Below are 461,373 nucleotides of genomic sequence, written 5' to 3' on the forward strand. Positions count from 1 at the left end.
GCAATGGCCGCGCCTTCGTGTTCGCCGAACGCGGCCACCATCGCGCGCTGCAGATCGGCGTCTACCGACAGGCGCAGGTCCGCACCCGATTGCGGCGCGACCCGGCCAACGGTGCGGATGGCCCGCCCCTGCACATTGGTTTCGACCTGCTCGTAACCGACCTGCCCGCGCAGATCCTGCTCGTAATAGCGCTCCAGCCCGGATTTGCCCATATGGGTGAGCGCGGCATTGCCCTCGCCCAGCACTGCCAGGTCTTTTTCGTCGATACGCCCCACGTAGCCGATGATGTGCGCGAACAACGGGCCGTAGGGATAACGCCGGGTCAGATACGGCTCCAGCTCCACGCCCGGAAAGCGCCAGCGCTCCACCGCAAACCGCGCCATCTCTTCATCGCTCATGCGCAGCTTGAGCGTCACCGGCAGGAAGCTGCGCCGTGCGTGCCGCTCGCGATTGAAGCGCTCCAGATCCTCCGGCGAGATCGGGATCACCTTGCCCAGCGCGTCCAGCATGGCATTCATGTCGGTGACCTTGTCGGGGGTCACGTCCAGGCGGAAGGCCGGCACGTTTTCGGCCAGCAGCCGGCCGGTGCGGTCGTAGATCATGCCGCGCCCGGGCACGACCGGCCTGGGCTTGATGCGGTTGGCCTCCGAGCGCGTGGCGTAAACCTCGTGGTCGAGCACCTGCAGCTTGAAATACCAGCCGCCCAGGCCGACCAGACAGATCACCACCATCACAAAGCCCAGCACCGCGCGGCGGCGGAACTGTTCGGCCTCCGCATGCGGATTCTTCGGATGACGGCGCCCGTGCATGGCTTACTTCTTGCTCCGCTTGCCCAGCCGCACCGCATCCAGCACCACGAACAGCGGCGGCCACAGCGCCATGCCCAGCAGTGGCGCCCACCAGTAACTCCACGGCAGGGTCGGCTCGCCGATCGCCAGATGCACCGCCGAGGACACGATGCGGTCGTTGAGCAGCAGTCCGCCAATGGCCAGCGCCTGCTGCGACATCGGGAAGAAACGCATCCGCGCGCGGAAGCGCTGCAGGATGAAGGTCATGATCACCAGCCGCAGCGCCTGCTCGCCGAGCAGCCCGCCATACAGCAGGTCGGCCAGCACGCCAGCCACGAAGGCCAGGCCCAGTCCGACCCGATCCGGCTCCTCGATCACCCAATACGCCAGCACCAGCGCCAGCCAGTAGGGCCGCAGCGGCTGCACCACCATCGGCAACGGCAGCAGACCCAGTACCAGCGCACTGAAGATGCTCGCCGGCAGAATCCAGGTGTTGCGCATGCGGGTCATTGGTCCGTCTCCGTTGGAGCCGGACGGGAATTGGGAATCGGGATTTGGGAATCGGTAGGAGCGGTGTTCTGCGGCGGTGAGGCGCTGCGGTTACCTGTTCCCGATGCGGCATTCCCTGACGCCCGTGAGCTCTGCGGTGACGCCGGGCGGGCATCGGGATTCTGGATGCTGGATTCGTTCGATGCAGGAGGACGGGTGGGCATGCTGGCCGGGCGGCTGGATGCTGGCGCGCTGGCCGGCTGTATGCCAGTCGTTGCCTGTGTCGGCGCGGACTGGCTACGCGGCGTGGCGCCCGATGCCGCACCTGTCGTCGGGCGTGCCGGATCGGTTGCCGCACTGGAAACGCCACCCACCGGTGTGCGCGGCGTTGCGGTCACCGGCACGTTCGCTGGCGCGGTGCTGGCGGCAGGCGCGGCATTGCCGTTGCTGCTGCTGTTCCCGATTCCCGATTCCCCATTCCCCATTCCCGGCACAATGCGCAACGGCTTGCCCGCGCGCAGCAACAACACATCGCGGCCGCGGTCGAGCTTGGCGGCGGGGGTCAGTTCACCAACCAGGAAGGCGTGGGTGTCGTCCGGGTGCAATTCGGAGACCTTGCCGACCGGAAAGCCGGCCGGGAAGCGGCCGCCCAGGCCCGAGGTGACGATTTCGTCGCCCACCTGCACGCCGGCACTGAGTGGAATGTCGCGCAATTCCAGGCGGTCGCCGCGGCCGTAGACAATCAGCCGCACGCCGTTGCGCGCGACGCTGACCGGCACGGCGTGGTCGGGGTCGGTAAGCAACAGCACGGTGGAATGCAGCGGGGTGACTTCGATCACCTGCCCCATCAGCCCGCCGGCATCGATCACCGCCTGGCCCAGCAGCACGCCGTCGCGGCTGCCGGCGTCGAGCAGCAGGCGTTGCCGGGTGGGGTCCAGATCGATGTTCAGGATCGGCGCCAGCTGCACATCCAGGCCGCGGCGCTCGGCCACGTTGAGCAATTCGCGCAGCTGCGCATTATCCAGCGCAGCAGTCTGCAACCGGGTCAGGCGCGCGTTGGCGACCAGCAGTTGATTGCGCAAATCCCGGGTTTCTTCCACTAACTGCGCATGCGTTGCAGCGTTGTCGCGCACCTGCGAGCCGATGCGCCCCGGCAGCCCGGCCACGGCCCAGATCGGCTGGATCAGCAGATTGGCCTGCATGCGTACCTGGCTCAGCCAACTGCCGCGGCTATCGAGCGCGATCAAGACGATCGCCAGCACCAGATAGACCAGCAAGCGCAGCGTGGAGGTGACTTCGCCCGGACGGGAGGCGACGGGAGGACCGGCGTAGGAGGGCACTGTCAGGGCCGGGATTGGGGAATCGGGAATGGGGAATCGGAGAGCGCTGTGCTGCCCTTGGTGCGGCTGAGGCTAGGAGCGGCTAACAAAACGTAGCGAGCAATCGTCAGGTGGGTGCGGGCGGCGCTCAGGAACCGTAGTGTACGGGGGTGCATAAGGAGTCCGAGCACCGGCCACGCCCGCCTGGCGGCTGCGCAGTAGTTTTGATGGCTGCTCTGAAACCCAAATCGGCGGGACCGCGTGGTAACCGCACAGGGCCGCAGGCAGGGAATGTTTTTACGATTCCCCAATCCCGATGCCCGATTCCCGTCCCCATCACTCCGGCGCGAAGAACTCATTGCCGTGCATGTCCACCAGCTCCAGTGCACGGCCGCCGCCGCGGGCCACGCAGGTGAGCGGGTCGTCGGCCACCTGCACGTGCAGGCCGGTTTCTTCGGAGATCAGGCGATCCAGGTCGCGCAGCAGCGCGCCGCCGCCGGTGAGCACGATGCCGCGCTCGGCGACGTCGGCGCACAGTTCCGGCGGGGTCTGCTCCAGCGCCAGCTTCACTGCCGAGACAATGCCCGACAACGGCTCGTGCAGCGCTTCCAGCACTTCGTTGGAGTTGATCTTGATCATCTTCGGCACGCCCTCGGCGAGGTTACGGCCGGAGATTTCCATCTCCTGCACCTCGTCCTGCGGATAGGCGCACCCGATCTGCAGCTTGATGCGCTCGGCGGTGGCTTCGCCGATCAGCATGCCGTGGTTACGGCGCACGTAATTGGTGATCGACTCGTCGAAACGGTCGCCGCCCACGCGCACCGACTGCGAGTAGACGATGCCGTTGAGCGAGATGACCGCCACTTCGGTGGTGCCGCCGCCGATGTCGATGACCATCGAACCGCGCGCCTCGGTCACCGGCATGCCGGCACCGATCGCCGCGGCCATGGGTTCTTCGATCAGATAGACATCGCGCGCACCGGCCTCTTCCGCCGATTCCTTGATGGCGCGGCGCTCGACCTGCGTGGAGCCTGCCGGCACGCACACCAGCACGCGCGGGCTCGGGCGCAGGAAGCGCGACTTGTGCACCTTCTTGATGAAGTGCTTCAGCATCGCCTCGGTGTAGGTGAAGTCGGCGATGACGCCGTCCTTCATCGGGCGGATCGTGGTGATGTGGCCGGGGGTACGGCCGAGCATCTGCTTGGCCTCGGCGCCGACCGCGGCCACCGAGCGCGTGCCGCCGATTGCGCGGTCCTGACGCACCGCAACCACCGACGGCTCGTTCAGCACGATGCCCTGTCCGCGCACGTAGATCAGCGTATTGGCCGTGCCCAGATCGATGGACAGGTCGTTGGAGAACATGCCGCGCAGTTTCTTGAACATCGAGGGAATTGTTCCTGGGTAAGTCGCGTGCCCGCCGCCAGACTGGCGAAATTTTGGGCAGAAAACGAAGTCCGCTAGCCTAGCAATCCACCCCGGTGCGGGCAAGGAAAAATCGGAGAATGCGCATCTGTTTTCATGTGCCGGTCACGCCGGACATGGCATGCGGTTCTGGCCCTGATCGGTCGCAGCCGTTACCCTTTGCGCCGCGGCGCTCGCGTCGTCCCGCTGCCATGCCCGGCAATTGGCGGGTTTTCCTAACGCAAAGGCCTGACTCGATGTCCGCACTGATCTGTGGTTCCCTCGCCTACGACACCATCATGGTGTTTCCGGACCAGTTCAAGAACCACATCCTGCCGGACAAGGTGCACATCCTGAATGTGTCGTTCCTGGTGCCGCGCATGCGCCGCGAGTTCGGCGGCTGCGCCGGCAACATCGCCTACAACCTGCACCTGCTCGGTGGCGCGCCGATTCCGATGGGCACCGTGGGCCAGGACTTCGGCCCCTACCGCGAACACTTCGAAACGCTGGGCATCGATCTGTCGCGGGTGAAGATCATCGAGGACCTGTTCACCCCGCAGGCCTTCATCACCACCGACCACGACAACAACCAGATCACCGCGTTCCACCCGGGCGCGATGATGCGCAGCTACGAGAATCACGTGAAGGACGTGCCGGGCGTGACCCTGGGCCTGGTGGGCCCCGACGGGCGCGAAGGCATGATCCAGAACGCGGAAGAGTTCGCTGCTGCCGGCATCCCCTTTATCTTCGATCCCGGCCAGGCGATGCCGCTATTCAACGGCCCGGAACTGCGCCAGTTCATCGAGCAGGCCCAGTACGTGGTGGTCAACGACTACGAGTCCAACCTGTTGCAGGAACGTACCGGCTGGGACGAGAAGGACATCGTCTCGCGCGTGCAGGCCTACATCACCACCCAGGGCCCGAAGGGCGCGCTGGTGCATACCCCGGAAAAGACCTACGACATTCCGCCGGCGCACGAGCGCCGCGTGGTCGACCCGACCGGTTGCGGCGACGCCTTCCGCGCCGGCCTGATCTACGGCATCCAGAGCGGCTACGACTGGCTGACCATCGGCCGCATGGGCAACCTGATGGGCGCGCTGAAGGTGGAGCACCCCGGCACCCAGAACCAGCGCTTCGACTTCGCCGAGTTCAACGACCAGTTCAAGCAGCAGTTCGGCTACGCGCTGTAACGGCGGCCGGATGATGCCCGCCGCGCCGAGCGGGCACCCTGCCTTCGCTTGCGGAGGCGCTGGCGCGGGAATAGGCTCGTCGTGTTCGCGTCAATGGAGGATGCCATGGGACATGTGCGTGTTCCGTCCGGCGGAAGCCTGACCTCGGCGAACAACGCCGTCCGCCTTTGCCTGGCGCTATGCACCGCCGCCTTGTGCGGATGCGGCAACGCCGGGCAGCCGTCCTCCCCCCTGCTTCAATCCCCACCGAGACCGAGCACGCTCGCGCCATCACGTCGCCCGCTGCGCCCGCGAACACCACGGCAGCGCCACAGCGACCTTCGCCAGGCCACTACGCCACAGAGCGCGGCTGGGGGCAGCTCACGATAGAGCCCGAGACGCAAGATGCCTCCAGCTTCTCGCTGGAAACGCTCAACGCCGATGCCAGTTGCAGCTTCAATGGCAAGTTGCGCGGCACCCAGGCGGCGGTAGACGACGGCGATCATCCGGGCACCTGCACCCTGGAAATCGCCAAGGCTGGGGCAGGCGCCGCGATCCGCGCCGCGAGCGGCAGCGAAAACGCGTGTCGGGAGTATTGCGGCGACAAGGCAGCTTCGAAGGCAATTACCTGCCGCTGGCGGCGACTTGCGAACCGGCAGCCGTGCAGCGCACGCGCAAAGCGTTCCAGTCGCTCTACAATCAAAAGGACTATGTGAAAGCCGAGGCGACGCTGGCGCCGCTTTATCGCAGTTGCCTGGCGACTTCCAGCTTCAGCGATGAAGGGGCCATTCGCAACGATTACGCCATCACCCAGCACAGGCTAGGCGACGATGCCGGGTGCCTGGAGACACTGGCGCCCTATCGCGACGACGCCAGCCGCAGCGATGAGGCCATCACCGACGGCATGAGCCCGGCGATCGTCGACGATTACCTTGGGGCGATCCACGCTGCGCGCACCAACCTCAAACTCTGCGGCGGCGGCGCGGCGGGCTAGCGCGGATCGCCATCCAAGGGTGCACAACGTTAAGGAGAACGGACATGGCAGACCCGAGTAACGGCACGACCACGACCAAGCCGCAATTACGCGATACCGAACTGAAGACGCTGGCATATTTCGCCATCGGCGTGTCGTCCGAGGGCAGCATCGGCCCCAAGAACGTGGCCTACCTCCTGTCCTTCGCCGGCACCGCCGCCAACGGCAAGATGACCCCGGTAGGGAACAGCGGATTCACCATCGGCACGCTGCAGACCGACTTCGGCGCACACCCGGAGGTGGCCACCGACTTGGTGTCCGCCTATCAGATCTGGGCTGCAAAGCAGACGCCGAGCCTGACGCTGTCGGAAAGCGAAAAGGCCCAAACGACCACCGACCTGCAGCGCGACGGCAAGGCCATCAAGGCGGACAACAATCGCGCGCTGGACGAAACGGTGCGCGGCAAACTCAACAAGTTCCTGACTTCCGATGACGGCGTGAGCTTCGTGCACGCTCACGACCGAACGCAGGTCGAGCGCCTGCTGCGTCCAGGCGACGGCAACAAGGACCTGGGCGGCGCGCACAAGCGCGCCGCGGTGAACGTTGAGCGCTCACCACTCCGGTGGAGCTATCGGACCAGAAGCTGCAGGCGGCAAACCTGGCGATCGGCAAGGAGCTGCAACAAGCCAGGCAAGCCGAGCTGGAACGCGGCATGGACGCACCCACCCGCGGTAGACCAGCGATGGCCTAGGGACGGCAGGCACCCGATCGACAGCCGCGCGGGTGCGCTCTGCGGCCATGCTGCGCGACGGCCATTCCCGCGGCTGGGCTGCTGATCCGGCTCCCCACATCTCCAATCCTGCTTTTGCTGCACCGCGGTTTGAGCCTCGCCCCGGTTTGTGCGTCACTGCCGCTCTAGTCCCGGGTAGGGACCGAGGATGCGCCACGTGTCGGAAGTGACTGTCGCCAACCTCCTGCAGGCCACGGCTGGGCCCTCGTCCGCTACCGAGGCGGAATCGGCGCTGCTGACGCGGATGCGCCGCTTCCGCCAGATCGAACCGTTGCCGCCGGCGCTGGCGCGCTCGTGGCAGCGCTGCCTGGACGAATATGGGCTCAGTCCGGACGCCTCCCCTTCGCCGATGGTCCACGATGGCAGCGGGCTGCGCGAGCGCCAGCAGCGGCTCGACGAAGTGCTGCGCATCGCCAAGGTGGAGATGGAGAACCTCTACGAGCAGATCGCCGGCGGCGGCTACGCGGTGGTCTTTGCCGACGCCGAGGCGACCCTATTGCACAGCGTGCAGGACCCGGCACTGCTGCGCGAATTCCGCGAGACCGGATTGTTCTGCGGCGCCAGCTGGGCCGAGCGCTACCAGGGCACCAACGGCATCGGCACCTGCGCCGTGGAGCGCAGCGCGCTCGGCGTTCACCGCGGCGAGCATTACCTGGCCCGGCATCTGCCGCTATCGTGCAGCGGTGCGCCGATCCTCGACCCACACGGGCAATTGCTGGCGGTGCTGGATGCGTCCACGCCGGACGCGCGCGACACCAAACTGGTGCAGCGCCACACCAGCGCGCTGGTGCGCATGTCGGCGGCGCAGATCGCGCGTTCGTATTTTCTGGAGCAGTATCGGCATGCGTGGATCCTGCGCTTCCATAGCCGCCCGGAGTTCGCCGGCCTGTTGCACGAAGCGCTGATGGCGATCGGCGCCGACGGCTGCGTGCTGGCCGTCAACGAAGCGGCGCTGGAACAGCTCGGCAAGGGCGAGCGCAGCCTGTTGGTCGGGCGCGACATCTCGCAGGTGATGCAGCTGGACTTCGACACCGTGGAGCAGCGTGCGCGCAACGATGCCAGCACGCTGTGGTCGATCCGCTGCGCCTGCCACGGACGCCGCTTCTTCGCCTTGGCGCAGCCGCCGCGCCGCAACACTGTTGCTAGCGGCGCGCACGTCACCAACGCCGACAATGGCGAGGCGGCCTACTCGCCCGAACACATCGGCTCCGATCCGCGCATGCGCCACAACCTGGACAACGCGCTGAAGCTGGCCGCGCATCGTGTGTCGATCCTGCTGTGTGGCGCCACCGGCACCGGCAAGGAGGAGTTCGCCAAGGCGGTGCACCGCGGCTCGCTATGGGCGGCACGGCCGTTCGTGGCGGTGAATTGCGCGGCGATCCCTGAGGCGCTGATCGAGAGCGAACTGTTCGGCTACGCGCGCGGCGCGTTCACCGATGCCGCACGCGAAGGCCGCCACGGCAAGCTGCTGCAAGCCAGCGGCGGCACCTTGTTCCTGGACGAGATCGGCGACATGCCACTGCCGCTGCAGACGCGGCTGCTGCGCGTGCTGGAAGAACAGAGCGTGACCCCGCTGGGCAGCGACCGGGCGATGCCGCTGGAACTGCACGTGATCAGCGCCAGCCATCGCGACCTGATGCAAATGGTGGCCGCCGGCGAGTTCCGCGAAGATCTGTACTACCGCCTCAACGGCGTGGTGCTGCACCTGCCGCCGCTACGCGAGCGCAGCGACAAGGCCGAACTGATTCGTACCCTGCTGCGCGAGGAAAACAGCGAGCACAGCGTGCGCATCAGCGAAGACGCGCTGCACAAGCTGCTCAGCTACGCCTGGCCGGGCAACCTGCGCCAACTGCGCAACGTGCTGCGCACGGCCGCGGTGCTGTGCAGTGACGGAGTGATTCGCATATCGAATCTGCCGCAGGAAATCGTCGACGCCGGCAGCGCGCCCTGCCTGGTCGATGGGCGTGCGGTCGCGGCCGACGATATGCCTGGCCGCGTCGCATTGGATCAGGCCGAGCGGCTGGTGCTGCAGCAACAACTCGAACGCCACCGCTGGAATGTCAGCCGCACCGCCGACGCCCTGGGCATCAGCCGTAACACCCTGTACCGCAAGCTGCGCAAGCACAGCTTGGAGACTGGGTGATTTAAGGGCAGTGATGCGGGACTGGGCAATGGGAATTCCTTCCAGCCAATGCAGTTCTTGGCAGGTGTACTTGCAGCAATAACACAGCGACTTTCTGTCTTCAGGGGGTCGCCGCTTGTGCTCGGTGCACATGTGCCACTCGTACGTGCAGCGATCGCGAGCGGGCAAGCACAAGTCGCGATGGTCGACGTGTCAACGCGAGCAACAGATGACATGCGCCGGCTACTTTGCCGCCTGCACATCACGAGCCGCTTCCATAAGACACCGACCAAGGTTCTGGTGCGGTGCCCTCCCCGCTTGTGGGACCGATGGCGGCATGGATGCCGCCATCGAGCCACAGGGGCGGGTGTACGGCGTGTCCCGCGAGCGGTGAGCACACCGCACACGCGACCAGCGCGGCTTACCAGCGTCCCGACAACGCCACGGGCGACAACGTCCTGGGGCTAGGGTTCGCTGATACCCAAATCCCGAATCCCTGATCCCGGTCTCAAAGCGCCCAACGTAGCCCGATCAGATACTGCCGTGGTGCGCCCGGTGCGAGAAACCGCGCGGGGCCGGTCTCCACTGGCTCGTCCTGCGGGCGTGCGAGTTCACCATCGGGAAACACGTCTTCGGCCACAGCCGCGTAAGTTGCATAGCGGCGGTTGAAGACGTTGTCGACGCGCGCGAACAACGACAACCGCTCGCTGAGCGTCCAACGCCCATGCAAATCGACGAGGGCATAACCAGCGGTTCCGATGTTGATCCGCTCAGGTGCCGGCTCGCCGGCTTCGGCATTGTCGACCTGGCCGTCTTCGTTGCCGCTGGCGATGCGCCCAGATACTGCGCGCACGCCAGCGCCCAAGGTCAGCGCATCGCGCTGCCATTGCGCACCGAGTTTGAGGTTGTGACGCGGCAACGCCGCAATACGCAACCCGGGCCGTAGTGCGATCACCCGCTCGCCGGAGAGCAGTTCGCCATTGCTGCGGTACGTCGCATCCAGGTAGCTATATCCGGCCGACCATTGCCAGTCGCCGCTGCGCAGATGCAGTGCCGCATCCATCCCCTGATAGCGCGTGCGGCCGACATTGTCGAAGTAGCCCAGCTGCGTGTCCGGTGCCCGTAAGAACAGAATGTCGTCGCGATTGTCGGCGCGGTACACCGACAATGTGGCATTGCTGTCGGCAGACGGTGTCCAGCGCGCGCCCAGTTCGTAGGTGCGCGAGATGATCTGCTCCAGGCGCGGATCGGCCTGCAAGCCGGTCGGCAACCGGCACGGCTGGGTGGGGTCGGCGCAGCCCAGTTCGATGGCGGTCGGTGCACGGCTGTTCTGCGCGACCGAGCCGTACAGCGTCGCACCAGACGCGAGCCGATGGGTCAAACCCAACGATGGGTTGGCCTTGGCATAAACAAAGCGCTCGCGCGGGCGATCGCCGTCGTCGGCCGTGGAAAGAACGTTGTCCACCACCACGTGATTCCAGCGCACTGCCGCGGTGAGATGGGTGACATCGTCCAGCGCCCAGGTATCGGCAAGGAACACGCCCAGCGTCTCGGTGCTCCCGCGCACGCCGGAAAAGAATGCGCGTTCGACAGCGGGATCGGCAACGACCGAGCGGTCGGGCTGCACCCACCCGTCGCCGGTGAATTGCTGATAGCGCACATGACCGCGATCAAAGGTGACGCCGGTCGTGAGCGCATGCGCGCCCCACTGCGTGCTCAGGTTGAGTGCAACGCCTTGTGCTTGCTGACGCATCTGGGTGGTGTTGAGCACACCGGTGTGCAGCGCATCGGCATCGGTGCGGGCGACATCGCAAGCGGCATCCAGCGCGCTGCCATCGGCGGCATATCCGGACGCGCATTCTTCGACGAACGCTTCGTATTCTTCGCCGATATCGCCATTGACGGTGTCGCGGCGCCCTGCGCGCGAGTAAGCGAGGGCGTGCAACGCGGTGTCTTCATCGAAACGATGATCCAACTGGGCGGTCAACAACGTGTTGCGATTGCGGGTGAGATCGGGCGAGGTGTACACCGAACGCCGATCGGCGCGATACAGGCCTGGCTCCGGACCTTCGTCGGTGTAGCGTGTATCCGGCAGCAGACCATTGCCGATCAGACGGCTGCGCCCATGCAGCAACGACAGGCTCCAGTCGGTCTGCTCGCCTTGCTTACCGACTTTGCCAAACACGGTGCCAAGCCGACCTTCGGAGGCATCCCGCCAGCCGTTTTCATCGAAACCGGTCACCGCAACAAAGCCATGCCAGCCGTCCGCGCCAGCGATGCCGTAACTGGCATCCAGCCGCCTGCGCGCGCCGCTGCCGATGCTCACTTCGCCGTGCACTCCGGGTGCGGTCAGTCCGGATGCGGTGGACAGCACTACTGCCCCACCCAACGTGTTGGGCCCGAACAACGGGTTGGAACCAGGCATCAGCGTCACGGCGGTGATTGCCGATTCGGGCAGCATGTCCCAACTGACGATATCGGCGAACGGTTCGTTGAGCCGCACGCCATCCAGATAGACCGACACGCCTTGCGACGCGCCCGGCAGCGCAGAGGCGCGAAAGCCATGGAAGGTGAGATCGTTCTGGAAGGCGCTGCCTTGCACATCATTGCCGTCCACGCCGACGAAACGCCGCTGCAGTAGATCGCTCAGGTTGTTGCTGCGGCCGCGTGATAGCTCGGCGTTGCTCGCCGATTGCACCATGTACGGCAATTGCGCCGCATCGATGGTGGTGCCGGGGATCGGCGTGGCGGTCACCTCGACACGGTCCAGCCAGGTGATTTGCGGTGCATCGGCTGCAGCAACCAATGCACTGTGTGCGAGCAAGGCGATGATGCATGCGCCTGCCAGTGCATGACGGTGCAGCCTTGCTGTCCTGCCTCTTTCTGCTGCCATCTGCGCCTCCGTCAATACACCACGATTGATTTGATACCACGCGCCGCACGCAGGTCCGCCAACGCCTGGTTGATGTCGTCCAGGGCCAGGGTGCGCGTGATCAACGGCGCCAGTTGGATGTCGCCCTGCAGATAACGCTCGACGTAGCCGGGCAACTCGCTGCGCCCTTTGACGCCGCCGAAGGCGCTGCCGCGCCACACCCGCCCGGTCACCAGTTGAAACGGGCGCGTGCTGATTTCTTGCGTGTCATCGGCCACGCCCAGAATGACGCTTTCGCCCCAGCCCTTGTGGCAACACTCCAGCGCCGCCCGCATCGCGCCGACATCGCCGACGCATTCAAAACTGTGGTCGGCGCCACCGTCGGTCAGGTCCACGATCACCTGCTGGATCGGCGCACCATAGTCGCGCGGATCCAGACAATCGGTGGCGCCCAGCGTGCGTGCCAGTGCGAACTTGGCGGGGTCGATATCCACCGCGATGATACGGCCGGCCCGCGCCAAGACCGCGCCCTGCACCACCGACAAACCGATGCCGCCCAGCCCGAACACCGCCACGCAATCGCCTGGCCGCACATGTGTGCTGTTGAGCACCGCACCGACGCCGGTAGTGACCGTGCAGCCGAGCAGGCAGACCTGCTCCAACGGCGCATCCGGGTGGATACGTGCGACCGCGATCTCCGGAAGCACGGTGTATTCGGAAAATGTGCTGATGCCCATGTGATGCAGGATCGGCTGCCCGCGCAACGAAAACCGGCTGCTGCCATCGGGCATCAGGCCACGCTCCTGACTGCTGCGAATGGCTTGGCACAAATTCGTGCGACCGGAACGGCAGAACTTGCACACGCCGCATTCGGGCATGTACAGCGGAATCACATGATCGCCGGGCCGCACGCTGGTGACGCCGATGCCGACGTCTTCGACCACACCGGCGCCCTCCTGCCCCAGGATTGCCGGAAAGCTGCCAGCATGGCCATGCACCAGCACATGCGCATCGCCGTGACAGATGCCGGTGGCAACCAGGCGCACCAGCACCTCGCCGGGACGCGGCGGCTGCAGGTCCACTTCTTCGATGGTCAACGGCTGGTGCGGACCCCAGGCCACCGCAGCGCGTGTCTTCATCCGGCCTCCCTGACGCGCGTCGGCATGCCGGCTGCCTAGCGCGCGATGATCACGCCCCACGGCAGTTCGCCGACGGGGATCTGTTTGAGTTCGCGCAAACTGGCTGTATCGATCACGCTCACGGTGTTGGAGCGCCCGTTGGCGACATAGAGCTTGTCGCCGGCCGGCGTCAGTGCCGGATTCCACGGGCGCTGCCCGACCGGAATGTCCGCCAGGCTGCGCGCGGTGTTGAGGTCGATCACGCTGACCGTGCCGGCGCCGCCATTGGAGGCATATAGCCGCGTGCCATCGGCCGACACGGCCACACCGGCAGTACGCACGCCGGCCGGCAGACTGACGCGACGCCGACGCGTTTGCAGGTCGATCACGTCCACCACGTTGGCGGTTTCCTGTGCGATGTACACGCTGTGCCCATCAGGTGCGAATGCCATGCCGCGCGGATGCCCGCTGGTGGCCACCACGCCGCGCGATCGACGGGTCGCCAAATCAATCATGTCCATGTCGTTGGAGCCCTCGTTGCTGGTGAGCAACCACTTGCCATCCGGGGTGTAGGCGCAATGCTCCGGCGCCTGCCCGCGCGTGGCGATCACCTGCTGCACGGTGAATTGCGCCGCATCGATCAGGGTCACCTGATTCTGGCCTTCCACGCACACCGCGAACTGCTTGCCGTCCGGCGACAACGCGATGCCTTCGGCGTTCTCGCCGATGTCGACGCTGCGCAACACCGCATCTTTTTCGGTATCGAGTTCGATCAGCCGGTGATGCTCCGCGTCGATCAGGTACAGATGCCCCTGCGGGCCGGGCAATAGCTGCTGCAGGCGTTTGCCAAGCTGGCCCTGCGCGCTGAGCGTGCGCACCACGGTATCGGTGTGCGTATCGATCACCGACACCGTGCCGCTGCGCTGATTGGGCACATACGCAAACACCGGCGGCGTTGCCGGCGCCGGTGTTGCACTGCCTGTCGCTGCGGGTGCGGTAGGTGTGGCGGTGTCGCGCTGGCAGCCAGACAGCAGCAGTGTGCCCAGCATCGCTGCTGCAAGCACGCACGGCCAGCGAGCAGGCGCTGGCCTCATTGCGCCTTGCCTGCGGTCTTGTTGATCGAGTGAATGAAGGCGAGCAACTTTTCGGTATCGCCGGGCTTGAGCACCGGTCCAAACGGCGGCATCTGCCCGACCACCTTTTCATGCCCGATGCGGGTCTTGCCGTGGGTAATCATGGCGGCGGTGCCTTCGCTGATCAGCGTGCGCAAGGTGTCGTCGTCGCTGCCATACACCCAGATGTCGTTGGTCAGCGGCGGGCACATGCCACCGCCGCCAGTACCGCCGTGGCAGGCATTGCAGCCGGCCGAAAAATAGATCTTCTTGCCTTCGGCCACTAACTCCGGCGTGACCTTGACCTCGGGGCCTTTCGGAATCGGCACGATCGTGGCCGGTGGTGCGACTGGAGTCGCTGGATCCGGGGCAGGCCCGGCCGCCACATTGGGCATCGCTGCGGCTGCAGGTGCGGGTGTTGGTGCAGGCGCTGTGTTGTCGGCGGCTGGCGCAGACGCAGGCGCGCTGGCGGCCGATGGAGGCGATGCATCGGCGGCCGGAGCCGGCGGCGCGTCCTTGCCGCATGCGGCCAGTACGACGCTGAACATCAAAGCGCACAGCGGTGCGCGGACAGAATGATCGAGATAACGTTTGGTGGACGTGCGCATGAACGAACCTTTTTGATCGGAGGGAACGCCGCGCACCCCTGTGCACGCGACGGGTGACGCAATCATTTGCGGGCTGGGCGCCTGGCCTCGGTGAGCAGCGTCATCATTGCGGCGTCGCCCCGTGCCTGCGCCAGCTCTGCGGCGGTCTTGCCGTCGCGGTTGCGCGCAGACGGATCGGCACCTGCAGCCAGCAGGCGTTTGGCGACCGCTTCGCGCCCGGCCGCTGCAGCCAGCATCAACGCCGTGACGCCCGCCTGATTGGCGTGGTTGACCTCGGCGCCGCGGGCCAGCACGGCATCCAGAATCGCCGGGTCGTCGCGTGCGACGGCAAACATCACCGGCGTAAATCCGGTGGGATTGGCACGCCTCACATTCGCGCCCTTCTCCAACAGCGCCTGCACCACGTCCACGTCGGCAGACGACACCGCAAGATCCAGTGCGCTCCAGCCATCGCGGGCGACGGTGTCTACCGGCGCGCGCTTTGCAAGTAGCCTGCTGACACTGTCGGCGTCATTAGCCCAGGCGGCTTTCATCAGCGCGGTCCAGCCGCTGGCGTCGCGCGCCTCCAGGCGTGCGCCGGCATCCAACAATAGGCCGACCAGATCCGGCTCCTGATTGCGGATAGCCTGATGCAACGGCGGCTCGCCGAGCAGGTTGGCGTGATTGGCATCGGCGCCATGGCGCAGCAGCCATGCAACACGCACGCCGTCGCCGGCATCCAGCGCATGCGCCAGTTCCTGGTTCGGGGCGGCACCGTCGGCGATGCGCAGTTGCAGCTGCGCCAATTCTTGCGACAAGGCCGCCGGGCTGGGCGCAGCGGAGGTAGGCGTCGGCGTGACATACGGCCCGTGCGATGCCAGATCGCCAGCCACGATGCAGTCGCTGCAGCGCACCAGCGGCACGTGATAGCTGCGCAGGATCTCGGCGATCTTGGCGGCGTTGTCCTGCAGCGCGCTGTTCAATGCATCGCGCAGTGCGGCGTTCTTGCGCGATACCGCCCACGCCATCGAATATTCCAGCACCGCATCGTCGATGGTGTTCAACGGCACCACGCCCAGGCTGCTGCGCGCGGCGTAGTAACCGGCCACCGGGCCCCAGGATTCGGCTGCATCCAGTTCGTTGGCGGCCACACGCTCCACCAGCTTGCCTGGATGTTCTTCCGGCGCGGTGGCCGAGTCGTAGAACAGGTACTGCACCTGGCCACTGATGCCGTGTTCGTAGAGCGCCTGGCGGGCGGGTGAGCTCTGAAACACGCCCAGGCGCAGTTTTTTCAGCGCCGGATCGTCCAGCGATGTGGGCACCAGATTCAGACCCTTGCGCGTGACCAGCACGTAGGTCGAGCGGTACACCGGGCGCGTGGTCAGGCCCTGCTCGAAATCGCTGTTGAGATCCATCAGCAGATCGCAGCGGCCGGCATTGATGGTGCTGCGCGCCAGCCCGCGCTGGTAGTAGGTGCGCCATTCGTATGCCAGGCGACGGCCCATGGCATCGGCCACCACCTGCGCAATCTTGTTCTGAAAGCCTTCACCTGCCTTGTTGGACAACGGCATGTTGCCCGGGTCTGCGCACACACGCAGCACGCCCGGGTCGGGCGCGGGCGGCGGTGCGGATGCCGCTGCCGGCGCGGTTGTCGGCGAAGCGGTGGATGCCGGCGCCGCAGTGGACGCCGCATCCGAATGAGAAGCGCGAGCCGTCGGTGAAGACGGCTCGCGTGTGCAGCCTGCGGCGACGAGTCCGAGGCTACACAGCACCAGCACCTGATGCAGATGCCGGGTGATGCCGCGCACCTCGGCAGCAAGCTGCCGAGGTGCGCATCCAACGCCTTGCGTGGATGTCATCGTGCCGTCTTCGCTACTGCGTTGGCGGTGCCGCCGCCTGCGGCCGCAGTCGCAGGGGTGGCACTGGCGGTCACGGTCTTGCCGGCGCCATCGATACGGAAGGTGTGGACCATACCGCCGAGCGGGATTTTGTCGAAGCCCGCACCGAAGGCCAGCCCGGCCGCACCCAGCGCGCCATACGGATCGGACGGATCCAGACCTGCGGCCACCGGCAAGCCGATCCAACCGCCGATACCGGAGAACACCGCCACGTACTGGTGGCCGTTGGCCTTATAAGCGATCGGGTTGCCGATGATGCCGGACGGCAACTTGGTCTCCCACAGCTTCTTGCCGGTGTCCTTGTCCACCGCACGGAACCAACCATCGAGCGTGCCGTAGAACACCAGCCCGCCATCGGTGACCAGGGTGCCGCTCCACACCGGGAACTTCTCCTTGATCTCCCACTTGGACTTGCCTTCCACCACATCGAATGCCTTGACGATGCCCAATGCGCCAGGCTCGTTCGGCTTCATCATCACATTGGCGAAGACGTACGGCAGACCCATCATGGTGTTGCCGCGTTCCTGCGGTTCCAGCTCCATGTGCCAGTTGTTGGTACCGCAGAAGAACACTGCCGAATTGGCCGGATCCACCGAACACGGCTGCTGGTCCTTGCCACCCATTGCCGACGGGAACGCCTGCACTTTCTTGCCACGTTCCAGCGGCGAATGCGCAGCCACCTTCACCGGGCGACCGGTCTTCATGTCGATGCGTTCGGCCCAGTTGGCCGGCACGAATTTGTGCGCGCGCAACAGCGTGCCATCGCGACGATCGAGCACGTAGGCAAACCCGTTACGATCGAACTGCACCACCGAGGGAACTTGCTTGCCGTCGATGGTCAGATCGACCAGGATCGGCTCGTTGATACCGTCGTAATCCCATTGGTCGAACGGGGTCTTTTGGTAACCCCACACCGCCTCGCCGGTATCGATCTTGCGGGCGAACAAGGTCATCGACCACTTGTTGTCATGCTCGCCGTTGTTGCATTCCTCCTGCGAGGTCTTGCCGCAACGATACGACGGACTCCACAGGCCGGGATTGCCGGTGCCGTAATAGACCAGCTTCAACTTCGGGTCGTAGCTGTACCAGCCCCAGGCCGCGCCGCCGCCGCGCTTCCATTCTTCGTTGGGAAAGGTTTTGACGCCCAGATCGCCCAGCTGACCATGCTGTGGATTGGCCTTGTTGAAGTCCGGGCCCAGGCAGATCGCCTTGTCGGTACCGGCCGCATCGCAGGACCATGCCTGCCTGCCATCGGACAGGTTGTAGGCGGCCACGCGACCGAGCACACCGAACTCGTTGCCGCTGATGCCGGCGACCACTTTGCCATCGGCGATGATCGGCGCCATGGTGATGGTTTCACCCTTGTCCGGGTGCGCGAGTTTTTGCTTCCACACTTCCTTGCCGGTCTTGGCATCCAGCGCGATCACATCGCCGCTGAGGCTACCGAACACCAGCTTGCCGTCGGCATACGAGGCGCCGCGGTTGACCGTGTCGCAGCACGCCACCGCCACCGCCCGTTCGTCCTGTTGCGGGGTGTATTTCCACAGCACCTTACCGCCGTCGTCCTGCGCCGCCAGGTCGATGGCGAACACGTTGTTCGGATACGCGCTGACCATGTACATGATGCTGCCGATCACCAGCGGCTGGCCTTCGTGGCCGCGCGTGGCGTCGGTTTTCATCTCCCACGACATCTTTAGATTCTTGACGTTGTCGCGATTGATTTCGGCCAGCGGGCTATGCCGGGTGAGCGCGAAGTCGCGCCCAATGCCACCCCAGTTATCCGCGTTGCCTGCGTTGGCGGTGAACTCGCTGTCGGTGTCGACCACGGCCGTGGCTGCGGGTGCAGGCGTCGCGGCAGGTGCTGCAGCGGGTGCGGGCGTTGCAGTTTCGGCCGGTGTGTCTTTCTTGCAGCCAGACAGCACTGCGCTCAGCGCGAGCATGAGCAGCGCCGTGCTGCGTACGCCGCGACAGGAAGATTGGTGCATATGCGTCTACCCCTCTCGTTTGAACAACCAGTCGGTTGAAACATCCCGCGGCGCAGGCCCTGTAACTGCCAATGGCGACGCACACGTAGGAAACGTCGGGAGAAACTGAGCAAACGGCATGCCAGCGGACTGGTGCATTGCACCACGTCGAGTTAACAAGGGTTCGGAGTGATGACGGCGAGCTGAGCACTTGGCACTGTCACGGTTTTGGCACAGTTTGCGCCGGGCGTGCTGTGACACATGTGGTGCAGCCTAAGACCCGCCGGTCAGTCGGATGGGTGTGCAAGAGCGTTTTCTTGCTGCTGTTACGGAGCAAACGCAGCGCCGTATGACGAATCCAAGCGCTCAAGCTGGCTACGCAGGCTGCTTGTCTTCGCCGGAGACATGCGCGAATGGCGAGTAAGACTGCGGTGGCTGGCGATGCCGGGAGTTATTGATCGCTGGCGCTGTGCGAACAGCAAAAAGCCTGGCCAAGAACGAGAAGACGTGCGCCTAGCGTTCGCCCTGCCACTGCGCGAGCAACTGTGTGCAATCGTGTAGGCGCCAGTCGGCAAAGCCAGGCCAGGGGTCGCCAGGCGTGTTGACCAGGACGGTACAGGCACCGACGGCACGGCCGCAGGCGAGGTCATTGTGGTGGTCGCCGACCATCACCAGCGCGCTGCCCTGCACCGACCAGCGCTGTACGAAATAGTGCAGCCCATCGGGCGCGGGTTTGGGAGCAGCTTCGTCGCGGCCGACGATGTCGTCCCACGCAAACGCATCGTCTAGGCCGATCGCCTGCAAGGTGATGGTTGCCAGTTCGCGCGCATTGCGGGTGAGCATGCCAAGCCGGCACCCGGCGGCACGCAACGCACGCACCAGCGCCACTGCGCCCGGCGCGGCGCGCGCGGCCTGCGCAAGCGCGCGCTCGTGTTCGAGCAACCAGGCATGTTTGGTCGCTGCTTCGTCGGCCGGCAACGCCGCCAGGTGATGCAGGATGTCGGCCTCTGGCGGGATCTCCAGCACGCGGCGGATCAAGGCGAAGTCGTGCGCAGCCTCGGTCAGCGTGCCGTCCATGTCGAAGACCCAATGGCCGTAGTCGGATAACGAGGGAGAGAGCGCTGTGGTTGTCATGCTGTCCATTCGTGCGAAACCATGAAAGTGATCGATTCACTGCTGCAGGCGGCAGTGCGGTACAGACACAGTGCACAATCCGCAAAATCCTGAAGAGCGATTAAAGCAATTACTGCGCACACCGCCAGACGGGCGCGGCGGGTGCTCGGTTGGCATGTCCTGTGCGGACACTCCCACTCTGCCCGCGGCCCCACACACCTGACGACTGCTTGCTACGTGTGCTGACCGCCCCAAGTGCTAAGTGCCGATGCATGGCTGCGCCACCACACCGATGTCCTGCACAATCGATCAAGCGCGCCAACGCTGCGCCAGCCTGCGCGCATTGGGCCTGAGCAAACGTTTCATCCCTGCCATGCCTACTTCCATCCAGGCATCTGCGTGGTGTCCAGACCGCCGACTTCGAACTCTGCAGTGCGCGTTCCACCAGCCTTGACCGGGAAGGTAATGCTGATGCGCGTTGCGTTGCGCACCACCTTCCACAACGCTTTATCGTCATCGATGAACATGGCGATGGCTTCGTCGGTATCCGGACGGTGCGCCGCCATCGCGCGCGGTACGCCGCCATCGGCCGCAACCTGCACCTTGCAACCGCTGTAGCAATTGAAATCGCCGGCCTTGAGCACCAGGTAGCTATGGCGCTTCCACTGCGGGTGATCGCGGAACACCAGGCTGACCGGCTTGGGCCCGCTGCCGTCCACGTCCACACGTTGTTTGGCATCGATCATCGCCGAGCGCTGCGTGCCGCCCTTGGCCGGCACTTGCGAGTATTGCCACAACGCCTGCATGCGGCGCAGCTCGCGCGCCTGCTCGCCCTTGGCCTTGATATCGGCATAGCCGGGTTCGATACGCGTGGCAGCCGCAGTGCCCGCATAACCTTCGATCAAGGCCGCACCGTGCGCACGTGCCATGTCCCAGTTCTGCGCCTTGACGGCTTCGTCGTATTGCTTGGCGAGCGCATCGGCCTGGGTTTCCTTGGCCTGCGCCTGCGCGGTTGCTTGCGCCTGACGTTGCGCCTCGCGGTCGGTGCAGGCACTCAAGGCAGCGACGCACAAGGCCGCGCTCAGCAGATACTTCATCGTCGACTCCGAAAGGCGTGGGAAACAGCAGCAACGATAGCAGTGTCGCGTTGCAGGCTGCATGCACGTCGGCCGGCATTCGCGCCAGATACTCAGACACCAAACGGGGAGCACAAGGCCCCCCGTTTGTTGCACTTGCCGCCGGACTGACGGCTCTGCGTTGCGCGACGAACTACTGCTGCGTCGGCGTCGGTTTCTCTGCGGGTGCGGGTGCAGGAGCCGCAGCAGGCGTTGCCGCCTTGGCCTTGGCCAACATCTCGGCCACCGAGGCGGTGGTGATGGGGTGATAGCTGGGCTTGGCGTTTTCGAAGGCCCGTTCGGCGAACGCGATGCCGTCCGGGGTCTTCAACAATTCGGCGTAGATCGGCAGCACCAGCTTGCGACGGCCGACGCGTTCGATGAACTCGCCTGCGGCTGCACGCGCGTCGGTGTAACCGCTGCGGATCGCCAGCGGATACCAGCGCATCGCGATCTCGCCATTGGGCGTGCCGGTGAAGTGGTACGCATCATCCAGCTGCTTGAGTTGCTCGGGCTTGAGCGTGGCGCCCATGCCGCTGAGGAAGTGTACCCATTCCTGCGTGCCCCACTCGCTGGTGACCTGCTTGTTCGGCAAGGTGCCGCTGCCGCTCCAGGCAATGCGTGCGGTGTCCACGATCGAGAAGTTGCGCGAGCGGGCCTTGGCCGCAAACGCCGGAATGCCCGGCTGCTTCAGCCATGCATCCACTTCGGCTGCGCTCACCGTGTTGGGATGCTTGTCCAGCAGGTTCTTCTTGAGGTAATCGACGAACTGGTCGGTGGTCGCACTCTGGAACGCGTGATCGTCGAACCAGCCGCGCAGGAACGGGTCGAAGACCTCACGACCGAAGCGCTGCTCCAGGAACTGCAGGAACCACGCACCCTTGACGTAGGCGACCTGGCTCAAGGCCTCATCCGGGTCGCGCTGGGCCAGCGGCGGCAACTCCAGCACCTGGTCGGCCGGCGGCATGTCCTTCACTTCGGCCAGCAGATCGCCCTGGTCGATCTCGCGTTCCATCTCGGCCATCTCCGCGCCATACAGCGCCTCGGTGATGCGAGCCTGTACGTAGGTGGTGAAGCCTTCGTTGAGCCAGATGTCCTTCCAGCTGGCATTGGTCACCAGGTTGCCGGACCAGCTATGCGCCAGTTCGTGCGCGACCAGCGAGACCAGCGACTTGTCGCCGACGATCACGGTGGGCGTGGCGAAGGTCAGCCGCGGATTCTCCATGCCGCCGAACGGGAACGACGGCGGCAGCACCAGCATGTCGTAACGGCCCCAGCGATACGGGCCATACAGTTTTTCGGCGGCACCGATCATCTTTTCGGTGTCTTCGAATTCCTTGGCGGCCTTGTCGGCCATCGCCGGCTCGGCCCACACGCCCGAGCGCGCGGAAATCGGCTTGAACACCACGTCGCCGGCCGCAATGGCCAGCAAATAGGAGGGAATCGGCTCCGGCATCTTGAAGCTGTAATCGCCGTCGCGCACGGCCTTGGGGTCGTTGTCGGCGCTCATCAGCACCATCACGTCCGGGCGCGAGGTGACATGCGCGCTATAGGTGAAGCGCACGCTCGGGGTGTCCTGCAGCGGCACCCAGCTACGCGCGTGGATCGCCTGCGATTGGCTGAACATGAAAGGCAGTTGCTTGCCTTCGGTCATCGACGGTTCCAACCACTGCAGGCCCGAGGCAGTAGCTGCGGTGTGATAGGTGATGACCACCTTGCGCGGCTGATTCGGCGCTTCGATGGTGAGCTTGCTGCCGAAGGTCTTGTCGGCCGGCGCCAAGGCAAATTGCAGCGGCGACAAGCCGCCCTTGCCATCGTCGGCCTGGACCTGCGCAATGCTGAGCTCGCGCGTATCCAGCACCAATTGTTTGGCGGCCTTGTCCTTCCACTCCAGCGTGTAGGTGGCGGTGCCACCGATCTGCTTGGCATCGAAATCCAGCTTCAGGTCCAATGCCAGGTCCTTGATGACCACCAGCTGCGGCTGGGCGTAGGAACTTTCATCGTGGTTGCGGGCGTCTGCTTTCACGGGGGCCTTGGCAGTGGCGGCCGGCGCGGTGGTGGATGCCGACGGCGTGGAGTCATTGGAACAGCCGGCCAGCGCGATGGACACGGCCAGGGACAGCGACAGGAACGGGAAGCGCATCGACGGCACCGCAGCAAGGGGAATTGGGCATTTTAGCGCTCTGCGCCGCAGCCTGCCCGTGCCATCGGCGGCCGATACGCGGGATTGCCCGCCGCGTGTTGCCGCAACCGGGTTGCGGTGGTCAGGTCACAGGATGACCGCGCGGGGTGTCGTGCCCGTCGCGTACCAGACGCCGGCCGCCGGAGAACTTGGCGCGGTACATCGCCGCATCGGCGCGGCGATACAGTTCGGTGGCATCCAGCCCTTGTTCGCATACTGCACTGCCGGCACTCACATGCAGCGGCGCGTCGTCGGCATCTTCGCGCTCAAGCATCGACAGCCATTGATTGAGCTTGAGCGTGGCGTCGTCTTCGCTGGCATGGATGCCGATCAGGAATTCGTCGCCGCCCCAGCGCCCGACCCAATCCTGCGCGCCCAGCCAGCCGTAGGCCGATTCCACCAGGCGCACCAGCACGCGGTCGCCGGCCAGATGGCCGAAGCGGTCGTTGATCTGCTTGAGGTTGTCCATGTCCAGCACGAACAGCACGAACGGCCAGCCTTCGCGCTGCGAAGCAATGACCGAATCGCGCATCGCCTGTTCGCAGCCACGGCGGTTCAGCGCTTCGGTCAGCGGGTCGAACAAGGCATGTTTCTTGAGGTCGCGCATGCCGGCATCGATGCCGCGCAGGCTGCGGTTGATGCCGCGCAACAGCCGGCCCAATTCATCATCACCATGTTCCGGAAGCGTGGGCAGGCGCTGATCGGCGTAATACGCATCCAGGGCATCGGCGGCGATACGCAGCGGCGCCAGCAGGCGATACAACGCCGATAGTGTCAGCGCAGTGCCGGCCAGCGTGGCCAGCAGTGCCACGATCACCACCGACCACAGCGGGCGCCCGCCCAGTTCGCTCTGCGATGCCAGCCATGCGATCAACAGCAGCAACGGCAGATGGATGCCCACAAAGGTCACCGCCAGCAGCTTGGCGCTGAAGGAGCGGGGAAACACGCGCGAGAGTCCAGCGTACAAGCGCATCCAACTCTCCGGCAAAAGAGCACCTAGTGTCGCCGACCAATGGTGGTGCCAACGCGACGAACGTCTCATAAATTCGTTGGTGCGTCCGCCCATGCCCAGAACAGGGACGTGTCAAGCCAGCACAAGCGGGAACCCCGATATGACACACGGCGCGTGATGCACGCGCCGCGTCGGCAATCAACCCTGGATCGGATTCAGATCTTGTAGCCGGAGTGGATCGCCACGATGCCGCCGGTCAGATTCTTGTAGTGGCAGCGCGCAAATCCGGCCTCGCCCATCATGCCCTTGAGCGAATCCTGCGGCGGATGCTTGCGGATGCTTTCGGCCAGATACTGGTAGCTGTCGGCATCGCGCGCGAACAGCTGACCCAGCTTGGGCAGGATCTTGAACGAATGGAAGTCGTAGATCGGCTTGAACCACTCGGCGGTGACTTCGGAAAATTCCAGCACACGCGCCTGGCCGCCCACCTTCAGCACGCGGTACATCTCGCGCAGTGCGGCATCCTTGTCGGTGACATTGCGCAGGCCAAAGGAAATGGTCACCAGATCGAAGCTCTGGTCCGGGAACGGCAGCGCCTCGGCATTGCATTGCACGTAATCGAAGCCCGCCACCAGGCCGCGGTTGGTGAGCCGGTCGCGGCCCACCGAGAGCATGCCGGCGTTGATGTCGCCCAGCACCACGGCGCCTTCGTTGCCCACGCGCTCCTTGAGCAGCACGGCGATGTCGCCGGTGCCGCCGGCCAGATCCAGCACGCGGTCGCCCGGCTTCACCTGCGCGGTCGCCACGAAGTAGCGTTTCCATGCGCGGTGGACGCCCAGGCTCATCAGATCGTTCATCAGGTCGTAGTTGCGCGCGACCGAAGTGAACACTTCGCCGACCAGCTTCTGCTTGTCCTTGGCAGCGACATCGCGAAAGCCGAAATGGGTGGTACCGGAGGTATAGGGGGATTCGCTCATGGGCGGATTATCGCACTGCTGACGCCACCATGACCGCAACGGGACCACAATCGCGAACGCTTCCGCAACCGGCCCTGCGAGTACTGCGTGCCCGACAAGTACGCCCCACGCGACTGGCAGCCCCACGAAAAGCCGACCCTGCCGGGGTCGGCATCCACGCCGCTGCACCCGACCCGGCGCCGCATTCAGTATGGCCTGGTCGGCCTGATGGTGGCGCTGACCGGCGGGCTGAGCAACGCGTTGGTCACCGCCAACCTGCCGTATCTGCAGGGCAGCCTGGGCGCCTACGCCACCGAAATGGCCTGGCTGCCGGCGGCCTACGTGATGACCAATATGTCGGCCAACCTGTTGCTGGTGAAGTTTCGCCAGCAATTCGGGCTGCGCCGCTTCACCGAGATCTTTCTGGCCTTGTATGCGGCCATCGCGCTGGCGCACCTGTTCGTGCACAGCCTGAGTTCGGCGATCACCGTGCGTGCGGCGCATGGGTTGGTCGGCGCGGCGCTCAGCTCGCTGGGGCTGTATTACGTGATCCAGGCATTTCCAACGAAATACCGGCTCAAGGCAGTGGTGCTGGGCCTGGGCGTGACCCAGCTGGCGTTGCCGCTGGCGCGGGTGTTCTCCACCGACCTGCTGGAATTCGGGCAGTGGCAAGGCCTGTACCTGTTCGAATTCGGGCTGGCGATCTTCGCCCTGGCCTGCGTGCTGGCGCTCAAGCTGCCACCAAGCGACCGCTACCGGGTGTTCGAGCCGCTGGATTTCGTCACATTCCCCTTGTTTGCAGTAGGTGCGGCAGGTCTTGCCGCAGTGCTTTCGCTCGGCCGCTTGCTGTGGTGGACCAGCACGCCGTGGCTGGGCGTGGTGCTGGCCGCGTCCATCGTGCTGCTGTGCACGGCAGCCTGGATCGAGCACAACCGTCGCCACCCGATGATCAACACACGCTGGCTGGCCAGCGTAGACATGCTGCGGCTGGGCCTGGCGATCCTGTTGATCCGGCTGGTGCTGTCCGAACAGAGCACCGGCGCAATCGGCTTCTTCCAGACCCTGGGCCTGGCCAACACGCAGCTGGAGACCCTGTTCACGCTGATGCTGCTGGGAGCGGCAGCGGGCGTGGCCGCCAGCGCATGGCTGATCAATCCGGCGCGGGTGGCCGAGCATCTGATCATTGCGGTGGCGGCGATCTGCATCGGCAGCTTCATGGATGCCGATGCCACCAGCCTCACCCGCCCCGAGCAGATGTACGTCAGCCAGTTCCTGCTGGCCTTCGGCAGCACTTTCTTCATCGGCCCGGCGATGGTGGCCGGGCTCGGCCGGGTGATCGCCCAGCCGAGCAATCTGATCAGTTTCATCGTGCTGTTTGGCATGGCGCAGAACATGGGCGGCTTGCTCGGCAGTGCATTACTGGGCACCGTGCAGGTGGTGCGCGAGAAATACCACTCCAGCCAGTTGGTAGAACACCTTGTGCTCACCGACCCGCAGGTGGCCGCGCGCGTGCAGGCCTATGCAAGCCTGTATGGCCGCAGCATCGGCGACCCGGTGCTGCGTCAGGCCCAGGGCGTACGCACGCTGGGCACGGTGGCCACGCGCGAAGCCAACGTGCTGGCCTATAACGACGTGTTCCTGCTGATCGGCTGTATCGCCATCGCCACAGGGGTGTGGATCCTGTCCGTGCTGGTGTGGCGACGCTATCTGCGGCCTCCCGTGTCACCTTCCCCTTCCGCTTCCACTGCGCGCCCATGAATACAACTGCCGATCCCACTGCCAATTCCGATCGCGCCCACCGTCGTCGCCGTCGTCGCATCGCCGGCGCGATCGGGTTTGGCGGGCTGGCGCTGATCGGCGTGGCGCTGGTCCTGTACGCATGGCGGCTGCCACCGTTCGTCAGCGCAATCGAGCGCACCGAAAATGCCATGGTGCACGGCCAGATCACCGTCATTGCGCCGCAGGTCAGCGGCTATGTCACGCAGGTCACGGTGCAGGATTTTGCGCATGTCAGACGTGGCCAACTGCTGGCCACCATCGACAACCGCATTTACGCCCAGCAGCTCGAACAGGCCAAGGCGCAGGTGCAGACCGCGCAAGCCAATCTCGCCAACTGGGAGCAGCAACGCCACAGCGCGCAGGCGTCCATCGCCGAACAGCGTGCCGCGCTGAGCAGCAATCAGGCCCTGAGCGATCGCACCCGCTCGGCCTATGCGCGTGCGCAACAACTGGCCAACCAGAAACTGGTGTCCGAACAGGACCGCGACACCGCTTATGCCGCGCGCGCCCAGGCCGCTGCGGGCGTCGCCCAGGCGCGTGCGGCGGTTCAGGCCGCCGAAGAGAATGCACGTAGCGTCACCGTCAATCGCGCAGCGCTCGAAGCGGCAGTGGCCAATGCGCAAGCGGCCGTACAACTGGCGCAGATCAACCTGGACAACACGCACATCCTGGCCCCGCGCGATGGCCAGCTTGGTCAGCTTGGCGTGCGCCAAGGCGCCTATGTCACCAACGGCACGCAGTTGATGTCGCTGGTGCCGGACACGCTGTGGGTCGTGGCCAATTTCAAGGAAACCCAGATGGCGAAGATCCGCATCGGTCAGCGCGCCAGCTTTACCGTAGACGCGCTGGACAACGCACGCCTGCATGGCCGCGTGCAGGAAATCTCGCCGGCTGCAGGCTCGGAGTTCAGCGTGCTACCGGCCGATAACGCTACCGGCAACTTCGTCAAGATCGCCCAGCGCATTCCGCTGCGCATCAGCGTCAACCCCAGCCAGCCGCTGGCGCCGCGGCTGCGGCCGGGCATGTCGGTGGTAGTGGCCGTCGATACCGACAGCGCAGTCGACTGAGTACAACCGACACCTGACGCAGGTCACCAGCGCCTGCGCGACTACTGCGGCCGGCGTTGTATGGCGCACACTCGCCTTGGCGGGGTAGGTTGTTTGGGCCAGCACTGCCCACAGGCGTGCACTTCCCGCTCAGTGACGGCGCAGCCGCTATCATGCGGTGATGCCCACCACACCCCTCCCTTCCCTGCACTGGCAGCACCTGCGGTTTGCGCAGCTGAGCACCGCGCAGTTGTATGCACTGCTGCAGCTACGCACGGATGTGTTTGTGGTGGAGCAGCAATGCGCCTATCCGGAACTGGATGGCAAAGACACCGATCCCGCTGTGCTGCATGTGCTGGGCATGACCACTAACGCAGAGCTTGCGGCTTACCTGCGCGTGCTACCGCCCGGCTTGAGTTATCCCGAGCCGAGCCTCGGCCGCGTGGTCATCGCTGCTGCACATCGCGGCGCCGGACTGGCACACGCACTGCTGCACGAAGGCATCCGGTTGGTGCACACGCAATGGCCCGGTAGCGCAATCCAGCTTGGCGCGCAGGCACATCTGCATTCGTTCTACGCTGCGCATGGATTTGTGCCCGCCTCCGCACAGTATCTGGAAGACGGCATTCCACATCTCGACATGCTGCGCCCTGCCGGCGCGTCCCCTTTGGAGTTCGTATGATCACTACCCCCGACTACCGCGCACTGCTCGACACCGCCATTACCGAGGCACGCCAGGGCCTGACCGAAGGCGGCATCCCGATCGGCGCGGCGCTGTATCACAACGACGGGCGCCTGCTCGGTTGCGGCCATAACCGCCGCGTGCAAGAAAACGACCCGTCGGTGCATGGCGAGACCGACGCGTTCCGCAAGGCGGGCCGCCAGCGCCGCTACAAGGACACCATCATGGTCACCACGCTGGCCCCGTGCTGGTACTGCAGCGGGCTGGTGCGCCAGTTCAATATCGGTACGGTGGTGGTCGGCGAATCGGTCACCTTCCAGGGCGGTATTGCGTGGCTGCGCGAGCATGGCGTCAACGTGATCGATCTGCAGAGCCAGGAATGCATCGATCTGCTCGGTGGCTATATTTCTGCCAACCCGGATGTGTGGAACGAGGATATTGGCGAGGATTGAGATCAGCACGAATGCAGGTGCGCAGCCGTACGCGGTGACAGGCATCGGGCAATATCACGTCGCAGTAGGCGCTGCTGTTTAGCCCGCGTCGCAGTGCCGATCTGCACCAAACCCCGCCGTGTCCGCCGTGCCCCTGCAAACAAAAAGACCCGCCAATGGCGGGTCTTTTTAATCCGTGCGCACGTTGCCGTGCAACGCGATCAAAGGATGTAGCGGCTCAGGTCCGGATCCTGCACCAGCTCACCCAGCTGCGCGTCCACATACGCAGCATCGACGGTAACGCTCTGCCCATCGCGGTCCGGCGCTTCGTAGCTCAGCACATCGAGCAAACGTTCCAGCACCGTGTGCAGACGACGCGCACCGATATTTTCCTGGCGCTCGTTGACCTGCGCGGCGATCTCGGCCAGGCGCTCCACCGCATCGGCGCCGAAGGTCAGCGTGACGCCCTCGGTCTGCAACAAGGCTTCGTACTGCTTGATCAACGCCGCCTTGGGCTCGGTGAGGATGCGCACGAAATCGGCCTTGGTCAGCGCGGTCAATTCGACACGGATCGGGAAACGGCCCTGCAATTCGGGAATCAGATCGCTGGGCTTGGCCAGGTGAAACGCGCCCGAGGCAATGAACAGGATGTGGTCGGTCTTGACCGTGCCGTACTTGGTCGACACGTTGGAGCCTTCCACCAGCGGCAGCAGATCGCGCTGCACGCCTTCGCGACTGACATCGCCGCCATTGGAGCCGGCTTCGCCGCGTTTGGCCACCTTGTCGATCTCATCGATGAAGACGATGCCGTGCTGCTCGCACGCTTCGATCGCCGCGGTACGCACGTCGTCTTCGTTGACCAGCTTAGCGGCCTCTTCTTCGATCAACAGTGGGCGCGCTGCCTTGATGGTGAGCTTGCGCTTCTGCGACTTGCCGCTGCCCAGATTGGAAAACATCTGCCGCAATTGCTGGCCCATTTCTTCCATGCCAGGCGGGGTCATGATGTCCATGCTGGCGTTGACCGCCACTTCCAGTTCGATCTCGCGCTCGTCCAGTTCGCCGTTGCGCAGCATGCGGCGGAACTTGATGCGGGTATCGTTGTCCTGGGACGACGGCTCGCTACGCGCCGCTTCCGGGTCAAACCCAATACCGGCCGCGCGACGCGGCAACAGCGCATCCAGGATGCGATCTTCGGCACGCTCTTCGGCTTGATTGCGCACGCGCACCTTGGCCTGCTCGCGATACAGCTTGACGGAGGTGTCAGCCAGATCGCGAATGATCTGCTCGACGTCCTTGCCGACATACCCCACTTCGGTAAAGCGCGTGGCTTCCACCTTGACGAACGGCGCATTGGCCAACGTAGCCAAGCGTCGCGCGATCTCGGTCTTGCCCACACCCGTGGGGCCGATCATCAGGATGTTCTTGGGCATCACCTCGTTGCGCAGTTCTTCCGGCAACTGCATCCGACGCCAGCGATTACGCAGCGCGATGGCAACCGCGCGCTTGGCGTCGTGCTGGCCAACGATATGACGGTCGAGCTCCTGCACGATTTCGCGCGGAGTCATGGTTGAGGTATCGGGATTTGGCATTGGGGAATCGAAAATTGGGAAAGGGGAATTGCAGGAGCAAAAATCACGAGCCTATGTCGTCGAAGTGGGGACGAAACCGCTGTTGCGATTCCCGATTCCCCACTCCCGGTTCACAGCACCTCAACCACCACGTTGCGATTGGTATAGATGCAGATGTCGCCGGCGATATTGATCGCTTCGGTGGCAATGGTCTTGGCATCCAGCTCGGTATGCGCCAGCAGTGCGCGTGCGGCCGACAAGGCGTACGAGCCGCCAGAACCAATGGCGATGATGCCGTCTTCCGGTTCGATCACATCGCCGGTACCGCTGATGATCAGCGAGGTCTCTTTATCGGCCACGGCCAGCAGCGCTTCGAGCTTGCCCAGGCGGCGCTCGGTGCGCCAATCCTTGGCCAGCTCCACAGCGGCGCGAGTCAACTGCCCGTGTTTGTCGAGCTTGGCTTCGAACAACTCGAACAGGGTAAACGCATCGGCGGCGGCGCCGGCGAAACCGGCCAGCACCTGGCCATCGCGCCCGAGCCGGCGCACCTTGCGCGCATTGCCCTTCATGACCGTATGGCCAAGGGTAACCTGGCCATCGCCAGCGACGGCGACATGCCCACCACGTCGAACCGAAATGATGGTGGTGGCGTGAACGATGTTGGGGTTCTGGCTAGGGTCCATGGATCCTCCGGGGGTTTCCAAGGAGGTGGGGACGCACGTGCCGGGTTCAAGCGCGCTGCGGCCAAGCGCCGCAGGCCGGTACTGCCGCGCTCACGTGCGAGACCGCAATCGCTGTGGCACACGGCCACTCAGCTCGACTGGCCGCAGCAAACCGCGGGCTTGGCTTCGATACAGCGCCATCGCCAGCAAAAATTTCTGCGACGCGTGCGCTGCTCCTGCACACCCACCCTACCCGTCTTCCGGCGGGAGAGGGGCTGTCAGCGTTTGCAAACATCGATTCTTGCGCTGGATGCGCGCATCACCTGCTGCGTCCGTGCCGTTCGGTCATGCATGGCACGAGGACGCTTTACTGCTTACCCATTGCGTTTTACTGCTTGGCGCTTATTCGGTAGCTTTCTTGCGCTTCGCACGCGGATGCGCGGCGTCGTAGACCTTCGCCAAATGCTGGAAATCCAGATGTGTGTAGATCTGGGTCGTTGCGATGTCCGAGTGGCCCAGCAGCTCCTGCACGCCACGCAGATCGCCTGACGATTCCAGGATATGACTGGCGAAACTGTGCCGCAGCATATGCGGATGCACGTCCTTGAACATGCCCTGGCGCACAGCCAGTTGCTTGATGCGGATCTGCACCGCGCGTTGCGAAATCGCACCGCCCGCGCGCCCCGGAAATACGTGCGTATCGGCACTTGCACCACTATCGCGGCGCCACTCGCGCAAGGCGGCGATGGCGTGCGAGCCCACCGGTACCAGGCGCTGCTTGCTGCCTTTACCAAGCACCATCACCAGGCCGCTATCCAGATCCAGATCGCGCCAGCGCAACGCGCATAACTCGCTCAGGCGCAGCCCGGAGGAATAGAACAATTCCAGCAGCGCGCGATCGCGCAGACCCAGTGGCGCATCGGTCGGGACTTCCACCAGACGCACGGCTTCGTCGGCATCCAGCACTTGCGGCAACTTGCGCGGCGCCTTGGGTGCGCGCAATGCCGCCGCTGGACTGGCTGCGATACGGCCATGCTTGAGCAACCAGGCGTAATAGCTGCGGCAAGCCGACAAGCGACGCTGCAGGCTTTTAGGCGAGAGACCCCGTCGGTGCTCTGCCGCGACGAACTGCCGCAAATGGGCGCTATCGAGCTGCGCACTGTCGAGAGGCATGACAGTGTGCTGTGCGCCGTCTTCGGTGGTGTGTTCGGCCGTCCAGGCCACCAACGCGGCAAGATCGCGTCGATACGCGTCCAGCGTGTGCGCCGACACCTGCCGCTCGACCTGCAGGTACGTCAGGAACTCGTCGACCGATGACACCTCAGCGCTCTCGATACCGTGGCATGGATGCGGTCATCCGCTTGCACAGATAGCCCTGCAACATCCACGCAGACGTTGCGCCTTGCAGTTGCAGTTGCAGTTGCAGAAATTCTTCGACAGCTGGCAACACCTCACACTCCTCGCCGCCGAAGCAGCGACGCCATCGGCGGGGTATTGCCGACCCGGAGGCGTGCAATAGCCAGCCTCACACGTCGAAGCGTTGCAATGCCACGCTCAGCGATTCGCCCATCATGCGCAGGAACAACGTGCCCATTCCCGGATAGAACCGGTTGGCGTCGCTGCTCCCCACCGCGATCAGGCCGATGCCCGGCAGCGGCAATAGCGCGGTGGATTGCACGTCGCTGGCCTGGGCACCGTAAAGCAGCGCATGTTTGTCAGCGTGCAGGCGGCCGCAAATGGGCTCGCCATCGCTCAGGCAATCGCGAAACGGGGCCAGCCGCGCATCGTCGGTTGCGATGATCTGCAGCCAGTCCGCATCCAGCGCATCAACCCGTTTGAGCACTACCAAGCGCACCAGTTCGCCATTGAAATCTTCCGCCAACGAAGCCGCCATGGCCTTGAGCGTGTCAGCCGCGCTGGTCTGGCGCATCAACGCCAGCGTGAGCTGATGCGTACGCACCGCCAGCCGCTCGTTCTCCTGCGCATTGCTGCCCAGCTCGTGCAGGCGACGCGACAGTTCGCGATTCTTATCGCGCAGCACTTCGAGTTGGTAGGTCGCCAGCGAGGCGGCGGGGCCGTCGTCGCGCGGGACCAGCAAGCTCGCCGCCAGATCCGGGAACTGTTTGAGGAAGGTCGGGTGACGTCGCAGCCAGGTGGCCACTTCGTGTGCGCCGAATTTGTCCGCGTTCTCGCTCATCGGTTCCACTCTCCATCGAAGACGAACACAGCCGGGCCGGACATGACCACTTGCGCGTGGTCACCGGGCCAACGAATGCGCAGCTCGCCACCTGGCAAGGACACCTGCACGTCACGCTCGACGCGGCCGCGCTGCATCAGCACCACCGCAGCCGCACAGGCGCCACTGCCGCAGGCCAGCGTTTCTCCCACACCGCGCTCGAACACGCGCAGGCGCACATGCGTAGGGTCGACCACCTGCACGAAACCCACATTGACCGAATCGGGAAACGCGGCGTTCTGCTGCAGCAGCGCGCCGACGCGTTCGACCGGCGCCGCATCCACGCGACCGACTTCGACCACCGCATGCGGGTTGCCCATCGACACCGCGCCAAAGCGCACGGTCTCGCCGTGCACCGGCAGCGCATACTCGTCGCGCGCATGCGCGAACCCGGCCAGCGGAATCTGGGCGGGCTCGAACTGCGGCATGCCCATCGCCACCGCGTAGCGATCGCCGTCAAGGCGTTCGACTGCATGCGCGGTGACGGGGCTATCGATCATGAAACGCTCGCCCCGGGCGGTGCCATCGCGCACCAGCCACGCGGCGACACAGCGCGCGCCGTTGCCGCATTGGCGCGCGGCCGAGCCGTCGGAATTCCAGATGCCATAGGCCGCCACGGCACCTTCGCTGCGCGGCGCTTCGATGGTCAGGATTTGATCGCAGCCAACCCCGACGTGGCGGTCGGCTAATTGCGCTGCCAGCGCGGCATCTGGCGGCGGCGTGCCGTCGCGCAGGTCCAGCACCACGAAATCGTTGCCGGCGCCGTGCATTTTGGTGAAACGCTGACGCTCGCTGCGACCGTCAGCGCTCATTGCCGCTGCTAGCGGGCTGGTCTTTGGTGGGTGCGGGCTTGGCGCTGCTGTCCACCGGTTCGGGCGCAGGCGTGGGCTCTTCCGCCGGCTGCGGCTGTGGCACGGGCTGGGCTTCCACCGGCACCGGCTTCTGCGGCATTACCAGCGGGCCCTTGTTACCGCAGGCGGCAAGCAGGACAAGGCTCGCACTAACCAGTGCGAGACGAACAGACGGTCGGGACATGATGCTCATGGCCCGAAGTATAGCCAGAACACCGTTACGGCCGTGCGCTCGGCGCATGTGCTGTGTTCAGTGCGCGGCTGGCAGCGGGCGCGGCGGAGGTTCGGGGCGCAGCCACAGCCAGATCGCCACGACGGCCATGCTGCCGATCGACAGGCACTTGACCCAGACCACCGGCACGCACCAAAGCATGATCGCGGCGCAAAGCGCCATGGTCAGCGTCGCCATCCACTTGGCCTTGCGGCTGACCGCACGGTAGGTCTGCCATTCCACGATCGCCGGGCCGAAGCGCGGATGCGACAGCAACCAGTGATGCAAGCGCTCCGAACCGTGTGAGGCGGCCCAGGCCGAGATCAGGATGAAGACCGTAGTCGGCAGACCCGGCACGAAAACTCCGACGATGCCGGTCGCCAGGCTGGCGTAGGCCAGCAACCACCAGGCCCAGCGGAATCGAGTCGGTCGCGTCATGCGCAAATGATACGGCCAACAATAAGGTTTGGTGAGTCTGCCCTGCGGTGGTGATTGTGTTCGCTGCAGAAGGGCGCGCGGGGCGCGGCGGGCGGCGATGCAGCGCGCTGGAGGCCATACATTGCATGGTGCCCAGCCTCGCTGCGGACAGGAATATCCCCCATTTGCAGGGACGCCTGCCTGCGGTGCTCCGCGCGATCTAGGACGACGCAGCGAACGCAATCAGCAGATTCAGGAAAAGCCAGACTACGGAGCGGAAGATGGAAGAGATGCGAGTCGCTCGCGTCCGAACGAGCAGCGAGCTCCCAAGACCACGCCATCCGCTCTCACGAATCCCAAATCCCGCCCCCACTCCCAGCCTTCGAGCTACTTCACGCCCAACTGGTCCAGCACGAACGCATACGACTCGGCAAGTTCGCGATAGCGGCGGAAACGGCCGGATTTGCCGCCATGCCCGGCTTCCATGTTGGTGCGGAACACGATCGGCTGCGTGCCGGTATTGTCGTCGCGCAGCTTGGCCACCCACTTGGCCGGCTCCCAATACTGCACCTGCGAATCCCACAATCCAGTGCCGACGAACAGTGCCGGGTACGCCTGCTTGCGCACGTTGTCGTACGGCGAGTACGACAGCATGTAGTCGTAATAGTCCTTGGTTTCCGGGTTACCCCACTCGTCGTATTCGTTGGTGGTGAGCGGGATACTGGCGTCCAGCATCGTGGTGACCACATCGACAAATGGCACCTGCGCGACCATCACGCGGTAGTCCTGCGGGGCCATGTTGGCCACTGCGCCCATCAACAGGCCGCCCGCGCTGCCACCGGACGCAGCCACGCGGTCCTTGGCGGCGTAGCCCTGTGCGACCAGGCCGCGGGTGACATCGATGAAGTCGTTGAAGGTGTTTTTCTTGTGCAGCAACTTGCCATCGTCGTACCACTGCCGGCCCATCTCCTGGCCGCCACGGATATGTGCGATGGCATACACCACACCGCGGTCCAGCAGACTGATCGCCGGCAGATTGAAGGACGGGTCCATCGACATGCCGTAGCTGCCATAGGCGTACTGGAACAACGCTGCGCTGCCGTCCTTCTTGAAACCCTTTTTGTAGACCAGCGACACCGGCACCTTGACGCCGTCGCGCGCGGTCACCCACACGCGTTCGGTCACGTACTTGCTGGCGTCGTAGCCGATCACCGGTTGCTGCTTGAGCAGTTTGCGCTCGCCGGTGGCGGTGTTGAGCTCGTAGGTGGTGGCCGGAGTCGTCAGCGAGGTGTAGCTATAGCGCAACCAAGCGGTGTCCGGCTCGGAATTAACCGAAAGTCCCATCGAATACGCCGGCTCATCCGCCTTGACATATTGCGGTTCCCCCGCAGGAGCCCGCACATTCATGTGCGGACTGTTGAATTGAAGGCGCACGCGCTCCAACCCGCCGGAGCGTTCTTCGATGGCGGTGAACCCATCGAACAACTCGAATTTTTCGATGTAGACGCTGTCGTCGTGCGCCACCCAATCGGTCCACTGCTTGCGCGTGGTCGCATCGGTGGGCGCGGTGACCAGTTTGAAGTTCCTGGCGTCATCGGCATTGGTGCGGATCACCCAACGGCCATCGAAATGCTCGGCGTGGTATTCCACATCGCGCTCGCGCTTGGCCAGCACCTTGAAGGTATCCGGCTTGGCAGCCAGCGCATAGCGGGTTTCCGAAGAAACCGTGCTTTCAACAGCAATCGTGATGTACTTGTCGTCGCGGGTGCGGCCGATGCCCATGTAGAAGCTGTCGTCCTTCTCTTCGTACACCAGCACGTCGTCCTTGGACGGCGTGCCCAGCACGTGCTTTTTCACGCGCACGGTGAGCAGCGTTTCCGGGTCGTTTTCGACGTAGAACAGCGTCTTGTTGTCGTCGGCCCAGACCACGTTGGGCGAGACGCCTTCCACGGTGTCCGGATAGAGTTCGCCGGTGTCCAGATTCTTGAAGCGGATGGTGTATTGGCGGCGGCCGACGGCATCGTCGGCCCAGGCCAGGATGCGGTTGTCGTGGCTCACTTCGGCATCGCCGACGCTGAAATAGCCCTTGCCTTCCGCCATCTTGTTCACATCGAGCAGGATCTCTTCCGGCGCGTCCATGCTGCCCTTGCGGCGCGCCTGGATCGGATAATCCTTGCCGGCTTCGAAGCGGGTGTAATACCAGTAACCGCGCTGGCGATACGGCACGCTGGCATCGTCCTGTTTGATGCGTCCGACGATCTCGGTATACAGCGCTTCTTCCAACGGCTTCAGCGGCGCCATCAGCTTGTCGGTGTAGGCATTCTCGGCGTTGAGATAGGCCAGCATCGCCTTGTCTTCGCGCTTGTCGTCTCGCAACCAGTAATAGTCGTCGTTGCGGGTCGCGCCGAACGGCGCCTTGACCATATGCGGGTGTCTGGCGACATCTGGTGGCGAAGGAAGGGCGGCGAAGGCGGGGGATGTGGTCATCAGGCTGGCGATCAGAAGAGTGAGGGCTTGCTTCATCAGATTGGGGTCCGTCGGATGAACGCAATGCCATCCCAGCACTCGAGTGTGGAAGAGCTCTTTGGCTGGCGTCATGTGTCCTAGGTCATGCTGGTCTATCATCGAAACGATGGATTCCAGACTTCCGTACGCAGGCGGCTACAGCCGCCGCAGCCAGGACATCGCCCCGTTCCACGTCATGTCGCTGCTTGCTCGCGCCAATGCGCTTGAGCAGGCCGGCCATGATGTGATCCATCTGGAAATCGGCGAGCCCGATTTCACTACCGCAGCGCCGATTGTCGCTGCCGGCCAGGCGGCACTGGCGGCCGGCCACACCCGCTACACCGCCGCACGCGGGCTGCCGGCACTGCGCGAGGCGATTGCGGGGTTCTATGCGCAGCGCTACGCATGCAACGTCGATCCGGAGCGGATTCTGGTCACACCGGGCGGTTCTGGAGCATTGCTGCTGGCCAGCAGCCTGCTGGTAGATCCGGGCAAGCATTGGCTGCTCGCCGACCCTGGCTACCCTTGCAACCGGCACTTTCTGCGCCTGGTCGAAGGCGCCGCGCAACTGGTGCCGGTCGGCCCGGACACCGACTATCAGTTGACCCCTGCGCTGGTGGAGACCTGCTGGAACAACGACAGCGTGGGCGCTTTGGTGGCCTCGCCAGCAAACCCAACCGGCAGTGTGCTCTCTCGCTCGCAACTGGCTGGGCTCTCGCAGACGCTACATGCGCGCGGCGGCCATTTGGTGGTGGACGAGATCTACCACGGCCTGACCTACGGCCTGGACGCGCACAGCGTGCTGGAAGTGGACGACAGCGCGTTCGTGTTAAACAGTTTTTCCAAGTACTTCGGCATGACCGGCTGGCGCCTGGGCTGGCTGATCGCACCGCCCGACGCGGTGCCGGAACTGGAAAAGCTGGCGCAGAATCTGTACATCAGCGCCTCGACGATTGCCCAGCACGCCGCGCTGGCCTGCTTTACGCCTGAGAGCATCGCCATTTTCGAAGCGCGCCGCGCCGAGTTCCAGCAACGTCGCGATTATCTGCTGCCGGCCTTGCGTGCGTTGGGTTTCGCTATCGCGCTCGAACCGCAAGGCGCGTTTTACTTGTATGCGGACATCAGCGGATTTTCAGATGACGCGCAGGCGTTTTGCGCGCACTTCCTGGAGACCGAACATGTTGCGTTTACGCCCGGCATCGACTTCGGCCACTACCGCGCCAATCAGCACGTACGCATCGCCTACACCCAGAGCCTGCCGCGCCTGGAACAGGCAGTGGAACGCATTGCACGTGGCATACGCAGTCTGTAGACGTGCCTTGCTGACGCCACATCGCCTGCCATCCATGAGAAGTGCTGAGCGCGGCTTCGCGATCAATCGCCTTCTGCCGTGACACCACGCTGCGAGCCGCTGTCACTGTCGCAGACCTGGCGATTTCAAATTTTCAAGGCGATAAAATTGATTGATCGCCGGCAACGTCAGCAACGCGCTCTTCGGCAAGCTGCTGCGCTCGAATATCCTCGCAAGGTCTTTGCGTTTCCTGCGTTCGACGACCGCGATGTGGCGCAGCATCTCCCACCTCACGTGCTCCCTGGCGCCATCGAGGCCGCCGCAACGGCGCTGCTCGACGCAGGTTCGGCGCAGATAGCGCATCAGGCTGGTCGTCACCGGAATGTCCAATAGAACAACGCCCGTTGCACGCGCCAGACGCTGCGGCAGGCACCCCAGGTAATTGCCATCCATCACCCACTGCTCTGCGCCAATGGCCACATCGTGAAGCGCGAAAAAGTCCTGCCTGGGGCGAGGTAACCAGGCAGTGTTTGGAAAATGATGCAGTTGATCCAGATGCACGCATGCGCATCCGCGCTTGCGCGCGATCGCCTGGGCCAAGGTCGATTTACCGCTGTTGGACGGCCCGAGAATGCATATCCGCGGCCTCAGATCCTCGAGTTTCATTGCGCCCCGCCAGGGATATCGCTCGTGGGCATCGCGGCGGCAACAACCAGGCCGAGCGCGCCACACAGTGTTACCTCGGTGCACAGCTGTCCAGATCGAAGAACTGCCGTGCAATCGCTTGCCGCTGGCCTGGCGCCGCTCGGTACCACAGCGCTTCACGCAAGTCGGGCAACAAGAAATGCGCAGGCGCCGGCATGCCGGCGCGTGGAAGCTCGCTTAGGACACGATAAGTGGCATCGGTGCCGATGTAGCCCACATCGCCCAGAGGGCGCGGCCCACCATCGGGATCCGGGGCCTGCCAACCCGGCGCGGTCACATCGGCGGTGGACGCCATGTGCTGGCTGTCGTCGCTGCCGCCGCTCCAGGGCAAAAACCATGCATCCCCTCCGGTACGGGAAGAATGCACCCGCAAGGCCACCTGCGCCGGCCAGTGCGGACCGCTGGCAACGGCCAGAAAGCGGGCTTGCGTATCGGCATCGTCGCGCAGCACGTAGCGTGCATTCTCGACCGCGCACGCGCCGACCGCCAAGGTCAGCATCAAGCCGAACATCGATCACACCCCGCGTCGTCTATGTTTGTTTTGGTTTGAGCGAAAACGCCACGAGGCCGCTGCATCGTGCCGGCGGCTCCGTGTTGCGCTGCTCGTCGTGTAGGGCCTGTGCCAACCAATCAGTCAGTCAGCCAGGCGCTCCCACAGGAAGCTATACGCCAGTGCCGACATGTGCGCTGCCTGCGCGTTATTGGCTGCACCGCCGTGGCCGCCTTCGATATTCTCGTAGTAGGTCACGTCCTTGCCGGCCTCGATCATCTTGGCCGCCATCTTGCGGGCGTGGCCGGGATGCACGCGATCGTCGCGTGTGGAGGTCAGGAAGATCACCGGCGGGTAGGTCCTCTTCGGGTCGAACAGGTGGTACGGCGAGAAGGTCTGGATGAATTTCCAGTCGTCGGTATCGGGGTCGCCGTATTCGGCCATCCACGAGGCGCCGGCCAGCAGGTGGCTATAGCGCTTCATGTCCAGCAGCGGGACTTGCACCAGCACCGCGCCGAACAGCTCCGGATACCGGGTCAGCATGTTGCCGGTCATCAGGCCGCCATTGCTGCCGCCCTGCACGCCCAGATGCTTGGTCGAGGTGATCTTGCGCGCAACCAGATCCTTGGCCACCGCAGCCATGTCTTCATACGCCTTGTGGCGGTTCTGCTTGAGTGCGGCCTGGTGCCAGCGCGGGCCGTATTCGCCACCGCCGCGGATATTGGCCACCACGTAGACGCCGCCCTTTTCCAGCCAGGCGCGCCCCAGGCCACCGGAGTAATTGGGCGTCATCGAAATTTCGAAACCGCCGTAGCCGTACAGCAACGTCGGCGCACTGCCGTCGAGCTTCAAGGACTTCGGGCGCACCAGGAAATACGGCACCCGGGTGCCGTCCTTGCTGGTGGCGAAGTGCTGCTCGATGGTGTCCTTGCCGGCATCGAAGAACGCCGGCATGGTCTTGAGCGGCTGCGGTGCAGAGCCCACGTCCACCCACGACAACGTTGTGGGGGTCAGATAATCGGTGACGGTGAGCCACAGCGCATCGCTGTCGTCGCTGTCCACCGCGCTGACATCGACGGTGCCGAAGCTAGGCGCACCGACAAAGGCGCTCTTTTTCCAACCATCGCGCGATGGCGTGATCACGCTCAGACGGTTCTTGACGTCTTCCAGCACGTTCAACACCAGATGCGACTTGGTCCACGCCACGCCGGCCAACGAGGTCGTGTCAGTGGGCTCGAACAGCACATCGAAGTTGCGCTTGCCGGCCATGAAATCGTCGAAACGCGTGACCAGCAATGTGCCGGGCTTGTAGGTCTTACCGCCCACGGTCCAGGGTTCGCGCAGTTCCAGCGTCAGCCACTGGCGCTTGACCGACTTGCTGGCCGAATTGGGCACGTCCACCTTGACCAGCTTGCCGTCTGCGCCCTTGAGATACAGCTCGTCGTTGTAGAAGGCCAGCGTGCGGCTGACGAAATCGCGCTCGAATCCCGGGGTGTCTTCATGCATCGCCGCGATATACATATCGGTCGGCTTGCCTTCGTACACCATGGTCGCGGCAGTCAGCGGCGTGCCGCGCTTCCATTGCTTGGCGATGCGCGGGTAGCCGGAGCTGGTCATGCTGCCAGCGCCGAAATCGGTGAACACGTAGACGGTATCCTGGTCGATCCAGCCCAGGCCCCCCTTGGACTCGGGGCGGAAAAAGCCATCCTTGACCCACTGCTTGCTACCCAGATCGAACTCACGGGTGACATCGGCATCGGCACCGCCGCGCGAGAGCGCAATCAGGCAGCGCCGGTAGTCCGGACGCAGGCAGTCGGCGCCATGCCACACCCAGTTTTCGCCTTCGGCCTTGTTGAGCGCATCCAGGTCCAGCACCGTTTCCCACTTGGGCGATGCCTTGCGGTATTCGTCCAGCGTGGTGCGCCGCCACAGGCCGCGCTCGTGCTGCTTGTCCTTCCAGAAGTTGTAGTAAAACGCGCCGATCTTCTGCACGCCGGGAATCTTGGCGTCCGAATCCAGTACCTCGCGGATGCTGGTTTCCATCTGTTTGAACGCCGGCGTGCTGGCCAGCCGCGCTTCGGTCTTGGCGTTCTGGGTCTTGACCCAGTCCAGCGGCTTGGCGCCGGTGACATCTTCCAGCCAGGCGTAGGGATCGTTGGACACGGCGGTTTCCTCTGCAGAGACGGTGCCAGCGGCGATCAGACCGGCAACCAGGCAGATCGAGGCGAACTTGGGCATGCATGTTTCCGAAAAAACGAATGCCGGGACCGTAGCACAGCGCTCTGCGGGCCAACCCTGCCGAAGGTCAGGCTGCGCGCGCCTGTGTCGCCGTACGCGAAGGACTGCGGCGGCGCTGTGCTTGCGGCCCACGCCGGCGGGGCGCAACACGGCGCCCACCACGTCCTGCCAGGGTGGGCAAGGTAAATCGGTACAGGCTCCACCACGCCAGCATCGGCATGCCGACCAGCCATAGCGGCAACCAGCCGATCCACTCGCTGGTGCCACGCGCGGCCGGCCACACCAGGACCAGGGCCAGCCCGGCCAGGGCGATCTGCCGCACCGGGCGCAGCACACGCGGGTCAGGACGTTCGGAACGGGAAGAAGGACGATGCGACATGGCGGCACTCCGTGCAGGAAGGATCACAACAGGTCCGCAGGATTGCCGCAGTCCATCTCACCGGCTGCGACCTTGACGCGGGCCTGTGCGGCGCGTGGTTCGGGCGCCGTCTCAGGGGCACACAGGCTCGGCGCGATCGCAGCTGCTGACAGCTGCGATGTCGGCGTCCCGTCGCCCCATACGCCAGCGGCGACGGGCCTGCTGCCGCGCGCCACACCTCTGTGGTTGCAACGCCAACGCCTGATCGGTGCCCGTCAGCCGGTCCCGACCGCCCACAATCCGCTGAAGACACGCCGGCACCGATGCCAGGCACGACCGTTGACGCGAACTTGCCCCCTGCATGCGGTAGTGTGCTGCTCCAACTGCCTCCTTGTGATGTTGCGATGCGCCTGACCGTTACGATCGCCCTCGCTTTTCTGCTCGTCCTCGGCCTGCCCGTGGCACACGCCAAGGACACGTCCGCCACCGAGCCGGCAGTCGATCTGTCCAAGATCATGGGCACCTGGTACGTGATTGCGCGCATGCCCAACGCGGTCGAGCGTGGTCACGTCACCAGTCGCGATGAATACACCCTGGTCGAAGACGGCAAGGTGGCGGTGCGCTATCTGTATCGCGACGGGTTCGGCGAACCGGAAAAGGAAGTCAATGCGCGCGCCTCGGTGGATGCCGACAGCGGCAACCGCGATTGGCGGGTGTGGTTCTACAAGGTGATCCCGGCCAAGCAACGCATCCTGGAAATCGCCCCGGACGGCTCCTGGATGCTGATCTCCTACCCGGGCCGCGACCTGGCCTGGATCTTCTCGCGCAAGCCGGACATGAGCCGCGACCAGTACCGTACGCTGGTCAACAAGATGCGCGACGACTATTCGATCTACACCGACAAACTCAAGCGCGTACCGCAGCTGCGCGAACAGGTGGATCGCCTGGGCTTTGAAGTTCCGAACAAGCGCTGAGCACTCTTGGTCGTATTGCCCAGGCGCCGGGTCAGTGGCGCATTGTCGATCCTCATGCATGCACGCGCCGCAATCGCCACGCGGCGCAGGGATTACTGCCGGCCAGGCTCAGTCGTAATTGCTCAATGCCAGCGACAACAACGCCTTGGCCTGCTCGCGCAACGACATGGGCTCGACGATTTCCGCATCCGAGCCGTAGTGCAGCACGTCCATCAGCAGTTCGCGCGAATTGCTGTACGGCACCTTGAGCTCGTAACGGCCATCGGGCAGAAAGCGGCCCTGCTGCTTGGAATGCCAATGTTCGTCGGCGACCCAGCGCGCGGCCTTGGCACTGAACACGATGGTCGCCCAGCCCTTGGGCGCCCCGGAGAAAATCCCGTAGCTGGCGGCCAGCTGCTCGTCCAATTCGCTGTCGGGCACATCGCGCGGGGCGGCCTCGAGCAGGCGCGCATGGTTGATGCGGTCCACCGCAAAGCTACGCACACCATCGCGGCCGTGGTCCCACGCGTCCAGATACCAGTTGTCGCGGTAATGGGTGATGCGCTGCGGCGACACCGTGCGCTTGGTCGATTCATCGGTAGAACGCGCGCGGTAATCGAAGCTCAGCTGCTTGCGCTCCAGCACGCCGGACGCCACGGTGCGGAAGCTGGCTTCGTCCAACTTGCGGCCGCGGTGCGGAATGACGCGCACCCGATCCACCGGCCACTGCGAGACGCCGGCCTGGGCAGCGAGCAAGCCTTCGATACGTTGCTGCAGCGGTGCCAGCATCGAAGACAACACGCCGCCGCCGGTCCGCGCGAGCAATTGTTGCGACGCCAGTAGCGCGTGCAGCTCTTCCGAGCTCAACCACAGCCCCGGCAATTCAAAGCGGTCGCTCTCGCCGGAGAGATAGCGGAAGCCGGATTCACCGTCGCCTTCTACCGGCGCCATCAGCGCATCGCGCAGAAACGCCAGATCGCGGTAGACGGTTGCGCGGGAACAGCTCAGCTCATCCTGCAGCCGCGCCACCGTGACCGGATAGCGTGCCGATTTGAGCAAGCGATGCAGGGAGTTGATGCGTTCATAGCGGTCCATGCGTCGATTATGTCCGAAGTCTTTGCGCGGCGTGGTGAGCATCGCCGTCTGGCGATGGGCCGCTGGCGATAGGCAGAGAGCGGCGAGTGCCCAGAGTACGTCCGACCCAGGTGCATGGTCTGTTGGGTCGGTCGCAACATCCACAGCGTGCCGGGGGTCGAGCCAGCGTTTGCCCAGACCGGTGGGCGGCAGGTGTTGCCAGTGTCGCTTGCCTGCTGACGCAGGGGTCACTCGGAGCCGTGCCATGTACCGGGCTCGGGTTACCTCTGACGCCGCCAGGTGCCGATTGCCATCGCAAGCGCCGATACGCAGGTCGCTCCGGCCCACGCCTAGAGCCTAGCGCCTCGCCCGAACCATACTTGGTCATATCAGCTACGAGCGACCGCCCCCGGCCATGCCGCCAGCCACAGTTCCCCTTGCTGTCGCCATTTGCACACGACCTGGCAGATCGGCCCGGCAGCGCGGTGTCCTGCGCCCGAACCCTCAATGAAGCGGCACGTTCACTTGGCAATAACGGCACCGCACAGTCCGTTATCATGAAATCGCTTTCACCCATCCCCTGCCCTCCAAAGCGAGCTGCCAATGTCCCGCCGTGCCCCGTTGCCTGCCCTGTTGCCACTGTTGTTGATCACGCCCGCTGTGTGGGCCCAGTCGATCGCGGTCGCGCCGACGCCGGTCGACCCTGCCGCTGCGCTGGTGCCCTCGCCCTGGAGCGGCAGCAGCGGCGAGCTGGGCTATGCCGCTGCCCACGGCAACAGCACCACCGACAGCCTCAACGGCCGTGTGCGCCTGCGCTACACCGACGGCGATTGGATCCACAGCCTGGATGCCACCGCGCTGCGTTCGAGCTCGGAATACACCAACACCAACGAGGACGGCAGCACCACGCGCGAACGCCAGACCACTGCCGAGCGTTACACCGGCAGCGTCGGCAGCGCACTGCAGCTGGGCGAACACCGCCAGCTGACTGCCACCGGCCGCTACGAGCATGACGACTTCGCCACCTACGACCGCCTGGCCACCTTCGGTATCGGCTACGGCACGCGCCTGATCGACGCCGACCGGTTCTATCTGGACGCGCAGGTGGGCCCGGGTGTGCGCCGCGCGCACAACAGCAACGAAGACCGCAACGAAACCGGCCTGATCGGCCGCGGCCTGTTCGACCTGAAGTACACCGTCACCGACAACACCGATGTGATCAACACGCTGCTGGTGGAATCGGGCGAATACAACACCTACGCGCAGAACGATTTCGGCGTGCAGGTCAGCATGAACTCGCATTTTGCGCTCAAGGCTGCGTGGCAGATGCGCCACAACAGCGAGGTCAGCGACGGCGACAAGAAGACCGATACGCTGACGACGGTCAATCTGGTTTACACGTTCAAGTAAGCGATTGGCGCTCTGTAGGAGCGGCTTGGGCCGCGCGGGCTTTCCCCGTGAAGCCCGCGGTGGTTGTGCTGGCGATGGCCTCCCGGTAACGCTTCTCGCGGCCAAGGCCGCTCCTACCAGGAGTGCGTGCTGCGGGTAGGCCGCATCGCCGCGATGCGGCGTTGGGTTTGCTCAGTGGCGACCGCGTCGGTGCAGTGACGTCAGATGCCGCTGGCGGTATGGATCAAGTCGCGACGCGTGAGCGCCGCAGTCGCGTCACAGCTCGGCCAGCAGCTGCGCGGCGCCCTTGTCGAACAGGCCTTGCGCAACGCGGCGGCCCAGGTCTTCGGTAGCTTCGGCGCTGCCGTGCGCGCCGGCATGGATCAAGCGGCCGTCGCTGGCGCTGCCGACCATGCCCTGCAGGAACAAACCCCCGCCTTCCCAGCGCGCGAAAGCGGCCACCGGCACATGACAGCTGCCGTGCAGCGCGCGATTCATGGCCCGCTCGGCTTCCACGCAGGCGCGCGTGCGGCGAGCATCCAGCACCGCCAGCCATCTGTGGATGCGCGCATCGTCGCCACGGCATTCCACCGCTACCGCGCCTTGCGCAGGCGCCGGCAACCATTCCGGCGCATCCAGCCGCGCGCTGATGCGTGCGTCCAACCCGAGCCGCTGCAGGCCAGCACAGGCCAGCACGATGGCGTCGTAGCCACCGTTGTCGAGCTTCGCCAGCCGCGTGTTGACGTTGCCGCGCAGGTCGATCAACTCCAGGTCCGGGCGCGCAGCGCGCAACTGCGCCTGGCGACGCAACGAAGACGTGCCCACGCGTGCGCCCAGCGGCAGCGCCTGCAGGCTGGCGTAGAGATTGGACACCAGCGCATCGGCCGGGTCGCCACGCTCCAGGATCGCCGGCAGCACGAACGGGGCGTCCAGTTCCATCGGTACATCCTTGAGCGAATGCACGGCGCAATCGGCTTCGCCGCGCAACATCGCCAGCTCCAGCTCCTTCAGGAACAGACCCTTGCCACCGATCGCGGCGAGCGAGCGGTCCAGCACTTCGTCGCCACGGGTGCTCATCGGCACCAGCACGACCTCCAATCCGGGGTGGTGCTGACGCAACGCGGCGGCGACGTGTTCGCTCTGCCAAAGGGCGAGCGGGCTTTTGCGGGTGGCGATACGGAGCGTGGTCATGCCGGCATTATCGCGGAGCCGGCGCAGAACTCACAGTTGACGCAATTGATCGCGCAGGCTGGCCACGCAACGACGGCTCACTTCCAGGGTTTGCGGCACGTTGCGCAGTACCGCGTGCACCTGACCATCGCCGCTACGACGCAATTCCACCAGTTCGTCGCGCGCTACCAGGCAATTGCGATGGATACGCACCAGGCGGTCGGCGAATTCGTCTTCCAACGATTTCAGCGACTCTTCGATCAGGTCTTCGCCACGGGCGTGGTGGACGATGACGTACTTCTCTTCGGCCTGCAGGTAGCGGATGTCGCCGATGGCGATCAGCCGCAGGCTGCCACGTAGACGCGCGCACAGGTGGGTGCGCAACGGACGCGGCGCGACGCCGGGCACGCGCCCGGCCAAAAACGTGGCGACCTTTTCCAGGGCCGCGGCCAAACGTTCCGGGCGTACCGGTTTCATCAGGTAATCCAGCGCAGCGGCGTCGAACGCCGACAGGGCATGCTGGTCGTAGGCGGTGCAGAACACCACCGCCGGCGGCGGCTGGCTCTGGCGCAGCAGCCGCGCGGTTTCCAGGCCGTCGACGCCGGGCATGGCGATGTCCAGCAACACCAGGTCCGGATGCAGCTGCTCGCACTGCTGCAGGACCTGCTGGCCGTTTTCGGCCTCGCCGATCACCTCGACCTGCGGATGCTCGCCCAGCAGCATGCGCAGGCGCTCGCGCGCCAGTGGCTCGTCATCGGCGATCAGCACCCGCACTTGCGTGGCCGTCATGGACATCCCCCTCGCTGCAGTGACTTTCCCCTCACGGCAGCGGCAATGTGATCTCGCAGGCATAGTAGCCTTCAGCCCAGCTGGCCGCCATCCGTGCCCCGGCACCGAACTGAAACGCCAGCCGGTGCGAGATGCTGGCCTGCGCATGCCCGGCGCCGGCGAGCAGCGGCAACTGGGTTCCCGGTTGCGGAGCGGGGTTGACGATGCGGATCTGCAACTGGCTGCCGCGCTGGCGCAGCGACAGGTACAGCGTGCCGCCCTCGGGCATGCGCGAGACCCCGTGCAACACCGCGTTTTCGACCAGTGGCTGCAGCACCAGGCGCGGCATCGGCAGCTCCCATGGCAGCGGTTCCTGGCGGTGCCAGCGCACCTGCAGGCGCTCACCCAGGCGCAGGGACTCGATGGCCAGATAGCGCTCGGCCAGCTCGCACTCGGCACGCAGGGTGGACACGCCTTCGCCGGCGCCGAGCGCGGCGCGAAACAGATCCGACAGATCCAGCACCGCCTGCTCGGCCACCACCGGGTCGCGCCGCAGCAGGCTGGCGATCAGGTTCATGCTGTTGAACAGGAAGTGCGGGCGGATGCGTGCCTGCAAGGCGTCGGCTTCGGCACGCGCGTTGGCCTGCACTTGCGCTTCCCAGCGGTCGCTGACGTAGAAATAGCGCAGCGCCAGCGCGGTGATCAGCACCACCGTGGCGGCGCTGCCCAGGGTGAAGCGCCAGAAACCGACCAACGGACCAAGCGGGGCCTGGCCCAGGACGGCGTACAGCCCGTACACGATGCCGGCGCCCAGCATCGCCACCAGCGCGGCGATCAGCAGCGCGGCCAGCCCACCCAGCCTGGCCGGCAGTCGCGACAGCGAAGGCCGCAGTGCACACAACAACACGGTGACTGCCAGCGCCAGCCAGAGCGCCAGGCCGCTGGCCGAGACGAAGCGCGACAGGGTGATGCTGCGGGCGGCACCGGCATCGGGCACCAGGGTTACCACCAGCACCACCAGTTCGGCCAGCCCCAGCATCGCGCCCAACCGTGGCAGCCGGCACAGGTCCGGCATCCAGGCGATCTGCGGCGCGGGCTGGGCCATGGGATCAGGCGGCGGTGAAGCGCGCCTGCATCCAGTCGCGCAAGGCCTCGATCTCTTCCAGGCAGACCTGGTGGCCCATCGGATAGGTGTGCCAGTCCAGGGCGAAGCCGAGCGTGCGCAAGGTCTGCATGCTGGCCTGGCCGGCCGCGAACGGCACCACCGGATCGGCCGTGCCATGCGCCATAAACAGTGGCTGGCGGGTTGCGGCCGACTGCAGCTGGGTGGCGGCCGCGGTGGGATCCGGCAGATAGGTCGACAGCGCGATCAACCCGGCCAGCGGCACGCTGCGCTGCAGGCCCACCGCCAACGTCACGGCGCCGCCTTGCGAGAAGCCGGCCAGCAGCATGCGTTCGGGCGCGATGCCGCGCGACTGCTCATGGGCGATCAAGGCCTCGACCTGGGCCACCGATTCGGCAATGCCGGCCTTGTCGGCACGGCTGGCGAAGTCCATGCCGACGATGTCGTACCAGCCGCGCATGCGCACGCCGTTATTGATGGTAATCGGGCGGATCGGCGCATGCGGGAAGACAAAGCGCAGCGCCGGCCAGTCCGGGCGCACCAGCTCGGGCACCATCGGAGCGAAGTCGCTGCCATCGGCGCCCAGGCCGTGCAGCCACAGCACGCTCCATTGCGGGTTCGGTCCGGTCTCGCGTTCGATCACTTCCAGCATCATCCAGCTCCGCTTGCGGGCTGGGCATTATGCCTTGTGCGACGGGCGGGCCAGATCACCCGCACGCAGACGGCGATGCGCGCATGTAGCCGCAACGGGCAGCCACTCCACAACGTCCCACCGGCGCTGGATCAGCATGACCAGCACCGGTGCGGACTCAGATCAGCGACGGTTCCAGCGCGGCGGCGCGGCGCAGCTCGGATGCGCGCACCAGCACCTTGGGCGGATCGAGCTCTTCGGGGATGCAGAAGATGCCCGCACGGCGCAGGGCCAGACCGCTGCGACGCAGCGAGGTCAGCGCCACCACCGGAATCGACAGCGCCATGCCCACGATCACCGGCGCCATCCAGGCCGCCAGCGACGGCGAGACGGTGTAGGCCACCGCGCCCATGAACAGGCCGAACACGGTCAGCCCGCCGTAGCTGCGCAACAGCGCCGGCCACGACAGCTTGCCGTCGTCGCGCACCTGCGCGTCCCAGCCCGAATCCTTGCCGGCCAGCACTTCGAACACGCCACGCGACTGCAGGTACATCACCACCGGCGCCATCAACGCGGCCAGCACGGTTTCCAGCAGGATGCTCAGCAGCGCGCGAATGGCGCCGCCGCAGGCACGCAGTTCGCGCGGGTTGAGCAGCAGCGCGATGTAGCCCAGCAGCTTGGGCGCCAGCAGCACGAACATGGTGCAGACGAAGATCCAGATCGCATTGCCCTGGCTGCTGCCATGCCAGTAACGGGCGGGCGAGAACGGCAGGTCGCCGGCCAGATCGATGCCGCCGCCGGCCAGCGGAATGCCGATGCCGATCAGCATCAGCAGGCCCCACATCGGCGCGGTGAAGTAATGGCCGATGCCGATCAGCATGTGCATGCGGCTGATCCAGTGCAGGCCCTTGGCGCTGACCACCTTGGCGTGCTGCAGGTTGCCCTGGCACCAGCGGCGGTCGCGGATCAGCAGGTCGGTCAGTGTGGGCGGGCCCTCTTCGTAGCTGCCCTGCAGGTACGGCACCATGTGCATGGCCCAGCCGCCCCGCCGCATCAGTGCCGCTTCGACAAAGTCGTGGCTGAGCACGTGGCCGCCGAACGGCTTGCGCCCGCGCAGCGACGGCAAGCCGGCATGATCGGCGAAAGCCTGGGTGCGGATGATCGCGTTATGGCCCCAGTAATTGCTCTCGGCGCCATGCCACCAGGCCACGCCGAAGGCGATGATCGGGCCATACACGCGGCCGCCGAACTGCTGCATGCGGGCGAACAGCGTCTGCCCGTTGACCACCGCCGGCAGGGTCTGGATCAGACCCACGTCCGGGTTGTTTTCCATGCCCGCGACCAGCCGCACGATGGTGTCGCCGGTCATCACGCTGTCGGCGTCCAGGATCAGCATCTGCGGATAGCTGCCGCCGAAGCGGCGCACCCAGTCGGCCACGTTGCCGGCCTTGCGTGCGGCGTTGTCGGCGCGACGGCGGTAGAAGATGCGGCCATGCCCGCCAACGCGGTCGCAAAGTTCGCTGTACACCAGTTCCTCGGCGCGGCCGATGTGCTCGCGGGTGGTGTCGCTGAGGACGAAGAAGTCGAAGTGCTCCAGCTGCCCGGTTTCGGCCACCGATTCGTAGATCGCCTGCAGGCCGGCCAGCAACCGGCGCGGATCTTCGTTATACGTTGGCATCAACAGCGCGGTGCGTGAGCGCAGCGCGGGCAGCGATTCGTCCGGGTCGATGCCGAGCTTGCGCCCGGCTCGGGCCACGACGGTGACGAAGCCGGCCACGGCGCTGGCGAAGGACATGGCGATCCAGGCGAACAGCAGGATGAACAGTCCAAGCAGGCAGCCTTCCAGCACACTGATGCCGTCAGGCCACAGCACGCTGAGCATCACCCACACCGCAACGGCAGTGGTGGCGAAGGTGCCGCCGATCAGATAGAAGCGCCGCACGCCGATGCCGGCTGGCGAGGTGCGCTGGTGACGCACTTGCAGGCTACCTTCGCGCAAGTTCTGCTCGGGCATTGCCAACGGCGCTTCCGGCGGCAGCGTGGGCTGACCGGCATCAAGCGCAGAAACGGGGGGCATTGCAGTGGGTGTCGGGGAACGAGTCACGGTGCCATCCATCAGGGCTGCCCGTCGCGCGAGGGCGACAGTGCGGGCTGAAACGGGAGGTCCATCCCCGCCATGCAGTGCAATGTTGCCTGGCACGCGGTGACGCGGGCGAGCCCGACGGTGTGCGACCAAGATGCTCTGAAACCACTCCGATGCACAAGTTCTCCTGGCTGCGACCTCACGCCGCGGCTCATCTTAAAGAATCGACCGTTAAAGGAACGAAGGCCGCTTTGCGGTCTTCGCCCCTCCCAACGAGGACCGCGCGGCAGACTACGACGCAGCGACCGAACGCAACCCCAACAGATTGCAGTGTGACGTGGACGCTGTCACGGGCCACCGGCAACCCTGTCATACGGGAGAAGTGCAATTGGTGTGCCAAGACGTGCAATCGGTTGCAGTGACGGAGTGTTGGCGGTACAGCGGCATTCGATACGGTCAAGCCCTTAGGTCCAATGCCTGGCAGTGCGTGCGCGCAGTGCACCCGGCGTTTGCGGGACAACGCGCCAGCCAATTGCTGGTTGCTTGCCCAACGACAATCGGGAGTCCGGGGCGTTGCGTTGTGCGGATGCGTTCGGTGACTTGGGGCAAAGCCTGGGTGCTCGAATGCGCGTTCCCTCGCCGCTTGCAAGACTCGCCGTGAACGCATCTGTGCGGGAGCAGCGAGGACACCGCACCAGAACAGGTGCAGGTGGCGATGGCCAACGAGAACAAGCACCCGGCAGGCAACGCACACTCAAAGCGGCATGTACACCCACGACATGCCGCACGAGCAACCGCAGCGCGCCTGATCGCCGAGCAACAGCGTTGTCAGCGGTTGTTACTTGCGTGCCGCCTCGCTGGCGTCGCGGGTGGCGCGGAACTCCGAGTCTTGGCTCCAGTTCGGCCACTGACGCGAATCGGCCAGCTGCTGGCCTAGCGCATACAACACGCCCAAGTCGCGTTCGGCGCCGGCGAACGTCCAATCCGGCTTCCATTCGTCGCCTTGCTGGTGATAGCGCTTGGCGGTGTAGTCGTCGGCCGCGGCCTTGCCTGCCGCCACGCCGCCCACTTCCCAATCCTGGCCGGCTGCATACGACAGCGCCGGCACGCCGCGCTTGGCGAAGGAAAAATGATCGGAGCGGAAGAAATAGCCGGCCTGCGGTTTGGGATCGGGCGTGTAGCGCAGCTTGGATTGCGCGGCGACGCTCTTCAGTTGATCGAGCAGTTCGAGTTTTGCGGTGCCGTAGATACCGAAATCGCGCGCAGGCACGAACGGGTTCATGCCGTCCATGTTGATCACCGCCACCGTGGTGTCCAGCGGGTACAGCGGCTTGGAGGCGTAGAACTCCGAACCTAGCAGGCCCTTCTCTTCGGCGGTGACGGCCAGGAACACCACCGAGCGCTCGGGCTTTGGCCCCTTGGCGAAAGCGCGTGCCAGTTCCAGCAGCGCGGCGGTACCGCTGGCGTTGTCCAATGCACCATTGAAGATGGTGTCGCCCCGTGCATCCGGCTTGCCGACGCCGATGTGGTCCCAGTGCGCGCTGTAGATCAGCGTTTCGTTGGGACGCTTGCGACCTTCCAGCCGCGCCACGACGTTGTGCGAAGTGATCACGTCGGATTTGATTTGGTAGCTGGCGCTCAAGCGCTGGTTCTTGAGTTCGACCGGCTTGAAGCCGCGCGTCTGCGCCCGCTTCTTCAAGGTCTCGAAATCCAGTCCGGCATGCGTGAACAGCTCGGTGGCCAGATCGCGCTGGATCCAGCCTTCCAGCGTGGGATGCGCGCTGCGCGGGTTATCGCGCACCACATCGAACATGGTGTTGGTGTTGGAGCTGGCCACCGTGTCCCAGCCGTACGAGGCCGGTGCGGTGTCGTGCACCACCAACACGCCGAGTGCGCCCTGGCGCGCGCCCTCTTCGTACTTGTAGGTCCAACGGCCGTAGTAGGTCATGCCGACGCCGTCGAAATCACCCTTGCCGGTTTCGAAATCCGGGTCGTTGATCAGCACCACGGCGATCTTGCCCTTCAAGTCCACACCCTTGAAGTCGTCCCAGTTGCGCTCCGGCGCCTTGACGCCGTAGCCGACGAACACCAGCGGCGCGTTGGCAATATCCACCGTGGATGAGCCATCCAGTGCGGCGCGGATAGCGATTTCCTTGCCCTGGGTCAGCGCTTGCGGCTTGCCGGCGTTCTGCACGGCAATCGTCGGCGTGCCGACGATATCGGCGCGCCGCAATGGCACGGCCTGGGTCCAGGCACGCTTGCCGCTGCTCAGATCGCCGCCCGGCTGCAGGCCGGCCTCGGCGAACTGCTTGCTCAGGTAGGCAATGGTCTTTTCTTCGCCGGCAGTGGCCGGGCCGCGGCCTTCATAGGCGTCGGAGGCCAGTTCCTTGACGTCGCGCGAGATGCGCGCGCCATCGAAACTCGGCGTTGCCGCCATCAGCGCGGTCGAGACCGCCATCGCCAGAAGTCCTACGGCAACTCGCTTCATTGCACACCCCACAGCATGGATAGCACTGGAGTGTAGCCAGCATCGCGTGCAGGCCGATACCTGCAGCTGCGCCGATGCGTGCAGTGCCATTGCGCTGTGACCGGATGAAGGTCGATGCGTTTGTCTATGGCCAATGGGCCGCTGGCCTGTTTCAACGCGGCGCGGCGGCTCAGAACAGATCGACGCTGCCCACCGGTTGCGTCACCTGCTGCAACTGCCCGCCGGCAATCAGCTCGGCATAGACCGCCGCGCGATTGCGGCCGTGTTGCTTGGCCCAGTACAGCGCCTTGTCGGCTTCGTCCAGCATTTCGCTGATCAGCCGGCCGTGGGTCAGTTCGACGATGCCCGTACTGAGCGTGACCTTCCCCACCTGCGGGAACAGGTGCTCGGCCACGGCCAGCCGGAACCGTTCAAACAGACTCACCGCGGTATCGCGGCCCACCCCGCGCAACACGATCACGAACTCTTCGCCGCCGAAGCGGAACAGCAGGTCGTCTTGGCGAAACGTACGTTGCATCAGCTGGGCAACCAATAGCAGTACTTCGTCGCCGTACAGATGCCCGAAGGTGTCGTTGACGCGCTTGAAGTGATCGATGTCGACGATGCCCAGCCACACGTCCTGCTCGGCTGCGGATTCGGCACCACCCGCAAACTGCCGCAGGATCACATCGTCGAAGGTTTTGCGGTTGCGCAGGCCGGTCAGCGTGTCGCGCTGGGCGTCGTCGAGCAGGCTACGGTAATTCTGGAAGAAGCGCGCAAAGCCCTGCAGCATCGCTTGCTCGGCACTGCCGGGAATGCGTGCACCGCCCACCCGCAGGCAGGTGCGGATGCCGCGCGCTTCCATCATCGGGTAGACCAGCAAGGCGCGGCCATCTTCCTGCAGCTGCACCACATCGCCCGGCCCGTGCACCTCGGCCAGCTGCGCACGCGTCTGCGCATCGTGGATCTCGGCCACCGTCAGCGACAGCCGGCCGTCGTCGCGTAGACGCGTTTCGGCCATGCTGCGGCCGTCCGGGGCGATGCGCAGCAGCGACAGTTCTTCGGTAGCGCAGACCTCGCGCATGGTACGCAACAGGCTGAGGTCGAGCAGATCGGCATCACGGATGGCGGTCAGGTCCACCATCCGTTCCAGCAAGGGTGCGTTGGTCATGAGCGCGCTCCCCCGGGAACAGACACGCGCCCGCAGCGCCGGGCAGGGCATGCAGACACACACCTCGGGCTGGAACGCACTGGCTTCACGGCAACGCCCGGCAATCAGTATGCCGACTCATCGGCATCGCCCACCCGAACTTGAATTCGTTCGCAGCTGCGCTCAGCGCATTGACAGCCGGGGCACTGCGTGCGCGGCACGGCTGCGGATAGCGCCCAGCCGTGTGGCCCTGCTCAGGGCAACGCAGACTCCAACGCGTCCTCGCCCAGGGCATGCTGCTGCATCAGGCGCCTGCTGCCCGCATTCAAGCCTTTCACCTGCACATCCAGATCGTGATGGCGCAGGCGCTGCACCACCTTGTCCAGTGCCGCCACCGCGGTGATGTCCCAGAAGTGGGCGCGGCTGACATCGAGCACCACCGCGCGGCCGGGCACCTGCCGTGCATCGAAGGCATCGATGAACACATCGGCCGAGGCGAAGAACACCTGTCCGCGCACGGTGTAGGTGCGCACGCCTGCGGCGCTGTCGTCGTGCGTGATCTGCAGCAGCCCGGCCACTTTGAAGGTAAAGAACACTCCGCTCAGCAGCACGCCTACCGCCACGCCTGCCGCCAGATTGCGGGTGAACAACGTCACCGCCACAGTGGCCGCCATCACCACGCTGGACGTACGCGGGTTGGTGACTACCGTGCGCAACGAGCGCCAGTCGAAGGTCTCTGCCGACACCATGACCATGATCGCCACCAGCGCGACCACCGGCACCTGCGACACCCACGGCTTGAGCGCCACCATCAGGATCAACAGGAATACGCCGGCAAACAATGTGGATAGCCGGCCACGGCCGCCATATTTCACGTTGCCCACGGTCTGTCCGATCATGCCGCAGCCGGCAATACCACCGAACAGACTGGCCGCAGCGTTGGCGATGCCTAGCCCGGTGCATTCGCGGTTCTTGTTGCTGGGCGTGTCGGTGAGTTCATCGACCACGCGCGCGGTCATCATCGACTCGAGCAAGCCCACCATTGCAATCGCCAGCGCCGGCATCGCAATGATGCGCAGCGTTTCCAGCGTCAACGGCACCGCCGGCCATTGCAGGAACGGTAGGGCGTTGGGCAGCTTGCCCAGATCGGCCACGGTCTCCAGCGGCAGATGCAGCGCAGTGCCGGCAACGCTGAGCAGCAGAATGCACAGCAGCGGCGAGGGAATTGCCGACAGCCCCGGCACGCGCAGACGCGGCAGGCCGTAGATGATGGCAAGGCCTGCGCCCAGCATGACCCAGGTAGTCAGATTGGCGCCCCGCAGATGCGGCAATTGCGCCGTGAAGATCAGCACGGCCAGCGCATTGACGAAACCGGTGCGCACCGAACTGCTGACAAAGCGCATCAGCACGCCCAGCCGCAACAACCCGAACAGGATCTGCACCACGCCAGCGAGCAAGCCGGCGGCCAGCAGATATGGCAATCCGTGCGCGGCCACCAGCGGTGCAGCCACCAGCGCCACCGAGCCGGCCGCAGCAGAAATCATTGCCGGCCGTCCCCCGCAAAACGCAATCACGATGCCGATCACGAAGGATGCGAACAGGCCCACCTGCGGATCCACCCCGGCCACGAACGCGAATGCAATCACTTCGGGAATCAGGGCAAACGTGGCCACCGCACCGGCCAGTAGTTCGTGCGCGGGGGAGGCGCGCCATTGCGCCAACTCGGCACGCAATAAGGACATTGGGACACTCCGGGAACAGAAAGGACAGCCTGCGGACAGCACGCAGCGACCCTAGTGTGCGGGAAAGCGACCTCGCCCGCAGCTTGGGTGTGATCGGTGCGCCACTGCGCTCTTCTGTGGCAGCGGTCACGCCACACGGCGCAGCCGAAGACCAAGATGCCCCCCTCACCGCGCTCGGCTGTCGAGCTCGGTTATCCAGGGAGACCATCATGTCCATCTTCAGGGCTGCAAGTACGCTCGCATTGGCAACTGTGTTAGCGCTAACCGCTGCACCGGCTTTCAGCTATTCGGTCAGCAAGAACAAGATCGTCGACGACAAGGGCAAAGTGGTTCAGCTCAAGGGCGTCAACGTGTTTGGGTTCGAAACCGGCAACCATGTCATGCATGGTCTGTGGGCGCGTAACTGGAAGGAGATGATCAACCAGATGCAGGGCCTGGGCTTCAACGCGGTGCGCCTGCCGTTCTGCCCGGCCACGCTGCGCAGCGACACCATGCCCACAAGCATCGACTACAGCCGCAACGCCGACTTGCAGGGCCTGACATCGCTGCAGATTCTCGACAAGGTGATCAACGAATTCAACGCACGCGGCATGTATGTGCTGCTGGATCACCACACGCCCGATTGCGCGGCGATTTCCGAGCTGTGGTACACCAGTTCGTATTCCGAAGCGCAATGGCTGGACGATCTGCGCTTTGTCGCCAACCGCTACAAGAACGTGCCGAGCGTGATCGGCGTGGATCTGAAGAACGAGCCGCACGGCGCCGCCACCTGGGGCACGGGCAACGCCGCCACCGACTGGAACAAGGCCGCCGAGCGCGGTTCTGCCGCTGTGCTTGCGGTGGCGCCGAAGTGGATCATTGCGGTGGAAGGCATCACCGACAACCCGGTCTGTTCGACCAATGGCGGCATCTTCTGGGGTGGCAGCCTGCAGCCGCTGGCCTGCACCCGATTGAACATTCCGGCCAACCGCCTGTTGCTGGCACCGCATGTATACGGCCCTGATGTGTTTGTGCAGCCGTACTTCAACGACAGCAACTTCCCCAACAACATGCCCGTCATCTGGGACCGTCACTTCGGCCAGTTCGCCGGCAATCACGCGCTGCTGCTCGGCGAATTCGGCGGCAAGTACGGCCAAGGCGATGCGCGCGACAAGGTATGGCAGGACGCGCTGGTGAAGTACCTGCGTAGCAAGGGCATCAACGAAGCGTTCTACTGGTCGTGGAACCCCAACAGCGGCGACACCGGCGGCATCCTGCGCGACGACTGGACCACTGTGCGGGAAGACAAGATGACCCTGTTGCGGACATTGTGGGGCACAGCAAGCCGCGTCACGCCGACGCCAACGCCAACTCCCACGCCGACTCCAACACCGACGCCGAGCACTGGCTTCAGCACGAAGGTGATCCCGGACAGCACGTGGAACGGTGGCTACTGTAATCGCGTGCAAGTCACCAACACCGGCACCGCCAGCGGCACGTGGTCGATCTCGCTGACGGTCACCGGCACCGTCAACAACGCCTGGAATGTCACCTGGTCACAGAGCGGCAGCACGCTCCAGTCCAGCGGCGTGGACTTCAACCGTACCCTGGCTGCCGGTGCAACGGCTGAGTTCGGCTTCTGCGCGGCAAGCTGAGCGACTGGCGGCATGCATGCAGCGCGCGCCGCCAGTGCATCGAAGACGTCTGCGGGCCGCACTGCACGATGGAGTGCTTCGTGCAGTGCGGCTGATCATTGTGTTGTGTTGCGAGCGGATTGAACACGGCAGATGTCCTTGGGACAACCTAGACAGTGGCAAGGACAACATCGACAGCGCGGGAGCGCCATTGGATGCGATGCGTTGTGATCGAACACGCGCATGACAACCAATGGCGCTCTTGGACTCACGTCGGCATGCCGTCGTTACGCAACGCATGTCTCAGATAAGCAGACGCTGCCGCAGATGGCATTCAACACCGGCGTTTATCAGCCGTTATCCAGACCATGGCGCTTGTGCGCGTTTTGGATGTCGTTCTCATGCCGGTTGTTTCCCTGTTGCGTCGTTACGTTGCCAATCTTCCACTCACCCGTAAGTTCGTGCTGTTGTGCACGCTGTTGGCCGTGGGCGTGATCCTGCTGGCGATGGCCGCCGCGCGCCTGCAATATCTGGACCTGGTTGAGGCGCGCAAGCTCAGCGTCAAGACCGAGGTGGAGATGGGCCTCACCGTGATGCAGCACTACGCCAACAAGGTCAAAGCCGGCGAGCTGAGTCTGGAGCAAGCCAAGGAAGCCGCACGCACGACGCTGGCCGATATGCGTACCAACGATGGCGTGGATTACTTCTTCATCGTCGACCCGCAGATGCGCATCCTGATGCATCCAAAGCGTCCGGTCGGCAGCGACATGACCGACTACAAGAGCGATGCCGGGCAGTACGTGTATCGCGACATCAAGACCGCCATCGATAGCGGCGACGGCTTCAGCTATTACCACGCGCCCAAGCCGGGCAAGAAGGAACAGCTGCCGAAAATCAGCTACGCCAAAACCTTCCCGGCCTGGAACTGGGTGCTGGTGATGGGCGTGTACGCCGAAGACATTCAAGTGCAGGCGTGGGGATTCACCCGCACCTTGACGTTGATTGGCGGCGCCCTGGTGGCGCTGGTGATCGGTCTGTGCTGGTTGATCGCCTCGGCCATGTCGGCGCCGCTACGCGCCGCCTCGCGCACTGCCGAGGCGATCGCCTCGGGCCGCTTCGACAACGACATCCGGGTGGAATCGCGCGATGAAACCGGCCAGCTGATGCACAGCATGCAGCAGATGCAAAACCAGCTGCAGCGCTTCAACGGCGAGATGCAGACGATGATCCGCCTGCAGCAGGGCGAAAACATCGCGCACCGCATTCCGGAAGATTTCCCCGGCGATTACGGCACCCTGGCGCACGGCGTCAACACGGTGGTGTTCGAACACCTGGATGCCATCAACGAAGCCATGGATGTGATGAGCGACTACGGCCGTGGCGATCTACGCCGCGACATGCGTCGCCTGCCTGGCCAGCGCGCAGCCCTGCATCAGGCGCTGGATACGGTCAAAGACAATCTGTCGGCAATCAACAGCGACATCGCACGTCTGGCCGATGCAGCCGCGCGCGGCGATTTCTCCGCACGTGGCGATCAGGCGCGCTATCAGTTCGCGTTTGCGGAAATGGTGCAGGCCTTGAACCGGCTGATGCAGCAGGCCGACGCAGGGTTGGACGATGTGGGCCGCATCATGGCCGCGATCGCCGATGGCGATCTGTCGCAGCGCGTGGCGTCGCATTACGAAGGGGCGTTCGGTCGTCTGGCCGATGCGGCGAACCGCACCGCCATTCAATTGACCAGTATCGTGCAGGGTATCCAGCACTCGGCCGAGATGATCAACACCGCGGCAGGCGAGATCGCCAGCGGCAATGCCGACCTGTCCACGCGTACCGAACATCAGGCGGCGAATCTGGAAGAAACCGCCGCTTCGATGGAAGAACTCACCTCCACCGTGCGCCAGAACGCCGACAACGCGCGGCAGGCGAACCAACTGGTCAAGGGCACCGGGGAAGTGGCCGAAAGCGGCGGTCGCGTGGTGCAGGAAGTGGTCAGCACCATGCAGGCGATCACGCAATCGTCCGCGCGCATTTCCGACATCATCGGAGTGATCGACGGCATCGCCTTCCAGACCAATATCCTGGCCTTGAATGCAGCGGTGGAAGCGGCGCGCGCAGGCGAACAAGGCCGTGGGTTTGCCGTGGTTGCCACCGAAGTGCGCGCCCTGGCGCAGCGCTCGGCCGGTGCCGCCAAGGAGATCAAACAACTGATTTCCGATTCGGTGGAAAAAGTGGCGCAAGGCTCGGAGTTGGTGCAACAGGCCGGCAGCACCATGACCGATGTGGTCAGCTCGGTGAAGCGCGTGACCGACATCATGGCCGAGATCACCGCCGCCAGCACCGAGCAAAGCGCCGGCATCGAGCAGGTCAGCACCACGGTGATGCAGCTGGACGAAATGACCCAGCAAAACGCCGCATTGGTGGAAGAAGCCACCGCAGCGGCGCGCAGCATGGAAGATCAAGCCGCGGACCTGACCCGTGCCGTAGCGGTGTTCCGCTTGGCATCGGAAGACGCAACGCCGCGTGTTCGCGTGTCGTCGATCGAGCGCACCGCCGCCAGGCAGGCCGCAGACACGCAGCCCGGGCATTCGCACAGGCTCAGCGCGTGACAGACGCCGCCTGCCACGCAGGTGGGCCAGCGCCCATGTGTGACAGGCGATGTCGTTAGACTGCGGGGCCGCACCGGCTTCTAACTGCCTGGAATCGTGACCAAACAGCATCCATCGGCGGTACGTCCGCGCAAGGTTCCTCAGCAATCGCGAGCGGAATACACCGTCGCCGTCCTTCTGGAGGCGGTGGCGTGTCTGCTGGAGACCGACGGAGCGGAGCGGCTGACCACCAATCGCGTGGCGCAGCGAGCCGGGGTCAGCATCGGTTCGCTGTATCAGTATTTTCCCGGCAAGGACGCGCTCATCGTTGCGTTGTGCCAACGGGAGCGCAATGCGTTTCTGGCCGACGCCGGAGACGCGCGGCAGGCGCCGGATGGTCGAGGCGCGTTGTTGCGGCTCATCGGCGCTGCGGTCAATCAGCAACTGCATCGACCGGAGCTGGCGCGCCTGCTCGACTTCGAGCAGACGCGCCCAGTGATTGCCCGGGAACTGGCGCCCTTCATCGTCGCGATGGCGGCACTGGTCGGCCAATTACTGGAACGTGCAGATATCCCGCCACAAGCCGATAGCGCCGCCGCGATCGACGATGTCATTGCCATCGTCCGCGGCATGGTCAATGCGGCCGGCGACCGTGGAGAGCACGATCGCGCCGGTCTGGAACAGCGCATCGGCCGCGCCGTGTTCGGCTATCTGGGCATGCCCGCGCTAGCGCCGGAAGACCCTCACACGCGCTGCACAGCATCCGTTTAACCGTGGTCTGGCGGCTGAAATGTGAGCGGTAGCGGCCATCGCCGACGCGGGCGCACGCTGCATCCACTGCCATTGCAGGCCCACCGGTTACGCACGCAATGCGAGTTTCGCAAGCGGCTCATTGCTCGCAGGATAGTCGCTCTGGACAACCCCTCAAGAGCACACGCAATGCGCATTTTCGTCACTGGCGCGACCGGATTCATCGGGTCTGCCATCATCGCCGATCTCCTCCATGCCGGTCACCATGTCACCGGGTTGGCACGCTCGGAGCCCGCAGTCGCCACGCTTGTCGCCGCAGGCGCGCAGGTACATCGCGGCACGCTTGACGACCTCGATGGCCTGCAGCAGGCGGCTGCGCTGGCCGATGCGGTTATCCACACCGCGTTCAACCACGATTTCTCGCGCTTTGTCGCCAATTGCGAGGCAGATCGGCATGTCATCGACGCGCTTGGCTCGGCACTGGCCGGCTCCAAGCGTCCATTGGTCATCACCTCCACTACCGGGACGGCGAACGCAGTGGCAGGCGAGCCAGCGCTGGAAACCAATCCCATCGCCAGTTCGAGCGTATTGCCGCGCGCGGCCTCCGAGGAAGCCGCCGCCTCGCTACTGCAGCGCGGTGTCAATGTGTCGGTGGTGCGGCTCCCGCAGGTACACGATCGGATCAAGCAAGGCCTGGTCAGCAACTTGATCGAGGTGGCGCGCACAACTGGACGATCGGCGTTCGTCGGCGATGGGTGCAACCGCTGGCCGGCAGTCCACCTGCGGGATGCGGCCAGCCTGTACAGGCTGGCCGCGGAAGCCGGCAATGCCGGCAACAAGTATCACGCAGTTGCCGAAGAGGGCGTCCCGCTGCGCGCGATCGCTGAGGCCATCGGCCATGGCTTGAACGTGCCGGTGGTCGCGCTGCCGGTCGATCAGACGCAGGCGCATTTCGGCTGGCTGACGCGATTTGCCAGCCACGATCTCCCTGCATCCGGCGCACAGACGCAACAACAGTTGGGATGGCAACCGGGTGGCCCCGGCCTGCTGGCCGATCTTGCGCTGATGCGCTACTGAGCCGATCGCCGCGTACTGGACCTGCGCCGCCAGCAGGTGCTGGCATCCAGCACGCGGCGCAATGCAACGCCAGCGCGCTCAGGGGCGGGATGCTGTTATCCCGTCCGGCAAGCGCGCGCGTTTAGCCGCATACATCGCCTCGTCTGCGGCATGCATCAAGCTGGCCGCCTCGGCCTGTGCGCCGTGTTGCCAGGCCACACCGATGCTGGGCTGGATCGGTAGATGCTGGTCGCCGAACATGGCGCCTTCCGCCGCACGCGTGCGGATGCGATCTGCCATCGCGGCGCATTCGGCTTGCGGATCATGCAGCGCATCCAGCAACACCACGAATTCGTCGCCGGCCAGGCGTGCGACCAGATAGCGCTCGCCAGCCGCGCGTTGCAGGCAATGGCCGAACGCGACCAACACTGCATCGCCAGCACGGTGGCTGTAGGTATCGTTGATACGTTTGAAGCCATCCAGATCCAGAAACATCACCGCCACCGCCAGCTGCTGCTGGTGCGCCTGCGTAATCGCCGCCTGTAGCGCTTCGGACCAGGCATGCCGGTTCGGCAGTCCGGTCAACGCATCGCGGGTGGCGCGTTCGTGCATCAAGCGGTGCAGCGTCTTGTGCGCAGTGACATCGTGCGCCATCAGGAAGAACCCCTGCGCCGGCGTCGCAGTGCCGTGCATTTCCGGCACCAGGGTGACTTCCACATCGCGCGAGTTGGTGCCGCGATGCAAGACATGTTCGAAACTGGCGCGCTGCCCGGCCACCGCCTGTGCCAATGCAGCGCGCGCGGCGGAGTTGAGGTCTTCGCCCAACACTTGGGTGATATGGCGACCAACCAGGCTGGCAGGTTCCATACCGAGCCAGGCGCGATGTGCCTCATTGGCGAACAGGTAGCGCTGCTCGGCATCGAACTGGGCAACCAACGTGGGCGTCGCATCGCTGATCGCGCGCAGACGCGCCTCGCTTTCGGCCAGCCGCTCGGCTGCCACATGGCGCTCGGTCACATCTTGAATCTGCGAGACGAAATGCACCGGCGCACCGCGACTATCGCGCACCAGCGAGACCGACAGCTGCGCCCAGATCACCGTGCCCTGCTGGCTGATGTAGCGCTTGGCCAGGCTGTAACTGCCGCGTTTGCCGTCGATCAGATCCCGCACCAGTTGCAGGTCCATCTGCAGATCGTCGGGATGGGTGATCTGCTCGAAGGTCGTGCGCAGCAAATGCTCGCGCGGATAACCCAGGATGCTGCACAGCGAAGGATTCACGTCGCGCCACTCGCCTTCCAACGACACGATCGCCATGCCCTGCGGCGCGGTTTCGAACGCACCGGTGAAGCGCTCGGCGGCCAGCTGCGCGGCGGCTTGGGCCTGCAATTCGGCAGTGACGTCGATGGCCATCGCCAGATACCCGGCCAGGCCTTGCTGGGCGTCGTGGATGATGTTGAAACACAGGCGCACACGACGCAGTTCGCCGTCCTTGCGCACCAGGGTCCAGAGTTCTTCGGCCAGCACATCGCCGGCAGCGGCCGCCGCCAGCCTCACATACGACGGCGGCGACAACGCCAGGGCCGCCATGTGCCGTTCCAGTTCGGCCGGCAGATGGAACTGCGTCGGGCAGGTGCCCAGCACCTCGTCGGCGCTGTAACCGAGCAGGCGCTCGGCACCGGGATTGAAGAGTTCCAGACGGCCCTGCGGGTCGAACGCCATGATCGCCACGTCCTGCGAGGCGTCCACCAGCGCCTGCAGCCGCGCGCGTTCGCCAGCCAGCGCAGCCGAGGCATTCCGGAGCTCGGTGATGTCGTGCATCACGCACACCGCGCCCAACGCCGTGCCCTTGTCGCCGACCACCGGGTCTGCATTGCACAGCACGCTGCGCGGAGGCTGACCGTTGGCACGGATCACCAGTTCGGCATTGCGTACGTGTTCGCCGCGCCACGCGCGTAGCAGCGGAATCGCATCGGTGGGCAGCAGATGATTGCCGTCGGCGGTGTATAGATCGAAATGCAGCGCCCATTGCGCCGGTGGCAACACGCGCGGGTCGGTGCCATGCCATTGCCGCGCGGCGTGGTTGAACTCGCGCAGCAAACCGTCGGTGCCGCAGGCCACCACGCCGTCGGGCATGGCTTCCAGCAGCATGCTCAGGGTCTGCCGCTGCGCCTGCGCATCGAGCCGATCGCGGCGCGCTTCCAGCTGGCTGACCGCTTGCCGCGCCAGGCGGATCAGCGCCTGCTTCTGCTGGTCGTCGAGCACGCGCGATTTGGTGCTGAGCGTGCATAAGGTGCCGTAGGCATAGCCCTCCCGGCCGACCAGCGGCACCCCGACGTAGGAGCGCACACCGGGCGCGGCGGTCACCAACGGGTTGTTGACGAAGCGTGGGTCTGCCTCGGCGTCGGGCACTTCCATCAACTCGGTACCCATCACCGCGTAGGAGCAGAACGACTCGCTGCGCGGCGTGCCCTCCAGGTCGGTACCGCAGCGCGCCTTGAACCATTGCCGGTCGGCATCCAGCAGCGACACCAGTGCCATCGGTGCGCCGGCAACATGCGACGCCAGCCAGGCGATATCGTCGAACTCGGCCTCGGCCTCGGTGTCCAGCACCCCCAGCCGGCGCACTGCGTCCACGCGCAAAGCATCGTCGACGGGGATCGGCACGGGCGGCAACAGGACGGTCATGGCGTGATCGGCGGGTAGCATCTGGTCAGGGTAGGTCGCCCAAAGTAACGGCGAGGCGACGAGCAACTTGAGCAACGCGGCCAGGCACGCTCACACAAGCGGGCTCTAGAAAGCGGCCGCGCCGGCACGCAGTACTGCCAACTTCTGCGTTCCATCCGCAGCAAACCCCGCCCATCCCCTGCCCATCAGCATTTGCGGCGCCGCCAAGCAGCCACTACCCTCGGTCGATTGCCCTGTTCTGGAGTGTCACATGCTGCGTCCACTGTCCTTGTTGATCGCCGGTGTGCTCGGCGTCGCTGCCGGTTGCGTTGCCCCCGCCGTTGCCGCCGCCCCGGCCAGCCTGTCCAAGAGCACGGCCAGCAGCGCCATTCCCGACATCGCCTATACCCGCTTCACCCTGCCCAACGGCCTGACGGTGGTGGTGCACGAAGACCACAAGGCGCCGGTGGTGGCCGTCAGCATTTGGTACCACATCGGCTCCGGCGACGAGCCGGCCGGCAAGACCGGGTTTGCACACCTGTTCGAGCACCTGATGTTCTCCGGCTCGGAGAACAACAAGGGCAGCTTCTTCGCGCCGCTGGAAAAGGTCGGCACCACCGACATGAACGGCACCACCTGGTTCGACCGCACCAACTATTTCGAAACCGTGCCGACCACCGCGCTGGATACCGCGCTGTGGCTGGAATCGGACCGCATGGGCCACCTGCTCGGTGCCATCGGCCAGCAGGAACTCGATACCCAGCGCGGCGTGGTGCAGAACGAAAAGCGCCAGGGCGAGAACCGCCCGTATGGCCGCGTGGACCAGAACATCCTGTCCAACCTGTTCCCGGCCAACCACCCCTACCAGCACGACACCATCGGCTCGATGGAAGACCTGGACGCGGCCTCGCTGGCCGACGTCAAACAGTGGTTCAACGACAATTACGGCGCCGCCAACACCACCCTGGTGCTGGCCGGCGACATCACCGTGGCGCAGGCGCGCGCCAAGGCCTTGCAATACTTCGGCGATATTCCGTCCGGCAAGCCGGTGGCGCGCCAGCAGCCGTGGGTGACCCCGCTGGCGGCGCAGAAGCGCGGCGTGCAGCACGACCATGTCTCGCAGCCGCGCATCTACCGCACCTGGGCCGCGCCGCAGCTGGGTAGCGAGGACATGATCCAGCTGGATCTGGCCACCACCGTGCTCGGCGGCGGCAAGACCTCGCGGCTATACCAGCGCCTGGTCTATCAGGACAACCTGGTGGACGAGGTCTCCGCCTCGGTGCAGCCGTTTGCGCTGTCCAGCCAGGTGCAGATCCAGGCCGACGTGAAGGACGGCGTGGATCCGGCCAAGGTCGAGGCGGTCATCGATGAAGAACTCAAGAAGTTCATCGCCCAGGGACCGACCGCCGACGAACTGCAGCGCGCACAGGTGGCCTACCGCGCCGGTTTCGTGCGCGGGCTGGAAAAGGTGGGCGGCTTCGGTGGCAAGGCGGTGATCCTGGCCGAGGGCCAGGTCTATCGCGGCGACCCGGGCGCCTACAAGAAAGATCTGCAGCGCGTCCAGGCCGCTACCGTGGACAGCGTCAAACAGGCGTCGGCAACGTGGTTCGGCAAGGGCGATTACCTGTTGACCGTGCTGCCGGCCGGCAAGGATTTCGATCCGGCCGCCGAAGACAAGACGGTGGTCGCGCGTGGCGAAGAAGCTGGCAAGCCGGCGCCGAAGCTGCCGGCCGCGGGCACGTTCAAGGTCACCGCCTCCACGCTGGATCGCAGCAAGGGCGTGCCGCAGACCGATCAGTTCCCGGACCTGAGCTTCCCCAAACTGCAGCGCGGCAAGTTGAAGAACGGCATCGAGGTGATCCTGGCCGAGCGCCACACCATCCCGGTCACCCAGGTGGAGTTGCTGTTCGACGCCGGCTACGCCGCCGATCAGGGTAAGAAGCTCGGTACCGCCAGCTTCAGCGCCGCACTGATGAACGAGAGCACCGCCGCGCTGGATTCGGTGGAAGTGGCGCAGCGCCGCCAGCGCTTGGGTGCGATCACCGCGGTCGGCTGCGATCTGGACAGCTGCAGCGCTTCGCTGGATGCGCTCAATGACCAGCTGCAGCCGTCGCTGCAGTTGTTCTCAGACATCGTGCGCAACCCGGCATTCAAGGCCGCCGACATCGAACGCGTCCGCGGCCAATGGCTGTCCGGTATTGCACAGGAAAAGACCCAACCCAACAGCCTGGCGCTACGCGCGTTGCCGCCGTTGCTCTTCGGCGACAAGCACCCGTACGGCATCCCGCTCACCGGCAGCGGCACCGAGGCGGCGATCAAGAGCCTCAACGCCCAGGATCTGCAGAATTTCCACAGCCAATGGCTGCGTCCGGACAACCTGCGCATCCTGGTGGCCGGCGACACCACGCTGGCGCAGATCATTCCGCAGCTCGATGCCGTCTTCGGCGACTGGAAGGCTCCGACCACCGCGTTGCCGAAGAAGAACCTGGCCAACGTCGCCGCCCAGCCCAAGCCACGCGTGTATCTGATCAACCGCCCGGACGCACCGCAGTCGGTGATTCTGGCCGGCTTGCTGGCCCCGTCCACCAAGGCACCGGATAACCTGGCGATCGGTGTGGCCAACGGCGCCTTCGGCGGCACCTTTACCTCGCGCCTGAACATGAATCTGCGCGAAAACAAGCGCTGGGCCTATGGCGCGGGCACCCGCATGATGGATGCGCAGGGCCAGCGGCCGTACCTGTTCTCGGCACCGGTGCAGACCGACAAGACCGCCGAATCGGCCAATGAGATCTTCAAGGAAGCGACCGCCATCATCGGCGACAAGCCGCTGACCACCGACGAGATCGAGAAGATCAAGAACCAGCGCATTCGTGCCCTGCCCGGCAGTTTCGAAACCACCGGCGCGGTGCTGGGTGCGATCGAAGGCATCGTGCAGTTCGACCGCCCCGACGACTACGTGCAAACGCTCAAGCCGCGCCTGGAAGCGATCGACCAGACGGCCGCGCAAAAGGCCATCAAGGAGATCATCAAGCCAGAGGCGATGACCTGGGTCATCGTCGGCGACCTGAAAAAGATCGAAGCCCCGGTGCGTGCGCTCAAGTTGGGCCAGGTGCAGGTGCTGGATGTGGACGGCAAACCGGTCAAGCGCTGATCGCACCTGTCGCACCGGCTGCGCTGCTGCACGCAGCGTGGCCGGTGCTGGCAGGGGCCAGGCTGATGCGGCGCGGGGTTGCCCGGTGCGGCAGTTTTCACCGGATCGCCCGGTAGTCGTGCCGCTTGGTGCGCGATTCCAACGGTTGCTGCAGCGCCGCGTCACTGGGCCGCACGCCGTGCCCCCCCCTCTGGTTGATGCCTGCAACCGGGTTCGACAGCAGCAAGGCGTTCACCATGCTGCGTAGTGTTGAAGCAGCACTGACACCGGCCGGCCACCGTCGGGCTGGTACCGCCGATGCGATGCCATCCCCGCCGCGCACGCCGTGACAGAATTCGCCAAGGCGTGCGGTGCACACAGCGCCGGTCAGATCGGTCGCCTGTGTTTGACCAGGACACATACGTGCCCAATCGGCACGCAACGCCGATTTATTCGTTGCAGTCATCACTGCGGCGCTGGCCTACCCGACCGCCCGCGCCGCAACACCCACGATGCGTTACCGACGCTGCCGGTATCCTTGTTGGTTCCTCGTTCGCGCTCGCCTGGCTTATTCGATGAAAGACATGCCCCTAGCTAACGAAGCCTCTCGCCAACAAGTCCTGGACGGCTATCGCATCGTCGACAGCCTGCCGGAGGACACTTATCAAGACGTCGTGCAGGTGGCGGCCTCGCTGTGCGACACACCGATCGCGCTGATGTCGCTGGTGGACCGCGACCGCCAATGGTTCAAGGCCCAGCTGGGTCTGGGCCTGCAGCAGACCGACCGCAGCCAGGCCGTGTGCGACTACGCGATCCGCAGCCCCGATCAGCTGATGGAAGTACCCGACCTGTGCAATGACAGCCGATTTGCCGATATCTCGGTGGTCACCGGCGACACCGGTGCGCGCTTCTATGCCGGCATGCCGCTGGTCACCGAAGAGGGCGTTGCACTGGGCACGGTTTGCGTGCTCGACACCGAGCCACGCACCCTCACCGACATTCAGCGCACCGGCCTGCAGGCGCTCGCACGGGTGGCCATGCGCCTGCTCGACGAGCGCAAGCACCAACTGCAACTCGAGCGCGATGCCATCCTGCAGCCGGTCGTCCCGGTCGCCAGCCAGGCCGTTGCCGACACCGGCTACCATCTGGTGATTCTGGAGGTGCAGGAATTGGCCGCACTGGCCGAACGCCAGAGCGAGCGTCTGCTCGGCCGCAATTTGCAGCAGCTCGACCAAGCCTTCGCGGCGTTGGTGCAGGGACCGGGCAACAGCATCGACCGTGTCACCGACAGTGCGGAATTCATCGCCGTGCTGCGCGGCCCCGATGCCGAGCGCACCTTGCAAAGCCTGCGCGAGATCGCCCAGCAACAACATGCGCTGGGCCTGACCGTCCTGTTGGGCCAAGCGCAATCCACCCGTCCGGATGAACCGATCGGCCAGGTATTTCTACGCGCCGAGGTCGCGTTGAGCACGGAAAAGGATCGTTACCGGCAGAGCCTGGCCTGAGGCCTGCGAACTGATCCATTGCTTCGCGCACGTACCTTCATCCCAACCCCTCCCACTAGGCGAGGGCTGGAAGCGAGGCGTCAGCGGTGTTGCTTGGTGGACTTGCTCTCACCGCTTGACTTGAACGATGGACCAGGCGGAAGCAATTGACGCCCCTCTCCCATCGGGGCGAAAAAGCACCGCTTGCACGCCACCGGCGCGCGTGCCTTGGAGCGCCCGCGTCGCGGGCGCGGGCCGGACAACGGGGTTGGAGTGAGGGTATGGCACCACTGCATTGCTCACCTTCGCAACGACCCTGCTGCCTTCCACGCTGCGTCTGCACAGCAACACGAACGCACACTCACCCCAGCGCACACTGCTTTAACTGGCGATCGGCGTACCACAGCGCGCGGCGGGCCAGGTCGTAGGCGCTGTCGGCCTGACGCGGCAGCATCTGCGCGGCCATCACCGGATCGGCACCGTTGTTCAAGGCGTGCTCGGCACGCTCCAGATCCGACAGGTGCGCGCGCACCGGCGATAACAGCGACTTGCGCGTGGAGGCATCGCAACGCGCGCTACGCTGTTCCAGCGCCGCCAACGCCTCGCGGATGCGACGGCTGGCTTCGCCCTTGAGGTCGGGCAGCGTTTCGTGCGCGATCGGCGCCGATTTATAAGCATCGCCGGTCGCCTCGCTGCCCATCTCGGCCTGGTTGCCGGCCAGCGCTGGATTGAAGCGCACGTCCGGCGGCGGTCGCGCCTTGGCGACCTGAGTCTGCGGCCCATTGAGCATGTCGTTGAACTTCTTCATGCCGCGATTCATTTCCTGCATCGCCACATCGCCCAGCGTGCCGTCGCTTTTCCAGTCCTTGGCGAAGCGGGTTTCCTGGTACTGCACCGGATTGACCCGTTCCATCACGTTGCGCGCCTTGGCCTGCGCACGCTCGTCGGTCATGCCCGGCGGCACCGCGCTGCCGGTCTGCGCCATCGGGTCGGCCTGCGCCATGCGCAGGCGCCCGTCGCGGGTATACAGCTGGGCCGACATGGAGTCGCTGGCCGGCGCATTCGCGGCAGCTACCTGCCGCGGCGGCGGCGGTGGCGTGCGCGTGGGTGGCGGCGCCGTGCGTGCAGCCGATGCGGATGCAGCGCGCGGTTGACGCCCGGATTCCTGTGGCGGTTCCGGCGGAACCGGAGGCGCTTGTTGCGGCCGCGGCACGAAATACACCTGCAACGCATCGTCGTGTTGCGGGGTTTCGCGCGGTGGCGGCATGTACAGCAACAGGCAGGCAAGAAAGAACAGGATGGCGCCCGTGCATGCGACAGCGGCAACATGCGGGACAAGCGCTTCCTTCCTGCTGGTAGTCACAATGCGGGAGACCGATGAGATGAGAATGCGGATGCCACCCGGTGAACCCCGGTGTACGACGCGCAAATCTAGCGGGCGCGGCGCGGGCGCGCGTTTGTAATTCGTTGTCTGGCCGGAAAGGGCCAGCCGCCATTCACATTGAGCCGCAGGTGGGCGCAAGTGGATTGGAGCATCCGCTGCGCGCAGGGAATGACGCGAGCACTGACCGCATGCGGCATAACGCAGTCGAGAAATTCGGCAGGCAGATCGCTGGCCATATGATGCGCAGGCCAACCGCGAGCGCACGCATGCCTCAGCCCACACGGGCTGAGGCCGACCGCCAGCGCTGTTTTCCGGAGTGCCACTGCGGCCATCAGGCTCCGTCGGCGCGGTACAACCGCTGACACACCTCGCAGAAGAACGCGCGGCGCCCGGCCTTGCCCAAGTGCTTTCGGCACTGCAGCGGTGCGCGATCGCGCGGGCAGCTGGTCTTGGTGTGCACCTGGTAATGCGTCTTCAGCACGCAGGCTTTTTTCCAGGTGGAGAAATCGAAACTGTAATCGCGCGCCTGGGTGACCAATTGGCCCAGCTTCGCGCCGGCAACGCGCCCACCGTGCTCTCGGGATGCACACGGATGCGGTGCAGCACTTCGTTCTTGATGATGTTGCCTACGCCGGCAAAGATGGTTTGGTCGAGCAATGCATCGGCGGCCAACAGGCAGGGCGCGGCGCGCAGCTTGCGACGCGCCTGCGCGGCATCCCACAGCGGATTCATCACATCCGCCGTCCAGTCGTAGACTTCATCCAGCGGACGCTCGATGAACTGCACCGAGCACGCATAAAAATGCAGTCGCTGGCCTTTGGAAAATTCCAGGCACAAGCGCGGCACCGCGTTGGGTTTGTCCTCGTTGATGCGATAACTGCCAAACAACAAAAAGTGGATGCGTACGCTGAAATGCGCGCGTTCGATCAAAAAAAGCGTTTGCCCCAGCTGCGCAGCGCCAGCACTTTCTGCTGATCCAGACGCGCGATGTCCTGCTTGCTGTTGCCGGACACACGCAGGATCTTGCGGCCGACAAACGCTTCGGCGTCTTCGCGCAGGATGACACGTGAGGGACCTTCTGGCATGCGCCAAGTATCGAAGCGGCCGGTGATTCGGCCGTGATTGCGATGCACACGACATCCTGACGCGCGTGCCTGCATACAGGGCTGCCACCCTCACCTCACCTGCCATGCCAGCTCAACCATCCAGTGCAGTTGCACGCGTGCGTTGTGGTTGCGCAGGCTGGTCGATTCCCGCCGCCGACCGCGCGCAGTTCGGCGAGGGCGCCAGCGTGTTGCAGCGCTACGCCACGCGTTTTGATGCAGTGGAGATCAACTCCTCGTTCCATCGCCCGCACCGCGCCATTCCCTACGCGCGATGGACCGACAGCGTGCCGGAGGATTTTCGTCTTTCGGTCAAGCTGCCGCGCAGTATCAGCCACGACGCACGCCTGCACGGCACCGGGCCGCTGCTGGACGCTTTCCTCGCGCAGGTCGGCGCGCTAGGGATGCGGTTGGGCTGCCTGCTGCTGCAACTGCCGCCCAGCGCGGCCTTCGATGCTGCGGTGGCGTCACGGTTCTTTGCGATGCTGCGCCGGCGCTGGGACGGCGGCGTGGTCTGCGAACCGCGCCACGCCAGCTGGTTCGCCGCACCCGCGCAGGCCTTGCCCGCACGCCACCGCATTGCACGCTGCGCCGCCGACCCGGCGCCGGTGCCCGCGGCCGCCATCCCGAAGCCGGCTGCCGCGCCGTTGTATTGGCGCTGGCATGGCGCCCCACGCATCTACTACAGCAGCTACCCGGCCTACCCGACAACGCACAGCCGCTGGCCGAACGCTGGGTGATCTTCGACACCAGCGCGGCCGGCTGTGCGATGTCCAATGCGCTGGAATTGCAGCGCTTGCTTGGCACCGACCGCAAGCGCTAGCGCGGGTCGGCGGCAGCATTCCGACGCATCTGTCTGGCGCGCATCTTGCAGCGGCTACGGCGCGCGGGTGCTGCAAATTCAAGCTGCCCGGATCCGCGCCGATACGCCTGAATCAACACGCGTTCCGGCATCACGCCGGATCAGCTTGCTGAATCCAGTTGTTCCCGTGCGAAGCCTGTCGGCATGCCGGCACCTCACTCGGTCCCGTCCGCCACTTCGGTCGTTTACCATGCCCTACGCCACTGCCCGTTCCGGAGATGCCATGAGTTCTGCCGCGCCCCCGTGCTGCACGTCGCTGCTTGGCCTGTCGCTGAGCATGTTTGTCGCGCCGTGCACACTGACTGCCGCGCCGTTGGACACACCGATCGTCAATGCGCCGGCACCCACGCCGCCGACGCCGGACCTGGCCTACCCGGAGCTGTTTCGGGCTGTGCAGCGTGGTGAGCTGTTCGACGACCAGAAGCACTTCGTCGACTTCCTGCCGTTGCGCGACCCGGCGTTGATCAATGCCGACTATCTGGCCCAGCACGACCACCCCGGTTTCGACCTGCGCAAGTTCGTGGACGCCAATTTCGAAGAATCGCCACCGGTGCAGACCGACGCGATCCGTCAGGACACCGCGCTGCGCGAGCACATCGATCTGCTCTGGCCCAAGCTGGTGCGCAGCCAGACCCACGTGCCGCCGCACAGCAGCCTGCTGGCGCTGCCGCACCCGTACGTGGTCCCGGGCGGGCGCTTCCGCGAGGTGTATTACTGGGATTCCTACTTCACCATGCTGGGCTTGGTGAAGAGCGGCGAGACCGCGCTCAGCCGCCAGATGCTCGACAACTTCGCCTACCTGATCGACACCTACGGGCATATTCCCAACGGCAACCGCACCTACTATCTCAGCCGCTCGCAGCCGCCGTTCTTCTCCTACATGGTGGAACTGCAGGCCGGCGTGGAAGGCGAGGCGGTCTATCAGCGCTACCTGCCGCAGCTGCAAAAGGAATATGCCTACTGGATGCAGGGCAGCGACGACCTGCAGCCCGGCCAGGCAGCGCGCCATGTCGTGCGCCTGGCCGATGGCAGCGTACTCAACCGCTATTGGGACGAGCGCGACACCCCGCGCCCGGAAGCCTGGTTGCACGACACCCGCACCGCCGCCGAGGTGAAAGACCGCCCGGCCGCCGAGGTCTACCGCGACCTGCGTGCCGGCGCCGAGAGTGGCTGGGACTACACCAGCCGCTGGCTGGCCGACGGCCAGAACCTGCGCAGCATCCGCACCACCGCCATCATCCCGATCGACCTCAACAGCCTGCTCTACCACCTGGAACGCACCCTGGCCCAGGCCTGCGCGCAGCCGGGTGCGGAGTGCTCGCGCGATTACGCCGCACTCGCACAGCAACGCAAGCAGGCCATCGATGCGCATCTGTGGAACAAGGCCGGCTATTACGCCGACTACGACTGGCAGACGCGCACGCTGAGCAATCAGGTCACCGCCGCAGCGCTGTATCCGCTGTTCGCCGGCCTGGCCTCGGACGATCACGCCAAGCGCACCGCCAGCACCGTGCGTCACACGCTGCTGCGCCCGGGCGGCCTGGCCACCACCGCAGTGAAGACCGGCCAGCAATGGGACGAGCCCAATGGCTGGGCGCCGCTGCAATGGGTGGCCGTGGACGGCCTGCGCCGCTATGGCGAAGACGCGCTGGCACGCACCATCGGCGAGCGCTTCCTCGCCCAGGTGCAGGCGCTGTTCGCACGCGAGCACAAGCTGGTCGAAAAATACGGTCTGGAATCCGATGCAGCCGGCGGCGGCGGTGGCGAATATGCCTTGCAGGACGGCTTCGGCTGGACCAACGGCGTCACCTTGATGCTGTTGAACTTGTATCCGGGCAAGGACACCAAAGCCGCACCCGCCAAGCGCATGCGCAAGCCCGAGGCCACGGCGCGCTAAGGACTGTCCCGTTGCGGCGCGTTGCGTGGCAGCAGCAGGATCGGAGGGTTGCTGGAGATTTGACGGTGCACGTCGTCGCTGCGCAGCACAGCCATCACGGCAACAGTGCGCGCCCTCTAGTTGTTCTCAACCCTGGCGAGCAATCATCAAATGCGTGCGCAGCGCGCAGGAGCCGCAGCACACGAGCGCTCCATGCCGACTCCGGGCATCGCCCACGTCTGGCTGGCGGTGAGTGAGCGCCGCTGCTTGGATCGCAGCGCTCACTCACCCGTACGCGCAGATCGCGATTGGTCATCGCCATATTGCCGCCGTAATCGCGCGCAGTGATGCGCTGCACATAGGTGCCATCCCGCGACCGCAACGTAGACGGCCGCGTATCATGCGCACTCTTTGCCCAAAGGACGGACCCATGGCCGTACGCACGCTCAACGACTTTCTCGCCCATTCCAAGGAAACGGACGTCAGCCCCGATCCGTTCGAGCTGGAAAACCCGCATCTGCTGGAAGTGCGCCTGGACGGCATGGTGTGGTCCAAGGCCGGCGCCATGGTCGCGCGCACCGGCAACGTCAAGTTCACCCGCGAGGGGCTGCTCGAACAAGGCCTGGGCAATCTGCTGAAAAAAGCCATCAGCGGCGAAGGCATGCAGCTGATGAAGGCCGAAGGCCAGGGCCGCGTCTATCTGGCCGACCTCGGCAAGCTGGTCACGCTGCTGCGTTTGAATGGCGAGGCGATCTTCGTCAATGGCAACGATGTGCTGGCGTTCGAGTCCGGCATCGAACACAAGATCACGATGATGCGCAAAGTGGCAGGCATGCTCTCGGGCGGGCTGTTCAACGTGCGCCTGAGCGGCCACGGCATCGTGGCGATCACCTCGCACTACGAACCGCTGACGCTACCGGTCACCGCTGCCAGCGGCCCGGTGTTCACCGACCCCAACGCCACCGTCGCCTGGTCCGGCACGCTGACCCCGGAACTGGTCACCGATGTGTCGATCGGCACGCTGTTGGGCCGCGGCTCGGGCGAAAGCCTGCAGATGCGCTTCGCCGGCGAAGGCTGGGTGGTGGTGCAGCCTTATGAAGAAGCCAGCTTCCAGCAATCCAAGGGCTGATGATCGACGCCCAGCTGCGCGATGCGTGGCTGGGCAACTTACTGGCACTGACTTCATGCGCACAGCTGCCTCCATCGCTCTGCTCCTGGGACTGCGTTTGGCGTTCGCCGCCATTGCGCTGGCCGTGCTCATGGCATCGGGAAATCAGCAATGGAGGTGCAGCTGCGAGGGTGCAGATCACTGGCATTACATCGGTGCCGAGGGGATCGCAGAAAGCAAGTCGCATCTGGACACCACCAAACACGCCACATCCGGCAAGCGCACGGATCGCGCCGCGCAGATCAGCGACCGCGTGTACAGCTTTCTCTTCCCAGACCTGAAGTACTAGCGCATCGGTCCAGTCGAATCTGCTTCGATGCGCTGCAGGATCAGACGCAACGACCGGTCTCACACCCATCCACGCTTGCGAAACCAGGCCAGCGGCACCACCACGCTCAGCGCGATGATGCCCAGCGCCCAGAAGTAGTGGTCGTGCCCCTTGAGTTCGGGCATGTAAGAGAAGTTCATGCCCCAGATGCCGACCAGCACGGTGGGTGGGATGCCGACGACCGATGCCACCGCCATCACCTTCATCACGTTGTTCTGGTCCATGTTGATCATGCCCAGCACGCTGTCGAGCAGGAACTCGATGCGGTCGTCCATGTGCTGCTGGAACTCGCTCAAGGTGGTCAGGTCCTTGTGCAGCAGGGTGATGCGTTTGGCCGCATCGGCGCCGAACCAATCCGGGGCCGCGCCATCTAGATAAGTGACCAGACGCAGCATGCCTTGCCCGGCGTTGTGCAGGCCGCCGAGCTGGCGGCCCATATCGCCGACCTGATGCAGCATGCGCTCCAGATCCTTGGTCTTGTGTGGGCTGTCGAACACCTGCCGCGTGGTTTCGGTGACTGCCGCTTCGAGCGCCTCGAGCCGGTCTGCCAAGCGCCCCACCAGTTGATCGAACATGCGTAGCAGCAAATCGTCCGAGCTGTGGCAGGGCTCGTGTTCCAGCCGCGCGGTCAATGCCTCCAATGAGCCGATGCGCTGCTCGCGCAAGGTCACCAGTATGGTGGGCGACAGCGCAAACCCCAACGGCGCAGTAGGGCCGTCCTCGTCCTGGAAACGCGGCACATTGAGAAACAGCACATCGCCCTGGCGGCGTACCCGGCTGCTGAATTCGATCTCGCCAATCGCCGCACGATCGGGCAATGCGAACCCCGTCTTTTCAGCGGCTTGCGCCAACTCTTGCGGACTCGGCTGGCACAAGTCGACCCAACAACCGTGGGTATGCTGGGTTCCGGCAATCGGGTGGATCGTGATCATGCATCGACTATGAGATGAAAGAGCTCAAGCATCCTCCGCGTCCCCCATGGCGTCAACGCCGGCACATGCCCATCGGCGATGGCTACGATGGCCGTACCTGGTCACGCATGCGATCGCCGTGCGGTGTCCGCAAGGCAGCGAAAGCTTTCGCCAAATCGCACATCGATTCTGCTGTGAGCGGTATGCACGTTCTGGCTGTCTTACATTTCCGCTCACGCATTCCAGGAGTACGCGCATGAAAATCTCCGGCTCGGCGTCTCGCGGGCTACACGAGCATATCGGTCATGTTGATCAGCGACATGCCCCATGGGTTTGCGACGACGTCCGCATCGACGTCCACTCCCAGCTCCGCGGGCCGCCTCGTCTGCGCCGAAGCGCATCAGCCACCGAGCAATCGCGGGCGTTCGTCGCAGACAGCAGCCATCTCGATGCGCTGTTCGGCAGCACCCAGCCCGCGCGCGGAAAGCATCTGAACGACGGTGTCCACCGGACGCCGATCCAGGCTCAGGAAATAACTGAGGCCCCCGCGCACGTCAAGATCAATCCAACACGCCTGTTCGTCTCGACCGGTCAGGCACTGGAAATGCCGCATCGTCTCGATCCAGCCAAGCTCTCCAAGGATCTCGGGCTGAGCGAGGACGCCATCGATCGCATCAGGAGCACCCCCACGTTCCACGAACAGACTGCAACCGGCGTCCCGTCCAGTACGCCACTGGCTCAGCGGCTGCGCCTGGACGATCTGCGCGACAAGAAAGTGGAGTACAAATGGAACATCGCCAGCAATGGCAGCCTGGTCATCGGCGAAGTGCATCCTGGCGTGGTCCTGGACGAGCCGATGACAAACAAGGATGCGCGAAAGAAGAAACAGCCATACGCGCAAGGCCATGTCACCCTCGTGGGCGGCCAACCATGGAACAAGACCCCCTGGCAGGAAAACCGCCTGCTACCGGAAGCGCGCCTCAGCGGTACCCTGTACTACAACCCGGACGGCGAGCTCTGCATCGATAACGATTCGGGGCGATTCAGCGAATATGCCGACCGCACACCACAGCATCTTGAAAACGTCGCCAAGCTCTTTCAGCACTACGGTCTGCCGGTCACGCCGGAATGGAAAGCAAAGAAACAGATCCCGTTGCAGCGTCTGCCCGCCGGCGCGGCCATAGCGTCGCCGAGCCCGGCAGAGGAAGGCGAAGCGGCGCATTCTGACCCGAACGGTGAATGATGCGCCGTACACGCGCATCGACATGACAGCTCGCAGCGTGCGGTCACCGCCGCACGCTGCACACCGGATGAGTGCCGCATGGCTCGCTCAGCGCTGCCGGTTCTCGCGGCGTTTGACTGCATAGCCAATGGCCAGGAGCAGGAACCACACCGGGCTGGCCAGCAAGGCCTGACGCGTGTCGTCCTGCAAGGTCAGCAGCACGATGACGAAGGCGAAGAACGCCAGGCAGATGTAGCACATCAGCACGCCGCCGGGCATCTTGAACGCCGAGGCGGCGTGCTGCTCCGGGCGCTTGCGCCGGTACGCGATGTAGGCGCACAGGATCAGCGACCACACGAACATGAAAAGCACCGCCGACAACGTGGTGACCAGCGTGAACGCGGTGACCAGGTTAGGAATCAGGTACACCAGCATCGCGCCCAGCAACAGGCACAGACACGAAAACAGCAGGCCGCGCGCCGGCACCGCCGCACGCGACAGCTTGGCAAAGCCCTTCGGCGCATGCTGTTCTTCGGCCAGGCCATAGAGCATGCGGCTGGTGGAAAAGATGCCGCTATTGGCCGAGGAGGTGGCCGAGGTCAGCACCACGAAGTTGATCAGACTCGCTGCCGCCGGCACACCGGCCAGCACGAACAACTCCACGAACGGACTCTTGTCGGCCACCACCTGCCGCCACGGCGTCACCGCCATGATGGCGATCAGCGCGAGCACGTAGAAGATCAAAATGCGCACCGGAATCGAGTTGATCGCCTTGGGCAGGTTGCGGCGCGGATCGGCGGTTTCTGCAGCAGTGGTGCCGACCAGCTCGATGCCGACGAAAGCGAACACCGCAATCTGGAAGCCGGCGAAGAACCCGCCGATGCCCATCGGGAACATGCCGCCGTCGTTCCACAGATTCGACAGCGAGGCCACGTTGCCCGACGGCGAACGGAAGCCCCACACCACCAGGCCAGCACCGGTCACGATCAAGGCGGCAATGGCGATGATCTTGATCAGCGCGAACCAGAATTCCATCTCGCCAAACAATTTCACCGTGACCAGGTTCAGGCTCAGCAGCAACAACACGCACAAGACTGCGGGGATCCACGGCGCCAATCCTGGAAACCAGAACTGCGCATAGGCCGCAATTGCGATGACATCGGCAATGGCGGTGATGATCCAGCAGAACCAGTACGTCCATCCGCAGAAAAATCCGGCCCACGGCCCGAGCAGGTCGGTGGAGAAGTCGATGAACGACTTGTATTCCAGATTGGAGAGCAGCAGCTCGCCCATCGCGCGCATCACGAAGAACAACATCGCGCCGATGATGAGATAGACGAACAGGATGGACGGCCCGGCCAGACTGATCGTCTTGCCCGAACCCATGAACAGGCCGGTCCCGATCGCTCCGCCGATGGCGATCAACTGCAGGTGGCGATTGGACAGGCTGCGTTGCAGATGATCGGGCGCGGACGGGTCAGACATGGGCACGGCACCGGAGGAGTGGGCAAGCTAGTCAACATACGAGATCGCGCCCATGCGTGCCAGGGGACGCGCCTTATGCCAGGCTGTGGTGGACAGGTCCTCTGCAACGACCTGGGCAAGGCCCGCGTCGCAGACCTGCACCGCCCCAAGACCGCAACCAGCGTTCAGGCCGTACCGCGCTCCCGGCGGAGACAATTCGCATTGCATGCAGCTCAGTCTGCCGGTACCTGCTCACGCCATCTCGACCGTAGCGACCTCGCATCGCACCATCCCGAGGTCTTCCGACACCGGCATGCAGGTCAGACGCGCTGGTTCACGTTCACCGCCAGGCACCGGGCATCGGAAGCTGTGGCGGAATGCCCCGCAACCACGACGCCAACCGAGACTGACATCCAACATAATCCAGGGAAATATACTTTTCCGACCCGCTCCTAAAATCGAAAATAAAACATTTCGAGCAGCATTAAACAATTTTCGAGATTATCTTTATTAACTTCCTCTCCGAATAACCGATATCCGTCTGCGTTGGCGCCTCCACATAATCGGCACCTGCAATAACTCCACACCTTTCGCAGATGGTGAGCGTAGTCGTCCACAGTTCCAGGATCTGCCTTATGGTAGCGCTCGCTTTCTAGAGGCCGCGCACGGATTCGCGCCATTGATGCTGGCCTTCTACGTTCTTCGCCTCGCCAGACAGTCTCCCATGCATCTTCAGCCACACCTTGCCCGCAAGGCCTGCTGCCGTTGTCGATCGATACGCCGGCCATGTCGGTCGATGGTCGCGGCAGGCGGGTCGACGAAAGCGGTCATGAGCCGCAACGACGCAGCACACAGTCGACCGGTGCGCCTGGGCATCAGCCCGCTGCAGCTGCGCTCAAACGGGCAACGGAGTCGACGCATTGCGCCGACCGATGCGCGAATACGGCGAGCCGCTTGAATGCGACATGCCGCACCATCTCCTGCGCCGATCGCCCCGGCGCAGGACCACCGATGCACGCGCGCATCTGGAGCGCGTTCGGCTGCGCACGTGCATCACTCACCCCGAGCGGGCATCCATCGAGAGAAACCACCAGTCACGGAGAATCACGCGACATCTTGATATTTCACTATTACACACCGTTTCACCACTTACCCATCTCAAGGCGAAATTCAATGTCATCTTCGACAAACCTCCGACCCTGCGTCACGTCCAAGCTCGCCGTTTCGTTGCTGACAGGCGCGCTGCTCGTTCCCGTTGCCGCATCCGCCCAGAGCCATGTCGACAACCCGTTTGTCGGCGCGAGCGGGTATGTCAATCCCGATTATTCGAAGGAAGTCAACTCGTCGATCGTCAAGGTCAAGGATGTGCAACTGAAAGCCAAGATGCAGGTCGTCAAGTCCTATCCGACCTCCGTCTGGCTGGATTCGATCAACGCGATCTATGGCGGCTCGCGCAACGCCGGCCGCCTCAGTCTGCAAGGCCACCTGGATGCGGCATTGGCGCAGAAAAAGGCCAATACGCCTATCACGGTCGGCTTTGTCATTTACGACATGCCGGGGCGCGACTGCCATGCGCTGGCTTCCAACGGCGAGCTACCACTGACGCAAGCCGGCTTGCAGCGCTACAAGACCGAATACATCGACGTCATCGCATCGACGCTGGCCAATCCGAAATACAAGGATCTTCGGATCGTCAACATCATCGAGCCGGACAGCCTTCCGAATCTTGTCACCAATCAAAGCACGCCCGCCTGCGGCCAGGCGGCATCCAGCGGCATTTACGAGGCCGCCATCAAGTACGCGCTCGACAAGCTCCATGCCATTCCCAATCTCTACAATTACCTGGATATCGGCCATTCCGGCTGGCTGGGGTGGGATAGCAACCGTAGCCCGGCAATTTCGCTGTACACACGGGTCGTGCAGGGAACGGCAGCCGGTTTGGCCAGTGCGGATGGCTTCATCACCAACACCGCCAATTACACGCCGCTTCATGAGCCGAACCTGCCCAATCCGGACCTGACGATCGGTGGCCAGCCCATTCGCTCGTCCAACTTCTATCAATGGAACAGTTTCTTCGACGAATCGACCTATGCGGAAGCGCTCTACAACGGCTTCGTCGGCGCGGGTTGGCCCAGCAAGATCGGCTTTCTGATCGACACCGGTCGCAACGGCTGGGGCGGCAAAGCACGCCCTGCATCTGCCAGCGGCAATGACATCAACACCTACGTGGACTCCGGACGCGTGGACCGTCGCCTCCATCGCGGCAACTGGTGCAATCAAAGTGGTGCGGGGATCGGCATGCCGCCGACTGCGGCACCCGGCGGGCATATCCATGCCTATGTGTGGGGCAAGGGAGCGGGCGAATCCGACGGCTCCAGCAAGTACATCCCCAACAACCAGGGCAAGGGCTTCGACAGATACTGCGACCCGACCTATACGACGCCGGACGGCACGTTGACGGGTGCCTTGCCGAACGCGCCGATCGCCGGTAACTGGTTCCACGCGCAGTTCGTCCAGTTGGTCGCCAATGCGTATCCCGCCATCGGCACCTCGACCAAGGCGGCGCTGCCGTCGGCGTCGACCGACGCGGTGCCCGCCAGTCGGCCGACGGCGACCAAGGGGCTGACCGCCAATGCAGCGGATGGCAAGGTCAGGCTCAGCTGGTCGCCCGTTGCCGGTGCCACGGGTTACACGGTGCAACGTGTCGCCGACGCAGCCGCTGCTCCCATCACCGTCGCATCGGGCCTGACCTCGCCCTCATATGTGGACCAGGCGCTCACCAACGGCACCACGTACTACTACAAGGTAACGGCCACCGACGCATCGGGTGCAGGCGCGAGCTCGGTCACCGTGAGCGCGACGCCGCATCGGTAATGCGATAACTGCGTTGCCACAGAGCGGTAGAGGCTAGTGTGCTCTACCGCTCCTCGGCCGCGGGAGGAGCGCTGCAACAACGATGGCCGCGCCTTGCGCCCGCCATTTCAATCGCTGTCGTGCTGCTCTACCTCTGTCTGGAGCGCGGCATGCGCTTCGAATGAGATGACATCGGAGCAGATGCCGTCGCCGGCGGAACGGGCGCTGCATGGCACAGGCTCGGCAGCGCCACGGCACGCGGCGCAGCGCCCACTCCGTGCCGCTGACGGCCAACCCGGACGGGAAGCGGCCTGTGGCACACCGGGACTGCATCGCGCGCGGTGCCGGGGAGCTGCGCCCTTTTGTCTCCAGCCGCACAGGCCGCTTCGCACGCATTTCAACGTACATAACACACTGCAGAAGACGTCGATGCTGCCACACATCCATTTCTTGATCGCGCTCGCAACGCTCATCCCGGTCACCGCGCCGGCGATGCAGGTCAGTACGCAAGCTCCTCTTGTCGATGCAACAGGTCAGACGCTGCATATTCGCGGGGTCACCTGGCCCGGCTTCGATCGCGCCGGGTTGGCGGCCGTCGGCATGCGCAACAACACACTGGCGCAACTGCTGGATCGGATGCAGGCGTCAGACATCAATGCCGTCCGTGTGCCGGTCTGCGCCGCTGTTCTGCAACGCGCCCCTGTGGCAGCTGCAGAAGTTGCCGGCGATTCCACGCTGCGCGGATTAGATTCCTTGCAACTGCTCGACGCAGTGGTGCATGCCGCAAGCCAGCGCGGGATGCAGGTGATGTTCGCGTTTGCAGATGGAGGCTGCGATGACCGCGCACCGCTCCTGGGCGCACAGCAACAGGCATGGACGCGCGGCCTGGTCACGCTGGCACGCCGCTATGGCGGCAACGCCAATGTCCTGGGTATCGACCTTGGCAGCAGCGGCTATCGCAATGCCAGCTGGGCAGGAAACGCGGCGGATCAGGATTGGAACCGGGTAGCGTCGCGCGCAGCTGCAACGGTGCTGGCGCAGGCACCGCGCTGGGTCGTGGGTGTGGAAGGTGTGGGCAGCAATGCGGTGTGCAGTGACCCAGAGCGCAAGGCGCCTGGCAGCAATCTCCAGCCGTTCGCGTGCGTGCCGCTGGACATCGCTCGCCGACACTTGGTGTTGATGCCGAAGTTGGCGGGCCCGGATCGCGATACGACCGATGCCTTCTCCGCACCCGGATTTGCGCAGGCACTGCCCGCCATGTGGCAACGCGACTTCGGCCAATTGGCAATCGACCATGCAGTGGTACCCGTCAGCCTCGGCGGTGGACTGGGCGATGGCGACCCGCGTGACCCGGCATGGCAAACCGCATTGAGCGGTTATTTGGCAAACGCAGGAATACGCAGCGCATTTCTCGGCAGTTGGGAAACGGCCAATGCCAACAACGGCGGCCTGTTGGCGCCGGATGGCAGCCCCTGCGCAGACAAACTGCTGATCTTGCGTCATGCCTGGGGCAGGTTATCCGTGATGCCCGCCATTGGGACAGCAACTAGCGACAGCACGAAGAATGCGAGCGGGAAGAAGTCGTGGAATAGTACTTTCACCGGCACTGCCACCATGACCGGCTCCGGCTACTCTGGCGGCGCGCTCCTGCTGGACCCCATTCCGAATGATGCCTTCATCACCGCGCTCAACTCCACGCAGCTGAACTTCGGCGGGATCAAGGCCGCGCTGGCTGGTGCCTATCTGGAAGTGACCGGCCCCAGGGGAAAGACCACCGTCTATGTCACCAACCTGTATCCGGAGGGCGCCTCCGGCGGCCTGGATCTGTCGCCCAACGCCTTCGCGGCGATCGGCAACACGGCAGACGGGCGCATTCCGATCAGCTGGAAGGTCGTCCGCGCGCCGATTACCGGCAACGTGCAGTACCGCATCAAAGAAGGCAGTTCACGCGATTGGGCCGCGATCCAGGTGCGACACCACACCTATCCGGTGGTCAAGTTCGAAGTCAAACAAGGCAGCACCTGGACCAGTCTGCCGAAGACCGATTACAACCATTTCGTAGGCACAAACCTCGGCAACAAGCCGCTGTCCATCCGCATCACCGACATCCGCGGGGAGGTCATCGCGGACAAGATTCCCGCGCTGACGGAATACGGTAGCTCCAAGCCGTATTTCGAGCCCGGCAACGTACAGTTTCCCTGAGGCCGGCACGACGCAGCACTCATACGATCTTCGTCCGCCGCCACCAACGCGACACCTGTTCCTCGCGCACCAGGGTGAACAAACCCGCGCCCAGAATCAGCGCGATGCCCATGGCCATCGGCCAGTCCAGATGATCGTGAAACAGCAGGTAGCCGAAGGCGATGGCCCACACCATCTGGCTGTATTGCGTGGGCGCGACCACGCTGACCGGCGCCATGCGCGTGGCGTACATCATGCAGATAGCGGCCAGCCCGGCGAGTAGGCCGTAGCCCGCCAACAAGCCCCATTGGGACAGCGTGGGCCAGACGAAGCTGGGCAACATCATGATCCCACCCATCACCAACGGGCCGATCACCCCGGCGCCATACAAGGTCAACCGCTTTTCGCTATGCCCGGCCATGCGCAAGGCGATCACCGAGATGGCACCGACCAGGCCACACACGATCGCCGCCACATGCCCGTGGGTGAGATGCCGAAAGCCGGGACGCAGCACGATCAACACGCCGATGAAGCCGACGATGACCGCCGACCAGCGCCGCCAGTGCACTTCTTCCTTGAGGAAGATCACTGACAGCACGGTGACAAAGATCGGCATCAGGAAGATCAGCGCGAACGCTTCGGCCATCGGCAAGGTGGTAAAGGCGATCACCGAGGTGAGATTGCCGATGGCACCCGTGAGCGCGCGCAGCAGCCACAGTGCCGGCTGCTTGGCCATCACCAGTTCGCGCAGCTGGTCGTCTGGCTTTTTCAGGAACGGCACCGCCAGCAGCATCAGCAGCGCGCCGAGAAACAGTACTTCGTAGACTGGCAGCGTGCCTTCAAGCAGCTTCACGAACGCATCGCTGATCGAATAGGCCGCATAGCAGGCGAACCCCAACAACACACCCTTCAGCATTGCCCACACTCCACGGTTGACGCCGATCGGACGAGGTGTCGATACGGATTGCATGCAGTATGCGGTGCGGCGTGTGTCAGCGAAACGGCGTACGCAGTCCACCTCGGTGATGCGCGTGGGGGCCGCGGCGGCCCCTCACGGGATGCTCGACCGCGACGGGTCGGTTACGATGCCGGCCCCGTCCTTGCATCCGTGCGGTATCGTCCGCGTCTCGCACACAGAGCTGTCAGCCGTGCCCCATTACTCCGGCCCCCTACTCGTTCTCGCCGATGCCCAAGCGCTGCTTGCTGCGCGCGGAAGTGGTCTGACTCACTGGACCGGGTCACTCGACCTGGGCCGCAGCACCGATACCGCCCAGCTCGATGCACAAACCTGGCAATGGCGCGGCCGGGGTTACCCGTATCCGGGCAAGCTCAAGGACCGCACGCTGTACTTCTGGGATGGCGACGATTTCGCGCCGATCTCGCGCTACAGCGGTGCGTTGATCAAGCTGGTACCCACCCAATGGGGCGCGCCGACGTTCGAGATCGACGGTATCAAGATGCTGCCGTCGGCGCAGTTGTCGCCGTTCGAGGATGCACGGCGCAAGGTGGCCTTGGTGGATCCGCGCGGCAAGACCGTGCTGGACACCTGCGGTGGTCTGGGCTACTTCGCCGCCTGCTGCCTGGAGGCTGGCGTCGCGCAGTTGCTCTCGTTCGAAAAGAATGCCGACGTGCTGTGGTTGCGCACACTGAATCCATGGTCGCCGGATCCGGACGCTGCTGCTGCTGGCGGGCGCCTGCAGCTGACCCATGCCGATATCGCCCAGCACATCGCCACGCTGGCCGACGAGTCGGTCGATGCCATCCTGCATGATCCACCGCGCTTCGGCATAGCTGGCGAGCTGTATGCGCAGGTGTTCTACGATCAGCTGGCACGCGTGTTGCGTCGTGGCGGGCGCCTGTTTCACTACACCGGCGCGCCCAACAAGCTCACCAGCGGGCGCGATGTGCCCAACGAAGTGCGCAAGCGCTTGACCAAGGCCGGTTTCACTACGCAACTTGCGCTGGATGGCGTGCTGGCGACCTTGCCTGCACGGCGCTGAGTGCGTGTCCCGGCACGGTTGAAGCTGGCAACACGACGCGGTTGGCGATCGTCTGGCAGATGCGCAGCAGCGTTCGCCAACAGCACGCATGCGCACTGCATGGCGACTCACAACGCGCGCAACGCCGGCATGGCGGTCAGCGCGGCGGCGGCATCGCTTGCAGCCAGCCGCTGGACGGATCTGCGTACTGCCCGGCCCTCGACACGGACGTTGCATGGGCGCCCCTTTGATCACGGTCTTGCTGGCCTCGCTGTTGCTGGTCGCCGCTGCACCCACGCGCGCGCAGACACCATCGGCATCGCCAAGCGCGCCACCGCAGCCCATGTCTGAAGTGACCACGCGCTATCCCGTCACCACTGCAACGCTGGCCGGGCGTGTGATTCGCCTGGGCGAAGACGAGGGCAACTGCGCCGTGGTGCCCGACGTCGAAGTCCTGGTGCTGGGCATCGGCGCACCATGCTACTTCAGCATCGATCGTCAGCACGCCGCGCAAGCCCGTCGCTTCCAGGGCAGCGATATCGTGCTGGTACAGCACGCACATCCAACGTCGCGACCGGACTGGGACGTGGCGGTCTACGGGCCCATCTGCGCCTTCGAAGCACAGCCGGTGCGCGACGTCGGCGGGGCACTGGAACCCGGCAGCGTCGCCGGCTCCTGGCATTGCGATCCCACCGCAGGCGCCGACCAGCAGCAGTTCGTCTACAGCTACGACACCTGGCCCATGCGCGACACGCAGTTGCGTGCACGCAGGCAAAAAAGCCCTGAGTGTTGCTTGACTGGCGAACTCACCGTCGGCGACGACGTGCCTTCCCGTTGGCATAGGCAAACCCGCCCATCATCGCCAATAGCATGCAGCTCAGCAGTGCATCCCCGCCGATGGATATCCAGAAGCGATGCGGGTCGCTTTCTGCAAGAAAGACCCTGGCTGGCCGGCCCCGGACGACGCTGGCATAGCGGCCCTGGAGGATCGCGTCGAGCAACAACCACAAGCGCCCGCAACATGCGATCGCCACGAGCACAGCCACTCCAGCGACGATCCAGTCGGTTATACGCGAGGCGGCACGTCTAGACGCCGGCAGCAGGGGTGGACGACGTTTTTTCAGGCGCGCATGTCTTACGTCATGGCGGTGCAGTTTACGCCTGCGGTAGTTTAGACCGACCGACAAAACGACTGCACGCTCATCGGGTGGGTGCCGATTCAACCGTCGCTCGACCTCGGCGCGTGGCCCTCTGTCACCCACTTTTCTGCACGCCGTCCATGTCCACCTGACCACCGCTCGCGTCATCTGCCGCTCTTGCTACTCCGCGGCATGCACGCATGCAACTGCGTTGCAGATCGCCCGCTGCCACAGCGTTACCAGAGACGAAAGCGTGAATCGATGGCGCGGCAGCGTTCGCAGCTCGTGCATCTGCTGCACCATGCACAGATGGCAGCTGCACCTGCCAACGACCTGTTCCTGCAAGGTGCGCAGCGATAGCAGCCAGTAAATGACCCCACAGCACCCTCGCCCGAGTGCCATGGAAGGCTCCACGCTGCATGTATCTCAAGGAAGATGGATGGCAGGTGCGCACTGCGCCGTGCCCGGACGTTCCTTGGGGTCTCGCTGGTCTGCCATGTCCATGGCAGCCGCCTCCTACCAAGGATCTTTCCCTTTGAAGACGTTCACCACCGTCCTGCTTGTCTCTCTCGGCCTGTTACTGGCGTCCTGCGGCGGCAACGGAGGCACCGGTGCCTCCAAGCGTTCCTCCAGCGACTACCTGCTGCACAACATTTCTGTCTGGAATGGTGCGGTGACCATCATCGACCCATGGGTGTCCGGCGATCGCGGGCAGAGTCTGATTGCCGACGCCGTCGCGCTCAAGCCGCTGGAACGCTACAGGATCGCCTTGGGCAGCCAGCGCAAGACATTGGCCGCTAATGCACAGGCCAATACCGCCATGGCCCCGGGCGTGCCGGACAATGCCAAAGATCTGGACAGCAAGCTCTCGGCCTACCTCAAGAGCGCCGACGCGATGATGGCCGCGCTGGAATGCGTTGCGGCACTGCCCAACGGCTACACCAACGCCGAGTTGGCGCCGCTGACCCAGGATCTGGAAACCGCCTCCGCTCAACTCAACTCAACTCAACTCAACACCGACATGGAAACACTGAATACCGCACAGCGCGCGTATTCCGCCGAGCGCAAGATTCCGATGCAGGAAGTGCGTCAGCAAGGAACACTTGGCAACTTGTGCCCTGCGGGGGTCGCTGCATGTGACATGCAGGGCGCAACTCGGTTGCCGGTTGCACCGTGCCAACGCAGGTGCACCTTCCGGCAATCATTGCGCAACACATCAGATCATTCGAACGCTGTGCCGCGACAGCGCTGATGCACCACGCTGTGCCATTGAACACAGCGGGCATCAAGCGATCAACACACCGCCCATTGATCGCGCCCGGCGGTCTTGGCGGCGTACAGCGCCAGATCGGCCTGGCTCAGCAACACATCCAGCCCGGTGTCGGCAACGACGCGCACCGCGCCCATGCAAAAGCGCACCGGTTGGTCGGTCGGCAGGCCGGTGATTTCGATTGCCGCCACCGCACTGCGCAGGCGCGCAAAGACCGCAGGAATCTCTTCCTCACTGCAGCCCGGCAACACCAGGAAGAATTCTTCTCCGCCCAGGCGGCCCAGGCGATCTTGCGTGCGCAACGCCAGCCGGGATGCGCTCGCCAGTGCCTTGAGCACCGCATCGCCGGTGGCATGCCCATACAGGTCGTTGATCTGCTTGAAGTGGTCCAGATCGATCAACGCCAGCATGCACGGCGCGTGCGAACGCAAGGCCTGCTCGATTTGCTGTTGCGCCTCGGCACGAATGGCACGCCGGTTGGGCAGGCCGGTGAGTTCGTCGCGCATCGCCAGCCGCGACAGCTGGCGGCGGTGACGTGCACCGAATGCCAGCACTACCAGTGCACCGATCAGTAACAGACACGCCGCGCACAACGCGATCCACAAGGCGCGCTGCCCGGCTTCGCGCGCCTGCAGTGCCAGTTGCGAGGTTTCGCTGCGGCGGCGCAGCTCTGCCGTTTCAGCGCCGCGGCGTGCATCTTCGTAGCGTGCCTGTAGCCGCAACATCACGGTATCGCGCTGCCTATCGAGACTTTGCGCGCGCAGTGTGTTGGCGCGTTGCAATTCCTGGTAGGCCTCGGCGTGGCGGCCTTGCGATGCCAGCGCCTGGGCGATCGCGCCCACCAATTGCGCGCGTCGATTCAAGGTCAGGTTGGGGTCGTCTGCGGCCTTGGCAGCGATAATTTCGGCATCCAGATCGTCAGCCTTCAACGCGGTCAAGGCCTGCAGCAACACAGCATGACACGCCGCAACGCGACCGATGTTGCCTTGCTTCTGCATCAACGGCAGCGCCTCGCGCGCCATCGTCAAGGCGGAGGCCGCGCCGCCGGTTTCGATCAGGGCCTCGCTGGCACTGGTCAGCGCTGCAGCCACGCCGGCCTGGTCGCGCAGTTCGCGGCTGAGCGCCAGCGCGCGCCTGAAATGCAGCAGCGCCGCTTCGGGTTGACGTGCTGCCAGCAACGTACCGAACTCGTATTCGATCAGGCTGCGCTGGAAGCGTGCAGGCTGATCATGCAGGCGCGAGAGCGCGCGTTGCAGGTAGTCTTCGGTTTCATTGTCTTCAGCGGAGCGGCCACCGACGCGGCTGGCCAACGACCCGAGTTGGGTCAACGCATCCAGCTCCAGTCCCAGGATGTTTTCGCGCGCCGCACATTGGTAACTGGCCTGCGCCGCGCTCCAGGATTCATCGCTGCTGCCGGAAGCGAGCATGCTCCACATGTCGACCGCCTCGACTTCGCACAACAGATCGTTGCGGCTCAGCGCGCGTGCGCGTTGGCGCAGCGCTTCCAGGCGCGCCACCATCACACGATTGGGGTTTTCGCGCACATCGCTGAGCGCCTGCACGATGTCCAGCCACAGCTGCGCTTGCGTGGCGCTGCCGTGCAACTGGTCGATCCTTCCACGCGCTTGCGCAAGCACGACTTGGCGGCGTTCGCTGTCTTCCAATGAAATGAGTACGCGTGCCTGCGCCAGCAAGGCCCAGAACTCGGCATCCACATCCTGATCGCGAAGGGCCCGCTGCAGTGCGCCTCTGGCGATCTGCAATGCGGCCACAGGGTCGTCGATGGTTGCCGCTTCGATCGTCTTCCACGGCTGGGGCTGCGCCGACACCATGGCGCTGATCAACAGCAAGGCGGACGCGACGAGCAAGCTTCGCCACCGGACCACGCGCATGCTCATCGCGCCATCACGGCGATGACGGGCCGCAACGTGCGTACGCCAAGGTCGGGGCATCTCCGCACCGGTGGCGGCTTGCTGGTTGCTGCGGCATCTCAAGCACTCCCACGGTTGGACAGCGATGGAATCGAGTGAGACCTCTGGCGAAAGCGCCACCATCCTGCCGTCATACGATTGCAATGATGACTGAGCAGCGCAGCCGATCACGTGATCGGCGCGCATGAGGTCGAGCTGGTTATCGGCAAGGGCGTGCCAGTCTTGAATCTCGCAGACGAAATGCGCGCGTTGGCGACGCACCAGGAAGATGAAAGCTCCCACGGGCGCACCGCGTAAACTGCCGTACGGCAGCTGCCGCCCCTCGATCTTCCGGAGACACCGTGACATCGCCCCTGCCCCGCCTGCTCGCTCTGCTCGCCATCGCCTTGCTATCGGCCTGTGCTACGCAGGCCCCACGCGCGCCACAACGTTCGCCGGATGCGGTCAAGGCCGATATCGCGCGGCGTCTGCCGGCAACCTTGCCGGACCGCGCCGGCTGGGCCAGCGATGTGTATGTGGCGCTGTCTTCGCAAGCATTGGATACCAGCACCGAGCAGATTTGCGCAGTGCTGGCGGTGACCGAGCAGGAGTCGACCTACCAAGCCAACCCGGTGGTGCCCAACCTGGGGAAGATCTCGCGGGCGGAGATCGTCCGCCGCGCCAGTGCGCATCACATCCCCGGTTTCATGGTCGATGCCGCCTTGCGTCTGAATTCGCCAGATGGACGCAGCTATGCCACGCGCATCGCGACGGCGCGCACCGAGCAGGAACTGAGCCGCATCTTCGAAGACTTCACCGGCAGCGTGCCACTGGGCGCACGACTGTTCGACGGGTTCAACCCGGTGCATACCGCCGGGCCGATGCAGGTAAGCATTGCGTTTGCCGAACAACATGCGCAGCGCTATCCCTACCCGCCCGACGATTCGATCCGCCATGAGGTCTTCAGCCGCCGTGGCGGGCTGTGGTTCGGCACGCTGCATCTGCTGGGGTATCCGGCCAACTACGATGCCCTGCTGTATCGCTTCGCCGATTTCAATGCCGGTTGGTACGCCAGCCGCAATGCCGCCTTCCAGGCCGCGCTGGGCAAGGCCAGCGGGATTGCACTTGCCCTGGACGGCGACCTGCTCACACCGGGCGCCAGCCTGGATGCACCCGGCGGCACCGAGCGCGCCGCACGCAGCCTGGGCAACCAGTTGGCGATGAGCGACCGCGAGCTCCGCCGCGCACTGGAGGCCGGCAACACCGCCGATTTCGCTGACACCGCGCTGTATCGCCAAGTGTTCGCGCTGGCCGAGCGCAGTGCCGGCAAGGCGCTACCGCGTGCCGTGCTGCCCGGCATCACCCTGGACAGCCCCAAGATCACCCGCACCCTCACCACCGCCTGGTTTGCGCAGCGGGTCAACGAGCGCTGGAAGCGCTGCATGGGCAAGTAAGCGACTGGCTTGCCGCGCTGCGCGCACTGCCTGCACTGCGCACCGGCATCTCATTCTCCACTCAGGCGACTGGTCAACACATCGCCGACAACAGGACCGTGTTCCACCTGGCCATCGCTATCGCGCTGATACTTGATGCCGACCCGACACGCGGCGGGATGCATCTCCCGGACCCAGCACTACAAGGGCACGCCCCGTCTCTGGCGGCGAGCGCAGCGGCATGTTCATGCGCAGCCCATCGCCCTGGCCTCGGTCCAGGGTGCACATGACGGTGCCGGCGCCGTCGTCTTCAGCGTCGGGGTCGACGTCGTCCACACGGGTGATGGTGGCGATGATCGCTTCGGCAGTCACCCGTTGCTGTAACGCGCGTGGAAGATCGGCAAGCGGCGGCGCAACGCGTCCACCGGATGGCTCCTCGACGAATGCATCGCTCAACCTCACCTTGCGAAAATAGTACTCGCTGCGGCCCAGCGTTTTCGAGCCATCCATGGCCGTTGCCATGTCTGCCAGTTCGTCGCTGCGCAGCAGGAACATGTCGGTCCCCGAGCGCATGACCACCAGCCGCGCATCGTTGGCATCGCTACCACTGGAGTCGCTGCGCGACCGGATATCCAGCGTCACGTGCTCGTCGCCAATCTCGGTGTGCGTCACCGCATAGCGGCCCGCATACGCACGCACATCGGTGCGTGCAAGACTGCGATGATCGATTTTCCAGAACAGCAGGCGATACTGGCCATTGGGTTCGAGCGCCAGCATGCGATGCCAATCGATGTACGACGACAAATACAGGCGTTGCAGCGCGTTGCTGGACTGTGACTCGTTGACGATGTTCTCGAACATTGAGCGCTGCGCTGTAGGCAATGCGTCACCATGGGTCGTAGGTGCATCGACGACGGCTGCGAGCCCGTCGACAACATCGCGAAGCCGGGTGTGCAGCGCCAACGCATCGACCTTGTCGACCCGCAACATCTGCATCGAAACCACCATCTGATCAATCTGGTAGACCTCACCCGCCGCGAGCGGGCCGCACTCCTTGTGCGCGGCGGCAAGCAGGTCGGATGGAATCAGGCAATCGCAGGATGCGGCGTCGCGCAGGTACTGATTGAAGAAGTGGTCCAGGTTCCAGGTCAGATCGCTGGTCGCTTTCGAGACCGGGTCCAGAGAGGCCACGTCTTCGTCGGTGGGAGTCAGCTTGCGGTAGTACACCGCTGCGCCGAAAGGGGTGAGCGCGATCGGAATACGCCGTACCGCGTCAGGTGGCGAGACGATCCAGCGATCCAGCACCGACTGCCATTGCCGCGGGTCGATCAGCGCGAACTACATGTTGCCGTAGTGCCCCAGCCCCAGCCCTTCTTGACGCCACAGCGCAAGCACACTGGCAGGCAGCACCGGCGCATAGGCGGCAATCAGATCCGCCGGGGCAGGCTGCGTCTTGCGCGGCGGGTGCGCCTTGATAAAAGGCGACAGTGCCAAGCGGCGGAACCATGACATCAGACGGCCTCCAGTCAACGTTGCGTGCGTTCGGTAAACCCAGATCGTGCCGCATGGTCCTGTGTGGACGCCGACAAGCGGAGTTCATGGCGGGGACATTCCCGTCGTCAGCGGCTGACCAATCGCCGGCCCAAGTGCAGTTCACGGGTGTTCTCTCCCTCGATGGGCATCGCGCTCGACGCACCTCCACGGTCACGCTGTGGCGGTGCCGGACCGGGGGCGATCCGCTTGGCAACCGCTCGATCACAGCTCCGCCCCGCGTCGGTCGCCGAGGTGCAAACACGACTTCTGGCAGAGGCGCACGGCCCACGTGACGGGTAGCATCGGACGGTCGCGCCGACCGCGTTGCGCGCTCCTTTCGTCCCGGAGAGACTTTCATGCCCACCCCATTGCCGTTGCGGCACCTGTTCGTCGCCATCGCCCTGGCCTGCCTGCCGGCACTCGCCAGCGCGCAGGCGCCTGCCGTCACCGAGGCCGACTACGCGCGCGCCGAGCGGCTGATCAGCTACGCCGCGCAGCCGCTGGTGGATCACGCCGCCACCCGCATCGACTGGCTGGACGCCACGCATGTGCTCTATGTCGATCACGATGCCAAGGGCAACCGGCTGCTGCAGCTGGATACCGCCACCGGCAAGACCGCACCGATCTTCAAACAGTCTGCGCTGGTCGCTTCGCTCAACACGCTGCTGAAGACCGGTGACAAACCGCTCAAGGCCGACACCTTCGCGCCGATGGTCGAGGTCACCGCCGATGGTCGCTACCGCCTCAACGTACGCGATACCGCCGTGGTCTGCGATGCGCGTGCGCGTTGCAGCAAGCTCTACGCCAAGGACCAACCGGAACCTGGCGTGTTGTCGCCGGACAAGCGCAGCGAGGCCTTCATTCGCGACTGGAACCTGTGGGTGCGCGATCTCGCCAGCGGCCAGGAAACCCAGCTCACGCGCGATGGCGTGGAAAACTTCGGCTACGCCACCGACAACGCCGGCTGGCAGCACACCGATAACGCCATCGTGGCCTGGTCGCCGGACTCCCGCAAGATCGCCACCTTCCAACAGGACCAGCGCAAGACCGGCGATATGTATCTGGTCAGCACCAAGCTTGGGCATCCGGAACTGCAGTCATGGAAATATCCGCTGGCCGGCGACAAGGACGTGACCATGATCGAGCGCGTCATCATCGACGTGCCCACCCGCAGCGTGCTGCGCCTGAAGACACCGCCGGATCAACACCGCTCCACGCTCTGCGACGACGTCAGTTGCTCGCCGGGCCTGTGGGACGATGTGAAGTGGGCACCGGACAGCAAGACGCTGGCCTTCGCCTCCACCTCGCGCTTCCACAAGCAAACCTGGTTGCGTATTGCCGATGCCAGCACGGGCGCGGTGCGTACCGCCTTCGACGAAGCCGTCAAAACCTATTACGAAAGCGGCCAGGTCGCCGCCAACTGGGCGTATCTGCCGGCCAGCAATGAGGCAGTGTGGTTTTCCGAACGCAGCGATTGGGGCCAGCTGTATCTCTACGATCTGGCCACCGGTAAACCCAAGCGCGCCATCACCACGGGCGACGGCAACGTGACCGAGTTGCTGCGCGTGGATCCGGTCACGCGCACCGCCTGGTTTGTCGGCGTCGGTCGCAGCGCCGGCGTGGACCCGTACTACCAGCAGCTGTGGAAAGTCAGTCTGGATGGCGGCGCGCCGGTATTGCTCACCCCCGAACCTGCCAACCACAGCATCGCGTTGTCGCCCGATGGCGCACGCTTTGTCGACACCTATTCCACCTCGGTCACGCCACCAGTCACGTTGCTGCGCGAGGCCGGCGATGGCCGCACTGTCAGCACGATCGCCACCGCCGATATCACGCGCCTCAAGGCCGCCGGCTGGGTGCCGCCGGAGCCCATCACGGTCAAGGCACGTGACGGCAAGACCACGCTGTACGGCTTGATGTTCAAGCCCACCAACTTCGATCCGACGCGCAAGTATCCGGTCATCGATTACGTCTACCCTGGCCCGCAAACCGGCTCGGTGCGCGGGCGCAGTTTCCTGGCCGGCCATGGCGACAACCAGTCGCTGGCCGAACTGGGCTTCATCGTGGTCGCCATCGACGGCATGGGCACGCCGTGGCGCTCCAAGAGCTTCCACGACACCTGGTACGCCAACATGGGCGACAACACCTTGCCCGACCAGGTCGCCGGCTTGAAGGAACTGGGTCAGCGCTACCCCTGGATCGATCTGGACCGCGTCGGCATCTGGGGCCATTCCGGCGGCGGCAACGCCTCCACCGGCGCGATGCTGCGCTACCCCGATTTCTTCAAGGTGGCGTGGTCGGAAAGCGGCAACCACGACAACCGCGGCTACGAAGACGACTGGGCCGAGAAGTACCACGGCGAGCACATCGTCAACAAGGACGGCACCTCCAACTACGACGACCAGGCCAACGCCACGCACGCCAGCAAGCTCAAAGGCAGGCTGATGCTGGTGCACGGGACCCTGGACGACAACGTACCGCCGTACCTCACCCTGCTGGTGGCCGATGCCTTGATCAAGGCCAACAAGAACTTCGACATGCTGATGCTGCCCAACGCCAAGCACGGCTACGGCGACCTCACGCCGTACGTCACCCGCCGCCGCTGGGACTATTTCGTGCAGTACCTGCTCGGCGCCACGCCACCGGCCGACTACCAGATGAAGCCGATGCCCAAGAACTGAGCGCACGCACGGGTGGGGGCCGGCGACCTGAAGGCCCCGGCCGCGACACTCACCGATCGCTGCACAGTGGGGGTACCGGGCAGCAACTCCAGCCAGGCACAGCGCTGTCCGGTGCCTGACCACCCCGCACCACCACGACGCAGCTTGGCCGCACGTTCCATCCGGACAACGCCGGATGGAACCACCAACCGCCTACTTCGCCGTACTGCCGCCCAACTGCGTGCTCAGGAACGCCAGCAGGCGGGTGTAGTACTCGCGACGATGCGGCTCGGTGTAGAAGCCGTGGCCTTCATTGGGGAAATACAGCGCCTCCACCGGCACGCCGGCACCCTTTAACGCGCGCTCCATGCGCTTGGTGTGTTCGATCGGCGCGCGCTCGTCCTTGCCGCCTGCCGCCAGAAACACCGGCACCCTGATCTGCCTGGCCAGCATCACCGGCGAGCGTGCCGCCAGGGTGTCGCGGGCGCCCAGCCAGTCGCCGGTCCAGTTCTTGGCCCAGCGCGCGGAGCGCCCGGTATCGCGCGCCATCATGTCCAGATCGTAGACGCCGACATAGCCGGCGGCGCAGCGATACAAGGCCGGCTCCTTCGCAACACCCATCAGCGCAGCGTAACCCCCGTAGCTGGCACCGTAGAGACAGATGCGCGAGGCATCAGCCACGCCCTGCGCGATGGCCCAACGGGTGGCGTCGGTGAGATCGTCCTGCATGCGCCCGCCCCACTCCCTGGCGCCGGCCTGGGTAAAGGCACGCCCGTAATTGGCCGAACCGCGGTAATTGACGCGCAGCACCGCATAGCCGGCGGCGGCCAGCAGCTGCGCCTCGTCATCGAACTCCCATTTGTCGAAGACATCGAACGGCCCGCCGTGTGGCATCACGATCAACGGCAGCGGCGTGCCTGCCTCGGCATGCAGCGGCTGGGTCAGATAGCCGTGCAACTGCAGGCCATCGCGCGCCTGGAAACTTACCTGCCTGCTCGCCGGGACGGCATCGGGCGGGAACCACTCGCGGCGGCTGAACACGCGGTCGGCATGCTTGCTGACCGTATCGAACAGGTAATAGTCGCCGTTATTGCGATCGCTCCACACATACACCAGCACCAGGCGACGGTCGCGGGTGGCCGAGGTGATGTAGACCGCGTTGCCGTCGAAGGCTTTTTCCAGGCTGCGATAGAGCCTGGCCGTCGGTGACTTCTCGTCGAAGAAGCGGTTGCGCACCCGGTCGCTCATGTAGGACGCGCCGATCGGCGTGGTGCCGTCCAGATCGCGCAGGATCCGGTAGGGGTCGACGGTGTCGTCGTGCAACAACGGCGTGGATTTGCCGCTGGCCGGGTCCCATCCCACCAGCACATCGGTGCCGCTTGCCTGTTCCACCTGCAGATAGGCCTGGCTGCCATCGGCCGCGAAACCGAGCGGAAATTCGCGATGCCCGCTGCTGGCGGCATCATTGACCAACCGCCACGGTGCGGCATCGTCGTCGCGGTAATACAGCTTGCTGACGTTGCTCACGTCGGCGCCGTTGGCAAAGCGGATGCGTCCCTGCTGATCGGTCACGAAGTTTGCGCGCCGCACCGGCGAGGTCGCCACGGTACTGCGCCGGCCGGTCTGGATGTCCAGCTTGTCGATGCGAATGTTCGGGTCGCCGACGAACGGGATCGTCGACACCAGGATATTGCGCGGATCGCCCGGCAAGGTATCGAGCATGAACGTGCCAGGCTCCAGGTCCATCTTCAACTGCACGCCGTTGATATCCGCATTGGTGCCATAGGGGCTGGCCAGCAGGCGGCCATTCTTGCCATCGGCGTCGATGGCATGCAGCTGGCCGATCGCCATCGGCTCGTCGCGCGACCCCAGCCGCTGCGCCATCGACACCACGATGCGGTCGTCGCTGGCCCACCAGAAATCGTCAACCACGCTATTGGCGCCACCGGTGACTTTCGCGGTGGCCACCTTGTCCTGCCGCCGTACGATGCCCAGCACGGTACGATCTTCCAGCGGCATGGTGAGTGCGAAATACTCACCCGTCGGCGAGATCTTGATCCGCTCGAATTGGTCGCTTTTGAGATAGGGCGTCAGATCCAGCGGTTGCGGCGGCGTCTGCGCGCGAGCCGGCACCGCGATGGTCATTGCCACTGCCAGCGCGGCAGTCGCCACCCTCCTCCAGTAATGCATTGCGACACTCCGCTTCTTCCCTGATCTGCCTATGGTGGCAAAGGCGGTTTGTGGAGTCCATCGTCTGGCATGGGGTTGTGCGCGTTGCACTGCGCGGTGCCACGCAAAGCACGCGGCATCAATGCTGTCTGGCCTGCGCCGACATACTCAGGCACCGGCGCGCGCGCCCAACAGACCGATACGCCGGAACCACATTTCCAGCGGCACCGTCACCAGCGGCGGCAACGCGGCCAGCAGGCTCAGCGCCCACGCCCACCACGGCCAGCGCAGGCGCAGCGCAGGCGCAGCGCGGCAAGCACGCTGACCGCCACATAGCACAGGAAGGCCGCGCCATGCAGGCGCCCGAACAGCCACACCACAAGCTCGGTGGTGTGCGTGCCGTACTTGAGCAACATGCCGAGCAACAACCCGGCCCAGGTCAGCCCCTCGATAAAGGCGGCCACCGCAAACAGCCGGCCGATCGGCGACAACGCAGAACAAGCACGCATGCAACACTCCAGACGGACAGGGATTGCCGCGACGCGATGGCGGCGGCGGCGACGCCCGCTGGCAATTGCATTCTACAGAGCGCATCGCGCATCGGCAGCCGGCCCGCGTTCCTGGCGATAATGGTGGCCCTTGCACCACCTGCCGGCCTCCCATGCGCACCCTCTTCTTGCTCGCCGTGCTTGCACTGGCCCTGCTGCCCACCACCTCCATCGCCTTACAGGTGCAGGACGGCGACTTGCTGTTCGTCACCGCCGCCCGCACCGGCCTGAGCGGCGCCATCGACGATGCCACTGCCAGGCAGGATGCCCCCAGCTTCGATCATGTGGCACTGCTCGCCCATGACGCTACCGGACAGGTGCTGCTGCACGCAGACGAACAAGGCTCGCGGCAGCAGCCGCTGCAGGCATTCGTCGAAGAAGCCAACGCCAAGCATCGGCAGATCCATGTCTACCGGCTGACGGAAGAACAGCGCAATGCGATCCCCGGCGCCATCGCGCAGGCACGGCGCATGCTTGGCAAGCCTTACAACCAGACCTACGTGCAGGACGACAGCAGCTACTACTGCTCGGACTTCATCGAACGCGCGTTCCGTGCCCAGCACGTCTTCGCCCTGCAACCGATGAACTTCGAGAACCTGCAGACCGGCAAGATCTCGCAGTACTGGACCGACTTTTACCGCAGCAAGGGCATGGACGTGCCGCAAGGCCTGCCCGGCACCAACCCGAACGATATGGCGGCTGCTCCCGTGCTGGCGTATGTCGGCCGTTTGAATTGATGCGCGGGAATGCCGGCGAAAGCAGGCACCTGTTTCGCCAGTACGCTAGCGCGGGCGCACAAGGCGGTATCCGCCGCTGCAGCTAGTGCTCAACGACGAAGATCACCTGAGTGTCGCACCGCGCGGTATCACCCATGGGCTGAAGTTCCTGTTGGGCACCAAAGGCTCCCTGAGTGCAATGCCGCGCGCCTGGTTGCGCGGCGCAAGCCGATACATCCCCGGTAGCGCATCGCAAGCACATCCAGTGCCTTGCGGGCGCCGCCAATGCACGGCATGCACAAACTCTTGCCAACGCCCATACATGCGCCGTCCTAGTGTGTGCACATCCATATAGCGTGCCGCACGCAGCGCATTCCGCCTGCGATTGTTGAGCACACGCAGAGGTGTACATGGCTTTGATTCATTCCATTCTGATGGGCGCCGTCGCCGGCATGCGCTCGATGACGCCGCTGGCGGCGGTCACCAATGCTGCGCGTACCGGCAAGCTTCCCGCCGACAACGGCGCACCGCCGCTGCTGGCCAATCCGCTGACGTCGGCCGGCATGCTCGCGCTTGCCGGCGGCGAACTGGCAGGCGACAAGATGAAAACCGCACCCGACCGCATCGTGCTGCCCGGCATGATCGCGCGCATCGCTACCGGCGTGATCGTCGGCGCGGCACTGGCTCCGCGCCGTCAGCGCGGCGTCGCCGCACTGCTGGGCGCGTCCACCGCAGTGGCGGCCGCCTATCTCACCTTCAACCTGCGCATGCGTGCGATCGACCGCTACGGCCAGACCAGTACCGGCGTGGTCGAGGACGCGATCACGGTGGGCGCGGCGACGTTGATCATGCGCGATGCGGCCAAGCACTAGCGCGACGTCCCTCACCTAAGCCTGTCGCGCGCCGCAACCGCAGGGCGCGCTATGGCGACGGCCATTCCACCGTCGCCATAGCGAAGCAATAACACGGTGCGCGGTCGCGCTGCGGCTGTTGCAGCAGCGCAAGTCTCACAGCCTACGCAGGCCGGTAGATCGCGCAGAGCTTGTTGCCGTCCGGGTCGCGCACGTAGGCCAGCCAGACAGGCCCCATGCGGCTCTCACGCACGCCCGGTGGATCTTCGATGGACATGCCACCTGCCGCCACCGCAGCGTCGTGGAAGGCCTGCACCTGCTCGGGCGAGCCGCAGCTGAAGCCCACGGTGGCGCCGTTGCCGCTGGTCGCGGGCGCATCGTTGATCGGCTCGCTGACAACGAAAGTACTGCCGGCGTGGCGATAGAACAGGCGCACATGGCCCGAGCCAGCAGAATTGACCAGTGGTTCGGCGGCACCGAGGACGCCGCCGAGCACCGCATCGTAAAACTGCCTGGATCGCGCAATATCGTTCGATCCCACCATCACATGATTCAGCACACATCACTCCTGTTCGTATCGAAGGCGCACAGCTTAGGGCAGCACGTGGATATCCGGCAGCATCCGGCGAATAGCTGCATCAGCCGCCACGCCCGTGCGGTGTCTGCAGGTCCAGCACCGGCCCCAGCGGCACGATGCCGGTGGGATTGATCATGTCGTGACTCTGGTAGTAATGGTGCTTGATGTGCTGGAAATTCACCGTGTCTGCGATACCCGGCATCTGATACAGCTCACGCAGGTAGCCGGACAACTGCGGATAATCGGCAATGCGCCGCAGGTTGCATTTGAAATGGCCGACATACACCGCGTCGAAACGCACCAGCGTGGTGAACAGACGCCAGTCCGCTTCGGTGAGCCGGTCGCCGCACAGGTAGCGCTGCTGGCCAAGGCGCGCATCCAGCCAATCCAGGCTCTCGAATAACGGCACCACCGCCTCTTCGTACGCAGCCTGCGTGGTCGCAAAGCCCGCCTTGTACACGCCATTGTTGACGGTGTCGTACACGCGCGCATTGATCGCATCGATCTGCTCGCGCAGCGGCGCCGGATAGAAATCGCCGGGCGCAGCGCCGACCGCGTCGAAGGCGCTATTGAACATGCGGATGATGTCGGCCGACTCGTTGCTGACCACCGTGTTGCGCTCGCGATCCCATAGCACCGGCACGGTCACGCGCCCGGAATACTGCGGATCCGCCTTCAGATAGACCTCGTACAGATGCTGCGCCTGGTGGAGCGCATCGCCCACCACACCCGGCCCTGGCGCAAACGTCCAGCCCTGCTTGCCCATCAGCCAGTGCACCACCGACACGTCGATCATCGACTCCAGACCTTTCAGGCGCCGGAAGATCAATGTGCGATGCGCCCACGGGCAGGCCAGCGACACATACAGGTGATAGCGTCCGGGAGCGGCCTGAAAGCCACCTTCCCCATGCGGGCCGGGGCTGCCATCGCGCGTGACCCAATTGCGGAACTGGGATTGCGAGCGTTCGAAACGCCCACCGCTCTTGTCGGTGTCGTACCAACTGTCCTGCCACTTGCCATCGACCAACAGACCCATGCTGCCTTCTCCGCTACCACAATAGGCCGCAACCCTAGCCCAGCCGGTTTGGAGAGTGCGTGAGCGGCCTTGATGGCGTGAGCGGACGCGAGCAGCCAGCAGCGTTTGCAGACCGAAGACCGACCGCTGCAAGGCAACAGGAGCCCCGGATTGCCATCGGCCGGCAGCGCACGCTACCTGGCAATCACCGACGTGCCGGAAGGCACCATGTAGCAGGCCTGCGCCTTCTTGCAGGCATCGGCATTGAGTTCGGCGATCTGGCTGGCCAGGTAGTGCTCGGGCTTAAGACCGACTAGGTACATCCTGGGCACCGGAGTCATCACCGCTGCCACTGCCTTCGCACGCCATTGGCACCAACACCTCGGGATCGGCGAAAATAGCCGCCGTCCAGGCCAGCGTGGCCGCTGGCCGCCATCCCTCGCGTCCACCGCGCCGCCCGCTGCATGCGCTCCGCCTTCTGCCGCTCTTTTTTCGGATCCATCTTGAACACCAACGCCCCCCCCCCGCCCGCCGACGACCTGCCCCTGACCGACCGCCTGCGCGCGGCACTGGACCTGCTGGAGGCCATCGACGCCGACCGCAGCGTACTGGACACCCTGCCAGAAGCCGACCGCGTGCGCCTGCACCAGGTGGTGGCCAAGGTCTATCACCCCGAGCCGAAGGCACGGCGGCAGTTGCTCAAGCAACGCGAGCGCGAGCGCCATCAGGAAAAGGTGCGCAAGGCCGAAGCATTGCTGGAACAACGCGGCATCCGCGCACTGCGACGCAAGCCGGTGTTCAGCACGCCAAACTTTTTTCCGCCACATGCTGCCGGCCTGCACGACGCGCATAACGGCGAGAATGCGTCAGAGACGCCGGAGCCGCTGCATTCGCCCGAGCTGCGGCATTGCTACGTGTGCAAGCAAAAGTTCACCGAGCTGCATCACTTCTACGACCAGATGTGCCCGGCCTGCGCGGAGTTGAATTTCTTCAAGCGCACCGAGACCGCCGACCTGCGCGGGCGCGTGGCGTTGCTGACCGGTGGAAGGGTCAAGATCGGCTATCAGGCAGGCCTGAAATTGTTGCGCGCCGGTGCCGACCTGATCGTCACCACGCGCTTCCCACGCGATTCGGCTGCGCGCTACGCGCAGGAACCGGACTTCGCGCAATGGGGCCATCGCCTGCAGGTGTTTGGCCTGGACCTGCGCCACACCCCCAGCGTGGAAGCCTTCTGCAATGAACTGCTGGCCACGCGTGAGCGGCTGGATTTCATCATCAACAACGCCTGCCAGACCGTGCGCCGCCCGCCGCAGTTCTACGCGCACATGATGGCCGGCGAAACCGCAGCGCTGCACGACTTGCCGGAGACGGTGCGTAACCTTGTCGGGCACTATGAGGGACTGCGCACTCCGGAGTTGCTCCGCGATGCCTCGGCCACCGCACTGCCGGCGGTACACGGACGTGGCCTGGACAGCGCCGATGGCCTCACCCGCGCTGCCGAGCTCTCGCAAATCGCGCTGCTGGACGACGAACTGGTGGGCCAGCAGCATCTGTTCCCCGACGGGCGCCTGGATCAGGACCTGCAACAGGTCGATTTGCGCGGCCGCAATTCCTGGCGCTTGCTGATGGCCGAAGTGCCGTCGGTCGAGTTACTGGAAACGCAACTGGTCAACGCCATCGCACCGTTCATCATCAACGCGCGGCTCAAGCCGCTGATGCTGCGCACGCCCGAGCGCGACAAGCACATCGTCAACGTCTCGGCAATGGAGGGCCAGTTCTACCGCAATTTCAAGACCACGCGCCACCCGCACACCAACATGGCCAAGGCCGCGCTGAACATGATGACGCGCACCTCGGCAGCCGATTACCAGAACGACGGCATCCACATGAACAGCGTGGACACCGGCTGGGTCACCGACGAAGATCCGGCTGAGATTGCCGCACTGAAAGTGCAGCAGGAACGCTTCCACCCGCCGCTGGACATCGTCGACGGCGCTGCGCGCATCGTCGACCCGATCATCCACGGCTTCAACACTGGCGAGCATGTGTGGGGGCAGTTCTTGAAGGATTACGCACCAACCGATTGGTGAAGCGCCCTGGCTTCAATCAGCTTTGCGTGGGCGCGCTGCAGCGCTGACCACGTCTACGATCGTCTGCAGCACGCATCTGCTGCAGATTAATGCCGATCCGCGTCCTTTCTGGCTTGTGCGCGTGCAAGCGTATCGGTCGATGCAAGTACCTCGGGCAAATCGTGCCGAAAGGCATCTACCTCACTGGTTGGTAGCACACCTTCAAAACTTGATCGGTCGAAGCGTGGACGGCCTTCCATGTACAGGCCATCGCGACCCTGTACGACAAAGTTGAAGCACGATTGCCAACGCGGATCGGGGTTCCCAGATAGTTCCACAACGACCTTGCTGCTCGCTCGTCCGGTTTCGACCGATGTGAAGGTCACCGTGCGTGCGGTGATCTGAGTCCCGATATTCATGTTGGCAATGATGGCGGGTGAGCCGTCGCTGCACTGTGATCCGGGAGTCTGTCGAGACGTTTCAAGCGCAATCAACCACGCGTCCTTCACGCCGGCACGACGCAGCGTTGAAAGCGCGATTGCTAGCTGATTATGTCCGTGAATGAGTAGCGGCGATGCGCCGAGCGATCGATGGATGACATGCGCGCTACAGACCGACGTCGTGCACTGGCAACGTGTTCCAGGCGGGCAACGCCGGTGGTCGGTCGCTGCTAGCCGCTACCATGCTGTGCACTGTCACTGGCCACAGCAAGGACGTTACCCATGTCACAGCATGCTATCGAGGATGTGATTGAACGCGCCATCCACCTGGTCGATCGCACTGCGCCGAACGCTGCGCACCAAGCCGCGCTCATCCACGCCCTCCTACACCTGCAGGCGCGCTACGACACCGGCCTGACCTGGTTGCGCATGCATGATCTGCTGCTGCGTCACGGCGTGCTGGTGCGCACGCCAGTGGAAGCCATCGACGATGCAGCGCTGCGCGCCCAGGCACGGGCTGCCGACGCATCGTGCTGACTGAACAGCGATCGCGGTGCGGGCTACCTGCACCTGGAAGAACGCGCACCTGCGCTCTACCAGCAGACCGCAACCGGCCAAGACATGCCGGTATCTGCGCTGTTCCGGGACGTGCTGACGCTTGCCGATCAAACCGACGATGGCGCGTTATTCACCGACCTCTATGGCCTGCTGGTCAACGGCTGGTTCGATGCCACATTCACCGCAGAGGACGGCCTGGCACCATCGCCGGACGAGTTGGTCGCCTGCGACGACCTGCAGGCGATCCGTGCCATTGCCGCGCAGCGTGGACTCAAGCGCCGGCGCGGCGTACCCGAGGATCTGGCCTTGCCGCACCTCAGCGAAGGCGAAGAGCCTGGCGAGATCGAGCAGAACGCCGGACTGCGCTTCTTCCTGCAGCCCAAGCGCACGCCCACCGCCTTGCTAACCGCACGCGACAAGCACCGGCGTCAGCTGGCACGCGTGCAGGAACTGCTCCCGATGCTGGTGGAGCAGCGCTTGAGCACTGCGCTGCAGCGGGCAGGTTGGTCGGCGGTTGCCGAGCAACCCGAGCGCCAATGGTGCTGGACGCGCGACCACGACGGCAGCCGCCAGTGTCTGTGGGTCGCCCACGACGCAACCTGGGGCGAGTTGATTGTCCAGGCGGGCCTGCAGCACGCACGGCTGCTGGACTGGCAGCAACGCTCGGCAACCACACAGCTGCACGATCTGCATGTGTACGAGCGCGCCGCACCATTGCTTGGCGACACCATTCGCAACAGCAAAGACATCGGCCCCTATGGCGGCTGGAAACTGGATCCGGCTCACAGCGATGCGCAGCTGAGCGACGCCCTCGATCGTCTGGCCGCTACCCTGGCCGCCCTGGATGCGCACTACTTCGACGTGCTCGCGCAGCAATTGTCCGGGCCGTTCTTCGAGCGCGACCTTGATGTGCTCCTGCGCGTAATGGAAGACGGCGACAGCACCGGTGCAATCCCCCAGGATGTGCCGTTTGCCAGTCCCGACAGTGCGTTGCTGGGGTTTGTCTTCCACCATCTGGAGCGTAGCGATCACGCCGCTGCGGCAGCGGTGGTTGCACGCGTGCACACACGCCATGCCGCGTGCACGCGTCTGAACGCCTGGCAGCGCGCGTATCTGATCCCATTCCTGCAGCAATGGGATCAGGGGCGGCGCGATATGCCGATGCCGCCGGTGCAGCACGTCCTCCTGCTCAATCACCTGCGCGCACGCGAAGCTGTTTGAGCACGGTCCACGCCATGCCGGCGTGGATGCATCACAGACAACGATGGAGAACGTGCTGCCGACGTGCTGCAACGCCGCTCGCTACAGCTGGTGTGTGCGTTCTTGCAGTCACGGTGCTGCGCATGGCGTGATAACCCGCATGTCCTCATCAAACCGCCTCGCCCCAGCTAGTCTACCCGCGCGATACCCGCGTGCGTTGCGGCCGTCAGTGTCTGGCGAGCTGGGTGACACGGCCACATCCCCGAAAAGCATCAGGCTCGTCGGTATGCCCTTGCGACTGGAAACTGCCATCGGCGCGCCTGGCTAACCTAGTGCCGCTTAGCTGCTCGTCGTGCCGAGACGCTTCCTGCCTGATCTCAGGCTTGACGCCCTTCGGATCGGCGATAGCGACCATGGCTTAGTCTTCCTGCGTTGCCTTTTGAAACGCGATAGGCCCCTGATAGCCCGCACACTTTTTCTTGATCAGGATGCGGTCGGCAGGCAAGACGCAGCTATCCCTCCGTGAATTGGCTAGCGGTAACCGGCGATACGCAAATGCGTAGTGACTTGGCGCTGCGCTGTGTTGAAAGGACAGTCCAAGCGCGCCCCGCCACTCAGCCTGCAACGGCTGCGGCAGCGAACGGATCGTCGGTGGAATCCTCGTTCCAGACGTACTCAGCGATGCCGGCAACCTCCTTGGCGGCGTCATTGCCATAGATCTTGGCAATGAGCGCAAGCGCCATGTCCGTTCCAGCAGACACGCCTGAGGAAGTGAAGATAGTTCCATCCTCCACCCAGCGTGCACGCTTGACCCACTCCACCTTCGGGCCCTGCGATGTCACCCAGGCGAAGGCACGCTTGTTGGTGGTCGCGCGCCGCGCATCCAGCAGGCCGGCGCGCGCAAGCAGCGCGGCGCCAGTACAGATGCTGGCCACATGCGGCGCTGTGCGCGCAAGGCGCGCAATGCTGGCGATCAGTGCCGCATTGTCCACTTCGCGGCGCGTGCCGATGCCGCCGGGCACCATCAGGATGTCGATCGCGGGCACCGAATCCAGCGTGTGTTCCACCGCGACCGCTGGGCCGGCACTACTGGCGACCGCGCCGACACGTTCGCCGAGCATGACGATTCTCACCTTGCCCTTGAGATTGCCGAACATATCCAGCGGCCCGAACACATCCAGGAGCTGGAAGCCCTCGAACACCACCATGCCTAGCGTCAGTTGCCCTGCGTCCCCGGACGCCTTGTCACGCCGCGCGCTCGCCGGACGCACATCGTTGGCCATTGCGCCGGCTGAGATCACAGCAGCGCCGCCCAGCAATGCGGTACGTAGCACCATGCGGCGTGAGTGGCTGGCGTTGGTCTGCTTCGTTTCGAATGACATGGCAGCTCCTTGTTTATTTGCGTAAAGGAGAGAGTGCAGTGCGCATGGATGAGTTCGCGATGCAGCGCGACCTATCGTCGGTTGCATAGGCCACTGTATGCACCGCCGCGCAGCGCGGCGTGAGGAAGCCTGCATCAACGCGGCGTCAATGCATGCTCCACGCGCATGCATTGACGCGCGAAAGGCCTGCATCAACCGCTGCCTCCCAAGCTGCGTTGCGTCGAATCGGCGCAAAGAGCAGACCAAGACCCCAGAAGATCACGACAACCGGCCTGGTGACTACGCTTTGTCGCTTGGCCTCACCGATCGCTTGGGCGCCGCCCCAAACATGCGTTTGAACGCATGGCCGAACGCGCTGGGTGACGGGTACCCGACACGTTCGGCGATGTGGGCGATGTCCAGACCGGTTTCAGCAAGCAACCGATGCGCCAGCAACATGCGTCACTGCGTCAGGTAGTGCAGTTGTGCCTGCCCGACGTTCTGCGAAAAGCGCGACGAAAATGCGCAGCGCGACATACCCAGGCGTGATGCAAGTTCGGCCACTGTCCATGCGCGTGCGACCTCCCCGTGCATGAGTGCGAGCGCCGCGCCGATATGGCGATCGCCCAATGCACCAATCCAGCTTGTGTACGCCTGTGCATGCGCTTGCATGCAAGCGCGAATCGCCTCCACCATCAGCATTAAAGCAGCCATCTCATCAACGTCGTCTCCACAGCGGGATTGCGCATCGTGCCGACAATGGGTGTCTACGCTGCGACCAAAAAACGCGGTCAGAACCATCAGCGAGGCGCTGCGCCAGGAAGCCGGGCCGCACATTCGCGTCACCGAGGTCTCGCCCGGCATGGTGCAATCGGAGTTGCTGGACATCGTGAGCGACCCAACGCTGCGGCAAAGCCTGCAGGCGCAGTCGGAAGCAAGCGGCATCCCCGCTGAGGCCATCGCGCGCGCTATCGCATATGCAATCGATCAGCCACATGATGTCGAGGTCGGCAGCTTGGTCGTCCGCCCCACGTCGCAACCGTAGGGGTTCCTAGCCAGCTCCCGCGCCGACACGTCACATGCTTCCGAAACGCTTCTGGGACTTAATGCACTCCGCCATGCGGTGCTGACGGAGCCGAACAAAGAGGTTCTCGCCCTGACTCACGGATTTGGTGCGCCCCAGAAGAGGAGCGCAATCTGACTGGACGATGCATACCCGCTATTAGACATCGCCAAGCGGGCCTGTACGAGCCGCTCGCTCGATTACCTATGCCCTTTGCGTCATTAGGTCTGCGGCGGCCCGTGACAGGATGGACCGCCGCACGTATCGGGGACTACTGATTGTAACCCTAATAATTTATTGAAATTGAATTTCTAATATCAATGAATATCTGATTTTCAAGGGGAACGGTAAACCTCGGCACATACAAATTAGGCAAAGCACTCCCTGCTCTGCAGTCAACCGCACTCATTGCACGCACACTGTAAGTGAAGCCGTACAAGAGAGATGGGCCACTTTTGTAACTGCCATTCTGACTTGCTTGGCCCACTGCGACACACGCCCATCCATTAGGGTTATTTACATTTTGTATGTAAACAGCCCTCACCCTGGGATTGTAATTTACCGTATAACTCGCTATGGGAACGGTCTGTTGAGCGTTAGCCGATGTGGCGACGCAGGCCGCCAGCGCAAGCACGGCACAGAATGCGGCTTTACGAAAATAATCAATCTTTGAATTTATTATCATTTCTCTCTCTTCAATTCGAAAAGGGAACCAAGCTATTTTTTACCATCGAGGCAGGATTGCTCCAGCGCTCTTCCCAAGGATGCCCCATCCTGATTTCGATAGTTAATTCCGACAATAAAAATGCAGTGGAAATCACAAAAATATTTTTGTGAATCGATCCTCATATAGACCAAAGGGTTTACCCATTATCCGCTAGTGTTATAAATACGCCGACTCAAGAGGGTTATCTGTCGTCCGCACCAATTCAATGCCACCTAAAACTTGAGGTCTGCGGTTGTTGTTGATCACGGAACTCAGCGGGCGTTAGTGCGCCCAGGCTGTCGTGCGGGATCTATTGGTTGTAGTCGGCCAGCCAGTGCGGGCCTGTGCTTCCTCGAGGCCATGCTGAGGCCACTGGACGCCGCCGTGCTCGGCACGGGCCTACTGCGCGAGCTCTATTTCCGCGTACTGATGGGTGCGACGTCCCCCCGCCCTGAGTAGCGGTCGGGTTTAGAGTCCAGAGTTGATGATATCGGTGTTTGCCAGATGTTGGGCATACGCAGCCGGCGTCATGCCGCCAATTGCTTTCTTGGGTCGGTCCTCGTTGTATTCGCGTCGCCAGCGTTCGATCTCGGTGCGCGCGTGCAGCAACGTCGGGAACCAGTGCTCGTTGAGGCATTCATCGCGTAGCCGGCCGTTGAAGGATTCGACGTAGGCGTTCTGGTTCGGTTTGCCTGGTTGGATCAGCCGCAACTGCACGCCACGGGCATGCGCCCAGGCGACCATTGCCTTACCGCAAAACTCTTTGCCGTTGTCGGTGCGGATCACCTGCGGCAGGCCGCGACTGTGTGCCAACCGATCCAGGACGCGCGCAACCCCGTGCCCAGAGATCGCGCGCTCCACCTCGATGGCGACCGCTTCGTGCGTTGCGTCGTCCACGATCACCAGACACTTGATCACTCGGCCTTCGGCGGAGCGGTCGAACACGAAGTCCATCGACCACACCTGGTTGGCCTGCGCTGGCCGCAGCAGCGGCTGACGCTCGCCAACCGGTACCTTCTTGCGCTTGCGGCGCCGGACTTGTAGCTGCTGCTCGCGATACAACCGCTCCACGCGCTTGTAGTTCACCAGGCGTCCTTCCTGTCGCAGTTTGAGATAGATCATCCCCACGCCGTAGCGGCGATGGCGATGCGCCAACGCAAGAATGCGCTCGCGCAGTTCGCCATTGCGGTCTTGGCGTGGGCAATAGCGCAGCGCGCTGGCACCACGCCCGATCCACTCGCGCACCAGCATACGACGCGCCGGTGCGCTCACCACTTTTTTCGCAACGCATCCTTGATCAGGTCGTTCTCGAACAACTGCTCGGCCAGCAACTTCTTCAGCCGCGCGTTCTCGGACTCGAGGTCCTTGAGCCGCTTGGCGTCGGGCACGCTCATCCCGCCGAACTTGCTGCGCCATAGATAGTACGAGGCCTCACTGAAGCTATGCCGCCGGCATAAGTCCTTGATCGCTATGCCCGCTTCGGCTTCGCGCAGAAAGCCGATGATCTGCTCTTCGGAAAAACGCTTCTTCACGTCCAATCTCCTTGGGGTAGGGAATTGGACTCCAAACTGAGGTGCTACTCAAAATTGGGGGGACGTCGGAGCTGCAACGACATAGTGGAAATTTGAAATTCCATCAATCTCAAGCACTTCTGGCAGAGCGGGCCTGGCGTAGCGATACAACTCACCCATCCGAAATCGTTTCATCAAGATATTTTCCTGGCTAGAAGACCAGGTTAGCTAAAGCCTTGTTGTTCGGCGAGCTCCGAGTCTGGGCATAGGTACTCATCCATAGGTTTTTTCCAGTGGTAGGCTAGGGCCTATACCAAGGAGGGGGGCTCCCATGGCTACGCTTATTCCGAGTAGGTCCAGTAGTGCCGGCCGGATGACATCTGGCGAGCGGCGCTTTTCACAACGGCTGGAAGACAAGCTCGATGATGAGTACATCTGCTGGTACGACGTACCGATCGGCCCCAGTCACCGGCATCCGGACTTTATTGTGCTGCATCCCTATCGCGGGATCCTGGTCCTGGAGGTCAAGGACTGGAAGCTGGAGACAATCGCTGAGATTGACCGCGACACCGCTGTGCTCCATACCGAGCGCGGCCGTGAGGTGACGTCCAATCCATTGCGCCAAGCGCGCGACATTTGTATCGAAGTCGGCAAGCTGATGCTCAAGGATGCAGCCCTGCGCCTTCCGGAAGGAAGCAAATACGAGGGCAAGCTCATCATGCCGTGGGGCTTTGGCGTGGTGTTTAGCAACATCAGCCGCGCCCAGTTTGACGAAGCCGAATTAGGCAATGTGATTGCGGCGGGCAGTGTGATCTGCCGGGACGAGATGACCGAGTCGGTGGACACCGAGGCGTTTCAGAAACGGCTCTGGGACATGTTCCCTGCCACCTTTTCATGTCAACTCAGCTTGCCGCAGATCGAGCGGATACGTTGGCATCTGTTTCCGCAGCTACGCATCGTTCCTCCTGAGCAGGTGCAGTTGTTCGCTGCACCTCAGCCGGATAAGCCCATAGCTATTCCCGACTTGATCAAAGTGATGGACCTGCAGCAAGAACAGCTTGCTCGCTCGATGGGTGACGGCCATCGTGTGATCCACGGAGTGGCCGGCTCTGGCAAGACAATGATCCTGGGGTATCGCTGCGTTGAGATTGCGAAGCGTCAAGGCAAGCCGGTGCTGGTGCTCTGCTACAACAAAACACTTGCCGGCCGCCTGGAGCACATCATTCACGCGCATGGCGTGCAGGACCGCGTGAGTGTGCGTCACTTCCACGGATGGTGTGGTGAGCAGCTGAAGGCTTACGGCATCAAGCCTCCGCCCGCACAGCCAAACGCCCAACAGTATCTGGACGCATTGGTCAGCAAAGTCATTGCAGCAGTGGAATCGCAACAAATTCCGCGAGCACAGTACGCGGCAGTCATGATCGATGAGGGCCACGATTTTGCACCCGAGTGGCTGCAAATCGTCACGCAGATGGTCGACCCGGAAACCAATTCGTTGTTGCTGCTCTATGACGACGCGCAAACCATTTACAGCACAGGTGGACGCCGAAAGTTCAGCTTCGCCAGCGTTGGCATCCAGGCCAAAGGGCGCACCACGATCCTGCGTCTGAACTACCGCAACACCTTGGAGATCCTTTCCACGGCAAAGGCCTTTGCCCAGGAGCTCTTGGCGGGGGAAGATGCGGATGAAGACAACGTGCCCGTGATCGCGCCAGAGAGCGCTGGACGTCGAGGCGCCGTCCCCGAGCTGATACAGGCGAGCAACATTTGGGAAGAATCGCGCTTCATCGCCCAACAGATACGCGAAGCACTCAATAACGGTGCAAGCGCCAACGACTTTGCGGTTCTTTGCCGCAATAAGACGCTTGCCACGCATATAGCCTCGCGACTCCGGACTGCAGAACTTCCAGTTGTATTAGCGGAAGATATCAACAAGCGACACCTGTTCGATGGCGAACCTGCAGTTAAGGTGCTGACGATGCACTCCAGCAAGGGCCTGGAATTCGAGTCGGTATTCATTCCCGGCATCTGCGAGATTGGGCAACGCTTACAAGCCGACAGTGAGGAAATGAGGCAGGAGGCCAAACTGCTGTATGTCGCAATGACTCGGGCTCTTGGCTCGCTGACAATGCTGCATCATTCAGAGACAGTACTAACCGAGCGGATTGGACAGGCCATAGATCAGATACGGACTAGGATTGCAGCATGATATCTAGACTACATATGGAGGACGCTTGAATTGGGATGCTATTGGTGCAGTGGCTACCGCCGGAGCAACGATCATCGCGCTTGTCATCTGGCTCTCTTATACCCGCCGACGCGCGCGTGAAAGGACAGCGACCAGACGATTGCTCGCCCAGGTGATGATGACTCCTGTTGGGACAGCACAACTGCAAATTGCCAAGTTCAGAAGTACCGTTGCTCCCCAAGATGGCAGCACCTCAGTCGTTCAAGAACTTGCCAACAGTCATAATGCACGTAGTTTATTTGCCGGATATGCACAACTCGTCAAAGTCGACCTTCCATCCCAGTTTGTGGATAAGGCAGACCTATTTGGTGAAACCACCTCCAATCGACTTGCCTATACGCTATCACAGGTAAGTCGACTGCATAGCGTCTGGAGCGCACTGGGTGATCTGCCCGACGACGCCGACACGCACGACATTGAACAATGCCTGGGTGTAGCGTTACTTCAGATCAAGGAAAGTGAAGAAGTTATCGGCGAGGCCTTTCAAGCACTTCTCATGGAAGGTCGCGCTTCATGGAAATCTCAGAAGCGGTGAGCTTTGATGCTGTAATGCCCGGCGTCCGCCGTTTACAAGAAGGCTTCTGAATACAATGATGATCCGCTAATCGCCCCTGCCACAGGGTTCCGCTGCGCCGGTGCCTGACGTTGAAGGCCTGCACATATGATTGGCCGCTGAGGCGCATCGCCGAAGACACTGCGCCAGCCTTATCCGCCGAGACCAGCAGTTGCACGTGGTTGTCCATCAGCACAAACGCATGCACCCGCACAGCAAAGCGCTCATAGTCCACGCGTAGTAGCAGGAAAGAGTGATGCCGATCCTCATCGTCCAAGACGATCGCGCACCGGTCCACGCCTCTCTGGACGACATGCGTCGGAACGCCGGGCAGTTCCAGATGCGGCTGACGCGACATGGACAGGCCTCCTGCTCAAGAAGGAAGGCCCCAGCCTGGCGGCAGCGACATAGGCCCGCTATCAGGCACCCCCGCGCGGGCCTGTACGACCGGCTCGCTTAATTACCTCCATCCCCTTCTGCCCTTTTGCCGAAAAATGTTTGCAATCTCATCTCACATCGCTGAAGGAGCTGTTTTCCTGCATCCGATTCTGCGTGAATTGTCTCGTCCGGAATGCCTGCAAACACGTCCTCCAGCACCTTGCTTCCTGCCTGACTTGATAGCATCGCCTCTTGAGGTACATCACTCCCTGCAAACTGGGTAGTCACAAGATCGCTGCGTGAAAGCGTGCCCGTGACAGATAGCTGAGCGCATGCACCAGTGAAGTAAGCCATAGACTCGTCTGTTTTCCTTTGTGCATCGAATCGATTCAGCCCAGCGGTCAGATGTAATGTCTCGTGCGCTATCGTATTGATCGCCTCTCCAATATCGCTGGATCGTTCCCTCACCGCATACACCGGCTTTAGTTCACGCATCCCAATTTCGATATGGCTCTTAGAAAAATTGACGCCAGATGGCACCAGTACAACATTGTAGACAAGGAAAACTTTCGGCTCTCGAAATCGCAGCACGTAGCGAGTAGCTTGCAGAATTTGGCGACAGATCGTCTGCTGCGAATCCGCATTGTCTCTCAACCTCATGCGGACGCGCATTCCCGCATCAGCGGATTCGCAGATGACCTCTTGCATCGTTACAGAGCGAATGGATCTCGCGCCCGGCAAGTAGTTCACATTTCGCAACAAAAATATAGATCCAAACGCATCGACAGCAGTACCCTGCGCGCCGGCATCTGAAATTTGATCTCGCATAGATCGTGGAGTGGCAGCGCAGCCCGTCAATGCGCATGCAAGGGCAGTCATCAAAAGAAGCATGGGGGCTAATTTTGAAAGCCCCCACACCTCCATCGCACTACTGATTCGCACAAGGCGTTGGACGATAAACGCCGTGCGGTGCACATGACTCGAAGGTCGATACCGCTGATGCATTCGTTACCCCCTCATAGGCGGAACTGACGGCAATGGTCTGGCTCCCCGAACCATAATCCGATTGGAACTTAGTCAGCCTGTATCGCATTGCATCAGCCGAACCGCCATTTGCGGCTGCCCAAGCGTTCACAGCATTCGGATCTACGAGACGAATCGTGTTACCGCTCTTCGTCCAATCAAACAATCGGGAAGCTTGAACCGTGCCGCTAGCTGATTCCACTAGGCTGACAGTTACAGTGCCCTGAGCTGGATATGGCACTGTCGATCCGCTTACATCTACGACGAACTGGGCCGCGTCCGCAGTCTCGGAAGCAGAAAGCATTGACGCGATCAAAGACTGCCCTCGCGCAGAGCTACCCGATATTTCTCCATGTATTTCACACTTCTTTGTCGTGTCGCACGATGCACCTGCCTTCCAGCTCACACCAGAACAGCCGCTAAGCAGTAACGGCAGTGCAGCTATCACGCCAGTATAGAGAAGTGAGGTTTTCATATGATCGCTCTTCCTGAGATAGGCCCCGAGCGGGCCACGTACTTCATAACAGATCACCTCCGTATAATTTATGCAGACTTCTGCATCGCGGCCAAATAATAACCATATATTATTTATAAGTAGTATGCCGCTATCCTTTCAAATGAGACGGAGGCAGTTACCTCCCCTCAGGACGGCCGTGCAGACGACACGTGTTTCGATCGACATCTCCCAAGTTTGAGTAGCACCGTGGTTTTGAGTCCAATTCCCTATCCCGAGGAGATTGGACGTAAGAAGCGCTTTGCCGAGGAGCAGATCATCAGCCTCCTGCGCGAAGCCGAGGCCGATGTCGCAATCAAGGACCTGTGCCGGAGGCATGGCTTCAGTGAGGCCTCGTACTACCTGTGGCACAGCAAGTTCGGCGGCATGCGTTTAAAGAAACGGAGGCAATTAACCCACCTGAATCTCCCCGGCAGGACGACCACGCGAGCGGCACGTCGTTGGCCTCCCCGATGCACGCGCCACCATTGCCTGGAAGCGCGAGTCGCCCGAGGGGTGCTCCCGCATGAGGTGAAGGTGGATTGACTGTTCGCCCTCTCGGGCTAGACCCGCATGCAGCCATTACGCATAGACAGGCACCCGCTCGGCTGCATCGCAACCAAGATGTAAATAGACCTCCTGCGGCGTGATGAGCTGACTCTTCGCACGCCCCAGATACGTGCGCACGCTTGACCAGTGGTACTCGGTTGGCAATGCCACCATGCGGGCGCGTACCGGATTGAGTTCGATGTAACGCAAGACCGTGACCACCTACCGTTCGGTCTGCACCAAGCAGGAGGTGAACCGCCCCTGCCACAGGGTTCCGCTGCGCCGGTGCCTGGCGTTGAAGGCCTGCACATACGATTGGCCGTTGAGCCGCATCGCCGAAGATACTCCGCCAGCCTTATCCGCCGAGACCAGCAGGTGCACCTGGTTGTCCATCAGCAAAAACGCATGCATCCGCACAGCAAGGCGCTCGCAGGCCATCGTAGTAGGAGGCAATAGTGATGCCGATCCTTATCGTCCAAGACGATCGCGCACCGGTCCACGCCTCTGTGGACGACATGCGTCGGAACGTCGGGCAGTTCCAGACGCGGCTGACGCGACATGGACGGGCCTCCCGCTCAAGAAGAAGGCTCCTGCACACGCGTTCGCTGTTCTCATCGAATGGCACGCCAGCCTGGCTCCCGAGCCGCTGCACTCCGTCCCTGATTTTGCAGCAGCATTGCGTGATCGGGGTGCGCAGGATTGTCGGGGCCGGCCCTGCCACCGTGCTGTTGCGGAGCGGGACGAAGTTCCGGTGCATGAGGGTCCACATGCATTAGCCGTTGCGTCTGGTCTCCCTGCTGCACATTGAGATCGGTGGTGCCATCCTGGTTTCGGGCGCGCGTCAGATTCTCGCGCGCGACAGAGCTCCATTCACCGTTCAAGAACGCATGGCCCTGCCCATGCTTGTTCCAGTTGACCAGGTCATTCCCTGCGGCATAGAAGCCTGGCCCATTGAAACGCTCTGGGTGCGCGCGATCGGAAGGACCGTACTGATGCGTCGCACCTCTATCCAAAGCCCCGATGAACTGCCCCGCGCGATCGTCATGGATGAACAGATTTTTGATGACCGGGTACTCGTGCGGCAAGTTCTGGTGCGTCCTGTCCGCATTGAGGGCGGTTGGATTGACAAGCGGATCAGCCAGGACACTCGCCCATGCCGTCGAGAGAGGGCTTTCTCGATTCGCGTTGCGCAGCGAGTTGACGACCGCCGCCCCCCTCAACGCGTCGTCACGGCCCAGCTCAAAGTAGTCTTTCTGACCAGAGCGCTTGGGGATAAAACTGTCAATGGCAGCACTGACGTCTGCTACAGAGTCATACTGGTTCTCCTCAAGCTTACGAATCATTGTTGCGGCACGTACTTCGTTCTGGTTGTATGCCTTGCCAACCATGGCCGCCAATTTCACTTGGTCATCGAGTGACGCATTCTGATACAGGTTGCTTCGCTGCAGCGGCGCGATGGCGCGATCCATCAATTTGTCGATCTGAGCGACATCGCGGTCGTGCACCCACGTGATACCGGCATCCGAGGCCAAGAACGCGTCCAACCGCGATTTGACATCCGCATCCAGCGGGCGTCCATGGTCGTTTCTGATCGCATCTCCATCACGACCAAGATCCGCGACCGCTCTTGTCGCCTGATCGTCGTTAAACAGCGACTGCGGCTGATGCGCCCTCGCCCAGTCCTGGTATGCATTGATCAAGTCTCTCGGAACGTTCTCGCCATTAGGATCATTGGGCTGGTAGTGCTGTCCCAGGTCCTTCTGTATGGTACCGATCGAGTAACCACTGTTGTCCGCTGGTTCGAGCGTCGGAGTTGAGGCCTTGTCGCCTGCGACAACCAGTCGATATGCATCGTATCGACTCTCGGAGGTGACACCCACAGCGAAGTACAAGGTTGCACGCAGTTCCTTTTCTGTGAGCGTACTCATTGTGCGTCCTCCGGATCCGAACAATCCTTGTCATAAGGCACATCCTTACCTGGGACATCCGGATAAAGCGCAACAGTGCGGCGATAGCTGGAACCATACTTCTCATATCGAATGAGGTGTCCTTTTTCCAGCTTGAACTGATCCTCTCGCTCGGAGAAAGCCGGGCACGCGGAGTAGCCCGTTCCTCCGTCATCGCTGCAGTAGCGGAGATACAACGCGTCTCCACGCACCTCTCCCTGCAACTGCCCATCATTGCCGCGAACGTTGGTTCCCTCGCTCCAATCCCCCGTCACGCGATCACCACGTTGCTGCAGATGCAGGCTCAGATAGTGGCCCAAGTCGCATCTCTTGGCATACGCCCACTCCCCGGAGAACGAAGGGGATTTGCTCGCGGAAGCGGAGGTAGCACACGAGGTGATCAACGCCATCACCATCACTAACGCGGCCACTGGAAAGCGCGGGCTTGATCGCTCTTGCTCAGCCATCGGTCACTCCTTGGACATGGTCTGCGGCTCGTATGTGCGGAAGATAGCAACTAGGCCCGGGACGTTCCACAGGTTCCAGCGCCCCCCATTTGCTATGCGTTCTTGCCTCAAGCCAACCAAGCTAGGATCAGTGCAGCCACCCGCCTCCCGTAGGCGGCGCCTCAGATTCCAGCGCCTAGACCGCCCGCTCTTCGCGCACACGGTTGGACGGCGGTTCGCGCAGCGGCTGGCATGCGATGTGTCGCGGTAGCTCATGCACTTCGCTCGCTGCGGCGCAGAGCGTGCTGCCAACTTCCCGCAGCGTCTGGCCCACAAACGGGGTCAGGTTGAGCTACCCCCGATTTCTCGGACAGGTTAATTAGGGAACAACAACCATCTTTTCGAACTCGGCCGGCGAGCGGTAGCCCAGCGCACTGTGCAACCGCTGCCGGTTGTAGAACACTTCGATGTACTCGAACACTTTCCCGCGCGCTTCGTCGAGACTGGCGAAGCGCTCGTGATGCGTCAGTTCCTGCTTGAGCGAGCTGAAGAAGCTTTCCATCACTGCATTGTCGTAAGGCATGCCCTTGCGACTCATGCTCGCGACTAGCCCGGCTTCCTGCAATTGCCGCTGATACGCACCGCTGGTGTATTGCGTGCCCTGGTCGCTATGGTGGATTGCGCCCTTCACTGGCCGCCGGCGTTGGAGCGCCATGGCCAGTGCAGCGCTGGCCAACGCCTGGTCGGCCCGCTGGCCCATCGCCCAGCCCGCGATCTGCCGGCTGTGCATGTCCAGCACCGCCGCCAAGTACAACCAGCCCATCCGGGTCGGCACGAAGGTGATGTCCGCCACCCACACCCGATCTGGCCCCGGACTGACGAACGGCCATGCCAGCCGGTTAGGCGCCACCGCCACACGCTGATAGGTGCTGCGCGTGCGCAGGTAGCGTTGCCGCCGTTTGGTGCGGATCGCATGTACCCGCCGCAGGCGCCGCACCCGATGCCGGCCGCAGGTCTCACCTTGCTGACGCAACGCGCGCCAGAGGCGCTCGCTGCCATACGCCTCGCGGGTTTGTGCGTGCAACTGCTCGATCCGCTGCAATAGCCGGGCATTCTCCTGCGCGCGCGGCCCCGGACGGCGAGCGCACCACGCGTAATAGCGATACGCCCAGCGCATGGCAGAGCCAGCGCACCCGGTAACCTCGCTGGTCTCGGATCCAGGCGTACTTCACGGTAGCTCCCGCGCAAAGTACGCCGCCGCTTTTTAGGATCTCGTTCTCTTGGCGCAGCCGCTCGTTCTCGCGCTGCAGCTTGGCCAGTTCATCCGGGTTGGCCTTGGGCCGGCCACTGCCGCCAAAGGCGCCAGCGCCCTTCGCATCGAGATCCGTGGCCCACTTGTAGAGACGGTTGCGCGGGATGTCTAACTCCCGCGCGATCACGGCCGCTGGCCGATCTCCCGCCTTGAGTAACCGCACTGCTTCCCGCTTGAACTCCGCCGTGAACCGCTGCCGCTTCTGCATCGAACACCTCCGTGCGAGGATTGTCCTCGCTTTCAGGTGTCCGAGTTATCAGGGGTGGCTCAACCTGACCCCATTACTCCGTTTTGCCGTTTTGCCCCTTTTGCCGCACCCCTTTTTCCGCGCCTCGCAAAGAGTTACTTTTTCTCGCCTTGCACACGAGTCACGCCAAGTCCATCGATATATAAGCTAGCAAAACCAAAGTTGTATGTTGAACCTCGTTTCCGCACCAACAACCCTGACTCTTCGAGTCGAGAAATAAAAGCATCAAACAACGGAAAATTGGATTTGGATGTGGCAGCCCAAACCTTCCTAAGGTCGTCGGAAGCAAATTGCGATCTAAGAGAGCTCTTTTCCTCTACATCCTCCAGGAATGGCTTAAGATCCGGGCACTCATTCTTCAACGCATCGAGCCTTTCTACCGATGCAGCCTTAAGTCCCACCTGCATCGCGGGGAAGCTCAAGAGACGATCAGACGGCGGACTCTTAGACTTAATCCGAAGCTCTTCGTCACGCGCCGCCTTGAGTAACACTGTAAGGGACCTTGGATATGTATTGTCCTGCGAGTCGGTCATACGCGAGTAGACCCATTTCGCCGCCAGTGACTTCTTGCCCTTCTCCTGGCTAAGCCCCCAAATTGGGGCGAGCGCCCCACGCAGCTCTTCCTCACCGGCAGTGTCAACAGTTTGCTCAGTCACCGATGAATCTCGGCCTATCAACTCTCTAAGCGGAGGTGACGCCCCGGTAATCAATCTATATGCCAAACGCATAAAGTCTTCAATCTTCCATTGCAGCAGGACTGTTCTCGGGTCGCCAAAATGGCTCTTATTAGTAAACACCAGCTTTGACCAGATGTCCTCTCTTAGAAATATCTTGAACCTTATGTTGTGGAGATCCTTATTATTTGAGTCATAGGCAAGCCGAAGCAATCCACCCAAGGCTTCTGCCTGCCACGGACTATCTTCTCTGATGTCTTGATCCAAATCATCGTAAAGCAACCAGAGCTTATTCTCACTTCCGCTCAAGTGATCATTTAGATCGATGACAACATCACGACACAGCCCACCTAAATCTCCCGATATCAGAGCTAAACATGCCGCCGTTTCCGACGATTTCCATCGACGATCTCCCGAACCTATCGGCAGCTTACTTTGAAGATGCACTTTAAGCGCACGAAGACCTTTGCTTTTACCGAGCACCGATATAAGCGGCTCATATTTAGTAGTCCACAGCCTCACGATTGCATAGGCGCGCCAGAATGATAACCAATCCGCTCCGACTGCCGAGATCTGCTGCGCGAGAGATTCGAACTCGTCGGTAGTCGGTCGGAGCATCGCTCCTGGTACCGGACCGTGCCCAGGAAGCACATCGACACCACTGAGCTTTCCTCGTGCGCGTTTTCTAGCGTTTTCGATATGCTCGACAAAGAGGTGGAATAGCGTGGATTTGCCGGTGCCTTTGCGCCCCCTTACTACCCATCGTGCATCGTCTAGGAATTTGTCGAAATCAGATGTCTTCTGAAAATATGCCTCAAAGTCCGCAGATGCAATGGAGTTTGCATCGCGCTCTGGAATATTCAAAGACTCCAGCAAGTCCTCTCGGCCATATCGTGCGAGTGATACTTCGACCTGGGCTTCCGCACCACGTTCAGCGATACGATTAGCGACCTCAACGTATGCAGACATCGCGGAATCGAGTGGAAGCGAAGAAGCAGATGCTATTCCTTGAGAATAATTAATCCTCAAAGCATTGGCAGCTTCGTCTTCGCCGAAAACTTCGCCAAATCTACGAACGATTTCGTCCCCGACCTCTCCTTCAGGAACCGGTGAAAATATTACCGTAGGGGATATCCCCCGCACTTCAGATAGCACGGTTTTGACAAAATTTATACCATCGGCATTTTGCCCGCTTGGAAACATAACCAAAAAGGCATCATCTGCTAACCTTAGAAGAGACAACCCACCCCATTCTCCAAGTCCAGTTCTAGCATCGATGAGCACCACGTCGGGCTGGAATTGATCGAAAAGATCAGCTTCGAAGAGCGACCACGCATCATCGGAACGGGTCAAAACTTCTTTATGAGACAGCGTCGAGAGCTTCTGTACGTAAGATTTTCCAGGACAGCCGGCGGGCACGACATGCACCTGCGCCCTAGAAAGCGGGTCTTCCACCGTGTAGGAGATTGCACGAGGCTGACCATTTCGGGACCCCACGAGACTGAACTCATAGGAGGTTGCAGCATCCGCTGGCTTTACCTGCCGCTCCCATAGGTAGTCGATCAGCCCGAACTCGACGTCTCCGTCCTTGGTTGGTGGCACGACCTTATGAAGCCCTGGCGCCTCCACATCCATATCTACAAGCACCACTCTACGGCCACGTCTTGCTAAATGAAACGCGGTTTGAACAAGCGCCGTAGTCCGTCCTACTCCACCCTTATATGAATAGAATACGATTCTTCGAAAATTCCTATCCCCGGCGCTAGGTTCGTATCGTTCGCCAGATACCAACGAAGTAACGGCTTCATCCCAATCGGCGGGTGCCTCGTCTGCCTTTCCGACAGTGAGACCTCTGTCTTGAGCCTCCGCCACGGAGTACAACTCAGTGATGACTGACTTGAGACCAAGCCGTTGCATCTCCGGCAAGATCATTGCAAGCCGATCCGAGCGGCTCATACCTAGGAATAAATCAGAGATCACAAGTAAAATCACGCCATTTTCTTGCGTGATATCTAAATCAAAGGTTTGGCCAAAGTGGTCTAAAAGAATTTTACGAAAGGTTGCTACGGGGTTCATCAGATAACCTCTCTATTCTTATTTATCCAACCGACCACGTAGTTAAAACTACACTTCCATTCAGACAGAGCTTGGGCGCTGAACTCTTTGGAACTGTACCTGAGAGAGATGTAATCCACCTCCATAGTCCCCTTCGGATTTACGATCACGGCAAGGTGCTCCAGCATTTTGGGGTCAATTCTGGCGCGCTTGTAAAGGTCTGGCATCATCTTCAAAGCTTGCACAATGCCGTGACCGGGATTCGCGATAGGACTACCCTGTCTTGGGTCTTTCGGCCGCTGACCCGACTCGCCCCACTCGGCGATTCGATGGTAAACCGCTATTAGCGACTTGAGTTTGCATTCGATTGCAACCCCTCCCAGGTGGGCAGTGGCAAGGCACCGTGGCGTGGCCGGCGCAAGCAACGCCTTTACATCGTCTATTCTGATATCCGAAGCGCCAGCAAAGTCTTCCATGCTCACTCCTTAATAGAAAAAGGGCAGCCAATCGACTGCCCAATCTTCACCGATCTTTCATTCGAGGAAATCAAACCCCAACAGGATTCGCCTTCTCAGGATCAATCTTGTACTGCTTGATCGCCCGGGCCACATCCTTACCCGTCATCTTGCCATCCTTCGCCAGCGCGGCAATCGCCGCGTGCGCGATGTAGTAACGATCAACTTCGAAGAACCGGCGCAGATTCGCACGCGTATCCGAGCGACCGAACCCATCCGTGCCGAGGACGGTGTAGGTCATCGGGACGAAGGCGCGGATCTGGTCGGCGAAGGCGCGCACGTAGTCGGTGGCGGCGATGGCCGGGCCCTGGCGGCCTTCCAGCAGCTGGGTGACGTACGGCTTGCGCTGTTCGGCCTCCGGGTGCAGGCGGTTCCAGCGTTCCACGGCGTAACCGTCGCGGCGCACTTCGTTGAGGCTGGGGCAGGACCAGATGTCGGCAGTGACGCCGAAATCCTTGTCCAGCAGCTCGGCCGCGGCAATGGCCTCGCGCAGGATGGTGCCGCTGCCCAGCAGCTGCACGCGCAGCTCGCCCTTCTTGGGCTTGCCGGCGTCCTTGAGCAGGTACATGCCCTTGATGATGCCCTCGGCTGCGCCGTCCGGCATGCCGGGGTGGGCGTAGTTCTCGTTCATCAGGGTGATGTAGTAGTACTCGTCGATCTGGTCTTCCATCATCGCCTTCATGCCGTGCTGCATGATGACGGTGACTTCGAAGCCGAAGGTCGGGTCATAGCTACGCACGTTGGGGATGGAGCCGGCGATGACCTGGCTGAAGCCATCTTCGTGCTGCAGGCCTTCGCCGTTGAGCGTGGTGCGGCCGGCAGTACCACCGAGCAGGAAGCCACGCGTGCGCATGTCCGCTGCCTGCCAGGCAATGTCGCCCACGCGCTGGAAGCCGAACATGGAGTAGTAGATGTAGAACGGCAGCATCGGCACGTCGGACACCGAGTAGCTGGTGCCGGCGGCCATCCACGAGGCGATGGCGCCCGGCTCGCTGATGCCCTGCTGCAGCACCTGGCCGGTCTGGTCTTCGCGGTAGTACATCAGCTGGTCGGCATCGACCGGCTTGTACTTCTGGCCGAACGGGGCATAGATGCCGATCTGGCGGAACATGCCTTCCATGCCGAAGGTGCGCGCCTCATCGGCCACGATCGGCACGATGCGCGGGCCCAGTTCCTTGTCGCGCAGGGCAATGTTGAGGCTCTGCACGAAGGACATGGTGGTGGAGTAGCTGCGCTCGCCGCTGTCCTTGAGCAGGCGCTCGAACTTGTCGAGCGTGGGCGCGACGAAGGACTTGCTGGCCTTGGGACGGCGCGACGGCAGGAAGCCGCCCAGCACGTTACGGCGCTCCTTCAGGTACTGCACTTCCGGGGAATCTTCGCCGGGGTGGTAGAACGGCACCTGGCCGTCTTCCAGCTGGGCGTCGGTCACCGGGATATTGAAGCGGTCGCGGAAGTGCTTGACCGCCGCGTCGTCCAGCTTCTTGGTCTGGTGGGTGGGGTTGAGCGCCTCACCGGCCGAGCCCATGCCGTAGCCCTTGACCGTCTTGGCCAGGATCACGGTGGGCATGCCGGTGGTGTTCACGGCCTGGTGGTAGGCGGCGTACACCTTGTGCGGGTCGTGGCCGCCACGGTTCAGGCGCCAGATGTCGTCGTCGGACAGGCCGGCGACCATGGCCGCGGTCTCCGGGTACTTGCCGAAGAAATTCTCGCGGGTGTAGGCGCCGCCAAAAGCCTTGCAGTTCTGGTATTCGCCGTCGACGGTTTCCATCATCAGCTTCTTGAGGACACCGTCGGTGTCCTTGGCCAGCAGGGCATCCCAGTAACCGCCCCACAGCAGCTTGATGACGTTCCAGCCGCCGCCACGGAACACGCCTTCCAGTTCCTGGATGATCTTGCCGTTGCCGCGCACCGGGCCGTCGAGGCGCTGCAGGTTGCAGTTGACCACGAAGATCAGGTTGTCCAGGCCTTCACGGCCGGCCAGCGCGATGGCGCCGAGGGTTTCCGGCTCATCGGACTCGCCATCGCCGATGAAGCACCACACCTTGCGGTCGGACTTCTCGATCAGGCCGCGGTTTTCCAGATAGCGCATGAACTGCGCCTGGTAGATGGCGGCCAGCGGGCCCAGGCCCATCGACACGGTGGGGGTCTGCCAGAACTCGGGCATCAGCCACGGGTGCGGGTAGGAGGAGATGCCCTGGCCGTCCACTTCCATGCGGAAGTTGTCCAGCTGGGCCTGGCTGATGCGGCCTTCCAGGAAGGCGCGGGCATAGATGCCCGGGGCGCTGTGGCCCTGGACGAACAGCAGGTCGCCCGGATGGGTGTCCGAGGGCGCACGCCAGAAGTGGTTGAAGCCCACGTCGTAGAGCGTGGCGCTGGAGGCGAACGAGGCGATGTGGCCGCCCAGGTCACCCGGCTTGCGGTTGGCCCGCACGACGGTGGCCATGGCGTTCCAGCGGATGATCGAGCGGATCTTCCACTCCAGCGCGGAGTCGCCAGGGTTCTTGGCCTCGTTGGCCGGTGCGATGGTATTGACGTACTCGGTGGTGGGCGAAAACGGCAGGTAAGCGCCGGCGCGGCGGGTCTGTTCGACCATGCCTTCCAGCAGCTGATGGGCGCGCTCCGGGCCTTCGACGTCGATGACGGCCTTGATCGATTCGAGCCACTCCTGCGTCTCAAGCGGGTTCGGATCGTTGTGCAGCACTTCGTTCAACCAGTTCATTAGCGCTCCCGGGGGGACACACCCCGCGGGTGTGTCGACATCGTGAATTCGTGAACCCGCAAGTGTACCGCACGCACCTGTTGCCATTCCTCGCTACGGGTGCGTATGGAATGGGACGGTGTGTGCATGGGCACAGCGATGGCGGGTGCCACGCACGCGGGCGCGACCGGTGTACGACCAAAGGATGAGGGCCACCATGCGGCGGAGCCGCCGCATGCGCCCTTCTCCCAGCGGGAGGAGGTGGGCAGATGCGGGGACGGGCGAAACCTTGTGCCGTTGTCATGACACGAGGGCTTGGCCCCGTCCCCTCATCCCCCCCCCGCTCCGCGCCCCGGCCCGCGCTTGCGGCACGGGCCCTCCAAGGCACGCGTGCCAATGGCGCGCCAGCCATGCCTTCTCGTCCCCAGGGGAGAGGGGCTTTGATGCCGCACCGAGAGAGGGCGGGACGAACGGAGGAAGGCCGAGCGATTGGACGCGTGCCGGTCAGAACGCCTGCAACGCTTCGGTCAGTTGGCCGTTGTTGTTGACTGCGCCCAAGGTGTAGCCCTGCCAGCCCGGGTAGGCGTTGGGTTCCCAATAAAACACGCCGAGGACGCGCGAGCCGATGGCGTTGCTGCGGCTGAGCAGGTTGGTGAGCATGGCGCGGGTGGTGGCGGCCTGCTGCCAGTCCATGCCGACCTCGGAAATCACCACATCGCTCCCGTAGCGCGTAATCATGTCGCGCATATTGGTTTCCAGGCGATTGTTGTAATCCTGCCAGCTGCCGACGGGCGGGTAATGCGACATGCCGATGACGTCCCACTTGCCGCCTGCCGACCGCAGATTGTCGAAGAACCAGCGGAAGTTGGCGTTGTCGTAGCCATTGGCCAGATGCACGACAACCTTGGCATTGGGGTACACCGCCTTGGTGGCGTTGTAGCCGCTGTTGATGAACTGGCCCAGCGTGGCGAAGTTGGGCGTCTTGCCCTCGTTCCACAACATGCCGCTGTTGATCTCGTTGCCCACCTGCACCCAGCTGACGGTGATGCCGTTGTCCTTGAGATATTGAAGGATGCCCTGGGTATGGCTGTAGACATCGGTGTTGAGCTGGGTGACGGAGTGGCCGGCCCATGCCGCTGGCTTGGTCTGTTTGCCGGGATCGGCCCAGCTGTCGCTGTAATGGAAGTCGATCATGATGCGCATGCCTTGCGCGGCGGCGCGTTTGGCCTTGTCCAGGGTGTCGCGGCCATCGTTCCAACCGCCTGCAGGGTTGACCCACACGCGCAGGCGAATGGCATTGCCGCCGACATCCTTGAACAACTTGATGAAGTCGGTGGTGTTGCCCGCTGCATCGCGAAATACCTGCGGTGGAGTACTTGCGGCCTGCTGGTTGAGCCAGCTGACGTCTGCGCCTTTGGCGATGCCCTGCGCGCTGACGCCGGCGCTGCACAGACACAGCAGCAATACGAGCAAGACGCGGTGGTAGTGCCTGCGAAAAATGGTCATGGAACGCTCCCTAGGTCGATGGATAAAGCGCCGGGTGGCGCCTTGTTTGATCCCCTGCATTGCGTCGTGCGCGCGAGCGCGGCGTGGCAAGCGCTTGGCCGTGCATCGCTGCAAAACGGCGGTGATTCAAACACGGCAGTACAGCGCAGTTGAGGTCGCTATAGCTGCAAGCGACTTGCGGCATATCTGGACACAGGAAAACCTTACGTCGTGCACATCGTGCGGGCGGGTTGTTGTGCGGGTGCAGCAGCAACCCCGCTCTTCACTGCGCGAAAGAACGCAAAACGCCGGGCAAGCCCGGCGTTTTGATGCAACGTTCGAAGATGCTCATGCGCAGGCTCGGCGCCTTGCGGCACTGCGCGCGTGGGCGATATGTCACTGCACCCAGACGCAACCGTTACACGATCCTGGCACCACTCACCCCATGGCGCGTGCACCCTGCTGCTGTTGCTGGGTCTGCGCCTGCTGCTGTTCCAACGCGACCGACTGGCGTGCTGCGTTTTCGGCAACACGCTGGCTGCTCTGCTCCAACGGGGTGTTCATTGCAGTCATGGTCTCGACGCTCACACGCAACTGTGCCGGGTCGTCGACGCGACCTTGCACAGCGAAGGTCCGTGCGGCATCTGGGCTCATCACCACCGCATCGATGCGCTGACCACCAGCGGCATGCATTTCCGATGCGAGCGAACCGGATAACTGCGCGCTGTGCTGATCCGGCGTGCGCCCTGCACGTGCATCCTGCGCATGCACGCCGCGCTGGGCATCCTGGAACAACGCATTGCCCAGATGCCCCGGTTGATCGATCCGCAAGGATGTGTGGTCGTTACCATGCTCGCGCGCGTCGCGCCTGGCCGGCTCGCCCGGCGCAAGCGGGCCGCGGATGGCATCGATGGCGTCTTGGCCCAGGCCCTTCGGCCCCCGACTCAGCAAGGTGATCCCGGCGCGGATCTCGTCCAGATCGGATCGGTACTCGTTGATCATTCGCTTGTTTTGATCTGCGAGTTGACGCGCCTGCGGGTCATTGAGCGGGGATCGTTCATCCAAGAAGTTTTTGATGGTGTGCGAACCCAACGAACTGACCGCAGAGGCCACAGGTGAATCGGGAATCAGGAAATTCAATCTGCTGTTGCTGTAGCCCATGGCGCTGAGCGTTGCAATCTCGTTAGGTCTGGCATACACCCGAACCTCTCCGTAATGCGCAGATGCTGCACTCACCGGGTCAGCCGCCATGACATGGTTGACCACGCTGGTGCCACCTTCCGGAATGCGATACGCCAAGCTCGCTGCGCCGTAGGCGTTGAAGGTTTCCCCTTTCAGATCGAAGTGGTGCGCACTGATTTGCGCAAGCGCTCCGCCTAGCGAGTGACCAGTCACGGTGACCTCGGGAGCGTGCCCAGTGCGCTGTTCCTGCTTGGCCGCATAGCCAAGTGCACTTTTTGTCAGGGCTATCGCATCATCGGCCTGCGGGTTGATGCGCTGAAGCACCATGGAGCCATCTGCCTGTACCGCGTCACGCAGGATTTCCTCGGTGCCCCGATGAGCGACGACGATATCTCCACCGCTAACGCGTTGATAGATCGTTCCCTGATACCCCGTCTTTCGATTGTTGACGTGTTCCAGAATTTCGTAGCTCTCGCCGCCAACATCCACTCGCTCACGGTCACCGGGGCCACGCTTACCGACCTTGTGATCGACGTAGCCCTCGTTAGAAAGGATGGCGTATTGCTGCGAGGTAGGTTTCACGGCGAAACCTCTTTAGCGACGAGCGTTACCGAGAATAATTGATCGCGCAATTCCGGCTTGAAATCCGACGCCGAGGGCAAGCCATTATCGGCGTAGTCTGCGATATCTTCCTTGGGATAACCGCCCTTCCAGAAGTACAGAGTGACCGGCTTTCCTGCAATGACATCCTTGGTCTCGATGAATGGCAAAAATGCGGTTTCCTCTTTCTTTCCGCTGGCCTTCAGAGAAACACGTGCACCTGTCATACCCCAATGACAGACCCCACGCCCGTAATAATCTTCATCGAGCATGAGATCAAGATAGATGACTCCTTGATATTCCTGCCCAGAGACTTTTGTCAGCACAACCGGCTCGCTGCTCGTGATGCGCTGCCCAACGCCTGTTTGAGGATGAATCTGGCCGCATTCGCTGTCGTTGCTGACGTCGTACTGCGCATACCCATTCACTGCCGCAAACGGACCCGGCGCCTTATCCAAGGTAAGCGTCAGCGCATAGGCCTTACGCGGGCTCTGATTTAACTTGGCAAGACCGCGTCCTCCGGCCTCGACGTCGGCTTCTGCGGTGGCCTCTGTGGCGGGGGAAGGGGTCTGGGTCATGCTGGTCTCCGGGGAGTTACAGGCCGTAAGCAAAAGGGCCAGCAGGCTTGGGGTCAGAATCTGGCGCAAGGCCGGCCTCCGTGGCAGGTGGGCGGCCAATCTAGTCCGCGCGCGCTCGAGCGGTCAATCGAGGCCATGTGAGGATGAGCCTGCTATAGACAGTTGTGCATGGCAGCGAAGCTGCCATCATCAGACGCAGCTGCTGCCAGGGAGAGAGCGCGCTATGCGCAACCGTTCGCGATCACTGCAGCACCAGACATCGGTCGCCGTGCGCATGCCCTGGCGCCGCAGCTTGCGCATGCGCGTGCTGCTGGCGGCCACCGCCGTGCTGGTGGTGTTGCTGGCGGTGCTGGGAACGGTGTTCTACCTGGGCGCGCGCGCCGAGCTGGTGGAGGCGGCGCGTACCGAGGTGGATGGCTTGACCGAGCAGACCGCGCGCAGCCTGGCGGCGCTACTCGATTCGGTGCAGGTGAGCGGGCGCACGTTGGCGGCCAGCAGTAGTGCAGTGGGATTGCAGCCGTTCAACCTGCGCGCGTTGCTGCTGGCCACGCTCAGTGGCGACCCGGATATCGGTGCAGCGCGGCTGATCATCGAACCACGAACGCAAAAAGCCGGCGATACGGGGTTTGTCTGGTACGTGCATCGCAACGGCACGCGCACCGTCGAAAAGTCGGCGGCGGAGTTGGGCTACGACTATCGCGCGATGCCATGGTACCTGCGAACGCAGCGCGAAGGCCGCGCTTGGTGGTCCGAGCCGTACCTCAACACCAATGGCGGCAACGAGCTGTACACCAGTTACAACCTGCCGCTGCGGCGGCCGGGCGATGCGCCGGATGCGCCGCCGGTGGGCATGGTGAGTGCCGATCTCCCGCTGCGGCATCTGCGCGAGATCATCGACCAGCTGCCGCGCGATATCGGCATCCAGCCGATGCTGTTGTCGCCGGAAGGCATGCTGGTTTTCAGCCCCGACCCCGCGCTCAATCTGCATCATTCGTTGAATGCGTACGTGACCCGCTCGCGACCGGATCTGCGGCCGTTGCAACGCGCGGTCGTTGCTGGCCAGACGATTTCGTTTACACATACCTCGCCCGACGGCGAGCGCTTTCTGACCCATAGCGCGGCGGTGGGGCGCAGCGGCTGGACCTTCGTGTTGTCGGCCTCGGAAGGCTATGTGCTGGCCGGTCTGAACTGGCTGGCGGCATGGGTGGCGCTGGCGGCACTGCTGGGTGCGGTGGTGTGGTGGTGGTTGATGCAGCGGATCACACGCACGTTGACGCGGCCGATCGAAGAACTGACCAATACCGCCGAGCATTTTCGTCGTGGCGAATTCGAATACCCGTTGCAGCACATCGAACGCGACGACGAAGTGGGCGTGATGGCACGCGCGTTCGATAGCGCACGCGATGCGATCCGCCACCACATCGCGCAGATCGGCGAAATGACCGCCGCACGCGAGCGCATGCACAGCGAGCTGCAGATTGCGCGCGAGATACAGCAGGCAATGCTGCCTTCCGGGCGCACCTTCGACCGCGCCAGTTCGCATCTGGAAACCTGCGCGTGGCTGGAACCGGCCAAGGCGGTGGGCGGAGATTTCTACCACTTCGTCGAAACCGAACCGGGCTTGCTGTGGTTCGTGGTGGGCGATGTCTCCGACAAGGGCGTACCGGCGGCGCTGTTCATGGCGCGCGCGGTGAGCGTGCTGGAAATTGCCGCGCGCCGGTACACGCGCCCGGACGCCATCCTGATTGCCGCTTCCACCCGACTGGCCGAAAACAACGAAACCTGCATGTTCGCCACCGTGCTGTGCGGCCTGATCAACGTGGTGAGCGGGGACTACTGGTTGGCCAGCGCCGGGCACGAGCCGCCGGTACTGATCGATATCGATGGCAAGGCGCACCCGTTGCCGCTGGAAACCGGTGCACCGCTGGGGATCGAACCGCAGGTGTCCTACCCGGTGCTGCAGGGCCGCATGAGCGCCGGGCAGACCTTGCTCGGCTACACCGATGGGGTGACCGAGGCGATGGACGAGCACGGCGCCAGCTACGGATTGGAGCGGTTACAGGCGGCGCTGCACCCGCATCGCAGTGCAGCGTCGCAGTGCAAGGCGGTAATTGCCAACGTCGCCCGCTTCACCGGCACGGCCGATCCGTACGACGACATCACGCTGCTGGCGATTCGGCTGCGCCAGGAGCATGCTGGGCGAAATGTTGCCGGGGAGGCAACCACACCGTGATGCTTGAGCTGGCCATCGCCCCGTCGCTGGACTATCTGGCCTATGTCACCGACACGCTGGAAGACTCGCTGATGCGCGAGGGCCTGGGCGAAGAGCGCATCGGCCAAGTGCGGCTGATCGTGGAGGAGCTCGGCTGCAACGCCCTCACCCACGGTCAGCCCGCGGAACAACCGTTACGACTACAACTGAAACTAGATCCGCAAGCGCTGGTGCTGGAGCTGCACGATCCCGGCAAGGCTTTTGACCCGCGCGCGATTCCTCTGCCAGACCTGACTGCCGAGCTTGATCAGCGTCCGATCGGCGGGCTGGGGTTGTTTTTGGTGCATCAGTTCGCCGATCACATCGACTACCGCCGCGATGGTGCATATAACGTGGTGCGCGTCACCCTGCTTCACCCGTATGCCCCTGTTCCCGAGGTTTTGTCATGACCACGCTTGCCATCCAGATCGACCCGCCGCAAGACACCCGTCAACGCGTCATCCTGACCGGGCGGCTGGACACCCACACCTACCAGGACCTGGACGCGGCGCTGTCGCCGTTGCTGGGCACCCGCATCACCACACTGGTGCTGGATCTGAGCGCACTGGAATACATTTCCAGCGCCGGCATCCGCTGCATCTTCAAGGCACGCAAGGCGCTGGCCACGCGCCACGGCAAGGTGCTGGTGAGCAATCCGCAACCGCAGATCCGCAAGGTCTTCGATGTGGTGAAGGCGGTGCCATTAAGCGATGTGTTTGCCTCCACCGAAGAGCTGGATGCGTACCTGGCTGCAATGCAGCGCAAGGTCATCGAACAGAGCGCGCACAGCGATACGCCGATCGTGCCGCACTTCGAAGAAGCGTAGGCGCCCCATCGCCTGCGCGCCCATGTGGGGACATGTGTGCGTGGGTGCAGGCGCAATCCTGGTTAGGCTATGACGCCCTGCCCTGCGTCTTGCGATGGCTGCACTGATCATTTTCGATTTCGACGGCACGCTTGCCGATTCATTCGGTTTCTTTCTGAGCACACAGCGGCTGCTGGCCGCGCGGCATGGGTTCCGGGCGGCGGAAGAGCATGAAGTGGATGCCGCGCGTCGGCTGAGCACGCGCGCGCTCCTCAAGCGGTCGGGATTGCCCACCTGGCGGGTGCCGCTGGTGGCGGCCGATTTCATTCGCCTCATGCGCGCCGCCCCACCGGCGGCCTTGTTTCCTGGCATTGCGCAGACCCTCAGTGCGCTGCACGCCGGTGGCACCCGGCTCGCGGTGGTGTCGTCCAACTCGGTGGAGAACGTGCAACGCGCGTTGGGCGCCGAGGTGAGCGCGACCTTTGCCGTTATCGAAGGCGGTGCGCATCTGCTCGGCAAGCAACGCGCCCTGCGTCGCGTGCTGCGTGCCACCGCGCACCCTGCGGCGCAAGCGGTGTATGTGGGCGATCAGGTTGCCGACTGGGAAGCAGCGCAGATCGTGGGCGTGCCGTTTGCTGCAGTCGCTTGGGGCTACGCACATCCAGACGTGTTTGCCGGATTGGCTGGCACGCAGTTGATCGAACGTGTGGAGGACTTGCTTGCGTTGAAGGCGGAGTAGCCCAGGGGTCTTGACGGTCGGGATTGGGGATTCGCAAAAACGAGACTTCTCTACTGCGACGTAAAGACGTCCCCTCATCCCCCTTCGTGCGCCTTCTCCCCTTTGAAGGAGAGCGTTATCCGGATGAGAGAAGGGATCTAGGCGGCGCTCTGCGCCATATGCCACATGCGCCTGGACGCAGCGCGGCAACGACTACACACCGCCCATCCGCGGCAACGGCGCCGGCACGTTCAACATCCCCCCTGACGCTACGTATGCTGCCAAGGCCTGGCCCTGGCTCAGCAGGTGCCCGTGCATGGTGCGCTCGGCACCTTCGGCATCGCCGCGTCGCACGCAGTCCATCAGCTCACGATGTTCTGCCAGCGATTGCGCCATGCGCCCGGGCGTCAACAACTGACGGCCACGATGCATCTTCAAGATGCGGTGCAGATCGTGCGTCACCCGGATCAACCACGGATTGCCGGCGTACTGCTGCACGGTTTCGTGGATCAGATAATTATTGCGGTAGTACTCGGCCACATCGCCGGCTGCCGACGCGGCTTCCATCGCCGCATGCAGGTCTTCCAGCCGCTGCACGCCGGACGCATCGATGCGCTTGACCGCGTCGTGCGCGCAACGGCCTTCCAGCATCGCCATTACCGGGAACAGCTGATTGAGGTCTTCCAGCGTCAGCCGCGTCACCCGACTGCCGCGGCCGGCATCCAGTTGCACCAGGCCTTCGGCAGCGAGCAATTTGAGACTTTCGCGCAACGGCGTGCGGCTGATGCCGAGTTCCTCGGCCAGGGCTGGCTCGTCGATCCATTCGCCCGGCGGCAGCGCGTAGTCGTAGATCTTCTGACGCAGGCGCTCGGCCACTTCCTCGTACAGCGGCACGCGCTTTTTGGAGGCGCGCGAATCAGGAGCGAGGGTCATGGTGGGCAGGTCGTCGGCATGAGGGCGGGGCGCCCATTCTACGTGGGCGCCCCGCTACGCTGTGGCGTACGGAACGGATCACAACCAGCCCGGCGCCACGAACACCAGCCACGCCGCCAGCGGTCCCAACACCACCACCAGACCGCTGTACACCAGGAAACGGCGGAACAGGCCTTCGCGTTCTTCCTTGGCGGCAGAGGCCACCACCAGCGCGCCATTGGTGGAAAACGGGCTGACATCGACGATGGTGGACGACACTGCCAGCGCGCAAATCACCCCGGCCGCACCCAGGTGGCCCTGCATCAGGAACGGCACCGCCAGTGGAATGGTGGCGCCCAGCACCGCCGCAGACGAGGCGAATGCGGACACGATGCCGCCCACATAACAGACCAGCAGCGCCCCCAGCAGCGGCATGCCGATGTGCGACACGCCGGTGCCGATGTAATCCACTGCGCCGGATTTTTCCAGCACGGCGATATAGGTCACCACGCCGCTGATCAACAACACCGTGGACCAGCTGATGCCGTCTACCGCGCCTTTCTGCGCGTTAGGCGAGATCAGCGCCAATGCCACCGCGACGGTGATCGACACCAGGCCGACGTTGAGGTTGTAGATCAGCGCAGCAATGCCCAGGCCCAACAGGCCGATCAAGGTGATCACGCGGTCGCGGGTGATCGACACCGCTTCCAGCGCCAGCGGGTCGGTGGACAACGTGCCACCGCCTGGCGTCACCAGCGCGCCATGGCCTTCGATGGCAAAGCGACGCTGCGATGCCTGATCGCCGCTGACCGGCACGTACTGCGCGTCGGCCAGCGACAGTTCCTGCCGGCGCATCAACCTCAGCCCACCGAAGGCGCAGAAGCAGATGATCGCCATCATCAGGTTGAAGCCCAGGCTGGTGAGGAACACCGCCATCTCGCTGACATCCAGCCCGGCTTTTTCGACCACCTTGTTGGTAATGCCGCCGTACACGCTGATCGGCGAGAAACCGCCGCCCTGCGCGCCGTGAATCACCAGCAAGCCCATCATCAATGGATTGATGCGGTACTGCTTGGCGAAGCGCAGCGCCACCGGCCCGATGATGGCCACTGCCGCCGGCCCCAGCGCACCGAAGGCGGTCAGCAGGCCGGTGATGACAAACATGACCCACGGAATGGCGACGATGCGCCCGCGCACCGCACGCACCGCCCAGTGCACGAGTAGATCGATGGTGCCGTTTTTCTGCGCGATGGCGAACAGATAGGTAATGCCGACCAGGGTGAGGAACAGGTCGCCGGGGAAGCCGGCCAGCACCTCCTTACCCTCCAGCCCCACCCACACGCCGCCGATGATGAACGCCAGCGCGAAGGCCACCGCACCCATGTTGATGGGCAATGCGGTGGCAACGATGAACATGATCACCAAGCCAAGAATCGTTGCAATTTGCGGGGTCATGCGCCCTCCCAGACACCTGATACGCGTACAGCACGGATGGCCACCCGCCATCCCGGGGTTACACCGTGTGCAGCACCTGCCTGATCGTCATGCCGCACGCTCGCAGGCGGCGTCGACCCACTCGACCACCCCGTGGGTACTGTGAAATTCGTCGACCGATCGCGCTTCGCAGCCCGGCACGCTCGCGCGCGCCATGCGCGCCAATGCGCTGCCTGGCCCGAGTTCAAGAAACACGCGCGCACCGCGCTCGGCCGCTTGCACCAGCACGTCGTGCCAGCGCACGGTCTGCGCGATCTGCTTGGACAGCGTCTCGATCACCAAGGCTGGCGTACGGACCGCACGTGCGTCGATGCCCGCCATCACGCGCAGCGTGGGTGCGATGAGCTGTGCGGATGCCAGTGCAATGGCGAAGCCGTCTGCAGCGGAACGCAACCATGGCGTATGCGCGGGCACGCTGACCGGCAGCACCGTGACACGCGCACCGTGCGCCATTGCGTCATCGCCAAGCGCCTGCAATGCAGCGCGCGGGCCACCGAGCACGGCATGGTCATCGCCGTTGATGATGGCCAGCGCCGCACCATGCGTTTGGCATAAGGCCTCCAGGACGCGCAATGGCAGCCCCACCACCGCCATCAGCCCGGCCTGTTGCGGGCTGGCGGCATCCATCAACCGTGCACGCGTCGCCGCCAACTGCAGGCAGGTCTCGATCGACATGCTGCCGGCGACCGCATGCGCTGCCAGCTCGCCGACGCTGTAACCCAGCACCAGCAGCGGCGTGGGAAGCTGTGCGCGCAGCGCCTGCCAATGGGCAAGCGTGCCGGCGCACACCAATGGTTGTGCGATGGCATTGGCGTAACGCCCCGGATCTGCGGCCAGTGTTTGCGGCACGGCGCCAAGCACACGGTATGCGCTGGCGATGACGGCGGCTGCCGCAGGCGCATCGGCGACGCGCGCGAACATCTGGGCGTGTTGGCCGCCTTGACCTGGGCAGAGCACGGCCAGACTCATGCGGTGGCCTGCCTGATTCGGTTGGAATGCTTTGAGCGCGCGTTGCGACGTTCCGTGGTGCGGCAAAGATGCCTGCGCACCTGGAGGCGGGCTCGCACCGATGAGCGATGCGCAACATCTGCTGCGACGGGCCGCAGCACAGGATGAGCCGCATGTGCACGCAAATCGGCGCCGCCATGCATGCGCGAATCCACCGTTTGATCGACGGATACGAGTCCAGCGCCGCTCATACCATCTCCTGCCGATGCAGGAACCATGCGCAGGCCAGCAGATCCGCACTGCCGCCGGGACTGAGGCGACGCGCGACGAACTGCCGGCCGATCGCATGCAACCGCATGCGCCATTGCGGTTGTGCGATACCACCGTCGGCAAGGAAGGCGACTGCCTGCGCCTTGGCAAACGCCAGCCCGTCGGAACCACCGCGATGCAGCAGATTGAGATCGTCCACCTCGGCAATGAGTTGCATGAGGGTCTGCGCCAACGCCGCTTCACGCGTGGCGCCACCGTCAAGCGCGCTGCGCAGCGTAGGCAGTGCGATCTCGCGCAGCAATGGATATCCCGCAGCAGCCTGTTCGCGTACGCCGCTGATGCGGTATTGCGCCCGCACGCGCTGGCCATTGCTGTGCGGGTTCACCGGTGCAGCCTGCAACGCATCGCGCCACATGCGTACACCATCGCAGACCTGTTCGGCGGTGGGACGCCGGCCGTGCGCAACACGCAGGCGTGCCGCCTGTGCCGTCAGCAAGCCCAGGCTGAAGATCGCACCGCGGTGGGTATTAATGGAGCCGGTGGCGCGCAGCATCGCGGCCTCGGCCTCGATACCCAGCTGACGCAGCCACTCGAACGGTGCTTGGTCGATGCTGGCTTGAGCGATGGCGACAAAATAGCCACGCAACGCGAACAGGCTACGCACAAAGGTGGATGCATCCATGTCGGCGTGGCTGCCGCTGTCGAACGGCGTCACCAACCCTGGCTTGGGTGCGCAAGCCAGTTCTGCATGCAGGGCGCCAACCGCAAGACGGCCGAGCCGGTATGCGACCTCGCGCGGTAACGCAGGCGTAGCAGCAACGCCGCTCTGTTGCAGCGGCGCACTCATGCCGCACTCCGGACCGGAAACAGCGCAGCACGCGGCAACAGTCGACAGCCTTGGTCAGACTTGAGCAACACCTGTTGCGCGTTGCCGGCGTACTCGCGCCAGTTCACTGCGTTGTCATCGGGCAACAGCAGCTCGCCATCGGCACGCAGCCCGTGGCGCTGCTCCCAGCGCTGCACCAGCGTGACCACCGCGTGCGCTTGCGCTGGCGTTTCGATGGACCACAACAGATCCAGATCCGATTGCGCGTGCACGTACGCCAGGCCGGTCAGGGCTTGCCAGGCAAAGCTGCCGAACACGCGCGGGTGCAAGACTTGCGTTTGCGCCTCGTTGAGTAACGCCTGCAATGCCGGCTGCACCGCGACAGGCGCATGTGGCATCACCGCATCCAGTGTCAGCGGCGCGGTGCAGCGTGCGATATCGGCCACGTGCGCCTGTAATGCCAGGCGCTGCTTACCGTCGCTGGGGGGCAGCGGCACACCAAGCCGCAGGGTGTCTGCCGCCTGGCTGCCATCGCCACGCGCCACCACCGCTGGCAGACCAGCAGCAAACCACTGCTGCAGCCGCGACTGCACGCCAGGCGTCATGGCTTGCCACTGCGCGTCCTCGCGCAACCACACCAAGGCGTGGCGGCCGGCCATGCTCAGGCCTCGCCCGCTGCCACAGCTGTGGCAACGTCGCGCGCCAGCGTGCGCCCGCCGCGTTGCGCGCCCAGTGCACGCCGCTGGTCGCCTTCGGCCGGCGCGGCGAGTGCATCCAGGAGCGCCTGCGCCAGATCGCCCTCCCACAGCGATTCCACCGCGCCCATGCGCACATAATTCTCCACGCCCGGCGCGAACACCGGCGAGCTCTCGCTCAGCGCTTGCAAGGTGTCTACCGATTGTTTGGTCACGCGTGCCATCGCACGCAGGTCCATGACGCGGATCTGCGCGTCAGGCAATGCGTGGATACGATCGGCCATCAAACCGAACGACAGAAATCCGCCGCTAACCGATTCGCCATAGACCAGGGTGACCAGCCGCGCGCCACGCTTGCGTGCCAGATCCAGCGAGCGTGCCAGATGCGCGAAATACCCATTGATGCCGAGCAATTCATCGCGCCGTGCCAGCCGTTGCCCGGCGGTATCGGCCAGCATCACAATCGGTCGCTGCGGGTGCGCACGCGTGCTCGTCAACACGGTGGCGGCCAATGCCAAGGCGTGATCGACCCCCACTTCGAGCTTGTTGGCGGTACCGATGACGGTGACCTCGCCGGCTGCGGTGGTCGCACGGCCGGTCAGCACATCGTCGTTGCGCGCGATGGCGTGGCCGAGCGGGAACAGCCGATCGAGCAAGTGACTCAGTTCCATGGAATGCTCCGGTCTGCAGTCGCGGCGAGAAAGGCCTCGGTGTCCAGCAGCGGCAAGCGCTCTGCATCGACAATGCCTTGGCGCTTCCAGATCTCCAGCCCGTCGCGACAATCGCCATAGGCATCGATGCGTGCAGCCAATTGCTGCTGCGCCTGTTCCAGCGCCTGCAATGCGGCCTCGCCGGTCGCTTCGTTGCATGCATCGAGCGTGGCCAGCGCGGCATCGGCAAAAGCGCCGATGCGGTCGGGCACCAGCGTTTGCGCCTCGCCAAGCAGGTAGCGATGCTTGCCGCCGGTGACGCGCCACACCAGGGCACGGTCGCGCGCGTCGAACTCTTCCACGCCACGCACGGTTTCGATCACGTCCGGGCCGGACAACGACAAACGGCCTTCTTCGGACATGATCACCGCGCTGCAGCAGCGCGCCACGATGCCCATGCCACCGAAGGCACCGTTGCCGCTACCGATCAGGGCCAGCACCGGCACGCCGGCAGCGCGCGCGTCCAAGGTGGCACGCATGATCTCGGAGATCGCGATCAGGCCAGCGTTGGCTTCATGCAGACGCACACCACCGGTGTCGAGCAGCAACAGCACTGCGGACGGTTGCGTGGTCGCGGCGCGTTCCAGCAGGCCGGTGAGTTTGGCGCCATGCACTTCGCCCACACCGCCGCCCATGAAGGCGCCTTGCTGTGCAGCGATCAACACGCTGCGGCCTTGTAGCGTGCCTTCGCCCACCACGATGCCGTCATCGAAGGCGCCGGGTGTCTCCAGTTGTGCAAGATGCGGGCTGATCAGACGGCGACGCGGGCCGACGAATTCGCGAAAACTGCCGGCATCCAGCAAGCCATCGATGCGGTCGCGTGCATCGGCTTCATAGTAGCTGCGCTCGGCCATGGGAACAGTGCTCATGCGTCGGCTCCCTGCAGCACATCCAGCGCTTGTTCCAGGCGCAAACTCACCACCGCCGGCGTGGCGCCGACATCGTTGATGCTGATGCGCACATCGCGCAGCGGGTGACGCGCGGCGAAGTCGTCCAGCACGGCCTGCCAGATTGCGCCGAAGCCGCGTGCGGCGGTGAGGATGTCAATTTCCATTGCGCCCTCGAGCGGCACGCGCTCGACCAGCACTTCCAGGTTGCCGGAGGCGACCACGCCGACCAGCGCGTGTTCCAGCCCGGCGCGTGCACCGCGCTGGCCATCAAAGCGATATCGCAGGGTTTCCATGCTGAGCCCTTACCAATTGCGGAAACGTTTCGGCGGGTCGTACAACCCACCGGACCAGCGCACCAGATCCTTGACCGTGCGCGCGGCCAGCAGATCGCGGGTGGCATCGCGCGGACGAATGCCCAGATCGTCCGGTCGCTTGATGACGCCGCGATCGCGCAGGTTTTCGACCATGCGCTTGTCGCGCCCCAGGCCGACCGCGGTGTAACCAGACACGCCACGGATCGCCTGTTCGCGCTCTTCCGGCGTGCGGCACAACAGCAGGTTGGCGATGCCTTCTTCGGTCAACACGTGGCTGACGTCGTCGCCGTAGATCATCACCGGCGGCAGCGGCATGTTGGCGCGCTTGGCCAGTTCCCAGGCATCGAGCGTGTCGACGAACGCTGGTGCCATGTGTTCGCGGAAGGTTTCCACCATCTGCACCACCAGCTTGCGCCCGCGTGGCATTTCACCGGGCTTTGCCGCTTCACGTCCGGCCTTGAGCCAGGCAGCGCTGGCATGCCGACGGCCGCGCGCATCCGAGCCCATGTTGGGCGCGCCGCCGAAGCCGGCGATGCGGTCGCGCGTGGCAGTGGAGCTATTGCCCTGCAGATCGATCTGCAGCGTAGAGCCGATGAACATATCGCAGGCGTACAGACCGGCGGTCTGCGACAGCGCACGGTTGGAGCGCATGCTGCCGTCGGCGCCGGTAAAAAAGATGTCAGGGCGTGCGGCGATGTATTTCTCCATGCCTAGCTCGGAGCCGAACGAATGCACCGATTCGACGAAGCCTGATTCGATCGCCGGGATCAGCGCTGGATGCGGATTGAGCGCCCAATGCCGGCAAATCTTGCCCTTCAACCCCAGCGATTGGGCGTAGGTGGGTAACAGCAACTCGATCGCTGCGGTGTCGAAGCCGATGCCGTGATTGAGCCGGTCCACACCGTACTCGGCGTAGATGCCCTTGATGGCCATCATCGCCATCAACACCTGGATCTCGGAGATCTGCGCCGGATCGCGGGTGAACAGCGGTTCGATGTAATTGGGTTTGGGCGCCTGGGTGACAAAGTCCACCCAGGCGGCCGGAATATCCACGCGCGGCAGGGTGTCGACGATTTCATTGACCTGCGCGATCACGATGCCACCCTTGAACGCAGTGGCTTCCACGATCACCGGGGTATCTTCGGTATTGGGGCCGGTGTAGAGATTGCCGTGGCGATCGGCCGCCTGTGCGGTGACCAGTGCGATGCGCGGGGTCAGGTCGATGAAATAGCGGCCGAACAATTCCAGATAGGTGTGGATGGCACCGATCTCGATGCGGCCTTCGCTGACCAACCCGGCCAGGCGCGCGGCCTGCGGGCCGGAGAACGAAAAATCCAGACGCTTGGCGATGCCGCGTTCGAACACATCCAGATGCGCGGCCAGCGACAACACCGATTGCACCATGTGCAGGTCGTGCACGCGCGCAGGGTCAACTTCGGTCAGGCAGCGCGCCAGGAAGTCGGCCTGCTTCTGGTTGTTGCCTTCCAGACACACGCGGTCGCCGGGCTCGATCACTGCTTCCAGCAACGCCACCACATCGTCAGCGGCCACCACGCACCCCTGCGGCGCCAGTGCGGCGGCGCGCTGCAGGCGCTGGCGCCGGCTTTCGGCCTGGATGTCCCACTGTCGACTCATGCCTCTGCCTCGCCGGGCCAGGCCCGTAATGTCAAAGTAATTACATCGTAATTATGAGAGTGACGCGTGTCCAGTCGCGTTGCAGCATCTGCATTTTTCGCTGCAGGGTCGGTCAGCCACACGACAGGCAAGCGCTTGTGCACCCGCGCAAGGTCGATATATCGTTTCGCCGTGCTTCGATATATCGAATGAAACCTAATACACCCTCCCCTGCCCTTGCCGATCTAGACGCGGCGCCTGCCCGTGGTTTCGGTGCGGGCGTGCGAATGCGTCCGCTGGAGCACGGCGATCTGCGCCTGCTGCTGCTCGCGCTGATCGCCGAGCGCCCGTGCCATGGCTACGCGTTGATGCGACAGATCACCGCGCTCTTCAAAGGGCTGTACACGCCTAGCGCCGGCACGATTTATCCGGCGCTGGCGCAGCTGGAAGCCGCCGGCTGGGTGCACACGGATCTGGAGGCCGGCCGTAAGCGGTATCACGTCACCGCCGTCGGTAGCGACTACGTCGCGCAGCAACGCGACGCGCTCGACGCCGCGCTGGCCCGCACCCATCGGCGCGCGCGCGCGTTGATCAAGTCACAGACCCCGGCACCGATTCGCGCTGCGATTCATCGCATCAAGCACGGCCTGTTTGCGCGGCACGGACAATGGACAGAGGAAGAAACCAAACGTATTGCTGCCCTACTCAGCGCCGCCGCCGACGGCATCGAGCGCGACGACGACTGAGTACGCGTGGCGCTGTGATCCGACGCCAGCCGCTGCCGGCTCGATTGCGCTGTGCGACAGGTGCACGTCATCGCCGTGTTTGCGTTGCGGATGGAGGTGATGTGCATGCGACGCACTCCATGCGTTTCAACGGCATGAGGCTTCGCCACGCCCGCATCTACCCTGCCTGGCGCCTTCTCCCGATGGGAGAAGTAACTGCGCCGGATGACAGCGCACAGGTCAGACACTCACGCCTTGATTTATTCACCACGGCATCGATTTCGTCACCGCTCCATTTCCCCCAACAGCGCACACATGTGCGTGCACTCCAGGACTCGACCCCCATGGCCAGCCACACCAACACCCAAGTCCGTCGCGACACGCGCCTACGCTCCGTCCAGGTGGTGCGTTGCGAAGAGATCACGCCGCAGATGCGCCGTCTTGTTTTCGGCGGTAGCGACCTGGCCGGCTTTGAAAGCGCCGCGCCCGACGATCACGTCAAACTGTTTTTCCCAAATGCCGACGGCGACTTCGTGCTACCGACCATGACGCCAGACGGTCCGCGCTACGAGGAGGGCGCGCTGCCATCGCCCGCGCGCGACTACACGCCACGCCACTTCGACCCGCAAAGCGGCGAGTTGAGCATCGACTTCGTGCTACACGGCGACGGCGTGGCGTCCCGTTGGGCCGCGCACGCACAAACCGGTGACCCACTAAAGATCGGCGGCCCGCGCGGCTCGTTTCTGGTCGCCGACGACTACGACCACTACGTGTTGATCGGCGACGAAACCGCATTGCCGGCCATTGGCCGCTGGCTCGAAGCGATGCCCGCCGACATGCACGCGGAGGTGTTCATCGAGATCGCCGACGCCGCCGAACGGCAGGAACTGCTCAGCGCGGCCGAGGTGCGGGTGAACTGGCTGGAGCGCAATGGCTTCGATGCCGCCAGCAGTACCTTGTTGGAAGACAGCCTGCGCGATTACGAGCCCGAGGACGGCGATACGTTCTACTGGATCGGCGCCGAGTCGATGCGCGCGCGCGCCATGCGCAAGTTTCTCGAAGAGCACCTGGGCGTGGACAAGGAGTGGGTGCGCGCTAAAGGCTATTGGAAGGCGCGTGCCGAGCACGGCGAGGAATGAGGGCACGCAGCCTGCGACGTGTCTCGACGCTCCGCAGGCCTGCTGCGCCCGCACTCACCGTGCATGACCCACGCTAGGGCTGCGCCGGCCAGGACTGCATGGCCGGCAGTGCCGTTTGCACCTGGGCCGGATCCAGACGCGTGCGCAACCAGGCCAGTGCGACCGGCAACGGGCATGCCGCCCGGCCGTGACAACCGGGCAACACCAGGGTGGACGAGGCCAGCGCATCGCCGTCGAAGCGCCCGCTGCGCAACGCCGACAGGCTCGGCATCAGGGTCCGCACGCGCAGCAACGGCACGCCGTTGCGTTCGAGCACGTCCAGCACCAGCGCACCGCCGGGCGGATAGTCATCCGGGCGATCGCTGCGATGCCACTGCACGCCCATCAATCCACCGAGCGTGGCCAGGTTAGTGTCGTGGCCCACCAGTACCAGCAGCCGCGTGGATGGCGGCGCCAGTGCCGCCACCGGCGGGTCTTGCCCGACCGCCGCCTGCACCGTGGCCAGCAGATGCGCGAGCAGGTTGGATGCCGCCGCGCTGGCAACCGGCAACGAACGCTTGCTTTGGGCAAACGAGGCGTTGTGCAAGGCAATCAACTGCGCCACCGCCGCGCGATCCACCCGCCCCCAGCCGCGTTGTGCGGCGTCGAAGCCTTCGACGTCCTCCAGCATCAGATTCTCGGCCAGGCCGCCGGCCAGCTTGAGCGTGCTGGCTGCGGCCGGCGATCCATCGCGCGTGGCCGGATCGTAGAGCAGGCTGGTAGGCGGCGGCGTGGCGCAGCGTCCGTGCTGGCAGGCACTCAACACCGCCTGCAACTGCGCCAGCCGCACGCGCGTGTCCGCTTCCAGCTGCACCGGCGGCGCCGGCACCTTGCCGCCATCGAACAAGGTATTGCGCGTGCCCTCGGGCAAGGCCTGGTAGTGCATGGCGCAGTCCGGCGCCATGCCCTGCAGCAACGCCTGCGCACTGGCGTGATTGCGGGCGGTGCTGTCGGCGATGGTGACGATCTGTTCGGTGCCGTCGCAGCCACTCGCGGGTAGTCCGAGCGGCGGGGCCAGCAGCGCGCGATAGCGTGCGCCCAACGTCTGCATGCCGGCCCGTCCGTGCGGCGTCAGCTGGCCCGGTGCCACCGGCCAGTTCGGCCATTGCTGCGCGCTGTAGCGATCCAACTCGCTACCGGACTGCGTCGGTGCGCGAATGCCATGCCGCACCAGCACGATGGTCAGGCGCAGCTGCGCGGTTGCTGCGACGGGCTCTTTCGCGGCCACTGGCGCCGCTGTCGGCAGACACAGCACCAGACTGAGCAGTGCTCGCCGCAACATCCTGGAAAGACGATCGGTGCGCCTGGTCTGCATCAGAAAGTCGCCGACAGATCGAGGAACACCCCGCGGCCGGCCAGGCCGAAGTACAGCGGCGCGTTATCGGTCGAGCGCGTGCCGGCGTAGCCGATCAGCCGGTGCGTATCGAGCAGGTTATTGATCGCCAGGCTGAGCGAATAGCCCTTGAGATTCCAGGGACCATGGGGGCTGCGATACCCGCCGGCCGCATCCAGGCTGGTGTAGGACGGCAGCCGCTCATCGTTGCCGAACACCGTCGCGCCGCTGGCATCGGTGCGGTTGTCTACGCCGTAGCGCGCGCCGATGAACTTGTCCATCAACGAGCCATACCAACCGGTGCCGCTGTTGTAGAGCATGCCCAGTGTGGCGGTGACGTGCGGGGCCGCCGCCACCTGCACGCTACTGCCCTTGTAGGTGGCCTCGTTGTAGCTGGCGTTGCCGTACACGCTCACGGTCGGGCTCAGCGCCACGGTGGCTTCGCTCTCGATGCCGCGGTACACCGCGCCACCGCCGTTGACGAAGGCCTGCTCGGTGCCGCTGCTGGTCGCCACGCGCGTCTGGCTGATGAAGTTGCTGAAGTCGATGTGGTACACGTCCACGCCGAAGGTCAATCCACGATCGGCGTAGCCGGTGCCCAACTGCATGTTGGTGGTCAGTTCCGGATCCAGTCCGCGCGCGCCATTGAGTTCGATCACATCGATCGGCGGCGCCAGGAGGCCACGCGCGACCTGCGCATACGCGCTCCAGTGGTCGTCGATGGCATCGTGCAGGCTCAGCGAGGGGAGCCAGGCGTCATAGCTGGCGCGCGTGTACGACGGCAGCGGCGGCGTGGACTTGTTCACCTCCGCGCTGAGTCGGCGCGCCACATCGGCGTAGCGCAGCCCTGGCGACAGCGTGAGCGCATCGCTCAGGCGCCAGGCGTATTCGACATAGGGCTGCGCGGTGTCGGTGCGGTCCTTGAGCCGGTAGTTATCCGCGTTGCCGTACTTGGTGCCGGTCGGCATACCCGTGCTCATGTCCAACGGCGTTTGATAGCGATGATCCAGCGCACGTTCCAGCCACACGCCGGTTTTGAGCTCACCCGGGCCGAGGTCGCGCGCCAGCCGCAACACGTCGCCGAACGCAAGATTGTCGTTATCGGCCCGCTTGCCCGGGACATTGATGGCGGCCTTGCCGATCTTCTTGCCGGCGGCGTTGTAGAAGGTGACGCCGTTGTCCTTGAGGCTGTCGCTGGTTGGCTCGGTGGTCTTGTCGGCGCGGTGGTCGAAGGTGTTGGCGTAGACGCGGTTATCCACGTCCCAGCCGCCCCACTGCGTGAGCAAGGCCAGGTAGCTGAAACTGGAGTAATACGCCGCATCGTTGTAGCCGGTGTAATTCTGCAGTGCCGGATCCTCACCCAGCCCGGTGCGCCACCCGTTGGCGGCGATCTGCGCCTTGGTGGCGCCCTGCACGGTGTTCTGGTGTTCCTGGTTGTAGCTGGTGACGAAGGTCAGCGTGCTGGCCTCGCCCACGTCGCTGATGGTCTTGATGAAGGCGTGTTCGCGGCGGTCGTCGGTGCCGTCGAGATAGGTGTCGCTGTGCTCCTTGGACAGATCCACCAGCAGGCGCGTGCCGCTGCCGAGATGTTGCTCCACGCTGACCCCGCCGGCGACCGTGTTCCAGCTGCCGACCGTGCTGTAGGCGGTGACGCCGTCGACCGTGCCGGGATCGCGCGAGCGCAGGCCGACGGTGCCGCCGAAGGTGGCGTTGCCGATGGTCGCGCCGCCACCCGGGCCACGATCGATTTCCGCCTGGCCGAGGATGTGGTTGTTGAAATAGGCCGAAGTGGTGTGGTGCAGATCGCTGGCATCGCCGAAGGGAATGCCGTCGAAGGTGATGTTGAACTGGCCGTCCTGGAAGCCGCGGATCGAAATGCCTTCGTTCTTGCCCATGCCCGGCCCTTCCGGCGAGGTGACGCTGACGCTGGGCGCGTACTTGATGATGTCGTCGTAATTGGCATTGAAGCGCAGCCCATCGCGGATGAAACGCTCATCGATGACCGAGGTGGGCTGGATCGCGTCCAGCGGCGGGGCGCTGGGTGCGAGCGTATCGACCTGGTTGGCCACCACGGTGACCGGTGCCAGATCGCGTGCCGCGCTTCGGTCGGCGCTGGCTTCCGCCGGCGCCGCCTTGGCAGCCGATGGAGGCGCCGGCGCGCTGGTCGGCGCGGCTGGGGCGATGCTCAGCGAGGTGGCAGTGAGCTGGCGCGCGGCCAGCCCGGTACCGCCGAGCAGGCGCTGCAACTGCGCCAGCGGCGCCAGCCCGGCCGGCGCACCGGGGCTGCGCAGGTGCGCGGTCAGCGCCGGATCGTAGATCAGCTGCAACCCGCTGGTCTGGGCGAATTGCTCCAGCGCCGTATCCAGGCTGGCCGGAGCGATGGCCGGCGCCGCCTGCGCCGACGGTGTGGCAGCGACGGCGGTCAGGGTCGGCGGCAGGGCGGTGAGCAGCAGGGCGATCTGGAGGGCGAGCGGGTGGCGCATGGGGACGTCATTCCAACAGGAGTGAGAGGGAGATCACGCGGGTAACGCGACCGACCTCGTACATGAGTGGCCGCGTGGGCGCCACGGACACCTCGGCTTTCGTGAATTTTTTTTGACAGGCGCTGTTGAGGCACGCGGGAGTGCGAGCAACGCAGGAGCCGCGGCGGCAGCACTCGGGCGTTGCGAGCAGGCCCAGCGCTGCCCGGCGAGCGCGAGCCCGGAGCGCAGCCGCCATCGCCCAAGTGTCAGCGCGCGGTGCGCACCGTCACGCGCGCCTGCCCGCGCTCCACGCGCACACCCGGCATGGCAGACACATAGGCGAGGAAGGCGGCGTTGTCGCGCAGATGGAAGACGCCGCTGACGCGGCGCTGGGCCAACCGCGGGTCGTCGATCTCCACGGGCACCGAAGCGAAGGCATTGAAGCGGCGCGCGACCTCGGCCAGCGGCTGGTCGTGCAGGCTGACGCGGTCGGGCACCCAGGCAGTGGCGGCGGCCAGATCGGCGTGCGGCTCCAGCGCCAGTACCTGCCCGCCGGCATCCAGCTGCGCTTGTTGACCGGCACGCAGATCGGCCAGCACCGCACCGGTGTCGCGCCAGCGCGCCAACCATCGCGCCGGCTGTGCGTGCACTTGCACGTGCCCGCTGAGCACGGTGACGCGTGCCGCCGCACCATCGTGCTGCACGCCGAACACAGTGCCGATATCGCGCAGCAACACGTCGCCGGTCCGGACCTGCAGCGGTCGGTGTGGATCGCGCCCGACATCGAACAGCGCCGCGCCTTGCAGAAGATCGATGCGGCGCCGTTCGGGCGTATAGCGCACGGCGATCGCGCTGCCGCGATCCAGTTGGACGCGGCTGCCGTCGGGCAGATCGACGATGCGTCCTGCCGCCGTGGCACGGTAGACCACGCCGTCCGGCACGGCCGGCGGCGTCAGCAGCCAGCCGGCACTGAGCACCGCAATCGCCACGCTGGCCGCCAGCGCCCACCGGCGCGCAGGAAAGGCGCGTTTGCGCGCCGCACCTGCAGCGCCCCCGCGTGGCAACGGGTCGAACGCCGCGATGCGCCGCAGCGGCACCACCACCCCTTCGTCGTGCAGCGCGCGCCGGCACAAGTCGTCGGCCTCGATGGTTTGCTGCTGCGCTGCCAGCGGCAAGTCGGCGAACAGCCGCACAACTGCCAGATACTCGGCGACATGCGTCGGCGAGGCACGCAGCCAGTCCAGGAACGCGGCCTGGTGGGACGCACTGGGCTGGCCCTCGTGCAGCAGCAGATACCAGTCGGTCGCGGCTTGCGTGGTGGCACGCGGGCTGGATGGACGTGGCTCAGCCATAGCCCGCCATTCCCTCCCGACACAGCACCACGCCACGCGCGATGTGTTTCTTGACCATCGGCACGGAGATCTGCAGCCGCTCGGCGATCTGCCGGTGGTCCAGCCCTTCGCGGTAGCGCAGCACCATCGCCGCACGGCAGCGCGGCGGCAGCCGCTGCATCAACAGCGCCAAGCGCACGCGGCGCTGCTCGGCATGCAGTTCGCTGTCGGCCTGAAACGGCACCGACAAGGCCTCGTCCACACAGGAGTCGAGCGTGGCGGCAGCACTCCCGTGACGCTGCTGACGCATCCCCTGCTCCTTGAGCAGATTGGCCGCGATGGTGAACAAATAGGCTTCGGGATTGGCGATTTCGCCGGCCTGCACCTGACTGCGTTGCAGACGCAGATAGACCTCCTGCACCAGATCTTCGGCATCCCAGGCGGGCGCGCGACGACGCAGGAAATAGCGGTTGAGCGATGGCCGCCACTGCAGGAACAGCCGGGACAGCAGCGGCGATGCATCGGAGCGCAAGACGAAAGACAGCCGGCCATAAGAACGCCGCTCAGGCTGCGTGGACTGGATGACACCTGGATGACAGCGGCCGCGCCTGTTGCCGCACGTTGCACTTGGCGCGTAGGTGCCCTTAGGTGCCGGCGATGGCGTCGGTGCCGGCGATCCAAAGAATCGAAACATCCACGCTACGGAAGACGCCTACAAACATGGGCGTCAGCTGCACATCGGCGAACGCGATGCGTTTGGCCGGGGATTAGCGGGGCCAGGAGAGAACGGCCCCGCCCTGCAAGGTGCCCAGACGCTGCGGTTTCGGCTGCGCCATCGATGCACACCGCAGCGCGGTCACACCCACCGGGATTGCACCTGGCTGCCGCCTACAACGACAAAGGCCCGCCGAAGCGGGCCTTTGCCTGGACAGCAGCGAGCCCGATTACTTGGCCGCGGCATCCTTCGCAGCCGCATCGCCCGCCTTGGCCTGCAGGGCTTCGGTGGTGATGCGGATCTTCACTTCGTCGCTGACGTTCGGGGCGTACTGGCCCAGACCGAAATCACTGCGCTTGATGGTGGTGGTGGCGTCGAAACCAGCCGCCGGCACCTTCTTCATCGGGTGCTCGCCGGCACCGTTGAGGGTGACGTCCAGCACGACCGGCTTGGTCTGACCCTTGATGGTCAGATCGCCAGTGACGGTCAGCTTGTTGGTGCCGGCCGCTTCCACCTTGGTGCTCTTGAAGGTGGCGGTCGGGAACTTGGCCGCGTCGAAGAAATCACCGCTCTTGAGGTGTTCGTCGAACTTGGCGGTGAAGCTGTTCAAGCCGGACAGCGGCAGGGTGACCTGCACGGTGGACTTGGTCACGTCGGCCGCGTCGTACACCAGGGTGCCGTCGACATTGCCGAAGTGCGCGCTCGGGTTGGAGAAGCCGAAGTGGCTCCACTGCGCCAGCACGTCGGTGTGCGACGAGTCCAGGGTGTAGGTGCCCGATGCCACTTCCACGGCCGGGGCGGTCGAGGCGGCAGGCGCCGGTGCCGGCGCAGCAGCGGCGTCGGCCGGAGCGGTGGCAGCAGGCGTGGTTTCGGCGGCTGGTGCTGCAGTGTTGTCGGCCGGCTTGGAGCAGGCGGCAATGGCCAGGGTCAGGGCGAGCGGCAGCAACAGCTTGTGGGTGGTCTTCATTGAAACTCCATGTGATGAGAGACGCGTTGGTTCAACGCGGGTGGGACAGATGCAGACGGACGAGGACTGCAGGAAACCGAGAGACCATGTACGTCGAGACGGCGAGCCAGATCAAGCGGTCGGCCGGCGAACGGCCAACTGCATCGCTTAAATGCGGCAGGCATGTGCGGTGTGCCGAAGCTGGCGCACGCATGCATGCATGCATCGCCTTACTCCAAGCGCGCGGCTTCGTCGAAGCTCAGGCGTGGCGAACGCGGGAATAGCCCGGCCGGGTCGCCGTAGCCAAGATTGATCAGGAAGTTGGACTTGATTGGCGTGCCCGCGAAGAACGCCGCATCCACCTTGGCGTTGTCGAAGCCGGACATCGGGCCGGCATCCAGTCCCAGCGCACGCGCGGCCAGGATCAGGTAGGCGCCTTGCAGCGAGCCATTGCGGAACGCCGATTCGGTGCGGCCTTCGCGCGGGCCGTCGAACCAGCTTTTGGCGTCGGCATGCGGGAACAGGTACGGCAGCTTTTCGTGGAAGTCCTCATCGTGCGCCACGATCACCGTCACCGGCGCGGCCAGGGTCTTGGCGGCATTGCCCTCGGACAACGCCGGCTTGAGCTTGGCCTTGCCCTCGGCGCTGGTCACGAACACAAAGCGCGCCGGACAGCTATTGGCCGCGGTGGGGCCCCACTTCACCAACTCATACAGCTCACGCAGCACCTCCTGGCTGACCGGCTTGTCGGCAAACGCGTTCTGCGTGCGGGCGGTGCGGAACAGCTGATCCAGTGCGGCGGCGTTGAGCGAGTCGGACATGAGCACTCCAGAAGAAGGGGTGGTGCGACGGTAGGCTGCGGCGTCGGCGCCAGTGTGAAGACCCGCAGTGTAGAGTGACGCGATTGCCGCCACACGCGTTCAATCTGAAACAAATCTATGTCGGATCTGAAACGATGGGCCTGACCTGGGCGCTGAGCGACGGCCGCGCCGGCAATGCGCGTCAGGCCGAAGCACTGGCCCAGGCCCTGTCCGGCACCACCGCGGAGGCCCTGCATCTGCAGGCACGCGTGCCCTGGCGTTGGGCCGCGCCGCGCCTGCTGCCGGCGGCCGCGGCGGCCTTTGGCCCCACGTTCGCCGACCGTCTGCAGCAGCCGCCCACAGTCGCGATCGGTTGCGGCCGCCAGGCGGCGCTGGCCACCCGCTTGCTCCGCACCCGCGGCAGCCGGGTGGTGCAAATCCTCGATCCGCGCCTGGACCGCCGCCACTGGGATCTGCTGATCGTGCCGGCGCACGACGCACTGCGTGGCGGCAACGTACTGCCGGTGCTCGGCAGCCTGCATCCGGTCGATGACGCCTGGCTGGCCGCCGGCCGCGCGGACTTCCCCCAGCTTGCCCGCTTGCCCGGCCCGAGACTGGCGCTGCTGGTCGGCGGCCCGACCGCGCAGGTGCCGTGGACGCTGCAGGACCTGGCAGCGCTGTGCGCACACCTGCGCGAGCAGCTCCGCGCGGCCGGCGGTAGCCTGCTGATCACCGCTTCGCGACGCACCCCACCCGCGGCGATCGCCACGCTGCGCGCGGCCTGCACCGACCTGCCGCATCTATTGTGGTGCGACCCGCGCGACGGCACGAACCCCTACGCCGGTCTGCTCGGCTGGGCCGACGCCCTGATCGCCACGGCCGATTCGGTCAACCTGCTGTCGGAGGCCTGCGCCACCCGCGTCGCGGTCGCTGCCGCCTTTGCCGAGCAGGCACGCGGGCGGGTGCTGAGCTACCTGCAGGCCTTGCAACAACGCCAGCGATTGCAGGCAACCGCTGAAGTCCTCGGCCTGCACGCCCATACCGCTCCTATCCGCGAGACCGAACGCATCGCCCTGCAGGTGCGTGCACGCCTGCAGGGCGATGCCACCGCGTGATGCAAACCCGCAGACAAGGACGCTCGACCATGACCCAGCCAAGCAAGATCCCACTCCACCTGCACCACGCCCTGGCAGTCCTGCTCCCGGTGATGCCGCTGGCTGCGGTGGCTGCGGTGGCTGCGGTGGCGGCGACGCCACCGTGCCAGCCGCGCTATCCCACCACGCACGCCACCGCAGCGATGTTCGACATGGCCAGCTCCACCGCCGAGATGCTGGATGCGCTGCCCGATCCACGCGTGGTCGTGCTGGCGCGCGGCGGCCAGGGTTTGAGTCGCTATGGCCTGAAACACAGCCACATGGCGTTCGCCATGCGCGACGACGATGGCATCTATCGTCGCTTCTCCGTTCATTGCTTCCTTAACCGCTTACGCCGAAAGACGCGATGACCACCGTCGACCGCGCGTGGGCGCGTTGCCACCGATGCGGGTCGACGCGGTGCACACCCTGCCCGCGGGCGAGCGCGAAGTCCGGCTGCAGGATCCGCAAAGCGCCGAGGCCAACGTGGTGCTGCGCTGGCCAGTGCGTCAGGACGACCCCACGGCCGGCTTTCGCGTTGGCGACATTGTGTCGTTCCAGCCCAGCCCGGCCGGCAGTGGCTGGGCGGTGCATGCGCCGCAAGGCAAGGCGCTGGCGTTCCTGCCGACCAGCGACGCGGCGGCCTGCAACAGCAGCCGCCATTGGTGAGTCCGGCGGGCTGACCAGCAGCGCGCCCGCACAGCGGGCCCTCGCTGGCCGGCGCGTCACGGGCACACGCCGGCCCACTTGGCCGAATCCGGAGAGCAGCGTCAACGACCTGTATGGGGCCGCAGTGGGTTTTCTGCGTCGCTGGCGGCAGCGGTGACGTCCGCCTGACCATCGATCACGTATCGCGATACACACGCCAAGTACTGGCGCACCTGCTGCCAGGCACTGTGCGCTCTACCGGCTTGCTCGCTGCGCCGACAAGGCGACCGCCTCGCCGGCACAGCGGCCAACGCCTGCTTACGGGTTACTGGGGGAACGCGGAATGCCGGCCGGCGCTGCGTCCAGCGCACCGATCATCAACCGCACGATCGGGGTTCCCAGACCGGTGGTGTAGTTGTACTTGCCGGCGATCGGCACGTCGTTGCTGACCACGCCGTTATTGCCGGGAATGCCGCGGTGATAGGCCTCCGGGCCGTTGGCGGCCAGGCGATACAGGTAGTCGTTGAGATTGCCCTGCCGGCCCTGCTTCTGCACCAGCAGCGCGGCCGCGCTGGCGAACTCCGGTGCAGAAACGCTGGTGCCGATCACCTTGGCGATAGCGCCGGCGAAGTAGATGGACACCGAACTGGTGCCCTGCTGACAGGGATGCACGGCGATCCCCCCCGGGCAACCACCGACCAGCATGCCGACATCGGGCAGGCTGCGCATCGAGGTGCGTGTACCGCCCAGCGCGCGCAACTGATAGGCCGGGCGCTGGAATAGCGTGCTGACGCCGCCACCTGCGCCCCAGTAGCCGCCGCTGAGCAGCGCGCCGATGCCATAGGGGTCCTCTGCCTGCAGCGGGTCGGCAAATGCGCTTTCGCTGACGTAGCTCGAGTCCAGGCTGCCCTTCTTGTAGGCGGTGAGCAGGTTGCCACCACCGACCGCGGTCACGTGCGTATCAGCGGCGGGCCATTCCACGCTGGGAATGTAACGGCCGTTCTTGCCATCCACCAGGTACTGCGTGTCCGCGCATTCCAGGCCGGCGTTGTCGCCGCTGGCGGCGACGAAGGTGATGCCCTGCGCATTGCCTTGCTTGAAGACCGAATCGAACAGGCCAAGGATGGAAGTGGCGTCCTTGCCGCTGTTGTAGGCCGCGGTGAAGTACTGTTCGCAGAGCCCGAATGAGGAGCTGACCACGTCCGCCTCATTGTCCTGCACGATCTGTCGATAGCCGGCCAGAATGGAATCAAGGTTGAGATTGGGGATCACGTACAGCAGCACATGCGCGCCCGGTGCGCCGCCCAACGCCATGTCTACATCGAGCGTCGCCTCGCGCGCCGCGGCATCATTGCCGTCCTGCAAGCCGGGCTTGGCGCCGGCCACGTAGCGGCGTGCGTACAGGGTCGGATTGGCATGGTTGGCGGCGTAGCGGCTGAAGTGCTCGTGGTCGAACATCGTGGCGATATCCGAATCCAGCACGTCGCTGCCGATCAGGATAGCGATCGTGCTGCCACTGCCGTCGAGGCGGTGTTGCTGCCCCGGCGCGCCGACCATCGTCTGGTAGGACGGATAGCCGTAGGCCTGCTTGAGATCGTTGTACCAATAGCTGGTTCTGCCATCGCCATAGCGGTTGTCGGGATCGCTGGCCACCAAGCGCGAGTTCATGTGCGCAGGCGGCAGGCCGCGGGTCAAGCCGGTGACAGTCACGCCATTGGCGCGCAGCGCGGCCGGCAGTTGCAGCGGAGCGGCGGCGGCCAGGCGTGCCTGTTGGCCTGCCTTCAGATCGGCGACCAGCGGCGCAGCGAACAGCCGCTCCACACTGTCCGCATTCGCGCTGACATGCAAGGTCGGCCCCTGCTGCACCACGCGCATGTGCGCGGCCTGCAGGACGGCCTGCACCTGCGCGAGCTGCGCCGGTGCAGGGCCGAAGCGACGTTGGAATTCGGCAGGAGATAACCACTTGTGATGCTGCGGCGACAACGGGTCCTGGATCTCCGCAAGGAATGCGTCCAGGCCGGCCTGATCGCGCGACGGCAGATGCACGTCGAAAGACACCGGCGCAGCGCGCAAGGTCGCCGTCATCGCGGCGAGCTTGGCCTCCGGGACTGCCGTGGCAGCGTTGGCGATGCCGACTGCGGCCAGCGTCGCGGACAACGCGACAGCCAGCAGTGGCCGATGGCGAATACGGTCAAGCATAGGTATTTCTCCCGGAGTAATGCGAATAGGCGAGGCCGGAACGGCATCGCAGGGGACGTGCACGTTCTTCGATCGCAGACCCACGGTGCCTGGCCGGATCACCACGCGACCGGATGCATGTGCCGGCTGCGACAGATGGCTGCGCCGGCCGTGCCACTTGCGACATCACCCCGCCGCAGGCGACTAAAGAGGTCCGCAAGCTGTCGGTGCGCACGATCACAACACTGCCTCTTCAGCTGCTTTCCTTGCTCGGCATCGGCATATCGCTGGGCTTGCGAGAGCCGCCATCCTTCATAAGGACGACGCCACCGGTCACGACGATACGTGCGATGTTCACTGCCGAAACGCCGGCGGGCGAGATTGTGTCGCCAACAGCGAGGCGCGCGTGCCTTCTGCTGCGCGTGCCGCTCCCCCGACACGTCGCCGCAGTGATGGCTAAAGCGGCACGCGCTCGCCGCGAGCACATGCAGGTGCGCATGCCGCGCCCATACATCCCGCGACGCCACTATTCGCCGCAGCGAGACCTACCCTTTGTTTGCACTCACCCTGTGCAGATGATGCTGTCGAGGTGCGCGCGCCCACAAACGCATGCGTATTTGCCTACCGATTGCGGTCACGATGCACGCACGCGCCAAGCCGGTCGCACGCGCGATACATGGAGACGGCCCTACGGCTCAACGTCTGCGCAACACGTCATGGAGCCGTCATGTGTGGAGGCCGCGGCAGGCGACCGCATCGCTGCGCTGGTCCATCCCTCCCGCGGCAGGGATAATTGCGTCCCCAATCAACACCGTGTCGCCATGCGCCTTGTCTCGCCACCTGTATTCGCCCCGCTCACCGCCCGCGCATTGACCGGGGCGGTGTTGGCAATGGGTGCGGTGGTGCTGCTGTCCAACATCCTGGTGCAATACCCCATCAACGACTGGCTGACCTGGGGAGCGTTCTCCTACCCACTGGCATTTTTGGTGAGCAATCTGATCAACCGCCGCTTCGGGCCGCGTGCAGCACGCACGGTGGCCTGGTACGGGTTCGCGCTGGCGGTACTGCTCTCGTTCTGGCTGGCGACGCCGCGCATTGCGGTGGCCTCGTGCAGCGCCTTCATTGCGGCGCAATTGCTGGACATCAGCGTGTTCGATCGCCTGCGTAACGGCAGCTGGTGGCGCGCGCCGATCGTGGCCACCACCTGCAGTGCCACCTTGGATACCACGATCTTCTGGAGCATTGCCTTTGCCGGCGTTGGCCTGCCGTGGATCAGCTGGGCCGCCGGCGATCTGGCGGTGAAGCTGGGCATGGGCGTGTGTCTGCTTGGCCCGTTTCGCGCGTTGCTGTGGCGTAGCGCGCCGCGTCGACAGAACGCATGACGCGCTGGCGCGCGCGTTGCTGCCGCGAGGACGGCAACGCATCGTTCTTATCGCTTGCTGCGCATGCATCGAGTGCAGCGCACCCAGCGCTGCACTCACAGCGCTGTTTCATCCTTGCCCAGCGGAAATGCCAGGCCCTGCCCCCGCGCTGCGTTGAAGATGATGCCGCGCGCCTGCTGGATGGCCGGCGTCGGTGCGATCAGGCGCGGACGGCGGTCCAGCGTGCAGCTCAGGCCGGCATCCACGAGCGCTGCATGCGCCTGATGCAGCGGTGCGACGCTGTCATCCGGCAGCCAGCGCACCTGCACCAGCGCGTCGATCAACGCCGGCGTATCGCAAACATCCAGGAGCTGCGGCTGCTGTGCTGCCAAGCCGAGCACGCCGGCCTGCAGGACGAATTCCAGGTCCACCAGACCACCGGCACCTTGTTTGAGATCCAGCCGGCCGGCATCGCTGCGATCCAGTTCGGCGCGCATACGTGCGCGCATCTTGCACACGTCCTCGTGCAACTGCGCCGTGTCGCGTACGCGCATCAGCGTGTAGCGACGCACCTGTGCAAACGCATCGCAAAGAGCAGCATCGCCGGCAACCGCGCGTGCACGCACCAGGGCCTGATGCTCCCAGGTCCAGGCGCGTTCGCGCTGGTATTCACGGTAGCTGGCAAGCGACGACACCAGCGCACCCTTGCCGCCATCCGGGCGCAGCCGCACATCGATGTCATACAGGCGGCCGGCGCCGGTCTCGGCAGCGAGCAATGCCATCACCTTCTGCGCAAGCCGCGCAAACCAGCGTCCGGCCTCCAGTGGCCGCTTGCCGTCCGAGGCATCCACCTCGGACGGATGATCATAGAGAAACACCAGATCCAGATCCGATCCGAAGCCCAGTTCCAGCCCGCCCAAACTGCCATAGCCGATGATGGCAAAGCTGCCGCCGGGCACGTGTCCGTGCGCTGCCACCATTTCACTGCGCGCCAGGTGCAGCACGGTCTGCACCACGGCTTCGGCAAGCCAGGCCAGTTGCCGGGTGCTCTCCACCGCCTGCTGGCGGCCATCCAACGTGGCCAGTGCAATGCGAAAACTCAGTGCAAGCCGGCACTCGTTGAGTTCACGCAGCGCCGCTTCGGTGTCGTCGATGTGCAAGGTGTCGGCGCAGGCCGCGTGCAGCGCTGCGCGATCCGGCAGTGGGCCGCTGATGCGGGTGTCGAGCAATTCGTCCAGCAGCAGCGGATACGCCGCCAGCCGCTCCGCCAGCAGCGCACTGCGCGAGAGCACATCGACCAGGCGTGCCAGCGCGCTGGGTTGCTCGTCGAGCAGGGCGAGGTAGCTGGTGCGGCGCAAGGTGGCCTGCAGCAGGCCAAGCATGCGGCGCACCGCCGCATCCGGCTGGCTGGCGCGGGTGGCCGCGTGCAGCAGCGCCGGCATCACCCGATCCAGCCGCGCACGCGCGCCATCGGACAGTGCGCGCACGCCCGACGACTGCGCAAAGTCGGCCAGCGCCTGATGCGCGCCGCCGGGATCGCTCAAGCCAATCCCCGACAACGGCGCTGCATCGCCCTCCGGCAGCGCGCGCCAGTAATCGGCCAACGTATCCGGTGCGGTAGCGCGTACACGCGGGGCCAGCAGCTCGGCAAATTCGGCCGCAACCCGCGCGCGTTGCGGCGCCAGCGCGTCCAGCAGGGCCGACCACTCCGCGTAGCCCAGGCCTAGCGCAATCCGCTCGCGATCCAGCGCTGCCTGCGGCAATGCGTGGGTCTGCGCATCGCGCAACATCTGCAGGCGATTTTCCAGGCGACGGAGAAAACGATACGCCGTGGTCAGCGCCTGGCCATTCTCCTGATCGATCTGACCTAAAGCCACCAATGCCTGCAGTGCGGGCAGCAGCCGGCGCTCGCGCAGACTCGGCTCGCGTCCGCCGCGAATCAACTGCAGCGATTGCGCCAGAAACTCGATTTCGCGAATCCCACCGGGCCCACGCTTGATGTCGTCCAGACGGTCGTGCCGCGCGACTTCGGCAGTGATGGCCGCCTTCATCTCGCGCAAGCCGTCCAGCGCGGTGAAGTCCAGATACCGGCGGTAGACGAACGGCCGCAGCGTTTCCAGCCAGGCTTCGCCGGCGTCGATATCGCCGGCCACTGCACGCGCCTTGAGCCAGGCGTAGCGTTCCCAATCGCGTCCTTCACGCTGAAAATATTGGTCCATGCCGGCGAACGACAACGCCACGCGGCCGGCGGTGCCGAATGGACGCAGGCGCAGATCCACGCGATGGCTGAAGCCATCGGCGGTGGTTTCGTCCAATAGCTTGGCCAGCTGCTGGCCCAACCGCGCGAAATATTCTTCTGCTGCCAGAGGGCGCGCACCATCGGAGTGACCGCCCTGCGGATAGGCGTACACCAGATCCACGTCCGACGAGAAATTCAGCTCGCCCCCGCCCAACTTGCCCAGCCCGAACACCACCAGGCGTTGCACGCTGCCATCTTCGGCAATGACGTTTCCATGGCGGGTTTCGAATTGCTGCTCCAACGCCTGCAGCCCGCAGTGCAGGCAGTGTTCGGCCAGCCGGGTTGCGCCGGCCAACGTGTCATCCACGCTGTCCTGGCCAAGCACATCGCGCCACACCAGGCGCGTGGATTCGGCGCTGCGGTAGCGCCGCAATTGCGCAGGCCACAGCTGCGGCTGCGCGGGATCGAGCTGCGGCAATGGCAGCGGTGGCGGATCGGGGTGTGCCAGGTGCTGCAGCAATGCTGGTTGCCGCGCCAATGTGTCGAGCGCGAAATCGCTGACCAGTGCCACCTGCGCAAGCTGTCGATCGAAATCGCCGCCCGACCCCACCTGCTCGGCAGGCAGCGATGGACGGACGCGCGCCACGGCCCGCTCGATCAGAGCGGTGAGCGCAGCAGACATGGAAGCGGTAGGCATCGACATGCAGGGATTCTGGCATCCCTGCAACACAGTCGGTGTGCGCATGCGCGAAATGCCGCGCCGCGATTGCAACCGGGCAGGCTGCATTTCGCCGCCTTGAACATCGCGCTTACGCGGCCCTGACGACACCCATGCTGCACTGCGGTTTTCACACGAGGCTTCGCCATGTCGCCCACCACAGTGCCTGCAGCATTGCTGCCCTCGCAGATTCCGCTCGACACCGACGGCAACGACCCTGCGCTGCCGCCCAGCCTCCCCTTCCTGCATCTGTGGACTGGACCGGATGGCAAGAGCTGCCTCAACGCCTCGCAACTGCCCGGCTTCGGCAGCAAGAGCGTGGGTGGCGGCGCGGCACCGCAGTGGTTGCGGCCGTTTCCGGGCGAGGTGCTCGGCATCCAGTTCGCGGTGCTGCCGGTGGGCTGGGTCGGCGACTGGCACGAGAGCCCGCACCCGCAATGGGTGATTCCGTTGCGCGGCCGCTGGTTCATCGAAACCGGCGACGGCACACGTGTCGAAATGGGCCCTGGCGACATCCACTTCGGCCAGGATCAGGGCACCACCGATCAGCGTGGCCACCGCTCCGGCCAGCTGGGCGATACGCCCTGCCTGCAGATGATGGTGCAATTTGCACAATCGCCCGGGGCCGCCACTGCGCATCCGTTCGGCCATCCGGCGCCACGTTGATGGACGGCCACTGCCGCGTTCGCGCACCCGGCGCGGCCCAGCCAGCTGAGTGCCCGCCCCCCGTCACACAGCACGCTGCCGTCGCGGCGCGGCTGGGTAACGCGCGGCTGCACACCCTCTACGACCAGGCCGCCTGGAGCGAAGGTCCGGCCTGGTGGGAGGCACAGCGCACGCTGGTATGGAGCGATGTGGTGGGCCGCCGCGTGCTTGGCTGGCGCGAAGACGGCGCGGTGGACGTGCTATTGGACGCGACCGCCTTCACCAACGGCAATGCGGTGGATGTGCAGCAGCGGCTGGTGCACTGCGAACACGGGCGCCGCGCGATCACCCGCAGCGATGTGGATGGCCGGGCGCATTTGCTGGTGGGCCGTTTCGAGGGCAAACGGCTTAATTCGCCCAACGATCTGATCGTGGCGCGCGATGGCGCAATCTGGTTCACGGACCCGCCCTTCGGGCTGCTCAAGCCCAGCCAGGGCTGCCCGGGCCCGCAGGAATTGGACCATCACGGCGTCTACCGGTTGCCGCCCGATGGCGGCGCCCTGCAGTGCATGGTCAGCCTGGATCATCCCAATGGACTGGCGTTCTCGCCCGACGAACGCGTGCTGTACGTGTCGCAGACGCCCGAAGGCGGCCCGGGCGAACCCGACATCATCGCCTTCGATTGGCGCGCTGGCGGACTGCACAACCGGCGCCGCTTCGCAGTGGTGCCGGAAGGCCTGCCCGATGGATTCTGCGTAGACCGCCAGGGCTGGCTATGGAGCAGCTCCGGCGCAGGCGTGTGCATCTTCGACAGCGACGGCCAATGGCTGGGCCTGGTGCCGACACCGCACACGGCCTCCAATTGCACATTCGATCTGGAGCAACGGCGGTTGTTCATCACCGGCGGCAGCACGCTATGGCTGCTGGAGCTGCAATAAGAGCGGCTACCAGAACGGTTCCGCAGCCGCCAGGCAAGCGTGTTCGAAGTCCGTCATGCGGCGGGTTGGCGCTTGAACCGGCAACGTTCGGGCAATAAAAAAGCCCGCTTGCAGCGAACTGCCAGCGGACTTTGCTCCCTCCCCCACGTCGGGATGCAGGATCATAGTGCGCGCCCCGAATCCGACTTGCACGCTGCACTGCAAAACAATACTAAGCAGTACAGAACTGGTGCTTTTCCTTCACACCCGTGCACGCGCTCCGGCACTCAGCGCAACAGGTCCGGCTGTGCGCGATACCACTCCTGTGCACGCAGCAGATGCCACTCGGGCACATCGCCGCGCAGGCCCACGGCCGCACTCAGCAGTCCCCAGCGCGCCAGCAGGCTGCCGCTGCGTTGATTGCCCCGCAAACGCAGGCGCGCATCGACCTGAAAGCGTTCGTTACGTGCCTGCAACTGGTCGACGATGACCGTTTCGCCTTGCCAATGCACGCGTGCGGTCACCTGCGCCTGGCCGGCATCCACCAGCTGCAGCATCCAGTTCGGAATCGAACGGTCGCGTGTGTACAACGCCATCAAAAATGCCAGGTCACGCACCTGGATGCGCACACGTCCATCGACACCGACCGGCCCACGCCATTGCATGCGCGTGTCGTCCAGCACGATGCGCGCCCACCAGCCGTCACGATGCTGCCCGTCCGGGCCGGTGAATCCAATATTGCGCAGCTGGATGCTGCTGGCATCCAGACTGAAATTTTCGGCACGTAGATCGCCGCGCTGCAGGCGCAGATCCGCATCCACATCGCCGCGTAATGCCAATCCGGCAAACTGCAGCCGCGCTGCACGCGCACCGATGCGCAAACCGCCTTTGCCGATGCGCCCGCCCGGCTCGATCTGCAAATCGCCGCTGAGCACGCCGTTTCCGCCGTCGAAACGCAGTTGCTGCTGCGGCAGATAGCGGTTGTAGGCGCGTAGATCCGGCACGCGGGCATCAGCGAAAACCAGATGCGCGCGCGTGGCATCGCGCAGGCTGCTCAAGTTGCGCGCATCGGCGCGTGTTTGCAGATCCAGACGTAAATCGCGGCCTTGCACGAACGGGCGCGTGGGTGCGTCGCCATGTGCGATGGAAAACTGCTGCATCTGCAGCGCGAGCGCCGGCAGCAAGTGTCCATTGGCATCGGCATCCACGCGAAGATCTGCACTGGCCTGTCCGGTGATCGCGTGCCCCATGACACCCACGTGTGCCTGCACGTGCGGCACCTGCAGGCGGCTGCCGGCGGCAAGCTGGCCGCGATCGATCTGCACATCGGCATCGACCAGGCCATCGCCTTCCAGCGTGAGCCAATCCACATCCGGAAACAGCGCGGGAATCCAACTCAACGAAGACAGTTGCCAATGCAGCCGTACATGCCCGGAGGTGCGCGGCAACAGGCTGCGCATGGATTGCAATGGCAGTTGCCGGCCTTGCACCCGCAGGTCGGCATCCAGCGTCAGCCCGGCATCGGCCGGCTCGGGCATGCTCACCTGCAAGCGCAGGTTCTGATCGACCTGCAACTGCGCGGTCAGTTCGCCCAGCAACGCGGCTGTTGCGCGCGTGCTGTCGTGCAGCGGCGCGCGCCAGTGCAGTTGGCTACCGGGCTGCAAGGCACCGCGTATCCAGCGCAGTTCACCATCTGCACGCCCCTTGCCGGCACGTGTTGCGACGGTGTGCCGGCCCTGCGCATTGCGGGTGACATCCAGCGCTGCGGTGTCGCCATGCAAGGCGATCAGCGCATCGGTCAATTGCAGCACCGCTCGTCCACTTACCTGATCCGGTGAATGCCGCGCGATGCTGGCTTCGATACGCAGCTGTCCATTGCGCATCACTTCGTGTTCGCCCCAGCGCACACGCGCCGATTCGAATACCGCGCGCGAAGGGAAGATTTCCATCGGCCCGCCACGCAGTTGTTTGAACAGGCCGAGTTGCAACTCGCCCTCACCTTCAATGTGCAGCTCACGCAGCGACACGTCCTGCACCTGATCGGCCACGATGCGGTCGAATTGCAGGGTCCAGGCGGTTGGCGGCGTTGGCGTGCTGGTTTGAACGTCAGCCCGCTGGGCTGACTGCGGGAGTGCAGTCCTCGCAGTCGTTGCGGTGCTTGCGCTCAGATCCTGGCGCGGCGCCCGCGTCACCGCCTTGCCCTCATCTTTTGACGGCGATGTGGGCATGCCGTGGGGTGTTGAAACAGCAGGCGTCGCAGCGACATTCTTCGGCCGAGCACCGGCTGCCGGCGTCGAGCGCTGCACCGCCACCGGCAATCGATTCGCCGCGCCTTCCGGTGCCGCGACCGCAGCCTGCATGCCGCCACGCACGCCGCGCGCATGCAACTCGGGCACCAGCAGTTGCCGGTGCACCAATGGCAGCAAGCGAATCTGCCCGCTAATCCTCTGCGCACTCACATTCCAGTTCATACGCGTCGAATGGCCTTGCAGATCGACCTTCCACAGCACCACACGCCCAGGCCACCAGGTCAGCCCCGTGCCCCATTGCATCGTGAACTTCTCGGGCGAGCGGTTCAGCGCAGCCGGGCCGAGCGGTGTGTTGAGCAATAGATTGCCCACCAGCAAATAGCCTGCGTACAGCGTGATCAGCGCAAATACCGGCCAACGCAGTGCGCGCGGCAAGGCGCGCCAGCGGGCACGAACAGGCATCGTCATGACGGCAGGCTCCTGAAGACCGCGCACGCGGCATGCGCAGTGTGCCAAGTCTGCCGTGAGCAGGGCGCGGCGCTATCGCGACGACAACCGCATCACTTGGTTTTGGAGACCGCAGGCAACAACCCAGGTTGCGCGTCATACCACTCGCGCGCGCCGGCCAGATGCCATTGCCGCTGCTTGCCATCAAGCTCGATGCCGGCACCAAGCACGCCCCAGCGCAGATACAGATCGCCGCGCCGCTGCGCATCGTTCAAGGCCAGCCGCGCGCGCAGCGACAGACGCGCATTTTCCGCATGCAGGTCGTCGACCAGCAACTGCTGCTTGCGCCAACGTACCCGGCCGGTGGCATCCAGTTCGCCCGAATCCAGCAAGCCGAGTACCCAGCGCGGATAGTCGGCGCGCTGCGCGAACACCGACAGCAGCGGCGCGATATCGCGCATACGAATGGCCCCATCGGCATCCACCTGGAACGGTGCGTCGGCCTGGATGGTGCCGGCATCAACCTGCAGTTCACCCCACCAGTTGGCATCGTTGCCGTCGTCGCCCACGCGCATATTGCGTAGGCGTATGCGCGTACCGCTAAGGTCGAAGAACTTGTTCTTGAAGTCTGCGCGTTGCAGTGTTGCCTGCAGCTCGGCATCGCCGCGCATCTGCACGCCGGCCAATGCCAGATGCGCGCCTTGGCCGCGCAGATGCGCATGCCCGTTGCCGACATCGCCGGACGCATTGAGCGCCACATCGCCAGTCAGGCTGCCGCTGCCACCGAGCAGGCGCACGTTGTTGCCGGGCAGATAGCGGTTATAGACGGTGAGATCAGGCACACGCGCATCGCTGAAACGCAGCTGCGCCTTGAGCGTGTCACTCAAGCGGGCCAGCTCGGCATCGCCATGCATGGCCAGCTGCAGATCGCGGCCATCCAGCAACAGGTGTTTGGGCGCATCGCGCGGCGCCGCCTTGAAGGTGGGAATGGTCACATCCAGATGCGCCTGCGGGGTGGCGGCATCGTCGATGCGCCCGTGCGCCCTGGCGATACCGGTCAGTCGCGTGTCCAACACCTGCGCCGCCGCCTCGACGCGCGGGATATCCAGCGTGCTGCCGCTGGTGAGTCGCCCCTGAGCAAGGCGTAGATCCGCCTCGACCAGGCCGCCGCCTTCCAGCTGAAACCAGGGCTTGCGCACGAATAGCTCGGCAATCCAGTTCAAGGACTCAAACTTCCAACGCCCGCGCACCTGACCCGACATGCGCGGCAGCACCTGTGCCGGCTGTTCGAACGGAATGCTGCGTCCGGCGATGCGCAGATCGGCGTGCAGTTCGCTGCCGGTCTTCTCATCGCGCGGCAGCCGCGCCTGCACGCGGATGTCCTGCGCCACATCCAGCTGCAGCGCGAGCATTCCGCGATCGGTAGCGCCGACGCCTGCCAGCAACGGCAGCCGCCACACCGCACGGCTGCCCGGACTCAGCGCGCCACCGTCCAGGCGGATATCGGCCTCCACCCGCGCCGCCGAGGGTCCGCTGCTGACGTCCACGTGCGGCGCGCCGGTATCGATCTTCAGCGCCACGGTATTGGCCTTCAACCGCAGCCGCGCACGGGTGATGGCGAGTTTGCGCAAGCCGGGGGCCTGGTCGCGGTAATGGCGCGGGAACTGGAACTGCGCGTCCAACTGCGCACCATTGAACACCTGCACTCCGTCGTAGCTGACTACTGCATCGGTAAAGCCCGCTTCGGACGGAAACAGTTCCGACGGCCCGCCCTTGAGTTGCTTCAGGAAACCCACCTTGCCGTGTCCTTGCCCGGCGATCAGCAATTTGCCCAGACGCGCACTGCGGATGCTGTTGCTGGTGATCGCATCGAAGCGCAAGGTCCAGCCCTGGTCACCACGTGGCGGCGGAGGAATCGGCGTATCGGACGTTTCCACTTCCGCGCTCACGCCGGTGGCGTGCAGCCAAGGCAAACGCACTTCGCGCCGAAACAAGGCCAGCAGGGCAATCCGTGCATGCGCGCGGTCGGCATGGAAGACGTACACGGTGCGGTTGGCCTGCCCGCGCATGCGCACGTTCCAGGCGATGACCTCGCCCGGGAACAACGTCAGCGCTGGGCCGGTCTGCATGGTGAACTTGTGCGGCTGCCGGTTGGTGCTGACGTCGAACAGCGGGGTATTGAGATAGAGGTTGCCGGCCAGCAGATACAGCGCGTACAGCGCCAACACCACGACCACTGCACGACGCCACGGCCGTGGCCAGCGCTGGAAGCGATCGCGAAGTGAGGGCATGGGCACAGGCAGGAAAGAGTCTGCCGCCACTATCGCGGTTGTGCCGACCGCGACGCGTGAATACGGCTGTTGCCGTTGCGGGGATTGGCGGTAGAGCTTGGCGATTGACGAGCGGCCAATCGCGATTGCAGCAGGATCGCATCCCGGTCAATGCGTGCACTGGTGCTGTGCTGAATATCCGGCATCAACGGCGCGTGCGTTTAACGCTTCTCACACTTCATTGCTGCCGCCGACATGCAGCGACATCGCAAGGTCACGCGCTGGGCGGATAACGTGATTGCCCGCTCGCTTGAAGTGAGAGGAAGGCTCTCTCCCCCTCCTTCCACGGAGCGAAACGGGCCATCACTCGGTGGTGTCCAATCCGTCGGGCCGGCTCCCTGCGCCGGCCCGACGTTCTCGGTCTGCTGCGGTCATCAGCGCGCTCTCACTCGCGCGCTGCTCGATGTCCTCACCGCAGCGCCGGTGGACGGTGCGAACGAGGACGCGCTGCAAGCCAGCCAACGCGCTGCCTCGTCATCACTGGCCGTTGGCGATGCGCCATGCAGCATCAGCAAGCGTTGCCGCCGCTGATGATGCAGTCTGCAACTCACGCAGCCTCGGCAATCCGTCGCGCACGGCGCGCGCGCACTGCTGTCGCCAGACGTTCCAGCACCTGGACCGAGGCATCCCAGCCGATGCAGCCGTCGGTGATGCTCTGCCCGTAGGTCAGCGCACACCCCGGCACCAATTCCTGGCGCCCACCGACCAGGTGGCTCTCCACCATCACGCCGACGATGCGCGTTTCGCCTGCTTCCAGCTGACGGCTGATGTCGTCGATCACTTTGGGCTGATTCTCAGGATTTTTGCTGCTATTGGCGTGGCTGGCGTCGATCATCAGGCGTGCCGGCAAGCCGGATGTGTTGAGCACCTGGCTGGCCGCTTCCACATTGGCCGCATCGAAGTTGGGCTGCTTGCCGCCGCGCAGGATCACGTGGCAATCCGGGTTGCCTGCGGTCGCGGCCACGGCGGTATGTCCGTCCTTGGTCACGGCAAGGAAATGATGCGGGTGCGAGGCCGCACCCACCGCGTCCACCGCAATCTTGACGTCGCCGCAGGTGCCGTTCTTGAAGCCCACCGGGCACGACAAGCCCGAGGCCATCTCGCGGTGCACCTGGCTTTCGGTGGTGCGCGCGCCGATCGCGCCCCAGGCCACCAGGTCGGCGATGTATTGCGGCGAGATGATGTCGAGGAATTCCACACCGGCCGGCAGGCCGAGGTTGTTGATGTCGCGCAGCAGACCGCGCGCCACCCGCAGGCCCTTGTTGATCTGGAAGCTGCCGTCCAGATCCGGGTCGTTGATCAAGCCCTTCCAGCCGATGGTGGTGCGCGGCTTTTCGAAGTAGACCCGCATCACGATTTCGAGCGCGTCGCCAAACTGCTCGCGCAGCGGGCGCAGGCGGTGCGCGTACTCCATGGCCGCGACCGGATCGTGGATCGAGCAGGGCCCGATCACCACCGCCAAGCGGTCGTCACGGCCATGCAGGATCTCGTGCAGCGCGGCACGCGAATTGGTCACGGTTTCGGAGGCACGCTCGTCGCAGGGCAGCAGCGACAGCAGCTGCGAGGGCGGGGCAAGGGCTTCGATCTTGCGGATACGCAGGTCATCGGTCACAGGCGGCATAACTAGTGTCTCGGTGGGCGGTGTTGCATCAGGGAGCCAGGCGCGGCGGCAACAAAAAAGCCGCCAGTGTGCGCTGGCGGCTTTTCGGGAATGCTGCTGAAGTCTCCTTCAGGGTGAGCGCAATCCGTCCTCCGCCAGCGGCATCGGAAAACCGTAGTACCAAAAATAAAACTGGCTGCGGGGTGCGTTCATGAGATGCATTGATACCACGCACTTTTGCGTGTTGCCACTGTTTCATCGGCAACGGACCGGGCGCAGGTTTGGGCAAACGTCCTGTGCCGCCGCTGGCAGACACGCACATCGAAGCGCAATGACCGTTGAAGCGGTGATTTCGGCACAGGGTGCAGGGCCGATAACCCACTGCTGGGTGGCGACATCGCTGGAGCCAATCGTCTCGATGCGACCAATCAATGAAGCAGTGATTTAACGGCTTGCCTCAATAGATTTCACGGCACACCAGGAACATCGCCATCTCGAAAGGCCGCGTATGTTTCGGCACGGCACCAGCGATCTACCGGGTGCATTGCGACCACGCCGCCAACTCAACAGATACATCTCAGTGCCGAACGTGGCGTCGTACGACGCCACGGCACATGTGGCCGAGCGCCCATGTTGGCTTCGCTGATAGCTGCGATCGCCACCGCGATTGCAGACTCTTCCGCGCCGTTGCAACACCGGCATATGGCACCCGCACACCACCACACCAACCGTGACGTGCGGATGCGCTGCGATCACTCAGAACGTAAACACATACTCAGCCGCCACTTCGCGGCCGATCGGATTGAACAACGTGGTGTTGTAGAAGCCGTAACCATAGAAACGTTCCTTATGGTCGTAGCCCACTTCGTTGAAGACGTTGTTGATATAGAAATTGACCTTGGCGTGGTCGGTGATCTTGTAACCGGTGCTCAGGTTCCAGTAGATCGCCGGGCCCACACGGCCGAAGTAGCGCTTGCTGGTTTCGCCCAGGTGCACGTTGGCGGTATCGGTGACCAGGCACGCATCGGAGGCGCTGGGTTGATAGCCGTCGTCGAAGCGTTCGCAGGTGCCCCAGTTGACGGCGCGCATCGAGCCAATCCGGCGAAAGTAGACGGTCCAGTCCCAGGCACCACCGTTGTCCCAATGCACGCTGCCGCGCAAGCGGCTGCGCACACGTTCGTCGCGACGGTTTTCGTCGCTGTCGGTGCGATAGATCCGTTCGCGATAGGCGATCAGATTGTTGTAGTCCAGCGATAACTGGAAATTGCCCCAACCAGCGGTGGCCAGACGATACTTCAACGCCGCATCGATGCCGGAGGTTTCCATCTGCGCCAGGTTGATCGGGCCGCGCTCGATACTGGCGATGGTGCCGTCGGCATTGCGGCTCACGCGTGAGGTGATGGTGTCGCAATAGCCCGCGCCGCCCGGATTGTTCCAGGTGCCGCCGCTGATGGTGGTGCCGGTGCGGCAGCCAGCTTCGGCCGACAGGATCTCATCACGGTCCAGATCCTTAATCATGTCCTCCAGCTGGATGCGGTAGTAATCCACGCTCAACGACAGGCCTTGCGCGATGTCCCACACCACGCCACCGGTGAACGAGCGGCCGGTTTCCGAGCGTAGATCCGGGGTACCGCGACGATTGACATCCACGGTGTAGTAGATGTTGTTGTTCTCGTCGTTGCAGCCGCCGGTCAGGTACGCGCCCGACGAAATGCAGCGGTACTGATCGATCACCGTCTGATTGGTGGAACTGGGCTCGCCCAGCACGTAATGCATGTCCGGCGCGCGGAAACTGGTGGCCACCGTGCTGCGCACCAGCAGGCTTTCCACCGGCCGCCATTCCAGACCTGCACTCCAGGTGGTGTCGCTCTGCGTGCCCACATCCGTGGGGATGGCAGCCGAAGAACGGTAATTGCCGTAGCGGTCGTAGCGACCTGCCACGTTCGCGCTCAACGTGGAGAGCAACGGAATCTGGAACTCCAAACCCGCCGAACTGCGCATGCGTTCGCCGCCACCGCTGTCCACCACGTCCACCGGGTAGCACTCGTTGGCGCACGGGTCGGGCGAGAGTTGATAGCCCTGCTTTGCGACTTCGGCCACGGTGGCGAAGCGGATCGGCCCGGCCCAGCCCTGCACCACATCGCCGCTCACGCTGAAGCTGGCTTGATTGACCCACGAATACGCCGAGTTGTGCGACTTGGCGACCAGGGCGTCGTATTGGTCCGCCGACAGTGGCGTGTACAAGCGCGCTTCGTTGATCGCATAGATCGGCGTGCCATCGGCCGCGGTGCCGAGGGAGCTGCCGAGAAAGTCGTCGGTGGCGCGCGCGGTATCCACGGTGCGAATGTATTCGTCCACGGTGTAACGCGAACGGCCGACGCTCAATTCCCAATCGAAACGGTCGGACCACACGCCGCGCAAGCCGGCGCTCAGATCCCAGGATTGTTCCTTGTTGTAGTTGGCCAGCCGGTCCCAGCCGCCGGCTTCACGCCGGGTGAGCTGGCGGATCAGGTTCAACGAGCGGCCGGTGGCCGCGTCCTGGAACGGGCCCAGATAGGCGTAAGGCGGGTCGTAGGTCCAGCGGCCGATACTGCGATTGGCCGATAGCGTGGCCCAGGCTTCGGTGTGTTCGCCGAACTTCCAGGTCCCGTAGAGATACGCCGAATAATCCTCGCTGCCGGTGACCAGCCCCCAGTCGCCGTAATCGTGTGCCACGCCGCAGTAACTGCCGGCGTTGGTGAGCGCGCCGGTGTTTTGGTTGTAGCTCAGTCGCTGCCCGTCGATGAACTCACCGCCGAAGCGCGCGCAGGTACCGGCCGGTGGCGCCAGGCGCTGGTTGGTATTGGCGTCGATCAGACTCAGACCGGTGAATGGGTTGAAGCCGTACAGGCGGTTCTGCCCTGTCCAGTTGGAATAGGACATGTCGTCCGAATCGTCCATTTTGGGGCGATCGCGTCCGCTCAGCGGGTCGCGCTTGGTGGCCTGCAGGGCGTAGGTCAGGCTCCAGTTCTCGCCGGTGCGCCCGCCGGCCCACGACACGTCGAAACTATCGCGTCCACCTTCGGTCGCGGTGCCACCGCGCAACCGCACCTGGTCGCCCTGATAGTCGCGCTTGAGGATCACGTTGATTACGCCGGCCACGGCATCGGAGCCGTAGATCGCCGACGCACCGCCGGTGAGGATGTCGATGCGCTCCACGGCTGCGGAGGGAATATTGCTGTAGTTGGAGAAGTTGCTTTCGCCGCCGTAGGGCAGCGGGTAATCGGCCACGCGATGGCCGTTCACCAGCAACAGGGTGCGGCCCGGCCCCAGATCGCGCAGATTGATCGGCGAGGCATTGGGCGTGTGCGAGCCCCACTGCGTATCGGCTTCCACCGAGCCCTGCTGATTCATGCTGTTGAGCACGTCGTAGACGGTGGCGAAGCCTTCCTGCTGGATCTGCTGCGCGCTGATGGTGACCACCGGTTGCGCGCCTTCGACCTGCGCGCGCTTGATGCGCGAGCCGGTGACAATAACTTCGCCCAGATCTGTGGTTTGTTGCGCCATCGCCGGTGGAGTGCAATGAAGCCCGGTCACGGTGCAGAACGCGAGAAGGGCCCGTTGGTAACGGTGCATGCTGGAGTCCCCGATGCAGGTTGAGAAAAGAGACGTCGTCGATCACGGCATCCCCAGTGCGCGCATGGCCCCCTGCCTCACGTGCCCAATAAAACTGCTATGCAGCGACAAGGCTGTCAATACGCTGGGCAACGGCCCGACATCCCTAAGGACGCTCTGAACAACGCGGCCTGAGAGCACGGAATGTCGCATCGCTCCGGAGAGTCGCGTTTGCATCTTCGGATTTCTCGCCATTTCTGGCGCTTTCCGTGGGAATTCCACGGATCACAGGCGCACGCTCCCCATCGCAGGCAGTCACTGCTTTCGCTTCATCCACAGATTGGAGAGCGCAAACAAGGTCAGCACCTGTGCCGTGTTCTTGGCGAAGCCGCGATAGCGGACCTTGGTGTAGCCGAACTGGCGCTTGATCACCCGGAATGGATGCTCCACCCTCGCGCGCACGCTGGCCTTGAAGGGTTCCCAACGCTGTTCCCGAGCACGCTCGCGTTTGTTGCAGATGCCTTGCATCGTCGAGGGCCTGGCGGCGATGAAGAAGGCAGCTTCGCAGTCGTGCAGTTCGTCGCGTTTGTCCGCCCCGGTGTAGCCGCCGTCGCCGAACACGCTGTCTTCTTTGCCATGCAGCAACGTGTGCGTCACCGTGACATCGGCGACGTTGGCCGCTGTGCAATGGACGTGGTGCACCAGCCCGGAAAACGCATCCACGCCGATGTGCGCCTTCATCCCGAAATACCACTGATTGCCCTTCTTGGTCTGATGCATCTCAGGGTCGCGCGCGCGATCGGCATTGTTGGTCGAACTGGGCGCAGCGATCAGCGTCGCATCGACGATCGTGCCCGACTGCGGGCTCTGACCCTGGCGCGCCAGATGCGCGTTGACCGCTTCCAGCATCCGTCCGGCAAGGCCATGGGTCTCCAGCAAGCGCCGAAAGTTCAAAATCGTGGTCTCCTCGGGAATGTCGTCCAAGCCACCGAGCTGGGCAAAGCGCCGCGAGGTCGGGATCTCGTGCAGCGCTTCTTCCATCGCCGGATCGCTCAACGCATACCACTGCTGCAGCAAATGAATCCGCAACATCGTCGCCAGGGCGTATGGCTGTCGACCAGGGCGCCCCGACACCGGATAGTGCGCCGCGATCAGCCCGAGCAAGTGCGGCCACGGAACGACCTGCTCCATCTCGGCCAGAAAGATCTCGCGCCGGGTCTGCTTGCGCTTGCCCAAGCCTTCAGCGTCACCGAACGTCAGTTGCATGGATATTCTTCACTGTGTGGCACTGGTGTCGCGCCTCTGCCGTGGTTTGTTCAGAAGTTCCCTAGGCCTCGCATTGCTAATGCGTAAGGCAGTGAAAGCCGCAGACAGCAGTGACCGGCTACTCGGCGGGATAAGGGCGTTTGATGACCGTTTCGCAATATCTGGCGCGAGCGAACGACTTGATCGCGTTCAGCGACTCCGCTTCATCAGCACTTTTATGGTGCAGACCGACCCGATAAAGCATGCACATGCGGCTGGCACGGTACGGCGAGCAGACAACTTGCACCAATTCCGATAATGACCACCTGATTTTGGTGCGAATTTCCCCACGTCGGTGCAAAACCCGGCGGCGCTACGCCGTGCGCTAGTAGAGAGCCGGCTTCGGCGAAATTGATTCATAGGCAGACCCAGGTAATCGATCCCCAGCACCGCGCAGAATTAGCGACGAATCATCTTGCATGCACGGCAAGGTGTAGGGAATCCATAAAGTGCAGGACGTCCAGCATGCCGCTCTGTGCACAGATATGTCTGAATTGGTAAAGGCATAGAACAGAAACGGCTTTCACAAGAGACACGATGCGTACCTCGTCAAGGGCCTGCCATCGCAGTGCTTGGGCACGAGAAAAATCCATTACTCGCTTCTCTTGGAAGTCGCAAATTTCGCTTATCAACCAAAGGTGGTCGAGCTTGCTCCGATTATAACGAAGCGTCATGTAACTCCCTTTTTCAACGAGCCAGCAATGGAGCGTAGTCATATGCACAAGCCGTCTATATCGTCTGCACCTTTCTCATCGTCCGTGCCCCCGATTTCCGTCGAGAGCGAGCCCGCACTCCCGACGACGGTCGCCCAGGGCCTGCCCCCCCCTTCCCAGGAAAACTCCGAGCTTGCTCCTCTTAGTCCCCGACCAATCAGGTCGTCTTCTCAAGCATCCTCCGTACAGGCCCAGTCGACCCTGACCGATGGAGCATCCCCAAGCCTCCTTTCCAGAGCCCGCTCCAGTGCCGCTAATGGCATGCAGAAGCTCACCAGTTCGTTGTCCTCGGGCGCGGCCAATCTTTACTCGCTTGTGGATCTGCGCACGATGCTACAAATACACGCACACGACCCCGAGTTCCTGGCGATTCTGCACGGGGAAGACCTAGAGCAGCCGATGCAGCATACCTTGGCATCGTGCCGGCAACAGATAGCCGAACTCGAAGACCTCATCACGCCTACGCGGGCGCCGGGTCTGACCGAGCATCACCGCAAGCAGTTACTGAGCGACATCAAGGCAGTGAAAGACGCCCTTCAGCCGCTAGGTCATAGCGCACCTAAGGCGATCCGAGCCTTGAAATCGATCGGCAACCTAGTCAATTTATGGCCCGTGCTGGTTCCAAGCCCACTGCTCGCCAAGCAGGCGAAAACCTTCGCCTTCACGATGTCTACCGCCACCAAGGGCGTGCTCGCCGTTTCGATGTCCGCACTGCGCCCCACCGCTGACGGGTACCCATTTGTGTTCTTCAATGGCCAACTGGGTCGCGATGCGAACGAATGGCACCTCTACAACGGCCTGATCAACACGCTTTTTCTGGGCAACGAACTTGCGAAGAACAAATTCGGCAATGAAAGCTCCAAGAAGCAAGCCGCGGCGGTAGGCGACAGCATCGGCTACGGCGCCAGCGTATCGGTGACATTTACAGCCATCATGCTGACTCCGTTCCTGTGGAGCAGCCTCAGCAAACTCGGCAACAAGGTTCTGGACCAGACAGCAGGCCTGAGGGCGAGTCTCGCGCAGTCGGCTGGCCTGAATAACGCAGCGCAAAGCGTGCGCAACCGACTGACCCCATCCCGGATCAGTGAGGAACTGCGTGCGCAGCTGCAGGATATCCGCGCGCATCTGGACGCCTCAAGCGATGCGTTCAAACAGGCGCGCCGGGATTTTGTCGGCGACCCAAGCGGAAAGGAATTGACCAGAACAGTCAATGGACAATGCACGCATCTGCTGGAGACGCTGGACAGGTGCAGCAAACGTCTGGCAAGCACGCTGCAGCTCGAAGGCAACCAGACATCGAGTCTCCCACGTGAACTGCACAGCCATGATTTTTCCTCCAAGTTGGCGTTGATGATACTGGCCACCACCGTGACCGGTTCCACCGTGTACTTCGTGCAACCGGATCGACTGGGCACGCTTAATCTGTTGAGCGATACCATGATCGTGACGGCGGTGATGGCACAGTCGGCGTGGAACAGGCTGGCCACACGTCAAGACGCCATGGACCGCTTCAAAGCGATGTGCGGAGGCAGCATGGTCATCGCGCTTGCGTTAGGTGCAGACAAACTGTCCAAGGTACTGAACGACGAGAGTCTGATCGAGGGGGCGCCCAACGCACAGTTCTATGCTGGGGCCATCATGTCGCTGATGGCGGTCACCATGCCGGGACCGATCGCACGCGGCGCAGAGCTGGCGATGAACTGGGTAGGAAGTAGCCTGTTGCGACGCTTTACCGGCCCGGACGGGACCGAACTCGCGACACGGACGCCCACGTCTTTCGAGGACATGCAGGAGCACATGCAAGCCACCGCCCAATATGTAGAAGGCCTTGACCCAGAGCAACGGGAGGACTACGCCAGGAGGGTCGGCGAGAACGTTGCCCTAGCGATCCAGGCAGCAGCGAGCCAAACGCCGCCGCAGGCACCACAGAGCAGTGTGACCATTACCGAGATAGAAGAGACCGGGTCCGCCGCCATGCCTGAGCATTCCTCGGCCACAGACGCGGACCGACCACGCCCCAAGTAAGCACCTTCAGGATGCGCCGGATCTAAAAGCAGAACGGATGCGGGTGCCAAGCCGGGTAGCAGGCATCCGCTCCGCTATTGTGCCGTATTGGCATGAAGATATGAAAAAAGATGCATAAAACATGCGGCCACTGCTTCTTTCTGCAGCGCAGCGTTTCGTGCCATCGCTTGGGAGCGGGCGGACCCTGTTCGGATCATGACAGCACGCAGAAGTGAATATTTGCTGCTTACCTCACCAGGAACCAAGTCATGAAGATCCAACAGCCAACGACAGCACACTCTTCTTCGGCGGACACGTTACACGAGCAGGTGTCTGCCGAAAGCGGCGGCGAGATACAACCACCGGCATCGCCGCAGGCGATGCCGGTCTCAGCCGCCCTGGCTGCACTTCCCTCTCGCCCTGCCAGCACCTTCGCTGGCAGGGCAGCAAGCCACGCACCGAACGCGGAGCCAGCGCCACCCCAGCCGCCTCGTTCCGCCACTGCTACGCAATCGACCGCCAGAGGGCTCGTCGCACGCGCGGGTTCGGCATTGGCAAGCGGCACACAGCACGCCACTGCCGCGGTGTCGCAGGCAGCCTCGGATCTATGGTCACTCTCTGATCTACGCACCATGCTGCAGGTCCACGCGAGCGATCCTGCATTCCTGCAGTTGGTGCGTCATGCCGATCCCGAACAGCTTGCTCCCCAGAGCCTAGCGCATTTTCGCGCAGCAACGACGCAGCTACGCAATGCGGTCACACAGGCACCCGGACTGGAAAAGCGATTCCGTCATCAGTTGCTTGGCGACATCACGGCGGTGGAAAAAGCGCTGCGCCCGTTGGAGCAAGGCGTACCTGTGACCCGGCGGGCATTGACTGCGCTGTCCAATCTGGTGAATTTCTGGCCCTTGATCGTACCAAGCCCGCTCATGGCGAACCAGGCCAAGACATTTGCCTACTCACTTTCGGCCGCCACAAAGGGCGTGGTGGCGATGTCGATGGCGTCACTGCGCCCAACCGCCGATGGCCTTCCCTTTCCAATCATCGGGGGAGGCCAGCTGGGACGTGATGCCAATGAAATGTATCTGTACGCCTATCTTCTCAATGGTGCGTTCCTGGGATTCGAAATCACCAAGAAGACCCACAATGACGCGGCGCGACATCAAGCCGAAGCGATAGAAAACAACCTGGGTTTTGCAGCAGCCGCATCGACAGCCTGCGCAGCGCTGATGCTCACCCCCTTTATTTGGAATAGCATCAGCACCCTTTGCAATCGGGTGTATAGCCAGGCATCGCACATAAGCGCAAGCGCTGCGCAAAGTCTCGGATTCCAGGACCGCGCGCAGCGGCTGCGTGCCGGCGTGTCCCCCGGGGAGATCAGCATGCAACTGCGCGCGCAGCTCGACGAGATTGTTGCAGCGCTACTCAACGGCCGCGATGCATTCAAACAGGCACGCGACAACTTCGGTTCTAGCCATGGGCACGAGCTCACAAGCACGCTAAATGGCCAATGCACGCATTTATTGGAGACAGTCGATCGCTGCTGCAAGCGCCTGAGCGGAGCGCTCCAGCATGACCAGCATCAGCCTGCATCGATTCCACCACCGCTGCACAACAACGATTTCTCCTCCAAACTATCGTTGGCCTTGCTGGGTGCTGGGGTGACCGGGCTGGTGATCTATCTGATTCAACCGGACCGGATCGGCACCGTGGATACCCTGGCAGATACCGCAGTCGTGACAGCAGTAATGCTGCAGTCGGCATTCAATAAGAACACGAACCGGCAGGGCTCAATGGAGCGCTTCAAGAGCATGTGTGGCGGAAGCATGGTCGTTGCAATGGCGCTTGGTGCCGACAAGCTCTCCAAGACCCTCGCCGACAGAAGCCTGATCGAAGCATCCTCCGCATCGCCGTACTACGCAGCAGCGGTCATGACGCTGATGGCCATGACAATGCCCGGCCCGGTTGCCAACGGTGCAGAGTTAGCGATGAACTGGAGTGGGCGGCAGATCGGCCGGTTGTTCGCTGGGCCCGATGGCACGCCGCTCGCCACCACTCTCCCTTCCTCTCCGGAGGAGCTGCAGGAAACGACGCATCGCACGTTGCGGTACCTGCTCCAGCTTTCGCCGGCGCATCGACAGATTTACGAGGAGCAGACTGTTGCAAACGCCGCGCTACAAGCGATCCAGGATGCTGGTGCGGCGGCGCAGCCACGCGCCAGCAGCGTCACCATCACCGAAGTCGAAGATGGCACCGGCGCCGCTACGGGGCCACGCGTGCCGACGGAGGCCGGCGGCACAATGGAGCATGGGACGGTCCGGGATGCCGGTACCCACGCGCCGGGCGGATCTAATCGCGGTATCGGCGACGAGATCGAAGAACAGAGCGATGCCACTGTGTCCGCTTCGGCGAATAACGCTGGCAGCGTGCGCGCCTATGAGCCGGGGGACACCACCGCTGGCCACCCATCGGATCACCACTGAAACTGCAACACATGGCCAGCAAGTGCGCATTGCCAAGCTGGGTGAATAGGTAACAATCCGGGCGATGCATCCTGGTTAGCCTTAGAGCGGCTAACAAAACGTAGCGAGCAGTTGCCAGGTGGGTGTGAACGGCGCGCAGGAACCGGAGCGTACGCGTGGTACATGAGGATTCCGAGCACCGGCCGCGCCCGCCTGGCGGCTGCATCGTAGTTTTGTTAGCTGCTCTTAGAGCCGCTAACAACCAAGGCGGAAGCAGTACGCAGCTGATGGCGCAAGCAAGCGAGGGCAGCGCCAAGTGGATATCGATGCAGCGTTCAAAGCGGATGCGCAGTTTGGTCATGCCCGCGAACCAGGCATGCGTACGCTCGACAATCCAGCGATGACGGCATAATCGGTCATTGCGCCCGATTCCCTTGGCTGCAATCGGCGCGACGATGCCACGCTGCTTGAGGAAGTCGCGACAACGTTCGATGTCGTCGGCTTGTCGGCATGCAGTTTGCGAGTCCAGCGTTGCGGACGCCCTGGTTTTCTGAAGATTGCAGGCAACGCATCCGGCAGCTCCTCCAACGCGACCGAGTCGTGCCAATTGGCGTCGGTGACGCACGCAGCCAAGGCACGCCGTTGCGATCGACGATCAGATGTCGTTTGCTGCCGGGTTTGCCGCGATCGGTCGGATTTGACCCAGTATGTGATTCCCTCCGGGGGGCGCCACACTGGCGGCGTCCAGACGTGCTGACTCAGACCTGGCGTCTGGCCGCGTCGTAACTCGTCCGGCGATACCTGATGCAGGCGCTGCCGCACACCGGCCTGCTGCCAATCACGCAACCGGCGCCAGCAGGTCATGCCGCTGCATAACCCACTTCCAACGACATATCCTCCCAAAGCGCGAACGTACGCAACACATAGACGCTGCCATGGAGGACTTGCCGATCACCGATATGCGGCCGTCGCAGCGTTGGGCGAACGCTTCATTGCAGAATCAGTGGCTCGATGCGCTTGCACAGCGCAATGGGGATCTATTTGCGATGTGTCATGCCCGCAATTTTATCAACGACGAGGCACTATTCAGGGGGGGTAGCAGCCCTTTAATAATCCAGGAAAATTACATGAAAGAGCTGCTGTGAAAACACTCGTTGTTTCTCATGACAGCGCAACATTTCGCATCAAGCGCGCATCGATATGGCGTCTGTTCGAATCATGGTCACGCGCCGCAGCCCGGCCACTCCCTAACGAGGAAACCACGTCATGAGGATTCAACCACAGCACGCTGCCGAATCGTCATCCCCCAGCGCTACATCACACGAGCAGACGCACCCCGGCGTGGCGGGACAGACATCCGCATCACCGCCAGAGACACCGGTCGCGGCGCCGTTGGCGGCCCTGTCTCCCCGTCGACGCGCAAGCACCTCCGCTGCCGCCACTACAAGTCACGGGACCGTGGCAGAGCCATCCTCCAACGAAACGCCACCGGCGGCCACGCCGGCACCATCGACCGAAACAGGACTGCTCGCGCGCGCGCGCTCAGCACTGGCAACCGGCACGCAATACACGACCGATGCGCTATCGCACGCAGCCTCCGGCCTGTGGTCGATCTCAGATCTGCGCACCATGCTGCAGGTACACGCGAGCGACCCCGCATTCTTGCAAATGGTGCGGCAGCTCGATCAAGAGCAGACCGCGCCCCATAGCCTGGCGCGTTTGCGTGCAGCCATGACACAGCTACGCGGGGCCGTCGCAAACACTGAAAACGGACTGGAAGAGCGCTTCCGTAACGCCTTCCTGAGCGACATCAAAGCGGTAGAAGACGCACTGCATCCGCTGGAGCACGGAACGCCGGCAGCCGGTCGTGCGCTGAAGGCACTGCTCAACTTGGCAAATGCCTGGCCAATGCTCGTGCCAAGCCCGTTCATGGCGAATCAGGCCAAGACGTTTGCGTATTCGCTTGCACTCGCCGCCAGGAGTGTCTTGATGTTGTCGGCATCCACACTACGCCCTACCGCCGATGGCCTCCCCATCCCGATCGTTGGGGGTGGGCAGCTGGGGCGCGACGCCAACGAGCTGCATCTGTATGCCTACCTGCTTAATGGTTTGTTCCTGCCATTCGAAATCACCAAGAAAACCCACAATCACGCTGCGATACATCAAGCCGAAGCAGTGGAAAACAACATGGGGTTTGGCGCAGCCGCCGCAACGGCGTGCGCGGCGATAATGGTCACCCCCTTTCTCTGGAGCAGCATTAGCGCATTGGGTCATCGGGCGCGCGACCAGGCGTCAAGGTTGCGCGCGAGCGCTGCGCAACAATTTGGCTTCACCGACTACGCGCAGCGGACGCGCGCCGGCATGACCCCCGGCCAGATCAGCGTGGAACTACGCACGCAGCTCGACCAGATCGCAACCGTGCTGCTCAACGGCCGGGATGCATTTCAACAGGTGCGCCGAGACTTCACCGGCCCGGGCCAGGGGCATGAACTCACCCGTACACTCAATGCCCAGTGCACCCATCTGCTGGAGACACTCGATCGTTGCTGCCAGCGCCTGAGCACTGCGCTGCAGCACGACCAGGGCCGGTCTGAGTCGATTCCACGGCAGCTGTCCAACGATGACGTTGCCTCCAAATTGTCGTTGGCCTTGCTGGGTACTGCAGTGACCGGTTCGGCGATTTACCTGATTCAGCCGGACCGGATCGGGACGGTGGATACGCTGGCAGATACCGCGGTCGTGGCGACGGTGATGTTGCAGTCGGCTTTCAACAAGAATGCGAACCGGCAGGACGCGATGGAGCGTTTCAAGGCCATGTGCGGCGGCAGCATGGTGATTGCCATGGCACTTACTGCCGAAAAACTGACCAAGACCTTCGCCGACCGGAGCCTGATCGAAGCGTCGTCCACCTCGCCTTACTATGCGGGTGCGATCATGTCACTGATGGCGATGACGATGCCCGGGCCGGTCGCCAACGCCACCGAGTCGGCGATGAACTGGGGTGGACGGCAGATCGGCCGGTTGTTCACCGGGCCCGACGGCACGCAACTCGCAACCACCGTTGCTTCCACGCCGGAGGAGCTGCAGGAAACGACGCATCGCACGTTGCAGTATCTGCTGCAGCTGTCGCCGGAGCACTTGCAGGCTTACGAAGAGCACGTCGCTCCAGACGCCGCGCTGCAGGCGATCCAGGACGCCAGCGCCGCGCCGCGGCCGAGCACCAGCCGCGTCACCATCACCGAGATCGAGGAGGATGGCAGCGTTGCTGCGCCCATCGAAGCAACACCGGACAACCGTCCGCCACAACCGTCGACCAGCGCTGACGCAACAGCGCCGACCACCGCCGAGTCGGAAGCTTCTACGCAGACAATCCCGCTGCGGACGCCGCAGGATGCCGATGCCGTGTCGCTCGCGCGCCCCACCGTCGGCGAGAGCGACAAAGACAGCGATGTTGCCGAGTCCAGCGCACAGACAACCCTCGACGATGCGCTGGCGCCCTCGACCCGCGATGACGCGACAGTCGGCCGTCCTTCGACGCTGCATTGACGCTGCAAGACAGGCACGCGCAGCTGCACGCCGATGGCCCCGCCTCGCGGCGGGGCCTGGATCCAGGGCCGCGGCGATGAGATCGCACGCCATGGATGTCCTGGCGCCTGCAATGTCGTTCCAGACTGGAGTGTTCACCACGGCTGCAACCGGCACGACAATGCGCAGCGCCGCTGCATAAAAAAAAAGCCCCGCATCGCTGCGGGGCTCCTTTGACTGCGGTGTTGCGTTCGGCTTGCGCCGGCTGGATCAGAAATCCATGCCGCCCATGCCGCCCATGCCACCGCCGGCCGGCATCGCCGGCTCGTCCTTCTTCGGTGCATCGGCCACCATGGCTTCGGTGGTGATCATCAGGCCGGCGATCGAGGCTGCGTTCTGCAGCGCCGAACGGGTGACCTTGGTCGGATCCAGGATGCCGAACTCGACCATGTCGCCGAACTCGCCGTTGGCGGCGTTGTAACCGTAGTTGCCGGTGCCTTCCTTGACCTTGTTCAGGATCACGGACGGCTCTTCACCGGCGTTGGCGACGATTTCGCGCAGCGGGGCTTCCATCGCGCGCAGGGCGATCTGGATGCCGTGGGTCTGGTCTTCGTTGGCACCGGTCAGGTTGCCGACGGCCACCAGCGCACGCACCAGGGCCACGCCGCCGCCCGGAACCACGCCTTCTTCGACGGCTGCACGGGTGGCGTGCAGGGCGTCTTCGACGCGTGCCTTCTTTTCCTTCATTTCGATTTCGGTCGATGCGCCGACCTTGATCACGGCAACGCCGCCGGCCAGCTTGGCCACGCGTTCCTGCAGCTTTTCACGATCGTAATCGGACGAGGTGTCTTCGATCTGGGTCTTGATCTGGCCGACGCGCGACTCGATCGCAGCCGAATCGCCAGCGCCGTCGATGATGGTGGTGTTTTCCTTGGAAACCTGCACCTTCTTGGCGCGGCCCAGATCCTTGATGGTCGCCTTCTCCAGCGCCAGGCCCACTTCCTCGGAGATCACGGTGCCGCCGGTCAGCACGGCCATGTCTTCCAGCATCGCCTTGCGACGGTCGCCGAAGCCCGGTGCCTTGACGGCCACGACCTTGACGATGCCACGGATGGTGTTGACCACCAGGGTCGCCAGCGCTTCGCCTTCGACTTCTTCGGCGACGATCAGCAGCGGCTTGCCGGCCTTGGCCACGCCTTCCAGCACGGGCAGCAGGTCACGCACGTTGGAGATCTTCTTGTCGTGCAGCAGGATGAACGGGTCATCCAGGTCGGCCGACTGGCTCTGCTGGTTGTTGATGAAGTACGGGGAGAGATAGCCGCGATCGAACTGCATGCCCTCGACCACGTCCAGCTCGTTTTCCAGGCCCGAGCCTTCTTCAACGGTGATCACGCCTTCCTTGCCGACCTTCTGCATCGCTTCGGCAATGATGTTGCCGATCGATTCGTCCGAGTTGGCCGAGATGGTGCCGACCTGGGCAATTGCCTTGTCGTCGGTGGTGGGCTTGGAGATGTTCTTCAGCTCGATGACGGCGGCCTTGACGGCCTGGTCGATACCGCGCTTGAGGTCCATCGGGTTCATGCCGGCGGCCACAGCCTTGGCGCCTTCGCGGATCAGGGCCTGGGCCAGCACGGTGGCGGTGGTGGTGCCGTCGCCAGCGTTGTCGTTGGTCTTGGAAGCGACTTCCTTGACCATCTGCGCGCCCATGTTCTCGAACTTGTCAGCCAGTTCGATTTCCTTGGCGACGGAAACGCCGTCCTTGGTGATGGTCGGCGCGCCGAAGCTCTTCTCGAGCACGACGTTGCGGCCCTTCGGGCCCAGGGTGGCCTTGACGGCATTGGCGAGAACGTTGACGCCACGAACCATGCGGGTACGTGCGTCTTCACCGAAACGAATGTCTTTAGCAGCCATTTGTTGTAACTCCGGAAATGAGGAATAGGGAATGGGGAATCGGTAGATCAACAGCGTGAATCGGGGCGGGGTGGGATGGCGAAGGGCGCTAGCCGCTTTGCCCATTCCCGATTCCCCACTCCCGATTCCCGGCGCGCAGCGCCTGATCAGCCGATGACGGCCAGAATGTCGTCTTCGCGCAGCACCTTGTACTCGACGCCTTCGGACTTGTAGCTGCTGCCGGCGTACTGGCCGTAGATGACCTTGTCGCCGACCTTGACCACCGGCGCGCGCAGGCTGCCGTTGTCCAGGGGCTTGCCGGCGCCGATGGCGACGACTTCACCCTTGGTGGACTTTTCCTTGGCGGAGTCCGGGATCACGATGCCGCCGGCGGAAACTTCGTCGGCTTCGATCGGCTTGACTACAACGCGGTCGTGAAGCGGCTTGATGCTCATAGAGAAGACCCTCTTAAGTGATTGATTGGCCTGGAAATTATCGGCGATGTTAGCACTCGCATATGACGACTGCCAGCACAGCGCGCGGAAAAAACCCGACAGAGCGGGTGCGGGCCAGAGATTGTGCTGGGCGGGCGGGTTTCAAGGGCCGGGCGCAAACTTTTTTCGTCGGCCGGTCTCATTCGCAGGCCAGGCAGCGACAACAAAACCCAGCGAACCGTCATCGGGCGGGCGTGGGCGGCACGCATCAAAGGCCACGCGCGCGTCGTCGTTGGCGTCAGGCGACCACTGATCCGTTGGTGGCCGCCCCACCCGCCCCGCCATGCGGGCCGGGCGGCACTCGCTCTAAAAATGGAACCAGGTTCCATCCTTTGTCATGCGCAGACTCTACAGTCGGAACCGCATTCCCCGATCACAAGGAGCTGTCGATGAGGTTGCCGTCCCGTGTTGTGTCCCTGCGCTGCACCCTTCCCCTGGCCTGCGCGTTCGCGCTGAGCGCCACCTCCGCCAATGCGGCGGTCTTCATCAACGAACTGCACTACGATGACGCAGGCGCCTCCGGCGACAGCGGCGAAGGTGTGGAAGTGGTGGCTACCGCTGGCGAATCGCTGAGCGGCTACCGCGTCTATCTGTACAACGGCAGCACCCCGAGTGCGGCAGTGGTGTACGCCAACACGGCGGTGCCCGCTGGCACTGCGGTGAGCTGCGGCAGCCAGGTGCGTCTTGCCACGGTGAGCTACGCCAGCAACGGCATGCAAAACGGGCCCAACGACGGCGTGGCGCTGGTCGACCCCAACGGGCAGTTGGTGCAGTTCCTCAGTTACGAAGGCACCATCACCGGCAGCGGTGGCCCGGCGGCCGGCGTCACCAGCCAGAACCTGCCGGTCAGCGAGAACAACAGCAGCGCGGTCGGCAGTTCGCTGCAAGTCACCGGCACCGGCAGTGCAGCGGCAGACTTCAGCTGGGCGGGCTCGGCGGCGCAGACGTTCGGCGCCTGCAACCGCGGCCAGACCTTCAATGGCAGCGGCGGTGGCGGCACGACCGGCGCACCGACGATTACCAGCACCACCCCGACCCAGGGCGCGAGCGGCTTCCCGGCCGCCGGCGATCTGGCGGTGGGCTTCAGTGAGGCGGTGACGCTGAGCAGCGGCGCCTTTGCGCTGAGCTGCGCCAGCTCCGGCACGGTGGCCTTGAGCTACCCGAGCAGCGGCACCCGCTTCACCCTGTCCACCAACACCGCCCTGGTCGGCGGCGAGCGTTGCACCCTGGCCATCACCGCCAGCGCCATCCGCGATGCCAGCGGGCTGAGCCCGGCAGCCAATCAGTCCCTCGCCTTCACCGTGGCCACCGCCAGCGGCGGCGGCACCGGTTACTACTCGCGGGTCAACACCGCCAACGCCAGCCAGTTGCGCTGTTCGCTGCATACGGTGATCAAGGGCCACACGGTCTATCCGTACAGCGGCTCGGGCACCAGCACCTGGACCATCCTGGAGATGGCCGACGAGGATCCCAATAACAGCGGCCGGATCCTGGACGCCTACCGCAACCGCAGCTACGCCAAGGGCAGCGACCGCGCCGGCACCGGGAGCGGGCTGACCTATAACCGCGAGCACACCTGGCCCAACTCGCTGGGCTTTGGCAGCGCCAGCGGCGACAAGGGGTTGCCGTATGCGCCCTACACCGATACCCACATGCTGTATCTGACCGACACCGCCTTCAACGCCGACCGCGGCAACAAGCCCTACGCCACCTGCACCAGCAGCTGTGGCGAGCGGGTGACCGAGGTCAACGACGGCAGTGGCGGCGGCAGCGGGCGCTATCCGGGCAATTCCAACTGGGTGCGCACCCCGGACGGCAACGGCGGCACCTTCGAGGTGTGGGGCAAGCGCAAGGGCGACATGGCACGGGCGGTGATGTACATGGCGATCCGCTACGAAGGCGGTACCGACGCGACCACCGGTCAGTCCGAACCGGATCTGGAACTCACCGACGACCGCAGCAAGATCGTGCAGACCTCGGCCTCGCCGGCCTATATGGGCCTGTTGTCCACGCTGCTGGCCTGGCACCAGGCCGACCCGCCGGACGATGCCGAGCGGGCGCGCAACCAGGTGATCTTCAGCTTCCAGGGCAACCGCAACCCGTTCGTCGACCACCCCGAATGGGCCACCGCCAGCCTGTTCACCTCGGCCAAACCGGCCAGTTGCCAGCTGGCCAACTGAGCCCCACCGGCCCGACGCATGCTGTCGGGCCGGTATGGCTGGGGCCGCGTTGCGCGCGTGCCAGATAGCCGCGTGCTGTCCGGTGCCAGCGGCGGCAGCCGACCGGCGGCCTCTGGCCGATCGCAGCGTGAGCGCCAGCTGGCGTTGCACGGCGACCGATGCCGCCTGCGGCGCGACCATCGGCGTCGGCAACAGGCGAGCATGCACTCTGCAAGCCCGGCGTATCGCCGTGCCGGGCCTGGGGAATGGGTCGCTCCACTCCATCTTGCCGGGAGGAGCGGGGCTCGCTTGCTGATCGCGGGGTAGCGGTATTGTTCCTGCGCAAATCTGCGACTGGCGCGGAATGCACCCAGGAACGCATCGGACAGCGGTGCATACGGCGCTGGACAGCCACCCGGCGTACGGGGCTCATCGGCGTGCGCGCGGATGCCTTCGTTGCAGCCCGGCGCGTCCATTCGGCTACCCAAAGACCATCGAACCGCCACCGCACCGGCCGCCTGCAGCGCCAATCCAGCGAAGCTGGCACCGTGTTCCGGAATGCGCAGTCGCTCCCCCCGCAGGTAGGGGATTACACTGGCGGGCCGAATGAACGCCTCTTCCCTCCATTTGTTGTTCAGCACCTGCCCGGATGCGGACAGCGCCGACCGTATCGCGCATGCGTTGCTCGACGAACGCTTGGCCGCCTGCGTCACCCAGTTGCCGGGCGCGCACTCGCTGTACCGCTGGAACGGGGCGATCGAGCGCAGTACCGAGGTGCAGCTGCTGATCAAGACCTGGGAGGATTGCCTGCCGGACGCCATCGCACGGCTGCGGGCGCTGCATCCCTATGAACTGCCGGAGGCGGTCGCTGTCCAAGCCAGCGCCGGGCTGCCGGCGTATCTCGATTGGGTCCGGGCCGAAACCCGCAAGGAATCCTGACGTCCATGAAGTCTCTGTCCCACTGGATCGCCCGCTGCGCGTTATTGGCCGCCCCTTTGTTCGCCGCGTCGCTGGTGGTGCTGGCGCCCGCGCCCGCGCAGGCCGCGGTGACCGAAGCCGACCTGCTGCCGGTGGACCAGGCGTTTGCGCTGAGCGCCACCGCCGACAGCCGCGACCGCATCGCGCTGACCTGGAAGATCGCGCCAGGCTATTACCTGTATCGCCACCGCATCAGCGTCAAATCCGGGCAGGGCTTTGCCGCCGGCGAATTGGCGCTGCCGGAAGGCGAGAGCAAGCACGACGAGTTCTTCGGCCAGGTGCAGACCTACCGCAAGCAGTTGCAGGCCACCCTGGCCGGGAAGGCCGACCCTGCCATGAAGACCGCTGTCCTGCAGGTGCAATACCAGGGCTGCGCCGACGCCGGCGTGTGTTATCCGCCGCAGCGGCGCGAGATCCGCGTCAACCTGCCCGCCGCCGAGGCAACCGGTACGCCGGGCACCGCCCCGCAACGCGAAAACCTGGGTGCGCTGGTGCCGCGCAGTGCCGCCGGCCCGCGTCTGTTCGGTGCCCCCGGCCAGACCGCCGGCGTGGATGCATTGCCGCTGCCGGCCGAGCAAGCCTTCAACTTCGAAGCCATCGTCGGCGACGGCAACAGCCTGCTGCTGCGCTTCACCCCGGCGCCGGGCTATTACATCTACCGCGACCGCACCTCGCTGGCGCTGGAAGGCGTCGGCGGCGTCCGTACCGGGCTGCCGCGCTGGCCGCAGGGCAAGGCCCACCGCGATGAACACTTCGGCGATGTGGTGGTGTATTTCGACCAGGCCGAAGTGACCTTGCCGCTGCTGCGCGAGCATCCCGACCCGGCGCGGGTGACCCTGGTGGCCACCTTCCAGGGCTGCCAGACCGACGGTATCTGCTACCCGCCGATGACCCGCCGCGTCACCCTCGACTTGCCGGCCGGGACGGTGTCGCCGCAAAACCAGGCGCAGGCCGCCCCACTGATGATTTCGCCGCTGGCTGCCGGCCAGTTGCCTGTCGAACCCGCGCCTGCTGCGCCCCCCGCCAGCGCTGCCGGGCCGGTCGCCGACGCCTCGGCCGGCAATCCGGAGCGCACGCCGCCGCCACATACCGACAAGGGCCTGCTGGGCATGCTGGTGCTGGCGCTGCTTGGCGGGCTGGTGCTCAACCTGATGCCGTGCGTGCTGCCGATCCTGTCGCTGAAGGTGCTGGGGCTGGCGCATAGCGGCGAGAGCCGCGGCCACGCACGCAGCCACGCCATCTGGTACTCGCTGGGTGTGCTGGTGTCCTTCGCCGCCATCGGCGGGCTGGTGATCGGCTTGCGCGCAGCCGGGCAGGCCGCCGGCTGGGGCTTCCAGCTGCAGCAGCCGTGGTTCGTTGCCGCACTGGCGTATTTGATGTTTGCAGTAGGGCTGAGCCTGTCGGGCGTGTTCACGCTGGGCAGCAACCTGGGCGGCATCGGCCAGTCACTGGCCGCGCGCAATGGGCCGCTGGGCGACTTCTTCACCGGCGTGCTGGCCTGCGTGGTCGCCAGCCCCTGCATCGCGCCATTCATGGGCACGGCCCTCGCCTACGCATTCACTGCACCGGCGCTACTGGCGATGCTGGTGTTCCTGGCGCTGGGCCTGGGCCTGGCGCTGCCGTTCCTGCTGATCGGCTTCGTGCCCTCGCTGGCGCGGCGCCTGCCCACGCCTGGCGCGTGGATGGAAACGCTCAAGCAGGTGCTGGCGTTCCCGATGTATCTCACCGCGATCTGGCTGCTGTGGGTGCTGGGCAAGCAGCGCGGTGTGGATGCACTGGCCTTGATGCTGGTCGGTGCCACCCTGCTGGCGCTGGGCCTGTGGTGCTTCGAGCGCAGCCGCTGGAACAGCAACCGCGCCGGCATGCGCCTGGCCGCAGCGATGCTGGTGCTGGCCATCGTGCCGGTAGTGGGCGTCACCCGCCTGCGCCTGCCGGCGGCCACCGCGGCCGAGGGCGTGGTGGCGTTCTCGCCGCAGCTGCTGGACCGCCTGCGCGCCGACAACCGCGTGGTCTTCGTCAACATGACCGCCGACTGGTGCGTGACCTGCAAGGCCAACGAAAAGAACGTGCTGGGCAGCGCCGACTTCCGCGATGCGCTGCGCCGCGTCGATGCGGTCTACATGAAAGGCGACTGGACCAATGTCGATCCGGCCATCAGCACCTTCCTCGACCAGCACCAGGCCGTTGGCGTGCCGCTGTACGTGGTCTACGGCCCCGGTGCTCCGCCGGCGATCCTGCCCACGGTGCTGACCAACGCGATCACCGAGGATGCCTTGCTGCGCGCGGCGCGGTGAACGGCCTCTTCGATGCCCCGATGCATGTATCTGCCGAGGCGCTGCACACGCGTGAAGATTGTGCCTGCAAGGTGATCTGAAGACCATGCGCGCCTTGCTGTCGTCGGCAGCCTGCCCTCGCCGGCGCACCGCCTGATACCGCAAGATGCCGACGACCATCATCTATCGCGATCGATCCCGGAAGCGATTAACTCGGCCGCATCGGTTGTTTTTATTTTTTTTCATAAAGTCGCAGCGCGAACGGATTTTTCTCGACGCGCATTTCTCAAAATTACTCACTGCACGGTTCCAACGCAACATTCGACTTTATGCTGTCACCCCCCTCTCGGCGATGGCAACATAATGGTCCCCACGTCCGCCCTTTTCGGCGCAACGTTGTTTCTTGCCGTCATTGCAGGGGCAAATGCAGCACCTGCGACACCCGGCATTGCGGCTACTACACCCACGGCGGCCACCGCAGACCCGTATCTGTGGCTGGAAGATGTCACCGGCACAAAAGCGCTCGACTGGGTAAAGCAACAAGATGCACGCACCGAGAAACAACTGGCCGGCACCGCCGAATTCAAGCAGTTGGAAACACGGATCCGTGAAGTCATGGATTCGGATGCGAAGATTCCCGACGTGCAGAAGATCGGTGACAGCTATTACAACTTCTGGCAGGACAGACAACACAAACGCGGCATATGGCGACGGACCACACCGGCCGAATACCGCAAGCCTGCGCCTAAGTGGGAAACCGTGCTGGATCTGGACGCCCTCAACCAGAGCGAGGGCACGGATTGGGCATGGCAGTACGAGGACATTGACTGTCTGCGTCCGGCCTATCGCCGCTGCCTGATCACCCTGTCGCGCGGCGGTGCCGATGCCGACGTCACCCGCGAGTTCGACCTGGTCGACAAGCAGTGGGTGCAGGACGGCTTCGTCCGGCCCGAAGCCAAGGGCGAGCTCTCCTGGATCGACCAGGACACCGTCTATGTCAGTACCGATTTCGGTGCTGGCACCACGACCGATTCGGGCTACGCGCGCGTGGTCAAACAATGGAAACGCGGCACCGCCCTGGACACCGCCACGACCGTCTACGAGGGCAGCCCTCAGGATATGGGCGTGAGGGCCTTCCATGACGACACCCCGGGATTCGAGCGGGACATCGTGATTCGCGAGTTGGGCATCCGCAACAAGCGCTGGTATCTGCGCGATCGCAGCGGACACCTGGTCCAGATCGAGGTGCCGGACTCGGCGATCAAGCAGTTGCATCGCCAATGGCTCACGCTGGAGTTGCGCGAGCCGTGGAGCGTCGGCGGCAAGACCTATGCAGCCGGCACGCTGCTGGCCACCCGGTTCGACGATTTCATGGCGGGCAAGCGCGCCTTCGAGGTGGTCTTCCAGCCCACCGACACCGCCTCGCTCAGCAGTGCCGTCTGGACGCGCTCGCACCTGGTGCTCAGCATCCTGGATGACGTCAGAACGCGGCTGAGCGTGCTGACGCCCGGCGCGCAGGGTTGGAAGCGCAGCGCGTTCGTCGGTGCACCCAGCTTCGGCGCTGCAGAGATCAAGGCGGTGGACAACCTCGACAGCGATGCGGTGTGGCTCACCGTCGCCGACGACCTCACTCCGCCCACGCTGTCGCTGGCGCAGATCGGCAAGCAACCGCAGCGCCTGAAAGCGCTGCCGGCGTTCTTCGATGCCAGCCGGTTCCTCATCGAGCAACACTTCGTCACCAGCAAGGACGGCACCCGCATCCCGTATTTCCTGGTCCGCCCGAAGGCGCTGGCATTCGATGGCAGCGCACCGACCCAACTCTATGGCTATGGCGGTTTCGAGATCCCGATGCTGCCGTACTACTCGGGCGTCATGGGACGAGCGTGGCTGGAGAAGGGCGGTGTCTTCGCACTGTCCAACATGCGTGGCGGCGGCGAGTACGGCCCGCGCTGGCACCAGGCCGCACTCAAGCAGAACCGGCACAAGGCCTATGAGGACATGGCCGCCATCGCACAGGACCTGATCGCACGCAAGGTCACCTCGGCCAAGCATCTGGCCGTGCGCGGCGGCAGCAACGGCGGATTGATGGCCGGCAACATGCTGACCCAGTATCCACAGCTGTTCGGGGCGGTCGTGATCGAAGCGCCGCTGCTGGACATGCGCCGCTATAACCACCTGCTGGCCGGCGCGTCATGGATGGACGAGTACGGCAACCCGGACACGGCGGACTGGTCGTTCATCCAGACCTTTTCCCCATATCACCTGTTCGATCCGAACAAGACCTATCCGCCCACGATCTTTCTGACCTCCACCCGCGACGATCGCGTCCACCCGGGGCACGCACGCAAGATGGCCGCCAAGATGCTGGATGCGGGCAAGGACGCGGTGTTCTACGAAAGCATGGAGGGCGGCCACGCCAACCCTGGCGACAATGCCCAGGCCGCGCATCATGCTGCGCTGATGTACACCTTCCTGTGGCGGCACCTCGGACGCGACACCGCGACAACCGAAGGCAGATAGGGGCCATCGTCGGCGGGGCACATCGCTGCGCCGACGGTCGTCTGCGTGGGCATCCGGCCGTCAACGGCATCCATCGTGCACGGTGGGTGCGCGCGGTCAGCGTGGGTGCCGCTCAGGCGGCGCGCCATTGACCGGATGGCGCCTCGCACGCGTTGGAGGGAACGGCCGAACTTGCTGCCGCGGGCACAGAACCACGACGCGCGGCAGTGGAAGATGCGCAGACTGTCCCCTGGACCCGCACCGCACCACCGCCGATGCCGGCGCCCCGGTGCGCATTGGCGGGGCGCGGCCGAGCAGCGGCCGGGACGCTGCGGCCCGGAATGGCGGCTGTCTGTCGCAGCATGGCAACCCGATCCGATGCCCCGACGCCGACCGCGCCGACAGTCGCTGCAGGAATTCAAACAGTTGTTTAAAACAGCTATAACTTCTGCTATCTGGACAGCATCGCCCACATCGCGCAGACTTCCGGCCTTTCCACTTCGCTGGATCCCATGGCCCATCTGCTGCTGTTGCACGGCCCCAACCTCAACCTGCTCGGCACCCGCGAGCCGGAGGTCTATGGGCGTACCACGCTGGCGCAGATCGATGCAGCCCTGGTGGACCGCGCGCAAGCCGCCGGGCATGTACTGGACTGCCTGCAGTCCAATGCCGAGCACGTGCTGGTGGAGCGCATCCACACCGCCCGCGAGGACGGCACCGCCTACATCCTGATCAACCCGGCCGCCTTCACCCATACCTCGGTGGCGCTGCGCGACGCACTGCTGGGCGTGGGCCTGCCGTTCGTGGAGATCCATCTGTCCAATCCGCATGCCCGCGAGCCGTTCCGGCACCACAGCTATCTCAGCGACAAGGCCGACGGGGTGATCTGCGGCTTCGGCGCAGACAGCTACCGGCTGGCGTTGGAAGCGGTAATCGCGCGCCTGGAGCGCGACGCATGACACCTGCAGCACCGACCTCGGCCAGCGCGCCGGCGTCCTGACCCCATTCCCGCCGGCATCCGCCGGCACTCCCCACCGTTTCACTTCCAGAGGCCCTTATGGATCTCCGCAAAATCAAGAAACTGATCGACCTGCTTGAAGAATCCAATCTCGCCGAAATCGAGATCAAGGAAGGCGAAGAAAGCGTGCGCCTGGCGCGCGTGCCCAAGGGCACGGCGATGATGAGCGCTCCGGTGCAGCAGTACGCGCCGGCCCCCGCCGCGCAGGCGCCGGCTGCGGCCACCATGCCGATGCAGTCGCCGACCGAAGCGTCCACTGGCGGCGCCAAGCAGACCGCCGCATTGCCGGAAGGCCACGTGCTGCGCGCGCCGATGGTCGGCACGTTCTACACCTCGCCCTCGCCCGACAAACCGGCCTTCGTCACGGTGGGCCAGCAGGTCAAGGTCGGCGACACCCTGGCGATCATCGAAGCGATGAAGATGTTCAACCCCATCGAAGCCGACGCTGCCGGCACCATTGTCGCCATCCTCGGCGAAACCGGCCAGCCGGTGGAATTCGATCAACCGCTGTTTGTGATTGGCTGAGCGCCGGGAATCGGGAGTGGAGAATCGGGAATCGGCAAGGCGGCCTCATGAACGCCTGGAGCCTGGCGCGATTCCATGGAGCTTGTGGAAATGATCTACCGGTTCACCGAGGTTTTTTCCGAGCAGGAACGCTACGGCCTGACAGCGCAACTGCGCCGTGCGGCCGTCAGCGTCCCGTCGAATATCGCCGAAGCGCGGCGCGACGCTCAACTCCCGATGACGCGCGGTTTCTTTCGATTGCGCGCGGCTCGCTCTCCGAACTGGATACGCAGGTCCAGATCGCCGTACGACTTGGCTATAGCAACACCGAAGACGAAGACATCGTCAGCCAGCAGGTCGACCAGGTCTTCGCCAAGCTCACCGCATTGATGAATGCCTTACGCAGACGTGGAGCCGCACCATGACTCCCGCTTCTCCCCATTCCCCATTCTCGACTCCCTATTCCCATGCTCGATAAAGTCGTCATCGCCAACCGAGGTGAAATCGCGCTGCGCATCCTGCGCGCGTGCCACACGCTCGGCATCCGCACGGTCGCGGTGCATTCCACGGTCGACCGTAACCTCAAGCACGTGGCCATGGCCGATGAGTCGGTCTGTATCGGCCCAGCGGCCTCCAGCGATAGTTACCTCAACATCCCGGCGTTGATCGCCGCGGCCGAGGTCACCGATGCGCAGGCCATCCACCCCGGCTACGGCTTCCTGTCGGAAAACGCCGATTTTGCCGAGCGCGTGGAGCAATCCGGCTTCATCTTCATCGGCCCCAAGGCCGACACCATCCGCCTGATGGGCGACAAGGTCGAAGCGATTCGCGCGATGAAGGCCGCCGGCGTGCCGTGCGTGCCCGGCTCGGGCGGCCCGCTGGGCGATGACATCGTCGCCAACACCAAGATCGCCCGCGAGATCGGCTACCCGGTGATCATCAAGGCCGCCGGCGGCGGCGGCGGACGCGGCATGCGCGTGGTGCATTCGGAAGCGGCATTGAAGGCTGCGATCGAAACCACCAAGTCCGAAGCCAAGGCCGCTTTCAGCAACGATCAGGTCTACATGGAGAAGTTCCTGGAAAATCCGCGCCACGTGGAAATCCAGGTCCTTGCCGACGGCCAGGGCAGTGCGATCCATCTGGGCGAACGCGATTGTTCGATGCAGCGTCGCCATCAGAAAGTGGTGGAAGAAGCGCCGGCACCGGGCATTACCGAAGAGCTGCGCAACCAGATCGGCAAGGTCTGCGTGGATGCCTGCATCCGCATCGGCTACCGCGGTGCCGGCACCTTCGAATTCCTGTTCGAGAACGGGAGTTTCTACTTCATCGAAATGAACACGCGCATCCAGGTGGAGCACCCGGTGACCGAGCGCATCACCGGTATCGACCTGGTGTGCGAACAGCTGCGCATCGCGGCCGGCCACAAGCTCAGCATCAAGCAAAGCGACATCGTGCTGCGCGGGCATGCGATCGAATGCCGCATCAATGCTGAGGATCCGGAAACCTTCATGCCCAATCCCGGCTTGATCACCGCCTTCCATCCGCCGGGCGGCCCGGGTGTGCGTGTGGATACGCACATCTATGCCGGCTACAAGGTGCCGCCGAACTACGACTCGATGATCGGCAAGCTGATCGTGCACGGCCCCGACCGCGAGACCGCGATCGCACGCATGCGCGTGGCGCTGAGCGAGATGGTGGTGGACGGCATCAAGACCAATATCCCGCTGCAGCAGCGCATCATGCGCGACAAGGGCTTCCAGGCCGGTGGGCAAAACATCCACTATCTGGAAAAGCGCCTGGCCGAGCGCAAGAACAAGTCGATTGCGTTGACCTGATCGCAGCTTGCCATTGCACCAACAAAGAAAAGCCCGGGAAACCGGGCTTTTTCGTCATGTTGCGGTGCTCGGCTCGGGTGGCGAGCAACAGCAGATACAGCGCCGACAGTCGTGTCGGCGCGGAAAAAACTGCACCACTCACCGCCGCGGCGCAGGCGCCTGCTGGCTGCCCGGCACCGGCACGATGCCGCTGGCCGACGACGGGTCGACCACCGTCATGGTTTCGGTGGAGCCATCCGGCCACACCACCTGGAAGGTCGAGCCGGCAGGCAAGGTGGAAAACGGGATGGCGCTGCTGGCGCGGTACACCGCAGCGACCTGGCTTGCGCCATGTCGTCGCTGCTGCTCGTCGGCAGTGACGCTGGTGGACTTCACCGACAGCGGCTGGTAGCGGTGATCGGCAGTATCGATCATGACGATGCTCACTGCCGCCGCCGAATACGCCACGAACAGCGCAACCCACAACCAGAACTTGGCGCCATGCGCCAATCGACGGTAATTCATGACTGCGCTCCCGGATCGGAGACCAATGTATCGACCATCTCATCCACCCTGTCTGCTCCTTGCCGCGGCACTGCGGCATCGAATACGAACGACACAAAATCCTGTGCGCTATCGCGCGAGCAAATGCCCGCGTTGGCGCAATAACTGGTGACCAAGGTGCTGTCGGCGCTGCAATCCAGCCCCAACCGGCATGCGGCCACTTGCCAAGCCAGCTCGGCGAATTGATCGCCGGCCACGTAGCCTTGCAGGCTATCGTCGCCGCTGGCGCGCGCGCCCATCGCCGGGGCCAGGGCCAGATAGGCCTCGGGATCGCGTGAGGCCAGCACGCGTTGCACCAGCGTGCGCTTGTAGCCGGGCGATGCGTGCAACGGTTCGCCTAGCGCCAGCATGGCGGCCTCGGCGGCCAGGCTGCCGGCGCGCGCTGCGGCCTGGCGTTGCTGCGCGACCACGCGCGGGCTCAGCCCGTCGGTGGGAGCAAAGCCGGCGCAGCGCTGCGCCACGCGCTCGCGCGCAGCATGCATTGCCACGACACCAGGGGTGTGTTGCGCGGCGATCCATGCACTATCGGCGGCATAGCCGGACGGACTGGCCGCATAGGGCGCGCAGTAGTCGTAGACACGGCTCAACCGCCATCCGGCCTGTGCATCGCCGGCGCGCACCTGCTGCTGCAATTGCTGCGCATAGCGATACAAATCCGGTTGCGCTTCCACCGCATCGCGGTGCGACAGCCGTAGCGCCGTACCGTGCTCTTTCACCGCGCGCGGCTGCGGTGTGGTGGCGCCGACCTGCGTCACGTGCGCGGCAACCGGCACCGCCCGGCCAGCAGCACGCTCGGCCGACTGTGCGCGCACATGCCACCACGCGGCCGCCGCAAGCGCAGCGGGAGCGAGCAGCAGCCAGAGATGGCGGGCACGAGCAAGCGGCATGAAGAGCGACGCCCCTGCTGCGGAAACACCCGCAGCGATGGCGCGGAGTCTAGCACCCGGCCACACCCACAGCCGCCACCAAGCGGACGCTGCCAGCGCAGGTTATGGAAGGAAGGGCCAGACATGTAAATGAGCCGCACAGAATGCAGGTGAGTGGCGCGCTGCAACGATTTGGTTGCGCTGTGGACTGCGCCGTTGGTGACGCTGGTCTTGATTGGTCGGTCGGTTGCTCGATGGCGTAGAGCAGCGGACAAAACGGCTGCGCTCACCGTCAGGCGGGCGCGTCCGGTGCTCGGAATCGGCGTGTACCACGCGTACATTGCGGTTCTGAGCGTGCCGTCCACGCCCACCTGACGAGTGCTCGCTACATTTTGGCAGCCGCTCTTGTGGTTGGATGCGCTGCTGGATCGGTTGCGCGTTATCGGGTTGACCTTCGCGGGTTCGGCATCCGGCGGCAGCACATTCCGAAGCGATGTCTGGTGGGCCGCGTCCGCCGTTTGGCGACATCACATACCCGACGTTGCGTTGCGGGATTGCAGCGCAGTCGCGGTGTGGGCGAGAGCATCGGACCGCATGCATCGAGCCAGCACAGCAGTCTGCGATACAGCTGTCTATCCAGGCGTTTGCGCGCATTCGCAAAAGGTGCAACTGCCCTGCTTCAACACCAAAGGCAAGCAAGCCCTCGTTCGATTGCGCAGCAGCTCACCGGCTTCAATATCAGGCGCGGCAGCATTCCACCCACAGCCATGGGCACGCACTTCAACGGCATTGTGCGTCGTAGGCAGAGCGTCACAACGGGCAATCATCCAATGGCCAGCAACGCGCAACCTGCCGAGCAGCGAACTGCTCTTCATCAAGAAAAGTCGTGCCGTCCGCCGCACGCATGGGCGACGAACCCGCCGGAGCCGATGGCGCCTGCGACCGCAGTGACCCGCACAGCGGCAGGCATGCCGGCACGAATGGTCTACGATGCGTGCTTTCGAATTGCCCAACCGACACGATGCCGTTTCTTGAACTGACCCTTTCCTGCTCCGAGGTCACCCTGCCCCGTTTCCAGAATGCACTGGACGACGTCGGCGCACTGGCGGTGACCATGCTCGATGCCGATGCCGATACCAGCAACGAGCGCGCGCTGCTCGAACCCGGCGTGGGCGAAATGCCGCTGTGGGACCGGCTGACCATGACCGCGCTGTTCGATGGCGCCAGCGATGCGCTGGTGGTGCTGGCGGCTCTGGAAGCCTTCGATCCGGGCCTGGACTGGAATCAGGTGGGATTTCGCATGGTCGAAGACAGCGACTGGATCCGCGCCTGGATAGACCTGTTCAAGCCGATGCAGTTCGGCGCGCGCACCTTTATCGTGCCGTGGAATCAAGATCTGCCTGAGGCTGCCAACGCCGCGGACGCCGCCGTGGTGCGGCTGGATCCGGGTCTGGCCTATGGGTCGGGCACGCATCAGACCACGGCGCTGTGCCTGCGCTGGCTGGACAGCCTGGCCGTCAGCGGTGAGCTGCAAGGCCGCAGCGTGCTCGATTTCGGCTGTGGTTCGGGCATTCTTGCGATCGCCGCGCTGAAGCTGGGCGCCATCCGCGCGGTCGGCGTGGACTACGACCCGCAGGCGCTGTTGGCCACCGCCGACAACGCGCAACGCAACAATCTGGAAGCGCAGTTGGCGGTATACATGCCGCAGGACGAGCCGGTGCAGACCTACCAGGTGGTGGTGGCCAACATCCTGGCATCGGCACTGGACACCCTGGCCGATACCCTGGCCGCGCGCGTGGCCCCTGGCGGACGGATTGCGCTGTCGGGCATCTTGCATGGCCAGGAAGACGAATTGCTGGAACGTTACGCCCCCTGGTTCGAGCAACTGCGCTGCGAACGCGACGACGAATGGATGCGCATCGAAGGCGTGCGCCGCGCGGCATCCGGCGTGTAGCGGGCTAATAACACAGAGCGAGCAGTCGTTAGGTGGGCGCGGACGGTGCGCTCAGGCCCGCACTGCTACGAGTGGTGCATGCCGATTCCGAGCAGCGGCCGCGCCCGCTTGGTGGCTGCGCAGGCGTTGCGTTAGCCGCACAGGCTAACGCGGTGGCTGGCCGGCGCGGATCTGCGCAGTGGTCACCGCATCGGCACGACTGATCGCCCGCAGCCGGGTCACCGGCTGCCAGCCGGTGCGCTGCAGCGCTGCCGTGCGCCACTGCCCGGCCCGCCAGGCCACGCAAACCCGCAGCACCACCTCGGCCACCAGCAGCGCCGCCCAGGCCACCGGCGACCACGCCCGTGCACCGGCAAGCGCCACTGCGCCGGCGACGACAACCATCGGCGCACTCACCGCCAGCAGCCACCAGTACCGCTCTCGCAACGCCCAGATGCGTGGCGCCAGTGCGGCTGACCACTGCGGACCATCGGCAACGGCGGTCCACTCGGCGCCGCGCCGCCAGATCTGATACCTGACCGCCCCCCGAAAGCGATTCGCCGCAGGGTCCACTGGCGAATGCGCAGGCCACGGCGCATGGGCGGGCGCGGTAGGTGGGGGCGCGCTGCGCGCGCGTGGGTCAGATTGCGGACCGGCTGGTTCGATCATGAACATCCTCCTTGAGTTCGCTGTGATCTGGTCATCATTGGCTAGACGACAGTATCGCAAACATATTGCGATATGAAAGACATACGAACTATCTCAAAGCACTGCTAGGGCTATATCTCCCGGCCCTGCCTGCTTTCCAACGGTGCCGTGTGAGCAAGCTGTACGAACGAGTACGCGAAGCCCGCAGCCTCACCAAGCTGACCCAGGAAGCCCTCGCCGGCGAGCTGGGGGTCACCCGGAGTGCCGTGGCGCAGTGGGAGATGGCCGAAGGCACCGCCCCATCGGTGGAGAACCTGATCGGCTTGGCCAAGCGCAGCGGCATGGCGTTCGAATACCTGGCCACCGGCCGCGGCGAGCGCGTGTTCGGCCCGCCGGTCTCGGCCATTGCCGAAGAACCAGCGCAATACCGCCGCCTGGATGACCAGCAACGCGTGCTGCTGATGCGCTTCGACACCCTGGCACCGCGCCAGCGCAGCGGCCTGCTGGATCTGTTGCTGGCCGAGGGAAAGACACGGCGCAGGCGGTGAGTCGGGATTCGAGATTCGACGCGCTGACGCGACTGGCGCTGATTTTCCAAGGCGGGGTTGCACCCGTTGCGGCTCGCTGCTCTTTGGCCGAGCCGGGCGTATTCGCTTGCCTGGGACGGGTTATGCGCTGTCTTGGCGATGACATGCACGCTGCGATGCGCTCGGCGTCAGCGCTGACGCAGATGAGGCCATTACCGCTGGGATCGGGTGCGAACACCTGATTGCGTGCGCCCTGCGGGTCGACCACATCGCCGTTGGCATGGGTTCGCCCTTCGACGTGCGCGTGGTTGAATAGGGGTCTTCCCGCTGCACGCCTGCCGATGTCCGAGACTCCGCCCCCGCGCCGCCCCCTGGCCACGTTCTTGCGTGCGACGTCGGCCGCTCCGCCGCTGATTCCGACGCCCGCGGTTCCGCCTGCGGAGTCGTCGGAGCAGGTGCCACCGGCCCCGGGCTCGGCGTTGCCGTCAGCACCAGCGTCAGAGATGGACGCGTCGCCAGCGCCGCGCGTGCCATCGCCTCCTGCAGCTGTGGCGGCGTCGCCGCAGAGCGCAGCGGGCACGCCCGGTCACCAGGGCGTGCAGACGGCAGGATCGGGCAAGACGCGATTGCCCGCGGCCGACACCGCGGTCGCAGCCACTGCGGGGATCGCACCAGCAGCCGTGCCGATGGTCGAAACGCAGCGCTCAGCGCCAGCGGCCGCGGACGCGATGCCCGTAGATCGCGGCGCGGCCCCAGCCGATGCCGCCACCGAGGCATCGGCTGCGGAATCCTCGGACCGACATCCGCCGCCGGCGCGCGACATCGGGGACGCAGCGCAGCAACGTGCGCTACGTGCGCCAGCCACGGCCGGCACGACCGACACCCCGTCGCACGCAGATCGTCCATCCAGCCATCCCGAGCCGGCAGCCGCCGAGCGCGCCGCAAGCAGCACAGCGGCAGACGACGATGCGCAGGCCGATGCCCGCACCGCTGCCGACGACGTCTCCACTCCCTACTTCCAGCCTCTGCCCGTTCCTTCCTTGGCCGCACCAACCTTTGCGCGGCGCGGCGTCGCCAGGCCGCGGCTGCGTGCCAGTGGTCGCCAGTGGGCGCTGTTGGCCGGGCTGGTGGCTCTGCTCGGGTTGCAGATCGTCATCGCCGACCGTGCGCACTTGGCCGCCAACCCGCGCTGGCGGCCGCTGGTCAGCGCGGCCTGCACGCTGGCGCGCTGCACATTGCCGGACTGGCGCGAGCCGGAAGCGCTGACCCTGCTCAACCGCGACGTGCGCCCGATGCCGGGCGTGGCCGGGGTGTTGCAGATCCAGGCCAGCTTCCGCAACGACGCACGTTGGGCGCAGGCCTGGCCGTGGCTGCAGCTGTCGCTGTCCGATGCCGACGGCCGGGTGATCGGCACCCGCATCTTGTCGCCACAGGACTATCTGGGCCAGTCGCCGGCTGCGCAGGACACGCTGGCGCCGGGCCAGGCGGTGCAGGTGGCATTTCGCGTACGCGAGCCTGCCGCGAGCACGGCTGCCTTCAGTTTCGATTTCCGCTGAGCAGACGCAACCGCCACATGGGCGTGGCGAGCAATGAGGTCACGCGCTAGACTCACTCCCCCTCGCCGGCCACGCGTCCCGGCTTCGAGACACTGGGAACCTCCTTTGAACGCAGCCCCCTCTCGTCCTGACTCCAGTCGTGGCGCCCCGAAGTCGCCTCTGCGCGAGCACGTGGCCCAGTCCGTTCGCCGTTATCTGCGCGACCTGGACGGCAGCGACGCGGACGACGTTTACGAAATTGTGCTGCGCGAGATGGAGATCCCGTTGTTCGTCGAAGTGCTCAACCACTGCGAAGGTAACCAGAGCCGCGCCGCGGCGATGCTGGGCATCCACCGGGCGACCTTGCGCAAGAAGCTCAAAGAGTACGGGCTGACCTAAGCCCGGGAATCGGGATCGGGGATTGGTTTGCGTGTTATTGCGCTGCAGGCTGGCAATGCGCTGGGCTGGCAGGCTTAGCCAGGCGAAGCGGCCGATCGCCGATCCTCGTAGCGTCCTGTGGAATGTTCTGCGTGCTGATGCCCGGTAGCGCTGCACGAGGCGCTCCCGCTTGATGCCGCGCCTGTCGGCAGGATCTGTGTAGCATCCTTCGTGCCGAATCGGGTGCCCCACCTCATCTGATCTGGGCCAACCACCGTATGTCTGGCGGTTGGCCGCAACTCTGGAACGGCAACGCCGATCGCCTGCGCGACTGCATTGTTCAGTTTGGTAATTGTGTGACCGCTGCGTGATCGGCAACGGAAGCCGGCGCGCTGCCAGGCTCCAGCACGATGGTGGCGATCGTGTCGAACGGATCGTCGAATTTTTCGACCAGGTTCTTGTCCTCGTCGACCTGATACGCGGTGTCGGCCTCGACGCCCTCCTCTCCGGTCTTGGCAATGATGTTGGTATAGCGCTTGCCGTCCCAGCATCGGAAGATCAGCACCGAGTCTTCGCCACCGGTCAGGGTTGACCCCAGACTACCGATCAACCGGCTGTTGGCGCCCGCAGTCAGGATGCTGTTCTTTCCGGCGGTCAACTTGCTGCGGTCGCCTGCCATCAGCGTGCAGTCGTCGCCTGCGGTGAGTCTGCTACGGTCCCCGGCGGTGAGGAAGCTGTTGCTGCCAGCCAGCAACTTACTGCGATCGCCAGCGATCTGGGTACTGTCGGCGCCAGCGATCAGCTTGCTGCGGTCGCCTGCGGTCTGGACGCTGCCCATGCCGGCGATCAGCGTGCTGCGCGAGCCGGCCGTCTGCGAACTCAGCTTGCCGGCAATCAGCATGCTGCGATGCCCCGCAATCTGGGTACTTTCGTGTCCTGCGATCAACGAGCTGCCATAGCTGGCGATCTGGTTGCTGCCATAGCCGGCCGTCAGATAGCTGCGCACGCCACTGGTCAAGCTGCTGCCATAGCCGGCAATCAACGAGCTGTCCTGCCCGGCGGTCTCGGTGCTGCCGTAACCGGCGGTCAGCGAGCTGTTGTCCTGCGCGGTCAGGGTGCTGCCATAGCCCGCCGTCAGCGTGCTGTCGCCACCGGCGGTCTGGCTGCTGCCGTAGCCGGCAATCAGCGTGCTGGAGAATCCGGCAATTTCGGTACTGCCATAGCCGGCGGTGAGCGAGCTGTTTTCCAGCGCGGTCAACGTACTGCCGTAGCCGGCAGTCAAGGTACTTTCGTAACCGGCGGTCTGGGTGCTGCCATAGCCGGCGATCAGGGTGCTTTCGTAACCGGCGGTGGAATTGCTGCCGTAACCGGCAGTCAGGATGCTGCCATGGCCCGCGGTTTGCGTACTGCCGTAGCCGGTAGTGAGCCAACTGATTTCCTGCGCCGTCTGGGTGCTGCCATAACCGGCAGTCAACGTACTTTCGTAGCCGGCCGTCTGCGTGCTGCCATAGCCGGCAATCAACGAGCTCTGGAAGCTGGCGGTGGAGGTACTGCCGTAACCGGTGATCAACCAGCTGCTGCTCTGCGCGGTCTGCGTACTCCCATAACCGGCGGTCAACGAGCTGTCGTAGCCGGCGGTCTGGGTACTGCCATAGCCTGCGATCAGCGAGCTGTCCGGGCCAGCCATGGAGGAGCTGCCGTAGCCGGCGATCAGCGAACTGCCTTCCTGCGCGGTCTGGGTACTGCCATAGCCGGTGGTGAGAATGCTCTTGTAACCAGCGGTCTGCGTACTTCCGTAGCCGGCAATCAGCGAACTGTCATGGCCGGCGGTCGATGTACTGCCGTAACCGGTGGTGAGCGTGCTGCGCTCCTGCGCTGTTTGTGTGCTGCCGTAGCCGGCCGTGAGGATGCTTTTGAAGCCGGCCGTCTGGGTGCTGCCATAGCCGGCAATCAGCGAGCTGTCGGAACCGGCGGTGGACGAACTGCCATAGCCGGCGGTGAGCAGGCTGCCCTCCTGCGCGGTCTGGGTGCTGCCGTAGCCGGTGGTCAGGATGCTTTTGAAGCCAGCCGTCTGCGTACTGCCATAGCCGGCGATCAGGGAACTGTCCGAACCGGCGGTCGAGGTGCTGCCGTAACCCGCAGTGAGGTCGCTACCCTTGCGCGCAGTCTGGGTGCTGCCATAGCCGGCGGTCAGGGAACTGTCGCCCCCGGAGGTCTGCGTACTCCCATAACCGGCAATCAACGTGCTGTCGGCACCCGCCGTCGAGGTACTGCCATACCCGGTGGTGAGGTCGCTGCCCTTGCGCGCGGTTTGCGTACTCCCATAACCGGCGGTGAGTGAGCTGTCGCCACCTGAAGTCTGCGTACTGCCGTAGCCGGCAATCAGCGTGCTGTCGGCACCGGCAGTGGAGGTGCTGCCATAGCCGGTAGTCAGGTCGCTGCCGCTGCGTGCGGTCTGCGTGCTGCCGTAGCCGGCCGTGAGCGAACTGGCGTTGCCCGATGTCTGCGTACTGCCGTAACCGGCGATCAGCGTGCTCTCGCCACCGGCGGTCGAGGTGCTGCCGTAGCCGGTGGTGAGGTCGCTGCCGCTGCGTGCGGTCTGCGTGCTGCCATAGCCGGCCGTGAGCGAACTGGCGTTGCCCGATGTCTGCGTACTGCCGTAACCGGCGATCAGCGTGCTCTCGCCACCGGCGGTCGAGGTGCTGCCGTAGCCGGTGGTGAGGTCGCTGCCGCTGCGTGCGGTCTGCGTGCTGCCATAGCCGGCCGTGAGCGAACTGGCGTTGCCCGATGTCTGCGTGCTGCCGTAACCGGCGATCAGCGTGCTCTCGCCACCAGCGGTCGAGGTGCTGCCGTAGCCGGTGGTGAGGTCGCTGCCGCTGCGTGCGGTCTGCGTGCTGCCGTAGCCGGCCGTGAGCGAACTGGCGTTGCCCGATGTCTGCGTACTGCCGTAACCGGCGATCAGCGTGCTGTCGGCACCGGCAGTGGAGGTGCTGCCATACCCGGTGGTCAGGTCGCTGCCGCTGCGCGCCGTTTGCGTGCTGCCATAGCCAGCAGTGAGCGAACTTGCACCACCGGAAGTCTGGGTGCTGCCGTAGCCAGCGATCAAGGTGCTGTCGCCACCCGCCGTCGAAGTACTGCCATAGCCGGCGGTCAGATCGCTGCCTTTGCGCGCGGTCTGCGTGCTGCCGTAGCCTGCCGTGAGCGAGCTGTCGCCTCCGGAGGTCTGGGTGCTGCCATAACCGGCGATCAACGTGCTGTCTGCACCGGCGGTTGCGGTACTGCCATAGCCGGCGGTCAGGTCGCTGCCTTTGCGGGCGGTCTGGGTACTTCCGTAGCCGGCGGTGAGCGAACTGTCGCCGCCGGAGGTCTGGGTGCTGCCATAGCCGGCGATCAGCGTGCTGTCCGCGCCGGCGGTGGAGGTACTGCCGTAGCCGGCCGTGAGGTCGCTGCCGGTGCGGGCTGTTTGCGTGCTGCCGTAGCCTGCCGTGAGCGAGCTGTCGTTGCCCGAGGTCTGCGTACTGCCATAACCGGCAATTAGGGAGCTGTCGGCACCTGCGGTGCCGGTGCTGCCGTAGCCGGCGGTAAGGTCACTGCCGTCCTGCGCGGTCTGTGTACTGCCATAGCCGGCTGTCAGCGAGCTTTCTCCACCCGAAGTCTGGGTGCTGCCGTAGCCGGCGATCAGCGAGCTATCGGTGCCCGCCGTGCTGGTGCTGCCGTAGCCTGCGGTGAGGTCGCTGCCGTTCTGCGCGGTCTGGGTGCTGCCGTAACCGGCAGTCAACGAGCTGTCGCCGCCGGAGGTTTGCGTGCTGCCATAGCCGGCGATCAGCGAGCTGTCTGCACCCGCAGTTTCCGTGCTGCCGTAACCTGCGGTCAGATCGCTGCCATGGCGCGCGGTCTGGGTGCTGCCATAGCCGGCAGTCAGTGTGCTGCCCCCTCCTGCGGTCTGGGAACTGCCATAACCGGCCACGATGGTGCTGTCGGATCCGGCCACGCCGGTGCTGCCATAGCCGGCGATCAACTCGCTGCCGTTCCCTGCGGTTTCAGTGCTTCCATAGCCTGCGATCAGCTGGCTCTGATCGGCACCAGTGAGCGTGCTGCCATAGGTGGCGATTTCGCGTGTGCGCAAGATCGCAGTTGAAGCTTGTGCGGCCTGTGGGTCGGTGCTGTTGGTCGCTGCCGGTGTTGGCGCGGTGGAATGCGCGCCGCTATCAACCACCGGTGCAGTGAATTGCGCCTGCGCTGCCTTGGGAATGAAATCCGCAGCGATGACCGGAGTTGCCGGCAACTCCGGTTGGGACGGCGCATGCTGCGCGATGCCGGCAGCGATGCACTGCAAGGCGCCGGCACGGGTACCTGCATAGACCACCTCGGCCCTGGGAAACTTGATCATTCCCTCTTCGCCCAGCCAGATGATGTCGGCGGTGTCCACCATGCAGACGACCCAATGCGCGTCGGCATGCATGTTTAGATGCGCATTGGTGCCCTGACCCCACAACAGGCCGGTCAAACCGTTTTCCTGTTTGATGCTGGGTTGCCAATGCCGACATTCGACGATGCCTGATTGTGGCCAGATCAGTCCGCAATGATCGGACATGTTGTTCGTGCAGGTGCGCAATGCCAAGACTTTTTCGCGATTCATAAGGTTGATCTCATCTGGATGTTCCGAGCAGCCGCGCAAACCGGCATGCGTGCCCTGGCCGATGAAGCGGCATGGATCATCCCGCCGACATGGCGAGACGGGTCCTACCGTCGGCAAGGACAGTACCGGCAATGCGATGGTTGGTCATCGACGAACGCCCGGAGGCGCACGTGCGCTGCGGTGTCTTGCTTGAATCGCAGGGTCATGGACGGCCGTGACTGCAAGACGCAGCTGGGGTGATGGCAAGGCTGGCTCCTGCGCGACAGCCGTTGCAACAAACAGCGAATGGACGCCTCGCCGAAAGCGTCGTTACCGTTGAATCAGGTTGAGTAAACGGATCGGCGAGTCCAGATCGTTGATCAGCCGTGCTCGGCAACCGTCGCCACAGCAGAAGACAGGTGCGCATTCCCGAAGATCCGGGACGGGCTATACCTGCCAATATCGGCTTTTTTAATCAATCTGCGATCGGCTCCGGATTATTTTCGTCAACGCAGCTTCCGAGGGTCGAACCGTTTCGCGCGCAGATCATATCTGGCAGCGACATCGCCGCACACTGAAAATGCAACGCCATGACAACGCGCCGTTGCAACGTGTGAACCATTGAATGAGAAGCGCGTTAGTGACGGCCTGTGATCCATCGACGTCTTCAGACAGTGCACCGTTCGCACTTCTCATCGTGCCGAGGATGACGCGGCGCGAAGACCGACGTTCGGCAACACGTGTAGCACGCTGCAAGCAGCGCAGCGGACGGACGGCATGCTGCGAGCATCAGAGACAGCGCGGCGTCGGCCACCACATCGCATAGTTCGTTGAGGTAGGCGCCCAGCCGCGATTGCTGGCCGAACTCGCGCGCCAGCATGCCGTCCACCGCATTGAGCGCCATGCGCAGCAGCATCCACACCGGCAGCAACAGATACAGCAGCGGCCAGCTGGGGCCGCCGCGCAACACGACCGCCGCCACCATCAGCGACACCGCCGCTGCGATAAGCGTTACCTGGTTGGCGGTGATGCCGCCGCGATACAGCGCGCCCACCATGGCCGCAGCAGCGCCTGGAAGCGTCCCTTCAATGCGTAGATCGAGGCCATACGGGGTGTTGAGTCCATTCGAGCGCTGGCGCAGCCTACAATATCGGCTGCTCCGCAACGACATCCCCCCACCGATGGCCTCTGATTTCCTGCCCGTGCGCCGGGCCCTGCTCTCCGTTTCCGACAAGACCGGCCTGATCGACCTGGCCCGCGCGCTGGTCGCGCGCAACGTCGAGCTGCTGTCCACCGGCGGCACCGCCAAGGCGATCCGCGAGGCTGGCCTGCCGGTGAAAGACGTCGCCGACCTCACTGGCTTCCCGGAAATGATGGACGGTCGCGTCAAGACCCTGCACCCGCTGGTGCACGGCGGCCTGCTCGGCCGCGCCGGCATCGACGAAGCGGTGATGGCCGAACACGGCATCGTGCCGATCGACCTGCTGGTGCTGAACCTGTATCCGTTCGAATCGGTGACGGTCCAAGCCGATTGCACACTGGCCGACGCGGTGGAAAACATCGACATCGGCGGCCCGGCGATGCTGCGCAGCGCGGCCAAGAACTTCGCCCGCGTGGCAGTGGCCACCGACCCGGCCCAGTACGCCGACCTGCTGGCCGAACTGGAAGCAAACGACGGCCAGCTGTCGGCGGCCAAGCGCTTTGCGCTCTCCGTGGCCGCATTCAACCGCGTGGCGCAGTACGACGCGGCGATCAGCAACTATCTCTCGGCGGTGGCCGACAGCACTGAAAACGTGCCCACGCGCAGCCCGTTCCCGGCGCAGATCAATTCCAACTTCGTCAAGGTGATGGACCTGCGCTACGGCGAGAACCCGCACCAGGCCGGTGCGTTCTACCGCGACCTGTATCCGGTGCCGGGCACGCTGGCCACCTTCCAGCAACTGCAGGGCAAGGAGCTCAGCTACAACAACCTGGCCGATGCCGATGCAGCGTGGGAATGCGTGCGCCAGTTCGATGCGCCGGCCTGCGTGATCGTCAAGCACGCCAACCCCTGCGGTGTGGCAGTGGGCGCAGCCTGCGGCGATGCCTATGAACTGGCCTACGCGACCGACCCGACCAGCGCATTCGGCGGCATCCTGGCCTTCAACAAGACGCTCGATGCAGCAACGGCCAAAGCCATCCTCGATCGCCAGTTCGTCGAAGTGCTGATCGCGCCGGATTACGAGGCCGGCGCGCTGGAATACGCCACCAAGAAGGCCAACGTGCGCGTGCTCAAGATTCCGCACGGCAATGGCCTCAACAACTACGACACCAAGCGGATCGGCTCGGGCCTGTTGATGCAATCGGCCGACAACCGCGGCATGTCGCTGGGCGAACTGAGCGTGGTCACCCAGCGCGCACCCAATGAGGCGGAACTGGGCGATCTGTTGTTCGCCTGGCGCGTGGCCAAGTACGTCAAATCCAACGCCATTGTCTATGCCAAGGACAGCCGCACCATTGGCGTGGGCGCCGGGCAGATGAGCCGCGTGGTCAGCGCCAAGATCGCCGCGCTCAAGGCCGAAGAAGCCAAGCTCACGGTGGCCGGCTCGGTGATGGCGTCGGATGCGTTCTTCCCGTTCCGCGACGGCATCGATGCCGCCGCGGCGGCCGGCATCAAGGCGGTGATCCAGCCCGGCGGCTCGATGCGCGATGGCGAAGTGATCGCCGCCGCCGACGAACACGGCATCGCGATGGTGTTCACCGGCGTGCGGCATTTCAGGCACTGACGTGCCGGGATTCGGGAGTGGGGATTCGGGAGCGGCAACGTCGCCCTGGTCTCTCCTGTTTCCGGTCTCTGCCTTGCTTCAACCAATCCCCAATCACGACTCCCCAATCTCGGCACTTACATGAAAATCCTCGTCATCGGCTCCGGCGGCCGTGAACATGCCCTGGCCTGGAAGATCGCGCAGTCTGCGCAGGTGAGCGAGGTGCTGGTGGCACCCGGCAATGCCGGCACCGCGACCGAAGCCAAGTGCCGCAATGTCGCGATCAAGGTCGACGACCTGGATGGCCTGCTGGCGCTGGCGCAGCGCGAAGCCGTGGCGCTCACGGTGGTCGGCCCGGAAGTGCCGCTGGTGCTGGGCGTGGTCGACCGTTTCCACGCCGCCGGCCTACGTATCTTCGGGCCCACCGCCAAGGCCGCGCAGCTGGAGGGCAGCAAGGCCTTCGCGAAAGATTTTCTGGCGCGCCATGGCATCCCCACCGCGTATTACGCGGTGCACACCGAGGTGGACGCCGCGCTGGCCTACGTGCGTGAGAAAGGCGCACCGATCGTGGTCAAGGCCGACGGCCTGGCCGCCGGCAAGGGCGTGATCGTGGCGATGACGCTGAGCGAGGCCGAAGACGCGGTGCGCGACATGCTCTCGGGCAACGCCTTCGGCGATGCCGGCGCGCGCGTGGTGATCGAGGAATTCCTCGATGGCGAGGAAGCCAGCTTCATCTCGATGGTCGACGGCACTCACGCCTTGCCGATGGCCACCAGCCAGGACCACAAGCGTGTCGGCGATGGCGACACCGGCCCCAATACCGGCGGCATGGGCGCGTACTCGCCGGCTCCGGTGGTCACACCCGAGGTGCACGCGCGGGTGATGCGCGAGGTGGTCGAGCCGACCGTGCAAGGCATGATCGCCGACGGCGTGCCGTTCACCGGTTTCCTGTACGCCGGGCTGATGATCGATGCGCACGGCGCGCCCAAGGTGATCGAGTTCAACGTGCGCTTCGGCGACCCGGAGACCCAGCCGGTGATGCTGCGCCTGCAGTCGGACCTGGTGGATCTGCTGGACGCCGCCATCGACGGCAAGCTCGACAAGACGCAAGCGCAGTGGGACCCGCGCCCATCGCTGGGCGTGGTCATCGCCGCCAAGCCGTATCCCGAAGCCCCGATCACCGGCGAGGTCATCAGCGGGCTGGACGCGGTGCCGGCCAGCGCCAAGGTTTTCCATGCCGGCACCGCATTGAATGCAAATGGCGAGGTGGTCAGTGCCGGTGGCCGCGTGCTGTGCGTTGCCGCGCTGGGCGACAGCGTGCTGGAAGCGCAGCGCAATGCCTATGCCGGTCTGCAGCCGATCCACTGGGCCAGCGCCTTCCAGCGCAGCGACATCGGCTGGCGTGCGATCGCCCGCGAGCAGGGCGCACAGGCCTGAGCGGCCTGCCTAAGGCACTTGCGACAACGCGGCTACTGACAAAGAACTAGCCGCCCTCCACCCCGATGGCGCGTGCCTGCGGCAATAATGCCCGGGCACCTTGCCTTGCAGAGACTGTGGCCACTTCTTCCTTCGAAACCCGCCTGAGCCGCCTGTGGGCCCATGAAAAGGCCAGCTATGGCCTGCGTGTGTTCATCGCGCTGGCGGTGGCAATGGGCGTGTGCTGGCACTGGCAGCAGCTCACCGCGGTGCCGGCGCTGTTCCTCGGCGCGATCGCCAGCGCCATCGCCGAGACCGACGACAACTGGCTGGGCCGCATCAAGTCGGTGCTGCTATCGCTGCTGTGTTTCGCCGCCGCTGCCGCGTCGGTGGTACTGCTGTTTCCGTATCCGCTGCCGTTCGTGATCGGCATGGCGCTGGCCACGTTCACGTTGACGCTGCTCGGTGCGCTGGGCGAGCGCTATGCCTCGATCGCGCAGGCGACGGTCGCCTTGTCGATCTACGCCATGATCGGCATGGACCAACATGGCAGCCACCATCCGTCGATCGCCTGGCACGGCGCGGCGCTGCTGCTGATCGGGGCGACCTGGTACGGCGTGCTGTCGATCCTGTGGACCATCCTGTTCGCCAACCGCCCGGTGCGCGAGCGGCTGTCGCGGTTGTTTTTCGAGTTGGGCCGCTATCTCAAGCTCAAGGCCGATCTGTTCGAACCGGTGCGCCAGAGCGACCTGCACGCACGCCGGCTCGCGCTGGCCGAGCAGAACGCCAAGGTGGTCGGCGCGCTCAACGCGGCCAAGACCGCGATCATGAGCCGCTTCGGTCGCTCGGGGCGACCGGGCGTGCAATCTGGCCTGTATTTCCGGCTGTATTACATGGCGCAGGAATTTCATGAGCGGGCCAGCTCGTCGCATTACCCGTACGAAGCGCTGACCGACGCATTCTTCCATAGCGACGTACTGTATCGCTGCCAGCGCCTGCTCGCCTTGCAAGGCAAGGCGTGCGCGGCGTTGGGCGAGGCGATCCGCCTACGGCATCCCTTCGATTATGGCGACAACAGCCGCCTGGCCACCGAAGACCTGCGCCAATCGCTGGATTACCTGCACGCGCGCGCCGACCCCGCACTGGCACGCCTGCTTGGCGCACTGGAACTGCTGGTGACCAATCTGCAGAGCATCGAACGCAGGTTGTCGGAAGCCGCGCAATCCGATTCCACCAGCGACAAGCTCGATACCCGGCTGCGTGATTCCTCGCCACATACCTTGCGCGAAATGGGCGCACGGCTGGTGCAGCAACTCACTCCCGGCTCGGTGCTGTTCCGCCACGGCCTGCGCATGGCCATCGCGCTGCTGGTCGGCTACGCCATCATGCAATCCATCCATGCCGACAACGGGTACTGGATCCTGCTTACCACTGCGTTCGTGTGCCGGCCCAATTACGGCGCCACGCGCTTGCGGCTGGTGCAACGCATCGCCGGCACCTTGATCGGCCTGGTCGCCACCTGGGCACTGATGCAGCTGTTCCCCGGGACCGAAGTGCAGTTGCTGCTGGCGCTGGTTGCGGCGCTGGTATTCTTCATCACCCGCACCGATCGCTACATGCTGGCCACCGCCGGCATCACGGTGATGGCGCTGTTCTGCTTCAACCTGCTCGGCAATGGCTTCGTGCTGATCTGGCCGCGCCTGATCGACACGCTGATCGGCTGCGCCATTGCCGCCGCCGCGTCGTTCCTGATCCTGCCGGACTGGCAGGGCCGCCGCCTCAACCAGGTGATGGCCACGGTGCTGGCCAGCTACGCGCGTTATCTCACCCAGGTACTGGAGCAATACGCCAGCGGCATGCGCGACGACCTGCCCTACCGCATCGCACGCCGCGACATGCATAACGCCGATGCCGCGTTGTCCGTGGCGTTATCCAACATGCTGCGCGAACCCGGCCGCTACCGGCGCAATCTGGATGCGGGCTTTCGCTTTCTGGCGTTGTCCAACACCTTGCTCGGCTATCTGTCTGCACTGGGCGCGCATCGCGCCGCGCTCGAGGGCGAACACGACGCCACCATCGCCAAGGCCGGCGAGTACTTGCAGCGCGCGCTGAGCGAAATCGCCAGCGCACTCGGCCAACGCCAACCGCTGCCGGCGCACGACGAAAGCGAAGAGTTCGCCACCGCCGAAGCGCTGGAACACCACGCCGTGCAGTTGCCACCCAAACAACGCCTGGTACGCGACCAGCTGGCATTGACGCTGCGCCTGCTTCCCAAGCTGCGTGCTGCAGCGTTGGCGGTGACGACGGCACCGGCAGAGAATCCGCCGCGTCTGGCGATCAACAAGGCCTAGCGCAGCGTTGATCGCCAGGCGTGGACGCCGCGCCACCGACGCAGCATCCGTGGACAACGCGGCGCCGAACACTGCAATGCCGGGCAAGCGCCACATCGGCTAAATCGCATCGCCGCTTCCACCGGCCACGCTCACTTCCACTGCTTGCGCGCCACGCTCAGCCCCACCCAACCCAGCGCCGCCGCCGCAAGCACCGCGCCACCGATCACCACGCCCATCCAGCCGGCCTGCGCATACGCCGCTGTGCCCAGCGTCGATCCCACCGCACCACCGATAAAGTAGCAAGTGATGTAAGCGGAGGTGATGCGATTTCGCGCATGCGGGTTGCGCTGATAGATCACGCTCTGGTTGGCGATATGCACACCCTGCACCGCGATATCCAGCAGCAGCACACCGACGATCAGCAGCACGATCGAGTGCGGCGCAAACGCCAGTAAGCCCCACGACAGCAGCAACATCACCAGCCCGCCCCAGCTCACGCGGTCGCCATGGCCGTGATCGGACCAATGCCCGGAGCGATTGGCGGCCAGTGCACCGGCCGCACCGATCAGGCCGAACAAGCCGATCACCGCAGTGCTATAGCCATAGTTCGGCCCGGACAACAGAAACGCCAGTGTGGTCCAGAACATGCTGAAGCCGGCAAAGATCAGCCCACCCAGTACCGAGCGCGAACGCAGCACCGCGTCGTCGCGCAGCAGCGTCAGCACCGAACCCACCAACTGCAGGTACGACAGTTGCGCATTGCCCGGATGGCGCGGCAGCCCGCGCCACAACAACCCGGCGGTGAGCAATAGCGCGACCGAGGCAATCCAGTACACCGTATGCCAGCCGCCCACACCGGCCAGCACGCCGGCCGCAGTGCGCGCCAGCAGGATGCCCAGCAGCAATCCGCTCATCACCGTGCCGATCACCCGACCGCGTTCGTGCGGGGCGGCCAGCGTGGCGGCGAACGGCACCAGGATCTGCGCCGCCACCGAACTGGCGCCGGTCACAATCGTGCCGACCAGCAATAGCGTAAAACTGTGCGAACTGGCGCTGACCAGCAGGCCAAGCGCGCTGAGCACGAACAGGCCCACGATCAGTCCGCGCCGCTCCAGCCGGTCGCACAGTGGCACCAGCAATAGCAATCCCGCCGCGTAAGCCAGTTGTGCCGCCGTGACCACCGCACCGGCGCTGCGCACCTGGATACCGAATGCCTGCGCGAGTGTTTCCAGCAGCGGCTGGGCGTAATAGTTGCTCGCCACCGCCAGCCCGGTGGCGGCAGCCATCAGCAGCACCAGGCGGCGTGGCAAAGGCGGGGGGGAGGTGGGCTCGGTACGCATGGCAACCGCCTGGTCAAGGGATGTGCGCAGTGTGGCCAGCCGGCTGGCATCTTTCCAATGTATTGTTTTCACCACAGCCATCGTATTGCGAGATTGCATGCTGACCTTGCGCCAACTGGAATTTGCCGTGGCCGTGGCCGAAGAAGGGGGTTTCACCGCGGCCGCACGTCGCTGCAACACCGTGCAATCGGCACTCAGCCACCAGGTTGCCAAGATCGAAGAGACCTTCGGCGCGCGCCTGTTCGAACGTGGCACCCGCCGGGTGCGGCCCACTGCAGCCGGCGAGGTGTTCCTGCACAACGCCCGCCAGACCCTGCGCGCGGCCGAGCGCCTGCACGAGGAAATGGCCCAGGCCCTGGGCACCGTGCGCGGGCGGCTCGCATTGGGGCAGATCTCCTCGCTCACCACCGTGCAGCTGCCGGCGTTACTGCATGCGTTCCGCAGCGCACATGCGCGGGTGGACGTGCACCTGCGCACTGCCATGAGCGAGGCGCTGCTGCACGATCTGGGCGAAGGCCGCCTGGATGTCGCCCTGGTCGGCGTCGGCCCGCAGGTCGCGGTGCCGGCGCAGCGCCTGCTGCTGCATGAAGAGGCGCTGGCCTTGATCGTCGCCCCCGGCCACCGCTTTGCCGCACGCAAGCGGGTCGCACTGGCCGAGCTGGACGACGAACCAATGGCCGGGCTGATTCCCGGTGCCGGCGTCCGCGGCATCACCGATGCTGCCTTTGCGCAGGCCGGCCTGCGGCAGCGCCAGCAGTACGAAGTGACCCATGCGGATCTGGTGCGCGAACTGGTCGCCGCCGATCTGGGCGTGGGCATCGTTCCGCAGACCATGGCCGGGGCCATGCGCGGGGTGGTCACGGTCGCCTTGAAGGAGCACTACCGCTTTCTGACCTACGCGGTGTGGCGGCCCGATCCCAGCCCGGCCGCGCGCGCCTTTGTGGCCTTGCTGCGTGCCCAGCTCGCGCAACCCAAGCGGCCGGCACGTATCACCCGCTGAACGCAGTGGCCATCCACCAGCAGGCGGTGGAAGCCTGCTAGGCTGCGCGCGTTCGCAAAGGAAACTGCATGTCCGGTCACAGTCAGTTCGTCCTGCTCAGGCAGCGCCGCTTCTTGCCGTTCTTCGCCGTCCAGGCGCTGGGCGCGTTCAACGACAATGTCTATCGGCAGGCCATCATCGGCCTGTTGTTCTATCTCGGTATCGATGCCGCGCAGCGCACGCTGTATACGAACCTGGCGCCGGCATTGTTCATCCTGCCGTACTTCCTGTTCTCCGCGCTGGCCGGGCAGATCGCCGAGAAGCTGGAAAAACAGAAGCTCATCGTGATCACCACCACGATGGAGATTGCGATCATGTCGCTGGCTGCGGTGGGCTTCATCACCGAGAACATGGTGATCCTGCTGATTGCGCTGTTCTGCACCGGCCTGCAGTCCACGCTGTTCGGGCCGGTGAAATATTCGATCCTGCCCTCGGTGCTGAAGCCGGAAGAACTCACCGGCGGTAACGGTCTGGTCGAGATGGGCACCTCCATCTCGATCCTGTGCGGCATGATCTTCGGCGGGTTGATCTTCCAGATCGCCGGCAGCCATGGTCCGGAAGCTGCGGCCACTGCGGTGATCGTCATCGCCTTCACCGGCAACCTGGTGGCGCGGCTGGTACCGCGCGTCGACGCCGGCGCGCCCGAGCTGAAGATCAACTGGAATCCCATCCCCGAATCGCGCGCCATCATGCGCCTGACCCGGCGCACGCTGGCGGTGCGTAACTCGGTGTTAGGTGTGTCGTGGTTCTGGTTCATCGGCACCATGCTGACCGCGCAGTTGCCCACCTATGCGCAGCTCAACCTGGGCGGACAGCAGGACCTGTACGTATTCGCGCTGGCACTGTTTTCGATCGGCACCGGCGCAGGCTCGCTGCTGTGCGAGCGGCTGTCAGGACGCACCGTGGAAATCGGCTTGGTGCCGCTGGGTGCGTTCGGCATCAGCGCCTTCCTGCTGGATCTGTATTTCGCCCGTCCTGGTGCGGCGCCGGTCACTGGCTTGTCGATCGGCCAGTTCGTGCAGCAGCCCGGCAGCGTGCGGCTGATCGTTGATCTGGTCGGCATCGGCCTGTTCACCGGCCTGTTCGTGGTGCCGTTGTTTGCGCTGATCCAGAGCCGCACGCCCAAGGCCGAGCTGTCGCGCGTGATCGCCGGGCTCAACATCCAGAACGCGTTGTTCATCGTGGCCGCCGCCGTGATCGGCATCGCACTGCAGTTGCCGCAAGTGGTGCTGTTCGGGCTGCGCATTCCGCTGCCGGGCCTGAGCATCCCGCAGGTGTTTCTGGCACTGGCGCTCGCCAACACGCTGGTGGCGCTGTGGATCTTCACCCTGGTGCCCGAATTCCTGATGCGCTTCCTCAGCTGGGTGCTGGTGAGCGTGCTGTACCGCCTGCGTGCACGCGACATCGACACGCACGTGCCCGACGACGGCGCCGCATTGCTGGTGTGCAACCACGTCAGCTACATGGACGCGCTGATCCTGTCGGCAGTGATTCCGCGCCCGGTGCGTTTTGTCATGTACTACAAGATCTTCCGCATCCCGGTGATGCGCTGGATCTTCCGCACCGCCAAGACCATCCCGATCGCCGGCGCGCGCGAAGACCCGGCATTGATGCAGCAAGCCTTCGACCGCATCGATGCCGCGCTGGCCGATGGCGAGCTGGTGTGCATCTTCCCCGAGGGTGCGTTGACCAAGGATGGCGAGATCGCGCCATTCAAATCGGGTGTTGAGAAGATTCTGCAGCGCCGCAGCGTGCCGGTGATTCCGATGGCGCTGCGCGGCATGTGGTCGAGCATGTGGAGCCGGCGCGACACGCGCCTGGGCCGCATGCGGGTGCCGCGACGGATGCGCGCGCAGATCGAAGTGGTGGCAGGTGCAGCGATTGCCGGCGATCAAGCCAGCGCCGAGCTCTTGGAACGCCAGGTGCGCGCGCTGCGTCAGGATCAGCCCTGAGCCCGTCAGGTGCGTGCTTTGCGTCCGTCGCGCACCGCGAGTAGCCTGTGCGCCATTGCACGCTTCGCCGCCGCGCCCGCCAAACGGACGCGGCCGGTCGTGCCGGGGGATGTCGTCGTGCTCAATCTGGTGTCTGAGGCATCTGCTGCAACCGGCAGCCGTCGCGCCTGTCGGCGGTGCACGGTTGCAGCGCTGTATCGCCCCGCAGGCACGTTGCACGCTGCCGTCCGTCGCGCTGCGGCCGCCATCTCCCTCCCCTCGCATCCGATCCGTTTGTTGTCGTTTACCACCCAAGGAGCTTCACCATGAGTGCCATGCCACCGCCGATCCATCCCTCGTCCAGCGCCGCACCCGGCCCGGTGCCGAATCACCTGATCTGGGCGATCGTCTCCACCGTGCTCGGCTTTTGCTTGTGCTGCCCGGCCCTGATCTCCGGCATCGTGGCGATCGTGTTTTCCAGCAAGGTCAACGGCCTGCTCAACCAGGGCGACATCGATGGCGCACGGCGTGCCTCCAACACCGCCAAGACCTGGTGCATCGTCACCAGCGTGCTGGCTGCCATCGGCCTGCTGATCAACATCGGCATGGTGGCCACCGGCGGCATGCAGGGCTACATGGATTACATGCAGCAGTTGCAGCACATGCAGTAATGGAACTGCGTCCACGCCATTGGCTTGGACTGGGGGCGGCCACCAGCGTGGCCGCCTTGGGCGTGTCGTTGCTGTATCGCTTCGATCCGAATGCGAGCAACAGCCCGTTCCCGCCCTGCATGTTTCGTGCTGTCACCGGCTGCTACTGCCCCGGCTGCGGCATGACCCGCGCGCTGTATGCGCTGGTGCATTTCGACCTGCCCGGCGCCTTCGCCATGAATCCGGCCGCCGTGCTTGGCCTGTTTACCCTACCCGGCCTGATCGCGTGGAAAGCCGGCTGGCGCGCGCGCTGGTTCGCCCCGGTCGTCGCAGTGATGTCCGAACCAAAATTCTGGTTGTGGGCGCTGCCCACATATTGGGTCGCAAGGAACCTGCCGTGGTACCCGTTTACGCTACTGGCGCCGGGTTAGACCGCAAGCATCAACGCTGTGAACTTGGAACAAGCATCCGAGCGCGCGACTGAACTCTAACCGGGAAGGCAGTTAAGACTGCTCGACATCACCGACCAAGCGAAGTCGTCATCCAGTTCGAAGATGGCAGCCGGCTTGTCGTCGACGTCAATGGCGATGCGTTTGAGCTTTCCATCACCGGTTGCACGGGTGATTCACTGTTTGCAATCAGGCGCGGTGTTATCGCACCCATCCGGCAATCACCAACAACGCCAGCACCACCAACCACAGCAGCAGCACGCGCCAGACCAGGCTCATCGCATCGCGCACTTCCGGCAGGCGGCGCCAGACCGGCACCAGGCCCGAATCGGTGTAGTCGTGCGCTTCTTCGCGCAGCTCTGCGCTGACGCTGGCACGTGCAACGGCGCCAAGAAAATGCGGTTCCAGCGACCAACGGCTGCCATCCGCTTCGCGCCAGGCACGGAACACGGTGTCGAAATTACCCACCAGTGCCATCGACACCGTCATCAACTGCGCCACCGGCCATTCCAGCACCGCCAGCAGCCAACGCGCGCCGGCCAGATTGCGAGGCGGCAGCAGGACCGCCAGCGGGCTTTCCACCGCCAATGCAGTGAGCCGGTACAACACCGCGCCGAACGGCCCCAGCAGCAGAAACCACCACAGCACCGCAAACCAGCGCCGCAGGCCATTGACCACCACCGCTTCCACCAGCGACGGTGCGTCTTCATGCACGCTGCCGCCTGCAGCCTGCAGGTGCGAAATCGCGTCGCGCCGCGTGTGCGGCTCGTCGGCGTCGATCACCGCTTCCACATCGCGATCCAGATCGCGCGGGCCCCAGGTCCAGGCCAGCACCGCCACGCCGAACAGCAAATCCAGAAAGCCGTGCCAGACATCGTCCAGCAGCCACTGCACCAGCAGCACCAGCAGCAACGCCGGCAGCACTGCCAGCAGCACGCCATAGCGGCCTTGCCACGCACCGCGCCCGGCCGCGTCACTGTCCAGCCGGCGCAACCATTGGCCGAACCAGGCGAAATTGCGCAGTCTGGCCGCCTGCGCCGGCACCAGATGGCCCAGCGTGAGTGCGACGACAACGGCTACCAGGGTGGTGAACATGGGTGGGCCTCCTCAGCCGAGTCTAGCCGAGCGGACGCAAGCGCCGCTGCAATGCCCCGGCGCTGGCCAGGCTCAACCATGCGTACGGTGCCAGTGCTCGATCAACGCACGCGCAATCGAGATGCGCGGCGGCAACCCGATGTCACCCTCGCCGGCCAGCGCGGCACCGACCTGCACATGGCTGACCCAGCGCGCGTCTTCCAGCTCGCCGGTGACCTGCGGCACCTCGGTCTGCGCGGCACGCGCAGTGAAGCCCAGCATCAGCGCGCCCGGGAACGGCCACGGCTGGGCGCCCAGATAGCGGCAGTCCTGCACATGCACGCGGGTTTCTTCGAACACTTCTCGCGCCACGGTCTGCTCCAGCGACTCGCCCGGTTCGACAAACCCGGCAATCACCGAATAACGGCCCGGCGCCCAACTGGCCTGGCGACCGAGCAGCAAGCGCGCGCCATCGCTCACCGCCACGATAATGGCCGGATCCACGCGCGGGTAATGCTCGGTCTGGCATTGCGTGCAGTGCGCGATGAAGCCGGCGCGCCGGAACGCGATCGCCCCGCCGCAGACGCCGCAAAAGCGCGTGCGCGATTGCCAGTGCAGCATCGCCCGTGCATAGGCGAAGGCGGTGGCAATGTCGGCTGGCCAGTCGGCCGCCGCCTGGCGCAGATCGATCCGCTGCGGCGCCTGCACCGCGACAATGTCGGCCGGCACACAAAACCAGCCCACCGCATCGCGCAGGCCCAGGAAGATCGCCGCCTCCGGCCCGTCGGCCAGTGCCGCGCCATCCAGCAACAGCGGCTGGCCCTCGGCGTCGGCGAGCGCCGCGCCCTTGGCATCGAGCAACAGCACACGGCCCTGCGGCCACAGACGCGCCAGGGCGTCGGGATCGTCACGCAGCACATCGCCGCGATCAAGCGGCGCGTGGGTGAAGGCAAAACCGGAAGTTGAAAAAAGAGACGCTGACATCGGCGCAAGCCTGCCGATTATCGGCAGCGCCTGCAACAGTGGTACGCACTCTGCCGGCCGCACCTGCGGTGCGTGTTCAGACGCGGGCGCCGCTCGCGCTGGAGATTGGCTTGGCCCGTGGTTCACGGCAGGCCGCACGTGGCACGCTCGCAGGCCAGCGCAGGGGTGCGTCAATGTGAGGAACCCACGTTTGCCTGTGCTCAGGGGCACATGCACTGCCCCCAATCACAGCGACAAACCCTGCAGGTGCGGGCGTTCGAGACGCCCGCACCTGCAGACTCTCCGGCAACGTCAAACACTGACCGTGGCGTTAGCGCTGCTTGTCCAGCAACTGATGCCGCACTGCCACGATGCACGGCTCGTTGGTCTCCAGATGGGCAAAGGCCGAGTTGTCGCTGGGGTTGCCAGTGCCGATATCCACCAACGACACTTGGTTGCTGCCGTGCTGCTTGAAGCTGGCGATGGCGGTCTGCGCATTCTTGAGCGGCACGGTGGCATCGTTGGACGAACCGCACAGCAACGTCGGCGTCTGCGGCGCCCACGCCAGCACATCGTTGCGTGCCAGATCCTGACGGAACGGGTCGGCAGGGTTGCTGGCAAAGTCGCGATAGAAGCCGGGCTGGAAATACGCCTTGAGTTGATCGATGCCTGGCAGGGTGTCGCCGAGAACCAGATCGGTCAGGCTCTGCTTACCCGGGAACAATGGCTCCACCTTGGGAGCCCACGGATCCTGAAACACCTGTCCGGGCTCAAGATAAATGTTGTGGTAGACGTGCTGCATCGCGACGATGGCATAGCTCCCCAGAATGATGCCGAAGCTGTTTTCGCCGACCGCATTACGACCGCTCCAGCTATCCAGGAATGTCTGCTGTAGCGCATAGGGCCCGGAGATCGGGGCGCTGGCCACCAGATGGAATTCCTTGGACAGATGCGCCTCTATCTCACGCTGGGTGGCCATCGCAGTCTGACCGCCCTGCGAATAACCCGACAGCATGACCTTGCCCGAAAGCGGCGTGTTCAAACGCTGCAATACGCTGCGCGCCGCGCGCATCGCATCAATGGTCGCACTCGCCTCGGACGCACTGTGCAGGTATGGGTGAAACCCGTAATTGGATTTACCGAGCCCCAGATAATCGCTGCTGACGACGACATACCCCTGGCTGGCAAGCCGCGTGACCAGCGGGTCGTTGCCCTTGGCATCGCGGATGTCTTTGGCCTGCTCCTCAGCGCGAACCGTTTCGGTCGGACGCCCCCAGCCGAGCAAGGGATATGGGCCGGTACAACGCTCGCCACCCGGGATCAGCAACACGCCAGATGCGGTAGCCGGTTCGCCCTCGACACCGATGGTTGCATAGGTGAATTCGGCAACGCGGACGTTGCACTTGGGCTGCTCGGGCTGCGAACCAGAGGCAAGCATTGCGCCGATCGCATCACGGGTATAGCTGGTCAGGACATTGCTGGTGAGCACGGTGCCGCGTGCGGGCGCAGCCTGCGCGCTGGGTGCGAGCACTATGCTGGCGATACCCAACATGGCCGCCAGGCCAAACGCCGATCGGGAGTTGATCTGCAACATGGAGTGATGCTCTCTGGTGAATGGACGGAATAGGCAGGAATACTCACGCAACGCGACATCGGCAGCGGCTGCCCGATCGACGTGCGGGAGAAGTAGGAGCGGTTACTGCGCCACCGTTTGGAATCGACCCAAGGCATGGCATGCGCAGCCGGCCGAGATGCATCAGCATGGACAAGCGGCAATGCCTGGATAAAACGCGCATATCGTGACGCCAGCGGTGATCGCGCACGCAGTATGGCCATCTCGATCTACGCACCATCGCCCACGCACGAAGCCGGCGCGCGCGCCGCGAAAGCTGCAACGCCCAGATATTAGTTGCGCGTTAAGGCACGCGCCGGTGGCGCGCTGCGCGCGAAATTCAAGCAATCGGCTGCGTATCAGGCAATCGATAGGCCGCGATACGCTGTGTTCCTACCATCATGTAGAACATGGCTACAGCGCTGCGCGTAGCGCAGGCCATCTTCCCCCGACTGCGCGCATGGACGCTGCTTGCGCGCTGTTACGTGGCGCACATCGCTGTTATCGCAGTGAAGGATAGCGGTGGAAATGATCGGCAGTTGAAGTACTCAAACGCATGTCTGAGCAGTAGTGGCCATTCGCGCAATGCGCAGGCCGCATCGGTGGCCGCATCGTGAAGGTCGGCTGCAGTCGTCCGCCGAGCTGCAGCGGCGAAGGGAGCAATTCACCGCGATCATCACCGCTCGCGCAGCGAGACAAGAACACAACGCTGACCAGTCACGTCACCTGCAACGAACCCTAACGCATTGCCAGGCTTTCGATACCCACCGGCGCAGCGCGCGCATATCTGCCGCGCTCGATCTCACGCGCAAGAATCAAGCTGTCATCGCAACAGGCACCGTACCGAAACACGCGCCACACGCCGGCAATCAGCATGCATCCACGCGCGCTCAAACGCTGAAGCTGCTCCCGCACCCGCAGGTGGTCTTCGCATTGGGATTGCGGATCACGAACTGCGCGCCGGTCAGGCTTTCGGTGTAATCCACTTCGGCGCCCATCAGGTATTGCAGGCTCAGGGGATCGACCAGCAAAGTCACGCCATCGGTGGCCACGGCCAGATCGTCCTCGGCACGGTTCTCGTCGAACTCGAAACCGTACTGGAAGCCAGAGCACCCGCCGCCCTGGATATACACACGCAATGCCAGGTCGGCATTGCCTTCTTCCTGGATTAGCTCGCGCACCTTGGCGGCGGCGGCCACGGAAAAGTTCAGTGGCCGGTCGATGGACTGGTAGTCCGGTGCCGGGGCGGCGGTAGGAAGTGAAACGAGCGTGCTCATGCCGTCAGCATGGGGCCCAGACGGCCCCACTTCAACCCACGGCTGCGGCGGCGTTCACCGCGCACGCTGCACTCAGGCGTCGGCAGTTTCGGCCTGCAGCGCCTTCACCGGCTCGGCATGGCTGGCTTCTGGCGCCGGCAGCGCCGCGGTTGCGCCTGCAGTGGCGGCGTGGATCAGCCGCCCGGTGAGCTGCGCACCTGCGCTCATTTCCACCACCTGGTAATGCACATTGCCCTGCACGCGCGCATTGGCGGCCAGTTCGACCCGCTCGGCCGCGTGCACATCGCCGGTCAGCTGGCCGCTGATGATCACCACCGGCGCGCGCACTTCACCTTCGATGCTGCCCTGCTCGGCCACCGTCAAGGTGGCGCTGGCGCCTTCTTCGGCAATCACCTTGCCCAGGATGCGCCCTTCCACATACAGCCCGCCGCTGAACATCAGGTCGCCGCGGATGACCACCTGCGGCCCGATCAAGGTATCGACCACAGTCTGCGCACCACGGTTGGACTTGTTTCCGAACATGAGCTACTCCCCCGCGCCATTGCCGGCGACTTTCCAATCGAATGTCTGATTGACCGGCGCCCCATCGCCGCTCAGGGAGATTTTGACACGTTGCGGGGTGAAATCCTTCGGCAGGATCACGCTACCGTCCAGTTGCTGGAAATAGCGGAAGGAATACGGCTGCCCGGCAGCATCGGGCTTCTGGTGCAGTTCGTTCCAGCTCACCGTCACCAGCTTGCCAGCGCGCACGCCCTCCACCGCAAACCGCAGCTGGCCCTGGCTGATCGCGCCACGGTTGAGGTTCTGGGTGAGCACCACGCTGTAATTCCAGGTGCCGCCGGCCTCGGCAGTGAACTGCACCGAGTGCGCATTGAGCCCCTTGCGCTGCGCTGTGGAGCCCACCAAGCGCTCGTAGAAGGCCACGTCGGCGCGCAGCGCGGCGATCTGCTCGTCGCGCTCGGCCAGCGAGGCCTGCACTTCGGTATTGGCCGCGCGGCTGATCTTGTCCGACATCGCCAGATTGACTTGACGCTGCTGCAACTGCTCGATCTGCCGACGCTGCTGGGACTGGCTGCGTTGCGCCTGCTGCAGCGCTGCCTCGGCTTCTACCAGGCGCGGGACGGCGGTGCGCGTGGCCATCCACCACACCGCGCCCAGCGAGGCCAGCCATACGACGGCGACCACCAGCCACAGCCAGCGGCCATTGAAACGGCCACCGCCGGAGTCACGTTGGACGATCTGCACGCGTGCGGCTGGTCTCATGGGCATTGGATCCGGACGGGCCGGCGCAATCATGGGCGGCGTAGTGTGCCAGAGCCCCGACAATCGTCGCGCTGGCGCTGGACCGGCGGTTATCCCAAAGTTCTGCGATAGTTCTGCAATTGTTTGCAGGGAACCACGCCATGAGCGAAGCGCATCTGTTCGTGATCGGCATTTTGCTGGCCTGGCTGGCCGGCATCCGGGTCTATCTCACCGTGTTCGGCGTCGGCCTGGCCGGCCTGCTGGGCTGGATCGACTTGCCGCCGGCGCTGCATCCGGCGCAGTCGTGGTGGGTGCTGGGAACCTCCGGCGCGCTGGCAGTGGCCGAATTCTTTGCCGACAAGATCCCGGGCGTGGATTCGGGCTGGGACCTGCTGCAGACCCTGGCACGCGTGCCGGCTGGCGCCTTCCTGGCCGCGGCGACGCTCTCGCCAGACGGCAATTTGGGCGCGGGCGCCCTGGCGGCCGGTGCCGGCGTGGCGCTCACCAGCCACACGCTCAAGGCCGGAACCCGCGCATTGCTCAACACCTCACCCGAACCAGCCAGCAACTGGGTCGCGTCGCTGGCCGAGGACACCATCGCTACCACGGCGTTGGCACTGGCGCTGGCGCACCCATGGCTGGCACTGAGTGTTGCGGTGGGTTCCAGCCTGCTGGCTGCGCTGGTGGTGTGGTGGGTCTGGCGATTGTTGTGGCGGGGCATGCGTCGACTGGTCGCGCCGGTGCGCTCCACCGCCACGCCGGCTGCACGTAGCTCCCCGCTATCGTGAAGTTCATCGCATAATCACAGCGACTGTAGGGAGTATCGATGGCCGCCCGAGATCCGGTTGTTTCCACCACACGTGACGACACCGCCACGCGTAATCGTCCACTGCGCGCCGAGACCCCGCCGGCCGACCACTGGCGTCGCTGGGCCGATGAGGCTGCCGCGACGTCTGACGACGCTGCGCCGGTAAGCGCGACGATCATTCCTGCGCCTGCCGTTGCAGCTGCGCCAAGTTCGGCTGCCCCCGTGGTGGCGGCGCGCCCGGCAGCCGCCGTCGGCAGCGCACGTGCCGCATCGGCATCGACGCCCACCGCGCCGCCGACGTCCGCAGCCGCATCGCGCGAAGGCGACGACAACGTTGCAGCCGATGCGCCATATCGCGTGCTCATCGTCGAAGACGATCGCTCGCAGGCCTTGTTCGCGCAGAGCGTGCTGCACGGCGCCGGCATGCACGCGCAGGTCGAAATGGCTGCCGCCAGCGTGCCGCAGGCTATCCAGGACTATCACCCGGATCTGATCCTGATGGACCTGCACATGCCCGAGTTGGACGGCATCCGCCTGACCACGCTGATCCGTCAGCAGCCCGGTCAGCAGTTGCTGCCGATCGTGTTCCTCACCGGCGACCCGGACCCGGAGCGCCAGTTCGAAGTGCTCGACAGCGGTGCCGACGACTTTCTCACCAAACCGATCCGCCCGCGCCATCTGATTGCCGCGGTGTCCAACCGCATCCGTCGCGCACGCCAACAAGCGCTGCAGCAAGCCGGCGAACAGATCAGCGTGCGCAGCAATCCGGAAACCGGTCTACCCACGCGCGGCCACGTGATGGACCTGCTCACCGACGCGCTGGAGCGCAGGCAGTCCGGCGGCCTGTTCTTCATCGAGATCGCCAGTGCGCTCGGCCTGCGCGAACGCTATGGCTACGCCGCCTACGAGCGGCTGATGACTCAGGCCGGGCACCGCCTGGCCAGTGCCGCCCAGCCTTACCCGCTGGCGCGCTTGAACGACAACAGCTTCCTGTTGCTGGCCGTGGACATGCCCGAAGCCAGCCTGGAACAGCAGGCGCTGGAGATCCGTCAGCGGCTGTCCGCCAACGCCTTCCCGGTACGCGAAGAAGAATCCGTGCACGTGCGCTGCGCCATCGGCGTGGCACCGCTGGGCCTGGGCTTCGACGACACCGGCAGCGCGCTGGAAGCGGTCGAGCGCACTGCGCTGCAGGCACGCCTGCGCAGCGACGGCGTACAGACCTATCTGGCACCCAGCCAGGCCGAGCAACAGGAACAACTGCGCCTGGTCGACGGCCAGCTCGAATTGGCCTACCAGCCGATCGTGGCCGTGGCCGGCGGTGACACCGCGCAATACCAGGTGCTGCTGCGGCTGCGCCAGGCCGATGGCACCCTGCTGTCAGCTGGTCAGGTAATCCCTGCCGCCGAAGCGGCCGGGCGCATCGCCGATCTGGACCAGCAGGTCATGGACCACGCATTGGGCTTGCTGCATCTGTACCAGCACGCCAGCCCGCCGCTGCGCCTGTTCGTGTCGCAATCACCGCGCACGCTGGCCCGCGACGCCTTTGCCGACTGGCTGCTCAAGGCACTGGTCGAACGCGGCGTTGCCGGGCAATCGCTGATCGTGGATCTGCGCCTGGACGATGCGCTGATTCATGCCGTCACCGTGCAGCAGTTCTGCGCGAAGTTGATGCCGGCCGGCGTGCAGTTCTGCCTCAGCCAGTTCGAACCGGGCGACGAAGCCAACGCACTGCTGACCCAGTTGCCGCTGAGCTTCGTGCGCATGGCCAATCGCTTCGCCGATGCGCATGGCAATGCCGCAGTGCGCGACGAACTGCGTGGCGTCATCGACATCGCCCATCAGCGTGGCCTGTTGATCATCGGCCAGCGCATCGAAGACCCGCAGGCGGCCGCTGCGATGTGGATGAGCGGCGTGGATTTCATCCAGGGCAACCTGGTGCAGACGGTCGGCAAGGAACTGGACTTCGATTTCACGAGCGCGGTGCTCTGAGTGACAGCGCAGGCTGGAGGCCCCCGCGCCTGGAGCATCGCGGCAACGCTGGCGGCGCTCGCGGCAGCGCTAGGTGCAGGCTTGCAGTGGTCCGCGCTGCAAGGCCCCTGGCGCGCGATCACCACGGTAGCGGCAGTGATGGCAATGGTGGGCGGCATTTGCGCCGCAGCTGCCGCCCACCGGGCCACACGTGCGCAGCAAGCCTTGGCACAGCGCCTGGAAGAGGCAGAGCTGGCCCGCGAACGCTTGCAACAGGAACTGCAGCGCCACGGCGAACTCGAACAGGAACTGTTGCGCGCCAAACAGGCGGCCGAAGCCGCCACGCTGGCCAAGGGCGAATTCCTGGCCACCATGAGCCACGAGATCCGTACCCCGCTCAACGGCATCATCCCAATGCTGGAACTGATCTCCAGCGGCCAGCTCAGCCTGGATCAGCGCGACATGCTGCAGACCGCCACCGGCAGCTCGTTGCAGCTGCTGCGCATCGTTGACGACATCCTCGATTACTCCAAGCTCGAGGCCAACAAGCTCGAACTGGAAATCACCACCTTCAACCTGCGCGAATTGCTCGACGGCGTCGTGCAACTGCTGCAGCGCACCGCCGAAGGCCGCCAACTGCGCCTGAGCCTGGATATCGAACCGTCGGTGCGCCTGCTGGTGCGCGGCGACCCGATCCGCCTGCGCCAGGTGCTGGGCAACCTGATCGGCAATGCGATCAAGTTTACCGAGCGCGGCAGCGTCGACATCCAGCTGCGTCGCCTGGGCGAGACCCGCGCCCAGCATCTGCTGCGCTTCCAGGTGCGCGACACCGGCATCGGCATCGCCCCGGATCAGCAGGCACGCCTGTTCCGCTCATTCGCCCAGGCCGACGCCTCCACCACGCGCCTGTACGGCGGCACCGGGCTGGGGCTGGCGATCTGCAAGCGCATCATCGACCTGATGGGCGGCCGCATCGGCGTGGAATCCGAACCCGGGCGCGGCGCCACGTTCTGGTTCGAAATCCCCTTGCTCAAGGTCATCGGCGACCTGCAGCAGGCCACCGGCGCCGAGGCGGCGCGCGTGATGGTGATCAGCTCCGATGCGCGCCTGTCGCAACGCCTCAAGCGCCTGCTCGACAGCTGGGGCGTGTCGCATGTGCTGATGGAAACTACCCAGGAAGCGCTGGAACGCGTGCGCCGCCATAGCGATGGAGAAGGCTTCCGCTGCGTCATCGCCGACCACGACACGCTGCGCTACAGCGCGCGCGCCGTGCATCGCGCCCTCGCCCGTCCGGAAGATGCCAATGGCGCGCGGCTAATCTGGCTGTACGGCGAAGAGCCGGTGCCGAGCGAACTGCAGGATCACGCCACCCTGGTGCCGCGCCAGAGCCCGGACGAAACCCTGCGCGCCCTGGTGTTGCCGCCCGATCCCAAGCCCGTCCACACCGCCACGCTGGCCTCGGCGATGATCCCCGAGCCGTTGCCGCCGCCAATAGCCAACGCGCGCGACGTGCGCATCCTGCTGGTGGAAGACAACCCGGTGAACCTGCTGGTCGCGCAGAAGCTGCTGGCGGTGCTTGGCTTCGAGGCCGACACCGCCACCGACGGCGAAGCCGCACTGACCAGCATGGAATCCACCCGCTACGACATGGTATTCATGGATTGCCAGATGCCGGTGCTGGACGGCTACGCTGCCACCCGCCGCTGGCGCGCCATGGAAACCGAAAGCGGCGGCCGCCCGATTCCGATCGTGGCGATGACCGCCAACGCCATGGCCGGCGACCGCGAACGCTGTCTGGCCGCCGGCATGGACGACTATCTCTCCAAGCCGGTCGCACGCGAACAGCTCGACGCCTGCCTGCAGCGCTGGCTGCCGCGTCAGGCGCTGCTACCCGGCCCAAGCACGACCGGCCAGGCCACACACGATCCCGAAAGCGCCAGCGCCGGTACGCAGGCACGCGCATTGCCGATCCTGGACAACAGCGTCCTCGACGAGCTGTACGAAGTGGCTGGCGCGGACACCATCACCATCCTGCAGTTGTTCCTGGAAGACGCCCCGCTCATCATCGAACAACTGGAAGCGGCCGCTGCCAATCGCGACAGCATGCAGCTGCGCGACCTCGCCCACACCCTCAAATCCTCCAGCGCCAACGTCGGCGCGCAGGCAGTGTCCAACGCGGCACGGCGCATCGAACTGGCTGCCCGCACCGGCACCATCGAACGCCCCTCGGTCATGGTTGCCTTGGTGATCGCCGAATACGCCCGCGCTCGCCTGGCGCTGTTAGGCCAAGTCGCACGCCTGCAAGCCGCCGCCAGCACGCCAAATCAGTAATCGACTCAGTGCTGTCGATGCAGCGGCAGAAGCTGGCGCCGTCACCTGCATCGAACTGCCTCGGGGACGCCATCGGAACCGCGCGAACCCACTCGGGCAGCGCCGCCATGACCACGCACGCCACGCGGTCATGGCTGCCTTGGCCGCTCGGTGAGCGCGCCCAGGATCATCGCCGCATAGACGGCGCGTTGCCGCCCTACCAGGCCAGGTGGTGCGCCTGCGGGCCGCCACATGATTGGAGAGTCATCCAACAAGCATCATCAGGCAGGCGCCGACAACGATGTACCGAGCATCTGCAAGTCGTCAACGCGATGCTCAACCCTCCCTCACGCGGAAGGACGCTCAGGCCTCTCTACTGCCGGGAGGACGCCAGAGCCCCTCTCCTGCGGGAGAGGGGTTGGGTAAGGATACCGGCGAAGCCACGCGCGCTCACTAGCAGCCAAAGCTGTAGGGGCACATCGTCAGCAAACAATCGCTGAAAACACCAACCAGCAAACCACCATGCACCGGTCAATTCACGGCCAAAAGACGACCCTGGCCAGACGCGCGCTTAGTCGTCCAGCTTGGTCAGCAGGTAATTCGGCTCGCCGATGCGCGCCACCAGATCCAGCTGGGTTTCCAGCCAGTCGATGTGCTCTTCTTCCGACTCCAGGATGTCCACCAGCAACTGGCGGCTCACGTAGTCGTTGACGGTCTCCGCATAGGCCACTGCCTCGCGCAGCACGATAACGGCCTCGCGCTCCAGGGTCAGATCGCAGCGGAACATTTCGGTCGGATTCTCGCCGATGCGCAGCTTGCCCAGCGCCTGAAAATTGGGCAGCCCTTCGAGAAACAGGATGCGGTCAGACAGCTTGTCCGCATGCTTCATTTCGTCGATGGATTCCTTGTACTCATGCTCGGCCAGTTCTTTCAGGCCCCAGTTCTTCAGCATCTTGGCGTGCAGGAAGTACTGGTTGATCGCAGTGAGTTCGTTGTAGAGCACCTTGTTGAGGTACTCGATGACTTTGGTATCGCCCTTCATGCGATGTCTCCGAGACAGTGAGCCGGCCGCACTCTAACGCGTTGGCGCAGGGCATGAAGGAACGCGAATCGTGATCAGTTGCGGAACGCGTCTGGCGCCGGAGACGGGGACGCCCAATGATTTAAGGCTGCCAGAGTCAGTCCACGGATCGGACGAGGAAACGGCCGTCATCTTGCCGGCAAGCGCCAGCTGTGGCCAACGTGAGCGGTATTGCAGGTCGTCCGCGAAAAGCCTCGCAAATGCATGGCTGCGCAACGACGCAGGGACGCCATTTGCACTTCACGCATGGCAGATGGGCATCACGTCAGGCATCGCTGGAGAAACGCACGAAAGCCACCATCAGGCCCTGCGGCGTACCCGGACGATCTACATCAGGCGGCGCTGGCCAGCCCCAAGAGTGGCAACGGCAGCGCGCGGGTGGCGTGTACCTGGTTCAACAAATCGGCCGCCATCTCAAGACACGAGCCGCAATTGGACCCACAGCCGGTGCGCATGGTCAGTTCGGCAAGGCTGGCGCAGCCGTTCTCGGCCGCTTCGCGGATCTGGTGGTCGGTGACCCCATTACAGATGCAGACGTACACGGTATCGGTCAGGTGTTGGCGATCCGGAAAGGATCGGGACTGATTGCACCGCAAACGAGAATAGGTGTCAATTCCATACGTTAATCATTCTTAACCCGCATCGGCCGCGCCCCGCCACGCTTGCGCGGCCGCTTGCGTGGGCTGTCGTGCCCAGCCGCGCTACTGCCCGGCAACCAAGCCTCCAGCGCACGTTCGGGCATCGCACCGACCGCCGCCGGGCCGGCCAAATTTTGCGCAATCGGCGCCAGATGACGTAACGCGCGGGCATAGACGCCACGCTTGAACATCACGACATGCTCGACCGGATACCAGAAATCCACCCAGCGCCAATGGTCGAACTCCGGGGTATCGGTGTGGTCGAGCTTGAGGTGGGATTCGTCGCCGGTGAAACGCAGCAGGAACCACACCTGCTTCTGCCCGATACAGACCTGCCGCTCGTTACGGCGCACCGCACGGCTGGGCAGGCGATAGCGTAGCCACCCAGGCGTGGCGCCGAGCAATTCCACATGCTCGGGCAACAACCCGGTTTCTTCGCGCAACTCGCGGTACATGGCTTCAACGGGTGTCTCGTCGGTGTTCATGCCACCTTGCGGGAACTGCCAGCCGTCCCTGCGCACACGTCGTGCCCAGAACACCTGACCGTCCTGCCGCATCAGCACGATGCCAACGTTTGGCCGGAAACCGTCCGGATCGATCACGATGCGGACTCCTGAAAATCTACTGTCACCGACTCTGCCACGGCGACGCCCGGCTCACAAGCTGAAAACGAAATACTTGACAACAGTGCAGCGCATCGTGAGAATTGCCGGCTCCCTAGGCTATGTAGCTCAGCCGGTTAGAGCACAGCACTCATAATGCTGGGGTCGGTGGTTCGAGTCCACCCATAGCCACCAAGGTATTCACGCCCTCACCGGCATGCAATACTCTTGGACCAACACGTTTTATTGCCCCGTCGCCAAGCGGTAAGGCACCTGACTCTGACTCAGGCATTCGGTGGTTCGAATCCATCCGGGGCAGCCAAACACAAAAGGTTCGATCGAAAGATCGGGCCTTTTTTGTTGCCGGACGCATGACCAACGACGCCTCGCGCGTCTATGCCGCACGCATTGCGCTCAGTGCTCCGGGACGATGGTCGCCACGCCCTGCCAACACCAACCCCGAAACGACAAAAGCCCGGCATGGCCGGGCTTTTGAAGCAGGCGCCCCGGCAAGCCGGGACGCACCAAACGCGATGGATCAGCGCTTGGAGAACTGGGTCGCGCGACGTGCCTTGTGCAGACCGACCTTCTTACGCTCGACTTCGCGGGCGTCGCGGGTCATGAAGCCAGCCTTGCGCAGCTCGGACTTCAGGGTTTCGTCGTACTCGACCAGCGCACGGGCGATGCCCAGACGGATCGCACCGGCCTGACCGGTGGTGCCGCCGCCGGAAGCAGTGACCAGGATGTCGAAGCTTTCGGTGTTCTTGGTCAGCTCGAGCGGCTGGCGCACGATCATGCGCGCCGTCTCACGGCCGAAGAACTCGTCCAGCGGACGGTCGTTGACGGTGATCTTGCCAGTGCCCTTGCGCAGGAACACGCGAGCGGTGGAGGACTTGCGGCGGCCAGTGCCGTAGTTTTGCGTGATAGCCATGATTAGATATCCAGAACTTGCGGCTGCTGGGCGGCGTGCGGATGCTCGGCACCCGAATACACCTTGAGCTTGCGGTACATGGTGCGGCCCAGGGGGCCCTTCGGCAGCATGCCCTTGACGGCGATTTCGATCACGCGCTCCGGGTGGCGCTGCAGCGCCTGCTCCAGGCTCTCGGTCTTGAGGTTACCGATGTAGCCGGTGAAGCGGTGATACTTCTTGTCTTTCAACTTGTTACCCGTGACGACGATCTTCTCGGCGTTGATCACCACGAGGTAATCGCCGGTATCGACGTGAGGGGTGTAAACCGGCTTGTGCTTGCCGCGCAGGCGGCGGGCCAGTTCGGTGGACAGACGGCCGAGCGTCTTGCCGGCGGCGTCGACGAGATACCAGTCGCGCTGGACGGTCTCGGACTTGGCGGTGAACGTAGTCATGAGAAAACTCTTGAGTGGTCGGGCGGATTGCAGCGGCCGATGACCACTGGAACTTTGCCACGCGTTGTGAAGGCGAAACAGAAGAGGCGGGATTGTACGGGACGCTCGAGGGCAGCGCAAGTTGCAGCGAGCGCAGGCCCGGGGCGGTTGGCAGCGCGGCGGAGCGGGGCCAAAATCGACGCATGACCCAGACCTCCCCTTCCCGACTGCATAGCCCGCTCGACCGGCTGCTGGTCGAAGCCCAGCGCGCGCTGGACACGGTATTCGGCAATCCGCCGGCCGAACGCCCCAACCCCGCTGCCGACACACCCGACGCTGCACTGGACCCTGAGCAACGTCGCCACGCCGCCGGCCTGATGCGCATCAACCATGTCGGCGAGGTATGCGCGCAAGGCCTGTATTTCGGTCAGGCCGCGGTTGCCCGCGACGCTCACACCCAGCAGCACCTGCTGGAAGCTGCGCAGGAGGAGACCGATCACCTCGCCTGGTGCGCCGACCGCCTGCACGAGCTGGACAGCCGCCCCAGCCTGTTCAACCCGCTCTGGTATGCCGGCAGCTACGCGCTCGGTGCACTGGCCGGGCTGCGTGGCGACGACTGGAGCCTGGGGTTCGTGGTCGAAACCGAGCGCCAGGTCGAAGCCCACCTGGATGAGCACCTGGAAACCCTGCCCCAGATCGACCAACGCAGCCGCGCCATCCTGCGCGTGATGAAGATCGACGAGGCCCGCCACGCAGACCAAGCCGAACAAGCCGGCGCCCGCCAGCTTCCCGCCCCGATCCCCAGCGCGATGGCCCTTGCCTCCAAGCTGATGAAGACGGTGGCCTACCGGCTCTAGTCGGGAATCGGCGACTGGCGACCCAAGGCCAGCCCACAGTCGTGTGCAACCTATGCGACTCCCCGCCCGCCCTGCCGGCAGGCCTGTCCCACGGCGCAACCGACGTCACACCTCGCAACACCCCATCTGGAGCGGCGCCTCCTTTGTTAGGGGGCGCGTCGAAGGCGCGCGGATAGGGAACGACTGAGTCGGGCCCCAAGGTTTGCGCAGCAAGCTTTGGGGGCAGTCCCGCTAAGCGGGACTGACTACCCGACCAGCTTCAACCCGATCACACCGGCAACGATCAAACCAATGCACGCAAGTCGCGACCACGACGCGCTGTCGCCGAACAGTGCGATGCCGGCGATGGTCACGCCCAGGGCGCCGATGCCGGTCCAGATCGCGTAGCCAGTGCCGACCGGGATGGTTTTCAGCGCCTGCGTCAGAAACCAGAGGCTAGTGCCGGCCAGGCCGATGGTCAGCACGGTCGGCCACAGGCGGGTGAAGCCGTCGCTGTATTTCAGTCCCATGGCAAAGCCGATCTCGAACAGGCCGGCAACTAGCAGATAGATCCAGGGCATTGCAGTACTCCTCACAGAAAAAACGGACAAAAAAAAAAGCGACCCAGTGTTTGCACACTGGGCCGCCGTCGGCTGTGGAACGCGAGGTCATCGCGTGGCGGGCCGTCCCGCCTTTTGGTGTTGGTGCGCTTGCGAGCAAGCACGCGCAACAGGGTGTTCCTGCGCTTATTCGCTCAGGTTGCGCCCGTGAAACAGCTCTTCGATCTCACGCTTGAGCAGCGTCTCGATCTTCATGCGCTCCTTGAACGAGAGGTTCTTGGCGCGCTCTTCGAACAGGTACTGATCCAGGTCGAAGTCCTTCAGATGCATCTTCGTGTGGAAGATATTTTCCTGATAGACGTTGACGTCGAACATCTCGTAGCGCGACTTCACGTTCTTGGCGAGGAAGTGCTGGATCGAGTTGATCTTGTGATCGATGTAATGCTTCTTGCCCTTCACATCGCGCGTGAAGCCGCGCACGCGGTAATCCATGATCACGATGTCTGATTCCAGACTCTCGATCAGGTAGTTGAGCGCCTTCAACGGTGAAATCACGCCACAGGTCGCGACGTCGATGTCGGCGCGGAAGGTGGCAATACCTTCCTGCGGATGCGTCTCCGGATATGTATGGACAGTGATATGACTCTTATCCATATGAGCAACCACAGCGTCGGAGATCAGCTCCTTGCCGGCCTGCTTCTTGTCGATCACCGGCTCTTCGGAGATCAGGATCGTCACCGATGCACCCTGCGGATCGTAGTCCTGACGTGCGATATTGAGGATGTTGGCGCCAATGATCTCGGCCACATCGGTCAGGATTTGCGTCAGACGATCGGCGTCGTACTGCTCATCGATATACTCGATGTAGCGCTGACGCTCCTCTTCGGTACGCGCGTAACAGACGTCGTAGATGTTGAAGCTCAACGCCTTGGTGAGGTTGTTGAACCCCTGTAGCCTCAGACGAGGCAACGGCTTGACCACGTCGGTCTGTCCTTATGGAAAGCGGGAAAGGAGTCAATTATGAGCCAAAGATCCCAGCAACGAAATGCCGACGTTGAGAATGGTTTACCTTGCATGACTCATGCCGTTAAGCTTCAGGAATTACACGCGGAACTACCATGAGCCCAGGAAACACGACGGTTGTGACTACGACGGTACGTAACGCTACCCCTTCCCTGGCGCTGGACGCGGGCACCATCGAGCGTTTTCTGGCGCACAGCCACCGCAGGCGCTATCCGACCCGGACCGATGTGTTCCGGCCAGGAGACCCGGCCGGCACCCTCTACTACGTGATCAGCGGCTCGGTGAGCATCATTGCCGAGGAAGATGACGATCGTGAGTTGGTGCTGGGCTACTTCGGTAGCGGCGAGTTCGTCGGCGAGATGGGGTTGTTCATCGAATCCGATACGCGCGAAGTGATCCTGCGCACCCGCACCCAGTGCGAGTTGGCAGAGATCAGCTACGAGCGGCTGCAGCAGCTGTTCCAGACCAGCCTGTCGCCGGATGCGCCGAAGATTCTCTACGCGATCGGCGTTCAGCTTTCAAAACGGCTACTCGATACCACAAGGAAAGCCAGCCGCCTGGCCTTCCTGGACGTGACCGATCGCATCGTGCGCACGCTTCACGATCTGTCCAAGGAACCGGAAGCGATGAGCCATCCGCAAGGCACCCAGCTGCGCGTCTCGCGCCAGGAGCTGGCACGCCTGGTCGGGTGCTCGCGCGAAATGGCAGGCCGCGTGCTCAAGAAGCTGCAGGCCGACGGCCTGCTACATGCACGCGGCAAGACCGTCGTGCTGTACGGCACGCGCTGACACGGCACAACGCAGCCAGTGCCTTGCGCACTGGCTGCGTGCCGAGTTCGGCAACGATGTACTCGCCTGCGATGCTGCCGATATTGGCATCTGCATAGCGCGTGCAGCGACGCGTTTGCGCGATACCTCTTATAAGAGCGCTTTCGGGCGTTCGAACCGCACGGTTCGCATCGCGACTACGTCACGGTCTCGACGATTCGTCGTTATCAAGCCGCCGAGGTCTTGCCTAGGTCGGTGTGCCTGATCAAGGGTGCCCTGCGGGCTCAACTGCACACGCGTCCGCCCGCTCGAACGACCTGCTGCCCGGACGCGTGCGCTTGCCTACAGCGCCTTGCCGCCGCGGTCGCGGCAACCCCAGTTGAGGATGGGGGTACCCGCCGGCAGCACTTGACGGAACAACGCTTCGCGATTGGCCTTGGGATTGACAACCACCGGCGCGCGCGCGGCCTTCAGCAGCGGCAGATCTGCGGTGCTGTCCGAATAGGCGATGGCGATATCGGCGTAGCCGCGCTCGCGCAACATGCGCATCTTTTCTTCGTTATGGCAGTGACGCCGTGCGGTGACCGCGCCCAGACGCGGGCCGACCAGGCTGCCGATCACCGGCACATCCTGATGCGCGACAAAGCCGAGAATGGCGCGCGCCAACTCCGGCGGTGCCCCGGTAGCGACCACAACACGGTCGCCGGCAGCGCGGTGTTCGGTAAAGACCTTGAGTGCATGCGGGAGCAGGCGCTGGCGGATCTGCGCTTCATGCTTGAGCACGTATGCGTCGATGAAACGGTTGAACTCGCGGGCGCGATGCAGGCCGAAGGTGGCGATCCACACATAGCCGGACACGCCGCGCCGCCGGGTTGGCAGCATCGCCACCATCGGGCCGAGGATTGGCGAAGCCAACAGTGCGACCAGCAAGCGCAACGGATTGCGCTTGATCAGCCAGGCGAACAGATGGCTACCGGAATCGCCGGCGTACAAGGTGTGGTCGAAGTCGAACACCACCAGCGGTGCGTCTTCGCGCGGTGCGGGATACGCCTCAGTCATGCGCGAAGAATAGCTGACGCAGTGACTCGCCGGGTTCGGCCGCGCGCATGAAGGTCTCGCCGACCAGAAAGGCGTTCACATCGTGACTGCGCATCAGTTGCACATCGGCCTGGGTGACGATGCCGCTCTCGGTAACCAGCACACGGTCGCGCGGCACCGCGGCGCGCATGTCCAACGTCGTCTGCAGCGTGACCTCGAAAGTGCGCAGGTTGCGGTTGTTGATGCCGATCAACGGCACCGGCACCTGCACCGCACGTTCGAGCTCGTCGATATCATGCACCTCTACCAGCACATCCAGGCCCAGCTGCATGGCCAAACCAGACAGGTCGGCCAGTTGGGCGTCTTCCAATGCGGAGACGATCAACAGGATGCAGTCGGCACCGAGCACGCGCGCTTCGTACACCTGATACGGATCGACGGTGAAATCCTTGCGCAGCACCGGCAGCGTGCAGGCATCGCGCGCCTGGCGCAAATAGGCATCGGATCCCTGAAAGAAATCCACATCGGTGAGCACCGACAGGCACGTCGCGCCGCCGAATTCATAGCTGACCGCGATATCGGCCGGGTGGAAGTCGGGCCGAATCACGCCCTTGGACGGGCTGGCCTTCTTCACTTCGGCAATCACGGCCGGGTCGCCGGCGGCGATGCTGGCCTGCATGGCCGCCGCAAAACCGCGCGTGAGCGGCAGGTCAGCGCTGCGCGCGATCAACTCGGCCAGCGGCACGCGCGCACTGCGCTCGGCGACTTCGTCGGCCTTGCGGGCAAGAATGGTATTGAGGATGTCGCTCATCGTATCGGGTCCTGGCGGGCGGGCATTATCGGTCAAGACGACTGCACTGGAGCGCGGCTGCACGCCAGCATGCAAGCGTAGCTGTGAGGATACTGGCGGGTGATTGACGTTGCGTTGCGGTCGCCGGCATGACTCAGGGCTGCCCGGCGAGTTGGCGAGTGTAGGCGATATAGGCGTCCAGCCGCGCGCGCGCCGAGCCGTTGGCGAGTACCGCGTGTGCGCGCAGCACGCCATCGGCGATGCTGTCGGCCACGCCAGCGACGTACAACGCAGCACCCGCGTTGAGCGCGACGATGTCCAGCGCCGGGCCGGGCACGTTGTCCAGCACCTGCAACAGCATCGTGCGCGATTGCGCAGCATCGGCGACCTTGAGGTTACGGCTGGCCGACATGGCGATACCGAAATCTTCCGGATGCACTTCGTATTCGCGCACCTGGCCGTCGCGCAATTCGCCGACCAGCGTGCCGGCACCAAGCGAGAGTTCGTCCATGCCGTCGCGCCCCCACACCACCAACGCACGTTCGGCGCCCAGCTCCTGCAGTACGCGGGCCTGGATGCCGACCAGATCGGGGTGAAACACGCCCATCAAAATATTCGGCGAGCCGGCCGGGTTGGTGAGCGGGCCGAGGATGTTGAAGATGGTGCGCACGCCCATTTCGCGCCGCACCGGCGCCACCACCTTCATGGCCGGATGATGCACGGGCGCGTACATGAAGCCGATGCCGGTCTGCGCCAATGCATCGGCAACCTGCTCTGGCTGCAACTCGATCACCGCGCCCAATGCCTCCAGTGCGTCGGCGCTGCCGGATTTAGATGAGACGCTGCGATTGCCGTGCTTGGCCACCTTGGCGCCGCCAGCTGCGGCCACGAACATCGCGCAGGTGGAAATGTTGAAAGTGTGCGAGCCATCGCCGCCGGTGCCGACGATGTCGACCATGTGCTGGCGATTGCTCACGTCCACGCGGCGCGAGAACTCGCGCATCACCGTGGCGGCGCCGGCGATTTCGCCAATGGTTTCTTTCTTGACCCGCAACCCCGTGAGGATGGCCGCGACCATCATATCGGAGACCTCGCCGCGCATGATCTGCCGCATCAACTCGACCATTTCGTCGTGGAAGATTTCGCGGTGCTCAATGGTGCGTTGGAGGGCTTCTTGCGGAGTGATAGGCATGGAAACAACCGTGGCAGAACGTGATGGAGAGATCCGCAGGCGGATTGCGGCGTGCTTGGTCAGTGTGGGAAATCGCGGGCGCCAAGCGAGGTACTCGGCGAAGCAACTACGATGATCATTGGCCTGGACGCCGCATGCGAAAACGCGCCTGCGGCTGCACTTCGTAGTAATCGGCCGGCCCGCCCGCGCGCAGAATCGTCTGCACCGCGGCCGGGTCGTAGATGCCCTGGTGCAGCGCAGACTTGGCCAGATGCACGCCGACGACTTCGCCCAGCACTAACCAGGTTTCGATGGCGTGGCCGGATGCGGTTTGCAGCGGCAATAGCTGGCTGAGCCGGCATTCGAAACTCACCGGGCTGGCAGCGACCCGTGGCGCTGCGATCAGGCGCGATGGCGCCATCTGCAGGCCAGCAAGATCGAATTCATCGACCTCCGCCGGCACCATCGCCGCACTGGCATTCATTGCCTCGGCCAGCGGGCGGGTAGCCAGATTCCAGGTGAATTCGCCAGTGGCTTCGATGTTGCGCAGGCTGTCTTTGCGACCGATGCTGGCAAAGCCGACGATCGGCGGAATGTAATTGAAGGCATTGAAAAAGCTGTACGGCGCCAGATTGGCAACGCCCTCGGCGCTGCGCGAGCCGATCCAGCCGATCGGGCGCGGCCCGACAATGGCATTGAACGGATCGTGCGGCAGCCCATGGCCCCGGGTCGGCTCGTAGAAGTGGATGCTGTCGTCGTGTGTGCTCATCGTGACCCAGATGCGGTGGAAGGCGGCGCTGCGGTGACATCACGTTGCGCTGTAGGGTGCACGTGTTGGATGGCATCGCAATTCTGCGGCGTTGCTGCACCAAGGCCGCAGTGCGATGCCGCCACGCCGAGGCGCAGATGGCACATCGTGCTCAACGTTGCAGAAAGTTCTTCAGCAAGGCATGTCCGTGCTGGGTCAGGATCGACTCGGGATGGAACTGCACGCCTTCGACCGGAAACTGGCGGTGGCGCAGGCCCATGATCTCTTCCATCGAACCATCCGGATTCTCTGTCCACGCGGTGACCTCCAGCGCATCCGGCAGGGTGGTCTTGTCCACCACCAGCGAGTGGTAACGCGTGGCCTCGTAACTGTCCGGCAGGCCGGCGAACACGCCCTTGCCCTGGTGGCGGATCGGCGAGGTCTTGCCATGCATGATGTTGCCGGCGCGGATCACATCGCCGCCATAGACCTGACCGATACTTTGATGGCCCAAGCATACGCCCAGGATGGGTGTGGTCTGACCCAGCTGCTCGATCAACTGAAGCGAGATACCCGCCTCGTTGGGCGTACACGGACCGGGCGAGATCACGATGCGCTCGGGCTTGAGCGCGGCGATCTGGTCGACGCGCATCGCATCGTTGCGCACCACCATGACCTCGGCGCCCAACGCCTGCAAATACTGCACGAGGTTGTAGGTGAAGCTGTCGTAGTTATCGAGCATCAGCAGCATGGCAAAGGACTCATTGCGCGATCAGGAAGACCGCATAGATGTTTTGGGTGAGGGTGATGCTGCCGGCTTCGAGTAACTCGACGGTTGAACCTCGATCAGCAACAGGTGCGGGCGATGCCGGCGATGTGCAGACCAGAGCAACCGGTGTCGGCCAACTACCCGCCTGAATGCCATAGGCGAAATTCGGTGCGACATCGCAGATCGTATGCAGCCCCTGAATCCTGACGCCATCAGGCTTGGCAAGTTCAGCGGCAGACCTGCGTGATTGATCAGCGGCCTCGCGCTCGAGCTGCGCACGCACCTCGGCCGCCTTGTTATGGGACGTCTTGATACCCGACAGGGCGTGGTTTGCTTCACTTGCCTTCTCGCTGGTGACTGACGCGCATGCTTACAGCACACCGCGCTGCAGTGTTGCCATATCCGCACACAGGCGATCGACCGCCTCAGGCGTCGTCGCCCACGACGTGACGAAGCGGATCACATGGCTGCCGTCTGTGCGGAGCTCCCAGCGCTCGAAGTCGTAGCGTTGCGCCAGCTGCGCAGCGTGTTGCGCACTGACGGCGATAAATTGCTGATTGGTCGGCGAGTCGCTGGTGAAGTGCGCGCCTGCGGCAAGCAGGCCGGTGCGCAAGCGTTGCGCCATGGCATTTGCATGCGCTGCAAGCTCGAAAAACAGGCCGTCTTCGAACAACGCTGCCAACTGCGCACCGAGCACCATGCCCTTGGCCAGCAGCGCGCCGCGCTGCTTGATCAGGTAACGCAAATCGGCCTGCAACGCGGGGTTGACGATGACCAGCGCTTCGCCGAGCAGGGCACCATTCTTGGTGCCGCCGATGTAGAACGCATCGGTGAGCGTGGCAATGGTGGGCAGATCCAGATCGTTGCCGTCGGCGGTCAGTGCGGCACCCAGGCGCGCGCCATCCAGATACAGCAGCAGATCGTTTGCGCGGCAGAACTGCGACAACGCATCGAGTTCGGCACGCGTATAGATGGTGCCGCTTTCGGTGCTGTTGGAAATGTAGACCAGACGCGGCTGCACCATGTGTTCGGTGCTGTGCACAGACAGCACCGACTGGATCAGCGCAGGCGTCAGCTTGTCATGCAGCGCCGGCACAGTGAGCACTTTATGGCCAGTCGCTTCGATGGCGCCGGTCTCGTGTGTGGCGATATGCCCCGCTTCCACCGCGATGACTGCCTGATGCGGGCGTAAAAACGCGCTGATCGCAATCAGATTGGTCTGCGTGCCGCCGACCAGCAGATGCACGTCGGCCTGCGGCTGCGCGACTGCACTGCGGATCAATGCAACCGCACGCGCTGTGTGCCGATCGGTGCCATAGCCGGCGTGCTGCTCGGCGCTGGCCTGCGCCAACGCCTGCAGCAGACGCGGGTGCGCGCCTTCGCTGTAGTCGTTACGAAAGCCGATGCGCGCAGCGCTGCCCTGCCCGTCCATCACAGGCCCTTTGCCGCCTGGGCGACTGCACGAAACAGCGCACGCCCCTTGTTCATCGTTTCCTGCCATTCCAGGTCCGGGTCAGAGTCGTAGACCACGCCACCGCCTGCCTGCACATACAGATAGCCGTCCTGGATCACGGCGGTGCGGATGGCGATAGCGGTATCGGCATCGCCGTGCCATCCGATGTAGCCGACCGCGCCGGAATACACGTTGCGCTTGACCGGCTCCAGTTCACGAATAATCTCCAGCGCACGGATTTTAGGCGCGCCGCTCACGGTGCCGGCCGGGAAGGTGGCGCGCAGCACGTCGCTGTAGTTCAGGCCAGCCTTCAACGTGCCGGTCACTTCACTGACGATATGCATGACGTGGCTATAGCGTTCGATCACGAACTGCTCGCCGACCTTGACCGTGCCCGGTTCGGCAACGCGGCCCACATCGTTGCGGCCTAGATCGATCAACATCACATGCTCGGCGCGCTCTTTCGGGTCGGCCAGCAATTCGGCTTCCAGCGCCTTGTCGAGTTCCGGCGTGGCACCGCGTGGGCGAGTGCCGGCAATCGGGCGCACGGTGACCACGCCGTCGCGCAGACGCGCCAGGATTTCCGGGGACGAGCCGACCACCTGGGTGCCGCCGACATCGAGAAAATACATGTACGGCGAGGGATTGAGCGCACGCAACGCGCGATACACATCCACCGGACGGGCGCGGAACGGCACGCGCAACCGCTGCGATGGCACCACCTGGAAGATATCGCCAGCGCGCACGTATTCCTGCGCCTTGCGCACCACCGCGTGGTATTCCTCGCGGGTGAACGAGGAGTGGAAATCCGATTCGTCGATCGCATCGGAAATCTGTGCGCGCGGATAACCCGCGCCGCCCTGGCGCAGGCGATGCGCCAGTTCGTCCAGACGCCGATTGGCACGCACATAGGCCTGCGGCGGACGCGGGTCGGCATGCACGATCAGGTACAGGCGGCCCTTGAGGTTGTCGAACACTGCCAGCTCTTCGGAGAGCATCAGCAGGATATCGGGCGTGCCGAGTTCGTCGGGTTTGTCGCCGCTGCCCAGCCGCGGTTCGATGTACTGGATGCACTCGAAACCGAACCAGCCGACCAGCCCGCCGGTGAAGCCCGGCAGCCCGTCGAGCTGCGGCACCGAATGCTCGGCGCGCAGCGCGTCCACTTCGGCCAGCGGGTCAGCGACTTCACGCGTTTCGACGACTTCGCCGTGCTCGCTAACGTCCAGCGTGTGGCCACGAAAGCTGTACACGCGGCGCGCCGGCAGGCCGATGATGGAATACCGTCCGAAGCGCTCCCCGCCTTCGACCGATTCGAACAGATAGGTGTAGGCGCCATCGGCGAGCTTCAGATAGACCGAAAGCGGCGTGTCCAGATCGGACAGCACTTCGCGGACAACGGGGATACGGGTGTGACCTTCAGCGGCCTGGCGCTGGAACTGCTCTGCAGTGATCAAGACGACTTTCCTTCCGGGACTCTGTGGCGGGGCGGACGACGGCAACGGGCCACCATCGCCACCAGCGGCGAGCGGAAGAGAAGGAGCGTGGAGTCGTCAGGCGGGACACGCAGCTACTGTAGCGCAACTGCTGGCCGCAGGGCAGCAGGCACAGGCGAACGCCGTTCAACGATGGCGAAGGTGGGTGGTGTTGCTGACGTGGTTGTGCGGGTTGGTGAAAAGCTGGAGGCTACGCAGGCGGGTTGGTGGATGTCGTCAGGCTCGTGGGCACCGGACCTCAGTGCGCGCTTGAAGTCCGCGCGTTGCGCTCCTCGCTGACGCTTGCAACAACTGTTCCTCGGCGCGAGGTGGCTGGTGGCGGCATGCGAGTCGGCGCAGTGACCCTCACTCCGCCCCCGCTCCGCACCCCGGCCTGCGCTAACAGGCGGGCGCTCCGAGACACGCGCGCCAGTGGCGCAAGCAGTGCCTTATCGCCCCTGAGAGAAAGGGGCGCAAAGCGACGCGATTGCCTGGCTCACCCGAAATGCATGCCACGCTTTTCCGATTCCCGATTCCCGGCCCTTACCCACCAAGCAGCGGACAATCGCCCGGCAAATGCATCCGCAGCCGCGCCGGGACGCATTCAATGCGGAAGTGCCGCGAGGTTTCCGGTTCGCCGTCCAGGTTCAAGGTGAGCGGTTGTTTGGAGACGATCTCCAGCCACGGCACCCGGGCGCGCACCGCCACGCGTTCGAGCGCGGCCTGTTTGCCGCCGGTGACCAGGGTGCCGAGCGTGGCAGCCACTTCGCCGTTGAGGTCAGGGACGATGGTGACATCCAGCAGACCGTCGTCGATCAACGCCTCTGGGCACAGCGCCTGGCCGCCACCGGCCTGGCGCCCGTTCCCCAGCCCAAGTGCGATGAATTCGCCTTCCCAGCTGAAATCCGGGCCGCTGAAGCGGGCGCTGATGGGGTCGATCCGGCCCAGCCGCGACATACCCGTAATGAGATAGGCCAGGCCGCCGAGCATCTTTTTCAGGCCTTCGTCGGTTTCCACCGTGACCTGGGTGCCGAAGCCGCCGCTGGCCATATTGGCGCACCAGTGCGGGCCGTGGTCGGCCTCGATGCGCAGCAGGTCGACCGGCTGCGCAACGCGCTCGGCGATCAGGGTCAGCGCGTCCAGCGGGGCAATCGGGACGTTGGCGGCGGTCGCGAAGTCGTTGGCGGTGCCCAGCGGCACCAGGCCCAGCGATGGCAACGTCGCCGCGTCGCCCTGGTGATGCGCCAGGGCGGCGGCCACTTCGCTCAGCGTGCCATCGCCACCGGCGGCCACGACCGTATGCACGCCATCGGCCACTGCTTCGCTCACATAGCGCTCGGCATCGCCATCTTCCCAGGTGACCCGTACATCGAGCTGGAGGCCGCGCTTGCGCAGCGTGCCCACCGCCTCACGCAGGTCCAGATTATCGGTGGACTTGCCGTTGAGGATCAGACGCCAGTGGGACGGGGCCATGCGCGCTGCCGATACTGTGAGGGTAATGCCCGCAGGCTAGCAGCGAGCCACTGGGTGGATTGTGAATAGGCAATGCCGACGCGCTGTCATTGCCGTGTCATTGATGACCCGGAGAGTAGAAGGCCATAGCAGGGACGACGGGCGGAGGCAGGATCAGCCTCCAATTTTCTTGAAGGCCGCTTCCTCGGGAGCGGCCTTCCTTTTGCTTGACGCTGGATTCCTCGGCGCGCCCGGCTCAGGGGCCTGCGGCAAACGCAGCCAGCCGTTCGCCGTCTAGCCGGTACACGGTCCAGCCGTCCATCGGGCGCGCGCCCACCGCTTGATAGAAGTCGATGGCCGGCTGGTTCCAGTCCAGCACCGACCACTCGAACCGTCCGCAGCCACGCTGCACGGCCAGCTGCGCCAAGTGCCGCAACAGCGCAAGGCCAGCGCCCTTGCCGCGCGCTTCCGGCCGCACGAACAGGTCTTCCAGATACAGGCCGTTGCGGCCCAGCCAGGTCGAATAGTTGAAGAAATACACCGCAAATCCCAACGCTTGACCGTCCTGCTCGCAGATCAGCGCATGCGCGGTGGCGCCCTCGCCGAACAGACTGGTACGCAGATCTTCCAGGCTCGCCTTGACTGCATCCGGCTCGCGCTCGTACGCCGCCAGCGCAGTGATGAGTTCATGCAGCAACGGCACATCGTCGGGCGTGGCGCTGCGGATCTGCGGCCCGGGCTGGATCATCGCACCGCGTCCACCGCCGCACGCATCTGTTCAATCACCCGCGCATAGTCGGGGGCGTTGAAAATGGCCGACCCGGCGACGAAGGTGTCGGCGCCGGCCGCGGCAATCGCACCGATGTTGTCGGCCTTGACGCCGCCATCGATCTCCAGCCGGATCGGCTTGCCCAGCGCATCGATCTTCTTGCGGATCGCGCGCAATTTATCCAGCGCGGAAGGAATAAAGGCCTGTCCACCAAAGCCCGGGTTGACCGACATCACCAGCACCAGATCCAGCTCGGGCAGCACCCAATCCAGAATATCCACCGGCGTGGCCGGGTTGAGCACCAGCCCGGCCTGACAGCCGTGCGACTTGATCAACTGGATGGTGCGATGCACATGGCGGCTGGCTTCGGGATGGAAACTGATGGTGGTGGCGCCAGCCTCGGCGAAGTCCGGCACGATGCGGTCCACCGGCTCGACCATCAGATGCACGTCGATCGGCGCAGTGATGCCGTGCTTGCGCAGCGCTTGGCACACCATCGGGCCGATAGTGAGGTTGGGCACGTAGTGGTTGTCCATCACGTCGAAGTGCACCCAGTCGGCACCAGCCTTGAGGACGTTGTTCACTTCCTCGCCCAGGCGGGCGAAATCGGCAGACAGGATGGACGGGGCGATCGCCGTCGGTTGCATGGGCAGCTCGGAAAAATGCAGGAGCGCCATTGTCGCAACCGTGGCCCGGCGAGGAAAGCCGAATGCCACCGGACACTGCTGGAAACCGCTCTACCGTTGGGCGGCCGGCATCGCCGGGCGCGGTAAAACCAGCCGCACCAGGCCGGTGACCCGCCCATTCCCGCACGTGAATCCGGCCGGCACCGATCTGCGGCGTATCGACACCGCTGTTTCGACCCACACGGTACGCCTGAGCGCCAGCGACACGTTCTGACGGCCGGGCGCAGGCGTGCCACGGCGCTTGGTCGTCTTGATCAGGCGTTTTTACTGGTCCCGTGGCGTTTCCGATCCAGGGGCGGAGTGCAGCGCAGACGCGCGACATAGGCCACGCACCGGCGCTCGACGCACGGCCTTCGCTCAGCGCTTGCGCAGCCGTTGAATCCGGTCGTAGGCGGCGTTGATCTGGCTGGCCTTCTTTTCTGCCTGGCGGCGCGCTTCAGGGTCGGCGTTGGCCACCTTGTCCGGGTGGTAACGCGACATCAGCCGGCGATAGGCCAGATCGATCTCGGCGGTGGTGGCGTCCGGCTCCAGGCCCAGCGCTTCATACGGATTTTCCGCGCGCCGCTTGAACCAGCCGGCGTCGACCGCGTGGCCGATCGCCAGCCCGATCATCAGCCCCACGAAGGGCGCGCCGCGGAACAGCAAGGCGCCGGCCAATGCGCCGAGCAGTTTTCCGTACCAGGACATGGAGGCAATCGGGGTCGGGAGGCGGGCTGGCGATCTTACCCGAACGCCCGCCTGGCTTGGCTGACGAGCCCTGCACAGGCGCCGCGACACGGGCTCCAATAAATTCTGCGGGCGGCGGCGAAGCGCCGTACACTACGCGGCCCGCTGGCCATCCGCGGGCCCACCGGGTCCCGGGGACAGCGTCATAGCGACGTCCTTAGGAGTGCCTGTGTCGACCACGCTGTTGCAATCCGATCTGCCCGGCCTGCCGTTGCGTCACCGTGGCAAGGTCCGCGATGTCTTCGATATTCCCCGCGACCGCCTGCCCGCCGATGCCCCCCCGGGCGACTACCTGTTGATGGTGGCCACCGACCGTCTGTCTGCGTTCGACGTGGTACTGCCCGACCCGATTCCCGGCAAGGGCGAGATGCTGTGCCAGGTGTCCAACTTCTGGTTCCACAAGACCGAACACCTGATGCCCAACCACCTGGTCAACATCGCGGTGGAGCAGGTGCTGCCCGACGGTGTGGACCCGACGCTCTATGCCAAACGTGCCGTGGTCACGCGCAAGCTCAAGCCGGTGCCGGTGGAAGCCATCGCACGCGGCTATCTGATCGGCAGCGGCTGGAAGGACTATCAGCGCACCGGCAAGGTCAGCGGCATCGACTTGCCCGACGGCCTGCGCCAGGCCGAGAAACTGCCCGAGCCGATCTTTACTCCCTCGACCAAGGCCGCTGTCGGCGACCATGACGAGAACATCGACTTCGATGCGATGGTCAAGACCGTCGGCGCCGAGCTGGCCGAGCGCGTGCGCGATGCCACCTTGCGCATTTACCGCTTCGCTGCGGATATTGCCGCCGAACGCGGCATTTTGCTGGCCGATACCAAGTTCGAATTCGGCACCGACGCCGATGGCCGCCTGTACATCATGGACGAGATGCTGACCCCGGACTCCTCCCGTTATTGGCCAGCCGACCAATACGAACTGGGCACCAGCCCGCCGAGCTACGACAAGCAGTTCGTGCGCGATTATCTGGAAACCCTGGACTGGGGCAAGACCGCACCCGGTCCTGGCCTGCCGGCCGAAGTGATTGATCGCACCCGTGCGAAATATGCCGAAGCCCTGCAGCGGTTGGCGGGCATTTCGGTTGATTGATGGCTTCCCCCCGATTTAACGGGGGTGTGGGGCGTCGCATCACGCTGACGCCGTTATGACTAAAGCGCTGACACACTCGGCGCGCTCCGGGTCCAGTGAATGCGCGCTGAGGCCGAGCCAGTGGCTGCATATGAAACTTCATGGCAACCACTGCACATCATTGCATCCAATTCATCCCACTACGCTCGCCGCGATGGCGTGCTCTCTTGCCCGACGAGGTCGCAATGGAGCGGTCAAATCACTTCTTCCGCCTGTTGCCTGCCTTCCGCAGTGCGGTGGCCCTTGGTTTATTGCTCGCACTGAGCGCCTGCACGGCCGGCGAATCTGCTGCCCCTGCCACAGCGTCAGTAGCACCTGCGAAAACCACGGCACCTGCAGCGCCGGCGATCAACGACGGACTTGGCGCGTTGATACAGGCCACCGGCGTCACCTGCACGGATGCAAAGGCCGCAAAAGGATGCACTACAGGCAATGTCGCCAGCGGTGATTTTTATGATGTGGAGCTTTCGCCGGATTGTGGCGATGAGGGATTCTTCGCCGGCGTAGCCCAGGGAAAGGGAGTTGATCTGTTGGATATCGTGCCCGCCACCGGCAGTAGCGCAACAACTACAGCACATCTAGCGCAAGGCCAGCTCGTCTGCGTCCAGGCGATCGGCCGCGCCGGACAGAACCCGCTTTATTACTACGTTGCCGCAATTCCGGCGGACACCATTGCAAGGTGCAAGAACAACGCATTGTGCAAAACCTATGGCGACAGGCCGATCAAGCAGATGAAGCCTGCAAGTAGCGAGAGCTGCCACGCAGTAGTACCAGGACACTACGTTGGCAATTGCGCGCAAGGATGGGTGAGTGCGGATGCAGTCGATGTCTTTTCGAACGGGCTATAGCCACTCGCGCCAAACCGGATGTATTTCCAAGAAACCCATAATCACATTCATTATGGTTTTAGCGCAGACTCGGTTTGAGCTAATCGGGCTTGTGCTGACGGTATCACCGGTATTGGAATCACCGAGCATCAGGCACCGTTCCCTCCGAAGGTGTTGGCATGCTGCATGCCGGCCAGTTCGCGTCCCGGCGCTTGGCAAGCCTTCACACATTTGCGAGCAGTGCGCATATAACGTCCCGCCGGCTCACTCAGTTGCCCGCTATGATCAGGAGGATCCGTTGGCCCTTTTCCGAACTTCCCTGCACGCCCTCGCACTGAGCCTGGTGCTAGTTGCCTGCAAACCGCAAGCAGAGCCAGTTGTCGCTGCAACCCCGGCAGCCACCGCACACGCTGCAGAGGCCGCGCTGGCGCCTCAACGCCCGCTGCCACTTCGGCAACGCCTGCGCAGGCGACAACCTGCCCAAGCGCCGACTTCCCTGCGTTTCTGAAAAGCTTCAGTGCAGACATTGCGGTATAGGAAAAGGCCATCGCCGATCCGCTGACGATGATCCAACTCGACCCGGACGCTCAGCCCGAGCCCACCCCGGTCACCCGCACGGTTCCGCTGGCCAAGGTCGAATGGCCTGTCATCCCGAACCTGGAGGCAGCCCGCAACGGCGGCCGCGAGGTCACATTTCCGAAGAGGCCGGTGGCCGCCAGGTACTGGTCCGCACGCCGGACACCGGCGATCAGCAGGTCTACCACTTCGCCCAGCGTCGCTGCTGGATGCTGGTCAAGGTGGACGACCAGTCTTTGTAAACGTCGGTGGGCGCTGGAAGCAGGTTCTGCCGGCTTGGCTATCCTCCCCTACAACTCAAACCGTCAAAGAGGCGACCTGATGCGACGCTTCATCTCCGTCCTACCTGCTCTCGGCCTGAGTCTGGTGCTCGCCGCATGCGGTGACAAGCCGGGGCCTGCAGCTGCCACCACCAGCGCGCCCAGTGCGCAACCTGCCACTACCCCATCGCCGGCTTCGACGGGAGCAGATACACAAGGACGGAACGACATGCTCAAGGAATGCTCCGCAGCTATGCGGCGCACCCCCATCTAAAACCAATGCAGTGCGCGCATGCTTGGCCGCAGCGGCTAACAACATCATGCATTCACTGTGTCTGTGCGATGCGCTCCACAGCGCAAAGTGGCGCGGCGCACAGAACGTGACACATCCGTAATTTTTACTACTGTCCAGTTCGGGACTGTGCAAGCGTAGCTGCCGGCACCCGAGGTGCCATCGGCGACCGGCTGTCGGGGGATGCCGCCGGTCTTTGCATCGCACGTTTTCTGGAGAGAGTCGTCATGCAATTCCACGTCTTGGGCGCGGCGATCTGCTGCGCGCTATCGTTTTCCGCTGCCGCTACCACAGCGGATTTGTCCGCAAATGCCGCTGTTTCGCGCGCGCAATCGTTGTTGGGGAACACCGCGTCGGCATTGGCCAATCGTGCATCGGCCGATGCCTTCATCGCACGCGACAGCATCGTCGATGCCGACGGCACTGAACATGTGCGCTTCGATCGCACCTATCAGGGCCTGCCGGTGATCGGCGGCGATGTGGTGGTGCATTCGCGGCGTGGGGTGATGCGTGAGTTGAGCCAGACCATGGAAACCACGGTGCGTCCGAGCCTGGTGCCGGGGATCGATGCTGCAACCGCATTGCGTGTCGCGGGGTCGTACTTCGATGTGGCGCAAGATGCCGCGCCGCGGGCGAGCCTGGCGCTGTATGCGCGCCAGGGCGCGCCACGCCTGGTGTACGAGGTGATCTATAGCGGCGTCAAACCGGATCAGACACCGACCGAGATGCATTACATCGTCGATGCAGTCAGCCAGCGCATCCTCGAATCCTGGGATACGGTGCATACCGTGTGCAGCGGCGGCACCAGTGCGGCCGGCACCGGGCGTGCGTTGTATGCAGGCAGCGTTGGATTGTCGACCACGCGTTGCAGCAGCGGTTATGAACTGACCGATCTCAGTCGCGGCAGTGGCGCCACCTACAACATGCGCAACAGCACCTCCGGCAATGGCACCCTGGTCACCGACGCCGACAACACCTGGGGTAACGGCGCCACCAGCGACACGGTCACCGCCGCAGTGGATGCGCATTACGGCGTGGCGTTGACCTGGGACTACTATCGCACCACGCATGCGCGCACCGGCATCGCCAACGATGGTGCCGGTGCGCGTAGCCGCGTGCATTACGGTAGCCGCTACAACAATGCCTTCTGGCAGGACAGCTGTTTCTGCATGACCTTCGGCGATGGCGACGGCAGCTCATTCACGCCGCTGGTGTCGGTGGATGTGGCCGGCCACGAGATGACGCATGGTGTGACCAGCCGGACCGCACGTCTGGTGTACTCGGGAGAATCGGGCGGTTTGAATGAAGCCACCTCCGACATCATGGGCACCATGGTGGAGTACTCCGCTGCCAACAGTGCGGAGCCGGGCAATTATCTGATTGGCGAGAAGATCATCCCCAACAACAGCACCGGCACGCTGGCGTTGCGTTACATGTTCAAGCCAAGCCTGGATGGCGACTCGCCGGATTGCTACAGCAGCAGTCTGGGCTCGCTCAATGTGCACTACAGCTCGGGCGTGGCCAATCACTTCTACTATCTGCTGGCCGAAGGCGCAGTGGTACCGAGCGGTTTCGGCACGGGCACCAGCTACAACCTGACCCCGGCCGGGCTGGTCTGCAGCGGCTCGACGGCGCTGACAGCGATCGGCCGTGCTGCCGCCAGCCGCATCTGGTATCGCGCACTGACGGTGTACATGACCTCGTCCACCAACTACGCGGCTGCCCGCCGCGCCACGTTGAGCGCGGCCACCGATCTGTACGGCAGCACGTCCACGCAGTACCGCGCGGTCGCGGCGGCGTGGAGCGCGGTCTCGGTCAACTGATGTAGCGCAGCGCGTCCCTCGTCACGCAAGTCGTGCGTGGCGAGGGGCACACCTGCCACAGCGCCATCCGCGCGCGTATGCTTGGGTCATTCCTGGGAGGGAACATGACCGAACGCACCACGACCGCGCGACCGATCGAGCGCTATTTCGCCAGCTATTCCGACGATCATCAACATGCGACCAACCAGCAGATCCACGTGCTGGCGGTGCCTGCAATTCTGTGGTCGGTAGTCGCACTGCTGTGGTGCATCCCGGTCGGCGGCACCTGGTTCAGTAGCGGTGTGTGGGCAGCGCTGTCGATGTTTGCGGCATGGTCGTACTACAACCGGCTGTCGCGCCCGTTGGGGCTGGGAATGCTGGGAATTTTCTTTTTCTTCGGTTGCCTGTGCCGGTTGATCGAAGGCCGAATCGGGCTCGGTGGCCTGTTCACCACCGCGCTGACGGTGTTCGTGTTGGCGTGGATTGCGCAGTTCGTCGGCCACAAGATCGAAGGCCGCAGGCCGAGCTTTTTGACCGATCTGACCTATCTGCTGATCGGGCCGATCTGGGTGTTGGCGAAGGCGTATCGCCAGCTGGGCTGGCGTTACTAAGAGCCAGCGACAGACCAGCCAGGCATCACTCGCCGATCCCGAGCTCTCCGGCAATGGGCAAAACGTAGCCGACATTGCGGCGTGCCGGTTCCAGATCGAATAACTGGTCCTCGCGCATGCGCTGTAATGCGGCGGCATTCGGACCACCTAGCTGGCGCTGCGCTGCGGTGAGTGCAAGACCAAACAGGCTCTGCGGCACCTGATAAACGCGCGTACCGTGGCGGCGCCTGCAGCACGCGCTCTACCATCTGTGTGTACGCCAGCACTTCGCCGCCGACCACCGCATGCCTGCGTTGCCGGGTGGCCGCCTGCCCGACCACTGCCAAGGCGGCGCTGGCCAGATCGTCCACGCGTCCGGCTGACGCAGAACGGTGGCGTTGGCCGGCAGCACGAACGCGCCGGTGCGCTGCGCCAACCCGGCAATCTGGGTCAGTGTCTTGTCGCGCCCGGCACCGTAGACCATGGTTGGGAGCAGCACGGTGGCACTGGCGCCACGCGCGAGGGCAGCGGAAAACAACGCCTGTTCGGCATTGGCCAGACGCTGGGCCAGATAGCCTCGGCTGCATCGATGCAGTGTTCCTTGACCTCTACGCTAGTGGAACCGAACGCCACGATACGCGGCGAGACCACCGGATTTTCACCATATCAGCGGGCGAAATGGTCCAGCGGACCACTGCTGAAGATGACGTCGAACGCGTCACCGGCGTTGCCGGTAGACCAGATCGCCCTGCCGCCAGACCCGCCCGGAGCACGCTGCGCGCGGCGGCCGCGACCACGCCGTCACCTGCCAGCCCCGGCGCAGCAGCCGAGTCAGCAGACGCTCGCCGATCTGCCCGCTGCCGCCGAAGACCAGGCCGCGTGGCGCAGATGCAGCGGTGGACGGAGCGGGATTGGCGACAGTCACAGGGCAACTATCGCTGCATGGATACTTGTCTGCATACCGAGTGCAGCGCGGCGGTGTGCAGCCAATCCGGGGTCGCTTCGGGCTGTGCGCGGCGGCGGCGTTGACGCGGACGTCAGTCAACGGTTTGTTAAGCTCTGTGGCCTGCTCGCGAATCTCGTGTTCCCTGCATGCCTTTCTCGTTGGAAATTCTGCTGGCGCTGCCATTTGTCATGGCCGCTGCCGCGGCGCTGCTCTGGCGCGCCCCCCGTTCGATCACTGCGTGGTTGGCTGTGGCCGCGCCGTTGGGCGGGCTACTGGTGTTGGCACTGTTGACGCCAGCGGTGCTGCGCGGCGAGGTGATTCGCAGTGAACATGCGTGGCTGCCGCAGATTGGCTTGATGTTTTCGCTGCGGCTCGACGGCCTGGCGTGGATGTTTGCACTGCTGGTGCTTGCTATCGGCGCACTCGTGGTGCTGTATGCGCATTACTACCTGAGCGCACGCGATAGCGCCTCGCGCTTTTTTGCCTATCTATTGCTGTTTATGGGTGCGATGCTCGGCATGGTGCTGTCGGGCAATCTGTTGTTGCTGATGGTGTTCTGGGAACTTACCAGTATCAGTTCGTTCCTGCTGATCGGGTTCTGGTCGCACCGCAAGGACGCGCGCGAAGGCGCACGCATGGCCTTCGTGCTGACGGCCGGCGGTGGCCTGGCGCTGTTGGGCGGCGTGTTGATGATCGGCCGCATCGTCGGCAGTTTTCAGCTGGATGCCGTCTTGGCCGCCGGTGATGTGATCCGCGCCAGTCCGCTGTATCCGTATGCGTTGATGCTGGTGCTGTTGGGCATTTTCACCAAGAGCGCGCAGTTTCCGTTCCACTTCTGGTTGCCGCAGGCAATGGCGGCGCCCACGCCGGTGTCGGCTTATCTGCATTCGGCCACGATGGTGAAGGCCGGCGTGTTTTTGCTGGCGCGTTTGCATCCGGCACTGGCCGGCACCGATCTGTTTTTCTATACGGTCACCAGCATCGGTGCGATCACGGTATTGCTGGGCGCGTGGCACGCGATCTTTCAGCACGACCTCAAAGGTGTGCTGGCATATTCGACCATTTCGCATCTTGGTTTGATCACAATGCTGTTCGGCATGTCCACGCCGATGGCGGTGGTGGCCGGCGTGTTTCATCTCATCAACCATGCAGTATTCAAGGCCTCGCTGTTCATGGCCGCCGGCATCATCGACCACGAAACCGGCACGCGCGACATGCGCAAGCTGGGCAATCTGCGGCGTTTGATGCCGGTGACCAGCGCGCTGGCGATCACTGCGTCGCTGGCCATGGCGGGCATTCCGCTGCTCAACGGCTTCTTGTCGAAGGAAATGTTCTTCGCTGTTGCCCTGGACACCGAGGCACCGCAGCTGATGCGCATCCTGGCCAGCACCGCTGCGCTGCTGGCCGGCCTGCTGGGGGTGGCATACAGCCTGCGCTTTGTGCACGACACCTTCTTCGGCGACGGCCCGCGCGATCTGGATACCACACCGCACGAGCCGCCGCGCTGGATGCGGATTCCGGTGGAGGTACTGGTGCTCACCTGCGTGGCGGTGGGCATCGTGCCGGCGTGGACGGTGGCGCCGGTCTTGCGCGCGGGCGCCACGGCGATCCTTGGCGATCGCCTGCCCCACTACAGCCTTGCGTTGTGGCATGGCTTCAACTTGCCGCTGGCGATGAGCGTTGCCGGCATCGTCGGCGGTGCGCTGCTGTACATGGCGCTGCGACGCACGCTGGATTTATACGCCATCCAGAACCGCTCGCCGGGCAAGGCACTGTTCCAATGGAATTTGCGTGCCTTGTTCGCTGCCACCGCACGCATGACCGATGCGGTCACCAACGGCAATCTGCAGCGCATGTTGATGCTGCTGGTGCTGAGCGCTGTCGTGGTGGCGCTGATGCCGTTCCTGCAAGGCGGCACATTGCCAGACTGGCCTGCACCCACGCCGATGCCTGCGCTGGGTTGGATGGTGTGGCTGTTGATGATGGCGTGCGCCCTGGGCAGCCTGTTCCTGTACAAGCAGCGCCTGCTGGCGGTGCTTGTGCTGGGCGGTACGGGGCTGGCGGTCAGCCTGACGTTCGTCTTTTTGTCGGCGCCGGATCTGGCACTGACGCAGTTGCTGGTGGAAATGGTCACGCTGGTGCTGATGCTGCTGGCGATGAATTATCTGCCCGAACGCTCGTTGCCCGAACATGCGCGGCGACGCAAGATTCGCGATGCCGCAATTGCGGTTGTGGGCGGTGCGGGACTGGCAGCGTTGGCGTATAGCTTATTGACGCAGCCCAGCCACTCCGTCGCCGGCGAACTGCTGCAGCGCGCGTTACCGGAGGCTTACGGGCGCAATGTGGTCAACGTGATCCTGGTGGATTTCCGCGGCTTCGATACCTTTGGCGAGATCACCGTATTCGCGATTGCCGGGCTGGTGGTGCATGCCTTGCTACGCCGCTCGCGCATGGCACCGGAACGCACCATGCCGGGGCCGCCGATCAAGTTGCCGGTGCCGGCCGATCTGGCGCAGATCATGTTCCCGCTGACGCTGACAGTGTCGCTGTTCCTGTTCCTGCGCGGGCACAACGCGCCGGGGGGTGGCTTCATCGCCGGCCTGGTGCTGGCAGTGCCGTTGCTGATGCAGTACGTGATTCAGGGCACGGCCTCGGTGGAGTCGCGCTTTGGTTTCGACTACATCCGCCTGATCGGTATCGGCTTGTTGTGCGCACTTGTCAGCGGTGCGGGCTCGTTGGTCTTCGGGCTGCCGTTCCTGAGCAGCGGACACCTGGAAATTCCGCTGCCGCTTCTGGGCGAGCTGGAACTTGCCAGTGCGCTGGGCTTCGATATCGGTGTGTATCTGGTGGTGTTCGGTGCGGCGATGTTGATGCTGTCGATGATGGGGACGATCAAACCCTCACGCACGCGCAGTTCGCAGCGCGGCGAGATCGATCCCACCCAACGTTCGACACGCACCGCGGAGCAACATTGATGGAATTGGCAGTGGCAAGTGCGATCGGCGTTCTCACCACATTGGCGATCTATCTGCTGCTGCGCGCGCGCAGCTTCGATGTGATTTTGGGTATGACCTTCCTGTCGTACGCAACCAACCTGCTGATCTTTGCCGGCGGACGCTTGCGCAGCGGCCAGGCACCGGTGTTGCGGGAAGGCGTGCCAGCCGAACTGATGCATCACACCGACCCGCTCCCGCAAGCCTTGGTGCTGACCGCCATCGTGATTGCGTTCGCGATGACGGCCGTAAGCCTGGTACTGGCGATCCGTAGCCGTAGCGACAACGGCAGCGACCATGTGGATGCGCACGAAGATGCCGCCACCGGCGTGGATACGCGGCAGGCACGGCGATGAATCATCTGCTGATCCTGCCGATCCTCATCCCGATGCTGGGTGCATCGGCGTCGTTGTTCGTCGAACATCGTCGCTATGGGCCGCGCGTGCAGCGCAGCGTGGCCTGGGTCAGCATGACCTTGCTGGCCGCGGCGGTCATCGCCTTGTTCGCGCGCGCGGCCGACGGCCAGATCCTGGTCTATCTGCTCGGCGACTGGCCGGCGCGCATCGGCATCGTACTGATGGGCGACCGCCTGTCGGCGTGGATGGTGTTGACGACCTTGATTCTGGGTTCGGCGTGCCTGTTGCATGCGTGCGCAGGCTGGGACCGGCGCGCACCGCATTTCCATGCGCTGTTTCAGTTCCAGTTGATGGGCTTGAACGGCGCATTTTTAACCGGCGATATCTTCAATCTGTTCGTATTCTTCGAGGTGATGCTGATCGCCTCCTATGGGCTGCTGCTCAGCGGCGGGCGTGGATTGCAGATGCGTGTGGGCCTGCATTACGTGGTGTTCAACGTGTGCGCGTCGACATTATTCCTGATTGCATTGGGCTTGCTGTTCGGTGTGTTCGGCACGCTCAACATGGCCGAGCTCTCGCAGCGCATCGCCGATCTGCCGGCGCAGGATGTGCCGCTGGCCAAAGCCACGCTGGGCTTGTTGCTGCTGGTGTTCTGCAGCAAGGGTGCGCTGCTGCCGCTGTATCTTTGGCTGCCGGAAACCTATTCGCGCGCGCCGGCGGCGGTGGCTGCGTTGTTCGCCATCATGACCAAGGTGGGGCTATACGCAGCGCTGCGTGTGTCGTCGTTGTGGTTCGGCGCCGGTGCGGGCGCGATGCACGGTTTCGGGCGCCATGCGCTGTTGTGGCTGGGCATCGCGACACTATTGATGGCCGCATTCGGGGTGATGGCTGCATCGCGTCTACGGGTCATGGTGTCGTACCTGGTGGTGTTTTCGGCGGCGACGTTGTTTATCGCGTTCTCGCTCGACGATGCCGGCGCATTGGGTGCCGGGTTGTACTACCTGCCACACAGCAGCTTTGTGGCGGCCGCCTTGTTCATGGTGTCGGATCTGATCCGGCGTCGCCGCGGCAGTGCCAGCGACCGCAAGGAAGTCGTGGCACCCCTGCCGGGGCGGGCCATTCCAGGCACGATGTTCATGATCGCGGCGGTCGCGGTGGCCGGGTTGCCGCCGCTGTCCGGGTTCCTGGCCAAGGCCGCGTTGCTGCAGCACGTGCCCGAGGGCCTGGTCGGGCCGGTGTGGGGCGCGGTGCTCGGTAGCAGCCTGCTGGTGGTGATCGGCCTCACGCGCGCCGGCGTGCGCTTGTTCTGGCGCGTGCCCGCCGCTGCGGAAGACGCGCCGGAACTGCAGCCGCAGCGGCGTGGCCGCATGCGCCCGGTGGAGACCGCCGCCACGGTGGTGTTGCTCAGCGGGCTGGTGGCGATGACCGTGGGCGCCGGGCCCTTGATGCGTTACACCGATGCTGCCGCTGCGCAGCTGCGCGAACCGGGCGCGTATGTGGACCAGGTGCGTGCCACGACACCGCAACGGAGGCAGCCATGACCACGCGCGTACCATTGCGTCGTCGCCTGTTCCCCTCGCCGTCGTTGAGCGTGACGGTCTTCGTGTTCTGGCTGTTGCTCAGCGATAGTTTCGGCCCGCAGCAATGGGGGTTGGGCATGCTGCTTGGCGTGGTCGTGCCGATCTTCGCGGCGCGGCTGGACCGCGAGTTCGCCCAGATCGGTTCGCTACGCTCGGTGCCGCGCATGCTGCTGGTGGCCGCGGGCGACATCGTGCGTTCCAACCTCAAGGTGGCCGCGCAGGTGCTCGGGCCGGAGTCGCGCATCCATCCCGGTTTTATCTGGGTGCCGCTGGATATCGCCAACATCCACGGGATCGCCGCGTTGACCAGCATGATCACGCTGACGCCCGGTACCGTCTCGGCCGCGCTGTCGGATGACCGTAAATATCTGCTGGTGCACGTGCTGCATCTGGACGATCCGGACGCGTTGATTGCCGAGATCAAGAGCCGCTACGAGAAGCCCCTGATGGAGATCTTTCCATGACCGGCCACATGTTTATCGAATCGACCATCGTGATCTGCATGCACGCGGTCGGCCTGGCCATCCTGATGGCGTTATGGCGCCTGCTGCGCGGGCCGACCGTGCCAGACCGCATCCTGGCGCTGGACACGCTCTCCATCACCGCCATCGCCGAACTGATGCTGCTGGGCATGTATCTGGATTCACCGATCTATTTCGAAGCTGCGCTGGTCATTGCGATGCTCGGCTTCGGCAGCACCGTGGTGCTGAGCAAATATGTGTTGCGGCGGAGCATTGTCGAATGATCGCCCTCACCGAATATCTGCTCAGTGCCTTGTTGCTGGTGGGCACGTTCTTCATCCTGATCGGCGCTTTTGGCTTGGTGAAACTGTCGGATTTTTTCAAGCGCCTGCATGCACCGACCAAGGCCAGCACGCTTGGTGTGGGCTGCGTGTTGCTGGCATCGGTGGGCTATCACTTGTTTCTGGGCGTGGACCCGCAGCCGCGCGAATTGCTGATCACCGTATTCCTGTTCATCACTGCACCGATCAGCGCGCACTTGATGGCAAAGGCAGCGCTGTCGCTGATGATGGAAAACCGCCCGGAAGTGCCAAATCATGGCGATGTGCAACAGGAAGGGTTGCCGCAGGTCAAAGGCGATGTCGGCGAGGACGAAGTCACCGAGAAGCAGCATCCGGGGCCGGCGTCGGACGGTGGTTGAGGAGTGTTTTTGGTAATCAATTGATTGCGCACCGGTGCAGATCTTTCTCAGGACCTTGTTGCCTTGCGGCTTCGCAGACTGACGCGGAGTGGATGCACGGCGCATCGGTTTACGTGCGCGCACGTCATTCGCTCGCCAACGACCGACACACAGCTGCCAGGTGGCGCGACTGGAAGATCACGCGCAGCGCTGTGTGACGGTTGGGCGCAGCGATTCTGCGACCGACCAGCACACTGACCGGTCGCGACGCACAGGCCGATCAGAATCAAGTCCATGCCGGTCAATGTTGCTGCAATCCAACGATCGAGCCAATGCGCAGCTGGCTGGAGGCGCGTATGGCCGCCTCGGATCGCATGCACTCACTAGAAGCAGCTAACAAAACGACTGCGCTCACCGCCAGGCGGGCGCGGCCGGTGCTCGGAATCGGCATGTACCACGCGTACACTGCGGTTCGAAGCGCGCCATCCACGCCTACCTGACGGCTGCTCGCTACATTTTGATAGCCGCTCTAAGCCGCCTGTTGGCGCTACGCGCAAAATCCTGCGCAAGACTGCATTACGGTTGCGCGCAGCATTTCAGCCGCAGCCTTCGACGTAATCGACCTGCGGCGGCTGGCCGACGCGCCAGCTGGTGACCTTGCCGTCTGCATCAGTCTCGAACACCAGTGCGGTCTTTGCTGCTGCGTCGGCTAGGCGCAGGGTAAGCGCATCGGATACGTACTTGTGCGGCTGCTCGGTTAGACCGTCTGGGTACAGCGCGCGCAGCTGAGTCAACATCATGCCGACCTTGCCACCACCGGGCGCGGTCTCTTTCGGTTCGCTGGTCTGGAAGCGCACCAGATGCCCGCCTTCAAACATGAAACCGAAGCGACGTGCATCACTGGCCCATGTGGGACGCAGCAAATAACAGCCGCCGTCAGTGGCGGCGTCGCCCTGCAAATCGCCGCCCCAGGCAGCGCGTGCCTGCGTGGCATCCATTCCAAAGCGCAGATCGCCATAGCCGTCCATGCGCGCCAGCGCAGCGGGGTCCGGCTGAGTGTGCGAAGGAGACGTGCCTGCTGGCGCAGCGGCCGGGGGAACGGTCGCCGCCGGTTGGTCGTCAGCCGCGGCAACCGGCACGTGCTCGGCAGTGGCGGGTGCGGACGCAGCCGCTGATTGGTCGCGGTTGCAGCCGGTCAGTACGAGCAATGCGCCCATCAGGCAAAACAGTCTGGATGTCATGCGTGCGTTCTCTATGCGTGCGCCACAGCGTACACAGCCGGCATCGCGATGATGTGGAGAGCACGGCACGCACCGTCGCGGTAATGTCATCGGCGCTTCATTGGCGGCCGTCACGCTGTTGGCTTCGCAGGACCGCCGCCATGACCCCACGCAAGACCGAGCTTGCCCTGACCGCGCTGCAATCGCACCGCAGCCCGCTGACGCTATTGCAACGACGCGCCCTGATCCTCGCCGACGGGCAGCGTGATCTTGCGGCGCTCGCCCTGCTGCTGGGCGGCGATGGCGCTGCATTGGTGCAAAGCCTGTGCGCGATGGGGTATCTGGATCTTGGTGTGGCTGCAGCCCCAACCCACAACACAGCAGCCACTCCCCTACCGCCGGCGGTCTCCGAGACACGTGCGCTCCCACCGGATGCCGAGCCGAACGAAGAAGAGCTACAGCGCCTGCGCCGCCGCGCAGCCACCAACGCACGCCTGTATCTGCTCGATATCCTGCAGTTGCAACGCAATGCCGTCGCCGTCGCGCTGCATCGGCAACTGCAGGCCGCGCGCGACGCAGATCAGATTCGCATGGCCATCGCGCAGGCCTTGCATGCCCTGCCGCAAATCACGTCGGCCAGCTATGCCGAACGCGTGCGTACCCGGATCGGCGAGCTGCTGCCGGAGACATTGCAAGCGGCGTGATTCGACCGTATTGGGGCGCGCGCGTCGACTGGTTCTGCGCAGTCACTCGACGCGCATCAACGATAGGACCTGCGCGCAGCGTTGACGCAACAACAGCAGCCAGGGCAGTAACAGCACTTCTCGCAATCACATCACTGAAGGGCATACGCCGCAGACGCAGCACCAGACCGCCTCTACGGTGTGACCTATATCGCGTCTCCCGCTGTCGGCAGCTGAAATGCGGCGCGCAATCCGGACCAACACTGTTGGTAATCGGCTTGCCGATGCGCGGCGTTCAATGCCTGCTGCGTGGGGCGCAACACTGCGCGGGTTTCGAACATGAAGGCCATGGTTTCAGTGATCACGTCCGGGCGTGTGAGATCTGCCTGCGAGGCCTTGTCGAAGGTGGCCGCATCGGGGCCGTGTCCGCTCATGCAGTTATGCAGCGAAGCGCCACCGGGCGCGAAACCTTCGGCCTTGGCGTCATAGACGCCGTGCACCAGCCCCATAAATTCGCTGGCGACGTTGCGATGGAACCATGGCGGGCGGAAGGTGTGCTGCGCCACCAGCCAACGCGGCGGAAAGATCGCAAAATCCATGTTCGCAGTGCCGTGCGTGTCGCTGGGCGAGGTCAGCACGGTGAAGATACTGGGATCGGGGTGATCGAAACTGACCGAGCCGATGGTATTGAAACGACGTAGATCGTAGCGATAGGGTGCGTAATTGCCATGCCAGGCGACGACATCCAGCGGCGAGTGAACGATGTCCGCACGCCACAGATGCCCTTGGAATTTCGCCACCAGTTCGAATGCGCCTTCGCGTTGTTCGAAGGCCGCGTGCGGTGTTTCGAAATCGCGTGGATTGGCCAGCCCATTCGAGCCGATCGGCCCTAGATCGGGCAGGCGCAGCAGGCCACCGAAGTTTTCGCACACGTAGCCGCGCGCGGTGCCATCCAGCAACTCGACGCGAAAGCGCACCCCGCGCGGAATCACACCGATCTGCTGCGGCTCCAACGCCAGCACGCCCAATTCAGTATGCACGCGCAAGCGGCCCTGCTGCGGCACCAGCAACAGCTCGCCATCGGCATCGTAAAAGAAGCGATCCTGCATGGATGCATTGGCCGCATATAGATGCACGCCGACGCCGGACATCGCCTCCGGCCCACCATTACCGGCCATGGTGTAAAGGCCATCGACAAAATCAGTGGGCACGGATGGCAGCGGCAACGGACTCCAGCGCAGCTGATCGGGCGGCACCGGACCGATACCAAAATGATTGTGGAACTGCGACTGCTCGATCAGCGAAAAACTGCCATGCACCGCGGCAGGACGGATCCGATACAACCAGCTGCGCCGGTTCTCGCCACGCGGCGCGGTGAACGCGGTGCCGGACAGCTGCTCGGCGTAGAGCCCATGCGCCACGCGCTGCGGCGAGTTCTGTCCGACCGGTAGAGCACCGGCCACGGCTTCGGTCGCAAATTCGTTGCCGAAGCCGGTCATGTAGGGAGCTTTGTTAGGCATGGCATGCGTCCAAACTAGGTCCGAAGGACTGAGATTAAGCCCCTCTTTCCTTGGGGCGAGGAGCTTTAACTGCGTGAGTTCTTAGTGCTTTTTCTTGTCAGACAACCGTGTTCCGATGATGTGGCGCTCGAACGTATTGCCTTCAGCAAATCCCCAACAGCCAATCACCAATCCCCGCCCTCAAAGCACCCCACGCTTCATTTGATCGCGCTCGATGCTCTCGAACAGCGCCTGGAAATTGCCTTCGCCGAAGCCTTCATTTCCCTTGCGCTGGATGATCTCGAAGAAGATCGGGCCGATGCAGTTGGTGGTGAAGATTTGTAGCAGTTTGCGCTGTTTGGTATCCGGGTCGGCGTCGATCAGGATCTTGTTGCGACGCAGGCGGTCGACATCTTCGCCGTGGTCGGGGATGCGCAGGTCCACCACATCGAAATACGTATCCGGCGTATCCAGGAAGCTCACGCCGGCGGCGCGCATTTTTTCCACACTGGTATAGATATCGTCCGTGAAGCAGGCGATGTGCTGGATGCCTTCGCCTTGATACGCGTCAAGATACTCGTTGATCTGGCTCTTGGGGTCGGAGGATTCGTTGAGTGGAATCCGCACGATGCCGTCCGGCGCAGTCATCGCCTTGGACACCAGGCCAGTCTTGGCACCCTTGATGTCGAAGTAGCGGATCTCGCGGAAGTTGAACAGCCGCTCGTAGTAATCCGACCAGCGCTGCATGTTGCCGAAATACAGATTGTGGGTGAGGTGGTCGATGAAGGTCAGCCCGAAGCCGGTCGGGTGCTGGTCGGCACCGTCGATCGGCTCGAAATCAGCGTCGTAGATACTGCCGGCGTCACCGTAACGGTCCACCAGATACAGCATGCAGTCGCCGATGCCCTTGACCACCGGCGCCGGCACGGCGCGGGTATCGGCCTTGTCCTGCACCGCTTCGCCGCCGTTGCCCAGCACGGTCTGCAGCACGGTCTGCGCCGGGGTGCGGAAGCGGATCGCAAACCCGCAGGCGCACGGGCCGTGCGCGGCGGCGAAGTCGGCGGCGAACGAATCGGGGTCTTCGTTGAGCAGGAAGTTGACCCCGCCCTGGCGATAGACGGTAATGGGGCGGCTACGGTGACGCAGCACCGCGCTGAAGCCCATCTTGCGGAAATAGTCGTGCAGTTGCTCCGCCTGGCCGGCCGGTGCGGCGAATTCGACGAATTCGAAGCCGTCGATGCCCATCGGATTGTCGAAGGTGGTGACCTGCATGCCCGGATCCGGGCGGGTTGCAGTAGTGTTCGGTTGTACGCTCATCGTCGTTTCTCCACGCTTGGGGGGCCCGCAGGGCTATGCGGAGTAGCAGAAGACCCGCGAGAATGCGCAGGCCACCCTCGTTTTGTAGTTGCAAATGAAACCAAAATCAAGACACAGTGCAACATGAGCGACCTCGACGCCCCCCACCCACCGCACCATCCCGTGCTGCTCAACCTCGAGCAGTTCCTGCCGTATCGCCTGAGCGTGCTGTCCAACCGTATCAGCAGCAACATCGCCAAGGTATACGGCGATCGTTACGGCATGGCGATTCCCGAGTGGCGGGTGATCACGATCCTGGCGCTGTACCCGGGTTCTTCGGCCAGTGAGGTCTCCGACCGCACGGCGATGGACAAGGTCGCAGTCAGCCGCGCCGTCGCGCGCCTGCTGGAGCGCGGCTTCATCCGCCGCGAAACCCACGGCGACGATCGCCGCCGCTCGATGCTGGCGCTATCGCCAGCCGGGCGCCAGGTCTATGAGACCGTCGCGCCGCTGGTCAACGAGATGGAACAACGGTTGATGTCGGTCTTCAGCGCGGAAGAACAGCAGATCCTGGAACAGCTGATCGACCGGCTGGCCAAAGACGGGCTGCCGCGCATGGTCAGCAAGGACTAGGCAGCGCCTCGCTGGGGTCTACTGCGTGGTGCCTGGGCGCTGCGCAGCAACTGATCCACTTGCAGTTGGTTGCTAGCGCGACGCTGACGCAGCGCGAGCGTGGCAGCTGGACGCACGGCGCTGTATTTGGCGTGGGTCCTACAGAGTGCGAGCGTAGGTTGGAGCGCGATGCTTCGCTGGTTCGCACGCCGCGCATGGCAGCCGAACGCCGCATGCCGCTGTGTCCTGCCGTCGCCAGCAAGGCTGCAGCGGGCGATGCAGAAGCAGCGCGCGGCGCACACTGACCGCGTGCGCGCCAGCCGATGCGCCTGGGCACGATACAAACAAAAAACCCCCGCAGCAGTGCGGGGGCTTTTTGTTTGACGCGTTGACGCGACCTCAGGCCTGCGGCGGCGCCCAGTGCTTGAGGAAGTCGAACAGCTTCTTACGGTCGAAGCCCTCGCCCTTGCGCAGCTCCGGGCCAGACTGGGTGGTCAGCAGCTTGCCGTCGTTGTCCAGTACCAGCAACGACGGGGAGTCGTTGAGCTGGGCGAACGCCGACAGGAAGGCAGCGTTTTCGTTGGCCGCATCGCGGTTGACCTTGACCACGACGAAGTGCGCGTCGCGGAAGCTGCGTAGCTCGGCGTCGCCGCCCATCAGCTCATCCAGCGCCTTGCAGGGCTCGCAGGCCGCATTGCCGACATTGAGCACGATGCGCTTGCCGCCGCGCTTGGCCTCGACCTTGGCCGTCTCCAGATCTGCGGCCGGATCGCGCGAGGGGTCGTACTGTGCATTGAGGGCGGCGGCTGCGGCGATATCGGCAGCGGTCGGCGTATTGCCCGAGGACACCGGCTGGCTGGGATCGGCGCTGGGCGGCTTCTGCATCGACGTATCCAACGGCTTTGGCGCTTCCTGCTGGCTGCTGGTCTGCCCGCAGGCGCTCAACAGGCCCGTCAGCAATAAACCACAGACAAGAGGTTTGATCGGCATCGCTGTTCTCCTCACTTCACACCATGCATCAATTTATTGATCAGCGGCGCGATCAGGAACAGCAACGCGCCGGCGCCCACCAGCGCCCAGAATCCGAAGGTATACCCGCCCAGCGCCGAGGACACGCTCATGCCTTCGTTCCCGCTGACATGGCCGGCGAAAATGCCCGACAGGTTGTTGCCGATTCCGGTGGACAAAAACCAGCCGCCCATGCCGAAACCGACCAGGCGTACCGGGGCCAGCTTGGTCACCATCGACAGGCCGATCGGCGACAGGCACAGCTCGCCGATCGACTGGATGACGTACACCATGAACAAGGTCCAGAACGGGATCTTGCCTGCATCGTTGACCAGGCTGGACAAGGCAAACATCAGCAGCAGGAACGCCAGGCCGTTGAACAGCAGACCCAGGCCGAACTTGCGCGGAATCGACGGATTGAAGCGGCCGGACTTGACCCAGATCCAGGCAATGATCGGTGCCAGCGCGATGATGGCGATGGAGTTGACCGACTGGAACCATGCGGTTGGGAAGGTCCAATCACCAAAATTACGATTGACGATGTTGTCGGCCAGGAAGGTAAACGAGCTGCCGGCCTGTTCGAAGAACATCCAGAACAGCACGTTGAAGGCGAAAATGATCAGCATCGCGATCACCTTGTCGCGCTGCACCTTGCCCTCGCGGATGCCTTCAACCAACAGCATCACCGACAGTCCGATGAACAGCGCCGTCAGCACGATCTGCAACACATCCGCACCGACCGCCAGCAGGAAGTACACGCCCGGAATCGCCAGCAGGCAGCCCACCAGCACCATCAGCACGCGACCCATGCCTTGCGCGTTCGGCGTCGGCGCACCGATGCCCTTGAGCTGGACGCGGCCGAACCAGAACCACACCAGGCTGATCAGCATGCCCACGCCGGAGGCCATGAACACCATCTTGTAGGACGGCATGGCTTCGGTGCCGAACACCTTTTCGGCCAGCAACTGGGTCAACACCGGCGAGATCATCGCGCCCAGGTTGATGCCCATGTAGAAGATCGTGAAGCCGCTGTCGCGGCGCGGATCGGCCACCGAATACAACTTGCCGACCATGGTGGAGATATTCGGCTTGAACAGCCCGTTGCCGACCACCACGGTGGCCAGGCCCATCTCGAACAGGGTGTGGTCGGGAATGGCGATCAGGAACAGACCCGTCGCCATCACTGCCGCGCCGACCAGGATCGAGCGCTGGTAACCCAGCACGCGGTCGGCCACGTAACCGCCGAAGATCGCCGCCGCATACACCAGCGCCAGATACGCGCCGTAGGTACGCCCCGCCGGCGCCTGGCCGGTGGCGTCGCCGCCAAAGAACTGCGCCACGATGTACAGCACCAGCGCCCAGCGGATGCCGTAGAACGCGAAGCGTTCCCAGAATTCGGTCATGAACAGCAACCACAGCGGCCGAGGATGGCCGAGCAACGTGGGGAACTCGGGAGGCACCGGCGGCGGCGGATTGGAGGCGGATGTCGGCGCGGTCGCGTCAACGCTCATAGAAGTCCCTTGCGTATTCAGTGATGGCTGGGGCACCGGAGCAAGCTCCGGGCGACGCGCGAGGATCACTTAGACGTCATGTACGCGTCAAATTCGCCGGAGTCAGCTGCCAGATGGCAGTGGGGGACTGGGCGGAATTTAGCCGGTGCTGGGTGCCGGGGCACCCCACCCACCTGCGCAAGACCGCTCCAGCCCTCTTCTAAGAGAGAAGCGCTTGAGTGCGCTTCTTTGGCGATTGCTCGGTTTCCCCCTGCTTAGCCTCTCGCCTTACTCAGCCCTTCGCGGCGTCTGCAGCGCCTTGAGGGGTGCGGCTGTCCACGCCCACCGAGGTGCGCACGTCGAACAGCTCCGGGAAAAAAGTCAGTGCCAACGCCTGCTGCAGAAAGCCGACGCCGCTGGAGCCACCGGTGCCGCGCTTGAAGCCGATCACCCGCATCACCGTGCGCATGTGGCGGAAGCGCCAGAGCTGGAACTGGGTTTCCACATCCACCAGGTCCTCGCACAGCGCATATTCGCGCCAGTAGCGGTCGGTGTTTTCGTAGATGCGCTCGAATACCGGCCGCAAGGTGTCGTCGGCCACATGGGCGGCGGTCCAGTCGCGGGCTTGATATTGCTGCGGAATCGCATGCCCGAAGCGCGCCAGATAGCGCAGGAATTCTTCGTACAGGCTGGGCGCCTCCAGCACTTCGCGCAGGCGCTGCTGGCCCTGCCGGTCGTAGGTGAACACCTGCAGCATCTGCGGGTTCTTGTTGCCGAGCAGAAACTCGATATAGCGGTACTGCAGCGATTGAAAGCCCGACGAAGGCCCCAGCACATCGCGAAAGCCCATGTACTCGCTGGGGGTGAGCGTCTCCAGGACCGACCATTGTTCGGTGAGCTGGCGCAGCACCTGCTTGCTGCGCGCCAGCACCTTGCGACACTGCCAGACCTCGTCGCGCTGCAGATGCACGATGGCCGCGCGCAGCTCGTGCGCCAGCAGCTTCAGCCACAGCTCCGAGGTCTGGTGCTGGATGATGAACAGCATTTCGTCGTGATGCGCCGGCTCGGACAGCGGCTGCTGCGCCGACAACAGCTGGTCCAGCCGCAGATACCCGCCGTAGGTCAGCCGCCCCTCCAGGTCGGTGTGGATGCCGGGTTCCAGGTCACGTAGATTCTTGTCGACGGGCATGGCGGAGCGCTGAAGATCGGGCCACGCAGGGTAGCGCGCTGGCGGCGGCTTGGCAGCCGCCGCGGAATCGGGAATCGGGAATCGGGAATGGGAGAGGGCGGACGGCGGACGAGCGTGGCGGCGGCGGCTCGCGTCGCCTGGCTGCGCAAACCAGGGATCCGGAGGTACCTTGCAAACCGCACGCACGAGATGCGAGGGATCGCGCGTCTAGACGTCAGCCTCGAGCCCGCTTCTTCATCTCTGAATCAACTTGCACGTGCCTGGTACGGTGTCAGCCACTGCGCCGCTGTCACCGTATCGTCAACCTAGGTCTGCAGATTCATGCAGAATCGAACGGCGCTGCCGGCCAGGGACGTGGCCGGACCAGGGGAGCGTTTCACGTCTCGAGGATCAGGGGACTCTCATCTCATGCGTGTGTTGCAGCGTCGTGCAGCCGTATTGTTGTGTGCGCTGGCCATTGCCGGCCACGCCAATGCCCAAGTCGTCATCAGCCAGGTTTACGGCGGTGGCGGCAATAGCGGCGCCACCCTCCGCAGCGATTTCATCGAGCTGCACAACATCGGTAGCACCACGGTCAGCCTGGACGGCTGGTCGGTGCAGTACGCCTCGGCCACTGGCAGTAGCTGGCAGGTCACCCCGTTAGCGGGCAATGTCCCGGCGGGCGGCTACTACCTGATCAAGCAGGCCGATGGAAGCGGCGGCAGCGTTGCGCTGCCCACCCCCGATGCCACCGGCACCCTGGCCCTGAGCGGCACGGCCGGCAAGGTGGCGCTGAGCGCCACCGCTTCCGCACTGAGCGGCACCTGCCCCACTGGCAACGCCGACCTGGTCGGCTACGGCAGCACCGCCAGCTGCGCCGAAGGCAATGCGCCCACGCCGGCCCCCAGCAATACGCTGGCGGTGCTGCGCGCAGGCGAGGGCTGCACCGATACCGACAACAACGCAGCCGATTTCGCCACCGGTGCGCCGGCACCGCGCAACAGCGCCAGCGCCGCGCGCCTGTGCAGCGGCGGCGGCCAGCCGATCGCCACGCTGGCCGATGTCAGCCAGGCCGAAGGCAACAGCGGCACCCGCAGCGTCGTGTTCACGCTGAGTCTGAGCCAGCCGGCCGGCGCAGGCGGGGTGAGCTTCACCGCCGCCACCGCCGATGGCACGGCCACCGCCGGCAGCGATTACATCGCCCTGCCCGCCACCAGCGTCCGGATCGCCGCTGGCGAGCGCAGCGCCAGCATCACCGTGAACGTGCTGGGCGACACCACGCCCGAGCCCGATGAGACCTTCGCGCTGCAGATCAGCGGCCTCACCGGCGCGTTGCCGGCCACGCTGAGCGCCACCGGCACCCTCCTCAACGACGACTTCAGCCTGCTGCCGATCCACGCCATCCAGGGCAAGGGCGCACGCTCGCCGCTGGAAGGCCAGGTGGTCGCCACCTCGGGCATCGTCACTGCCCGCCGCAGCGCCGGCTTCTTCCTGCAGGCCCCGGATACCGAAGCCGATGGCGATCCGGCCACCTCCGAAGGCGTCTACGTCTACACCGGCAGCGCACCGCCGGAGGCCGCTGCCATCGGCAACCGGGTGCGCGTGCAGGGCACCGTGATCGAGTATGTGCCCACTGCCGACACGACCCAGCCGCCGCTGACCGAAATCGGCGGCAGCCTGACCGTGCTGCTGGATTCCACCGGCAACCCGTTGCCGATGCCGGTGGCGTTGAGCGCGAACGTCCCCAACCCGAACGGCGCCTTTGATCAGCTCGAAGCGCTGGAAGGCATGCGTGTCACCGCCGCCAGCCTCACCGTCAATGCGCCCACCGGCGGCAGCGTCAACGAGACCAACGCCACTGCCACCAGCAATGGCGTGTTCCATGCCGTGGTCACCGGCGTGCCGCGCGCCTACCGCGAACCGGGCGTGCAACTGCCCGACCCGTTGCCGGCCGGCTCGCCGGCGGGCGTGCCGCGCTGGAACACCAATCCGGAAGTGATCGCCGTCGGCAGCGCCGGCGTGGGCGCCGAGCGCCTGGATCTGGCCTCCGGCTGCCAGGTGCTCAATGTGGTCGGCCCGCTGGACTACAGCTTCCGCCGCTACACGCTGTACCCCGAGCGCACTCCGCAGGTGAGCTGCAACGGTGCCGACCAACCACGCCCAGCGCCGCGGCCGCAGGCCGACGACGTGGCCGTGGCCACCTACAACATGGAACGCTTCTTCGACGACCAGAACGACCCGGCGATCGGCGAGCCGGTGCTCACCCCGGCCGCGTTCCAGGGCCGCCTCAACAAGGCCTCGCTGGCGATCCGCAACTCCCTGCACACGCCCGACATCCTGGGCACGGTGGAGGTGGAAAACCTCAGCGTGCTGCAGACCCTGGCCGCACGCGTCAATGCCGATGCAGTGGCCGCCGGCCAGCAGGACCCCAGATACGTGGCGTACCTGCAGGAAGGCAACGACGTCGGCGGCATCGACGTCGGTTTCCTGGTCAAGACCGCCGACGTTGCCGCCGGCCTGCCGCGCGTGGAAGTGCTCTCCATCGCCCAGGAAGGCAAGACCGCCACCTGGACCGAGCCGGCCGGCAGCGTCAGCCTGCTCAACGACCGCCCGCCGCTGGTGCTCACCGCCAACGTGCATCAGGCCGACGGCCGCGTGCTGCCGCTGACCGCCATCGTGGTGCATCAGCGCTCGCTCAACGGCGCCGAGACCGACGACGCGGCCGGTACCCGCATCCGCGCCAAGCGCCAGGCCCAGGCCGAATATCTGGCGCGCCTGCTGCAGACGCGTCAGCAATTGAATCCTGACGAAAACGTGCTGGTGATGGGCGACTTCAACGCCTTCGAGTTCAACGACGGCTACGTGGATGCGATGGGCACCGTCACCGGCAAACCGGCGCCGGATGCGCAGACCGTGGTGGGCGGCGACGGCGTGGATCTGGTCGACCCGGACTACACCGACCTGACCTGGTTCAACACGCCCGATCAGAGCTACTCGTACGCCTTCGACGGCAACGCGCAGTCGCTGGATCACATCCTGGCCAACGCTGCGCTGATGCGCGCACCCGGCATCGCCTCGCTGTCGGTGGGCCACGCACGCATCAATGCCGACTTCCCCGGCACCGCGCGCAACGATGCCAATACGCCCACGCGCTTGTCCGACCATGACCCCACCGTGGTGCTGTTGCGCATGGCGCCCGCGTTGCGTGCCGACCTGGGCGCGATGGTCGCTGCGGCACGCGCACAAGTGACCGAAGGCGAGCGCATCGACTTCACTGTGGAGGTGGAGAACCGTGGGCCCGACAGCGCGGCGTTTGCCGCAGTGGCACTGGCCTTCGATGCCGCGGTCAGCCCACGGGTCACCGCCGCACCGGGCTGGAGCTGCCAAGCGCCGGACACCGCGACCCAGACGGTGGTCACCTGCACCATCGCCTCGCTGGCATCCGGTAACCCCCAGCGCTTTGCCGTGCAGGTCGACGCTGGCGCGGAACTGGCAGGACGCACGCTGACCCTGGCCGCTTCGGTCGCCTCGCAAACGCCCGACCCGCAGCCGGACAACAACACCGACACCGCCGCAGTAACCGTGCAGCCCGCGCTGCGCAGCGATCTGGCAGTGCGCCTGGAAGGCCTTGCCACACTGCCGACCACGGCCTTCAATGCCACCTATCGGGTGTTACTGGACAACCGCGGTAACGCAGCCGCTACCGGTGCCAGCGTGCGGATCGAAGGCAACACGGTGTCGGCGTTGTCGCAGCTGGTGCCGTCCAGCAGCTGGCGTTGCGACAAGCAGGTGCAGTCGCTGCGCAGCGCGATCTTCGTGTGCAGCACCGCCGCAACGTTGCAGCCGGGCGCGCAGGCCGCGTTTCAGCTGACCGTCGCGGCCAAGCCGATCCCGGCCGACGGTGCGATCCGCGTGCATGCCAAGGCCACATCGGCATCACCGGATGCGAACCCGGCCAACGATTCGGCGCTGATCGTCACCCCGATCGGCGGAGGTGATGGGCGCCGCTAATCGCAGTGCAGCACGTCGCAGTTCTTTACTGCGACAAAGGGCGCGGCCTGGTCCGCGCCCTTTTTTTTGTGCAAGCCAGCATGATGGTCTGCTGCGGTGCAGGACAGCGTTTTGCTTCGCCGTCCTTAACATGACAACTCATATCATTTGAAACTTCTTGAAGAAGGTGTCGTCGCAATGAGCGTAGCCGCGCAGTTCGAGATCGACTATCTGCAGTACATGGACGCGGACGGCCAATGGGTCCGCGACGACCTTCCCGCCGACGCTGCCAACCCGCAACAGCTGCTCGCCCTGTTCAAGCGCATGTTGTTCGTGCGCACCTTCGACACCAAATCGGTGGCCCTGCAGCGCACCGGCAAGCTGGGCACCTACGCGGCCTGCATCGGCCACGAAGCCACGCATGTAGGCATTGGCGCTTCGATGCGCAGCGGCGATGTGTTCGCGCCCAGCTACCGCGAGTACGGCACCATGTTCGAACGCGGCGTGCGCCCGCGCGATGTGCTGCTGTACTGGGGCGGCGACGAACGCGGCAGCGACTATCCGCGCGATGCCGATGCGGCGATCGACTTCCCGATCTGCGTGCCCATTTCCACCCAATGCCTGCATGCGGCCGGCTCTGCGCTGTCGTTCAAGCTGCAGGGCAAACAGCAGGTTGCGGTCGCCTGCTGCGGCGACGGTGGCAGCTCCAAGACCGACTTCTATGCCGCGCTCAATTCCGCCGGCGCCTACAAGCTGCCGCTGATCCTGTGCGTCATCAACAACGGCTGGGCGATCTCGGTGCCGCGCTCGGCGCAGACCGGCGCGCAGACGCTCGCACAGAAGGGCCTGGCCGGCGGTCTGCATTGCTTGCAGGTGGACGGCAACGACTTGGTTGCCGTGCTCGAAGCCATGCGTCAGGCCCGCGTGCGTGCACTGGCCGGCGATGGCGGCACGGTGATCGAGTTCCTGACCTATCGCCTGTCCGACCACACCACCGCCGACGATGCGCGGCGCTATCGCGGCGAAGAAGAGGTCAAGCAGGGCTGGGCTCTCGAACCGCTGCTGCGCCTGCGCCGCTATCTCACTGCGCAGGGTCTGTGGGACGAGGCGCAGGAAGAGGCCTGGAAAGCCGAATGCAGCGCGCGCGTGGACGAAGAGGTCAACGCCTATCTCAACACGCCGGTGCAGCCAGTCGAAGCGATGTTCGATTACCTCTACGGCGACCCGCCGGCCGAGTTGCTGGCACAGCGCGCCGAAGTGATGGCGCTGGAGTCGCGTCATGGATGAGCTCAAGCATGTGCTCGCAGAGACGTCGCAGCACGCCAGTGCCCCTTACAACGCTGCGGCAACGCGCGGAGAGATCGCCATGAGTTCGCCCATCACCTTGATCGAAGCCATCACCCAGGCGCTGGCCTGGGAGCTGGAACACGACCCCGCGGTGCTGGTGCTGGGCGAGGATGTCGGCGTCAACGGCGGCGTGTTCCGCGCCACCGCCGGCCTGCAGCAACGCTTCGGCAGCGCGCGCGTGCTGGACACGCCACTGGACGAAACCACCATCGCCGGGTTGAGCGTCGGGCTGGCCGCGCAAGGCATGAAGCCGGTGGCCGAGGCGCAGTTCGACGGCTTCGTGTATCCCATGGTCGATCACCTGATCTGCCACGCCGCACGCCTGCGTAACCGCACACGTGGCCGCCTGCATTGCCCGATGGTGCTGCGCGTGCCGTGGGGCGGCGGCATCCGCGCGCCGGAACATCACAGCGAAGCCAACGAAGCCATCTTCACCAACGTGCCCGGCTTGCGCGTGGTGCTGCCATCGTCACCGCAGCGCGCATACGGCCTGTTGCTGGCGGCGATCCGCGACCCGGATCCGGTGATCTACATGGAACCCAAGCGCATCTATCGCCAGTACAAGGAAGTGGTGGCCAACGATGGCGAAGCGCTTCCGCTGGATGTGTGCTTCGTGCTGCGCGACGGCACCGATGTCACCCTGGTGACCTGGGGCGCGCAGGTCAAAGAAGCGCTGGAAGCGGCCGACCAACTCGCCGGCGAAGGCATCAGCGCCGAAGTCATCGACGTGGCGACGCTGCGCCCGCTGGATTTCGACACCATTGCCGAATCGGTCGCCAAGACCGGCCGCTGCGTGATCGTCCAGGAAGCCCCGCGCACTGCCGGTTTCGGCGCAGAAATCGCCGCGCGCCTGGCGGAAAAATCGATGTATGACCTGGTAGCGCCGGTCGAACGCGTCACCGGTTACGACACGCACATCCCGCTGTTCCGGCTGGAAATGAAGTACCTGCCGAGCGTGGAGCGCATCGTGACCGCGGCACGTCGCGCGGTGGCAGCCGGCTGATATGCGCGCCCGTCTGCTTTGCGAACACCGCGCCGCCTACGCCAACCCGGTCCGCTTCCAGGCAGGCCAGCAGGTGAGCGTGGGCGTGCGCGACGAAGAATGGCCGGCGTTTGCCTGGGTCACTACCGACGGTGGCCGTGCCGGCTGGGCGCCACTGGCCTGGCTGCGCCCGCTGGGCGACGGCAGGGCTGAAGCCCTGCGCGATTACGATGCACGCGAACTCGATGCCCAGGCAGGCGAGGACGTGTTGCTGCATCACGAACACGGTGGTTGGTGGTGGTCCGAGCGTGCCGATGGCACGCAGGGCTGGCTGCCGGCTGCCGACCTTGAACTCCTCGACGACACCACGCCGCAGCTGCCTGCCGCGCAAGAGAATCTGCCATGAGCGACAACAAGACTTTCCACCTGCCTGACCTGGGCGAAGGCCTGCCCGACGCCACCATCGTCGAATGGTTCGTCAAGGAGGGCGACAGCGTGCGCCTGGACGATCCGCTGGTCTCGATGGAGACCGCCAAGGCGGTGGTCGAGGTGCCCTCGCCGTTTTCCGGCACCGTGACCAAGCTTGCCGGTGCCGCCGGCGATGTGATCGTGACCGGCTCCATGCTGGCGCAGTTCGCACTGGATGCCTCGCAGCCGCAGCGCGCCGACGGTCAGGACACCGGTCATGGACATGGTCACGGCGGCAGCGCACAGGCGGCAACGCCGAGCACCGGACAGAGCGCGGCTGGCCCGACCGAGCGTGTGGTCGCCTCCGACAACGGTGGCGAGATCGCCGATGCGGAGACAGCTTCCAGTACCGCAGGCGAGCGCGATGACGCCGGCACCGTGGTCGGTGCGATGCAGAGCTCCAACACCGTGCAGAGCGAACAGGCCATCGCGGTCGGCGGCGTCCGCGCCATGCCGGTCGTACGCGCGCTCGCCCGCAAGCTGCGCGTGGATCTGGCGCAGGTCCGCGCCACCGGACCGGACGGCACGGTGACGCTGGCGGACGTGAAGCAGGCGGCGGCCGCAGGGACCGCGCAGCCCTCACCCGGCGCGCATGGCGCGCCGACCTCTCTCGCCAGCGGGAGAGGTGGTGCGTTCGCCGAAGGTCCGTTCGTTCGCGGTCCGTTCGCTGAGGGTGGCAGAGCCACCGGGAGCGCTGACCACGACAGGGATCGCCCGGCAATCGCGACCCTTCTCCCGCCTGCGGGTGAAGGTGCCCGTAGGGCGGACGAGGGCCAGCCACGATCCACCCTCTCCACCAGCGGCAAACCCATGCGCACCCAGCCGCCAGGGGTGGTCGTCAAGGGCCAACCGGAGCAACTCAAGGGCGTGCGCCGCAACATGGCACGCGTGATGGCCGACGCGCATACCAAGGTGGTGCCGACCACCCTCAACGACGATGCCGATCTGCACGCCTGGCAACCGGGCAACGATGTCACCGTGCGTCTGGTGCGCGGCATCGTGCGTGCCTGCCAGGCCGTGCCCGCGCTCAACGCCTGGTTCGACGGCGATGCGCTCAGCCGCACCCTGCACAACCAGGTCGATATCGGCATTGCGGTGGATACCGAAGAAGGCCTGTTCGTGCCGGCGCTGCGCAATGCCGACATGCTCGATGCGCATGGCATCCGCGAAAGCGTCAACCGGCTGCGCCAGCAGGTGGAAAACCGCAGCATCGCCGCCTCCGAATTGAGCGGCTACACCATTTCGCTGTCCAACTTCGGCATGTTCGCCGGCCGTTACGCCACTCCGGTGGTGGTACCGCCCTGCGTGGCCATCGTCGCCGCCGGCCGTACGCGTTATCAACTCACTCCGGTGATGGGCGGGGTGGAAACCCACAAGGTGATGCCGTTGTCGTTGACCTTCGACCACCGCGCTGCCACCGGCGGTGAAGCAGCGCGCTTCCTGCGCGCCTTGCTGGACGATCTGGCGTTGGCCAACTGAGCACTTGCGCGGCGGGCCTTGCCGGCTCGCCGCGCATGCTGGAGCAGGACGCTCTATCGCAATCCGTCAATGTTGGCGCAGACGGATGCTTGCGCGGAGCAGCTAAGCGAGCGCCGTGGAGTTGCCGATTCCAGACATCACGGTGACGCCAGCCGTGCGACATCTGCGTGCGCTAATGCGCTAACGCTCTCGCCTTCCGCAGCGTCAGTGGCCAAGCTTGGTTGCAGCAAGCGCATTGGCCGATTCAGCTGCCGCTATTGGAAGCACCACCTCGTTCTTTCTCCGCACTTTTCAGCTCACGGAGAAGACGTTCCCTTTCGCCTCTGGGCGGCCGTAGCGTCTTGTGTTCGTAGTTTACCTCGGGGTCGGCGGCATCACGCCTAAAATATTCATATTGTTGCAACGCCATCTTTCCCTCCTTTTTCCTTTCCTTCTTGTCTCCATCAATTCTTGCGAAATTTCCTGACTCGTAACCCTTCCTATCGCTCTTGGACAATGGCGATCCATGGAGCATATCGTACGAGTTCGCAGCACTCTTGTGCGCGTTATCCGAGATCTTCATCTCCCTATTTTCAGCAGAGGCTTTGTATTTAGATCCCGGATATTTTTCGTGTTTCCCCCTTGAATCAAGGCCGACGGGACGAGACTCGCCTTGAACACCAACCCAACTCCCGAAGCTGACCCGTCGGCTACGCGATGCACTGGTTAATCCTTGTAGCGCGGGGTTCACCTGTTCTTGCGAAGCAGTTTCGGACGATTGCTGCTGCCGGCTACTGGTGCCGGCCACATTTGCGTCGGAGCTGGCGGAATAGGAAAAATGTGCGTTGCCGATGTGACCCGGTTTCATCACTATACCTCTTCGATTTTTGAAAAACGATTTAAACACCACGTCGCAACTGGGCAACCCAAGCAGCGCGGCTTTGCGCCGACACCAGCAGGGCTACGTCAACCAACGCCGGGTATCTACTCAACCTCTTGGCTACAACCAGGGGCTACCTCCGCCACACAACGGAAATAGATAAGACGGCCTGCCATACGCAAGGCGACTCCATCAGATAGCTGGCAGGACATTATTTTAATTTATTAAACCATGCGCCAATTAATACGTTGGCTTTTAATATACTCTCACTCTCTCGACGGCACGCTCGACACATGCAAGTTTGTAGACCGTTGCGAACTTTCGGTAGCACCGAGCGCGATGACCCGGTGGCAGGCCGCATTCCAATCCAGCAACGCCATCGAAGCTGCGACCATCGCAGATGGCATTGCACCGGGTACACAGGCTGGCGATGACTGACCACGGCCCAGGCGAATTCGCATTGGACGCATCAGACCTGGGAACGACGCGCCGATTGTTGCCACTGCCGCTTGGCGGCGCCATGGAGCGATATGCGCTGCAAGCGCACCTGCATTTCGTTTCGGCATGCACGCCGTCGACAATGCGCGGATAATCGCGCGATGTCATTGAAAGCAGATTGGCTGTCGCTACAGCTACAGCCCTTTTTCGAGTCCGCGCTCGCCAGGGCCGGTGTGCGCGCGCCCACGCCGATCCAGGTCGCGATGATTCCGCCGATGCTGGCCGGACGCGACCTGATCGCCACCGCGCAGACCGGCTCGGGCAAGACCCTGGCGTATGCCTTGCCGCTGCTGCAGCAGCGCCTGCAGGTGCCAGAACAAGCACCGCGCGTGCTGGGGGGACTGATCCTGTTACCGACGCGTGAGTTGGTCGCGCAGGTCGGGCAAACCTTGCTGTCGCTGGCCGCCGCCTTGCCGCGACGGCTGAAGATCTTTGCCGCCACCGGGGGTGAGGCGATCAATCCACAACTGATGGCCTTGCGCGGCGGCGCGGACATCGTCGTCGCCACCCCGGGGCGGCTGCTGGACCTGGTGACGCACAATGCACTGCGCCTGTCGCAGGTGGGCACGCTGGTGCTGGATGAAGCCGATCGCCTGCTCGACCCGGGCTTTGGCGCCGAGCTCGATCGCATCCTGGCCTTGCTGCCGGTGCAGCGGCAAAGCGTGCTGGTCTCGGCTACCTTCCCAACCACCATCGCATCGCTGGCCAAGCGGCGTCTGCGCGACCCATTGCGCATCACTATCGAAGCAACGCCCGAACAGGCACCGGAGATCGCACAACGCGCCATCGCGGTAGATGCCGGCCAGCGCACACAGCTGCTGCGTCATCTGCTGCAGGAACACGCGTGGCCGCAGCTACTGGTGTTCGTCGCCAGCCGCCACACTGCAGACAAGGTCGCCGAAAAATTGAGCAAGACCGGCATCGAGGCATTACCGCTGCACGGCGAATTGAGTCAGGGCCGCCGCGAACGCACGCTGCGCGCCTTCAAACAGGCGGACGTGCAGGTGCTGGTCGCCACCGATCTGGCCGGGCGCGGCATCGACATCGACGTCTTGCCGGCGGTGCTCAACTACGACCTGCCCCGCTCCACCATCGACTACACCCACCGCATCGGCCGCACCGCACGGGCCGGCGCCAGCGGCGTGGCGATCAGCTTTGTCACTGCCGACAGCGCGCAGCAGTGGCGACTGATCGAAAAACGCCAGGGCCTGCGCGTGCCGACCAGCGTGATCGAAGGCTTCGCGCCGACCCCGGCCGAGGCGCCCACCGGCGATGCACCCGACGCAGCGGTGCGGGCAGCAGATGACAACGGCGGCATCAAGGGCAAGCGGCCAAGCAAGAAGGACAAATTGCGTGCGGCGGCGCAGGCGCAGACCGGCAAGCCGGACCAAACGCGGCCAACGCACCGTAGGAAGTAGTCGTCAGGCAGATGCCGCCATCCAGCGCCAGCGGGCTGGCGGGTGGCTGCGCAACGTCCGTTAGTGGCCTGCAAGCACCTGCGCACGATGGGGCACTGCAAACTTCGTGCGGTCCGTGCACGTTGGCAACCGGAAGCCAACGTGCGCGATTCTTCTGCAGCGACGCAGGTAACAGCACCCTGAGGGTCTGCCACCTCGCAGCGGTCCGCCGCAGGCGGGGAGCAGCGAACTCAGTCCTGCTCGAAATCCAGCTCGCCATCACCGAATGCATGGTCGCTCTCAGCGCGCGGCATGCGCTTGCCCGGCTTGCGCAGGATTTCGACGAAGAACTGGTCGCCCCCTTCGGCAGTGAGCGCGTTGATCGAGCGGATCAGCTCGGCCGGCGGCAGTGCCACCGCGCTGGCTTCATCCACACCGAAGCGCATGTCGAAGTCCCAGTAATCCGCGCCTTCCGGCAGGTCCTTGCGGCGCTCGCGGCGGATGTACTTGCGGATATCGTTCTTGCTGGATTCCAGCAGACGATCGCGGTTCTTGCCTTCGAGGTTGAGCTGGTAGGTCTTGCGCATGGCGACATCGGTTGTGGGAACTGGCCGCCTATTGTGAGGCCAAGGCGGCATCACGGGCGAATCCGGCGTCATCCGGTGCTGCCAGCCCTCCCGCTGCGCAGTGCGCGCGCCATGGCTGCCACTGCAATACAGCCTCCGGCCCAGCAGTCGCGTTCCCTGCGCCAACCGCCCTGCGGTAGCCCAGGCCACGCGGCGTGCGCAGAGGCCGAGCAGCGTTTCGATCGCTGCGATACCACCCATGCGATGGCATCGCAGAACACCCGGTGCGACTCAATCGGCGTGGAAACGAACCCCTTCATTGAGCTTGCATTGATACGCCAGCAGCGGCCCACGTTGCTGGAGACCTGGTAGGTCATACATATAGGTGGTGAAGCGCAGGCTGCCGTCCGGGCGCAGTTGGTAGCGCATGAATTGCTGGATCGGCTTGCCGTCGTTGGCCACGGTGAAATGCGCGTCGGAAAAAGCCACGGTGCCGTCCGCGGTGATGCGATAGGCATCGACATGGCGACCGCCGCGGGTCTGGGTGACCGGGGTGCCTTCTTCGGGCGTGCAACGTGCAAGGTCGATGCTCACACTGACGTCGTAACCGGCGTCCAGGGCAGCGAGAACTTCGGCGCGGCTATTCAGCGATTCGGTGGCCAGAGCGGGCAGCGCACATGCGCATAGCGTGGCAAACATCGCGGCAGGAACAAGACGTGGCATGGCGGACTCCAGGCAGATGAAGGGATGCGCGAGCTGAGCTTTCAAGCACTCAGGACCGCCAACATGACCCAGTTCGTGCGGCATCGGCGCGCTGCGCTACGCATCACGCGGCATGATTGCGCTGCCTGGCGGACGCCGCGCACAGATCCAGGGTCTGGCTGCCACTCAGCGCACTGCGACAGATTGGCTCTGCGCGAGCGGGCATCCGCTAATCGAGACGCGATCGAGATCGTCGCCGACCAAGCGAAGCAACCCGCATCCTCATCTACGCACCGCACACGCCCTCGCTCCCGATAGAACGGGCAAGCACTTGCGCCACTGCAAAATGCATCGAACCGCCGCACCTATGCCCGCGTATTGACCTCACGCGGCACCTGCTCCGGCGCCGGTTGTAACGCTGGCGTTGCGCCAAGCAACAGCCGGTCCGCCAATGCGCGCGTGGCCACGCGCAACTCGGGCACCGCGGTGATTTCCCAATAGCGCCCACGCAATAAAGGTCCCACGCAATACAGCCCCGGCACGATCTGTCCGGCGCCATCGCGCACGCGCAGCTGCGCATCGGTGTCCACCCCCAGGCCCAATGGATCGGCGCGCAATAGACCGGCTTCGCGCATGCCGGCGATCAATGGGTCGCTGGTGCGGTCGATGTCGGTATCCAAGCCCGTCGCGCGGATCACCGCATCGTAATGACCGGTCTGCGCGTCGGCAGAGCCGCGTGGGCGGATCACCGCTTCCACGCCATCGGGCACCCAGCGCGCACGCAGCAAGCGCGCGGCGGCGATCTGCAACTGGCCCGATGCCTGCAATTGCGCCAGCTGTTCGGCAGCACCGGGCGCGACGCGATGGCGCGCCACTTCCCAGTACGGGCGCAGGTGCCGCAGGAAGCGCGCACGCTGGCTCAGTTCCAGGCGCTGCCACAGTGGCTGCAGATGCGGGCGTAGCGCATCCACCACGCGACGCCAATCGTCGACCACCGCGCTGAGCTGACGTACCCCGCGCAGCAGTCCGCGCAGATCGGCGTCCCTGAGCGCACGCTGCAGGTGCGGCGGCAATTCCAGGGGTGCGCCGGGCTGGCGCAGATGCGCCTGCGGTGCCAGCCCGCGCCGTGAAATGGCCAGCAAGCGGCCGCGGTGACCACGCGTGTGCAAAGTCAGGGCCACGTCCACCATGGTCAACCCAGTGCCGACGATCAGCACATCGTCGTCCGGCGACAGCCGCGCCAAGGCATCGCCGTGCCACGGCCAGCCGATATAGCGCGGATGTACGCTCAAGCGCGGGCCGATCCCTGCCAGCGCCTGCGGTTGCAGTGCGCCGACCGCCAGCACCACGCGATCGCTCTGGAAGGCATCGCCATTGGCCAGAAACACACGAAAGCCCTTGCGCACCCGCTCCACCGCCACCGCTTCTTGCGACAGCCGCATGATCGAGGCTTGCGCGCCACTCACCGCCGCATCCAGTTCGCTCCGCAGGTAGTCGCCATAGGCCAACCGCGGCAGGAACTCCAGCCTGCCACTCTCGCCCAGATGCAGGGTGTCGGCGAAGGCGCCGGGCGCCTGCGCGTCGATGCCCAGATCCTTGGCACGCACGTTGAGCAGATGCTCTGGCCGCGCTGCGCCATAGGCGATACCGCTGCCGAAGGTGTCGGCGACACCGACCAGGGTGATACGCACCTGCGCATCTGCCGTCTGCGCCAGCGCACGGACCAGCGCGGTGCCGCAGAAGCCGGCGCCGATGACAGTGATATGGGTTTCCATGTGCACATCTCGCTGAAAGACTCGCACGTTGTGCCCGCAGCGCGCCGCCGGTGTGTAAACGTTTGGTTAGCGACGAGCAGCCAAAAACGCATGAGCTGATCGCCGGCAGTGATGAGGCTTGTGGCGCAGGCAACGGCTGTTGCAGATGGCAGCGATATGACAGCGGTCGCCACTGCAACTGGTCGTGCTGCGTGGGTTTGCGCGTGCCTGTTTTGTGCGGCGCTGCGCAAGGTTGCGACTCAGACTGTTCCAGCTCATTTGCTGGCGCCGGTCAAGCGCACAGGGGTGTCGTCGATCGCACTTGACTGGCGATACCGGTGGCGACCGTCCGCTGCCTGGCTGGCTGGCTGATAATGCAGGTTTGCAAATCGAGCACCCGCCATGTCCAACTCCCCAGTTCGCCCGCAACGCGTCCTGATCGCTGGCGGCAGTCGTGGCATTGGCCTGGCGATCGCAGAAGGCTTCGTGCGTCACGGCGCGCAGGTCTCGATCTGCGCACGCAACGTCGCCGGCCTTGCACAGGCTGCAGAGGCACTTGCCCCGCATGGCGCGCCGGTGCACACACAGCCTTGCGATCTGGCAGACGCCACGCAGATCGATGCCTACGTGCACGCCGCGGCGCAGGCACTAGGTGGCCTGGACGTGGTCATCAACAACGCCTCCGGCTATGGACACGGCAACGACGACGCAAGCTGGCAGGCCGGTCTGGAGGTCGATCTGATGGCCGCAGTGCGCTGCAATCGCGCGGCACTGCCGTATCTGCGCAGCAGCGCTGCCGCGGTGATCCTCAATATCAGCTCGATCAACGCACAACGCCCAACACCGCGCGCGATCGCCTATTCCACAGCCAAGGCCGCGCTCAATTACTACACCACCGCGCTGGCCGCCGAACTCGCCCGTGCGCGCATCCGCGTCAACGCCATCGCACCCGGCTCGATCGAATTTCCCGATGGGCTATGGGAGCGCCGCCGCGCCGAAGAGCCGCAGCTGTATGCACGCATCCGCGACAGTATTCCGTTCGGCGGTTTCGGGCAGGTGCAGCACATCGCCGATGCCGCGTTGTTTCTGGCCTCGCCACAGGCGCGCTGGATCACCGGGCAGGTGCTGGCGGTGGATGGAGGGCAGTCGTTGGGAGTGTGAGATGCCGACCGCTGATGATTGTGCGGTCAACCATCTGCCTCATCAAACCGAATGCCGTCATCGGGGCCGCAGTTGATCGTGGAGGTGGAATCATCGCGTCGATGGCTGACAGGACATCCACTGGCCAGGCCGGCAACCGGTGCGTTGAGGCGACGCTTGACGACATGATAGGCGCCTGTCTGCGCAGGATGGGCGCCTCGGAGGTACTTCCGCTGCCAACCCTGTTTTGTCACTGCCGGATCTCCCTCTGCCAGCCTCTTGTTCCAGTCGTTGCGGCTATCACGCCAATCCATGAACGCTGTATGGAGAGCAGGCGCATCCTGTATCTCGTGAAATGTAGGCAGTTGAGCCCGGGCTTGATCGCACCATCAAAATCGAAGTCTGCGGTATAGATGGGTGATATCCGATGCATGGGGCCGGCCTATAAGGACAGGGTGCATTGATCGGCGGTGCGATCTGGCTGGCCAATCAGTACCGTGTCGACCCCCGCTGTTGGCGTCTTGTGGCGGCTGGGTAGCGTTGGATTGCCTTGATAACGCTTTCCATCGAACATCAGGGTCGCGGTGTATCCCTCGGTGATACCCCCACCCGAAACGAAAACGCCAAGATCGCGCCAGCCATGATGGGATGTCTTGAGGGCAACGATCGGAATCTTGGCCGTGATGAAGCCTGAGACGTGTCGATACGCGGGGCTTGATGATGAAGCGCTGCGATCGTCCGCCATGACCAGCAAAGTGCATCCACCCGAACCGCAATAGCGATTGCCGTTGAGATAGACAACCGCATCCTTATGGTTTTCTCGCAGCCCGCCTATGCTGACCTGGACTTCGGCTGGAATTTCCGGGCTTGCCGTCTCCTTGGCGTTGCGTGAGCCGAAAGACAGGCGTGCACCAATCTCCTTCTTCAAGGCGGCTTCTTCGCCTGGAGCAAGCCTGCTGCTACAGTCGATGGCTGCACGCGGGTCGGCATTCGCCTGGACATGGCTTGACAGGAAAAAGACGCTGCAAATGAGCATCTGCACCGTCACGATGGCGATCTTGCACTGGGGTTTCTGCGGGTCGGTCTGCATATCAGCACCCATCCTTGCCGCCGTTCGATGTCCCTGCCTTGGGCGTCAAGCCGGTGACAGGGTCCTTGAATGCCGGCATCAGTGCTTGAATATTCGATCCATAGTTATTGCCGGACGTGCCCTGGTCGATGGTTTCAGGATTGCCGGAGATATTGCCGGTGCCGAAATTATAGGAGGCAGCGGTGGCTTGCTGCAGTTGCTCGGCCGTGAAGTTGGGATATTCCGCAGAAAGCGTGGCCTGATTCTGTTGCAAGATATTGGCAGCGTAGTTCGCCGCAAATGAAAGGTCGTTCGCCTGCGCTTCGGTCACGTCGGGGTGCGCGCCCAGGTCGATCTGGAAGACGCCACGTCCCAATCCACCGCCATTTTGATTGATATCCCGAAAATTCGTCTCACGAATGCCGATCGCAGCCAGCATTGCGGGATCGATATTATGGGCGTTTGCTGCACTGGCGACGGTCTCCCAGTCATCGATGGCACGGTTGACACCGGATTGATCGCCCTGCGCGGTCTGTAATGCGTCTTTTACCGACTGATCCTGCGCAGCCCAGTCGCTGGAGGGAGTGGATGGTGGACACCCTGGCGGTGGCGGCGGCGAGCCTGGATTTCCGCTACTGGGCGGATTGCTGGTGACCGTGATCGGCGGGCTGGGCGGGTTGCCGGTTACCGTCGTCGGTGGAGTGGCGGTCACGGTGATTGGCGGGCTGGTTCCTGTCTCCTGCCCTCCGGCCATGAGCTCCATGTCGCTCTGATCCAGCTTGTCGATACCGGTCTGGCCAGGTTGCTTGTTTTGTTTGGAGCTTGATTCCTTCGCCGAAGCGGGATTCCCCTCTTTCCCTTTATTAGATTCCTTTTCCGACATGTCGTTCTCCATACTATGCACTGGCAGGAAGACTTCGATGTCAACATCAGAGTGACTGAAGGTTTGCTTGCCGCTACACGGCGAGTAGCCTAGGCCTTGCCAGTGTATGCCGCCTGAATATTTTGAGTATTGCGGATTATTTCAAATCAGGATTTTTCATTATTATTACTCTAGCGGCATGCATGGGATGCGCAGAGAGTTTTTCTTTACGTGGATTAATAAGATAAATACGCAGAGTTTTGATTGGCGTCATGGATGCTGGACGCTGAGTTGGAGACTTTTATCTCATTAACGCGACACAGCAATCCGCCGGATCGAATCTGTCATTACCGGTATTGGTGACGCAAGAGTGGCGTTAATGCTGCATCGCAGCGGCTTCGCAGCCCTGGAATCATCGTGCTGGGCGCGCACTCCCGCATGACAACTGCGCTCCCTGTCTCGGCGTTATCGTGGCCGAGGGCGCTATCCAACCAGCTCCGCCGCCTCGACAACGTGCTCCCCACGCGCCGGTGCCAGTGCGGCGCTGACCATTGCAGCAGCAATGCGCTCGGCCGGGTTGATGCGGAAGCGACGCGGCAGGATGGTGCCGAGTGCGCCAAGGACAACGCTGCCAACGTGCTCGCCGATGCGGCGCTGTTCGCGTTCGCCGCCGATCAGGCCGGGGCGTACGAAGGTGAGCGAGGGGAAGCCGATCTCGCGCAGATCGCGTTCCAGTTCGCCTTTGACGCGGCTGTAGAAGATGCGCGATTGCGCGTTGGCGCCGGCGGCCGAGTTCAGCACGAACACCGAGGTGCCCTGCGCGCAGGCTGTGCGCGCGATGGCCATCGGGTAATCATGGTCGATGCGATAAAACGCCTCGCGCGAACCAGCCTGTTTCATCGTGCTGCCCAGGGCGCAGATGGCTGCCTCCATGCGTGGCGCCGTCCAGTGATCGAGCCGTTCGAAGTCGATCACCTGGTTGCGCAACTTGGGGTGGATCTGCGTCAGCGGCCGCCGCGTGATCGCGACGACGCCGGTGCAACGCGTATCTGCCAGCAATTGCTGCAACACCTGTTTGCCGACCAGACCGGTCGCCCCTGCCAACAAGACATCCATCAGGCCATCCTCGCCATCAACGCGCTCCCTCGGAAACGATCCGCGCACTGCTGGCGATGCGGTCGCGCTCCACCGCGAGCAAGGTCAACGAGTGCGCCGGCGCCTTCCATTCGCTACCGCCGGCCACCACGCGGCCGCCGTGGCGGGCGGTGTCTACCAGCACGCGCCAGTGTTCATCATGCATCGCCGGTAGCGTAAACGACACGCTGGTGGAGGCGGCATTGATCAACATCAGCAGCGTCACGTTGGCAGCGATCTCGCGCAGGCCGGTAGTCGGCGAGCGGCCATCCAGGCGCAGCATCAGCGCGCGCGCTTCCGGGTCGTGCCAGCCGGCTTCGTCCATCTCGTGGCCGTCCGGCGCCAACCAGGTGAGATCCTTCAGTCCCAGCGCTTCGTCGAACTTGCCATCGAAGAAGCGGGCGCGATGCAGCAGCGGGTAACGCTGGCGGATGCGGATCAATCGGCGCACGAAGGCGGCCTGGTCGGCGGCAGCGGCCTTGGTCGCCGCAGTCCAGTCGATCCAGGTCAGCTCGTTGTCCTGGCAGTACGCGTTGTTGTTGCCGTTCTGGCTGTGGCCGAATTCGTCGCCGGCCAGCAGCATCGGCGTGCCCTGCGATAACAGCAAGGTAGCGAGCAGGTTGCGCATCTGCTGGCGACGCAGCTGCTTGATGGCCGGGTCGTTGCTCTCGCCTTCCACGCCGTAATTGCAGGAAATGTTGTGGTCGCTGCCATCCCTGCCATCTTCGCCATTGGCGAGGTTGTGCTTGCCTTCGTAACTGACCAGATCGCGCAGGGTGAAACCGTCGTGTGCGGTGACGAAATTAACCGACGCGGTCGGCCGGCGGCCGCTGTGATTGAACAGATCCGCAGAGCCGGTGAGGCGCGTGGCCAACTCGGCCAGCTGGCCGCCGTCGCCGCGCCAGAACGCACGCACGTTGTCGCGGAACTTGTCGTTCCATTCCACCCAGCCGGGCGGGAAGTTGCCTACCTGATAGCCACCGGGGCCGATATCCCACGGCTCGGCGATCAACTTTGTCTGGCTCAGCACCGGATCCTGGCGCACCGCATCCAGAAAACTGCCGGAGGGATCGAAGCCGTAACGCTCGCGGCCAAGGATACTGGCCAGATCGAACCGGAAGCCGTCCACGTGCATTTCCTGCACCCAGTAACGCAGCGAATCCATCACCATGCGCAGCGCGCCGACATTGGTGAGGTCGAAGGTGTTACCGGTGCCGGTGTCGTTGATGTAGAAGCGGCGATCGTCGGCCAGGCGGTAATAGCTGGCGTTATCGATGCCCTTGAACGACAGCGTGGGGCCGAGCTCATTGCCTTCGGCGGTGTGGTTGTAGACCACGTCCAGCAGCACTTCCAGGCCGGCATGATGCAGCCGCGCCACCATCTGCTTGAACTCGGCCACGGTGCGCGTGGACATGTAACGTGCCTGCGGCGCAAAGAAGCCCAGCGTGTTGTAGCCCCAGTAATTGCGCAGGCCTTTTTCCAGCAGATACTGATCGTCGACGAACGCATGCACCGGCAGCAATTCCACTGCGGTGACGCCGAGCGAGCTGATGTGGTCGATCAATTCGTCGGTCTTCAATGCCGAGAACGTGCCGCGCTCTTCCGGCGGAACCGCCGGGTGCAGCATGCTCAGGCCGCGCACGTGCGCTTCGTAGATCACCGTGCGGTTCCAGGGCGTCTGCGGCGGGCGGTCCTGGCCCCAGGTGAAGGCGGGGTCGATCACCGCGGATTTGGGCATGAACGCGGCGCTGTCGCGGCGGTCGAAGCTCAGGTCCTTGTCGCGATGGCCGATGGTGTAGCCGAACAGATGCGGCGCCCATTTGAGTTCGCCGACGATCTGCTTGGCGTACGGGTCCAGCAGCAATTTGTTGTGGTTGAAACGGTGACCGGCGTCGGGCGCGTACGGCCCATGCACGCGGTAGCCATACAACTGGCCGGGACGTGCGTCAGGCAGATAGCCGTGCCAGACCTCGTCGGTGTATTCGGGGAGCGCGATGCGCTCCTGCTCGCGGCCACGGTCGTCGAACAGGCACAACTCCACCCGGGTGGCATTGCGCGAATACAGCGCAAAGTTGACGCCTAGCCCGTCCCAGGTGGCACCGAGCGGGTTGGGACGGCCTTCGCGGATGCGCGAGCGCTGGGTGAACTTGCGAGTGGCCATCGGTGACTCCTTAGAACGGTGAACGCAAACGGCGCGCGATTTTGCACTGGCGGAGCGATCCGCAGAACATGGGCCGGCCCGCAGGCCGACCCATGCACGGTGCCAGACGCATCGTTACTGACGTGCAGCGATGGGTGTCGCTGCGTACTCGGCCGCCTGTTCGGCGGCGCGCTCTTCGGCCTCCACCAGCCGCTCGGCCATGGCCCAATGGCGGTCTGCGTGCCCGTCCGGGCGGCCCTCCGCCTCCCAAATCTCTCGTGCCAACTGGGCAAGCCGCGCCTGCCGTTCCATGTCATTCATTGCGTGCGTTTCTCTCGGGGGGTCAATTGTCTTGGGACAGCAACACTGCCACCGGCGCACGTGCAAACAGCGTGGATAGCGCCACACGGCCGCGCTGAGGCTGCAGCGTGCTGCCGTCGAGCACATTACGGTATGTGCCCTCGCCCAATGCCAACGACGCCTGACCCCAGGTTGCCGGCGCCACCAGCAGGGGCAGATCGCCTTCGCCCTCAGCGCCAGCGCCCAGCCGCGTGACGGCCACCACCAGCGACTGCCCGCGGTACTGGCGGCGGAATGCCAGCACGTGCGCATCGCCAGTGACCGCCACGTTCAAGGGCTGATAGTCGCCCTTCGCAAACAGCGATGGATGTTCGCGACGGAGCTGCAGCAACAGTGCCGTGAGGCGCGCCTTGACCGCGCCATCGCGCCAGCTGCGCAGCAGCGCGGTGACGTCGCGTGCCTGCTGCAGCCATTGCTGGCGCTGGGCGTAATCGACCGGGCGGCGATTGTCCGGATCCACCAGCGACAGATCCCAGCCTTCGGTGCCTTGGTACAGATCGGGCACGCCGGGCACGGTCAGGCGCAACGTGGTTTGTGCCAGTCCGTTACGCGCGCCGGCGGCGGCGATGTGGTTGCTGGCGCGCAGCAGTGCGCGCCGCAGCGGTAGCCCGGCACGGCTGCACAGCACCTGCTCCACCGTCGCCTGCACGGCTTGCTCATAGGCCGGCGAGCCATCGGTCCAGCTGGTGTGCAGCTTGGCTTCGCGCACCGCCTTGAGCAGCCACTGCGCGATGCGCTCGGCGTAGTCGGCAAGCGGCTCGGTCTGATCGGCGCCCAGGCCCAGCGGCCACGCCGCCACCAAGGTCTGCCAGAGCATCTGCTGGTCGCCTCCGGCCAGGGCCGGCGATTCCAGCGCGTCGGCCAGCGTATCGAAGTGGGCGCTCTGCTCCACCCACCAACGCGGCTGCTCGGACAACACCGCCAACCGCATGCGCAGGTCTTCGCCGCGCTTGTGGTCATGCGTGGCGGTGGCCAGCAATGCACGCGGGTAATGCTTGGCACGCTCGAGATTCTGCGCGTGGAACTGCGCGGCTTCGTTGGCGAAATGGGTCGGGTGGCTGCCGACCTCGTTGCGCGATAGCAGCACGCCATGCCGGTAGAACGCGGTGTCTTCCACCGACTTGGCGTTGAGCGGTGCGGACAGCTGTTCCACGCGACGGCGCAGGATGCGTCGCAACGCGATCTGCGCGCGGTCAGCACCGGCATCGTCGAGCAGCCAGCGCTCAATCGCATCCACGGCCGCCACGATCGACTCCGGCATCCCCTCGCGCGCCGTTGCAGCAGTGGCGCGCAAACGCTCCGCCTCACTGCCGGTGATGCCCTTGGCACCGGCATAGGTGCGGTACACCGGGAACCAGCGCAGCAACACGCACAAGCCGCGCGCCAGCATCTGCGGACTGAACTCGCGCGTCGGCGGATCCAGCCGCGCCAACGCCGACAACGCACCAACGGCGCGATTGAATTCGGTCTGCAGCGGGCCACGCAGGATTTCATCGCGGGCGGTGCGTTCTTCCTGCGCGAAATCACCGCTGCGTCCGCTCACCTTCTGCCAGGCACGCGCCAATGGCTTGAAGCCGGCCGCGTCGTGCAGCACGCCGCCCACCTGGTCCATGAAGTCGTAGCCGGTGGTGCCATCGCACGGCCAGTCGGCCGGCAGGTGCTCGCCGGGGGCCAGGATTTTTTCCAAATACAGGCCCAGCGTGCCGGGCTTGAGGCCGCGCGTACGGCCGGCCGCATCCAGCCGGCTGCGCAGCTTGCGCACATACCCAGTGGGGTCGGTGAGCCCGTCCACGTGATCGATGCGCAGGCCATCCAGATGGCCTTCGGCCACCAGCCGCAGCGGCAACGCGTGCACCGCATCGAATACCGCCGGCAATTCCACCCGCAATGCCACCAGCGAGGTGATATCGAAGAAGCGACGGTAGTTGAGCATGTCATTGCCCACGCGCCACCAGTTCAAGCGATACGGCTGACGTTCGATCAACTTGTGCAGGCGACCATCGCCGCGCTTGGCGCCGTCGTTATAGTCGCGCAGCCACTGCGCGCGCGTGGCCTGTTCTGGAATTTCCAGCGTCTGCGGACGAATGGGATAACGCTGGTCGTAATGCGCCAACGCAGCACTGCCGTCGTCGTCGATCACCAGCGTGATCAGGCCTTCGGCCAGCGCTGTTGCATACGGGCGGTCCAGCACCGCCAACCACACCTTGCCGTCGCGCCCCGGCGCGCGCCAATCGATATCGAACCAGTCGGCATGCTTGGCGCTGCGGCCGTTACGCAATACATCCCACCACCACGCATTCTGCGCATGCGTGGCCATGTGGTTGGGCACGATATCGGCGATCAGGCCCATGCCGTGTTCGCGCGCGGCCTGCGACAGCGCGATCAATGCGTCTTCGCCGCCGAGTTCGGCATTGACCACGGTGGGGTCGATGTTGTCGTAGCCGTGCGTGGAGCCCGGCACGGCCGTGCCGATCGGCGAAAGATACAGGTGGCTGATGCCCAGCCCGGCGTAGTACGGAACCTGCGCGCGCGCATCGTGCAGGGTGAAACCGGCATGCAGCTGCAGGCGGGCGGTGGCGCGTAGGTCGATCATGGATGCGTTTCCGAAACGGCCGCGACGCGACGCGCCTCGGCAAAGCCCTGCAGCGCCGAACTCAGACGCGCATGCGGCAAGGGATCGGGCAGGCGTCGACGCCAGTTGGGATGGACTTCGACGGTGCCCGGCAGATTGGGTTGTTCGTCCAGCGCGAGCGCGTCCTCCACCGGCAACAAGGCCAGTGGCGAGACGCTGGTGGCGGTGAAACGCAGCGCGCCCAGCAATGGGTCATGCGCACTGCCCAGGCCTGCGTGTTCGACAGCAGCCTCCAGCCGTGCCACGTCCTTGAGGCGCGCTTTGGAATCGTCGCTGGCCTGTACGGGCTGGATCAATTCCAGCTTGCGCCGCCATTCGATATCGCGGCCGGCGCGCCAGCCGGTGAGCGTGGGCAGATCGTGCGTGGTGGTGGTGGCGATCGCATCCGGCCGCCACAACGCCGGCGACACGAAGGCGCCGTCGTCGTCGCGGGTGAACATCAGCACATCGATGCCCATCACGCCGCGGCGCGAGAGTTCTTCGCGGATGCCCGGCGGCACCACGCCCAGGTCCTCGCCGATGACAATCGCCCGATGCCGCCACGATTCCAGCGCCAGCAGGTTGAGCAGGTCGTGCAACGGGTACGCCAGATACGCACCTTCATTGGAACTGGCGCCGTCGGGCACCACCCACAGCCGCAGCAGGCCAAGAATGTGATCGATCCGGATACCGCCGCGATCGCGCAGCACCGCACGCAGCAGCGCGATGTACGGCGCGTAGCCGCTGCGCCGCAATGCGGTGGGCGAATACGCAGCGATGCCCCACTGCTGACCATCGGCATTGAAGGCATCCGGTGGCGCGCCCAGCACCAGGCCGCGCAACACCGTGTCGGCTGCTGCAGCGGCTTCGGCGCCGTTCGGGTCGAAGCCGACCGCCAGATCGGCGATCAAACCGATCTTCATGCCGCGCTCGTGCGCCTCGCGTTGCGCATCGGACCAACTGCGCGCCGCCAGCCATTGGGTGAACACATGCAGCTGCGGATCGTTGTCGCCGAAATCCTGCGCGGCGAAGCGTGCAAAGCCCTCCAGCGCCGCGCCACCTGCAGTGCGGAAGGCGATCAGGTCGGCGTGATCGGGCGAGACACGCGTATACAGCTGGCGCAGCAATTCCCACTTGGCGTGTGCCGAGGCCTGCCAATCGATCAATGCGCCGTTGTGCAAGCGATCGAAACGTTCGCGCAGGCCGGGTACATCGTTGAGTGCATCCAGCGCCAGTTCGCCCAGGATGCGCACCGGCGCGGCGTGCAACGGATCGAGAAAGCGCCGATCGCTGGGCGAATATGGGCTGTAGCCACCCGTCACCGGACGTGAGGCGTGTACCGGACTCAAGGCCAAGGCATCGGCGCCGGCCAAGGACGCATGCCGCAACCATTCCACGGTACCGGCCGCATCGCCGATGCCACCGTCGTCCAGACTGCGTGCCGAATACACCTGCAACGCCATGCCCCAGGCACGCGGCGATGGTTGGCCGCAGGCATCGGCCACGCTGAAACAACGCAATGGCGCTACTGCCACCTGCTGGGTGATCGCGCCGATCTGCAGCGTCCAGTAACCGAAGCGCTGCGGAGCGCGCACGTGCCCTTGCGTATCCGCGCGTGCGTCTTCGCTGGTACCACTGTCGTCGGTCCAGCGGCCGCTGGCATTGGCTGCAACGCGCAACGGCAGCGGCTCGCCCACCTGCACGGTCAGTAGCGGTGCCGGCTCGGCGGCCTGCGCGGTGCAGCGGCGCAGGCTGTCGGCCCGTTGCGCCGCAGTGGTGGCGGGCAACTCCAACGCGGTGAGCACCGCATGCACCGATTGCTCGGACACCTGCCGCCGCTGGTCACTGGCATCCACCCAATCCACCATCACCCCGGCTGCGGCGGCCAGGGTGTTGAAGTCCTCACTGCCAGGAGCGCGCGGACTCATGAGTGCACCTCGTGCCAGGCAATGAAGCCATCGACCGGCAGCTGCCGTGCGTCGGCAACGACGTTTTCAACATGCACCACGCGTCCGCGCACCGGTGGCAACGGCACTGCCCGGTTGCCCACATTGAAGGCGATCTGCCACAACCCACCCGGCAATTCCCACGTGGCCGTCACCGCACCATCGGCAAGGACGCTGGCACGCACGGCGCGTGCTTGCGCCAAGCCCGGCACCAGCCATTGACGCCGCACGTCCAGCAATGCCTTGAACCAGGCGGCCCACTGCGCGCCGTCGCCGTCCGCTGCATCGGCGATCGGCGCACGCGACGACGCGAATGTGGAATGGCTGTTCGGGTCGGGAATGGTGGCGCGCTGTGCTGCGTCGGCGAACGCAGCGAAGTGCGCAAACTCGCGACGGCGCCCTTCGCGCACTGCGTCATCCAGCGGCGGGCCGAAGTCGGTGAAGAACAGGAACGGCTGCTTGGCGCCCCATGGCTCGCCCATGAAAAACAGCGGAATCATCGGCGTGAGCGCGGTCAGCGCCAAAGCCGCACGCAAGCGTTGCGGCGACACCAGCACGCTCAACCGTTCGCCGCGCGCGCGGTTGCCGATCTGGTCGTGATTCTGCGCAAACACCACGAACTTGTGCGGCGGCAACGCGCCGCTTGGCTCGCCCCGCACATGCCCGCGCGGATCGGGCTCACCCTGGTATGCAAAGCCTTCGCCGAGCACGCGCGCCAGGTGGTCGGTGGGCTTGTCGGCAAACGCGGCGTAATAGCCTTCTTCTTCGCCGGTCAGCAGGACATGCAAGGCGTTATGGAAGTCGTCATTCCATTGCGCGGTATAGCCACGTTGCAATTGCGAGGCCTGGTTGGCTTCGTTTTCCAGCACCAGATGCACATGCCGACCCGCCGGCAAGCTGGTCTCGATAGTCTCGCGCAAGGTGTCCAGAAAGGCATTCGGCGAGATCGCATGCACCGCATCCAGGCGCAGGCCATCCAAGCCATATTCGTGCAGCCACATCAGTGCGTTATCGAGAAAATACCGCTGCACCGGCGGCTTGCGAAAATCGATCGCTGCGCCCCATGGGGTGGGCTTGTCGTCGTTGAAGAACGGGCCGGCGTAGCTGTGCAGGTAATTGCCGTCCGGGCCGAAGTGGTTGTAGACCACATCCAGCAACACCATCAGGCCGTGCCCGTGCGCCGCGTCGATCAGGGCCTTCAATTGGTCCGGGGTGCCATAGGCGTCGGCCGGCGCGTACGGCAGCACGCCGTCGTAGCCCCAGTTATGCGCACCGGGAAACGCGCTCAGCGGCATCAGCTCGATGGCGGTGATGCCCATCGCCGCCAGTTGCGGCAGTTGCGCCTGCACACCGGCGTAGCCGCCGCAGGTGCCCACATGCAATTCGTAGATCACCGCTTCGTCCCACGGCCGCCCCTGCCACTGGGTGTGTTGCCAGGCGTAGCCATCGGTTGGCTGTACCGCGCTGGGGCCGTGCACGCCCTCAGGCTGCCAACGCGAGGCCGGGTCCGGCACCGGCTCGCCGCCGTCGATGCTGTAGCGATAACGTGCACCGGGCGCGCAGTCGATCATCGCGCTGAAGAAGCCGTCCTGCCCGGCCTGCAGCGCGCTGCGCGCGCCGTTGTCAAAAACCACATCCACGCCGTTGGCAGCCGGTGCCCAGAGCGCGAAGCGCACCTGTCCCTCACCCGCCGGCCAGGCGCCCCAGGCCGGGATGATGTCGTTGCGCTGGTTCATCGTTATTTCTCCGCTTGCAGGTAGATCGTGGCCAGCGGCGGCAGGGTCAGGCGCAGACGTTGCGTATGCCCATGCATGCCCATCGGCTCGGTCGCAAGACGACCGCTATTGCCGAGGTTGCTGCCGCCATAGTGGGCACTGTCGGTGTTGAGGATTTCGCGCCAGATGCCGGCACGCGGCACTCCCACGCGGTAGTCGTGCAGCGGTTGCGGGGTGAGGTTGCTCACCGCCAGCAACGGCGGCGCGGCGCCTTCGGGGTCGTGACGGATGAAGGCGAGCACGCTGTTGCGTGCGTCGTCGGCCACGCTCCAGTCGAACCCCTCGGCACGATGCGTGCCGCGATACAACGCTGGCACGCGGCGCAAGGTGGCGTTGAGATCGCTCACCAATTGCTGCACGCCGCGATGCGGCGCGCCGTCGAGCAGATGCCAGTCCAGCGACTGATCGTGATTCCAGTCGGCCCACTGGCCGAATTCGGCGCCCATGAACAGCAGTTTGTCGCCCGGATGCGCCCACATCAGCGCCAGGTACGCGCGCAGGTTGGCGAAGCGGCGCCAGTCGTCGCCCGGCATCTGCCCGAGCAGGCCGCCGGTGCCATGCACCACTTCGTCGTGCGAGAGCGGCAAGACGAAACGCTCGGAGAACGCGTACACCAGGCCGAAGGTGAGCTGGCTGTGGTGCTGCGCGCGCTCGGCCGGATCGCGCTGCATGTAGCTCAGCGTGTCGTGCATCCAGCCCATGTTCCATTTATGGGTGAAGCCCAGCCCGCCCTCGCTGATCGGCGTGGTCACGCCCGGCCAGGCGGTGGACTCTTCGGCGATGGTCAGCACACCGGGAAACCGTGTTGCGATCTCGCTGTTGAGCTGGCGCAGGAAGGCGACGGCCTCCAGATTCTCGCGGCCGCCGTGCGCATTGGGGACCCACTCGCCTTCGGCGCGGCCGTAGTCGCGATACAGCATCGAGGCCACTGCATCCACGCGCAGGCCGTCGAGGTGGTAATGGTCGATCCATTCCAGCGCGCTGCCTTGCAGGAACGCGGTCACTTCGGGCCGGCCGTAGTTGTAGATCAGCGTGTTCCAGTCGCGGTGCATGCCTTCGCGCGGGTCGGCATGCTCGTACAGCGCAGCGCCGTCGAACTGCGCCAGGCCATGGGCATCGCTTGGGAAGTGCGCGCTGACCCAGTCCAGGATCACGCCGATGCCGGCGCGATGGCAGGCGTCGACGAAGTGCGCAAAGCCATCCGGGCTGCCGTGGCGCGCGGTGGGCGCATACAGGCCCAACGGCTGGTAGCCCCACGAACCACCGAAGGGGTGTTCAGTGATCGGCAGCAACTCGATATGGGTGAAGCCCAGCCGCTGGACGTACGGGATCAGCTCACGGGCCAGGCTGGACCAGTCCAGCGGCTGGTCGCGCCCATCGCGACGCCACGAGGCGGCATGCACTTCGTAGATGGACAGCGGCGCCGACGGTGCCTGCACCGCACGCCTGGCCATCCATTCGGCATCGGTCCACGCAAACGCGGCGCCATCGGGCACCACCGAGGCGGTGGCCGGCGGCAGCTCGCTCTGCCGCGCAACCGGGTCGGCCTTGAGCAGTACGCGGCCGTCGGCGGCAGTGATGACGTACTTGTAGCGGGCGCCGGCTTCCACGCGCGGCAGGAACAGCTCCCAGACGCCGCCGATGGGTTGCCGCATCGGATGCCGTCGCACGTCCCAGCCATTGAAATCGCCGACCACCGCAACGCGCTGCGCATGCGGCGCCCACACCGCAAAGCGCACGCCCGGCACGTCGCCGCAGCGCAGATGCTGCGCGCCCAATGCGCTGCGCAATGCCTGCCCGTCGCCAGCGGCGATCTGCAGCAGCAACGATTCGTCCAGGGTCGGAGCGAACGCGTACGGGTCTTCGATCTCCTGCACCACGTCCGGCCAGACGATGCGCAGCCGGTACGGCCCATCGACTGCCAGCTCGCCTTCGAACACGCCATCGACCGCGCCGACCTGCATGCGCGCCAGCAACTTGCCGCGTGGATCGATCAGGCCCATCGCCTCGGCACCGGGCGCCAGGACCCGAACGCGGCGGCGGCCATCGGCCTGCAGGTGCGGGCCCAGCACCGCGAATGCATCGGTGGGCGCTGCATCGGCCAGCGCCTGCAGGGCAGGCGCGCTATCAGAGACTTCTTCCGTGATCACACCTTCGCCTTCCGCTGCCTGCCCTTGCACGCCCAACCGTTCGCTCATGACACCATCGCAAGCGCAGGTGCGGTTGCAGCGGTGTGCTCATAGAGGGACAGATACTTCTTGCCGGCCACATCCCAGCCGCTGGGCCGCAGCATGGCCGCGCGGCGCATGGCCGACAGCAGGCTGGGCAAGCGGAAGGTGCGGAACGCGCGTTCCAGGCAGCGGCGCAAGGCCTCCACGCTGGCATGCTGAAACAGGAAACCGGTGACGCCGTCGTCCACGGTATCGATCAGCCCGCCGGTGGCATGCGCGATCGGCAGGCATCCGAAGCGCTGCGCATACATCTGGCTCAGGCCGCAGGGCTCGAAGCGCGAGGGCATCAGCAGGAAGTCGGCTCCGGCGAACATGCGCCGCGCCAGGCCCTCTTCAAAACCGATGAAGGCGCCGACCTGGCCGGGGTAGCGGCGGGTCAGCTCGGCGACCTGCTGTTCGATCTCCGGCTCGCCACCGCCAATCACCGCGATCTGGCCACCGGCCGCAACGATCTGCGGGGCAACCTCGCAGATCAGGTCCAGGCCCTTCTGATGCACCAACCGCGACACCACCGCAAACAGCGGCCCGGCGCTGTCGCGCAGCCCCAGGGCCTTGCGCACCTGGGCGGCATTGACCTGCCGGCCCTGCCACTGGTTCACGCTGAAGTGCGTGTCCAGATATTCGTCGGTGCGCGGGTCCCAGCTGGCGTCGATGCCGTTGACGATGCCGGTCAGCGCGCCCTTGGCAGCGCGTCCGGCCAGCAGCCGGTCCAGCCCGCAGCCCTGCGCCGGGCCGGTGATCTGCTTGGCATAGCTGACGCTGACGGTGTTGACGTGGTCGGCATTGACGATGCCGCCGCGCAGGAACGACATCTGCCCGTAGAACTCCAGTTCGGCCACGCGCTCGGCCGGGATGCCCAGCGCAGACGCCATCGAATACGGTACCAGGCCCTGGTAGGCCAGGTTATGGATGGTCAGCAGGCACGGCGTGGTGCCGCCGGACCAACGCACGTAGCCGGCAGCCAGCGCGCATGGCCAGTCGTTGAGATGCAGCAGGCGCGGCTTCCAGCCCAGACCGGCATGACCGGCAGCGATTTGCGCGGCGGCATGCGACAAGGTGGCGAAACGAATCGCGTTGTCTTCGAACTCCGAACCGCTGGTGCTCACATACGGCGAGCCATCGCGTTCGAACAGTTCCCTGGACAGCAGGATATAGATCGGCAGCCCATCGGACTGCACGATGCGGCCGATGTCGCAGGCCGGCAGCGCGGCATGCGCCAGCACGCGGCCCACGATCTCCACCTTGCCGGCACGCTCGAGCACGGCACGGTAGCCGGGGATCAACACGCGCACGTCGTAGCGATGGCGCAGCGCGCGCGGCAGCGCTGCCGCGACATCGCCCAGACCGCCCGCCTTGATGAAGTCGGCCATCTCCGAAACCACGAACAAGGCACCGCGCGTATCGGCCAGCGACACCGGCAAGCGTTCGTGATGGCGGATGAACCGCCCACGCGCATCACGCGGACGCCCGCTCTTCTTCAGCGTGGGGATCATCGTGCTGCGCTCTAGGCGTGCAGTGCTGGCGTGAAGCGGCATCGTGGCAACCATCTAAACGTCCGTCGTAAAGTGGGTGGAGACGGAAAACGGCGAAGCGAAAACCATCGCCTGCCGATGTGGCCAGACGAGATGCTACGAATGAGGAGCTAAGGACAACGCGGTAATCCACAGTCGTCCTTGGTGATGAATCTACACCCCGACCAAATAAAATATGCGTGAACACGTGCTGACTTTTCTGCGACAAGCCACATTCCTTTACGCACGGTTGCGCGTGCACGGAGGCATAAGCGCGACATTGCAGTGCGATGACATCCCCGTATCGGTGCGAAGACAGTGAGATGCACCGAATGCGGGAGAATGCAGCCGCGTTCGTCGTCATCTGAGTAACTTGTTCATTGATGCCTTCGCGTCCTCTGTCGCGACTTTGCTTGGCCAGTTGCCTGCATGCTGTCGGTACGCGCTGCGGCCCGGCTTGCTCAAGCACCCCATGGGCGCGCCGATAACGAGCGTTAGCACAAGACTTTTCGAGACCCTGGCGCATGGCAGACCAGCCCGAACACCCAAGCCGTCCACGTGGCGGGCTGCGCCGCCTGCTGCCCTGGGGCGGCGCGGACACCGCGCGCGCAGCGACGACCCTGCCCACCGTGATCAACGGCGAGCGCAGCGGGCAGGGCTTGGCCGCGCATCAGCTGGTGCCCGCCAAAGCCAAGTCCGGCGCACACGATCCCGCTGCCGCCACTGCATTGCTGATGCGGCTGTTTTCGCATGCCGCGCATCCGGAGGCACTGCTGCTCGCCTTCGCCGAAGGCATCGCCAGCCTGCACGGCGAGCTCGGCGACATGGGCGTGCGCCTGGGCGCGGCGTATGCAGCCGGCGACTGGCCCGGCTATGGCCGTGCCTTGCGCCAGCTGATCGACAAGTACATCCGCACCATCGACATCGGCGATTCGCTGGCCGAAGGCCGCACCGAGGCCGAGCAACTGCGCGACCTGCTGCGACACGCGCTGGGCAACGCGCTGGCCACCCTCTTGCAACGCAGCCCGGAGCTGGCCGAAGAAGCGCAGACGCTGGCATCGGCACTGCGCCACTGGCGACCGGGACACGAGCTGATCACGCTGGAACAGCGCCTGCGCGAACTCAGCCATCAGATTGGCCTACGTGCTGAAGATGCCAGCGAGCAACAGAACCTTTTACTCGGTCTATTCGACCTATTGTTGGAGAACGTCGGCGAACTCCTCGACGATCGCAGCTGGCTGCAGGGCCAGATCTCGGTCGTGCGGCAGCTGATTTCCGGCCCGCTGGACGTCAGCTCCATCGAACAAGCCCGCGGCACCTTGCGTGAGGTGATCTACAAACAAGGCCTGCTCAAGCAGGGCATCGCCGACTCCAAGACCGCCATGCGCGAGATGATGGTGTCCTTCGTCGACCGGCTCGACGGCATGGCCACCAGCACCGGGCAATATCACGACCGCGTTGCCGGTTATTCGCAGGCGATCGGCGAAGCACGCGGCATTCCCGACCTCAACCGGCTGCTGCAGGATCTGCTGCAAGACACCGCTGATGTGCAGGCACAGGCTCTGGCTGCGCGCGACGAACTGCTTGCGGCGCGGCGGCAGGTGGAAGATTCCGAACAACGCATTGCCTCGCTCGAGCAGGAGCTCAAGGACGTGGCCGGCCTGGTGCGCGAAGACCAGCTCACCGGCGCGCTCAACCGGCGCGGCTTCGAAGAACTGTTCCAGCGCGAAGCGGTACGCACCCAGCGCAGCGGTCAGCCGCTGTGCGTGGCGATGTTGGACCTGGACGACTTCCGCCGCCTCAACGAGACCCACGGCCATGCCGGTGGCGACGCCGCGCTACGTCACACCGTGGACGTGGCCAAGGCCGTGCTGCGCACCACTGACGCCATCGCCCGCTTCGGCGGCGAAGAATTCGTCTTGCTGCTGCCGGACTCGACCATTTTCGAAGCCAGCGCGGCAGTGATCCGTCTGCAACGCGCATTGGCCCAGCGCTCGTTGCTACACGAGGACGTGCGCGTGTTCGTCAGCTTCAGCGGCGGCGTGGCACTGCGCCATCTCGACGAGGCTCAGGACGATGTGATCCGCCGTGCCGACCGCGCCATGTACGACGCCAAGGCGGCCGGCAAGAATCGCGTGATCAGCGCGGATTAGCGGCAGGTGCCGACAGGTGAGTGCCCGCGCCGCGGATCCGACGCCTGCCTGGGACAGGCAGAGCCGGCGCCCTACGCCGGCTCATTGGCTGGGCAGGCGTCTTGCCAATCGCTTCAAGGGTGCTGCCAGCGCAGCGTGAGATAGTCCACCACCTGTTGCGTCTGGGCCGCGGCGAGAGATCCGTGGCGAAACAACATGCAGCCGCCAACCTCAGGCAGCGACGCATTCACGTCCAGCTGGCGGGCGATCTCGGGCACTCCGCCGTCCACTGTCCAATCCGGCTCCAGTGCGTTGGCAGTGCCGACCTTGTACAACGCCATGCCGATATAGAGTTGCACGCGCCGACCGCGCACGGTGTCCGCCCACCAGCGTGCGATGGTGTCGTAGCGCACAGCCTGGCGGGCCAGCGGCCAGTAAACCTGCGGCACGATGTAGTCCACGAGTTCTTCGCGAACCCAACGGCGGGTATCGGCGTAACTGGTATCAAATGCGGGCGCGCCGGCCTGTGTGTCCGAGCCCAACGGATCATCCTGGCGATTGCGCCACACCCCGGCCGGGCTGACCCCGAATGCCACCCCCGGCCTGATCGCCCGAATGGTCCTGGCTACCTCTCGCATCAATCGATAGGTGTTGTCGCGGCGCCAATCCCCTTTGTCGGCAAATCCGGCCCCATGGGCGGCATAGCTCTGTGCGTCGTCGAGGGGAGACTGCGCCGATTCGGTATAGAAGTAGTCATCGAACTGCACCCCATCCACGTGGTAGCAGGCCACCAGTTCCGCGACCACGCGACAGATCCAGCGGCGCACGGCCGGCATGCCTGGATCGAGCACCAGCCGATTGGCCGCCACGCCAACCCAGTCGGGGTGACGCAGATACACGCTCTGGGGCGAATCGGTCGACGCAGTGGCAAAAGCATCGAGCGTGGCCTGGTCCAGGCCGGTCGAAACACGATAGGGATTGAGCCAGGCATGCACCTGGATGCCCCGCGCATGTGCATGCCGCAGCAGGAATGCCAGCGGGTCGAAACCCGGGTCCTTGCCGAGAACGCCGGTCATGACCGGCGACCATGGCAGGATGCGCGAACGGTACAGCGCATCGGCACAGGGCTTGACCTGAAAGACCAGGGTATTCAGATGCAGTGCCTGGGCCTGATCGACGATTGCCAGCAATTCCTGCTGCTGCACCTCGATGCGTTCGGCAGGGTCGACGATCCGCGCGGATGCGGCGCTTGGCCAGTCGAGATTGAACACGCTGGTGATCCAGGTTGCGCGCATCTGCACGCCCGGGAGCGTGGCCGCGCTGGCTGGAACGCCCACGATGGCCGCGGCCATTGCTGCCGAACCCAAACCTAGAAAGCGCCGCCGACCAATCGCGGGGGAGCCGCCGGCCGGTGCCGCATCCCGATCCGCTGCAGGCATTGTCTGGAACGCCTGATCCGTCTGCTGCACGGCAGGCAACGCCGCACGCGTGTCGTCGTGTTCTTCAGAGGTCTTCTTCACGCATCCCTCCTGCATCACGTTGCTGCAGTCGTGGCCGGGCCTCTATGCCAGGCCCGGCTGCCGTCATCCGGCACATTCCGATACCACCCACCAGGCACACCCTAGCAATGGCGACCGCCGGAACGCGCGCGCAACATCGGAATCAAGAACCTCGCTTCGTCAGGTACGCAGCCGCCGTGACGCACGGCCCGAAACGGCGGCGCCATCGCGCAGATGGGCGCTCGCAAACGGCCAACCGTCACTGGCGGATCATTGGCAGCCACCGTCATCGCCATTGCGCTCGACCGACGCCAGCTAACGATGCCGCACCGGTGCCGAGCCCCCTCCCAATCCGGCGGCCGTGACGCGGCATCAATGCGCCGGCTTCTTCCCGCGCAGCTTCTGGAACAGCATCACCGCGCCCAGCACGATCGCACCAGCAACCACGCCGACCAGCATGTTGCCCAGCGCTTCGACCAGCCAGCCCATGCCGCCGGCCGACTTGGCCAGATCCACCACCAGGTGATGCAGCGCCGGGATGTTGTGCACAAGGATGCCACCGCCGACCAGGAACATGGCCAGCGTGCCGGCCACCGACAGGAATTTCATCAGCCACGGCGCCGCTACCAGGATGCCGCGACCGAACGCAGCCAGCCCGGCGCCCTGCTTGGTCAGGTACAAACCCAGGTCGTCCAGCTTCACGATCGCCGCGACCAGGCCGTACACGCCAATGGTCATCGCCAGCGCAATCGCCACCAACACTGCCACCTGCTGCCCGAACGACACTTCGGAGACCACGCCCAGCGAGAGCACGATGATCTCCGCCGACAGGATGAAATCGGTGCGGATCGCGCCCTTGACCTTGTCCTTTTCCAGCGCTACCACGTCCACGCTCTCGTCGGCCAGCGCGCGGGTGCGTTCGGCATGCCGCTGCGCTTCTTCCTCATCGTTGTGCAGGAACTTGTGCGCCAGCTTTTCCACGCCCTCGAAACACAGATAGGCGCCACCGATCATCATCAACGGCATCACCAACGGCACGTTGTAGCCGCGCCCGCGCAGCCAGGCTTCCAGCGCGCTGATCGCCAGCGCCGCCGGCACCAGGATCATCTTGTTGACCAGCGAGCCCTTGGCCACCGCCCACACCACCGGCAACTCGCGGTCGGCCGTCACGCCGGTGACCTGCTGCGCGTTGAGCGCCAGATCGTCGCCGAGCACGCCTGCGGTCTTCTTGGCCGCAACCTTGGTCAAGATGGAAACGTCGTCCAGCAGCGTGGCGATGTCGTCGAGCAGGGTGAACAGGCTGGCACCGGCCATGCAGAGATCCTTCTTGGGTGTGCGTGAATTCTCGCCGATCCAGTGCCCGCGTGGGGTGATGAGCCGCCATTGCGTGGATGTTGCGTGCCGTTGCTGGGGCGATGCCCGCATCGCTGCGTGTGCGCTTGCGGTCGGTCGTGACAGCCTTGGGCGGGCTTGCCTGCATCATCTGGGAGCGCTCGGATTCACCACGCGACGACCCGGCGCTGGCCACACTCGCCGCCTGCATCACGCCCCGGAGATGGCCTTGAGTCAGAACGACCCGCACCGCGCACCGGCTCAGGCCGCAGGCCCGGCAGACAATGCCGTGGTGGGCGGCATGAGCCGGCGCACGCAGATCCTTCGCCTGCTGCTGCGCTATCGCGGCTCGGGGGTGTTCGCCGGCATGAATCTGGATCCGGCGGCGATCAACGAATACGAAGTGCCCGCGGAAGGCACGCCGGATCAGTTCGTCTCCGACCTGGAATCGCTCGGGCCCACCTTCGTCAAACTGGGCCAGATGCTGTCCACCCGGCCGGACATCGTGCCGCCGGAGTTCGCCACCGCACTGGAGCGCATGCAGGAGAACACCAGCTCGGTGCCGGTGGAGCGCATCCGCCAGATCATCGAGGAAGAACTCGGGGTTTCGGTCAACAAGGCGTTCTCGCATTTCGACCCGGTCCCGCTGGGCTGCGCCTCGCTGGCGCAAGTGCACCGCGCCGCATTGCGCGACGGCACGCCGGTGGCAATCAAGGTGCAGAAGCCGGAAGTGGCCGCGCAAGTGCGTTCGGACATGGACGTGCTCAAGAGCTTCGCCACCGCGGCCGACCGCCTCACCGGCATCGGCCGGCGTGTGCGCTTTGCCGATTGGCTCGGCGAATTCGGCAAGACCCTGCGCGCCGAGCTCAACTACGAAGACGAAGCCGAGACCCTGGTGCGCTTCGGCAAGCATCTCAAGCCGTTTCCGCTGTTGTGGATTCCGCAACCGGTGTGGGACCTGAGCAGCCGCAAGGTGCTGACCATGCAGCTGGCCGAAGGCGTGCGCGTGGACAAGATCTCCGGCCTGCGCCGCACCGAGCAACCGATGGACAAGCTGGCCGCAGAGCTGGTCAAGGGCTACCTGGACCAGATGTTCGTGCATGGCGAGATCCACGCCGACCCGCATCCGGGCAATCTGCGCGTGCTGCAGGACGGGCGCCTGGCGATCTTCGACCTGGGCATGGTCGCGCACGTGCCGCCGCGCCTGCGCGAGCGCTTGCTCAAGCTGCTGTTCGCCGCCGTCGACGGCCGTGGCGAAGAAGTCGCCGAAGAGACCATCGCGCTGAGCACGCGCCTGGAGGATTACGACGAAGACCGCTATCAGCGCGAAACCGGGCAGATGATCGCCCGCTACGCCGCGCACGACACCACTTCCGAAGGTCGCGTGGTGCTGGATCTTGTGCGCATCGCTACCTCGACTGGCTTGCGGACGCCGCCCGAGCTCAGCCTGCTCGGCAAGACGCTATTGAATCTGGAAGGCGTGTGCCGCACGCTGTCGCCGCACCTGGATACGCGCCGCATCGTCGAGCGCCATCTGCAGCACGTGATGCGGGCGCGCCTGAAAAAGTCCCTGTCTGCCGCCAACTTGGCCAGCGAGGCGATGGAACTCCAGCACCTGGTGCGCGAAGGACCGCGCCGCATGTCGGAGATTCTGTCGCTGGCTGCGGAAAACCGCCTGCAGATGCGCGTCACCGGGCTGGAAGAATCGCACCTGATGGAAAGCCTGCAGAAGATCGCCAACCGCGTTGCGGCAGGCATCGTGACTGCCGCGCTGATCATGGCATCGGCGCAGATGATGCGTATCGAAACCGGCTTGAAGCTGTGGGGATATCCCGCCATTGCGATGGTGCTGTTCCTGCTGGGCGTTGTGCTGGGGCTCGGTATTGTGGTCAGCGCACTGCTGTTCGACCGCCGCGTGCGTGCGCGTGAAGAGCGCGGGCATCGCTAGCGGCTGGTTGTTGTTGCAGACCATCGGGGCGCTATGGTCGGCAGCAGTCAGGCACCTTCAATCCTTCGTAAGCCATCGCTGCCTGCGAAGAAGCGCGCCTAAGAAAATCAAGATGCAGCAACTGCGCGGGCGCACCTGGTTCTCGGCATCGGCATGCGGCACGTGCGCACGCGGGTTCCCGCGCGCCGTACACGTTCAATGCCCATTGCTCGCTACTTCTCGGCAGTCACTTACAACGTGTCAGCAGATCTGAGCGATCGCGCGTCAGCCGGGGCGCTTGGGCTGCATTGCATTCCATGCAGCCTGCGACACGTAACGATCCGTAAGAGCAGGCGCTAACGTCGCTCGCGCATGTCGTATCGCGCTCGGCATCGTGGATTGCACGCGCACTGTGCACAGACGCATCGCTCTCACCCACCTCACGGCGCTGCTACTGCAGCAAGCACAACCAACACCACATATGGGCAATTGCGCCTACCCGCGGTCGAGTTGCAGCATCGGCGCTCTGATGGGTGCGGGCAGATGCGTAACCGGGCTGCCGGGCTGATGGGCCTGGATCTCAGTGGCAACAAACATTTCAGTCAGCTTCGGCGCGGCATAGTCCGTCATCCGGGTGTCACATTGCAGGTGGCGCACAGGACATGGCGAGCAAGGCGTCCGGCACGCGCTCGCACCATTCCCCCACGGACGCTGCGCATGCATTGGATGTTGTTGGTTTCGTTGTTGCTATTGCTGTGGCTGTTGGTCGCCTCCCCGCGCCTGGCATGGCTCAAGGCTGGCTTGTTGTCGGTATTTCTGCTGCTGCTCAGCGCCTGGGGACTGATCGATCGACTCAGCGGCGATGGCATCAATGCGGCCACGCTGTACCACCTGCGCGCTGACATGGATGGCGCCGGCGTCAGCGATTTTTCCGGTTATATCGCGGTGTTCGTCGGCATGCTGCTGCTTTCGCTGAGCCCGCTGTTGCTGGTGCGGGTGCGACGCTTTCAACGTCTGCGCGGTGGTGGTGCGGTGTTCGCAGGCTTCGTAAGCATGTTGTTGGTCAGCATCGCAGTAAGCCCGCTGTATCGCGATGGCAAGCGCCTGTATTACCAGCTGCGCCCGGTCGATTACGCCACCGTCGTACCCGAATACCAGGTGCCGCAGCAACCGCTGCAGAAGCGCAAGAACATCGTGTGGATCTATGGCGAAAGCCTGGAGCGCACCTACTTCGACGAAAATGTGTTTCCAGGCTTGATGCCCAACCTGCGCGCGCTTGCCACCGAAGCGGTGGACGTACGCAATCTCACCTCCACCGAAGGCAGCGGCTGGACCATCGCCGGCATGGTTGCCTCGATGTGCGGCGTGCCGCTCACCACCGCGCCGGGTGATGAAAACAGCATGGACCGTATGGGCATGTTCCTGCCCGAAGCGCGCTGCCTGGGCGATTACCTCAAGGATCAGGGCTACCGCAATCATTACGTCGGCGGCGCCGATGCAAGCTTCGCTGGCAAGGGCCGTTTCCTGTCCAGCCATGGCTTCGACGTGGTGCACGATGTGCACTATTTCCACGACAGGGGCGTCGCACCGAAGCATTTTTCCGCGTGGGGCGTGCACGACGATGTCTTGCTGGACGATGCCTGGGACAGCTTCCAGACACTGTCACGTGCTGGCCAACCCTTCATGCTGACCACGCTGACGATGGACACGCATCATCCGGCCGGCCACTTGCCGCTGGCGTGCAAGGGCCAGCACTACGACAGCGCACTGGGCGATATCGGCCTGCTGCATGCAATCAAATGCAGCGACCGCTTGATTGGCGAACTGGTCGCGCGCATTCGCAACAGCCGCTACGGCAAGAACACCATCATCGTCATTGCCTCCGATCATCTGGCAATGCCCAACGATCTGAGCGACGTGCTGGCTGAGCAGAAGCGCGAGAACCTGCTCCTATTCCTGGGCAAGGACATCGCCCCGCAACAAGTGGTGACGCGCGCAGGCAGCACGCTCGATTCAGGCGCGACGCTGCTGCAATTGCTGGAACCAGGCATGCGCACGCTAGGCTTTGGCCGCTCGCTGTTAGCCCGCGATGCCCCGCCCAGTGCCAGCGTTGCCGCCAGCCGCGACAGCGGGAAGGACTATCCGCGCTATCTGGCGTATGCGCGCACACTATGGACCGGACGCAGCACGCGCATGCTGCGCATCGACGGTAATGGCGATGTCGTGGTCGGCGTACAACAGGTGCGCCCACCGGTGCTGCTGGAATACGACAAGGACACCAACCTGAAGACGGTGTACCTGGAAAATACCTCGCGTCAATTCGATCGCACCCATTCCAAAGGCACGCTGGCCTATGTGGATCGCTGCACTGCATTCGAAGACGGCTCGGCCGATGGCGACTGGTGCGCACTGGTGGTGGATCGCCACCAGAACATGAAGCTGTATCGCGATCCGGACCTCACCCGCGGCATCGCCGTCGATGCGCCGCTGGAAGCCACCCAGCAAGGCCCGCGTCCCCGCGTACGCCAGCCGATCATGCTCACCCAGGCTGCCCGCAAGACCGATGCCGGCCGCTACATGCTTGAGCTCTACGCCAAGCGCCGACCCACACGCGCGTTCTGGGTCGAAGCGGTGTCCTCGGAACGAAAAGTCGTGCTGGCACAGCAATGGGTGGTGCCCGACGCCGCCGGGCGTATCCGCATGCCGGTGGGCCTGGAACATGCAGTCGAAGATCTGGAGATCCGCGCCTGGCTGGATTACACCGAAGACGTCAGCGTGGACGATCTGGCCTTGGTCAAGGACATACCGGTGGCGGACCGCTCCTGATGTGAGCCGCTGCACTCCCGTGGAGGGTGGACATGCTGGCGCGATGCCCTTACCGATCGCGGGGACCGTTGGCGGCTTGGACGCCGCCAACGCGCCCGCATGGATGGGTTCACGGTATGTCCCGCGAGCGGTGAGGGCATCGCACCCACGACTGACCAGGCGTTCAACTGAGCAAGTGCCTACACCCAGATAAGCAGTCAGACGTGGCCGCGCAAACAGCGCACTCCACTGTCAACCCACTGTCTACTCGCTACTACGCTGGCGACACAGCGCTCGCTACTTCACTGCTCCGCCACAGACGTGCCATCGCCTGCATCGCGCGCCACCGCCGCACCTGCGCGACTGAAGCGAATCTCCTGTGGCGACTGCAGCGCAATGCCCACCGTCTCCATGCGCTGCAGCAGTGCGAAAAACAGCTGACTGCGCACGCCATACGAATCGCGCGGGCTGCTCACGTAGGCGAACGAATTGAAATTGACGTGCCCGCCAGCCAGCGAATCGATGAACACCGATGGTGCCGGCTCGGCCAGCACCTTCTCGTGCTCTGCGAACAGCTCAAGCAACATGTCGCGCACCTTGGCAACATCGGTTTCCAACGGCACCGAGAACTGCAACTGCACACGGCCCATCGGATTGGACAGCGTCATGTTACGCACGCTCTTGGTGATCAACTCCGAGTTGGGAACAATCAACGTGGAACGGTCGCCCACCTGGATTTCGGTCGCGCGCACGCTGATCTTGCGCACATCACCTTCTTGATCGCCGATGCGTACCCAGTCGCCGATCTTCACCGGCCGCTCGGCCAGCAGGATCAGCCCCGACACGAAGTTCTGCGTGATCGCCTGTAGACCGAAACCGATACCCACCGACAACGCACTCAACACCAGCGCCAGCCGCCTCAGATCCAGACCTAGCGCAGTGAGCCCCCACACTGCCACGATCAACCATCCCAGATAACGCGCCACCGTGCTGATCGAATTGCGCGCACCGGCATCCAGCTCGGTCTTGGGCAGATACGTGTTGACCAGCCACTTCTGCACCACGTGCACCAGACCCATGCCGAGCAGGAAGACGCATAGCGCACGGGCCACATCGCTGGGCGTGATGACCAGCTCCTTGCCAATGGCAATTCCGTGCGACACGTTTTCCAGCCAGCCGGTCACCGCGGCGATATTTGCGCCGTATGGCGTCACCAGCGCGGCGATGCCCAGCAGTACCAGCAGCACTCGCACCGCCGCGGAGATCAACAAGCCCACCTGCACCAACCGTCCGCTGCCGACATTCAATACATGCGACAGCGCACGGCTGAAACGGCTCTCCGGCTTGAATACCCAGGTCGTCAGGTCGTCGGCAAACATCACCAGTAGGGCGAGCACGCTGCATACCAGGGTGATCCAGATGATCTGCTGCTCGACGAACAGCGCCAGATTGATGTAGCCGAACAACGCCGCCACCAACGCGAAGATCACCGCCAGATGGCCCAGCAGACGGATCAGCACGATGTAACCGCCGCCGCGCGACACCACTGGCGGCGGTGCGCTGCTGTCCGCGTCGGCAGCACCCAGGTTTGCGGCGTGAGCACGCAACGACAGGGTCAGGCCAGCCAGCGCCGACAGAATCAAACCCGCATACAACAGCGCAGCAACCGCATCGGTGGCGATGGTCAATGCGCCGCTGCTGCGGGCCACATCGTTGATCCTGATCGCCATGCCGCTGAACCAGCTCACCGCAGCCGTGGCCAGGCAATGTACGCGCAAACGGTTGACGGTGGCATCGTCCAATGGGAACAGACGCCAGGTGGGCTGGTGCTTCATCAACAAACTGGCACTGAGCGAACCGACGAAGGCGGCCACACAACTGATCACCACAAATGCAGTGAGCAGTTGCTCCAGATCCGTCGGTAGCTCGCTCAGGGCGCGCACGCTTTCGGCCAGTGCCCACGCCGCCATGCCCAGCGTGAGGGTGCCCACCAACAGAAACCACAACGCAAGGCCGGAGCGACGCAAGCGTCCACCGGGCGCACGCGAGGCCGCATACCGCCGCCCTAGATGACGCAGGAAGATGCGCAACGGAAACGCCAGCGCCAATGCCGCCAGCGTCCCGATCACCAGACCGGCGATGCCGTTGGTCGATGTGCCCGTCCGCACCGCCTGTACAGCCTTGTTGGAAAGCGTCTGCAGGCGCACGCGGTCGTCGGGCCATTCCTGCGCGATCTCATTCCACAGCGTGGGCGATAGCGGTGAAGCCACGCGCGCGGAGAGCTTCTCGCTGAAGCGCTGGGCACGCTCGCCTTCGAGCCGGTCGGCCAGATCCTTGGCATCCAGCGCCAGCAGGTTCGCCCGCTTGAGTTCGGCATCCAGCCCATTGCGCTCGCGCGTGAGCGCGACGCGTTGGTTGCGTAGATCGGGTGGATCGGTCTTCTGTTCTTCGCCCAGCCCCGCCAGCCGGACAGAGAGCTCTTTCAACGGCGGCTCCAGCGAGCGCGCCAGATCCTGGGCCTGGCGTTGCGCGCCGGTGACATCGTCAGCGAGCTTGCGCAATTGGTCGGTATCGGATTTTTCCATCCCCGCTTCAGCCTGGGTCAGCACCTTTTGCATGCTGTCCAGTTGGGTCTGCGCGGTCTCCAGCAACGTGTCCTCGTCCTGGGCCACAGCCGCGCCCACGCAGACCATCCACAGCGCGGCAAGCAGCAGCAGGCGCTGCAGCACGCCCCGACGGGCACCCAAGACAAATCGGAATTCGGACACAGGCAGGCATCGAACAGGCGCGGACCACCGCGGGTGCGGGCATCTTAAGGCACCACTCTTGATCCAGCAGATGGCCCGGTGCCGGCGATTCAGCCACGACAGGTCGTGCGTATGCACGGATCGACCATTCGACATCGGCACCGGCGGCGACCGACTCGGAGACCGTAACCTGAAGATCCCACCAGCACATGAATGGGCTTGCGGGGTTGTCACTTTGCGACAACACTCGGCTGACGCAGAATCGAACCACCGCTGCGGTAGACGTAGCGGATGACCGCAAAGGAGACACTCTATGCAGATTCAGATCCAGACCGACAAGCACGTGCCGCACGATCCGTCTGTTGTGGCGCATGTCGAAAAGACCTGCACCGCCCAGCTGGCGCATTTCGCCAGCGACATCACCCGTGTGGAAGTGCATTTGCGCGATGAGAACGGTCAGCGCGGCGGCGCGGCGGATCGAACCTGCAGCATCGAAGCGCACGTCGCCGGCCTGCCGCCGATCGCGGCCACCAACAGCGCCGAAACGACAGCCTCTGCCGTGACTGGCGCTGCGCGCAAGCTGCGCACTGCCATCGAACATGCACGCGGCAAGCAGCACTCCAAGGCCACCGCCCCGCCGCCGGACATGCTTTGATCTGATCTGGCGGTTGGCACATGGCCTCGGCTGCTGCCAACGTTTGCGGCGATGGCAGCGCGGTACGTCATCTGGCGATGCGCGAAGCGCCCCCAAAAGCTCTAACACTTAACGACATCGGCCCGTCGCACTCACCCTGCGGCGGGCCGAATGCTTTAAATCCACGGGTGCTTGCGGAAAGATTGCAATCCTGAGCACCAGGCGCTGTTATGAAGCGTGTCGATCTGCAATCTGGCTCTTACGCCAGCGGGGGCCCAGACTACCGGGTCACTTACCGGCGACTGGGATAACGCGCGCAGCGATCGGCTGAGCCGAACCAGCCAGGCGCAACGGATGTCTGGATGCCTTCGCCCATTGCGTGGCACCGTTGAAGATACGCGTCTGGTTTGCTACCCACAGCAGCACTGCATTATGTGGTGAGTCCTGCAGCAAGCGGATCGGACTGGCCTTGAACCGTGCGGGTTTCGATATCCATTGCTTGCCGGTGGATTCTTGGTTCAGGCCGTTCAGGCTCCGGGCAGGTGCGATGACGGTAATTGCAGGTCTCGAAAAAATAGCCAATTCCTGCTGCGGTTTTCCGTGATCGCAGCAATGCAATCGCTCGACAGCGGCCTAGCCAACGGACCGATGCATTCACTCGATCCCCCCAATCCAGGGAAGCTCGACCTGGTCAACAGGGTTCGATGGCGTGTGGCTGCATGCAAGTCAGGATATGCGCAGAGGCATATTGATCGGAACGGTGGGAGGCCAAGCGCGGCTCCAAAGAGCTCCCTGGAACCTTGGCGAGGTTGCACCTTGCTGGCTTCGTGATCTTCCTGCCCGGGAATGCGGCCATCTGCTTTCCAAGTCCACGCCACGCGCTCTGGGCGACCGCTCAAACTAGCCAACTCCGCCACTCCGCCATCAATCCGCACCAGAGCGCCGGCGTCGACCCCACCGATGCATCGCGCAGCGCTGCCGGCACACGCGCAACGGTATTCGGCCGTGTGAAGACGGCCGCAGCAGCAAACATATTTGGCCCGCACACGCGACTTGATTGTTCGGATGCAGAATGCTGGTTTCGCACGGCGCGCGTCCAGATTCTCTGGATTTATGCGAATTTCAAGGTCGCCGACGACGATGATACGTATCACGCAACGTGGCCGTGGATAGCACGGTACGCCTGGGCGCTTCGATTGCGAGCGAAGAAGTCACGCTGTAGTTGCAGGGGCAGCTGAGCACAGCACATGCACCATGACGGTGCGGCGTGCCGCACATCACGCATGATTGTCCGGTCGACGCGTCTGGCTGCGATTAGCGATGCCACGCTGCAATCAAGATTCTCGCCGCCAGACCCGTCTTGATGCGGTACCCATCGTCCGGCGCCATCGATCAATCGCCCTGCAAGCCTGGGCGAGAGCATGCCGATATCCCACCAACGCGAGGACATGCCATGACGAAGATCCCTTCAGCCAGTACCTCCCAGCAACCGCAAGCGACAAGCGGCGACATTGTGATCGAGATACCGGCACAACGACGCAACGCTACATCGACGCCCAGGATCGATTCTTCTCTATCCGCCCTGGCGCCCAGACCTTCGGGACGACGCAGTAGCGCAGGAAGCGACAGCGGGTATGAAACCGCCACTGACTCAGACCTATCCCCCTATGGAAGTCCACGGCTGCCTGCTTCCCTGCGCGGGGAAGAGAGCAGCAGCGAGCCATTCCATGACGCTGAAGACTCCTTTGAACCATCAGCTCGACCGTCACTTACCCAAGAACACGCTGCACAACACGATTCCCAAGCGCATGCATCCACCTCAGCGACGGGCGCTGCGCGCTTAGGCACACTGGCTGCATCAGTCCGGGCAGGTGCAACACGTGGGGTCACAACCTTACTTGGACCCACCGCGACAGCGGTCGCAGCTGCGGCGCGCGGTGTACTACCGATCAGCTTCGACAAACAATACCTGGGCGCTGCGCTGGGACATCTCGTGCACCAGACCACCTCCGTGGGCCCAACCACTTTCATGCGCGAGTTGCTAGGCGAAGGACTGTTTGCCGCGCTTCGCCATCTCCCACCCGAAGCGGTCGTCGCCATGCAGGCGGTGTCGGGCACGCTGCATCTGGCACTGCATACGCTGCGGCGCAACCGCGAGAACCGCAATCCGGACGCCGCCGCCCGAGGCTTTCACAACCTTAACCTTGAACAGTGGGAAGCGCTGTCCGAAGACGAACGTCATCACAAGAGGAGCGAGCAGCAACATTATTCGGATCTGGTCACCCGGCTCGCGCTGGCCGGCATCTTGAGCAATATCGCCATAGGCGCTGCAGGCAAGGCCTCTGGACGACCGGAGATGGCGGCCAGGCTGCTTGCCAGTGAGCTCAAGATCGCCCCTTATGCTGCGGCCCGCGATGCCATCCAGGCGACGTTCCGCATGGTAGGAATGCGGGCGCCTACCAACGGTGGCGTCAGCGATCCACGCGTCACCAGTGCAGGCAGGTTTTACGGCATGGCCAACGTCCTGACCAACCTGGCATCGAATGAGCTGGAGGCGCCGGACTTTGCATCGGCCAGGCAACGCTGGGCTGGACTGATATCGCCCTTCAACGTGGGGGAGGCGACCAGAGTCGTCTTTCAGCAAGCGGCGGTGAACGCGGCCTTGAATGTCGGTCTGGAGACAGCTGACTGGCTCAATGTCACCCAACACGAGGCCGACGAAGCCGGTACGCAGCAGATCTGGGAACCAACCTTGAAGGCCAGGCGCGAGGACTATGAGCGTGTCATGGATCATTCTGTAGCGCGCACGGCCGCCATCAATTCCAACATCGCATTTGGTACAGCAGTCAACATGATTGGCAACTGGCTCGGTTTGTCGCCAGCGCGCAGCGCACTGCTCTCCAATACGTTGTCGGGCATGGCCGCAGGCATGCAGTACAAGGTCATTGCCGGCACCTGGCAGGCTGCAGCGGCAGTTCGCGAAGCCGAAGCAGCTCGCACGCAAGCTGAGTAAGCCTGACCGCCAGCCGCGCTGGCTATCGAGCAACCGTCGGTTAGGCCAGCATCCGACGGTCGTACACGCACTGCGGGCTCACCGGCAGTGCGTGATGCGGCAGCTGCTTAATGATTCCACGGGCAGCACTCAGCACTTACTAAAAAACGATGACGGAGCGAGGGACGGCGGAGATTAACCGCAAACTACGCTTGGCCTGCCAAGTTCTGGCTGAGGTCGCGACTACCTAGCCTCAGTACAGCAGGTATCCGGACGCGTCACGCACGCCGTCGACACGTGGTGACGCATGCTGCCGTGGCAGTCGTCATTTCAATCACCGCATGCGCGAGGACAAGGTAAACGCGCTATTTTCCGCAGATGATTCCGTGTCAGCGTGCCCCCACCTTGCGCAAGCCTGCTCACTTCACGCCAGGACCCCTACACGCAACCTGGGCTGCACCCTGCAGTGGCACCCGCGCTATTCGGCAATCACACCGCGCCTGATCAGAATCGAATGAATGGCATGCGCATATTTATCGCGCTCCCCCGGCGTTTCGGAATGGTAGGCCCCTACTGCAGCCCAGGTGTTTCCATATTTATTGGTCATCTCACGCAACCGCCAAGCTGCCACATACACACTGATGCACGGATGCATCAATGCGTCCCTGGAGATTCCATAGCTGGATAATCGCCGCAGATGGATGGAGTTGATCTGCATCTTCCCGTAATCAACCGTGCCGTTGTTGTTGCGATGGATTGCGTCGGCGCGACCGCGCGATTCCTGCCAGGCAATGGCACGCAGCACCCAAGGGTTGACGTGCTGATATCCGGCAGCCTCTTCAAAGCAATCCGCGCGTGCGAAAGGCGCCGCGCATGCCAGCGCTGCTGCAAACAAAAGACGCTGCGGTCCGGCTCCTGCCCGACGACCACACCCGGACCTTTTCGCGCGCGAGTATCGCTTTGGCGAAGGCTCGGACCAGAACTCCAAATGCCACTTGGATTGTTTATCGACATGCTGGTATGCGATCGTTGAATCGATCATTTTTCGTTACCTCGATCTCGGTTGAATACAGGTCTCCAGGTGAGTAGAGCGCCGGCACACAAGGACCCACGGCGCTCGACGGCGGCACCATAACGCCACCTGTACGTGATTTACTCAGGACCGACGAAACACTTAACAGGCAAGCGAAAAAACGCTTTTCAACGAGGCTTTCGGTATTTTCTTATCGATCCTAAAACATTTTTTCACTTGCCTTCTTCGCGCGCAAAAGCGCAATTTCGCAAAATTTCTGGCGACAATGGGCTGCCGCTTCTACTGTTCGGTTGGGGCGGAAAAATGCCCCACAACCGCCGTTGCTTACGCCCGGCAGTTGAGCGAAAGACAAATCCCAGTTAATCAGAGAGGAATCATCATGATGAATTCTTTGAACACAACGCAGCTCGGCGCCAGCTCGTCCTTCTTGCAGGTTGACCCCAGCCAGAACACGCAATCTGCTTCGAACCAGGGCAATCAAGGCATCTCAGAAAAGCAGCTGGACCAGCTGCTGAGCCAGTTCATCCAGACCCTGCTTCAGCAGTGCAACAATGCTGAGGAGGGTCAGGGTCAGGGCCAGGGTGGCGACTCTGGTGGTCAGGGCGGCAATCAGCAACCTGGGCAGTCCAATGGCTCCCCCTCGCCATACACCCAGATGCTGATGAATATCATCGGCGACATTCTCCAGGCGCAGAATGGTGGTGGCTTCGGTGGTGGCTCCGGTGGTGGCTTCGGTGGCGGCCTCGACACTGGGGTCAGCCTTGGGAGCAGCAACGGATCGATTCAGTAACGAACTGTTGGCCGCCCCTACCGACCACGGCCTGCAGGTTGCCGCTTCATGCGTCAGCCTGCAGGTGCCCTCATCGCTGTAACCGCGAACATTCGCTACCCACTTCAGGCGGGCGGTTGTTTATTTCGCGCACCAGGTGCCTGATATATAGCCATCGGCATGCGAGCAGAGCCGTTCCGGCTTCAACGCGTCAGTCAATGGCCAGATCTTTTGTTCCGGGACACGCCTTCTCAAGTGGCGCTTCGCTGCTGGCGTGATTTTTGTTCGGCGTGCAATCGCAACCCCTTACTCCATTGTCGCTCGACAAGAGCCTCTGTGCCCACGCACCGGCCCTGCGCAATGCGGCCTGCCTAGGCGCTCGTGACAAGATCACGCGCAACCGCTCCCAATTCAAGGCTTAGACGCCGTTCTGCCCTTTTACCGTTTACCGTTTACCGCAGATACCGAGCTGACTGCCAGAAAGTCGCCTGTCGCAGGTGACAAGCCTGCCATGTGATCACCCAGCAGGCTCGGACGACGCATAAGAACAGCATGTGCGAGTGGCACATGCTGGTTCCCAGCACCGCCCTATTATCATCCAAGTGATGGTCTTAAGCGCTCTGGGTGAACACACATGCACACGCCGATTGCATGGCCCGTCCGATGATTGCCAAAACAATCCCGGCATTATTCGGCCTATGGTATTGACCGAGTATCAGGCACTCGCAGCAACGTCATCATCGCTCACCGATGTCTTTTTAGAAGACCATCAGGGCGACACCACATGCGGGGTCAGCAGAAACAGCCGTTGCATGCGGGACCCACTTTTTTGGCGGTGCTTGAACAGATTACCGAGCAACGGAATCTTTGACAGACCCGGCACCGCATTCAGATCGGTCTCATCGGCATCGTAGGCGTATCCTGCAATCAGCAGGCTCTGCCCTTCGTTGACGAAGGCCTGGGTCGTGATCTCGCTGGAGGTAATGACCGGAATTCCATCCACGGTGTTGGATCCAAGCTGGCCATCCTCAATACGCACATCCAGACGCATCTGACCGTTCGGCGAGCCTGGCACCACGCTGGGCAATACCCGCAACGACACCCCGGCGGAGAGGTTGTATAGATCTGCCGATGCGTATCCGCTGACCCGGACGAATGCCTGTTGTTTGTGGTCCATGACCGCCTCGACGTTGTCCAGCGTCGCAACCTGGGGCGAAGACACGATCTTGGCCTTGTTCGTCGTCTCCAACGCCGACACGCGCGTCATCAGATAGCGTCCGGCGTCTCCCAACACGGCCGTCAAGGCGCCGCCAACCGGCGTGGTCGCGCCATCTGTGGCAGCGCCACTCAATGCGCCGTTGAAGCCCAACTGACCGCCACGGCCGTCGCCGGTCTGTATGTCCGTGTGCTGGCTGTGGAAGCGCCAGTCGACACCGAGATCCTGCATGGCGCCATCGCGGATCTCGATGATGGTGGCATCGATCTGCAGCAACTTGGGCCGGTTATCCAGCTGTTGGATCAGGGTGCCATAGCTCTGCATCCGCTCCGGTCGATCGCGGATCAGGATGGCGTTTGTACGCGGATCGGCTTCGATCACCGGTGCATCGGAGGCCAGCTCTGCTCCACCACCAGCATCGACCGGATTGGACTCATCGCGCCGTGCCTTGCTAAGCTCCGGCCATACGGTGGCGGGCGACCCTGCAGCCGGAGCAGCTCCGCTACCGGGCAACGGCGGGCTGACCGGCATGCGATCGGATGAAGATGCCCCCCCGAACCAGGACGAAGGCAGCCCGAGGATGCCGTTGGCTCCGCCACCTTGACGCTGGGCGACATTGCCGAATGTGTTGGAGGATCCCCCGCCGATCGGCTGCACCCGACCAAAGTTGGCGCCAGGCCCGGGTATCGCCGCGACGGGCGCGCCACGCGCGCCGTACATGCTGCGCAACAGGCTGGCCATGCCTGGAATCTGCACATCCTGACCGCCGATGCGCGTCGTGTGGTCGGCCGCTTGCGCATAATGCAGCTGAAACACTTGCACTTCGGTGGCATCGCGCTGACGGGCGACCTGCTCGACCTGCTTGGCAATCGCCGAAATGGTATCCACATACCCTGGCGGTCCGGAGACCACCGCCACATGCGCGGCCTCGTCGTAGCGCACCGGAAAGCGCGGATCGTCCAGACGCATGCGCGCAAGTGCATCGCGCAGTGACTTCGTCGATGCATTGCCCAGACTCAAGGTCGCGCTTTTTGGCTCGTTTGCACCCCAGATCCTGAGCACGGCGCCGTCGTAGTACCAGACGAAGCCGTAGGTGGACGCCAGGTCGTCGAGGAATTTCTGCGGAGATGTTTCAAATTTGCCGCTCAGCGTCCCGGTCACCTCTGGCGAGATCCAGGTGGCGATGGACTGGCTGGCGGACAAATCACGCAGCACCTCTTTGAGATCCTTGTTGTCGGCAACGTATTTGAACGTGCGCGAATGCCACGGGACCTGGGCGGCGTCGGCATGAGGCGACAACAGCGGCAGCAGGCTGAGCATCAGTAGGGCGGCCAATGGAGCACGTCGGCGGTGGGCTGTGGTACAGGCAGGAGCCATGGCGTTCCCTCTGCTAGGCAAGTGAAGAAGTCGGTAGCGACAAGTGTATAAAGTGCAAAGCCGGGAATGTCTCAATAAAGATCAGTGCAACGCGCCTGCCTTGCCACCCACGTTGGCGGCATCGTGCAATTGCTGCTGGAAATGCAGGAAACCAAGTGCTTCGCCAAATTGCGCGATGAAGACGCTGGTCAGCAAGGCGAGCAGCAATAACGCCAGCACCCCACGGATTGGCTGACTCAAATTCGAAGGTTCGAGTTTGTCGGCCGCTCGCGCCACCAGGCCGATCGCAAGATCCACCAGCACAAGCACCAGCATCACCGGTGCGGACAGTTTGACGACGGCAGCCATCATGCCGTCGGATTGCTGGATCACGAACGATTCTGCAACCGCCCCCATGTTCGGCCCAAGCTGGTTCAGCGGCCACCAGCGAAACGATTCGAATAACGCGCCGAGCAACATCAACATGCCGCCCAAAGCGTAGAACGACACGATGGCCAGTTGCAGCAACACCGTGGACACCGGCGTGCTTTGCTGCCCGCTGAGAGGGTTGGTCATCTGCACGTTGTTGTAACCGGCAAGGTCGTCGATCAGCAGGCCAACGCTCTCGGCGATCCAGAACACCGTCGATGCTGCAAACCCGATCAGCAGACCGATGAAAGCCTCCTTGAACACCACCCCGACCAGGCCAACCGTCTGGATCTTCGCCAGCGCATCGGCCGGCTGCCCGTAGGCGATGAACGAGCTCAGGACGTAGATCACGCCGTTGCGCGCAATTCCGGGAAGGCTGTCTTGCGCCGTTGCCGGTAGTACCGTGAACATCACGAAGACACGCACGCCGCACAGTGCCAGCAGGGTCAACAGCGACACGCCCTGCGAGGAGATGGCCAGCAAGGCATCGGTGGCGTCGTTCATCGGGAGCCTCCCTGCGCGGCGCGGTGCGAACGCAGCGCGACCAGCGCCTCGATCGCGTCTTCTTCTTCCGCTGCGTCGCGTTGCGCCTGTCGGGCGCGTCTCGCATTGGCGGCTTTGTCTGCATACACCTGCGCCTGTGCCTGCAGCTTGCTCAGTGCCTGTTGCACGGATGCGAGCTCATCGCGGGCGCTCTGCAACGACTGGCTCGCCGTTGCCTGCGCCTGCTCGGCAGCGCGACAGGCCTCTACCAGCACGGTGCGGAAGCGTTCATGCTGCAGGATCGTGTCGATATCGATCGAACCACCCACACCGGTCTTGTCCATCAGTGCGGCATCGCAGTTGGCCAGGCGTGTGGTGCAAGCCTCTGCCTCCTGTCTGCAATTGGCAAGTTCACGGTCGCATTGTTCCAATGCACGCCCGCACTCATTCAGGCGTTCCTGCATGCGCTCGCAACGGCGGGCCTTTAGCTGATGCAGCACCGACCAGGTGTGGCCAGACTCACGCATCGTCGGTCACGCTGGCCAGCTGTTCCAGCGTGCTTTCGTATGCACTGAGCTGGTCGGTCGGTTGGCTGAGAAAGTCGCGAATCGCCTCGATTCTCTCGATCGCTTCGTCGGCAACGGCATCGCTCCCCTGACGGTATTCGCCCACCTGCACCAGGGTTTCCACCTCGTTGTACTTGGCGAGCAGGCGCCGCAGCCGGCCGGCGGCCTGGGAGTGGTCGGACGGGACGATCTGGCTCATCACCCGGCTCAGGCTGGCCAACACGTCGATTGCCGGGTACTGGTTCTTGGCAGCGATCTCGCGCGAGAGAATCAGGTGCCCATCCAGGATGCCGCGCACTTCTTCGGCGATCGGATCGCTGCCGGTGTCGTCTTCGGCCAGCACGGTGTAGAACGCGGTGATCGACCCGCTCTCGCCCATGCCTGTACGTTCGAGCAGGCGCGGCAACTCGGCGAACACCGAAGGCGGAAAACCCCTGCGTGTAGGTGGCTCGCCGGCGGCCAGACCGATCTCGCGTTGCGCACGGGCAAACCGCGTCAGCGAGTCCATCATCAGCAGGACGCGCAGGCCCCGATCGCGGAAATACTCGGCGATGGCGGTGCCGACGTAGGCGGCCTTCGCGCGCTCGATCGATGAGCGATCGGAGGTTGCGCAGACCACGACGCTGCGTGCCAGACCATCGGCGCCAAGAATCAGCTCGATGAACTCCCGCACCTCGCGTCCGCGCTCGCCGATCAGCACGATCACATTGACATCGCACTGCGTACCGCGCGCGAACATGCCCATCAAGGTGCTCTTGCCGACGCCTGCTGCGGCGAAGATGCCCATGCGTTGGCCCTCGCCCAGCGTCATCAGGCCATCGACGATCCGCACGCCGGTCGGCATGGGGTGTTCAATCAGCCGCCGACGCATCGGGTCGGGTGCCTGCGCCTGGATCGGTACCCAGGTTTCGCAGGCGATTGCTCCTTGCCCGTCCGCCGGCTCGCCCAGACCGTCGAGCACCCGCCCCAGCAACGCCGGTCCGACCGGCACCGCCAGCGGGCGCCCCAATCCGATCACGCGCGTCTCGCGCGACAGCCCGACCAGCTCCCCGAACGGCGCCAGCAACGCGAGATCACGACTGAACCCCACCACCTCGGCACGCTGCAACACGGTGCCATCGCGTTGGCGCAACTCGCACACCTCGCCCAGGCTGACCTGCACGCCGGCCACCTTGAGCATGGTGCCGACCACTTCGACCACCTTGCCATAGCGACGGCCGAACGCGAGCATGGCCAGCTCGCGCTCGAGCGTTGCCTCCAGCAGAGGAGTCTCAGCCAGCATCTGCGTGCTCCTGGGGTGCGGCCAACACGCGGCGAATGACGCGCCGCAGACTGCGCAGCTGATCGCGCAGATCGGTCTCGAACACGCCCGTATCCCATTCGCACACGCAGGCGCCCACAGCCAGATCGGCATCGCCGCACAGCTCTATCTGCAGGGTCCAGCCCGCCTCGGCGGCGGCTGCATCGAAAGCGCGCCGCGCCGCATCCACCGCGTCGGGGTGCACGCTGACGCGCAGGGCTTTGGCCTCGTCCAGGGCACCTTCCAAGGCCTGCGCCGCACGCGCATACAGCGCCGCAGGATCGTGTCCGAGGATGATGTGCTCGCAGGTGCGCGCCACAATCTCAGCCAAGCGCTCGCGTGCCCGCTGCGCGGCCGTTTCGGCGGCAAAGGCATGGCGCAGGCCCGATTCGTTCCACTCATCAAGCTGACGTCGTAGGCCGGCTGCATATCCCAGGCGTGCGCTGCGCTCTGCCTTTTGGCGCGCATCGTGAAGGATCGCCTCGGCCTGCTGTTGTGCCTCGTCGATCAGCGTCTGTGCACGTGTCTGCGCCTGACTCAGGGCCTGCTCGCAACGTGCGTGCACCTCGGCAGTGGCAGCATCCAGCGCCAGCACCGAGGCCAATGCCTCGCGCGGGATGACATCGCAATCCAGGCCGATCGCATCGGGCGTTGACCTCAACCAGAGACGCATGACGCCTCCGGCATCAGGGTGGGAAGCGCGGTCAGGAATGCATCGCTCGCACCGTCTGCTGCGACAGTCGCCACCTGCACGGCGCCCAACGGCAAGGACAGCGCCAGCAGCTTGGCAACAACCGGGTTGGGCCAGACGCCGTCGGCCTGCATCCGACGCCAACCGTCACCGACCCACGCCGCTTGATCGGCATCGCGCGGTAACAGGGGCAAGGGTCTGCCGGCGGACGCGTTCTGGCGCGCGTGCTCAAGCACGGCCGGCCCCACGCACTGTTCGAGCCAGTCCAGACGTTCGCGCTCGATACAACGGCGCACCGCCAACCCGCGCGAGAACAGCGCACGCGCGATAAGGACCTTGGCCAATAGCGCGGGCATCAGTAGAGCGAGTTGGTTCGCATGCAGGCCGAGTGCAGACGGCGATAATCCCGACCACCCTGACCACGCCTGGATCACCCGCATACGACGGTAGCCGGGCGCCGCTGCCCAGCCCGACGCTGCCACCGGGCCAAGCCAATGCGCCACCTGTGCGGCGTCCAACGATTCCGCAAGTTGCGCCAACGCGTCCGTCCAGCGCTGAACACATCGTGCCGCATTGTCGATCCGCGTGTTGTCCATCCCGCGCTCACCCAGCTTTGCCTTTCGTCAACTCGCGCAGGCGCCGCCAGCCGCCCCAACGGCCCGCCTGCGGGTTTGGCCACCAATACAGCGCCGCTGCAACCGCCAAACACAGCGCCAACGCACACCCGACCAACCACGGCCACAGTGAAGGTCTCGGCGGTGCCAATGCCGTGAACTGCGCATCGCTCTCCGCTCCGCCTGGTACCAACGTGACACTGACGTTTTCGTAGGTCAGTCCCTCCACGCTGTGCATGACCAACGTCTTGATGTTGGGTACCAGACTGGTCAAATCGCTACCGACGCGGAACTTGATGAATACCGCAGCGCTGGAAGGTTTTACCGAGGTGGAAAGCGGGTCGTTGTTGGGCAGTACAATTTCCACATCGGCTGAAATGACTCCATCGATATTCGACAGGGTCTGCGACAGCTGCTGCGATACGCCATAGATGAAACGTACGCGTTCTTCGGTGGGTGTCGAGATCAGCCCGTCTTTCTTGAACATCTCGCCGAGATTGGCGTGCCGCTCATGTGGCAAGCCGTGCGCGCGCAGCACCTCCAGCGAATAGGACACCTGATCGTGCGGCGCGTTCACCGCCCAGGTCTTGCCGTCGTCTGGCGTGACTTTGGACGCGTCTACGCCAGCATGCAGCAGCACCGCGAGCATGTCGTTGGCATCATTTTCGGTGAGCCCGGAATACAGCTGCTGACTGCACGCAGACAGCAGCAGCGCCACCAGCAGCACCATCATGTATCTCGGCGCGCGCATGCTACTGGTTCTTGACCAACGTCTGCACGGAGTTCTTTCCCGATTGCGCCACGCTGACGCTGACATTCAGGTTGAAGCCGACCATGGTGAGCTCGTTTATCAACTTCATCTCTTCCGCTGCGATTTCCTGCAGCCCCATGGTCGGTGCCCGCATGCCGAAGGCATCGATATGCTCGGAGATGGCGCGCACGCCATCATCTTGCACATCGACCATCCGGCTCATCATGCTCGGGTGGCCCACCCGCTGCATGGTAGGCGGCAAAGGGCTTGAGGACTGCATCAGCGCTTGAAAGCGATTCACAAGCGCTTGGTTGGGAGCTGCCACCGGCGACAGTGCTTGGGTAGCGGCAGCACTGGTGCTGGCGATCGCTTGGACAGGAGGAATGAGCGTCATCGCATACTCCTATGGGGTCGGGGCTGGCGTCGATCAGGCACGCAGGTACTGCGAATTTGGAGCTTCCATCGGTGCTGAAGATTCAACCGGCACTTCCGGCGGCACGGACGTTGTGGTGCTGCGTCCGGACAGCGACTTGACCAAGGCCACCGCATCGGCATCGGCGTCTTCTTCGATCAGCCCGTCTGCAACGCCATGCCACGACGCATCGCCCATCGCGAACAGGCAGCAGGCGTACAAGGCCCTGCACAGCGGCTTGGAACCGGCATCGCCCTCCAGCTCGCGCAACAGGCGCGCACCTTCCACGTAATCTCCACGCTTGATGGAAATCCATGCATCGAACGTGTCCAGCGCTTTCAGCTCTGGCCGCAGGACTCGCACTGCGGCCAGGACAGCGGCAGCGTCATGAATCTTTTCGTGGGTGAGTCCGACCGTGATCAGTTCGATGAGCCCACTCACGACCGCTCCGGGACACTGAATCTTTTCCACACTGCACCTCGTTTTTAATGGCATGCGGACCGTACACGTGGGGAAAACTACGCGCACCACGCTGGCCAGATCCTTTCGGAAGCGAATATCGGAATTCGCTGGCGAACAAATCATTCCGGCTTCGCCAGGCCACTCACCTATTCGCCTGGCAAGCGGATCGCTCCATCTCAGCTCACCACAATCGGAGGCGCAGTGATCGCGGAAGGAGAGGGCAATGTCGGAAGAGAAAACCGAAAAGCCGACCGAGAAGAAACTGCGGGATGCGCGCAGGGACGGGGAAGTTGTGGTCAGCCCGGACGTCACTGCAGCCGCGGTGCTCTTCGGCGCGCTATTGGTGATGAAATCGGCTGGCGATTACTTTTCCGAGCATATGCGCGCATTGATGACGATCGGCTTCGATTTTTCGGAAAATACACGTGATGCAGCGGCAATAAACCGCGCACTCGGCCATATCGGCATCCAGGGATTGCTGTTGATGCTGCCGTTCCTGGTTGCTTGCCTGGTGGCTGGCGTGGCAGGCGGTGCTTTCCAGACCGGGCTGAATGCCTCGCTCAAGCCGGTGTCACCCAAGTTCGATTCCCTCAATCCCGCAACCGGGGTCAAAAAACTCTTTTCGTTGCGAAGTCTCATCAATTTACTGAAGTTGATCATCAAGGCCATCTTGATTGGCGTGGTGCTGTGGGTAGGTATCCGCACCCTCATGCCGATGATCATTGGGCTTGCCTACCAGACACCACCTGACATTGCCCAAATCGCCTGGCGCACCCTGGGGATGCTATTCGCACTGGGCGTGTTGCTGTTCGTGCTGGTCGGCGCTGCAGACTGGAGCGTGCAGCACTGGCTGTTCATCCGCGATAAACGGATGAGCAAGGACGAGCAGAAGCGCGAATTCAAGGAAAGCGAGGGCGACCCCGAAATCAAGGGCAAGCGCAAGGAATTCGCCAAGGAACTGGTCTTCGGCGACCCACGCGAACGCGTTGCCAAGGCCAAGGTGATGGTGGTCAACCCGACCCATTACGCGGTGGCATTGGCCTACGAGCCCGATGATTTCGGCTTGCCGCAGGTCGTTGCCAAGGGCGTGGATGATGGCGCGCTGGAACTGCGGGCCTTTGCGCAGAACCAGGGCATTCCGATCGTTGCCAATCCGCCACTGGCACGTGCGCTGTATCAGGTTGAATTGGGCGACGCAGTGCCCGAGCCACTGTTCGAAACGGTTGCGGTGGTGTTGCGCTGGGTCGATGAACTCGGTCGCGACCATGACGACGGCGATAGCGATGGAGCTTTGCCATGCTAGGAGATCGCGTGCGAGCGACAAGGTATTTCGCTTATAGCGGCGAAGTAGCCATCGCCGCCTTGGTGGTGGCGGTCATCGGGCTGATGATCCTGCCGCTGCCAACGCCGCTGATTGATACGCTGCTGGGCATCAACATCACCCTGAGCGTGGTGCTGTTGATGGTCACGATGTATGTGCCCGACTCGATCTCGCTTTCGTCGTTTCCTTCTCTGCTGCTGTTCACCACGCTGCTGCGGTTGTCCCTGAATATCGCCTCGACGAAGTCGATTCTGCTGCATGCCGAGGCGGGCCATATTATTGAGAGCTTTGGCGAGTTGGTGGTCGGCGGCAATTTGGTGGTCGGCCTGGTCGTTTTCCTGATCATCACCACCGTGCAGTTCATCGTGATCGCGAAGGGCTCCGAACGCGTTGCCGAGGTCGGTGCGCGCTTCACGTTGGACGCAATGCCCGGCAAGCAGATGAGTATCGACGCCGACCTGCGCGGCGGCAACTTGACCGCAGATGAGGCACGCCGCAAACGTGCGAGGCTGGCCATAGAAAGCCAACTGCATGGCGGCATGGACGGCGCCATGAAATTCGTCAAGGGCGATGCGATCGCCGGCCTGGTGATTACCATGGTCAACATCCTGGCCGGCATCGTGGTCGGCGTGACGTACCACGGCATGAGTGCGGGCGAAGCCGCTAACCGCTTTGCGATTCTGTCGGTGGGCGATGCCATGGTGTCGCAGATCGCCTCACTGCTGATATCGGTGGCTGCCGGCGTCATGATCACCCGCGTGGCCAACGAGAACGAGACCAGGCTCAGTTCGCTCGGGCTCGATATCGGCCGTCAGCTCACCAGCAACGCGCGTGCTCTGATGGCAGCGAGCGTGCTGCTGGCCTGCTTTGCGTTCGTACCAGGCTTCCCGGCCGTGCTGTTCCTGCTGCTGGCAGCGGCCGTCGGTGCAGGCGGCTATACGATTTGGCGCAAGCAGCGCGACAGCAGCGGCACCGATCAGCGCAAGTTGCCCTCAACAAGCCGTAAAGGTGCCAAAGGCGAGGCGCCACATATTCGCAAAAACGCCCCGGATTTCGCCTCACCCCTGTCGATGCGGCTATCGCCGCAGCTGGCCGCTCTGCTTGACCCCGCGCGACTGGATCAGGCGATCGAAAGCGAGCGCCGCCAACTGGTCGAGTTGCTGGGCTTGCCGTTTCCCGGGATTGCGATATGGCAGAGCGAATCCCTGCAAGACATGCAATACGAGGTGTTGATTCACGATGTCCCCGAGACACGCGCCGAATTGGAGGACACCGACGACATGCAAGCAGCACTGGCCCGGCAGGCCATCGCACCCCTGCATGCACGCGCGCACCTGTTCGTCGGCATCCAGGAGACACAGTGGATGCTGGAGCAGGTGGCCGTGGACTATCCCGGGCTGGTTGCGGAGGTCAACAAGGCGATGCCCGCCCAGCGCATTGCCGATGTGTTGCGGCGTCTCCTGGAAGAAAGGATTCCAGTGCGCAATATCAAGAGCATTCTGGAGAGTCTGGTGGTATGGGGGCCGAAGGAAAAGGATCTTCTGATGTTGACCGAATATGTGCGCTGCGATCTTGGCCGTTATCTTGCGCATACCGCAACCGCAGGTACCGGGCAGCTGCCTGCGGTGATGCTCGACCATGCTGTGGAACAACTGATCAGGCAATCAATTCGCGCGACCGCGGCCGGCAATTTCCTGGCACTTCCGCCCGAGCAGGCGAACCAGCTTGTGGAGCAGGTGGAACGCATCGTGGGCGATCAGGCGCAGCATCCGCTGGCGGTGGTCGCGTCGATGGACGTGCGCCGCTATGTGCGCCGCATGATCGAAGCACGGCTGACTTGGCTGCAGGTCTATTCGTTCCAGGAGCTGGGTTCGGAGGTGCAGCTGCAGCCGATCGGTAGAGTGGTGGTGTGATGCGCAAGCCGCCCCTCCGCCATGTGCGCATCTTGCCGATCAGCGGCGCACTGCAGCGGCCGGCTGCTCCAGCCACGCCGGCCCGGTCGGCGCAGCGCTCCAGCTTCCTGCAACTACTGCGCCAGCGCCTGCGCAGCGCGCAGCTCGCGCTTCCCTGCATGGTATTGCCACCGCAGTGCGACGAGGATCGACCGGAGCCTGAGGCAGAGGACAGGTTCACTCAAGCGGATGACGGCGCACCCGTGCAAACCGAGCCGTCATTACGTGTCGACAGGACGAAACACCAGGAAACGTCCCAGGGCACCGACAATGGCGCAGTCGGGCGACATATCGCGACCGAGTGGATACGCACGCAACGCGCCCAGATGGCGATCGACCACATCGCGCTGCGGGTGGCCGAGTTCTGCAACGCCAAGCCAGTGCGTAGCGCAGGTAGCTGGGAAGCATGGCTGGATATCGATCAAGAGGTCGTCGCACAAACGACGTTGTTCTTGCGGCTTTCGCCGGACCAGCTATCGCTTCGCTTCAATACCAGTTCGCCAGACGCCCGCGAGGTACTTTGGTGTGGAAGGCAGCGTCTGGAGACTGCACTGAAGTCCACGCTGAGTAGCACGCTCCAGATCAGCATCGAGGTTGTCTAACGCGGCACTGGCGACAGACAGCCATTTGGAGGAACTCCATCTTGCTAACCGAGCAGAGCCAGGCTCCACCGGCACGTGCACTGTCTCAGGCGTTGACGCGCGTTGCGGCCGAGCGCGCACAGCTGAGCATGGTGCTCGGCGATCCACGCGCAGCACGCCAATGCGGCTTCGCCACGCATTGCCGCGCCATTCCATCGAATGATGCGGCCCGTCTGCGCCTGCAGTTGGACACCGGCCAGATGGATTTGCGGATTGCCGCGCGCGACGGCCTGGCGCTGCTGTTGAACGAGGACGACGATGCACTACGCGTTTCGATAGCAGGAATGTTACTTGCCGATCGCCTCTGTGCTTTTGCGCCGCTTGGCTTGGGCGCTGCCGAGGTTATCGCCTTCGAGCGTGATGCAGAGGCAGACCACTGCCACGGCGTCGGCATGACACTGGGCGATCTCGATGCGACTGCGCTGACGGCAAGCGCGTCGCTGCTGGCCGCGCTGCAGACCGCAGTTGCCGCACTGCCAGCGCCCGCGCAATTACCAGCCTGGCTGGCTGCACTGCGCGTCAACACGCGCCTGCGCATCGGCGGGCGCATCGTATCGGCGGCGTTGCTGCAGTCGCTGCGGCCTGGCGATGTCTTGCTGCATTGCACCGCCTCGGCTGCGGTAAGCAGCGGCGAGTTGCTCTGGGGTATCGCGGGAGGTGCTGTCTTGCGCGCTCCGGTGCGCCTGAACCTGCAACAGATGATTCTGGAGGCCACCCCCACCATGCAGCACGATACGTTTGAGCCCGAAGTCGCGCAGTCCACCAGCAACGTGGCAGAACTGGAACTGCCGGTGCAGCTGGAAGTGGATCAACTTGCGCTGTCTCTATCGACGTTGTCGGGTTTACAGCCCGGGCAGATCCTGGAGTTGTCGGTGCCGGTGGATCAAGCCGACATCCGCCTAGTCGTTTACGGCCAGACCATCGGCACCGGCAGGTTAGTGGCAGTGGGCGAACATCTTGGTGTGCAGATCCTCAGCATGTCGGAGAGCACGCATGCAGATGCCTGACGTTGGCTCGCTGCTGCTGGTGGTGGTCATGCTGGGCCTGCTGCCCTTCGCGGCGATGGTGGTCACCTCCTACACCAAGATCGTGGTCGTGCTCGGCCTGCTGCGCAATGCGATCGGTGTACAGCAGGTGCCGCCCAACATGGTCCTCAATGGCGTTGCATTGCTGGTGTCGTGCTTTGTGATGGCACCGGTCGGCATGGAGGCATTCAAAGCTGCACAGAACTACGGTACCGGGTCGGAGAACAGCCACGTCGTGGTGCTGCTCGACGCCTGCCGGGAGCCGTTTCGGCAATTCCTCCTCAAACACACACGGGAACGCGAAAAGACCTTTTTCATGCGATCTGCACAGCAGATTTGGCCCAAGGACAAGGCCGCCACGCTCAAGTCGGACGACTTGCTTGTCTTGGCACCGGCATTCACGCTCAGCGAATTGACTGAAGCCTTCCGCATCGGCTTTCTGTTATATCTGGTGTTTATCGTCATCGACCTGGTGGTGGCCAACGCGCTGATGGCGATGGGCCTTTCACAGGTCACCCCGACCAATGTGGCGATTCCATTCAAACTGCTGCTGTTTGTCGCAATGGATGGGTGGTCAATGTTGATTCATGGTCTGGTTCTGAGCTATCGGTGACGCCATGGACCACGACGATCTAGTGCGATTCACCTCCGAAGCGTTGCTGCTCTGCCTCAAGGTCTCCTTGCCGGTGGTCGGTGTCGCTGCACTGGCCGGGCTGCTGATTGCCTTCATCCAGGCAGTGATGTCGCTGCAGGACGCATCGATTTCGTTTGCGCTCAAGTTGGTGGTGGTGGTGGCTGCCATTGCGGTGACTGCGCCGTGGGGTGCTTCGGCGATCATGCAGTTCGGCCAGGCATTGATGCAGGCGGCGTTCCCATGATCCGTCGCATTTCTCCCGGCACCTTGCGGCCCTCGGTTTCGATTGAGCATGGTGCTTCGCATCAGCATGCCGATGCAGCAGGTACCAGCGCAGGGACGCCTACCGACGCTGCGACACGCACTCCGCGTCTGCGCCCTGCCCCACCGCGCAGGCGACGACGCGGCATGCGGTCGCTGGATGGCCAGGAAGATGAATTCGACGCCACCGAGCAGGAAGAGATCGAAGCCAAACGCGAGTGCGCACTGCGCGGACGGGTGAGCGTGGCAATCGCTCCGGCCCAGGGCCGTGAGCATGGCCAGAGCGATCAGCAAGGGGGTGACCGCAACGCGCATGCCGACGATCCGCAGGCGGGTCCGTGGCACGGCGCCGCTCCAAAGCAATTGAGCGACAGCGTACGCACATGCATCGACGCAATCCTCGATCGCTACGTGACCAGCCGCGACGCCGATCCGATGGTCAAGCGACGCGCACTTGCCGCTGCGCTTGTCGAGCTGCGCGCCATCAGCGTTTCGCATCCTGCCGTGGCCCCGTTGACTGCGACGGTCTGGAGGCTGATGCGCGAACATCTGCGCTCGTACAACAAGAGCACCGCGACGGAAAACCTGCAGGCCTTGCGGACGCGATTACTGGAGCTGATGCCGTCAGAGTTGGAACCGGTGCCAGCGTTACGTAATTTTCACCTATTGCTCCCACTGATACTGCTGAATGCGGAAAAGCCGCGCAGGCCAGTCGATCGTAGACATGCCATCACTCGTCTGAACACACTGCTGATTGAGCAACCACACCAGGCGGCTCAGGAGGTTCGCCCATGACCATGCAGCTTCGCGTACTAACAGGAACTCACGCAGGCGCGCGACTAGATTTGGCACAAGGTCGTTACACCCTGGGTAGCGATCCCCAAACCGATATCCGAATAGACGATTGGCCTGGTTGCTCACTCATTATCGAGGTAGACCATGATGGTCAGATCCGCTATAGCAGCGACACGGTGCCGGCAACATCCTTTGTTGCGTTTCAGCCAGTCCGCTTCGGCCCCCTGGTGCTATGCATTGGCGATGCTGGTGCCGAGTGGCCAGACGATGTGGCGCTGCTGGAGAGTCTGCTTTCCCCAACGCCCACTCCGGCGCCACGCACGTCCAGGCGCAACGTCTTGCGTACTGCGGTGGGTGCCGTGCTAGCGCTTGCCGTCGCAGCGTTGCTTCCCTCGCTGCAGCCGGCGTTTTTGTCCGATGCTGCCACCCGGCAACATCCGGAAAATGCGGTCAATCAGGCCAAAGCCTTAGTGAAACAGCTGGGCTTTCGCGAAGCGCACGTAGAAAAGGTCGGCACGCGCGTGCTGATCGAAGGCCTGGTCCCCAGCAGCGCCGATGCTACACGCTTGCGTACGCAGGTGCATCGCTACTACCCAGGCGTCGCCGTCAATGTGGCCGTGGTGGACGAGGTGGTGGCGACGCTGCGCGATACCCTGGCTGACCCCGCACTCAGCGTACGTTACGAGGGCAATGGCGTCTTTTCGGTTTCCGGCAGCAGCGACTATGCAGAACGTGCAAGCCGCCGGATCGCCGACGTCCGCAGCGACCTGGGGCCTGAGGTCCGCGCGCTGCACGTCGAGATCAGCCAGCAAGATCCGTCCGTGAAACCACCGGAAAATTACGACGCGGCATTGCTCGCCGACGGCCTGCATTATGTCGAAACGCCGGACGGTACCAAGCACATGACATCCCTGCCGCAGCAAGCGGCGCAATGAGAGCCCACCATGTTCGATGCCATGACCGATGCAGTGACCCAGGATATGAGCAAGATTTTGCAGACCAAGGCAATGGATCTGTCTGGCGAGCGGCTGCGTAACGTGGAGACAGCGCTCGATGCCACTGCGCAACAGATTCGCGTGCACTGGTCTGCGGCGAGCGAGCAGACTGCGCGCAACGACTTCAACGTCCTGTATGACGGCATCACTGCAGCACGCAACATTGTCGCGCACATCGCAGGCATGCCCTAAATCGATTTCTTGGTCGCTTCGACCAAGCAAAACGCGCCGGCAGGCGCACCCTTACATGCTCACTACGAAGGAGTATTGGTATGCAACTTTTCCCGGGAATAAGCTCAATTAATTCGCGTTTTCACCAAGCTAAGGACGGCGCAACCGGCGGCCTAGCCAACGGACTTTCCGGCGGTGCTGCAATCTCTGGCGCAAGCGGCCAGATGGATTCGCTTCTCGGCGATATGTCAGCCTCGGACGAGGCTCAGAAGTCAATGAACAACAAGATCACGATGCTCAAAAACGATCTGGACTTCAACGTGGCGCTGAACAAGTTCATTGGCAAGGCGGGCGACAACGCTAAGCAGCTCGTTGGCCAGTGATCGGCATAGGCATGCGCAGGGCTTGTAGGGGGCCCCGTGCATGCCTTACCAACGATGAGCGGCGCGCGATTCGAAACCATCGTTCGACAGATCTGCGAGGCACTGGACTTACCGGATGTGGAGTCGGTGCTTAGCCGGCGTGTGCTTTGGGTAGAAGGCTTTGAGGTCTATCTGCACCTGCCGACGCCACAGCCCGAAGACGACGCGCAAGAAGAGGCGCTGTATTTGCGCATCGCCTATGGGCTACCACCTGCCGGGCGGACGTTGACCGTTTTCAGGCTTTTGCTCGAAGCCAATCTCTCAGTGTATGCGCAGGACCAGGCACAGCTTGGACTGAACGATGACGGCGTTATCGTGTTGATCGTGCGGGTACCACTGGACGACGACGTGGATGGCGCGTGGATATGTGACCTGCTTGCCCACTATGCCGAGCATGGCCGTTACTGGAACAATAATATCTTCGTTGCGCACGACGAGATGTTCGAAGGAATCGCAACGGGCAACTATCTGTGGTTACGCGCCTGATGCAGGCTGGTTGGCATCTGGCCGCAGCGTCAATCACGGCTGCAGCGACGTCGATCTGCCATGGATCAGAAACCCTGCTTGCCAGCCCCCTCAACCCGGCTTGGCACTCTAGCTGCCTCATGGCACCAGTGGCTCTGACTGTCAGTTCACTTGAGAATGTCGAACCTGACGCGCCTGCGTCTGCCCAGATTTGCTCCACGGCATACGCTCGGAGGAGCGATCGCGGGTCTGTCCTGCCAGCTCACCGCAATGGCCGACACCGCACAGAAAAAAGACAGGCGCGGACTTCCACGTCGCGCGCATCCGCTGCGATACCTTCTGCACCGATGCTGTTGGCGCTGACGCGGGACACGGCCGCCTTTCCGGCGAGTTCTTTCTGCTGTTGGAGTTCCGCGGTGACCTCACGCGGTCCGAAGCGACTGCGCAACCGAGCGCAGATGCAATGCCTGCGTCCGTGCAGTGAGCGGCTTACGAGGCTGCTTGAGGTACGGGCCACGGTATTCCATCCTTGCTGGGACCGCTAACCGGCCAGGCACCACCACCGAGCCACAAACGCGACGACAGCGACGTCTGTGGCGGCAGTGTGCATCGCGCATGACGATCAACGCGGCAGCTGAGCGCTCATGCTCGCCCGCTTTGCCACTGGCGAAGTTCCTCGCTCTCATTCAATGCACGCTTGAGCGTTTGCAGCTGACCCTCCAGTGCCCGCGTGGCCTCGTCTCGCGGGACTCCGCTAAACGTTTGACCCCACCCCTCATGCAGTGCAGTGCGTACCGCATCGATGGTCGCGATCGAGACGGACTGCGCGCCGATCTCTGTACGCAATGTCTCCAGGGTCGTACGCAATGTCTGACCATGCGGCCCAGGGCCAGGCACAGCGCTCCTGCCCTCCTCCATGGCACGCTCTGTCTCGGCAAGTGTCGGCCCCGAAAGCCTGGCGATCGCCTGGTCGACGGGCTCGGCCAGGGCCTCAAGCGTTCGTGCGATGCTGCGTTGATGCTCGGCTGCAAGTGCGGCACGTTCGTTGTCCAGGCGCGCCGCCTGGGAGGTGTTGGCGCCGTTCCTGGCCTTGAGCGCATTCCAGAACGTATCGTTAAATAGGGTTTGCACGGCCTGCTGCACGACCACAGCCGTGGAATTGGCTGCTTCGCCAGCAGCACGGATGTGGCTCCCCCCACGCAACGGCGCTGTGATGATGCGCGCGGCCCCCATTGAGCCGAAGCTGGCCATTACATTGCTCAGCATGTGGCGGGTCAGCAGGTCGCGCGCCGTCGTGGCAACCGCGTTTGCGCTGGTAAAACCCTGCCTTGCCAACGCCAAGGCTTCCTTTCCGGTTTCCAGTAAATATCTGGGCGGGAAATGCACGGCGTCCGACCATTGCGCAGGCCGGCGCGCTTTGTCGGGCAACGCCAATACAAACAGATTCAGCCGTTGCTCTCCGCCAAGTAGATCCGGGACACTCAGTTGGCCGGTACGTGCCACAGCTTTGCCTGTTTCAAGCAATGCCTTTTGAACCACCCCGGCACCGCCAATGGCCAGCGCACTCAACCCCAGCTGGCCGGCAGGCGTCAGTAACCCCGGATTGCCACCAGTCCGGCGCGCGGCATTGAACCCTGCATTGATCGCTGGCTTGAGCAACAAGGTATCGAGTGATTGGGCATCCAAGGTTGATTGGCGCTGAGTGATCCACAGGCGGTGGTCGTAGGTCTGGGCCTTGAGTTCGGCAAGCGTGGGCGCGTTGTTCTCGCCCGGACGCGTGAAGCGCTTGCCCTCAGCAGTAACTTCCAGAATGACCGGTGGTGGATCGGGCACCAGGATCTTGGGGTCGATGGCCTGAAACCTCGGCAGGTTGGCAACGCGCGCGCGCCGATCCATTGCCGGGATCAACAATGTATCGCTGGTATAGGACGCCGACCCCGCGGCCGCACCAGCAACCATCGCTGTACTGAGCTCCTCCCCGTCAGCCGGGCGTCCGGCCGCGTAGGCCGCACCCGTGGCCAGACCGAACGGGTTACGCATCGCACCGGTAATGAACGACCGTAGACATTCGTAGGCGATCGGCAATGTTGCTGTTCTGCCCGCTGCCTTCATGTCACCAACAGCCTGGTACCCAGCATCCGGCCCGAAGGCGGTGATGCGTTCCTGTACGCGTGCGTCGGCCCACTCCAGATAGCTGGCCTGCAGGGCAGTCTGCTCTGCCGAGGGCGCAGCAAATGGCAGGGCGTCCAGGCGGGCTCGTAGCTGCGCTTTCACCTCGGTGGCCGCCGCCGTGCTGCGCTCGGCATAGGTCGCGGCGGCGGCAGGCACATCCGGTGTTTCGATTTGCGGAGGTGGGAACACGACGTGCGCGGTGTAAAACGTTGCGTCCGACGATTGCGACGACCTGGACCGATGTGAGCCGCCGTATGTGGTCCCATCCTCATCTGCATCTGTCCTCGCGCTACCGGAGAAAGATGCGCGGCGACCACGCAGCGTCGCGCTGGAAGAGGCCAAGCCCGCAAGCGGGCCGGTCGGCGCCCATTCTTCCCGCGGGGCAGCAACTTCTTCGGCCTGCGTTGGTTGTACGGGAAGACGCGAGGCTGCGCGGCTACTGGAAGCCGTGCCGATATCGCTGGAGAGTTTCATGAGGCCACCTCCTTCGTCGTATCGACCTGCGTCGCCAGCGCGTCCAGCACGACACGTGCGACCACCTGCCCACGGTCCAGTGCAGCGGCCACCTCTTCAGGCGTGCGCACGAGCAACAGCGGGCAGACGCATAGCAGCCCGAGATCCGAGAGCGTGAGCCGCCAGCCATATTCGGTCAGCAGTTGCTCCTGCAGCGACAGCAGGGTCACCACCTCCTCGCCTCCAAACTCATGTGCCGCCAGGGGCAAGATTACTTCCGGGAAGGCCATCAGGTCGCCTGGCTGCCCCTGCGTGTGGACACGGCACAGCATGCCGGCAGGGCCCAGAATGGTTTCGCCTTCGCCGAGCCGCTGCGCAAGCTCACCAGGTAACCCGAGGCACGCGCTCAGGCCGATAAAAAAAGCGGTATTCGCTGCTTTTTGATTGTGCGATTCCAACGTCATCTGAAGTACTCCGTGAGGAAATTTCGATGGGTTGCTACGCGTCAGCGCGCGCAGCACATTGTTTTGCCCCGGAATATGCGCCCCAACGAAGCAGTGCGAACGACCCGCGCCATATACGAAGTCGGGCGCGTGTAAATTGCCCAACCGAAACCTGCGCCACGCTTTACAAAGCGGACACAAGCGGAAGAGAGCGACCCTGATTTAGCGCAGGATCCAGGACTTTGTAAACGCATCTGCAGGTGCCACCGGTCATCTCACATCCAGGCGGCTTACTGACGCAACGCGCGTTATCGAGAGATTAACCATCTGCGCACATCATCAGTGTCAGCTGCAGCGTTTGCCATCGCGTTGATTCACTGCAAGTCCCATCTGGCAACCCAGATGATCCCAACAAGCTTCATGGCCGTGATTCATGGCTCCAGTCGGGCAATGAAAGAAATGTCATGCAACCAGGTTCCGTTAAGTCCCCCTGGTTTTTCAGCAAGCCCAGGCCTCCGGTCAGAACAGCGCCCACAATCTGATACTCGGAGTTTCGGCCGCCGTGTGGCAGAGAACAGACGATCGCTGCATATACCTCGAAACACCACGACGATCCGCGTCTTGCGATGCACGTCGTATCGATGTGCATGAGTTCGCCGGGCCGCAACAGGAACAATCGCCGCTCAAGCATCTGCGCCGCACCGCACCGTTCGGTGGCGACGCATCGATCCTCCGATTTTTGCGCTTTTTTCGCCAAAATAGTTCGTCGGCCATGGTGCACGTTGCGCAGACTGGCAACATACGTCTACACCGCATGGGCGCATCCGTGCGGCCGTATAAGAATCAACTTATACGAAGGTACTCTGCCAATTCTGTCATTAGCGAGGCCGCCTATATGTCGCTCAACACGCTGTCTACCGGGAGCAACCCCAGCCAACTGCTGGGCACTTCTTTAAACGAGTCATCTTCATCGGAGTTGCTCGGGTCGGATTCGTCCAGGAATGGCTCCGACCTGCCATCGACGATGGATAACATCTTTCAGCAAATCTACCTGCTGCTGGCGGCCCTCCAAGCCAACACGCCAACCAGTACATCAGGTAATGCGCCGGCAAATACGGCAAGCAGCGATGCCAACACCCAGCTGTCCGCATCCGATTGGGACGCCACCCAGCCGATTGAAAAGCGCACCTCGTGGCCATCCCTGGGCTACGACTTCGACCCCAAGCACATCAAGGGGAAGGATGCGCCGCCGGCGCTGGAAGGTTCCACAGTTACCTGGAACGATGGCACGCTGACCAAGTCGGAGCTTCAGATCGTTTCGACGCTGAATGCACACAAGGATCAGATGCCGCTCGAGTACAAGAATCTCGACGACAAGATCAACGACCCTTCCACGCCCGCCGACCTGAAGGCCGCATTGCAGGGCCTGAAACAGGATCCGCGATTGTTCTTTGCGATCGGTTCTCAGGGAGACGGCAAGTGCGGCGGCAAGATCAGCGCGCAGGATCTTTGGGATTTCTCTGATTCACATCCGCAGGTCAAGGAGCTGGGCGGGAAGAACGACGAGTTCAACCCCAAGAACATCAAGGGCTCCAACCCGCCACCGGCTGCGGAGGGCTCGACGGTCACCTGGAACGACGGCCAGCTCAATCAATCCGAATTGGAGACTGTCTCGGTCCTGGATCGGCATAAGGACCAGGTCGACTCGTTGTCCTTCGATCAGCTGGACGCAAAGATAAATGACCCATCGACGCAACCTGACTTGAAGCAAGCATTAAAAAGATTGCAGAAGGATCCACGGTTGTTCTTTGCCATCGGCTCGCAGAAGGACGGCAAGTGCGGCGGCAAGATCAAGGCGCAGGACCTGACAGACTTCTCGTACTACCATCCGCAGATTGCCGAGTACAACGACAAGAAGGCCAAGGGCTACACGCAGAACTACATCGCATCCGATAGCCCCGACAAGACCAAAGCGTCGGTCATGACCAAAAGCGATGCCCTGCGCGAGCTGTATCGCTATTCCGACTATCTGCCCGGCAACCTGAGCGAGGACGAATTCGCCAAGATCGTCGATGGCGATAGCAAGACCGGGAAGTGTCCTCCGCAGGTGATCGCGGCTGCTCAATATTTTCGCGATCATCCGGACGAGTGGAAGGAATTTTCGGGAGATTCCGGTTCGATGAGCACACCGGACTTCCTGCAGAAATCCACCTCCGAGATGCACCTGACCGCGGACGAGCAGAAGACGCTGGACACCATCAACGGTCATCAAGACGCGTTCTACGGTGACGGCAAGGAAGTGACGCGTGACAAGCTCGACGCGATCTCCAAGGACGACAAGGCCGACCCGGCGGTCAAAGACGCCGCAACGCAGTTGTTGGCCGATCCGCTGCTGTTCGGCTTGTTGAACAACTCGATCACCGGCTACAAGAAGCCTCATCACTTTTTCGGCGGCGGCCATGTCGTCGACTCGGGCAAGATCAGCCAGGACGATTTCCGGCAGTTCTATGACCACATGAGTGCAGCCAACAAGACCGTGGACACGCCGGCCACGCACGAGGCGAGCTCGCCCGAGCAGCAAAAGGCGGTCGCGGACATGCTGGTGGGCAAGGACGATCCGCCCGCGACCAAGAAGCCCAAAAAGGACGTCGGTACGTTCCAACATGGCCTGCACGAGTTTCTCAAGTGGGACAGCAAGATCCTGGACTGGATGTCCGTTGGCCTGAGCGCATTGAACGGAATCCCCGTGATCGGCGAAATTGCCGACGCGGCGTCGATTGCATTGGAGAGCGAGGCGCAGGCGGCGCAGGTGGTCGACACCGCAATCCAAGGTGGCGACATGTCGCTTGCGTTGAAGCTGGCCGGCATCAATATGGCCGGAGCAGCGGTTGGAGCAATCGGCGGACCCACGGCCAGAATCGGGGCCAAGGGGGTTGCCAAAGGAGTCGCCGAAGCCGCGGCCAAGGAAGCAGCTGAGGGCGCGGCCAAGGGGACTGCCAAGGGCGTGGCCAAAGGTGCGGGTAAAACGGCGGCCGAACGGCCGAGCGCCGCTGAGTTCGCAAAAGGGTATGTCGGCGGCTCTGCGATCAGTAAATCGGTCGAGATGCTCAAAGCCCCCATCTTGGCGGGCTTGCATTACGAAGAATATCAACTGGACAAGCAGAAAGACGGAGAGATCCACCAGAAGATGGAAAACGCCGGCGGCGTCCCGGTGGGCAAGCAGTTTATTCCCAAAGGTATCGCCGACAACTTCGAGGGAGACCTGCGACAGAATCTGAGGAATGTCAGAGTGCGTCGTAGATAACGCGCATGCCACAGCGACATGTCCGTTAGACGGCCTGCAGCAGGCGTTGGTGCTCGAGAAGGTAGGCGTTGAGGCAACGCCGGTCGATCAGCCACTACCTGCTGCAGCATCGCGCGACGCGGATGCGTTGCGCTATCGCTTGGCCGCCGTTGCATGAACGTGCCTCTAGATGCCTGGAGGCACGTTGCGGCACCGCATGCAGCCGTAACGTGCCTTGAGGCGACAACGCGACCGGATGCCAGAGGCCGTCCCGGGAGCGTCAACGTCTTTGCAATGGAGACAGTCGGCACGCGTGGATACTGTGTCATGAACGATGCGACGCACCACCTGATCGATCATCCGTTGCCATCGTGTGTATCGCGCTGAAAACCGATTAAATCGAACGCCGAACCATTCGCCGCTTTCGGTGAGGAGGTATGCCGCACAGGTGCACCTTTGCAAACCGGCGCCGGATTCGTCGGGCGATGCAAGCTTTCGCTCCGGTTCCGCGATGGCAATCGCATCGCAGTAGCCTGCACTCCGCAACGCTGCCGCCAGCCGACTATGTAGGATATATCCCCATGTTCAATGTAAATCGCCTACTGCGCTCTCGTCCGCGAACCGATACCGCCGATCAAGCGCCGGCTGAAGACAGGCCTTCGCGCCAACCTTCGCCCGCAGAGGGCTTGCTGGGCCCTCTACTCGCGCGGCCGCGACGGCGCGAAAGCACGTCGCCGGCGGATGCCTTGCCGCCCAGAACACCGGGACAAGGGCGCCCTTTCCGATCACCTCTGCGTCCGTCGAGGCACGCGGTTGCGCTAGCTGGACCGTCTTCTGCGCCACCGCACAACATCGAGCACGACATCGACGATTGGCTTGCGCGCAGCCTGCCGATCGCAGAGCGGGTGCGAACGGGCTTCAACCTGCACGACGGGCAGAGAGATACGTCGCGTGAGGTGCTGCAAAGCGTTGCAGAGGCAATCCGTAATGTAGCGACCCGCAGCAGCACCGAGCTTGCCCTCGACTACGGTCTCCCTGCCACGACGCTACCTGATGCGATCGGCCGGCTCGACGGGCTACAGAAATTGACGCTGATGCATACCGGGCTTCAGTCGCTGCCAGACAGCCTGGGGCAGCTGCGCCATCTCCGTCATTTGCAGGTCGTTGGCGCGCCGGGCATGAAAAAGCTGCCAGCCTCGTTGACGGGCCTGTCCGATCTAAGAACCCTTCAATTGGCGTTGATCCCGTTGGATGAGTTGCCCGCCGACCTGGGGCGCATGCAAGGTCTGCGCAACCTCACGCTAGGAGCCGGGCACTACGCGCGCCTGCCGGCCAGCATCGTTGAACTGAGCCGATTGACCGGATTGAGCATGTCGAACTCGTCGCATTTTCGCGAGTTGCCTGAAAACATCGGTCTCATGCAAGGACTCAGGTCACTGGAGGTGGCATCGAACTCCAAGCTGGAGCAACTTCCTGGCAGCCTCACCCGGCTGCACCGGCTGGACAAACTCAACCTGTCGTCCAACCGCCGGCTGGCGCACTTGCCTGAAGACATCGGTCAACTGCGCGGCTTGACTGAACTATCGCTCAAAGATTGCGCCGCGCTGCGGCAGCTGCCCGACAGTGTGGGGGATCTCGCCCAGCTGCGACTGCTGGACCTGCGCGGCACCGGCCTGCAGACCCTTCCGCAGTCGCTGGCCCGACTGCCCGCTCGCTGCGATATCAAGGTGCCGGATCATCTGGCATACCAACTGCTGCAGATCCGCGATCCGGAGGGCGCGCAGCGCGCGGCACAGCGGCTGGCCGACAGAAGGCGACGGGCGCCGGTGCCTGCGGTGCAACAGGCCGGGGCGTCGTGGAACCGCGTCCCCGAATTCACGCGCGTGTTGCGCACTATCGATGCCGACCTGGGCGAGCGTTTTGACAAGTGGACCCAGGGCTTGGCGCAAAACTCCCTGATCTTCGGCGCATCCATCACATCGGCCGACATGCCCCTGTTGGACCAGGTGGTGGCCGAGGCCATTCGATCACCCGAATTCCGAAACACCTTCGGTGAATTTTTGAGCGAGCACACCGTCAAGAGACTGAACATGGACGGCATGACGCAGTTGGGCGGTTTCGGGCCTTCCGTGCGCGGGAACGTCAAGACCGCCTTTGCGGAGATGCTCAAGCACAAGCTCATGCACACGCAGGACCACCAGACTGCACTGGGCCTGCTGCAGGAAGCCCTACAAAATCCCGGCTTGGGGCTGTCCAGGGAGAGGCTGCTGCGCAGCAGGAATGAACTCACCGGACGTGTGGAGATGTGGCCGCCACTGAAGGCCTATATCTCCATGCACGATGTGGAGGGAAAGGCAGCGCAGGAAGCGGCGACCACGTGGGCGATGGCGCATTTCGAAGAAGCGCAGGAGGGTGTCATCGGGGAAGCAGAGGCCAAGCAGGAGTCCGAACAGGCGCAGGCCAACGCGAACCGCTTCATCGAGCAGCGGGCGCGTGCACTGCTGGGAGAATGGAACATCCGTTAGGCCCTGGCCTCCAGCGATGTCCCCCCACCCCCCGGCAGTCAAGACAGACAGGTCTGTCTGGTGATGTTGGCCGCAGAACCCGGCGGGTGTTTGCCCGCCGAGTCTGCGCAGCGTTTATTGGCCGTTGGCAGCCGGCAAGAGTCGGTAGGTCTGTATGCTCGCTTCGCTCAAACCGCGCAACCTGTGCATATCCCAAACGCAGCGTTGGTCGCCGTCGTTGAAGACGTTCCATGGAAGCCGCTTGACTGCGTGGGGCATCCATCGCTGCGCTTCTGCGTTGAGGGCTGGCGCACATCTCTACCCCGACCAGCCTGGGTGCCAATGCATCCGGGTGGACCTTACGGATGCACAGACGACAAAAACCCCCGATTTTCTCGAGGGTTTTTGGATATCCCAGCACAAGCCGGGAACTCGAATTGGTGCGCCCGGAGGGATTCGAACCCCCGACCAATGGCTTCGGAAGCCACTACTCTATCCGGCTGAGCTACGAGCGCCTGGCCGCGCATTATGCCAGAACAGCCGGCGTGCGCGTGACGGGGCTGGGCGACACGGGACCTGGCAAGCCACGGCATCGCTCGAGACGTGATGACACCGGCCTGTCGGCCCGAGCAGCGGCTGCGTGGCAACCGGACGCCCAGGTGCAAGCGCATAGGGTCCAGCCGTGCAACCGTGTCGCCGCCTCAAGCGGCAGTCGCCAGAGCGCAAGCCTGCTCAACGTCCCCAACCTGACAGTAAGAGCGAGCACGCGCCCGAGCGCGGTCACTGCCGAGCTTGCGTTGCAGCCGTACCACCGGCCGCAGCCCACCTGAACCAACCGCGGCCCTTGCCGCTCGCAACCTCAATCGCTGAGGCCAGCCGCACGCAATGAACAGCCTGGCGTCGAAAATCCCAAGACCGCCGCGCGGGCAGCGCCTCACGCGTCCACATGACCATGGCCGAGCCGCACTGCTACCCTTTGCCGCATGAGCAAGCATGGTGTCGAACAACTGCCCGCAGCGACCGCACTGACGTGGCCGCAGCGGCTGGAGCAATACTGGAAGCTGGTCCGTGGCGACCGCCCGATCGGCAGCCTGCTGCTGCTCTGGCCCACCTGGTGGGCGTTGTGGCTGTCCGCCGATGGCCTGCCGCCCCTGTGGACGCTGTTCGTGTTCACCGCCGGGGTCTGGCTGACCCGCTCGGCCGGCTGCGTCATCAACGACTACGCCGACCGCTGGCTGGACCCGCACGTGGAGCGCACCAAGTCGCGCCCGCTGGCCACCGGCGCGGTCTCCGGGCGCGAGGCGCTGTGGGTGTTCGTGGTGTTGATGCTGGTGGCCTTCGCGCTGGTACTCACACTCAACTGGCTGACCGTCGCGCTGAGCGTGCCCGGCGTGTTCCTGGCCGCCAGCTACCCCTATCTCAAGCGCCACACCCACCTGCCCCAGGTCTATCTGGGCATGGCATTCGGCTGGGGCATTCCAATGGCCTTCGCCGCCGTGCAAGGCAGCGTGCCATTGCTGGGCTGGGTGCTGTATGCCGCCAACATCCTGTGGGCGACCGCTTACGACACTTGGTACGCCATGGTCGACCGCGACGACGACATCCGCATGGGCAGCAAGTCCACCGCCATCCTGTTCGGCAAATTCGATCTGGTGGCTCAAGGTTTCTTGTATGCGCTGATGTTCGCGACGCTGGTGCTGGTTGGTCTGCGCGCTGATCTCGGTGCTGCGTACTGGGCCGGCCTGGGCGTTGCGGCGCTCCTGGTGGCCTACGAATTCCGCATCGCCCGCCACCGCGAGCGTGGCCCCTGCTTCCGCGCCTTCCTGCACAACAACTGGGTTGGCCTGGCGATCTTCGTCGGCATCGCAGTGGCGGTGGCGGGGCGTTAGCGCGCGGATTCGGATTCGGGAATCCGTCGATTACAGATCAGATGTTGAGATTGCGCGTGAGGCTTCAACGCGTGCAGGCATCGTTGACGGCTCTACTCCTCGTCGAGTCCTCCGCCCTCCACCCGCCGAAGCAGCATCGCCATCCACCGCGCTGCCGCTAGACAAAGCCCCTCTCCTACGGGAGCAGGGTTCGGGCTGGGGTGAGGGTACGGACGCAGCCGCACACGCAGACCGCAACAATCTCGATCACGGCACCCGCGCGCAGACCCATGCATCCACCCGTTGAACACCCGCCTTGCGTAATGCCTTCGCCGCGGCGTGCAGCGTCGCGCCGGTCGTCATCACGTCGTCCACCAGCGCCACATGTGCCGGCAACGGGCCGCAGGCCACGAACGCATCACGCAGATTGCGGTGCCGCTCGATCGCGTCCAGCTCGGATTGCGGCGCGGTCGCGCGCACGCGGCGCAGCAACGGCAGGCACGGCAGCCGCAGCGCGCGGCCGAGCGGTCGGGCCAACTCCAGCGCCTGGTCGTAACCGCGCTGGCGCAGGCGCTGCCGGTGCAGGCTCACCGGCACCAACGCCTGCGGGCGTGGCAGCCCCGCACAGCGCCGGGCCATCAGGTCGCTAAGCAGGCGGCCCGCCGCCAGGTCCTGATGAAATTTGAACCGCCGCAGCAGCCCGTCCACCGGCCAGCGATAGGTGAAGCAGGCATGCACCCGCTGCAGCGGCGGAGGTTCCTGCAGGCACTGCCCGCACAACGCCACCCCATCGGAGGCGAACAGCTGGGTGGCGCAGCACAGGCAGGCATGGCCATGATCGGGCAAGGCGGCGCGACACGCGGGGCAGAGATCGCCGTCAGGCGTGCCGGCTTCCGCACAGACCAGACACAGGCTCGGCAGCAGTAGCCGCAGCACCCGCTGCGGCCACCTGTAAACCGAGCGCACCCCGTTGAAGTTGACAGCCTCTTCCATGCTCACCAGACTGCCTGGCTTCCAAGCCGCTGACTGTCAGGAAACTCCGATGTCTGTTGTCGTCCGCCATGACTGGGATCGCAAAGAGCTGCAGGCGTTGTTCGATCTGCCGTTCCCCGAGTTGCTGCATCACGCGGCCAGCGTGCACCGCGCACATTTCGACCCGGCGCAGGTGCAGGTCTCCACGCTGCTGTCGGTCAAGACCGGTGGCTGCCCGGAAGACTGCGCCTATTGCCCGCAGGCGCAGCGCTACGACACCGGCGTGACTGCGCAGAAGCTGATGGAGACCGAAGAAGTGGTCGCCAAGGCGCGCCAGGCCAAGGCCGCCGGCGCCTCGCGCTTCTGCATGGGCGCGGCCTGGCGCTCGCCCAAGGAGCGCGACATCCCCAAGGTGGCCGCGATGATCCGCGAGGTCAAAGCCATGGGCCTGGAGACCTGCGCCACGCTCGGCATGCTGGACGCCGGCCAGGCGCGTGCGCTCAAGGACGCCGGGCTGGACTACTACAACCACAATCTGGACACCGCGCCGGATTACTACGACTCGATCATTCACACCCGCCAGTACCAGGACCGCCTGAACACGCTGGAACATGTGCGCGATGTCGGTCTGAAGACCTGCTGCGGCGGCATCGTCGGCATGGGCGAAACCCGTGAACACCGCATCGGCTTGTTGCTGGCGCTGGCCACGCTGCCCGCGCACCCGGATTCGGTGCCGATCAACCAACTGGTGCAGGTGCCCGGTACCCCGCTGCATGGCACCCAGCAGCTGGATCCGTTCGAGTTCGTCCGCATGATCGCGGTGGCGCGCATCGCCATGCCCAAGTCGATGGTACGTCTGTCCGCCGGCCGCGAAGCGATGAGCGACGAACTGCAGGCGCTGTGCTTCCTGGCCGGTGCCAATTCGATCTTCTACGGCGAGAAACTGCTCACCACCGGCAACCCGGACACCGAGCGCGACCAGGCCCTGTTCCAGCGCCTGGGCCTGCGTCCGATGCAGATCACGGTCGATGCGGCCGAGCACGATCACCCCGGCACCGTGCATGCGGAGATCACCCGCAGCGCTGCCTGCGAGCACGCCGCCTGAGCATGGGCCCGGCACCGGTCGTCGGTGCCGGCTGGGCGCGCTGAGCCCGGCACGCTACGCTAGCGGCCCTTCTCTGCCGTTGAACGCCCGCATGGCTCGCCCCGATCTGCACGAACGGATTTCGTCGCTGCGCAAGTTGCGCGTGGCCCAGGAACGGGTGCGGGTGCGGCGACAGGTCGGCCGCCGCGATGGCGTGCGGCTGGAAATCGACGGCCGCTGGTTGACCGGTTTCTGCTCCAACGACTATCTGGGTCTGTCGCAACAGTTCGAAGTGGTCGCCGCGCTGCAGGATGCCGCTGCCCGCGATGGCGCCGGCGCCACCGCCTCGCATCTGATCTGCGGCCACCACACCGCGCACGAAACGCTTGAGCGCGAAATCGCCGAATGGCTGGGCTATCCGTCGGCGTTGCTGTTCGGCAGCGGTTTCATCGCCAATCTGGCGGTGCAACAGGCACTGCTCAGCGAAGAAGACGATGTCTGCGTGCAGGACCGGCTCAATCACGCCAGCCTGCTCGATGCCACGCGGCTGGCTGGTTGCCGGCTGCGGCGCTATCCACATCTGGATGTGGAAGGCGCGATGCGTCAGCTCAAGGGCTCGCCCGAGGGTGCGGCGATGCTGGTCAGCGACGGTGTTTTCAGCATGGATGGCGATGTCGCGCCGCTGCGCGCGTTGAGCCTGGTGGCTCGCATGCAGGAAGCCCTGTTTTATGTGGACGATGCGCATGGTGTTGGCGTGCTCGGTCCGCAAGGTCGCGGCTGCGTGGCCGATGCCGGGCTGGGCGTGGCCGAAGTGCCATTGCAATTGGTGACCCTGGGCAAAGCGCTCGGTGGCTACGGCGCCGTGGTCGTAGGCCACGAGGCGCTGATCCGCCATCTGGCCGAAACCGCGCGCCCGTACATCTACACCACTGCATTGCCGCCGGCGCAGGTCGCCGCCACGCTGGCAGCCGTGCGCCTGGCGCGTCGCGACGACTGGCGGCGGACGCGTCTGGTCGAATTGATCGCTGCGTTTCGCGATGGCGCGCGCAAGCACGGCTTCGAATTGATGGCCTCCGACACACCGATCCAGCCAGTGTTGTGCGGCGAAGAAGCAACCGTCATGGCGATGTCGGCCGCACTCGAACAGGCAGGCTTTATGGTTGGCGCCATTCGTCCGCCCACCGTGCCCGAAGGCAAGGCGCGCCTGCGCGTGACGCTGTCCGCGTTGCATACGCCGCAGCAGGTGCAGGCGCTGATCGACGCCATCGTGCAGGCGCGCGATGTGGTCAGCCGGCAGCCGCTGCGTGCGTCTGCCTGAAGCGAGCCGCAGTGCGTGCATGGCCTGCGCTGAAACCACCGCGGGCCACTCAAGCAATGCATTGACTGCACAAGGCACAGGCATGTCAGGCGACAACCAATGTGGTGATGTTTCGGTGCGACACGGATCGCATGCATCGCACCGACTGTGCAGCGGGTGCGCGCTCGCATCCAATCCCATCTGTGCACTGACATGTCGCCAGCGACACCAGGCACAGCCGCCACAGCGCAACACCGCGTGTGGGAAGCGTTATCGCGGTTGTACCTGGACAGTGACAGGCGCGACGACGACAGCATCGCGCGCGTGCTGGCTGCCTCCCCGTTCACCCTGGAAGCGTTACGCAGGATGTTGTTGCACGAAGTGCATCCGGTCCTGATCGGCAACCTGCGCAGCGTGTACGGCGTGTGGGACGGGTTCGATCCCGACTGGTTGGCAGCCGAGATCCAGGCGCGGCGCACACGTCGCTGGTGCTGGCCAGCGCGCTGGCACTGGCGCGGTTACGCGCGCACGCAGCGGGCGTTGCTGGCCCCGAAGATCGGCGCGCTGCGTGCAGTCGCCACGCACTGACGCGGACGCGCCGCAGCAGCGCCGTACCGACATACCCAAGCACCCATCGGCAAACTGCAATCGACGCCAAGGCCGCCACGATCCCGTCTTTGTGAACCCTGTCGCAGCACCAACGTGGCTTCCTCAACCCTGACCGGTCCGCAACAATCGGCGACAATGCGCGCATGCATATCGATGTCATCGGCCACGGGCCTGCGCTGGTTCTTCTGCATGGCTGGGCACTGCACGGCGGGGTGTTCGCACCGCTGGTGGAGCGTCTGGCGCCGCACTATCAATTGCATCTGGTCGACCTGCCCGGGCACGGCTTCAGTCGCGACGACAGCACACCGCTGGCGCTGCCGTACGTGGTCGCCGAGATTGCGGCAGCCACGCCGCCAGCGGTGTGGCTCGGCTGGTCGTTGGGCGGGCTGTTTGCGCTGCATGCGGCCGCCACCCTGCCGCAGGTGCGCGGGCTGGCGATGATCGCCGCAACGCCGCGTTTTGTGCGCGGCAGCGATTGGCCCGATGCCGTCCAGCGCGAGGTGTTCGTGCAATTTGGTACCGAGTTGTCGCGTGACTACCGCGGCACCCTGGAGCGTTTTCTTGCGCTGGACACGATTGGCTCGGCGCATGCACGCAGCGAACTGCGCAGCCTGCGCGAGACGCTCACCGCGCGTGGCGAACCGGCGCCGGAGGCATTGCAGCAAGGCCTCACCCTGCTCGAACGCACCGACCTGCGTCGCGCCGTACCGCAACTCGCACGCCCCAGCCTGTGGATCGCCGGGCAACGCGATCGCCTGGTGCCTGCCGCCGGCATGCATGCCGCCGCCGCGCTCAGCCCGCACGCGCAGGCGCTCACCATTGCCGGCGGGGGCCACGCACCGTTTCTCGGTCATGCCGATCAGGTGAGCGAGGCGCTGCAACGCTTCGTTGCGTCCGTGCCATGAGCGGATCGTCGATCATGCGCCATCGCTGATCGAGGACACACCGCATGGATCTTGGAATCGCTGGCCGTTGGGCGTTGGTTTGCGCCGCAAGCAAAGGGCTGGGCTTGGGCTGCGCACGCGCATTGGCCAGCGAAGGCGTCAATCTGGTGATCGCCGCGCGCGGCCGTGATGTACTGGAACAAGCTGCCGACGCAGTGCGCGCGCTTCCCGGCGCTGGCGAAGTGCGCAGCGTGGCCGCCGACATCGCCACGCCGGAAGGACGCAGCGCCGCACTCGCAGCCTGCCCGCAGGTCGACATCCTGATCAACAACGCAGGCGGCCCGCCGCCGGGCGATTTTCGTCAATGGGAACGCGAGGACTGGTTGCGCGCACTGGATGCCAACATGCTGGCGCCGATCGAGCTGATCCGCGCCACCGTCGATGGGATGCGCGCCCGCCGCTTTGGTCGCATCGTCAACATCACCTCCAGCGCGGTGAAGGCGCCGATCGACATCCTCGGCCTGTCCAACGGCGCCCGCGCCGGCCTCACCGGCTTCGTCGCCGGTTTGGCGCGCAGCACCGTGGCCGACAACGTCACCATCAATAATCTGCTGCCCGGGCAATTCCTTACCGACCGGCTGCGCGGCAATTTCGCCGCCATCGCGCAACAACAAGGTGGCACCGCCGACGACGTCGCCGAGCGCAAACGTGCGGGCATCCCGGCCGCGCGTTTTGGCGAGCCGGACGAGTTCGGCGCAGCCTGCGCCTTCCTGTGCAGCGCGCAGGCCGGCTACATCACCGGGCAGAATCTGCTGATCGACGGCGGCAGCTATCCCGGCACGTTCTAGCGCAGGGCCGCGCACGACGCATCGATTCCCTCCGCCTCTGCCAGCGGCGACAATAGCGGCGCCATGAATAGCACTTTCGATCCCCGCCACGTCCGCCGCGCCTTTGCGCGTGCCGCCAGCACCTACACTGCCGCCGCCGCGCTCCAGCGCGAAGCGGAAGCGCGCCTGCTCGAATCGCTCGACTATCTGGGCGAGCAGGTGCCCAAGGTGGTGCTCGATGTCGGCGCCGGCCCGGGTCATGCCAGCGGCACGATCAAGAAGCGCTGGCCAAAGGCGCAGGTCATCGCGGTCGACCAAGCCCTGCCGATGCTGCGCCAGGCGCGCAAGGCGGCCGGCTGGTGGAAGCCATTCGCACAGGTGTGTGCCGATGCGCGCGCGCTGCCCGTCGCCGACGGCAGCGTGGATGTGATCTTCAGCAATCTGTGCCTGCAGTGGGTGGAAGACCTGCCGGCCGTGTTCGCCGGATTCCGCCGCGCGCTGCGCCCGGGCGGGCTGCTGCTGTGCTCTACCTTCGGCCCGGAAACGCTGATCGAATTGCGCGAGGCCTTCGCGCAAACCGACCCGGCCCCGCACGTCAGCCGCTTTCCGCCGATTGCCCAATTCGGCGATGCCCTGCTGATGTCCGGTTTCCGCGATCCGGTGCTGGACCGCGACCTGTTCACCCTGACCTACAACGACCTGCCCGCGTTGATGCGCGAACTCCGTGCGATGGGCGCGACCAATGCGCTCAGCAACCGCCGCGCCACGCTCACCGGACGCGGCCGGTTTGCCGCCGCCAGCGCGGCCTACGAACCGTTGCGGCGGCCGGACGGCACCCTGCCCAGTTCCTGGGAAGTGATCTACGCCCACGCCTGGGCACCGGCACCGGGCGCACCCATCCGCGAACACGGGCACGACGTCGCCAGCGTTCCGGTCAGCGCAATCCCGATCCGTCGTCGCATCGACTGAGCGTCGGTAAAGAACGCTAGAAGTTGCGCAGCCACTGCCGGTGAGACACAGCGTATTGCGTCCATGCCAATGCGCACCTGTCAGGCTCGGCGGCCACACTTGCTAGAATTCTGAAGTTACTGGCCGTACGTCCCTGCTGCGGCTCACCTTGTTCGATGGTGGGTGGCTACCGACACGGCGCAGCATTGCTGCGTGCGCTTGTTGGCAGCCTCTCTCACGTTTGCGGCCCCCCGCCCCCAATCGGCCTGCCCCATGTTGAAGTGGCTCCTCATCGCGCTGTTCATCGCATCGGCGCTCTACATCCATTATCGCGGTCGCGTGCGGCACCGGCTCAGCCGGCAGTTGCTGGACCATTCCACCTTCATGGCACCGATCAACACGCTGATGTACCTGTGTTCGCGCGTGCCGACCACGCCGTTCATCGATCCGGGCAAGGAATTCCCCGAGCTGGCGCCGCTGCGCGCCAATTGGCCGGTGATCCGCGACGAAGCGGTGGCGTTGCAGCAGATGCAGAAGATCCGCGCCGCCGACGGCTATACCGATATCGGCTTCAACTCGTTTTTCCGCCGCGGCTGGAAGCGCTTCTATCTGAAGTGGTACGGCACCGCGCACCCGTCGGCGGCCGCGTTGTGCCCGCAGACCACCGCGTTGCTGAAGTCCATCCCCACGGTAAAGGCGGCGATGTTTGCCGAACTACCGCCGGGTAGCGAGCTGCGCCCGCACCGCGACCCGTTCGCCGGGTCCATGCGCCTGCACCTTGGCCTGGCCACGCCCAACGACGACCGCTGCTTCATCGACGTCGACGGCCAGCGCCATAGCTGGCGCGACGGCGAGTGGACCATGTTCGACGAGACCTATATCCACCACGCGCGCAACGACACCGACCAGGACCGCATCATCCTGTTCTGCGATATCGAACGCCCGATGCGCTGGCGTTGGGCGGCGGCGGTGAACCGCTTCGTCGGCCGCAGCCTGCTCTCGGCCGGTGCCTCGCCCAATCAGGAAGGCGACAAGACTGGCGGCATCAACCGCGTGTTCCGCTATTTCTATGCCGCGCGCCTCAAGGCCAAGGCACTGAAGGAACGCAACAACCCGCTGTACCAGGTGCTCAAGTGGAGCATCTTCGTGCTGGTAGTGGTCGCAGTGGTGCTGCTGTAACGCCTGCCGTGATCAGGCAAGCGCGCCGCTGATGCGAGGACCTCCCGCCGATAAGATCGGCAAGCGCCCGTAGAAGCGCGAAGGCACGCGATGCTGCCTACGATCCACGCCGCATCGCGCCTATCGGATGCTGCATAAGGATCGATTCGACCTACCGAGCAGCGCGCGCAGGCCACGCAGTCAGCGCGACACCTGCGCGATCCATTCCTGCAGGTTGTAGTAGTTGGTGACGCGGGTGATCTTGTCGCTCTGCACGTCGAAGAACGCACCACCCGGCAGCACATAGGTCTGCCCGGTTGCCTCCGGCAGGCCCTCGTCGGTGGTGTGATAGACGCCATGCACCACGTACTCGGCGCCGACGCGGGTGCCATCGTCGTTGGCGATGACGACGACATCGCGCAATTGCTCGCGGTAACTGCCGTTCATGCGTTGCAGGAAGGCGGCAAATTCGGCGCGGCCGATTTCGCGCGTCCCTTGATTGAGGTCGTGGGCGACGTCGTCGGCCAGAAACGCCAACATGCCGTCCCAGTCGCCACGATTGAATGCTGCGTAGTAGGCCTGGACCAGGCCGATGGCGTGTTGCCGATGGGTCTCGCTCATGCTCGAACCTGCCGCTGGGAAAGCCGCATCATAGGCCCGCAGTCACGGCCCTTGCACCACCAGATCGCGGTGGAAGTAATACACCTCCTGCAACAGGAAGCGCCAACTGGTGTGGAAGCTGCGAAAGCGCGTGCTCGGCGTGGACGAGGCCAGCGCGTCAATGCCCAGTTCCTGACTCAGCCGCAGCGCGCGCGCCATGTGCAGCGGGTCGCTGACGATGATCGCCCGATGCATGCCGTGCCGCTCCATCAGCGTGCGCGCCTGCTGCAGATTCTGCCGGGTGGTGCGCGATGTGGTTTCGATCACGATGGCGTCCGGCGGGATACCATGGCGCAGCGCATAGCGTCGGGCCACCTGCGATTCGGCAAAGCGCGCGCCGGTGCCGAAGCCGCCGGTAAACAACAGGTGCGGCGCATAGCCCTGCGCATACAGGTCCAGCGCATGCCGGATGCGTTCTTCGAACACCGGCGAAGGCCGCGCATCGTAGGCAGCCGCACCCAGCACGATGATCACATCCGCCGGCGCGGCCTGATCGCGATCGCCGATCCACACGATCCAGCCCGCCACCGCCACCAGCCAGATCAACCCCAGCATGCACAATCGCCAGCCCCAGCCCCACAGGCCGAGCCTGCGCACGCGCCTGGTCACGCCGCGGCCCATGGCAAGGCGTCCAGATCGACATTGCCGCCGGACAGGATCAAGCCCACCCGCCGCCCGGCGAACCGCGCCGGCTCGGCCAGCACCGCCGCCAGGGTGATTGCCGAAGACGGCTCAACCACTTGCTTGAGCATCTGCCAGACCAGCCGCATCGCCTGCACCACGGCGGCATCGTCGACCGTGATCACCTGCGCACCAGCGTGCTGCAGCAGCGCGAAGTTGGGCGCGCCCAAGGTGCCGCGCAGACCGTCGCACACCGTGTCCGGCACGAAATCGACCAGCCGCTGCCCGGCCGCCAGCGAACGCGCGGTATCGGCTGCGCCGGCCGGCTCGGCCAGCACCAGCGCGCAGTTGGGTGCGGATCGCAGCGCCAGGGCGGCACCGGCCGCCAGCCCGCCACCGCCGACCGGCGCCACCAGCACGTCCAGCCCACCGCTTTGATGCAGCAGCTCCAGGGTGGCCGTCCCCTGCCCGGCAATCACCGCGACATTGGTATAGGGGTGCACCAGCGTGGCACCACTGCTGGCCTGCACCTCGGCGCAGAGTTGTTCACGCGCGGCGATGGTCGGTGCGCAGCGCCACAAGGTGGCGCCGTGCCGGGAGATATTGGCCAGCTTGGCGGCCACGGCGCCTTCGGGCACCACCACATGGCAGCCGATGCCGCGCGTGCGTGCGGCCAGCGCCAGCGCCGCGCCGTGATTACCGGACGAATGCGTCACCACACCGCGCGCAGCCAATTCATCCGGCAGCGACCACACCGCATTGCAGGCACCGCGGAACTTGAATGCCCCACTGCGCTGCAGATGCTCGGCTTTGAAGACGAGCTGCGCACCGCTGAGCGCATTCAGGCTGTGCGATGTCAGCAATGGTGTCGGCGCGCAGTGCGGCGCGATCCGCGCAGCGGCCTGCAGGACATCGGAATGGGCAAGAGGGACCGTCTCGATCATGCCTGCAAGATTAACGTATCGCCTCCTCTTCACGGGTCGCACGCACGGCCGCCGCGCATGCTGGATCGATGAAAAAGCGCCGCGTTGCCGCACAATTAAGGACCGATTCAATGCATCGGCTCGAAAGTGACACCATGGTTGCAGGAGGGCACCATTCATGAAATTCCGTCTGATCTTCGCCGCCGGGCTGTTGACCCTGGGCGGCTGCGCAACCTACGACTACACCGGCGCTGGGTCGGGCGGCTATTACCGCGGCGCACCTGCCGTGCAGTATCGCTATCCGCCCGGCTATTCCCCTTATTACTACGGCAACCCATACGGCATGCCGTACGGCTACGGTGCCGGTTCGATCGGCCTGTACGACTATCCGGTGTACCCGGTCTACCGCGGCGGCGGCTATTACTACAGGCCGTACGATCGTCGTCCGCAGTACCGCCCGCCACGCCCGAACGGGTCGTTTAACAATGGGCAGCGCCCCAGCGGCTCGCGTCCGCAACAAGCCAACCGCCCGCCGGCAAGCGGCGCACAGCCGCCGCGTATCGGGGCACCACCCCGGGTCATTCGCGAGATTCAACGGCAAACGGCACCGCGTAACACCCGCGAACAGATTCCTTGAGTTCCTGACTGCGACAGAGCCCACAATTGACGATATTGGGGGCTTGCGTTCAGCTGACGATTGGCTGCAAGCTAGGCACTCTGTGTGACCCGCCACGTCATCTTCTGACCCGGCCCGTCCCACGGACCGACTTATGTCGATGTCCGACAGGGAAATCTGGATCCCCCCTGTTCCGGCCCTGTCGGATATCGGCGCCTACGACGCAGAAAGCCCCGGCATGCCGGGGCTTTCTGTTTTTGTTTCGATCGTGGTGGACAAGCGCCGCTGCAGAAGAAAGCAGACACCTATGCGCAGAAAGCGCAAAAAAATAAGGGTCGGCAGTCCCCCGACTACCGACCCTTACGCTACCCCATCGCACGCGCGGCTGGCCCCTGTTCCAATTCCAGCCTTTGCGCCCATGTCGCAATGCCACGACGGGTGCAGTAGGGATATCCGCACAAAACATGCCAACTTGAGGGTCACCATTCAATAATGTGACTTACATCACATATTTTTCGATTTAGTGACCATGCGAGCGCTTCAGCCGATACTTCCGCGGCCGTTCCCTTCTTTTTTCTGATCAGTCCAGGCCCATGTCCGACTCTTTCTACCGCTACGACGTCATCGTGATCGGCGGCGGCCATGCCGGCACCGAGGCCGCGCTGGCGTCCGCGCGCGCCGGTGCCCGCACCTTGCTGCTGACCCACAACATCGAGACGGTGGGCGCGATGAGCTGCAACCCGGCCATTGGCGGAATCGGTAAGGGGCACCTGGTCAAGGAGATCGATGCCCTGGGAGGCGCCATGGCGCGCGCGGCGGATCTGGCCGGCATCCAGTGGCGCACGCTCAATGCGTCCAAGGGGCCTGCGGTACGGGCCACGCGCTGCCAGGCCGATCGCAACCTCTATCGCAACGCCATCCGTTGCATCGTCGAGGCCCAGCCCAACCTGACCGTGTTCCAGGCGGCGGTGGACGACCTGATCATCCACAACGGCACGTCCGAAGCCGACAGCGTGCGCGGGGTCATCACCCAGACCGGGTTGCGCTTCGAAGCGCCGTCGGTCGTGCTGACCGCCGGCACCTTCCTGGCCGGCAAGATCCACGTCGGCGAGACCCAGTACGCGGCCGGGCGCATGGGCGACCCGCCGGCCACCACGCTAGCCGCGCGCCTGCGCGAGCGGCCGTTCGCGATCGACCGGCTCAAGACCGGTACGCCGCCGCGCATCGATGGGCGCACGCTCGACTACGACGTGATGGCCGAGCAGCCAGGCGACGACCCGCTGCCGGTGATGTCGTTCATGGGCCAGCTCAGCGACCATCCGCGCCAGGTCAGCTGCTGGATCACCCAGACCACCGAGCACACCCACGACATCATTCGCAACGCGCTGCATCGCTCGCCGCTGTATTCCGGGCAGATCGAAGGCATCGGCCCGCGCTATTGCCCGTCGATCGAAGACAAGGTGGTGCGCTTCGCCGAGAAGACCAGCCACCAGATCTTCGTCGAGCCCGAAGGCCTGGAAGTGGCCGAGATCTACCCCAACGGCATCTCCACCTCGCTGCCGTTCGACGTGCAGCTGGCACTGGTGCGCTCGATCCACGGGTTTGCGCAGGCGCATATCACCCGCCCCGGCTATGCGATCGAATACGACTTCTTCGACCCGCGCGGGCTCAAGGCCTCGCTGGAAACCAAGGCGGTGGGCGGGCTGTTCTTCGCCGGGCAGATCAACGGCACCACCGGTTACGAAGAGGCCGCCGCACAAGGTCTGCTGGCCGGGCTCAATGCCGCGCGCCATGTGCAGGGCCTGCCCGCGTGGTCGCCGCGCCGCGACCAAGCCTACCTGGGCGTGCTGGTCGACGATCTGATCACCCACGGCACCACCGAGCCGTATCGCATGTTCACCAGCCGCGCCGAATATCGGCTGCAGCTGCGCGAGGACAATGCCGATGCGCGGCTGACCGGTGTCGGTCGCGAGATGGGTCTGGTCGACGACGCGCGCTGGGCGCGCTTTTCGGCCAAACAGGAGGCCGTGCAGCGCGAAACCGCGCGGTTGTCGGCGCTCTGGGCCACACCGGGCAATGCGCTGGGCCGTGAGGTGGCCGATGCGCTGGGCGTGGCGGTCAGCCGAGAAACCAACGTGCTGGATCTGATCAAGCGCCCCGAACTCACCTACGCCACCTTGATGCGGGTGCCGACCCTGGGGCCGGGCGTGGACGATACGCAGGTGGCCGAGCAGGTCGAGATCAGCGTCAAGTACGCCGGCTATCTGGATCGCCAGCGCGACGACATCGCGCGTCAGCAACGTCACGAAACCACGCCGATCCCCGAAGGCTTCGATTACGCCAGCGTGCGCGGCCTGTCGATCGAAGTGCAACAGAAACTCGAACGCGTACGACCGCAACACATCGGCCAGGCACAACGCATCCCGGGCATGACCCCGGCAGCGATCTCACTGCTGCTGGTGCATCTGGAGCGCGCACGGCGTAGTCAGGTGGCGTGAGCGAGGCAACGATCGCGGGCAATGGTCGGCGATCGGCTGCTAACACATCGTTCTGAGAGCCTCGGTCGCCGTTGCGCGTCACGGTGAAACGATGGCGCATCCCGATGAGTGAAGCGATAGACGAAAAACCGGAACGATTGGCCGAAGAGCCGCCCGAGGCAGCGCAAACCATGCTGCCATGTTTTGCCAACGCCGACACATGTCAGCACATGACCGCTTCCAGCACCTTACTGTCGGCAATGGCTCGCATTGCCGGCCTTGCTCTGCTGCTGACACTGGCCGCTCTTTCGCCAGCCCGTGCCAACACCGACGAAGATGGTCGTTACTGGCTGAGCATGTATGCGCAAGGAAAGCTGCCGGTCGAAAATGTGTAATGGAGCATGGATGTACATCCGCGCTGGCGCGAAGAAGGCGAACAGTTCGATCAACTGATATCGCCTTAACCCCAAGGCCAGCGTCTGGATGGGCTACGACACCATCATCAGCCATCCGGCAGGCCAGTCCTCCAATTGCGAAAATCGCTGGTGGGGGCAATTTCAATACCAGTTCGATCCGATCGCCACCAGCACCATTACCAGCCGTATGCGTCTGGAACAGCGCCACCGTGAAGACTTCAGCGATGAGGGTTACCGCGTGCGGCAGATGCTCCGCACGGTGCGCCAGAGCGGCGTCAGCCCGCAACTGTCGTGGGCGGCGTTCAACGAAGTGTTCGTCAATCTGGATCAGACGCAATCGGGTGCGCGACGCGGTCTGGATCAGCATCGCGTCTTCGTCGGCATCAACTGGAAATTCAATGCCGATGCCGATGTCGGTTAGCTCAATCAGTTCGTCAACACGCGCGCAGTGGATCGGGAAAACCACGTGTTGATGACCACGTTCCGCTTCAACTTCTAAGCATCACTTGCTTGCATGGCGTTGCACAGGCGGACTGAAAGCAGTGCGTTTAGGCAACGCTGATGGGGTTGGACTAGCCGATGCGACGTATTCAAGAAAGTGGATCAGCATCGCCGATCAACGTCGTGCAATCTGCGTGGCGCTCAGCGCGCCATGCCGCCGGCATGCAGACCGGCGGCATGCCTGCATGGCGTGTCTTGCCGAACATGCCTGCGCTGAGTGAAAGACGCATCGCGCATTGGATCAACCCGCCACTGCTGCGGCAGCACGTGCATTGGCACGGCTGCCGCAGGTCATCAAGCGGCCCTGCGTTCGATCGCCGGCAGCAGGCGCTGGCGTAGCGTCAACGCCGCCAGGTCCAACGTTTCGCCGGCAGCGCGCAAGACGCTGCCCATATTGATGAAGCCGTGGATCATGCCCGGGAAGCTATGCAGGGTGACTTCCACACCCGCAGCACGCAGGCGGTCGGCATAGGCGCAGCCTTCGTCGTAGAGCATGTCGCGGTCGCAGACCACGACCAATGCCGGCGCAACACCGGCGACATCCGGCGCCAGCATCGGTGAGACACGCCAGTCGTTGGCAACCGCCATATCGGGCAGCAGATGGCGGTTGAAGAAGTCCACTGCCGCCGCAGTCAACGGCGGCAGCCCGGCGTTGAGCGAGCGCGATGGATACACGCCGCTGTCCTGGCGTGCGTCGGTGAGCGGATAGACCAGTAGCTGGCAACGCAAGGCAATTCCGGCATCGCGTGCAGCCAACGCGGCAACCGCGGCCATGGCGCCGCCGATACTGTCGCCGATGATGGCAAGCCGCTGCACATCGGCGCCAACCGTGTCGGGGTGGGCAACCAGCCAATGCAACGTCGCGATGACATCTTCTACGCCGGCCGGCGCCGGATGCTCGGGGGCGAGACGGTAGTGGATCGCCAGCACCTGACAACCAGCACGCGCCGCCAGTTGCCGGCACACATCGTCATGCGACTCCAGATCGCCGACCAGACCGCCGCCGCCGTGCACGAACAGGCAGGTCGGAGCTGGGCCGGCCGCCAGCCCCGTGGGGCGATACAAGCGCAACGGCACGGCACCGGTGGCGGCATCGGCCTGCAGATCGCGCACCTCGGCCATCTCTATGCGCGGGAAACCGAACTGCGCGCCCACCGCGCGCATCATCGCGCGTGCGCCTTCGATCGGCAGGGTTTCCATGGGCGGCTGCGCCGCCTCTTGAAGCTGGGCGAACAGGCGCAAGACATCAGGATCAAACGACATGGCGAACTCTCCGATAACCAGTTGTCGAGCTTGCCAGATTGTTATGAACCATCACTATTCAAATCGTGAACTAGTACTTCACGACTTGGTCGGACTGCCGCGAACGACCGCAAAAACCCCACAATTCCTGTGCGATATGGCCCCGACGGCACACGTTGGGGGACGAGCGCCGGTGCCTGCGCAACGCCCCGCCGGCTGGATATTTGTGCACTGCACCGCAGCGAATGCGCTGCCGACTGCGCACCTGACAGTGGGCACAGTCGGCTTTTGAGCGCGTTTAGTCCTCGTCTTCCGCAGCCGCTTCGCGGCCCTGCTGGCGGATCAGGTTTTCCTGGCGCGCATCTTCGATCGAGGCACGGATGGCGCGCACGTCGGCGCGGCGGGTATCGAACTTGAAGCGCCCGGTGAGCACGCTGTCCGGACGCAGTTCGCCCTTTTCGAACAGCGCCCACATTTCTTCGCCGTAGTGGGTCTCCAGCAACTCCGGTGCAAAGCGGCCGAGGCAGTCGCGCAGGTTGTGCACGTCACGCAGCAGCATGTCGCGCGCGGCGTTGTTGCCGGCGGCGCTGACCACCTGCGGGAAGTCGATCACCACCGGGCCATCGGGCGAGACCAGCACGTTGTATTCGGACAGATCGCCGTGCACCAGGCCCAGCGAGAGCATCTTGACCACGTCGCCGATCAGGCTGGTGTGGAAGACGCGCGCCTGTTCCGGTTCCAGCTCCACCTCGCCAAGCCTTGGTGCGCTGTGGCCAGCGTCATCGGTGACCAGATCCATCAGCAGCACGCCGTGGAAGTAGCCGCGCGGTTTCGGCACGTGCACGCCGGCATCCACCAGTTGGTAGAGCGCATCGGCTTCGGTGTTCTTCCAGGCGGTTTCGGCCTCCTTGCGGCCGAACTTGGTGGCCTTGCCCATCGCACGCGCCTGACGGCTACCACGCACCTTGCGGCCTTCCTGGTATTGCACGCGCGCCTGGAAACTGCGCTGCGCCATGTCCTTGTAGACCTTGGCGCACAGGATGTCGACGCCTGCGCTGACCACGTAGACGGATGCTTCCTTGCCGCTCTTCAGTGGTCGCAACACTTCGTCGATGACGCCGTCGTCGATCAGCGGCTGCAGGCCCTTGGGGGTTTTCATGGACTAAGAGCACCGATCCGGAACAAACCAGCGGCAATTATGCGGCAAGCAGGGTGAAGCGCTTACATGCCCGCGCACAGACTGTGAGCGGGGGCATGCAGTGGCGCAAGCGCTTACCATGCAGGGACCTGTCCGCACCGCACTCCTATGCCCGAGCCCGCCTCCAGCCGTCGTAAACGTCCCGCCGCCGTGGCTGCGGCCGGTAGCGATCGCGGCCTGCCGCATGAGCTGATGCAGCAGATCGCCGCCGCCCAGGGTGACCCGGACTTCATGACCTCGCTGGGACGCGGACTGGTGGTGCTGAGCGTGTTCGCCCAGCACGCGCGCGAAGTGACGATGTCGCAGATCAGCCTGGAAACCGGCATCTCGCGCGCGGCCGTGCGGCGGGTGCTGCATACGCTGGCCAAGCTGGGCTATGTGGGCGAGCAAGGGCGTGGCTACGTGCTGCTGCCGCGCGTGCTGGGAATCGGCGGCGCGTACGCGGCGTCTTCGTCGATGACCGCAGCGGCGCAGCCGGTACTGGACGGGCTGCGCGACCAACTGCACGAATCCTGCTCGCTGGGCGTGCTGGATGGCGACGATCTGCTGTACGTGGCGCGTTCGGAGACGGTGCGCATCATGTCGATCGGGCTGCGCCCAGGCACGCGGCTGCCGGCGTATTGCACCTCGATGGGCCGGGTGTTGCTGGCTGCCCTGCCCGGCGACACCTTGCAGGCGTATCTGGAACGCACCACCTTGCGTCCGCGCACCGATCGCACGGTGACCCAGGCCTCGGCGTTGCTGGAGGTGCTGGCACGCACGCGCCGCGAAGGCATGTGCCTGACCGATCAGGAACTGGAAATCGGCCTGCGCTCGATCGCCGTACCGGTGCGCAACCTGCGCGGGGAGGTGATCGCCGCGCTCAACATCGGCGCCCAGGCCGGGCGGGTGAGCTTGCAGACCATGCAAACGCAGTTGCTGGAACCGCTGAAGCAGGCGGCGCAGCGGCTGGGAACCTTGTTGAGCTAGAGCGGCTCTGGCCGCGAAGGTCAAGTCTCAGCGCCGCCACGCCTTGCGCATGCTAGATGCGCGCAAGGCGCAGCACGCCGCGCCGAAAAGACCTGGACCCGACGCCTTCGGGTTGATCGCCACTTGTTGTTGCGCGCGTGCCGGCTGGGAGCGGCTAACACATCGTAGCGAGCAGTCGTCAGCCGGGTGTGGACGGCGCGCAGGAACGGCGGTGTATGAGTAACACATGCCGCATCGAGCACAGACCGGGCCCACCTGAGCGCTGCACAGTCGTTGTGTGAGCGGCTCTCAGCGCGGCCGGCGCAGAAAGCTCACCACCGCATCCACCCACGCCGCGTGGCTGTCTTCGACCTGCGCCACGTGGTCGGCGTGCGGCAGGGTCACCCAACTGCGATCTTCGCTGCGCAAACGCGCGTACAGATGAGCGTTGTCTGCCTGGGTGGCGATGAGGTCGTCGACGCCGCGCAACAGCAGGACCGGTAGCGTCGCGACCTGCTCGGGTTGAAAGGAGAACTGTTCCATCGCGCGCCAGTCGGTGCGCACCGGATCCGCTGCCAGCGCCTGCGCGACATAGGCCGCGCGCACGCCCGGCGATGCCGCATTGGCAGTGATGAAATCCTCGCCGGCCGCAGCAGCCGTGGTGGGGGCCCGCAATGGCTGATCTGCCGGCAACGCCGGCGCGGGCGCTGCGTCCACATCATCGGGGAAGCCAAACAACACCAGTGCAGACATCGCCTGCGCTTGCTGCTGTGCAAGCAGCAGCGCAACGCGCGCGCCATTGGAATAGCCCAGCAATGCCGGCGACGGCAGTCCGGGATGGGTCTGCGCGACCCAGGCCAGCACGTTGCGCACATCGGCCACCGCACGCGTGGGCGTGTTCCAGCCAGTGCGATCGCGTGCGCTGCCACCATAGCCGCGCAGATCCACCGCGTAAGCGGCATAGCCGGCCTGCGCAAGCGCCGCCAGCACAGAGCGCGTATCGCCGGGTTCGCCGGGCACCTGCAAATCGAAATTGGGCAACGCGCTCCAGGTGCGACCGTGTACCAGCACAATCGTGCCGCGCGGCTGTGCGGGCACCCGCGACCACACCGCCAGCATCTGGCCATCGTCCGCGCGCACGTGCGACAACACAGTGCCAGGACCTGGCTGCGGCTGTGCCTGCAGCATTGCTGTCGTCAGCAACAACAGCAGAAGACATGCGAATCGACGCGTCATGCGGTGTCTCGGGATGCACGGGGTGACCGCAGACCTTACCCGGGTTACGCCGCTGGCGCTGTGCCGGTGTCAGCGACTTGTTCGTCCAGGATCGGCCTGGCCAGCGCAAAGGCGTGATTGGCGGCCGGCACGCCGCAGTAGATTGCCGCTTGCAGCAGCACTTCCTTTATCTGCGCAGGCGTCACGCCGTTGTTGCGCGCGGCACGCACGTGCAGTTTGAATTCTTCGTCGTGGCCCAGCGCGACCATCATCGACAAAGTGAGCAGCGAACGCGTGTGCGCCGGCAGGCCGTCGCGGGTCCAGATGCTGCCCCAGGCGTAGCGGGTGATCAGGTCCTGAAATTCTTCGGTGAACTCGCTACGGGCGGCCAGCGCGCGGTCGACATGCGCATCGCCAAGGACGCGCCGGCGCTCACGCATGCCGGCTTGATAACGTTCGTCTTCGTGCATGGTGTGTCCTTGCAAAGTGGTGAGCTCAATGGGCCTGAAGAAAGCCGAGCACCGCGTCGTTGAACGCGGCCGGCGACTCCAGGTTGCAGATGTGGCGGCCGGGCACCTGGGCGTAATGACCATCCGGCGCGGCATAGGCGATCTCGCGCAAATCAGATGGCGGGCATACCGGGTCATCGTCGCCTGCCAGTGCCAGCAGCGGCAGGCTCAGCCCGTCCAGTGCACCGCGGAAATCCGCCTCGGCCACCGCCTGGCAGCAGGCGATGTAGCCAGCCGGCGAGGTGGAAACGAAGGCAGCAGCGATCATGTCCAGACGCTGCGCGTGGCTGATGGCGAATGCCGGCGTAAACCAGCGTTGCAGCGTGGCATCGATCAACACCGGCAGGCCTTCGCTGTGCACGTGTTCGATGCGGGTTTCCCAGGTGGCGGCGCTGCCAATCTTCTGCGCAGTGGCGCAGACCACCAGCCGTCGCAGGCGCTGCGGTGCATGCAGACCCAACCACTGGCCGGTGAGGCCGCCGATCGACAGGCCGCAGAAATCGCTTTGCGCGATCTCCAACGCGTCCCACAGCGCCAGCACGTCCTGGCCCAGGTCGGCGACGCTGTAAGGACCCGGCGGCGTCTCCGAATAGCCGTGGCCGCGGCGGTCGTAGCGCAGGATGCGGTAATGCGGGGCGAAGGCCTCGATCTGCACGTCCCACATATGCAGGTCGGTGCCGAGCGAATTGCAGAAGGTCAGCCAGGGCCGCCCCTCGGTGCCGTCCACACGGTAATGCAGGCGATGCGTGGGCAATTGCAGATAGGCCATCGAAGCACCGTCAACAGGGAGAAGATCCAGCCAGCACACGGTCGATCCAGAGCGAGGACATACCGCGCCAGCTATCGCCATCGAACACTGCTTGCAGTTGCGCGTGCGTGAGCACGGCGCTCACCTGCGCATCCTCGCCGAGCACCTCGCGCAAATGCCGCTGCTGCGCCTGCGCGCGCAGCGCCGCCTGTTCCACCAGGGCGTGCGCTTGCGGCTTGCCCAGCTGCGGCGCAAGCGCGAACACCGCCGCCTCGGCGTAGAGCAGCCCGCCGTGGCTGTCCAGATGCGCACGCATGCGCGCGCGGTCCAGTTCCAGAGCGGACAGGCACAGCTGCATCTGCGACAGGCTGCCGGCGGTGAGGCAGACGATCTGCGGCAAGGTGTCCCATTCGGCATGCCATTGTCCGGCCGCGCGCTCGTGCGGCTGCGCCATCGCGCTGAACAAGGTGGCGACCAGGCCGGGCACGCGGGTGGCCGCGGCAACGGCTGACACGCTGGAGACCGGATTGCGCTTGTGCGGCATTGCCGACGAACCGCCCTTGCCGGCAGCGGCAGGCTCGAACACTTCGCCCACTTCCGATTGCATCAGCAACACCACATCACCACCGATCTTGCCCAGCGTGCCGGCCAACAGGCCGAATGCGCAGCCGACCTCGACGATGCGGTCGCGCGCCGTGTGCCAGGGCAGCGCGGGCAGCGGCAACTCCAGGGCGCTCGCCAGCGCCTGCGCCACCTCCAGGCCACGCTCCTGGAGCGAGGCCAGGGTGCCGGCTGCGCCGCCGAACTGCAACACCAGCGCATCGCGCCGCAAGGCCTGCAGGCGCTGATGCGCCCGTTGCAGTGCATCCAGCCAGCCGGCGACCTTGAGCCCGAAGGTGACCGGCACCGCCTGCTGCAACAAGGTGCGTCCGGGCAAGCCGGTGGTGCGTTCGCGTTCGGCCAGCGCGGCCAGCTCGGCGCACAGGGCATGCAGACGTGGCAGCAGCAGATCGAGCGCAGCACGCACCTGCAACACCGTGCCGGTATCGATGACGTCCTGGCTGGTGGCGCCCCAGTGCACCCAGCGCGCGGCAGCGGTGTCGTGCGCGGCCACCTGGGCGGTCAGCGCCTTGACCAACGGAATGGCGGGGTTACCGGCCAATGCTGTGGCCTGCGCCAACGCAGCCAGATCGTAGTACCGGACATCGCAGGCAGCGGCAATGGCCTGCGCGGCCTCGGCCGGAATCACCCCGCACCGGGCCTGCGCACGCGCCAGCGCGGATTCGAACTGCAGCATCGCCTGCACGCGCGCGGCATCGTCAAACAAGGCGTCGCACGCTGGCTCGCCGAACAAGGATCCCAACAGCGAAGATGTCGCACTCATGCATTGCATCTCTAGGCGTGCCGGCAGCATCGCACCGATGTGCCAAGGTGCCAACTAGACGAAAGGGCAAGGCGGTTTGCGCGCCTGCCACTGGCGGGGTGATGTGGGTGATGCCACGTGGGGATGGGATGCATGCGCACGACTGGGCACGTGTGCGTGTTGGCCACGATGCGCGCTGTCATTGGTGGGTCAGCATGAGGCGCCACGGTCCATGGCCCGCGACCCACGCCGTGGTGCCTTCGTAGCAGCAAGTACTTCCGCAGCTGGCTGCCACCGGCGCTTCATGCACCAGCGTGCAGACAGCGTGGCAGCCCTGCTGCGGCACGCGCACGGCGTTTCCTCATCGGCATACCGATCAATAGCGGAAGAACACCGTTTCCGCATCGCCCTGCATGTGGATGTCCCAGGTGTAGGCGCCACCTGCGCCTGGTTGGGCAAACAAGGTGGCGCGTCGCTCGGCCGGCACCAGCGCCAGGATCGGGTCGCTGCCCAGCTGCGGGTCGTCGGCGAAATACAGGCGCGTGGAGGCGCCACGCAATAGGCCGCGCATGAACACCAGGACGGTCAGATGCGCTGCCTGCAGCTTGCCGTCCGGTCCAGCCACCCTGCCCGGCTTGATGGTGCTGAAGGAAAAACGCCCGTGCGCATCGGTCGGTATACGGCCCCAACCGTCGAAGCTGGGGTCGTGCGCCTGGCAGCGCGCATCGGCCGCATGCGCATAGATGCCGGCTGCATCGGCTTGCCACACTTCCAGCACCGCATCGGCTACCGGCGCGCCGGCACCATCGAAAATGCAACCGCTGATCTGCACCGGCGTGCCTGCGGCCTGCTTGGGTGCGATCTGTTGGCGATACAGCGGCTCCAGCCCAAGCCGGTAATACGGGCCGACGGTTTGCGACGGCGTTGCATGCAGGCTCATCGTGTCACTCCCAGACCGTTTGTTTGCGGCCGCGCAAGACGATGTCGAAGCGATAGGCCAGCGCATATTCGCTGACCGCATTTTCCCAATCGAAACTGGACACCATGCGTTCGCGCGCCAGTGCATCGTCGACACAGTTGTAGATGGGGTCGTACGCCAGCAACGGGTCACCGGGGAAATACATCTGGGTGACCAGCCGTTGCCCGATGCCATCGCCATGCAGTGAAAAATGGATGTGGGCCGGTCGCCAAGCGTTGTAGTGATTGCGCCACGGATAAGCACCCGGCTTGATGGTCTTGAAACTGTAGCGGCCATGCGCGTCGGTGAGCACTTGTCCGGTACCGCGGAAGTTCGGGTCCAGTGGCGCATCGTGCTGATCGCCTGCGTGCTGGTAGCGACCAGCCGCGTTGCATTGCCACACTTCCACGACGCTGTTGCGGACCGGCTTGCCGTTTTCATCGAGCACGCGGCCAGACACGATGATGCGCTCACCTAACGGCGCGCCGCTGAAACCTGCAGTGAGATCGGCGGCGTGCTTGTCCAAGGTGAGCCGATCCAGTCGCGGGCCGGTGACCTCCGACAGCGTGACCGGCAGGTCGATCGGATCACGCGTGGGCCCACGCAGCCTGGTGGAGGCGTATGCCGGATGCAGATACGCCGGCTGCGTACCAGGCCGGCTGCGGCGGTAGCCGAGCAGCGGATCGGCAGCGATGGCAGTGTCTTCAGAGGTTGGGTCGCGCATCTTGAATCTCCGTCGGCAGTAAGGCGACTAGAACGACATGGGTACGAGGGAAGGCGAGGCAGGTTGCAACAGCTGGCTCACAGGCGCTCGATCGCCAGTGCCACCCCCTGCCCCACCCCGATGCACATGCTGGCCAGCCCGAGCCGCCCGTTGCTGGCTTCCAGCTGCCGCAACAAGGTCAGCGCCAGCCGCGCGCCGCTCATGCCCAGCGGATGCCCCAGCGCGATCGCGCCACCGTTGGCATTGACGTGTTCGGCATCGTCGGCCAGCCCGAATGCGCGCGTGCAGGCCAGCGCCTGCGCAGCAAAGGCTTCATTGAGTTCGATCGCATCGAACTGCGCGATGCGCAAGTTCAAACGCGCCAGCAGGCGCTGGGTGGCCGGCACCGGGCCGATGCCCATGAACGCCGGCTCCACCCCTGCCGATGCGAACCCCAGCACCCGCGCGCGCGGTGTCAACCGATGCGCCTGCACGGCCTGCGCAGAAGCCAGCAGCAAGGCGGCCGCGCCATCGTTGAGACCGGAGGCATTGCCGGCCGTCACGGTGCCGGGCTGGCGAAACACCGGTTTGAGCTTGGCCAGCATCTCGGCCGTGGTGTTGGGCCGCGGCGCCTCATCGTATTCGACAGTGCTGGCATCGCCGCCCTTGCGCGCGGCCACTGCCACCGAGGTGATTTCGCCATCGAAGAAGCCGGCCGCCTGCGCCGCCGCCACGCGTTGCTGGCTGCGCAGTGCAAACGCATCCTGGTCTTCGCGCGCGATGGCATGTCGCTGTGCGACGTTCTCGGCAGTTTCGCCCATCAATTCGGTGCCATAGGCGGCTTGCAGTCGAGGATTGATGAAGCGCCAGCCCATGGTGGTGTCTTCCAGCTGCTGGGTGCGGGCGAACGCGCTGTCGGCCTTGCCCATCACCCACGGCGCGCGCGACATCGATTCGACACCACCGGCGATTGCAAGATCCAGTTCGCCGGCACGAATGCCGCGCGCTACCGTACCGATTGCGTCTAAGCCCGAACCGCATAGGCGATTGAGCGTGCTGGCCGGCACCGAAGAGGGCAAGCCGGCCAGCAACAGACTCATCCGCGCGACATTGCGATTGTCTTCGCCGGCCTGGTTGGCGCAGCCCAGGTACACATCGTCGATTGCGGCCGGCTCCAGCTGCGGCTGCCGCGCCAGCAGCGCAGCGATCGGCACCGCGCCCAGGTCGTCGGCGCGCACGCTGGACAAGGCGCCACCGTAACGGCCGATCGGCGTGCGGATGCCATCGATCAAATAGACCTCGCTCATGCCTCCGCTCCCGCTGCCTGGGCACCATGCGCTGCATCGGTGCGTGCCTGCAGCGCGCGCAAGGCGTCCAGCTCGATGGTGCTGGGCGGGGTGGTTTGCGCGAGGTCGGCAGCGAAGCGGATCGGCCAACCGGTCGCTGCGCTGACCTGCTCGCGCGTTGTTCCAGGATGCAGCGAGGTCACGGTGAGTTCGCGGGTCACGGGGTCGGGCTCCATCACGCACAGGTCGGTGACGACCACGGTCGGGCCGGCGCCGGGGAGGCCGGCACGCGCGCGCGCATCGCCACCGTCCAGATGCCCGACCGTGGTGATGAAGTCCAGCGTCGGCACGAAACTGCGTTTGGATTGGCGAATGATGATGAACACCTGTTTGGCGCTGGCCGCAATTTCCGGCGCGCCACCGGCACCGGGCAGGCGCGTTTTCGGTGCGTCATACGGGCCAATCACGGTGGTGTTGAGGTTGGCGTAGCGATCGATCTGCGCTGCGCCCAGAAAGCCCACATCCACGCGTCCGCCTTGCAGCCAGTAACGAAAGATCTCTGGCGTGGACACCACAGTGTCGGCGGTCTCGGCCAGCTCGCCGTCGCCGATCGACAAGGGCAACACCTGCGGGCGTGCACCGATCGGGCCGGATTCGTAGATCAAGGTGACGTCCGGCGCATGCGTAAGCCGGGCCAGATTCGCGGCAGTGGACGGCAACCCGATGCCGACAAAACACACCGCGCCATCGGGCAGACGGCGCGCGGCGGCCACTGTCATCATCTCGTTGGTGCTGTAGGTGCTCATGCGGCCACCTGCTGCTGCGACTGTGCGTAAACACGCTGAAAACCGGCGAAATCGTCGGTGTCCAGGATATGCGTCTGGATCCACGCCTGGAACTTCGCACGGTCGCGCGCGATCGCATCCCAGGCCAGATAGAAGCGATTGTCGCGTGCGTAATAGCCGTGCGCGTACGACGGCGCCGCGCCACCGGGAACAAGGCAAACCGCATCGACGACCCAGCGCGGCAGGATGCAGGCATTGGGCGGCGCGTCGAGCGTGTCGACGATCTCTTCCACCGTCACGATCACCTTGCGCGCTGCCAGCGCGGCTTCTTTCTGGACACCCAGAATGCCCCAGAGCAACACGTTGCCGCGGCGGTCGGCCTGCTGGGCATGAATCACGGTGACATCGGGGTTGACTGCCGGCGATGTGGCCAGCGTTTGGCCGGTATACGGGCATTGCAGGAACTTGATGCTGTCGTTGACGCGTGGCAGGTCCGAGCCGACGTACCCCCGCAGCACCGCAAACGGCAGACCCGATGCACCGGCCACATAGGCATTGGCCATATCGGCATGACTGTGCTCGCGAATCTGCAACGGCTGCGGCCAGGCGTGTTCCACCGCATCGCGCAGCCGGTGCAGCGAGCCGACGCCCGGATTGCCGCCCCAGGAAAACCGCAGCGCTGCCGCGCAACCGGCGCCGATCAGTTGGTCGTAGATCAGGTCGGGGGTCATACGCACCAGGCGCAGATCGTGCTTGCGCTGGCGAATCACCTCGTGCCCGGCCGCATGCGGAATCAGGTGGGTGAAGCCTTCCATCGCCACGCAATCGCCATCGGCGATCAGCTGCGACACGGCGTCCGCAAGAGTGACGATTTCGGCCATTGCATTCCCTTCCAGCGCAGCGAGCGTGCAGTCACGGTAGGCGCAGCCGGTGGGCCGGTCAATCCGATAATCGGTGATATAAATCGATATTCGCACAATTTCGGCAAACCCGTAATGCACCCACATTGTCTCCGGTGTATACATAACTTCGCTCGCAAGCAGACGCCAGCGTTGCCACGCGCGTCAACTCGTTGCCGGCCGGCGTATGCCGCGTCGCATCCAGGTTGCCTCAACACCCAGGAGTCACGGTCATGTCGCAGTCCAAGCCGCTGTTTCCCCTCAACGCGTGGTACGCCGTCGCCTGGGACCACGAGATCAAGCACGTGCTCAGCCCACGCAAGATCTGCAACCTGGACGTGGTGGTCTACCGCACCACCGCCGGCGCGGTGGTCGCGCTTGAGGACGCCTGCTGGCACCGGCTGGTGCCGTTGTCGATGGGCAAGCTGCGTGGCGACGACGTGGTGTGCGGCTATCACGGGCTGGTCTACAACACGCAGGGGCGATGCGTGCACATGCCCTCGCAGGACACCATCAACCCCTCGGCATGCGTACGCAGCTTCCCGGTTGCCGAAAAGCACCGCTATGTGTGGATCTGGCCAGGCGACCCGGCCAAGGCCGATACGCGCCTGATTCCCGATCTGCACTGGTCGCACGACCCGGCCTGGGCCGGCGATGGCCGCACCATCTACGCCAAATGCGACTACCGGCTGGTGTTGGACAACCTGATGGACCTGACCCACGAGACCTTCGTGCATGGCTCGAGCATCGGTCAGGATGCGGTAGCCGAAACGCCTTTCGATGTCGTGCATGGCGAGCGCACCGTCACCGTCTCGCGCTGGATGCACAACATCGACCCGCCACCGTTCTGGGGCGGCCAGATCGCCCGTCATCTCGGCTACCACGGCAAGGTCGATCGCTGGCAGATCATCAATTTCGAAGCACCCGGCACCATCGCCATCGACGTGGGCGTGGCGATCGCCGGCACCGGCGCGCCGGAAGGCGACCGCAGCCAGGGCGTCAACGCCTATGTGCTCAATACCGTGACCCCGGAAACCGATCGCACGTGTCATTACTTCTGGGCGTTCATGCGCAACTATGCGCTGCACGATCAGTCGACGACCACCACCCACACCAACACCATCGCCGGCATCTTCGGCGAGGACGAAGTGGTGCTGGAGGCGCAGCAGCGCGCCATCGATGCGCACCCGGATCACGCCTTCTACAACCTTAACGTCGATGCCGGCGGCATGTGGGCGCGGCGCGTGATCGACCGCTTGATCGCGCAGGAACAACGCGCGCAGGACCTGTCGCTGCGCATGGTGGGCTGAGCACACCGCATGCGGCACGCCATGCCATCGATCACAGCGACCCATCGCAGCGCCATTCCTGCCGGCACAGGCCGGCACGCCTCATTGCCTGGAGCCCTTCATGCGTAAAGACACCCAGTGGCATCGCGCCCGCGTCGTCAGCATTGCCGATGCCTGTCCTGGCGTGCGCGAAATCGTGCTCGATCCCGGTACCGCCGCGCGCAGCTTCGAGGTTGGTAGTCATGTGGATTTTCGCGTGCCGCTGCATGGTCGCGACGATGTCCGCTCGTATTCGTTGGTGGGCGAACCCCGCGCCGATGGATACTTCCAGATTGCAGTGCGACAGATGCCCGACAGCCGTGGCGGCTCGCTGCACATGTGGACGCTGGCGCCGGGCGATGTGGTGGAGATGTCGCCGCCCAACAACAACTTCCCGCTGGATGAAAGCGGCGAGGAAATCTTGCTGATCGCCGGTGGTATCGGCATCACCCCAATCATCGGCATGGCGCAACGGCTGGCCCGTCGCCATCCCGCATTTCGCCTGCTCTATGCCGGCCGCTCACGCAGCGCGATGGCCTATGTCGACACGCTAGAAGCGCTGCTGGGCGAGCGCCTGCAACTGCAATGCGACGACAGGGCAGGCCCCCCCGATCTGGCTGCCGAACTGGCACGCCTGTCGCCCAATGCCGAGGTGTATGTCTGCGGGCCGCTGGGCATGCTCGAAGCGGTGCGCCAGCACTGGCACGCGGCCGGCCGGCCGCGTGCGCGGCTGCACTTCGAAACCTTCGGCAATAGCGGGCGGGTGCCGGCGCAGGCGTTCGTGGTGAAACTGCCAGGGCTGGGCCTGGAAGTGCCGGTAGCGGAAAACGAATCGATGCTGGACGCACTGGCCGATGCGGGCGTGGAGCTGATCGCCGAGTGTCGCCGTGGCGAATGCGGCTTGTGTGCGGTGGAAGTGCTGGACAGCTCAGCCGATATCGATCACCGCGATGTGTTCTTCAGCGACGAACAGCGCCGCGAAAATCGCAAGCTCTGTGCCTGCGTGTCGCGCGCGGTGGGCGGCAGCATCAGCATCGATACCGGCTATCGCAGCGAACTGGGCTGAATCGGAGTCAGGCCGGCCACGCGTGTCGTCTGGCGGGCGCGGCTGATGTTGCGACTGGGCGCGTAATGCGTGTGCGTTGTGGCGCCTGCGTGCCGTCGGCACCTAGCCGACTGCTTTCGTTGCGCATTGCTGGCAACTCACTGGTTGGCGTTTCAGCACGCGCACATGGTGAAGGCGGTGGCCTCCACCGAAACCTTGCCGAGCTTGCTGAGTGGCCGCATGCGGCCCGGGTACGCGAAAGCCGCAGCGCGGCGCTCGGCATTTTCGCTCAGCGTGCATGGCTCCAGGCCGGTATTGGCCATCAATCGTTAGCGCCCTCTGCGCGCGCGCACCACCGTGTTTGCATCCTCACGCGTATACGCGATCATCTGCGCATGGAGTCGACTCACTACAGGACTGTCCCGGCGCCGGCATTGAACCCGCGCCAGGAGCAATTGGTGGCGCTGGTGCGGCAGCAGGGCTTTGCCGATGTGGAAGGCCTGGCCACGCGCTTTGAGGTCACCCCGCAAACCATTCGGCGCGATCTGACCTTGCTGTGCGATGCCGGCGTGCTGCGCCGCTACCACGGCGGCGTCAGCATGCCTTCCAGCGTCGAAAATCTGGCCTACACCGCACGCAAGGCGTTGCAGGCACGCGAGAAACAGCACATCGCCACGCACGTCGCGCGTTTCATTCCCGACGATGCCTCGCTGTTCATCAATCTCGGCACCACCAACGAGGAAGTCGCGCGTGCGTTGCTGCAGCACCGCGGGCTGCGGGTGATCACCAACAACCTCAATGTAGCGGTGATGCTCAGCGCCAATCCCAGCTTCGAGGTGATCGTGGCCGGCGGCGTGGTGCGCGGGCGCGATCAGGGCGTGACCGGCGAGGCCACGGTGGAGCTGATCCGTCAGTTCAAGGTGGACTTCGGGGTGATCGGCATTTCCGGTATCGATCTGGACGGCGCGTTGCTGGATTTCGATTACCAGGAAGTGCGTGTGGCCCAGGCCATCATCGAGCACTCGCGCCAGGTGGTGCTGGCCGCCGACCACAGCAAGTTCGGCCGCAACGCCATGGTGCGGCTGGGGGCGATCGCACAGGTGCACGACTGGTTCACCGACCGACCGCCGCCGCAGGAACTGGCCAAGGTGCTGGCCGAGGCCGGCACCCGGGTCCACCTGGCAGATGCCGACGGCGGCACCTGAGATTGTTCGTTTAAGTACGTTTGCGCCCTCTGGACGTCGTCTGGATGCCTGGCATCGATTCGTGCATTGAATCGATTTCAGCCAATCCATTGCTTGATCCATCTATAGATGCCTTGATTTACGGGCGAACCGCGTCTTCACGCCCCGAAAAGGTTGAATGTTCGAATATGTTCGGACATGACAACTTAGGTTCGCTTACAGCGCACCTGGACGGAGGCACCGATGGGCGAAACGTACGATCTTCTGGTGGTAGGCGGCGGCATCAACGGGGTCGGTATCGCCCGCGATGCGGCCGGACGCGGCCTGTCGGTGTGTCTGTGCGAGCAAGACGATCTGGCCGCGCATACCAGCAGCGCCAGCACCAAGCTGATTCATGGCGGCTTGCGCTATCTGGAGCAGTACGAGTTCGCACTGGTCGGCAAGGCGCTGGCCGAGCGCGAGGTGCTGTTGCGCCTGGCCCCGCACATCATCTGGCCGCTGCGCTTTCTATTGCCGCATCAGCCGCATCTGCGCCCGGCCTGGATGATCCGCGCCGGACTGTTCCTGTATGACCACCTCGGCGGCAGCAAGCGCAGCCTACCGCGCTCGCGCCGGCTATCGCTGCGGACGCATCCGGTCGGCGCGCCGCTGCAGGAATCGCTGCGCACTGGGTTTGTGTATTCGGATGCCTGGGTGCAGGACGCGCGGCTGGTGGTGCTCAACGCGATGGACGCGGCTAAACGCGGCGCCAAGATCCATACCCGCACGCGCTGTGTCGGTGCCTGGCGCGATGCCGGGTTCTGGTATGCCGAACTCGAAGATCGCGAGGGGCGCCGCCGCACCGTGCAGGCACGCGCGCTGGCCAATGCGGCTGGGCCTTGGGCAGTGTCCTTCCTGGACAACGTGGCCGCAGTGCCCCACGAGCATGCGCTGCGGCTGGTCAAGGGTAGCCACATTGTGGTGCCCAAGCTGTTCGATCACGATCACGCCTACATCTTCCAGCAACCGGATCGGCGCATCGTGTTCGCCATTCCGTACGAGCATGACTTCACCCTGATCGGCACCACCGACGTCGACTACGAGGCCGACCCCGCCGCGCCGAAGATCGATGCGGCCGAGATCCAGTACCTGTGCGATGCGGTGAACCTGTATTTCCAGCAGCAGATCAGCCCTGCCGATGTGGTGTGGAACTACAGCGGCGTGCGCCCGCTGCTGGACGATGCCGAAGACAATGCCGCCGAGGTCACGCGCGATTACCAGTTGGAAGTGATCACCGATGGCGCGCCGTTGCTCAATGTGTTCGGTGGCAAGCTGACCACCTACCGCAAGCTCGCCGAAGAAGCGGTGGACCGGCTCACCCACGCGCTGGGCACACGCAAGCCGGCGTGGACCGCGCGTGGCGATGCGCTGCCGGGCGGTGAACAACGCGATATCGCCAGCCTGCTTGAGCGCGTGCGCACCGCCCGCCCCTGGTTGCCGGCGGCGACCGCGCAGCGGCTGGTGCGCAATTACGGCACCTGCGCCGAACGGCTGCTGGGCGATGCGCAGGATGTGGCCGGCCTGGGCGAGCACTTCGGTGCAGATCTGTACCAGGCCGAGGTGGACTACCTGCGTCAACACGAATGGGCGCAGACCGCCGACGATATCCTGTGGCGTCGCAGCAAACTCGGGCTTCGGCTCGATGCGGACGGACGTCAGCGGCTGCAAGCGTATCTGCAGACGCAGGCGCTTCAATCCGCCGAGCTCGCGACCGTTTGAACACACCGCGTTGCCGGCGAGGACGGGTCGTCCGGCGACGTATCCTGGCGCACTGCCTGCATCACCCTGTGGAGGGCACCCCCGATGAGCACGACCCATTCCCCCTGCGCGCCGACGCGCGTGTCGCAATCGCCTGTGCGTTGCGATGATCTTCTCGCGAGCATGCGCGCATGAGCCGCCAACTCGTGGGTGAGTTGATTTCCGAAGCGGTCGCGATGTTCATCATCATCGCGCTGGGCGACTCGGTCGCGGCGATGTACATCCTCTACGACCCCAGTCCGTATCAAAACGCCTATTGGGGCGTGTGTATCGCCTGGGGCCTGGCGGTGACGCTGGCCATCTATGTCACCGGCTCGGTGTCGGGCACGCATGCCAACCCGGCAGTGACGCTGGCGCTGGCACTGTTCCGCGATTTCTCGTGGAAAAAGGTGGTGCCGTATTGGATTGCCCAGGTCATCGGCGCCTTCCTGGGCGCGGCCATTGTCTATCAGTTGTACGGGCCGGTGATCGATCATTTCAACCAGGTGCAGCAGTTGAGCCGCGAAGCCGGCGGCGCGGCCGGTGTGTTCTTCACCGCGCCCGGTCTTGCGGTCACGCCGATGCATGCGCTGGTCGACCAGATCATCATGACCGCGTTCCTGATCTTCGGCATCTTCGCCATCACCGAGCAATTCAACGAAGCCGCACCGACTGCAAACTCCGGCGCGTTGATGATCGGCTTGCTGGTGGCAACGCTGGGTGCGTCGATGGGCTATCTGGAAGCGTGGGCGATGAACCCGGCGCGCGATTTCGGCCCGCGTCTGTTCGCTTACTTTGCCGGCTGGGGCGAAGCAGCGCTGCCGGCAAAGGACAATTATTGGTGGATTCCGATCGTCGGACCGTTGATCGGCGGCCCGATCGGCGCGCTCGCCTACCAATGGCTGATCCTGCCGTTCCTGCCGGCACGCGTGCGCCACCTGCAGGGCGGCAAACCACCGCTCGATCCGCGCTGATCGCACTGCTGCACGACTGACAGCACGGCGCCGCTGCCGCGCAGGCCTGGATGCATCGGCCTTCCGAGCAGCGGCGTGCACTACCCACTTTCTCGCCGTGCGCCAGCGCCGGCATTGTTCGAGGAATCTCCGATGGAAAAGCAATACGTCCTTGCGATCGATCAAGGCACCACCAGCTCACGTGCGATGTTGTTCGATCGCCAGGGCAAGGTGGCCGGCGTGGCGCAGCGCGAGTTCGGGCAGATCTTTCCGCAGCCGGGTTGGGTGGAACACAACCCGCGCGAGATCATGACCAGTGTCTATACCACCATCACCGAGCTGCTCAACAACGCGCAGATCGATGCGCGCGCGATTGCCGGGATCGGCATCACCAATCAGCGCGAGACCGCGGTGGTGTGGGACAAGGCCACCGGCCAGCCGATCTATAACGCCATCGTGTGGCAATCGCGGCAGACCAAGGACATCTGCACCCAGCTCAAGGAGGCCGGGCATGAGCAGATGGTGCGCGACAAGACCGGCCTGCTGATCGATGCGTATTTCTCCGGCACCAAGGTCAAGTGGATCCTCGACCATGTCGAAGGCGCCCGCGAACGGGCGCAAAAAGGCGAGTTGGCATTCGGCACCATCGATAGCTGGCTGATCTGGAACCTCACCGGCGGCAAGGTGCACGTCACCGATTACACCAATGCCTCGCGCACCATGATGTTCAACATCCACACGCTGGAATGGGACGCGGACCTGCTGGCCATGCTGGACGTGCCCGCGCAGATGCTGCCGAAAGTCCGTTCGTCCAGCGAGGTCTATGGCATGACCCAGACCCAGTATTTCTATGGCGAACAGGTGCCCATCGCCGGCATCGCCGGCGACCAGCAGGCGGCATTGTTCGGCCAGGCCTGTTTCGAGCCGGGCATGGCGAAGAACACCTATGGCACCGGTTGTTTCATGCTGATGAATACTGGCGACAAGGCGGTGATCTCCAAGGCCGGCCTGTTGACCACGATCGCCTGGGGCATCGACGGCAAAGTCGAATACGCATTGGAAGGCGCCATCTTCGTCGCCGGCTCGGTGGTGCAGTGGCTACGCGATGGCCTGCGCATGCTGGGCAAGGCCAGCGATTCGCAGGCCTACGCCGAGCGTGCCGGCGACAACGACGGTGTGTATATCGTGCCGGCCTTCGTGGGCTTGGGCGCGCCATACTGGCGCAGCGACATCCGCGGCGCCGTGTTCGGGCTGACGCGTGGCACCACCAAGGAGCACTTCGTACGTGCGGCAGTCGAATCGATGGCCTACCAGACCCGCGACGTGCTCACCGCGATGCAGAGCGATTCCGGAATCGAACTAAAAGAACTGCGTGCCGACGGCGGCGCCATCGCCAACGACTTCATGGCGCAGTTCCAGAGTGACATGCTCAATGTGCCGGTGCTCCGCCCGGAAGTCGCAGAGACCACTGCACTGGGTGCGGCGTATCTGGCAGGTCTTGCAACCGGGTTCTGGAGCAGCCGCGAGGAGATCGCCAAACAATGGGCGGTGGATCGCCGCTTTGAACCGGCCATGGCCGACGACAAGCGCGAAGAGCTCTACGCCGGCTGGCAGCAGGCAGTGGACGCGACGATGGGTTTCCGCATCAGCTGATCGTTGACGTCAACACGACGGCGCCCACCATGAGGTGGGCGCTGTGATTGGCCAATCATCTGCATGGACGAACCAAGCAGGGCTACGCAATGCAGCACTGCCTGCAGCGTTACTTACTGGCCGCCGGTGCTGGCACGGCCGGCGATGGTATCCGGGTCCCAATGTTCCTTGATCAAACCCTTTTCGATCCGAAACATATCGAACCAGGTGGTGGTGTACGTGGTGCCCGGCTTGTTGGGATTAGGCAAGGTGCGTACCGACACCAGGGTCACCAGATCACCGTCAGCCGTGATGGCCACCAGTGGCAACTGCACGCGCGGCTGCACCGGCGTCGGCTTCACGAATGCGGTTAGAAAGGCGATGAATGCATCTCGCCCATTGGCCACATTCGGATTGTGCTGGATGTAGTTCTTGTCCATGTACATCGGCGCGTACTGCACCTGGCCCGCTTCGAACACGGTGCGCCAGAAATCGTAGACCAGCCGCTTGTTGGCAGTTTCATACCAGGTGGAGCCGAGCAGCATCTTCTGATGGTTGGGATTTGCAGTGACCGCGGTCTGCGCGAACGCGGCCACTGGCGCTAGCAGCGTGACCAACAGCAAGGCACGGGTGAGCAACTTCTTCATGGGGTACTCCTGGGTGGAGGATGGCATTGCGCTCATCGGGGGATGCCAGCACGGTGTTCCGTTGAGCGGGGAATGACGCGTCCTTGCAGCCGGATCTACGCGTCATCGCCACCCTACCGGTGACGTTCGCTCGCCCGCTAGCCGCCCGCAGGTGCACCTGGGCACTTGCGGCACAGGTGGTGAGAAAAACATCACCCGTGTGCTCGCAGCCACTGACGTGCTGCAATGCGCATAGGGTTGCCCCGATGTTGCTGTTGATTGTGCGATTCCTGCAGCGACGGCAACGGATCTGCGACTGCCGTGTGCGGTCAAGCTGTCTTGCGGGAGCGCTGCAGTGCGCTCCTATCGCATGTACGGAGCCAAGCGACATGGAATCCGTACAACCACGCCGCCCACGGTCTTGGGCAGTCGCTACGCGGCCTCGGACAACGCTGCCAACGGAAGGCCTGCGTAATTTTCCGCCAGCGTCGCGCGCCCTGCCTCGCTCCCGAGCAGATAATCCAACTCCGCTCCGTGCAGCCGCGCAGTGAATGCGTCTTCGTCGTCGAAGCGGTGCAACAGCGTGGTCATCCACCACGAGAAACGTTCGGCTTTCCACACGCGCTGCAAGGCTAATCCCGAATACTGCTGCAGCACGCTGGCATCGCCGCTCGTCTTCCAACGCTCGAACAACTGCGCCAGCAGGCCGACATCGCCCAGTGCCAGATTCAGCCCCTTGGCACCGGTGGGCGGCACGATATGCGCGGCATCGCCGGCCAGGAACAGACGGCCGTACTGCATCGGTTCGGCAACGAAACTGCGCAGCGGTGCAATGCTCTTCTCGATCGATGCGCCGGTGACCAGCTGCGCCGCCAACGCAGGCGGCAGCCGTGCACGCAACTCGTCCCAGAATGCCTGATCGCTCCAGGCCTCCACCTGCGCGCTCGCAGGCACCTGGATGTAATAGCGCGTACGGGTGGGCGAGCGCATCGAACACAGCGCAAACCCGCGCGGGTGGCGTGCGTAGATCAGCTCTTCGTGCACCGGTGGCGTATCGGCCAGCACGCCGAGCCAGCCGAACGGATACACGCGCTCGAACACACGCAGGCGCTCGGCGGGGATGCTGGCGCGGCTGATGCCGTGATAACCATCGCAGCCGACGATGTAATCGCACTCCAGCCGCTTGCGTTGGCCGTCCTGCGTGAACTCCACGGCGGGCACAGTGCCTTCCACATCGCACAGAGTCACGTCCTGCGCGTTGTAATGGGTGGGTGCACCGCTGCGCTGACGGGCGTTCATCAGATCGGCGGTGACCTCGGTCTGCCCATACACGGTGACACCGCGGCCACAGCCGCGCAGCAGATCGATGCGTTCGCGCTGACCGTCGAGCGATAATTCGAAACCGTGATGCAGCAGACCTTCGCGCTGCAACCGCTCGCCCACGCCGGCGCGCTGCAGCAGTTCCACACTCCCCTGCTCCAGTACCCCGGCGCGGATACGCGACAGCACATGCTGGGGTGTCTGCCGCTCGACGATGACGCAATCGATGGCGGCGAGCCGCAACAGTTCACCTAGCAACAAGCCGGAGGGGCCGGCGCCGATGATCGCAACCTGCGTTCGCATGCACTGCTCCTGGCCTGGATGGCGATGCATGCAGTGTCGGTAGCCAAACCCGCGCATTGAAGGGATGATTGCGTGCAGTCCTTGGACTTTTCGACGATGGCCATACCTACGACCGGCGCTGCTGCAGTCCCTGCTTTTGGCCTGTATGGCGAGCAACACGCCGATGCCGCGGAGTTGCTGCACTGGGAATCGATTGCCGCCCGCAGCCGGCTGCACGATTGGCAGATCGTCCCGCATCGACACGAAGATTTGGCGCAACTGGTCTACGTGCAACGTGGGCCGGCGACGCTGCAGCTGGATGGGCGCACGCAACGTCTGCGCGGCACGAGCGTGGTGTGGCTTCCACCGCTTTGCGTACATGGTTTCGCATTCGATCCGGCAGTACGCGGGCACGTCGTCACCATGTGCATGCCGCTGGTAAAAACCACGTTAAGTGCTGCGCCGTTGCTGCAACAGGTGCTGACGACGCCAGCAGTTGTGCAGGTGCAGCACGCGCGCAGATGGCTGGATATGGTGTTCGGCAGTATTGCCGAGGACCATGCGCGCCGACGGATCGGCCATGACATCGCCGCACAGGCCGCGGCGGCGCAGCTGGTCATCTGGATGGCGCGCACGGCACTGGAACGCGCACAGGACGCCGCAGCGATCAGCCCGCAGGCGGACCCGGCACTGCGCCATCTCCGCGCCTATCAAGGCTTGATCGATCAGCACTACCGCGCCCACTGGCCGATTTCGCGCTATGCCGATCACCTTGGGTTGACGCCCGGTCACCTCAACGCGTTGTGCCAGCGCTTGGCTGGCGCCTCTGCACTGCAACTGCTGCACCGCAGGATCATGCTGGAGGCACGCCGCACACTGCGTTACACCAGCCTAAGCGTGCAACAGGTTGCCGAGAGCCTTGGGTTTTTCGACGCTGCCTATTTCAGTCGCTACTTCGCCCGGTACGCCGGTTGCTCGCCGACGCGCTTTCGCAACGGGGAGTAAACGTGGCCAAAAGAGCGAGGTCACTCACTCGCTGTGCGAGCCATAGGGAGAATGTTCTGCCGGCTGCATTTAAAGGTAGTACCAGGCCTACACAAGCAACGAAGTCAACGAGGATCGGCACAGACCGTCATCGTGCGAGGATGGAGAGGCCAAGTCAGCCACTCCATCGCCGAGCCGCCTCCATCAGAACGGATACTGCGGCACTTCGTTCTTGATCGTCAGCCACTGCCAGTGCGTGTACTGCTCCCAATCGGCGGGGCCGCCGACGCTGGTGCCGTTGCCCGATGCACCGGTGCCCCCGAACGGATTGACCACCTCATCGGCCACCGTCTGATCGTTGATATGCAGCAGACCGATGTGCAACTTCTCGCCTAACGCCAGCGCCCGCGAGACCGATGCCGACAGGATGCCTGCCGCCAGCCCGTACTCGCCCTGGTTGGCCAACTCGGCGGCTTCTTCATCGGTGTCGAACACGGTGATGTTGATCACCGGACCGAACACTTCTTCGTCGAACGCGCGCATGCCGGGGCGCACGTTGGACAACACCGTTGGCGCATAGAACAGGCCTTCATTGGTGGCACCAGCTTCGACCACCGCGCCAGCGGCGACGCTATCGTTGACGATGTCGATGACGCGCTGCAGCTGGCGTTGGTCGATGATCGGACCCAATGCGACGGTGCCGCTCACCGGGTCGCCTACCGGAAGATGCCGCGCCTTTTCGGTAAGCCGCTGAGTCAGCGCCTGCGCTACGCCGCGTTGGACCAGCACACGCCCGGTGGACATGCAGATCTGGCCCTGATGCATGTAGGCGCCGAATGCGACGGCCGATGCGGCCTTGTCCAGATCCGCATCGTCCAGCACAATCACCGCGTTGTTGCCACCCAGTTCCAGTGACACTTTTTTCAGATGGCGTCCAGCAATTTCGCCGATGCGGCGGCCCGCGGCCGTGGAGCCGGTGAACGCGATCATCGGGACGTCCGGCGATTCCACCAGCGCCTGGCCGATCTGGGCATCGCCATGCAACACATGCAGCAGCCCCTTGGGCAGGCCCGCTTCTTCCAGTACCTGCGCGATGATCACGCCGCCGGTATACGGCGTGCGCGGGTCGGGCTTGAGTATCACCGCATTGCCCATGGCCAGTGCCGGCGCTACCGAACGCAGCGAGAGAATCAACGGAAAATTAAACGGCGAAATTACCCCGATCACGCCCAATGGCAGACGGCGTGCAAGGCTAAGTTGGCCGGCTGATGTCGGCAAGATCTGGCCGCTGGCCTGCAGCGGCATTCCAGCAGCCTGCTGGTAAAACACCACCGATTCATCCACCTCGCGCTGGGCCTTGGGCAGGATGCCGCCGGTTTCGCGCGCAATCAGCAACGTGGCTTCGGCACTGCGCGCCTGCATCACTTGCGCGGCGCGATGGAAGACCGCAGCACGTTCGCGCGGCGACGTGGCTGCCCAGGCGCGCTGCGCCTGTTTGGCCTGCGCGATCGCGGCAGCGACATCGGCCAGGTCGGCCTTGCCGACTTCATGCAGCAAGGCACCGGTTGCCGGCTCATGGACGGGCAAGGTGCCGCCGTGACCGGGCACCCAGTCACCATTGAAGAGACAGCCGTGCCACGCGGGCGTGTCGGTCGCAGCGGCCACTGCGCTGGAAAGAGCATTCATGGTCTAGCCTCCTGCTAAAAACGTGTGGGGATTACAGCGTAGTGGAAGCCAGCCCGCCATCAATCGGCAGGGTGATGCCGTTGATCCAGCGGGCGGCGTCGGATGCGAGGAAGACGATGCCCTCTGCCACTTCGTCGGCATACGCCGGGCGGGTCATGCGCTTGGCGTCTGCCTTGACGCGTTCCTCGCCGAGCATGGCGGCGAAATCACCCAGGATCGGGGTAAACACCGGGCCCGGCGACACGTTGTTGACGCGCACGCCGTGGTCGGCGAACCAGGGCCGCGATTGCAACAAGGTCCACACGATCAACGCTTCCTTGAAGTATTGGTAGCAGGTGTCGTGGGGCACCGGATGCGTCGCCAGCCATGCGCTGCCGCTTTCGAAGCTGTCGGTCGCGGCCAGCTGCTTGTGCAGGTCCAGACGCTGCGGCCATTCGGCGCCCAGGATCGAAGCCACATTGATGATGGAACCGCCCGACACGATGCGCGGCAGCAGTCCCTGGGTCAGATGACGCAGGCCCAGATAATTCACCCGCGCCACCACATCCAGCGGCGCGGTGCCCGGCACCCCGGCAATATTTGCCAGCGCATCGATATGGTCCGGCAATGCCTTCACCAAGGCATCAATGGATGCCGGGTCGCCAAGATCCGCCTGATGAAAACCGTGCAGTGTCATCTGCACTGGCGTGCGATCGACACCGATCACCCTGGCGCCATGGAACCGTGCCAGCCGCGCGACCTCCGCGCCAATGCCCGACGCCACACCGGTCACCACGATCGTCTTGTTCTGTAAATTCATTGCCATCCTCCGAAGGAGCCAGCTGTGCCGGCGCTAAAACACATGGACATACTCGAAATTCACGTTGGTGCCGGATGCCGCGTTCCTGACCTCTACGGGTAGATAGAGGTTGGCGAACAGGATGTTTTTGGCATCAAAGCGCCATACCCCACCCGGCCCTGCATAGAACGCGCGCTGACGGCTGTCCGCGACGCGCTCGTCGTTGGTGCGGTTGTCGCGGAATTGCGTCAGGTAATACGCGTTAACGCCCAGCCGAAGCTTCGGCGTCACTTCCCAGGACGTGGCGAAATTGATCCATCCCGCATCGCCTGCCTGACCGTTCCGGAAGTCGAACCCGGGCGGCAAGTTCGGACGACGCTCGCTGCGAAAGTTGTAGATGTAGTTGATGCGTGCGCTGACTTCCCAATTGGGCGTGGGAAGGACCGTGAATGCGTAGCTCGGAATGAGCGACCAGTAACCGGAACTCTGGTTGAGATCGCGGTCGCGGTCGAACTTGCCAACCGGCGCCACGGTATCGAGTTCGAACCGCTGCGAGAACACCGGTCGCCCGTCGCGTATCACCGGCGGCATTTGCAGATACGGCCCGAACGTCACATCACCCAAGCCGGCGCCATTGTCGCGCAGCGTGGCGATGCTGTTACGCCCGAACGAGGCATTCAGATTGACCAGCGGCACCAGTGCAGTGACGCCTAGCGATCCCCCGAACACTTGATAGGGCGTGACGTAAGCGAACTGGGTCAGCAGCACGGTGGAATCGATACGCGGGTTGTCGAACACCGGTACATCGTTGCCATGGGCATCCTTAATCGCGTCCAACGCGTTATGCCGCCAGTAAGTGACGACCGCTAACCCGCGGGTGGTGCTGGTGAACCCATCCAGAAAACTGGTGCCACCGGTGTTGATGCCATTGGCCAGCGACGCGCTCTGTGGCACGCCATGCGCCAGTGCCGTGCCTGCCGCCCCCCCTCCCAACACACCGAGCAGCGCGCGAACCTGCCACCCTGCGTCCATACCAACACCACGCATCACCGATGATCGAATCACTGCAGACATCTCCAGTGTTGGGAAGCAATAGCGGCATGTGCCACCTCACGAACGTCAGGCATGCGCATGCCCCGCGCTGCGCACAGCACGTGCAGCGGAAGGCCGACGGACGCGGGTTACGGCGTGTCCAGACGGTCCAGACGATCCAGGGCACGCAACAGGGGTGCTTCGCTGGAACCGAGTACGGCGCTGAGTTGCTGCTCCATACGCAGCACTTCGGCTTCGGCAGCGGTCAATAGCGCGGCACCGGCTGCAGTCAGCGAGAGATGTTGCATGCGCCGGTCCTGCCGCCCACGTACCTGCCGCAGCAGGCGGCGTTTGACCAGCCTGGCCACCACGATTGCCAGATTCGGCGGCGACACGTGCAGCACATCGCCGATCTGGCGCTGATTGATACCCGGGTTGCCATCCACCAGCATCAGCAGCGAGAAGTCGACCGGCTTGAGCTCGAATGCTGCCACGCACTCCTGGAACATCCGCCGCACCATCAACTCGGTGCGGGTGATGCGATACCCCAGCAACCGTAGCAGACGCGCCTGATCCACCGTGGTGACAGCATCGGGCAAGGGCGCAGCAAGGGCGGTGACGGGCATGGCGGTTCTCGCGACAAAGGCAGCGGACGGACCGGTACGCACGATGCGCCCCATCCGCAACGCCGATTTCCGGCGTGCATCGCATTGTAGACGCGGCCAAGCCCGGCGATGTGGACATCCACGCCGCCGATGCATGCGCTGTCCGCGTGTCCACCACACCGCCCTTCCGCGCACGCGCCTTGCAACGGCGGCGTCGCGCGGCGGCTGAGGTGGGACGGCGGTGATCCGGGCAGGACTGGGACATGGTTCCGGTCGGCAAGTGATTGCGTTCCAGAATAGTTATAGATCATAACTACATTGCCAAGCTGCAGCGCAGCATGGTCGCGCTCGCTCGCTGGGGGCGCTCTGCGGACTGACGGCGGCGGCGGCAAGCAAGTCGCAACGCGTGCAGCTGTCTTATTTGTCTAGGGTGGTGTCACGGCGGCCGGCGTGCACGGCGCAAGGCATGCCACCGCTGCGGCGCCTGTCAGCCCCTCGCCTACGCCGCCCGCTTACGGCAGCCAGAGTTTTTCGAGATCGCGGAAGCCCCACTCGCTGGGGCTTTCCATCTGCGCGATGCGGTCCTGGCAGTCCGGGCGCGACAGGTCGATGTCCTGCACCAGCACGTGGCTGCGCAACTTGGCCGAATAGAACACGCGCACCTTGGGCTTGAGCAGCGAATCGGGCGTCTGTTCGATCACCACCGCGAGTTTTTGCGACTCCAGCCGCACCAACGAGCCGACCGGATAAATGCCAAGCCGACGTACGAAAGCCTGGAAAATCGTCGGATCGAAATGGCCCTTCCACGACGCCATCTGCTTGAGCGATTCGGCCGGATCCCAGCCGCGTTTGTAAGGGCGGTCCGAGCTGATGGCGTCGTAGACATCGCACACCGCCCCCATCCGCGACATCAACGAAATATGTTCGCCCACCAATTGATTCGGGTAGCCGCTGCCATCCATTTTTTCGTGGTGATGCAGCGCGATTTCCAGCACCACCGCGTTCTGCACGCCGCCGGCCACCAGCAGCCGATGGCCATCCAGCGGATGCTGGCGCATGACGTCCATTTCTTCGCTGGTGAGCCGGCCAGGCTTGTTGAGAATCTCCAACGGCGTCACCGCCTTGCCCATGTCGTGCAGCAGGCCGCCCATTGCCGCTTCCACCACTTGCGCCTCCGGCAGACCGAGCTGGCGGGCCAGCCCGCTCATCAGGCCGGCCACCGCCATCGAATGCAGATAGGTGTAATCGTCGGCAGTCTTCAGACGCGCCACGCTGATCAATGCCTGCGGATGCCGCAGCACCGAGTCGTTGATGGCTTCCACCAGCGGCAAGGCCGCCTCGGTGTCGACCGTGCGCCCCAGCCGCACATCGCGGAACATCGCCTCGACCATGTCGCGGCCGTCTTCGAAAATGCGGCGTGCGCGCACGACCTCGGCTTCGATGCCGACCTGCGCGGTGACGCTGTTGGTGCGCACGCTACGCGGCTTGGCAGCAGGCTCCGGCGGTTCGGGCGCGGGGGGGGCCGGAGCAGGCTCGGGGCTCGACGGCACGCCCGGTTCGGCGTGCGTGACAGCGCTTGCGGGCATTTCCACATCCAGCCCGCGCGCGGTATCGATCACCAGCTGTTCGATGCCGCTGTCGTGGATCTTGTCCACATCGTCGGAATCGACCAGGAACGACGTCTTCCAGAACGGATGATGCACCCACGCGCCCAGCAGCTTGTAGACATACATGCCGGGGCGGAGTTGATCTGAGTCGATGGTTCTGAGCATGCCGGCGCTGGTCTGCACAATGTCCAGGGAAAGTTCGCCACGCCTTGGCGGTCTGCGGTGTTATCGGCACATGGCACGATTTCTTTGGCCCGCGGCCAGGTCGACGAAAGGCCCGGGCGTGATGCCGAACGCGGCTGTGAGCGGGCCGCTCAGCGCTTGGGCAGCCGCATCCCCAGCACGGCGACGATGGCGAACAGCAACGGCACGCTGCAGGCCAGATACAACATGGCCGGCGACCATCCGGCGTCCAGCAGCACCCCGGCGCAGAACGGCGACAAGATCGCACCGAAGCGCCCCACACCGATCGCCCAACCCAGCGCCGTCGAGCGCACCGCTGCGTTGAAGACGATCGGAACAATGGCGTACATGCCGCCCACCGCAGCGAACATCGCTGCCCCGGTGAGCAAGGCGACGGCGAACGCCCAGTTCAACTGCGTACTGCACAGGCCGGAGGCCAGCATCGCCAGGCCCATCAGCAACAGGGATCCGATCGTCAGGCGCGACAGCCGCATGCACGATGCCAACGCACTGAACAGCAGGCCGCCGCCGATGCCTCCAAGATTCAACAGCACCCCGCCCGTGACGCCATCCGTGGCCGACGAGCCGGCGGTCACCAGCAACTTCGGCGTCCAGCTGATCACGAAGTAGAACGTAAACATCAGCGAGAAAAAGCCAAGCGCGATCAGCAGCGTGTGCCGCCGCATGGCAGCGTCAAACAGGGCCGAATAGCCTTGTGCCTGCGTGGCAGACTGCGGCGGTAGCGGCGGCAATGCGTCGTGCGGCGGCATTCCCATCCGCGCCAGCACGGCGTTGAAGCGCGCGACGGCATCGGGGGGCCGGCGCATGATCAGGAACTCCAGCGACTCGGGCAGGAATGCAAGCACCAACGGCACACACAGCAACGATGCCACCGCCCCGAGTACGAACACCGCGGGCCACGACCACTGCTGCATCAACAGTTCGGCAATCATGCCACCCAGCGTGGCACCGACCGGGTAGCCGGTCACCTGCAGCACGATGGCAGTGTTGCGCCAACGGGGGCTGGAAAACTCCCCTGCCGTGACCGCAACGCAGGCCAACATACCGCCGATACCCAAACCGGTCAGGAGCCGAAGCGCCCCGAGCTGCCATGCAGTGCTGGCCATTGCGGACATGCCCATGCCGACGGTCAGGATGGCCAGACATGCTAGCGTCAGCGCGCGACGGCCGATGCGGTCTGCCAGCGGCGCCAACCCCAGTGCGCCAAGCGCCATGCCGATCAGGCCCGCGCTGAACAGCATGCCCAGCAGCTTGCCCGACAACTGCCAGTCCGCCGACACGTGCGGTGCGGTGAACGCCATCGCCATCACGTCGAAGCCGTCGAGCATCGTCAGCAACACGCACACCGCGACGGCCCTCCACTGAAACGGCGTCATGCGTTCCAGCATGAAATGCCCAAACGATGCAGTGTGCTGAGGCATTGGCATGTCCTGTGGTGAGAGAGGGTTGGTTCGAAGGCGCTGCAGTGGCCGTTGAACGGCGCAGTGTGCGAGACCGGCTACGCGGCGGAGCAGCGATGCGTGCAATCACCGATGCGCAGTGGCTTGCGACCGCCTGCACACGCTAGCCCATTGCACAGCCGGTTCAAGACCGATGACCGCAGCGCTGTGCGCTTATCGGAAATGCGCCGCTGCGCTTGGCCAGCGCGGCGATGTCTTCGGATGCACCGCGTGACCTGCTGTCCACGGCTTTTAGATATCTACCGGCACGACACAATTCATTGAACGTCGACCTACCCGGCCACGTCTGCCAACGACCTCGCACGCATTGCATCCGTGCGTTGGTTACTGCAGCGCGGTGCGCTGCCGCAGCGACAACCGCAGCGCAGGTATCATCCGCAGCGTGCCCGCAGCTGGCGGCACGCGGACTTGCCGGAGATGCCATGACCCCGATTCGCCCCTTCCTGGACCACAGCCCGCAGCTGGGCGCGCGCGTCTACATCGACCCGGCCTGCACCATCATCGGCAAGGTGAGCCTGGGCGATGATGTCTCGGTCTGGCCGGGCACCGTGATTCGCGGCGACGTCAATCATGTGCAGATCGGCGCGCGCACCAATGTGCAGGACGGCACCATCATTCACGTGAGCCACCACAGCCCGTTCAACAAGGCTGGCTACCCCACCGTGATCGGCGAGGACGTCACCGTGGGCCACGGCACCATCCTGCATGCCTGCACCATCGAAGACTTGTGCCTGATCGGCATGGGCGCGTGCGTGCTCGATGGCGCCACCGTCAAGCGCTATGGCTTTGTCGGCGCCGGCGCGGTAGTTGGCCCGGGCAAAGTGGTCGGCGAAGCCGAGTTGTGGCTGGGCAATCCCGCACGCCTGGCGCGCACGCTCAGCGACAAGGAAATCGAAAGCCTGCATTACTCCGCGCAACATTATGTGCGGCTCAAGGATCAGTACCTGGGCGTGCCCAGCGGCAGCTGACCGCCGTCATGGTGCGCGCCGCCGCTCAGGGCTGGGTGGCGCGCTCCAGCGCTGTAAGCATGGATAGCGCCTGCTCACGCGAGGTTCCGCACATCTGCGGCGACGGCCGCAGGTTGCCGCACACCGCCGGACGCAGCGGCGAACCGAACAACCGGCAGCCCAACTGCGCGTCCAGCTGCACGCACGCCACGCCGGCCGGCTTGCCGTTGGGCATGCCAGGAATCGGCGAACTGATCGAAGGCGCGATACAGCAGGCAGCGCAGCCCGGGCGGCAGGAAAGTGGCGAAGACATGGCGCTAGTGTAGCGGCGCAGCGGGTTGTCTCGCCCGAGGTCAGCGCCGCCGTGCACAACACCGCGTGCTAACGTGTCCAGCCACCGGAACGCACCTGCGACGGTTGCAGCAGCAACAGTCGCGACGCGGTCTAATTGCCAGCCACGCTCGCTGATCAGCCGTTGAATTCGCCATGCCCGAGTACCGCTCCAAGACCTCCACCCACGGCCGCAACATGGCCGGCGCCCGCGCCCTGTGGCGTGCCACCGGCATGCGCGATGGCGATTTCCACAAGCCCATCATCGCCATCGCCAACTCGTTCACGCAGTTCGTGCCCGGGCATGTGCACCTGAAGGATCTTGGTCAGCTGGTCGCCCGCGAGATCGAACGCGTTGGCGGCGTGGCCAAGGAGTTCGACACCATCGCCGTGGACGACGGCATTGCGATGGGCCACGACGGCATGCTGTATTCGTTGCCCAGCCGCGAGATCATCGCCGATTCGGTCGAATACATGGTCAATGCGCATTGCGCCGATGCGCTGGTGTGCATTTCCAACTGCGACAAGATCACCCCCGGCATGTTGATGGCCGCGCTGCGGCTCAACATCCCCACCGTGTTCGTCTCCGGCGGGCCGATGGAAGCTGGCAAGACCAAGTTGTCCGAACACAAGCTCGATCTGATCGATGCGATGGTGATCGCCGCCGACGACAGCGCTTCCGATGAAAAGGTGGCCGAATTCGAGCGTAGCGCCTGCCCCACCTGCGGCTCGTGCTCGGGCATGTTCACCGCCAACTCGATGAACTGCCTGACCGAAGCGCTGGGCCTGTCGCTGCCGGGCAACGGCACGGTTGTCGCCACGCACGCGGACCGCGAACAACTGTTTCTGCGCGCCGGCCGCGTGGCGGTGGAGCTGTGCCACCGCTGGTACGGCGGCGAAGACCCCACTGCCCTGCCGCGCGGCATCGCCACCTTCGAAGCGTTCGAAAACGCGATGACGCTGGACATCGCGATGGGTGGCTCGACCAACACCATCCTGCATCTGCTCGCTGCCGCGCAGGAAGGCGACGTGCCGTTCGGCATGCAGGATATCGACCGCCTGTCCAAGCGCGTGCCGCAGCTGTGCAAGGTCGCGCCGAACACGCCCAAATACCACATCGAAGACGTGCATCGCGCCGGCGGCATCATGGCCATTCTCGGCGAACTCGCACGCGGCGGCCTGCTGCATACCAATGCTGCCACCGTGCACGCACGCACGCTGGCCGATGCCATCGCGCAATGGGATGTCACCCAGAACGACGATGAAACAGTGCACACGTTCTACAAGGCCGGCCCGGCCGGCATTCCCACGCAGATCGCCTTCAGCCAGGCGACGCGTTGGGACAGCCTGGATACCGACCGCCGCGACGGCTGCATCCGCGATGTCGCGCATGCGTTCTCGCAGGAGGGCGGCCTGGCCGTGCTGTACGGCAATATCGCCCGCGACGGCTGCGTGGTGAAAACCGCAGGCGTGGACGAATCCATCCACGTGTTCGAAGGCACCGCGCGCGTGTTCGAGAGCCAGGATTCGGCGGTCAAGGGCATCCTCGCCGACGAAGTGAAAGCCGGCGATGTCGTGGTGATCCGCTACGAGGGCCCCAAGGGCGGCCCCGGCATGCAGGAAATGCTTTACCCCACCAGTTACCTGAAATCCAAGGGCCTGGGCAAACAATGCGCCCTGCTCACCGACGGCCGCTTCTCCGGCGGCACCTCGGGATTATCGATCGGCCACGCATCGCCCGAAGCGGCAGCAGGCGGCGCCATCGGCCTGGTGCGCGACGGCGACAAGATCCTGATCGACATTCCCAATCGTGGAATCAATCTGCTGATTTCCGACGAAGCACTTGCCACCCGCCGCGCCGAGCAGGAAGCCAACGGCTGGAAGCCGGTCGAAGTGCGCCCGCGCAAGGTCACCACTGCGTTGAAAGCGTATGCGTTGCTGGCCACCAGTGCGGATAAGGGTGCGGTGCGGGATAAGGCGTTGCTGGACGGCTGAGGCCAGCGGTATGCGGTATGCGGTATGCGGTGGCGAGCTGGCTTCGGATGGCCAGCGCAATGCAACGCATTCGGTGGGACATGATGATTCAACTTGGTCATCCCAACTTGCTTGCAGTACAACGCTGAGTCACTGCAAGCCAATGCGGCGATTGGCCGTCCTCATCGCACGCTCTGGTGTATCAGAACGCGTGATTTTAGTGGCGTGGTAGCAAGCATCCGATCACTGCGTCGCTGCCCTCGCGTTACGCCTCGCCACCAAGACGGCTGAGCCCGTCCAGCGGACTACGCACCGCCGATGCACTGCGTCCCAGCACATGCGTATAGATCTGTGTGGTTGCCAGGTCCTTGTGGCCGAGCAGTTCCTGCACGGTGCGGATATCGTGGCCGGCTTCCAGCAAATGTGTTGCGAATGAATGCCGCAACGTGTGGCAGGTTGCAGGCTTGGCAATGCCAGCCTGTCGCCGTGCCGCCTGCGCCGCACGCTGCAGGACTTCTTCCGATATGTGATGCCGACTAACGCGCCCACTGCGCGGATCCACAGGGCGACGTGCGGCGGGAAACAGATACTGCCAGCCGGGCTTGACATCGGCATTGGGATACTTACGCGCCAGCGCGTGTGGCAGGAACACCCGCCCTGCCCCCTCGGCGAGATCAGCGGCGTGCAACAGCAACGCCCGTTCGCGCTGCTGCATCAATTCCCCACGCAGACTGTGCGGCAGCGGCACCCGCCGATCCTTGCCCCCTTTGCCGTCGCGCACCACAATCTCGCCGCGAGCTACATCCACGTCCTTGATGCGCAAGCGCAGGCATTCCAGCAGCCGCATCCCGCTGCCGTACAGCAGCCCCGCCATCAGCCGGCAAGACCCCTCCAGCATCGTCAGCAAACGCGCGACTTCCTCGGCCGAGAGCACCACGGGAATGCGCCGCGGCCGCTTGGCGCGCACCAGATTCTCCATCAAGGGCAACTTTACGCCCAGAACCTCGCGATACAGGAACAGCAGTGCCGCCAGCGCCTGATTCTGCGTGCCGGCCGACACCTGGCCCCGCGTCGCCAGTTCGGTGAGAAACGCCTCTACTTCTACTAGCCCCATCTGTCCTGGATGCCGTTTGCCGTTGGCCAGAATGAAGCGTCGGATCCATCCCACATACGCCTGCTCAGTCCGCAGACTGTAATGGCGAAGCCGCAGCCGACCACGGACCTGATCCAGCAGCTTCGGGGTCAGGCGCGTCGTTACGCCTGCATCGTCACGGGTGTAACTCATACGCCTGCTCGAACATTGGATAACGCAAGCAGCATCGATGCCGAGACTATTGGTCGCCATCCGGCAAGTCATTGTTACGGAATCGGAATTCCCCCTTCACAGATATCAGGGCTTAGTCGATACTTCGCGCAACACCGCTTTTAGGCGGTCCAATAGAAGTTAGGCGCGCATGACCAGCTCCCACAAGTATTTGACCGGCTTGGATATGACCAAGCTTCCAACAGAGGCGGGGCCGGTACTTATTGCGCTCGGTCAGTCACAGAACGGTGAGCCGGTGGATCAGCTCTGTGTCGTTTGCGGCGGGCAGATTTCCGTAGAGCCGCAGACCCTTCGCAATGAGTCAAGGCCCTGTGCCTGGGTAATTTCTTGCCCCTGCGGTAAGTGCAACAATACTTTCCGTGGACTGTAGTCATTTCAAACAGACGGCAGCTCATACGGCGTCGCAGCGCGCCTAACATTTCATTCAAGCCGACGCCGCTTCGCGGCGCGACTTAACTCAGGCGTTAGGCATTGGAACAAACATGAGCGCATCTCCAGAGAAGCTCTATGAGCGTCTGACCTACTGCATCGACTTCGGCGAGACCATGCTCACCAGCGATGGGGAGTTTCATCCATTCGGCGCGACGCTTGGCCTTGACGGTAATGTGACGGCTGCCGGCGGTTACAACGGCGAGGAGAATCCAGCCGCACAAGACATCTATCGTCTTCTCGGAGAGGCTTTCACTTCCAGCGCCACCGAGGGCTCGATTGCCGCAGCCGCACTAGCAGCAAATGTAGATATCCCGCTTGAGTACGAGCCGCCTGCTCCTGACGGTATACGCGTTCTACTTGAGAGCAGGGGCTTCTCTAGGTTCGTATACATTCCGTATGTCAATAAACGGCATGGTCTCTTCACCGAGTCAAACTCCATCACCTTGTTTGAGCCAATCGCTGTAGAGGTTGGCCCTAGCATCTTCAAAGCTGCGGCCAATGCCTAACAATTCATTCAAGCCGAACCCGCTTCGCGGATCGGCTTAATTTCAGACAGTTAGGCCCCGGAAATGGATCTCTCGCAGCTTGAACTTCACGATGCGCAGCTACTCGCTGTGCACCTCGATCCAGCCGCGCGAGTTGCAGAAGTGCATCTGGCGTACTACCCGGATGAAGAGGTGCGGGAGCGTGTCCGTGCCGTGCTTCGGTTCACGGGAGTGAGCCACTTCAACCAGCTCGCGGATTTCGGGCAACTCGAGGACCACGCAGGCGCGGGCAACGTGAGCTATTGGGTGAGCGGGGAAACGCCAGGCGTCAGTTACATTTACCTAGTCCGTGGGCTCATTGCCGTAACAGCGGCGTCGGTAGAACTTGTCGCCGGGGCCTAACAATCGTCCAAGCCGACGCCGCTTCGCGGCGCGGCTTAACTCAGGTGTTGGGCCCCTTAGGAGAGAATGTGGCCGAGCTAGTAACAGACTGCCCGCGGTGCGGGGCTGCGAAGACGACCTTCGACCTTCTTGATTCAACAGTCGTCCGTAACAATTATGGGTGGCAGAACTGCCACGAAGCCTTCTGCGTTTGCCGTCACTGCAGTCGTTCAACAGTGTTCGTGCTCACAGACGAGGGCATACGCGAGGCCGAGTACATTGCCCAAAAGGGACTAAGTAATCTACCCGGTTCGGCCAACAAACTTGTGCGTGTCGACGGCTACATCACAGCCAAAGATCGGGATGCAGCTCCACCACCAGAGCATCTGCCTCCAGACATTCATTCAGCTTTCGTGGAAGGCGCGACCTGCTTGGCCGTTAATTGTAACAATGCGGCTGGAACCATGTTCCGGCTTTGTGTCGATAGAGCCACGCGCGCACTGCTTCCAGCGGAAGATGTAGACGGATTAAATTCGAAGATTAGGCGAAACCTTGGTTTCCGCTTGCCCTGGCTAATTGACACTGGCCGCTTGCCCGAAGGCCTGCGCGACTTGTCTACTTGCATCAAGGACGATGGCAACGACGGGGCGCATGACGGAACGCTTGCAAAGCAAGATGCGGAAGACCTATTTGACTTCACGTTTGCGCTGCTAGAGCGGCTTTTCACCGAGCCGGCGCGGCTGAGAATCGCCAATGAGCGGCGTTTGGCGCGGCGCGAGAGGCCCAACTAGTCGTCCAAGCCGACGCCGCTGCGTGGCTCGGCTTAACTCCGGCGTTAGGCAGTGGTAGAGCAAATCAGTCGGTGGCTTCGGCTTCGGTTGGTTCGCTGGCATGCAGGCAGTCGGCTCCGGGCGGTCGTAATCAGCGTTGCTGGTTGCTGCAAGTTTAGTGCTTCGCCCTCGTACGTCACTTCCGCGCTGCGCTCGTTGCACTTGGCCTCGGTAGCAGTCCGCATCGGCGCGTCGCTGGGCAAGCTCCATTCCGCAAGCTGTGGCACACTCGGTCCAGGCGGCAGTGCTGGGGAGCATGGTTGCACCATCCAACCTTCGCGACCACTCACCGCCTAACAACTCATTCAAGCCGAAGTTGCTTCGCAATTCGGCTTAATTCAAGCGTTAGGCCGACATGCAAGATCACGACCCGGCTGCAGATTCTCTGCCCCCTTGACTCATCTCTATCCAGCAAAGATGCCATGTCTTCTGATCGTTTCGACCCAAGCCGCACCCTTCCTGCAGAATCGGAAGGCATCGCGCGCCAGCGCATACGCATCACCTTCCGGATGCTCGGCTCGCTCCTGCTGGGCGGAGTGGCGATCATGGGTTCGGTACTGGTCTTTCGGCAAGGCCTGCTACCACTGATCGATACGGTGTTCCAGCCTGGACCCGCATGGCTCAGCGTGTTCAGACGTGCCGGCATCATCCTTGTGGCCATCCTGGGCTACTGGGCCTATGTGCACTGGCATGAAAGGCGCAAAGCGACCGAGCTGCAGCTGCAGCTGCAGCCGGTTCCCCTGATACTTGGCGGTGTAGGCGGCGCCGCTCTGGTAGCGTTGCCGATCGCCATGCTGTTCGCGTTCGGCGCCTACGAATTGGTGCTGTTTCGCGGCGCCTCGCCGGCTCTGCTGGGCGTGGCAGCCTTCATTGTAATTGCGGCCACCCTAGAAGAGCTGGTCCACCGGTGCCTGCTGTTTCGTCTGCTGGAGCGGGCTTGGGGAACAGTGGTGGCATTGGCGGTGCAAGCGGTGCTGTTCGCCCTGCCGCATTTGGAGAACGTGGCGCACGGTGGACCCGGCGATATCGTAGCCATGCTGATTTCAGTGACAGTGCTGGGCCTGCTATGGGGCGGGCTGTTCGTCCTGACGCGCAACCTGTGGGTGGTGGCCGCCAATCACGCAGCATGGAACTTCACCATCTTTCTCAGTGGCGTGCCGCTTTCCGGCATCGAGGACTGGCGCGCCGTAGCGCCGCTCGAAAGCCGCTATGCCGGGCCCGACTGGCTGACCGGCGGAATGTTCGGTCCGGAAAGTTCGCTGCTGGTGATCGTGTCAGCCACAGTCGTGGTTGTGCTGTTGCTGCGCGCGGCACGACGGCGTGGCGCCTTCCTCAAGCCGGCGGCCTAACAATTCGTTCAAGGCGACGTGCGTACCTCACGCGCCTTAACTCTGGCGTTAGCCTTGGTGGAGCAAGTCAGTTGGTGGGCCGGCTTCGGTATGTTCACTAACATGCACACGGTCGGCTCCGGGCAGTCGTCATCACCGTTGCTGGTTGCGGTAAGTTCGGTGCTTCGCGCTAGTACGTCATTGGCGCGCTGTGCTAGTTGCGCTTGGCTTCGGTGGCCACTCGCGCCGGGGTGTCGCTGGGCAAGCTCCATCCCGCAAGCTGTGGCAAACTCGGTCCAGGCGGAAGTGCTGGGGAGCCGGATTGCATCATCCAACCTTCGCGGTCACTCACTGCCTAACAGCTCATTCAAGCCGAAGTTGCTTCTCAACTCGGCTTAATTCAAGCGTTAGCGCCCACATGAATCATCTCGAGCAGCTGGTGGCAGAGTGGTACGAGTATCGCGGGTACTTCGTCCGCCGCAACGTGCAGGTTGGGAAACGCGACAAGGGTGGCTACGACTGCGAGCTTGACGTGGTCGCCTTCCACCCAGAGAAACAACATTTGGTGCATGTGGAGCCGTCCATGGACGCTCACACTTGGGCCAAACGCGAGGAGCGCTTTGCCAAAAAGTTCTTGGCAGGCCGCTGCCATATCCCCGCTCTCTTCCAAGGCATCGTGCTCCCGTCAGAGATTGAGCAAATTGCGCTGCTCGGTTTTGCCAGCAATGCCAACGTCAAGTCGCTGGCCGGTGGCCGGATCATGACCACGGCAGAATTATTCGCTGAGATCGTCGCTGGCATTTCTGGCAAGCGCGTGGCAAAAGCCGCAATTCCAGAGCAATATCCACTTCTGCGCACCATCCAGTTCGCATGTGAGCATCGGCATGCTGCGGGTTGGCGCTAACAATTCATTCAAGCCGAACCCGCTTCGCGGGTCGGCTTTAACTCAGGTGTTAGGCGACACAAACATGGACTCGCACGCGATCAAGGACTGGGCAACCGCGTACATCGCCCTCCAGCAGGACAGCGATCGCTCCCTTAATGGCCACCCCCTTTTCTGGGCAGCGGAACGCTTCATGCTTCCCGGAGATTCTGCAAGCGCCGAGGATTGTTGGGCTGCAATCCTGGAGGTCTTGTCGCGCAATCCGCCGGAATCAGTTGTTGGCGTACTCGCGGCTGGACCGCTTGAGGACCTTATTGATAGATCTGGCCCCGAATTTATTGAGCGCATTGAGCTTCAGGCTCGTCGTGATCCGGCATTCCGTCATCTGCTCGGAGGCGTATGGACCAGCAGCACGCCAAGCATTTGGGCTCGCGTTGAGGCTGCTCGGGGTGTCGCGTGGTAGTGTCGCCTAACAATTCATTCAAGCCGACGCGGCTTAATTCAAGAGTTAGGCCGCTCAGGCACATCCATGCAAACGTTCAAGTCTTGGCGTCCGATCGAACACGTCCCTCAGTATCTTTCGGGTGTTTTTATCCTCCAGCACTTCGCCGGCTCCATGACCGTTGTGTGTGATGGAGACTTTGGCAATGGTCAGTTGCTTGTCTTGCGCTTCGAGGGTTTCAGGGCCGTGGCAACGCACGAGGAGTTCGACCATCAGTGGCCGGGCGAATCGGGTGTTCCGAAGCTACCAAAGTCACCCGGCGGCAACTGGACGTTCCCTTTCTTGCAAGTCGAGAACTCGGAGTGGGCGGCGGACTCTGTGCAGGCGGTTACCTTCGGACGGACGCCTTGCCACTACTCCATAGTCTCAGGAAGCGACATCGTCGATATCCTTTCTTTGGAACCACCTGACGTGTCCTGGACTTCCGTTGAGTCAGTAGAATTGGTCATGCAGGCCGCAGCCAACCTAGGTGCGGCCTAACAATTCATTCAAGCCGACGCCGCTTCGCGGCGCGGCTTAGCTCAGGCGTCAGGCGGATGAGCAAAGACAATCGCAACTGAGACTCTTCATGGACAACTATCAGCTTGTTACATCGCCCCTATGCCGCTCCGTCACGACCGATGGCCGCACTGTTCGCCTAGAGATCTATCGCGGACCCGACACCGACTGGACCCTTGAGGCTGTTGATGAGTTCAACAACTCCACCGTCTGGGATGACCTATTCGCAACGGACCAGGCCGCACTCGACGAGGCGTTGCGCACTATTCGGGATGAGGGAATTGACTCCCTCATTGGTCTGCCCAGCGGCGTCCATTAATGGATCAGCCTCCTAACAATTCATTCAAGCCGAAGTTGCTTCGCAACTTGGCTTAATTCCAGCGTTAGGGGGCAGTTGTGGATTCGTCGCTATGGAACCTTCTCCACGACGGAAGCATTGAGCGCGTAGATGGCTCCGTGCCTGGTGACGTCTCTTTGCTCGTGTCCATCGGCTACCTTCGCAACCGTTTTCCCGGCGAGGGCACCGGTTTCGTCGTGCTCCTTTCGGGCTGCACGCACTTCACGTTCCACCCATACGATGAGCCCGTGCTTTTGGACTTGGCGGCAATTGCGGCGTTAGAGCCAGAGATTCTCAGCGCTAAGGCAGGCGATCCGCTTGAGATTTGCTGTGTCATGGGCACGCTGTCGGTCCGTTACAAAAGTTGTGCCCTATCCTTGGACAACGGCCCTCCGGTCGCGCTGTCAGAGCTTGACGCGGCATCAGAGGCTTACTGGAGGGAGTGGTCCGAGCGTAGCCGTGCTGCCCCCTAACAATTCATTCAAGCCGAAACCGCCGCGCGGCTCGGCTTAATTCAGGCGTTAGACCGCACAAAAGAGACACGCAAGCAAAGATGCCGTAAGCGCATTTCTGCAGTCAGTGCCGTCAGCCGATGCGCCCCCCAAGCGCGCTCGATCACGGCAACGCATCCACTTACATCGCATGGGCGCCTGCTACGCCTACGCCATCGCTTCGTCACGATCCAGCGCGACTACCGTCTGCTGCGCGCGATCGAAGCGCTCGCGAGCGGCGCGAATGTCGGCGTGGTGTTCGCCCGCCCAGTTGAGCAGCTGCGAGACCGGGCCGAGCAGTGCGATGCCCAGCTTGGACAGCGCGTATTCCACGCTCGGCGGTTTGGTGGCGTAGACCTTGCGGGTGATCATGCCGTTGCGCTCGAGGTTGCGCAGGGTCTGGGTGAGCATGCGCTTGGAGATATCCGGCACGGCACGCTGGATGGCGCTGAAACGGGACGGTCCGGGGATCAGCGTCAGCAGGATCAATAGGGTCCACTTGTCGCCGATTTGGTCGAGCACATCGCGCACGGGGCACTTGGTGGCATCGAAGGGGCCTTCCAGGGACGGCGGCGGCGGGAACAGGGCAATCGCATTCACAGGGGTATCTCACGGTAACCAGGGGGAACAAAACTGCCTCCTTGCGGAGGCCCGAGCGGCGCTGACACTATGCTGACGGACAAATAGGTCTAGATAGTAGACCAAATCTCTTAAACTAACCCAACGGAGCCCACCATGACATCTGCATCCCCTTTGATCCTTGTCACCGGCGCCAGCGGGCAGTTGGGTGCGCTGGTTGTCGAGGCGCTGCTCGGACATGTGCCTGCCAGCCGCATCGTAGCAACGGCTCGGGACACCGCGTCACTTGGTGAGTTCGCAAAACGCGACATCGCTGTGCGTCAGGCCGACTACGCGAACCCGCAGAGCCTGGAAACGGCCTTCGTCGGTGTGGGCCGGGTGTTGCTGGTGTCGTCCAATGCGGTGGGCCAGCGTGTGCCGCAGCACCGCAACGTGATCGAAGCGGCCAAGCACGCCGGGGTGAAACTGCTGGCGTACACGAGCATCCTGCATGCCGATACCAGCACGCTGTCGCTGGCCGCCGAGCATGTGGCCACCGAGGCACTGCTGCGCGAGAGCGGCGTGCCGCACGTGCTGCTACGCAACGGCTGGTACACCGAGAATTACACCGGCTCGATTGCCGCAGAGGTCACCCACGGCGCAGTGATCGGCAGTGCTGGCGAGGGCAAGATCAGTGCCGCCACGCGCGCCGACTATGCCGCAGCCGCTGCGGCGGTGCTGGCCTCCGATGCCCCACAGGCCGGGCAGGTGTACGAGCTGGCTGGTGATACCCCGTTCACCATGGCCGAGTACGCCGCCGAAGTGGCGCAGCAGTCGGGCAAGCCGGTGGCCTATCACGATCTGCCGGAAGCCGATTACGCGGCGGCGCTGGTGCAGATCGGCCTGCCCGCTGGCTTCGCCCAGGTGCTGGCGCAGTGCTCGGCGGCCTCGCGCGGCGGCGACCTGTTCGATGACAGCCAGACGCTGAGCCGGCTGATTGGTCGTGCCACTACACCACTGCGTGATGCAGTGGCTGCAGCGCTCGCGGCGCGCTGAGTCGCGGCGGCGCTCACTGCGCTGCCGAGCTATTGGGCACGCAGTGCTTCGCTCGTCGTTGAGGAGGTTCGCCGTGACCATTTGCGATCACGGCGACCTTCGTGGTGCTTCACCCCATGCGACCGACGGCGATGGCCGGGCGTCTGGGTGTGTCGGGATCATCGTCAGTGCGCTAGACCAGCGACGTTACTCAAGGCGATCGGCAGTGGCATTGCGCCAGCAGCCGATCAACAACCGCGCGTATCACGCGTGATCGGCAGCTGATGCTGTGATCGCGCCGACGCAGCACTGCGTTGCTGATAGCGCTGGACGCTTGGACAGCCTGGACACTGCGCGGCGCACTCCCGGCGCTGCACACGGCAATGTGATCGTCCCGATGTCGCTGCCAATTGCACGTGCTCGCCGATGCACGCTGGCGGCGCAGACGCACACCCCCGCACCCATGCACGCTGACGCCTCCAGCAGGTAATACCGCGCAGCCATCGGCGATGCGCGACATCGAAGGCATGGATGGCCCATGCGCGATTTGCGTTACGCCACGACCACGCGTTCCCACATGCAGGTCTACGCGGCCACCTCAGCCACGCGTCGTGTCGGGGCTCGCCTCACGTTGGTCGCATAACTGCCATCGCCCCGACACGACGGTGACACGAGGGCGGCGCCTGCCAGGCCCCTAATGTCACCCAAATGACATCAAATCTAAATATAACTGCTGCTATTGCCGCTACGTCAGGACGACCGGCGCCCTGGCAGGCGCTCCCACGCCGTGCAGCCGCCCCGTGCAGCGCCGGATCGACGTAGCCGCCGACCCGTTCCCCTTGCACGAGCCGGACCAATGAAAAAACGCAATCTCGCCACTGTCCTGTGCGCCCTCAGCGCGACCGCCAGCGGCAGCACGCTTGCCGCCGAGCTGGAGCTGTACGTCGACCGCAAGACCAAGCAGATCTTCGCCGAGCCGGCCCCGGGGCGCGACAAGCTGGGCACCTTCGTGCAGGTGGACGAAAACGGCAAGCTGCCGGCGTCGGCAATGCCGGCCGCACCTGCACAGCCGCTACCGCCCGCGCCGGGAGCCACGGCGCCCGCCAATACTGCCGTCGTCCAGGCCGCGCCGACTGCTGCCCCGGTTGCAGCGCCAACGCCGGCCAAGTCCGGCGACGCTGGCAAGAAGTGGTACGACAAACTCAGCCTGCGCGGCTACACCCAGATCCGTTACAACCAGGGCATTGGCGGTGATGCGCAAGACCTGCGCGCGCCGGGCGACCGCTTTATCGGCAACGACCAGAGCCTGGGCATCCGGCGTGCACGCCTGGTGCTGAGCGGCGATCTCAACGAACACGTGTCGCTGTATTTCCAGCCGGACTTCGCGAGCACGCCGACCGGTTCGACCACTTCCAACTTCGCGCAGCTGCGCGATGCCTACGCCGACATCTACTTCGACAAGAAGCGCGAGTACCGCGTGCGCGTGGGCCAGTCGAAGATGCCTTACGGCTGGGAAAATCTGCAGTCCAGCCAGAACCGCCTCTCGCTGGATCGCGCCGATGCACTCAACTCCGGCTTGCGCGACGAACGCGATATCGGTGCGGTGTTCTATTACAGCCCCACCGTGGCCAAGAGCCGTTTCCAGGATCTGGTCAAGTCGGGCTTGAAAGGGTCTGGCGACTACGGCGTGGTCGGTGCCGGTGTGTACAACGGCCAGGGTGCCAACCGTGCCGAGCGTAACGACAGCATGCACGCGGTGGTGCACGCCACCTACCCGTTCAAGTTCGCCAACGGCCAGTATCTGGAAGTGGGTGCGGACGCCTACGCCGGCCGCTTCGTGCCGACTGCCGCAGCAGTGAATATCGATGGCCGCAGCTTCACACCGGCCATTACCGAGCCTAATGGCTATACCGACCAGCGCGTGGCAGCGCACATCATCTACTACCCGCAGCCGTTCGGTCTGCAGGCCGAGTGGACGGTGGGCCGTGGCCCGGAACTGGATGTGGCCCAGCGCCGCATTCGCACTCGTTCGCTGAGCGGTGGCTATGTCCAGGCCATGTTCAAGCACGACTTCAACTACGGCACCTTGCTGCCGTACCTGAAATGGCAGACCTACCGTGGCGGTTCCAAGTTCGACACCAATGCCCCGCGCATGCGTCTGGATGAAGTGGAAGCCGGTGTCGAATGGCAGCCGATGGACGCGCTGGAACTGGTGTTCGCCTATGCGAAGATGAAGCGCACCGACGTTGGCACGGCACCGTATCCGGTGGTGGAAGGCGATTTGCTGCGGTTGCAGTTGCAGGTCAATTACTGAGCAACGTCGGGACGTGCCGGTGATGGCTGCGGCGGCGGCCATCACCGGCGCTTTCGCATGCGGCCGCATGCGTTCGCGCGGGGATCTGCCTCCACGCTCGTGCCTGCGCCATGCTGCCAGCCCCGCGCGGCGTGACGCGCTCACTGGATAGCGCATGCGTATCAAGGCCACGGTGGAGCGGCTTCCTGGTGGGATGATGCTGGTCCCCCTGTTACTCGGGGCGCTTTGCCATACGCTCTGGCCACAGGCCGGCAGCACATTGGGTTCTTTCAGCAACGGCTTGATCAGCGGCACCGTCCCGATCCTGGCGGTGTGGTTCTTCTGCATGGGGGCAACCATCCAGCTGCGCGCCTCCGGTCGCGTGCTGCGCCGTTCTGGCAGCCTGGTGCTGACCAAGATCGCGGTGGCCTGGCTCGTCGCGATGCTGTGCGCACCGCTATTACCTATCGCCGGTGTGCCGAGCGGCCCATTGACCGGGCTGTCGGTCCTGGCACTGGTCGCGGCGATGGACATGACCAACGGCGGACTCTACGCAGCGTTGATGCAGCAGTACGGCAGCAGCGAAGATGCCGGTGCGGTGGTGCTGATGTCGCTGGAATCGGGCCCGCTGATCTCCATGCTGATCCTGGGCGCCAGTGGCTTGGCCACGTTCGAACCACAGCTGTTCGTCGGTGCGGTACTGCCGCTGTTGCTCGGCTTTGCACTCGGCAATCTCGATGCGGAATTGCGGCAGTTCTTCGCACAGGCGACCCAGACGCTGGTGCCTTTCTTCGGCTTCGCACTCGGTAACACGCTGGATCTGTCGACCATCGTCCACACGGGCGCGAGCGGGGTGCTGCTGGGCGTGGCGGTCATCGTGATCACCGGGCTGCCCTTGCTGCTGGCCGACCGCTGGCTCGGCGGCGGCGATGGTACGGCCGGGGTGGCCGCTTCCAGCACGGCCGGTGCCGCCGTGGCCACACCGGCGTTGATCGCTGGCATGGCGCCGCAGTTTGCACCAGCCGCGCCGGCTGCGACTGCGCTGGTGGCAAGCGCAGTGATCGTCACCTCGTTGCTGGTGCCGTTGCTGACCGCGTTGCACGCACGCCGGAGCCGGCAACACATTGGCTAAGGTCTTTGCGCGTGTCATGCATGGTGCGGCGGAATGCGCTGGCCTTCAGTGGTCCGTCCTGTATGACGACCGCGCGAAAACACTCCGCGCGACGCCTGCCCACAGCCACTGACAATCATCTGACCAAATGCACCAACGGCACCACCGATTCGGCGCACCCGCCCCGCCCGACGCTTCGCGCAATGGCTGTGTCAGCGGCTCTAGGCCGATAGCTCTCCACGCACGATCTGCGCACCTGCACTGAGTGCACTCAGCTTGCCGCGTGCGACGTGTCGGGCGAGCGGCGCCATGCCGCAGTTGGTCGACGGGTAGAGCTTGTCGGCATCGACGAAGCGCAGCGCTTTGCGCAGTGTCTCGGCCACTTCCTGCGGCGTTTCGATCGTGGCGCTTGCCACGTCGATGGCGCCGACCATCACCTTCTTGCCACGTACGAGCTCGATCAAATCGATCGGCACGTGCGAGTTGTGGCATTCCAGCGAGATGATGTCGAGCGAGGACGTCTGCAGCTTGGGGAACGACTCTTCGTATTGGCGCCACTCCGATCCCAGCGTCTGCTTCCAATCGGTATTGGCCTTGATGCCGTAGCCATAGCAAATGTGGACAGCGGTCTCGCACGTGAGCCCTTCCACCGCGCGCTCAAGGGTCGCCACACCCCAGTCGTTGACCTCATCGAAGAAGACATTGAAGGCCGGCTCGTCGAACTGGATGATGTCAACCCCAGCGGCTTCGAGCTCCTTGGCTTCCTGATTCAGGATCTTGGCGAATTCCCATGCCAGCTTTTCGCGGCTTTTGTAGTGCGCATCGTAGAGCGTGTCGATCATTGTCATGGGACCCGGCAGCGCCCACTTGATCGGCTGGCGGGTTTGCTGACGCAGAAATTTGGCATCGTCCACGAAGACGGATCTCGGGCGGCTCACCGCGCCAACGACAGTCGGTACGCTGGCGTCGTAACGGTCACGAATCCTGACCGTCTCTCGCTTTTCGAAATCCACGCCACTGAGGTGCTCGATGAAGGTGGTGACGAAATGTTGGCGGGTCTGTTCGCCGTCGCTGACGATATCGATGCCGGCGTGCTGCTGTTCCTGCAGCGACAAACGCAGCGCGTCCTGCTTGCCTTCGATCAGTTCCTGGTCCTGCAATTTCCAGGGCGACCACAGCGTCTCAGGCTGGGCAAGCCAGGACGGCTTGGGCAGGCTACCGGCAGTTGAGGTGGGGAGCAGCTTTGTCATGATGAGGGATGTCTTGCGTTCTGGTTGATTAGGAAGCGTGGCTGGACGCCCACTGCTCAAGGAGGTTGCCGTAAGGCCGGATGAAATGCTCTTCGGTGAATTTGCCCTGCGTCACGGCGAGCTGGCTGCGCTCTTCACGGTCGTAGACGATCTGGGTGGACGAATAATCCTGATGCTTCAGGCTCGGCTGATAGATCGCCCCCGCTGCAGCGTTGGCGTTGTAGATTTCTGGCCGGTAAATTTTTTGGAACGTCTCCATCGTGGCGATGGTGCCGATCAGCTCCAGGTTGGTGTAGTCGCCGAGCAAATCGCCGAAGAAATAAAATGCCAAGGGCGCAACGCTGTTGGGGGGCATGAAATAACGCACTTGCAGGCCCATCTTTTCGAAATACTGATCGGTCAGCGAAAACGCGTCCTGCCGGTATTCGATGCCCAGAATGGGATGCCGGTTGCCGGTGCGGTGATACGTTCTGCTGGTGGAGACGCTGATGCAGATGACCGGCGATTTCTGGAAGCGCGCGGTGTAGGCGGCCGAGTGCACGAAGTGCTTGAACAGCTTGCCATGCAGGTCGCCAAAATCTTCCGGGATATTGAAGCCGGACGCGTCTTGGTTGTGCGCTGGCAGCAGCACGCTAAAATCGTAATCGCGCACGTAAGAAGAAAAGTTATTGCCTGCAATGCCCTCCAGACGCGCACCTGTGTGGTGGTCGACGATGGTGGGCTTCAATATCTCGATCAACGGAAAGGCATCGTCTGGCGCGCGCGCCGATGTTCATTTCAACCGAGATGATGTCCAGCTCCACCGCATAACGGTCGCGCTTGGCGTTATCCCAATGTGCCAGATCGTTGAAGCGGTTGTTGATCATCGCCAACGTATTGCGCAAATTTTCCTGACGCCGCTGGCCTCTGGCCAGGTTGGCGAAATTTGTCGTGTTGCGCGTCGTGGCCGAGGGACGGTAGTCCTCATCGAAGCGCAGGCTCTTGATGGTGAAGTTCAAGTCGTGAGTCATGGCGAGCTGATGCCTGGTGTCTAAGATGGGAACGCGCGCATGTCGCTGCGCAGCGGGTAGTGCCGGCGGCGTGCAAGCCGGGATTTGGATCAGTGCGCGCTTGCCGCCTGATCCGGTGGCCTGGCTATCGCGAACTGGGCCCTCAGGCCGCAGCCACGTCCTGTGCGGTGATGGAACGTGCATGCCGCGTCAGTTCGATCAGCGGTAGTGCCCGCTGGACTGCCAGCCTGGCCCGCTCGGCCAGCGCATCGTTGTGCACCCGGTAGTCCAAGAAGTCCCGGTCGGTGGCGTAGACGCCCAGCGGCAAGGTACGTGCCTGGAAAAAGCTGAAAAGCGGCCGAAGCTGGTGATCGATCATCAACGCATGGCGATCGCTGCCACCGGTTGCAGCGAGCAGCACGGGCGTGTCGATCAAGGCGTCTTGATCGATGAAATCGAAGAAATGCTTGAACAGCCCGGTAAAAGAACCGCGGTAGACCGGTGTTGCGACCACCAGCACGTCAGCCTGCTCCACCAGTGCAAGCGCCTGCTCCACTGTGCCGGGCAAGTGGGAGCGCCAGGGCGCGCCAGCGAACTGCGGTGCCAACGCCCCAATTTCGACCAGATGGCGCTCGCACGGCAGCTGCGCGGTGATCAACTCCAGCAGGTGCTCTGCCAAGGCGACAGCCTTGGAAGGGCGTTGCATCCCGCCGGAGACCGCAACAACGCGGAGTGGGTGTGGCACATTGATAGTCATGCGGGTCAACCTGGACAGTGGGGAAGTCGTGCAGTGCGCCAGTACGTCTAAACTCGATTGATCGGTCGTCTCTGGGTACGAGTTCGTCGTCACGGCAGCGACTGAACAACGAGCCTTGATGCTAGGGCTCGCATCCGATGAAGTAAAATGGTGTTATTTCAACAATCCATGAATCCTGATCATCTGAATGCTTGAGCGCATCCACCTCACCATCGTCCAACAGGTCGAGCAGCAAGGCTCGCTGACCGCGGCCGCCGGCGTGCTGAATCTGACCCAGTCGGCGCTGAGCCACAGCATGAAAAAGCTGGAGCAGCAGCTGGGCACGGACATCTGGCTGCGCGAGGGACGCAACTTGCGCCTGACCCAGGCGGGGCAATACCTGCTGGCGGTGGCGAACCGGGTGCTGCCGCAATTGGATCTGGCCGAAGAGCGCCTGGGTCAGTTTGCGCAGGGCGAGCGTGGTGCGTTGCGTATCGGCATGGAATGCCATCCCTGCTATCAGTGGCTGCTCAAGCTGGTGGCGCCGTATCTGGCCACGTGGCCGGACGTGGATGTGGACGTGAAACAGAAGTTCCAGTTCGGTGGCATTGGCGCGCTGTTCGGCTACGAAATCGATCTGCTGGTCACGCCCGACCCGCTGTTCAAGCCAGGGCTCACATTCGAGCCGGTGTTCGACTACGAGCAGGTGCTGGTCGTGGCCAAGGGCCATGCGCTGGCGTCGGCGGCTTACGTCAAGCCGCAGCAGCTGACACGCGAGGTGCTGATCAGCTATCCGGTGGATCTTGAGCGCCTGGATATCTACAGCCAGTTCCTGTTGCCGGCCGGTGTCACGCCCCGGCGCCACAAGGCGATCGAAACCACCGACATCATGATGCAGATGGTGGCCAGTGGCCGCGGCGTGGCGGCGATGCCGCGCTGGTTGGTCGAGGAATATGCGGCCAGGATGGACGTGGTACCGGTCCGGCTGGGCGCGCGCGGCATTCCCAAACAGATCTATCTAGGCGCACGCGAGGCGGATATCGCGATCGACTACCTGCGCGCCTTTATCGAGCTGGCGCGCGCGCCGGGCAATGCCACCGCCTACACACGAGGATCCAACTGATGGACGCCACGACCGAGCGCACGCCACTTCCACTGCCTGCCGGCCACACCAAGGTGTTGCTGCATTCCTGCTGCGCGCCGTGCTCTGGCGAAGTCATGGAGGCGATGCTGGCTTCGGGCATCGACTACACCATCTTTTTCTACAACCCCAACATTCATCCGCGTAAAGAATACGAGCTGCGCAAGGATGAGAACATCCGCTTTGCCGAACAGTTTGGCGTGCCCTTCATCGATGCGGATTACGACCGGGACACCTGGTTCGAGCGGGCACGCGGCATGGAAAACGAGCCAGAGCGCGGCGTGCGTTGCACCATGTGCTTCGACATGCGCTTTGAACGTACCGCGCTGTATGCCCACGAACATGGCTTTCCGGTGATCACCAGTTCGCTGGGTATCTCACGCTGGAAAAACATGCAGCAGATCAACGACTGCGGCATTCGCGCTGCAGCCAAGTACCCCGGCCTGATGTATTGGGAGTACAACTGGCGCAAGGGTGGTGGCGCCTCGCGCATGATCGAGATCAGCAAGCGCGAACATTTTTATCAGCAGGAATACTGCGGCTGCGTCTACTCCCTGCGCGACACCAATCGCCATCGTGTGGACAGCGGTCGCAAGCGCATTCAACTCGGCGTGAAGTTCTATGGCGATGACGCGCAGGAAGACTGAGTCTGTTGTCGGTGAGCTGAGACCACAGCTGGATTTCAGGCTCCCTTCCCGCGCGATCAGAACGCCGCGCCACGCCGAATCCACCCAATCATCATGACACGACCGCAAGACCCGTGATTTCTACAGACACACCGAGCCTGGCCACTACAATTGCCAACACAGTCGCCGACGCCTATTCGCTGGAGGTCAGCGTCAAGGACATCGGCGCGCTGACCAAGGCGGCGCCGCGCATCCTGCCTGGCTCGGCCATTTTCATTCCCTACGTGCCAGGCCAACACGACGCTGAGCGACTGGCTGCAGCACAGATGGTGCGCGGCCTAGGCTTCGAACCCGTCCCGCATCTTTCCGCGCGCCGCATGACGTCGCTTGCGCAATTGCAGGCATTGGTCGCGCGCGCAGTCGATGAAGCCGGGGCGAGATGCTGCCTCGTGATCGCGGGTGATCCGTCCACTCCGAAGGGACCTTTTCCCGATAGCTTGTCGCTGATCGATACCGGCGTGTTTGAACGTTCGGGTATCCGCACCATCGGCGTAGCAGGTCATCCGGAGGGACATCCGAACATGCGCACGGCGGAACAATGGGACGTCCTGGAACGTAAGTGTCGCAGCATCCAAGAGCGCGGCATGGCGCCCCTGATCGTGACGCAGTTCGGGTTCGACGCCGACAGCGTGGTGACCTGGGTGGAAGCGCTGCGCGCGCGTGGCATGACATATCCGGTGCGTGTGGGCGTGCCTGGTCCTGCCAGCGTCGCCGTACTCGCACGCTATGCGGCACGCTGCGGTGTCGGCGCCTGCGCGTCGGCGCTATCAAACTATGGCATCTCGATTGGTAAGTTATTCGGCAACGCAGGGCCGGATCGCTTTGTCGATCGCCTCGCCAGCCGCCTGACGCAAGCGCATGGAGATATCCGCCTGCACCTCTTTCCGTTCGGCGGCATCGCCCAGTCTGTGGAGTGGGTCGCGCACTATCGTTCGCGCAACGCGCCGCAAGATCGCACCAGCGCCGGCCGAGCGGATCGGGCCTGAGGCACAGTCGTGCCGTGTACCAATCAACAGTGGCTTGAGACCGTCACACCGCGAATGCTCGGGTTATCAGTCAGTGGCAAGGCCGGCAAGGATGAGAGACGCTGAGTGCGCTGCATGCAGCGTTGGCCAAGGCATGCTGTCCACTACGGCGGCATTCGCAAAGAGAGTGGAAACGTGAGGGCGGCATCGTTCGCCGCCCCTGTCTTCTCGGGAAGCACGTCTCGTCCGCGATCCTGCTCATAGGCTGTGTGTTTCTAGCGAGCGCTTACCGCACGTGAGGTAGTGCAGCGCCCAGCAGACTTGTCACAGGAGCGCGGCATGATGGTTGGCAATCACGGCGAGGGAGCGCTGCATCCGATGTCGTAGCCCTGCGCGAGGGCATTGTTTCTGCAACGCTCACCGAGAGATCCCGCCATGCCGAAGCCGTCGCTATTGTCGCTGTTGTGCTCCCTCTCGCTGCTGTCTGCACCACTCGCTGCGGCCGAGTTGCAGCCCAAGCAATTGGCTGGCCCACCGGAAGAGTTCGCGCAGATGCGTGCGCCAGATCCAGCCGAGTCGGCGATCTTGTCCAAGAGTGCGCTACTGCCAGTTGAACTTGCGCCTGCCGGTCAATCCGCGCGTTGGCAGGGCAGTTTGCCGGTCGAAAATGGCCACCTGCGCTTTATGGTGTTGTCTGGCGATCAGGCCTGGGATGCGGCAGTGACTGCACCTGCAGTTGCTGGCGCACGCACCGCCGCCGTGGCAACGCCGCTCCAAGCGCAACGCGCGCTGCTGGGCACCGCCGAGAGCGGCACCAAGGGCATGCGCTACGCCGTGGAGTCCGCACAAAATGGCAACTGGTCGCTGACGCTGCAGTCGGCCTCGCCGGTCGCGCAGCGCGGCTATGTGCTGATGGAAGGCGATGGGCGTACGCAGCTCGCTTCGTACCTGCGCAATCGCCAGCAACAGGTTGGCCAGTCGCTCACGCTCAATGCGCTGTTGAGTGGCAACGACGCACGCGGCGCCACGCTGTTGGCTGCGCAGGCCGGGAAGATCGACGAAGCAAGCCTGCGCGTGATTGATCCACAAGGCAGCATCCGCAACCTGCCGATGGCCGATGACGGCAAGCATGACGACGGCGCCGCTGGCGATGGTGTGTACGGCGGCACGTTCCAGCCGACCAGCGAAGGCACCTGGATTGCGCAGGTGATCGTACGTGGGCATGACCAGGCTGGGCAACCTTTCGTGCGTACCAGCGAGCATGTGGTGCCGGTGCTGGATACCTCCTTGCGTTTGCTCGGCAATGCGCTTGACGCACGCGCTGCCGAAGGCACACGGCTGAGGATTGCACTGCCGGTGGCCGCACGCGGCAACGCACCGTCGCACTATCGGGTGTTCACCCAGGTGTGGGGCACCGACGCAAAGGGCAAGGACATACCGGTGGCGTGGATCGGCGGCATGCTGACACCCCAACAAGGCCAGCTGCCATTGAGCCTGGACGAACGCTGGATTGCGCGCGCCGGTGCGCGTGCGCCGTTTACGCTGCGTAGCCTGCGCATCGAAGACCCGGACCATTACATCCCGCTGGTGCAGGCCGCCACGCTGCCGTTGCAGGTGCCTGCGTTGCGACGCGCCAGTCTCGCGCGTGCCAGCACTGCGATCGACGAAAGCATGCGCAAGGGCCCGCGCCCGACTGCGTTGGCCTCCACGATGGCGACGGCGCAGCCACAGGCCGCCGGTTCGCAGTTGGTGCTGGTGCACGGCTATTGCTCCAACGGTGTATGGCCACAGGCGCAATTCACCAATGCATCGACATTTTTGGATCCCAAACAAAATCGCAGCAACGACCAGTTCGCGCAGCGACTGGCGCAGTTCGCCAGCCAGTGGTCGTCGTTCTCCACGGTGGCGCATAGCCAGGGCGGTATGGCTGCGCTGCACCTGTACACCTACTACTGGAGCGGGCTGGATAACGCGACCGGCGGGCGGGTCATGCAATCGGTGGGCGCGCCGTATCAGGGCACCAATATGGCCGGCGTCCTGGCCACGGCAGGTTCATGGTTCGGTGTGGGCTGCGGTACCAACACCGACATGACCTACGACGGTGCCAAGGCCTGGCTGGCCGGCATTCCGGCCGACGCACGCGCCAAGGTCAACTACTACACCACCTCGTTCGCCAAGAGCAAGAAGTGGTACACCAACGACTACTGCAACGCTGCCTCGGACCTTGTCTTGAACGACCCCGAAGACGGCGTTGTGGAGCAGGTCAACGCGCAGCTGCCGGGCGGCGTCAATCTCGGCCATACCACCGGCCAATGCCACACCACCGGCATGCGCGACCCCGCGCAGTATCTGGACGCCAACCGCAATGCGGTGATGAATGCGAATGCGGCGCGGTGATACCCGATGGACTGATAGTGCGATGGCCGGCTGGATCGAGCCGGCCATTGCGTTGTCTGCCGGTGCATGGCCGCCGCAGGGCATGCGGTGTTATGCCTGTCTTACTGCTGGCCTTTCGCCGATTGCGAGCCTAACGAGCCAGAGTATGACGGCGCTCGGTCCTGGTGGTGGAATCAAATCGAGCAAGAGAAACGACATCGGGGACGACGTTAGGGAAGGTCTGATCAGATCACCACAGATACGCGACACTACCCGCCTCATGTAGAGGGATGCGCCATGCAACTGACGTTTGGCGATGCTGAGGGTCTGGGCAGGCGTAAGCAGAACCGCCGGGAGATCTTCTTGGCCGAGATGGAGCAGGTCGTTCCTTGGCAGCAACTGCTCGGGCTGATCTGGCTGCACTATCCGGTATCGGGGCCGCCAGGTCGGCAACCGTACGCACTGGCGACGCTGTTGCGGATTCATTTGCTGCAGCAATGGTAGGCGTTGAGCGATCCGGCGATGGAAGAAGCGTTGCACGAGATCCCGACCTTGCGGCGATTTGCTCAGCTCGGTGGGTTGGACAACATTCCGGATGAGACCACGATTCTCAACTCTCGCCGCCTGCTAAAGACCCATGGCCTTGCCGCGCGGATGCTGGAAGCGGTCAACGCGCATCTGGCGCGCCAGGGCCAGAGCCTGCGCTCGGGCACGATTTTCGATGCGACCGTGATCGCGGCGGCCAGTTAGACCAAGAACGCCGATCACGCACGCGCCGCTGAAATGCATCAGACCAAGAAGGGCAATCCAGGGGTATTTCGGGATGAAAGCGAACATCGGCGTGGATGAGTTTTCCGGGCTGGTGCACCTGGGTAGTAGCCAGGCTTACGCCCTCCTACCTGTCTTTAGGTTTACGGAGTTAACTTCGATCCATGGAAAGTATAAGGGTTAACAGCCAGCGTGATCGCGAAGTGATTCGGACATTTGGCGAGGATCTTTATGGAATTGACATTTATTCACGTAAATTTACCAAGAATGCTACATGTAGGGGTCACGTCATTTGCATACCTGACTTAGGGTCTGTCTGCATGAGTGATTGCAATGAATAAGGCGATTTTCATTAAAATTTTCATCCGGTGGATGGCGTTTTGTGCAATATACGTACCAACCGCGATTGCAGGAAACTATAAAATCTACGATCGCGTGGCCAATTTCAACGCGCAGTACCGCAATCAGGTGGGGCAAACTCGTAGCCGTGCGGTTGTAGCGCTGTATCGCCAATTATCTGCAACTACACGTCCTTGCTTGAATCGTGGCATCACTCATTTCGATGCCGACGATCTCTTCCGGGCTACTGCATTCGTTGAGATTTACTCAAAAGATCCGGTTGACGTCGATACCTTGGGTTGTCTGTATCATCGGCTGGCCGCGTCCGGAAAGGCCACTGATTGGCACACACGCACCTACATAGGTGCACTGGTGACAGTGTCGCGCTACAACGAGGCCAACGCGTTGCGGCAGCAGATGTCGCTCTTGGATTTGCCGGTTTTGCCGCAGCTGCACTTCACTGGTCGGGCTGCGGCGCAAGGTTGGCGCATCCTATCCTTGCAGGACGCTGCGCATGCAAGCGTGGAGGCGTGGCATCCAGTTGCCCATAGCGCGCAGGTGGTAGCGATGGTTCATCCGGCGTGCCACTTCTCGGTTCGCGCGCTTTTGGAAATAGAAAGACGGCCTGACTTGCAATGGCTGCGCGAGAATTTGTTGTTGCTCGTGGCGCCCGGCCGTACGTTGCCAGTGGAGGATCTACTCTCCTGGAATGCAGCACATCCGCAGCTCCAGATGCACCCTATGTATCTGCGAGCTGACTGGAAAAAGCTGGCAAGTATTGATACGCCGACCTTCTACATTGTCCGCGATGGGGAAGTGATCTATGTATTCGAGGGCTGGCCAAATACAAAAGGCCTGCAGGGGCTGCAGCAAACGCTCGAGCATGAACGCTTGCCCTGAACAGCTTTTGTCTTGTTGGTGTGGATCCCACGTGGCTAGTCAGGTAATGATCCGTCAAAAAAGCGCGTCCGGACCGGACGCGTATTGGTGTGACTTTCCCCAATAGCTGCCTGGCGGCAGCAAGGGCTCGCCGGCGCATTGGGGAGCTTGAGCGCGAGTTGCGGCGCAAGAAGAAGGCGTTGGCCGAGGCCGCGGCGTTCCTGGTGCTGTCAAAAAAACTTGAAGCGATCTTTAGCAAAGACGAAGACGCATGGTAGGCGAGCGTCAGCCGCTGTTGCGGCCGTCGCAGGCCAACCAGGTGTGGTCGATGGACTTCGTGTTCGACCGCACCACCGAAGGCCAGGTGATCAGGTGTCTGGTGATCGTGGACGACGCAACCCACGAAACACTCGCCATCGACGTGGAGCGCGCGATATCGGGCCACGGTGTTACGCGCGTGCTGACCAACTCGCGCACAGTCGCGGCCTGCCGCAGGTGATCCGCACCGACAACGGCAAGGAGTTTCGCGGTAAGGCAATGGTCGCCTGGGCGCATGCACGTGGCGTGCAGTTGCGGCTGATCCAACTAGGTAAGCCGAACCAGAACGCCCATGTCGAATCGTTCAACGGCCGACTACGCGACGAATGCCTCAACGAACACTGGTTCCCAACACTGCTGCACGCGCGCACCGAGATCGAACGCTGTCGACGCGAATACAATGAGGACCGACCCAAGAAAGCAATTGGCGGCATGACGCCGGCTGCTTATGCCCAACATCTGGCAAACACCGATATCATCAGCCCCGGACTCTAAACCCGACCACTACTCAGGGCGGGGGACGTCGCCGCCAGCCTATGAATTTAGCTGCCTGACGACGTGACGATCGCGCTGGAATCCTGAGTAGAGTCTAAGTTCTTGCTACGAGACGCCTATTCCTCCCCACTGACCCGCTCACGTCAGCCGACTGCGGACGCTTGGCCGCGTTGCAGAGAGGGAGGCAGATGCAAAGTGCAGCAGTTGCCGTAAGAAGGATCTTTTCACGTTGCAGACTCTTTCTTGTCTGGTGTCGAGCTACGCAGCTCTGGCACAACTTTCGGATCGCGTTCGCCCAGATACTGATGGTGGAAACAAGAGTATTAACCCACGTCATGCTTACTCAGTGCAACGGCGGTCTGACCGCATGCGGTGCCGCACAGCATCTACGCCTCAGCGAAACACCACAGTGCGGTGCCCATTGAGCAGGATGCGATGTTCGACATGGCGACGCACCGCGCGTGCGAGCACCAACGATTCGGTGTCGCTGCCCAGGCGCACCAGGTCGCGCGGAGTCATGGCGTGATCCACGCGGGCGACGTCCTGTTCGATGATCGGACCTTCGTCCAGATCTTCGGTGACATAGTGCGCGGTGGCGCCGATGATCTTGACCCCGCGTGCGTGCGCCTGGTGGTACGGCTGCGCACCCTTGAAGCTGGGCAGGAAGCTGTGATGGATATTGATCGCGCGCCCGGCCAGCGCGCGACACAGGCCTGGCGAGAGAATCTGCATGTAGCGCGCCAGCACCACCAGATCGATGTGCAGGTCGTCGACCAGGGCGAGCAGCTGCGCCTCCTGTTCGGCGCGCGTGTCTGCGCTCACCGGCAGATGATGGAAGTCGATGCCGTAGGACGCGGCAAGCGGTGCGAAATCGGCGTGGTTGGAGACCACTGCGACGATCTCCACCGGCAGTTGCCGGCTATGGGTGCGGAACAGCAGGTCGTTGAGACAGTGGCCCTGCTTGCTCACCAGCACCAGCAACCGCGCGCGGCGACGCGCGTCGTGCAACTGCCATTGCATCTGGAACGCGCCTGCCAACACCGAAAACTGCTGTTCCAGGCTGGCGATATCGGTTGACGGCGTTTTTTCGAAATGTACGCGCAAAAAGAACCGCCCGCTTTCCTCGTCGCCGAATTGCTGCGCGTCGAGGATGTTGCAGGCCAGATCGAACAGCAGCCCGGTCACGCGATAGACGATACCGGTGCGGTCGGGGCAGGATAGCGTGAGAATGTAGTCGGAGCGCATTGACGCAATGATAGCCAATACGTGACCTCACCGACGCAGTGCTTGCGTCGGTAACCTTTGCAGTGCGAACAGGCGCGAAACTCCTGTGTGCGGCGCGGCAGCTTTTGGCCGGGGTGTCGTTATTGCGTTACTTGCTTGCTGCACGACCTGCACTGTGCTGATGCGTGATGCTGTGATCGATCGCGCAGCGCGAACGCATGCACGACCCGGTGCACGCCCCTCAGCGCGGCGGCAAACGCAGCATCAGCCGCCGGTTGATCTCCTCCAGCTGCGCAAGCGACGCATCCACCGATGTCTCCATGGCTTCCTGCGTGGTGATGTGCGCACGCAGATGCGCCGGATCGGACAGCTCGCCACGCACCAGGAACACATTCTCGCCGACTTCGCCCAGGTGGCGACTGAGCACCACGTAGTCCACCTGATCGAAGCCATGCTGCTTGGCCAGCGGCAGCAGACGCGCCACCATGCGCTCGCTCGCGTCATCGACAGGCTTGCCCAACTCGGCATCGAGCACGCTCACCGCTTCGCGGATCTGTGCGAACAGATAGTGGTCCGGGTGCTCGGGATGGTCCGGGCCTACCGGGCCTTGGGCGATGGCCGGAGCATCGGTCATCGTGTGTCACCGGCGCACGCCAGTGCGCGCGGTGTGCGCTCGGTCGAACCGAGCATGATATGCAGGTGTCGCATCGCATCCTCCCTGGAGCGGCGGCTGTCACGGGCAGCCATTTTAGAAGGTCTGCTGCATGTTTAGGTGAGCAAGCCGTGGCCTGTCGTGCGTTGAAGCGAAGTGCCTTGCGCAGGGCGAAGAGCAGCCAACAAAACGACGGCGCAACCGCCAGGCGGCGTGGCCTGTGCTCGGAATCGGCATGTACTCCTCGTACGCTGCGGCTCTGAGCGCGCCGTCCACGCCCACTTGACGACTGCGCGCTACGTTCTGATAGCCGCTCTACATCCGCGTTGCGGCAGTGCGATCAGGCAACCTGCCCCGCCCGCCGCGCCGAGACTTCTGCCAGTACCGCCCAGTCTGCGTTGCCGTCGCCATGCGCGATGGCCTCGTCCAGGCCGGCGCGCAGCACTTCGCCCAACGGCATCGGCACCTGCTTGTCGGCACCAGCCTGGATGGCCAGGTCCACATCCTTGCGACCCAGCGTGGCAGTGAAGCCGGCGGGCAGGTAGGCGCGTTGCATGATCAGGCGGCCATAGCCCTGGTAGGCGGGCGCGGCGAACAAGGTGCTGGTGAGCATGCCCAGAAACTGCGTGGCATCCACGCCATGGCCGCGTGCCAGCGCGCTGGCTTCTGCCATCGCCCCGATGGCGCTGGCCAGGCAGAAGTTGGCGGCCAGCTTCACTGCATTGGCCTGCTCCGGTGCGCGACCGATGTGCCAGGTCGTTTGCCCCAGCACATCGAACATCGGCTGCACCCGCGCCACTGCGGCTTCATCGCCGCCCGCCAGAATATTGAGCTTGCCGGCTTCGGCCACATCCACGCGCCCAAGCACCGGCGCGGCCACATAGGCCACACCGCGCTCGGCATGCAGCGCGGTCAATTCATGCGCCAGCGCGACCGAAATGGTGGCCATGTTGACGTGCACGCTGCCCGCCGGCAGCGCGTCCAGCACGCCGCGCTCCAGCAAGGTCTGGCGCACTGCGTTGTCGTCGGCCAGCATCGAAAACAGCAACGGGCCGTGCGCAGCGTCGCACGGTTGCTCCACCACCGTGGCACCAGCGTCGCGCAGCGGCTGGGCGCGTTCGGGCGAACGGTTCCATACGCTCAGTTCGAATCCGCCACGCAGCAGGTTGTGCGCCATCGGCAGGCCCATCGTGCCCAAGCCCAGAAATCCTATCGGCATGCGTTGTCCTTGTTCGGTATGACGTCAGGGGTGCGGATCAATTGGCGAACACGCCACGCGCATCGCGTGGTTCGCAGCGCAGATATTGTGGCGCCGGAGTCACCGACGCGCCCAGTGCCGCGGCGGCATGCCACGGCCAGCGCGGGTCGTACAGGATGCCACGCGCCAGCGCGATTGCATCGGCCTGGCCTTCTTGCAGAATCGCCTCGGCCTGCGCCGGCTCGGTGATCAAGCCCACGCCAATCACCGGCGTGCTCACCTGCGCGCGAATCTCCTGCGCGAACGGAATTTGATAGCCTGCCTGCAGCGGAATCTGCTGCCTCGGATCGAGCCCTCCGCTGGAAACGTGGATGTACTGCGCACCGCGCGCATCTAGCGCCTTCGACAAGGTGATGCTCTGCTGCACATCCCAACCGCCTTCGACCCAGTCGGTGGCCGAGATGCGCACGCCAAGGGCGATTTTTTCCGACACGGCCGCACGCACCGCGTCGAAGATGCGCAGCGTCAGCCGCATGCGATTTTCCAGCGACCCGCCATACGCATCGCTGCGCTGGTTGCTCAGTGGCGACAGGAACTGATGCATCAGATAGCCATGCGCGGCATGCAGTTCGATCAACTCCAGGCCCAGTCGCTCGGCGCGTTTTGCCGATGCGACGAAGGCGTCAACCACGGCATCGATCCCGGCGTGATCCAGTGCTTGCGGCACCGGCTGCTCTGCGCGGAACGGCACCGCCGATGCAGACACGGTCTGCCAGCCGTGCGCGTGATCGGGTGCGATGGCCTCGCCACCTTTCCACGGCAGATCGGTCGAGGCCTTGCGGCCGGCATGTGCCAGCTGGATGCCGATCGGCATCGGCGACCAGGCCCGTACCGATTGCAACACCTCACCCAGGGCCTGCTCGGTGGCGTCGTCATACAGGCCCAGATCGGCGTAGCTGATGCGCCCTTCCGGCACCACTGCGGCCGCTTCGAGAATCAGCAGGCCGGCACCGGATTGCGACAACGTGCCCAAGTGGATGCGGTGCCAATCGCTGGCGCGGCCGTCCTGTGCCGAGTACTGGCACATCGGCGCAATGACAATCCGGTTGGCGAGCGCAAGCGGGCCGAAGGCGATGGGGGAGAACAACTGGCTCAAGGCGGCATCCACAACTGACACGGGGAGGCTTATTGCACTGCGCCGCGCGCGTCGGCACAACCGCTGCGATGGATCACTGCGTCATGCAGAACGCGCACTGGCGTCATTGACGCTGCGTGCACGCGGCAGGTCCGGCGGCCCGTGCAGGAACGCCAGCGCCTGCGCGCAGGACTGCTCCACCTTCAACGTCAGCAGTTCGTCGGCGCGCGTGCGTCCAAAGTTAAGTGCGGCAATCGGCAAACCATTGCGTGCAGCGGTCTGCACGAAGCGAAAGCCCGAATACACCATCAGCGACGAACCCACCACCAGCACCGCATCGGCCGCCTGCAGGTGCACGAATGCGCGCTCCACCCGCTCGCGCGGCACGTTCTCGCCGAAGAACACCACATCCGGCTTGAGCACGCCACCACACACCGGGCATGGCGGCACCACGAAATGCTCGAAGGCCACATCGTCCAGATCGGCATCGCCATCGGGCGCCTGCGCGGCCTCCAGCTCCGCCCAACCGGGATTGGCCTGTTCAAGCAGCAGCTGAAAGTCGGTACGTGGCATGCGGCGCTCGCAGCGCATGCAGCACACCACATCCAGCCGACCATGCAGATCGATCACCGCCTGGCTACCAGCGGCCTGATGCAGGCGGTCCACGTTCTGGGTGAGCAGCACTTCCAACTGGCCACGCGCCTCCAGCGCAGCGAGCGCGTGATGGGTGGCATTGGGTTGCGCCAAGCCGAAGCGCGGCCAACCGACCAGGCTGCGCGCCCAATAGCGCTGCCGCGTGGACAGCTCGCCCATGAACGCCTGGAACGTCACCGGCTGTGGACGCTTCCAGCCGCCTTGCAGATCCCGGTAATCGGGGATGCCCGAATCGGTGCTGCAGCCGGCGCCGGTCAGCACGAACAGGCGCTGATGGCGCTCGATGAAGTCCTGCAGCGTGTGGTCGTCGTGGGCAAGGACAGCAGTCATGTGGTAATTCCGGAAGCCATAGAAGCACGTTGCACCAGCGCCACGTGCCTGCCCCGCTGCGGGGCAGTGTCGGCAGCCAGACCGGCGCGCTTGCTCGCGTATAGCTGTGCATATCACGCCGTCGTCGATCAGTGAAGATGCACACCGAAGACGCGCAACGCGCCGCCCTGGATGCAGGCCCGGAGACGGTACAGCAGCGCCCCATGGCCGCGCAGTTGGTTCCGATGCGTTCGCGCGGTCGGCCACGCTGTGGGCGCCGGCGCTCAATGCGCGGCGCGTATCTGTTCGACAAAGCGCAGCAGATCCTGATTGAAACGCACGCTGTCTTCCAGGAACGGAGCGTGCCCGGCGTCCGGGTACAGCACGGTCTGCGCCCGTGGTTGCACCTGTCTGGCACGCGTCAACGTTGGCTCGGTCGCCACCAGCGCATCGCGCACGCCGTACATCAGCAACACCGGCAGGCGCGTGCGTTGCAGGCCGACAAGGTCGATCGACATGCCTTGCACGGCACGCTGCATATCCCACGAGGCCAGCGATGCGTTGGCCAGCAACGTCTCGAATACCGGTGCGGGCGGTGGAGTGGCGAAGCACAGCCGCACGAACTCCTGCACCGCCTGCAGATGCGTGTGCAGATCCGGCGAGACCAGATCACGATAGATCGCTGGATGCGCACCCAACTGTTCCGCACGCAGTTCGATCACACCGTCGACGTACACCACTCCAGCAAGCCCGGTATCGCCGTAGTGGCTCAGGTAGTTGCTGATCACTGCGCCGCCCAGGGACCACCCCACCACGACCGCGTCGCGCGCGTTTGCCCCCTTCAACACGGCAGCAAGGTCGTCGGCCCAACGCATGCCCTCCTGATACGCAGATGCCGCGACCGGCGTTCCGGACAAGCCATGCCCCCGCAAATCGTAGGTAATCAGCCGATAGCGTTGCAAACGCGCATCGGCCAGCTGCGCATCCCAATTGATGCGGCTGCCGAGCAGGCCATGCACGAACACGATCGCCGGGCCCTCGGCGGCGCCGTGTTCTTGCACTGCCAGGGTGACGCCGTCGGGCGCAGTCACCGTATAACTGCACGAACCAGGGGTGACGGCCGCGGCCAACGTTGAAGAAAGCAGCAACAGGCAAGCCAGAACGTAGCGCATCGGCCGCATGCCAATGACCGGGAAGCGAACAGGCATCGGAGTGAACTCCAGACAATGGGAGCGGCCATCCTCCAGCCTGACACCAATGTGAGGGTCAAGCAGTGCGTGCAACGTATGCTTGGCGCATGGCAACGCCTCCCGAACCCTCGCTGAGCATTGGCGCACTGGCACTGCAGACCGGCGCCAGCGTGCGCTCGATTCGTCACTACGATGCCCATGGATTGCTGACCTCTTCGCGCAGCGCCAACGGCTATCGGGTCTTCCCTGCAGCGTGCGTTGCACAGGTGCGGCAGATTCAGCGCCTGATCGCCACCGGCTTCAGTCTGGACGACATCCTCGGCTTCCCCGATTGCATGCGGTTGGTGGAAGGTGCGCAGATGTGCCCGGAAACCGCATACGTGCATCGCGCGCGTCTGCAGCAGATCGAACGCCAGCTGGCCGATCTGGAACGGCGGCGTGGGCGCCTGCTGGAAACCCTGGCACAGGGTGCGGCCGATGCGATCGCCGCATCACCTTCTGCAGCGCAGACGGCACGCAGCGAGCGGGCACGCTAGATCGGAAGGGTGAGCGACAGCCATCGCTTCAAGGTGCCTGGCATCGCGCGCCCTGCCACGTCGCACAGCGCACACATGGCACAGCGATCGGCCACTACAACAGGTTGCTGACCTCGATCAGGTGGCCGTCCGGATCGCGGAGGAGACCGACAACAACGCGCCGGTTGCGCCGGTACGCTGGATCGGACCCTGCTCGATGGCGACACCGGCAGCGACGATGTGGTCCTGCGCCTGCTGCAGTCATGTCATTCGCCACGCGCAGGATGCGGCGCAAACCGGCCGTAAGGCCGCGTGTCGTCGGCGCGCTGGCGCAACACGTAGGCGGCCGCGAAAGCGAGCGCCAGCAAGGTCAGGCACATACCGACCAGCGCACCCCAGCCACCGTGCTGCCAGAACCAGCCGCCGAGCGCGCCGATCACACTGGAGCCGGCGTAATACGCCAGCAGATACAGCGATGCGGCGTGACTGCGATGCGCGCCACCGAGCCGGCTCACCCACGCACTGGCGGCCGAATGCGCGATGAAAAACCCGATCGTCAGCAGCACGATGCCGGTCACCACCAACGCCAGCGCGTGCGCCAAGGTCAGCGCCACGCCGAGCACGCACAACACGATGCCGGTCGTGACCACCGGCCCGCGCCCGAACCGGTCAGAGGCCGCACCGGCCACCGACGAACTGACGATGCCAAACACATAGGCGCTGAAGATCATGCCGATCTGGCTCTGGCTCAAACCGAATTCCGGCCCACCCAGGCGAAAGCCGGCGTAGTTGTACAGGCACACGAACACGCCCATCAACAGGAACGGCAGCGCGAACAGAAACGGCAGATTGCGATCGCGCAGATGCCCGGCCCAGGCGCGCAGATGGAAACGCAGATTGATGCCGTGCCGACGCACGAAGTTGCGCGACGGCGGCAGCAACCAGAAGAACGCCAGTGCGCACAGCAGATCGAACACGCTCAACACCGCCAATGCGGTGCGCCAATCGGTGTGGTCGGTCAGCACGCTCATCACGATGCGTCCGCTCATGCCGCCAAAGGCATTACCGGCCACGTACAAGCCGGTGGCCGCGCCCATTTTGTTGACCGGCAATTCCTCGCCCAGGTACACCATCGCCACCGCCGGTACTCCGCCCAGCGCGATGCCGGACAAGGTGCGCACCAGCACCAGCGCACCCCAGTGAGGCAGGAACGCAGCGATCAGGTTGAGCACCGCCGCGATGGCGATCGACACGAACATCAGCCCGCGCCGGCCGAGGTTTTCCGACACTGCGCCGGCACAGAAGATGGCCAGGGCCAGTGCGCCAGTGGCCAGCGACAACGGCAGCGAGGCGGTCGCTGCGTCCACATGGAAGGCACGCGCGAATTCCGGCAGCACCGGCTGCACGCTGTACAGCAGCGAGAAAGTGGCAAAGCCGGCCAGAAACAACGCCAGGCGAATGCGCAACGCTGCCGGTGCGGCGGCGCCAACGTCGGAGGTCACGGATGGGTCGGGCAGCGGACCCGGGCGGCGATCAGAGGAAGACACAGCAGCGCACTTGAGACGTGGGAAGGCGAGTATTCGCCCGCCACTACCCCCTGTCCAATATATGATTGTGGCAGTTACCATATCTGGAAAAGATGGATGGAGCTGCGTCACTTACGCTACTTCCTCGCGGTTGCCGAAGAAGGCAACTTCACCCGTGCCGCCGCGCGGGTGGGCATCGGCCAGCCGCCGCTGAGCCAGCAGATCCAGACACTGGAACGGGAGCTGGGCACGCCGTTGTTTCGGCGCACCCACAGCGGTGCCGAACTGACTCCGGCCGGCGAGGCGTTTCTGGGCGAAGTGCGCCGCGTGCTCGCCGATGTGGAACGCGCCGCCGAAACCGCACGGCGGGTGGCGCGTGGCGAGTCCGGGCGGTTGCGCTTGGGCTTCACCGCCTCGGCCGCCTTCAGCCCGGTTGTGCCGCGGTTGATTCGCGATTTCCGCCGCAAGTGGCCGCAAGTAGAGCTGCTGCTGGACGAGACTAATACCGCCAGCCTGCTGGTCGGGTTAGCCGAAGGCAGGCTGGATGCGGCGTTCGTGCGCTACGGGCTGAGCACGCCACCGGATTTGCAGCTGCTGCGCTTTGCCGACGAGCCGATGAAGATCGCCGTCCCTGCCGCGCACCCCCTGGCCACGCGCAACAGCGCACCATTGGCGGCGCTAGCCGGCGAGCCTTTCATTCTGTTTCCGCGCAGCTTCGGCTCAAGCCTGTACGACGAAATCCTGGCCGCCTGCCGGCAATCCGGCGTGACCCTGCGCATCACCCAGGAAGCGCCGCAGATGTCGTCGATCATCAATCTCGTGGCGGCCGAACTGGGCGTCTCGGTGGTGCCCGCCTCCACCGCACAACTGCAGCGGCCCGGCGTGCGCTATCTGGATATCGAAGGCCATATGCCGCTGGCGCGCCTGGCCCTGGCCGTCGCGCCGGGTGCCTTGGAGACCACACCGTTGGTGCGGCATTTATGGGCGTTGGCAACGCTGATCTGAGCGTGGTTGGCCGCAGATGACAAACGCTGGTGGCCGATGCTCGGCTCGGCAGGTGCCGCTCGTTCACCGCGGTTCCTGCGCGCCACCGGCACCCACCTGCTGCCGGCTCACCAGGCGTTGTTAGCTGCGCTCAGCGCTGGCAGGCTCCGGCAAGCGGAAGAAGGCACGCGCCGCTGCCGTGCTGTTGGCAGCGGTCACGGCGACGTCTTCGCCACGATCGCGCGCCAGTTCTTCGACGATATGCGACAGGAACATCGGCTCGTTGCGGCGGTCCTTGGGCATCGGCTTGAGTGTGCGCGGCAACAGGTAGGGCGCGTCGGTTTCGATCATCAAGCGGTTGGCGGGGATATTGCGCACCAGCTCGCGCAGATGCGCGCCGCGGCGTTCGTCGCACAGCCAGCCGGTGATGCCGATGTAGTAATCGCGGTCCAGGTAAGCGAACAGTTCTTCGCGTGTACCAGTGAAGCAGTGCACCACCGCCGCACCCAGGCGACCTTCGAAGCTGCGCATGATGGCGAGGAAATCTTCATGCGCGTCGCGCTGGTGCAGGAACAGCGGTTTGCCGTTGTCGGCAGCCAACTGCAGCTGGCGTTCGAAGGCCTTGTGCTGTGCCGGGCGCGGCGCGAAATCGCGGAAGTAATCCAGCCCACATTCGCCTACTGCCACCACCTGCGGATGTGCCTGCAGCGTGCGCATTTCGGCTTCGCATTCGGCAGTAAATTCCACGGCGTGGTGCGGATGCACGCCGGCGGTGGCGTACAGGAATCCGGGGTGTTGTTGCGCTAATTGCAAGGCCAGTGGCGAATGTTCACGGCTGGCACCGGTGATCACCAGCTGTGCCACACCCGCCTCGCGTGCGCGTTGCAGCACGGCGTCGCGGTCGCGGTCGAAGGAATCATGGGTGAGGTTGGCGCCGATATCGATCAACTGCATGGTGCGGGTGTCGCTTGAAAGAGCAGATGCGATTGTACTGGGTGGGCGTTTCCCTCATCCGCCCTGCGGGCACCTTCTCCCGCAGGCGGGCGAAGGAATCTCCGCGGCGTGATCTGGATTTCGATGACGGGATCTGGATGCGATCAGCGGCGCCTGCATGCTATCGGCCTGCACGTACGCACTGGCTTCCCCCTCTCCCGCCTGCGGGAGAGGGACAGGGGTGAGGGCCGCTTGCGCAGCACGCTCACCCCACCACCGGTACCGCCATCGCATCGATCTTCGCTGCCAGCGCCTGGATCGCCAGTTGCGCCGAACGCGAGAGCTGCCGCTGCGGGGCCACGCACAAGGCCAGCGTCATCGGTGTGGTCAGGTGCTGGCGGAACGGCACGAACGCCAGTCGCCCGTCGGCCACGTCGGGCGCGGCGTCCAGCCACGACATCAACCCCACGCCGGCGCCGGCACGCACCAGGCCGCGCAGGGTGCGCACGTCGTTGCAGTGGGTGAGCCGCTTCACGTCGATGTGCTGGCGCTGGTACAACACCTTGGCGTGCTCGCCGACGATCAATGGGGCAGCTGGCAACAACAGACGATGCTCCAGCGTCTCGCTCAGCTGCAGCTCGGTGCGCGTGCTCAACGGGTGGCCCACCGGCATGGCAATCCCTAAGGGGATATCCGCAAACGCGCGCACTTCCAGATCCACGCTGCTCACCGGGTCCAGCAGCAGGCCGATATCCACATCGGCTGAGGTCACCATTTCCATCACCCGCTGATTGGGTGCGGTGGAGAGGTTGAAGGTGATGCCGGGGTACTCCTGCACCAGCGCCGCCACCGCCGCCGGCACCACGCCCTCGCTGAGCGCGTCGATCATGGCGATCTCCACATGCCCGCGGCGCAAGCCCTTGAGCTCGTCGAAACGCTCCAGGGTGCGTGCGTAGGCCTTCTCCCAGCCGCGTACGTCCACCAGCAGCAGCTCGCCGGCCGCGGTGAGCCGCAACCGGCCGGGCAGGCGCTCGAACAGCTGCGCGCCCAGCTCTTCCTCGGCCTTGAGGATCTGCCGGTCGATCGCCGAGGCCGACACGTGCAGCACGTCGGAGGCCTTGCGGATGCTGCCGCAGCGGGCCACTTCGATGAAGTAACGGGTGAAGCGGGAAAAGGTCAGCATGCGGCGGGGCTCGGTTGGCGTTGCATTTTTTGCAATGGCTTGGCGGAAAAACGATGTTTGATCACACACCCCCGGCTTCCTAGAGTCAATCCGGCACCGCTCCCGCCGCACATCAGAGACCGCCCCATGGATGTCGCCGTCCCCGCCCTGCCGCTGCACTGCACCTTCGAGGCCGCCGACTGGCAGCGCCTGGCCCAGCACTGGCACGCGGTGGCGCTGAGCAGCGAGGTCGGGCAGGCGCCGTTCAAGGCCACCCTGCTGGACGAACCGCTGGTGCTGTACCGACTGGGCGAGGAACTGGTAGCCGCGCGCGATGTCTGCCCGCACCGCGGCGTGCCGCTGAGCATGGGCACGGCCGATGGCGGCGGCGTGGTCTGCGCCTACCACGGGCTGCGCTTCGGTTCGGGCGGGCGCTGCAATCACATCCCGGCCAGTCCAAATCAGAACATCCCGGCCAAGATGCGCCTGCACACCTATGCGGTGGCCGAGCGCTACGGGTTGATCTGGGTCTGCCTGGCCAAACCGGCCGGCGTCAGCGCGGCCGAAGTGCAGATCCCTCCGATGCCGGGCTGGGACGAGGACGGCTTCCAGCAGATCGTCTGCCCGGCCTTCGACATCGGCGGCAGCGCCGCGCGCCAGCTGGAGGGCTTCATCGACGTGGCGCATTTCGCCTTCGTGCACACCGCCACCTTTGCCCAGCCGGACAAGCGCGAGGTGCCGGCCTACACCACCACCGAGACGCCGACCGGCTTCAATGCCGACTACCTGAGCACGGTGGCCAATTATTCGGTGGACATGCCGTTGCCGGACGTGGATCCGGATTTCCAGTGGCTGCGCCATTTCGAGGTGCATCTGCCGTTCACTGCCACCCTCACCATCCACTTCCCGGTGCCGGGCAAGCGCCTGGTGATCATGAACGCGGCCAGCCCGGTCTCCAAACACAAGACGCGCCTGCTGGTGCCGATCGCGCGCAACTTCGACACCCATCTGCCGGTGGAAGACGTGCATGCCTTCAACCTGCGCGTGTTCGAGGAAGACCGCGCCATGGTGGAAGCGCAACGGCCGGAATATCTGCCGCTGGACCCGCTGCTGGACGTGCATATCCCGGCCGACCGCAGTTCGATCGCTTACCGCCGTGGCCTGCGCAGCCAGGGCTATAGCGATTTCTTCCTGCGCTGACCGCCAAGGAGCGCGCCATGAGCCTGCATGAAGTACGTGTTGCCGCCGTGGCCGAGCAAGGCCACCGTCAGCGTGCGATCCGGCTGGAGCCGATCGACAGCCAGTTGCCCGCGTTCGAGGCCGGCGCGCATGTGGATCTGCACCTGCCCGATGGGTTGATTCGCCAGTATTCGATCGCCAGCGCGCCGCATGTGCGCGACCACTATTTGCTGTGCGTCAAGCTCGCCGACGCCTCGCGCGGCGGCTCGCGGCATCTGTGCGAACAGCTCGCACCGGGCGATCGTCTGCGTATTTCAACACCACGCAATCTGTTCCGGCTGCATCCGGGCGAACGCCACGTGCTGCTGGCTGCTGGCATCGGCATCACCCCGCTGCTGTCGATGGCCGAAGCACTGGAAGCGCGCAGCGAGCCCTTCGTGCTGCATTACTACGCGCGCCGACATGCCGATGTGGCGTTTTCGCAGCGCTTGCAACAAGGCTTTACACAAGGGCAGGTGCACATGCATCTGAGCGACGGAGGGCAGAGCCCGCGTGTGCATGTCCCGGGGGAACTGGGTCAGGCGCGTGCGCGCGATCAGCTGTATCTGTGCGGGCCAACCGCCTTCATGGACCATTTCACCGTGCTGGCGAAGGCGCATGGCTGGACGGCAGCGCAACTGCATCGCGAACACTTCGCTGCCGCCGCGCCTAGCCTGGCCCACGATGCCGACAGCGCATTCGAAGTGGAACTGGCCGCCAGCGGCCGTGTGGTGCAGGTGCCGGCCGATTGCAGCATGGCCAGCGCCCTGCTCAATGCTGGTATCGAGGTACCGCTGTCGTGCGAACAAGGCATGTGCGGCGCCTGTCTGACCGGCGTGCTGGCTGGGATGCCAGATCATCGCGACAGCGTGCTTAGCGACGCCGAACGTGCCACCAATCGGCAGATCACCGTGTGCTGTTCACGCAGCCGCTCGCCACGCTTGGTGCTGGATCTTTGAAGGCTGTCTGCGCGGTGCGACTGCGCCCGTTCAGTCACCTCGCGCTGCCGAATGCTGCGCTTGCGTATAACCATGACGTGCAACGTGCCGCACCGTCCGTCACTGCATCCGCACTGCAATACGCACGTCAGCAAAGGCACGTACAGCGCGACAATGCCCGCTATCGCCGCGTGACACGTCCACGCTACGTTCTATGAGTTGCACTTGCACCGCAATCCGTGCCCGATATCCGTGGCAAGCGCAGCGCAACAGGGCAAGATGGGCAACCGGTGTGAGCGCTGCCGCCGCGCGCCGCCCCATATCGATGAGATGTCTGCCGATGTTCGTTTGTCCTGTCGTCGACCGGCTCCCCGCCCCGAGCACACGCTGATGCGCTGGCCCGATTTTGCGCTCACCGCCAACGGCAGCTCTATGCGCACCGAAGTGCTGGCAGGCGCCACCACCTTCCTGACGATGGCGTACATCGTCTTCGTCAATCCGGACATCCTGGCCACCACGGGCATGGATCGCGGCGCGGTGTTCGTGGCCACCTGCCTTGCCGCCGCACTCGGCTCGCTGTTGATGGGCATGCTGGCCAACTACCCCATCGGTATGGCGCCGGGCATGGGCCTGAACGCGTTCTTCGCCTTCAGCGTGGTCGGCACATTGGGCTATAGCTGGCAGCAGACGCTGGGGCTGGTGTTCGTTTCCGGCTGCGTCTTTTTGCTGCTCACCGTCACCGGCGCACGGCGTTGGTTGGTGGATGGCATTCCGCCCACCTTGCGCAGCGCCATTGCGGTGGGCATCGGCCTGTTTCTGGCCCTGATCGGGCTGCAGAAAGCCGGGCTGGTGGTGGCGCACCCGCAGACGTTGCTCACGCTGGGCGATCTGCATCGGCCCGAACCGCTGCTTGCGCTGGCCGGATTGCTGCTGATCGGCGTACTGGAACTGCGCCGTGTGCGTGGCGCCATGCTGCTTGGCATTCTTGCGGTGACCGTGGCGGCACTGGCGTTGGGATTGGTGCAGTACACGCGCGTACTGTCGCTGCCGCCGAGCTTGGCGCCCACCTTGTTGCAGCTGGACATCGTCGGCGCCTTGCACGGCCATGGCGACAGCGGCGCGCTCGCTGCGGTGCTGCACGTGGTGCTGGTGTTTGTGCTGGTGGAAATGTTCGATGCCACCGGCACGCTGATGGGTGTGGCACAACGCGCCGGCCTGCTGCACACACCTGCGCAACGCCGCCAGTTCGACCGTGCCCTGCTTGCAGACAGCACCGCCATCCTGGCCGGCTCGCTGCTTGGCACTTCCAGCACCACCGCCTATGTCGAAAGTGCCGCCGGCGTGCAGGTGGGTGGGCGCACCGGCCTCACCGCATTGGTGATTGCCGGCCTGTTTTTGCTTGCCCTGCCGTTCTCGCCGCTGGCCGCGATGGTGCCTGCCTATGCCACCGCGCCGGCCCTGATCTACCTGGCCTCGGTAATGCTGCGCGAAGGCACGCAGATCCAATGGGACGATGTGGGCGAAGCGTTGCCGGCCGCCATCTGCATGCTCGCCATGCCGCTCACCTATTCCATTGCCACGGGGCTGGCGTTCGGCTTCATTACCTATGCCGCGCTAAAACTCGGCAGTGGGCGCTGGCGCGGGGTGCATCCGGCCACCTGGGCGATCGCGGGGTTGTTCGTGCTGCGCTATGCGCTGGAATGACTGGCGCATGCGCCGCGCCTGTTTGCATGCGCACCCATGGCTGGCCGCGCGTCACGCTGCCAGGCAAGCTACACCTTCGCTGGCGCTCACACGCCACCACATCTATTACCGAGTTTCCTGCATGCCCATTCTTCATCGCTACCTGCTCCTGAGCGTGTGCGCGTTCTTGCCCATCGTCGCGTGCGCACGGCCAGCACTAGCGCCCGCGCAACAACGCGAACACCAGGTCGCGCAATTGTTCCTTGACGCTGCCGAGCAACCGGCGCAGTTGCGCACCTGGCTACAGGCGATGCCAAAAGGTGGCGATCTGCATAACCACCTCTCCGGCTCGGTGTATGCCGAGGAGTATTTGCAGTGGGCCAGCGACGATGGCGCCTGCGTGCAACTGAACGATCTGAGCCTACGCGCGCCACCGTGCGGTGCCGGCCAGGAACCGGCCAGCGGACTGGCAGCACGCAACGCCGCGCTGTATGGACGGGTGGTGGATTCGCTGTCGATGCGCAAATTCCTGCCGAGCCCTGCGCAACCCACCGGTCACGATCAGTTCTTCAGCACCTTCGGCAAGTTCGATGCGGTGGTACGCACCCGCGTTGCCGACACCGTCGCCGCGGTGCTGGAGCAGGCTGCACGCGACCGCGTGCCGTACGTAGAAATCATTGCCAACCCACCGCAGATGGATCAGGCCGCCAAGCGCATGCAAGCCTTGCCGTGGAAGGGCGAGGACGATGCAGCCACTCTGCGCGCACTGCAGGCCGACTTGCCGCCATTGGTGCAGGCCGCGCAACGCGACCTTGCCGCCATCGATGTTCAGGTGCGCCGTGTGCTGCGTTGCGACCAGACCGATGCACGCCCCGGCTGCAAGGTCGACTACCGCTATGTTCCGTACGTGTTGCGTGTGTTGCCGCAGCCGATGGTGTTCGGGCAGATGGCGCTGGCGCATGCGCTGATCGCTGCCGGCGGCAGCCGCGCGGTCGCGCTGAATATCGTCGCGCCGGAAGATAACCCGGTAGCACTTGCCGATTACGCGCGGCATATGGCCATGTTCCGCTTCTTCGCAACGCGCTACCCCGGTGTGCCGCTATCGCTGCACGCCGGCGAGTTGGCGTTGGGGCTGGTGCCGCCAGCGCAGCTGCGTTCGCATATTCGGCAGGCGGTGGATGCCGGTGCGCGCCGCATCGGTCATGGCGTGGATCTGCCTTACGAAGATGATGCAGAGGCATTGCTGCAGCGCATGCGGCGCGAGCAGATTGCGGTGGAGATCAATCTCACCAGCAACGATGTGATCCTGGGCGTCAAAGGCGCCGCGCATCCGCTGGCGATGTATCTGCATGCCGGCGTGCCGGTGGTGTTGTCCACCGACGATGCCGGCGTCTCGCGCGCGGACATGACCCAAGAATACCAGCGTGCGATGCAGGAACACGGCATCGACTACATCACACTCAAACGACTTGCCCGCAATGGTCTGAGCTATAGCTTCCTGCCGGGTACCAGCCTATGGACTGACGAAGGCAGCCCTGCACCGGCCTGCGCCACGGCAATGCAGCGCGAGACTGATGACGCAAGCTGCCGCGACTTTCGCAAGACCAGCGAAAAGGCACGCCTGCAATGGCAGCTGGAAGCGGACCTGGCGCAGTACGAGCGCACGTTGCTTGCGCAGCGCCGCTAAGGCAAATGCACACCCCGCAGGAGCGCGCTGGCGCCTGATGTTACGCAACCGCCAACGCCAGCCCGCACGCCGAAGCGCTTCGACACATTCACAACCGCACCAGGTTCCACCATCGCCACGCTGCATCCTCCCCGATCACCAGACAGCCATGACCGATTCTTCCTCCCCGCATCCCAGACGCCGCGTCATCCTCGAAGACGACATCGACGGCTTCACGCCCGCGCAGCTGCTGCTGTTGCAATCGCCTGACATCGACGTGCTGGGTATCAGTGCCGTCAGCGGCAACATCTGGCGCGATGAAGTGCTGGCGCACACCTGCCGCCTGCTGGAACTGGCTGGCCATCCACAGATTCCGGTCCTTCCCGGCCCGGTGCATCCACTGCTCAACAGCGAGCTGGCCACCGAACGCTGGGAAGCGCTGTACGGCAAACTCGTCTGGAAAGGCGCATGGACCAAGCACTGGGTGGACGGCGACACCGTGCAAAGCGCGCCGCGCTATCACGCCCACGATGTAGTGCCCGATCTGGCCTTGGGCAATCCCAGTGTGGTGCGCGCCTGCGACGAGCCGGCCGCGTTATTCATGCTACGCATGGTGCGCCAATACCCGGGCGAGGTAAGCATCATTGCCACCGGCCCGTTGACCAATCTGGCACTGGCGCAATCGCTGGACCCAGCCTTCGCCACGTTGGCACGCGAGCTGGTCTATATGGGCGGTAGCCTCAATCCGCGGCAGCAGCGCAACAGCATCAGCGCGCAGCAATTCGCGCGCGAATTCGTCAACTCGCCGCGCCGCGAATTCAATATCCGCTGGGACCCGGAAGCGGCCAGCATCGTCATGCGCGCTCCGTGGCGCCAGATCACCATGGTGCCGGTCGACCCATCAACCGCCACCGAACTCACTCCCGACTTGCTGGCGCGCATGAGTGCTGCGGACACCACGATTGGCCACGCGCTGCGCCGCCGCGAGCCAGGCTTTCCGATGTGGGACGAACTGGCCACCGCCGTATGGCTGCGCCCGGACTTGGTGACGCATACCGAAACGCTGTATGTCGATACCAGCACCGCCTTCGATGCCGGGTATGGCGATATTTTGTCGTGGGCGCCAGGGTATCAGCCCGGGCTGGGCGAGCAGGCGCAGACAGTGGTGCATGCGGTGGATGTACAGGCATTCGAGCAGCTGTTGATCGATCGCCTCACTGCGCCGCAGCCGCCGGCGGTGGGATTGCCATTGCCCCTTCTCCCGCCGGGAGAAGGGGCCCGAAGGGCGGATGAGGGTGCGATAGCCGGTGGCCTTGCTGCACCTGTTGAGTAGGTGCAACCTACGCCGGAGCGAACAGCTGACACATCTCCAACTCCCATGGCGCCCTCTCCCAACCCCCGCGTTGCTAGCCCCAGGCCGTGCTAGCAGCGCGTGCGCTCCAAGACACGCGCGTCGGTGGCGCGCAAGCCGGGCTTCCTTGCCCCGGCGGGAGGGGGGCTCGATCGGAGCGTGAGACCGAACGACGCTTCATGCCACTGCTAAGAGCAGCTAAAAAACGACTACGCTCACCGCCAGGCAGGCGCGGCCGGTGCTCGGAACGGCATGTACCACTCGTACACTGCGGTTCTGAGCGCGACTTCCACGCCACCTGACGACTGCTCGCTACATTTTGGTAGCCGCTCTTGGTGTTTAGATCGAACGATAGAAGCTGCGCACTCGCTGTTTTTGAATGCAAGCGCATGTTTCAACGTGTCACGCGTGCATCCCATCAGCGTTGCGTCAGCTCCCAACGTATCAGCCGCCAGTTTTTTGCAGAACCTGTATGCCGAGCAGCCACGAATCACCGCTATCGAATCCCGACTCCCCGTTCTCCAAGAGGTGACCCATGCAACTCCCAGCGCAGTGGCAGGCCGGCGTCGATCGCAATACCGAGGTGCTGCGCGGACACACGCAGCTGCTGGCTGCCTTCAGGGCGCCACCGGCAGCAGCACGTGATGGCGGCGGCGCACGCGGTCAGATCGCATCCATCGTCAGCACCACGCGCAGTCAGCCCACGTTGGCCGCACGGCTGGCCACGCAAACGCTGACGCGCATCAACCAGGCCAACGACCGCCTGTGCGCCATCACCCGGCTGCTGCCTGCGCGTGCCGCAGCCGATGCCGCACGCGTGCAGGCCGCGCTTGCCGGTGGCAGCGATGGTGGCGCGTTGGCCGGCGTGCCATTCGTGGTCAAGGATCTGTTCGATGTCGCCGGGCAGGTCACCACCGCCGGTGCTGCGGTGCGCGCGCACGACCCGCCTGCCACCCGCGATGCGGCAGTCGTACAGCGGCTCAGCGATGCAGGCGCGGTATTGGTCGGCACCGCCAACATGGACGAATTCGCGTACGGCTTTGCCACTGTCAACGCGCATTACGGCGCAACCGCCAATCCGCACGACCACCAGCACCTGGCCGGTGGCTCACCCGGCGGCTCGGCGGCAGCGGTGGCTGCCGGATGGGTGCCGTTCGCGCTCGGCTCGGACACCAACGGCTCCATTCGCGTGCCGGCTGCGCTGTGCGGTGTCTACGGCCTGCGCCCGACGCATGGCGCAGTGCCGTTGGATGGCGTGTTTCCGTTTGTCGATGCGCTGGATGTGGTGGGCCCCTTCGCCACGTCGGTGGCCGATTTGCGCCGCGTCTATGAGGTGATGTGCGGGCATGTGCTGCTTTCGCGCACGACGGGCAACCTGCGCATTGCACGGCTGGGCGGCTGGTTTCAACGCAATCTCGATCCGGATCTCGAGGCCGGGCTGGAGGCACTGCTCACGGCCTGCAACAGCACGACCACGGTCGACCTGCCGGAAGCGGAGCGCGCGCGCGCAGCTGCCTTCGTCCTCACCGCTGCCGAGGGCGGACATCGGCACCGCAGCGCACTCGGCACGCACGGCGCGCAATTCGACCCGGCCACCCGCGACCGCCTGCTCGCCGGCTTGCAGCTGCCCGCCAGCGCGGTGGCTGATGCGCACCGCTTTGCGCATTGGTTTGCCGACGCCATGCACGCGCTGTGGGACGAGGTCGATGTGCTCATTGCACCGGCTACCCCATGCGTCGCACCACGCCTGGACCAGGACACCATCCAGATCGGCGGCCTGCCGGTGTCGGCGCGCGCCAATCTCGGCATTTTCACCCAACCGTTGGGACTGGCCGCCTGCCCGGTGCTTGCCGCACCGTTGCCGCGTCCCGGACGCCTGCCGCTGGGCGTGCAACTGATTGCAGCGCCCGGCCGCGAAGACCGCCTGTTTGCGCTCGCCGCGCAACTCGAGCGCGATGGCCTGCTCGCCTTCAGCCCACCGCCGGAGCCACGCTGATGCTGCAGACGCTGCGCGCGCGACGCGGCATGGTGGTCGCCCCGCACCATCTCGCTGCACAAGCCGGGCGCGATGTACTGCGCGATGGTGGCAATGCCATCGAAGCGGCCGTCGCCACCGCCGCCTGTCTGGCCGTGGTCTATCCCCACATGACCGGCATCGGCGGCGATGGCTTCTGGCTCATGCGCGAACCCGATGGCCGTGTGCACGCCATCGATGCCTGCGGCCGCGCCGCACGCGCCGCAACACTGGACTTCTATCGCGGCCACACCAGCATCCCGTGGCGCGGCCCCGGCGCTGCCAATACCGTGGCCGGCACCGTCTCCGGCTGGGCGCTGGCGCTGCAACACGCAAATGGCACGTTGCCGCTGCAACGGGTGTTGAGCGATGCGATCCATCACGCCAACGCAGGCACGCCGGTCACGCTGGGTGGCGCGCAGATTGCCGCCAGCAAGCGCGCAGAACTGTGCCCACAACCAGGCGCCTATGCCGAAATTTTCGAGCCGCACGGCACCCCGCTGCGCGAAGGGGCGCTGCTGCAGCAACCACAGCTCGCGCACACCTTGCAGCGGCTCGCCGATGAAGGGCTGGAGAGTTTCTATCGCGGCGCGCTTGCCCACGACATCGCAGCAGATCTGCAAGTACTCGGCAGCCCGCTCAGCGCTGACGACCTCGCAGCCCATCACGCCGAAGCCAGCGTGCCGTTATCGGTCGCCATCCATGGCGCGCGTCTCTACAACCACGCACCGCCCACCCAGGGGCTGGCATCGTTGTTGATCCTTGCGCTGTTCGATCGGTTGAGGGTGGAAGAAGCAGACAGCTACGCGCATCTGCACGGGCTGATCGAAGCCACCAAGCAAGCTTTTCTGATCCGCGACGCACACATCGGCGACCCTGCCTGGATGACGCTCGACGCGCAGGCGTTGCTCGACGACAGCGCCGCACTCGACGCGCTCGCCGCACGCATCGACATGACGATTGCCTTGCCGTGGCCACAGCCTTCGCAGGCCGGCGACACCGTCTGGTTCGGCGCCATCGATGCGCACGGCCGCGCGGTCAGCTGCATCCAGTCCACCTATTTCGAATTCGGCTCCGGTCTGGTTCTGCCGCGGACCGGCATCACCTGGCAAAACCGCGGTTGCAGTTTCCGTCTCGCGACCGACGGCTGGAACGCGCTCGCCCCCGGGCGCAAACCCTTCCACACCCTCAACCCGGCGTTGGCCACCTTCGACGACGGCCGCGTCATGGCCTACGGCACCATGGGCGGCGAAGGCCAACCGCAAACTCAAGCCGCCGTGTTCTCCCGCTACGCCCGCTTCGGCATGCCGCTGCAACAAGCAATCACCGCACCACGCTGGCTGCTCGGCCGCACCTGGGGCGAAGACAGCACCACGTTGAAGCTGGAAGACCGCTTCGACCCGGCCGTGGTGCAGGCACTGCGCGATGCCGGACATGCAGTGGAACTATTGCCCGCCTATGCCTCGGTGATGGGGCATGCCGGCGCGTTGGTGCGCGAGGCCGATGGCGTGATCAGCGGCGCGAGTGACCCGCGCTCGGATGGGGCGGTGGCGGCGTGGTGACCACGGCGGTCGTTTCGCGACTGCGGCGGCTCCTGCCACACGCACCATGGCGCGCGCATTGGGGAGGAAATCGTCGATGTGTCGCAAGACGGCCGTGCCGGAGAGTCCGTAGCGAACCCGACCGCGGCACCTTCGGCGATCCGTGTGCCATGCTTAAGCACGCCAATGGCGAGCCATCCACATCTGCGTTACTTCTAACGCGTCGTTGAATCCACTCAAGGAGAGCAACATGACAGACCAAGATCAAAATCAACCGTCGCTGGAAGACGTCAAGCTGGCGTTCGATGGCCAGAGCGTGGATTGGTATCTGCAGAAGCTGGTCGGCATTGCCAACACCTCGGGCGTGCAGTTCGGCGTCACGCTGTTTGTCGAAGGCATCGTCATTTCCGGCCAGATGGTCAGCGGCAAGCGGTATTTCGAGGCGTTTGCGGAGGAATTCTCTGCTGCCTACCCCGGCGGTGCCGATGAAAAAGAGGATATCCGTCGCGCGTTCGCCAGCCATGCCAGCATCTACGACTCCGAAGACGATGCGCAGCAGAGCAGCACGCCGCCACAGTTCATCCACCTGATCGAATCGCGTTGCTTCTCACCCGGCGGCCAGCCACTGCCAAGCAACCGAGGCGTGCTGTGGCGTGGCAAGGTGAATGCTGTTTCCGGCTTTACCCTGGGATCGCTGTCGGCAGACTAAGCGCAGCTAACAAAACGTAGCGGGCAGTCGTCAGGCGGGCGTGGGCGGCGCGGAGGAACCGCAGTGTACGGGTGGTACATGCCGATTCCGCACCGGCCGCGTCCGCCTGGCGGCTGCGCAGTAGTTTTGTTAGTTGCTTTACGCCTGGCAAGTTCCGCCTTGGTGTGCGGTGCGCGTCATCTCAGATCTTTGGCGTGCTGCCCGTCGCGCGCGGCGGCGCGTTTTTGACGTAACGGTCGAACCACTCCAGCATTTCGGCCACCAGGTCTTCGTTGGATTCGCGTGCGCTGTACCAATGCGGCTCGAACGGCAGCAGCACCAGGCGTGCGGTGCCACCGTTGCCACGAATGGCCTGGAACAATCGCGGCGCCTGGGTGGTTTCGGTACCCGGGTTGGCATCGTCCATGCCATGCACGATCAACAACGGTTCGTTGATTTTATCGGCGTGAAAGAACGCCGACGCTTGCGCATAGACGTCCGGCGCCGTCCAGAACGAACGACGCTCGTTCTGGAATCCGAATGGCGTCAAGGTCTTGTTGTAGCTGCCGCTGGTGGCAGCGCCTGCGCGAAACAGATCTGTATGCGCCAATAGATTGGCCGTCATCAATGCGCCGTGGCTATGGCCGGTGACGCCGATGCGCTGACGGTCGACCACGCCCAACTCGACGGCCTTGTCCACCGCAGCGGTGGCGTCGTCCACCAGTTGCTGTAGGTAGGTGTCGTAAGCGGTCTTGGGATCGCCCACGATCGGGAAAGCGGCATCGTCGATGATGGCGTAACCGGCCAACAGCAGCAGCTGGTAGTAATTGAGCCGGGTGAAATCGCGCTCGCTGGCGCCGCTGACCTGACCAGCCTTGGAGGGATCGGCATAATCGAGCGGATAGGCGTACAGGATGGCCGGCACGCGCGTGCCTTCGGTGTAGCCTGGCGGTGTGTACAGGGTGAACGACAAGTCCACGCCGTCCTTGCGCTTGTAGCTCACCAGCCGCTTCTTGATCTGCCGCACTAGCGGGGTCGGATCCGCGAAATGCGTCACCGGCGTGGCAGTGGACGCAAAGGCTGCTTCGCCCGTTGCCGGCGCTGGCAACGGTTCGCCCAAAGTTCGCAGATAGACATTGGGCGGGTCGGTCAGCGACTGGCGCCAGGTCAGCAGGCGCGACGTATCGTCTCCTGCAAATCCGAAGAACACCTCGTCCACAGTCGCGTCGCTGCGGAACAGCCGCTGGGTCTTGCCGGTGGCAAGCGTATAGCGATCCAGAAATGGCCGGTCACCCGCGGGCGAGGCGCCTTGCCCGCTCAGGAACAGCGCACCTTGCGCCTCGCGCAGCACGGCTTGGCCGTTGGCGAGCACACGCATTTCGGGCAGGCCGGGATCGGCATAAAGATCGTCGGTGGACAGGTCGAACAACACCCGCTCGCCAGCGCCGGGGCGCTCGGCATCCACGAGCGTGGTCCGCCGCCAATGGCGGTTCTCGTCGTACTCGTCCAGCAAGGCTTGCCCGCCTTCGGCAAACCACGACAGGCCTGCATACCGCTGCTGCACGCGCGCAAGCTCGCGCGGTTTGGCGGTGAACGGTGCAGCCAGCGACATCAACTTGTCGCGCGCGGGAACATTGGTTTTCCAGTCACCGCCGTCCAGTGCCTCGGCCCAGACCAGCGTGGCTGGTTGGTTGGCGCGCCAGGAGTAGGCGCGCGGGCCGGTCGGTACGCCCTGCACCGGCACCCGGTCCGCGACCGGCAGATTGGCCAGCACACGCTCGTTGCCATTGGCCAGATCCAGCACCGCCACATCGTGAGCGAAACGTGCGTAGGTTGTGACGTAGGAATACGGTTGCTTCAACCGCTCCACCAGCACGTGGCGGCCATCGGGTGCGCCCTCCACACTGCTGTAGACCGCAGGCGTACCGAGCTTGCGCTGACTTCCGGTGGCCGCATCCACCGTGAGCAGCTGGGAGGTGGCGTAGTAGGTAAACAAAGCCTCGTCTTCGGGGCTGGAGAGCGTGTCGCGCGCCTCGTAGGTACTGCTTTCGCCTTTGCCCTGAATGGTTTCCTTGACCTCCGGGCCCGGCGGCACCGCGGCCTTGCGCGGTGCGGGGCCCAGATCCTGCGGCACCGTCTTCAACAGCAGGGTGTTGCTGCCGCCCAGCCATTGGATCTCGCCGCCCAGCACCGGGTTGAGTTGCACATCCTCGATCTTGCGCACGGTGCCGGTGGCGACCTCGCCCACCCAGAGCTCGACGCGGTCGGCGGCAATGTTGTTGAAGGCGAAGCGGCGCCCGTCCGGGGACCACACCGGCGATGCCGGGCAGGCGCCGGCCGGCAAGCTCACAGCCGTCTGCTTGCCGCTGGCGATGTCCACCAGGCTGAAGCCCTCCAGGCAGGAACGAATGCCGTAGCCGTTGGACATATCGTGGCGGCTATGCGTGCGCGGCTCCACGCGCACGCCAGCGAGCTTGAGATAGGGCTCGGCGACCCGCGCGATCGGCGGATACTGGGTGCGCTGCACCAGCAACAAGGTCTTGCCGGTAGGATCCGGCCGCGGCTATGGATTCAGCGGCGCGCGCATCACACTCAGCAGCGGCTCCGGTGGCTGCCGGTAACCGCCCTCCGGCGTCCCTGCAAACGCAGGCACCGGCATCAGGCTGACGAGCACAAACAACGCGGTCCATCGGTGCAAGGCGATCATCGGCATCTCTCGGCGGTGATCGCGGCAAGCTAGCACGCCCGATCACCCTCCATCTGCGCGTATACGCATTCCTGTCGCCACTTCCGCATTGCGGATTCGCCCTGACCGCGTTATACCGCCGCCCTGCGCGTGCGCGAGAGAAAATCACCTGTGTAGTCAGCAATCTCCAACGCATGCGTCTCCAGTGCAAAGTGCCCTGTATCCAGCAGGTGCACTTCAGCCTCTGGCAGATCCTTCCGGTAGGCCTGCGCACCGGCGGGGAGGAAGGCTGGGTCGTGCTTGCCCCAGACCGCTAGCAGCGGTGGCTGGTGGGTGCGGAAATACGCTTGAAATGCCGGGTACGCCGCCACATTGCTGCGGTAATCCAGAATCAGATCGAGCTGGATCTCTTCGGCGCCCGGGCGGGCCATGTATGCAATGTCCAGAGTGTAGCCATCCGGCGACAGCCTGCTCGGGTCGGCACCGGTACCGTACTGCCAGTCGCGAATGGCCTGCGGCAACAACGAGGCACGGCATGCGTCGCGGTTGGCTGCGGTTGGCTCACGCCAGTAGGCCTGCCACGGCCCCCATTGGTCGCTGAAACCTTCCAGATACGCGTTGCCGTTCTGGCTGATGATGGCGCTCACCTTGTGCGGGTTTGCCGCCGCCAGGCGAAAACCGACCGGCGCGCCGTAATCGAAGACGTACAAACTGTAGCTGGTCAGCCCCAGTGCTTCGGTAAAGCCTTCGATGACCTTGTAGAGGCGTTCGAACGTGTAGTCGAAGCGTCCACGCGGCGGGGCAGTGGTGTTGCCGAATCCCGGCAAGTCGGGCGCAATCAAGCGGTACTGGCTTGCCAGCAGTGGCGGCAGATCGCGGAACATGTGGCTGGCGCTTGGAAAGCCGTGCAACAGCAACAGCACCGGCGCATCTGTGCGTCCTGCTTCACGGTAGAACACATTGACCTCGCCGACCTGTTGGGTTTTGTAGGCCACGTGCAGGGTGTCATCGTTCGACATGGTGTCTCCTTTGATCGACGTCTTCTGGTTGGAAAGCTCGCTTGCACCGACAGCGCCCGCGCTCAAGGCGAATGCGGTACCTACGCATGAGGCGAGCAATATCCTGCGGCGACTCGGGTCTGCTGCCGCGTTGCGGGCGTTGGCCGCGTTGAGTGAATCGGGGTGGGCCATGACAAATCCAGTAGGAGATCAGTGACCGGCAATGCTAGGTGGCGAGCGGCATCACCAGAACCACCAGCCGGATCAATTCACCATTGCTGTCGCTGAAATGCTGCACGCCTTGCCGGATATCGCCAACGCGAGCAAAGGGTGGAAGTCGCGTGGTTGCGACAGTCGGACTGCTACTCTCGCACCACACTCGATCGTGAGACGTTCGTGGATCGCATCCAGGAAATGACGCTGTTCGCCGCGCTGGCAGAGCAAGCAAGCTTTGCCGGGGTTGCGCGGCGTCTGGGCATTTCCACCGCAACGGTCACCCGCGCCGTCGCGCAGCTGGAAAGCCGCCTGGGCGTGCTGCTGGTCGTGCGCACCACACGCAACATGCGGCTCACCGAGGCCGGGCAGCAGTACGCCATCGACTGCCGACGCCTGCTTGCCGATTTGGACGATGTCGAACACAGAGCGGCCGGGTTGCATGCGCTTCCCAGCGGCTTGCTGACGGTGACGGCGCCGCAGATGTTCGGCGCGCTGCATGTCACGCCGGTATTGACGCGCTTTCTCGGTCGCTATCGGTCGATGACCGCGCGCGCCATCCTGGTCGATCGTGTCGTGCCGCTGCTGGACGAAGGCATTGATGTGGCGGTACGCATCGGCGCACTGCCGGACTCATCACTGACTGCGATCCCGGTCGGCAGCGTGCGCCGCATGGTCTGCGCCTCGCCCGGCTATCTGGCAGAACACGGTACGCCGCAGCAGCCGGACGATCTCCCGCAGCACGCCACCATCTCGACCTCATCGGCCGAACGCTCGCACAAATGGCCGTTCCGCATCGGTGGGCGCGAGCATCTGGTCGAAGTGGCATCCCGCCTCCACGTGACCTCGTTCAATGCCGCCATCACCGCCGCAGTGCAGGGCTGGGGACTGACGCAAGTGCCGTCCTACCAGATCCGCGAACACCTTCAGGGCGGCAAGCTCGCTTGCGTACTTGAGCCTTTCGAGATCCCCCCAGAGCCGGTGCATGTCGTCTATGTGCAGGGCCGCCGGGGTTCTGCCAAGGTGCGTACGTTTGTCGACTATTGCGTGGACGCACTACGACAGGACCTGGATGTCGACAGCAGCGTTTGAACTGGCGACTCCAACGCGACCTCCCCTCACAAGCAGCGCACAGGATTGATCGTGTGCGATGACGTTCGATGCATGTGCATCCACGTTGTCTGCGAGGCTCGGCAGCTACGACGACGAACGGGGGTGCGCGTGTAGAGGCGCTTTGGCGACGTGCAATCGACCACCCGAGCCTTGCTACGCCCGGGGCGCAACGCAGAGGTTGGGGAAAGGGTCTGGCCACGCAACAGTCTCGACGCGGCGACCCTCGTCCACTGCTGGTCCTCTCCCCCGGCCGGCCGGAGCAGCCCAAAGGGCAACCACAGGCTACCTGTCGCATTTTTTGCAACACACGACCCTAAAAAAACTGCTTTGGGGTGACGGGGGCGATTCGTATAGTCGATTCAACGCCGCCGCCTGCGCACGTGCGTGTCGCCCCCTTCACCGGGAAACCCATCGCCTGGCGTTGCCTCACTCTTTCCACACTGCCTGCGGAGGCTCCATGCACCAGTCCCTGTGGCATCCCAGTCCTGGCGGCACCGGCAGAACAGAACATCCACATGGCGCTACATGCTGAGCGCGCAACGTCCCTCACCCGCCACCGCCTCGGGCGCACGCGCAGTAGCGCGCTGCGATGCGTTGGGCCTTCCGCCCTACAGCGACGCGCCCAGCGGGCTGTTCCGCGCCTGGCTCAGCCCGGCGCATCGCGCTGCCGTCGCACAGGTGGGCGAATGGATGCGCCAGGCCGGCCTGCAGGTGCGACTGGACGCAGCGGCCAACCTGATCGGGCGCTACGAAGGCGCGCGTGCCGACGCACCGGCGCTGCTGATCGGCAGCCATCTGGACAGCGTGCGCGATGCCGGGCGCTATGACGGCCCGCTCGGCATCCTGCTCGGCATCGAATGCGTCGCCGCGCTGCATGCTCAGGGCCGGCGCCTGCCGTTCGCGATCGAGGTGATCGCCTTCGGCGACGAGGAAGGTTCGCGCTTTCCTGCCTCGATGTTCTGCAGCCGTGCGGTCGCCGGCACGCTCGACCCCGCCACGCTGACGGTCACCGACGCGGCCGGCACCGACGTGGCCAGCGCGCTGGCCGACTGGGATCTGGACATCGCGCACCTACAACACGCCGCACGCGCGCCCGGCAGCGTGCTGGCCTATCTGGAAACCCATATCGAACAAGGCCCGGTGCTGGAAGCCGAAGGCCTGCCGGTCGGCATCGTCACCGCGATCGCCGCGCAGCGGCGCTTTGCACTGCGCTTCGACGGCCGCGCCGGCCACGCCGGCACCACCACCATGGCCTTGCGTCGCGATGCATTGAGCGCCGCTGCGGCGGCCCTGCTGGCCATCGAAAGGATTGCACGCGCCGGCAGCGACGACCTGGTCGCCACGGTCGGCAAGCTGCAGGTCGCGCCCGGTGCCACCAACGTGGTGCCCGGCCGGGTGGACTGCACGCTGGACGTGCGTGCCGGCGACGATGCAACGCGCGATGCGGCAGTGCTGGAGATCGAACGCGCACTGGCCCGTATCAGCAAAACCCGCAACATCGCCATCGCCATCGACCCGTTGCAGACGCTGGCCGCCAGCCCCTGCGCACCGGCACTGATGACCCGTCTGCAACACGCAGTCGCCGCACAAGGCATCGTGCCGCGCCAGTTGGTGTCCGGCGCCGGCCATGATGCGATGGTGATGGCCGCGCTCTGCCCAACCGCGATGCTGTTCGTGCGCTGCGCTGGCGGCATCAGCCATCATCCGGACGAACACGTCGACCCGGCCGATGCCGAGCTCGCACTGGCGGTCATGCGCCACTTCATCGAACACCTGGGAGATCCCCTTGTCACCTGATCTGCGTCACCCGCACACCTTCGCCGAACTCGATCCCCCACAGCGCCTGTTGATGGGCCCGGGCCCGGTCAATGCGCATCCGCGCGTGTTGCGTGCGATGGCGGCCGATCTGCTGGGCCAGTTCGACCCGGAAATGACCACCTACATGAACGAGGTGATGGCGCTGTACCGGCCGTTGTTCGGTACCGACAATCGCTGGACGTTCCTGGTCGATGGCACAGCGCGTGCCGGTATCGAAGCGGCGCTGGTGTCGCTGGTCAGCCCGGGCGATCGCGTGCTGGTGATCAACTTCGGCCGCTTCGGGTTATTGCTCACCGAAATCCTGCAACGCCTCGGCGCCGACGTGCACAGCGTGGATGCGCCATGGGGGCAAGTGGTGCCGCTGGCAGCCATCTCCGAGGCGATCGAGCGCGTAGCGCCCAAGCTGGTGGCCACCGTGCACGGCGACACCTCCACCACCATGGCGCAGCCGCTCGATGGCGTCGGCGCGCTGTGCCGCGCGGCCGGCGCGCTGAGTTATGTGGACGCCACCGCCACCATCGGCGGCATGCCCATCGCCAGCGACCGCTGGGACGTGGACGTGGTCACCGGCGGCCTGCAGAAGTGCCTGGGCGGGCCGTCCGGTTCGGCACCGATCACCGTGTCCAACGCGGCAGCCGAGGCGATCTTCGCGCGCCGCCATGTCGAACGCGGCATCGTGCGCGATGACATCGTCAACGGCCGCGGGCCGCGCATCGCCTCGAATTATTTCGACCTGGCGATGATCATGGATTACTGGTCGGACAAGCGCCTCAACCACCACACCGAAGCGACAACCATGTTGTACGGCGCACGCGAATGCGCACGCGTTGCCCTGCAGGAAGGCTTGGATGCACGCTTCGCGCGCCATGCCGCGGCCGGGCGCGCGGTCAGTGCCGGCATCCGTGCGTTGGGGCTGGAGGTGTTCGGCGACGATGCGCATCGCATGACCAATGTCACCGGTGTGGTGATTCCGCCCGGCATCGACAGCGATGCGGTGCGCCGCCGCATGCGCGAAGACTTCGAGATCGAAATCGGCACGGCATTCGGGCCGTTGCAGGGCAAGATCTGGCGCATTGGCGCGATGGGCTACAACGCGATGAAGCACAAGGTGCTGATCACCCTGGCCGCGCTGGAAGCGGTGCTGCGCGCCGAAGGCTACGCCTGCACGCAGGGCCTGGCAGTGGAAGCGGCACTGGCCGCCTGGCACGCGGAACCGCAGGCATGAACAGCGCGCGCGACCTGGTCGGCTACGGCGCCACACCGCCAGCGGCGCAGTGGCCGGGTGGCGCGCGCATCGCGGTGCAGTTCGTCATCAACTACGAAGAAGGCGCGGAAAACTGCGTGCTCAACGGCGATGCCGGCTCGGAAGCGTTTCTGTCGGAAATGGTCGGCGCGCAAGCGCAGCCCGGTGCACGCGCCATGGCCATGGAAAGCCTGTACGAATACGGCAGCCGCGCCGGCTTCTGGCGGCTGCATCGGCTGTTCGCCGCACGCGCGGTGCCGGTGACCGTGTTCGGCGTTGCGAACGCGCTTGCCGCCAATCCAGAAGCAGTGGCCGCGATGCAGGCCGCCGACTGGGAAATCGCCAGCCACGGGCTGCGCTGGATCGACTACCAACACATCGACGAGGCCATCGAGCGCGCGCATATCGCGCAGGCCATCGCGGTGCATGTCCAGGTCACCGGCAGTCGCCCGCTGGGCTGGTACCAGGGCCGCACCAGCCCCAACACTGCACGTCTGATCGCCGAAGAAGGCGGCTTTGTCTACGACGCCGACAGCTATGCCGACGATGTGCCTTACTACGACAGCCGCCACGGCCGCGCGCAGTTGATCGTGCCTTATACGCTGGATGCCAACGACATGAAATTCGTCGCCTATAACGGGTTTGCCGATGGCGAGCCGTTCTTTCGCTATCTGCGCGACAGCTTCGAGCAGCTGCGCGGCGAAGGCGGGCGCATGCTCTCGATCGGCCTGCACGGGCGCGTCGTCGGCAAGCCGGCACGCGCGGCGGCGCTAGCGCGCTTTGTGGACCATGTGCTGGACAGCGGCGATGCCTGGATTGCGCGGCGCATCGATATCGCGCGCCACTGGCTGCAGGTGCATCCGGCATGAGCATCGCCACTGCCGACATCGATCTGCCCGAGGTGATTGCCCAGGTGACTGAGGCCTTTGATGCCTACGAGCGCGCATTGATGCGCGATGACATCGCGGCGATGGATACGCTGTTCCACGCTGCGCCCAGCACCGTGCGTTACGGCGTGGGCGAGGTGCTGTACGGCATCGAGGCGATCCGCGCATTCCGCATCGGCCGCGGCGGCTCACCACAACGCCAGCTCGTGCACGTGGAAGTGCACAGCTACGGCCGCGACCATGCGACCACGCATGCCGAATTCGAGCGCTCTGGCAGCAGCGCGCGCGGCCGCCAGAGCCAGAGCTGGGTGCGCTTTGCCGACGGCTGGAAAGTGGTGGCCGCGCACGTCTCGCTGCAAGGCACGCACGCATGAGCGTGACCGACGATCCGGTGCTGGACGATGCCGCCTTCGTCGCGCGGTATCGCGAGTTGTTCGAGCATTCGCCATGGGTAGTGGAGCGCGCCGCGCGTCGTCGCCCGTTCCAGGATGTGTATCGCGGTTTGATGCAGGTGGTGCATGACGCATCGCCGGACGATCAGATCGCATTGATTCGTGCGCATCCGGAGCTGGCCGGCAAGGCGGCGATCGACCGCACGCTCACTGCCGCATCTGCCGCAGAGCAGGCTTCTGCGGGGCTGGACCGTCTCAGCGAAGACGAATTCAGGCGCTTCCACGCGCTCAATCAGGCCTATCGCCACCGTTTCGGATTTCCGTTCGTGATCTGCGTGCGGCTGCACGACAAGGCCGGCATTCTCGCCGCGCTGGAACAGCGGCTGGATGCATCACCCGATGCAGAGATCGTCACCGCCATCGCCGAAATCGGCAAGATCGTTCACCTGCGCCTGGAGGCACTGCCATGAGCCTGGCCCAACTCGAACGCGCGCTCGCACACGACCTGCAATGCCTGGCCCACGGCGGCGATGCCTGGGTGCAACCGCGCGTACATCCGGCCGGGCACGTCTACGACGTGATCATCGTCGGCGCCGGCCAGAGCGGTCTGGGTGCGGCGTTCGCGCTGCAGCGCGAGCGCGTGCATAACGTGCTGGTCATCGACGAAAACCCCACCGGGCAAGAAGGTCCGTGGGTGACCTATGCGCGCATGCAGACCTTGCGCACGCCCAAGCACATCACCTCGATCGATCTGGGTGTGCCCTCGCTCACCTTCCGCGCATGGTGGGAGGCGCAGCACGGCGGTTCGGCCTGGGACGCACTGGACAAGATTCCGCGCGGCAGCTGGATGGACTATCTGCGCTGGTATCGCGCAGTGCTGCGCTTGCCGGTGCGTAACGCCACTCGATTGGTGCGCGTGGAGCCGGACGTCGCGCCCGGCATCCATCGCCTGCATCTGGCGATGGGCGCACCACTGCTCACGCGCAAACTGATTCTGGCCACCGGTATCCAGGGTGGCGGCCAGTGGGTGGTGCCCGACTGGATCTGCCGTGCCCTGCCCGCGGCGCGCTACGCACATACCTCCTGTCACATCGATTTCGCCGCATTGGCCGGCAAGCGCGTGGGCATTCTGGGCGGCGGCGCCTCCGCCTTCGACAATGCGTGCTTTGCGCTGGAACAAGGCGTTGCCAGTGCCGAAGTGTTCGTGCGCCGTCGCGAATTGCCGCGTATCAATCCATTTCGGCACATGGAACAGGCCGGCATCATTCCGCGCTTTTTGACCCTGCCGGACGCTGACAAGTACCGGATGATGGCCAGCTTCTTCGCGCACAACCAACCGCCCACCAACGACACCTTCCAGCGCGCCTGCGCGCATGCCGGCTTTGCGCTGCATCTGGGCGCGCCGTGGCTGGACGTGGCCGAACACGATGGCGAAATCGTTGTCCGCACACCGCAGGGCGACTACCGTTTCGATTTTCTGGCAGTGGCCACCGGCCTGGTCACCGACCCGCAATTGCGCCCGGAGCTGGCCGCGCTGTCCGGGCGCATCGCCTGCTGGGGCGACCGCTATCGGCCGCCGCCGGGCCAGGCCAACCCGGTGCTGGACGCGCATCCGTACCTTGGGCCGGGCTTCGAATTGCTGCCGCGCACACCCGACGATGCCGCGCTGCTGCATGGCTTGTTCGCGTTCAACTATTCGGCGCTGATCAACCACGGCCCCTCGGCCGCGGCATTGTCCGGGCTGAAGATTGCACTGCCGCGGCTTGCCCGCGCGGTGGCCGATCAGCTGTTCCTGGACGACCGCCAGGCCATCGTCGAGACCTATCTGGCGTACGACCAACCCGAATTCGTCGGCCAATGGCCACAACCGACCCAGGCGGTGGCATGAGCACCCTGTCCACGCACGTGCTGGATACCGCCAGCGGCCGCCCCGCTGCTGGCGTGCCGCTGCGCCTGTTCGCCGGCGACACGCTGCACTTCGAAGGTCTCACCAACCAGGACGGCCGCTGTCCTGACCTGTCCGCCCTCACGCTGCAGCCCGGTCGCTACCGGCTGGAATTCGACGTCGCCCGCTATTGGCAGGTCATCGGCATGGCGCTGGCCGATCCGCCGTTCCTGGAACAGGTGCCGATCGCCTTCGGTATCGCCGACGACGGCCACTACCACGTGCCACTGCTGCTCTCGCCGTACGGGTATTCCACCTATCGCGGCAGCTGAGAGCGGTGTATCGCCGCAGCGCAGGCAGTTCGGTCCTCCTGCCCGACGGTCTGCGCTTCCACTGCACGGCCGGCGCTAGTGACCCGCTGCGCACTGTGTCAGACCGGTTTCACCCAAGCCCCGTAGAATGGCCGCTTTCCGGCGACAGGCCGGGGCACCGGAACGGTCATGATCCACAACGATGTACTGCGCAGCATCCGTTACATGCTCGACCTCAGCGACGACAAGGTGGTGGACATCACCCACCTGGCCGACCCCGAGTTCGCGCTCGACAAGCCGCAGGTACAGGCCTGGCTGAAGAAGGAAGACGAGCCAGGTTTCGAGCCCTGCACCGATGCGATGCTGGCGCGCTTCCTCGATGGCCTGGTGCTGCGCTTCCGTGGCCGCGACGAGAGCCAACCGGTCCGCCCGCTGGAAACCCGCGTCGGCAACAACCTGGTCCTGAAGAAGCTGCGCGTGGCCTTCGAACTGAAGGACGTCGACATGCACGCCATCTTCGCCAGCGCCGGCTTCCCGCTGTCCAAGCCGGAACTCTCCGCGCTGTTCCGCCAGCCAGGCCACAAGAATTTCCGCCCCTGCGGCGACCAGCTGCTGCGCGCCTTTCTCAAAGGCCTGACCTCCCGGATGCGCGAAGCGGGTTGATGTCCCCGTCGACGTCCTGTTGGTGAGATCGGTCTGGGTCGGACGGTCTGACGACACCGCGATGCGGCGTCCTCGTTCTTCACTACACCACCAGCAGACTGTTTGGTGCGATGTCCTCGACCTCTTTGCCAACGCCTGGACGCCAGACGGCGGCGAGATCCAGCAGACCTGGGCATTTGGCTCCACAGTGGCCGGCGCGGCGCTCTCGATGACCGGTGCATTGGAACGTCCCTGCACGCAACGCGAGCGCGACCAGCGCCTGCAGGAATGCGTCGGCACGCCGTACCACGGCGACGTATCGCCGCCCCCGTTGCCAGGGAACTGATGACGGTGCCGGCAAGACCTGCATTGCGTCCACCTGACGCAGCCGCATCCATCCACTGACTGCGGCAACGCGCACCTCACACGGTCCGCGTTGCCACCCAGCCACCCGTCACATCGTCGCCGGGGCGTGCCGCAGCCCGTATCCTTCCCGCGCATGACCGACCCCGTTTTTCCGATCTCCCCGTTGTTGCCACAGATTCGCGACAGTCTCGCCGCCCATCCGCGGCTGGTACTCGAAGCCCCGCCCGGCGCCGGCAAGACCACCCAGGTGCCGTTGGCGCTGCTGGACGCACCGTGGCTGGCCGGCCGCAAGATCGTGATGCTGGAGCCGCGCCGCGTGGCTGCCCGCAGCGCAGCGCTGTTCATGGCGCGCCAGTTGGGTGAGCCGGTCGGCGAGACGGTGGGGTACCGCATCCGCTTCGAGAACAAGACCTCAGCGCGCACCCGCATTGAAGTGGTCACCGAAGGCATCCTGACGCGGCTGATCCAGGACGACCCGATGCTGGAAAGCATCGGCGTGTTGCTGTTCGACGAATTCCACGAACGCCATCTGGCCGGCGACCTGGGGCTGGCGCTGGCGCTGGATGTGCAGGCGCAAGTCCGCGAGGACCTGCGCATCGTGGCGATGTCGGCCACGTTGGATGGCGAGCGCCTGGCCGGCTTTCTGGAGGCACCGCGGCTGAGCAGTGCCGGGCGCAGTTTCCCGGTGGAGATCGCGCATTTCCCCGCGCGCCGCGACGAAGCGCTGGAGCCGCAGACGCGACGCGCGGTGGAGCATGCCCTGCTCACGCATCCCGGCGATGTGCTGGTGTTCCTGCCCGGCCAGCGCGAGATCGCGCGCGTGCAAGCCGCCTTGCTCGCTGTCCTGGACCCGGCCATCCAGATGCTGCCCTTGCACGGCGAGCTGTCGGTGGAGGCGCAAAGCCAGGTACTGCAGCCCGACCCGCAAGGCCGCCGCCGCGTGGTGCTGGCCACCAACGTGGCCGAATCCTCGGTCACCTTGCCCGGCGTGCGGGTGGTGATCGATAGCGGGCTCGCCCGCGAGCCGCATTACGACCCCAACAGCGGCTTTTCGCGGCTGGACGTGGCCACCATTGCGCAGGCCTCGGCAGACCAGCGCGCCGGCCGCGCCGGCCGCGTGGCCAGCGGCTGGGCCTACCGGCTGTGGCCGCAATCGCAACGACTGGAACCACAGCGCCGCGCCGAAATTACCCAGGTGGAGTTGGCCGGCCTGGCACTGGAATTGGCTGCCTGGGGCAGTACCGCGCTGCGCTTTGTCGATGCACCACCGAGCGGTGCGCTGGCCGCCGCGCACGAACTGCTGCAGCGGCTGGGTGCGCTCACTGCAAGCGGCGGTATCACCGCGCTCGGCCGGCGCATGCTCGCGCTGGGCACGCATCCGCGTCTGGCCGCAATGCTGGCGCAGGCCGGCGACGCGCCGCGTGTGGCGCTGGCCTGCGACCTGGCCGCACTGCTGGAAGCACGCGACCCGCTGCGTCAGGGTGGCGACGGGCTGGCTGCGCGTTGGCGTGCGCTGGCGGCATTCCGCCAGGGCCGCAGCGCGGCCGATGCCAATCGCAGTGGCCTGGCCGCAATCGACAGCGCCGCCAAACAATGGCGCCGCCGGCTGCGCTGCGACAGCGCTCCGCCCTCCAGTGTGGAAGCGCACGCGCTCGGCGATCTGCTGTCGCACGCCTTCCCCGATCGCATCGCCGCACGCCACCCGGCCGATCCGCTGCGCTACCTGCTCGCCAATGGCCGCAGCGCACGCCTGTTCGACCACAGCGATCTCCGTGGCGAACAGTGGCTGGTCGCCAGCGAACTGCGCTACGAAGCCAAAGACGCCCTGCTGCTGCGCGCCGCCCCGGTAGACGACGCCTACCTGCGCCACAGCCTGCCCGAGCGCTTCGTGCAGCAGGACGTGGTGCAGTGGGACGCAGACAAGCGCGCATTGGTCGCCCGTCGCCAATCCAGCTTCGACCGCATCGTGCTCGACAGCCGCCCGGCCGGCCGCGTCGACCCGGCACACGCAGCCGCCGCGCTCACCGACGCGGTGCGGCAACTCGGCCTGGACGCGCTGCCGTGGACCGACACCCTGCAGCAGTGGCGCGCACGCGTGCAGTCGCTGCGCGCGTGGATGCCCGAACTCGGCTTGCCCGATCTCTCCGACACCGCACTGCTGGAGACGCTGGACACCTGGCTGCGCCCGGCCTTCGCCGGCAAGACCCGCCTGGACGCACTGGACGAGGCCAGCCTGGGCGAAGCGCTGAAGGCCGCGCTGCCGTGGGAGCGCCGCCAGCTGATCGACCGCCACGCGCCCACCCGGATCAGCGTGCCTTCCGGCATGGAGCGGCAGATCGTCTACGCCCTCGACCACGTCGGGCAGCCGTTGCCGCCGGTGCTGGCGGTCAAGCTGCAGGAATTGTTCGGCCTGGCCGAAACGCCGCGCATCGCCGACGGCCGCATCCCGTTGACCCTGCACCTGCTCTCCCCAGGCGGCCGCCCGTTGCAGGTAACACAAGACCTGAAGAGCTTCTGGGCAAACACGTATCCGGACGTCAAAAAAGAGATGAAGGGGCGATATCCGAGGCATCCGTGGCCAGACGATCCGTGGACCGCCGCAGCGACCCACCGAGCAAAACCGCGCGGCACCTGATACGCATGGACCTGCGGCGGCGGTGAGAGGAGCCGGTGGCACTGGTCTCCCGCGGCGCGGACCGCCGCAGCGACCCACCGAGCAAAACCGCGCGGCACCTGAGATGTCCCGTGGGCGGACAATCAACGGACGCCGTCGCTCAAGCCTGTCACGCCATTCCCTGGTAATTCCCAGCGCCGCCCACACCAGCGCGCAGCCTCCTTCCTAACCGTAAGCCAAACGGGACCCAGCCCCGCTAACGCCATCTATACGTGTCAGCGCACAGACTGCAGATCACGTACTCAGAAAGGAAACGCCTCCGATGAGCAAGCTGACTGTGATCACTGAACGCGCCCTGGAGCGTGCCCTGGAGCTGGCCGGTACTGCAGGCGACCAGTTGCGCCATGCCGCGTCCAACGCGGGCGATCAGGCACGCAGCGCCGGCAGCAGCCTGCGTCATTTCGGCCCAAGCGCGAGCGAATGGCTCAAGACCGGCGCCGCGCTTGGCGCAGTGCGTAACGGTGGCAAGGCGGCGGGCAAGCTGGTCAAGCGCAACCCGGCGGTGACAGTTGCCGCAGCGGTCGCAGGCCTGGGCCTGATCGGCTACGCGGTGTACCGCAAGCGTCAGCGCGATCAGCAGGTGCTCGGCGGCAACGTGCATCGCCTGGATCGCGAACACGCCAGCAATGCCAACGCACGTCGCGCTGCCTACCAGCGTCGTGGTGCAGTGACCCCGAGCGACGGCATCGAATAAGCCCAGGCGCGAAGCAAATCCTCAACGCCACGGCCATGCGCCGTGGCGTTGTCGTTTCTGCCATCGCTGCAGCGCAGTGCATTGATGTCTACGACACAGCTGCGCGCGCTGCGTGGCGTCCACATCATGCGATGCGGCGGCCAGGAGGTGTATCCAGCAACCGTCAGCCGTGACTAGCTCAAACGACGCATGGTTTAACCACAGAACGTCCCGGTCACGAGCACCGGTCTCCCACCTGACAACACAGCGATCGTTGTTGCTAGCCGCTAAACACCGTACTGCAGTCCCGCGCTCGTCATACAACCGATAGAAGCAACAACTCAGCGCCGACTCCGGCTCGGCCCTGGGCGCGTGGTTTCTTCAACGCGCCACTGTCCAGGCGCAAGCGAGTCCAGCCGCCACTCACCGATCGCAACGCGTACCAGGCGCAAGGTCGGCAAGCCCACCGCTGCGGTCATACGTCGCACCTGACGGTTGCGGCCTTCGGTGATCTGCAGCTCCAGCCAGGCGTCGGGCACGGTCTTGCGCACGCGCACCGGCGGATCGCGCGGCCACAGCGGCGGTGCCGGATCGAGGCTGCGCACCTGTGCCGGCCGGGTCGGGCCATCGTTGAGCACCACTCCGTCGCGCAAGGCCTGCAGTTGCTCGGCTTGCGGCTCTCCCTCCACCTGCACCCAGTAGGTCTTGGGCTGCTTGTGGCGTGGGTCGGTGAGCCGATGCGCCAATGCGCCGTCGTCGGTCAGCAACAACAATCCCTCGCTATCGTGATCCAGACGGCCAGCCGCGTACACATCGGGCGGCAAGCCGAATTCGGCCAGCGTGCGCTTGGGCGGCTGCGAGCGGTCGCTGAATTGCGACAGCACGCCATAGGGTTTGTTCAACAACACCAACATGGCAATCCTGTTGCGCGACGCACGGCCCAGCCCCACGTAGTTCTGACATCTGCATGCCGACACGCGCAACGCGCCGGCATGCAGTCGATGCCTTCAGCGCTTGACGAACTTCAAGGTCATGCGGTCGCTCTCGCCGATGGCCTTGTACTTTGCATCGTCGGCCTTGTCATGGCTGTTGCTCGGCGGCAGCGTCCACACACCGCCCGGGTAATCCTTGGTGTCGCGCGGGTTGGCGTTGACCTCGCTCTTGCCGACCAGCGTGAAACCGGCTGCCTCGGCCATCGCGATCACCTGCGCCTGGCCGACATAACCGCTCTTGTCGTCGGCCGGCACATCGGCCTTGGCCCGATGTTCGACCACGCCGAGCACGCCGCCGGGCTTGAGCACTTTATAGAAGCCGGCAAACATCGCCTCGGCATTGCCGGCCATGCGCCAGTTGTGCACGTTGCGGAAGGTCAGCACCAGGTCGGCGGAGTTGTCCACGCCGAAGGACGGCGACTTGGGCACATACGATACGAATGACGGCTTGCCATATACCTCCGGCTTGGCCTGGAACTTCTTCTCCAGGTCATCGCGCGCGCTCTGTGCGTAATCGCGGCTACGGCCTTCCGGCGCCGCCGCGGGGTCGACCACTGCCGCAACATATTTTCCCTTCTCGCGCAGGTAAGGCGCCAGGATTTCCGAATACCAGCCCCCGCCCGGAGTGATCTCGATGACGGTCTGGGTCGGCTTGATGCCGAAGAACGCCAGCGTCTGGCCGGGGTGGCGGTCCTGGTCGCGCTGCACGTAAACGCGGTCGCGCCAGTTGCCGTTGATGGCCGCCTGCAACGCGGTATCGGGCGCCGGCAACGTCGTGCTATCGGCAGGCTTCACCGCCATCGCCACAGGGAGGCTCATCGCCACCACCACACTCATCACACATGCACAGGCCAGCTTGTTGCGGATCATCGCAGCGCCCTCCTCCGGGAAAAGTAGCGCGAGCCTAGCATGTGCTCCGGGGCATGCCATGTGCCCGTCGTTGGGCGGCACAGGACACGTTACGGCGTCCCCTGTCGCCGACATGTTCAGATCCTGTGAGCCGCTGAGGACGATCGGCGGAACGCTGAATCCACACAGATGTCACACGCAACATCGGTACGCGTGACTATCCTGTGCGTAGTTCGAAACAGGAGCATCCATGATGTCCCAACCCCGCGCACTCGGCCGCTCCGGCCTGCAGGTTCAACCGATTGTCTTCGGTGGCAATGTGTTCGGCTGGAGCGCCGATGAGGCGACCTCGTTCGCACTGCTCGACGCGTTCGTGGACGCCGGCTTCAATCTGATCGATACGGCCGATGCGTATTCTGGCTGGGTGCCCGGCAACCGCGGTGGCGAATCGGAAGCCATCATCGGGCGTTGGCTTGCACGCAGCGGCAAGCGCGACAAGGTGCTGATCGCCACCAAGGTGGCCAAGTGGAGCGAGCATCCCGGTCTGTCGCCAGACAACATCGCCGCGGCGGTGGAAGATTCGTTGACGCGTCTGCAGACCGATGTGATCGATCTGTACCAGGCGCACGAAGACGACGAATCGATTCCGCTCGAAGCCACGCTGGCTGCGTTCGGCCGATTGATCGAACAAGGCAAGGTCCGTGCGATCGGCGCATCCAACTACAGCGCCGCGCGCCTGCGCGATGCGCTGGATATTTCCGAGCAGTACACACTGCCGCGCTACGAAAGCCTGCAGCCGGAATACAACCTGTACGATCGCGCCGGTTACGAAGCAGAACTCGAGCCGCTCGTGCGTGAGCACGAGCTTGGCGTGATCAGTTACTACTCGCTGGCCAGCGGCTTTCTCACCGGCAAGTACCGCAGCGCCGACGATGCCGGCAAGAGCAGTGCGCGTGGTGCGTCGGTGGTCAAGCAATACGTCAACCCGCGTGGCCTGCGCATCCTGCAGGCGCTGGACGATCTAGCCGTCACGCACAACGCCACACCCGCGCAAATCGCCCTGGCCTGGCTGATCGCACGCCCCAGTCTCACCGCGCCGATCGTCAGCGCCACCAGCGTGACCCAACTGCACGATGTGCTGGCAGCCGCACGCCTGTCGTTGAATGCCGATCAGATTGCACAGCTCGACACCGCCAGTGCGCCGGAGCCATCGGCAACAGCGTGATGCACGAGCTCGGCGTGTCGCGTTGCCTGCCGTGCATGCATCCTGGTGCACCTCTTACAACACGCTCGCGCGCATTGTGCGCACCCGACCGCGCTTGCGCGGACTCTTTGCGAGGAATTTCCCATGACATCCATGACCAATCGCCGCATCGTGCTGGCATCGCGCCCGCACGGTGAACCCAGCGCCAGCAACTTCCGCATCGAGGACGTGGCCGTCGCGCCGACCGGCCACGATCAGATCCTGGTACGCAATCGCTTCCTGTCGCTGGACCCATATATGCGCGGACGCATGGACGACGGCCCCTCCTACGCCGCGCCGGTGGCCATCGACGCAGTGATGGAAGGCGGCACCGTTGGCGAAGTCATCCAATCCAATCACGCCGACTATCACCCCGGTGATCTGCTGGTGCTCCCCGGTGGCTGGCAGACGCATAGCCTGCTGACCCCGAAAACACCGTTACGCAAGCTGCCAGCGGACGATGGCCTGCCGCTGAGCACCGCGCTCGGCGTGTATGGCATGCCCGGCTTTACCGCCTATGCGGGCCTGCATGAAATCGGCAAACCCCAATCGGGCGAAACGCTGGTGGTGGCTGCGGCCAGCGGCCCGGTTGGCGCCACGGTAGCGCAGCTGGCACGCCTTCAAGGCCTGCGCGTGGTGGCCATTGCCGGTGGCGAAGAAAAAGTGCGTTACCTGCGCGACACGTTGCGCGTGGATGTGGCGCTGGATCACCGCGCCGACGACTTTGCAGAGCAGCTGCGCGTAGCGACACCGGACGGCATCGACATCTACTTCGAAAACGTCGGCGGCAAGGTGTTCGATGCGGTGTTGCCGCAGCTCAACGACTTCGCACGCATCCCGGTGTGCGGCGTGATCGCCACCTACAACAGCCGGGGGCAGGTACTGCCCGGTCCAGATCGCCTGCCCGAGTTTATGGGGCACGTGCTGCGCAAGCGTCTCACGGTGCGTGGCTTCATCCAGCAGGATTTCATCCGTCTGATGCCCGCGTTCCTGCGCGAAATGGGCCAGTGGCTGCGCGAGGACAAGATTCAGTACCGCGAACACGTACTGCACGGCCTGGACAGCGCCGCGCAAGGCCTGATCGACGTCTTGCGCGGCAAAAACTTCGGAAAAGCCGTCGTCGCCCTCGACTAACCACATTGACTGCGCTGCGCACACCTTCGCTCTTGCGATTCCCCATTTTCGACTTCCCATTTCCAAAGGAACACAATGACTGTCCCCGCATTCGGCCTCGGCACCTTTCGCCTCAAAGACCAGGTTGTCATCGATTCGGTGCGTAGCGCACTGGAACTGGGCTATCGCGCGGTCGATACCGCGCAGATTTACGACAACGAAGCGCAGGTCGGTGAAGCAATCGCAGCCTCCGGCATTGCGCGCGATCAGCTGTATCTGACCACCAAGATCTGGGTCGACAAGTTCGGCGACGGCGCCTTGCTGCCCAGTCTGCAGGAAAGCCTGCGCAAGCTCGGCACCGAGTACGTGGATCTCACCCTGATCCATTGGCCTTCGCCGAAGGACCAGGTGCCGATGCGCGAGTATCTGGAAGCCCTGGCGCAGGCCAGACAGCAGGGTCTGACCCGCGCGATCGGCGTGTCCAACTTCACCATCGCCCTGACCAAGCAGGCGATCGAGATCCTGGGAGCCGACGCCATCGCCACCAACCAGATCGAAGTGCATCCCTATCTGCAGAATCGTGCCGTCACCGATTTCCTGCGCGAGCAAGGCATCCATGTCACGTCGTACATGACGTTGGCGGTCGGCGAAGTACTCAAGGATCCGGTGATCCAGGCGATCGCAGCACGTCACGCCGCCACCCCGGCACAGGTCACCCTGGCCTGGGCACTGCAGCAGGGTTACTCGGTGATTCCGTCCTCGACCAAGCG

Annotated in this window: 367 protein-coding genes, 3 tRNA genes, 10 other RNA genes and 29 pseudogenes (2 of these 409 cut by a window edge); 193 read left to right on the plus strand and 216 right to left on the minus strand. The window is 64.2% G+C overall.

Annotated features, from left to right (window positions below):
• The 5 genes from mrdA to M0D43_RS07900 all read right to left on the minus strand — a co-directional run.
• Positions 1-809, minus strand: the 5' portion of a protein-coding gene (gene mrdA, locus M0D43_RS07880) for a penicillin-binding protein 2 (RefSeq protein ID WP_252164206.1). 1,252 nt of this gene lie to the left of the window's left edge; the window shows 809 of its 2,061 coding nt (coding positions 1-809); its start codon is at positions 807-809; its stop codon lies beyond the left edge, outside the window.
• A gap of 3 nt (positions 810-812) precedes the next feature.
• Positions 813-1,298, minus strand: coding sequence for a rod shape-determining protein MreD (mreD, locus tag M0D43_RS07885; protein ID WP_252164207.1), 486 nt, complete (start codon positions 1,296-1,298; stop codon positions 813-815).
• Entirely contained in the window at positions 1,295-2,617 is a 1,323-nt protein-coding gene (mreC, locus tag M0D43_RS07890; protein WP_252164208.1) for a rod shape-determining protein MreC, read from the minus strand. The genes mreD and mreC overlap by 4 nt, the downstream gene beginning before the upstream one ends.
• 80 nt (positions 2,618-2,697) lie before the next feature.
• Positions 2,698-2,772, minus strand: a non-coding RNA gene (locus M0D43_RS07895) — sX9 sRNA.
• 160 nt (positions 2,773-2,932) lie between these two features.
• Positions 2,933-3,979 (minus strand): rod shape-determining protein, encoded by a 1,047-nt coding sequence (locus M0D43_RS07900; protein WP_003482734.1) that lies wholly within the window; start codon positions 3,977-3,979, stop codon positions 2,933-2,935.
• 275 nt (positions 3,980-4,254) lie between these two features.
• On the opposite strand from M0D43_RS07900, the gene M0D43_RS07905 reads away from it, so the two are divergent.
• From M0D43_RS07905 to M0D43_RS07920, 4 genes and pseudogenes are all read left to right on the plus strand, one after another.
• Positions 4,255-5,187 (plus strand): carbohydrate kinase family protein, encoded by a 933-nt coding sequence (locus M0D43_RS07905; RefSeq protein ID WP_252164209.1) that lies wholly within the window; start codon positions 4,255-4,257, stop codon positions 5,185-5,187.
• A 446-nt stretch (positions 5,188-5,633) separates the two neighbouring features.
• Positions 5,634-6,160: pseudogene (locus tag M0D43_RS07910) on the plus strand (hypothetical protein).
• A gap of 44 nt (positions 6,161-6,204) precedes the next feature.
• Positions 6,205-6,720: pseudogene (locus tag M0D43_RS07915) on the plus strand (XVIPCD domain-containing protein); the annotation flags it as partial.
• Between the two features lie 366 nt (positions 6,721-7,086).
• On the plus strand, positions 7,087-9,072 hold the full coding sequence (locus M0D43_RS07920) for a sigma-54-dependent Fis family transcriptional regulator (RefSeq protein ID WP_252164987.1): 1,986 nt from the start codon (positions 7,087-7,089) through the stop codon (positions 9,070-9,072).
• 487 nt (positions 9,073-9,559) lie between these two features.
• Here the strand turns inward: M0D43_RS07920 and M0D43_RS07925 are convergent, their stop codons facing one another.
• From M0D43_RS07925 to ubiE, 11 genes are all read right to left on the minus strand, one after another.
• A complete protein-coding gene (locus tag M0D43_RS07925) occupies positions 9,560-11,944 on the minus strand; it encodes a TonB-dependent receptor (RefSeq protein ID WP_252164210.1) in 2,385 nt (794 codons plus the stop codon).
• 11 nt (positions 11,945-11,955) lie between these two features.
• Positions 11,956-13,062 carry an S-(hydroxymethyl)glutathione dehydrogenase/class III alcohol dehydrogenase gene (locus M0D43_RS07930; RefSeq protein WP_252164211.1) on the minus strand — a complete coding sequence of 369 codons (1,107 nt, stop codon included), beginning with the start codon at positions 13,060-13,062 and terminating at the stop codon, positions 11,956-11,958.
• Positions 13,063-13,097: 35 nt separating this feature from the next.
• Complete coding sequence (locus tag M0D43_RS07935) at positions 13,098-14,135, minus strand: beta-propeller fold lactonase family protein (protein WP_252164212.1); 1,038 nt, start codon at positions 14,133-14,135, stop codon at positions 13,098-13,100.
• Positions 14,132-14,797, minus strand: a complete 666-nt coding sequence (locus M0D43_RS07940) for a c-type cytochrome (RefSeq protein WP_252164988.1) — start codon at positions 14,795-14,797, stop codon at positions 14,132-14,134. The genes M0D43_RS07935 and M0D43_RS07940 overlap by 4 nt, the downstream gene beginning before the upstream one ends.
• A 26-nt stretch (positions 14,798-14,823) precedes the next feature.
• Positions 14,824-16,599, minus strand: coding sequence for a quinoprotein dehydrogenase-associated putative ABC transporter substrate-binding protein (locus tag M0D43_RS07945; RefSeq protein ID WP_260808083.1), 1,776 nt, complete (start codon positions 16,597-16,599; stop codon positions 14,824-14,826).
• Complete coding sequence (locus M0D43_RS07950; RefSeq protein ID WP_343231753.1) at positions 16,596-18,623, minus strand: methanol/ethanol family PQQ-dependent dehydrogenase; 2,028 nt, start codon at positions 18,621-18,623, stop codon at positions 16,596-16,598. Before M0D43_RS07950 ends, M0D43_RS07945 begins: the two co-directional genes overlap by 4 nt.
• A 492-nt stretch (positions 18,624-19,115) precedes the next feature.
• A complete protein-coding gene (locus M0D43_RS07955; protein ID WP_101362780.1) occupies positions 19,116-19,745 on the minus strand; it encodes an HAD family hydrolase in 630 nt (209 codons plus the stop codon).
• A gap of 347 nt (positions 19,746-20,092) precedes the next feature.
• Complete coding sequence (locus tag M0D43_RS07960) at positions 20,093-20,812, minus strand: hypothetical protein (RefSeq protein WP_252164214.1); 720 nt, start codon at positions 20,810-20,812, stop codon at positions 20,093-20,095.
• Between the two features lie 172 nt (positions 20,813-20,984).
• Entirely contained in the window at positions 20,985-22,973 is a 1,989-nt protein-coding gene (locus M0D43_RS07965; protein WP_252164215.1) for a M1 family metallopeptidase, read from the minus strand.
• Between the two features lie 121 nt (positions 22,974-23,094).
• Positions 23,095-23,985, minus strand: coding sequence for a GGDEF domain-containing protein (locus M0D43_RS07970; RefSeq protein WP_252164216.1), 891 nt, complete (start codon positions 23,983-23,985; stop codon positions 23,095-23,097).
• A gap of 194 nt (positions 23,986-24,179) precedes the next feature.
• The gene (ubiE, locus tag M0D43_RS07975) at positions 24,180-24,941 is read right to left on the minus strand and encodes a bifunctional demethylmenaquinone methyltransferase/2-methoxy-6-polyprenyl-1,4-benzoquinol methylase UbiE (protein ID WP_260808084.1); all 762 of its coding nucleotides are present in this window, start codon (positions 24,939-24,941) and stop codon (positions 24,180-24,182) included.
• Between the two features lie 87 nt (positions 24,942-25,028).
• Here ubiE and M0D43_RS07980 point away from each other — a divergent pair, with 87 nt between their 5' ends.
• The 4 genes from M0D43_RS07980 to M0D43_RS07995 all read left to right on the plus strand — a co-directional run bounded on the left by M0D43_RS07980 (position 25,029) and on the right by M0D43_RS07995 (position 28,879).
• The gene (locus tag M0D43_RS07980; protein ID WP_260808085.1) at positions 25,029-26,678 is read left to right on the plus strand and encodes an MFS transporter; all 1,650 of its coding nucleotides are present in this window, start codon (positions 25,029-25,031) and stop codon (positions 26,676-26,678) included.
• The gene (locus M0D43_RS07985) at positions 26,675-27,766 is read left to right on the plus strand and encodes an HlyD family secretion protein (protein WP_252164218.1); all 1,092 of its coding nucleotides are present in this window, start codon (positions 26,675-26,677) and stop codon (positions 27,764-27,766) included. The genes M0D43_RS07980 and M0D43_RS07985 overlap by 4 nt, the downstream gene beginning before the upstream one ends.
• Before the next feature lie 160 nt (positions 27,767-27,926).
• On the plus strand, positions 27,927-28,427 hold the full coding sequence (locus M0D43_RS07990) for a GNAT family N-acetyltransferase (RefSeq protein ID WP_252164219.1): 501 nt from the start codon (positions 27,927-27,929) through the stop codon (positions 28,425-28,427).
• Positions 28,424-28,879: a nucleoside deaminase gene (locus tag M0D43_RS07995; protein WP_252164220.1), complete on the plus strand. Its 456-nt coding sequence runs from the start codon at positions 28,424-28,426 to the stop codon at positions 28,877-28,879. The genes M0D43_RS07990 and M0D43_RS07995 overlap by 4 nt, the downstream gene beginning before the upstream one ends.
• A 200-nt stretch (positions 28,880-29,079) precedes the next feature.
• Here M0D43_RS07995 and hslU read toward each other — a convergent pair whose 3' ends face one another.
• The 8 genes from hslU to M0D43_RS08035 all read right to left on the minus strand — a co-directional run bounded on the left by hslU (position 29,080) and on the right by M0D43_RS08035 (position 37,326).
• Positions 29,080-30,447, minus strand: a complete 1,368-nt coding sequence (hslU, locus tag M0D43_RS08000) for an ATP-dependent protease ATPase subunit HslU (RefSeq protein ID WP_252164221.1) — start codon at positions 30,445-30,447, stop codon at positions 29,080-29,082.
• A 110-nt stretch (positions 30,448-30,557) separates the two neighbouring features.
• The gene (gene hslV / locus M0D43_RS08005; RefSeq protein ID WP_252164222.1) at positions 30,558-31,109 is read right to left on the minus strand and encodes an ATP-dependent protease subunit HslV; all 552 of its coding nucleotides are present in this window, start codon (positions 31,107-31,109) and stop codon (positions 30,558-30,560) included.
• A gap of 381 nt (positions 31,110-31,490) precedes the next feature.
• Positions 31,491-32,408 carry a tyrosine recombinase XerC gene (gene xerC / locus M0D43_RS08010; RefSeq protein ID WP_252164223.1) on the minus strand — a complete coding sequence of 306 codons (918 nt, stop codon included), beginning with the start codon at positions 32,406-32,408 and terminating at the stop codon, positions 31,491-31,493.
• Positions 32,409-32,613: 205 nt separating this feature from the next.
• Entirely contained in the window at positions 32,614-33,285 is a 672-nt protein-coding gene (locus tag M0D43_RS08015; protein ID WP_252164224.1) for a DUF484 family protein, read from the minus strand.
• Positions 33,282-34,136, minus strand: coding sequence for a diaminopimelate epimerase (dapF, locus tag M0D43_RS08020; RefSeq protein WP_260808086.1), 855 nt, complete (start codon positions 34,134-34,136; stop codon positions 33,282-33,284). Before dapF ends, M0D43_RS08015 begins: the two co-directional genes overlap by 4 nt.
• Positions 34,126-34,368 carry an LPS translocon maturation chaperone LptM gene (gene lptM / locus M0D43_RS08025; RefSeq protein WP_260808087.1) on the minus strand — a complete coding sequence of 81 codons (243 nt, stop codon included), beginning with the start codon at positions 34,366-34,368 and terminating at the stop codon, positions 34,126-34,128. The genes dapF and lptM overlap by 11 nt, the downstream gene beginning before the upstream one ends.
• Positions 34,369-34,425: 57 nt before the next feature.
• Positions 34,426-34,824, minus strand: coding sequence for a YbaN family protein (locus M0D43_RS08030; RefSeq protein ID WP_252164227.1), 399 nt, complete (start codon positions 34,822-34,824; stop codon positions 34,426-34,428).
• A 366-nt stretch (positions 34,825-35,190) separates the two neighbouring features.
• Positions 35,191-37,326, minus strand: coding sequence for a S9 family peptidase (locus tag M0D43_RS08035; RefSeq protein WP_260808088.1), 2,136 nt, complete (start codon positions 37,324-37,326; stop codon positions 35,191-35,193).
• A 109-nt stretch (positions 37,327-37,435) separates the two neighbouring features.
• On the opposite strand from M0D43_RS08035, the gene M0D43_RS08040 reads away from it, so the two are divergent.
• Positions 37,436-38,620, plus strand: coding sequence for a pyridoxal phosphate-dependent aminotransferase (locus tag M0D43_RS08040; protein ID WP_260808089.1), 1,185 nt, complete (start codon positions 37,436-37,438; stop codon positions 38,618-38,620).
• Between the two features lie 303 nt (positions 38,621-38,923).
• Here the strand turns inward: M0D43_RS08040 and M0D43_RS08045 are convergent.
• The 4 genes and pseudogenes from M0D43_RS08045 to M0D43_RS08060 form a co-directional block, all read right to left on the minus strand.
• Positions 38,924-39,199: pseudogene (locus tag M0D43_RS08045) on the minus strand (P-loop NTPase family protein); the annotation flags it as partial.
• Positions 39,200-39,335: 136 nt separating this feature from the next.
• Positions 39,336-39,815 (minus strand): hypothetical protein, encoded by a 480-nt coding sequence (locus M0D43_RS08050; RefSeq protein ID WP_243391067.1) that lies wholly within the window; start codon positions 39,813-39,815, stop codon positions 39,336-39,338.
• Between the two features lie 123 nt (positions 39,816-39,938).
• Positions 39,939-42,032: a prolyl oligopeptidase family serine peptidase gene (locus M0D43_RS08055; RefSeq protein WP_260808090.1), complete on the minus strand. Its 2,094-nt coding sequence runs from the start codon at positions 42,030-42,032 to the stop codon at positions 39,939-39,941.
• Positions 42,033-42,099: 67 nt separating this feature from the next.
• Positions 42,100-42,411, minus strand: coding sequence for a hypothetical protein (locus tag M0D43_RS08060; protein WP_260808091.1), 312 nt, complete (start codon positions 42,409-42,411; stop codon positions 42,100-42,102).
• Positions 42,412-42,794: 383 nt separating this feature from the next.
• On the opposite strand from M0D43_RS08060, the gene M0D43_RS08065 reads away from it, so the two are divergent.
• Positions 42,795-43,364, plus strand: a complete 570-nt coding sequence (locus M0D43_RS08065; protein ID WP_252164231.1) for a lipocalin family protein — start codon at positions 42,795-42,797, stop codon at positions 43,362-43,364.
• Between the two features lie 108 nt (positions 43,365-43,472).
• Here M0D43_RS08065 and M0D43_RS08070 read toward each other — a convergent pair whose 3' ends face one another.
• Positions 43,473-44,438, minus strand: a complete 966-nt coding sequence (locus M0D43_RS08070; protein WP_252164232.1) for a helix-turn-helix transcriptional regulator — start codon at positions 44,436-44,438, stop codon at positions 43,473-43,475.
• Between the two features lie 582 nt (positions 44,439-45,020).
• On the opposite strand from M0D43_RS08070, the gene M0D43_RS08075 reads away from it, so the two are divergent.
• Positions 45,021-45,827, plus strand: coding sequence for a DUF481 domain-containing protein (locus M0D43_RS08075; protein WP_252164233.1), 807 nt, complete (start codon positions 45,021-45,023; stop codon positions 45,825-45,827).
• A gap of 255 nt (positions 45,828-46,082) precedes the next feature.
• On the opposite strand, the gene hemC is transcribed toward M0D43_RS08075, so the two are convergent.
• The 8 genes from hemC to M0D43_RS08115 form a co-directional block, all read right to left on the minus strand.
• Positions 46,083-46,997, minus strand: coding sequence for a hydroxymethylbilane synthase (gene hemC / locus M0D43_RS08080; protein ID WP_260808092.1), 915 nt, complete (start codon positions 46,995-46,997; stop codon positions 46,083-46,085).
• A 30-nt stretch (positions 46,998-47,027) separates the two neighbouring features.
• Positions 47,028-47,765 carry a LytR/AlgR family response regulator transcription factor gene (locus tag M0D43_RS08085; protein ID WP_162300984.1) on the minus strand — a complete coding sequence of 246 codons (738 nt, stop codon included), beginning with the start codon at positions 47,763-47,765 and terminating at the stop codon, positions 47,028-47,030.
• A gap of 31 nt (positions 47,766-47,796) precedes the next feature.
• A complete protein-coding gene (locus M0D43_RS08090; protein WP_252164234.1) occupies positions 47,797-48,849 on the minus strand; it encodes a sensor histidine kinase in 1,053 nt (350 codons plus the stop codon).
• Positions 48,850-48,853: 4 nt separating this feature from the next.
• Positions 48,854-49,522: an alpha/beta hydrolase gene (locus tag M0D43_RS08095; RefSeq protein ID WP_252164235.1), complete on the minus strand. Its 669-nt coding sequence runs from the start codon at positions 49,520-49,522 to the stop codon at positions 48,854-48,856.
• A gap of 154 nt (positions 49,523-49,676) precedes the next feature.
• On the minus strand, positions 49,677-51,614 hold the full coding sequence (gene mdoH, locus M0D43_RS08100) for a glucans biosynthesis glucosyltransferase MdoH (protein ID WP_260808093.1): 1,938 nt from the start codon (positions 51,612-51,614) through the stop codon (positions 49,677-49,679).
• Between the two features lie 805 nt (positions 51,615-52,419).
• Positions 52,420-54,069 (minus strand): M28 family metallopeptidase, encoded by a 1,650-nt coding sequence (locus M0D43_RS08105; RefSeq protein WP_260808094.1) that lies wholly within the window; start codon positions 54,067-54,069, stop codon positions 52,420-52,422.
• Positions 54,070-54,238: 169 nt separating this feature from the next.
• The gene (locus M0D43_RS08110) at positions 54,239-55,219 is read right to left on the minus strand and encodes a GGDEF domain-containing protein (protein ID WP_252164238.1); all 981 of its coding nucleotides are present in this window, start codon (positions 55,217-55,219) and stop codon (positions 54,239-54,241) included.
• A gap of 233 nt (positions 55,220-55,452) precedes the next feature.
• Positions 55,453-56,940, minus strand: a complete 1,488-nt coding sequence (locus M0D43_RS08115; RefSeq protein ID WP_260808095.1) for a SulP family inorganic anion transporter — start codon at positions 56,938-56,940, stop codon at positions 55,453-55,455.
• 209 nt (positions 56,941-57,149) lie between these two features.
• Between M0D43_RS08115 and M0D43_RS08120 the strand changes: the two genes are divergently transcribed.
• The 4 genes from M0D43_RS08120 to M0D43_RS08135 all read left to right on the plus strand — a co-directional run bounded on the left by M0D43_RS08120 (position 57,150) and on the right by M0D43_RS08135 (position 62,965).
• Positions 57,150-58,574 (plus strand): cellulase family glycosylhydrolase, encoded by a 1,425-nt coding sequence (locus M0D43_RS08120; RefSeq protein ID WP_260808096.1) that lies wholly within the window; start codon positions 57,150-57,152, stop codon positions 58,572-58,574.
• A gap of 398 nt (positions 58,575-58,972) precedes the next feature.
• A complete protein-coding gene (locus tag M0D43_RS08125; RefSeq protein WP_260808246.1) occupies positions 58,973-61,159 on the plus strand; it encodes a methyl-accepting chemotaxis protein in 2,187 nt (728 codons plus the stop codon).
• Between the two features lie 96 nt (positions 61,160-61,255).
• A complete protein-coding gene (locus tag M0D43_RS08130; protein WP_252164241.1) occupies positions 61,256-61,909 on the plus strand; it encodes a TetR/AcrR family transcriptional regulator in 654 nt (217 codons plus the stop codon).
• 168 nt (positions 61,910-62,077) lie between these two features.
• Entirely contained in the window at positions 62,078-62,965 is an 888-nt protein-coding gene (locus M0D43_RS08135; protein ID WP_260808097.1) for an SDR family oxidoreductase, read from the plus strand.
• A 78-nt stretch (positions 62,966-63,043) separates the two neighbouring features.
• On the opposite strand, the gene M0D43_RS08140 is transcribed toward M0D43_RS08135, so the two are convergent.
• Positions 63,044-65,650, minus strand: coding sequence for a PAS domain S-box protein (locus M0D43_RS08140; RefSeq protein ID WP_260808247.1), 2,607 nt, complete (start codon positions 65,648-65,650; stop codon positions 63,044-63,046).
• 229 nt (positions 65,651-65,879) lie between these two features.
• Here M0D43_RS08140 and M0D43_RS08145 point away from each other — a divergent pair, with 229 nt between their 5' ends.
• Positions 65,880-68,759 carry a M16 family metallopeptidase gene (locus M0D43_RS08145; RefSeq protein WP_260808098.1) on the plus strand — a complete coding sequence of 960 codons (2,880 nt, stop codon included), beginning with the start codon at positions 65,880-65,882 and terminating at the stop codon, positions 68,757-68,759.
• A gap of 97 nt (positions 68,760-68,856) precedes the next feature.
• On the opposite strand, the gene M0D43_RS08150 is transcribed toward M0D43_RS08145, so the two are convergent.
• Positions 68,857-68,997, minus strand: coding sequence for a hypothetical protein (locus tag M0D43_RS08150; protein WP_260808099.1), 141 nt, complete (start codon positions 68,995-68,997; stop codon positions 68,857-68,859).
• A 316-nt stretch (positions 68,998-69,313) separates the two neighbouring features.
• Here M0D43_RS08150 and M0D43_RS08155 point away from each other — a divergent pair, with 316 nt between their 5' ends.
• The gene (locus M0D43_RS08155; RefSeq protein ID WP_252164244.1) at positions 69,314-70,243 is read left to right on the plus strand and encodes a GAF domain-containing protein; all 930 of its coding nucleotides are present in this window, start codon (positions 69,314-69,316) and stop codon (positions 70,241-70,243) included.
• A 340-nt stretch (positions 70,244-70,583) separates the two neighbouring features.
• On the opposite strand, the gene M0D43_RS08160 is transcribed toward M0D43_RS08155, so the two are convergent.
• Both M0D43_RS08160 and M0D43_RS08165 read right to left on the minus strand, forming a co-directional pair.
• On the minus strand, positions 70,584-71,498 hold the full coding sequence (locus M0D43_RS08160) for a hypothetical protein (protein WP_260808248.1): 915 nt from the start codon (positions 71,496-71,498) through the stop codon (positions 70,584-70,586).
• Positions 71,499-71,937: 439 nt separating this feature from the next.
• Positions 71,938-72,691: pseudogene (locus M0D43_RS08165) on the minus strand (DNA-formamidopyrimidine glycosylase family protein).
• 104 nt (positions 72,692-72,795) lie between these two features.
• Between M0D43_RS08165 and M0D43_RS08170 the strand changes: the two are divergent.
• From M0D43_RS08170 to M0D43_RS08185, 4 genes and pseudogenes are all read left to right on the plus strand, one after another.
• Positions 72,796-73,532: pseudogene (locus M0D43_RS08170) on the plus strand (DUF72 domain-containing protein).
• A gap of 262 nt (positions 73,533-73,794) precedes the next feature.
• Positions 73,795-75,468, plus strand: a complete 1,674-nt coding sequence (gene treA / locus M0D43_RS08175) for an alpha,alpha-trehalase TreA (protein WP_260808100.1) — start codon at positions 73,795-73,797, stop codon at positions 75,466-75,468.
• Positions 75,469-75,877: 409 nt separating this feature from the next.
• Entirely contained in the window at positions 75,878-76,576 is a 699-nt protein-coding gene (locus tag M0D43_RS08180; protein WP_260808101.1) for an AIM24 family protein, read from the plus strand.
• A gap of 55 nt (positions 76,577-76,631) precedes the next feature.
• On the plus strand, positions 76,632-76,904 hold the full coding sequence (locus M0D43_RS08185; RefSeq protein ID WP_252164247.1) for a hypothetical protein: 273 nt from the start codon (positions 76,632-76,634) through the stop codon (positions 76,902-76,904).
• 59 nt (positions 76,905-76,963) lie between these two features.
• On the opposite strand, the gene M0D43_RS08190 is transcribed toward M0D43_RS08185, so the two are convergent.
• Positions 76,964-77,875 carry a CorA family divalent cation transporter gene (locus M0D43_RS08190; protein WP_252164248.1) on the minus strand — a complete coding sequence of 304 codons (912 nt, stop codon included), beginning with the start codon at positions 77,873-77,875 and terminating at the stop codon, positions 76,964-76,966.
• Between the two features lie 235 nt (positions 77,876-78,110).
• Here M0D43_RS08190 and xopV point away from each other — a divergent pair, with 235 nt between their 5' ends.
• The gene (gene xopV, locus M0D43_RS08195) at positions 78,111-79,097 is read left to right on the plus strand and encodes a XopV/AopV family type III secretion system effector (RefSeq protein ID WP_252164249.1); all 987 of its coding nucleotides are present in this window, start codon (positions 78,111-78,113) and stop codon (positions 79,095-79,097) included.
• An 87-nt stretch (positions 79,098-79,184) separates the two neighbouring features.
• Here the strand turns inward: xopV and cycA are convergent, their stop codons facing one another.
• Positions 79,185-80,561, minus strand: a complete 1,377-nt coding sequence (gene cycA, locus M0D43_RS08200) for a D-serine/D-alanine/glycine transporter (RefSeq protein WP_252164250.1) — start codon at positions 80,559-80,561, stop codon at positions 79,185-79,187.
• A 711-nt stretch (positions 80,562-81,272) separates the two neighbouring features.
• A pseudogene (locus tag M0D43_RS08205) lies at positions 81,273-81,565 on the minus strand (hypothetical protein).
• A gap of 202 nt (positions 81,566-81,767) precedes the next feature.
• On the opposite strand from M0D43_RS08205, the gene M0D43_RS08210 reads away from it, so the two are divergent.
• Both M0D43_RS08210 and M0D43_RS08215 read left to right on the plus strand, forming a co-directional pair.
• Entirely contained in the window at positions 81,768-83,414 is a 1,647-nt protein-coding gene (locus M0D43_RS08210; protein WP_260808249.1) for a glycoside hydrolase family 6 protein, read from the plus strand.
• A gap of 408 nt (positions 83,415-83,822) precedes the next feature.
• Positions 83,823-85,595 carry an expansin EXLX1 family cellulose-binding protein gene (locus M0D43_RS08215; RefSeq protein WP_260808102.1) on the plus strand — a complete coding sequence of 591 codons (1,773 nt, stop codon included), beginning with the start codon at positions 83,823-83,825 and terminating at the stop codon, positions 85,593-85,595.
• A gap of 19 nt (positions 85,596-85,614) precedes the next feature.
• Here M0D43_RS08215 and M0D43_RS08220 read toward each other — a convergent pair whose 3' ends face one another.
• Positions 85,615-86,490 (minus strand): DMT family transporter, encoded by an 876-nt coding sequence (locus tag M0D43_RS08220; RefSeq protein ID WP_252164252.1) that lies wholly within the window; start codon positions 86,488-86,490, stop codon positions 85,615-85,617.
• 169 nt (positions 86,491-86,659) lie between these two features.
• Between M0D43_RS08220 and M0D43_RS08225 the strand changes: the two genes are divergently transcribed.
• Positions 86,660-87,574 (plus strand): class I SAM-dependent methyltransferase, encoded by a 915-nt coding sequence (locus M0D43_RS08225; RefSeq protein WP_260808103.1) that lies wholly within the window; start codon positions 86,660-86,662, stop codon positions 87,572-87,574.
• Positions 87,575-87,788: 214 nt separating this feature from the next.
• Positions 87,789-88,334 (plus strand): annotated as a pseudogene (locus tag M0D43_RS08230) (hypothetical protein); the annotation flags it as partial.
• 25 nt (positions 88,335-88,359) lie between these two features.
• Here the strand turns inward: M0D43_RS08230 and M0D43_RS22025 are convergent.
• Complete coding sequence (locus tag M0D43_RS22025) at positions 88,360-88,554, minus strand: hypothetical protein (protein ID WP_313905073.1); 195 nt, start codon at positions 88,552-88,554, stop codon at positions 88,360-88,362.
• 538 nt (positions 88,555-89,092) lie between these two features.
• Between M0D43_RS22025 and M0D43_RS08235 the strand changes: the two genes are divergently transcribed.
• Positions 89,093-89,944, plus strand: coding sequence for a hypothetical protein (locus M0D43_RS08235; RefSeq protein WP_260808104.1), 852 nt, complete (start codon positions 89,093-89,095; stop codon positions 89,942-89,944).
• A gap of 41 nt (positions 89,945-89,985) precedes the next feature.
• Here M0D43_RS08235 and M0D43_RS08240 read toward each other — a convergent pair whose 3' ends face one another.
• Positions 89,986-91,860, minus strand: coding sequence for a GGDEF domain-containing protein (locus M0D43_RS08240; protein ID WP_260808105.1), 1,875 nt, complete (start codon positions 91,858-91,860; stop codon positions 89,986-89,988).
• A 374-nt stretch (positions 91,861-92,234) separates the two neighbouring features.
• On the opposite strand from M0D43_RS08240, the gene M0D43_RS08245 reads away from it, so the two are divergent.
• Positions 92,235-93,326: a DUF1615 domain-containing protein gene (locus M0D43_RS08245; RefSeq protein WP_260808106.1), complete on the plus strand. Its 1,092-nt coding sequence runs from the start codon at positions 92,235-92,237 to the stop codon at positions 93,324-93,326.
• A 50-nt stretch (positions 93,327-93,376) separates the two neighbouring features.
• Here the strand turns inward: M0D43_RS08245 and M0D43_RS08250 are convergent.
• Positions 93,377-94,817, minus strand: a pseudogene (locus tag M0D43_RS08250) (GAD-like domain-containing protein).
• Positions 94,818-95,194: 377 nt separating this feature from the next.
• Between M0D43_RS08250 and M0D43_RS08255 the strand changes: the two are divergent.
• A complete protein-coding gene (locus tag M0D43_RS08255; protein ID WP_252164258.1) occupies positions 95,195-97,519 on the plus strand; it encodes a S9 family peptidase in 2,325 nt (774 codons plus the stop codon).
• A gap of 192 nt (positions 97,520-97,711) precedes the next feature.
• Here M0D43_RS08255 and M0D43_RS08260 read toward each other — a convergent pair whose 3' ends face one another.
• Both M0D43_RS08260 and M0D43_RS08265 read right to left on the minus strand, forming a co-directional pair.
• Positions 97,712-99,688 (minus strand): alpha/beta hydrolase family protein, encoded by a 1,977-nt coding sequence (locus tag M0D43_RS08260; protein WP_260808107.1) that lies wholly within the window; start codon positions 99,686-99,688, stop codon positions 97,712-97,714.
• 147 nt (positions 99,689-99,835) lie between these two features.
• A pseudogene (locus tag M0D43_RS08265) lies at positions 99,836-100,176 on the minus strand (DUF3817 domain-containing protein).
• Positions 100,177-100,328: 152 nt separating this feature from the next.
• Here M0D43_RS08265 and M0D43_RS08270 point away from each other — a divergent pair.
• The 3 genes and pseudogenes from M0D43_RS08270 to M0D43_RS08275 all read left to right on the plus strand — a co-directional run bounded on the left by M0D43_RS08270 (position 100,329) and on the right by M0D43_RS08275 (position 101,803).
• A complete protein-coding gene (locus M0D43_RS08270) occupies positions 100,329-100,952 on the plus strand; it encodes a YiiX/YebB-like N1pC/P60 family cysteine hydrolase (protein WP_260808108.1) in 624 nt (207 codons plus the stop codon).
• A 55-nt stretch (positions 100,953-101,007) separates the two neighbouring features.
• Positions 101,008-101,115: pseudogene (locus M0D43_RS22155) on the plus strand (alpha/beta hydrolase); the annotation flags it as partial.
• A gap of 226 nt (positions 101,116-101,341) precedes the next feature.
• Complete coding sequence (locus M0D43_RS08275; protein WP_252164260.1) at positions 101,342-101,803, plus strand: DUF4126 domain-containing protein; 462 nt, start codon at positions 101,342-101,344, stop codon at positions 101,801-101,803.
• A 142-nt stretch (positions 101,804-101,945) separates the two neighbouring features.
• Here M0D43_RS08275 and M0D43_RS08280 read toward each other — a convergent pair whose 3' ends face one another.
• The 3 genes and pseudogenes from M0D43_RS08280 to M0D43_RS08290 form a co-directional block, all read right to left on the minus strand.
• Complete coding sequence (locus M0D43_RS08280) at positions 101,946-102,341, minus strand: VOC family protein (protein ID WP_252164261.1); 396 nt, start codon at positions 102,339-102,341, stop codon at positions 101,946-101,948.
• Between the two features lie 79 nt (positions 102,342-102,420).
• On the minus strand, positions 102,421-103,395 hold the full coding sequence (locus M0D43_RS08285; protein ID WP_252164262.1) for a glutathione S-transferase family protein: 975 nt from the start codon (positions 103,393-103,395) through the stop codon (positions 102,421-102,423).
• Between the two features lie 173 nt (positions 103,396-103,568).
• Positions 103,569-103,688, minus strand: a pseudogene (locus M0D43_RS08290) (SPFH domain-containing protein); the annotation flags it as partial.
• A 189-nt stretch (positions 103,689-103,877) separates the two neighbouring features.
• Here M0D43_RS08290 and M0D43_RS08295 point away from each other — a divergent pair.
• Positions 103,878-105,464, plus strand: a complete 1,587-nt coding sequence (locus tag M0D43_RS08295; RefSeq protein ID WP_260808109.1) for an SDR family NAD(P)-dependent oxidoreductase — start codon at positions 103,878-103,880, stop codon at positions 105,462-105,464.
• Between the two features lie 86 nt (positions 105,465-105,550).
• Here M0D43_RS08295 and M0D43_RS08300 read toward each other — a convergent pair whose 3' ends face one another.
• Positions 105,551-105,862, minus strand: a complete 312-nt coding sequence (locus M0D43_RS08300; protein WP_252164263.1) for a hypothetical protein — start codon at positions 105,860-105,862, stop codon at positions 105,551-105,553.
• A 303-nt stretch (positions 105,863-106,165) separates the two neighbouring features.
• Here M0D43_RS08300 and M0D43_RS08305 point away from each other — a divergent pair.
• Both M0D43_RS08305 and M0D43_RS08310 read left to right on the plus strand, forming a co-directional pair.
• Positions 106,166-107,275: pseudogene (locus tag M0D43_RS08305) on the plus strand (hypothetical protein); the annotation flags it as partial.
• A gap of 42 nt (positions 107,276-107,317) precedes the next feature.
• A complete protein-coding gene (locus M0D43_RS08310) occupies positions 107,318-107,662 on the plus strand; it encodes a hypothetical protein (RefSeq protein WP_252164994.1) in 345 nt (114 codons plus the stop codon).
• A gap of 593 nt (positions 107,663-108,255) precedes the next feature.
• Here M0D43_RS08310 and M0D43_RS08315 read toward each other — a convergent pair.
• Both M0D43_RS08315 and M0D43_RS08320 read right to left on the minus strand, forming a co-directional pair.
• Positions 108,256-109,023, minus strand: coding sequence for a DJ-1/PfpI family protein (locus M0D43_RS08315; protein ID WP_252164264.1), 768 nt, complete (start codon positions 109,021-109,023; stop codon positions 108,256-108,258).
• Between the two features lie 279 nt (positions 109,024-109,302).
• Positions 109,303-109,704: pseudogene (locus M0D43_RS08320) on the minus strand (helix-turn-helix transcriptional regulator); the annotation flags it as partial.
• A 9-nt stretch (positions 109,705-109,713) separates the two neighbouring features.
• On the opposite strand from M0D43_RS08320, the pseudogene M0D43_RS08325 reads away from it, so the two are divergent.
• A pseudogene (locus tag M0D43_RS08325) lies at positions 109,714-110,047 on the plus strand (SDR family oxidoreductase); the annotation flags it as partial.
• A 947-nt stretch (positions 110,048-110,994) separates the two neighbouring features.
• Here M0D43_RS08325 and M0D43_RS08330 read toward each other — a convergent pair.
• Together M0D43_RS08330 and M0D43_RS08335 are read right to left on the minus strand one after the other, a co-directional pair.
• Positions 110,995-111,108: pseudogene (locus tag M0D43_RS08330) on the minus strand (IS3 family transposase); the annotation flags it as partial.
• Between the two features lie 131 nt (positions 111,109-111,239).
• Positions 111,240-112,303 (minus strand): IS3 family transposase gene (locus tag M0D43_RS08335; RefSeq protein ID WP_260808110.1). Its coding sequence is split into 2 segments (ribosomal slippage): positions 111,240-112,045 and positions 112,045-112,303, totalling 1,065 coding nucleotides; the frame shifts between segments, so codons are not numbered across the junction.
• 352 nt (positions 112,304-112,655) lie between these two features.
• Here M0D43_RS08335 and M0D43_RS08340 point away from each other — a divergent pair.
• Together M0D43_RS08340 and M0D43_RS08345 are read left to right on the plus strand one after the other, a co-directional pair.
• The gene (locus tag M0D43_RS08340) at positions 112,656-114,491 is read left to right on the plus strand and encodes a 3'-5' exonuclease (RefSeq protein ID WP_260808250.1); all 1,836 of its coding nucleotides are present in this window, start codon (positions 112,656-112,658) and stop codon (positions 114,489-114,491) included.
• 25 nt (positions 114,492-114,516) lie between these two features.
• Positions 114,517-115,065: a hypothetical protein gene (locus tag M0D43_RS08345; RefSeq protein WP_260808111.1), complete on the plus strand. Its 549-nt coding sequence runs from the start codon at positions 114,517-114,519 to the stop codon at positions 115,063-115,065.
• On the opposite strand, the gene M0D43_RS08350 is transcribed toward M0D43_RS08345, so the two are convergent.
• Together M0D43_RS08350 and M0D43_RS08355 are read right to left on the minus strand one after the other, a co-directional pair.
• On the minus strand, positions 115,025-115,441 hold the full coding sequence (locus M0D43_RS08350) for a transposase (protein ID WP_260808112.1): 417 nt from the start codon (positions 115,439-115,441) through the stop codon (positions 115,025-115,027). The two genes, M0D43_RS08345 and M0D43_RS08350, sit on opposite strands and share 41 nt — an antisense overlap.
• Before the next feature lie 98 nt (positions 115,442-115,539).
• Positions 115,540-116,169 carry a hypothetical protein gene (locus M0D43_RS08355; protein ID WP_260808251.1) on the minus strand — a complete coding sequence of 210 codons (630 nt, stop codon included), beginning with the start codon at positions 116,167-116,169 and terminating at the stop codon, positions 115,540-115,542.
• Positions 116,170-117,220: 1,051 nt separating this feature from the next.
• Here M0D43_RS08355 and M0D43_RS08360 point away from each other — a divergent pair.
• Positions 117,221-117,400, plus strand: a pseudogene (locus M0D43_RS08360) (transposase); the annotation flags it as partial.
• A 159-nt stretch (positions 117,401-117,559) separates the two neighbouring features.
• On the opposite strand, the gene M0D43_RS08365 reads toward M0D43_RS08360, so the two are convergent.
• From M0D43_RS08365 to M0D43_RS08420, 12 genes are all read right to left on the minus strand, one after another.
• A complete protein-coding gene (locus tag M0D43_RS08365) occupies positions 117,560-117,736 on the minus strand; it encodes a hypothetical protein (protein ID WP_260808113.1) in 177 nt (58 codons plus the stop codon).
• A gap of 12 nt (positions 117,737-117,748) precedes the next feature.
• Positions 117,749-117,964 carry a transposase gene (locus M0D43_RS08370; protein ID WP_260808114.1) on the minus strand — a complete coding sequence of 72 codons (216 nt, stop codon included), beginning with the start codon at positions 117,962-117,964 and terminating at the stop codon, positions 117,749-117,751.
• 173 nt (positions 117,965-118,137) lie between these two features.
• On the minus strand, positions 118,138-119,454 hold the full coding sequence (locus M0D43_RS08375; RefSeq protein WP_252164270.1) for a hypothetical protein: 1,317 nt from the start codon (positions 119,452-119,454) through the stop codon (positions 118,138-118,140).
• Complete coding sequence (locus M0D43_RS08380; RefSeq protein WP_252165182.1) at positions 119,451-119,939, minus strand: hypothetical protein; 489 nt, start codon at positions 119,937-119,939, stop codon at positions 119,451-119,453. The genes M0D43_RS08375 and M0D43_RS08380 overlap by 4 nt, the downstream gene beginning before the upstream one ends.
• A 358-nt stretch (positions 119,940-120,297) precedes the next feature.
• A complete protein-coding gene (locus M0D43_RS08385) occupies positions 120,298-121,020 on the minus strand; it encodes an IS3 family transposase (protein WP_260808115.1) in 723 nt (240 codons plus the stop codon).
• Positions 120,935-121,438, minus strand: a complete 504-nt coding sequence (locus tag M0D43_RS08390; RefSeq protein WP_260808116.1) for a transposase — start codon at positions 121,436-121,438, stop codon at positions 120,935-120,937. The genes M0D43_RS08385 and M0D43_RS08390 overlap by 86 nt, the downstream gene beginning before the upstream one ends.
• 134 nt (positions 121,439-121,572) lie before the next feature.
• Positions 121,573-124,227 (minus strand): P-loop ATPase, Sll1717 family, encoded by a 2,655-nt coding sequence (locus M0D43_RS08395; protein ID WP_252164272.1) that lies wholly within the window; start codon positions 124,225-124,227, stop codon positions 121,573-121,575.
• Positions 124,227-124,682, minus strand: coding sequence for a hypothetical protein (locus M0D43_RS08400; RefSeq protein WP_252164273.1), 456 nt, complete (start codon positions 124,680-124,682; stop codon positions 124,227-124,229). Before M0D43_RS08400 ends, M0D43_RS08395 begins: the two co-directional genes overlap by 1 nt.
• A 70-nt stretch (positions 124,683-124,752) precedes the next feature.
• Entirely contained in the window at positions 124,753-127,440 is a 2,688-nt protein-coding gene (aceE, locus tag M0D43_RS08405; protein ID WP_260808117.1) for a pyruvate dehydrogenase (acetyl-transferring), homodimeric type, read from the minus strand.
• Between the two features lie 483 nt (positions 127,441-127,923).
• Complete coding sequence (locus M0D43_RS08410) at positions 127,924-128,925, minus strand: arabinogalactan endo-1,4-beta-galactosidase (RefSeq protein ID WP_260808118.1); 1,002 nt, start codon at positions 128,923-128,925, stop codon at positions 127,924-127,926.
• A gap of 417 nt (positions 128,926-129,342) precedes the next feature.
• Positions 129,343-130,668 carry an XVIPCD domain-containing protein gene (locus M0D43_RS08415; RefSeq protein ID WP_260808119.1) on the minus strand — a complete coding sequence of 442 codons (1,326 nt, stop codon included), beginning with the start codon at positions 130,666-130,668 and terminating at the stop codon, positions 129,343-129,345.
• Complete coding sequence (locus M0D43_RS08420; RefSeq protein WP_252164277.1) at positions 130,665-131,264, minus strand: hypothetical protein; 600 nt, start codon at positions 131,262-131,264, stop codon at positions 130,665-130,667. The genes M0D43_RS08415 and M0D43_RS08420 overlap by 4 nt, the downstream gene beginning before the upstream one ends.
• Positions 131,265-131,487: 223 nt before the next feature.
• Between M0D43_RS08420 and M0D43_RS08425 the strand changes: the two genes are divergently transcribed.
• The 4 genes from M0D43_RS08425 (at position 131,488) to M0D43_RS08440 (ending at position 135,059) form a co-directional block, all read left to right on the plus strand.
• The gene (locus M0D43_RS08425) at positions 131,488-133,497 is read left to right on the plus strand and encodes a SpoIIE family protein phosphatase (RefSeq protein WP_252164278.1); all 2,010 of its coding nucleotides are present in this window, start codon (positions 131,488-131,490) and stop codon (positions 133,495-133,497) included.
• Complete coding sequence (locus M0D43_RS08430) at positions 133,494-133,925, plus strand: ATP-binding protein (protein ID WP_252164279.1); 432 nt, start codon at positions 133,494-133,496, stop codon at positions 133,923-133,925. The genes M0D43_RS08425 and M0D43_RS08430 overlap by 4 nt, the downstream gene beginning before the upstream one ends.
• Positions 133,922-134,341, plus strand: coding sequence for an STAS domain-containing protein (locus M0D43_RS08435; RefSeq protein WP_252164280.1), 420 nt, complete (start codon positions 133,922-133,924; stop codon positions 134,339-134,341). The genes M0D43_RS08430 and M0D43_RS08435 overlap by 4 nt, the downstream gene beginning before the upstream one ends.
• 94 nt (positions 134,342-134,435) lie before the next feature.
• A complete protein-coding gene (locus M0D43_RS08440) occupies positions 134,436-135,059 on the plus strand; it encodes an HAD hydrolase-like protein (RefSeq protein ID WP_252164281.1) in 624 nt (207 codons plus the stop codon).
• 192 nt (positions 135,060-135,251) lie between these two features.
• On the opposite strand, the gene M0D43_RS08445 is transcribed toward M0D43_RS08440, so the two are convergent.
• The 9 genes from M0D43_RS08445 to mdcA form a co-directional block, all read right to left on the minus strand.
• Complete coding sequence (locus M0D43_RS08445) at positions 135,252-135,971, minus strand: GntR family transcriptional regulator (protein ID WP_252164282.1); 720 nt, start codon at positions 135,969-135,971, stop codon at positions 135,252-135,254.
• Positions 135,972-136,049: 78 nt separating this feature from the next.
• Positions 136,050-137,405, minus strand: a complete 1,356-nt coding sequence (locus M0D43_RS08450) for an SLC13 family permease (RefSeq protein ID WP_252164283.1) — start codon at positions 137,403-137,405, stop codon at positions 136,050-136,052.
• Positions 137,406-137,492: 87 nt separating this feature from the next.
• Entirely contained in the window at positions 137,493-138,413 is a 921-nt protein-coding gene (mdcH, locus tag M0D43_RS08455; RefSeq protein WP_252164284.1) for a malonate decarboxylase subunit epsilon, read from the minus strand.
• 226 nt (positions 138,414-138,639) lie between these two features.
• The gene (gene mdcB, locus M0D43_RS08460; protein ID WP_252164285.1) at positions 138,640-139,509 is read right to left on the minus strand and encodes a triphosphoribosyl-dephospho-CoA synthase MdcB; all 870 of its coding nucleotides are present in this window, start codon (positions 139,507-139,509) and stop codon (positions 138,640-138,642) included.
• Positions 139,506-140,147, minus strand: a complete 642-nt coding sequence (gene mdcG / locus M0D43_RS08465; RefSeq protein WP_260808120.1) for a malonate decarboxylase holo-[acyl-carrier-protein] synthase — start codon at positions 140,145-140,147, stop codon at positions 139,506-139,508. Before mdcG ends, mdcB begins: the two co-directional genes overlap by 4 nt.
• A gap of 2 nt (positions 140,148-140,149) precedes the next feature.
• Positions 140,150-140,854, minus strand: coding sequence for a biotin-independent malonate decarboxylase subunit gamma (gene mdcE, locus M0D43_RS08470; protein ID WP_260808121.1), 705 nt, complete (start codon positions 140,852-140,854; stop codon positions 140,150-140,152).
• The gene (locus tag M0D43_RS08475; protein ID WP_260808252.1) at positions 140,845-141,747 is read right to left on the minus strand and encodes a biotin-independent malonate decarboxylase subunit beta; all 903 of its coding nucleotides are present in this window, start codon (positions 141,745-141,747) and stop codon (positions 140,845-140,847) included. The genes mdcE and M0D43_RS08475 overlap by 10 nt, the downstream gene beginning before the upstream one ends.
• An 11-nt stretch (positions 141,748-141,758) precedes the next feature.
• Positions 141,759-142,076 carry a malonate decarboxylase acyl carrier protein gene (mdcC, locus tag M0D43_RS08480; protein ID WP_005914105.1) on the minus strand — a complete coding sequence of 106 codons (318 nt, stop codon included), beginning with the start codon at positions 142,074-142,076 and terminating at the stop codon, positions 141,759-141,761.
• Between the two features lie 9 nt (positions 142,077-142,085).
• Positions 142,086-143,732, minus strand: coding sequence for a malonate decarboxylase subunit alpha (gene mdcA, locus M0D43_RS08485; protein ID WP_252164288.1), 1,647 nt, complete (start codon positions 143,730-143,732; stop codon positions 142,086-142,088).
• 188 nt (positions 143,733-143,920) lie between these two features.
• On the opposite strand from mdcA, the gene M0D43_RS08490 reads away from it, so the two are divergent.
• Both M0D43_RS08490 and M0D43_RS08495 read left to right on the plus strand, forming a co-directional pair.
• Positions 143,921-144,457 (plus strand): PadR family transcriptional regulator, encoded by a 537-nt coding sequence (locus tag M0D43_RS08490; RefSeq protein WP_313905074.1) that lies wholly within the window; start codon positions 143,921-143,923, stop codon positions 144,455-144,457.
• Positions 144,458-144,780: 323 nt separating this feature from the next.
• A complete protein-coding gene (locus tag M0D43_RS08495) occupies positions 144,781-145,575 on the plus strand; it encodes a siderophore-interacting protein (RefSeq protein ID WP_260808122.1) in 795 nt (264 codons plus the stop codon).
• Between the two features lie 73 nt (positions 145,576-145,648).
• On the opposite strand, the gene M0D43_RS08500 is transcribed toward M0D43_RS08495, so the two are convergent.
• From M0D43_RS08500 to M0D43_RS08525, 6 genes are all read right to left on the minus strand, one after another.
• On the minus strand, positions 145,649-146,929 hold the full coding sequence (locus M0D43_RS08500) for a histidine-type phosphatase (protein WP_260808123.1): 1,281 nt from the start codon (positions 146,927-146,929) through the stop codon (positions 145,649-145,651).
• Positions 146,929-149,430, minus strand: a complete 2,502-nt coding sequence (locus tag M0D43_RS08505) for a TonB-dependent receptor (RefSeq protein ID WP_260808124.1) — start codon at positions 149,428-149,430, stop codon at positions 146,929-146,931. Before M0D43_RS08505 ends, M0D43_RS08500 begins: the two co-directional genes overlap by 1 nt.
• A gap of 245 nt (positions 149,431-149,675) precedes the next feature.
• Positions 149,676-150,761 (minus strand): FecR family protein, encoded by a 1,086-nt coding sequence (locus M0D43_RS08510; protein ID WP_260808125.1) that lies wholly within the window; start codon positions 150,759-150,761, stop codon positions 149,676-149,678.
• Positions 150,754-151,272 carry an RNA polymerase sigma factor gene (locus M0D43_RS08515; RefSeq protein WP_260808126.1) on the minus strand — a complete coding sequence of 173 codons (519 nt, stop codon included), beginning with the start codon at positions 151,270-151,272 and terminating at the stop codon, positions 150,754-150,756. The genes M0D43_RS08510 and M0D43_RS08515 overlap by 8 nt, the downstream gene beginning before the upstream one ends.
• Before the next feature lie 412 nt (positions 151,273-151,684).
• Complete coding sequence (locus M0D43_RS08520) at positions 151,685-152,422, minus strand: YceI family protein (RefSeq protein ID WP_252164294.1); 738 nt, start codon at positions 152,420-152,422, stop codon at positions 151,685-151,687.
• 209 nt (positions 152,423-152,631) lie between these two features.
• Entirely contained in the window at positions 152,632-153,222 is a 591-nt protein-coding gene (locus M0D43_RS08525) for a malonic semialdehyde reductase (protein WP_252164295.1), read from the minus strand.
• 134 nt (positions 153,223-153,356) lie between these two features.
• Here M0D43_RS08525 and M0D43_RS08530 point away from each other — a divergent pair, with 134 nt between their 5' ends.
• From M0D43_RS08530 to M0D43_RS08540, 3 genes and pseudogenes are all read left to right on the plus strand, one after another.
• Positions 153,357-154,316: a mitochondrial fission ELM1 family protein gene (locus M0D43_RS08530; protein WP_260808127.1), complete on the plus strand. Its 960-nt coding sequence runs from the start codon at positions 153,357-153,359 to the stop codon at positions 154,314-154,316.
• 212 nt (positions 154,317-154,528) lie between these two features.
• Positions 154,529-154,705 (plus strand): DUF2145 domain-containing protein, encoded by a 177-nt coding sequence (locus tag M0D43_RS22160; RefSeq protein ID WP_313905458.1) that lies wholly within the window; start codon positions 154,529-154,531, stop codon positions 154,703-154,705.
• Positions 154,644-155,003 (plus strand): annotated as a pseudogene (locus M0D43_RS08540) (hypothetical protein); the annotation flags it as partial. The gene M0D43_RS22160 and the pseudogene M0D43_RS08540, both read left to right, overlap by 62 nt.
• Positions 155,004-155,300: 297 nt before the next feature.
• Here the strand turns inward: M0D43_RS08540 and M0D43_RS08545 are convergent.
• The gene (locus M0D43_RS08545) at positions 155,301-157,181 is read right to left on the minus strand and encodes a S53 family peptidase (protein WP_260808128.1); all 1,881 of its coding nucleotides are present in this window, start codon (positions 157,179-157,181) and stop codon (positions 155,301-155,303) included.
• Positions 157,182-157,981: 800 nt separating this feature from the next.
• Between M0D43_RS08545 and M0D43_RS08550 the strand changes: the two genes are divergently transcribed.
• Positions 157,982-158,542 carry a VUT family protein gene (locus tag M0D43_RS08550; protein WP_260808129.1) on the plus strand — a complete coding sequence of 187 codons (561 nt, stop codon included), beginning with the start codon at positions 157,982-157,984 and terminating at the stop codon, positions 158,540-158,542.
• Between the two features lie 95 nt (positions 158,543-158,637).
• Here the strand turns inward: M0D43_RS08550 and glnE are convergent, their stop codons facing one another.
• The gene (glnE, locus tag M0D43_RS08555) at positions 158,638-161,463 is read right to left on the minus strand and encodes a bifunctional [glutamate--ammonia ligase]-adenylyl-L-tyrosine phosphorylase/[glutamate--ammonia-ligase] adenylyltransferase (RefSeq protein WP_252164298.1); all 2,826 of its coding nucleotides are present in this window, start codon (positions 161,461-161,463) and stop codon (positions 158,638-158,640) included.
• Between the two features lie 162 nt (positions 161,464-161,625).
• Between glnE and M0D43_RS08560 the strand changes: the two genes are divergently transcribed.
• Both M0D43_RS08560 and M0D43_RS08565 read left to right on the plus strand, forming a co-directional pair.
• Complete coding sequence (locus M0D43_RS08560; protein ID WP_252164299.1) at positions 161,626-162,144, plus strand: cupin domain-containing protein; 519 nt, start codon at positions 161,626-161,628, stop codon at positions 162,142-162,144.
• On the plus strand, positions 162,144-163,061 hold the full coding sequence (locus tag M0D43_RS08565; RefSeq protein WP_260808130.1) for an SMP-30/gluconolactonase/LRE family protein: 918 nt from the start codon (positions 162,144-162,146) through the stop codon (positions 163,059-163,061). Before M0D43_RS08560 ends, M0D43_RS08565 begins: the two co-directional genes overlap by 1 nt.
• Positions 163,062-163,327: 266 nt before the next feature.
• Here the strand turns inward: M0D43_RS08565 and M0D43_RS08570 are convergent, their stop codons facing one another.
• The 6 genes from M0D43_RS08570 to M0D43_RS08595 form a co-directional block, all read right to left on the minus strand.
• The gene (locus M0D43_RS08570) at positions 163,328-165,757 is read right to left on the minus strand and encodes a hypothetical protein (protein ID WP_260808131.1); all 2,430 of its coding nucleotides are present in this window, start codon (positions 165,755-165,757) and stop codon (positions 163,328-163,330) included.
• Positions 165,758-165,849: 92 nt separating this feature from the next.
• On the minus strand, positions 165,850-168,027 hold the full coding sequence (locus tag M0D43_RS08575) for a translocation/assembly module TamB domain-containing protein (protein WP_260808132.1): 2,178 nt from the start codon (positions 168,025-168,027) through the stop codon (positions 165,850-165,852).
• 586 nt (positions 168,028-168,613) lie between these two features.
• Positions 168,614-169,687 (minus strand): 3-deoxy-7-phosphoheptulonate synthase, encoded by a 1,074-nt coding sequence (locus M0D43_RS08580; RefSeq protein ID WP_260808133.1) that lies wholly within the window; start codon positions 169,685-169,687, stop codon positions 168,614-168,616.
• A gap of 28 nt (positions 169,688-169,715) precedes the next feature.
• On the minus strand, positions 169,716-169,925 hold the full coding sequence (locus M0D43_RS08585; RefSeq protein ID WP_252164303.1) for a hypothetical protein: 210 nt from the start codon (positions 169,923-169,925) through the stop codon (positions 169,716-169,718).
• Positions 169,926-170,422: 497 nt separating this feature from the next.
• A complete protein-coding gene (locus M0D43_RS08590) occupies positions 170,423-173,212 on the minus strand; it encodes a TonB-dependent receptor plug domain-containing protein (protein WP_260808134.1) in 2,790 nt (929 codons plus the stop codon).
• Between the two features lie 363 nt (positions 173,213-173,575).
• Entirely contained in the window at positions 173,576-174,526 is a 951-nt protein-coding gene (locus M0D43_RS08595; protein ID WP_260808135.1) for an IS5 family transposase, read from the minus strand.
• 740 nt (positions 174,527-175,266) lie between these two features.
• Between M0D43_RS08595 and xopX (M0D43_RS08600) the strand changes: the two genes are divergently transcribed.
• Both xopX (M0D43_RS08600) and xopX (M0D43_RS08605) read left to right on the plus strand, forming a co-directional pair.
• The gene (gene xopX / locus M0D43_RS08600) at positions 175,267-177,303 is read left to right on the plus strand and encodes a XopX family type III secretion system effector (RefSeq protein ID WP_425510672.1); all 2,037 of its coding nucleotides are present in this window, start codon (positions 175,267-175,269) and stop codon (positions 177,301-177,303) included.
• Between the two features lie 248 nt (positions 177,304-177,551).
• The gene (xopX, locus tag M0D43_RS08605; protein WP_252164306.1) at positions 177,552-179,765 is read left to right on the plus strand and encodes a XopX family type III secretion system effector; all 2,214 of its coding nucleotides are present in this window, start codon (positions 177,552-177,554) and stop codon (positions 179,763-179,765) included.
• An 88-nt stretch (positions 179,766-179,853) separates the two neighbouring features.
• Here xopX (M0D43_RS08605) and M0D43_RS08610 read toward each other — a convergent pair.
• Together M0D43_RS08610 and M0D43_RS08615 are read right to left on the minus strand one after the other, a co-directional pair.
• Positions 179,854-179,929: non-coding RNA, sX9 sRNA (locus M0D43_RS08610), on the minus strand.
• Positions 179,930-180,000: 71 nt separating this feature from the next.
• Positions 180,001-180,781 (minus strand): annotated as a pseudogene (locus M0D43_RS08615) (IS5 family transposase); the annotation flags it as partial.
• Between M0D43_RS08615 and M0D43_RS08620 the strand changes: the two are divergent.
• Both M0D43_RS08620 and xopX (M0D43_RS08625) read left to right on the plus strand, forming a co-directional pair.
• Positions 180,680-180,889 (plus strand): hypothetical protein, encoded by a 210-nt coding sequence (locus M0D43_RS08620; protein WP_260808322.1) that lies wholly within the window; start codon positions 180,680-180,682, stop codon positions 180,887-180,889. The pseudogene M0D43_RS08615 and the gene M0D43_RS08620 overlap by 102 nt on opposite strands.
• Before the next feature lie 121 nt (positions 180,890-181,010).
• Positions 181,011-183,290, plus strand: a complete 2,280-nt coding sequence (gene xopX / locus M0D43_RS08625; RefSeq protein ID WP_252164307.1) for a XopX family type III secretion system effector — start codon at positions 181,011-181,013, stop codon at positions 183,288-183,290.
• A 249-nt stretch (positions 183,291-183,539) separates the two neighbouring features.
• Here xopX (M0D43_RS08625) and groL read toward each other — a convergent pair whose 3' ends face one another.
• Positions 183,540-185,180, minus strand: coding sequence for a chaperonin GroEL (groL, locus tag M0D43_RS08630; RefSeq protein ID WP_039421754.1), 1,641 nt, complete (start codon positions 185,178-185,180; stop codon positions 183,540-183,542).
• Between the two features lie 146 nt (positions 185,181-185,326).
• Positions 185,327-185,614, minus strand: a complete 288-nt coding sequence (locus tag M0D43_RS08635; RefSeq protein WP_003483210.1) for a co-chaperone GroES — start codon at positions 185,612-185,614, stop codon at positions 185,327-185,329.
• A 428-nt stretch (positions 185,615-186,042) separates the two neighbouring features.
• On the opposite strand from M0D43_RS08635, the gene M0D43_RS08640 reads away from it, so the two are divergent.
• The 8 genes from M0D43_RS08640 (at position 186,043) to accC (ending at position 196,919) form a co-directional block, all read left to right on the plus strand.
• Positions 186,043-187,833 (plus strand): endonuclease, encoded by a 1,791-nt coding sequence (locus M0D43_RS08640; RefSeq protein WP_252164308.1) that lies wholly within the window; start codon positions 186,043-186,045, stop codon positions 187,831-187,833.
• A gap of 585 nt (positions 187,834-188,418) precedes the next feature.
• Positions 188,419-188,751, plus strand: a complete 333-nt coding sequence (cutA, locus tag M0D43_RS08645; protein WP_252164309.1) for a divalent-cation tolerance protein CutA — start codon at positions 188,419-188,421, stop codon at positions 188,749-188,751.
• A gap of 5 nt (positions 188,752-188,756) precedes the next feature.
• A complete protein-coding gene (locus M0D43_RS08650) occupies positions 188,757-191,084 on the plus strand; it encodes a protein-disulfide reductase DsbD family protein (RefSeq protein WP_252164310.1) in 2,328 nt (775 codons plus the stop codon).
• A 342-nt stretch (positions 191,085-191,426) separates the two neighbouring features.
• On the plus strand, positions 191,427-193,583 hold the full coding sequence (locus tag M0D43_RS08655) for a prolyl oligopeptidase family serine peptidase (RefSeq protein WP_260816733.1): 2,157 nt from the start codon (positions 191,427-191,429) through the stop codon (positions 193,581-193,583).
• 491 nt (positions 193,584-194,074) lie between these two features.
• Positions 194,075-194,521, plus strand: a complete 447-nt coding sequence (aroQ, locus tag M0D43_RS08660; protein WP_252164311.1) for a type II 3-dehydroquinate dehydratase — start codon at positions 194,075-194,077, stop codon at positions 194,519-194,521.
• A gap of 98 nt (positions 194,522-194,619) precedes the next feature.
• Entirely contained in the window at positions 194,620-195,105 is a 486-nt protein-coding gene (gene accB, locus M0D43_RS08665) for an acetyl-CoA carboxylase biotin carboxyl carrier protein (protein ID WP_252164312.1), read from the plus strand.
• Between the two features lie 47 nt (positions 195,106-195,152).
• Complete coding sequence (locus M0D43_RS08670; RefSeq protein ID WP_425510660.1) at positions 195,153-195,509, plus strand: four helix bundle protein; 357 nt, start codon at positions 195,153-195,155, stop codon at positions 195,507-195,509.
• A 42-nt stretch (positions 195,510-195,551) separates the two neighbouring features.
• Positions 195,552-196,919 (plus strand): acetyl-CoA carboxylase biotin carboxylase subunit, encoded by a 1,368-nt coding sequence (gene accC, locus M0D43_RS08675; protein WP_101362898.1) that lies wholly within the window; start codon positions 195,552-195,554, stop codon positions 196,917-196,919.
• A 138-nt stretch (positions 196,920-197,057) separates the two neighbouring features.
• Here the strand turns inward: accC and M0D43_RS08680 are convergent, their stop codons facing one another.
• Together M0D43_RS08680 and M0D43_RS08685 are read right to left on the minus strand one after the other, a co-directional pair.
• The gene (locus tag M0D43_RS08680) at positions 197,058-197,423 is read right to left on the minus strand and encodes a hypothetical protein (protein WP_252164313.1); all 366 of its coding nucleotides are present in this window, start codon (positions 197,421-197,423) and stop codon (positions 197,058-197,060) included.
• The gene (locus tag M0D43_RS08685; protein ID WP_260808136.1) at positions 197,420-198,349 is read right to left on the minus strand and encodes a hypothetical protein; all 930 of its coding nucleotides are present in this window, start codon (positions 198,347-198,349) and stop codon (positions 197,420-197,422) included. Before M0D43_RS08685 ends, M0D43_RS08680 begins: the two co-directional genes overlap by 4 nt.
• A gap of 303 nt (positions 198,350-198,652) precedes the next feature.
• On the opposite strand from M0D43_RS08685, the gene M0D43_RS08690 reads away from it, so the two are divergent.
• Both M0D43_RS08690 and prmA read left to right on the plus strand, forming a co-directional pair.
• A non-coding RNA gene (locus M0D43_RS08690) (sX9 sRNA) lies at positions 198,653-198,729 on the plus strand.
• A gap of 620 nt (positions 198,730-199,349) precedes the next feature.
• Positions 199,350-200,282 (plus strand): 50S ribosomal protein L11 methyltransferase, encoded by a 933-nt coding sequence (gene prmA / locus M0D43_RS08695; protein WP_252164315.1) that lies wholly within the window; start codon positions 199,350-199,352, stop codon positions 200,280-200,282.
• Positions 200,283-200,284: 2 nt separating this feature from the next.
• Here prmA and M0D43_RS08700 read toward each other — a convergent pair.
• Together M0D43_RS08700 and M0D43_RS08705 are read right to left on the minus strand one after the other, a co-directional pair.
• A non-coding RNA gene (locus M0D43_RS08700) (sX9 sRNA) lies at positions 200,285-200,362 on the minus strand.
• 64 nt (positions 200,363-200,426) lie between these two features.
• A complete protein-coding gene (locus tag M0D43_RS08705; RefSeq protein ID WP_260808137.1) occupies positions 200,427-200,936 on the minus strand; it encodes a hypothetical protein in 510 nt (169 codons plus the stop codon).
• A 143-nt stretch (positions 200,937-201,079) separates the two neighbouring features.
• On the opposite strand from M0D43_RS08705, the gene M0D43_RS08710 reads away from it, so the two are divergent.
• From M0D43_RS08710 to fis, 3 genes are all read left to right on the plus strand, one after another.
• Positions 201,080-201,457: a helix-turn-helix domain-containing protein gene (locus M0D43_RS08710; protein ID WP_252164316.1), complete on the plus strand. Its 378-nt coding sequence runs from the start codon at positions 201,080-201,082 to the stop codon at positions 201,455-201,457.
• Positions 201,458-201,777: 320 nt separating this feature from the next.
• Positions 201,778-202,992 (plus strand): DUF3426 domain-containing protein, encoded by a 1,215-nt coding sequence (locus tag M0D43_RS08715; protein ID WP_252164317.1) that lies wholly within the window; start codon positions 201,778-201,780, stop codon positions 202,990-202,992.
• 105 nt (positions 202,993-203,097) lie between these two features.
• On the plus strand, positions 203,098-203,370 hold the full coding sequence (fis, locus tag M0D43_RS08720) for a DNA-binding transcriptional regulator Fis (protein ID WP_011035757.1): 273 nt from the start codon (positions 203,098-203,100) through the stop codon (positions 203,368-203,370).
• Positions 203,371-203,689: 319 nt separating this feature from the next.
• Here the strand turns inward: fis and M0D43_RS08725 are convergent, their stop codons facing one another.
• Together M0D43_RS08725 and M0D43_RS08730 are read right to left on the minus strand one after the other, a co-directional pair.
• A complete protein-coding gene (locus M0D43_RS08725) occupies positions 203,690-207,988 on the minus strand; it encodes a beta strand repeat-containing protein (protein ID WP_252164318.1) in 4,299 nt (1,432 codons plus the stop codon).
• A gap of 763 nt (positions 207,989-208,751) precedes the next feature.
• Positions 208,752-209,074, minus strand: a pseudogene (locus M0D43_RS08730) (CDP-alcohol phosphatidyltransferase family protein); the annotation flags it as partial.
• A gap of 74 nt (positions 209,075-209,148) precedes the next feature.
• Here M0D43_RS08730 and purH point away from each other — a divergent pair.
• From purH to yccS, 3 genes are all read left to right on the plus strand, one after another.
• Entirely contained in the window at positions 209,149-210,732 is a 1,584-nt protein-coding gene (purH, locus tag M0D43_RS08735) for a bifunctional phosphoribosylaminoimidazolecarboxamide formyltransferase/IMP cyclohydrolase (protein WP_252164319.1), read from the plus strand.
• A 120-nt stretch (positions 210,733-210,852) separates the two neighbouring features.
• A complete protein-coding gene (purD, locus tag M0D43_RS08740; RefSeq protein WP_252164320.1) occupies positions 210,853-212,148 on the plus strand; it encodes a phosphoribosylamine--glycine ligase in 1,296 nt (431 codons plus the stop codon).
• Between the two features lie 116 nt (positions 212,149-212,264).
• Positions 212,265-214,478 carry a YccS family putative transporter gene (gene yccS / locus M0D43_RS08745; RefSeq protein WP_252164321.1) on the plus strand — a complete coding sequence of 738 codons (2,214 nt, stop codon included), beginning with the start codon at positions 212,265-212,267 and terminating at the stop codon, positions 214,476-214,478.
• A 131-nt stretch (positions 214,479-214,609) separates the two neighbouring features.
• Here yccS and M0D43_RS08750 read toward each other — a convergent pair whose 3' ends face one another.
• A complete protein-coding gene (locus tag M0D43_RS08750; protein ID WP_260808138.1) occupies positions 214,610-215,800 on the minus strand; it encodes an MFS transporter in 1,191 nt (396 codons plus the stop codon).
• 97 nt (positions 215,801-215,897) lie between these two features.
• Here M0D43_RS08750 and M0D43_RS08755 point away from each other — a divergent pair, with 97 nt between their 5' ends.
• The 4 genes from M0D43_RS08755 (at position 215,898) to M0D43_RS08770 (ending at position 219,851) form a co-directional block, all read left to right on the plus strand.
• A complete protein-coding gene (locus M0D43_RS08755) occupies positions 215,898-216,800 on the plus strand; it encodes a LysR family transcriptional regulator (protein WP_252164322.1) in 903 nt (300 codons plus the stop codon).
• A 68-nt stretch (positions 216,801-216,868) separates the two neighbouring features.
• Entirely contained in the window at positions 216,869-218,791 is a 1,923-nt protein-coding gene (locus M0D43_RS08760; RefSeq protein ID WP_252164323.1) for an MFS transporter, read from the plus strand.
• A gap of 305 nt (positions 218,792-219,096) precedes the next feature.
• The gene (locus M0D43_RS08765) at positions 219,097-219,441 is read left to right on the plus strand and encodes a CD225/dispanin family protein (RefSeq protein ID WP_005920117.1); all 345 of its coding nucleotides are present in this window, start codon (positions 219,097-219,099) and stop codon (positions 219,439-219,441) included.
• Positions 219,441-219,851, plus strand: coding sequence for a DUF2752 domain-containing protein (locus M0D43_RS08770; protein ID WP_252164324.1), 411 nt, complete (start codon positions 219,441-219,443; stop codon positions 219,849-219,851). Before M0D43_RS08765 ends, M0D43_RS08770 begins: the two co-directional genes overlap by 1 nt.
• Before the next feature lie 219 nt (positions 219,852-220,070).
• On the opposite strand, the gene M0D43_RS08775 is transcribed toward M0D43_RS08770, so the two are convergent.
• The 6 genes from M0D43_RS08775 to M0D43_RS08800 form a co-directional block, all read right to left on the minus strand.
• Complete coding sequence (locus tag M0D43_RS08775; protein ID WP_252164325.1) at positions 220,071-220,964, minus strand: cobalamin biosynthesis protein; 894 nt, start codon at positions 220,962-220,964, stop codon at positions 220,071-220,073.
• Between the two features lie 72 nt (positions 220,965-221,036).
• The gene (nudC, locus tag M0D43_RS08780; RefSeq protein ID WP_252164326.1) at positions 221,037-221,927 is read right to left on the minus strand and encodes an NAD(+) diphosphatase; all 891 of its coding nucleotides are present in this window, start codon (positions 221,925-221,927) and stop codon (positions 221,037-221,039) included.
• A 310-nt stretch (positions 221,928-222,237) separates the two neighbouring features.
• Positions 222,238-223,500 carry a lipase family protein gene (locus M0D43_RS08785; RefSeq protein ID WP_252164327.1) on the minus strand — a complete coding sequence of 421 codons (1,263 nt, stop codon included), beginning with the start codon at positions 223,498-223,500 and terminating at the stop codon, positions 222,238-222,240.
• A gap of 908 nt (positions 223,501-224,408) precedes the next feature.
• A complete protein-coding gene (gene erpA, locus M0D43_RS08790) occupies positions 224,409-224,795 on the minus strand; it encodes an iron-sulfur cluster insertion protein ErpA (RefSeq protein ID WP_002808218.1) in 387 nt (128 codons plus the stop codon).
• A 72-nt stretch (positions 224,796-224,867) separates the two neighbouring features.
• A complete protein-coding gene (locus M0D43_RS08795; RefSeq protein ID WP_252164328.1) occupies positions 224,868-225,317 on the minus strand; it encodes a bactofilin family protein in 450 nt (149 codons plus the stop codon).
• Positions 225,318-225,320: 3 nt separating this feature from the next.
• Positions 225,321-226,058, minus strand: a complete 738-nt coding sequence (locus M0D43_RS08800) for a DUF6776 family protein (protein WP_313905055.1) — start codon at positions 226,056-226,058, stop codon at positions 225,321-225,323.
• Between the two features lie 140 nt (positions 226,059-226,198).
• Here M0D43_RS08800 and M0D43_RS08805 point away from each other — a divergent pair, with 140 nt between their 5' ends.
• Genes M0D43_RS08805 through M0D43_RS08815 form a run of 3 tightly spaced genes read left to right on the plus strand, consistent with a single transcriptional unit; the run spans position 226,199 to position 231,144 of the window.
• Positions 226,199-226,825 carry a DUF4126 domain-containing protein gene (locus M0D43_RS08805; RefSeq protein WP_252164330.1) on the plus strand — a complete coding sequence of 209 codons (627 nt, stop codon included), beginning with the start codon at positions 226,199-226,201 and terminating at the stop codon, positions 226,823-226,825.
• A gap of 38 nt (positions 226,826-226,863) precedes the next feature.
• Positions 226,864-228,834: an EAL domain-containing protein gene (locus M0D43_RS08810; RefSeq protein WP_260808139.1), complete on the plus strand. Its 1,971-nt coding sequence runs from the start codon at positions 226,864-226,866 to the stop codon at positions 228,832-228,834.
• Complete coding sequence (locus M0D43_RS08815) at positions 228,835-231,144, plus strand: ATP-binding protein (protein WP_252164332.1); 2,310 nt, start codon at positions 228,835-228,837, stop codon at positions 231,142-231,144.
• A gap of 550 nt (positions 231,145-231,694) precedes the next feature.
• Here the strand turns inward: M0D43_RS08815 and bfr are convergent.
• The 3 genes from bfr to M0D43_RS08830 form a co-directional block, all read right to left on the minus strand.
• Complete coding sequence (bfr, locus tag M0D43_RS08820; RefSeq protein WP_252164333.1) at positions 231,695-232,165, minus strand: bacterioferritin; 471 nt, start codon at positions 232,163-232,165, stop codon at positions 231,695-231,697.
• Positions 232,166-232,536: 371 nt separating this feature from the next.
• On the minus strand, positions 232,537-232,746 hold the full coding sequence (locus M0D43_RS08825) for a (2Fe-2S)-binding protein (protein ID WP_252164334.1): 210 nt from the start codon (positions 232,744-232,746) through the stop codon (positions 232,537-232,539).
• A gap of 80 nt (positions 232,747-232,826) precedes the next feature.
• Positions 232,827-233,444: an RNA pyrophosphohydrolase gene (locus M0D43_RS08830; protein WP_101362927.1), complete on the minus strand. Its 618-nt coding sequence runs from the start codon at positions 233,442-233,444 to the stop codon at positions 232,827-232,829.
• A 118-nt stretch (positions 233,445-233,562) separates the two neighbouring features.
• On the opposite strand from M0D43_RS08830, the gene M0D43_RS08835 reads away from it, so the two are divergent.
• Positions 233,563-233,639: transfer RNA gene (locus M0D43_RS08835), tRNA-Met, on the plus strand.
• Positions 233,640-233,691: 52 nt separating this feature from the next.
• A tRNA-Gln gene (locus M0D43_RS08840) sits at positions 233,692-233,766 on the plus strand.
• A 216-nt stretch (positions 233,767-233,982) separates the two neighbouring features.
• On the opposite strand, the gene rpsI is transcribed toward M0D43_RS08840, so the two are convergent.
• Both rpsI and rplM read right to left on the minus strand, forming a co-directional pair.
• Positions 233,983-234,375: a 30S ribosomal protein S9 gene (gene rpsI / locus M0D43_RS08845; RefSeq protein ID WP_005990700.1), complete on the minus strand. Its 393-nt coding sequence runs from the start codon at positions 234,373-234,375 to the stop codon at positions 233,983-233,985.
• 2 nt (positions 234,376-234,377) lie between these two features.
• Positions 234,378-234,806 (minus strand): 50S ribosomal protein L13, encoded by a 429-nt coding sequence (rplM, locus tag M0D43_RS08850; RefSeq protein WP_003483082.1) that lies wholly within the window; start codon positions 234,804-234,806, stop codon positions 234,378-234,380.
• Between the two features lie 182 nt (positions 234,807-234,988).
• On the opposite strand from rplM, the gene coq7 reads away from it, so the two are divergent.
• Positions 234,989-235,642 (plus strand): 2-polyprenyl-3-methyl-6-methoxy-1,4-benzoquinone monooxygenase, encoded by a 654-nt coding sequence (gene coq7, locus M0D43_RS08855; RefSeq protein ID WP_252164335.1) that lies wholly within the window; start codon positions 234,989-234,991, stop codon positions 235,640-235,642.
• A 245-nt stretch (positions 235,643-235,887) separates the two neighbouring features.
• On the opposite strand, the gene M0D43_RS08860 is transcribed toward coq7, so the two are convergent.
• Positions 235,888-236,202, minus strand: coding sequence for a DMT family transporter (locus M0D43_RS08860; RefSeq protein WP_252164336.1), 315 nt, complete (start codon positions 236,200-236,202; stop codon positions 235,888-235,890).
• A gap of 165 nt (positions 236,203-236,367) precedes the next feature.
• Complete coding sequence (speD, locus tag M0D43_RS08865; protein WP_005990692.1) at positions 236,368-237,162, minus strand: adenosylmethionine decarboxylase; 795 nt, start codon at positions 237,160-237,162, stop codon at positions 236,368-236,370.
• A 137-nt stretch (positions 237,163-237,299) separates the two neighbouring features.
• On the opposite strand from speD, the gene crp reads away from it, so the two are divergent.
• Positions 237,300-237,992, plus strand: a complete 693-nt coding sequence (gene crp / locus M0D43_RS08870; protein ID WP_010368067.1) for a cAMP-activated global transcriptional regulator CRP — start codon at positions 237,300-237,302, stop codon at positions 237,990-237,992.
• A 321-nt stretch (positions 237,993-238,313) separates the two neighbouring features.
• On the opposite strand, the gene M0D43_RS08875 is transcribed toward crp, so the two are convergent.
• The 11 genes from M0D43_RS08875 to rpe form a co-directional block, all read right to left on the minus strand.
• Complete coding sequence (locus M0D43_RS08875) at positions 238,314-239,030, minus strand: haloacid dehalogenase-like hydrolase (RefSeq protein ID WP_101362931.1); 717 nt, start codon at positions 239,028-239,030, stop codon at positions 238,314-238,316.
• A complete protein-coding gene (gene trpC / locus M0D43_RS08880; protein WP_101363101.1) occupies positions 239,023-239,820 on the minus strand; it encodes an indole-3-glycerol phosphate synthase TrpC in 798 nt (265 codons plus the stop codon). The genes M0D43_RS08875 and trpC overlap by 8 nt, the downstream gene beginning before the upstream one ends.
• 133 nt (positions 239,821-239,953) lie before the next feature.
• Positions 239,954-240,991: an anthranilate phosphoribosyltransferase gene (gene trpD / locus M0D43_RS08885; RefSeq protein ID WP_252164337.1), complete on the minus strand. Its 1,038-nt coding sequence runs from the start codon at positions 240,989-240,991 to the stop codon at positions 239,954-239,956.
• A 115-nt stretch (positions 240,992-241,106) separates the two neighbouring features.
• Complete coding sequence (locus M0D43_RS08890; RefSeq protein WP_252164338.1) at positions 241,107-241,739, minus strand: flavin reductase family protein; 633 nt, start codon at positions 241,737-241,739, stop codon at positions 241,107-241,109.
• A gap of 151 nt (positions 241,740-241,890) precedes the next feature.
• On the minus strand, positions 241,891-242,469 hold the full coding sequence (locus M0D43_RS08895) for an anthranilate synthase component II (protein WP_101362935.1): 579 nt from the start codon (positions 242,467-242,469) through the stop codon (positions 241,891-241,893).
• 10 nt (positions 242,470-242,479) lie between these two features.
• Entirely contained in the window at positions 242,480-242,770 is a 291-nt protein-coding gene (locus M0D43_RS08900) for a hypothetical protein (RefSeq protein ID WP_252164339.1), read from the minus strand.
• Positions 242,771-242,857: 87 nt separating this feature from the next.
• On the minus strand, positions 242,858-243,919 hold the full coding sequence (locus tag M0D43_RS08905) for a threonine aldolase family protein (RefSeq protein ID WP_252164340.1): 1,062 nt from the start codon (positions 243,917-243,919) through the stop codon (positions 242,858-242,860).
• The gene (gene trpE, locus M0D43_RS08910; RefSeq protein WP_252164341.1) at positions 243,919-245,394 is read right to left on the minus strand and encodes an anthranilate synthase component I; all 1,476 of its coding nucleotides are present in this window, start codon (positions 245,392-245,394) and stop codon (positions 243,919-243,921) included. Before trpE ends, M0D43_RS08905 begins: the two co-directional genes overlap by 1 nt.
• Before the next feature lie 561 nt (positions 245,395-245,955).
• Positions 245,956-246,885, minus strand: a complete 930-nt coding sequence (gene yegS / locus M0D43_RS08915) for a lipid kinase YegS (RefSeq protein ID WP_252164342.1) — start codon at positions 246,883-246,885, stop codon at positions 245,956-245,958.
• Positions 246,886-247,120: 235 nt separating this feature from the next.
• Complete coding sequence (locus M0D43_RS08920) at positions 247,121-247,612, minus strand: GNAT family N-acetyltransferase (RefSeq protein WP_252164343.1); 492 nt, start codon at positions 247,610-247,612, stop codon at positions 247,121-247,123.
• A complete protein-coding gene (rpe, locus tag M0D43_RS08925) occupies positions 247,609-248,310 on the minus strand; it encodes a ribulose-phosphate 3-epimerase (RefSeq protein WP_252164344.1) in 702 nt (233 codons plus the stop codon). Before rpe ends, M0D43_RS08920 begins: the two co-directional genes overlap by 4 nt.
• Positions 248,311-248,416: 106 nt before the next feature.
• Here rpe and M0D43_RS08930 point away from each other — a divergent pair.
• A pseudogene (locus M0D43_RS08930) lies at positions 248,417-248,533 on the plus strand (porin family protein); the annotation flags it as partial.
• A gap of 143 nt (positions 248,534-248,676) precedes the next feature.
• Here M0D43_RS08930 and M0D43_RS08935 read toward each other — a convergent pair.
• Positions 248,677-249,006, minus strand: coding sequence for a J domain-containing protein (locus M0D43_RS08935; RefSeq protein WP_046963407.1), 330 nt, complete (start codon positions 249,004-249,006; stop codon positions 248,677-248,679).
• A 208-nt stretch (positions 249,007-249,214) separates the two neighbouring features.
• Here M0D43_RS08935 and M0D43_RS08940 point away from each other — a divergent pair, with 208 nt between their 5' ends.
• The 5 genes and pseudogenes from M0D43_RS08940 to M0D43_RS08960 all read left to right on the plus strand — a co-directional run bounded on the left by M0D43_RS08940 (position 249,215) and on the right by M0D43_RS08960 (position 254,548).
• The gene (locus M0D43_RS08940; protein WP_252164345.1) at positions 249,215-250,141 is read left to right on the plus strand and encodes a phosphoribosylaminoimidazolesuccinocarboxamide synthase; all 927 of its coding nucleotides are present in this window, start codon (positions 249,215-249,217) and stop codon (positions 250,139-250,141) included.
• Positions 250,142-250,365: 224 nt separating this feature from the next.
• Positions 250,366-251,028: a hypothetical protein gene (locus M0D43_RS08945; RefSeq protein WP_252165000.1), complete on the plus strand. Its 663-nt coding sequence runs from the start codon at positions 250,366-250,368 to the stop codon at positions 251,026-251,028.
• A gap of 543 nt (positions 251,029-251,571) precedes the next feature.
• Positions 251,572-251,825 (plus strand): annotated as a pseudogene (locus M0D43_RS08950) (hypothetical protein).
• Between the two features lie 537 nt (positions 251,826-252,362).
• Positions 252,363-253,958 (plus strand): M4 family metallopeptidase, encoded by a 1,596-nt coding sequence (locus M0D43_RS08955; protein WP_252164346.1) that lies wholly within the window; start codon positions 252,363-252,365, stop codon positions 253,956-253,958.
• Positions 253,959-254,062: 104 nt separating this feature from the next.
• Positions 254,063-254,548, plus strand: coding sequence for an Mpo1 family 2-hydroxy fatty acid dioxygenase (locus tag M0D43_RS08960; protein WP_101362944.1), 486 nt, complete (start codon positions 254,063-254,065; stop codon positions 254,546-254,548).
• 25 nt (positions 254,549-254,573) lie between these two features.
• Here the strand turns inward: M0D43_RS08960 and M0D43_RS22030 are convergent.
• A pseudogene (locus M0D43_RS22030) lies at positions 254,574-255,452 on the minus strand (NAD-dependent epimerase/dehydratase family protein).
• Between the two features lie 167 nt (positions 255,453-255,619).
• On the opposite strand from M0D43_RS22030, the gene M0D43_RS08975 reads away from it, so the two are divergent.
• From M0D43_RS08975 to M0D43_RS09005, 7 genes are all read left to right on the plus strand, one after another.
• A complete protein-coding gene (locus M0D43_RS08975; protein ID WP_252164349.1) occupies positions 255,620-258,448 on the plus strand; it encodes a monovalent cation/H+ antiporter subunit A in 2,829 nt (942 codons plus the stop codon).
• A complete protein-coding gene (locus M0D43_RS08980; RefSeq protein ID WP_252164350.1) occupies positions 258,448-258,822 on the plus strand; it encodes a Na+/H+ antiporter subunit C in 375 nt (124 codons plus the stop codon). Before M0D43_RS08975 ends, M0D43_RS08980 begins: the two co-directional genes overlap by 1 nt.
• Positions 258,819-260,363 (plus strand): monovalent cation/H+ antiporter subunit D, encoded by a 1,545-nt coding sequence (locus M0D43_RS08985; RefSeq protein ID WP_252164351.1) that lies wholly within the window; start codon positions 258,819-258,821, stop codon positions 260,361-260,363. Before M0D43_RS08980 ends, M0D43_RS08985 begins: the two co-directional genes overlap by 4 nt.
• Positions 260,360-260,866 (plus strand): Na+/H+ antiporter subunit E, encoded by a 507-nt coding sequence (locus M0D43_RS08990; RefSeq protein WP_101362948.1) that lies wholly within the window; start codon positions 260,360-260,362, stop codon positions 260,864-260,866. The genes M0D43_RS08985 and M0D43_RS08990 overlap by 4 nt, the downstream gene beginning before the upstream one ends.
• On the plus strand, positions 260,863-261,147 hold the full coding sequence (locus tag M0D43_RS08995) for a K+/H+ antiporter subunit F (protein WP_252164352.1): 285 nt from the start codon (positions 260,863-260,865) through the stop codon (positions 261,145-261,147). The genes M0D43_RS08990 and M0D43_RS08995 overlap by 4 nt, the downstream gene beginning before the upstream one ends.
• On the plus strand, positions 261,144-261,563 hold the full coding sequence (locus M0D43_RS09000; protein ID WP_252164353.1) for a Na+/H+ antiporter subunit G: 420 nt from the start codon (positions 261,144-261,146) through the stop codon (positions 261,561-261,563). The genes M0D43_RS08995 and M0D43_RS09000 overlap by 4 nt, the downstream gene beginning before the upstream one ends.
• A 428-nt stretch (positions 261,564-261,991) precedes the next feature.
• Positions 261,992-262,068: non-coding RNA, sX9 sRNA (locus tag M0D43_RS09005), on the plus strand.
• Between the two features lie 70 nt (positions 262,069-262,138).
• On the opposite strand, the gene M0D43_RS09010 is transcribed toward M0D43_RS09005, so the two are convergent.
• The gene (locus M0D43_RS09010) at positions 262,139-262,759 is read right to left on the minus strand and encodes a lectin (protein WP_252165001.1); all 621 of its coding nucleotides are present in this window, start codon (positions 262,757-262,759) and stop codon (positions 262,139-262,141) included.
• A gap of 164 nt (positions 262,760-262,923) precedes the next feature.
• Between M0D43_RS09010 and M0D43_RS09015 the strand changes: the two genes are divergently transcribed.
• Positions 262,924-263,466 carry a hypothetical protein gene (locus tag M0D43_RS09015; protein ID WP_252164354.1) on the plus strand — a complete coding sequence of 181 codons (543 nt, stop codon included), beginning with the start codon at positions 262,924-262,926 and terminating at the stop codon, positions 263,464-263,466.
• Between the two features lie 185 nt (positions 263,467-263,651).
• Here the strand turns inward: M0D43_RS09015 and hmgA are convergent, their stop codons facing one another.
• Positions 263,652-264,965, minus strand: a complete 1,314-nt coding sequence (gene hmgA / locus M0D43_RS09020) for a homogentisate 1,2-dioxygenase (protein WP_252164355.1) — start codon at positions 264,963-264,965, stop codon at positions 263,652-263,654.
• A 180-nt stretch (positions 264,966-265,145) separates the two neighbouring features.
• Positions 265,146-266,261: a 4-hydroxyphenylpyruvate dioxygenase gene (hppD, locus tag M0D43_RS09025; RefSeq protein WP_252164356.1), complete on the minus strand. Its 1,116-nt coding sequence runs from the start codon at positions 266,259-266,261 to the stop codon at positions 265,146-265,148.
• Between the two features lie 123 nt (positions 266,262-266,384).
• Between hppD and M0D43_RS09030 the strand changes: the two genes are divergently transcribed.
• Entirely contained in the window at positions 266,385-266,873 is a 489-nt protein-coding gene (locus M0D43_RS09030) for a MarR family winged helix-turn-helix transcriptional regulator (protein ID WP_252164357.1), read from the plus strand.
• Positions 266,874-267,251: 378 nt separating this feature from the next.
• On the opposite strand, the gene M0D43_RS09035 is transcribed toward M0D43_RS09030, so the two are convergent.
• The 3 genes from M0D43_RS09035 to M0D43_RS09045 form a co-directional block, all read right to left on the minus strand.
• Entirely contained in the window at positions 267,252-267,842 is a 591-nt protein-coding gene (locus tag M0D43_RS09035; RefSeq protein WP_252164358.1) for a thioredoxin family protein, read from the minus strand.
• A gap of 11 nt (positions 267,843-267,853) precedes the next feature.
• Positions 267,854-269,371: a peptide MFS transporter gene (locus tag M0D43_RS09040; protein WP_252164359.1), complete on the minus strand. Its 1,518-nt coding sequence runs from the start codon at positions 269,369-269,371 to the stop codon at positions 267,854-267,856.
• Positions 269,372-269,642: 271 nt separating this feature from the next.
• Complete coding sequence (locus M0D43_RS09045) at positions 269,643-270,539, minus strand: tryptophan 2,3-dioxygenase (protein WP_252164360.1); 897 nt, start codon at positions 270,537-270,539, stop codon at positions 269,643-269,645.
• A 408-nt stretch (positions 270,540-270,947) separates the two neighbouring features.
• Between M0D43_RS09045 and M0D43_RS09050 the strand changes: the two genes are divergently transcribed.
• The 5 genes from M0D43_RS09050 to M0D43_RS09070 all read left to right on the plus strand — a co-directional run bounded on the left by M0D43_RS09050 (position 270,948) and on the right by M0D43_RS09070 (position 278,784).
• The gene (locus M0D43_RS09050; RefSeq protein WP_260808140.1) at positions 270,948-274,529 is read left to right on the plus strand and encodes a lamin tail domain-containing protein; all 3,582 of its coding nucleotides are present in this window, start codon (positions 270,948-270,950) and stop codon (positions 274,527-274,529) included.
• 177 nt (positions 274,530-274,706) lie between these two features.
• Complete coding sequence (gene pdhA, locus M0D43_RS09055; protein WP_260808141.1) at positions 274,707-275,795, plus strand: pyruvate dehydrogenase (acetyl-transferring) E1 component subunit alpha; 1,089 nt, start codon at positions 274,707-274,709, stop codon at positions 275,793-275,795.
• Positions 275,788-276,858, plus strand: a complete 1,071-nt coding sequence (locus M0D43_RS09060) for an alpha-ketoacid dehydrogenase subunit beta (RefSeq protein WP_252164363.1) — start codon at positions 275,788-275,790, stop codon at positions 276,856-276,858. Before pdhA ends, M0D43_RS09060 begins: the two co-directional genes overlap by 8 nt.
• Position 276,859: 1 nt before the next feature.
• A complete protein-coding gene (locus M0D43_RS09065; protein WP_101362958.1) occupies positions 276,860-277,243 on the plus strand; it encodes an SH3 domain-containing protein in 384 nt (127 codons plus the stop codon).
• On the plus strand, positions 277,240-278,784 hold the full coding sequence (locus tag M0D43_RS09070; protein WP_260808142.1) for a dihydrolipoamide acetyltransferase family protein: 1,545 nt from the start codon (positions 277,240-277,242) through the stop codon (positions 278,782-278,784). The genes M0D43_RS09065 and M0D43_RS09070 overlap by 4 nt, the downstream gene beginning before the upstream one ends.
• A gap of 244 nt (positions 278,785-279,028) precedes the next feature.
• Here M0D43_RS09070 and xopW read toward each other — a convergent pair whose 3' ends face one another.
• Positions 279,029-279,631 (minus strand): type III secretion system effector XopW, encoded by a 603-nt coding sequence (gene xopW / locus M0D43_RS09075; RefSeq protein ID WP_252164365.1) that lies wholly within the window; start codon positions 279,629-279,631, stop codon positions 279,029-279,031.
• Positions 279,632-280,242: 611 nt separating this feature from the next.
• Between xopW and M0D43_RS09080 the strand changes: the two genes are divergently transcribed.
• A complete protein-coding gene (locus M0D43_RS09080; protein WP_252164366.1) occupies positions 280,243-281,559 on the plus strand; it encodes a DEAD/DEAH box helicase in 1,317 nt (438 codons plus the stop codon).
• A 230-nt stretch (positions 281,560-281,789) separates the two neighbouring features.
• Here M0D43_RS09080 and M0D43_RS09085 read toward each other — a convergent pair whose 3' ends face one another.
• From M0D43_RS09085 to M0D43_RS09095, 3 genes are all read right to left on the minus strand, one after another.
• The gene (locus tag M0D43_RS09085; RefSeq protein ID WP_101362961.1) at positions 281,790-282,125 is read right to left on the minus strand and encodes a DUF6172 family protein; all 336 of its coding nucleotides are present in this window, start codon (positions 282,123-282,125) and stop codon (positions 281,790-281,792) included.
• 270 nt (positions 282,126-282,395) lie between these two features.
• On the minus strand, positions 282,396-282,827 hold the full coding sequence (locus M0D43_RS09090) for a VirK family protein (protein ID WP_252164367.1): 432 nt from the start codon (positions 282,825-282,827) through the stop codon (positions 282,396-282,398).
• A 344-nt stretch (positions 282,828-283,171) separates the two neighbouring features.
• Positions 283,172-284,581, minus strand: a complete 1,410-nt coding sequence (locus M0D43_RS09095) for an FAD/NAD(P)-binding protein (protein WP_252164368.1) — start codon at positions 284,579-284,581, stop codon at positions 283,172-283,174.
• A gap of 381 nt (positions 284,582-284,962) precedes the next feature.
• On the opposite strand from M0D43_RS09095, the gene M0D43_RS09100 reads away from it, so the two are divergent.
• Positions 284,963-285,721 carry an SDR family NAD(P)-dependent oxidoreductase gene (locus M0D43_RS09100; protein ID WP_252164369.1) on the plus strand — a complete coding sequence of 253 codons (759 nt, stop codon included), beginning with the start codon at positions 284,963-284,965 and terminating at the stop codon, positions 285,719-285,721.
• A 26-nt stretch (positions 285,722-285,747) separates the two neighbouring features.
• Here M0D43_RS09100 and M0D43_RS09105 read toward each other — a convergent pair whose 3' ends face one another.
• From M0D43_RS09105 to glgA, 11 genes are all read right to left on the minus strand, one after another.
• Positions 285,748-286,065: a DUF6065 family protein gene (locus M0D43_RS09105; protein ID WP_260808254.1), complete on the minus strand. Its 318-nt coding sequence runs from the start codon at positions 286,063-286,065 to the stop codon at positions 285,748-285,750.
• A gap of 77 nt (positions 286,066-286,142) precedes the next feature.
• Positions 286,143-286,790 (minus strand): COG3650 family protein, encoded by a 648-nt coding sequence (locus tag M0D43_RS09110; RefSeq protein WP_252164370.1) that lies wholly within the window; start codon positions 286,788-286,790, stop codon positions 286,143-286,145.
• Position 286,791: 1 nt separating this feature from the next.
• Positions 286,792-287,652, minus strand: coding sequence for a lysozyme family protein (locus M0D43_RS09115; protein ID WP_252164371.1), 861 nt, complete (start codon positions 287,650-287,652; stop codon positions 286,792-286,794).
• Between the two features lie 462 nt (positions 287,653-288,114).
• On the minus strand, positions 288,115-288,747 hold the full coding sequence (locus M0D43_RS09120) for an NAD(P)H-binding protein (protein ID WP_260808143.1): 633 nt from the start codon (positions 288,745-288,747) through the stop codon (positions 288,115-288,117).
• 16 nt (positions 288,748-288,763) lie between these two features.
• Positions 288,764-290,926, minus strand: a complete 2,163-nt coding sequence (glgX, locus tag M0D43_RS09125) for a glycogen debranching protein GlgX (protein ID WP_252164373.1) — start codon at positions 290,924-290,926, stop codon at positions 288,764-288,766.
• A gap of 114 nt (positions 290,927-291,040) precedes the next feature.
• The gene (locus M0D43_RS09130; RefSeq protein WP_008575499.1) at positions 291,041-291,226 is read right to left on the minus strand and encodes a DUF2934 domain-containing protein; all 186 of its coding nucleotides are present in this window, start codon (positions 291,224-291,226) and stop codon (positions 291,041-291,043) included.
• 22 nt (positions 291,227-291,248) lie between these two features.
• A complete protein-coding gene (gene treY, locus M0D43_RS09135) occupies positions 291,249-293,858 on the minus strand; it encodes a malto-oligosyltrehalose synthase (protein ID WP_252164374.1) in 2,610 nt (869 codons plus the stop codon).
• Positions 293,855-295,804 (minus strand): 4-alpha-glucanotransferase, encoded by a 1,950-nt coding sequence (gene malQ, locus M0D43_RS09140; RefSeq protein WP_260808144.1) that lies wholly within the window; start codon positions 295,802-295,804, stop codon positions 293,855-293,857. The genes treY and malQ overlap by 4 nt, the downstream gene beginning before the upstream one ends.
• On the minus strand, positions 295,801-297,558 hold the full coding sequence (gene treZ / locus M0D43_RS09145; protein WP_252164375.1) for a malto-oligosyltrehalose trehalohydrolase: 1,758 nt from the start codon (positions 297,556-297,558) through the stop codon (positions 295,801-295,803). The genes malQ and treZ overlap by 4 nt, the downstream gene beginning before the upstream one ends.
• A gap of 2 nt (positions 297,559-297,560) precedes the next feature.
• The gene (locus tag M0D43_RS09150) at positions 297,561-299,795 is read right to left on the minus strand and encodes a 1,4-alpha-glucan branching enzyme (protein ID WP_252164376.1); all 2,235 of its coding nucleotides are present in this window, start codon (positions 299,793-299,795) and stop codon (positions 297,561-297,563) included.
• Positions 299,792-301,375 (minus strand): glycogen synthase GlgA, encoded by a 1,584-nt coding sequence (gene glgA, locus M0D43_RS09155; RefSeq protein ID WP_252164377.1) that lies wholly within the window; start codon positions 301,373-301,375, stop codon positions 299,792-299,794. Before glgA ends, M0D43_RS09150 begins: the two co-directional genes overlap by 4 nt.
• 488 nt (positions 301,376-301,863) lie before the next feature.
• Between glgA and M0D43_RS09160 the strand changes: the two genes are divergently transcribed.
• Positions 301,864-303,492 carry a GGDEF domain-containing protein gene (locus M0D43_RS09160; protein ID WP_252164378.1) on the plus strand — a complete coding sequence of 543 codons (1,629 nt, stop codon included), beginning with the start codon at positions 301,864-301,866 and terminating at the stop codon, positions 303,490-303,492.
• Positions 303,493-303,605: 113 nt separating this feature from the next.
• Here the strand turns inward: M0D43_RS09160 and M0D43_RS09165 are convergent, their stop codons facing one another.
• The gene (locus M0D43_RS09165; RefSeq protein WP_252165002.1) at positions 303,606-304,910 is read right to left on the minus strand and encodes a glycoside hydrolase family 10-like protein; all 1,305 of its coding nucleotides are present in this window, start codon (positions 304,908-304,910) and stop codon (positions 303,606-303,608) included.
• 432 nt (positions 304,911-305,342) lie between these two features.
• Positions 305,343-306,284 carry a DUF808 domain-containing protein gene (locus tag M0D43_RS09170; RefSeq protein ID WP_252164379.1) on the minus strand — a complete coding sequence of 314 codons (942 nt, stop codon included), beginning with the start codon at positions 306,282-306,284 and terminating at the stop codon, positions 305,343-305,345.
• A gap of 58 nt (positions 306,285-306,342) precedes the next feature.
• On the opposite strand from M0D43_RS09170, the gene M0D43_RS09175 reads away from it, so the two are divergent.
• Positions 306,343-308,250: an ABC1 kinase family protein gene (locus M0D43_RS09175; protein ID WP_252165003.1), complete on the plus strand. Its 1,908-nt coding sequence runs from the start codon at positions 306,343-306,345 to the stop codon at positions 308,248-308,250.
• A 696-nt stretch (positions 308,251-308,946) separates the two neighbouring features.
• The gene (locus M0D43_RS09180; protein WP_260808145.1) at positions 308,947-311,055 is read left to right on the plus strand and encodes a phosphoglycerol transferase I; all 2,109 of its coding nucleotides are present in this window, start codon (positions 308,947-308,949) and stop codon (positions 311,053-311,055) included.
• Between the two features lie 281 nt (positions 311,056-311,336).
• Here M0D43_RS09180 and M0D43_RS09185 read toward each other — a convergent pair whose 3' ends face one another.
• On the minus strand, positions 311,337-313,937 hold the full coding sequence (locus tag M0D43_RS09185; protein ID WP_260808255.1) for a DUF3772 domain-containing protein: 2,601 nt from the start codon (positions 313,935-313,937) through the stop codon (positions 311,337-311,339).
• Between the two features lie 157 nt (positions 313,938-314,094).
• Between M0D43_RS09185 and M0D43_RS09190 the strand changes: the two genes are divergently transcribed.
• Positions 314,095-314,436 (plus strand): HPF/RaiA family ribosome-associated protein, encoded by a 342-nt coding sequence (locus M0D43_RS09190; RefSeq protein ID WP_007974834.1) that lies wholly within the window; start codon positions 314,095-314,097, stop codon positions 314,434-314,436.
• A 267-nt stretch (positions 314,437-314,703) separates the two neighbouring features.
• Here M0D43_RS09190 and M0D43_RS09195 read toward each other — a convergent pair whose 3' ends face one another.
• Positions 314,704-314,997, minus strand: a complete 294-nt coding sequence (locus tag M0D43_RS09195) for a hypothetical protein (RefSeq protein ID WP_252164381.1) — start codon at positions 314,995-314,997, stop codon at positions 314,704-314,706.
• A 1,447-nt stretch (positions 314,998-316,444) separates the two neighbouring features.
• On the opposite strand from M0D43_RS09195, the gene M0D43_RS09200 reads away from it, so the two are divergent.
• Positions 316,445-317,428 (plus strand): hypothetical protein, encoded by a 984-nt coding sequence (locus tag M0D43_RS09200; protein ID WP_313905075.1) that lies wholly within the window; start codon positions 316,445-316,447, stop codon positions 317,426-317,428.
• 457 nt (positions 317,429-317,885) lie between these two features.
• Here M0D43_RS09200 and M0D43_RS09205 read toward each other — a convergent pair whose 3' ends face one another.
• The gene (locus M0D43_RS09205) at positions 317,886-318,449 is read right to left on the minus strand and encodes a lytic transglycosylase domain-containing protein (protein ID WP_252164383.1); all 564 of its coding nucleotides are present in this window, start codon (positions 318,447-318,449) and stop codon (positions 317,886-317,888) included.
• Between the two features lie 373 nt (positions 318,450-318,822).
• Between M0D43_RS09205 and xopA the strand changes: the two genes are divergently transcribed.
• Positions 318,823-319,230 carry a XopA/Hpa1 family type III secretion system protein gene (xopA, locus tag M0D43_RS09210; RefSeq protein WP_252165004.1) on the plus strand — a complete coding sequence of 136 codons (408 nt, stop codon included), beginning with the start codon at positions 318,823-318,825 and terminating at the stop codon, positions 319,228-319,230.
• 748 nt (positions 319,231-319,978) lie between these two features.
• Here the strand turns inward: xopA and sctC are convergent.
• From sctC to M0D43_RS09255, 9 genes are all read right to left on the minus strand, one after another.
• A complete protein-coding gene (gene sctC / locus M0D43_RS09215) occupies positions 319,979-321,802 on the minus strand; it encodes a type III secretion system outer membrane ring subunit SctC (RefSeq protein WP_260808146.1) in 1,824 nt (607 codons plus the stop codon).
• Positions 321,803-321,883: 81 nt separating this feature from the next.
• Positions 321,884-322,714 carry a type III secretion system export apparatus subunit SctT gene (sctT, locus tag M0D43_RS09220; RefSeq protein WP_252164384.1) on the minus strand — a complete coding sequence of 277 codons (831 nt, stop codon included), beginning with the start codon at positions 322,712-322,714 and terminating at the stop codon, positions 321,884-321,886.
• On the minus strand, positions 322,711-323,220 hold the full coding sequence (locus M0D43_RS09225) for a type III secretion protein HrpB7 (RefSeq protein ID WP_252164385.1): 510 nt from the start codon (positions 323,218-323,220) through the stop codon (positions 322,711-322,713). The genes sctT and M0D43_RS09225 overlap by 4 nt, the downstream gene beginning before the upstream one ends.
• Positions 323,213-324,541, minus strand: a complete 1,329-nt coding sequence (gene sctN / locus M0D43_RS09230; RefSeq protein ID WP_252164386.1) for a type III secretion system ATPase SctN — start codon at positions 324,539-324,541, stop codon at positions 323,213-323,215. The genes M0D43_RS09225 and sctN overlap by 8 nt, the downstream gene beginning before the upstream one ends.
• Positions 324,531-325,232: a type III secretion system stator protein SctL gene (gene sctL / locus M0D43_RS09235; RefSeq protein WP_252164387.1), complete on the minus strand. Its 702-nt coding sequence runs from the start codon at positions 325,230-325,232 to the stop codon at positions 324,531-324,533. The genes sctN and sctL overlap by 11 nt, the downstream gene beginning before the upstream one ends.
• Complete coding sequence (locus M0D43_RS09240; protein WP_252164388.1) at positions 325,217-325,846, minus strand: type III secretion protein HrpB4; 630 nt, start codon at positions 325,844-325,846, stop codon at positions 325,217-325,219. Before M0D43_RS09240 ends, sctL begins: the two co-directional genes overlap by 16 nt.
• 7 nt (positions 325,847-325,853) lie before the next feature.
• Positions 325,854-326,615: a type III secretion system inner membrane ring lipoprotein SctJ gene (gene sctJ / locus M0D43_RS09245; RefSeq protein WP_252164389.1), complete on the minus strand. Its 762-nt coding sequence runs from the start codon at positions 326,613-326,615 to the stop codon at positions 325,854-325,856.
• Between the two features lies 1 nt (position 326,616).
• Positions 326,617-327,009, minus strand: coding sequence for a type III secretion protein HrpB2 (locus M0D43_RS09250; RefSeq protein ID WP_252164390.1), 393 nt, complete (start codon positions 327,007-327,009; stop codon positions 326,617-326,619).
• A 33-nt stretch (positions 327,010-327,042) separates the two neighbouring features.
• Entirely contained in the window at positions 327,043-327,498 is a 456-nt protein-coding gene (locus M0D43_RS09255; RefSeq protein WP_252164391.1) for an HrpB1 family type III secretion system apparatus protein, read from the minus strand.
• A gap of 214 nt (positions 327,499-327,712) precedes the next feature.
• Between M0D43_RS09255 and sctU the strand changes: the two genes are divergently transcribed.
• From sctU to M0D43_RS09310, 11 genes are all read left to right on the plus strand, one after another.
• Positions 327,713-328,792 (plus strand): type III secretion system export apparatus subunit SctU, encoded by a 1,080-nt coding sequence (gene sctU, locus M0D43_RS09260; RefSeq protein WP_260808147.1) that lies wholly within the window; start codon positions 327,713-327,715, stop codon positions 328,790-328,792.
• Positions 328,786-330,723 carry an FHIPEP family type III secretion protein gene (locus tag M0D43_RS09265; protein WP_252164393.1) on the plus strand — a complete coding sequence of 646 codons (1,938 nt, stop codon included), beginning with the start codon at positions 328,786-328,788 and terminating at the stop codon, positions 330,721-330,723. Before sctU ends, M0D43_RS09265 begins: the two co-directional genes overlap by 7 nt.
• Entirely contained in the window at positions 330,723-331,364 is a 642-nt protein-coding gene (sctP, locus tag M0D43_RS09270) for a type III secretion system protein SctP (RefSeq protein ID WP_252164394.1), read from the plus strand. Before M0D43_RS09265 ends, sctP begins: the two co-directional genes overlap by 1 nt.
• A gap of 92 nt (positions 331,365-331,456) precedes the next feature.
• Positions 331,457-332,410, plus strand: coding sequence for a type III secretion system cytoplasmic ring protein SctQ (gene sctQ / locus M0D43_RS09275; RefSeq protein ID WP_252165005.1), 954 nt, complete (start codon positions 331,457-331,459; stop codon positions 332,408-332,410).
• Entirely contained in the window at positions 332,397-333,041 is a 645-nt protein-coding gene (gene sctR / locus M0D43_RS09280; RefSeq protein ID WP_252164395.1) for a type III secretion system export apparatus subunit SctR, read from the plus strand. The genes sctQ and sctR overlap by 14 nt, the downstream gene beginning before the upstream one ends.
• Before the next feature lie 4 nt (positions 333,042-333,045).
• The gene (sctS, locus tag M0D43_RS09285) at positions 333,046-333,306 is read left to right on the plus strand and encodes a type III secretion system export apparatus subunit SctS (protein WP_002802878.1); all 261 of its coding nucleotides are present in this window, start codon (positions 333,046-333,048) and stop codon (positions 333,304-333,306) included.
• On the plus strand, positions 333,303-334,118 hold the full coding sequence (locus M0D43_RS09290; RefSeq protein WP_252165006.1) for a 4-hydroxyphenylacetate catabolism regulator HpaA: 816 nt from the start codon (positions 333,303-333,305) through the stop codon (positions 334,116-334,118). Before sctS ends, M0D43_RS09290 begins: the two co-directional genes overlap by 4 nt.
• Positions 334,115-335,053 (plus strand): HrpD5 family protein, encoded by a 939-nt coding sequence (gene hrpD5 / locus M0D43_RS09295; RefSeq protein WP_260808148.1) that lies wholly within the window; start codon positions 334,115-334,117, stop codon positions 335,051-335,053. Before M0D43_RS09290 ends, hrpD5 begins: the two co-directional genes overlap by 4 nt.
• Before the next feature lie 9 nt (positions 335,054-335,062).
• A complete protein-coding gene (gene hrpD6 / locus M0D43_RS09300; protein ID WP_252164397.1) occupies positions 335,063-335,305 on the plus strand; it encodes an Hrp regulator HrpD6 in 243 nt (80 codons plus the stop codon).
• Positions 335,306-335,385: 80 nt separating this feature from the next.
• Positions 335,386-335,667, plus strand: a complete 282-nt coding sequence (gene hrpE / locus M0D43_RS09305; protein ID WP_252165183.1) for an HrpE family protein — start codon at positions 335,386-335,388, stop codon at positions 335,665-335,667.
• Between the two features lie 54 nt (positions 335,668-335,721).
• The gene (locus M0D43_RS09310) at positions 335,722-336,192 is read left to right on the plus strand and encodes a CesT family type III secretion system chaperone (RefSeq protein WP_252165007.1); all 471 of its coding nucleotides are present in this window, start codon (positions 335,722-335,724) and stop codon (positions 336,190-336,192) included.
• A gap of 621 nt (positions 336,193-336,813) precedes the next feature.
• On the opposite strand, the gene xopF1 is transcribed toward M0D43_RS09310, so the two are convergent.
• Positions 336,814-338,817, minus strand: coding sequence for a type III secretion system effector XopF1 (gene xopF1, locus M0D43_RS09315; protein ID WP_260808149.1), 2,004 nt, complete (start codon positions 338,815-338,817; stop codon positions 336,814-336,816).
• The gene (gene hap3 / locus M0D43_RS09320; RefSeq protein WP_252164398.1) at positions 338,814-339,260 is read right to left on the minus strand and encodes an Hpa3 family type III secretion system protein; all 447 of its coding nucleotides are present in this window, start codon (positions 339,258-339,260) and stop codon (positions 338,814-338,816) included. The genes xopF1 and hap3 overlap by 4 nt, the downstream gene beginning before the upstream one ends.
• Positions 339,261-340,134: 874 nt before the next feature.
• Here hap3 and M0D43_RS09325 point away from each other — a divergent pair.
• Both M0D43_RS09325 and xopAE read left to right on the plus strand, forming a co-directional pair.
• Complete coding sequence (locus M0D43_RS09325; protein WP_252165008.1) at positions 340,135-342,543, plus strand: HrpF/NolX family T3SS translocon protein; 2,409 nt, start codon at positions 340,135-340,137, stop codon at positions 342,541-342,543.
• Between the two features lie 872 nt (positions 342,544-343,415).
• The gene (gene xopAE / locus M0D43_RS09330) at positions 343,416-345,047 is read left to right on the plus strand and encodes a type III secretion system effector XopAE (protein ID WP_252165009.1); all 1,632 of its coding nucleotides are present in this window, start codon (positions 343,416-343,418) and stop codon (positions 345,045-345,047) included.
• Positions 345,048-345,464: 417 nt separating this feature from the next.
• Here the strand turns inward: xopAE and M0D43_RS09335 are convergent.
• A tRNA-Arg gene (locus M0D43_RS09335) sits at positions 345,465-345,541 on the minus strand.
• 468 nt (positions 345,542-346,009) lie between these two features.
• On the opposite strand from M0D43_RS09335, the gene ubiA reads away from it, so the two are divergent.
• Positions 346,010-346,915: a 4-hydroxybenzoate octaprenyltransferase gene (gene ubiA / locus M0D43_RS09340; RefSeq protein WP_252164399.1), complete on the plus strand. Its 906-nt coding sequence runs from the start codon at positions 346,010-346,012 to the stop codon at positions 346,913-346,915.
• Positions 346,916-347,161: 246 nt separating this feature from the next.
• Here ubiA and M0D43_RS09345 read toward each other — a convergent pair whose 3' ends face one another.
• A complete protein-coding gene (locus M0D43_RS09345; protein WP_252164400.1) occupies positions 347,162-347,887 on the minus strand; it encodes a ComF family protein in 726 nt (241 codons plus the stop codon).
• A 49-nt stretch (positions 347,888-347,936) separates the two neighbouring features.
• On the opposite strand from M0D43_RS09345, the gene bioB reads away from it, so the two are divergent.
• From bioB to lpxO, 7 genes are all read left to right on the plus strand, one after another.
• Positions 347,937-348,971, plus strand: coding sequence for a biotin synthase BioB (gene bioB / locus M0D43_RS09350; RefSeq protein WP_260808150.1), 1,035 nt, complete (start codon positions 347,937-347,939; stop codon positions 348,969-348,971).
• Positions 348,895-350,268, plus strand: coding sequence for an 8-amino-7-oxononanoate synthase (gene bioF, locus M0D43_RS09355; protein ID WP_260808151.1), 1,374 nt, complete (start codon positions 348,895-348,897; stop codon positions 350,266-350,268). The genes bioB and bioF overlap by 77 nt, the downstream gene beginning before the upstream one ends.
• Before the next feature lie 192 nt (positions 350,269-350,460).
• Positions 350,461-350,835, plus strand: coding sequence for a DUF7079 family protein (locus M0D43_RS09360; RefSeq protein WP_260808152.1), 375 nt, complete (start codon positions 350,461-350,463; stop codon positions 350,833-350,835).
• Positions 350,836-350,999: 164 nt separating this feature from the next.
• Positions 351,000-351,761, plus strand: a complete 762-nt coding sequence (bioH, locus tag M0D43_RS09365; protein WP_101363011.1) for a pimeloyl-ACP methyl ester esterase BioH — start codon at positions 351,000-351,002, stop codon at positions 351,759-351,761.
• Positions 351,762-351,805: 44 nt separating this feature from the next.
• Positions 351,806-352,588, plus strand: a complete 783-nt coding sequence (locus M0D43_RS09370) for an SDR family oxidoreductase (RefSeq protein WP_260808153.1) — start codon at positions 351,806-351,808, stop codon at positions 352,586-352,588.
• 63 nt (positions 352,589-352,651) lie between these two features.
• Complete coding sequence (gene bioC, locus M0D43_RS09375) at positions 352,652-353,536, plus strand: malonyl-ACP O-methyltransferase BioC (RefSeq protein WP_252164405.1); 885 nt, start codon at positions 352,652-352,654, stop codon at positions 353,534-353,536.
• A 252-nt stretch (positions 353,537-353,788) separates the two neighbouring features.
• Positions 353,789-354,694: a lipid A hydroxylase LpxO gene (lpxO, locus tag M0D43_RS09380; RefSeq protein WP_252164406.1), complete on the plus strand. Its 906-nt coding sequence runs from the start codon at positions 353,789-353,791 to the stop codon at positions 354,692-354,694.
• 180 nt (positions 354,695-354,874) lie between these two features.
• Here lpxO and M0D43_RS09385 read toward each other — a convergent pair whose 3' ends face one another.
• Genes M0D43_RS09385 through M0D43_RS09395 form a run of 3 tightly spaced genes read right to left on the minus strand, consistent with a single transcriptional unit; the run spans position 354,875 to position 356,898 of the window.
• Positions 354,875-355,294, minus strand: coding sequence for a nuclear transport factor 2 family protein (locus M0D43_RS09385; protein ID WP_260808154.1), 420 nt, complete (start codon positions 355,292-355,294; stop codon positions 354,875-354,877).
• Positions 355,295-355,336: 42 nt separating this feature from the next.
• Positions 355,337-355,954 carry a YdcF family protein gene (locus tag M0D43_RS09390; protein ID WP_252164408.1) on the minus strand — a complete coding sequence of 206 codons (618 nt, stop codon included), beginning with the start codon at positions 355,952-355,954 and terminating at the stop codon, positions 355,337-355,339.
• Positions 355,939-356,898: a pyridoxal-phosphate dependent enzyme gene (locus M0D43_RS09395; protein WP_252164409.1), complete on the minus strand. Its 960-nt coding sequence runs from the start codon at positions 356,896-356,898 to the stop codon at positions 355,939-355,941. The genes M0D43_RS09390 and M0D43_RS09395 overlap by 16 nt, the downstream gene beginning before the upstream one ends.
• 157 nt (positions 356,899-357,055) lie before the next feature.
• On the opposite strand from M0D43_RS09395, the gene M0D43_RS09400 reads away from it, so the two are divergent.
• From M0D43_RS09400 to M0D43_RS09415, 4 genes and pseudogenes are all read left to right on the plus strand, one after another.
• Positions 357,056-357,514: a hypothetical protein gene (locus M0D43_RS09400; protein ID WP_252164410.1), complete on the plus strand. Its 459-nt coding sequence runs from the start codon at positions 357,056-357,058 to the stop codon at positions 357,512-357,514.
• Between the two features lie 133 nt (positions 357,515-357,647).
• Complete coding sequence (locus M0D43_RS09405; RefSeq protein ID WP_260808155.1) at positions 357,648-357,986, plus strand: hypothetical protein; 339 nt, start codon at positions 357,648-357,650, stop codon at positions 357,984-357,986.
• A 100-nt stretch (positions 357,987-358,086) separates the two neighbouring features.
• Complete coding sequence (gene mnmG, locus M0D43_RS09410) at positions 358,087-359,991, plus strand: tRNA uridine-5-carboxymethylaminomethyl(34) synthesis enzyme MnmG (protein ID WP_260808156.1); 1,905 nt, start codon at positions 358,087-358,089, stop codon at positions 359,989-359,991.
• A gap of 209 nt (positions 359,992-360,200) precedes the next feature.
• Positions 360,201-360,885, plus strand: a pseudogene (locus tag M0D43_RS09415) (DUF2490 domain-containing protein).
• Positions 360,886-361,181: 296 nt separating this feature from the next.
• On the opposite strand, the gene M0D43_RS09420 reads toward M0D43_RS09415, so the two are convergent.
• Both M0D43_RS09420 and M0D43_RS09425 read right to left on the minus strand, forming a co-directional pair.
• Positions 361,182-362,150: an alpha/beta hydrolase gene (locus tag M0D43_RS09420; protein WP_252164413.1), complete on the minus strand. Its 969-nt coding sequence runs from the start codon at positions 362,148-362,150 to the stop codon at positions 361,182-361,184.
• 277 nt (positions 362,151-362,427) lie between these two features.
• Complete coding sequence (locus M0D43_RS09425) at positions 362,428-363,288, minus strand: PA4780 family RIO1-like protein kinase (protein ID WP_260808157.1); 861 nt, start codon at positions 363,286-363,288, stop codon at positions 362,428-362,430.
• A 147-nt stretch (positions 363,289-363,435) separates the two neighbouring features.
• On the opposite strand from M0D43_RS09425, the gene M0D43_RS09430 reads away from it, so the two are divergent.
• On the plus strand, positions 363,436-364,296 hold the full coding sequence (locus M0D43_RS09430; protein WP_260808158.1) for an IclR family transcriptional regulator domain-containing protein: 861 nt from the start codon (positions 363,436-363,438) through the stop codon (positions 364,294-364,296).
• A 152-nt stretch (positions 364,297-364,448) separates the two neighbouring features.
• On the opposite strand, the gene M0D43_RS09435 is transcribed toward M0D43_RS09430, so the two are convergent.
• The 10 genes from M0D43_RS09435 to M0D43_RS09480 all read right to left on the minus strand — a co-directional run bounded on the left by M0D43_RS09435 (position 364,449) and on the right by M0D43_RS09480 (position 372,723).
• Positions 364,449-364,524, minus strand: a non-coding RNA gene (locus M0D43_RS09435) — sX9 sRNA.
• 60 nt (positions 364,525-364,584) lie between these two features.
• Entirely contained in the window at positions 364,585-365,511 is a 927-nt protein-coding gene (locus M0D43_RS09440; protein WP_260808159.1) for an alpha/beta hydrolase, read from the minus strand.
• Positions 365,512-365,555: 44 nt separating this feature from the next.
• On the minus strand, positions 365,556-365,960 hold the full coding sequence (pcaC, locus tag M0D43_RS09445) for a 4-carboxymuconolactone decarboxylase (protein WP_252164416.1): 405 nt from the start codon (positions 365,958-365,960) through the stop codon (positions 365,556-365,558).
• 25 nt (positions 365,961-365,985) lie between these two features.
• Positions 365,986-366,768, minus strand: coding sequence for a 3-oxoadipate enol-lactonase (gene pcaD / locus M0D43_RS09450; protein WP_260808160.1), 783 nt, complete (start codon positions 366,766-366,768; stop codon positions 365,986-365,988).
• Between the two features lie 10 nt (positions 366,769-366,778).
• Positions 366,779-368,131 (minus strand): 3-carboxy-cis,cis-muconate cycloisomerase, encoded by a 1,353-nt coding sequence (locus tag M0D43_RS09455; protein WP_260808161.1) that lies wholly within the window; start codon positions 368,129-368,131, stop codon positions 366,779-366,781.
• Positions 368,132-368,486: 355 nt separating this feature from the next.
• Positions 368,487-369,050 (minus strand): protocatechuate 3,4-dioxygenase subunit alpha, encoded by a 564-nt coding sequence (gene pcaG, locus M0D43_RS09460; protein ID WP_260808162.1) that lies wholly within the window; start codon positions 369,048-369,050, stop codon positions 368,487-368,489.
• A 4-nt stretch (positions 369,051-369,054) separates the two neighbouring features.
• Positions 369,055-369,792: a protocatechuate 3,4-dioxygenase subunit beta gene (pcaH, locus tag M0D43_RS09465; protein WP_260808163.1), complete on the minus strand. Its 738-nt coding sequence runs from the start codon at positions 369,790-369,792 to the stop codon at positions 369,055-369,057.
• Positions 369,793-369,869: 77 nt separating this feature from the next.
• On the minus strand, positions 369,870-371,078 hold the full coding sequence (gene pcaF / locus M0D43_RS09470; protein WP_260808164.1) for a 3-oxoadipyl-CoA thiolase: 1,209 nt from the start codon (positions 371,076-371,078) through the stop codon (positions 369,870-369,872).
• Entirely contained in the window at positions 371,075-371,863 is a 789-nt protein-coding gene (locus tag M0D43_RS09475; protein WP_252164422.1) for a CoA-transferase subunit beta, read from the minus strand. The genes pcaF and M0D43_RS09475 overlap by 4 nt, the downstream gene beginning before the upstream one ends.
• Positions 371,860-372,723 (minus strand): CoA transferase subunit A, encoded by an 864-nt coding sequence (locus M0D43_RS09480; protein ID WP_260808165.1) that lies wholly within the window; start codon positions 372,721-372,723, stop codon positions 371,860-371,862. The genes M0D43_RS09475 and M0D43_RS09480 overlap by 4 nt, the downstream gene beginning before the upstream one ends.
• A 251-nt stretch (positions 372,724-372,974) precedes the next feature.
• Here M0D43_RS09480 and M0D43_RS09485 point away from each other — a divergent pair, with 251 nt between their 5' ends.
• Both M0D43_RS09485 and M0D43_RS09490 read left to right on the plus strand, forming a co-directional pair.
• A complete protein-coding gene (locus M0D43_RS09485) occupies positions 372,975-374,051 on the plus strand; it encodes an aromatic ring-hydroxylating dioxygenase subunit alpha (RefSeq protein ID WP_252164424.1) in 1,077 nt (358 codons plus the stop codon).
• Between the two features lie 100 nt (positions 374,052-374,151).
• Positions 374,152-375,135: a PDR/VanB family oxidoreductase gene (locus M0D43_RS09490; RefSeq protein ID WP_260808166.1), complete on the plus strand. Its 984-nt coding sequence runs from the start codon at positions 374,152-374,154 to the stop codon at positions 375,133-375,135.
• 152 nt (positions 375,136-375,287) lie between these two features.
• On the opposite strand, the gene M0D43_RS09495 is transcribed toward M0D43_RS09490, so the two are convergent.
• Positions 375,288-375,437 (minus strand): hypothetical protein, encoded by a 150-nt coding sequence (locus M0D43_RS09495; protein WP_252165184.1) that lies wholly within the window; start codon positions 375,435-375,437, stop codon positions 375,288-375,290.
• Between the two features lie 54 nt (positions 375,438-375,491).
• Between M0D43_RS09495 and M0D43_RS09500 the strand changes: the two genes are divergently transcribed.
• From M0D43_RS09500 to glpK, 4 genes are all read left to right on the plus strand, one after another.
• Positions 375,492-376,319 (plus strand): DeoR/GlpR family DNA-binding transcription regulator, encoded by an 828-nt coding sequence (locus tag M0D43_RS09500; protein WP_252165010.1) that lies wholly within the window; start codon positions 375,492-375,494, stop codon positions 376,317-376,319.
• A 222-nt stretch (positions 376,320-376,541) separates the two neighbouring features.
• Positions 376,542-378,056: a glycerol-3-phosphate dehydrogenase gene (gene glpD, locus M0D43_RS09505; protein WP_252164425.1), complete on the plus strand. Its 1,515-nt coding sequence runs from the start codon at positions 376,542-376,544 to the stop codon at positions 378,054-378,056.
• Between the two features lie 170 nt (positions 378,057-378,226).
• On the plus strand, positions 378,227-379,048 hold the full coding sequence (locus M0D43_RS09510) for an MIP/aquaporin family protein (RefSeq protein ID WP_252164426.1): 822 nt from the start codon (positions 378,227-378,229) through the stop codon (positions 379,046-379,048).
• A 132-nt stretch (positions 379,049-379,180) separates the two neighbouring features.
• A complete protein-coding gene (gene glpK / locus M0D43_RS09515) occupies positions 379,181-380,680 on the plus strand; it encodes a glycerol kinase GlpK (RefSeq protein ID WP_252164427.1) in 1,500 nt (499 codons plus the stop codon).
• A 113-nt stretch (positions 380,681-380,793) separates the two neighbouring features.
• Here the strand turns inward: glpK and M0D43_RS09520 are convergent, their stop codons facing one another.
• Positions 380,794-381,306 (minus strand): nuclear transport factor 2 family protein, encoded by a 513-nt coding sequence (locus M0D43_RS09520; RefSeq protein ID WP_162301000.1) that lies wholly within the window; start codon positions 381,304-381,306, stop codon positions 380,794-380,796.
• Positions 381,307-381,717: 411 nt separating this feature from the next.
• Positions 381,718-382,908, minus strand: coding sequence for a 4-hydroxybenzoate 3-monooxygenase (pobA, locus tag M0D43_RS09525; RefSeq protein ID WP_252164428.1), 1,191 nt, complete (start codon positions 382,906-382,908; stop codon positions 381,718-381,720).
• A gap of 96 nt (positions 382,909-383,004) precedes the next feature.
• Here pobA and M0D43_RS09530 point away from each other — a divergent pair, with 96 nt between their 5' ends.
• The gene (locus M0D43_RS09530) at positions 383,005-383,892 is read left to right on the plus strand and encodes a helix-turn-helix domain-containing protein (RefSeq protein WP_252164429.1); all 888 of its coding nucleotides are present in this window, start codon (positions 383,005-383,007) and stop codon (positions 383,890-383,892) included.
• Between the two features lie 183 nt (positions 383,893-384,075).
• Here M0D43_RS09530 and M0D43_RS09535 read toward each other — a convergent pair whose 3' ends face one another.
• The 6 genes from M0D43_RS09535 to M0D43_RS09560 form a co-directional block, all read right to left on the minus strand.
• Positions 384,076-385,557, minus strand: coding sequence for a benzaldehyde dehydrogenase (locus tag M0D43_RS09535; protein WP_252164430.1), 1,482 nt, complete (start codon positions 385,555-385,557; stop codon positions 384,076-384,078).
• A 31-nt stretch (positions 385,558-385,588) separates the two neighbouring features.
• Positions 385,589-386,356, minus strand: coding sequence for a coniferyl-alcohol dehydrogenase (locus M0D43_RS09540; RefSeq protein ID WP_252164431.1), 768 nt, complete (start codon positions 386,354-386,356; stop codon positions 385,589-385,591).
• Positions 386,357-386,389: 33 nt separating this feature from the next.
• Complete coding sequence (locus M0D43_RS09545) at positions 386,390-387,382, minus strand: SphA family protein (RefSeq protein ID WP_260808256.1); 993 nt, start codon at positions 387,380-387,382, stop codon at positions 386,390-386,392.
• A 134-nt stretch (positions 387,383-387,516) separates the two neighbouring features.
• Positions 387,517-388,047 (minus strand): MarR family winged helix-turn-helix transcriptional regulator, encoded by a 531-nt coding sequence (locus M0D43_RS09550; RefSeq protein WP_101363047.1) that lies wholly within the window; start codon positions 388,045-388,047, stop codon positions 387,517-387,519.
• Positions 388,048-388,484: 437 nt separating this feature from the next.
• Positions 388,485-389,744, minus strand: coding sequence for an HD-GYP domain-containing protein (locus M0D43_RS09555; RefSeq protein WP_260808167.1), 1,260 nt, complete (start codon positions 389,742-389,744; stop codon positions 388,485-388,487).
• Between the two features lie 149 nt (positions 389,745-389,893).
• Positions 389,894-391,204: an MFS transporter gene (locus M0D43_RS09560; RefSeq protein ID WP_252164432.1), complete on the minus strand. Its 1,311-nt coding sequence runs from the start codon at positions 391,202-391,204 to the stop codon at positions 389,894-389,896.
• Positions 391,205-391,444: 240 nt separating this feature from the next.
• On the opposite strand from M0D43_RS09560, the pseudogene M0D43_RS09565 reads away from it, so the two are divergent.
• Positions 391,445-391,669 (plus strand): annotated as a pseudogene (locus M0D43_RS09565) (hypothetical protein).
• The gene (locus M0D43_RS09570) at positions 391,666-392,211 is read left to right on the plus strand and encodes a gamma carbonic anhydrase family protein (RefSeq protein WP_252164433.1); all 546 of its coding nucleotides are present in this window, start codon (positions 391,666-391,668) and stop codon (positions 392,209-392,211) included. Before M0D43_RS09565 ends, M0D43_RS09570 begins: the two are co-directional and overlap by 4 nt.
• A gap of 25 nt (positions 392,212-392,236) precedes the next feature.
• Here M0D43_RS09570 and M0D43_RS09575 read toward each other — a convergent pair whose 3' ends face one another.
• Positions 392,237-392,503 carry a YkgJ family cysteine cluster protein gene (locus M0D43_RS09575; RefSeq protein WP_101363050.1) on the minus strand — a complete coding sequence of 89 codons (267 nt, stop codon included), beginning with the start codon at positions 392,501-392,503 and terminating at the stop codon, positions 392,237-392,239.
• A gap of 173 nt (positions 392,504-392,676) precedes the next feature.
• Here M0D43_RS09575 and ilvD point away from each other — a divergent pair, with 173 nt between their 5' ends.
• Positions 392,677-394,515 (plus strand): dihydroxy-acid dehydratase, encoded by a 1,839-nt coding sequence (ilvD, locus tag M0D43_RS09580; protein WP_252164434.1) that lies wholly within the window; start codon positions 392,677-392,679, stop codon positions 394,513-394,515.
• Between the two features lie 244 nt (positions 394,516-394,759).
• Here ilvD and M0D43_RS09585 read toward each other — a convergent pair whose 3' ends face one another.
• A complete protein-coding gene (locus M0D43_RS09585) occupies positions 394,760-395,779 on the minus strand; it encodes an integron integrase (protein WP_252164435.1) in 1,020 nt (339 codons plus the stop codon).
• Positions 395,780-396,300: 521 nt separating this feature from the next.
• On the opposite strand from M0D43_RS09585, the gene M0D43_RS09590 reads away from it, so the two are divergent.
• From M0D43_RS09590 to M0D43_RS09620, 8 genes are all read left to right on the plus strand, one after another.
• A complete protein-coding gene (locus tag M0D43_RS09590) occupies positions 396,301-396,756 on the plus strand; it encodes a hypothetical protein (protein WP_252164436.1) in 456 nt (151 codons plus the stop codon).
• Between the two features lie 63 nt (positions 396,757-396,819).
• Positions 396,820-397,137, plus strand: coding sequence for a hypothetical protein (locus tag M0D43_RS09595; protein ID WP_252164437.1), 318 nt, complete (start codon positions 396,820-396,822; stop codon positions 397,135-397,137).
• Positions 397,138-397,529: 392 nt separating this feature from the next.
• Positions 397,530-397,907 carry a DUF4145 domain-containing protein gene (locus tag M0D43_RS09600; RefSeq protein WP_260808257.1) on the plus strand — a complete coding sequence of 126 codons (378 nt, stop codon included), beginning with the start codon at positions 397,530-397,532 and terminating at the stop codon, positions 397,905-397,907.
• Positions 397,908-398,368: 461 nt separating this feature from the next.
• Positions 398,369-399,295, plus strand: coding sequence for a CPBP family intramembrane glutamic endopeptidase (locus M0D43_RS09605; RefSeq protein WP_252164438.1), 927 nt, complete (start codon positions 398,369-398,371; stop codon positions 399,293-399,295).
• Positions 399,296-399,692: 397 nt separating this feature from the next.
• Entirely contained in the window at positions 399,693-400,178 is a 486-nt protein-coding gene (locus M0D43_RS09610; RefSeq protein WP_252164439.1) for a hypothetical protein, read from the plus strand.
• 172 nt (positions 400,179-400,350) lie between these two features.
• Positions 400,351-400,620, plus strand: coding sequence for a DUF6869 domain-containing protein (locus M0D43_RS22165; RefSeq protein WP_425510673.1), 270 nt, complete (start codon positions 400,351-400,353; stop codon positions 400,618-400,620).
• 66 nt (positions 400,621-400,686) lie between these two features.
• Positions 400,687-401,139, plus strand: coding sequence for a hypothetical protein (locus M0D43_RS09615; protein WP_252164440.1), 453 nt, complete (start codon positions 400,687-400,689; stop codon positions 401,137-401,139).
• An 88-nt stretch (positions 401,140-401,227) separates the two neighbouring features.
• Entirely contained in the window at positions 401,228-401,476 is a 249-nt protein-coding gene (locus M0D43_RS09620; RefSeq protein ID WP_252164441.1) for a hypothetical protein, read from the plus strand.
• A gap of 677 nt (positions 401,477-402,153) precedes the next feature.
• On the opposite strand, the gene M0D43_RS09625 is transcribed toward M0D43_RS09620, so the two are convergent.
• On the minus strand, positions 402,154-402,585 hold the full coding sequence (locus M0D43_RS09625; protein WP_033003188.1) for a winged helix-turn-helix transcriptional regulator: 432 nt from the start codon (positions 402,583-402,585) through the stop codon (positions 402,154-402,156).
• A 135-nt stretch (positions 402,586-402,720) separates the two neighbouring features.
• Here M0D43_RS09625 and M0D43_RS09630 point away from each other — a divergent pair, with 135 nt between their 5' ends.
• The 3 genes from M0D43_RS09630 (at position 402,721) to kdgT (ending at position 407,003) form a co-directional block, all read left to right on the plus strand.
• Positions 402,721-403,599 carry an SDR family oxidoreductase gene (locus M0D43_RS09630; RefSeq protein WP_252164442.1) on the plus strand — a complete coding sequence of 293 codons (879 nt, stop codon included), beginning with the start codon at positions 402,721-402,723 and terminating at the stop codon, positions 403,597-403,599.
• Between the two features lie 835 nt (positions 403,600-404,434).
• Positions 404,435-405,892, plus strand: coding sequence for an OprO/OprP family phosphate-selective porin (locus M0D43_RS09635; RefSeq protein ID WP_252164443.1), 1,458 nt, complete (start codon positions 404,435-404,437; stop codon positions 405,890-405,892).
• 154 nt (positions 405,893-406,046) lie between these two features.
• Positions 406,047-407,003 (plus strand): 2-keto-3-deoxygluconate transporter, encoded by a 957-nt coding sequence (kdgT, locus tag M0D43_RS09640; RefSeq protein ID WP_252164444.1) that lies wholly within the window; start codon positions 406,047-406,049, stop codon positions 407,001-407,003.
• Between the two features lie 200 nt (positions 407,004-407,203).
• Here the strand turns inward: kdgT and M0D43_RS09645 are convergent, their stop codons facing one another.
• The 3 genes and pseudogenes from M0D43_RS09645 to msuE form a co-directional block, all read right to left on the minus strand.
• Complete coding sequence (locus tag M0D43_RS09645; RefSeq protein WP_252164445.1) at positions 407,204-408,232, minus strand: methionine synthase; 1,029 nt, start codon at positions 408,230-408,232, stop codon at positions 407,204-407,206.
• A gap of 28 nt (positions 408,233-408,260) precedes the next feature.
• A pseudogene (locus M0D43_RS09650) lies at positions 408,261-409,242 on the minus strand (DUF1852 domain-containing protein).
• Positions 409,243-409,384: 142 nt separating this feature from the next.
• Positions 409,385-409,972, minus strand: a complete 588-nt coding sequence (gene msuE / locus M0D43_RS09655; RefSeq protein WP_252165013.1) for an FMN reductase — start codon at positions 409,970-409,972, stop codon at positions 409,385-409,387.
• Positions 409,973-410,165: 193 nt separating this feature from the next.
• Between msuE and M0D43_RS09660 the strand changes: the two genes are divergently transcribed.
• From M0D43_RS09660 to M0D43_RS09695, 8 genes and pseudogenes are all read left to right on the plus strand, one after another.
• Complete coding sequence (locus M0D43_RS09660; protein ID WP_260808168.1) at positions 410,166-411,080, plus strand: LysR family transcriptional regulator; 915 nt, start codon at positions 410,166-410,168, stop codon at positions 411,078-411,080.
• On the plus strand, positions 411,080-411,745 hold the full coding sequence (locus M0D43_RS09665) for an epoxyqueuosine reductase QueH (protein WP_101364612.1): 666 nt from the start codon (positions 411,080-411,082) through the stop codon (positions 411,743-411,745). Before M0D43_RS09660 ends, M0D43_RS09665 begins: the two co-directional genes overlap by 1 nt.
• Positions 411,746-411,858: 113 nt before the next feature.
• A complete protein-coding gene (locus M0D43_RS09670) occupies positions 411,859-412,770 on the plus strand; it encodes a methylenetetrahydrofolate reductase (RefSeq protein ID WP_260808169.1) in 912 nt (303 codons plus the stop codon).
• A 414-nt stretch (positions 412,771-413,184) separates the two neighbouring features.
• Entirely contained in the window at positions 413,185-415,146 is a 1,962-nt protein-coding gene (locus tag M0D43_RS09675) for a choice-of-anchor X domain-containing protein (RefSeq protein ID WP_252164448.1), read from the plus strand.
• Between the two features lie 276 nt (positions 415,147-415,422).
• Positions 415,423-415,993 (plus strand): annotated as a pseudogene (locus tag M0D43_RS09680) (IS5 family transposase); the annotation flags it as partial.
• A gap of 233 nt (positions 415,994-416,226) precedes the next feature.
• Positions 416,227-417,132 (plus strand): hypothetical protein, encoded by a 906-nt coding sequence (locus tag M0D43_RS09685; RefSeq protein ID WP_260808170.1) that lies wholly within the window; start codon positions 416,227-416,229, stop codon positions 417,130-417,132.
• Between the two features lie 89 nt (positions 417,133-417,221).
• Positions 417,222-417,389 carry a hypothetical protein gene (locus tag M0D43_RS09690; protein ID WP_252165185.1) on the plus strand — a complete coding sequence of 56 codons (168 nt, stop codon included), beginning with the start codon at positions 417,222-417,224 and terminating at the stop codon, positions 417,387-417,389.
• A pseudogene (locus M0D43_RS09695) lies at positions 417,371-417,924 on the plus strand (integrase core domain-containing protein); the annotation flags it as partial. The gene M0D43_RS09690 and the pseudogene M0D43_RS09695, both read left to right, overlap by 19 nt.
• A 393-nt stretch (positions 417,925-418,317) precedes the next feature.
• Here M0D43_RS09695 and purU read toward each other — a convergent pair.
• Together purU and M0D43_RS09705 are read right to left on the minus strand one after the other, a co-directional pair.
• Complete coding sequence (purU, locus tag M0D43_RS09700) at positions 418,318-419,169, minus strand: formyltetrahydrofolate deformylase (RefSeq protein ID WP_252164450.1); 852 nt, start codon at positions 419,167-419,169, stop codon at positions 418,318-418,320.
• 220 nt (positions 419,170-419,389) lie between these two features.
• Complete coding sequence (locus tag M0D43_RS09705; protein ID WP_252164451.1) at positions 419,390-419,782, minus strand: XVIPCD domain-containing protein; 393 nt, start codon at positions 419,780-419,782, stop codon at positions 419,390-419,392.
• A gap of 253 nt (positions 419,783-420,035) precedes the next feature.
• Here M0D43_RS09705 and M0D43_RS09710 point away from each other — a divergent pair.
• A non-coding RNA gene (locus M0D43_RS09710) (sX9 sRNA) lies at positions 420,036-420,112 on the plus strand.
• 28 nt (positions 420,113-420,140) lie between these two features.
• On the opposite strand, the gene M0D43_RS09715 is transcribed toward M0D43_RS09710, so the two are convergent.
• The 4 genes from M0D43_RS09715 to M0D43_RS09730 form a co-directional block, all read right to left on the minus strand.
• Positions 420,141-421,019: an NAD(P)-dependent oxidoreductase gene (locus M0D43_RS09715; protein ID WP_252164452.1), complete on the minus strand. Its 879-nt coding sequence runs from the start codon at positions 421,017-421,019 to the stop codon at positions 420,141-420,143.
• A gap of 37 nt (positions 421,020-421,056) precedes the next feature.
• Positions 421,057-422,175: an NADH:flavin oxidoreductase/NADH oxidase gene (locus M0D43_RS09720; RefSeq protein ID WP_252164453.1), complete on the minus strand. Its 1,119-nt coding sequence runs from the start codon at positions 422,173-422,175 to the stop codon at positions 421,057-421,059.
• A 60-nt stretch (positions 422,176-422,235) separates the two neighbouring features.
• Positions 422,236-423,117, minus strand: coding sequence for an NAD-dependent protein deacetylase (locus tag M0D43_RS09725; protein WP_260808171.1), 882 nt, complete (start codon positions 423,115-423,117; stop codon positions 422,236-422,238).
• 263 nt (positions 423,118-423,380) lie between these two features.
• Positions 423,381-424,304, minus strand: a complete 924-nt coding sequence (locus M0D43_RS09730) for an alpha/beta fold hydrolase (protein ID WP_260808172.1) — start codon at positions 424,302-424,304, stop codon at positions 423,381-423,383.
• 89 nt (positions 424,305-424,393) lie between these two features.
• Here M0D43_RS09730 and M0D43_RS09735 point away from each other — a divergent pair, with 89 nt between their 5' ends.
• Complete coding sequence (locus M0D43_RS09735) at positions 424,394-424,822, plus strand: MerR family transcriptional regulator (RefSeq protein ID WP_260808173.1); 429 nt, start codon at positions 424,394-424,396, stop codon at positions 424,820-424,822.
• 94 nt (positions 424,823-424,916) lie between these two features.
• Here the strand turns inward: M0D43_RS09735 and M0D43_RS09740 are convergent.
• Positions 424,917-425,047 (minus strand): annotated as a pseudogene (locus tag M0D43_RS09740) (VOC family protein); the annotation flags it as partial.
• A gap of 20 nt (positions 425,048-425,067) precedes the next feature.
• Positions 425,068-426,348: an MFS transporter gene (locus tag M0D43_RS09745; protein WP_252164457.1), complete on the minus strand. Its 1,281-nt coding sequence runs from the start codon at positions 426,346-426,348 to the stop codon at positions 425,068-425,070.
• A gap of 96 nt (positions 426,349-426,444) precedes the next feature.
• On the opposite strand from M0D43_RS09745, the gene M0D43_RS09750 reads away from it, so the two are divergent.
• Both M0D43_RS09750 and M0D43_RS22170 read left to right on the plus strand, forming a co-directional pair.
• The gene (locus M0D43_RS09750) at positions 426,445-427,332 is read left to right on the plus strand and encodes a LysR family transcriptional regulator (protein ID WP_101364600.1); all 888 of its coding nucleotides are present in this window, start codon (positions 426,445-426,447) and stop codon (positions 427,330-427,332) included.
• Positions 427,333-427,382: 50 nt separating this feature from the next.
• Positions 427,383-427,458, plus strand: a non-coding RNA gene (locus M0D43_RS22170) — sX9 sRNA.
• Here M0D43_RS22170 and M0D43_RS09755 read toward each other — a convergent pair.
• The gene (locus tag M0D43_RS09755; RefSeq protein WP_260808174.1) at positions 427,453-428,265 is read right to left on the minus strand and encodes a TatD family hydrolase; all 813 of its coding nucleotides are present in this window, start codon (positions 428,263-428,265) and stop codon (positions 427,453-427,455) included. The genes M0D43_RS22170 and M0D43_RS09755 overlap by 6 nt on opposite strands.
• Before the next feature lie 244 nt (positions 428,266-428,509).
• On the minus strand, positions 428,510-429,427 hold the full coding sequence (locus M0D43_RS09760) for a LysR family transcriptional regulator (protein ID WP_252164459.1): 918 nt from the start codon (positions 429,425-429,427) through the stop codon (positions 428,510-428,512).
• Positions 429,428-429,553: 126 nt separating this feature from the next.
• Between M0D43_RS09760 and M0D43_RS09765 the strand changes: the two genes are divergently transcribed.
• The 9 genes from M0D43_RS09765 (at position 429,554) to gvpU (ending at position 440,526) form a co-directional block, all read left to right on the plus strand.
• Complete coding sequence (locus tag M0D43_RS09765) at positions 429,554-430,606, plus strand: Rieske 2Fe-2S domain-containing protein (RefSeq protein ID WP_252164460.1); 1,053 nt, start codon at positions 429,554-429,556, stop codon at positions 430,604-430,606.
• Between the two features lie 17 nt (positions 430,607-430,623).
• The gene (locus M0D43_RS09770; protein ID WP_252164461.1) at positions 430,624-431,583 is read left to right on the plus strand and encodes a PDR/VanB family oxidoreductase; all 960 of its coding nucleotides are present in this window, start codon (positions 430,624-430,626) and stop codon (positions 431,581-431,583) included.
• Between the two features lie 369 nt (positions 431,584-431,952).
• Positions 431,953-433,266: an NCS2 family permease gene (locus M0D43_RS09775; RefSeq protein WP_252164462.1), complete on the plus strand. Its 1,314-nt coding sequence runs from the start codon at positions 431,953-431,955 to the stop codon at positions 433,264-433,266.
• 121 nt (positions 433,267-433,387) lie between these two features.
• The gene (locus tag M0D43_RS09780; RefSeq protein WP_252164463.1) at positions 433,388-434,932 is read left to right on the plus strand and encodes an adenosine deaminase family protein; all 1,545 of its coding nucleotides are present in this window, start codon (positions 433,388-433,390) and stop codon (positions 434,930-434,932) included.
• Positions 434,933-435,080: 148 nt separating this feature from the next.
• Complete coding sequence (locus M0D43_RS09785) at positions 435,081-436,244, plus strand: nucleoside hydrolase (RefSeq protein ID WP_252164464.1); 1,164 nt, start codon at positions 435,081-435,083, stop codon at positions 436,242-436,244.
• A gap of 270 nt (positions 436,245-436,514) precedes the next feature.
• Positions 436,515-436,590: non-coding RNA, sX9 sRNA (locus tag M0D43_RS09790), on the plus strand.
• A gap of 207 nt (positions 436,591-436,797) precedes the next feature.
• Positions 436,798-438,258: an AtzE family amidohydrolase gene (locus M0D43_RS09795; RefSeq protein WP_260808175.1), complete on the plus strand. Its 1,461-nt coding sequence runs from the start codon at positions 436,798-436,800 to the stop codon at positions 438,256-438,258.
• Complete coding sequence (locus tag M0D43_RS09800; protein WP_252164465.1) at positions 438,258-439,838, plus strand: gamma-glutamyltransferase family protein; 1,581 nt, start codon at positions 438,258-438,260, stop codon at positions 439,836-439,838. Before M0D43_RS09795 ends, M0D43_RS09800 begins: the two co-directional genes overlap by 1 nt.
• A gap of 229 nt (positions 439,839-440,067) precedes the next feature.
• Positions 440,068-440,526 (plus strand): gas vesicle accessory protein GvpU, encoded by a 459-nt coding sequence (gene gvpU / locus M0D43_RS09805; protein WP_252164466.1) that lies wholly within the window; start codon positions 440,068-440,070, stop codon positions 440,524-440,526.
• A gap of 4 nt (positions 440,527-440,530) precedes the next feature.
• On the opposite strand, the gene M0D43_RS09810 is transcribed toward gvpU, so the two are convergent.
• The 3 genes and pseudogenes from M0D43_RS09810 to M0D43_RS09820 all read right to left on the minus strand — a co-directional run bounded on the left by M0D43_RS09810 (position 440,531) and on the right by M0D43_RS09820 (position 444,210).
• Positions 440,531-440,606: non-coding RNA, sX9 sRNA (locus M0D43_RS09810), on the minus strand.
• 101 nt (positions 440,607-440,707) lie between these two features.
• Positions 440,708-443,212, minus strand: a pseudogene (locus tag M0D43_RS09815) (S9 family peptidase).
• Positions 443,213-443,322: 110 nt separating this feature from the next.
• Entirely contained in the window at positions 443,323-444,210 is an 888-nt protein-coding gene (locus M0D43_RS09820; protein ID WP_313905061.1) for an alpha/beta fold hydrolase, read from the minus strand.
• Positions 444,211-444,603: 393 nt separating this feature from the next.
• Here M0D43_RS09820 and M0D43_RS09825 point away from each other — a divergent pair, with 393 nt between their 5' ends.
• The 12 genes from M0D43_RS09825 (at position 444,604) to M0D43_RS09880 (ending at position 456,427) form a co-directional block, all read left to right on the plus strand.
• On the plus strand, positions 444,604-445,494 hold the full coding sequence (locus M0D43_RS09825; RefSeq protein WP_252165014.1) for a LysR family transcriptional regulator: 891 nt from the start codon (positions 444,604-444,606) through the stop codon (positions 445,492-445,494).
• Between the two features lie 546 nt (positions 445,495-446,040).
• Positions 446,041-447,312 (plus strand): allantoate amidohydrolase, encoded by a 1,272-nt coding sequence (locus tag M0D43_RS09830; RefSeq protein WP_252164468.1) that lies wholly within the window; start codon positions 446,041-446,043, stop codon positions 447,310-447,312.
• The gene (locus M0D43_RS09835) at positions 447,302-448,558 is read left to right on the plus strand and encodes a (S)-ureidoglycine--glyoxylate transaminase (protein ID WP_252164469.1); all 1,257 of its coding nucleotides are present in this window, start codon (positions 447,302-447,304) and stop codon (positions 448,556-448,558) included. The genes M0D43_RS09830 and M0D43_RS09835 overlap by 11 nt, the downstream gene beginning before the upstream one ends.
• Positions 448,555-449,445, plus strand: coding sequence for an allantoinase PuuE (gene puuE, locus M0D43_RS09840; protein ID WP_252164470.1), 891 nt, complete (start codon positions 448,555-448,557; stop codon positions 449,443-449,445). Before M0D43_RS09835 ends, puuE begins: the two co-directional genes overlap by 4 nt.
• Positions 449,442-449,837 (plus strand): oxalurate catabolism protein HpxZ, encoded by a 396-nt coding sequence (gene hpxZ, locus M0D43_RS09845; protein WP_104611802.1) that lies wholly within the window; start codon positions 449,442-449,444, stop codon positions 449,835-449,837. The genes puuE and hpxZ overlap by 4 nt, the downstream gene beginning before the upstream one ends.
• On the plus strand, positions 449,834-450,325 hold the full coding sequence (uraD, locus tag M0D43_RS09850; protein ID WP_252164471.1) for a 2-oxo-4-hydroxy-4-carboxy-5-ureidoimidazoline decarboxylase: 492 nt from the start codon (positions 449,834-449,836) through the stop codon (positions 450,323-450,325). Before hpxZ ends, uraD begins: the two co-directional genes overlap by 4 nt.
• Positions 450,322-451,743: an FAD-dependent urate hydroxylase HpyO gene (gene hpyO / locus M0D43_RS09855; protein ID WP_252164472.1), complete on the plus strand. Its 1,422-nt coding sequence runs from the start codon at positions 450,322-450,324 to the stop codon at positions 451,741-451,743. Before uraD ends, hpyO begins: the two co-directional genes overlap by 4 nt.
• Entirely contained in the window at positions 451,713-452,072 is a 360-nt protein-coding gene (gene uraH / locus M0D43_RS09860) for a hydroxyisourate hydrolase (RefSeq protein ID WP_252164473.1), read from the plus strand. The genes hpyO and uraH overlap by 31 nt, the downstream gene beginning before the upstream one ends.
• 168 nt (positions 452,073-452,240) lie before the next feature.
• Positions 452,241-452,714 (plus strand): YehS family protein, encoded by a 474-nt coding sequence (locus M0D43_RS09865; protein WP_010370381.1) that lies wholly within the window; start codon positions 452,241-452,243, stop codon positions 452,712-452,714.
• A 61-nt stretch (positions 452,715-452,775) separates the two neighbouring features.
• Positions 452,776-453,039 (plus strand): hypothetical protein, encoded by a 264-nt coding sequence (locus tag M0D43_RS09870; RefSeq protein ID WP_260808176.1) that lies wholly within the window; start codon positions 452,776-452,778, stop codon positions 453,037-453,039.
• A gap of 153 nt (positions 453,040-453,192) precedes the next feature.
• Positions 453,193-455,694, plus strand: a complete 2,502-nt coding sequence (hrpB, locus tag M0D43_RS09875; RefSeq protein ID WP_252164474.1) for an ATP-dependent helicase HrpB — start codon at positions 453,193-453,195, stop codon at positions 455,692-455,694.
• Between the two features lie 301 nt (positions 455,695-455,995).
• Positions 455,996-456,427, plus strand: coding sequence for a hypothetical protein (locus tag M0D43_RS09880; protein ID WP_252164475.1), 432 nt, complete (start codon positions 455,996-455,998; stop codon positions 456,425-456,427).
• 320 nt (positions 456,428-456,747) lie between these two features.
• Here M0D43_RS09880 and M0D43_RS09885 read toward each other — a convergent pair whose 3' ends face one another.
• Both M0D43_RS09885 and M0D43_RS09890 read right to left on the minus strand, forming a co-directional pair.
• The gene (locus M0D43_RS09885; protein ID WP_252164476.1) at positions 456,748-457,320 is read right to left on the minus strand and encodes a pseudouridine synthase; all 573 of its coding nucleotides are present in this window, start codon (positions 457,318-457,320) and stop codon (positions 456,748-456,750) included.
• Between the two features lie 93 nt (positions 457,321-457,413).
• Positions 457,414-458,268, minus strand: coding sequence for a class I SAM-dependent methyltransferase (locus tag M0D43_RS09890; protein WP_252164477.1), 855 nt, complete (start codon positions 458,266-458,268; stop codon positions 457,414-457,416).
• Between the two features lie 232 nt (positions 458,269-458,500).
• Here M0D43_RS09890 and M0D43_RS09895 point away from each other — a divergent pair, with 232 nt between their 5' ends.
• The 3 genes from M0D43_RS09895 to dkgB all read left to right on the plus strand — a co-directional run.
• Complete coding sequence (locus M0D43_RS09895; RefSeq protein WP_260808177.1) at positions 458,501-459,472, plus strand: aldo/keto reductase; 972 nt, start codon at positions 458,501-458,503, stop codon at positions 459,470-459,472.
• A 123-nt stretch (positions 459,473-459,595) separates the two neighbouring features.
• Positions 459,596-460,624 carry an NADPH-dependent curcumin/dihydrocurcumin reductase gene (locus tag M0D43_RS09900; RefSeq protein ID WP_101364577.1) on the plus strand — a complete coding sequence of 343 codons (1,029 nt, stop codon included), beginning with the start codon at positions 459,596-459,598 and terminating at the stop codon, positions 460,622-460,624.
• Positions 460,625-460,699: 75 nt separating this feature from the next.
• Positions 460,700-461,373, plus strand: the 5' portion of a protein-coding gene (gene dkgB / locus M0D43_RS09905) for a 2,5-didehydrogluconate reductase DkgB (protein WP_101364576.1). 130 nt of this gene lie beyond the right edge of the window; only the first 674 of its 804 coding nucleotides appear in the window; it begins with the start codon at positions 460,700-460,702; its stop codon lies beyond the right edge, outside the window.

This window comes from Xanthomonas prunicola, from assembly GCF_025266575.1.
Taxonomy (GTDB): Bacteria; Pseudomonadota; Gammaproteobacteria; order Xanthomonadales; family Xanthomonadaceae; genus Xanthomonas; species Xanthomonas prunicola.

Bases quoted from the DNA above. Each gene is read 5' to 3' on its own strand.
- bioC (WP_252164405.1), top strand. From the start codon at position 352,652: ATGAATAGCACTTTCGATCCCCGCCACGTCCGCCGCGCCTTTGCGCGT.
- M0D43_RS09635 (WP_252164443.1), top strand. From the start codon at position 404,435: ATGAAAAAACGCAATCTCGCCACTGTCCTGTGCGCCCTCAGCGCGACC.
- M0D43_RS09065 (WP_101362958.1), top strand. From the start codon at position 276,860: ATGCGCGCCCGTCTGCTTTGCGAACACCGCGCCGCCTACGCCAACCCG.
- M0D43_RS08050 (WP_243391067.1), bottom strand. From the start codon at position 39,815: ATGTTCGGCTTGATGCTGACCTTGGCGGTCGGCGCGTGCGCGGTCGAG.
- M0D43_RS08680 (WP_252164313.1), bottom strand. From the start codon at position 197,423: ATGAATTACCGTCGATTGGCGCATGGCGCCAAGTTCTGGTTGTGGGTT.
- hslU (WP_252164221.1), bottom strand. From the start codon at position 30,447: ATGCCAAATCCCGATACCTCAACCATGACTCCGCGCGAAATCGTGCAG.
- M0D43_RS09725 (WP_260808171.1), bottom strand. From the start codon at position 423,117: ATGACTGCTGTCCTTGCCCACGACGACCACACGCTGCAGGACTTCATC.
- M0D43_RS08180 (WP_260808101.1), top strand. From the start codon at position 75,878: ATGGCCGTACGCACGCTCAACGACTTTCTCGCCCATTCCAAGGAAACG.
- M0D43_RS08670 (WP_425510660.1), top strand. From the start codon at position 195,153: ATGAACGCCTGGAGCCTGGCGCGATTCCATGGAGCTTGTGGAAATGAT.
- hap3 (WP_252164398.1), bottom strand. From the start codon at position 339,260: ATGACGTTGGAATCGCACAATCAAAAAGCAGCGAATACCGCTTTTTTT.
- M0D43_RS09000 (WP_252164353.1), top strand. From the start codon at position 261,144: ATGATCGCCCTCACCGAATATCTGCTCAGTGCCTTGTTGCTGGTGGGC.
- M0D43_RS08545 (WP_260808128.1), bottom strand. From the start codon at position 157,181: ATGCTTGACCGTATTCGCCATCGGCCACTGCTGGCTGTCGCGTTGTCC.
- M0D43_RS09170 (WP_252164379.1), bottom strand. From the start codon at position 306,284: ATGGCCGGTGCCAGCCTGTTCACCCTGCTCGACGACATCGCCACGCTG.
- M0D43_RS09535 (WP_252164430.1), bottom strand. From the start codon at position 385,557: ATGAATGCTCTTTCCAGCGCAGTGGCCGCTGCGACCGACACGCCCGCG.
- M0D43_RS07995 (WP_252164220.1), top strand. From the start codon at position 28,424: ATGATCACTACCCCCGACTACCGCGCACTGCTCGACACCGCCATTACC.
- M0D43_RS09785 (WP_252164464.1), top strand. From the start codon at position 435,081: ATGACCGATTCTTCCTCCCCGCATCCCAGACGCCGCGTCATCCTCGAA.
- sctP (WP_252164394.1), top strand. From the start codon at position 330,723: ATGCGCAAGCCGCCCCTCCGCCATGTGCGCATCTTGCCGATCAGCGGC.
- glgA (WP_252164377.1), bottom strand. From the start codon at position 301,375: ATGGTTGCCACGATGCCGCTTCACGCCAGCACTGCACGCCTAGAGCGC.
- M0D43_RS09645 (WP_252164445.1), bottom strand. From the start codon at position 408,232: ATGACAAAGCTGCTCCCCACCTCAACTGCCGGTAGCCTGCCCAAGCCG.
- M0D43_RS09755 (WP_260808174.1), bottom strand. From the start codon at position 428,265: ATGCAGTTGATCGATATCGGCGCCAACCTCACCCATGATTCCTTCGAC.
- M0D43_RS08420 (WP_252164277.1), bottom strand. From the start codon at position 131,264: ATGACCCAGACCCCTTCCCCCGCCACAGAGGCCACCGCAGAAGCCGAC.
- M0D43_RS08810 (WP_260808139.1), top strand. From the start codon at position 226,864: ATGGCCGCCCGAGATCCGGTTGTTTCCACCACACGTGACGACACCGCC.
- bioF (WP_260808151.1), top strand. From the start codon at position 348,895: ATGCGGCCGAGCACGATCACCCCGGCACCGTGCATGCGGAGATCACCC.
- cutA (WP_252164309.1), top strand. From the start codon at position 188,419: ATGAACGCCTCTTCCCTCCATTTGTTGTTCAGCACCTGCCCGGATGCG.
- M0D43_RS09770 (WP_252164461.1), top strand. From the start codon at position 430,624: ATGAGCCTGCATGAAGTACGTGTTGCCGCCGTGGCCGAGCAAGGCCAC.
- M0D43_RS09780 (WP_252164463.1), top strand. From the start codon at position 433,388: ATGCCCATTCTTCATCGCTACCTGCTCCTGAGCGTGTGCGCGTTCTTG.
- M0D43_RS08585 (WP_252164303.1), bottom strand. From the start codon at position 169,925: ATGAAACAGTGGCAACACGCAAAAGTGCGTGGTATCAATGCATCTCAT.
- M0D43_RS09475 (WP_252164422.1), bottom strand. From the start codon at position 371,863: ATGAGCACCTACAGCACCAACGAGATGATGACAGTGGCCGCCGCGCGC.
- M0D43_RS08440 (WP_252164281.1), top strand. From the start codon at position 134,436: ATGGCTGCACTGATCATTTTCGATTTCGACGGCACGCTTGCCGATTCA.
- M0D43_RS09405 (WP_260808155.1), top strand. From the start codon at position 357,648: ATGTCGATGTCCGACAGGGAAATCTGGATCCCCCCTGTTCCGGCCCTG.
- sctT (WP_252164384.1), bottom strand. From the start codon at position 322,714: ATGAACGACGCCACCGATGCCTTGCTGGCCATCTCCTCGCAGGGCGTG.
- M0D43_RS08775 (WP_252164325.1), bottom strand. From the start codon at position 220,964: ATGTTCACCACCCTGGTAGCCGTTGTCGTCGCACTCACGCTGGGCCAT.
- M0D43_RS09830 (WP_252164468.1), top strand. From the start codon at position 446,041: ATGCTGAGCGCGCAACGTCCCTCACCCGCCACCGCCTCGGGCGCACGC.
- M0D43_RS08985 (WP_252164351.1), top strand. From the start codon at position 258,819: ATGAATCATCTGCTGATCCTGCCGATCCTCATCCCGATGCTGGGTGCA.
- bioH (WP_101363011.1), top strand. From the start codon at position 351,000: ATGCATATCGATGTCATCGGCCACGGGCCTGCGCTGGTTCTTCTGCAT.
- M0D43_RS08355 (WP_260808251.1), bottom strand. From the start codon at position 116,169: ATGCAAGAGGTCATCTGCGAATCCGCTGATGCGGGAATGCGCGTCCGC.
- M0D43_RS08800 (WP_313905055.1), bottom strand. From the start codon at position 226,058: ATGAGACCAGCCGCACGCGTGCAGATCGTCCAACGTGACTCCGGCGGT.
- M0D43_RS08770 (WP_252164324.1), top strand. From the start codon at position 219,441: ATGGAACTGCGTCCACGCCATTGGCTTGGACTGGGGGCGGCCACCAGC.
- M0D43_RS09630 (WP_252164442.1), top strand. From the start codon at position 402,721: ATGACATCTGCATCCCCTTTGATCCTTGTCACCGGCGCCAGCGGGCAG.
- M0D43_RS09570 (WP_252164433.1), top strand. From the start codon at position 391,666: ATGACCCCGATTCGCCCCTTCCTGGACCACAGCCCGCAGCTGGGCGCG.
- M0D43_RS08960 (WP_101362944.1), top strand. From the start codon at position 254,063: ATGACCGAACGCACCACGACCGCGCGACCGATCGAGCGCTATTTCGCC.
- M0D43_RS09050 (WP_260808140.1), top strand. From the start codon at position 270,948: ATGCGTGTGTTGCAGCGTCGTGCAGCCGTATTGTTGTGTGCGCTGGCC.
- uraD (WP_252164471.1), top strand. From the start codon at position 449,834: ATGAGCGTGACCGACGATCCGGTGCTGGACGATGCCGCCTTCGTCGCG.
- M0D43_RS08090 (WP_252164234.1), bottom strand. From the start codon at position 48,849: ATGGCCCAGCCCGCGCCGCAGATCGCCTGGATGCCGGACCTGTGCCGG.
- M0D43_RS07985 (WP_252164218.1), top strand. From the start codon at position 26,675: ATGAATACAACTGCCGATCCCACTGCCAATTCCGATCGCGCCCACCGT.
- mdcE (WP_260808121.1), bottom strand. From the start codon at position 140,854: ATGGAACTGAGTCACTTGCTCGATCGGCTGTTCCCGCTCGGCCACGCC.
- groL (WP_039421754.1), bottom strand. From the start codon at position 185,180: ATGGCTGCTAAAGACATTCGTTTCGGTGAAGACGCACGTACCCGCATG.
- glgX (WP_252164373.1), bottom strand. From the start codon at position 290,926: ATGGCCACTCGCAAGTTCACCCAGCGCTCGCGCATCCGCGAAGGCCGT.
- M0D43_RS08875 (WP_101362931.1), bottom strand. From the start codon at position 239,030: ATGACTGAGGCGTATCCCGCACCGCGCGAAGACGCACCGCTGGTGGTG.
- glpD (WP_252164425.1), top strand. From the start codon at position 376,542: ATGGGCGAAACGTACGATCTTCTGGTGGTAGGCGGCGGCATCAACGGG.
- M0D43_RS08375 (WP_252164270.1), bottom strand. From the start codon at position 119,454: ATGAGTACGCTCACAGAAAAGGAACTGCGTGCAACCTTGTACTTCGCT.
- M0D43_RS08895 (WP_101362935.1), bottom strand. From the start codon at position 242,469: ATGCTGCTGATGCTCGATAACTACGACAGCTTCACCTACAACCTCGTG.
- ubiA (WP_252164399.1), top strand. From the start codon at position 346,010: ATGAGCAAGCATGGTGTCGAACAACTGCCCGCAGCGACCGCACTGACG.
- puuE (WP_252164470.1), top strand. From the start codon at position 448,555: ATGAACAGCGCGCGCGACCTGGTCGGCTACGGCGCCACACCGCCAGCG.
- glnE (WP_252164298.1), bottom strand. From the start codon at position 161,463: ATGTCGATGCCTACCGCTTCCATGTCTGCTGCGCTCACCGCTCTGATC.
- M0D43_RS08635 (WP_003483210.1), bottom strand. From the start codon at position 185,614: ATGAGCATCAAGCCGCTTCACGACCGCGTTGTAGTCAAGCCGATCGAA.
- M0D43_RS09395 (WP_252164409.1), bottom strand. From the start codon at position 356,898: ATGATCGAGACGGTCCCTCTTGCCCATTCCGATGTCCTGCAGGCCGCT.
- M0D43_RS08890 (WP_252164338.1), bottom strand. From the start codon at position 241,739: ATGAGCACACACGACGACAGCATCCACTTCTACGAGCCGACCCGGGGC.
- M0D43_RS09895 (WP_260808177.1), top strand. From the start codon at position 458,501: ATGTCCCAACCCCGCGCACTCGGCCGCTCCGGCCTGCAGGTTCAACCG.
- M0D43_RS08750 (WP_260808138.1), bottom strand. From the start codon at position 215,800: ATGCGTACCGAGCCCACCTCCCCCCCGCCTTTGCCACGCCGCCTGGTG.
- M0D43_RS08445 (WP_252164282.1), bottom strand. From the start codon at position 135,971: ATGACCCTCGCTCCTGATTCGCGCGCCTCCAAAAAGCGCGTGCCGCTG.
- M0D43_RS07950 (WP_343231753.1), bottom strand. From the start codon at position 18,623: ATGCACCAATCTTCCTGTCGCGGCGTACGCAGCACGGCGCTGCTCATG.
- M0D43_RS08340 (WP_260808250.1), top strand. From the start codon at position 112,656: ATGACATCTGGCGAGCGGCGCTTTTCACAACGGCTGGAAGACAAGCTC.
- xopX (WP_252164306.1), top strand. From the start codon at position 177,552: ATGAAGATCCAACAGCCAACGACAGCACACTCTTCTTCGGCGGACACG.
- M0D43_RS08990 (WP_101362948.1), top strand. From the start codon at position 260,360: ATGACCACGCGCGTACCATTGCGTCGTCGCCTGTTCCCCTCGCCGTCG.
- M0D43_RS08935 (WP_046963407.1), bottom strand. From the start codon at position 249,006: ATGTCCTGGTACGGAAAACTGCTCGGCGCATTGGCCGGCGCCTTGCTG.
- sctU (WP_260808147.1), top strand. From the start codon at position 327,713: ATGTCGGAAGAGAAAACCGAAAAGCCGACCGAGAAGAAACTGCGGGAT.
- M0D43_RS08215 (WP_260808102.1), top strand. From the start codon at position 83,823: ATGCTGCCACACATCCATTTCTTGATCGCGCTCGCAACGCTCATCCCG.
- pcaH (WP_260808163.1), bottom strand. From the start codon at position 369,792: ATGCGCGACCCAACCTCTGAAGACACTGCCATCGCTGCCGATCCGCTG.
- treA (WP_260808100.1), top strand. From the start codon at position 73,795: ATGAGTTCTGCCGCGCCCCCGTGCTGCACGTCGCTGCTTGGCCTGTCG.
- M0D43_RS08075 (WP_252164233.1), top strand. From the start codon at position 45,021: ATGTCCCGCCGTGCCCCGTTGCCTGCCCTGTTGCCACTGTTGTTGATC.
- mreD (WP_252164207.1), bottom strand. From the start codon at position 1,298: ATGACCCGCATGCGCAACACCTGGATTCTGCCGGCGAGCATCTTCAGT.
- M0D43_RS09455 (WP_260808161.1), bottom strand. From the start codon at position 368,131: ATGAGTGCGACATCTTCGCTGTTGGGATCCTTGTTCGGCGAGCCAGCG.
- M0D43_RS22160 (WP_313905458.1), top strand. From the start codon at position 154,529: ATGCTGGATGCGCTGCCCGATCCACGCGTGGTCGTGCTGGCGCGCGGC.
- hemC (WP_260808092.1), bottom strand. From the start codon at position 46,997: ATGACCACGCTCCGTATCGCCACCCGCAAAAGCCCGCTCGCCCTTTGG.
- M0D43_RS09250 (WP_252164390.1), bottom strand. From the start codon at position 327,009: ATGACGCTCATTCCTCCTGTCCAAGCGATCGCCAGCACCAGTGCTGCC.
- M0D43_RS09540 (WP_252164431.1), bottom strand. From the start codon at position 386,356: ATGAATTTACAGAACAAGACGATCGTGGTGACCGGTGTGGCGTCGGGC.
- nudC (WP_252164326.1), bottom strand. From the start codon at position 221,927: ATGTCAGCGTCTCTTTTTTCAACTTCCGGTTTTGCCTTCACCCACGCG.
- M0D43_RS08235 (WP_260808104.1), top strand. From the start codon at position 89,093: ATGGAAGGCTCCACGCTGCATGTATCTCAAGGAAGATGGATGGCAGGT.
- M0D43_RS08655 (WP_260816733.1), top strand. From the start codon at position 191,427: ATGGTCCCCACGTCCGCCCTTTTCGGCGCAACGTTGTTTCTTGCCGTC.
- M0D43_RS08560 (WP_252164299.1), top strand. From the start codon at position 161,626: ATGTCGCCCACCACAGTGCCTGCAGCATTGCTGCCCTCGCAGATTCCG.
- hpxZ (WP_104611802.1), top strand. From the start codon at position 449,442: ATGAGCATCGCCACTGCCGACATCGATCTGCCCGAGGTGATTGCCCAG.
- M0D43_RS08570 (WP_260808131.1), bottom strand. From the start codon at position 165,757: ATGACGATGCCTGTTCGTGCCCGCTGGCGCGCCTTGCCGCGCGCACTG.
- purU (WP_252164450.1), bottom strand. From the start codon at position 419,169: ATGCGCTCCGACTACATTCTCACGCTATCCTGCCCCGACCGCACCGGT.
- M0D43_RS09265 (WP_252164393.1), top strand. From the start codon at position 328,786: ATGCTAGGAGATCGCGTGCGAGCGACAAGGTATTTCGCTTATAGCGGC.
- lpxO (WP_252164406.1), top strand. From the start codon at position 353,789: ATGTTGAAGTGGCTCCTCATCGCGCTGTTCATCGCATCGGCGCTCTAC.
- coq7 (WP_252164335.1), top strand. From the start codon at position 234,989: ATGACCCAGACCTCCCCTTCCCGACTGCATAGCCCGCTCGACCGGCTG.
- M0D43_RS09015 (WP_252164354.1), top strand. From the start codon at position 262,924: ATGACCCCACGCAAGACCGAGCTTGCCCTGACCGCGCTGCAATCGCAC.
- M0D43_RS08110 (WP_252164238.1), bottom strand. From the start codon at position 55,219: ATGACCAACGCACCCTTGCTGGAACGGATGGTGGACCTGACCGCCATC.
- M0D43_RS07960 (WP_252164214.1), bottom strand. From the start codon at position 20,812: ATGAAGTATCTGCTGAGCGCGGCCTTGTGCGTCGCTGCCTTGAGTGCC.
- hrpD5 (WP_260808148.1), top strand. From the start codon at position 334,115: ATGACCATGCAGCTTCGCGTACTAACAGGAACTCACGCAGGCGCGCGA.
- sctJ (WP_252164389.1), bottom strand. From the start codon at position 326,615: ATGCGCGCGCCGAGATACATGATGGTGCTGCTGGTGGCGCTGCTGCTG.
- M0D43_RS09160 (WP_252164378.1), top strand. From the start codon at position 301,864: ATGGCAGACCAGCCCGAACACCCAAGCCGTCCACGTGGCGGGCTGCGC.
- M0D43_RS08450 (WP_252164283.1), bottom strand. From the start codon at position 137,405: ATGACCCCGCAAATTGCAACGATTCTTGGCTTGGTGATCATGTTCATC.
- M0D43_RS08145 (WP_260808098.1), top strand. From the start codon at position 65,880: ATGCTGCGTCCACTGTCCTTGTTGATCGCCGGTGTGCTCGGCGTCGCT.
- M0D43_RS09325 (WP_252165008.1), top strand. From the start codon at position 340,135: ATGTCGCTCAACACGCTGTCTACCGGGAGCAACCCCAGCCAACTGCTG.
- M0D43_RS08115 (WP_260808095.1), bottom strand. From the start codon at position 56,940: ATGTCCTTATTGCGTGCCGAGTTGGCGCAATGGCGCGCCTCCCCCGCG.
- M0D43_RS09550 (WP_101363047.1), bottom strand. From the start codon at position 388,047: ATGGGGCGCATCGTGCGTACCGGTCCGTCCGCTGCCTTTGTCGCGAGA.
- rplM (WP_003483082.1), bottom strand. From the start codon at position 234,806: ATGACTACGTTCACCGCCAAGTCCGAGACCGTCCAGCGCGACTGGTAT.
- purD (WP_252164320.1), top strand. From the start codon at position 210,853: ATGAAAATCCTCGTCATCGGCTCCGGCGGCCGTGAACATGCCCTGGCC.
- M0D43_RS09595 (WP_252164437.1), top strand. From the start codon at position 396,820: ATGGATCTCTCGCAGCTTGAACTTCACGATGCGCAGCTACTCGCTGTG.
- M0D43_RS09620 (WP_252164441.1), top strand. From the start codon at position 401,228: ATGGACAACTATCAGCTTGTTACATCGCCCCTATGCCGCTCCGTCACG.
- sctS (WP_002802878.1), top strand. From the start codon at position 333,046: ATGGACCACGACGATCTAGTGCGATTCACCTCCGAAGCGTTGCTGCTC.
- M0D43_RS09120 (WP_260808143.1), bottom strand. From the start codon at position 288,747: ATGGATGTCTTGTTGGCAGGGGCGACCGGTCTGGTCGGCAAACAGGTG.
- M0D43_RS09010 (WP_252165001.1), bottom strand. From the start codon at position 262,759: ATGGGCGCATTGCTCGTACTGACCGGCTGCAACCGCGACCAATCAGCG.
- M0D43_RS09820 (WP_313905061.1), bottom strand. From the start codon at position 444,210: ATGTCGAACGATGACACCCTGCACGTGGCCTACAAAACCCAACAGGTC.
- mdcC (WP_005914105.1), bottom strand. From the start codon at position 142,076: ATGGAAACCCTGCGATATCGCTTTGATGGCCAGCGCGGTGCACGCGCC.
- M0D43_RS08975 (WP_252164349.1), top strand. From the start codon at position 255,620: ATGCCTTTCTCGTTGGAAATTCTGCTGGCGCTGCCATTTGTCATGGCC.
- M0D43_RS08530 (WP_260808127.1), top strand. From the start codon at position 153,357: ATGGGCCTGACCTGGGCGCTGAGCGACGGCCGCGCCGGCAATGCGCGT.
- M0D43_RS09385 (WP_260808154.1), bottom strand. From the start codon at position 355,294: ATGAGCGAGACCCATCGGCAACACGCCATCGGCCTGGTCCAGGCCTAC.
- mnmG (WP_260808156.1), top strand. From the start codon at position 358,087: ATGTCCGACTCTTTCTACCGCTACGACGTCATCGTGATCGGCGGCGGC.
- M0D43_RS08040 (WP_260808089.1), top strand. From the start codon at position 37,436: ATGGATTCCAGACTTCCGTACGCAGGCGGCTACAGCCGCCGCAGCCAG.
- M0D43_RS09310 (WP_252165007.1), top strand. From the start codon at position 335,722: ATGAGCGGCGCGCGATTCGAAACCATCGTTCGACAGATCTGCGAGGCA.
- M0D43_RS08035 (WP_260808088.1), bottom strand. From the start codon at position 37,326: ATGAAGCAAGCCCTCACTCTTCTGATCGCCAGCCTGATGACCACATCC.
- M0D43_RS08105 (WP_260808094.1), bottom strand. From the start codon at position 54,069: ATGAAGCGAGTTGCCGTAGGACTTCTGGCGATGGCGGTCTCGACCGCG.
- treY (WP_252164374.1), bottom strand. From the start codon at position 293,858: ATGATCGACCTACGCGCCACCGCCCGCCTGCAGCTGCATGCCGGTTTC.
- M0D43_RS08955 (WP_252164346.1), top strand. From the start codon at position 252,363: ATGCAATTCCACGTCTTGGGCGCGGCGATCTGCTGCGCGCTATCGTTT.
- M0D43_RS09080 (WP_252164366.1), top strand. From the start codon at position 280,243: ATGTCATTGAAAGCAGATTGGCTGTCGCTACAGCTACAGCCCTTTTTC.
- M0D43_RS07900 (WP_003482734.1), bottom strand. From the start codon at position 3,979: ATGTTCAAGAAACTGCGCGGCATGTTCTCCAACGACCTGTCCATCGAT.
- M0D43_RS09480 (WP_260808165.1), bottom strand. From the start codon at position 372,723: ATGGCCGAAATCGTCACTCTTGCGGACGCCGTGTCGCAGCTGATCGCC.
- M0D43_RS09705 (WP_252164451.1), bottom strand. From the start codon at position 419,782: ATGACCGATGCTCCGGCCATCGCCCAAGGCCCGGTAGGCCCGGACCAT.
- xopX (WP_425510672.1), top strand. From the start codon at position 175,267: ATGGAGCGTAGTCATATGCACAAGCCGTCTATATCGTCTGCACCTTTC.
- M0D43_RS09760 (WP_252164459.1), bottom strand. From the start codon at position 429,427: ATGCTGACCTTTTCCCGCTTCACCCGTTACTTCATCGAAGTGGCCCGC.
- treZ (WP_252164375.1), bottom strand. From the start codon at position 297,558: ATGAACCAGCGCAACGACATCATCCCGGCCTGGGGCGCCTGGCCGGCG.
- M0D43_RS09290 (WP_252165006.1), top strand. From the start codon at position 333,303: ATGATCCGTCGCATTTCTCCCGGCACCTTGCGGCCCTCGGTTTCGATT.
- yegS (WP_252164342.1), bottom strand. From the start codon at position 246,885: ATGGCCCCGTCCCACTGGCGTCTGATCCTCAACGGCAAGTCCACCGAT.
- pcaD (WP_260808160.1), bottom strand. From the start codon at position 366,768: ATGGCCTATCTGCAATTGCCCACGCATCGCCTGCATTACCGTGTGGAC.
- M0D43_RS09590 (WP_252164436.1), top strand. From the start codon at position 396,301: ATGAGCGCATCTCCAGAGAAGCTCTATGAGCGTCTGACCTACTGCATC.
- hmgA (WP_252164355.1), bottom strand. From the start codon at position 264,965: ATGCCTAACAAAGCTCCCTACATGACCGGCTTCGGCAACGAATTTGCG.
- M0D43_RS09530 (WP_252164429.1), top strand. From the start codon at position 383,005: ATGGCCATACCTACGACCGGCGCTGCTGCAGTCCCTGCTTTTGGCCTG.
- xopA (WP_252165004.1), top strand. From the start codon at position 318,823: ATGAATTCTTTGAACACAACGCAGCTCGGCGCCAGCTCGTCCTTCTTG.
- prmA (WP_252164315.1), top strand. From the start codon at position 199,350: ATGCCGTTTCTTGAACTGACCCTTTCCTGCTCCGAGGTCACCCTGCCC.
- M0D43_RS08525 (WP_252164295.1), bottom strand. From the start codon at position 153,222: ATGTCCGACTCGCTCAACGCCGCCGCACTGGATCAGCTGTTCCGCACC.
- M0D43_RS08995 (WP_252164352.1), top strand. From the start codon at position 260,863: ATGACCGGCCACATGTTTATCGAATCGACCATCGTGATCTGCATGCAC.
- mdoH (WP_260808093.1), bottom strand. From the start codon at position 51,614: ATGGATGGCACCGTGACTCGTTCCCCGACACCCACTGCAATGCCCCCC.
- uraH (WP_252164473.1), top strand. From the start codon at position 451,713: ATGGCCACAACCGACCCAGGCGGTGGCATGAGCACCCTGTCCACGCAC.
- M0D43_RS08400 (WP_252164273.1), bottom strand. From the start codon at position 124,682: ATGGAAGACTTTGCTGGCGCTTCGGATATCAGAATAGACGATGTAAAG.
- M0D43_RS08475 (WP_260808252.1), bottom strand. From the start codon at position 141,747: ATGGCCGAGCGCAGCTACTATGAAGCCGATGCACGCGACCGCATCGAT.
- M0D43_RS09750 (WP_101364600.1), top strand. From the start codon at position 426,445: ATGGAGCTGCGTCACTTACGCTACTTCCTCGCGGTTGCCGAAGAAGGC.
- M0D43_RS08315 (WP_252164264.1), bottom strand. From the start codon at position 109,023: ATGTCATTCGAAACGAAGCAGACCAACGCCAGCCACTCACGCCGCATG.
- hslV (WP_252164222.1), bottom strand. From the start codon at position 31,109: ATGGACCCTAGCCAGAACCCCAACATCGTTCACGCCACCACCATCATT.
- M0D43_RS08550 (WP_260808129.1), top strand. From the start codon at position 157,982: ATGCGCCTTGTCTCGCCACCTGTATTCGCCCCGCTCACCGCCCGCGCA.
- M0D43_RS08055 (WP_260808090.1), bottom strand. From the start codon at position 42,032: ATGCCCAAGTTCGCCTCGATCTGCCTGGTTGCCGGTCTGATCGCCGCT.
- ubiE (WP_260808084.1), bottom strand. From the start codon at position 24,941: ATGAGCGAATCCCCCTATACCTCCGGTACCACCCATTTCGGCTTTCGC.
- xopF1 (WP_260808149.1), bottom strand. From the start codon at position 338,817: ATGAAACTCTCCAGCGATATCGGCACGGCTTCCAGTAGCCGCGCAGCC.
- M0D43_RS08185 (WP_252164247.1), top strand. From the start codon at position 76,632: ATGCGCACAGCTGCCTCCATCGCTCTGCTCCTGGGACTGCGTTTGGCG.
- M0D43_RS08255 (WP_252164258.1), top strand. From the start codon at position 95,195: ATGCCCACCCCATTGCCGTTGCGGCACCTGTTCGTCGCCATCGCCCTG.
- M0D43_RS09605 (WP_252164438.1), top strand. From the start codon at position 398,369: ATGTCTTCTGATCGTTTCGACCCAAGCCGCACCCTTCCTGCAGAATCG.
- M0D43_RS09560 (WP_252164432.1), bottom strand. From the start codon at position 391,204: ATGCCTCAGCACACTGCATCGTTTGGGCATTTCATGCTGGAACGCATG.
- M0D43_RS09085 (WP_101362961.1), bottom strand. From the start codon at position 282,125: ATGCGCAAGACCTACCAGCTCAACCTCGAAGGCAAGAACCGCGATCGT.
- M0D43_RS09775 (WP_252164462.1), top strand. From the start codon at position 431,953: ATGCGCTGGCCCGATTTTGCGCTCACCGCCAACGGCAGCTCTATGCGC.
- M0D43_RS09730 (WP_260808172.1), bottom strand. From the start codon at position 424,304: ATGCCTGTTCGCTTCCCGGTCATTGGCATGCGGCCGATGCGCTACGTT.
- M0D43_RS08595 (WP_260808135.1), bottom strand. From the start codon at position 174,526: ATGCAACTGACGTTCGGTGACGCTGAAGGCTTGGGCAAGCGCAAGCAG.
- purH (WP_252164319.1), top strand. From the start codon at position 209,149: ATGGCCTCTGATTTCCTGCCCGTGCGCCGGGCCCTGCTCTCCGTTTCC.
- M0D43_RS09795 (WP_260808175.1), top strand. From the start codon at position 436,798: ATGCAACTCCCAGCGCAGTGGCAGGCCGGCGTCGATCGCAATACCGAG.
- M0D43_RS08225 (WP_260808103.1), top strand. From the start codon at position 86,660: ATGCCGGCCCCGTCCTTGCATCCGTGCGGTATCGTCCGCGTCTCGCAC.
- M0D43_RS08150 (WP_260808099.1), bottom strand. From the start codon at position 68,997: ATGGTGAACGCCTTGCTGCTGTCGAACCCGGTTGCAGGCATCAACCAG.
- rpe (WP_252164344.1), bottom strand. From the start codon at position 248,310: ATGGCGCTCCTGCATTTTTCCGAGCTGCCCATGCAACCGACGGCGATC.
- xopV (WP_252164249.1), top strand. From the start codon at position 78,111: ATGAAAATCTCCGGCTCGGCGTCTCGCGGGCTACACGAGCATATCGGT.
- M0D43_RS08015 (WP_252164224.1), bottom strand. From the start codon at position 33,285: ATGAGCGAGAACGCGGACAAATTCGGCGCACACGAAGTGGCCACCTGG.
- trpD (WP_252164337.1), bottom strand. From the start codon at position 240,991: ATGCCTATCACTCCGCAAGAAGCCCTCCAACGCACCATTGAGCACCGC.
- M0D43_RS09440 (WP_260808159.1), bottom strand. From the start codon at position 365,511: ATGACGCGTCGATTCGCATGTCTTCTGCTGTTGTTGCTGACGACAGCA.
- M0D43_RS08590 (WP_260808134.1), bottom strand. From the start codon at position 173,212: ATGGCGCAACAAACCACAGATCTGGGCGAAGTTATTGTCACCGGCTCG.
- mdcA (WP_252164288.1), bottom strand. From the start codon at position 143,732: ATGAGTCGACAGTGGGACATCCAGGCCGAAAGCCGGCGCCAGCGCCTG.
- M0D43_RS08410 (WP_260808118.1), bottom strand. From the start codon at position 128,925: ATGACCATTTTTCGCAGGCACTACCACCGCGTCTTGCTCGTATTGCTG.
- M0D43_RS08300 (WP_252164263.1), bottom strand. From the start codon at position 105,862: ATGAATATCGGGACTCAGATCACCGCACGCACGGTGACCTTCACATCG.
- M0D43_RS09190 (WP_007974834.1), top strand. From the start codon at position 314,095: ATGCAGATTCAGATCCAGACCGACAAGCACGTGCCGCACGATCCGTCT.
- M0D43_RS09495 (WP_252165184.1), bottom strand. From the start codon at position 375,437: ATGGCCAATACCGGCCTGGAGCCATGCACGCTGAGCGAAAATGCCGAG.
- M0D43_RS08980 (WP_252164350.1), top strand. From the start codon at position 258,448: ATGGAATTGGCAGTGGCAAGTGCGATCGGCGTTCTCACCACATTGGCG.
- M0D43_RS08805 (WP_252164330.1), top strand. From the start codon at position 226,199: ATGAGCGAAGCGCATCTGTTCGTGATCGGCATTTTGCTGGCCTGGCTG.
- accC (WP_101362898.1), top strand. From the start codon at position 195,552: ATGCTCGATAAAGTCGTCATCGCCAACCGAGGTGAAATCGCGCTGCGC.
- M0D43_RS09370 (WP_260808153.1), top strand. From the start codon at position 351,806: ATGGATCTTGGAATCGCTGGCCGTTGGGCGTTGGTTTGCGCCGCAAGC.
- M0D43_RS07945 (WP_260808083.1), bottom strand. From the start codon at position 16,599: ATGACATCCACGCAAGGCGTTGGATGCGCACCTCGGCAGCTTGCTGCC.
- M0D43_RS08380 (WP_252165182.1), bottom strand. From the start codon at position 119,939: ATGGCTGAGCAAGAGCGATCAAGCCCGCGCTTTCCAGTGGCCGCGTTA.
- M0D43_RS09110 (WP_252164370.1), bottom strand. From the start codon at position 286,790: ATGCAGACCGACCCGCAGAAACCCCAGTGCAAGATCGCCATCGTGACG.
- M0D43_RS09425 (WP_260808157.1), bottom strand. From the start codon at position 363,288: ATGAAAACCCCCAAGGGCCTGCAGCCGCTGATCGACGACGGCGTCATC.
- M0D43_RS22165 (WP_425510673.1), top strand. From the start codon at position 400,351: ATGCTTCCCGGAGATTCTGCAAGCGCCGAGGATTGTTGGGCTGCAATC.
- hrpB (WP_252164474.1), top strand. From the start codon at position 453,193: ATGACCGACCCCGTTTTTCCGATCTCCCCGTTGTTGCCACAGATTCGC.
- M0D43_RS08070 (WP_252164232.1), bottom strand. From the start codon at position 44,438: ATGGACCGCTATGAACGCATCAACTCCCTGCATCGCTTGCTCAAATCG.
- pcaC (WP_252164416.1), bottom strand. From the start codon at position 365,960: ATGCACGAAGACGAACGTTATCAAGCCGGCATGCGTGAGCGCCGGCGC.
- M0D43_RS08155 (WP_252164244.1), top strand. From the start codon at position 69,314: ATGAAAGACATGCCCCTAGCTAACGAAGCCTCTCGCCAACAAGTCCTG.
- sctN (WP_252164386.1), bottom strand. From the start codon at position 324,541: ATGCTGGCTGAGACTCCTCTGCTGGAGGCAACGCTCGAGCGCGAGCTG.
- M0D43_RS09100 (WP_252164369.1), top strand. From the start codon at position 284,963: ATGTCCAACTCCCCAGTTCGCCCGCAACGCGTCCTGATCGCTGGCGGC.
- M0D43_RS08685 (WP_260808136.1), bottom strand. From the start codon at position 198,349: ATGCCGCTTGCTCGTGCCCGCCATCTCTGGCTGCTGCTCGCTCCCGCT.
- M0D43_RS09865 (WP_010370381.1), top strand. From the start codon at position 452,241: ATGATCCACAACGATGTACTGCGCAGCATCCGTTACATGCTCGACCTC.
- M0D43_RS08715 (WP_252164317.1), top strand. From the start codon at position 201,778: ATGTCCGAGACTCCGCCCCCGCGCCGCCCCCTGGCCACGTTCTTGCGT.
- M0D43_RS07965 (WP_252164215.1), bottom strand. From the start codon at position 22,973: ATGCGCTTCCCGTTCCTGTCGCTGTCCCTGGCCGTGTCCATCGCGCTG.
- M0D43_RS07905 (WP_252164209.1), top strand. From the start codon at position 4,255: ATGTCCGCACTGATCTGTGGTTCCCTCGCCTACGACACCATCATGGTG.
- M0D43_RS07935 (WP_252164212.1), bottom strand. From the start codon at position 14,135: ATGAGGCCAGCGCCTGCTCGCTGGCCGTGCGTGCTTGCAGCAGCGATG.
- M0D43_RS07925 (WP_252164210.1), bottom strand. From the start codon at position 11,944: ATGGCAGCAGAAAGAGGCAGGACAGCAAGGCTGCACCGTCATGCACTG.
- M0D43_RS09675 (WP_252164448.1), top strand. From the start codon at position 413,185: ATGCCGAAGCCGTCGCTATTGTCGCTGTTGTGCTCCCTCTCGCTGCTG.
- M0D43_RS07990 (WP_252164219.1), top strand. From the start codon at position 27,927: ATGCCCACCACACCCCTCCCTTCCCTGCACTGGCAGCACCTGCGGTTT.
- M0D43_RS09390 (WP_252164408.1), bottom strand. From the start codon at position 355,954: ATGGGCCGCGGCGTGACCAGGCGCGTGCGCAGGCTCGGCCTGTGGGGC.
- mdcB (WP_252164285.1), bottom strand. From the start codon at position 139,509: ATGAGTGCGCCGCTGCAACAGAGCGGCGTTGCTGCTACGCCTGCGTTA.
- M0D43_RS08260 (WP_260808107.1), bottom strand. From the start codon at position 99,688: ATGCATTACTGGAGGAGGGTGGCGACTGCCGCGCTGGCAGTGGCAATG.
- M0D43_RS09545 (WP_260808256.1), bottom strand. From the start codon at position 387,382: ATGCGTGGTGTTGGTATGGACGCAGGGTGGCAGGTTCGCGCGCTGCTC.
- M0D43_RS09200 (WP_313905075.1), top strand. From the start codon at position 316,445: ATGCGCGAGTTGCTAGGCGAAGGACTGTTTGCCGCGCTTCGCCATCTC.
- M0D43_RS08495 (WP_260808122.1), top strand. From the start codon at position 144,781: ATGGCCAGCCACACCAACACCCAAGTCCGTCGCGACACGCGCCTACGC.
- bioB (WP_260808150.1), top strand. From the start codon at position 347,937: ATGTCTGTTGTCGTCCGCCATGACTGGGATCGCAAAGAGCTGCAGGCG.
- M0D43_RS09555 (WP_260808167.1), bottom strand. From the start codon at position 389,744: ATGCTCAGAACCATCGACTCAGATCAACTCCGCCCCGGCATGTATGTC.
- M0D43_RS09205 (WP_252164383.1), bottom strand. From the start codon at position 318,449: ATGATCGATTCAACGATCGCATACCAGCATGTCGATAAACAATCCAAG.
- M0D43_RS09130 (WP_008575499.1), bottom strand. From the start codon at position 291,226: ATGAATGACATGGAACGGCAGGCGCGGCTTGCCCAGTTGGCACGAGAG.
- dapF (WP_260808086.1), bottom strand. From the start codon at position 34,136: ATGAGCGCTGACGGTCGCAGCGAGCGTCAGCGTTTCACCAAAATGCAC.
- M0D43_RS08435 (WP_252164280.1), top strand. From the start codon at position 133,922: ATGACCACGCTTGCCATCCAGATCGACCCGCCGCAAGACACCCGTCAA.
- M0D43_RS09240 (WP_252164388.1), bottom strand. From the start codon at position 325,846: ATGGACAACACGCGGATCGACAATGCGGCACGATGTGTTCAGCGCTGG.
- M0D43_RS09510 (WP_252164426.1), top strand. From the start codon at position 378,227: ATGAGCCGCCAACTCGTGGGTGAGTTGATTTCCGAAGCGGTCGCGATG.
- M0D43_RS08370 (WP_260808114.1), bottom strand. From the start codon at position 117,964: ATGGCCTGCGAGCGCCTTGCTGTGCGGATGCATGCGTTTTTGCTGATG.
- M0D43_RS09870 (WP_260808176.1), top strand. From the start codon at position 452,776: ATGCGGCGTCCTCGTTCTTCACTACACCACCAGCAGACTGTTTGGTGC.
- erpA (WP_002808218.1), bottom strand. From the start codon at position 224,795: ATGAGCACGCTCGTTTCACTTCCTACCGCCGCCCCGGCACCGGACTAC.
- M0D43_RS08490 (WP_313905074.1), top strand. From the start codon at position 143,921: ATGAAACCTAATACACCCTCCCCTGCCCTTGCCGATCTAGACGCGGCG.
- glpK (WP_252164427.1), top strand. From the start codon at position 379,181: ATGGAAAAGCAATACGTCCTTGCGATCGATCAAGGCACCACCAGCTCA.
- M0D43_RS08705 (WP_260808137.1), bottom strand. From the start codon at position 200,936: ATGTTCATGATCGAACCAGCCGGTCCGCAATCTGACCCACGCGCGCGC.
- sctC (WP_260808146.1), bottom strand. From the start codon at position 321,802: ATGGCTCCTGCCTGTACCACAGCCCACCGCCGACGTGCTCCATTGGCC.
- M0D43_RS09585 (WP_252164435.1), bottom strand. From the start codon at position 395,779: ATGAGTTACACCCGTGACGATGCAGGCGTAACGACGCGCCTGACCCCG.
- xopX (WP_252164307.1), top strand. From the start codon at position 181,011: ATGAGGATTCAACCACAGCACGCTGCCGAATCGTCATCCCCCAGCGCT.
- hrpD6 (WP_252164397.1), top strand. From the start codon at position 335,063: ATGTTCGATGCCATGACCGATGCAGTGACCCAGGATATGAGCAAGATT.
- M0D43_RS08860 (WP_252164336.1), bottom strand. From the start codon at position 236,202: ATGCCCTGGATCTATCTGCTAGTTGCCGGCCTGTTCGAGATCGGCTTT.
- hpyO (WP_252164472.1), top strand. From the start codon at position 450,322: ATGAGCCTGGCCCAACTCGAACGCGCGCTCGCACACGACCTGCAATGC.
- M0D43_RS09660 (WP_260808168.1), top strand. From the start codon at position 410,166: ATGCTTGAGCGCATCCACCTCACCATCGTCCAACAGGTCGAGCAGCAA.
- bfr (WP_252164333.1), bottom strand. From the start codon at position 232,165: ATGAAGGGCGATACCAAAGTCATCGAGTACCTCAACAAGGTGCTCTAC.
- M0D43_RS09885 (WP_252164476.1), bottom strand. From the start codon at position 457,320: ATGTTGGTGTTGTTGAACAAACCCTATGGCGTGCTGTCGCAATTCAGC.
- M0D43_RS08905 (WP_252164340.1), bottom strand. From the start codon at position 243,919: ATGGACGGGCAGGGCAGCGCTGCGCGCATCGGCTTTCGTAACGACTAC.
- pcaF (WP_260808164.1), bottom strand. From the start codon at position 371,078: ATGAGCGAGGTCTATTTGATCGATGGCATCCGCACGCCGATCGGCCGT.
- M0D43_RS08135 (WP_260808097.1), top strand. From the start codon at position 62,078: ATGCGCATTTTCGTCACTGGCGCGACCGGATTCATCGGGTCTGCCATC.
- M0D43_RS09165 (WP_252165002.1), bottom strand. From the start codon at position 304,910: ATGCCTGCAGCGGATCGGGATGCGGCACCGGCCGGCGGCTCCCCCGCG.
- cycA (WP_252164250.1), bottom strand. From the start codon at position 80,561: ATGTCTGACCCGTCCGCGCCCGATCATCTGCAACGCAGCCTGTCCAAT.
- M0D43_RS08760 (WP_252164323.1), top strand. From the start codon at position 216,869: ATGTCCGGTCACAGTCAGTTCGTCCTGCTCAGGCAGCGCCGCTTCTTG.
- M0D43_RS07970 (WP_252164216.1), bottom strand. From the start codon at position 23,985: ATGCGCTTGTACGCTGGACTCTCGCGCGTGTTTCCCCGCTCCTTCAGC.
- ilvD (WP_252164434.1), top strand. From the start codon at position 392,677: ATGCCCGAGTACCGCTCCAAGACCTCCACCCACGGCCGCAACATGGCC.
- M0D43_RS08120 (WP_260808096.1), top strand. From the start codon at position 57,150: ATGTCCATCTTCAGGGCTGCAAGTACGCTCGCATTGGCAACTGTGTTA.
- M0D43_RS08350 (WP_260808112.1), bottom strand. From the start codon at position 115,441: ATGTCGCGTCAGCCGCATCTGGAACTGCCCGGCGTTCCGACGCATGTC.
- aroQ (WP_252164311.1), top strand. From the start codon at position 194,075: ATGGCCCATCTGCTGCTGTTGCACGGCCCCAACCTCAACCTGCTCGGC.
- M0D43_RS09150 (WP_252164376.1), bottom strand. From the start codon at position 299,795: ATGAGCGAACGGTTGGGCGTGCAAGGGCAGGCAGCGGAAGGCGAAGGT.
- M0D43_RS08240 (WP_260808105.1), bottom strand. From the start codon at position 91,860: ATGAGCATGCGCGTGGTCCGGTGGCGAAGCTTGCTCGTCGCGTCCGCC.
- M0D43_RS08285 (WP_252164262.1), bottom strand. From the start codon at position 103,395: ATGGGTCTGTTGGTCGATGGCAAGTGGCAGGACAGTTGGTACGACACC.
- M0D43_RS09485 (WP_252164424.1), top strand. From the start codon at position 372,975: ATGTCGCAGTCCAAGCCGCTGTTTCCCCTCAACGCGTGGTACGCCGTC.
- M0D43_RS08390 (WP_260808116.1), bottom strand. From the start codon at position 121,438: ATGCAGAAGCGGCAGCGGTTCACGGCGGAGTTCAAGCGGGAAGCAGTG.
- M0D43_RS09685 (WP_260808170.1), top strand. From the start codon at position 416,227: ATGAATAAGGCGATTTTCATTAAAATTTTCATCCGGTGGATGGCGTTT.
- M0D43_RS08140 (WP_260808247.1), bottom strand. From the start codon at position 65,650: ATGCTACCCGCCGATCACGCCATGACCGTCCTGTTGCCGCCCGTGCCG.
- M0D43_RS09225 (WP_252164385.1), bottom strand. From the start codon at position 323,220: ATGCGTGAGTCTGGCCACACCTGGTCGGTGCTGCATCAGCTAAAGGCC.
- M0D43_RS08920 (WP_252164343.1), bottom strand. From the start codon at position 247,612: ATGATCCAGCCCGGGCCGCAGATCCGCAGCGCCACGCCCGACGATGTG.
- hppD (WP_252164356.1), bottom strand. From the start codon at position 266,261: ATGAGCGTACAACCGAACACTACTGCAACCCGCCCGGATCCGGGCATG.
- M0D43_RS09800 (WP_252164465.1), top strand. From the start codon at position 438,258: ATGCTGCAGACGCTGCGCGCGCGACGCGGCATGGTGGTCGCCCCGCAC.
- M0D43_RS08755 (WP_252164322.1), top strand. From the start codon at position 215,898: ATGCTGACCTTGCGCCAACTGGAATTTGCCGTGGCCGTGGCCGAAGAA.
- M0D43_RS09180 (WP_260808145.1), top strand. From the start codon at position 308,947: ATGCATTGGATGTTGTTGGTTTCGTTGTTGCTATTGCTGTGGCTGTTG.
- mdcG (WP_260808120.1), bottom strand. From the start codon at position 140,147: ATGGCCGGCCGCCACGCCTTGGTGTGGTTGCGCGAGGACGCGCAGTGG.
- M0D43_RS08650 (WP_252164310.1), top strand. From the start codon at position 188,757: ATGAAGTCTCTGTCCCACTGGATCGCCCGCTGCGCGTTATTGGCCGCC.
- aceE (WP_260808117.1), bottom strand. From the start codon at position 127,440: ATGAACTGGTTGAACGAAGTGCTGCACAACGATCCGAACCCGCTTGAG.
- trpC (WP_101363101.1), bottom strand. From the start codon at position 239,820: ATGAGCGACATCCTCAATACCATTCTTGCCCGCAAGGCCGACGAAGTC.
- M0D43_RS09490 (WP_260808166.1), top strand. From the start codon at position 374,152: ATGCGTAAAGACACCCAGTGGCATCGCGCCCGCGTCGTCAGCATTGCC.
- M0D43_RS09360 (WP_260808152.1), top strand. From the start codon at position 350,461: ATGTCGCCAGCGACACCAGGCACAGCCGCCACAGCGCAACACCGCGTG.
- rpsI (WP_005990700.1), bottom strand. From the start codon at position 234,375: ATGGCTATCACGCAAAACTACGGCACTGGCCGCCGCAAGTCCTCCACC.
- M0D43_RS09615 (WP_252164440.1), top strand. From the start codon at position 400,687: ATGCAAACGTTCAAGTCTTGGCGTCCGATCGAACACGTCCCTCAGTAT.
- M0D43_RS09035 (WP_252164358.1), bottom strand. From the start codon at position 267,842: ATGCCGATCAAACCTCTTGTCTGTGGTTTATTGCTGACGGGCCTGTTG.
- M0D43_RS08565 (WP_260808130.1), top strand. From the start codon at position 162,144: ATGGACGGCCACTGCCGCGTTCGCGCACCCGGCGCGGCCCAGCCAGCT.
- M0D43_RS09420 (WP_252164413.1), bottom strand. From the start codon at position 362,150: ATGTCGTTTGATCCTGATGTCTTGCGCCTGTTCGCCCAGCTTCAAGAG.
- M0D43_RS09520 (WP_162301000.1), bottom strand. From the start codon at position 381,306: ATGAAGAAGTTGCTCACCCGTGCCTTGCTGTTGGTCACGCTGCTAGCG.
- mdcH (WP_252164284.1), bottom strand. From the start codon at position 138,413: ATGAGTCTGGCCGTGCTCTGCCCAGGTCAAGGCGGCCAACACGCCCAG.
- M0D43_RS08510 (WP_260808125.1), bottom strand. From the start codon at position 150,761: ATGGCTGAGCCACGTCCATCCAGCCCGCGTGCCACCACGCAAGCCGCG.
- M0D43_RS09715 (WP_252164452.1), bottom strand. From the start codon at position 421,019: ATGCCGATAGGATTTCTGGGCTTGGGCACGATGGGCCTGCCGATGGCG.
- M0D43_RS08620 (WP_260808322.1), top strand. From the start codon at position 180,680: ATGGAGGACTTGCCGATCACCGATATGCGGCCGTCGCAGCGTTGGGCG.
- M0D43_RS09610 (WP_252164439.1), top strand. From the start codon at position 399,693: ATGAATCATCTCGAGCAGCTGGTGGCAGAGTGGTACGAGTATCGCGGG.
- M0D43_RS09030 (WP_252164357.1), top strand. From the start codon at position 266,385: ATGAGCGACCTCGACGCCCCCCACCCACCGCACCATCCCGTGCTGCTC.
- M0D43_RS09185 (WP_260808255.1), bottom strand. From the start codon at position 313,937: ATGTCGAATGGTCGATCCGTGCATACGCACGACCTGTCGTGGCTGAAT.
- M0D43_RS08065 (WP_252164231.1), top strand. From the start codon at position 42,795: ATGCGCCTGACCGTTACGATCGCCCTCGCTTTTCTGCTCGTCCTCGGC.
- M0D43_RS09900 (WP_101364577.1), top strand. From the start codon at position 459,596: ATGACATCCATGACCAATCGCCGCATCGTGCTGGCATCGCGCCCGCAC.
- M0D43_RS08275 (WP_252164260.1), top strand. From the start codon at position 101,342: ATGGCTTTGATTCATTCCATTCTGATGGGCGCCGTCGCCGGCATGCGC.
- pobA (WP_252164428.1), bottom strand. From the start codon at position 382,908: ATGCGAACGCAGGTTGCGATCATCGGCGCCGGCCCCTCCGGCTTGTTG.
- M0D43_RS09765 (WP_252164460.1), top strand. From the start codon at position 429,554: ATGGATGTCGCCGTCCCCGCCCTGCCGCTGCACTGCACCTTCGAGGCC.
- crp (WP_010368067.1), top strand. From the start codon at position 237,300: ATGAGCCCAGGAAACACGACGGTTGTGACTACGACGGTACGTAACGCT.
- lptM (WP_260808087.1), bottom strand. From the start codon at position 34,368: ATGAGCATCATGTCCCGACCGTCTGTTCGTCTCGCACTGGTTAGTGCG.
- sctL (WP_252164387.1), bottom strand. From the start codon at position 325,232: ATGCGTCTCTGGTTGAGGTCAACGCCCGATGCGATCGGCCTGGATTGC.
- malQ (WP_260808144.1), bottom strand. From the start codon at position 295,804: ATGAGTCCGCGCGCTCCTGGCAGTGAGGACTTCAACACCCTGGCCGCC.
- M0D43_RS09575 (WP_101363050.1), bottom strand. From the start codon at position 392,503: ATGTCTTCGCCACTTTCCTGCCGCCCGGGCTGCGCTGCCTGCTGTATC.
- M0D43_RS08085 (WP_162300984.1), bottom strand. From the start codon at position 47,765: ATGACGGCCACGCAAGTGCGGGTGCTGATCGCCGATGACGAGCCACTG.
- M0D43_RS08520 (WP_252164294.1), bottom strand. From the start codon at position 152,422: ATGAAGACCACCCACAAGCTGTTGCTGCCGCTCGCCCTGACCCTGGCC.
- M0D43_RS09735 (WP_260808173.1), top strand. From the start codon at position 424,394: ATGGCAACGCCTCCCGAACCCTCGCTGAGCATTGGCGCACTGGCACTG.
- M0D43_RS09665 (WP_101364612.1), top strand. From the start codon at position 411,080: ATGGACGCCACGACCGAGCGCACGCCACTTCCACTGCCTGCCGGCCAC.
- kdgT (WP_252164444.1), top strand. From the start codon at position 406,047: ATGCGTATCAAGGCCACGGTGGAGCGGCTTCCTGGTGGGATGATGCTG.
- M0D43_RS09040 (WP_252164359.1), bottom strand. From the start codon at position 269,371: ATGAGCGTTGACGCGACCGCGCCGACATCCGCCTCCAATCCGCCGCCG.
- M0D43_RS08095 (WP_252164235.1), bottom strand. From the start codon at position 49,522: ATGATGCTGGAAGTGATCGAACGCGAGACCGGACCGAACCCGCAATGG.
- M0D43_RS09890 (WP_252164477.1), bottom strand. From the start codon at position 458,268: ATGATCCGCAACAAGCTGGCCTGTGCATGTGTGATGAGTGTGGTGGTG.
- M0D43_RS09825 (WP_252165014.1), top strand. From the start codon at position 444,604: ATGACGCTGTTCGCCGCGCTGGCAGAGCAAGCAAGCTTTGCCGGGGTT.
- M0D43_RS08030 (WP_252164227.1), bottom strand. From the start codon at position 34,824: ATGACGCGACCGACTCGATTCCGCTGGGCCTGGTGGTTGCTGGCCTAC.
- M0D43_RS09175 (WP_252165003.1), top strand. From the start codon at position 306,343: ATGAGCCGCCATTGCGTGGATGTTGCGTGCCGTTGCTGGGGCGATGCC.
- M0D43_RS08795 (WP_252164328.1), bottom strand. From the start codon at position 225,317: ATGTTCGGAAACAAGTCCAACCGTGGTGCGCAGACTGTGGTCGATACC.
- M0D43_RS08575 (WP_260808132.1), bottom strand. From the start codon at position 168,027: ATGCCCTCACTTCGCGATCGCTTCCAGCGCTGGCCACGGCCGTGGCGT.
- xopW (WP_252164365.1), bottom strand. From the start codon at position 279,631: ATGAAACCGGGTCACATCGGCAACGCACATTTTTCCTATTCCGCCAGC.
- M0D43_RS08725 (WP_252164318.1), bottom strand. From the start codon at position 207,988: ATGAATCGCGAAAAAGTCTTGGCATTGCGCACCTGCACGAACAACATG.
- M0D43_RS07955 (WP_101362780.1), bottom strand. From the start codon at position 19,745: ATGGACAGCATGACAACCACAGCGCTCTCTCCCTCGTTATCCGACTAC.
- M0D43_RS08425 (WP_252164278.1), top strand. From the start codon at position 131,488: ATGCGCAACCGTTCGCGATCACTGCAGCACCAGACATCGGTCGCCGTG.
- M0D43_RS09045 (WP_252164360.1), bottom strand. From the start codon at position 270,539: ATGCCCGTCGACAAGAATCTACGTGACCTGGAACCCGGCATCCACACC.
- M0D43_RS09070 (WP_260808142.1), top strand. From the start codon at position 277,240: ATGAGCGACAACAAGACTTTCCACCTGCCTGACCTGGGCGAAGGCCTG.
- M0D43_RS08580 (WP_260808133.1), bottom strand. From the start codon at position 169,687: ATGCCGCCTGTGACCGATGACCTGCGTATCCGCAAGATCGAAGCCCTT.
- M0D43_RS09430 (WP_260808158.1), top strand. From the start codon at position 363,436: ATGCCCGAGCCCGCCTCCAGCCGTCGTAAACGTCCCGCCGCCGTGGCT.
- M0D43_RS09095 (WP_252164368.1), bottom strand. From the start codon at position 284,581: ATGGAAACCCATATCACTGTCATCGGCGCCGGCTTCTGCGGCACCGCG.
- M0D43_RS08505 (WP_260808124.1), bottom strand. From the start codon at position 149,430: ATGCGCCACCCGCTCGCCCTCCAGATCGCCCTGCTGCTCACCGCCCTG.
- M0D43_RS08785 (WP_252164327.1), bottom strand. From the start codon at position 223,500: ATGTTGCAGATCAACTCCCGATCGGCGTTTGGCCTGGCGGCCATGTTG.
- pcaG (WP_260808162.1), bottom strand. From the start codon at position 369,050: ATGAGCCTGCATGCAACGCCGTCGCAAACCGTCGGCCCGTATTACCGG.
- M0D43_RS08395 (WP_252164272.1), bottom strand. From the start codon at position 124,227: ATGAACCCCGTAGCAACCTTTCGTAAAATTCTTTTAGACCACTTTGGC.
- M0D43_RS08270 (WP_260808108.1), top strand. From the start codon at position 100,329: ATGCGCACCCTCTTCTTGCTCGCCGTGCTTGCACTGGCCCTGCTGCCC.
- M0D43_RS08500 (WP_260808123.1), bottom strand. From the start codon at position 146,929: ATGCAGACCAGGCGCACCGATCGTCTTTCCAGGATGTTGCGGCGAGCA.
- M0D43_RS07930 (WP_252164211.1), bottom strand. From the start codon at position 13,062: ATGAAGACACGCGCTGCGGTGGCCTGGGGTCCGCACCAGCCGTTGACC.
- M0D43_RS09060 (WP_252164363.1), top strand. From the start codon at position 275,788: ATGGATGAGCTCAAGCATGTGCTCGCAGAGACGTCGCAGCACGCCAGT.
- gvpU (WP_252164466.1), top strand. From the start codon at position 440,068: ATGACAGACCAAGATCAAAATCAACCGTCGCTGGAAGACGTCAAGCTG.
- sctR (WP_252164395.1), top strand. From the start codon at position 332,397: ATGCAGATGCCTGACGTTGGCTCGCTGCTGCTGGTGGTGGTCATGCTG.
- M0D43_RS09400 (WP_252164410.1), top strand. From the start codon at position 357,056: ATGAAATTCCGTCTGATCTTCGCCGCCGGGCTGTTGACCCTGGGCGGC.
- pdhA (WP_260808141.1), top strand. From the start codon at position 274,707: ATGAGCGTAGCCGCGCAGTTCGAGATCGACTATCTGCAGTACATGGAC.
- M0D43_RS09115 (WP_252164371.1), bottom strand. From the start codon at position 287,652: ATGTCGGAAAAGGAATCTAATAAAGGGAAAGAGGGGAATCCCGCTTCG.
- M0D43_RS08060 (WP_260808091.1), bottom strand. From the start codon at position 42,411: ATGTCGCATCGTCCTTCTTCCCGTTCCGAACGTCCTGACCCGCGTGTG.
- M0D43_RS09880 (WP_252164475.1), top strand. From the start codon at position 455,996: ATGAGCAAGCTGACTGTGATCACTGAACGCGCCCTGGAGCGTGCCCTG.
- M0D43_RS08765 (WP_005920117.1), top strand. From the start codon at position 219,097: ATGAGTGCCATGCCACCGCCGATCCATCCCTCGTCCAGCGCCGCACCC.
- accB (WP_252164312.1), top strand. From the start codon at position 194,620: ATGGATCTCCGCAAAATCAAGAAACTGATCGACCTGCTTGAAGAATCC.
- M0D43_RS09345 (WP_252164400.1), bottom strand. From the start codon at position 347,887: ATGGAAGAGGCTGTCAACTTCAACGGGGTGCGCTCGGTTTACAGGTGG.
- hrpE (WP_252165183.1), top strand. From the start codon at position 335,386: ATGCAACTTTTCCCGGGAATAAGCTCAATTAATTCGCGTTTTCACCAA.
- M0D43_RS08190 (WP_252164248.1), bottom strand. From the start codon at position 77,875: ATGATCACGATCCACCCGATTGCCGGAACCCAGCATACCCACGGTTGT.
- M0D43_RS08220 (WP_252164252.1), bottom strand. From the start codon at position 86,490: ATGCTGAAGGGTGTGTTGTTGGGGTTCGCCTGCTATGCGGCCTATTCG.
- M0D43_RS08945 (WP_252165000.1), top strand. From the start codon at position 250,366: ATGGAGCGGTCAAATCACTTCTTCCGCCTGTTGCCTGCCTTCCGCAGT.
- M0D43_RS08640 (WP_252164308.1), top strand. From the start codon at position 186,043: ATGAGGTTGCCGTCCCGTGTTGTGTCCCTGCGCTGCACCCTTCCCCTG.
- M0D43_RS09090 (WP_252164367.1), bottom strand. From the start codon at position 282,827: ATGCCACGTCTTGTTCCTGCCGCGATGTTTGCCACGCTATGCGCATGT.